The organism is Clostridioides sp. ES-S-0049-02, from assembly GCF_020658465.1.
Classification (GTDB): domain Bacteria; phylum Bacillota; class Clostridia; order Peptostreptococcales; family Peptostreptococcaceae; genus Clostridioides.
In genome coordinates, this window is record NZ_JACVWG010000003.1 from 173,014 (window position 1) to 536,000 (window position 362,987).

At 27.7% G+C, this 362,987-nt stretch carries 334 protein-coding genes, 1 pseudogene, 1 riboswitch and 4 other annotated features (1 of these 340 running past the window's edge); of the genes and pseudogenes, 247 read left to right on the forward strand and 88 right to left on the reverse strand.

Annotated features, from left to right (window positions below):
• The 9 genes from trmD to IC213_RS09650 form a co-directional block, all read left to right on the forward strand.
• Nucleotides 1-374: the 3' portion of a tRNA (guanosine(37)-N1)-methyltransferase TrmD gene (trmD, locus tag IC213_RS09610; protein ID WP_227434166.1), read on the forward strand. Its footprint begins 322 nt before the window's first position; only the last 374 of its 696 coding nucleotides appear in the window; the start codon falls outside the window, past its left edge; the stop codon is at nt 372-374.
• Nucleotides 375-562: 188 nt separating this feature from the next.
• Nucleotides 563-913 carry a 50S ribosomal protein L19 gene (gene rplS / locus IC213_RS09615; RefSeq protein WP_227434167.1) on the forward strand — a complete coding sequence of 117 codons (351 nt, stop codon included), beginning with the start codon at nt 563-565 and terminating at the stop codon, nt 911-913.
• A gap of 317 nt (nt 914-1,230) precedes the next feature.
• Nucleotides 1,231-2,127: a ribosome biogenesis GTPase YlqF gene (gene ylqF, locus IC213_RS09620; RefSeq protein WP_227434168.1), complete on the forward strand. Its 897-nt coding sequence runs from the start codon at nt 1,231-1,233 to the stop codon at nt 2,125-2,127.
• A 389-nt stretch (nt 2,128-2,516) separates the two neighbouring features.
• Nucleotides 2,517-3,809, forward strand: coding sequence for a branched-chain amino acid transport system II carrier protein (gene brnQ, locus IC213_RS09625; protein ID WP_227482228.1), 1,293 nt, complete (start codon nt 2,517-2,519; stop codon nt 3,807-3,809).
• Nucleotides 3,810-4,940: 1,131 nt separating this feature from the next.
• The gene (brnQ, locus tag IC213_RS09630; RefSeq protein WP_227863033.1) at nt 4,941-6,236 is read left to right on the forward strand and encodes a branched-chain amino acid transport system II carrier protein; all 1,296 of its coding nucleotides are present in this window, start codon (nt 4,941-4,943) and stop codon (nt 6,234-6,236) included.
• A 536-nt stretch (nt 6,237-6,772) separates the two neighbouring features.
• Nucleotides 6,773-8,965, forward strand: coding sequence for an adenosylcobalamin-dependent ribonucleoside-diphosphate reductase (locus IC213_RS09635; protein ID WP_227863034.1), 2,193 nt, complete (start codon nt 6,773-6,775; stop codon nt 8,963-8,965).
• A 71-nt stretch (nt 8,966-9,036) separates the two neighbouring features.
• Nucleotides 9,037-9,804, forward strand: coding sequence for a ribonuclease HII (locus tag IC213_RS09640; protein WP_227434172.1), 768 nt, complete (start codon nt 9,037-9,039; stop codon nt 9,802-9,804).
• Nucleotides 9,805-9,861: 57 nt separating this feature from the next.
• Nucleotides 9,862-10,878, forward strand: coding sequence for an alpha-hydroxy-acid oxidizing protein (locus IC213_RS09645; protein ID WP_227434173.1), 1,017 nt, complete (start codon nt 9,862-9,864; stop codon nt 10,876-10,878).
• Nucleotides 10,879-10,943: 65 nt separating this feature from the next.
• Nucleotides 10,944-11,192, forward strand: a complete 249-nt coding sequence (locus IC213_RS09650) for a hypothetical protein (protein WP_227434174.1) — start codon at nt 10,944-10,946, stop codon at nt 11,190-11,192.
• Between the two features lie 169 nt (nt 11,193-11,361).
• On the opposite strand, the gene IC213_RS09655 is transcribed toward IC213_RS09650, so the two are convergent.
• The 6 genes from IC213_RS09655 to IC213_RS09680 form a co-directional block, all read right to left on the reverse strand.
• The gene (locus tag IC213_RS09655) at nt 11,362-11,859 is read right to left on the reverse strand and encodes a CarD family transcriptional regulator (protein ID WP_227434175.1); all 498 of its coding nucleotides are present in this window, start codon (nt 11,857-11,859) and stop codon (nt 11,362-11,364) included.
• Between the two features lie 255 nt (nt 11,860-12,114).
• Nucleotides 12,115-13,179, reverse strand: a complete 1,065-nt coding sequence (locus tag IC213_RS09660) for an ABC transporter permease (RefSeq protein WP_227863035.1) — start codon at nt 13,177-13,179, stop codon at nt 12,115-12,117.
• Between the two features lie 2 nt (nt 13,180-13,181).
• Nucleotides 13,182-14,279, reverse strand: a complete 1,098-nt coding sequence (locus IC213_RS09665; RefSeq protein WP_227482233.1) for an ABC transporter permease — start codon at nt 14,277-14,279, stop codon at nt 13,182-13,184.
• 13 nt (nt 14,280-14,292) lie between these two features.
• Entirely contained in the window at nt 14,293-15,228 is a 936-nt protein-coding gene (locus IC213_RS09670) for an ABC transporter ATP-binding protein (RefSeq protein WP_227863036.1), read from the reverse strand.
• A gap of 187 nt (nt 15,229-15,415) precedes the next feature.
• Nucleotides 15,416-16,060, reverse strand: a complete 645-nt coding sequence (locus IC213_RS09675) for a response regulator transcription factor (RefSeq protein WP_227434179.1) — start codon at nt 16,058-16,060, stop codon at nt 15,416-15,418.
• The gene (locus IC213_RS09680) at nt 16,053-17,216 is read right to left on the reverse strand and encodes a sensor histidine kinase (RefSeq protein WP_227434180.1); all 1,164 of its coding nucleotides are present in this window, start codon (nt 17,214-17,216) and stop codon (nt 16,053-16,055) included. Before IC213_RS09680 ends, IC213_RS09675 begins: the two co-directional genes overlap by 8 nt.
• A 184-nt stretch (nt 17,217-17,400) precedes the next feature.
• Between IC213_RS09680 and IC213_RS09685 the strand changes: the two genes are divergently transcribed.
• From IC213_RS09685 to IC213_RS09770, 18 genes are all read left to right on the forward strand, one after another.
• On the forward strand, nt 17,401-17,745 hold the full coding sequence (locus IC213_RS09685) for a YraN family protein (RefSeq protein ID WP_227434181.1): 345 nt from the start codon (nt 17,401-17,403) through the stop codon (nt 17,743-17,745).
• 30 nt (nt 17,746-17,775) lie between these two features.
• Entirely contained in the window at nt 17,776-19,359 is a 1,584-nt protein-coding gene (locus IC213_RS09690) for a YifB family Mg chelatase-like AAA ATPase (RefSeq protein WP_227482238.1), read from the forward strand.
• A gap of 18 nt (nt 19,360-19,377) precedes the next feature.
• The gene (gene dprA, locus IC213_RS09695) at nt 19,378-20,478 is read left to right on the forward strand and encodes a DNA-processing protein DprA (protein WP_227434183.1); all 1,101 of its coding nucleotides are present in this window, start codon (nt 19,378-19,380) and stop codon (nt 20,476-20,478) included.
• Between the two features lie 32 nt (nt 20,479-20,510).
• Nucleotides 20,511-22,598 carry a type I DNA topoisomerase gene (gene topA / locus IC213_RS09700; protein ID WP_227434184.1) on the forward strand — a complete coding sequence of 696 codons (2,088 nt, stop codon included), beginning with the start codon at nt 20,511-20,513 and terminating at the stop codon, nt 22,596-22,598.
• A gap of 163 nt (nt 22,599-22,761) precedes the next feature.
• Nucleotides 22,762-23,547 (forward strand): GTP-sensing pleiotropic transcriptional regulator CodY, encoded by a 786-nt coding sequence (codY, locus tag IC213_RS09705; RefSeq protein WP_227434185.1) that lies wholly within the window; start codon nt 22,762-22,764, stop codon nt 23,545-23,547.
• A 114-nt stretch (nt 23,548-23,661) separates the two neighbouring features.
• Entirely contained in the window at nt 23,662-24,927 is a 1,266-nt protein-coding gene (locus IC213_RS09710) for a replication-associated recombination protein A (RefSeq protein ID WP_227863037.1), read from the forward strand.
• Nucleotides 24,928-24,957: 30 nt separating this feature from the next.
• Complete coding sequence (locus IC213_RS09715; protein WP_227855042.1) at nt 24,958-25,728, forward strand: GNAT family N-acetyltransferase; 771 nt, start codon at nt 24,958-24,960, stop codon at nt 25,726-25,728.
• A gap of 109 nt (nt 25,729-25,837) precedes the next feature.
• Nucleotides 25,838-26,287: an RrF2 family transcriptional regulator gene (locus IC213_RS09720; protein ID WP_227434188.1), complete on the forward strand. Its 450-nt coding sequence runs from the start codon at nt 25,838-25,840 to the stop codon at nt 26,285-26,287.
• A gap of 17 nt (nt 26,288-26,304) precedes the next feature.
• On the forward strand, nt 26,305-27,498 hold the full coding sequence (nifS, locus tag IC213_RS09725) for a cysteine desulfurase NifS (RefSeq protein WP_227834645.1): 1,194 nt from the start codon (nt 26,305-26,307) through the stop codon (nt 27,496-27,498).
• Between the two features lie 55 nt (nt 27,499-27,553).
• Nucleotides 27,554-27,994: a Fe-S cluster assembly scaffold protein NifU gene (gene nifU, locus IC213_RS09730; RefSeq protein WP_227434190.1), complete on the forward strand. Its 441-nt coding sequence runs from the start codon at nt 27,554-27,556 to the stop codon at nt 27,992-27,994.
• A gap of 326 nt (nt 27,995-28,320) precedes the next feature.
• Nucleotides 28,321-31,164, forward strand: a complete 2,844-nt coding sequence (locus tag IC213_RS09735) for a cell wall-binding repeat-containing protein (protein ID WP_227863038.1) — start codon at nt 28,321-28,323, stop codon at nt 31,162-31,164.
• Between the two features lie 142 nt (nt 31,165-31,306).
• A complete protein-coding gene (mnmA, locus tag IC213_RS09740; protein ID WP_227482242.1) occupies nt 31,307-32,386 on the forward strand; it encodes a tRNA 2-thiouridine(34) synthase MnmA in 1,080 nt (359 codons plus the stop codon).
• A gap of 141 nt (nt 32,387-32,527) precedes the next feature.
• Nucleotides 32,528-32,772, forward strand: a binding site (T-box leader).
• A gap of 67 nt (nt 32,773-32,839) precedes the next feature.
• Nucleotides 32,840-35,479, forward strand: a complete 2,640-nt coding sequence (alaS, locus tag IC213_RS09745) for an alanine--tRNA ligase (RefSeq protein ID WP_227434193.1) — start codon at nt 32,840-32,842, stop codon at nt 35,477-35,479.
• Nucleotides 35,480-35,503: 24 nt separating this feature from the next.
• Nucleotides 35,504-35,761: an IreB family regulatory phosphoprotein gene (locus tag IC213_RS09750; RefSeq protein WP_003419418.1), complete on the forward strand. Its 258-nt coding sequence runs from the start codon at nt 35,504-35,506 to the stop codon at nt 35,759-35,761.
• 9 nt (nt 35,762-35,770) lie between these two features.
• Nucleotides 35,771-37,942 carry a hypothetical protein gene (locus IC213_RS09755; protein WP_227482243.1) on the forward strand — a complete coding sequence of 724 codons (2,172 nt, stop codon included), beginning with the start codon at nt 35,771-35,773 and terminating at the stop codon, nt 37,940-37,942.
• Nucleotides 37,943-38,093: 151 nt separating this feature from the next.
• Nucleotides 38,094-38,519, forward strand: coding sequence for a Holliday junction resolvase RuvX (ruvX, locus tag IC213_RS09760; RefSeq protein WP_227434195.1), 426 nt, complete (start codon nt 38,094-38,096; stop codon nt 38,517-38,519).
• A gap of 77 nt (nt 38,520-38,596) precedes the next feature.
• Entirely contained in the window at nt 38,597-38,884 is a 288-nt protein-coding gene (locus IC213_RS09765) for a DUF1292 domain-containing protein (RefSeq protein ID WP_009889069.1), read from the forward strand.
• A 275-nt stretch (nt 38,885-39,159) separates the two neighbouring features.
• Entirely contained in the window at nt 39,160-39,618 is a 459-nt protein-coding gene (locus tag IC213_RS09770; RefSeq protein WP_227434196.1) for a Fur family transcriptional regulator, read from the forward strand.
• A 120-nt stretch (nt 39,619-39,738) separates the two neighbouring features.
• On the opposite strand, the gene IC213_RS09775 is transcribed toward IC213_RS09770, so the two are convergent.
• Complete coding sequence (locus IC213_RS09775) at nt 39,739-40,476, reverse strand: metal-dependent hydrolase (protein WP_227434197.1); 738 nt, start codon at nt 40,474-40,476, stop codon at nt 39,739-39,741.
• Nucleotides 40,477-40,692: 216 nt separating this feature from the next.
• On the opposite strand from IC213_RS09775, the gene IC213_RS09780 reads away from it, so the two are divergent.
• The 3 genes from IC213_RS09780 to IC213_RS09790 all read left to right on the forward strand — a co-directional run bounded on the left by IC213_RS09780 (nt 40,693) and on the right by IC213_RS09790 (nt 43,988).
• Nucleotides 40,693-42,369, forward strand: coding sequence for a ribonuclease J (locus IC213_RS09780; RefSeq protein ID WP_227434198.1), 1,677 nt, complete (start codon nt 40,693-40,695; stop codon nt 42,367-42,369).
• A 201-nt stretch (nt 42,370-42,570) separates the two neighbouring features.
• Nucleotides 42,571-42,771 carry a CD1290 family small acid-soluble spore protein gene (locus IC213_RS09785; protein WP_227434199.1) on the forward strand — a complete coding sequence of 67 codons (201 nt, stop codon included), beginning with the start codon at nt 42,571-42,573 and terminating at the stop codon, nt 42,769-42,771.
• 53 nt (nt 42,772-42,824) lie between these two features.
• Nucleotides 42,825-43,988 (forward strand): D-alanyl-D-alanine carboxypeptidase family protein, encoded by a 1,164-nt coding sequence (locus IC213_RS09790; protein ID WP_227434200.1) that lies wholly within the window; start codon nt 42,825-42,827, stop codon nt 43,986-43,988.
• Between the two features lie 114 nt (nt 43,989-44,102).
• Here IC213_RS09790 and IC213_RS09795 read toward each other — a convergent pair whose 3' ends face one another.
• Together IC213_RS09795 and IC213_RS09800 are read right to left on the reverse strand one after the other, a co-directional pair.
• The gene (locus IC213_RS09795) at nt 44,103-44,525 is read right to left on the reverse strand and encodes a DUF2000 domain-containing protein (RefSeq protein WP_227434201.1); all 423 of its coding nucleotides are present in this window, start codon (nt 44,523-44,525) and stop codon (nt 44,103-44,105) included.
• 3 nt (nt 44,526-44,528) lie between these two features.
• Nucleotides 44,529-45,383, reverse strand: a complete 855-nt coding sequence (locus IC213_RS09800) for an AraC family ligand binding domain-containing protein (protein WP_227482244.1) — start codon at nt 45,381-45,383, stop codon at nt 44,529-44,531.
• A 600-nt stretch (nt 45,384-45,983) separates the two neighbouring features.
• Between IC213_RS09800 and IC213_RS09805 the strand changes: the two genes are divergently transcribed.
• The 8 genes from IC213_RS09805 (at nt 45,984) to IC213_RS09845 (ending at nt 52,468) form a co-directional block, all read left to right on the forward strand.
• Nucleotides 45,984-46,580 carry a site-2 protease family protein gene (locus IC213_RS09805; RefSeq protein WP_227434204.1) on the forward strand — a complete coding sequence of 199 codons (597 nt, stop codon included), beginning with the start codon at nt 45,984-45,986 and terminating at the stop codon, nt 46,578-46,580.
• A gap of 29 nt (nt 46,581-46,609) precedes the next feature.
• Complete coding sequence (locus IC213_RS09810) at nt 46,610-47,329, forward strand: segregation and condensation protein A (protein ID WP_227434205.1); 720 nt, start codon at nt 46,610-46,612, stop codon at nt 47,327-47,329.
• Nucleotide 47,330: 1 nt separating this feature from the next.
• Nucleotides 47,331-47,870 (forward strand): SMC-Scp complex subunit ScpB, encoded by a 540-nt coding sequence (gene scpB / locus IC213_RS09815; RefSeq protein ID WP_227434206.1) that lies wholly within the window; start codon nt 47,331-47,333, stop codon nt 47,868-47,870.
• A 219-nt stretch (nt 47,871-48,089) separates the two neighbouring features.
• Nucleotides 48,090-48,722, forward strand: coding sequence for a DUF2953 domain-containing protein (locus IC213_RS09820; protein ID WP_227434207.1), 633 nt, complete (start codon nt 48,090-48,092; stop codon nt 48,720-48,722).
• Nucleotides 48,676-49,104 carry a GerW family sporulation protein gene (gene ytfJ / locus IC213_RS09825; RefSeq protein WP_227434208.1) on the forward strand — a complete coding sequence of 143 codons (429 nt, stop codon included), beginning with the start codon at nt 48,676-48,678 and terminating at the stop codon, nt 49,102-49,104. The genes IC213_RS09820 and ytfJ overlap by 47 nt, the downstream gene beginning before the upstream one ends.
• Before the next feature lie 260 nt (nt 49,105-49,364).
• Nucleotides 49,365-49,805 carry a MarR family winged helix-turn-helix transcriptional regulator gene (locus IC213_RS09830; protein WP_227434209.1) on the forward strand — a complete coding sequence of 147 codons (441 nt, stop codon included), beginning with the start codon at nt 49,365-49,367 and terminating at the stop codon, nt 49,803-49,805.
• 15 nt (nt 49,806-49,820) lie between these two features.
• Entirely contained in the window at nt 49,821-51,272 is a 1,452-nt protein-coding gene (locus IC213_RS09835; RefSeq protein WP_227863039.1) for a leucyl aminopeptidase, read from the forward strand.
• A 1,046-nt stretch (nt 51,273-52,318) separates the two neighbouring features.
• Nucleotides 52,319-52,468, forward strand: coding sequence for a hypothetical protein (locus tag IC213_RS09845; RefSeq protein WP_227434212.1), 150 nt, complete (start codon nt 52,319-52,321; stop codon nt 52,466-52,468).
• 212 nt (nt 52,469-52,680) lie between these two features.
• On the opposite strand, the gene IC213_RS09850 is transcribed toward IC213_RS09845, so the two are convergent.
• Together IC213_RS09850 and IC213_RS09855 are read right to left on the reverse strand one after the other, a co-directional pair.
• Nucleotides 52,681-53,001: a MazG-like family protein gene (locus IC213_RS09850; RefSeq protein WP_009905401.1), complete on the reverse strand. Its 321-nt coding sequence runs from the start codon at nt 52,999-53,001 to the stop codon at nt 52,681-52,683.
• A gap of 118 nt (nt 53,002-53,119) precedes the next feature.
• Entirely contained in the window at nt 53,120-53,857 is a 738-nt protein-coding gene (locus tag IC213_RS09855) for an NAD-dependent protein deacylase (RefSeq protein ID WP_227823660.1), read from the reverse strand.
• 314 nt (nt 53,858-54,171) lie between these two features.
• Between IC213_RS09855 and IC213_RS09860 the strand changes: the two genes are divergently transcribed.
• From IC213_RS09860 to IC213_RS10010, 31 genes are all read left to right on the forward strand, one after another.
• Nucleotides 54,172-56,001: an SH3 domain-containing protein gene (locus IC213_RS09860; protein ID WP_227863040.1), complete on the forward strand. Its 1,830-nt coding sequence runs from the start codon at nt 54,172-54,174 to the stop codon at nt 55,999-56,001.
• A 210-nt stretch (nt 56,002-56,211) separates the two neighbouring features.
• On the forward strand, nt 56,212-60,510 hold the full coding sequence (locus tag IC213_RS09865) for a PolC-type DNA polymerase III (protein WP_227834641.1): 4,299 nt from the start codon (nt 56,212-56,214) through the stop codon (nt 60,508-60,510).
• A 212-nt stretch (nt 60,511-60,722) separates the two neighbouring features.
• Nucleotides 60,723-61,184 carry a ribosome maturation factor RimP gene (gene rimP, locus IC213_RS09870; RefSeq protein ID WP_227434216.1) on the forward strand — a complete coding sequence of 154 codons (462 nt, stop codon included), beginning with the start codon at nt 60,723-60,725 and terminating at the stop codon, nt 61,182-61,184.
• A gap of 29 nt (nt 61,185-61,213) precedes the next feature.
• Complete coding sequence (gene nusA / locus IC213_RS09875; RefSeq protein ID WP_227434217.1) at nt 61,214-62,368, forward strand: transcription termination factor NusA; 1,155 nt, start codon at nt 61,214-61,216, stop codon at nt 62,366-62,368.
• Nucleotides 62,369-62,374: 6 nt separating this feature from the next.
• Nucleotides 62,375-62,656, forward strand: coding sequence for an RNase P modulator RnpM (rnpM, locus tag IC213_RS09880; RefSeq protein ID WP_227434218.1), 282 nt, complete (start codon nt 62,375-62,377; stop codon nt 62,654-62,656).
• The gene (locus tag IC213_RS09885; protein WP_227863041.1) at nt 62,646-62,957 is read left to right on the forward strand and encodes a ribosomal L7Ae/L30e/S12e/Gadd45 family protein; all 312 of its coding nucleotides are present in this window, start codon (nt 62,646-62,648) and stop codon (nt 62,955-62,957) included. Before rnpM ends, IC213_RS09885 begins: the two co-directional genes overlap by 11 nt.
• Before the next feature lie 21 nt (nt 62,958-62,978).
• Complete coding sequence (gene infB / locus IC213_RS09890; protein ID WP_227434220.1) at nt 62,979-64,919, forward strand: translation initiation factor IF-2; 1,941 nt, start codon at nt 62,979-62,981, stop codon at nt 64,917-64,919.
• A gap of 42 nt (nt 64,920-64,961) precedes the next feature.
• Nucleotides 64,962-65,342, forward strand: coding sequence for a 30S ribosome-binding factor RbfA (gene rbfA / locus IC213_RS09895; protein WP_227434221.1), 381 nt, complete (start codon nt 64,962-64,964; stop codon nt 65,340-65,342).
• On the forward strand, nt 65,323-66,306 hold the full coding sequence (locus tag IC213_RS09900) for a DHH family phosphoesterase (protein WP_227482249.1): 984 nt from the start codon (nt 65,323-65,325) through the stop codon (nt 66,304-66,306). Before rbfA ends, IC213_RS09900 begins: the two co-directional genes overlap by 20 nt.
• Before the next feature lie 12 nt (nt 66,307-66,318).
• Entirely contained in the window at nt 66,319-67,224 is a 906-nt protein-coding gene (gene truB / locus IC213_RS09905; RefSeq protein WP_227863042.1) for a tRNA pseudouridine(55) synthase TruB, read from the forward strand.
• 131 nt (nt 67,225-67,355) lie between these two features.
• Nucleotides 67,356-68,285 carry a bifunctional riboflavin kinase/FAD synthetase gene (locus IC213_RS09910; protein ID WP_227434224.1) on the forward strand — a complete coding sequence of 310 codons (930 nt, stop codon included), beginning with the start codon at nt 67,356-67,358 and terminating at the stop codon, nt 68,283-68,285.
• A 103-nt stretch (nt 68,286-68,388) separates the two neighbouring features.
• Entirely contained in the window at nt 68,389-68,646 is a 258-nt protein-coding gene (gene rpsO / locus IC213_RS09915) for a 30S ribosomal protein S15 (protein WP_227434225.1), read from the forward strand.
• A gap of 238 nt (nt 68,647-68,884) precedes the next feature.
• Nucleotides 68,885-69,730 (forward strand): DegV family protein, encoded by an 846-nt coding sequence (locus IC213_RS09920; RefSeq protein ID WP_227860826.1) that lies wholly within the window; start codon nt 68,885-68,887, stop codon nt 69,728-69,730.
• A gap of 124 nt (nt 69,731-69,854) precedes the next feature.
• Entirely contained in the window at nt 69,855-71,966 is a 2,112-nt protein-coding gene (gene pnp / locus IC213_RS09925) for a polyribonucleotide nucleotidyltransferase (protein WP_227823662.1), read from the forward strand.
• A 157-nt stretch (nt 71,967-72,123) separates the two neighbouring features.
• Complete coding sequence (locus IC213_RS09930) at nt 72,124-72,540, forward strand: MarR family transcriptional regulator (protein WP_227434330.1); 417 nt, start codon at nt 72,124-72,126, stop codon at nt 72,538-72,540.
• Between the two features lie 47 nt (nt 72,541-72,587).
• Nucleotides 72,588-73,988 carry an MDR family MFS transporter gene (locus IC213_RS09935; RefSeq protein ID WP_227482251.1) on the forward strand — a complete coding sequence of 467 codons (1,401 nt, stop codon included), beginning with the start codon at nt 72,588-72,590 and terminating at the stop codon, nt 73,986-73,988.
• Nucleotides 73,989-74,372: 384 nt separating this feature from the next.
• Nucleotides 74,373-75,116 (forward strand): polysaccharide deacetylase family protein, encoded by a 744-nt coding sequence (locus IC213_RS09940; RefSeq protein ID WP_227434229.1) that lies wholly within the window; start codon nt 74,373-74,375, stop codon nt 75,114-75,116.
• Nucleotides 75,117-75,272: 156 nt separating this feature from the next.
• Nucleotides 75,273-76,520: a M16 family metallopeptidase gene (locus IC213_RS09945; protein WP_227482252.1), complete on the forward strand. Its 1,248-nt coding sequence runs from the start codon at nt 75,273-75,275 to the stop codon at nt 76,518-76,520.
• 34 nt (nt 76,521-76,554) lie between these two features.
• Nucleotides 76,555-76,800: a YlmC/YmxH family sporulation protein gene (locus IC213_RS09950; protein ID WP_003419503.1), complete on the forward strand. Its 246-nt coding sequence runs from the start codon at nt 76,555-76,557 to the stop codon at nt 76,798-76,800.
• 9 nt (nt 76,801-76,809) lie between these two features.
• Nucleotides 76,810-78,033, forward strand: coding sequence for an aspartate kinase (gene dapG / locus IC213_RS09955; protein ID WP_227863043.1), 1,224 nt, complete (start codon nt 76,810-76,812; stop codon nt 78,031-78,033).
• A gap of 111 nt (nt 78,034-78,144) precedes the next feature.
• The gene (locus IC213_RS09960; RefSeq protein ID WP_227434232.1) at nt 78,145-78,879 is read left to right on the forward strand and encodes a ClpP family protease; all 735 of its coding nucleotides are present in this window, start codon (nt 78,145-78,147) and stop codon (nt 78,877-78,879) included.
• Nucleotides 78,880-79,001: 122 nt separating this feature from the next.
• Nucleotides 79,002-81,413 (forward strand): FtsK/SpoIIIE family DNA translocase, encoded by a 2,412-nt coding sequence (locus tag IC213_RS09965; protein ID WP_227482253.1) that lies wholly within the window; start codon nt 79,002-79,004, stop codon nt 81,411-81,413.
• Between the two features lie 2 nt (nt 81,414-81,415).
• The gene (gene mnmH, locus IC213_RS09970) at nt 81,416-82,474 is read left to right on the forward strand and encodes a tRNA 2-selenouridine(34) synthase MnmH (protein ID WP_227434234.1); all 1,059 of its coding nucleotides are present in this window, start codon (nt 81,416-81,418) and stop codon (nt 82,472-82,474) included.
• Nucleotides 82,468-83,802 (forward strand): 30S ribosomal protein S12 methylthiotransferase RimO, encoded by a 1,335-nt coding sequence (gene rimO, locus IC213_RS09975; RefSeq protein WP_227863044.1) that lies wholly within the window; start codon nt 82,468-82,470, stop codon nt 83,800-83,802. The genes mnmH and rimO overlap by 7 nt, the downstream gene beginning before the upstream one ends.
• Entirely contained in the window at nt 83,789-84,331 is a 543-nt protein-coding gene (gene pgsA / locus IC213_RS09980) for a CDP-diacylglycerol--glycerol-3-phosphate 3-phosphatidyltransferase (protein ID WP_227434236.1), read from the forward strand. Before rimO ends, pgsA begins: the two co-directional genes overlap by 14 nt.
• A gap of 289 nt (nt 84,332-84,620) precedes the next feature.
• Nucleotides 84,621-85,667, forward strand: coding sequence for a recombinase RecA (recA, locus tag IC213_RS09985; RefSeq protein ID WP_227434237.1), 1,047 nt, complete (start codon nt 84,621-84,623; stop codon nt 85,665-85,667).
• Between the two features lie 175 nt (nt 85,668-85,842).
• Nucleotides 85,843-87,384 (forward strand): ribonuclease Y, encoded by a 1,542-nt coding sequence (gene rny, locus IC213_RS09990; RefSeq protein WP_227434331.1) that lies wholly within the window; start codon nt 85,843-85,845, stop codon nt 87,382-87,384.
• 325 nt (nt 87,385-87,709) lie between these two features.
• Nucleotides 87,710-89,503 carry a histidine kinase gene (locus IC213_RS21305; RefSeq protein WP_227831206.1) on the forward strand — a complete coding sequence of 598 codons (1,794 nt, stop codon included), beginning with the start codon at nt 87,710-87,712 and terminating at the stop codon, nt 89,501-89,503.
• 4 nt (nt 89,504-89,507) lie between these two features.
• Nucleotides 89,508-90,314: a response regulator gene (locus IC213_RS10000; RefSeq protein ID WP_227863045.1), complete on the forward strand. Its 807-nt coding sequence runs from the start codon at nt 89,508-89,510 to the stop codon at nt 90,312-90,314.
• A gap of 346 nt (nt 90,315-90,660) precedes the next feature.
• Nucleotides 90,661-92,994 (forward strand): diguanylate cyclase, encoded by a 2,334-nt coding sequence (locus tag IC213_RS10005; protein WP_227434240.1) that lies wholly within the window; start codon nt 90,661-90,663, stop codon nt 92,992-92,994.
• 353 nt (nt 92,995-93,347) lie between these two features.
• Nucleotides 93,348-95,135 (forward strand): UvrD-helicase domain-containing protein, encoded by a 1,788-nt coding sequence (locus IC213_RS10010; RefSeq protein ID WP_227863046.1) that lies wholly within the window; start codon nt 93,348-93,350, stop codon nt 95,133-95,135.
• 77 nt (nt 95,136-95,212) lie between these two features.
• Here IC213_RS10010 and lepB read toward each other — a convergent pair whose 3' ends face one another.
• Together lepB and IC213_RS10020 are read right to left on the reverse strand one after the other, a co-directional pair.
• Complete coding sequence (gene lepB, locus IC213_RS10015) at nt 95,213-95,743, reverse strand: signal peptidase I (RefSeq protein ID WP_227434242.1); 531 nt, start codon at nt 95,741-95,743, stop codon at nt 95,213-95,215.
• A 39-nt stretch (nt 95,744-95,782) separates the two neighbouring features.
• Nucleotides 95,783-96,607 (reverse strand): undecaprenyl-diphosphate phosphatase, encoded by an 825-nt coding sequence (locus IC213_RS10020; RefSeq protein ID WP_227434243.1) that lies wholly within the window; start codon nt 96,605-96,607, stop codon nt 95,783-95,785.
• A 255-nt stretch (nt 96,608-96,862) separates the two neighbouring features.
• Between IC213_RS10020 and IC213_RS10025 the strand changes: the two genes are divergently transcribed.
• The 3 genes from IC213_RS10025 to IC213_RS10035 all read left to right on the forward strand — a co-directional run bounded on the left by IC213_RS10025 (nt 96,863) and on the right by IC213_RS10035 (nt 100,122).
• Complete coding sequence (locus IC213_RS10025) at nt 96,863-97,774, forward strand: tyrosine-type recombinase/integrase (protein ID WP_227434244.1); 912 nt, start codon at nt 96,863-96,865, stop codon at nt 97,772-97,774.
• Between the two features lie 140 nt (nt 97,775-97,914).
• Nucleotides 97,915-99,360 carry an adenylosuccinate lyase gene (purB, locus tag IC213_RS10030; RefSeq protein WP_227482258.1) on the forward strand — a complete coding sequence of 482 codons (1,446 nt, stop codon included), beginning with the start codon at nt 97,915-97,917 and terminating at the stop codon, nt 99,358-99,360.
• Between the two features lie 309 nt (nt 99,361-99,669).
• Nucleotides 99,670-100,122 carry a MarR family winged helix-turn-helix transcriptional regulator gene (locus IC213_RS10035; protein ID WP_227434246.1) on the forward strand — a complete coding sequence of 151 codons (453 nt, stop codon included), beginning with the start codon at nt 99,670-99,672 and terminating at the stop codon, nt 100,120-100,122.
• Between the two features lie 87 nt (nt 100,123-100,209).
• Here the strand turns inward: IC213_RS10035 and IC213_RS10040 are convergent, their stop codons facing one another.
• Complete coding sequence (locus IC213_RS10040; protein ID WP_227434247.1) at nt 100,210-101,406, reverse strand: pyridoxal phosphate-dependent aminotransferase; 1,197 nt, start codon at nt 101,404-101,406, stop codon at nt 100,210-100,212.
• A 374-nt stretch (nt 101,407-101,780) separates the two neighbouring features.
• Between IC213_RS10040 and galT the strand changes: the two genes are divergently transcribed.
• Nucleotides 101,781-102,731: a galactose-1-phosphate uridylyltransferase gene (galT, locus tag IC213_RS10045; RefSeq protein ID WP_227434248.1), complete on the forward strand. Its 951-nt coding sequence runs from the start codon at nt 101,781-101,783 to the stop codon at nt 102,729-102,731.
• 135 nt (nt 102,732-102,866) lie between these two features.
• Entirely contained in the window at nt 102,867-103,619 is a 753-nt protein-coding gene (locus IC213_RS10050) for an exodeoxyribonuclease III (RefSeq protein ID WP_227482259.1), read from the forward strand.
• Between the two features lie 92 nt (nt 103,620-103,711).
• Here IC213_RS10050 and IC213_RS10055 read toward each other — a convergent pair whose 3' ends face one another.
• Nucleotides 103,712-104,488 (reverse strand): 3'-5' exonuclease, encoded by a 777-nt coding sequence (locus tag IC213_RS10055; RefSeq protein WP_227434250.1) that lies wholly within the window; start codon nt 104,486-104,488, stop codon nt 103,712-103,714.
• Between the two features lie 313 nt (nt 104,489-104,801).
• Here IC213_RS10055 and IC213_RS10060 point away from each other — a divergent pair, with 313 nt between their 5' ends.
• Nucleotides 104,802-106,700 (forward strand): glutamine synthetase, encoded by a 1,899-nt coding sequence (locus tag IC213_RS10060; protein ID WP_227434251.1) that lies wholly within the window; start codon nt 104,802-104,804, stop codon nt 106,698-106,700.
• Between the two features lie 144 nt (nt 106,701-106,844).
• Here the strand turns inward: IC213_RS10060 and IC213_RS10065 are convergent, their stop codons facing one another.
• Nucleotides 106,845-107,975, reverse strand: coding sequence for an MGDG synthase family glycosyltransferase (locus tag IC213_RS10065; RefSeq protein WP_227434252.1), 1,131 nt, complete (start codon nt 107,973-107,975; stop codon nt 106,845-106,847).
• Nucleotides 107,976-108,164: 189 nt separating this feature from the next.
• Between IC213_RS10065 and IC213_RS10070 the strand changes: the two genes are divergently transcribed.
• From IC213_RS10070 to IC213_RS10105, 8 genes are all read left to right on the forward strand, one after another.
• Nucleotides 108,165-108,497 (forward strand): PadR family transcriptional regulator, encoded by a 333-nt coding sequence (locus IC213_RS10070; RefSeq protein ID WP_009889116.1) that lies wholly within the window; start codon nt 108,165-108,167, stop codon nt 108,495-108,497.
• Nucleotides 108,484-109,413, forward strand: coding sequence for a DUF1700 domain-containing protein (locus IC213_RS10075; protein ID WP_227482261.1), 930 nt, complete (start codon nt 108,484-108,486; stop codon nt 109,411-109,413). Before IC213_RS10070 ends, IC213_RS10075 begins: the two co-directional genes overlap by 14 nt.
• Nucleotides 109,406-110,479 (forward strand): DUF4097 family beta strand repeat-containing protein, encoded by a 1,074-nt coding sequence (locus tag IC213_RS10080; protein ID WP_227434254.1) that lies wholly within the window; start codon nt 109,406-109,408, stop codon nt 110,477-110,479. The genes IC213_RS10075 and IC213_RS10080 overlap by 8 nt, the downstream gene beginning before the upstream one ends.
• Before the next feature lie 101 nt (nt 110,480-110,580).
• Nucleotides 110,581-111,111: a hypothetical protein gene (locus IC213_RS10085; RefSeq protein WP_227434255.1), complete on the forward strand. Its 531-nt coding sequence runs from the start codon at nt 110,581-110,583 to the stop codon at nt 111,109-111,111.
• Nucleotides 111,112-111,236: 125 nt separating this feature from the next.
• A complete protein-coding gene (locus IC213_RS10090) occupies nt 111,237-111,944 on the forward strand; it encodes a lantibiotic protection ABC transporter ATP-binding protein (protein WP_227434256.1) in 708 nt (235 codons plus the stop codon).
• 1 nt (nt 111,945) lies between these two features.
• Nucleotides 111,946-112,665 (forward strand): lantibiotic immunity ABC transporter MutE/EpiE family permease subunit, encoded by a 720-nt coding sequence (locus IC213_RS10095; protein WP_227434257.1) that lies wholly within the window; start codon nt 111,946-111,948, stop codon nt 112,663-112,665.
• A 1-nt stretch (nt 112,666) separates the two neighbouring features.
• Complete coding sequence (locus tag IC213_RS10100; protein ID WP_227863047.1) at nt 112,667-113,422, forward strand: lantibiotic immunity ABC transporter MutG family permease subunit; 756 nt, start codon at nt 112,667-112,669, stop codon at nt 113,420-113,422.
• Nucleotides 113,423-113,554: 132 nt separating this feature from the next.
• On the forward strand, nt 113,555-114,946 hold the full coding sequence (locus tag IC213_RS10105) for a sensor histidine kinase (protein WP_227863048.1): 1,392 nt from the start codon (nt 113,555-113,557) through the stop codon (nt 114,944-114,946).
• Between the two features lie 80 nt (nt 114,947-115,026).
• On the opposite strand, the gene IC213_RS10110 is transcribed toward IC213_RS10105, so the two are convergent.
• A complete protein-coding gene (locus tag IC213_RS10110) occupies nt 115,027-115,848 on the reverse strand; it encodes a pyridoxamine kinase (protein WP_227851629.1) in 822 nt (273 codons plus the stop codon).
• Nucleotides 115,849-116,098: 250 nt separating this feature from the next.
• On the opposite strand from IC213_RS10110, the gene IC213_RS10115 reads away from it, so the two are divergent.
• The 3 genes from IC213_RS10115 (at nt 116,099) to IC213_RS10125 (ending at nt 118,487) form a co-directional block, all read left to right on the forward strand.
• Nucleotides 116,099-117,253: an amidase domain-containing protein gene (locus tag IC213_RS10115; protein ID WP_227434261.1), complete on the forward strand. Its 1,155-nt coding sequence runs from the start codon at nt 116,099-116,101 to the stop codon at nt 117,251-117,253.
• Nucleotides 117,254-117,435: 182 nt separating this feature from the next.
• Nucleotides 117,436-117,636, forward strand: a complete 201-nt coding sequence (locus IC213_RS10120; RefSeq protein ID WP_227434262.1) for a cold-shock protein — start codon at nt 117,436-117,438, stop codon at nt 117,634-117,636.
• Nucleotides 117,637-118,058: 422 nt separating this feature from the next.
• A complete protein-coding gene (locus IC213_RS10125; RefSeq protein WP_227863049.1) occupies nt 118,059-118,487 on the forward strand; it encodes a CBS domain-containing protein in 429 nt (142 codons plus the stop codon).
• A 148-nt stretch (nt 118,488-118,635) separates the two neighbouring features.
• Here the strand turns inward: IC213_RS10125 and IC213_RS10130 are convergent, their stop codons facing one another.
• The 3 genes from IC213_RS10130 to IC213_RS10140 all read right to left on the reverse strand — a co-directional run bounded on the left by IC213_RS10130 (nt 118,636) and on the right by IC213_RS10140 (nt 121,010).
• Nucleotides 118,636-119,391 (reverse strand): peptidylprolyl isomerase, encoded by a 756-nt coding sequence (locus tag IC213_RS10130; protein WP_227434332.1) that lies wholly within the window; start codon nt 119,389-119,391, stop codon nt 118,636-118,638.
• 709 nt (nt 119,392-120,100) lie between these two features.
• Nucleotides 120,101-120,607, reverse strand: a complete 507-nt coding sequence (locus IC213_RS10135; protein WP_227434264.1) for an ImmA/IrrE family metallo-endopeptidase — start codon at nt 120,605-120,607, stop codon at nt 120,101-120,103.
• An 82-nt stretch (nt 120,608-120,689) separates the two neighbouring features.
• Complete coding sequence (locus IC213_RS10140) at nt 120,690-121,010, reverse strand: XRE family transcriptional regulator (RefSeq protein ID WP_227434265.1); 321 nt, start codon at nt 121,008-121,010, stop codon at nt 120,690-120,692.
• Between the two features lie 467 nt (nt 121,011-121,477).
• Here IC213_RS10140 and IC213_RS10145 point away from each other — a divergent pair, with 467 nt between their 5' ends.
• From IC213_RS10145 to IC213_RS10205, 13 genes are all read left to right on the forward strand, one after another.
• Nucleotides 121,478-121,918 (forward strand): hypothetical protein, encoded by a 441-nt coding sequence (locus IC213_RS10145; RefSeq protein ID WP_227831199.1) that lies wholly within the window; start codon nt 121,478-121,480, stop codon nt 121,916-121,918.
• A 251-nt stretch (nt 121,919-122,169) separates the two neighbouring features.
• Entirely contained in the window at nt 122,170-122,613 is a 444-nt protein-coding gene (locus tag IC213_RS10150; RefSeq protein WP_227434267.1) for a DUF6838 family protein, read from the forward strand.
• A 4-nt stretch (nt 122,614-122,617) separates the two neighbouring features.
• On the forward strand, nt 122,618-123,682 hold the full coding sequence (locus tag IC213_RS10155) for a phage tail sheath subtilisin-like domain-containing protein (RefSeq protein WP_227434268.1): 1,065 nt from the start codon (nt 122,618-122,620) through the stop codon (nt 123,680-123,682).
• Nucleotides 123,683-123,695: 13 nt separating this feature from the next.
• Complete coding sequence (locus tag IC213_RS10160; RefSeq protein WP_009896262.1) at nt 123,696-124,124, forward strand: phage tail tube protein; 429 nt, start codon at nt 123,696-123,698, stop codon at nt 124,122-124,124.
• Nucleotides 124,125-124,205: 81 nt separating this feature from the next.
• Nucleotides 124,206-124,652 (forward strand): phage tail assembly chaperone, encoded by a 447-nt coding sequence (locus IC213_RS10165; protein WP_227434269.1) that lies wholly within the window; start codon nt 124,206-124,208, stop codon nt 124,650-124,652.
• Between the two features lie 193 nt (nt 124,653-124,845).
• A complete protein-coding gene (locus IC213_RS10170) occupies nt 124,846-127,161 on the forward strand; it encodes a hypothetical protein (RefSeq protein ID WP_227831195.1) in 2,316 nt (771 codons plus the stop codon).
• Nucleotides 127,161-127,583 (forward strand): hypothetical protein, encoded by a 423-nt coding sequence (locus IC213_RS10175; RefSeq protein ID WP_227434272.1) that lies wholly within the window; start codon nt 127,161-127,163, stop codon nt 127,581-127,583. Before IC213_RS10170 ends, IC213_RS10175 begins: the two co-directional genes overlap by 1 nt.
• 271 nt (nt 127,584-127,854) lie before the next feature.
• Complete coding sequence (locus tag IC213_RS10180) at nt 127,855-129,339, forward strand: NlpC/P60 family protein (protein WP_227434273.1); 1,485 nt, start codon at nt 127,855-127,857, stop codon at nt 129,337-129,339.
• 14 nt (nt 129,340-129,353) lie between these two features.
• Nucleotides 129,354-129,680 carry a DUF2577 family protein gene (locus tag IC213_RS10185; RefSeq protein WP_227434274.1) on the forward strand — a complete coding sequence of 109 codons (327 nt, stop codon included), beginning with the start codon at nt 129,354-129,356 and terminating at the stop codon, nt 129,678-129,680.
• Nucleotides 129,680-130,111 (forward strand): DUF2634 domain-containing protein, encoded by a 432-nt coding sequence (locus tag IC213_RS10190; protein WP_227434275.1) that lies wholly within the window; start codon nt 129,680-129,682, stop codon nt 130,109-130,111. The genes IC213_RS10185 and IC213_RS10190 overlap by 1 nt, the downstream gene beginning before the upstream one ends.
• Nucleotides 130,104-131,156: a baseplate J/gp47 family protein gene (locus tag IC213_RS10195; RefSeq protein ID WP_227863050.1), complete on the forward strand. Its 1,053-nt coding sequence runs from the start codon at nt 130,104-130,106 to the stop codon at nt 131,154-131,156. Before IC213_RS10190 ends, IC213_RS10195 begins: the two co-directional genes overlap by 8 nt.
• Nucleotides 131,153-131,770 carry a putative phage tail protein gene (locus IC213_RS10200; RefSeq protein WP_227863051.1) on the forward strand — a complete coding sequence of 206 codons (618 nt, stop codon included), beginning with the start codon at nt 131,153-131,155 and terminating at the stop codon, nt 131,768-131,770. The genes IC213_RS10195 and IC213_RS10200 overlap by 4 nt, the downstream gene beginning before the upstream one ends.
• A 1-nt stretch (nt 131,771) precedes the next feature.
• Nucleotides 131,772-132,584, forward strand: coding sequence for a phage tail protein (locus IC213_RS10205; protein ID WP_227482269.1), 813 nt, complete (start codon nt 131,772-131,774; stop codon nt 132,582-132,584).
• Between the two features lie 129 nt (nt 132,585-132,713).
• Here IC213_RS10205 and IC213_RS10210 read toward each other — a convergent pair whose 3' ends face one another.
• Together IC213_RS10210 and IC213_RS10215 are read right to left on the reverse strand one after the other, a co-directional pair.
• Nucleotides 132,714-133,169 carry a hypothetical protein gene (locus IC213_RS10210; RefSeq protein WP_227434279.1) on the reverse strand — a complete coding sequence of 152 codons (456 nt, stop codon included), beginning with the start codon at nt 133,167-133,169 and terminating at the stop codon, nt 132,714-132,716.
• A gap of 235 nt (nt 133,170-133,404) precedes the next feature.
• Nucleotides 133,405-133,815, reverse strand: a complete 411-nt coding sequence (locus IC213_RS10215; protein ID WP_227434280.1) for a helix-turn-helix domain-containing protein — start codon at nt 133,813-133,815, stop codon at nt 133,405-133,407.
• 292 nt (nt 133,816-134,107) lie between these two features.
• On the opposite strand from IC213_RS10215, the gene IC213_RS10220 reads away from it, so the two are divergent.
• Together IC213_RS10220 and IC213_RS10225 are read left to right on the forward strand one after the other, a co-directional pair.
• Nucleotides 134,108-134,317 (forward strand): helix-turn-helix transcriptional regulator, encoded by a 210-nt coding sequence (locus IC213_RS10220; RefSeq protein ID WP_227434281.1) that lies wholly within the window; start codon nt 134,108-134,110, stop codon nt 134,315-134,317.
• Nucleotides 134,318-134,354: 37 nt separating this feature from the next.
• The gene (locus IC213_RS10225) at nt 134,355-134,564 is read left to right on the forward strand and encodes a hypothetical protein (protein ID WP_227434282.1); all 210 of its coding nucleotides are present in this window, start codon (nt 134,355-134,357) and stop codon (nt 134,562-134,564) included.
• A gap of 231 nt (nt 134,565-134,795) precedes the next feature.
• Here the strand turns inward: IC213_RS10225 and IC213_RS10230 are convergent, their stop codons facing one another.
• From IC213_RS10230 to IC213_RS10240, 3 genes are all read right to left on the reverse strand, one after another.
• On the reverse strand, nt 134,796-135,203 hold the full coding sequence (locus tag IC213_RS10230; RefSeq protein ID WP_227434283.1) for a helix-turn-helix domain-containing protein: 408 nt from the start codon (nt 135,201-135,203) through the stop codon (nt 134,796-134,798).
• A gap of 432 nt (nt 135,204-135,635) precedes the next feature.
• A complete protein-coding gene (locus IC213_RS10235; protein ID WP_227863085.1) occupies nt 135,636-138,143 on the reverse strand; it encodes an MFS transporter in 2,508 nt (835 codons plus the stop codon).
• Nucleotides 138,144-138,147: 4 nt separating this feature from the next.
• The gene (locus IC213_RS10240; protein ID WP_227434285.1) at nt 138,148-138,690 is read right to left on the reverse strand and encodes a TetR/AcrR family transcriptional regulator; all 543 of its coding nucleotides are present in this window, start codon (nt 138,688-138,690) and stop codon (nt 138,148-138,150) included.
• A 260-nt stretch (nt 138,691-138,950) separates the two neighbouring features.
• On the opposite strand from IC213_RS10240, the gene glpK reads away from it, so the two are divergent.
• Nucleotides 138,951-140,465: a glycerol kinase GlpK gene (gene glpK, locus IC213_RS10245; protein WP_227863052.1), complete on the forward strand. Its 1,515-nt coding sequence runs from the start codon at nt 138,951-138,953 to the stop codon at nt 140,463-140,465.
• 113 nt (nt 140,466-140,578) lie between these two features.
• On the opposite strand, the gene IC213_RS10250 is transcribed toward glpK, so the two are convergent.
• Entirely contained in the window at nt 140,579-141,208 is a 630-nt protein-coding gene (locus IC213_RS10250; RefSeq protein ID WP_227434287.1) for a TrkA C-terminal domain-containing protein, read from the reverse strand.
• A 585-nt stretch (nt 141,209-141,793) separates the two neighbouring features.
• Here IC213_RS10250 and IC213_RS10255 point away from each other — a divergent pair.
• The 4 genes from IC213_RS10255 to IC213_RS10270 are packed head-to-tail and all read left to right on the forward strand — an operon-like array spanning nt 141,794 to nt 145,565.
• Nucleotides 141,794-142,585 (forward strand): LamB/YcsF family protein, encoded by a 792-nt coding sequence (locus IC213_RS10255; RefSeq protein ID WP_227434288.1) that lies wholly within the window; start codon nt 141,794-141,796, stop codon nt 142,583-142,585.
• Between the two features lie 28 nt (nt 142,586-142,613).
• The gene (locus tag IC213_RS10260) at nt 142,614-143,834 is read left to right on the forward strand and encodes an NRAMP family divalent metal transporter (protein WP_227434289.1); all 1,221 of its coding nucleotides are present in this window, start codon (nt 142,614-142,616) and stop codon (nt 143,832-143,834) included.
• 19 nt (nt 143,835-143,853) lie between these two features.
• Nucleotides 143,854-144,549, forward strand: coding sequence for a 5-oxoprolinase subunit PxpB (gene pxpB, locus IC213_RS10265; RefSeq protein ID WP_227831190.1), 696 nt, complete (start codon nt 143,854-143,856; stop codon nt 144,547-144,549).
• Between the two features lie 29 nt (nt 144,550-144,578).
• Complete coding sequence (locus IC213_RS10270; protein ID WP_227482271.1) at nt 144,579-145,565, forward strand: biotin-dependent carboxyltransferase family protein; 987 nt, start codon at nt 144,579-144,581, stop codon at nt 145,563-145,565.
• A 202-nt stretch (nt 145,566-145,767) separates the two neighbouring features.
• On the opposite strand, the gene IC213_RS10275 is transcribed toward IC213_RS10270, so the two are convergent.
• Complete coding sequence (locus tag IC213_RS10275; protein ID WP_227434292.1) at nt 145,768-146,334, reverse strand: helix-turn-helix domain-containing protein; 567 nt, start codon at nt 146,332-146,334, stop codon at nt 145,768-145,770.
• A 340-nt stretch (nt 146,335-146,674) separates the two neighbouring features.
• Here IC213_RS10275 and IC213_RS10280 point away from each other — a divergent pair, with 340 nt between their 5' ends.
• From IC213_RS10280 to IC213_RS10290, 3 genes are read left to right on the forward strand one after another with little or no spacing between them, the layout of a single operon-like run.
• Nucleotides 146,675-147,742: a mandelate racemase/muconate lactonizing enzyme family protein gene (locus IC213_RS10280; RefSeq protein ID WP_227434293.1), complete on the forward strand. Its 1,068-nt coding sequence runs from the start codon at nt 146,675-146,677 to the stop codon at nt 147,740-147,742.
• Between the two features lie 19 nt (nt 147,743-147,761).
• The gene (locus tag IC213_RS10285; RefSeq protein ID WP_227434294.1) at nt 147,762-148,922 is read left to right on the forward strand and encodes a DUF819 domain-containing protein; all 1,161 of its coding nucleotides are present in this window, start codon (nt 147,762-147,764) and stop codon (nt 148,920-148,922) included.
• 13 nt (nt 148,923-148,935) lie between these two features.
• Complete coding sequence (locus tag IC213_RS10290) at nt 148,936-151,032, forward strand: CocE/NonD family hydrolase (RefSeq protein ID WP_227863053.1); 2,097 nt, start codon at nt 148,936-148,938, stop codon at nt 151,030-151,032.
• A gap of 96 nt (nt 151,033-151,128) precedes the next feature.
• On the opposite strand, the gene IC213_RS10295 is transcribed toward IC213_RS10290, so the two are convergent.
• A complete protein-coding gene (locus tag IC213_RS10295) occupies nt 151,129-151,473 on the reverse strand; it encodes a RidA family protein (protein ID WP_227434296.1) in 345 nt (114 codons plus the stop codon).
• Between the two features lie 301 nt (nt 151,474-151,774).
• On the opposite strand from IC213_RS10295, the gene IC213_RS10300 reads away from it, so the two are divergent.
• A complete protein-coding gene (locus IC213_RS10300; protein WP_227482274.1) occupies nt 151,775-152,674 on the forward strand; it encodes a DMT family transporter in 900 nt (299 codons plus the stop codon).
• Nucleotides 152,675-152,860: 186 nt separating this feature from the next.
• Nucleotides 152,861-154,147 carry a Gfo/Idh/MocA family protein gene (locus IC213_RS10305; protein ID WP_227863054.1) on the forward strand — a complete coding sequence of 429 codons (1,287 nt, stop codon included), beginning with the start codon at nt 152,861-152,863 and terminating at the stop codon, nt 154,145-154,147.
• Between the two features lie 78 nt (nt 154,148-154,225).
• Here the strand turns inward: IC213_RS10305 and IC213_RS10310 are convergent, their stop codons facing one another.
• From IC213_RS10310 to IC213_RS10325, 4 genes are all read right to left on the reverse strand, one after another.
• Nucleotides 154,226-154,669: a regulatory YrvL family protein gene (locus IC213_RS10310; RefSeq protein ID WP_227434299.1), complete on the reverse strand. Its 444-nt coding sequence runs from the start codon at nt 154,667-154,669 to the stop codon at nt 154,226-154,228.
• 22 nt (nt 154,670-154,691) lie between these two features.
• Complete coding sequence (locus tag IC213_RS10315) at nt 154,692-155,486, reverse strand: M55 family metallopeptidase (RefSeq protein ID WP_227434300.1); 795 nt, start codon at nt 155,484-155,486, stop codon at nt 154,692-154,694.
• 617 nt (nt 155,487-156,103) lie between these two features.
• Complete coding sequence (locus IC213_RS10320) at nt 156,104-156,580, reverse strand: SAM-dependent methyltransferase (protein WP_227863055.1); 477 nt, start codon at nt 156,578-156,580, stop codon at nt 156,104-156,106.
• A 97-nt stretch (nt 156,581-156,677) separates the two neighbouring features.
• The gene (locus tag IC213_RS10325) at nt 156,678-157,847 is read right to left on the reverse strand and encodes a M20 family metallopeptidase (protein ID WP_227863056.1); all 1,170 of its coding nucleotides are present in this window, start codon (nt 157,845-157,847) and stop codon (nt 156,678-156,680) included.
• A 173-nt stretch (nt 157,848-158,020) separates the two neighbouring features.
• On the opposite strand from IC213_RS10325, the gene IC213_RS10330 reads away from it, so the two are divergent.
• Together IC213_RS10330 and IC213_RS10335 are read left to right on the forward strand one after the other, a co-directional pair.
• The gene (locus tag IC213_RS10330) at nt 158,021-158,884 is read left to right on the forward strand and encodes a S66 peptidase family protein (protein WP_227434303.1); all 864 of its coding nucleotides are present in this window, start codon (nt 158,021-158,023) and stop codon (nt 158,882-158,884) included.
• Between the two features lie 70 nt (nt 158,885-158,954).
• Nucleotides 158,955-159,548 (forward strand): DUF3867 domain-containing protein, encoded by a 594-nt coding sequence (locus tag IC213_RS10335; RefSeq protein ID WP_227434304.1) that lies wholly within the window; start codon nt 158,955-158,957, stop codon nt 159,546-159,548.
• Nucleotides 159,549-159,770: 222 nt separating this feature from the next.
• On the opposite strand, the gene IC213_RS10340 is transcribed toward IC213_RS10335, so the two are convergent.
• Nucleotides 159,771-160,409 (reverse strand): isochorismatase family cysteine hydrolase, encoded by a 639-nt coding sequence (locus IC213_RS10340; protein WP_227860836.1) that lies wholly within the window; start codon nt 160,407-160,409, stop codon nt 159,771-159,773.
• Between the two features lie 79 nt (nt 160,410-160,488).
• Nucleotides 160,489-161,220, reverse strand: a complete 732-nt coding sequence (locus IC213_RS10345; protein WP_227434306.1) for a glycerophosphodiester phosphodiesterase — start codon at nt 161,218-161,220, stop codon at nt 160,489-160,491.
• A 329-nt stretch (nt 161,221-161,549) separates the two neighbouring features.
• Between IC213_RS10345 and IC213_RS10350 the strand changes: the two genes are divergently transcribed.
• The 3 genes from IC213_RS10350 to IC213_RS10360 all read left to right on the forward strand — a co-directional run bounded on the left by IC213_RS10350 (nt 161,550) and on the right by IC213_RS10360 (nt 166,418).
• A complete protein-coding gene (locus IC213_RS10350; RefSeq protein WP_227863057.1) occupies nt 161,550-163,739 on the forward strand; it encodes an amino acid adenylation domain-containing protein in 2,190 nt (729 codons plus the stop codon).
• Nucleotides 163,740-164,149: 410 nt separating this feature from the next.
• Nucleotides 164,150-166,078 carry an OPT family oligopeptide transporter gene (locus IC213_RS10355; RefSeq protein WP_227434308.1) on the forward strand — a complete coding sequence of 643 codons (1,929 nt, stop codon included), beginning with the start codon at nt 164,150-164,152 and terminating at the stop codon, nt 166,076-166,078.
• Entirely contained in the window at nt 166,065-166,418 is a 354-nt protein-coding gene (locus IC213_RS10360; protein WP_227434309.1) for a PqqD family protein, read from the forward strand. Before IC213_RS10355 ends, IC213_RS10360 begins: the two co-directional genes overlap by 14 nt.
• 146 nt (nt 166,419-166,564) lie before the next feature.
• Here the strand turns inward: IC213_RS10360 and IC213_RS10365 are convergent, their stop codons facing one another.
• The 4 genes from IC213_RS10365 to IC213_RS10380 form a co-directional block, all read right to left on the reverse strand.
• A complete protein-coding gene (locus tag IC213_RS10365) occupies nt 166,565-168,484 on the reverse strand; it encodes an ABC-F family ATP-binding cassette domain-containing protein (RefSeq protein WP_227863058.1) in 1,920 nt (639 codons plus the stop codon).
• A gap of 25 nt (nt 168,485-168,509) precedes the next feature.
• Entirely contained in the window at nt 168,510-169,292 is a 783-nt protein-coding gene (locus tag IC213_RS10370) for a M15 family metallopeptidase (protein ID WP_227434311.1), read from the reverse strand.
• Nucleotides 169,293-169,373: 81 nt separating this feature from the next.
• Nucleotides 169,374-170,822 (reverse strand): PLP-dependent aminotransferase family protein, encoded by a 1,449-nt coding sequence (locus IC213_RS10375; RefSeq protein ID WP_227434312.1) that lies wholly within the window; start codon nt 170,820-170,822, stop codon nt 169,374-169,376.
• Between the two features lie 23 nt (nt 170,823-170,845).
• Entirely contained in the window at nt 170,846-171,745 is a 900-nt protein-coding gene (locus tag IC213_RS10380) for a D-alanine--D-alanine ligase (protein WP_227482284.1), read from the reverse strand.
• 259 nt (nt 171,746-172,004) lie between these two features.
• Between IC213_RS10380 and IC213_RS10385 the strand changes: the two genes are divergently transcribed.
• On the forward strand, nt 172,005-173,261 hold the full coding sequence (locus IC213_RS10385; protein ID WP_227863059.1) for a competence/damage-inducible protein A: 1,257 nt from the start codon (nt 172,005-172,007) through the stop codon (nt 173,259-173,261).
• Nucleotides 173,262-173,330: 69 nt separating this feature from the next.
• Nucleotides 173,331-174,110, forward strand: coding sequence for an HAD family hydrolase (locus tag IC213_RS10390; RefSeq protein WP_227434315.1), 780 nt, complete (start codon nt 173,331-173,333; stop codon nt 174,108-174,110).
• Nucleotides 174,111-174,303: 193 nt separating this feature from the next.
• On the opposite strand, the gene IC213_RS10395 is transcribed toward IC213_RS10390, so the two are convergent.
• Nucleotides 174,304-174,888 (reverse strand): zinc dependent phospholipase C family protein, encoded by a 585-nt coding sequence (locus IC213_RS10395; RefSeq protein ID WP_227482286.1) that lies wholly within the window; start codon nt 174,886-174,888, stop codon nt 174,304-174,306.
• A gap of 199 nt (nt 174,889-175,087) precedes the next feature.
• Nucleotides 175,088-176,509, reverse strand: coding sequence for a sigma-54 interaction domain-containing protein (locus IC213_RS10400; protein WP_227434317.1), 1,422 nt, complete (start codon nt 176,507-176,509; stop codon nt 175,088-175,090).
• 325 nt (nt 176,510-176,834) lie between these two features.
• Between IC213_RS10400 and IC213_RS10405 the strand changes: the two genes are divergently transcribed.
• Nucleotides 176,835-177,779, forward strand: coding sequence for a DMT family transporter (locus IC213_RS10405; RefSeq protein ID WP_227434318.1), 945 nt, complete (start codon nt 176,835-176,837; stop codon nt 177,777-177,779).
• A 153-nt stretch (nt 177,780-177,932) separates the two neighbouring features.
• Here IC213_RS10405 and IC213_RS10410 read toward each other — a convergent pair whose 3' ends face one another.
• Nucleotides 177,933-178,874, reverse strand: a complete 942-nt coding sequence (locus IC213_RS10410) for a TIGR01212 family radical SAM protein (RefSeq protein ID WP_227482288.1) — start codon at nt 178,872-178,874, stop codon at nt 177,933-177,935.
• A gap of 118 nt (nt 178,875-178,992) precedes the next feature.
• Nucleotides 178,993-179,541, reverse strand: coding sequence for a DUF308 domain-containing protein (locus tag IC213_RS10415; RefSeq protein ID WP_227434320.1), 549 nt, complete (start codon nt 179,539-179,541; stop codon nt 178,993-178,995).
• A 152-nt stretch (nt 179,542-179,693) separates the two neighbouring features.
• Between IC213_RS10415 and IC213_RS10420 the strand changes: the two genes are divergently transcribed.
• Together IC213_RS10420 and IC213_RS10425 are read left to right on the forward strand one after the other, a co-directional pair.
• Nucleotides 179,694-180,122: a DMT family transporter gene (locus IC213_RS10420; RefSeq protein ID WP_227434321.1), complete on the forward strand. Its 429-nt coding sequence runs from the start codon at nt 179,694-179,696 to the stop codon at nt 180,120-180,122.
• Between the two features lie 90 nt (nt 180,123-180,212).
• Nucleotides 180,213-180,863: a diphthine--ammonia ligase gene (locus tag IC213_RS10425; RefSeq protein ID WP_227434322.1), complete on the forward strand. Its 651-nt coding sequence runs from the start codon at nt 180,213-180,215 to the stop codon at nt 180,861-180,863.
• Nucleotides 180,864-180,974: 111 nt separating this feature from the next.
• Here IC213_RS10425 and IC213_RS10430 read toward each other — a convergent pair whose 3' ends face one another.
• Complete coding sequence (locus IC213_RS10430; RefSeq protein WP_227434323.1) at nt 180,975-182,330, reverse strand: MATE family efflux transporter; 1,356 nt, start codon at nt 182,328-182,330, stop codon at nt 180,975-180,977.
• A 948-nt stretch (nt 182,331-183,278) separates the two neighbouring features.
• Here IC213_RS10430 and IC213_RS10435 point away from each other — a divergent pair.
• Nucleotides 183,279-183,566, forward strand: coding sequence for a hypothetical protein (locus IC213_RS10435; protein WP_227482289.1), 288 nt, complete (start codon nt 183,279-183,281; stop codon nt 183,564-183,566).
• Between the two features lie 701 nt (nt 183,567-184,267).
• Here the strand turns inward: IC213_RS10435 and IC213_RS10440 are convergent.
• Both IC213_RS10440 and IC213_RS10445 read right to left on the reverse strand, forming a co-directional pair.
• Nucleotides 184,268-184,585, reverse strand: a complete 318-nt coding sequence (locus tag IC213_RS10440) for a hypothetical protein (RefSeq protein WP_227482290.1) — start codon at nt 184,583-184,585, stop codon at nt 184,268-184,270.
• A 28-nt stretch (nt 184,586-184,613) separates the two neighbouring features.
• Nucleotides 184,614-185,600 carry a CPBP family intramembrane glutamic endopeptidase gene (locus IC213_RS10445; protein ID WP_227482291.1) on the reverse strand — a complete coding sequence of 329 codons (987 nt, stop codon included), beginning with the start codon at nt 185,598-185,600 and terminating at the stop codon, nt 184,614-184,616.
• A gap of 196 nt (nt 185,601-185,796) precedes the next feature.
• On the opposite strand from IC213_RS10445, the gene IC213_RS10450 reads away from it, so the two are divergent.
• On the forward strand, nt 185,797-185,967 hold the full coding sequence (locus IC213_RS10450) for a hypothetical protein (RefSeq protein WP_227482292.1): 171 nt from the start codon (nt 185,797-185,799) through the stop codon (nt 185,965-185,967).
• Nucleotides 185,968-186,637: 670 nt separating this feature from the next.
• Here the strand turns inward: IC213_RS10450 and IC213_RS10455 are convergent.
• Both IC213_RS10455 and IC213_RS10460 read right to left on the reverse strand, forming a co-directional pair.
• On the reverse strand, nt 186,638-188,371 hold the full coding sequence (locus tag IC213_RS10455; RefSeq protein ID WP_227863060.1) for a sensor domain-containing diguanylate cyclase: 1,734 nt from the start codon (nt 188,369-188,371) through the stop codon (nt 186,638-186,640).
• 413 nt (nt 188,372-188,784) lie between these two features.
• Nucleotides 188,785-191,019, reverse strand: coding sequence for an EAL domain-containing protein (locus tag IC213_RS10460; RefSeq protein ID WP_227482294.1), 2,235 nt, complete (start codon nt 191,017-191,019; stop codon nt 188,785-188,787).
• Between the two features lie 410 nt (nt 191,020-191,429).
• Here IC213_RS10460 and IC213_RS10465 point away from each other — a divergent pair, with 410 nt between their 5' ends.
• Both IC213_RS10465 and IC213_RS10470 read left to right on the forward strand, forming a co-directional pair.
• On the forward strand, nt 191,430-192,239 hold the full coding sequence (locus IC213_RS10465) for a MerR family transcriptional regulator (RefSeq protein WP_227432767.1): 810 nt from the start codon (nt 191,430-191,432) through the stop codon (nt 192,237-192,239).
• A 440-nt stretch (nt 192,240-192,679) separates the two neighbouring features.
• The gene (locus tag IC213_RS10470) at nt 192,680-193,363 is read left to right on the forward strand and encodes a hypothetical protein (protein ID WP_227482295.1); all 684 of its coding nucleotides are present in this window, start codon (nt 192,680-192,682) and stop codon (nt 193,361-193,363) included.
• 43 nt (nt 193,364-193,406) lie between these two features.
• Here IC213_RS10470 and IC213_RS10475 read toward each other — a convergent pair whose 3' ends face one another.
• From IC213_RS10475 to IC213_RS10485, 3 genes are all read right to left on the reverse strand, one after another.
• On the reverse strand, nt 193,407-194,081 hold the full coding sequence (locus IC213_RS10475; protein WP_227432770.1) for an MgtC/SapB family protein: 675 nt from the start codon (nt 194,079-194,081) through the stop codon (nt 193,407-193,409).
• Between the two features lie 220 nt (nt 194,082-194,301).
• Nucleotides 194,302-194,856 (reverse strand): cysteine hydrolase family protein, encoded by a 555-nt coding sequence (locus IC213_RS10480; RefSeq protein ID WP_227432771.1) that lies wholly within the window; start codon nt 194,854-194,856, stop codon nt 194,302-194,304.
• A 78-nt stretch (nt 194,857-194,934) separates the two neighbouring features.
• A complete protein-coding gene (locus tag IC213_RS10485) occupies nt 194,935-195,213 on the reverse strand; it encodes a winged helix-turn-helix transcriptional regulator (RefSeq protein WP_413926667.1) in 279 nt (92 codons plus the stop codon).
• Between the two features lie 312 nt (nt 195,214-195,525).
• Between IC213_RS10485 and IC213_RS21015 the strand changes: the two genes are divergently transcribed.
• Together IC213_RS21015 and IC213_RS10490 are read left to right on the forward strand one after the other, a co-directional pair.
• Nucleotides 195,526-195,660 carry a hypothetical protein gene (locus tag IC213_RS21015; RefSeq protein WP_255287760.1) on the forward strand — a complete coding sequence of 45 codons (135 nt, stop codon included), beginning with the start codon at nt 195,526-195,528 and terminating at the stop codon, nt 195,658-195,660.
• 195 nt (nt 195,661-195,855) lie between these two features.
• Nucleotides 195,856-196,641, forward strand: a complete 786-nt coding sequence (locus tag IC213_RS10490) for a GNAT family N-acetyltransferase (protein WP_227836039.1) — start codon at nt 195,856-195,858, stop codon at nt 196,639-196,641.
• A 94-nt stretch (nt 196,642-196,735) separates the two neighbouring features.
• Here IC213_RS10490 and pdaA read toward each other — a convergent pair whose 3' ends face one another.
• Nucleotides 196,736-197,560, reverse strand: coding sequence for a delta-lactam-biosynthetic de-N-acetylase (gene pdaA / locus IC213_RS10495; RefSeq protein ID WP_227432773.1), 825 nt, complete (start codon nt 197,558-197,560; stop codon nt 196,736-196,738).
• Between the two features lie 224 nt (nt 197,561-197,784).
• Here pdaA and IC213_RS10500 point away from each other — a divergent pair, with 224 nt between their 5' ends.
• A complete protein-coding gene (locus IC213_RS10500; RefSeq protein ID WP_227863061.1) occupies nt 197,785-200,895 on the forward strand; it encodes a helicase C-terminal domain-containing protein in 3,111 nt (1,036 codons plus the stop codon).
• 24 nt (nt 200,896-200,919) lie between these two features.
• Nucleotides 200,920-201,519, forward strand: a complete 600-nt coding sequence (locus tag IC213_RS10505; RefSeq protein ID WP_227432776.1) for a viroplasmin family protein — start codon at nt 200,920-200,922, stop codon at nt 201,517-201,519.
• Between the two features lie 184 nt (nt 201,520-201,703).
• Here IC213_RS10505 and IC213_RS10510 read toward each other — a convergent pair whose 3' ends face one another.
• A complete protein-coding gene (locus IC213_RS10510) occupies nt 201,704-203,827 on the reverse strand; it encodes a peroxiredoxin (RefSeq protein WP_227863062.1) in 2,124 nt (707 codons plus the stop codon).
• 264 nt (nt 203,828-204,091) lie between these two features.
• Between IC213_RS10510 and IC213_RS10515 the strand changes: the two genes are divergently transcribed.
• From IC213_RS10515 to IC213_RS10640, 26 genes are all read left to right on the forward strand, one after another.
• Nucleotides 204,092-204,340 carry a hypothetical protein gene (locus IC213_RS10515; RefSeq protein ID WP_255612780.1) on the forward strand — a complete coding sequence of 83 codons (249 nt, stop codon included), beginning with the start codon at nt 204,092-204,094 and terminating at the stop codon, nt 204,338-204,340.
• Between the two features lie 164 nt (nt 204,341-204,504).
• The gene (locus IC213_RS10520; RefSeq protein ID WP_227834607.1) at nt 204,505-205,896 is read left to right on the forward strand and encodes a UbiD family decarboxylase; all 1,392 of its coding nucleotides are present in this window, start codon (nt 204,505-204,507) and stop codon (nt 205,894-205,896) included.
• Between the two features lie 123 nt (nt 205,897-206,019).
• Nucleotides 206,020-207,489 carry a VanW family protein gene (locus IC213_RS10525; protein ID WP_227432783.1) on the forward strand — a complete coding sequence of 490 codons (1,470 nt, stop codon included), beginning with the start codon at nt 206,020-206,022 and terminating at the stop codon, nt 207,487-207,489.
• Between the two features lie 64 nt (nt 207,490-207,553).
• Nucleotides 207,554-208,147 (forward strand): GAF domain-containing protein, encoded by a 594-nt coding sequence (locus IC213_RS10530; protein WP_227432784.1) that lies wholly within the window; start codon nt 207,554-207,556, stop codon nt 208,145-208,147.
• 130 nt (nt 208,148-208,277) lie between these two features.
• Nucleotides 208,278-209,678: a tetratricopeptide repeat protein gene (locus IC213_RS10535; protein WP_227855086.1), complete on the forward strand. Its 1,401-nt coding sequence runs from the start codon at nt 208,278-208,280 to the stop codon at nt 209,676-209,678.
• A gap of 180 nt (nt 209,679-209,858) precedes the next feature.
• Complete coding sequence (locus IC213_RS10540; protein ID WP_227831170.1) at nt 209,859-210,230, forward strand: CidA/LrgA family protein; 372 nt, start codon at nt 209,859-209,861, stop codon at nt 210,228-210,230.
• The gene (locus IC213_RS10545) at nt 210,223-210,912 is read left to right on the forward strand and encodes an LrgB family protein (protein ID WP_227432787.1); all 690 of its coding nucleotides are present in this window, start codon (nt 210,223-210,225) and stop codon (nt 210,910-210,912) included. The genes IC213_RS10540 and IC213_RS10545 overlap by 8 nt, the downstream gene beginning before the upstream one ends.
• A 511-nt stretch (nt 210,913-211,423) precedes the next feature.
• On the forward strand, nt 211,424-212,290 hold the full coding sequence (locus IC213_RS10550; protein ID WP_227432788.1) for a YitT family protein: 867 nt from the start codon (nt 211,424-211,426) through the stop codon (nt 212,288-212,290).
• A 245-nt stretch (nt 212,291-212,535) separates the two neighbouring features.
• Nucleotides 212,536-213,345 (forward strand): MORN repeat-containing protein, encoded by an 810-nt coding sequence (locus IC213_RS10555; RefSeq protein ID WP_227432790.1) that lies wholly within the window; start codon nt 212,536-212,538, stop codon nt 213,343-213,345.
• A gap of 159 nt (nt 213,346-213,504) precedes the next feature.
• Nucleotides 213,505-214,569 carry a CAP-associated domain-containing protein gene (locus IC213_RS10560; RefSeq protein WP_227863063.1) on the forward strand — a complete coding sequence of 355 codons (1,065 nt, stop codon included), beginning with the start codon at nt 213,505-213,507 and terminating at the stop codon, nt 214,567-214,569.
• A 27-nt stretch (nt 214,570-214,596) separates the two neighbouring features.
• A complete protein-coding gene (locus IC213_RS10565; RefSeq protein WP_227432793.1) occupies nt 214,597-215,316 on the forward strand; it encodes a polysaccharide deacetylase family protein in 720 nt (239 codons plus the stop codon).
• 24 nt (nt 215,317-215,340) lie between these two features.
• Nucleotides 215,341-215,925, forward strand: coding sequence for an anthranilate synthase component II (locus IC213_RS10570; protein WP_227432795.1), 585 nt, complete (start codon nt 215,341-215,343; stop codon nt 215,923-215,925).
• Between the two features lies 1 nt (nt 215,926).
• Nucleotides 215,927-217,276: an aminodeoxychorismate synthase component I gene (gene pabB / locus IC213_RS10575; RefSeq protein ID WP_227432797.1), complete on the forward strand. Its 1,350-nt coding sequence runs from the start codon at nt 215,927-215,929 to the stop codon at nt 217,274-217,276.
• The gene (locus IC213_RS10580) at nt 217,266-218,006 is read left to right on the forward strand and encodes an aminotransferase class IV (RefSeq protein ID WP_227432799.1); all 741 of its coding nucleotides are present in this window, start codon (nt 217,266-217,268) and stop codon (nt 218,004-218,006) included. The genes pabB and IC213_RS10580 overlap by 11 nt, the downstream gene beginning before the upstream one ends.
• A gap of 36 nt (nt 218,007-218,042) precedes the next feature.
• Entirely contained in the window at nt 218,043-218,744 is a 702-nt protein-coding gene (locus IC213_RS10585; protein ID WP_227432800.1) for a hypothetical protein, read from the forward strand.
• A 25-nt stretch (nt 218,745-218,769) separates the two neighbouring features.
• Complete coding sequence (folE, locus tag IC213_RS10590) at nt 218,770-219,342, forward strand: GTP cyclohydrolase I FolE (protein ID WP_003429416.1); 573 nt, start codon at nt 218,770-218,772, stop codon at nt 219,340-219,342.
• 66 nt (nt 219,343-219,408) lie between these two features.
• The gene (gene folP / locus IC213_RS10595; protein WP_227432802.1) at nt 219,409-220,200 is read left to right on the forward strand and encodes a dihydropteroate synthase; all 792 of its coding nucleotides are present in this window, start codon (nt 219,409-219,411) and stop codon (nt 220,198-220,200) included.
• A gap of 10 nt (nt 220,201-220,210) precedes the next feature.
• On the forward strand, nt 220,211-220,576 hold the full coding sequence (folB, locus tag IC213_RS10600; RefSeq protein WP_227432804.1) for a dihydroneopterin aldolase: 366 nt from the start codon (nt 220,211-220,213) through the stop codon (nt 220,574-220,576).
• Nucleotides 220,569-221,075, forward strand: coding sequence for a 2-amino-4-hydroxy-6-hydroxymethyldihydropteridine diphosphokinase (gene folK / locus IC213_RS10605; protein ID WP_227432806.1), 507 nt, complete (start codon nt 220,569-220,571; stop codon nt 221,073-221,075). The genes folB and folK overlap by 8 nt, the downstream gene beginning before the upstream one ends.
• Nucleotides 221,056-221,841 carry a 3-deoxy-7-phosphoheptulonate synthase gene (aroF, locus tag IC213_RS10610; RefSeq protein WP_227482304.1) on the forward strand — a complete coding sequence of 262 codons (786 nt, stop codon included), beginning with the start codon at nt 221,056-221,058 and terminating at the stop codon, nt 221,839-221,841. Before folK ends, aroF begins: the two co-directional genes overlap by 20 nt.
• A 227-nt stretch (nt 221,842-222,068) precedes the next feature.
• Nucleotides 222,069-223,892: a DNA primase gene (gene dnaG, locus IC213_RS10615; protein ID WP_413927301.1), complete on the forward strand. Its 1,824-nt coding sequence runs from the start codon at nt 222,069-222,071 to the stop codon at nt 223,890-223,892.
• Between the two features lie 17 nt (nt 223,893-223,909).
• Complete coding sequence (gene rpoD, locus IC213_RS10620) at nt 223,910-225,076, forward strand: RNA polymerase sigma factor RpoD (protein WP_227432810.1); 1,167 nt, start codon at nt 223,910-223,912, stop codon at nt 225,074-225,076.
• 148 nt (nt 225,077-225,224) lie between these two features.
• Complete coding sequence (locus tag IC213_RS10625; RefSeq protein WP_227831165.1) at nt 225,225-225,914, forward strand: class I SAM-dependent methyltransferase; 690 nt, start codon at nt 225,225-225,227, stop codon at nt 225,912-225,914.
• A gap of 13 nt (nt 225,915-225,927) precedes the next feature.
• Nucleotides 225,928-227,025, forward strand: a complete 1,098-nt coding sequence (locus IC213_RS10630) for a Nif3-like dinuclear metal center hexameric protein (RefSeq protein WP_227863064.1) — start codon at nt 225,928-225,930, stop codon at nt 227,023-227,025.
• Nucleotides 227,026-227,087: 62 nt separating this feature from the next.
• A complete protein-coding gene (locus tag IC213_RS10635; RefSeq protein ID WP_227432814.1) occupies nt 227,088-227,669 on the forward strand; it encodes a flavodoxin family protein in 582 nt (193 codons plus the stop codon).
• 142 nt (nt 227,670-227,811) lie between these two features.
• The gene (locus tag IC213_RS10640; protein WP_227432815.1) at nt 227,812-228,333 is read left to right on the forward strand and encodes a GNAT family N-acetyltransferase; all 522 of its coding nucleotides are present in this window, start codon (nt 227,812-227,814) and stop codon (nt 228,331-228,333) included.
• A 342-nt stretch (nt 228,334-228,675) separates the two neighbouring features.
• Here IC213_RS10640 and IC213_RS10645 read toward each other — a convergent pair whose 3' ends face one another.
• From IC213_RS10645 to IC213_RS10655, 3 genes are all read right to left on the reverse strand, one after another.
• A complete protein-coding gene (locus IC213_RS10645) occupies nt 228,676-229,278 on the reverse strand; it encodes a TetR/AcrR family transcriptional regulator (RefSeq protein WP_227482308.1) in 603 nt (200 codons plus the stop codon).
• A 244-nt stretch (nt 229,279-229,522) separates the two neighbouring features.
• Nucleotides 229,523-230,242, reverse strand: coding sequence for a hypothetical protein (locus tag IC213_RS10650; RefSeq protein WP_227482309.1), 720 nt, complete (start codon nt 230,240-230,242; stop codon nt 229,523-229,525).
• 298 nt (nt 230,243-230,540) lie between these two features.
• The gene (locus IC213_RS10655; protein WP_227482310.1) at nt 230,541-231,008 is read right to left on the reverse strand and encodes a pyridoxamine 5'-phosphate oxidase family protein; all 468 of its coding nucleotides are present in this window, start codon (nt 231,006-231,008) and stop codon (nt 230,541-230,543) included.
• A 146-nt stretch (nt 231,009-231,154) separates the two neighbouring features.
• Nucleotides 231,155-231,421, forward strand: a binding site (T-box leader).
• A 170-nt stretch (nt 231,422-231,591) separates the two neighbouring features.
• Here IC213_RS10655 and IC213_RS10660 point away from each other — a divergent pair.
• On the forward strand, nt 231,592-232,143 hold the full coding sequence (locus tag IC213_RS10660) for a tryptophan transporter (protein WP_227482311.1): 552 nt from the start codon (nt 231,592-231,594) through the stop codon (nt 232,141-232,143).
• A 118-nt stretch (nt 232,144-232,261) separates the two neighbouring features.
• Here IC213_RS10660 and IC213_RS10665 read toward each other — a convergent pair whose 3' ends face one another.
• The 3 genes from IC213_RS10665 to IC213_RS10675 form a co-directional block, all read right to left on the reverse strand.
• Complete coding sequence (locus tag IC213_RS10665; protein ID WP_227432822.1) at nt 232,262-232,738, reverse strand: HD domain-containing protein; 477 nt, start codon at nt 232,736-232,738, stop codon at nt 232,262-232,264.
• Between the two features lie 118 nt (nt 232,739-232,856).
• Entirely contained in the window at nt 232,857-233,954 is a 1,098-nt protein-coding gene (locus IC213_RS10670) for a DUF5808 domain-containing protein (protein ID WP_227482312.1), read from the reverse strand.
• Nucleotides 233,947-234,336, reverse strand: a complete 390-nt coding sequence (locus tag IC213_RS10675) for a GntR family transcriptional regulator (RefSeq protein WP_227432825.1) — start codon at nt 234,334-234,336, stop codon at nt 233,947-233,949. The genes IC213_RS10670 and IC213_RS10675 overlap by 8 nt, the downstream gene beginning before the upstream one ends.
• A 206-nt stretch (nt 234,337-234,542) precedes the next feature.
• On the opposite strand from IC213_RS10675, the gene IC213_RS10680 reads away from it, so the two are divergent.
• From IC213_RS10680 to IC213_RS10705, 6 genes are all read left to right on the forward strand, one after another.
• Entirely contained in the window at nt 234,543-234,998 is a 456-nt protein-coding gene (locus IC213_RS10680) for a hypothetical protein (protein WP_227432827.1), read from the forward strand.
• A 268-nt stretch (nt 234,999-235,266) separates the two neighbouring features.
• Complete coding sequence (locus IC213_RS10685; protein WP_227482313.1) at nt 235,267-235,971, forward strand: response regulator transcription factor; 705 nt, start codon at nt 235,267-235,269, stop codon at nt 235,969-235,971.
• The gene (locus IC213_RS10690; RefSeq protein WP_227863065.1) at nt 235,958-237,208 is read left to right on the forward strand and encodes a sensor histidine kinase; all 1,251 of its coding nucleotides are present in this window, start codon (nt 235,958-235,960) and stop codon (nt 237,206-237,208) included. Before IC213_RS10685 ends, IC213_RS10690 begins: the two co-directional genes overlap by 14 nt.
• A 79-nt stretch (nt 237,209-237,287) precedes the next feature.
• A complete protein-coding gene (locus IC213_RS10695) occupies nt 237,288-237,965 on the forward strand; it encodes an ABC transporter ATP-binding protein (protein ID WP_227482314.1) in 678 nt (225 codons plus the stop codon).
• The gene (locus IC213_RS10700) at nt 237,966-240,530 is read left to right on the forward strand and encodes an ABC transporter permease (RefSeq protein WP_227863066.1); all 2,565 of its coding nucleotides are present in this window, start codon (nt 237,966-237,968) and stop codon (nt 240,528-240,530) included.
• A gap of 224 nt (nt 240,531-240,754) precedes the next feature.
• The gene (locus tag IC213_RS10705) at nt 240,755-242,029 is read left to right on the forward strand and encodes a 4Fe-4S dicluster-binding protein (protein WP_227482316.1); all 1,275 of its coding nucleotides are present in this window, start codon (nt 240,755-240,757) and stop codon (nt 242,027-242,029) included.
• 75 nt (nt 242,030-242,104) lie between these two features.
• On the opposite strand, the gene IC213_RS10710 is transcribed toward IC213_RS10705, so the two are convergent.
• Nucleotides 242,105-245,149, reverse strand: coding sequence for a serine hydrolase (locus tag IC213_RS10710; RefSeq protein ID WP_227863067.1), 3,045 nt, complete (start codon nt 245,147-245,149; stop codon nt 242,105-242,107).
• Between the two features lie 207 nt (nt 245,150-245,356).
• Here IC213_RS10710 and IC213_RS10715 point away from each other — a divergent pair, with 207 nt between their 5' ends.
• The gene (locus tag IC213_RS10715; RefSeq protein ID WP_227482318.1) at nt 245,357-245,656 is read left to right on the forward strand and encodes a rhodanese-like domain-containing protein; all 300 of its coding nucleotides are present in this window, start codon (nt 245,357-245,359) and stop codon (nt 245,654-245,656) included.
• Nucleotides 245,657-245,959: 303 nt separating this feature from the next.
• Here IC213_RS10715 and IC213_RS10720 read toward each other — a convergent pair whose 3' ends face one another.
• Together IC213_RS10720 and IC213_RS10725 are read right to left on the reverse strand one after the other, a co-directional pair.
• Complete coding sequence (locus tag IC213_RS10720; RefSeq protein WP_227432836.1) at nt 245,960-246,529, reverse strand: TetR/AcrR family transcriptional regulator; 570 nt, start codon at nt 246,527-246,529, stop codon at nt 245,960-245,962.
• Nucleotides 246,530-246,729: 200 nt separating this feature from the next.
• Nucleotides 246,730-248,958, reverse strand: coding sequence for a YhgE/Pip domain-containing protein (locus tag IC213_RS10725; protein WP_227432838.1), 2,229 nt, complete (start codon nt 248,956-248,958; stop codon nt 246,730-246,732).
• A gap of 291 nt (nt 248,959-249,249) precedes the next feature.
• On the opposite strand from IC213_RS10725, the gene IC213_RS10730 reads away from it, so the two are divergent.
• The 12 genes from IC213_RS10730 to IC213_RS10785 all read left to right on the forward strand — a co-directional run bounded on the left by IC213_RS10730 (nt 249,250) and on the right by IC213_RS10785 (nt 261,097).
• The gene (locus IC213_RS10730; RefSeq protein WP_227482319.1) at nt 249,250-251,025 is read left to right on the forward strand and encodes an ABC transporter ATP-binding protein; all 1,776 of its coding nucleotides are present in this window, start codon (nt 249,250-249,252) and stop codon (nt 251,023-251,025) included.
• Between the two features lie 12 nt (nt 251,026-251,037).
• A complete protein-coding gene (locus IC213_RS10735; RefSeq protein ID WP_227482320.1) occupies nt 251,038-252,861 on the forward strand; it encodes an ABC transporter ATP-binding protein in 1,824 nt (607 codons plus the stop codon).
• Nucleotides 252,862-252,979: 118 nt separating this feature from the next.
• On the forward strand, nt 252,980-253,525 hold the full coding sequence (locus IC213_RS10740; RefSeq protein WP_107594844.1) for an NADH peroxidase: 546 nt from the start codon (nt 252,980-252,982) through the stop codon (nt 253,523-253,525).
• 164 nt (nt 253,526-253,689) lie between these two features.
• Nucleotides 253,690-254,298 (forward strand): dienelactone hydrolase family protein, encoded by a 609-nt coding sequence (locus tag IC213_RS10745; protein ID WP_227863068.1) that lies wholly within the window; start codon nt 253,690-253,692, stop codon nt 254,296-254,298.
• A gap of 451 nt (nt 254,299-254,749) precedes the next feature.
• Nucleotides 254,750-254,959, forward strand: a complete 210-nt coding sequence (locus IC213_RS10750; protein WP_227432843.1) for a FeoA family protein — start codon at nt 254,750-254,752, stop codon at nt 254,957-254,959.
• 12 nt (nt 254,960-254,971) lie between these two features.
• Nucleotides 254,972-255,193: a FeoA family protein gene (locus IC213_RS10755; protein ID WP_227432844.1), complete on the forward strand. Its 222-nt coding sequence runs from the start codon at nt 254,972-254,974 to the stop codon at nt 255,191-255,193.
• Nucleotides 255,194-255,292: 99 nt separating this feature from the next.
• A complete protein-coding gene (feoB, locus tag IC213_RS10760) occupies nt 255,293-257,449 on the forward strand; it encodes a ferrous iron transport protein B (RefSeq protein ID WP_227432845.1) in 2,157 nt (718 codons plus the stop codon).
• A gap of 25 nt (nt 257,450-257,474) precedes the next feature.
• A complete protein-coding gene (locus tag IC213_RS10765) occupies nt 257,475-257,627 on the forward strand; it encodes a FeoB-associated Cys-rich membrane protein (protein WP_227432846.1) in 153 nt (50 codons plus the stop codon).
• A 180-nt stretch (nt 257,628-257,807) separates the two neighbouring features.
• Nucleotides 257,808-258,518: an AIM24 family protein gene (locus tag IC213_RS10770; RefSeq protein ID WP_227863069.1), complete on the forward strand. Its 711-nt coding sequence runs from the start codon at nt 257,808-257,810 to the stop codon at nt 258,516-258,518.
• 88 nt (nt 258,519-258,606) lie between these two features.
• The gene (locus IC213_RS10775; RefSeq protein WP_227432848.1) at nt 258,607-259,377 is read left to right on the forward strand and encodes an ABC transporter permease; all 771 of its coding nucleotides are present in this window, start codon (nt 258,607-258,609) and stop codon (nt 259,375-259,377) included.
• A complete protein-coding gene (locus IC213_RS10780) occupies nt 259,370-260,101 on the forward strand; it encodes an ABC transporter ATP-binding protein (RefSeq protein ID WP_227432849.1) in 732 nt (243 codons plus the stop codon). The genes IC213_RS10775 and IC213_RS10780 overlap by 8 nt, the downstream gene beginning before the upstream one ends.
• Nucleotides 260,102-260,134: 33 nt before the next feature.
• Nucleotides 260,135-261,097, forward strand: coding sequence for an NrtA/SsuA/CpmA family ABC transporter substrate-binding protein (locus tag IC213_RS10785; protein WP_413927302.1), 963 nt, complete (start codon nt 260,135-260,137; stop codon nt 261,095-261,097).
• A 115-nt stretch (nt 261,098-261,212) separates the two neighbouring features.
• On the opposite strand, the gene IC213_RS10790 is transcribed toward IC213_RS10785, so the two are convergent.
• A complete protein-coding gene (locus tag IC213_RS10790) occupies nt 261,213-261,809 on the reverse strand; it encodes a DUF3793 family protein (RefSeq protein ID WP_227432851.1) in 597 nt (198 codons plus the stop codon).
• A gap of 244 nt (nt 261,810-262,053) precedes the next feature.
• Here IC213_RS10790 and IC213_RS10795 point away from each other — a divergent pair, with 244 nt between their 5' ends.
• A complete protein-coding gene (locus tag IC213_RS10795; RefSeq protein WP_227863071.1) occupies nt 262,054-262,653 on the forward strand; it encodes a hypothetical protein in 600 nt (199 codons plus the stop codon).
• A gap of 152 nt (nt 262,654-262,805) precedes the next feature.
• On the opposite strand, the gene IC213_RS21310 is transcribed toward IC213_RS10795, so the two are convergent.
• The 3 genes from IC213_RS21310 to IC213_RS10810 are packed head-to-tail and all read right to left on the reverse strand — an operon-like array spanning nt 262,806 to nt 264,376.
• Nucleotides 262,806-262,904, reverse strand: a complete 99-nt coding sequence (locus tag IC213_RS21310) for a cysteine-rich KTR domain-containing protein (RefSeq protein ID WP_227433305.1) — start codon at nt 262,902-262,904, stop codon at nt 262,806-262,808.
• A gap of 26 nt (nt 262,905-262,930) precedes the next feature.
• Nucleotides 262,931-263,737, reverse strand: a complete 807-nt coding sequence (locus tag IC213_RS10805; protein WP_227836054.1) for an alpha/beta fold hydrolase — start codon at nt 263,735-263,737, stop codon at nt 262,931-262,933.
• 15 nt (nt 263,738-263,752) lie between these two features.
• Nucleotides 263,753-264,376, reverse strand: a complete 624-nt coding sequence (locus IC213_RS10810; RefSeq protein ID WP_227831145.1) for a TetR/AcrR family transcriptional regulator — start codon at nt 264,374-264,376, stop codon at nt 263,753-263,755.
• Nucleotides 264,377-264,977: 601 nt separating this feature from the next.
• Nucleotides 264,978-265,084: riboswitch (SAM riboswitch) on the forward strand.
• 118 nt (nt 265,085-265,202) lie between these two features.
• Here IC213_RS10810 and IC213_RS10815 point away from each other — a divergent pair.
• The 7 genes from IC213_RS10815 to proC all read left to right on the forward strand — a co-directional run bounded on the left by IC213_RS10815 (nt 265,203) and on the right by proC (nt 273,776).
• Nucleotides 265,203-266,168: a methionine ABC transporter ATP-binding protein gene (locus IC213_RS10815; protein ID WP_227432855.1), complete on the forward strand. Its 966-nt coding sequence runs from the start codon at nt 265,203-265,205 to the stop codon at nt 266,166-266,168.
• Nucleotides 266,161-266,817, forward strand: coding sequence for a methionine ABC transporter permease (locus IC213_RS10820; protein ID WP_227432857.1), 657 nt, complete (start codon nt 266,161-266,163; stop codon nt 266,815-266,817). The genes IC213_RS10815 and IC213_RS10820 overlap by 8 nt, the downstream gene beginning before the upstream one ends.
• A 37-nt stretch (nt 266,818-266,854) precedes the next feature.
• Nucleotides 266,855-267,646, forward strand: coding sequence for a MetQ/NlpA family ABC transporter substrate-binding protein (locus IC213_RS10825; RefSeq protein ID WP_227432859.1), 792 nt, complete (start codon nt 266,855-266,857; stop codon nt 267,644-267,646).
• A 148-nt stretch (nt 267,647-267,794) separates the two neighbouring features.
• Nucleotides 267,795-270,533, forward strand: a complete 2,739-nt coding sequence (locus IC213_RS10830; protein ID WP_227863072.1) for a PAS domain-containing sensor histidine kinase — start codon at nt 267,795-267,797, stop codon at nt 270,531-270,533.
• A 114-nt stretch (nt 270,534-270,647) separates the two neighbouring features.
• A complete protein-coding gene (locus IC213_RS10835; RefSeq protein ID WP_227823727.1) occupies nt 270,648-271,256 on the forward strand; it encodes a DNA-3-methyladenine glycosylase in 609 nt (202 codons plus the stop codon).
• 1,089 nt (nt 271,257-272,345) lie between these two features.
• The gene (locus tag IC213_RS10840) at nt 272,346-272,936 is read left to right on the forward strand and encodes a helix-turn-helix domain-containing protein (protein WP_413840640.1); all 591 of its coding nucleotides are present in this window, start codon (nt 272,346-272,348) and stop codon (nt 272,934-272,936) included.
• A gap of 36 nt (nt 272,937-272,972) precedes the next feature.
• On the forward strand, nt 272,973-273,776 hold the full coding sequence (proC, locus tag IC213_RS10845; RefSeq protein WP_227432864.1) for a pyrroline-5-carboxylate reductase: 804 nt from the start codon (nt 272,973-272,975) through the stop codon (nt 273,774-273,776).
• 79 nt (nt 273,777-273,855) lie between these two features.
• Here proC and IC213_RS10850 read toward each other — a convergent pair whose 3' ends face one another.
• Complete coding sequence (locus tag IC213_RS10850) at nt 273,856-275,046, reverse strand: DUF1002 domain-containing protein (RefSeq protein WP_227482326.1); 1,191 nt, start codon at nt 275,044-275,046, stop codon at nt 273,856-273,858.
• A 267-nt stretch (nt 275,047-275,313) separates the two neighbouring features.
• Between IC213_RS10850 and IC213_RS10855 the strand changes: the two genes are divergently transcribed.
• From IC213_RS10855 to IC213_RS10885, 7 genes are all read left to right on the forward strand, one after another.
• Nucleotides 275,314-275,790, forward strand: a complete 477-nt coding sequence (locus IC213_RS10855; RefSeq protein WP_227432867.1) for a type I restriction enzyme HsdR N-terminal domain-containing protein — start codon at nt 275,314-275,316, stop codon at nt 275,788-275,790.
• 290 nt (nt 275,791-276,080) lie between these two features.
• Nucleotides 276,081-276,965, forward strand: a complete 885-nt coding sequence (locus tag IC213_RS10860; protein WP_227823728.1) for an RNA polymerase sigma factor RpoD/SigA — start codon at nt 276,081-276,083, stop codon at nt 276,963-276,965.
• Between the two features lie 696 nt (nt 276,966-277,661).
• Entirely contained in the window at nt 277,662-279,206 is a 1,545-nt protein-coding gene (gene murJ, locus IC213_RS10865) for a murein biosynthesis integral membrane protein MurJ (protein ID WP_227823729.1), read from the forward strand.
• A gap of 35 nt (nt 279,207-279,241) precedes the next feature.
• Entirely contained in the window at nt 279,242-279,901 is a 660-nt protein-coding gene (gene deoC, locus IC213_RS10870; protein ID WP_227482328.1) for a deoxyribose-phosphate aldolase, read from the forward strand.
• 187 nt (nt 279,902-280,088) lie between these two features.
• Entirely contained in the window at nt 280,089-280,457 is a 369-nt protein-coding gene (locus tag IC213_RS10875; protein WP_227432872.1) for a GntR family transcriptional regulator, read from the forward strand.
• A gap of 3 nt (nt 280,458-280,460) precedes the next feature.
• Nucleotides 280,461-281,336 (forward strand): ATP-binding cassette domain-containing protein, encoded by an 876-nt coding sequence (locus IC213_RS10880; RefSeq protein ID WP_227823730.1) that lies wholly within the window; start codon nt 280,461-280,463, stop codon nt 281,334-281,336.
• Nucleotides 281,337-282,128 carry an ABC transporter permease gene (locus IC213_RS10885; RefSeq protein WP_227823731.1) on the forward strand — a complete coding sequence of 264 codons (792 nt, stop codon included), beginning with the start codon at nt 281,337-281,339 and terminating at the stop codon, nt 282,126-282,128.
• A 177-nt stretch (nt 282,129-282,305) separates the two neighbouring features.
• Here the strand turns inward: IC213_RS10885 and IC213_RS10890 are convergent, their stop codons facing one another.
• Nucleotides 282,306-283,631, reverse strand: coding sequence for an MATE family efflux transporter (locus IC213_RS10890; protein ID WP_227823732.1), 1,326 nt, complete (start codon nt 283,629-283,631; stop codon nt 282,306-282,308).
• A 421-nt stretch (nt 283,632-284,052) separates the two neighbouring features.
• Between IC213_RS10890 and IC213_RS10895 the strand changes: the two genes are divergently transcribed.
• The 3 genes and pseudogenes from IC213_RS10895 to IC213_RS10905 all read left to right on the forward strand — a co-directional run.
• Nucleotides 284,053-284,637, forward strand: coding sequence for a TlpA family protein disulfide reductase (locus tag IC213_RS10895; RefSeq protein WP_227823733.1), 585 nt, complete (start codon nt 284,053-284,055; stop codon nt 284,635-284,637).
• Nucleotides 284,630-284,779, forward strand: a complete 150-nt coding sequence (locus IC213_RS10900; RefSeq protein ID WP_227432878.1) for a CD1871A family CXXC motif-containing protein — start codon at nt 284,630-284,632, stop codon at nt 284,777-284,779. Before IC213_RS10895 ends, IC213_RS10900 begins: the two co-directional genes overlap by 8 nt.
• A gap of 10 nt (nt 284,780-284,789) precedes the next feature.
• A pseudogene (locus tag IC213_RS10905) lies at nt 284,790-285,641 on the forward strand (4Fe-4S binding protein); the annotation flags it as partial.
• A 917-nt stretch (nt 285,642-286,558) separates the two neighbouring features.
• Here the strand turns inward: IC213_RS10905 and IC213_RS10910 are convergent.
• The 4 genes from IC213_RS10910 to IC213_RS10925 all read right to left on the reverse strand — a co-directional run bounded on the left by IC213_RS10910 (nt 286,559) and on the right by IC213_RS10925 (nt 290,388).
• Entirely contained in the window at nt 286,559-287,401 is an 843-nt protein-coding gene (locus IC213_RS10910) for a creatininase family protein (RefSeq protein ID WP_227432879.1), read from the reverse strand.
• A gap of 563 nt (nt 287,402-287,964) precedes the next feature.
• Nucleotides 287,965-288,612, reverse strand: coding sequence for a lactate utilization protein (locus IC213_RS10915; RefSeq protein ID WP_227432881.1), 648 nt, complete (start codon nt 288,610-288,612; stop codon nt 287,965-287,967).
• A 445-nt stretch (nt 288,613-289,057) separates the two neighbouring features.
• Entirely contained in the window at nt 289,058-289,972 is a 915-nt protein-coding gene (locus IC213_RS10920) for a DUF2935 domain-containing protein (protein ID WP_227863073.1), read from the reverse strand.
• Between the two features lie 233 nt (nt 289,973-290,205).
• Nucleotides 290,206-290,388 (reverse strand): hypothetical protein, encoded by a 183-nt coding sequence (locus IC213_RS10925; RefSeq protein WP_227432883.1) that lies wholly within the window; start codon nt 290,386-290,388, stop codon nt 290,206-290,208.
• Between the two features lie 421 nt (nt 290,389-290,809).
• On the opposite strand from IC213_RS10925, the gene IC213_RS10930 reads away from it, so the two are divergent.
• The 5 genes from IC213_RS10930 to IC213_RS10950 all read left to right on the forward strand — a co-directional run bounded on the left by IC213_RS10930 (nt 290,810) and on the right by IC213_RS10950 (nt 294,629).
• The gene (locus tag IC213_RS10930) at nt 290,810-292,912 is read left to right on the forward strand and encodes a bifunctional diguanylate cyclase/phosphodiesterase (RefSeq protein ID WP_227482333.1); all 2,103 of its coding nucleotides are present in this window, start codon (nt 290,810-290,812) and stop codon (nt 292,910-292,912) included.
• Nucleotides 292,913-293,146: 234 nt separating this feature from the next.
• A complete protein-coding gene (locus IC213_RS10935; protein ID WP_227432886.1) occupies nt 293,147-293,296 on the forward strand; it encodes a hypothetical protein in 150 nt (49 codons plus the stop codon).
• 644 nt (nt 293,297-293,940) lie between these two features.
• Nucleotides 293,941-294,159 carry a hypothetical protein gene (locus IC213_RS10940; protein ID WP_227432888.1) on the forward strand — a complete coding sequence of 73 codons (219 nt, stop codon included), beginning with the start codon at nt 293,941-293,943 and terminating at the stop codon, nt 294,157-294,159.
• Nucleotides 294,160-294,227: 68 nt separating this feature from the next.
• Nucleotides 294,228-294,455 (forward strand): DUF2829 domain-containing protein, encoded by a 228-nt coding sequence (locus IC213_RS10945; RefSeq protein WP_227482334.1) that lies wholly within the window; start codon nt 294,228-294,230, stop codon nt 294,453-294,455.
• A gap of 6 nt (nt 294,456-294,461) precedes the next feature.
• On the forward strand, nt 294,462-294,629 hold the full coding sequence (locus IC213_RS10950; RefSeq protein ID WP_227834589.1) for a hypothetical protein: 168 nt from the start codon (nt 294,462-294,464) through the stop codon (nt 294,627-294,629).
• Between the two features lie 59 nt (nt 294,630-294,688).
• Here the strand turns inward: IC213_RS10950 and IC213_RS10955 are convergent, their stop codons facing one another.
• The 4 genes from IC213_RS10955 to IC213_RS10970 all read right to left on the reverse strand — a co-directional run bounded on the left by IC213_RS10955 (nt 294,689) and on the right by IC213_RS10970 (nt 296,305).
• A complete protein-coding gene (locus IC213_RS10955; protein ID WP_227851666.1) occupies nt 294,689-295,006 on the reverse strand; it encodes a hypothetical protein in 318 nt (105 codons plus the stop codon).
• 378 nt (nt 295,007-295,384) lie between these two features.
• Complete coding sequence (locus IC213_RS10960) at nt 295,385-295,585, reverse strand: hypothetical protein (RefSeq protein ID WP_227863074.1); 201 nt, start codon at nt 295,583-295,585, stop codon at nt 295,385-295,387.
• Between the two features lie 89 nt (nt 295,586-295,674).
• Nucleotides 295,675-296,088, reverse strand: coding sequence for a hypothetical protein (locus IC213_RS10965; protein ID WP_227863075.1), 414 nt, complete (start codon nt 296,086-296,088; stop codon nt 295,675-295,677).
• Complete coding sequence (locus tag IC213_RS10970; RefSeq protein ID WP_227863076.1) at nt 296,072-296,305, reverse strand: helix-turn-helix transcriptional regulator; 234 nt, start codon at nt 296,303-296,305, stop codon at nt 296,072-296,074. Before IC213_RS10970 ends, IC213_RS10965 begins: the two co-directional genes overlap by 17 nt.
• A 251-nt stretch (nt 296,306-296,556) precedes the next feature.
• On the opposite strand from IC213_RS10970, the gene IC213_RS10975 reads away from it, so the two are divergent.
• Together IC213_RS10975 and IC213_RS10980 are read left to right on the forward strand one after the other, a co-directional pair.
• Complete coding sequence (locus tag IC213_RS10975; RefSeq protein WP_227863077.1) at nt 296,557-296,781, forward strand: BlaI/MecI/CopY family transcriptional regulator; 225 nt, start codon at nt 296,557-296,559, stop codon at nt 296,779-296,781.
• Nucleotides 296,782-297,127: 346 nt separating this feature from the next.
• Nucleotides 297,128-297,946 (forward strand): MerR family transcriptional regulator, encoded by an 819-nt coding sequence (locus IC213_RS10980; RefSeq protein WP_227432899.1) that lies wholly within the window; start codon nt 297,128-297,130, stop codon nt 297,944-297,946.
• Nucleotides 297,947-298,087: 141 nt separating this feature from the next.
• On the opposite strand, the gene feoB (IC213_RS10985) is transcribed toward IC213_RS10980, so the two are convergent.
• The 3 genes from feoB (IC213_RS10985) to IC213_RS10995 form a co-directional block, all read right to left on the reverse strand.
• A complete protein-coding gene (gene feoB, locus IC213_RS10985; protein ID WP_227432901.1) occupies nt 298,088-300,208 on the reverse strand; it encodes a ferrous iron transport protein B in 2,121 nt (706 codons plus the stop codon).
• 25 nt (nt 300,209-300,233) lie between these two features.
• On the reverse strand, nt 300,234-300,461 hold the full coding sequence (locus tag IC213_RS10990; protein WP_227432903.1) for a FeoA family protein: 228 nt from the start codon (nt 300,459-300,461) through the stop codon (nt 300,234-300,236).
• 326 nt (nt 300,462-300,787) lie between these two features.
• Nucleotides 300,788-301,228, reverse strand: a complete 441-nt coding sequence (locus IC213_RS10995; RefSeq protein ID WP_227432904.1) for a GNAT family N-acetyltransferase — start codon at nt 301,226-301,228, stop codon at nt 300,788-300,790.
• Between the two features lie 180 nt (nt 301,229-301,408).
• Here IC213_RS10995 and IC213_RS11000 point away from each other — a divergent pair, with 180 nt between their 5' ends.
• Both IC213_RS11000 and tyrS read left to right on the forward strand, forming a co-directional pair.
• On the forward strand, nt 301,409-302,377 hold the full coding sequence (locus IC213_RS11000; RefSeq protein ID WP_227482336.1) for a DUF2232 domain-containing protein: 969 nt from the start codon (nt 301,409-301,411) through the stop codon (nt 302,375-302,377).
• A gap of 151 nt (nt 302,378-302,528) precedes the next feature.
• Nucleotides 302,529-302,781 (forward strand) — a binding site (T-box leader).
• A gap of 71 nt (nt 302,782-302,852) precedes the next feature.
• A complete protein-coding gene (gene tyrS / locus IC213_RS11005) occupies nt 302,853-304,061 on the forward strand; it encodes a tyrosine--tRNA ligase (protein WP_227863078.1) in 1,209 nt (402 codons plus the stop codon).
• A gap of 56 nt (nt 304,062-304,117) precedes the next feature.
• On the opposite strand, the gene IC213_RS11010 is transcribed toward tyrS, so the two are convergent.
• Entirely contained in the window at nt 304,118-304,999 is an 882-nt protein-coding gene (locus IC213_RS11010; RefSeq protein ID WP_227831135.1) for a polysaccharide deacetylase family protein, read from the reverse strand.
• 370 nt (nt 305,000-305,369) lie between these two features.
• On the opposite strand from IC213_RS11010, the gene IC213_RS11015 reads away from it, so the two are divergent.
• The 5 genes from IC213_RS11015 (at nt 305,370) to IC213_RS11035 (ending at nt 309,887) form a co-directional block, all read left to right on the forward strand.
• Nucleotides 305,370-306,314 carry a DMT family transporter gene (locus tag IC213_RS11015; RefSeq protein WP_227831134.1) on the forward strand — a complete coding sequence of 315 codons (945 nt, stop codon included), beginning with the start codon at nt 305,370-305,372 and terminating at the stop codon, nt 306,312-306,314.
• 223 nt (nt 306,315-306,537) lie between these two features.
• Nucleotides 306,538-307,083: an NADH peroxidase gene (locus tag IC213_RS11020; RefSeq protein ID WP_009889371.1), complete on the forward strand. Its 546-nt coding sequence runs from the start codon at nt 306,538-306,540 to the stop codon at nt 307,081-307,083.
• A gap of 100 nt (nt 307,084-307,183) precedes the next feature.
• Nucleotides 307,184-308,332 carry a DUF362 domain-containing protein gene (locus IC213_RS11025; protein WP_227432909.1) on the forward strand — a complete coding sequence of 383 codons (1,149 nt, stop codon included), beginning with the start codon at nt 307,184-307,186 and terminating at the stop codon, nt 308,330-308,332.
• A gap of 52 nt (nt 308,333-308,384) precedes the next feature.
• Nucleotides 308,385-309,650 carry a dihydroorotase gene (locus tag IC213_RS11030; protein ID WP_227863079.1) on the forward strand — a complete coding sequence of 422 codons (1,266 nt, stop codon included), beginning with the start codon at nt 308,385-308,387 and terminating at the stop codon, nt 309,648-309,650.
• A 90-nt stretch (nt 309,651-309,740) separates the two neighbouring features.
• Nucleotides 309,741-309,887: a GrpB family protein gene (locus IC213_RS11035; protein WP_227845887.1), complete on the forward strand. Its 147-nt coding sequence runs from the start codon at nt 309,741-309,743 to the stop codon at nt 309,885-309,887.
• 179 nt (nt 309,888-310,066) lie between these two features.
• Here IC213_RS11035 and IC213_RS11040 read toward each other — a convergent pair whose 3' ends face one another.
• From IC213_RS11040 to IC213_RS11060, 5 genes are all read right to left on the reverse strand, one after another.
• Nucleotides 310,067-311,302, reverse strand: coding sequence for an ABC transporter permease (locus IC213_RS11040; protein ID WP_227432912.1), 1,236 nt, complete (start codon nt 311,300-311,302; stop codon nt 310,067-310,069).
• Between the two features lie 2 nt (nt 311,303-311,304).
• On the reverse strand, nt 311,305-311,979 hold the full coding sequence (locus IC213_RS11045) for an ABC transporter ATP-binding protein (protein WP_227482338.1): 675 nt from the start codon (nt 311,977-311,979) through the stop codon (nt 311,305-311,307).
• A 7-nt stretch (nt 311,980-311,986) separates the two neighbouring features.
• On the reverse strand, nt 311,987-313,219 hold the full coding sequence (locus IC213_RS11050; RefSeq protein ID WP_227432914.1) for an efflux RND transporter periplasmic adaptor subunit: 1,233 nt from the start codon (nt 313,217-313,219) through the stop codon (nt 311,987-311,989).
• Between the two features lie 116 nt (nt 313,220-313,335).
• Nucleotides 313,336-314,340, reverse strand: coding sequence for a HAMP domain-containing histidine kinase (locus tag IC213_RS11055; protein WP_227432915.1), 1,005 nt, complete (start codon nt 314,338-314,340; stop codon nt 313,336-313,338).
• Between the two features lie 23 nt (nt 314,341-314,363).
• Nucleotides 314,364-315,038 carry a response regulator transcription factor gene (locus IC213_RS11060; protein WP_227432916.1) on the reverse strand — a complete coding sequence of 225 codons (675 nt, stop codon included), beginning with the start codon at nt 315,036-315,038 and terminating at the stop codon, nt 314,364-314,366.
• A gap of 287 nt (nt 315,039-315,325) precedes the next feature.
• Between IC213_RS11060 and IC213_RS11065 the strand changes: the two genes are divergently transcribed.
• From IC213_RS11065 to ggt, 3 genes are all read left to right on the forward strand, one after another.
• Nucleotides 315,326-316,093, forward strand: coding sequence for an ABC transporter ATP-binding protein (locus IC213_RS11065; RefSeq protein WP_227432917.1), 768 nt, complete (start codon nt 315,326-315,328; stop codon nt 316,091-316,093).
• Nucleotides 316,080-318,011: an ABC transporter permease gene (locus IC213_RS11070; protein ID WP_227863080.1), complete on the forward strand. Its 1,932-nt coding sequence runs from the start codon at nt 316,080-316,082 to the stop codon at nt 318,009-318,011. The genes IC213_RS11065 and IC213_RS11070 overlap by 14 nt, the downstream gene beginning before the upstream one ends.
• 194 nt (nt 318,012-318,205) lie before the next feature.
• A complete protein-coding gene (gene ggt, locus IC213_RS11075; RefSeq protein ID WP_227432919.1) occupies nt 318,206-319,819 on the forward strand; it encodes a gamma-glutamyltransferase in 1,614 nt (537 codons plus the stop codon).
• A 138-nt stretch (nt 319,820-319,957) separates the two neighbouring features.
• Here ggt and IC213_RS11080 read toward each other — a convergent pair whose 3' ends face one another.
• Complete coding sequence (locus IC213_RS11080) at nt 319,958-320,809, reverse strand: sulfurtransferase (protein ID WP_227823743.1); 852 nt, start codon at nt 320,807-320,809, stop codon at nt 319,958-319,960.
• A 628-nt stretch (nt 320,810-321,437) separates the two neighbouring features.
• Between IC213_RS11080 and IC213_RS11085 the strand changes: the two genes are divergently transcribed.
• From IC213_RS11085 to IC213_RS11130, 10 genes are all read left to right on the forward strand, one after another.
• Complete coding sequence (locus tag IC213_RS11085; RefSeq protein WP_227432921.1) at nt 321,438-322,331, forward strand: sulfide/dihydroorotate dehydrogenase-like FAD/NAD-binding protein; 894 nt, start codon at nt 321,438-321,440, stop codon at nt 322,329-322,331.
• Nucleotides 322,331-323,725, forward strand: coding sequence for an NADPH-dependent glutamate synthase (gene gltA, locus IC213_RS11090; protein WP_227823744.1), 1,395 nt, complete (start codon nt 322,331-322,333; stop codon nt 323,723-323,725). Before IC213_RS11085 ends, gltA begins: the two co-directional genes overlap by 1 nt.
• A 170-nt stretch (nt 323,726-323,895) precedes the next feature.
• Nucleotides 323,896-324,228, forward strand: coding sequence for a hypothetical protein (locus IC213_RS11095; RefSeq protein ID WP_227432923.1), 333 nt, complete (start codon nt 323,896-323,898; stop codon nt 324,226-324,228).
• A gap of 21 nt (nt 324,229-324,249) precedes the next feature.
• Nucleotides 324,250-326,460 carry an EAL domain-containing protein gene (locus tag IC213_RS11100; protein ID WP_227432924.1) on the forward strand — a complete coding sequence of 737 codons (2,211 nt, stop codon included), beginning with the start codon at nt 324,250-324,252 and terminating at the stop codon, nt 326,458-326,460.
• A gap of 155 nt (nt 326,461-326,615) precedes the next feature.
• Nucleotides 326,616-327,362, forward strand: coding sequence for an ABC transporter ATP-binding protein (locus IC213_RS11105; RefSeq protein WP_227823745.1), 747 nt, complete (start codon nt 326,616-326,618; stop codon nt 327,360-327,362).
• Complete coding sequence (locus tag IC213_RS11110; RefSeq protein ID WP_227863081.1) at nt 327,362-329,236, forward strand: ABC transporter permease; 1,875 nt, start codon at nt 327,362-327,364, stop codon at nt 329,234-329,236. The genes IC213_RS11105 and IC213_RS11110 overlap by 1 nt, the downstream gene beginning before the upstream one ends.
• 122 nt (nt 329,237-329,358) lie before the next feature.
• Entirely contained in the window at nt 329,359-330,732 is a 1,374-nt protein-coding gene (locus IC213_RS11115; protein WP_227482349.1) for an MATE family efflux transporter, read from the forward strand.
• Between the two features lie 107 nt (nt 330,733-330,839).
• On the forward strand, nt 330,840-331,880 hold the full coding sequence (locus tag IC213_RS11120; RefSeq protein WP_227432928.1) for a Fic family protein: 1,041 nt from the start codon (nt 330,840-330,842) through the stop codon (nt 331,878-331,880).
• A gap of 319 nt (nt 331,881-332,199) precedes the next feature.
• Nucleotides 332,200-332,853 (forward strand): FMN-dependent NADH-azoreductase, encoded by a 654-nt coding sequence (locus IC213_RS11125; protein WP_227432929.1) that lies wholly within the window; start codon nt 332,200-332,202, stop codon nt 332,851-332,853.
• An 80-nt stretch (nt 332,854-332,933) separates the two neighbouring features.
• Nucleotides 332,934-333,143, forward strand: coding sequence for a hypothetical protein (locus IC213_RS11130; RefSeq protein ID WP_227432931.1), 210 nt, complete (start codon nt 332,934-332,936; stop codon nt 333,141-333,143).
• Nucleotides 333,144-333,282: 139 nt separating this feature from the next.
• On the opposite strand, the gene IC213_RS11135 is transcribed toward IC213_RS11130, so the two are convergent.
• A complete protein-coding gene (locus IC213_RS11135; RefSeq protein WP_413927178.1) occupies nt 333,283-333,849 on the reverse strand; it encodes a DUF1836 domain-containing protein in 567 nt (188 codons plus the stop codon).
• 159 nt (nt 333,850-334,008) lie between these two features.
• Here IC213_RS11135 and trhA point away from each other — a divergent pair, with 159 nt between their 5' ends.
• Entirely contained in the window at nt 334,009-334,662 is a 654-nt protein-coding gene (gene trhA, locus IC213_RS11140) for a PAQR family membrane homeostasis protein TrhA (RefSeq protein WP_227432934.1), read from the forward strand.
• A gap of 158 nt (nt 334,663-334,820) precedes the next feature.
• Here trhA and IC213_RS11145 read toward each other — a convergent pair whose 3' ends face one another.
• Entirely contained in the window at nt 334,821-334,997 is a 177-nt protein-coding gene (locus tag IC213_RS11145) for a hypothetical protein (protein ID WP_003420092.1), read from the reverse strand.
• Nucleotides 334,998-335,524: 527 nt separating this feature from the next.
• Here IC213_RS11145 and IC213_RS11150 point away from each other — a divergent pair.
• The 9 genes from IC213_RS11150 to IC213_RS11190 all read left to right on the forward strand — a co-directional run bounded on the left by IC213_RS11150 (nt 335,525) and on the right by IC213_RS11190 (nt 343,691).
• Complete coding sequence (locus tag IC213_RS11150) at nt 335,525-336,469, forward strand: ATP phosphoribosyltransferase regulatory subunit (RefSeq protein ID WP_227432936.1); 945 nt, start codon at nt 335,525-335,527, stop codon at nt 336,467-336,469.
• A gap of 21 nt (nt 336,470-336,490) precedes the next feature.
• The gene (gene hisG, locus IC213_RS11155; protein WP_227432938.1) at nt 336,491-337,117 is read left to right on the forward strand and encodes an ATP phosphoribosyltransferase; all 627 of its coding nucleotides are present in this window, start codon (nt 336,491-336,493) and stop codon (nt 337,115-337,117) included.
• Nucleotides 337,118-337,150: 33 nt separating this feature from the next.
• Complete coding sequence (gene hisC, locus IC213_RS11160; protein WP_227432939.1) at nt 337,151-338,200, forward strand: histidinol-phosphate transaminase; 1,050 nt, start codon at nt 337,151-337,153, stop codon at nt 338,198-338,200.
• Between the two features lie 2 nt (nt 338,201-338,202).
• Nucleotides 338,203-338,781 (forward strand): imidazoleglycerol-phosphate dehydratase HisB, encoded by a 579-nt coding sequence (gene hisB, locus IC213_RS11165; protein ID WP_227432940.1) that lies wholly within the window; start codon nt 338,203-338,205, stop codon nt 338,779-338,781.
• Nucleotide 338,782: 1 nt separating this feature from the next.
• Entirely contained in the window at nt 338,783-339,388 is a 606-nt protein-coding gene (gene hisH, locus IC213_RS11170) for an imidazole glycerol phosphate synthase subunit HisH (protein ID WP_227823747.1), read from the forward strand.
• Nucleotides 339,385-340,107: a 1-(5-phosphoribosyl)-5-[(5-phosphoribosylamino)methylideneamino]imidazole-4-carboxamide isomerase gene (gene hisA / locus IC213_RS11175; RefSeq protein WP_227823748.1), complete on the forward strand. Its 723-nt coding sequence runs from the start codon at nt 339,385-339,387 to the stop codon at nt 340,105-340,107. Before hisH ends, hisA begins: the two co-directional genes overlap by 4 nt.
• Nucleotides 340,089-340,847, forward strand: a complete 759-nt coding sequence (hisF, locus tag IC213_RS11180) for an imidazole glycerol phosphate synthase subunit HisF (protein WP_227863082.1) — start codon at nt 340,089-340,091, stop codon at nt 340,845-340,847. The genes hisA and hisF overlap by 19 nt, the downstream gene beginning before the upstream one ends.
• A 28-nt stretch (nt 340,848-340,875) precedes the next feature.
• Nucleotides 340,876-341,544, forward strand: a complete 669-nt coding sequence (hisIE, locus tag IC213_RS11185) for a bifunctional phosphoribosyl-AMP cyclohydrolase/phosphoribosyl-ATP diphosphatase HisIE (RefSeq protein WP_227831127.1) — start codon at nt 340,876-340,878, stop codon at nt 341,542-341,544.
• 809 nt (nt 341,545-342,353) lie between these two features.
• A complete protein-coding gene (locus IC213_RS11190; protein WP_227432948.1) occupies nt 342,354-343,691 on the forward strand; it encodes an APC family permease in 1,338 nt (445 codons plus the stop codon).
• A gap of 93 nt (nt 343,692-343,784) precedes the next feature.
• On the opposite strand, the gene IC213_RS11195 is transcribed toward IC213_RS11190, so the two are convergent.
• Nucleotides 343,785-344,633, reverse strand: a complete 849-nt coding sequence (locus tag IC213_RS11195; RefSeq protein WP_227823751.1) for an MBL fold metallo-hydrolase — start codon at nt 344,631-344,633, stop codon at nt 343,785-343,787.
• Nucleotides 344,634-345,135: 502 nt separating this feature from the next.
• On the opposite strand from IC213_RS11195, the gene IC213_RS11200 reads away from it, so the two are divergent.
• The 17 genes from IC213_RS11200 to IC213_RS11280 all read left to right on the forward strand — a co-directional run bounded on the left by IC213_RS11200 (nt 345,136) and on the right by IC213_RS11280 (nt 362,364).
• Entirely contained in the window at nt 345,136-345,969 is an 834-nt protein-coding gene (locus tag IC213_RS11200; protein WP_227432951.1) for a polysaccharide deacetylase family protein, read from the forward strand.
• Between the two features lie 68 nt (nt 345,970-346,037).
• A complete protein-coding gene (locus tag IC213_RS11205; protein ID WP_227432952.1) occupies nt 346,038-346,994 on the forward strand; it encodes a peptidylprolyl isomerase in 957 nt (318 codons plus the stop codon).
• 51 nt (nt 346,995-347,045) lie between these two features.
• Complete coding sequence (locus IC213_RS11210; RefSeq protein ID WP_227432953.1) at nt 347,046-347,528, forward strand: sigma-70 family RNA polymerase sigma factor; 483 nt, start codon at nt 347,046-347,048, stop codon at nt 347,526-347,528.
• Between the two features lie 11 nt (nt 347,529-347,539).
• Nucleotides 347,540-348,409: an anti-sigma-V factor rsiV gene (locus IC213_RS11215; RefSeq protein WP_227855112.1), complete on the forward strand. Its 870-nt coding sequence runs from the start codon at nt 347,540-347,542 to the stop codon at nt 348,407-348,409.
• Between the two features lie 42 nt (nt 348,410-348,451).
• Nucleotides 348,452-349,207: a DUF3298 and DUF4163 domain-containing protein gene (locus tag IC213_RS11220; RefSeq protein ID WP_227482359.1), complete on the forward strand. Its 756-nt coding sequence runs from the start codon at nt 348,452-348,454 to the stop codon at nt 349,205-349,207.
• A 41-nt stretch (nt 349,208-349,248) separates the two neighbouring features.
• Complete coding sequence (locus IC213_RS11225; RefSeq protein WP_227432959.1) at nt 349,249-350,076, forward strand: XdhC family protein; 828 nt, start codon at nt 349,249-349,251, stop codon at nt 350,074-350,076.
• Entirely contained in the window at nt 350,076-350,837 is a 762-nt protein-coding gene (locus tag IC213_RS11230) for a SprT family zinc-dependent metalloprotease (protein ID WP_227863083.1), read from the forward strand. Before IC213_RS11225 ends, IC213_RS11230 begins: the two co-directional genes overlap by 1 nt.
• A 154-nt stretch (nt 350,838-350,991) precedes the next feature.
• Nucleotides 350,992-351,250 (forward strand) — a binding site (T-box leader).
• Nucleotides 351,251-351,363: 113 nt separating this feature from the next.
• Entirely contained in the window at nt 351,364-351,603 is a 240-nt protein-coding gene (locus tag IC213_RS11235) for an ACT domain-containing protein (RefSeq protein WP_227432962.1), read from the forward strand.
• A gap of 295 nt (nt 351,604-351,898) precedes the next feature.
• Entirely contained in the window at nt 351,899-352,918 is a 1,020-nt protein-coding gene (gene ilvC, locus IC213_RS11240) for a ketol-acid reductoisomerase (RefSeq protein ID WP_255606542.1), read from the forward strand.
• Between the two features lie 50 nt (nt 352,919-352,968).
• Entirely contained in the window at nt 352,969-354,657 is a 1,689-nt protein-coding gene (gene ilvB / locus IC213_RS11245) for a biosynthetic-type acetolactate synthase large subunit (RefSeq protein WP_227432964.1), read from the forward strand.
• Between the two features lie 220 nt (nt 354,658-354,877).
• Nucleotides 354,878-355,555 (forward strand): manganese catalase family protein, encoded by a 678-nt coding sequence (locus tag IC213_RS11250; protein ID WP_227432965.1) that lies wholly within the window; start codon nt 354,878-354,880, stop codon nt 355,553-355,555.
• A gap of 177 nt (nt 355,556-355,732) precedes the next feature.
• Nucleotides 355,733-357,769, forward strand: a complete 2,037-nt coding sequence (locus tag IC213_RS11255) for a thioredoxin domain-containing protein (RefSeq protein ID WP_227482361.1) — start codon at nt 355,733-355,735, stop codon at nt 357,767-357,769.
• Between the two features lie 384 nt (nt 357,770-358,153).
• Nucleotides 358,154-358,855, forward strand: coding sequence for a response regulator transcription factor (locus tag IC213_RS11260; protein ID WP_227432970.1), 702 nt, complete (start codon nt 358,154-358,156; stop codon nt 358,853-358,855).
• Between the two features lie 7 nt (nt 358,856-358,862).
• Complete coding sequence (locus IC213_RS11265; RefSeq protein WP_227863084.1) at nt 358,863-359,780, forward strand: sensor histidine kinase; 918 nt, start codon at nt 358,863-358,865, stop codon at nt 359,778-359,780.
• Between the two features lie 146 nt (nt 359,781-359,926).
• Nucleotides 359,927-360,850: an ABC transporter ATP-binding protein gene (locus tag IC213_RS11270; protein ID WP_227432974.1), complete on the forward strand. Its 924-nt coding sequence runs from the start codon at nt 359,927-359,929 to the stop codon at nt 360,848-360,850.
• Nucleotides 360,843-361,580, forward strand: coding sequence for an ABC transporter permease (locus IC213_RS11275; RefSeq protein ID WP_227432975.1), 738 nt, complete (start codon nt 360,843-360,845; stop codon nt 361,578-361,580). Before IC213_RS11270 ends, IC213_RS11275 begins: the two co-directional genes overlap by 8 nt.
• 10 nt (nt 361,581-361,590) lie before the next feature.
• Complete coding sequence (locus IC213_RS11280) at nt 361,591-362,364, forward strand: ABC transporter permease (protein WP_227482363.1); 774 nt, start codon at nt 361,591-361,593, stop codon at nt 362,362-362,364.
• Nucleotides 362,365-362,987: the final 623 nt, after the last annotated feature.

A 362,987-nucleotide genomic window follows, 5' to 3' on the forward strand; every position in this document is an offset into this window, starting at 1 on the left:
ATATAATACTTCTATGTGGTCACTATGAAGGAATAGATGAGAGAATTATTGATTTAATAGTAACTGATGAAATTTCAATTGGAGATTATGTACTAACTGGAGGAGAACTGCCTGCACTTATAATGATAGATTCTATATCAAGATTAATTCCAGGAGTATTAAATCAGGACGAATCATTTGAAGAGGAGTCATTTAAAGATAATCTATTGGAGTATCCTCATTACACAAGACCTAGAGAGTTTGAAGAGTTAAAAGTACCAGAAGTGCTTTTATCAGGAAATCATAAAAAGATAGATGAGTGGAGACGAGAAGAATCTATAAGAATAACTAAGGAAAGACGATTAGACTTATATAAAAAATCTCAAGAAAAATAAAAACATATACAATAAAAATTTAATATACATGTATACAATAAAGTGGCTATAAATGGAATTAAAAATATAAAAATGCTTGTAATAACTATAGAAGTATAGTATAATATAAAATGTTGGAAATACGGGCGTTCCTCTGTTTACACTGGTCGGGTAGTTAAGAACGTCTATGATATTTAGGAGGAAGAAAGATGAATGAAATGTTAAGAGCAATTGAGCAAGAACAATTAAAAAATGAAGTTCCTAATTTTGGACCTGGGGACACAGTTAAAGTACACGTTAGAATTATAGAAGGTAAAAGAGAAAGAATACAAATATTCGAAGGTGTAGTATTAAAGAGACAAGGTGGAGGAGCAAGAGAGACTTTTACAGTTAGAAAAATGTCTTTCAATGTTGGTGTAGAAAGAACTTTCCCAGTTCACTCTCCAAAAATAGAAAAAATAGAAGTAACTAGAAAAGGTAAAGTAAGAAGAGCTAAACTAAACTACTTAAGAGGTAGAGTAGGTAAAGCTGCTAAGATAAAAGAAGCTAGAAATAGATAATTAAAAACTTTACTTATAAATGGGGGGCTGATTTATCAGTCCTCTTTCTATTTTAACTAAAATCATAACAAATAATTAAATTGTAAGCGCATATGATTATTTGTTGAAAATATACTATTTATTGATAGATTTAGGAATTTTAAAATTGAAAATAAAATCAATAAATATTGGATTATATTTTGAAATAATACTAAAAATAAGAAAATAATATTATGTAAAGTATGATGTTAAAAGGGTGACAATGTAGGATTTTAAGTAGATATATTTTTAAGTAAAATTAGGTAATAATAACATACTATTTTAAAGGAGTGATATACGTGTCAAATGAATATGAAGAGTATCTTATGGATAATAATCTACATATAAACTGGTATCCAGGTCATATGAAGAAAACCAAAGAATTAGTAAAAAATAACTTAAAACTAATTGATGTAGTGGTTGAACTTTTAGATGCTAGAATACCATTTAGTAGCAAAAATCCAGATATAGATATGCTTGTAGGAGATAAGCCTAGGGTAGTTGTATTAAATAAAAGCGATATGGCAGATAGAGATAAGTTAAATCAATGGATTGAGTACTATAAAAAGAATAATATAAAAGCTATACCAGTAGATACACTAAAAGGTGTAGGTGTAAATAAGATAGTAGAAGAATGTAAGAATGTAACTAGAGAAAAAATGAGTTCTTTAAAAGATAAAGGAAGAAAAGAAAGAGCTATAAGAATAATGATAGTTGGTGTACCAAATGTAGGAAAATCATCTCTTATAAACAAATTAACAGGTAGAAAAAGTACTCAAACGGGAGATAAGCCAGGAGTAACTAAAGGTAAGCAATGGGTTAGGTTAAAGGGAAATCTTGAACTTTTAGATACACCTGGAATACTTTGGCCAAAGTTTGAAGACCAAGAAGTTGCTTTAAACTTAGCATTTAGTAGAGCTATAAAAGATGAGATTTTAGACGTTGAGACCTTAGCTTTAAGACTTATAGAAAAACTTATGATAATAGAGCCAGAAAAGTTGAAAGCTAGATATAAATTAGATTCTTTAGGAGAAACTCCAATTGAAACAATGGATATGATTGGTCATAAAAGAGGATTCATAACAGGTGGGAAAGAACTTGATTATACACGCATAGCTGTAACTGTCTTAAATGAATTTAGAGATGGAAAGATAGGCAATATAACACTAGAAGTACCAGAGAGTGTTAAAAGATAGATTTTAAAGCTGACTTAAAAAATTAATATTATAAGTAAAAAAAAACCTTTTTTTAAAAGGTTTTTTTTATTTTCTGAAATATAGACAAAAATTGTCACATAAAAGTATAAATTAGATTAGAAAACTTTCAAAAATATTAATTTAAGACAAATATACCTAATTTTTTGAAAATTAAAATCAGTATGATAATTTGTAATTTTGGCATATTGACTTGCTTGTTTCATATAATATATAATAAGCACAAATAAATACAATATATTAAAAATTTAATTTATTTAATTTTATTAATTTAATAATAGGTTCTTATTGTTTTAGTTAATTTATTTATGCAAACGTGAACAATTGAGAAATTTTGTTAATTTAATAAGGTTAAAAAGGGGGATTTTATAATGGGTAAGACCAAAGATGTAATAGTATTTGGATTTGCATTATTCGCAATGTTCTTTGGAGCAGGTAACTTAATATTTCCACCATACTTGGGAATAATTACAGGTCCAGAATGGTTAATTGCCTTCTTAGGATTTACATTTGCTGATGCTGGTTTGGCACTTCTAGCAGTAATGGCTACAGCTAAATTCGATGGAAACGTAATAGAAATGTTTAAAAGATGTGGTATGAAATTGGGGATTCTTATAGGTTGTGTAGATATTTTATGTATAGGACCATTCTTAGCTATACCAAGAACAGGTGCAACAACTTATGAGATGGGTATGATGCCTTTATTTGGAAGCTCAATTCCAGTGTTATTATTCTGTATAGTTTATTTTGCGATATCATATGTATTAACAATAAGACCATCTAAGGTCGTAGATATAGTTGGACAATTTTTAACTCCAGCTCTTCTAATAGCTTTAGCATTTATAATTATAAAAGGTGTTATATCTCCTCTTGGAGAGGTAATAGATAAACCTATGATACCTAATGTATTTGCAGAAGGTATTGGTCAAGGTTACCAGACAATGGATGCATTTGCAGCAATAGCGCTTGCATCAGTACTGATAGTATCTCTAAATGAAAAAGGATATACTAGTATTAGTGAAAAGTTAAAGATGATTGGTAAAGCAGGTGTTCTTGCTTGTGGAGGATTGGCACTAGTTTATGGTGGATTATGTTTCCTTGGTGCAACTGTATCTACAATGTATGGAACAGATGCAGTACAATCACAAGTAATAGTAAATATAACACAAGGATTGCTTGGAAATGTTGGGAAAGCGATTTTAGCGGTAGTAGTATCTCTAGCATGTTTAACTACATCTATAGGTCTTACATCTGCAACAGGGCAATATTTTTCTAGACTTACAAAAGGTAAGTTAAGTTACGAAAAAATAGTATTAGCCGTATCTGTATTCAGTGCAGTAGTAGCATCTTTTGGTGTTGGAACTATAATAAAGATAGCATCCCCTATACTAAGTATAGTTTATCCACCATCAATTGTTTTAATAATATTGGCTTTCTTTAATGAAAAAATTAAGAATGATAATGTATACAAAGGAGCAGTATATATGTCATTGCTTGTAAGTATATTAACAGTTATATCTAGTTATGGAGTAAGCGTTCCAGTAGTAAATTCTTTACCTCTTCATTCATTAGGATTTAACTGGGTAGTTCCAGTTATAATAGCTGGAATAATTGGTAATTTTATACCATCAAAAAGTCAATCCAATACACTTGGTACAAATTAAAACTTATTTAATTGAAATATAAGCATTTGAAAATAAAAGAGTTATCTATAATAAATGAAACTATTTATATAGATAACTCTTTTTATTTTTGAGTACATACTAATTATTTGCATTTGATATAGTAAAATTAGCTAGAAGTATTAAAAAAAAATAATGTTTATTTTTTAACAATAATGAGTATTTATAAAAGATATTCAAAGTAATATTACAAGTTCAGATATGTGTATTAGTTGACTTTTACAAAAATATTATATAAATAAAATTGTGACAATAATAAAATAATAAAATAAAATTTAAGGCATTTGAACATATAAATAACCTATGTAAATTACTAAATTGTTTTTTAATTGGTTTATATTAAGATTATTTAGTAAATTCTAAAAAATAAGTAAACTAAGGTGAATACTAGCAACTGCAAAGTTTTAACAAGTTGGAACTTACAATATAGTTTCTATGAAGAAAAATAAATCAACAAATCATAATAAAAAATTTTCAGAAAAAATGATTTGGAAGCACTCTAGTAAGTAAAAAGTCTATAAGAGTAGAATTGGAATTCAGTAAAATTAATAGTGAATTTAGCAAAATAAATACAAAATACTACAAGAATTAACGTAAATAGAAGTTATGACAAAAGGAAAACGATTTTTTAAGTATCATAATTTTGAAAATTAAAAAAATTAAAAATCATATTGACTGCTTTTTTTTCAGATTATATAATAAACACAAAATATTTAAAATTTAAATTGAACTTAAAAAATTATACAAAACAAAAAGGAGAGTGATGTATACATTAATATTGTCTATAAAGCAATATAAATTGGAAATAATGCAAATAATTGAAAAAGTCGCACAATTAAGATGATTTAAAAGTTTTAATTTTGTCAAGAAAAATTAAATAAAAATAAAAAAAGCATATATGTTTAAAGTATACATGTTAATTTTATTTAATTAAGAAAGTTGTACTAAATATTGCGAAGATTTTATAAATTATGAAACATAATTGACAAGTTTAGGTCAAAAATGTATAATTAAATAAAATCTCGTCAAAAGGTTTTCATTTAAGAAGAGATTGGACTTATTTTTTGGTAAAATGTAATAAAACGTAGTAAAATTCAAATGGGGGTGCTTTAAATGGGTGAGAAACAAATCAAGTTTAAAGATGTAATTGTAATTGGATTTGCACTATTTGCAATGTTTTTTGGTGCTGGGAACTTAATATTCCCTCCATATCTAGGAGTTTTATCCGGAAGTAGTTGGCTAGTAGCTTTCATAGGATTCCTTTTCGCAGATGGTGGTTTGGCATTATTAGCAGTTATAGCAGCAACTAAGTTCAATGGAGACACATCAAAAATGTTTTCAAGAGCTGGTAAAGGATTAAGTGTTGTATTAGGATGTGCAATGGTAATCTGTATAGGGCCACTTTTGGCAATACCTAGAACAGCAGCAACAACTTATGAAATGGGTATATTACCTACAATAGGTTCAGGAATAAGCCCAGTAATATTCTCTATAGTATTCTTTGCTATAGTATTGGTTTTAACAATAAGACCATCAAAAGTTGTAGATATAGTTGGATCAATTTTAACTCCAGCTTTACTTATAGCTTTAGCAGTATTAATAGTTAAAGGTATTGTATCTCCACTAGGAGACATAAGAGATACTTCTTTAATACAAAATGTATTTGCAGAAGGTATAACTCAAGGATATCAAACAATGGATGCATTGGCAGCTAGTGTATTTGCATCAATTATAATCATGTCAGTAATAGCTAAAGGTTATACAGGTGAAAAAGAAAAGATGAAAGCTACAGTAAGTGCAGGTGTTATAGCGGTAATAGGTATGGCACTAGTTTATGGTGGACTATGTTACCTTGGAGCAACTGTATCTAAGATATATGGACAAGATGTTCAACAAACAGCTTTAATAGTTTCAATAACAGCAGCATTACTTGGAAATACAGGTAAGATTCTATTGGCTATTATAGTTACATTAGCATGTTTAACAACAGCTATAGGTCTTTCTTCAGCAGCAGGTCAATATTTCTCAACACTTACAGATGGAAAATTAAAATATGAGCATATAGTTATAGTAGTTTGTGTATTTAGTGCAATCATATCAAACTTTGGAGTAAGTACAATAATAAAATTCTCTTCTCCTATATTAAGTATGGTATATCCAGCAACTATAACTCTAGTTATACTAGCATTATTTAGTAATCAAATTAAAAATGACAATGTATTTAAATGCGCTGCATATATGGCATTGTTAGTAAGTGTATTAACAGTTGCAACAAGCTTTGGTATAAATATACCTTTAGTTAATAGCTTACCACTAGCTTCATTAGGATTTAACTGGGTAGTTCCAGTTGTAATAGCAGGGGTAATAGGAAACTTTATTCCATCTCAAAGCAGCAAAGCTGTACAATAATAAAGAATAATTAATACATATAGGAATTGCCTTAAAGTGATTAAAATCATTTAGGAGGCAATTCCTTTTTGATATGTAAAACTTTATATGTATTTATATGTAAATGGATATTAAATTAAGTAGATTAAAGATAGATTATTGTTAGGTTGAATTTTGTTATATATATTTACAAATAATATTTATGGGATGTAGCATATTTATATGGAAAATATAAAGAATTTATTAATAATTTCAATGGAAAATAATGGAATAATAAGGATAAAATTTATAAAAAAATAAAGTATATAAGAGTATAATTACACTTTTATATACTTTTTTATGTTATTTTTAAGTTTTTAATAGAAGATATTTAGAATATAAAAAGTTCATTTACTTAATTGAGAAAACTATAAAGCGTGTTATATTGAATATAAAATAGTATAATATATATTGTGTAAGATAATTAATATGAAAACATGCAAATATAGAAAAAAGTTTGTTTAGAATTACAACTAATAGGTGTATTAATGTAATACTAATTTATTGGAGGTCTAAAAATGAAGTACATAATAAAAAGAGATGGGACAAAAGAACTTTTTAGTAAAAGTAAGATTGAAGATGCTGTCTATAAGGCTAGTATAAATAGTGAAGGTGGAGTAGATAGAGATTTAGCATATGATATATCAAGAAAAATCGCTAATGATTATAATTCTATGGAAAAATGTTTATCTGTAGAAGAAATCCAAGATATAGTTGAAGTATTACTTATGGAATCAAATAGAAAAGATATAGCAAAACACTACATATTATATAGAGAAAGACGTTCAGAAATAAGACATAAGGCTTGGGAGTTTGATGAATTACAAAAATCAATATGGAAAAATAAGTATAGACACGATGGAGAAAGTTTTGATGAATGGATAAAGAGAATTTCAAATAATAGTCCAAGAATATCAAAGTTAATAAGACAAAAGAGATTTTTATTTGCAGGTAGAATTTTAGCAAATAGAGGTTTACATAAAGAAGGTAAAAAAGTAACTTATTCTAATTGTTATGTAATAGAGCCACCAAAAGACAGTATAGAAGATATTTTTGACACTGCAAAAAAACTTGCTAGAACTTTTAGTTATGGTGGAGGGGTTGGAATTGATATTTCAAAATTAAGACCCAAAGGTGCAAAAGTAAATAATGCTGCAAAATATACAACTGGAGCAGTGTCTTTTATGGAACTTTATAGCATGACGACAGGTTTGATTGGTCAAAGAGGTAGAAGGGGAGCTCTTATGATTTCTATGGATGTAAATCATCCGGAAATAGAGGAATTTATAGATATAAAAACTGATTTGGAGAAGGTTACTAAAGCAAATATTTCTGTAAGAGTAACAGATGAGTTTATGCAAGCTGTAAAGGAAAAAAAGTTGTATAATTGTACTTTTGAAGTTGAAACTACTGGAGAAAAAATAGTCAAAATAGTAAATGCATATGATTTGTTTAATAAGTTTGTTAAAAATAACTGGGATTATGCAGAACCAGGAATATTATTTTGGGACAAAATAAAAACATATAACCTTATGAGTGAAGATAAGTCTTTTTGTTTTTCAGGTGTAAATCCTTGTGCAGAAGAGCCACTTCCAAGTGGAGGAAGCTGTTTGCTTGGCTCAATAAACTTATCAGAGTTTGTAATACAACCATTTGGGGAACATGCTACCTTTGATATTAATAAGTTAAAATCTTGTGTTAGAGAAGCTGTGGTAGCTTTAAATGATGTATTAGATGAGGGATTAAATTTACATCCATTACAAGAACAAAGGGATAGTGTCTATAAATATAGACAAATAGGATTAGGTGTAATGGGTATTGCTGACATGCTTATAAAGATGGGGATAAGATATGGTTCTGATAAATCTTTAGAATTGTGTGATTTAATTGGTAAAACTATGCTTAACGAAGCTGTAAAACAATCAGCTTTGATTGCTAAAGAATATGGCACATTTAGTGAGTATAAATATGAAAATATTTCTAAATCTAGATTTTTTATAGAAAACCTAAACGATGATATTAAAGATATGGTTGAAAAGTATGGGCTTAGAAACTCACAACTTTTAACTATACCTCCTACAGGTTCTATATCTACAATGATAGGTATTAGTGGAGGAATAGAACCTATATTTAATCTTTCATATATAAGAAAAACTGAAAGTTTGCATGATGAAGATGTGTATTATAAAGTATATACTCCAATAGTTAAAGAATATATGGATAAAAAAGGCATTACAGATGAAGAATGTTTACCAGATTTTTTTGTTACTGCTATGAATATAGGATATGAAGAAAGAATAAATATGCAAAAAGTATGGCAAAAGTATATTGATGCTTCTATATCATCTACAATAAATATACCTTTTGAAACTACAATTGAAGATGTTTTCAACATATATGTTAAGGCATGGGAAGCTGGTCTTAAGGGAGTAACAATATTTAGAGATGGATGCAAAAGGAGTGGAATCTTAATAAATGAAAAAAAAGAAGATAATAAAAAAGAAAATAACAAAAAAGAAGATAATAAAAAAGAGTCTCATAAAAATAATAAAGAAGAAAAAGATAATAAAGAAGAAAAAGCCAAAGAATTAAAAAGTAAAAATTTTGAAGAAGATGAAAAGTTTGTATGCCCTGAGTGTGGTAGTGAAGGAATAGCACATACAGGTGGATGTAGTATATGTTTAAAATGTGGATATAGTGGATGCAATTAAATTCTAAGTTAGTGAGTTTTTAATATATTTAAGAGAAGAATATTTTTACAGGTGAAAGATGAGGGGATAGCATGCAGAACAAGAGTGTGAGGGAGATTAAAGAAATAATTGAGGCTTTAGAAGTTGAAAAGTATATGGAATATATAGAAATATTAAGAGTGGACGAAAGAAAATCTGTTCAAAGTTTGGCTATAAAACTTGCTAAGAAACTAGATAATATTAGAAAAGAAGCAGAAAGATTAGAAACCATAAATACGTTTGAAAATGAAGGATATAGTAAAGGATATTTATATATTGGAGGAATTGATGAAGCTGGAAGAGGACCACTTGCAGGTCCTGTTGTAGCTTCTGTTGTAGTGTTTAAGAAAAATACAAAAATAGAAGGCGTAAATGATTCTAAGAAACTAAGTGAAGCAAAAAGAGATGAGCTTTTTGAAGTAATAAAAAAAGAAGCATTAGATTATGGAATAGGGATAGTAAATAACGAAGAAATAGATGAATTTAACATATTAAATGCCACGTATATGGCAATGAAAAAAGCAATAAATTGTTTAAAACAAACACCAGATTACTTACTTGTTGATGCAGCGACAATACCAGGAATTGATATAGTTCAAAATCCAATTATAAAAGGAGATTCAAAATCTATATCAATAGCAGCAGCAAGTATATTAGCGAAAGTTACTAGGGATAGTATAATGTATCAATATGATAGAGTATATCCAGAATATGGATTTAAATCTCATAAGGGATATGGAACAAAAGAACACTATGAAGCTATTGAAAAACATGGGATAACTCCTATACATAGAAAAAGCTTCTTGAAAAATATACTATAAACATAATATGATATAATATATATTATATAAATTACTATAATTAATGGGGGATTAGAGATGGATTATAATGAACTATTAAAAAATGCTAGAGAAAATTTAAATGGAAGTTGTAAAGTTTGTAAAGTTTGTAATGGAGTTGTCTGTGCAGGTGAAGTACCTGGTATGGGAGGTAAAGGAAGTGGTTCTTCTTTTATAGAAAATAGCAAGAGTTTAGAAAAAGTAAAAGTAAATATGAGAGTAATACATGATGTTTCAAATCCTGATACATCTATAGAAATGTTCGGAAAAAAAATGAGTGCTCCTATATTTGCAGCTCCAGTAACAGGAACTACTTTAAATATGGGTGGAAAAATAAATGAAAGAGATTACATAGAACCAGTAGTTGCAGGATGTGTCAATAGTGGTATCTATGCAATGGTTGGAGATACAGCAGTAGATGCATTTTTAATGGAAAATTTAGATGTAGTTAAAAAGTATAATGGTGCTGGAATTGTATTTATTAAACCTTGGGACAATGAAAATATTATAAAAAAAATAAGATTGGCTGAAGAAGCTGGAGCATTTGCAGTTGGAGTTGATATAGATGCTTGTGGTTTAGTAACTTTATCACTACATGGAAAACCAGTACTTCCTAAAAATGTTGACCAAATAAAAGAATTAGTTAAATCTACTAAATTACCATTTATATTAAAGGGAATAATGACTGTAGAAGATGCGTTAATGGCAGTTGAAGCAGGTGTAGATGCAATTGTTGTATCAAATCATGGAGGAAGAGTACTTGACTGTACTCCCGGAGCATGTGAAGTTTTACCAAAGATTGCTGAGTCTGTTAAAGGTAAAGTTACAATACTTGCAGATGGTGGAGTTAGAACAGGGTTGGATGTATTAAAAATGATAGGTCTAGGGGCAGATGCAGTATTAATAGGAAGACCTTTTGTAACAGCTTCATTTGGTGGAGCAACTGATGGTGTAGAAACTTATGTAAATAAACTTCAATCAGAATTAAGTGGTTCTATGATATTAACTGGATGTCAAACTATAAAAGATATTGATGGAAAAGTTATATACAAATAAATTTTTATACAAAAAAGAGGAAAAATCATTTTAATGTAGAACAATTATACAAAGGGGGAATTTATATGAGTAAAAAAGCTTATGAAGAAGCCTTAGTAGAATTGGAAAAATTTATTGATGAGAGAAAGCAAATAGTTAAAAGTGCGGAGGAATGTATCGATAAGTACATAGTTGACAGAACGCTACCTTTTGATTACAAAGATAAATGTGTGGAATGGCAACAAGAGTTACTTGACATTGCAGAAGCACAGATTTTAGAAGCAAATGAATTGAATGTATTATTGGAAGAAAAAAAGGAACTTGAGGAAGATTAGATTTTGTTGACCAAGTGTAAATCATATTACTGACTTACACTTGGTTTTTTGTTGTATAAAATATATTCTAGTTAAGATGGCTTTATAAACACTATATTATGAAATCTAAAGTAAAATATGGTAATAAATATGATTAATCTAAAAAATAAAACCAGTCTTAAAGACTGGTTTAATTATTATTTTTCGGATTTAGAATATGTTTTTTCATTTCTTCTAATACGATTGTATAGGATTTACATTGAGCAGCAGCTAATTCCGACAAAGCAAATCTCTGAGCTTTATTTAAAAAGTCCTTATCTGTACTACATAATTGTTTTGAACAATCTTGTATCATAAGCATCTTAATTAATTTTACAATCTCAAAGATATCTCCTGAATGAAATTTATCGTGGTATAATTTAAGCCGCTTCTTTCTATCAAAAATCCATATAGCATCTGTTTTGTTAATAGATTGGATAAAATTATCAATTTCATTTTCGTTCATAATTGGACGGACACCAATCTTGTCAGCATTCAGAACAGGAATAGAAATTTTAAGAGTACTATTGAAAATGACAGTTAATTCGTAGTATTTCTGCATATGTTTATTTATTTCCTTGGTTACAATATCACTTACATAACAGGCTCCCTCTTTTGGATACATCACACTTTCACCGATATTATACATATGTTAGTTATACCTCCAAACTGAATTTTAGATATTGCAATTTGGGTACAATGCTTTAATTATCTAATAATTAATATTATATCATAAAACTATTGACAAGTCAAAAATATTAATATATAATACTAAGTTTGGTATCAAAAGTGGTTAAAAGCAACTATAAAGCCAACTATAAAAATATAATATAAAATAATTTAACATCTTGAAATATTATGTTAGTATTGTATAAAATTATATACTAACTATATTTAGTAATCATTAGTTTTTTGCAAAATCTCTTAATTTAAAACTTCCAGCTGTTACAAATACTATTCCAATAAGTATTAGAACGATTACATTTATTAAAATGCTATCATTGCTTTTAATAGCGTTTATAGTCCAGTAAAAAGGTGTAAGCTTTGATAGATTAGCCATAAATGATAATTCATTCATTGATGGTATCAGACTAGATATAGATATAGCTAAACCTATTAAAGAATAAAATGTAGTTACAAGGCTTATAGAGTTTTCATTTTTGAATACTCTAGCTATACAAAATACAAATCCAGTGGAAACAAAACTATTTGCTAGTACAATCATTAATACATTTAGAGTTAATTTAAAATCTCCAACAAATGTAAGGCATCCAAGTATTAAAGTGTATACAATTGCTTGAATAAAAAATAAGCCTAAGAGTATGCTAAAAATTATTTTTATATCTTTATGTTTTGTAGAAATAAGCCTTTTTAAAACATTTGATTTTTTTAATGAAAATAAGTCAGAAGCAAGATGTGCTGCGTTAATATACATAAAATAACATATTAAGAAAACTGGTAAAAATAAATTTGTGTTTTTATCAGGTTTGTTGTCAACTATAGTTGTTTTAGTTAATTTTTCATCCAGATTTCTATCTATTTTTGATTTTAAAGAATTATTGATAAAAGATTCTATTTCTGATTCTGCCCAAAGACTACCACCACCATTTTCAGTTTTAAAACATTTAACAGCAGGTCTTTTTAAGTTATCTATATCAGTTGAAAAATTTTTGTCTAAAACAAATACTGCAGAAACTTTATTATTTTTTAGTAAGTTCATAGCTTTATCTTCTTCATTTAATCTAAATGTGTTTTCCTTTAACTTTGAATTATTTATCAATTTATGTTCATATTTTCCTGAAGAGTTAGATACAACTGCTACTGGAGAAAAGTACATAGATTGATTGTCTGATTTACTAGAAAAAAGGTTAAGAGAAACAACTAATATAATAGGAATCATAACCATACTAGCTAAAAGAGAAGGATTTTTTATATATCTTTTTATATTTGCAAGAATTAATCTAATCATTATTAAATCTCCCTCCATTTATATTTTTCTTTTACAATAGAGAATATAATCAATATTGTAGAGGCAACTAAGCATGTTACAATTAAATTACTTATTGAACTTAAAGTATTGAAGCTTTCATAGTCACTATATAGAGCTCCTATCAAATAAGTTGGAGATAAACTAGTAAACTTAGTAAAAGTTTCACTTATCATGTTAAAAATACCTCCAAAAATTGTCTGTAAGAAAAGTAACATATAAACTATGAATGTACCATATTTTTTGCTAAAAAAACTAGTTACAAAAGTAGATATCGAAGTCATAAAATATGATGACAAAGCACATAGTAAGGTCAATATGGCAAGATTACCTTTAAATGTTATTCCTAGTATTCTAAAAAATAAAACATATAATAATAGAAATATAAATGAGTAAATCCATAAACCTACAAAGTCGTAAATTAAATACTGCACTCTAGTTATAGGCATAGAATAAAGTCTTTTTGAAAGCCCTTTTGATTCACTTATATAATTTGACAAAATATTATTCATTATGAAAATTATTACAAGGAATCCCAATGAAACTAAAGCAAAGTATTCATATGAGTTTTGTTCGATATCGCTTTTTATTATAGAAGTAGCAATAGAACTTTTATTAAACAACTTAGAAAAATCTTCTGAACTTAGTTTTTGAGAATTATTTAAATATAATTTTTCATGATAAGTATCTAATATGTTTTGAAGTAGTATTGCTAAGTCATCATTAGTTCCAAGTTTTTCTATATTTAAAGTATTTGATTTTTCATTTAGAATATTGTTTTCGTATCCCTTAGGTATTGTAAGTTTTAAATCTGCATCAGAATCATCTTTGTTTATTTTTAGTACAGAAGATAAATCATCTTTTAAAAAGTTTGTCAAATTACTTGATAACTTGGAACTATCTTTGTCATATACAACGATTGATATAGGTTCTGTTTTTATAGGATTTTGAAACATATCTCCTGTTACCATTCCAAGGAACCAAGCTAAAAGTAAAGGAAGAGCCAAGAAATATAGCAAACTAATCATGAAGGAACTTTTCAGACCTTTTAACATAGTTTTTACACTTATATATAATTTCATAAAATCACCCCCATTAGTCTCTTAAATTTTTACCTGTTAGATTTAAGAATACATCTTCTAAACTAGGTTCTTCATAAGATATACGTACTACCTTTGAATTGTTTTTATCAACAGCAGAAAGTGCATCTGTTAGCAGAAAGTTTTTATCTACATCTAATGCTATTACTGAAGTATTTTCTAAAACAGATATAACTCCTTTAGTATTTTTTAAATCAAATATAAGTTGAGCATTTATATTTTTTATTTCCATAATTAATTTTGTACTTGTAGATACTATTGATTTTAGATAATTATTATCCCCAAAAGCAACTTCTTTACCTTCATCCATAATAAAGATTTTAGAACAAAGATGTTCAACTTCTTCCATATAATGAGATGTATATATAATAGTAGTTTTTTGTTTTTCAGATATATCTTTTATAAAATTAAAAATGTGATTTCTTGATTGAGGGTCAACACCTACAGTTGGTTCATCTAATATTAATATTTTAGGGTGGTTTAAAAGTGCTATCCCAATATTTAATCTTCTTTGCATACCACCAGATAATTTTTTTACTTTTTTCTTTTTAACTTCAGCTAGACCTGTAACTTCCAAGGCCTCATTGATTCTCTCTTGAAGTAACTTGCCCTTCAATCCATAGAAAGCTCCAAAGTATTCTAAGTTATCAAAAGGAGTTAGTGTTTCCATAATTGCTAATTCCTGTGGAACTAATCCTATTATAGATTTTGCACTCATAGGATCTGCTGACAAATCTATACTATTTATTTGAATATTACCACTATTTGGTAAAGTAAGGTTGGTAATTATACTTATAAGTGTAGATTTACCAGCACCATTTGGACCAATAAGTCCAAATATTTCCCCTTCTTTAACAGAAAAGCTAATGTTATCAAGTGCTAACTTATCATTAAATCTTTTTGTTATATTATTTACTTTAACTATATCCATAAAAATCCCTCCCAAAATATTTTTGTGTAATTTAAAAATCTATAATATTATAATAAAGAATTAATAGGTGTATTTCTATTACTATAAGTCACTAAAAAAAGTGACTTAAGTCACTTTATAGTTTTATATTTATTATAAGTTAAGTTTTTTAAAATTTTGTTTATAGTTTAGCTTTTTTATTGACATATTATATTACAATTTTATTTTTGAAAGCAAATATAGCCAATTGAGTCCTATCTCTAAGTTCCAATTTACCTAAAATATTAGTTATATTATTTTTTATGGTACCCTCAGATAAAAATAATTCTTGACTTATTTCTTTATTACTAAGCCCATCTGCAATTAACTTAATTATGGATATTTCTTTTTCAGTTAAATTATATATATTAGAAATATGTTCGTGTTCGACAGTTTTTTCAACTGACATAATTTTTTCAATTACATTTTTGTCAAGTACAACATTGCCAAAAAATGAAGAGCGTATTCCCTCATGTAACACTTCATCAGAGCTGTCTTTTAAAAGGTAACCTGAAGCTCCAAATTTCATTGCATCCTTTATATATTCATCATCATTAAATGTAGTTAAAATTAATAGTGCTATTGACTCATCATATTCTTTTATAAGTCTTGTACCTAAAACACCATCACAAATATTCATTCTAATATCCATAAGAACAACATCTACCTCATTTGACTTACAAAATTCTAAAGCCTCATATCCATTAGAGGCATCTCCAATTATCTCCAAATCATCATAAGATGACAATATAATCTTAAGACCTTTCCTAATTAGTTTTTCATCATCAACTATAAGAACTTTGATTTTACTCAAAAAAATCACCCCCTAAAAATTTGGGAAAAGAAGCTCTAATTGTAAATCCATCATTGTGATTATCAAATTCAACTTTTCCATTTAGTTCATATATTCTTTCGCTAATACTGTTAATTCCATTTCCTTTTTTTATATTTTCACATCCTATACCATTATCACTAATCGTAACTATAAGATTTGAAGGATTAAATGTTATAAAAATTTTGATTTTACTTGCTTTTCCATGTCTTGATGCATTGGAAAGCGATTCTTGAATAAGTCTATATAAAGCTATAGACTGAGCTCTAGATAGGTTCCAAGTGTTTTTTGATATAGTTAGTCTTACATTAATATTTGTAAGCTTAATAAAGCTTTTAATTAGTTCTTTAATTTTAAATAAATTTTGATAATTTTCATATTCAATAGGTTTTAACTCAGATATAGCCCTTCTAACATCTTGAAAACTTTCATTTACGAATTCTCTGAGTTCATGTACTAAATCAGATACTTCTGGCTTATCAGTTAAGAGCTTTTCTATAGCACTTAGCTGTATTATTGTTGTAGAAAGAGAATGTCCAACACTATCATGTATTTCTCTAGATATTCGGTTTCTCTCTTTTAAAATGGCTAGTTCTTCTATAGAACTTGCATAAATTTCTAAATCAGAATTAGATTTTTTTAATTTATCTTTAGAAATTCTAAGTTTATCATAAAGGTTTTGATTGTATAATTTAGATATATTTTCACTTTCTATATATATAGAAAGTATAGATATAATCAATAATATTGAACTTGATTCCAACGCTAGATACAAGTTTTTGTCTAAACTAATAATAAAAGAAGATACTATAATGAAAAATAATAATATGTATTTGTATTTTTCATTTATAAAAAATGATATGTCCAAAATTAAAGGAACAAAGTAAACTGAATTAAAAGTCTTTGTACAATTATATAATATGAAAATTAAAGCAAATTCTAAAAAATAAGAAATAAGTACAAGTCTACTATTATTTGATAAAGAAAAAAATCTGACTTGATTATTTATTATAATTAGAAATAATATTATTATGGTTATAACTGGATACAATATATTTTCAGTAGTGTTTAAAGAACTTACAAGTACTATAAATAGGGACAAATATCGTATAAAAGTAACTAATTTTTTTCTATTCATTAAAAGGACTCCTCCATAAAAATAAACTTTCCTTATGAAAACTAGGATAATATCATAAAAGAATAAAGTCAATAGAAGTATCTATTAATATTAATAGAAATAAAATCAATCTAAAAAATTTGAATAGTTAAATCGTATACTGACCATAATCAAAAAGTAAAAATTTAATGTATTGGAGTAAAAAATGAATAACAAAGAAAAAGGTGATTTTGGAGAAGAAGTAGCAATTAATTATTTATTGTCAAAAGGCGCAAAACTATTAGAAAAAAACTACAGATTAAAGATTGGAGAGGTCGATATAATAGTAAGGATAGATGATGAGATTGTATTTGTAGAAGTAAAATCAAGGTCTAGTTTAAGGTATGGTTATCCTTGTGAATCTGTAAATTTCAAGAAGAGAAAAAAGATAGTTGAGATTGCTAAATACTATATCACAAAAAATAATTTACATAATATTCCCATAAGATTTGATATTGTAGAAGTTTATTTATCAGAAAAAAGAGTAAATCACATAATGAATGCTTTTTAAGAAAGATAAAGGTTTGGAAAGGATTATTATATGTTAAGTATTATTAACTCAAGTAATTTAATAGGAATTGAAAGTTTTCTAGTAAAGGTTGAGGTGGATACAAGTAATGGTATACCTAGCTTTAATATTGTCGGTCTTCCAAGTAAGGAAATTAAAGAGGCGAGAGAGAGAGTTAAATCAGCTATTATAAATAGTGGATATAAATTTCCAAATACAAGAATTGTTGTAAATTTATCACCAGCAGATATAAAAAAAGAAGGTGCTTTTTTAGATTTATCAATAAGTATAGGTCTTTTAAGAGGGTTAATAGAAAAAGATGAAAATTATATAAGAGAAAGTATGTTTATAGGAGAATTATCACTAGATGGAAAAATAAGAAAAGTAAGAGGGATATTACCAATAATTATAGGTGCAAAAACCCAAAATATAAAGCGTATTTTTATACCAGTTGACAATATAAGAGAAAGTTTATTTATAGAAGAAATTGATATAATACCTATTAAAAGTTTAAAAGAATGTATAGGGTTTTTAAATGGAGAAATAAAAGTCGATAAAGAAAAAATAATGTCTTTTTTAAATGAAGAAATAGAAACAAATGGGAATTATACATATTGTAAATATCCTGAGTTTTATGATACAAAAGAAAGCAAACATGATGAAGATTTTAAGGATGTTAGAGGAAATTATTTTATAAAGAGAAGCGCAGAGATAGCCGCTGCTGGAAATCATAATATGCTTATGATTGGGCCTCCAGGTTCAGGTAAAACAATGATTGCAAAACGAGTAATAACAATTTTGCCAGATATAAGTATAGAAGAGATGATAGAAGTAAGTAAGGTTTATAGTGTATTGGGTATGATAGATGAAAATAAAGGCATAATCGATAAGAGACCTTTTAGAGCGCCTCATCATACAACTACAAAGCAGTCTTTAATTGGTGGAGGAACAGATGCAAGACCTGGAGAAGTAGCACTAGCACATAGGGGGATTTTGTTTTTAGATGAAATCGCTGAATTTGATAGGAAAATACTTGAGACTTTGAGACAACCTATAGAAGATGGGTATGTAAATATATCTAGAGTAAAGTACAGTACAAAATATCCCTGTAGAGTATTACTAATTGCAGCTATGAATCCATGTCCATGTGGTTATTATATGTCAAATACAGAGTGTAGATGTAGGAGCAATGAAATTAATAAATACATAAATAAAATATCAGGACCATTATTAGATAGGTTTGATATTTTTGTAGAAGTAAATACTGTAAAATATGATGATTTAAATTCATCAAAACAAGAAGAAAGTTCTCAAAAAATAAAGACGAGAGTAGAAAATGCTAGAAAAATACAAATAAATAGATTTAAAGAAGATAATATAAAAAATAATAGTGAAATTAAGGCTTCTAATTTATTAAAATATTGTAAATTAGAAAAAGAAGCTTCAAAAATGGCTAAAGTAATATTTAATAAATATAACTTAAGTAGTAGAAGTTATACAAAACTTTTAAAGATGGCAAGAACAATAGCTGATTTAGAAGGAATAGAGTTGATAAATTCACAGTGTATTATAGAAGCTTTTTCATTTAGAAGAGCTTATTATAGCTATTTTAAATAAGTTTTTGAGGTGTATTTTATGGAGAAAAAAGATATCTATTTATGGTTAAAATCAATTAGTGGAATAACAACAAAAACAATTGAAATAATAGAAAATAATATAGTAAATATTGAAGATATATTTGATTTTTCTGAAAAAGAAATATATAATTTAAAAAATATAAGCTTGAATATTAGAAAAAATATAGTAAAATATAGAGGTCACGCTTATTTAGAAAATATAAAAGAACTACTTTACAAAAAAACAATTAAATATATTTGCCAATATGACGAAGAATATCCTGAAAATTTGAAGAATATATACAATGCTCCAAAGTTATTATTTTACAAAGGTGACATAAGTTTAGTTAATAATAATTTCAATATAGCTATAGTAGGTTCAAGAAAGCCTACAGCTTATGGAATTAATTGTGCAAAAACAATGAGTTGTCAATTGTCTCAATATGGAGTTAATATAGTAAGTGGATTAGCCATAGGAATAGATGCATATTCACATATAGGTTGTATGAATGGAAAATCTAAGACTATAGCGGTTCTTGGTTCAGGAGTAGACAACCCTCTTCCAAAACAAAATTTACATTTATCAAATAAAATATTAGAAAATGGGGGACTATTATTATCAGAGTATAATATTAACTCAACAGTAGCTCCATATCATTTTTCTAATAGAAATAGAATTATTAGTGGATTAAGTGATGGAGTAGTGGTTGTAGAAGCAGCAATACGAAGTGGTGCATTAATAACAGTAGAGTTTGCTCTTGAACATGGAAAAAATGTTTTTGCAGTACCTGGTAATATAAATTCTCAAATGAGTAGAGGATGTCATAAAATTATAAAAGAAGGTGCGAAATTAATTGAAAATATAGATGATATTTTGAATGAGTATAACATATTTAATATTATCAATAAAAAAATAAATCAAAAATATGATAATATAAGTTTAAATGCCAAGTCTAAGCAAATAATTGAAGCTATAAAAAGAGAAGGAAGCTTGCATATAGATAGTATTTGTGATTATACTGGTATAGAAATAAAGTATGTAAATTCAATAATCAATGAATTAGTACTAAATGAGTTAGTAATAGAGATGAATAATAAAACGTACAGTTTAAATGTATAAATTAAGATTAGGTAGTGGGGGTGTGTGGTTTTATGGCCAAAACATTAGTCATCGTAGAATCGCCTGCAAAAGCTAAGACCATAGAAAAATTTTTAGGTAAAAGTCATTATACAGTAAAAGCATCAGTTGGTCATGTTAGAGATTTACCTAAAAGTAAATTAGGTGTAGATATAGAAAACAATTTTGAACCTCAATATATAAATATACGAGGAAAAGGCGATGTAATAAAGGAATTAAAAAAAGAAGCTAAAAAATCTAAACAAGTGTATCTAGCAACTGACCCTGATAGAGAAGGTGAAGCTATATCATGGCATTTAGCTCATATACTAAATTTAGATGAATCTGATGATTGTAGAATTGAGTTTAATGAAATAACTAAAGATGCAATTAAAAAAGCAATTAAGCATCCTAGAAATATTGATATAAACTTAGTAGATGCACAACAAGCTAGAAGAGTATTGGATAGACTTTTAGGATATCAAATAAGCCCTATATTATGGCAAAAGGTTAGAAAAGGTCTTAGTGCAGGTAGAGTACAATCAGTAACAACAAAATTAATTTGTGATAGAGAAAAAGAGATAAAAGCGTTTATTCCAAAAGAATATTGGACAATAGATGTTGAAGCAAAGACAGCAAAAGATAAAGATATAACTTTAAAATTTTATGGCAAGAACGATGAAAAAATTGAATTAGAAAATGAAGATGCTGTTAATGAAATACTAAAAGAAATGGAAGGAAAGGATTTAAAAGTTGAAAAGATAGAATCTAAATCAAGACGTAAATCAGCTCCAAAACCATTTACAACAAGTATGCTTCAACAAGAAGGTGCAAATAAGTTGTTTTTTACTACTAAAAAAACAATGATGATAGCGCAAGAACTATATGAAGGTATAGATATAGAAGGTGAAGGCACTGTTGGTCTTATATCATATATAAGAACTGATTCTAAGAGAATATCTGATGAAGCAAAAGAAAAAGCTAAGAATTATATAATAAGTGACTTAGGTGAAAATTATTATAAAAACCCTGTAGAAAAAAAAGAAAAACCAGACACTAAAAAGGTTCAAGATGCACATGAGGCAATAAGACCAACTTCCGTTGATAGAACTCCTGATAGCATAAAAGCTTCATTGAGTAAAGACCAATATAAGCTGTATAATTTAATTTGGAGAAGATTTATAGCAAGTCAAATGGAGGATTCAGTATTCGATATACTAAATGTAGAATGTAAGGCTGGAGATATTGTATTTAAAGCCACTGGTTCAAAAATGAAATTTGATGGATATACTAAGGTATACAATTTTTCAGAAAGAGAAGATAAGATTCTACCAAGTATAGAAAAAGGAGATATATTAAGTATAGAAAATATATTGCCAGACCAACATTTTACACAACCACCAGCAAGATATACAGAAGCCAGTTTGGTAAAAACATTGGAAGAACTGGGAATTGGTAGACCAAGTACGTATGCTCCAACAATAGCTACTATATTAAATAGAGAATATGTTGAAAAGCAAGGCACAAGTCTATGCCCAACAGAACTTGGAATAATAGTTACTGATATTTTAGAAAATAATTTTCATAAATTTATAGATGTAGATTTTACTGCTGATATGGAAAGTAAGCTTGATGTCATAGAAGAGGGAAATACAGATTGGAAAGAAATTGTATCTGAAGCATATGCACCACTTAAAGAAGCCATTGAAGAAGCACTTGAGAATATAGAAAAAATAAATATGGATGAAGAAACTGATGAAATCTGTGAAAACTGTGGCTCTAATATGGTTATAAAATATGGTAGGTTTGGAAAGTTTATGGCTTGTAAAAACTATCCTGATTGCAAAACGACTAGACCAATTATGAATAAAATTGGTGTTAAATGTCCAAAATGTGAAGAAGGAGAAATTATCCTTAGAAAATCCAAAAGAGGGAAAGCTTTTTATGGATGTTCTAATTATCCAAACTGTGACTTTGTAGCTTGGAATAAGCCAACAGGAGAGTTTTGTGAAAAGTGTGGTTCATATATGGTTGAAAAAGTGACTAAATCTGAAACGAAAACAGTATGCTCCAATAAAGAATGTAACAAAGAGTCAAAAGAGCATAATGACGGAAAAGAGTGAAAATTGAAAAAAATCACATAATTATCTTGAAAAAGGTTCCAAACTATGATAATCTTTCAAGTGTGAACAACTAATATAAAAATAAATTTTCATTAAAAGTGAGAATAATATTAGAAAATATAAAGGTTATTAAAAGGCCTAAATTTCATGAGGAGATGATTAAATGGCAAGTGAAGTATTACAAAAAACAAGAAAAATAAATAAAACATTACAAACAAGTGGTGGAAGCAGTGTCTCTTTTGATTTACTGGCCGGAGCATTAGGAGATGTATTAAATTCTAATGTTTATGTAGTAAGTGCAAAAGGTAAAGTTCTAGGGCTTCATTTAAATGATATTGAAGATAGCTCAGTTATAGAAGACGAATATACTAAGCAAAAAAAATTCTCAGAAGAATATACTCAAAACTTATTAAAAATTGATGAGACACTAGAAAACTTAAATGGTGAGAAGATATTAGAGATTTTCCCTGAAGAACAAGGAAGATTACAAAAATATACTACTGTAGTACCAATATTAGGAAGTGGACAAAGACTTGGAACATTAGTACTTTCAAGATATTCAATGTCATTTAATGATGATGATTTAGTGATAGCTGAATACAGTGCAACTGTTGTTGGTCTTGAGATATTAAGAGCAATAGGTGAAGAATTAGAAGAAGAAATGAGAAAAAAAGCTGTAGTTCAAATGGCAATAGGCACTCTGTCCTACTCCGAGCTTGAAGCAGTTGAACATATTTTTGCTGAATTAGACGGTAAAGAAGGCTTACTTGTAGCAAGTAAAATAGCTGATAGAGTTGGTATAACTAGGTCAGTTATAGTAAATGCACTTAGAAAATTTGAAAGTGCAGGTGTGATAGAATCAAGATCATTAGGTATGAAAGGAACTCATATAAGAATACTTAATGATAAACTTACAGATGAATTAAAAAAATTAAAAAACAATCAATAATCTAAATTTTATAGATTGTGATTAGAAAAGGTATCTATTTCAAATAGATACCTTTTTTAGACGGATTATTGGGATAATAATCATGAAATATTTTTTTTGAATAGGAGTGGGAATATGCCTTTAGCAGATAAAATAAGACCAAAAACAATGAATGATGTAATAGGTCAAAGTCATATAATTGGTAATGGAAAAATATTGTCTAAGATATTACAGACTAATTTTTTGCCAAATATGATATTTTTTGGTCCACCAGGTGTTGGAAAAACTACTGTAGCAGAAATTGTCGCAGAAAAAAGCAATAAAAATTTTTATAAAATAAATGCCACTAATTCATCACTAGAAGATATAAAAAAAGTAATAGCAGAACTTGGAAGTATAAATAATATAAATGGGGTTTTACTATATATAGATGAGATACAAAGTTTTAATAAAAAACAACAGCAGTCGATATTAGAATTTATGGAAAATGGTAGTATAACTTTGATTGCTAGTACTACAGAAAATCCATATCATTATGTATATAAAGCTCTTCTAAGTAGAGCGACTATATTTGAATTTAAGCCTTTAGAAAAATTAGATATAGAAAAAGGCTTAAGAAGGGCAATTGAAGTTTTAAATGAAGATAGTTATATGGATATTGAATGTAATAATGATGCTATTGAGGATATAGCTATTATCTCTGATGGAGATATGAGAAGGGCTTTAAATGCTTTAGAATTAGTAGTTTATTCAACTAAACCAAATAAAGATAACATAATCTATATAGATTCAGATGTAGTAAAAAAATCTACATTTAATAAAATTATAAACTATGATAAAAATGGTGATAGTCATTATGATATTTTAAGTGCATTTCAAAAATCTATAAGGGGAAGTGACCCGCAGGCATCCATACACTATTTAGCAAGACTTGTAAAAGGTGGAGATTTAATAAGTATCTGTAGGAGACTTTTAGTAATAGCTAGTGAAGATATAGGTTTAGCTTATCCAAATGCAGTTGTTATTGTAAAAGCCTGTGTAGATTCAGCTATGCAGCTTGGATTTCCTGAAGCAAAAATACCATTAGCAGAAGCTACTGTTCTTTTAGCTACATCACCAAAATCTAATTCTGCATGTATGGCAATAATGAAAGCATTAGATGAATTAGATAGAGAGTTTGTTAAAGACATACCAAACAGTATAAAAGATGCTCATTATTCTGGTTCTAAAGATATAGGTAGAGGATGTGGATATAAATATCCTCATAACTTTAAAAATCATTATGTAAAACAACAGTATTTACCAGATAGCATAAAAGATAGTATTTACTACATACCACAAGAAAACAAAACTGAGAAAAATATAAAGAAATATCTAGAATATTTGGATAGCGATTTTTAAGTTGAATTTTATGTATCGGGGGTAGATATTATGATTATAAAGCTTAACTCAAGTTATCATAGTAGAGTTATGAAATATTTAAAAAAAGAACCTGAGTACAATTTATTTATAATAGGGGATATTGAAAGATATGGATATGGAAATAACTTTTTAAATTTATGGGCAGATATAGGTTTAAATGGTGAAATCAGAGCAGTACTACTTAAATATTTTGAATTTATGATGTTTTATTCAGATGGAGAGTATGATGTTGAAGGCTTTTATGAATTGCTTTGTGACACTGATTACGAAGAAATTTCTGGAAAAATAAGTGCTGTAGATGCTTTAGCAAAGCGATTAGGACTTAATAATCTAAAAATAGTTGATTTTTGTAAGCTTCGAACTAAAAAATTTTTAGTTGACAATCATTGTAATGAAAAGGTCAAGAGAATTAGACTTGGAAATCTAAAGAAAACAGTTAGGCTTTATGATTTGATAGATGAATTCCACAGTACAACTTTAGATAGTTTAAAAAATGGTTTAAGAACAGGTAGAGGATATTGTATAGAGATTAACAAAGAAGTAGTATCAATGGCAAAGAGTACATCAGAAAACAGGACTCATGCAATGATAATTGGAGTAGGTACACATCCTAAATATAGAGCTAGAGGGCTTGCTACAAAATGTTTAATTAAACTATGTTCAGAACTTTTAAGAGAGAATAAAATGCCTTGTTTGTTTTATGATAATGAAGAAGCTGGAAAGATATATAAAAAATTAGGATTTGAAAACATTGGAAAATGGGGGATTTATTCAAAATAAAAAAATTAAAATTAATCTTGACAAAATTAGTAGGGTATAATAAAATTATGTTGAAAGTAATTCCTACTAAAACAGTATGAATTAGATTTCTATATAGAGGTGATAATGTATGAAGTTGTCTACTAAAGGTAGATATGGACTAAAGGCAATGTTTGAATTAGCACTAAATCAAGATAATGGACCAGTGTCATTAAAATTTATTGCTAAAAAGCAAAAAATATCGGACCAGTACTTAGAACAAATATTTTCATCTTTAAAAAAATCGGGTCTAGTAAAAAGTGTAAGAGGTGCTCAAGGAGGATATTTGCTTTCAAAGAATGCTGAAGACATAACAGTAGGAGATATACTTGTAGTATTGGAAGGTCCAGTTGCATTATCTGACTGTGTACTAGATGAAGATGTCTGTGAAAACTCAAACATGTGTGTAACAAAAATAGTTTGGGAAAAGATGAAAAAGGGTATAGAAGATGTTATAGATTCAATTACTCTTAAAGATATGATAAATGACTATAACAAAAATAAATTAGAAAATGATATAACAAATATAACTAAAAAATAGATTTGGAGATGAATGTAATGGAAAAAAGAAGATTGTATATGGATTATTCTGCAACAACACCTGTTAAAAAAGAAGTATTAGATGCAATGATGCCATACCTAACAGATTATTTTGGCAATGCATCTAGTTTTCACACATTCGGAAGAGAAGCAAAAGATGCTTTAGATAAAGCAAGAGAACAAGTAGCAGCCCTTATAAATGCTGAACCTAATGAAATATATTTTACAGCAGGTGGTTCAGAAAGTGACAACTGGACATTAGAGGGTGTAGCTTATGCTAATAAAAATAAAGGTAATCATATAATAACTTCAAAAATAGAACACCATGCAATACTTCATACATGTGAATACTTAGAAAAACATCATGGATTTGAAATAACTTATCTAGATGTTGATAGCGAAGGAAAAATTGATTTAAAACAATTAGAAGATTCAATAAAAGATACTACTATACTAATAAGTATAATGTTTGCAAATAATGAAATAGGAACTATACAACCTATTAAAGAAATATCTGAAATAGCTAAAAAACACAGTATATTATTCCATACTGATGCAGTACAAGCTTCAGGTAATATTCCAGTAGATGTTAAAGAATTAGGAATAGATTTAATGAGTATGTCTTCACATAAAATATATGGACCAAAAGGTGTTGGAGCTTTATACATAAGAAAAGGTGTAAGACTTCATAACTTTGTCCATGGTGGAGCACAAGAAAAAAGCAAAAGAGCAGGTACAGAAAATATACCTGCAATAGTTGGATATGGAAAAGCAGCAGAATTAGCTAAAGCAAATATGCAAAACCATGTTGAGACTTTAACTCGTCTTAGAAATAAGTTAATAGATGGTGTTTTAGAAAGAATACCTTATACAAGAATAAATGGTAGTTTAGAAAATAGATTACCAGGAAATGCAAACTTTGCATTCCAATTTATAGAAGGTGAAGGAATACTTTTACTATTAGATATGTTAGGAATTGCTGGTTCAAGTGGTTCTGCATGTACTTCTGGTTCATTAGACCCTTCACATGTATTACTTGCAATAGGTTTACCACATGAAATAGCACATGGTTCATTGAGACTTACAGTTGGAGATTTTACAACGGATGATGATATAGATTATATATTAGAAAATTTACCAAAAGTTATAGAAAGACTTAGAAGTATGTCACCACTTTACGATGATGCAAAGAAACAAGGATTAGTAAAATAGACAAAATAGATAAGACATAAAAAATAGGCATAAATTAATGTAGGAGGAAAAAATAATGCAATATAGTGATAAAGTTATGGAACATTTTATGAACCCAAGAAATATGGGAGAAATTGAAGGTGCAAGTGGTGTAGGTGAAGTTGGAAATCCTACATGTGGAGATATAATGAAGATATTTTTAGACATAGAAGGAGACATAATAAAAGATGTTAAGTTTAAAACATTTGGCTGTGGTTCAGCTATAGCAAGTTCTTCTATGGCAACTGAAATGATAAAAGGAAAGACTATAAAAGATGCATTAGACCTTACAAATAAAGCTGTTGCTGAAGCTTTGGATGGTTTACCACCAGTAAAAATGCACTGTTCAGTTTTAGCAGAACAAGCTGTAAAAGCAGCACTTATAGACTATGCTAAAAAGAATAATATCCATATACCAGAATTAGATGGATATGTTATAGATGATGCTCATGACCATGATATTGAGGAAGAAGAATAAAATAAGGAATAATTTTCCAAAAAAAGTTTAAAATCATTTTAAAAAAGTGTATAATGGTATAGTAATATGAAAAATAGCCGTTTTAAAGAAAACGGCTATTTTTTATTGTTAAAACTGCCATTCTAGCCCGTTTTGGAAATTAATGAAATAATAAAAAAATATACACATCCATAATATTTAAACATTAAAAAATATAAAAAATCTCAGCAAATCAATCGTTTACAAGGATTTCATATAAAAATATATTTTCAGAAATTTTTACTTAAAAATGCTATTTTCTTTAAAAAGGCACATTTCAACTAAATACAATATTAGGGGGAACAGTTATGAAAATACCAAAGAGGATAGCAGCAATACTTACTATATCATTAGTAGTTAGCAGTGCGACAGTAGGCATATCAAGTGCTCAAACAAACAGTGATACACTTAAAGGTTCAGGTAGATGGGAAACTGCCATACAAATAAGTAAAAAAGGATGGGATACATCTAAAAATGTGATATTAGTTAATGATAATACTATAGTAGACGCATTGACTGCAACTCCTTTTGCTGGTTCTAAGAATGCACCAATTCTTTTGACACAAAACAATAAACTAGATGATAGAACTAAAGCAGAAATAATAAGGTTAAAAGCAGAAAAAGTATATTTAATAGGCGGGACAAAAACTTTAGGTTCAGAGGTAGAGACACAATTAAAATCATTGAAAATTGATACAGAAAGAATCTCAGGAAATGATAGATATCAAACTTCTTTAGAAATAGCTAAAAAATTAGATGAGTCTCTTGTAAGAAAAACAAGTAGTAATATTTCAGAGATAGTTGTAGTTAATGGAGAAAAAGGTCTTGCTGACGCAGTAAGTGTAGGAGCTGCGGCTGCTCAAAATAAAATGCCAATAATTCTTTCTAGTCCAGAAGATGGAATAAAACAATCAAATCAATTTATAAAAGATAAAGGTATAAAAACATCTTATGTAATAGGAGGAGTGCAGTCGATTTCAGAAGCTACAAAAAGCACTTTACCTAGTCCTAAAAGATTATCAGGAAAAGATAGAAATGAAACTAATGCGGCTGTTATAAGTGGATTATATGGTTCAAAAGAGTTGAAAAATGCATATATAACAAAAGATGGTATGAATAAACAAGGAGATCTTATAGATTCATTAGCAGTAGGTTCATTGGCAGCAAAAAATAATTCACCAGTAGTTTTAGTTGGAAATAAATTAAATAAAGAACAAGAAAAAGTATTAAATACTAAAAGCTTAAAAACAGTTACACAGGTTGGTGGTTCAGGCAATGAGAATGCTTTTTCTGAGATAAAAAAATCACAATCTACAACAACATATGAAGTTAAAAATATAGAAGAGTTAAAAATAGCTTTAGATAAAGCTGATGCAAATGATGTTATAAATATTAAGCCATCAGGAACTATGTCAAATGATTTATCATTGAGTACTAATAATTCAATTTCTGTAAATTTAAATGGTACATATACAGGTACGATAGTAGTAACTGCTCCAAATGCAGATATAGTAAATAAAGGTACAATAAATAAAGTTTTGGTTAAGGATAGTAAAGGTGGAACAATAATAAATGAAAGTGGAGCAAAAATAGAAAAAGTAGAAATACAAAATAATTCTAGCAATGTTGTAGTTAAAAACAACGGAAAAATAACAAACATAAAAAATGATGCTACAGGAACAAATATAAAAAATGAAGGAACAATAACTGACAAAGTAGAAGGTTCTCAGACTCCAAGTGTAGATGGCACTAAACCAGGTGGAAGTTCATCTGGAGGCTCTTCATCAAGTGGAGGAAGTTCAAGTGGTGGTTCATCTGTAAAAGATAAATTGATAACATCAATAACAGCACTTGATAATTCAATAAAAGTACAAAATGTAGAAAATGGAACGGAATTAAGTAAGTTAAACTTACCAAAAGAGTTATCAGCAACTGTGTCTGGAGTGGCTAATACAAAAGTAGGTGTAACTTGGAAAAGTACACCAGAATATGCTAGCCAAGTAGCAGGAAAGTATATATTTAGTGCAAGTCTATCAAGTGGATATAAGCTATCAGAAGGAGTATCACTTCCAACTATTACAGTAACGGTAGCTGAACCTGCTAAAGTGGAGACAATAAAGATTACTGATACTGATACATTAGAAGAAGCACTTGCTTTACAAGAAGATGGTCAAGTGTGGGAAATAAGTGGACAAATAGATGTTAAAAAGCCAGTTGTTATAGATAAAAAAATAGTTATAAATGGTATTAATAATGCTGAATTGAAAAAAGCTGTAGAATTTACTGATACTAAACCAGGGTACGAAAATATAGTAACAATAGACAGAAAAGATGGTGTAAAAATAAACAATCTAAAAGTAACAGGTTTAGATTCAGACAAATTAAATAAATCAGGAATGCATGTTTATTTATCACGAAATGTTGAATTAAACAATGTAACTTTAAATAATAATAAGGGGGCAGGTTTAATAGTAAATGGTTCATCAGTAATAGCTTCAAATCTTGTAACAAGTGGAAACGGATGGTATGGAGTTAATGTAGAATATGTAAAAGATGATGGAATTGTAAATGAAACTAATGCAAGACTAGATTTAACAGGTGATTGCAATATAAGTGAATATACTCCAATAAAAACTGACAACTATGATAAAGATAAAGTGATTATTAATGGATATGGAGATTGTACATTATCACAAGATTCAAAAACTGCTACTTGGGGTAAAGCTTCTATAACTATAAATGAAAATAATGATATAGCTAATATAACGGAAGAAAATAAAATAGATGAGGATGAAAATGGCAGTATACCTAAGTTTGAAAGTGTAGATGGTAGAACGCCTGTAAAGATTACACTAAATAAAGGCAAAAATGATTATAATAATGTAAGAGTTCAAATAAGTCCAGAAGAAGGTTCAGCAGACTTAGATGGAATACAACTAATTGCTAAGGATAGCAATGGGAACTGGTTTAACATAGTAAACACAGGATGGGGACCAAAGGAAGGTTTTCCATTGCAAGGTGCAACAACAGAAGTTTATCTAGTTGGAAATAAAGAAGGTACTTATAAGGTGAAAATAGAACTAGTTGATGTTAGTAATTCTAATAATATAATAACAGAAACAACAGCGTCAGTAGTGGTAGTTAATAAATAAAAAATTACCCTTAAATCTTTTAAAATTACCTAATAATATTATTTTTTTTAGAAAATAGAGCAAGCTATATTTTAAATAAATACAATGCTTGCTCTATATGGTATAATAATAAGTAATGCAAAAGATGAGGTGAAATTTGTTTATGAATAAAAAAGTAATGATAGGTATGAGTGGAGGAGTAGATAGTTCTGTAGCTGCATATCTTTTAAAACAGCAAGGATACGACGTCATTGGTGTTACTATGAAATTATGGCAAGACGATGACGAAGTTGAAAATGAAGGTGGTTGTTGCTCTTTATCAGCAGTTGAAGATGCTAGAAGAGTAGCAAATAAAATAGGAATACCATTTTATGTTCTTAATTTTAGAGAAGTATTTAAAGAAAAAGTAATAGATTATTTTATAGATGAATATTTAGAAGGAAAAACTCCTAATCCTTGTATAGCTTGTAATAAACATATAAAATTTGACGATTTTTATAAAAGAGCTAGACAAATAGGATGTGATTATGTGGCTACAGGTCACTATGCAAAAATAGAAAAAGATGAAGATACAGGAAGATATTTATTAAAAAAATCTGTTACAGATAAAAAAGACCAGACTTATGCACTTTATAATCTTACACAAGAACAATTAAAACATACACTACTACCAATAGGTGATTATGAAAAGGATAGAGTAAGAGAAATTGCTAAAGAAATGGGAATGGCAGTCCATAATAAACCCGATAGTCAAGAAATTTGTTTTGTTAAAGATAATGACTATGCAAATTATGTAAAAAAACATTCTGAAAAGCGTATTGAAGAAGGTTTTTTTGTAGATACTAAAGGAAATGTACTTGGAAAACATAAAGGGATACTATACTATACAATAGGACAAAGAAAAGGTCTTGGAATTACTTTTGGCAAACCAATGTTTGTAGTAGATATAAATCCAATAAATAATACTATTGTCCTTGGAGACAACGAAGAATTATTTAAAAAAGAACTTATTGCAAAAGATGTTAACTTTATATCAATAGACAAACTAGAAGAGCCATTAAGAGTTCAAGCAAAAATAAGATACTCTGCAAAACCATCACCAGCTACTATTTATAATGTTGGAGAAAATACTATTAAAATAGTATTTGATGAAGCTCAAAGAGCTATTACAAAAGGTCAATCTGTTGTAATGTACGATGGAGATATTGTAGTAGGCGGAGGAATAATAGAGAAAAGTTTATAAAAATATCTAAGAAACTTATAAAATAAGTAATATAGTCTATAAATCTAAAACAAAGTTTATAAAATAAATTTATTGTATATGAAAATATAGTATTGATTAATTTTGTAAAATTTAGTAATATAATTATTATATTAATTAAAAACAAATACAGTGATAAGGAATAGTAAAGTATTTGATGTCTTACAGAGAGAGGGAACATGCTGAAAGCCCTTAGAATAAAATATTTGAAGCAGCCTTTTAGTAGCAATTTTGAACAATGTACTTTGAATTAACAAGGTAGATTTAAGTAGAGATTGACGGTAGTTACGTTATAGCTAAGGTTTTCCGAAGATATCATAATTTTTTATGATAATTAGGGTGGTACCGCGATTGTCCTCGCCCCTATAAATTTATTTATAGGGACGAGGTTTTTTATTTAAACGAAAAAATATAATTTATTAGGAGGAACATAATATGGAAAAGATGGGACTAAACGAGATAAGAAGTAAGTTTTTAGAATTTTTTGAGTCAAAAGGTCACTATGTAGCAGATAGCTATTCTTTAGTACCAAACAATGACAAGAGTTTATTGCTTATAAACTCAGGTATGGCACCTTTAAAAAATTATTTTTCAGGTGTAGAAGTACCTCCAAGTTTAAGAATGTGTACATCTCAAAAATGTATAAGAACTGGAGATATAGAAAATGTAGGTATAACTGCAAGACATGCCACTTTTTTTGAAATGATGGGTAACTTCTCATTTGGAGATTACTTTAAAAGAGAATCAATTAAATGGGGATGGGAATTTGTCACAGAATGGCTAAGTATCCCAGAAGATAAAATATGGGTAACTGTATATGAAGAAGATGACGATTCTTATGATATATGGGCAAAAGAAATGAATTTTCCAGAAGAAAGAATGGTTAGACTTGGTAAAGATGATAACTTCTGGGAGATAGGTACAGGTCCTTGTGGTCCTTGTTCAGAAATATATTTTGATAGAGGAGAAGAATATGGATGTGATAATCCAGACTGTAAACCAGGCTGTGACTGTGACAGATACCTAGAATTCTGGAACCATGTATTTACTCAGTTTGATAGAGATGAAGAAGGAAACTACAGTTTATTAGAAAGTAAAAATATAGATACAGGTATGGGCCTTGAAAGAATGGGATGTATCATGCAAGGTGTGGACACTATCTTTGAAGTAGATACTATTAAGTCTATATTGGAAGCAGTTGAAAAGTTAACAGGAGTAAAATATGGAGTAAATCCAAAAAATGATATATCAATAAGAATAATAACTGACCATATAAGAGCTGTGACATTCTTAGTTAGTGATGGAGTACTTCCATCAAATGAGGGAAGAGGCTATGTTCTTAGAAGACTTCTTAGACGTGCTGCTCGTCATGGTAAACTATTAGGTGTAAAAGAATTATTCTTACAAAAACTGATAGATGAAGTTATAAAGGTAAATGATAAAGCATATCCAGTTTTAGTTGAAAAAGAAAGTTATATTAAAAAAGTTGTTGGAATAGAAGAAGAAAAATTCAATGAAACTATAGACCAAGGAACAGAAATATTGAACTCATATATAGAAGCATTAAAGAATGAAGGAAAAACTGTTTTAAGTGGTCAAGAAGCCTTTAAACTGTATGATACTTATGGATTCCCTATAGACTTAACTAAAGAAATTTTGGAAGAAGAACATTTATCTGTAGATGAAGAGTCTTTCAATGAAGAAATGGAAAAACAAAAAGAAAGAGCTAGAAATGCTAGAGGAAATATGGATGGAGAAAGTTGGAAGGAAGACCCTCTATCAAAATTAGAGTCTACTATAGATAGTATGTTTAATGGATATAGTGAATTATATGGTGAAGGAATTATTGAAGCTATAGTTAAAGAGGATGAATTAGTTCAAAATGCAAAAGAAGGTGATAAAGTATCTATAGTACTAGACAATACTACTTTCTATCCTGAAGGTGGAGGACAAGTTGGTGATTGTGGATTAATAACTAACGAAAATTTAGTAGTGGAAGTATTAAATACTAAAAAAGGTGCTAATAATAGTATAAAACATATAGGTATAATAAAATCAGGAAAAATAAGTAATGGAGATAAAGTAAAGACATTAGTAGATAGAGATGTTAGAATGTCTGCTGCAAGAAACCATAGTGCTACACATTTACTTCATAAAGCACTAAAAGAAGTATTAGGAGAGCATGTTAATCAAGCTGGTTCTTTAGTTACTCCAGATAGATTAAGATTTGATATTACTCACTTTGAAGCTATATCAAATGAAGAATTAAAAGTTATAGAAGAAAAAGTAAATAATGTTATTTTATCATCTTTAGACATAAAATGTGATATTATGAATATAAAAGAGGCAAAAGAAAAAGGAGCTACAGCACTATTTGGTGAAAAATATGGTGATGAAGTAAGAGTAGTTTCTATGGGAGATTATTCTACAGAACTTTGTGGAGGAACTCACTTGACAAATACTTCTCAGATAGGAATGTTTAAAATATTGTCTGAAGGTGGAGTAGCAGCAGGAGTAAGAAGAATAGAAGCAATAACAGGAAAAGCTGTTTATGAATACTTAAAAGAAAAAGAAGGAATTATATCTGAAGTTTGTGTAAATTTAAAATCTAAAGAAGATAATTTAATTCAAAGAATAAGTTCTTTATTAGAAGAAAATAAAAATTTATCTAAAGAATTACATGATATAAAGACTAAAATGAGTTTACAATCAGCTGATTCTATTTTTGATTCTAAGCTTGAAGTAAATGGAGTTAACTTAATAACTAATAAATTTGAAGGTATGGATATGGATACACTAAGAGAAACAGCAGATAATTTAAGAGATAAGCTTGGCTCTGGTGTAGTAGTATTGGCAAATGTAGTAGATGATAAAGTTAACTTTGTAGTTACTGCTACTAAAGATGTGTTAGATAAAGGAATACATTCAGGGAATATAGTTAGAGAAGTTGCAAAAATAGCTGGAGGAAAAGGTGGAGGAAGACCTAATATGGCACAAGCAGGAGCTAGTGACATATCTAAGGTTGACCAAGCTCTAAGCTATGCAAGTGAGGTTATTAAGACACAAGTTAAATAACATTCACTTAAGGAGGTTTTTAGTTTGGAAAAAGATTTAGACTACACTATGAAATTTGAAGGAATACCAGAAGATAGAATGAGTGTGGGAGATACGATAGATTTTGTATATAAAGCACTAGTTGAAAAAGGATATAACCCTATAAATCAAATTATAGGGTATCTCCTTTCTGGCGATTCTAGTTATATAACTAGTCATAAAAATGCAAGAGCTATAATTAAAAAATTTGAAAGAGATGAGATACTTGAAGAAGTAATCACGCACTATCTGAATAGAAAGTAGGTCAAATAAATGAGAAAAAAGATTATGTCATTGTTGGCAGTAGTTATTATGATTTTTGTATCAACTGCTAGCTACAGTTCTGCTGAAGAAAAGGGCAAAGTCATATTTATTGATATGAATAGGACCAATCTTGGAAGTATGTTGAAGGTTCCAATCTTAAAGAGTGAGCTAGAAAAGAGAGGTCATATAGCTCTTATGAATATAAGAGGGGATCAAGGTACTGATGATAGAAGGTCTTATGCTAGTATGGGTGCAGGAGTAAGAGCTGATGTAACTACTGAAGACTATATCAATTTTCAAAAAGTAGACCAAGATACTGCTAAAACTTTTGAAGTTGCAACAGGTCAAAAAGCTAAAGAGATAAATAATTTAAGTATTAATAGGTCAATAAATGAAAATCTAGAGTATGGAGAATATGGAGCAACCTTAGGTTCATTGGGAAAAACTTTATCAGAAAATGGACTAAAAACATCCGTAATTGGAAATGCTGATATAATTGAAAATAACCAATTGGTTAAAAATAGAAATTTATGTTTAGTTGCTATGGATCAATATGGAAGAATTGATTCTGGGAATATTGATGATATTAACAAAAAAGATTCTAAGATGCCGTTTGGAATAGTTACAGACTACGATAAGTTATTAGATGAAACTAAAAAGTCTTATAAAAATAGTGATGCTATATTTGTAGAACTTGGAGATACATATAGATTAGATATGTATAGATTGAATTTAAATGATAATACTTATGCTGCAATGAAGAAAAATATTGTAAAAAATATAGATAAATACCTTAAAGAAGTATTTTCTATGGTTGGAGAAAATGATACTGTTTATGTATCAAGTGCTTTTCCAAGTGATTTAGATTATAAAAATAAGAGAAGACTTTCTCCAATAATAAAATTTAGTGGAGAAGGAAAGGGTCTATTGGAATCTGCTACAACAAGAAAAGCTGGTATTGTTGCAAACTTAGATGTTGGAGTGGACATATTAAATGAGTTTGGTCTTAAAAATGATGAAATGGTGGGTAGAAGTTATACTTTGGTTGACAAAGAAGATAATGCTAGTTACCTAAAATCACTTTATAAAAAGATAGTATCTATATCATCTATAAGGTCAAGTATCATAAATGGATTTGTAGGTGTAATATCTGCCTCTTGGGTGATTGCAATGTTTGCAATATTCTTTAGAAATTACATGCCACATAAAGAGCGTGTATTCAAAGTACTTAAGGAGTTTATAAAATTGGGTATAATAATGCCTCTGTCATTTATGTTGGCTCCTTTGATGAATTTTAAGACCCCAATTACAATATCTTTGGGAATCTTTGTAACTACACTAGTGTTATACTTATTAGGTCGAAAGTTATTTAAAGACAATGATATAAAACATATGGGATTTTTTGCAACACTGACTATTTTAATAATAGTCATAGATTCTGTATTTGGAACATACTTAATGCAAAATAATATAATGAGTTATGATGCTGTTATTGGTGCCAGATACTATGGTGTAGGAAATGAGTATGAAGGTGTAACCATAGCAAGTGCAGTATTTGGTTTAGCAGTTTTATTACATTACAAGAAGGTTTCTAAGCCACTTGTTGTAATATTTTCATTAATAATACTTATAACTAGCGCATATCCTTCTATGGGGGCAAATGTTGGTGGAGCAATATCAGAATGTGTAGCATATTTGTTGTTTATAATGCTTATATATGATGTTAAACTAGACATTAAAAAAGTTGCACTATTAGCTATTTCAGCTGTGGTTGTTGTTTGTGCATTTGCAGCTCTAGATATAATCTCAGGTAGTGAATCTCACTTAGGAATGTTTGTACAAAGAATTTTCTTAAATGGACCAGGAGAGATATTGCAGACATTTGGAAGAAAAATTCAAATGAATATGCAATTAGCACAGACAAGTGTATGGGTAAATATTTTACTTGTGGGAATTGCTGTGATTGCAGTACTTATATTTAAACCATCTAGACACTTTAGAAAGATAATGAATAATTTTCCGATTTTGTTTAAAGGATTCATTGCATCTATGGTTGGTTGTATAATTACTCTTTTAGTTAATGACTCTGGTATAGTTGCTGCATCTACAGCATCTATATATATACTTATACCACTTATAATAATAAGCATAAACATGATAATATTTGAAAAAAATAACTAAAAATTTTTTAATGTATATATGCTTTGAATAAAAAGTTGCAATATGATTATTAATGTAAACCAAACAGCTTACATCAAAAATTCATATTGCAATTTTTGTAATTAATGAAATGTATATGTTTTATAAAATAAGGTAAATAAAAGGAGAAAATATGTTAGATGGAAGAATAATGGGTCTTGATGTTGGAGATAAAACTATTGGAGTTGCTGTAAGTGATTTAATGGGATTAACTGCACAAGGGATAAAAACGGTAAGAAGAGTTGGCAAGAAGAAGGATATTGAAGAATTAAAAGCTATAATAAAAGAAAAACAAGTAAATAAAATTGTGTCAGGATTACCAAAAAATATGAATGGTACTTTAGGACCACAAGGAGAAAAGGTAATTAAGTTTTGTGAATTATTAAAAGAAGAAACAGGAATTGATGTAGAGTTTTGGGATGAGAGACTTTCTACAGTAGCGGCAGAGAGATCTTTGTTAGAAGCGGATGTTAGTAGACAAAAAAGAAAAAAGGTTATAGATATGTTGGCAGCAGTAATAATTTTACAAGGATATTTAGATTTTAAAATAAATTCATAAAAGAACTATAAAATTGAATACTTATGATATATAATATAAATAATAAAAATAAAAATAAATTTGAGGTGAATGACATTATGGAAGAAAATATAATAAATTTAATTGATGAAAATGGTGTAGAAAGCCAATTTGAAATAATATTAACATTAGAAGCAGAAGGAAAAGAATATGCAATATTAATGCCTTTAGATGATGAAGAGGCTGAAGAAGCTTTAATATTTAGAATTGATGAAGATGAAGAAGGAGAAATACTAATACCTTTAGAAAGTGATGAAGAGTATGAAACTGTTGTAGCTGTATATACTGCTATAATGGAAGAAGAAGGTTTAAATTACGACGAAGATGAATCAAATGGACTTAACTAGGTAAATAATTAAGTTTGTATATAAAAAATCAGGTATTTTACTGTATTTACTTTAATTAAGAATTATTAATTGTAAAAAGTATTTATAGTATATATCTGTTTTTTTATTTTTTATTAAAAAATTTATAGATTTTGGTGAATAATATATCTTTTATGGGTATATATTTATATTATGAGAAGAAATTAAATTTTTTCAAATGTCTTGACAAAAAAAGAATTATCAATTACAATATTATTTAATAAAGATTATCAATTGAAAATAGTAAGGGTGATGTTATGGCAAACACAATGGATTTATTAAAAGACAAGTTAAAAGAAACTGGTTTTAAGATTACGCCACAAAGAAGAGCAATAGTTGAGATATTGCTTCAACATGACCATTCACATTTAAGTAGTGAAGAAATCTATGATTTAGTTAGGGTTGACTGTCCTGAAATAGGTCTAGCTACTGTATACAGAACAATGCAGTTATTAGACGAAATAGGATTAATATCAAAACTAAACTTAGATGATGGGTGTATAAGATATGAGATTAGTCTACATAAAGAAGACTGTCATAATCATCATCATCTTATTTGTAAAAATTGTGGAAAGATAATGGAAGCTAAAGAAGACCTTTTAGACAATATAGAAAAAGAAATACAATCATTGTACAAATTTAAAATACTTGATCATGATGTTAAATTTTATGGATTATGTGATGAGTGCAATAAAATAAGTGATTCAGAAGAATAATTCTTCTGTAATTTAATGTTGATGGAAGAATAGTATAGAACTTTTATATTCTATGCTATTCTTCCATTTTTTATTATAAATTTAAATATATAGTATAAATATAAATAGCTTTAAAGCTTTTTATAATTTTAATATTGAAAATATAATTAATCCTATAAGTATGAAAATAAATGATTTTTCTATAAAATTACTAAATGGTCCTCCAACTGTTAAAAATCCTAAGGAAATCTTTTTTTCACTTAGTGGATAAAAAAGTGGTATTCCTTGTTTTGTAAATAAATCCCCTAAAAACATATGGCTTGCATAGCCAAGTGTTCCATAAAAAGATAAATTATTAATACTAGTGATTAATTCTATTTGTTTTAGTAAAAAATATATTATGATGGTTGCAAATATACTATGAGAAAAGCTTCTGTGCTTTAGCCAGGGAAAAATTGACAACATTAGACAAAAAATTATAAAATATATTTCAACTTCTACGATGTATAAGCATATAGCTAATAGTATAAATATTAATGATAGAAAGATTTTTCTCAGAAATGTATGGGTTAGTTTTGCCTCAATAATTATAATTGCAACAAATGTAATTATTGCACTTAAATAAAAATTATCATTTATATTTATTGAAATAAAGAAAATAATAATATTAATAGCGTATATAAAAATTCTATATATGTATTTGGATATATTGTTTTTTAGAATGAAATTTGAGACCATAGAATTAGATTTATCCAAATCGGGCAGTACTGCAAAAGTAGCTGAAACTAAAATATCTACTAGAGATATAGGAATTGTAAAAATTAAAGATGTCTGGATAGCTGTTAAAATTCCTATTGCACAATGAGTTTTACCACGCATAAATCCTCCTAAAATATCAGATATTAAATCATATAATATTTAGAGGATATCAAAATAAAATAGGTTTGTCAAAATAATACGTTAAATGTATTTTAAATATAGCTTAAAATATGATACGAATTATGGTACAATAAGAATAACTGGTAGCGAGTGCGTGATTTGATATTATTTAAGATTGTAGAACGTGTTAAAAAATTAAATAGACAGAAGGAGATGATGCAATTGTTCAAAAAGAACACCAACAAGATAAAGGTAATGGCTTTAGGTGGACTTAACGAAGTTGGAAAAAATATGACTGTTGTTGAGTATAAAGATGAAATAATTGTTATAGATGCTGGACTTAGTTTTCCAGAAGATGAAATGTTAGGAGTAGATATAGTTATACCAGACATAACTTATTTAGTCAAAAACAGGGATAAAATAAAGGGTATATTTATTACACATGGACATGAAGACCATATAGGAGCTCTTCCATATATACTAAAAAAGATAAATGTTCCTGTATATGGAGCGAGACTTAGTATAGGTCTTATACAAGTAAAATTGAAAGAACATAAGATGAATAATGTTAAGTTAAATGTCATAACTCCAAGACAAGTTATAAAGCTTGATAATATGGAAGTAGAGTTTTTGAAAAATAACCATAGTATACCAGATGCTTACTCTATTGCAGTACACACAGACCAAGGGATAATATACCATACAGGAGACTTTAAGATTGACTTAACTCCAATTGATGGTGATGTTATGGATATGCATAGAATCTGTGAGTTGAGCAAAAAAGGAGTTCTTTTAATGTTGGCAGATAGTACTAATGCAGAAAAACCAGGATTTACTATGTCTGAAAAAACTGTTGGAGTAGGTCTTGATGAGTTATTTGCAAAGGGAAATGGTAGAAGAATTATAGTTGCTACGTTTGCATCTAACATACACAGATTACAACAAATAATAAATACAGCTGAAAAGTTTAATAGGAAGGTTGCTATATCAGGTCGTTCAATGGTAAATGTAGTTGGAGTTGCCAAGGAATTAGGATATTTAGATATTTCTGACGATATGCTAATAGATTTAAATGATATATACAAGCATGAAGATGGCGAGTTAGTGATAATAACGACTGGTTCACAAGGTGAGCCTATGTCAGCTCTTGCTAGAATGGCTTTTTCAGAACACAAAAAAGTAGAAATAAAGAGTGGCGATTTAGTTATAATATCTGCTCATCCAATACCAGGAAATGAAAAATTAATATCAAGAGTAATAAACTTCTTATTTGAAAAAGGAGCAGAAGTAGTATATAGTGATATAGCGGATATACACGTTTCTGGACATGCTTGTCAAGAAGAATTAAAGCTTATACATGCATTAGTTAGACCAAAGTTTTTTATGCCAGCTCATGGTGAATATAGAATGTTAAAAAGACATGCTGAAATAGCTGAACAACTTGGAATGGACAAGGAAAATATTTTTGTCATGCAAACAGGAGATGTTTTAGAGTTAGATAAAAACTCTGCTAAAGTAGCAAATCGTATACAAACAGGAAATATACTAGTTGATGGATTAGGTGTAGGAGATGTAGGTAATATAGTCTTAAGAGATAGAAAGCATTTATCAGAAGATGGTCTTATGATAGTTGTAGTAACTATTTCTAAAGATGAAGGCAAAGTTTTAGCAGGTCCAGATATAATATCTAGAGGCTTTGTGTATGTAAGAGAGTCTGAAGATTTAATGGATGGAGCAAAGGATATAATTAAAAACGTTCTAAACGAGTGTGAAGAGAAAAATATTAAAGAATGGGCTTATTTAAAGAATAACATTAAAGAAAACCTAAAAGAGTATTTATATCAAAAAACTAAGCGAAATCCAATGATACTTCCTATAATAATGGAAGTATAGGATATAAAGTTTATAAAATTGAAAAGTAGACCTCTTGTAATTTTTAAAATGATATCAAAAGATTAAATTGATATCATTTTAAGAATTACAAGAGGTCTTTTTAATATTGAAAAATTCAGATATTACATAAAATACCAATTATAACAATCTTTTATTAGTAAAAACTACTTATATATAAATTTTATTAATAGGAGGATATTTATGGATAATATTTCAAAACAAAATGCTAGAAAAGCTTTAAAACAAACTAAGATGGAAATAGCAGGAGAATATGGAATGAATTATGAAGATGCCTTTGAAATAATAGAAAATGCATCGAATAAAGGTGTTTTAGAAGGTTATTTTAAAAAGCTTGAAAAGAAAAAAAATTTAGGTCAAGGTATATCTAGGCATTTAGAATAAAAAAAGTTAATTGTGAGAAAATAAGTTTAAATAAACTTTAAGAGGTGACATCTATGAAAAAATTAGCTAGTACTGCTTTGGCTATATTACTTGCATTTACTCCTTTGAGTTTTTCTTTTGCAAATAGTAAGGACAATGCTGATGCCAACCAACTAAATATATCTTCAAAATCGGCAATTTTGATGGATGTTGGTAGTGGACAAATTTTATATGAAAAGGATGCTCATAAAAAGCTTCCTCCTGCCAGTGTAACAAAGGTAATGACAATGTTACTTATTGTAGAAGCTTTGGATTCAGGTGATATTAAACTTGATGATGAAGTACAAGTGAGTGAAACTGCATCTAGTATGGGTGGTAGTCAAATATTTTTAGAACCAGGAGAAACTCAAAAGGTTGATACTTTATTAAAAGGTATAGCTGTTGCTTCTGCAAATGATGCCTGTGTAGCTATGGCTGAACACTTGGCTGGAAGTGTTGAAGGGTTTGTTGATAGGATGAATTCTAAAGCAAAGGAGCTAAATATGAATGATACTCATTTTGCAAATACAAATGGACTTCCAGTAGCAAATCACTATACATCTGCTCATGATATAGCTTTAATGTCCAGAGAATTATTAAAACATGAAATGATAAGCAAATACTTAACTACATGGATGGATAAGGTTGTAGTAGGTAAAAAACAAGTTACAGTAGGTCTTGCAAATACTAATAAGCTTATAAAGCATTATCAAGGAGCTACTGGTGTTAAAACTGGATTTACTCAAGAAGCTAAATATTGTCTATCAGCATCAGCAAAAAGAGGTAATACTCATTTAGTTGCGGCGACTTTGGGTGCAGAAACTTCTCCTGAAAGATTTAATGATGCATCTAGTCTTTTAAATTATGGATTTGCAAATTATGAAAGCGTTAAGCTGTGTAGTAAGGGAGATAATATCGCTACACTTACATTAGATAAAGCTGATGAAAATAAAGTCAAATTAGTTGCTAAAGAAGACTTAAATGCTCTTATTAAAAAAGGAAGTTCTAAAAAGTTTGAAAAGAAAATAGAAATAGTAAAAAATCCTAAAATGCCAATTAAAAAAGGTACTGTTTTAGGAAAGATAAAGATATGTAAAGATAAAAAAGTAATAGGTGAAGTAGAATTAATAAATAATAAAGATATAAATAAGGCAAGTTACCTACAAATGCTTCAAAGAATAATTGATAATATGATATAATAACTTGCGATAAGATACAGCTATAATTCACATAAAAAATGCCCGTATAGAAGTACTATATGGGTATTTTTATTTAGTATATTAAAGATTGTTATAAGTATATGCTTACAATGATTATCTAAGTAAAGGCATACTGCCTGTAAGTTTATTTACTTGCTTTTTATTTCCATATATTCCTATACCAAAATACTGTAGTTCATCTTCTTGGACAGTGGCAATTTTTTGTGTGAATTCCTCATAAATATTACAACCTTGTGCAACATCTGAAAAATCTACAACAGTTAATCCTTCAAATTCAGGAGTGTATAATTTTTTACGTAAATTCTTTATAATTTCTTTGTTTCCTTTTAAGATAGGCACAGGTATAGCAACAATTCCTAAATGATTATTACCTGTTTTGTCAACTACATCTGGACCTACTATTTCTGGAGTATATTTACCTAGTGTAACTCCCATTACTGCTGCTGTATTTGATATAATTCCCATTGGTAAATTTTCATCTATTACCATAACACATTTTACATTTTTATTTTCCATTTTTCAATTCTCCTTTTTATCCTCTTTAAAATTATTTTTATCATTGTTTATAAATATATTTTGATATTGTTTAGGTGTAAGACCAATAAAGTTTTTAAAGAAATTTGTAAAGTGACTTTGGTCCACAAAGCCTGTTTGTATAGCAGCATCTATAGGTTCTATTCCATTTTCTAAAAGTTTCTTAGCTTTATTTACTCTTATATTTTCAAGGTATCTATAGGGTGTAATACCTTTTAATTTTGTAAAATTACGAAGTAATGAGTACTTATTCATTTTTGCTAGATAACTTAATTCATCAAGTGCTATGCGTTCAGCATAATTATTTTCTAAATAATCACAGACTATTTGAATTTCTGTATTTATTTTTTCTGAGTTAGATTGTAAAACTGGCTCTGTATATTCATTGATTATTTGTTCAATTAGGAAAAAGAATATTTCTTCTTTTTTAAAATCTAATTGTTCTTCCATAATTATATGATGTAGTTCTTGTAGTAAAGGTACTAATTCACTACGAAATATTACCTGCTGATTGAATTGAGGTAAATAATTTTTCCCTGTAATTTCTAATATAGCTTTTTGCATTATTTCTGGTTTAATATTAATACATCTATAATCAAGAACTTCATTATCTATTTGTTCACAAGTATGACTATCAAAAGGATTAAAAAGTAATAAATCTCCTGTGCTTGTGGTATACTTTTTGTTTTTGCATGATAAATATCTTTGACCTTTTTCTATAAAACCAATCACATAGTGTTCATGAAAATGGTTTGGAAAATTTTGCATAATACCTTTGAATCTATATGCTTCAATTTCTAATTCACTATCAAAACATACTGTGCGTTCTTCTTGTTTCACCTGTACAACCTCCTTTCATAATGTATAAAGTGTAACATATATTTTTTTGTAGTTCTTGTATGATATTGACTAAAAATTAAGAACAACTAAAAAAATGACAACTTAATTTTTTTAGTTGTCAAATTAAATAATATTTATATGTAATTTATTTTGCTAACCAATTAAAACTTCTGCCTTTTTCTTTACAAATAGTTAATGATTAAGTATTTTTTCAGTTACAACAATTTAGTCTAACATGTTCTCATAAGAAGCAAGTTCTTTTATAAATTTTAATACAAGGTTTGTATCTGATTCAACTGTGTATCTAAATTTTAGTTCATTATTTTCTACAGTACTATTCATTTTGTTGTTACCTTCATTTGTAATACACCAATAAGATAACAACAATGTCAGTTTATGTCAATATAATATTGTACTACCAATAAGTGTAATTATTATATTTTTACAGCTAATATGATATAATAATAAAAGTTATAAAGTAAAAAATGAATTTTAATTTTATGCTTATACACACAATTATTATAATATAAAATAATTTTGATTATAAGTTATTTAATTGTTATAATAGTATTAAAAATTTAATTTAGGAGATGTACATTAATGTTAAGTATGAATATAGGAGAAATCGTAGCAAGTTTGGTTGGTATAGCCATGGCAATATCAATACATGAGTTTGGTCATGCATACTCAGCACATTTATTAGGTGATGATACAGCTAAGGCTTATGGAAGAATGACATTAAATCCTGTAAGACATGTCGACCCAATTGGTCTTTTGGCTATGTTTATTCTTAGAATAGGATGGGCAAAGCCAGTCCCAGTAAATCCTAATAATTTTAAAAATTACAAGATAGGCAATTTGATAGTTTCACTTGCAGGTGTTTTCTGTAATGTTCTGACTGCTATAGTCTGTGTCATTATAAATAAATATGTGCACATGTATGCGATAAATACAATAGCTGAATATGTATTCTTATATAGTATGGGATTTGCAGCTTTTAATTTACTGCCTATACCTCCACTTGATGGATGGGGAGTTATATCTACACTTGTTCCATATAAATGGAATGAATATGTATATAAATTTGAAAATATGAGTTATATAATTTTGTTGATTGCTTTATTTACAGGGATATATCAAATAATATTAACACCAATATATACAGTATTACTAAGAATAGTATATTTATTTGTTTAATAAAATAAATAACTTAAAGAGGGATTAATATGAAGTATAATATACAATTACAAGTTTATGAGGGACCATTAGATTTGCTGTATGACTTGATAACTAAACATAAGATAGATATAAAAGATATATCAATTATAGATATAACTAAGCAATATCTTAATTATCTAAAAATGTTAGACAAAATGGATTTAGAGATAACTAGCGAATTTATAACTATGGCATCTAAGCTTTTAGAGATAAAATCTAAATACTTACTTTACAAACAAAAGGATGAAGAAGAAGACCCAAGAATAGAACTTATGGAGAAATTAGAAGAATACAGAAAATTTAAAATAGCATCACAAGATATAAAGGAAAATATAACTTATATTAATGAAAGATTTTATAGAACTAAAGAAGAAATAGTTATTGATGATAATGTAGATTTAGAAGATATATCAATAGAGGCAATAAAAAATATACTTCCATATATATTTAAGGTTAAAACATCACAAATTGAAAATACTAATGATGAAAAATTGGATAAAATAGTGAGAAAAAAGATAATATCTGTGGAAGAAAAAATAGTGTATATAAGAAATGTCATAAAAGAGAAAATAGAAGTTACTTTTACAAATATCATAAAATCATATGAAAATGATGAAATAATTGCTACTTTTTTATCTATATTGGAGCTTATAAAAGAAAAAGAGATAGTAGTGGTACAAGATATATTTTTTGATGATATTTTAATTAGAAAAAGTTCGGAGTGTTAAAATGAAAAGAGAAGATATAAAGTGTATTATAGAATCTATTATGTTTGCATATGGTGACCCAATAAGTATAAAAGAATTAAATTATATAATAAATAAAGAACTTTCATCAAAAGAGATAGAGATTATGTTAAATTTACTTATTGATGAATATAGAGAAAAAAATAGAGGTATTCAAATAATCAAATTGGAAAACAAATATCAAATGTGTACAAATGAAGATTATGCAGAATATATAAAAAAAATTATTGAACCAAAGAAAAAGAAAAGTTTGAGTCAAGCTACACTAGAGACTCTTACTATAATTGCATATAAACAACCAATAACGAAGGTAGAGATAGAAGATATAAGGGGAGTAAAATGTGATAAGGTGCTACAAACTCTATTTGAAAATCAACTTATAAGAGAGGCTGGTAGACTTAATAAAATAGGAAAACCTATAATTTATAAGACAACAGATGAATTTTTAAAGTTGCTAAATATAGAAAGTCTTGAAGAGTTGCCTGCTATAGAAACTTATCAAGAAGCATTAACAAATGAATAAAATGTTATACAAAGAGAATATTAATTTTACAATAGAAATGTTAATTTTAAAATAAAAATATGGAGAACACAGTAATTTAGTTTATAGTTTTAAATTTTTTAGAAGGTTTAAAATACTCTAAGTTATTGTGTTTTTTTGTGTGAATATAAAAAAGTGCTTTTGGTAAAATAAATATGGTTAATTAAGTATAAATAGTAATTTTTTGATGATAATATAAACATGGAGATTAATGAATTACTTAATTTTAAATACTTAATAATAGCAATAATTTTTATAATAAGTATAATTGTATTGTTTTTAATGTCTCATATAAATATCTTATTAATAGCAGATATAAACAATAAAGATGTTTGCTTAAAACTTAATATAAAATACATGTTTGATTTAATAAATATAAATAGACAACTATATCCAGCTGAAAATAGTAACAATAATGATAAAAAAGAGGGGATGAAGAATAATATAGACTCTAGTATATTATTAGCTGATGACCTTTTAAGTATTTATAGACTATTAAAAAAGATAAAAATACATGAATTTTATTCAAACATTGATTTTGGAACTAAAAATGTAAGTTTGACATCTTCTGTGTATGTATTAATAAATACTCTATATGGAAATTTATTTAATATAATTGATGCAGAAAAAATATATCTAAATGTAAATCCAAATTTTACAAAAGATTACTTTTTGGGAAATGTAAGGATACATATAAGGTCAAGAATAAAAGATTTATTTCATTTTATAATAATGGTTAATAAGGTTATGAATAAAAATAAAGGAAATTATAAGGGAGGTGATAGTAATGAGAGCAACAGGTTCGATACAAAGTCTTATGGAAACAACTCTTGAAACTATTAAAGGTTCTATAGATGCAAATACTATTATAGGAGACCCTATAAAAACAGATACTACAGTAGTTGTTCCTATATCAAAAGTAACAATTGGATTTGGTATAGGTGGAGGAGAATATTCAAAAGGATATGATGAGAAAGATAAAAATATTGAAATAAAAAGTGAAAAAGCAGATACAAATTTTGCAGGAGGTAGTGCAGGAGCTATATCTGTACAACCAGTAGCATTTGTAGTAGTTGAAAGTGGAGAAACTAGAATAATGAGTTTAGATAGTAATATTAATCTAGTAGATAATATCTTGTCTATAACTCCTAGAGTATTAGAAAAAATTCAGAATATATCTCAAAATAATAAAAATACAGACAAGAATAATATGTAGTATAAGATTAGAATACTTTTGAAAATAAAATATATCCTTAAGGAAAATAGTGAGATTGATATAAGTCTCACTATTTTATAATGTAATTTAAATGTTTTTTACTTTATACCTAATAATATTTTAGTTTAAAACAATTTAAATGGATAATAAAGTTTATCTATAGTATAATTATAAAAAGAAAAGAAGTATTATATTAGAGATATATAAACATATTGGGGGGATAAGAGGGAGTCCCAATTATTAATTTTGAGGTGAATTTTATGAGTGATAAAGAGTTATCTATTTTGTTGTTGGAAAGTATGAATAACTTTCATAATTTAATAAAGATTATTAATAATGAAAGATATAAAAAAGGTAAAGTACTTACAGAAAGGCAATTTTTTGCTTTAGTAAGTATAAGAAAGCATAATAAAATGGAACTTAAAAATTTAAGTAGAGACTTACATGTATCTACTTCTAGTTTGTGTATATTGCTTAATAAGCTAGTTGAGCAAGACTATGTATATAGAGAAGAAGATAGTAGAGATAGACGAAATACTTTTTATGGAATAACTGAAAGTGGAGAAAAAATACTAGATGATGAAATATTAAAATTTATATCTATAATAAGTGATAAAATGAACTGTTTAGATGTAAAAAACAAAGATAAATTATTTGATTCTTTGGAAGACTCTAGAAATATAATTGAGCAATTATTTTAAAAAGGAGAATTTGATATGCAGATAAAATGTTCTAAAGAAATATTAAAAAGCTTGGATGATGCTATAACTGTAGTTACTGTGTTTGAAGATGAGAATGTTTCTACAATGTTTGATAAATTAAATATTGTAAGTAAAAACTTCAGTGCTAAAGAAAATAACATAGAGATTGTGACATTGCTCGAAAATGAAAATTTAATAGATATTTGTCTAGTTGGTCTTGGTAAGAAAGAATCTTTAGATAAGGAAAAACTTAGAATCATAGGGGGCAATTTATGTAAAAAAATAAAAAGTATATTGAGAAATAAAGTATGTAAAAATAATGATATTAACATAATAAATATTAATTTAGATATAGAAGAGATAGGTGCTTTTTCAGAAGGAATATTGCTTGGAAACTATAAATTTGATAAATATAAGACAAAAAGTAAAGAATTTGAAGAAAGAGAAATAGAGAATATAATTATATTCACTGAAAAAGAAGCAGATTGTCAAATAGAAAAAGCTAGAATACTATCTAATTCAACTATAATAGCTAGAAATCTAGTTAACGAACCATCAAATATAATATACCCAAAGACATTGGCAATAGAGGCAGTTAGACTTGGGGCAGAGTATGGATTTAATGTTGAGATTTATGAAGAAGAAAAAATAAAAGCATTGGGTATGGAAGCTTTTTTTGCTGTATCAAGAGGTTCAGTTAATAAACCAAGATTTATAGTAATGAGATATTTTGGAGATGAAGAGAATTCAGATATACTAGGTCTAGTGGGCAAAGGATTGACTTATGATACTGGTGGATATTCTTTAAAATCAAATGTATCTATGCTAGATATGAAAACAGACATGGCTGGAGCTGCAAGTGTAATAGGAGCTATGTGTGCCATATCTCAGAGTAAATTAAAGAAAAATGTTATAGCAGTAGTAGCTGCATGTGAAAATGCTTTATCGGGAGGTTCATATAAGCCAGGAGATATAATTAACTCTATGGCAAGAAAAACTATCGAAGTTTTAAATACAGATGCAGAAGGTAGACTTACATTAGCCGATGCAATATATTACATTATTAATAATGAAAAAGTAACAAAAGTTGTTGATGTAGCAACATTGACTGGTGCAGCTTTAACATTATTAGGTAATGTTGCAACTCCTGTAGTAACAAATAATGATGATTTTTATTGTGAATTGGAAAAAGCATCTACTTTATCTGGAGAAAGAGTTTGGAAGATGCCTCTTTATGATGAGTTTAAAAATATGGTAAAGGGAGAAGAAGCAGACCTTAAAAATACTGGAGGTAAAAATGCTGGATGCATAACAGCAGGAGCCTTTATTGGAGAATTTGTTGGCAGTACTCCATGGATACATATGGATATAGCAGGTACAAGTACATCATCAAAATCAAAGGGATATAAATCAAAAGGAGCGACAGGAGAGCCTGTTAGGACATTGTATTATTTAGCAGAGGTATAAAATTATATATTACAAAAACTATAGTTTAATGTGTAAAGCCACTTGGATATTTTTAAAACTTAAAAAATATCTAAGTGGCTTTATTTATAAATTTAAACAAATTATTTACTCTTTTTCTTTTTTTCAAGGATAAAGGTATCTATATTGGATAAAAGAGGAAGTATGTACACAATGCTAGTAGCAAAAATAAATATGAAAATGGTAGTTGTATTGTAACTTAAAAAGCTATAGTAATATTGTGAATCAGTAAATGTATTTAGTAAAAATATAAATGAAAAATAAATAAGACAAATTCCAAAATTATCTCTAAATGCATGTCTGTTAACTTTAAATTTTCTTACATCAACCATATAAATATTTGCATATATTATCAAACATTTAGAGAAGATAAATAGAAAATATATGAAGCTAGGAAATTCGTATCCTAAGTTTTTAGAAAAAATAAGTTCTCCAACAGAACAAACTAAACTCCAAGAAAAAAATATGTTAAAAAAATGATACTGTTTAAAAACTAATATAGCTATACATATGTAGATACAAATATGGCTAATTCCAATTGGTAAGGAATTCAAGGTGCTATAATTCCCTGAAGAAATAATTAAAATTTGTTCTAAAGCAACGACTATTACCATTAAGGTACAAAGTATTTTTTCAACTGTGTAACTATAGGGTAAAATATTTTTTGTTAGCTTTGGACAATGATATAGAAATAATCCGAATATAAAAAGACTTACAAACTGTTCACTAGAAAAAAGAAAAATTTTAAACATAGAGCATTCTCTCCTATAATAAATTAATATGTACCTATATAAATATATTCATCCTCTGTCAATTTAATATATAAAAAATTTAATAAAGTTAAGATTTTATATAGAAAATTTAAAGAGATAAAAGTTTTTAAATTTCGTAGTCATAGTGGCCATATTAGAATCGTGTCAAAAAATAAAAATATTTTTATTTATTAAAGTTTTTGGGAATAATAATAACAAATATTAGAACTAATTAACAGTTTTTGTAAGTATTTGACAATAGAGAGGGTGTAACAAATGGGAATAATAGAATCAGCATCAAAGTTAGCTGAGATAGTTCATTTATTAGCAATTGAAAAAGGGATAACAGATATAGAAGCATGGGATGAAGCGATAGAAGAATATAGTAAAATTTATGAAAATAAGAGAGAACAATATAGAAGTTAAAAATAAAATTTTGCTGACAAAAAACTCATTATACTGGATAAAATTTAATTGTTTATGAAAATATCAAATAATATATACAAATAAAATAAAAAATGGTATCTCAATTACAATTTAAAAAATCATTTTGAGATACCATTTAATAGCAAATTTACATAGAAATTAAACATTTCAGACTTTAAATTTATTTTAATAAATATTTAGAGATAGAATGTTTACTTATCTATGTTTTTTATGTAGCCTCTTTTTTCTAGTTTTTTTATATGTTCTTTGCGTATTTCATCAAGATTAATACCATATTGTTCTTCTAGTTTAAACATCATAGTTACACATGTTTGAGCCACGTCCATCAATTCTTTAGCAGTTTTCTTTATAATATCAACTTCATCTAAGTCATTATTTTCTCCACTTAGATTTCTGAATTTGCCTATACATTCAGCTAGTTCGCCTTGCTCTTCACCCATTTTGATAAATGTAGATTCCAGTGTTGGGTCTAAATTATTAAGTTCTGGTAAAGATATAGTTTTTAGTTTCATAAAAAGCTCCTTTCAAATTATATATTTATACTAAAATACTATAACAAAAATAATAATAAAAAGAAACTTTAAATTCAACATAAAAACTCATATATATAATAAAAATATTGAAATAAATCTATATTTGTCTTAATACAGCTTCATATAGGACTTCTCCAATAGGTCTATTAATTACAAGAGATGCAGATTTATCATAAACTGTGTTTGCCTTATTAATAAGAGCAATATATTTACCTTTGTAATAATCTATAAAACTAGCTGCTGGATATACAGCCAATGATGTACCTCCTATAATCAGTAAATCAGCATTACTTATAGCAGAAATTGTCTTAGTAATAACATCACCATCAAGAGCTTCTTCATAAAGCACTACATCAGGTTTTACTATAGAGCCACAATCATCACAATGAGGAATATTACCTCCTAGATTTAGCATAGCTTCTAAATCAAAAAATTTACCACAGTTAGTACAGTAATTTCTATGTACAGAACCATGAAGTTCTAAAACATTCTTACTTCCAGCCATTTGATGAAGTCCATCAATATTTTGAGTTATAACAGCTTTAAGTTTCCCCATTTCTTCTAGCTTTGCCAAAGCTATATGGGCATTATTAGGTCTTGCATTAGGATATATCAGTTTATCTTTGTAGAATTCAAAGAACTCTTCTGGATATTTAACAAAAAAAGTATGTGAAACTAATTGCTCAGCAGTAAATTGTTTGTTGAGTTTTTGACTAAAAAGTCCAGTAGAGCTTCTGAAATCTGGTATATTAGATTCAGTTGAAACACCTGCTCCACCAAAAAATACTATATTATTATGATTAGATATTAAGTCTTTTAGGTTATTTGCATCCATAGTTTACACCTCCAAAATTATTATATATAGATTGTACTACATATTATAAAGTTTATGTTACTTTATTAGATTCTGAGTATCTTCTTAATGTTTTACAAATCAATTTAAAGAGTGGGCATAAATAAAATTATATGAGCTAAAAGAGTTTATATTTTTCAATATATAAATAGATAAATTAAAATCAGAAATGAAAATAAAGAAAGTATAAATAAAATGTATACATAATATAAATAGACAATATTTACTAAAATCATAAGTTGTCGTATAATTATATTAAAATTGTTTTAGTGTTAAAAGAAGGGCGGGGGAAGTAAGTGAAGAAAAAAGCAGCTTTAGCAACATTAGCTGTATTGCCATTAACTATGGTAAATGCACATGCTGATGGAGAAATAGGTATAGTGACTATAAATTATTTAAATGTAAGAAATGAACCAACTGCCGAAAGTAGTATATCTTTTGTTGCTAAAAAAGATGATAAAGTTTTAATAAAAGACTCTTCTAATGGATGGTATAAAATAAAAGCTGAATCTGGACAAGAAGGTTGGGCTTCATCAAAATATATAGCAAAATCTAATGGTGACTTTTTAAGAACATCTACAAATAAAGAAAAACAGGTTACCTCAAATAGTTTAAATATGAGAAATGGAGCAGGAACAAGCTATAGAGTTATAACTGTATTAAAAAAGGGACAAAAAGTAGAAGTAATATCAGAAAGCAATGGCTGGTCAAAAATCAAATATGATGGAAGACTAGGTTATGTATCGAGTTCTTATCTAGGAGATGTATCAAGTTCAACTAATAAATCAAAAACTAAGCAGGTAAATACAACTTCACTAAATGTAAGAAGTGGCCCAAATACAAGCTATGGTGTATTAGGTAAGTTACAAAAAGGAAGTAAGGTAGAAGTAATATCAGAATCTAATGGATGGTCAAAAATAAAGTATAATGGAAAAGATGGATATGTATCTAGTATGTATTTATCAGATACAGGTCAGAGTGATACAAATGATTCTAGCCAAGATACTGATAAAAAAAATACTAATAAATTTGTAAATACAGCCTCTTTAAATGTAAGAAGTGGTCCAGGTTCTACGTATAGTAAACTAGGAAAAGTCTATAAGGGAAGCAAAGTAACTGTAATGTCAGAAAGTAGTGGATGGGCTAAAATTAATTTTAACAATAAAGAAGCATTTGTTGTGGGGAATTATCTAGCTGATTCGACAGATACATCAGATGATAATACAAATAATAATAACTCAAATAACAATTCCAATAATAATGGAAATAATGATTCTACAACGTCAGGACAAGTAAATGGTATGGCAAATATAAGTGGAGCTAAGATTGATTACAAATCTTTAAACTATACACTAGCTTCTCATGTAAGTAAACAAGTTGAGAAAGCAACAGCAGGAGGGAATGTAATAGCTCCAGGTAATAGAAAAAGTACCCCAAGTCCTGAATTTAGTACATTTTCAGCACAAAGAACAAGTTCATTTGTAAATGCTAGTTCAAGTGACATAGAATATTATTTAAATCCTAAAAACTTTACAAATACTACAAAAGGTATGATGCAATTCTTAAAAATTAATAGCTATAGAAGTGGTATATCAGAGTCAAGCTTAAATTCATACCTTAATGGATTATCTTCTAGTGTATTTAAGAATCAAGGAGCCGCATTTATAAACGCTGCTAAGAAGTATAATATAGATGTAGTATATCTAGTATCTCATGCTATGTGGGAAACTGCTTATGGTAAATCTACACTTGCACAAGGTCAGACATTGACTTCTTATAAAGGCCAAGCTCTTAGCAAGCCAGTTAAAGTGTATAATTTTTTTGGAATAGGAGCAATAGATAAAAGTGCCAATGTTTCAGGAGCAGAGGCAGCATATTCTAATGGATGGACTAGTATTGAAGCTACGATAGATGGTTCTGCAAAATGGATATCTCAAAACTATGTAAATAGTTCTAAGTACAATCAAAATACTATTTACAAGATGAAGTGGAATTATGATTATACATGGCACCAATATGCAACTGATGTAAATTGGGCTAATGGAATTTCTGGAATTATGGAAAATTTAATTGGCCTTTATGGTGGTGGAAGTAGTTTAGTCTTTGAGGTACCACAATATAAGTAATACATAAGTAAAAAATATAGACTATGGGTAGTTTTTCATTTTGTTTAAATTATCTGTAGTCTTTTTGTATATAATTTACAAGATATAAATCTTAATATTAGCAAAATTTTTATGCTATAATATTAATTCTAAGTAAATATAAATGAGTAATAGATAGAAATAGAGAAAAAGTGGTAATAATATATATAATGTTAGGAAAGGAGGATATAAATGGAAAGTGTTAAGGAATATTTAGATAAATTAGAAATTAATAACAGCGGTCTTGGAAAGCAACTTAAAGAAGTTTACATAAGTAGAGTAGTTTATTTTAAAGAAAATAAAATTGTTTATTTTTACCTGACATCTAAAGATATTGTTTCACATGAACTTTTAGATAAATTTAGAGAAGAATTGATGTATAAGCTTGATTATTTTAAAGATATAAAGATGAAAATAAGATTTACTGGGTTTGAAAGAAAATCTAACAAAGATGTTATAAAAAAATATTGGAATAATATCTTGTATATATTAAAGTACCTGTGTCCATCCATTGCAGGATGGTATAAGCAAGTTGAATTTCTTTGTTTAGATGAAGAATTAAAAATAAAACTCCCAAAGGGTATATTTTATGAGAGATTAATAAAAAAAAATGTAGTTCATGTACTTAAAACTGTTCTTAGTGAAGAATTGGGATTGGATTTAGATATAACTATTGAAAAAGCTGTTGATGAAAAGGTAAATGTAGAAAGACTTATAAGAATAAATGATAGAGAAATGGAAGAAAAAATTAGAGCATTGGAAATTGGACAAATTAATAAGTGTGAAGAAAATGAAGAAGAAGGCTATGTTATTAAATCAGAAGTTGACGAAAATTTAGTCTATGGAGATAATGCAAATGCTATGATTGAAAATATATCTGGTTTAAATGCCTCTTCTGGAACAGTTGCAGTTGTTGGAGATATATTTGATGTTGAGACTAAAGAACTTAAAAATGGAAAAATACTTATGATAGCATCAATTACAGATTATACTAGTTCAATAAGTTGTAAGCTATTTTTAACAGATACCAATAAAGATGGAGTACTTGAAAATGTTAAAAAAGGAGCTTATTTAAAACTTAAAGGTGACATAGTTTATGATACATATCAAAGAGAAATTAGTATGATGATTAGTGGAATTAGACAAGAAGCTAGACCAGAGAGAAAAGATACTTCAGAAGAAAAAAGGGTGGAGCTTCATGCACATACTCAGATGTCTTCTATGGATGCTATTTGTTCTGTTAAAAAACTTGTAGAACGTGCAGCAAAATGGGGACATCCAGCGGTTGCTATAACAGACCATGGTGTTGTACAGGGATTCCCAGATGCTATGAATGCTGGTAAGGCAAACAACATAAAAATACTTTATGGAGTAGAAGGGTATTTAGTTGAAGATGATTCTCTTATTATAGAAGATGCAAATGATAAAGAACTTTCTCAGACGTTTGTTGTATTTGATATAGAGACTACTGGATTTTCTAATACAAATGATAAAATAACTGAAATTGGTGCTGTAAAAATAGAAAATTTTAAAATTGTAGATAGATTTAGTGAATTAATAAATCCTGAAAAAGATATTTCGTATAAGATACAAGAATTAACAGGAATAACTAATGAATTGATTAAAGATAAGCCAACTATTGAAGAAGTTCTTCCAAGATTTATGGAGTTTGTTGGAGATAGTGTACTAGTTGCACATAATGCGGAGTTTGATACTGGATTTATATCACAAAAGTGTAGAGAACAGGGGATAATGTATAATCACAAAAAAGTAGATACACTTATGTTAGCCAGAGTAATGCTTCCCAAGTTAAAAAGACATAGATTAAATGTTGTTGCTAAAGAGCTTGGCATACCTCTTTTAAACCACCATAGAGCAGTTGATGATGCGGAAGCAACTGCACTTATATTTAATAAATTTTTACAGATGCTTACAGAAAAAGGTGCCAAAACTTTAAGTGATGTGAATAATATTCTTGGAAAAATCGATTATACAAAGCTTAGTACAAATCATATAACTTTGATAGCAAAAAATTCTATAGGTATAAAAAACTTATATAAAATAATTTCAGATGCACATGTAAATCATTTTTTTAGAGCCCCAAGAATCCTTAGAAGTATTTTAAATGAGTATAAGGAAGGTCTCATAATTGGTTCTGCTTGTGAAGCAGGGGTTGTTTTTCAAGCTGTAAAGAAAAATGTATCTGATGAAGAAATGAAAAAAATAATAGATTTATATGATTATATAGAAGTAATGCCTATAGATAACAATAGGTTTATGATTGATAAAGGAGAAGTAAAGGATGAAGAAGAGCTGAGAGAATTAAATAGAAAATTAATTGATACAGCTAAGAGGTTTAATAAAATTCCAGTAGCTACTGGAGATGTGCATTTTTTAGATAAACATGAGGCTGTTTTAAGAAAAGTTCTAAAGTATTCTCAAGGATTTAAGGTAGATGAAGAAGAGACTTATTTACATTTTAGGACAACAGATGAAATGTTGGAGGAGTTTAGTTATCTTGGAGAAGAATTAGCATATGAAGTTGTGGTTGAAAATAGTAATTTGATTGCTGATATGGTTGAAAATATAAAACCTATACCAGATGATACATATCCACCAATTATAGAAGGTTCAGATGTAGAATTAAGGGAAATGTGCTATGAAAAAGCTAAACGGATTTATGGAGAGCCAATACCAGAAATAGTTCAAAAAAGATTGGATAGAGAATTAAATTCAATAATAAGTAATGGATATGCAGTTATGTATATTATAGCTCAAAAACTAGTTGCAAAATCTCTTTCAGATGGGTATTTGGTTGGTTCAAGAGGTTCTGTTGGTTCATCATTTGCAGCTACTATGAGTGATATAACAGAAGTTAATCCTCTACCAGCTCACTATATTTGTGAAAATGAAGATTGTAAATATTCCTTTTTTTATGAAATAGGTGAATGGGGGTCAGGTGTTGACTTGCCAGATAAGGATTGTCCAAAATGTGGAAGAAAACTTGCTAAAAATGGTCATGACATTCCGTTTGAGGTTTTCTTAGGTTTTGAAGGAGATAAAGAACCAGATATAGACCTAAATTTCTCAGGAAATTATCAGCCAACAATCCACAAATACACCGAAGAATTATTTGGAGAGGGATATGTATATAGAGCAGGAACTATAGGTACAGTAGCAGAAAAAACAGCTTTTGGATATGCAAGAAAATATGTAGAAGAAAATAATATAAGTGTACCAAATGCAGAGGTTCTTAGACTTTCAAATGGGTGTACTGGCGTAAAAAGAACCTCAGGACAGCATCCTGGTGGAGTTATGGTTATACCAGACTATAAAGATGTATATGATTTTACACCTATACAATATCCAGCAAATGATACTTCTTGTGGCGTTATAACTACTCACTTTGATTATCATTCAATAAGTGGTAGGATACTTAAACTTGATATACTTGGACACGACGGTCCTACTATCATAAGAATGCTTGAAGATATTACTGGAATAAATATAACTGAAATTCCTCTAGATGATGAAGAGACTATGTCTTTATTTACATCTACAGAAGCGTTAGGAGTTACACCAGAAGAGATAAATTGTCCTATAGGATGTCTTGCTGTACCTGAATTTGGAACTAAGTTTGTACGACAAATGCTCCTTGATACAAAACCTACTACATTTGCAGAGCTCGTACGTATATCTGGTCTTTCTCATGGTACAGATGTTTGGGTAAATAACGCACAAGATTTAGTTAGAGAAGATATAGTGGGATTAAAAGATGTTATATCTACACGAGATGACATAATGAACTACTTAATATTTAAAGGCTTACCTCCTAAGATGAGTTTTACAATAATGGAGAGTGTAAGAAAAGGGAAAGGTTTAAAACCAGAACATATTGAAGAAATGAAGAAAAATAATGTTCCAGAATGGTATATAGGTTCGTGTAAAAAGATTAAATATATGTTCCCTAAAGCACATGCTGTTGCTTATGTTATGACCTCATTTAGAATTGCATATTGTAAAGTACATTACCCAGAAGCCTTTTATGCAACTTACTTTACTACAAAGGTGGAAGATTTTGATGCAGATTTAATTGTTAAAGGTTTGGATACTATAAAATCAAAAATAAATGAGATTGAAGCATTGGGAAATGATGCAACTACAAAGGAAAAAGGTATGTTGACCGTATTAGAAGTTGCACTTGAAATGTATGCAAGGGGGATAAGGCTGTTACCAGTTGATATATATAAATCGGATGCAAGTGACTTTATAGTTGTTGGAGAAAAAACATTACTTCCACCAATGGCAGCAATACAAGGTCTTGGAGGAAATGCAGCTTTAAATATTCAAAATGAAAGAAAAAATGGTGAGTTTATATCAAAAGAAGATTTAAGAAAGAGAGCAAAAGTATCAAAAACAGTAATAGAAACACTTACTAATCATGGCTCACTTGAAAATATGAGTGATGAAAACCAATTGTCACTGTTTTAGGTTAGTTCAAAAAGTTGCAAATAAAAGAATTTTATGATATCATAGTATAGAAAATAGTATACTTTGCAGAAACTAAGAGTGAGACAGCTGTTCTCACTCTTTTATTTTAAATATATTATTAAGAACTATTTTAAATTTATTAAATACATTTAATTTAAAAATTATTTAATAAATTTAAAATAGTCATTTACAATTGAATAGGAGGTAATTTAATGAAAAAAGATTTAGAAGTAGCAATTGAAGAAATTGTAACTAAAATAACGGATGAACATGGATTTGAAATGGTTGATGTTGAATATGTAAAAGAAGCGGGAGAATACTACTTAAGAGTATACATAGATAAAGAAGAAGGAATATCTTTAAACGAATGTGAATTAGTTAGTAGAGAACTAAGCCCAATATTAGACGAAAAAGACCCTATAAAAGAGAATTATTTCTTAGAAGTATCTTCTCCAGGGCTTGATAAAGCACTAAAAAAAGACAGAGATTTTGCTAGATACCAAGGTAGAGATGTAGATTTAAAATTATATAAACCATTAAATGGATGTAAACAATTTGAAGGTGAACTTGTAGGATTAACAGAAGACAATAATATAAAAATCATTATAAATGGTGAAGAAATGGAATTTAATAGAAAAGATGTTGCTATTGTTAGATTAGCAATAAAGTTTTAGTGGTATATTAAATAGGGAGGAAATAAAAAATGAATCATGAATTTATGGAAGCACTAAATGAATTAGTAGTTGATAGAGGTATAGATAAAGAAATACTTATAGATACTATAGAGCAAGCTCTTTTAACTGCATACAAAAAAAACTTTGGTTCAGCACAAAATGTTAGAGTTGAGTTTGATAGAGACAAAGGCGATATAAAGGTATTTTCTCAAAGAGTAGTTGTCGATGAATCAGACTTGTATGATACTTTCTTAGAAATAGAGTTAGCAGATGCTAGAGAAATAAACCCTAATTATGAACTGGGTGATATTATAGAGCATGAAGTTACACCTAAAAACTTTGGAAGAATTGCAGCTCAGACAGCAAAACAAGTAGTTGTTCAAAGAATAAGAGAAGCTGAGAGAGAAATAGTGTATAATGAATTTATAGAAAAAGAAAATGAAATAGTTACAGGAGAGGTTGCTAGAGCAAATAAAAATATTGTTTATGTAAATCTTGGAAGAATAGAAGGGATAATGACTCAAAGTGAACAAATCCCATTTGAAAATTATAAAGCAGGTCAAAAAATAAAATTCTATATACTTGAAGTTAAAAAGACTAACAAAGGACCTCAAATAGTTGTATCAAGAAGTCATCCAGGTCTAGTAAAGAGATTATTTGAAGAAGAAGTTCCTGAAATATATGAGGGTATAGTTCAAATAAAATCAGTAGCAAGAGAAGCTGGGTCAAGAACTAAAATGGCAGTAAGATCTATAGATGAAAAAATAGACCCAATTGGAGCTTGTGTAGGTCCAAAAGGACTTAGAGTAAAAAATATAGTGGATGAACTTGGTGATGAAAAAATAGATATAATAAAATATAGTGAAAATCCAGCAGAGTTTATATCAGCAGCACTTAGCCCATCAAAAGTTGTTAAAGTAGATATAAATGAAGATGAAAAATCTGCCTTAGTTATTGTTCCAGATTATCAGCTATCACTTGCTATAGGTAAAGAAGGCCAAAATGCAAGACTTGCAGCAAAATTGACAAACTGGAAGATAGATATTAAGAGCGAATCTCAAGCAGAGCAAGAAATGATAAATCTTGAAAATTCCAAAGAAATAGAAGATGAGGGTATTAAAGCTGAATTTATCAATCAAGATGAGTTAGATATCTCAGATGATAATTTCAAAGAAGAAGAGTAAGGAGGGATGGCTTTGAAAAAAGTAAAAAAAGTGCCTCAAAGAAAATGCATAGCGTGTCAAGATAGAGACTCTAAAAAAGAGCTTATAAGAATAGTTAAAAATAAAGAAGGAAAAATATTTTTAGACCCAACAGGAAGAGCTAATGGAAGAGGAGCATATGTGTGCAAAAGCTCTGAATGTCTAAAAAAAGCTATAAAAAGCAAAGCATTAAATAAAGCTTTTAAAATTGATGTTCCTGATGAAGTCTATGATAATCTACTTATGGAGTTAGAAGAATATGAAAAATAATAAAGAAAAGATACACTCGTTCTTAGGACTCGCAACTCGTGCAGGGAAAATAGTGTCTGGTGATGATTCAACTTTGCTTGACTTAAAAAAAGGAAAAGTAAAATTAATTTTAATTGCAGAAGATGCATCAAATAACACAAAAAAACTTTTTAAAGATAAATCAACTTTTAGAAATATTCCATATCTATTTTTTTCAACAAAAGATGAAATAGGATTTGCAATAGGAAAATCTCCAAGAGCAGTCATAGGAATAAAAGATGAAAATTTTGCTAAAAAGATAATTGAACTAATAGAAATTTAAAATAAAATAGGGGGTGATCTTGTGTCAAAAACAAGAGTATACCAAATAGCAGAAAAATTAAATATATCAAATGAAGAGCTTATAAATAAGTTAGCTGAATTAGATATTAATGTAACTGACAAAGATTCAGTATTAGAAGGTGAAGCGTTAGAATTAGCACTTGAAGTGTTAAGTGAAGATTCATCTCAAGAAAATGGAAATATTATAGAAATAGATGGACAGTTGACAGTACAAGTATTGGCAACTAAATTAGATAAATCTCCATCAGAAATAATTATGAAGCTTATGAAAATGGGAACTATGGCAACAATAAATCAAGAGATAAATTTTGAGATTGCTGCTTTAGCTGCCAAAGACTATGGATTTGAATTAACAGTAGCAGAAAGTGATGATACAGAAGCTTTAGAAATAGAAGCTTTAATGGAAATTGAAGAAGATAATGAAGAGGATTTAAAACCTAGACCACCAGTTGTTACAGTTATGGGACATGTTGACCATGGTAAAACATCTTTACTAGATGCAATAAGAAAAACTGATGTAATTTCAGGTGAAGCTGGAGGAATAACTCAGCATATAGGTGCTTCAGAAGTTAAAATTAATGGACAAAAAATAGTCTTTTTAGATACACCAGGGCATGAGGCTTTCACATCAATGAGAGCAAGAGGAGCACAAGTTACAGATATAGCAATATTAGTTGTTGCAGCAGATGATGGTATAATGCCTCAAACAGTAGAAGCAATAAACCATGTTAAAGCAGCAGGAGTACCTTTAATAGTTGCTATAAATAAAATAGATAAACCAGGTGCAAACCCAGATAAAGTTAAACAAGAATTAGCAGACCAGGGATTATTAGTTGAAGACTGGGGTGGAGAAGTAATAGCAGTTCCAGTATCAGCTAAGAAAAAAGAAGGAATAGATACACTTTTAGAAATGGTATTGTTGGTTGCTGAAATAGAAGAATTAAGAGCCAATCCAAATAAAAGAGCAGTAGGAACTGTTATAGAAGCTGAGCTTGATAAGGGAAGAGGTCCAGTTGCAACAGTACTTGTTCAGGGTGGTACTCTAACAGTAGGTGATCCAATTGTTGCAGGTGTTGCATGTGGTAAAGTTAGAGCAATGATAAATGCAAAAGGAAAAAGAGTAAAAACAGCAGGTCCATCTACAGCAGTGGAAATATTAGGGCTATCAGAAGTTCCACAAGGTGGAGACCAATTTGTTGAGGTTCCAACAGATAAAATTGCTAGAAGTGTAGCAGCAAGAAGACAACAATTATTTAGAGATGAGATGTTAAAATCAACTCAAAGATTATCACTAGATGCTTTATTTAGTCAAATGAGTGAAGGTGCTATAAAAGACCTTAACATAGTTATAAAAGCAGATGTACAAGGTTCAGTACAAGCAGTTAAACAATCTTTAGAAAAATTATCAAATGAAGAAGTACAGGTTAAAGTAATACATGGAGGTGTTGGAGCTGTAACAGAATCAGATATATTACTTGCAGCAGCCTCTAATGCAATAATAATAGGATTCAATGTAAGACCAGTTCCAGGTGCAGAATCTCTAGGAGAGAAGGAAAATGTTGATATAAGAACATATACTATAATATACAAAGCTATAGAAGATATACAAGCTGCTATGACTGGTATGTTAGACCCTGAATATGTTGATGAAGAAACAGGAAAAGCTGAAATAAGAGAAATATATAAAATATCTGGTATTGGAACAGTAGCTGGATGTTATGTAACTAATGGTAAAATATTTAGAAACTGTAAAATAAGATTAGTTAGAGATAGTATAATAATACATGAAGGTGAACTGGCAGCACTTAAGAGATTTAAAGATGATGTAAAAGAAGTTAATTCTGGATACGAATGTGGTATGAGTTTTGTAAATTATAATGACATAAAAGAAGGCGACATAGTAGAAGCTTATATAACTAAAGAAGTAGAAAGAAAATTATAAATTCGTATCAAAGAAAATCAGTTAGTAAAGAAGGTCGATGGTATGGCATCATATAATAGAACAAGAAGAATTGCAGAAGAAATAAGAAAAGTAGTAAGCACTATGCTTATAAATGGAGTAAAAGACCCTAGAATAACATCTTTGGTAAGTGTAACTGATGTAGAAGTTACAAATGACCTAAGATATGCTTATGTATATGTAAGTATTCTAGGTGGAGATGAAGAATCCACATTAGCAGGACTTAAGAGTGCTGGAGGGTATATAAGAAGAGAAGTAGGAAAAAATATAAAGCTTAGATATATTCCTGAGATAATATTTAAACTTGATGATTCAATAGAAAAAGGAATGTATATGGATAGCCTTATAAAGAGAGTAAATGAAAAAAATACTCAAAAAAATGAGGATGAAAATTATGATGAATAATATTGATAGTATTATAAATTATATATATGAAGGTGACTATTTTATAGTTACCTCTCATATTAGTCCAGATGGAGATAATATTGGTTCCACACTTTCAATGTATTATACACTAAAAAATTTAGGGAAAAATGTATATTATGTACTTGATGATGAAGCTCCATTGAATTTAAAGTTTTTAGTTGAAGGTATAGAAATTTATAAGTCTCATGAATTTGATATAAATAAGTATTCTCTAATTGCACTTGACTGTGGAGATAAGATGAGAATATGTGTAAGTGATGAAATCAAAAATAATGCATCAAAAGTAATCTGTATTGACCATCATGCGAGTAATGATTCATATGGAGACTTAAACTATGTAGATATTGATGCATCTTCTACTTGTGAACTAGTGTATAATTTATTGGTTAGATTTCAAGAAATAAAAGACATTAAGATTATAAATAAAGACATAGCAACATGTTTATACACAGGTCTTGTAACTGATACCGGAAATTTTTCCTATTCAAATGTGCATGCAAGTAGTTTTGAAATGGCAAAGGATTTACTTATTTTGGGTGCAGAAAAAAATACTATAATACAAAATATATATCAAAGTAATTCTTCTGATTATTACAAATTATTAGGTGAAGCTTTGAAATCTTTGGAGATATTTGATTCAAAGGTATCTAGTATAATTTTAACTCAGGATATGATGAATAGGAATAACATGAGTTTCAATGATGTTGATGGTATAACAACATATACTAGAGATATAAAGGATATTGAAGTTGGAATTTTATTTAAAGAAAAAAAACAAGATGAAATTAAAGTGAGTTTTAGGTCAAAAAATTATGTTGATGTAAGTGAAATAGCTAAGGTATTTGGTGGCGGTGGTCACATAAGAGCTGCTGGATGCACTATCAAAGATAGTATTGATAATGCTAAAAAAATGGTATTAGAGGCAGTGTTAAAATCAATTTAAGGTGACAATAAAATGAATAAGATTATAAATATATTGAAGCCTACAGGTATGACGTCTCATGATGTTGTAAGTAGGGTAAGAAAGATTTTAAATATGAAAAAAGTTGGGCATACAGGTACTCTTGACCCAGATGCATCAGGTGTTTTACCAATATGTATAGGAAAAGCTACAAAAGTATGTGAACTTATTTTAAACAAAGATAAATCGTATATATGTGAACTTACTTTAGGTATAAGTACAGATACCTATGATTCATCTGGCGAAATTATAAAAAAAGTTGATGATTTTAAGTTGAGTAATGAAGATATAGAAAGAGCTTTTGATACGCAAAAAGGTGAAATAGATCAACTTCCTCCAATTTACTCAGCTTTAAAAGTAAATGGAAAGAGAATGTGTGATTTAGTAAGAAGTGGTAGAGGCTCTGAGATTACTTTAAAAACTAGAAGAATAAACATAAAAGATATAAAAATCCTTAGTATAAAAGGTAATAAAGTAATGTTTTATGTTGAATGTTCTAAAGGGACTTATGTGAGAAGCATTTGCCATGATATAGGAGAATATCTAGGGTGTGGAGGACATATGTCGTTTTTAAATAGAACATCTTCTGGCAAATTTAAATTGGAAAATTCGATAACGCTGGAAGAATTAGAATTATTTTATGCAAATGAAACTCTGGATAAACATTTATATGATATAGATTATGTATTGGATTCGTTTAATTATATTGTATTAAACCCTAATGCTATAAAATATTATAGTAATGGTGGTTCAATAGATGATAAGAGATTTCTAAAGAACAATCTCAGTAAAGATGATGAATTTGTAAGAGTATACAGTAAAGATAACTTCTTAGGATTAGGAAAATTATCAAAACATAATAATACAATAAGTGTTAAAAGTGATAAGATGTTTGTATAATCAATGTATTTGAAAAAACACCAAAAGAGATAGTACTATAATAACTTCTATAGTCTATCTCTTTTACTTATGCTATAATAGTTTGTGAATAAGTTAAGAGTAAATTATAATTTTAGCGGGGAAAATTTATTATGGTGATTATAAAATCTATAGCAGAAATAGCAAACATAAAAGAAAGTGTCATTACCATAGGGAATTTTGATGGCATACACAAAGGACATCAAGTTCTTATAAAAAAAGCAGTTGAATATGCAAAAAAAGAAAATATACAGAGTATTGTATTTACATTTGCAAATCATCCTGTAAACTACTTTAGACCAAACTCAACAAAAAATATTATAAGCAATGAGGACAAAATAAGATTATTGGAAGAATTGGGAATAGATATAGTTGTAATCATACCATTTGATGAGTATATGACCAAAATACCTGCAAAGGATTTTGTAGAGGAGATACTAGTAAAAAAATTAAAAGCTAAAAAAATAGTAATTGGACATGACTTTACGTTTGCCAGAGCGAAGGAAGGTAATGTCAATCTATTAAAAAGCTTAGAAGATGAATTTGGTTTTGAGGTGGAAGTAATAAAACCAATCAAAATAAATGATGTAAGAGTGAGTAGTACTTATATTAGAAGTTTAGTATCCCAAGGTGATATGACTAATGTCAAAGAGTATTTAGGTCGTAATTACAAGTTGGAAGGCTGTGTTATACATTCTAAACACCTTGGAAGAACTATTGGATTCCCAACAGCAAATATTGACCTTAAGAATAATATGCTCATTCCAAAGAGAGGTATCTATGCTTCTATTGTACATATTGGAGATGAGGTTTATTTTGGTGCTACAAATGTAGGTTACAACCCAACGGTTAATGGAAAATCTTTGTCTATTGAAACAAATATTTTAGAATTTGACAGAGATATTTATGGTGAAAATATAATTGTTGAATTTTTGGAAAGAATAAGGGATGAGAGAAAATTTAATTCAATAGATGACTTAAAAAATCAATTGTCTAATGACATAAACTATGTATATGAAAACTATGTTTGCAAAAACAGGTAATGTATGATAAAATGATTAAGGAAAATAACCATTACTCAGCTTTTGAATACTCCAATCAATGCTTAGTAATAGGCGTTTCTAAAAAAATACGGAGGTAATCTAAATGATAAACAAAACAGAAATAATCAAAGAATATGGAAGAGTTGAAGGAGATACTGGTTCTCCAGAAGTACAAATAGCTTTATTAACAGCTAGAATAAATGATCTAAATGGACATTTAAAAACTCATAAGAAAGACCACCATTCAAGAAGAGGACTATTAAAAATGGTTGGTAGAAGAAGAAACTTATTAGCTTACTTAAAAGAAAAAGATCTTGAAGGATATAGAGCATTAATAGCTAAATTAGGATTAAGAAAGTAATTTCATTCTTTATAAAAAAGCAGGTATAGTGTATACCTGCTTTTTTATAGTTAATTTATTATAGAGTAAAATAGTTAATAATAAAAGTAATTTATACATTATAAAAAATTATAAAATGAATAATATTGGGTAAGAATATAAGGTAATATATAAATACATAAGCAATTAAAAAGGAAAGACAAGATAAATATAGAAACTTTATACTATAATATTTAGTTAGAATAAGGAGGAAATTATTTTGAAAATAAAGTTAGTATGTGATAGTTTGTGCGATATTCCAGATGAAATATCAAAGAAAGATTATATAGAAATAGTTCCACTTACAGTTATTTTTAATGATAGAGAATACATAGAAGGAGTGGATATAGATAAAGAAGAGTTTTACAAGAAAGTAAAAGAAATAAAACAAATACCTAAGACTTCACAAGCTACATATATGGAGTTTAAAGAAGTATTTGATAAGTTTATAGAAGAGGGATATCATATAATCTGTTTAACAGGTGCATCAAATGCCTCAGGAACTTTTCAAAGTGCTGTAATAGCTAAGAATGATATGAATGAAAAAGAAAAAATACATATATTTGATACTCGAAACTTATCACTTGGTAGTGGGCAATATGTTATAAAAGCCTGTGAACTTGTTGAAGAAGGTTTGGGGTTTGAAGAAATAATAAATGAGTTAGAAAACATTCGTAGCAGTATAAGATTACTTTTTGCTCCATATACCCTTGATTTCTTAAAACAAAGTGGAAGGGTTCCAGTAGCAACTGCTTTAATAGGAAATATGTTGAATATAAAACCTATATTTTTCTTTGATAATGGGGAAGCTAAGTTGGTAAACAAGGTCAGAGGAGTAAAAAATATAGCAAGTAAACTAGTAGATATAATTTTAGAAATGAATGAAGGGTCTTTAGAAGGGAAAATAGTAACAATAGGCTGTGGAGATAATCTACATGATTGTAAAATATTAAAAGAAGAAGTAAATAAAAGAATAAAAGCAAGAAGAGTCTTGTTTACTAGAGGTGGAGTTTCTATTTGCTCTCATACAGGGCCAGATATATTAGCTATAAGTTGTTCTAATTAGCAGGAATATAAGCTTCTTGCATATATAGGCAAAGATAATTTTTATATTGTTAATTTATAGTATTTTTGATAATATAGTAAATAGAGTGATATACGTGTTTTTAATAAGAGGAGGACAAGCATTAATGTTTGAACATAAAATATTTAAAATGGATTTCGCAGGGAGAGAACTTTCTGTAGAAATAGGAAAAATTTGTGAAATGACTAACGGTAGCTGTATAGTTAGATACAGCGACAGTATGGTAATGGTAAATACAACTAAGTCAGCTAAGCCTAGAGACGGAATAGACTTTTTCCCTTTAAGTGTAGATTATGAAGAAAAATTATACTCTGTAGGTAAAATACCTGGAGGTTTTTTAAAGAGAGAAGGTAAGCCTTCAGAAAAAGCGATACTTACATCAAGATTGATAGATAGACCAATAAGACCATTATTTCCAAAAGGATTTAGAAATGATGTTCAGGTAGTTGCAACAGTTTTATCAGTAGATCAAGATTGCACACCAGATATAGTAGCAATGATAGGTTCATCTATAGCACTTTCTATATCAGATATACCATTTAATGGTCCAACAGGTTCAGTATGTGTTGGTCTTGTAGATGGTGCATTTGTTGTAAATCCAAATGCAGAGCAAAGAGAGAAAAGTTCAATGCATCTAGTTGTTTCAGGTACAAAAGAAGCAATAATGATGGTTGAAGCTGGAGCAGATGAAGTTCCAGATGATATAATGCTTGATGCTATTTTATTCGCTCATCAAGAAATAAAAAAAGTGGTTGAATTTATAGATGGTATAGTTGCAGAAGTTGGAAAAGAAAAAATTGTTGTTGAATTATACCATGCAGGAGAAGAAATAACTCAATTGGTTCGTGAATTTGCAACTGCTAAGATGAAGGACGCAGTTCAAACTTTTGAAAAACTAGAAAGAATGGAAAAGATGGATAGAGTTAAAGAAGAAACTCTAGCTCATTTTGAAGAAACTATTGAAAATTTTGAAGAACTTATTGGTGATATAGAGGAAGTATTACAAGATATAATAAAAGAAGAAGTAAGAAAACTTATAGTGCATGAAAATGTAAGACCAGATAATAGAAAATTAGAAGAAATCAGACCTATATGGTGTGAAACTGGTATGATACCTAGAGCTCATGGTTCAGCTATATTTACTAGAGGACAAACTCAAGTACTTAATGTAGCTACTTTAGGTGCTTTAGGAGATGTTCAAAAGTTAGATGGATTAGATGAAGAAGAAAACAAGAGATATATGCATCACTACAATTTCCCATCATATAGTGTTGGAGAAGCTAGACCATCAAGAGGTCCAGGTAGAAGAGAAATAGGGCATGGTGCTTTAGCTGAGAGAGCTTTACTACCAGTGATACCATCTCAAGAAGACTTCCCTTATGCTATTAGATTAGTTTCTGAAGTATTGAGTTCAAATGGTTCTACATCTCAAGCGAGTGTATGTGGCTCAACATTATCTCTGCTTGATGCAGGTGTACCTATAAGAGACATGGTTGCAGGTATAGCAATGGGACTTATAAAGCATGATGGTAAAGTAGCAGTGCTTTCAGATATACAAGGTATGGAAGACCACTTAGGAGACATGGACTTTAAAGTGGCTGGAACAGAGCATGGTATAACTGCGATACAAATGGATATAAAAATAGATGGTATAGATAAAGAAGTTCTACAACGTGCTTTAAAACAAGCTAAGGAAGGTAGAATCCATATACTAGGAGAAATGAGAAAAACTATATCTCAACCAAAACCAGAGCTTTCACCATATGCACCTAAGATTGTTAAAATGCAAATAAATCCTGACAAAATAAAAGATGTAATAGGACCTGGTGGAAAAATAATAACTAAGATAATAGATGAAACTGGAGTTAAGATAGATATTGAACAAACTGGAGAAGTATTCATATCAGGTATTGAAATTGATATGATTAATAGAGCTCAAGAACTTATAAATAATATAGTTATTGAACCAGAAGTAGGAAAAACTTATAAAGGTAAAGTAAGTAGAATAATGAATTTTGGAGCATTTATTGAAATACTTCCAGGAAAAGAAGGATTACTTCATATATCTCATATAGCTCATGAAAGAGTTGCTAAGGTTGAAGATGTATTAAATATAGGAGATGAAGTTGAAGTTAAAGTTACAGAAATAGATGAAAAAGGAAGAGTTAACTTATCCAGAAAAGTTCTTTTACCAAAACCAGAGCATAAAAATAAATAATATATTAAATAATTAAAGGCAAAATCCTAGGGTTTTGCTTTTTTTTATTGCTAATATGATAATGACTATTAAATATCGTGTTAATATTGATTTTATTTACAACATATGGTAAATTACTAATAGTATTAGCAATTAAGGAGGTGATAATGTGGACTATATGAAATTAGCACTTGAACTTGGAAAGGTTAAGACGTTGATGGTAAAAATACCGCATAAAGATAAAATTGCAGATATACAAAGTGGTGAAAAATTTGTATTGGGTTATTTATCTAAAAATAATAAAAAAGTAAATCCAAAAGAAATAAGTAGTACTATGAATGTTAGTACTGCTAGAATGTCTGCTATTCTTAATCAATTAGAATCAAAGGAAATGATTGAACGCTGTGTTGACCCACAAAATGGTAGACAGACACTAGTTCAATTAATGCCTAAGGGAATACAACAGCAGAAAATAAATGAAAAAGAATTTTTAGAGTATACAGTTGAATTTTTAAAAGCACTAGGTCCAGAAGATGCTATTGCTTACATACGTATTCAAAAAAAGATTATAAAGTTTTTTGAAGATAAAAAATAGAGATATTTCTTAAGTGTTGCTAATAAAAACAGAAAGAAGGTAAAGACATGAGTTTAAATAAGCAATCTAGAAATATGATTTTTGCTGTACTATTGATTGGTTCTATAGTTGGCTCATTACTTCAGACATCTCTTACTACTGCATTGCCAGTTATGATGGGGGATTTAAATATATCAGCCACAACAGCTCAATGGCTTACTAGTGCATATACGCTTGCTATGGGAATTATGGTTCCTGCCACTGCATTTTTGATTAGGAGATTTCCAACAAAACCACTTTTCATTAGTGCTATGAGTCTTTTTGCTGTAGGATTGTTGCTTTCTGCTAGTGCATCTTCATTTACACCCCTTTTGTTTGGGCGTATATTGCAAGCAATGGGGAATGGAGTGTTGCTATCCATGACACAAGTAATAATTTTAACAATTTATCCTGCAGAGCAAATGGGCTCTATAATGGGTATATATGGTTTGGCTGCTGGTGCTGCTCCAATATTTGCTCCAACTCTAGCAGGAATTGTCATTGATATTTTTAATTGGCAAGCTATTTTTTGGTTTTCTTTAGTTATAAGTATTATTGATATTATTATAGCATCTAGAGTGTTACAAAATGTAATAGAGACAAAAAAACAATCATTTGATACGTTTTCTATGATTTTATGTGCAGTAGGATTTAGTGGTCTTTTACTTGGGCTTGGGAATATTGGGACAACTGAGTTTTTTAGTATAAATATTGCTTTACCATTATTTGTAGGGATAGTATCAATTATAGTATTTTCTTTACGTCAGATTCACTCAAAAGAGCCATTTCTAGAACTTCGTATTCTTAAAAATAAAAGTTATAGGCTTGCTGTAATTATAAGTATGCTTTTATATGTTGTAATGATGGCAGGATCCACTTTAATTCCAATATATATCCAGACAGTAAGAGGATTTTCAGCAACTAAGTGTGGTCTCATTATGATGCCAGGTTCTCTTGTAATGGCACTTATAAGTCCTTTTGCAGGTAGATTTTATGATAGGTTTGGAATACGAAAGCTAGTTGTATGTGGAAGTATATTCTTGGCAATAAGTTGTCTTGGTGTATCTTTTGTAGGAGAAGATACTTCAGTATTGTATATCTCTGCTTTTTATATTATACGTCTGATAGCTATTGGATTAATTATGATGCCTATTGTTACCTGGGGAATGAGTGTGCTTGGTGAAAAAAATATTGCTCACGGAACAGCATTACTTACTTCATTGCGTACAATAGCTGGTGCTATTGGCTCAGCAGTTTTTGTTGCAGTAATGACAACTGCTACAGTAACATCACGAGGTATGACAAATGCTACAGCAAATGTATTTGGAATGGATGTTGCATTTATTTGTATTTCAATTGTTGCAGTAGTTCAGCTTTTAGTGGCTTTCTTTTTTATAGAAAGAAAAAGTTTAAAGAAATCAACAAACTAAAGCTGATTTGTAGATTTTAAAAGCACAATTACATAAACATGTTCTAGTTATTATAATAAATTTTCAAGTATGAAATTAAACTTTTGAATATGAAATTAAAAGCCTATGTTACTTTTGCTAACAGAGGCTTTTTATATAAAATGTATTATGTCCTCTTATATTAAAGGTAATGGAAGGAAGTACTATAGGAAATTCTAAAATAATAGGAAAAATAAATAGCTAAATTAAAATTTTTTTAATAATAGAGGTTTAGTTAAGAGATTTTTAAGATAATTTTTTATTGATATACAGAGAAAGGTTTATGTTATATTTAGTGCATAAATAGAGCTTTCCTTTAATAGTATTAAATAAGAAACAATTTGTACATAATTAGGGGGAGTTTTAATGATAATGATGGTACTTAATAAGAGTAAGCTCAAAAAAATTATAATACTAATTTTAGTGATATTATTAGGATTGTCAGGAGGGGTAATGGTATTAAAATTGTTTAACAATAAGCCCGTTTTCAACTTATTTAATGGAGTAGATTTACCATATGAGAGAGGCACAAAAGATAAAAGTGGCTACGTTGCATTAACATGCAACGTAGACCTTGGATGGGAAACAGAGTACATAGAATCTATTTTGGAAACTCTCAAAAAAGAGAATGTAAAAATTACTTTTAATGTAACTGGGAAGTGGGCAGAAAAAAACAAAGATGAACTATTGAAGATAAAGAAACAAGGACATGAAATAGGAAATCATGGATACAAACACTTAGATTATTCGACACTATCATATGAAGATAACTATAAACAAATAGAAACCTCTAAAAAGATAATTGAAGAAATTATAAATGAAAAGACTAAGTTTTTTCAAGCTCCAGCAGGTTCTTTTGGAGCAGAAACAGTGAAGGCAGCTAAAGAATTAGGATATACTTCAATTAAATGGGATGCTGATACTATAGACTGGAAATATAAAGATCAACCAGAAGTAATTATAGATAGAATGAAGAAAAAAGATATTAAAGATAGTAGTATAATCTTAATGCATCCAACTGATGCAACGACAAAATGTATTGATGATATTATAGCAATTGTAAGAGAAAAAGGATTAAAACCAGGTAAACTTAGTGATGTATTTAAGTAGACAAAGTATAAAAATTTGATTAAGATTGTATAAGTTGTAGTTGAATTAATTAAAAGACTGACTTATAATGTAATACATATAAAAATAAATAGAATTAGAAGATAGTGTTTTCAATAATCCAATGTAAAATAAAGAATAAATTTTTAGGAGAATGTAATGTATAAGACAAAAATACTGGAAAATGGGCTTACAATAATTGGTGAAGAAATACCATATCTAAAGTCAATAACATTAGGTATTTGGATAAATGCAGGGTCTAGAATAGAAGAAGAAGAGGTAAGTGGAACTTCTCATTTTATAGAACATATGATGTTTAAAGGAACCAAAAATAGAACCTCAAAAGAGATTGCTAGCACAATTGACAATTTAGGTGGGCAAATCAATGCATTTACAAGTAAAGAATGTACATGTTATTATGTAAAATTAATAGATGAGCATATAGATACAGGAATAGATGTATTAAGTGATATGATACTAAATTCTAGATTTGATAAAAATGATATAGATAAGGAAAGACTTATAATACTGGAGGAACTTAAGATGTATGAAGATTCTCCAGACGATTTATCTTATGATTTATTAGTCGAAAATATATATGCTAATGATGGTTTAGGGATGAATATAATTGGGACAAAAGATTCTCTATACAATATAACTAAGGAATCTATGTTAGAGTACTTAAACAAATATTATATTCCAAATAATGCAGTCATTTCTATAGTTGGAAACTTTGACTTTGATGATATGGTAGATAAACTTGAATCTAAATTTGGAAACTGGAAAAAGAGAAATTTAAATATAGACGTAACTGAGGCTACGTTTAATCCTTGTTTTATATCAAAAAATAAAGATACTGAACAGGTAAATTTGGCTATGTGTTTAAAAGGTATTCCATTTGAAAATGATGATGAAGTTTATTCAATGGCAGTGGTAAACAATATTTTTGGTGGAAGTATAAGCTCAAGACTTTTTCAGAAGATAAGGGAGGAAAAAGGGTTAGTATATTCAATATATTCATCACAAACACTATACAGAAAATGTGGTGAATTGGGTATATTTGCAAGTATGAGTACAGAAAATTTACAAGATGTTTATAATTTAATAAAAGAAGAAATTGAAAATATAAGAAAAAATTATCTTACAGAAAAAGAAATATTTGAAAGTAAGGAGCAACTAAAAGGTAATTATATATTGGATTTAGAAAGTACTAGCAGTAGAATGATGTCTACTGGTAAATCTATGTTATTGAGTAAAAAAGTAAAAACTACAGATGAAATACTTGAATGTATAAATAATGTTGATATTAATTCAGTAAAAAAAGTTGTTGATAAGGTATTCAATATAGAAAATATTGGTACATGTATAGTGGGAAGAGATGTAGAAGATATTCTGCACTTGGATTAATATCTTAAAAAGTAAATCTCTGGAGGTATAAAATATGAATTTATCTGAAATAGCAGGTAAGGAAATAGTTAACTTAGTCACAGGAGAAAGATTAGGAGTTATTGGAGAGTGTGACCTTATACTAGATGAAACTACAGGCGGGATATTGGCGCTTTTAATTCCAAAAGAAAAAGGCTTTTTTGCCAGAAGAAAAGATAAGTCATTTTTAGAAGTTCCATGGAGAAATGTAAAAAAAATAGGCAATGATATGATAATTATAGAATATGAGGGATATATTTAGGAGGAAAAAATGAGTATTTTAGTGCAAAAGTTTGGTGGGACATCAGTAGAATCATATGAAAAAATGAATGAAGTATGTAAAATAGTAAAAGCATACAGAGATAATGATGAAGAGTTACAATTAGTATTAGTAGTTTCAGCAATGGGTAGAAAGGGAGCTCCATATGCCACAGATACACTTATAAATCTATGTAATTCAGTAAATGACGAACCAAATAAAAGAGAACTTGATTTAATAATGTCTTGTGGTGAAATAATATCAGGGACAGTTCTTGCTAATTTATTAAATGCAAAAGGTATAGAATCTGCTTTCTTTACTGGTCAACAAGCAGGTATAATTACAAGTGATGAGTATTCTAATGCAAAAATAAAATATATAAACCCTAAAAAGGTAAAAAGAGCATTAGATGATGGTAAAGTTGTTGTTATAGCTGGATTTCAAGGTGTAACAGATGATGGTGAAGTAACGACTCTTGGAAGAGGTGGAAGTGATACATCAGCAGTTGCTATTGGTAAATCTTTAGAATGTGAGACAGTTGAAATTTACACTGATGTAGATGGTATAATGACTGCAGACCCTAGAGTAGAACCAAATGCTAAAGTATTGAGTTTTATAGATTATGAAGAAGTATTTCAAATGGCAGATAAAGGAGCTAAGGTAATACATCCAAGAGCAGTACAGTTGGCTAAAAGTGGAAATATAACTCTAGCAATAAAAAATACAATGAATCCAACTTTTGAAGGTACAAAAATAGGTTCTTTATGTAAGCATTTAGAACAAAATATAGAATATGAACAAGAAAAAGACCTTAAAGTTGCTGTTGCAAATAAAGATAGTGTTGCTCAAGTTAAGATTAAATCAGCAGAAGAAGTGTTTACAGAAGTATTAAATGAAATAGAAAAGAAACTTATAAATATAGATATGATAAATTTCTTTATATCAGAAAAAGCCTTTGTTATTGAAGATGCTGATATAAAAGAATTAAAAGAAATACTGGATAAATTTGAATTAGATTATGAAGTAAATAGAGATTGTGCTAAAGTAACATTGATATGTTCAAGAATAGCTGATGAAATGTCTGGTATCATGTCAAAAGTAGTTAGAGGGTTATCAAAAGCAGGAGTATCTCTTTTACAAACATCAGATTCAAATATGACTATATCTTGTTTAGTTAGTGAAGAAGATATGCATACAGCAGTACATGCAATACACCAACAATTTTATGTAAAATAAGAATCGTAATGCAATTACTTTTATTCAAAATTTAATAATTTTGCTTATATCTTAATATATTTGATTTATTTGGTAAAACTAAGTTAAATATATTTTGATAGGAGTTTTTTTATGAAAGATTATAAAGATGATAATGAAACATTTGATAAAGATAATTGTAGAAGAGATTCTAGCTGTGAGGAAAGAGAATGTATAAAACAATTTGGCACTAGTGAGATGCCTCCTCAGCCTCCTAAAGATACCCAATGTATAACTATAATTGGAGAAATTGAAGGTCATTTTATAGGAAATCCTCAGAAAAAAGCTACGAAGTATGAACATATAATTCCAATGCTTTATTCAATTGAAGAAAGTAATGATGTTAAAGGAGTACTAGTTGTTTTAAATACTGTTGGAGGAGATATTGAGGCAGGTCTAGCTATTGCAGAACTTTTAAATAGTACATCCAAAAAAGTAGTTACTCTTGTATTAGGGGGAAGTCATAGTATAGGTGTTCCTCTTGCTACTGCTGGTGATTACTCATTTATAGCTCCAACTGCAACAATGATTATACATCCTGTAAGAACAACTGGACTTGTAATAGGTATAAATGAAACTTTCGAGTATTTTAAAAAGATGCAAGAGAGAATAATTCAATTTATCATAAGAACATCTAATATCGAAAGAGATATACTTGATAAACTTATGCATGAGAAAGATGAGCTTATAAGTGATGTGGGTAGTGTTCTAATAGGAAAAGAAGCTGTAGATTATGGGCTTATAGATGAAGTTGGTGGATTAAAAGATGCTATTAAAAAATTAAAAGAGCTTATAAAAGAGTCAGAAGAAGAAAAAAATAATGATTAAAATTTGTTTAAATAATAAAATTTATGATATAATGATGTAATAAAGTAGGAGTGTTAGTGTTAAGGCATTAGCACTTTTTGCTATGAAGGGGTAAAACTTGCTAAAAATAAGGAGTGATATTAATGGCCACGAAAAAGAAGAAAAAAAAGAAGGTAAATACCTTAAGCTTTAATGCAGAATATCATAATTTGATAACCATATTTATAGGTGTATTTTTATTATATAGTTTAAATTCTAATTCTATGGGATGGATACCTGTGATAATGCAAAATCTCTTTAAAGGATTATTTGGAGGACTTTCCATAGCAATACCATTTATAGTAATTATAACAGGACTTCTAGGATTTTTTGATGGAAATGAATATATATATAGACTGAGAAAGACTAAATTATACTACATAATTATTTTATTTATTTTTGTATTTTATGGATTGTTAAATGCAGGAACTCTTCCTGTAGATAGCCCACTAAAAGGTAATATGTTTGATGATGTTATGAAATTGGGTGTAAGTGGACAAGGTAGTGGTTTAATAGCAACAACCATTGCGTATTATATGAGTAAAATATTTGGTATAGCAGGTGGATGGCTAATAAGTATATTTGCTCTTATACTTTCTATAATGTTTATATTTAATATTTCTATAAAAGACTTGGTATCAAATGCAAAGTCAAAATCTAAAGCATCAAAAGACAGTAATTTAACTTTTAAAGATAAAATTTCAAATATGAAAAAATCTGCAATAGATATGATAACTGATGAAGTGGATGATACTACTGTAAACAAGAAGCCTGGATTTTTTAAAGGGCTAATGTCAAAAGGTCGTGACAATGAAGATGAAGAAGATGAATATTTAGAAGAAGAAAATGGTGATGGTGTAGACGATAAAACTATTAAAATAGTTGGTTTTAACAAGGCAGAAGATGAATATTTAGAAATATTAGAAGGAACTCAAAGTATGCCAGAACTAGATGTTTTAAAAGAGTTACAGAAAGCTACAAATGAAAATTCAGTTGTAGAGACTAAACCAGAAAAGAAAGTTGATATAAGCAAATCTAATTTAGCTGTAGAAAAAACTCAACCAATAAGCATTGTATCAGAGTCAAATAATGAAGACTATTCAAATTATAAAAAACCTGGTGTTGAACTTTTAAATAAAGTAAATAAAAAATCTGATGAAAATGGCAAAAAGAAGGTTTTAAAAAATGCCTCTCTTTTAGAAAAGACACTTTCAGATTTTGGAGTGGAAGCAAAGATTAATCAAGTTACAGTTGGTCCGACTATAACAAGATATGAGATACAACCAAGTCCAGGGGTTAAAGTAAGTAAAATTGTAAACTTAACTGATGATATAGCTTTGAGTTTAGCAGCTAAAAGTATAAGAATTGAAGCACCAATCCCTGGGAAAAGTGCAATTGGAATAGAGGTTCCAAATGAGGAAGCTCAAATGGTTGGAGTAAGAGAAGTTCTAGAAAGTGAAGAGTTTAATAATTTTGATTCACCTCTTGCAATGGGACTTGGAAAAGATGTAGCAGGTAAAATTATAATTGGAGATATAGGTAAGATGCCACATTTACTTATAGCTGGTTCTACAGGTTCAGGGAAGAGTGTCTGTGTAAACACTTTGATAAGTAGTATATTATATAAGGCAAACCCTGATGAAGTAAAATTACTTTTAATAGACCCAAAGGTAGTTGAACTTGCAAATTATAATGGAATACCACATCTTCTGATACCTGTAGTTACAGACCCTAAAAAAGCTGCTAATGCTTTAAACTGGGCAGTGACAGAAATGAATAGAAGATATAAATTATTTGCAGATGCTCAAGTAAAAGATGTAACAAGTTATAATGAAAAATCAGAGGAAAAATTACCTAAAATAGTAATAATAATAGATGAGTTAGCAGATTTAATGATGGCAAGCGCAAATGATGTAGAGGATTATATTTGTAGACTAGCTCAGATGGCCAGAGCTGCTGGAATGCACTTGATTGTAGCTACACAAAGACCATCTGTTGATGTCATAACGGGTGTTATAAAAGCTAATATACCATCTAGAATAGCATTTGCAGTGTCATCTCAAACTGATTCAAGAACAATACTTGATATGGGTGGAGCAGAGAAACTTTTAGGTAAAGGTGATATGCTATTTTACCCACTTGGAGCGGCAAAACCAGTTAGACTTCAAGGTGCATTTATATCAGAAAGTGAGTCAGAAAGAGTAATTGATTTTGTAAAAGACCAAGTTAAGGATGGAATAAAGTATGAGGAAGATATAATTGAAACTATATCTAAAGTTAACACATCAAAATCTAGTGATGAGGATGAATTTTTAAGTGAGGCAATAGAATTTGTTGTAGATAGTGGTCAAGCATCTGCTTCTATGTTGCAAAGAAGATTTAAAATAGGATTTAATAGAGCGGCTAGACTTATTGACTCTATGGAAGAAAGAGGTATAATTGGAGCTAGCGAGGGAAGCAAACCGAGAAAGGTACTAATAAGCAAACAAGATTTGCAGAATTTAGAAGGTGAATAGAATTGTCAGTTATAGAAATAGAAAAAGCACTTAAGCTAGAAAAAGTAGTTTTTGTAGATGTAAGAACAGAAGGGGAATATGAAGAAGACCATATATTAAATGCTTTTAATATGCCTCTTTTTAAAAACAATGAGCATAATGAAGTCGGAACTATTTATAAGATGCAGGGAAAACATGAAGCAATACAAAAAGGATTTGATTATGTATCATATAAGCTAAAGGATATATATTTACAGGCAGCAGAGCTTGCAGCAAATTATGATAATATCGTCATATATTGTGCAAGAGGCGGAATGAGAAGTGGAAGTATAGTAAATGTATTGTCATCATTAGGTGTAAATGTTTATCAACTTGAAGGTGGATATAAGGCTTACAGAAACTTTGTATTGGATTACTTAAGAAATATAATGAATACAAAGAACTTTATATCTGTGCATGGATTAACTGGTTCAGGAAAGACTGATTTATTGCATTTATTGAAGAAAAAAGAAATAGATGTATTAGATTTAGAAGGTATAGCTAAAAATAGTGGTTCAACCTTTGGTTTTATAACATTTGATGAGAAGCCACCATCTCAAAAGAACTTTGAAACTAATTTATTTGAAAGTATATTTTTCTCAAAGAAGGATTATATATTTGTTGAAAGTGAAAGTAAGCGAGTTGGAAGTGTCATAGTTCCTAATGAAATCTTCGATGCAATGATACGAGATGGGTATCATATACTACTGGAATGTGATATTGATAATAGAGTCAATAGGCTTTGTAGAGATTATATTTATGGTAAAGGTGAAGATAATATATTGGTTTTAAAAGAGTGTATAAATAAATTCAGAAAAAGATTGGGTCATAAAGAAGTAGATGGATATATTGATTTATTAGAATCAGGTAAATATGAAGAGCTTGTAAAAAAATATCTTATAGAATATTACGACCCACTTTATATGCATTCAGTGGAAAAATATAAGTACAATAAAATTGTAAATTTTGATGACACACAAAAAGCCCTAGAAGATGTTATAGGCTTATATGAGAGCATATTGGAAGGAGAAAAAAAATGTTAAAGATAGCATTAGAATCATTAGGATGCTCAAAAAATTTGGTGGATGCAGAAATAATGATGGGAATTTTAAATAAAAAGGGTTATAAATTAATAGGAGATTTTGAAGAAGCTGATGTAATTATAGTAAATACTTGTGGGTTTATAGAATCAGCTAAGCAGGAATCAATTGATACGATAATAGAATTTGCAGAATTAAAACAGACTGGTAATCTAAAGCTATTGATAGTAACAGGATGTCTAGCTCAAAGATACTCTGAGGAATTAAAAACTGAAATTCCAGAAATAGATGCAATAGTTGGTACAGGAAGCTACCAAAATATAGATGACATACTTAAAGATTTGAGTGAGAAACATCAAATTGTAAGCCTTGATGATATAGAGTTTGTATTTAATGAGGACTTATCAAGATATCTATCTACACCTAGCTATATGGCATACTTAAAAATTGGAGAGGGATGTTCCAATAATTGTACTTATTGTATAATACCTAAGCTTAGAGGTAAATATAGAAGTAGAAAATTTGAAGATATAATTAAAGAAGCGAATAAATTGGCTGAATCTGGAGTAAAAGAACTCGTAGTTATAGCTCAAGATACTACAAAGTATGGTTTTGATTTATATGGTAAAGAAAGATTACCAGAACTTTTAGAAGAGCTTGCAAAGATAAATGGGTTTAAATGGATAAGAGTCATGTACTCATATCCAGAATCAATAACAGAAGAACTGATTAAAGTTATAAAAGAACATGATAATATATGTAGCTATTTTGATATGCCAATACAACATGCAAGTAACAGTATTTTAAAGTTAATGAATAGAAAAACTAGTAAAGAGGATATATTAAATAAAATTAAACTTATAAGAAAGAATATACCAGATGCTATACTTAGAACTACGATAATAGTAGGTTTTCCTGGTGAAACAGAAGAAGATTTTAAACAGCTTGTAGATTTTGTCAAAGAAGTTAAATTTGATAGGCTAGGTGCATTTGCATATTCAAGAGAAGAAGATACACCAGCAGATAAATTACCAAATCACATAGATGAAGAAGTAAAAATACAAAGAAGAGATACTTTAATGATGATTCAACAAAAAATATCTGAAGAACTTAATGATAAAAAAATAGGAAAAACATATGAAGTCCTTATAGAAGAGCAAATAGAAAATAATGTATATACAGGAAGAACACAGGGTGATGCAGAAGAAATTGATAGTATAGTATATGTAAAAAGTGTAGATAATCTTGAAGTAGGAGAATTCGTAAGTGTTCAAATAAATGATGCAATGGAATACGATTTAATGGGAGATGTTGTATATGAACTTGCCTAACAAATTAACTTTGTTTAGAATATTTTTAATTCCAGTATTTGTTTTAATAATGTTATTTAATGTACCGAACAAGTTTTTATTAGCTTGTATTATTTTTATAGTAGCTTCAATTACTGATGCACTAGATGGAAAGATAGCTAGAAAGTATAACTTAGTTACTGATTTTGGGAAGTTTATGGACCCATTAGCAGATAAGTTATTAGTAATCTCAGCACTTACATGTATGATAGAAGATGGTCTTGTAAGTAGTTGGATGGTAATTATAATAGTAGCTAGAGAACTTACAGTTAGCATATTGAGGGCTATAGCAGCTGCTGATGGAAAAGTAATAGCAGCTGGTGGCAGTGGAAAGCTTAAAACGATAACTCAAATGATATCAGTAGTAATTTTATTGTTAGGGGCTCAGTTTGAAAATGAATTAATACTAAATATAGGTGGAATTCTTATACTTATAGCAACACTGCTTACTTTATATTCTGGATGGGAATACCTATATAAAAATAAAGAACTTTTCATGTCTTCTAAATAGAATCTTATCATTTAATAATCATAAATTGATTGATTAATAAATAAAAAATAGCAACTTAAAATTTTAAAAATGTAAAAAAGGGTATACTATAATAGTATATCTCTTTTCTTTTTTAGGAATATTTTCTTTTGTGTATATAATTATTGATAATGGTTTATAAATAAAATGTAGCAAATAAAAATATAATCATTAAGAGCGTTTTTAAATTGACTAGGTTTGATTTATGTTATATAATTAATATATAACAAGAGAACAAATGTTTGTAGATAAATGAAGGGATGGTATAGAGATGAGTGTAGATCAAGAAAAATTAAAAGCGTTGAATGAAGCTTTAGGTAAAATTGAAAAAGATTTTGGTAAAGGTTCAGTAATGAAATTGGGAGAAGCAACGTCTATGTCTATAGATGTTATATCAACAGGAGCAATTGGTTTAGATATAGCTATTGGTATAGGAGGTCTACCTAGAGGGAGAATAGTTGAAATATATGGTCCTGAATCTTCTGGTAAGACGACTGTTGCACTTAGTTGTGTAGCATCAGCTCAAAAAAATGGAGGAATAGCTGCATTTATAGATGCTGAACATGCGCTTGACCCAGTATATGCAAAAGCATTGGGTGTGGATGTTGATAATCTAATCATATCTCAACCAGATACAGGAGAGCAAGCCTTAGAAATAGCAGAGGCATTAATAAGAAGTGGTGCAATTGATATAATAGTAATAGATTCAGTTGCAGCATTGGTTCCAAAAGCAGAAATAGACGGAGATATGGGTGATTCTCATGTAGGTTTACAAGCTAGACTTATGTCTCAAGCACTTAGAAAATTAACTGGTTCGATTAAAAAATCAAATTGTGTTGCTATATTTATAAACCAATTAAGAGAGAAAGTAGGAATAATGTTTGGAAATCCAGAAACGACTACTGGAGGACGTGCATTAAAGTTCTATTCATCTGTTAGATTGGATGTTAGAAAAATAGACACAATAAAACAAGGTGACAAGGTTATAGGAAGCAGAACAAGAGTTAAGGTTGTTAAAAACAAAGTAGCACCACCATTTAAACAATCTGAATTTGATATAATGTATGGAGAAGGTATATCAAAAATTGGAGATCTTTTAGATATAGCTGCTGACATAGATATAGTTAAAAAATCAGGCTCATGGTATAGTTACAATGACACTAAACTTGGACAAGGAAGAGAAAATGTAAAAAAATTCCTAGAGGATAATATGGATTTAACTAATGAAATAGATGAAAAAGTTAGAACATTTTACAATTTAAATGAGGTTAGTGAAGAAGCCGGTACTTTGGTATCAGAAGAAGTTGTTGAAAAATAAGTGAAAATATAAAAAAATAACTATTAAATAAGGACATACCACGCTCCCTATTAGCTTGACACAATGTTGAAAAAATTATAAAATTAAGTGAGGATAAAATATCTAAATTTAATTTTAATTATTAGGAATATTTTTTAATCATAGTGATGACATTTTGGGATTATTAACGAAGGAGGTGGATGTCATAGATAGTGTAGTAATGATTGTAATAGGTGCAGCTGTTGGTATTATAGCTGGATATTTTGTTAGAAAAAATATATCTGAAGCAAAAATTGGACAAGCTGAAAACTTGGCCAAAGAAATAATAGATAAAGCACACCACGATTCAGAAACAGTACAGAAAGAAAAGTTATTAGAAGCTAAAGAAGAGATCCATAAATGGAGAACAGAAGCTGAAAGAGAAAACAAAGAAAGAAGAACAGAAGTACAAAAGTATGAAAAAAGAGTAGTACAAAAAGAAGAAGTCTTAGATAGAAAATTACAAAATTTAGAATCTAAAGAAGTAAATTTAAGTGAAAAATTAAAGACAGTTGAAAAGAAAGAAGAAGAAGTTGAAGTAATAAAAACTCAACAATTGGAAAAATTAGAAAGCATATCAGGAATTACATCTGATAAGGCTAAAGAAATTATTTTAACAAATGCTGAGAGAGATGTAAGACGTGAAATGTCTATAATGATAAAAGAGATAGAAGGTCAAGCTAAAGAAGAAGCTGATAAGAAATCAAGAGAAATTATAGGATATGCAATTCAAAAATGTGCAGCAGATCACGTAGCTGAAACTACTGTTACAGTAGTAAGCTTACCTAATGATGAAATGAAGGGTAGAATAATAGGTAGAGAAGGTAGAAATATAAGGACTCTAGAAACTTTAACAGGGATAGACCTTATAATAGATGACACTCCAGAAGCAGTAATTTTATCAGGATTTGATCCAATAAGAAGAGAAATTGCAAGAATTGCTCTAGAGAAGTTAATAGCAGATGGAAGAATACATCCAGCTAGAATTGAAGAAATGGTTGAAAAAGCGAGAAAAGAAGTTGACAATATTATAAAAGAATATGGTGAACAAGCTGCATTTGAAACTAGTGTACATGGAATTCATCCAGAATTAATAAGATTATTAGGTAGACTTAATTATAGAACTAGTTATGGACAAAATGTTCTTAAACATTCTATAGAAGTTGCTCATATAGCTGGTATAATGGCTGCTGAGATAGGTGCAGATATTAGATTAGCTAAGAGAGCTGGTTTGTTACATGATATAGGTAAGGCTGTAGACCATGAAATGGAAGGTACACATGTTGAAATAGGTATGGATTTACTTAGACGTTATAAGGAATCTAAAGAAGTTATACATGCTATGAGTACACATCATGGAGATTATGAACCTCAAACAGTAGAAGCTGTATTAGTTACAGCAGCAGATGCAATATCAGCTGCTAGACCTGGTGCTAGAAGAGAGACTTTAGAAGCTTATATTAAGAGACTTGAAAAACTAGAAGAAATAGCTAATTCATACGAAGGTGTAGAAAAATCATTTGCTATACAAGCTGGTAGAGAAATTAGAATAATGGTAAAACCAGAAGCTATAAATGATGAAGAAATACACTTATTAGCTAGAGATATGACTAAGAAAATAGAGGATGAACTTGAATATCCTGGACAAATAAAAGTAAGTATAATAAGAGAAACAAGAGCTATAGAATATGCAAAATAAAATATAAATATCTAAATGATAATAAAAATATTTTTAAAAATTTAGATTTGCCACAGGATTTAATAATTTATCCTGTGGCTTTTTAATTTTCAAGGTATAAAATGATATAATTTGAAATAATTATAAGGCTGATAAATATTAATTATAAAGAATTAATAAAATTAATCCTTATATACACATTGTTTGTATAATTATTTAAGTTTGTTTGATATAATGAAGTGATAAAATAATCTATTATATCTAAATAAATATTTTTAGGTTATATAATTTTTTTATATATTCAAATATATAAAAGATATACATATATTTTATGGAGGAAACTATTGTGGAAAAGAAAACATCTAGATGGTATATGTATTATTTACCAGTATTACTAACTTTATCAGTAATACTGTTGTTTGTTTGTGCTTTTAAATCAGATAAACATTCAAATCCTCGAAGCAATCTTATTCCAGTTTCATTTATTGGAGAATTTAGAACATCTAATTCTGAAAATCTTCAGCCGTTTATCAATGTTGACTCATTGAATGATATAAGAAAAGAGTCTATTTATTTGCGTGGACATTTTAGCAGAAATATTCCAGCTGGAGAGACACTTTTGCTACATATCAGCCATCTAAAAGTTGATATTCGTGTATCTAATAAAGAGGTATTTTCCATACAAGAAGGTAGAGAAAATGCACTAACAAAGTCTACAGGTCATCTTTGGACAGGTTTTAAATCTGATGGAATATCGGTTGACGATTTAGTTGAGATAAATATACAACGAGTGTACCCTAGTGGGCGAGCATTACAATTAGTATGTTTTTTTGATGAAATGCAGATTGGCTCCAAGGGCGATTTAATTGTTAGTATACTCCACGAAAACAGGATTGGTCTTATATTTACTATGTTAACAATATCTTTTGGCTTATTTGGTCTAATTGCAAGTATCATTTTGTTTTTTTTGAAAAGTGAGTTAACACGTCAGATTTTTTTGTTATCATGTTTTGCTATATTTGGAGGAATTTGGTGTTTAGCAGATTTTAATATACTTACTCTTATTATCCAATCTCCAACTCTTGTCAGTATTTTGGAATTACTGTCGCAGTTTTTACTTCCAACTTTTTGTATACTTTATTTGTCTACTTACTTAACTGAGTGGAGATTGAACGTTATAAATTTATGTGTGTATTTAATTATGACTATTATACTACTTTGTATTATTCTCCAAATACTTCATATTTATGATTTGCATGAGTTTCTGATTTTACAAAATAGCATCTGTATTCTAATTGTATTACTTGGTATGGGGTTCTTGGTTATTGAAATTATTATATACAGAGAATCTGATGCTAAGATTGCTTTGTTTGCTTATCTACCAGCAACTATAGGTGGTATTGCAGAAATAGCAAATTATTATACTATATACATTAGAAGTCTACCATTTTTTTGTATAGGTTTTCTAACCACTATTGTATTACAGATTGGGCATATGATGCTATCTATCAAAAGAAAGGAAAAGTTTCAACAGAGATTAGAGGGAGAATTGATGGAAAATCGTATTTCTATAATGCTTAGTCAAATACAGCCTCATTTTTTATATAATGCACTTAACACTATCCAATATTTGTGTAAACATGATTCTAACATGGCAGTTCATGCAGTAGAAAAATTTTCTTCTTATCTTCGTGGAAATATGGATTCTCTTACACAAAAAAAGCTAATTCCATTTGAAAAAGAATTAGCTCATTTAAAAAATTATTTGTACATAGAGTTATTACGCTTTGGAGAGCGTATAAAAATACATTATGAGCTTACAATTACTGATTTTTTTATTCCTGTTCTCACTATACAACCAATTGTTGAAAATGCGATACGACATGGTGTTACAAAACAAAAAGAAGGGGGAACAATTATAGTATCAACATCCAAGGATGAAAATAACATTTATATTGTTATAAAAGATGATGGAGTAGGTTTCCAACCCTTTGAAAGAGTTAATGATGGAAAAAGCCATGTTGGTATTCAAAATGTAAAAAGACGATTAGAGACACAATGTAATGGAATTCTAAATATAGAAAGTGGTATAGGAAAAGGTACAATAGCAACAATAATCATTCCTATTAGAAAGGGGTAAAATTATGAATATAATTGTAGTAGATGACGAGCAAATTGCTCTTAAAAATTTGAATGAAAAATTAACATATATTTCTGGTATTGAAAAAGTTACTCTTTTTGATGAACCTAAGTTGGCGCTAGAGTATTTAAAAAGAAATTTTGTAGATATTGCATTTCTTGACATTGAGATGTACGGTATGAATGGACTAGAGTTTGCATGTCTAGCAAAAGAAATTTTACCAAACATAAATATTATTTTTGTAACTGGTTATTCAGAATATGCGTTAGATGCATTTTCAATGCATGCCAGTGGATATCTTCTAAAGCCTGTTACAATAGAAGGAATTCAGAAAGAAATAGAAAATTTACGTTCTCCTGTTGTTTTGAACCATAAGAGCCATATATTTATTCATACATTTGGTAACTTTGAGGTATTTGTAGATGAAAAGCCATTAACTTTTAGTAGAGCAAAATCAAAAGAATTACTTGCTTATTTAGTAGATAGGAAAGGAGCAAGTGTGACTATTGCTGAAATTGCAGCAGTACTTTGGGAAGACAAAGAATACAATCGTTCTTTGCAAAATCAAACGCAAACTGTTATATCACATCTGATGAAAACCATAAAGGATGCAAAAATTGAATATGTAGTTATTAAAAAATGGAATAGCCTTGCAGTAGATATTACAAAATTTGATTGTGATTATTATAATATGTTAAGGTGGGATATGATGGCAATTAACACATATGCTGGAGAATACATGACAAATTACAGTTGGGCAGAATTAACTACAGGTATGCTGTATCAAAAAACTTTTAATTATAATTGTTAAAGATAGATAATATGTTTTTATACAGCAGAAGTTCTTAAGTTTTTTGTTTTGTTGATGTGCTTTGGATGTGCATTATCGATTATATTAATATATTATAGGAATATTAAAAATATATAATAATAAATAAAAATTATATAATAGATTTATATTATTAAAAATGATTTAGATGAGCAATTTATATGTTTTTACATGTAATATCTATGCATTAATGTTGATTTATGAAATTTAATATTTGAAATAAAATTAAGTTTTTGAGATAGTTTGCTGATTAAAATTAATTATATTGTAAGCACTAAAAAGTTGAGAATACAATGAGCCAAAGTGATGATGAAAGAGAGGATACATGATGAAAAAAAATACACTTTTACATACAAATGTTATTGTTTGCGTTATTATTACTATTGGTTTTATAGCTACATCTGTGATTGGGTACCAATCTAATACTAATATTTTTAAAAATGATATTGAACATGTATCTACATTGGCTGCTGAAGGTATTTATTATCAGATAGATAAACTTCTTTCACAACCTATAAATGTATCACTTACCATGGCCAATGATAGTCTATTAAAAAATTTTTTAACTAGTGAGAAAGAATATATAAATGATAGGAACTTTGTTTATAAATTACAGGATTACTTAAATACATACAGAAATAAATATTCCTATGATTCTGTTTTTTTAGTTTCAACCAAGACAAATAATTATTATCATTTTAATGGACTTGATAGGACACTTAGTGCTGACAACTCAGAGAATCAGTGGTATTATGATTTTTTAAAACAGGATGAAGAATATTCATTAAATGTTGATAATGATGAGGCAAGTAATAATAGTATTACTGTATTTGTAAATTGTAAGATAAAAGATGATAATGGATCAACTATGGGAATTATTGGGGTTGGATTAAAAGTTGACTCATTACAAATGTTACTTAAAGAATATGATGAAAAGTTTGATGTTGTAGCACGTCTAATTGATGATAAAGGATTTGTTCAATTATCATCTGAGGAAACAGGCTATGAACATGTTAATTTATTTGAAGACGAAAGTAGTAATTTATCTGCTTCAAAAGATTTAATCTTGAGCAATAAAAAAGAACAGAATAGTTTTTGGAATTCATCAGAAAAATTAAAAAGTTATGTTGTATATCAGTATATCCCAAGTTTAAAATGGCATCTTGTTTTGGAAAATGATTTGACTACAATGAGTAGACAACTTCAAATACAGTTTTTAAAAGGGATTGCAATTATAATTTTAATTATAATGTTTGTACTTTTTACAATTACACGTGTGCTTAAGAAATACAAGCAACAAATAATTAATCTCAGCTCTTCTCAGAAATTAGAATATCAAAAGTTATTGAGTAAATCTACTGAAGATCTCTATGAAAATATTTTTGAGATTGATGTTACTAATAACAAAGCTGGTTGTGAAGATGCAAATCGATATTTTAAAGAGTTTGGCTTAAGTCTTAGCACACCATATGATGAAGCACTCTATATAATTGCTAAAGGACAAATTAAAGAAGAGTATGCACAAGGTTATTTAGATACATTTTTACCTGAAAATGTTCTTAAGTGTTATAATAGTGGAATCAATAACATAAGTTATGACTTTTTAATTAAAAGAGATGAAGAAAATTATCATTGGATGAGGATTACTGCCAGAATTTTCTTTTGGACATCAGATGAATCTGTTCGCATGATTTCTTATCGTGAAAATATAGATGAAGAAAAAAATAGAGAATTGTTGCTTCTTGAGCGTTCACAACGTGATTCTCTTACTGGTCTTTATAATAAGGGAGTAACAGAGGACTTTATTAGTACATTTTTAAAAAGTGATAAAAATCAAAATTCAGAACATATTTTTCTGATTTTTGATATTGATGATTTCAAAAATGTAAATGATAGATATGGTCATGCATTTGGAGATTTTATTATAAGTGAATTTGCATTAGAATTAAAGTCTCAATTTCGTGAAGATGATATTGTTGGGCGTATTGGTGGAGATGAATTTGTTGTGTTGATAAAAGATTTCAATAGCAGTAATTATGTAATTATGGATAAATTAGAGCGTTTTTGTTCTAAGATTAACCAGAAACGTTTTGCTGAACATGAAGAATTTTCTATTTCATGTAGCATTGGTGTGGCAATATATCCTGAGCATGGCTGTAAGTATTCTGAACTCTATGAAAAAGCAGACCAAGCACTTTACTATACAAAGGGTCATGGAAAAAATTCTTTCCATATTTTTGGGGATGATTCTATTGATGGTATAGCATTTAATATAGACACTAGAGATGTAAAGTTATTGTTGGAGATGTCTACTGATGGTATTGCAAAATTTGCTTGTATGGAAAATTTGAAACTACTTTACTTTAATCAAAAAATGCTTGAGTTTACTGGTTATTCAGCTAGAAATGTTTCATCCAAAGATTTTGATGTACTTTCACCTATATCACCAGAGGATTTACAGGTTGTACTTGATACACTGAATAAAGCAATACCTAAGAGAGAAACTTTTGAAGTGATTTTTAACTTCCGTCATATAGATGGTCACTATTTCCCTGTGAGAATGCAAGGTAAGTTTTTAAATGAACTATACCAAAATCGTTACCCTGTTTTTTATGCAGTTTACACAGATATATCAAACTTTAATGTTTTTTTAGGAAGATAATTTAAATAAAACCTGCTAATATGAATGAATTATTTTTTAGCAGGTTTTAAAATTTTTTGTTCGTTAATTTTTATATAATTAAGTAATATAAGTCAATAGTTAAAGAAATTTTACCTTTTTAGAGTAGATTTTATTTATTATTTAAAAAAATAATTCTGAAGTTTATTTTGTCAGTGCTTATCATAAAGAATTTTATATTTATATATATCTATACTTATTGCAATTTTTCTTTAATAGTTTTGTATTTATTTGTACTTATTTTGAATTTGTTTACGAAATTTGCCTATAAAAAGTATATATAAAAATATAGTTTAAAATGGTATAATTAGTTATAACAGAAGGAGGTAATATAAGTGAGCCAATACATAAATATAAACTCTCAGTTAGACGCCCTGAAATTGAAAGAATTCGAGAAAGTATTTTACGAAAATATCAATAAGGACGTTAAAGTAGTGCCAAAAGTTACTCCTTTTAAAGGAATAAATACTGACTTGTTGTATGTAAAAGATGGAAAAATTTTATTTATAAAATTTATGGATACAACAGAAGACATATATTTTATTTTGGAAGAAGAGTTACTTGAAGTTATGCATGAGGAATATGAGCTTTTGAAACTAAAAATGGGACAAAAGAATAGAAATATAAGCTATAACTATGTTTACATTATGCCATATGTTGAAGTAGACGAAGCTTATGAGTTTGAAGAATTTGTGAATAATAATATAATAGATAAAAATAAGCTTCAAGATATAATGGCTAGTGCTTCACTGGATGAATATCTTAAGGAAAAAAATGATGAAATAAATTTAAATTTATTTTTATTAGATATATGTTCAGAATACTATATAATAAATGACACACTTCACCTAAACGAAAAATTTAAAAAAATTTCCTTCTATAATGATGACTATAAGTATACAGCAACTATGATGGAAGAAATTCAAATTAAAGATGCTATTTCTATTAAATATGGAAATACACTTATTGAAGGCGGTTCTGGTATAGGAAAAACGGCAAATATGCTTTCTAGAGCTATAAAACTGGCAAAAGTATATCCACATCATAAGTTACTAATATTTACACATACAAAACAACTATGTAATGAACTTCGAGAAAGAATAGAATTATTATATAAAGACAATAATAATTTAGAAGTTCATACATTTAGTTCCTTTATATTTAAATTAGCTAAAAAATATAATCTAATTATTGACTATAATATGTTAAAAAATGATTATGAAAAAACATTTAATAATCTTGTAAAGCAAGCACAAAACATTATAAAGAATAAAAATATGTTTAAGGCGATTTTTATTGATGAAGCAGAAAGTTTTTTAGATTATGAAATAGATTTTATAAGAGAGTTTTTATATAAAACAAAATTCATATTTAATGTGTATTCTTGTAACTCTTTAAATATCTTTAATAGACTAAATATATTTAGGAAACTATACAGCAATATAGAGTTTGATGATAAAATAATATTAAATAAAAATTATAGGCAAGCTAAAGAAATTGTTGATTTTACAAATAATTTTTCCAATAATTCTAACGCTTATATTAATGAATTAAGATCTAATACAAAGTTTAATACTTTTTTTAATACAAAAGCACTTAGAGGTGGTAATAAGTCGGTTGATATAATAAAAGTAAGTGATTTAGATGACCAAATAAGTTCTGTAATATGGGAAATCGAATATTTAATAAGCAAAAAAGGTCTTGATTATTCTGAAGTTGCTATTGTATATCCTTATAATAAGAAGAAATTAAAAAGTGGAAAAACTATTTATTTTCAATACATGTTAAAAAAGGCATTAGAAGAAGCACAAATTCCTTATATATGCGCAGAAGATAACTTAACAAACATAAGTAAGAAGATAGGAACGACAATAGCAAATATATATACAATAAAGAATTTAGAATATAAAGCGATAATAATATGTGAGTTAGAAATGTTGTATAATCAAACAATAAATGATACAGAGCAAGATTATCAAGTAAATGACTTTGTAGGTGATTTAAATAAGGTTTATTTGGCTATGAGCAGGGCCACTGACTATCTAAGTATAGTAACAACCTTTAATGAAGATGCAAGTGATATAATAAGAATTATTACAGAATCAAAAGAAGATAGGGAATAAAACATATTTTGAATTCAAAAAATTAAAAGAGACTGAATTGTGTAGAATAAATATTACCAACTCAGTCTCTTATTTTTTTAACTTACTTTTCCAATATTATCAAAAGGTAATAACCTTACCATGACCTTACCAAGAATTTCGTCTTCATCAACCATACCTACATCTGGGAATCTACTATCATTACTATTTTCTCTGTTATCACCCATTGCAAATAACTTTCCTTCTGGAACAACTGTGTCTATATCTCCAGAAGTATAATTATTATGTATATATGGTTCGGTTAGTAATTTGCCATTTACATATACTTTAGAATTTGATATTTTTATACTGTCACCTTCAGTAGCTATAACTCTCTTTATTAAATCTTTTTTCTTTCCAGTATCTCCATCAACTAAATTAGTTTTAAAAACTACAATATCACCTTTTTCAGGTTTACCAACTTTATATGATATTCTATTTAAAATTAGATAGTCTTTATCATCTAAAGTAGGATACATTGATTCTCCACTAACAATAGAAGGTCTTATAAATTGTAATATTACAAATGCAAGTACAATAGCCATGGCTATTGACTTAATCCAATCAAATATTTCCTTTTTAACACTCATAATTTTTCTCCTTATCATTTGTCATTAAATTAAAATACTCTAGAATAAAAAGAAATAACCAAGAACAACTATACCCAAAATTATTCTATAATAGCCAAAGACTTTGAAATCGTGTTTTTTGATATAATCCATAAAAAACTTAATAACTACGATTGAAACTATAAAAGCTACTACAGAGCCAACACCTAAAATAAGCCATTCAAATCCAGTAAATCCAAACCCAGCTTTTAAAAGTTTTAATGCACTAGCTCCAAGCATTGTAGGAATAGCTAAGAAGAATGAAAATTCTGCTGCTACGTATCTAGAAGTACCAAGTAATACTGCACCGATTATAGTTGAACCAGATCTAGATGTACCTGGAATAAGAGCTAGACATTGGAATAAACCTATACAAAGAGCTAGTTTATATGTAACTTGAGAAAAATCTTTATATTTTGGTCTTTTATTTCTATTTTCAAGTCCTATCATTATTATACCATATACAATAAGAGCAATTGCAACTACTGTTGAATTGAAGAATAATCTGTCTATATCATCCTCAAACAGTATACCAATAACTCCAGATGGTATAACTGCAATTATAACCTTAAGCCATAAGCGAACTGTTTCTTTTTTTTGTTTAGTATTTTTTGCACTATCAAAAGGATTTAACTTCCTAAAAAATATAACAAGTACAGCCAATATTGAACCAAATTGAATTACAACTAAAAATGTATTTATAAATGTAGATGAAAAATTCAATTTTATAAATTCATCAACTAATATCATATGCCCTGTACTACTTACTGGTAGCCATTCTGTAATTCCTTGAACTATTCCCAAAATGACTGCTTTAAAAACTTCAAGCAAACTAAATGTTTCCAAATTTAAATACCTCCAATACAAATTTATAGTAGCATATTTTATTCAAAGATTAATAAAATATGCCATCTTTTACTAACTTATAATACCATAGTACTGTGTAGTGCACAATGGAAGATTGATATTTTCATAAAACCTTCATAATTTAAAATCATAAACTTGAAACTTGTCTATTGAATAAGGGGTATATATGAGGGGGAAATATATGGTATAGTAAAAGTATAACTATTTTATTTTATGAAAAGGAAAGGAGTTATTATGTATAGTACGAAAATATTGGATGATTATGAGTATGAAACTTTTAATGTTTTTTCTACAAAATTAAACCCAAATACAAAACACGATTATTTATCAAAGGTTATGTTATTTAAAGAGTTTCTAAAAGGAAAGGAATTAATTTATGTAACAAAAGAAGATTGTAAAAATTTTGTGGACTATATACAAACCAAATATGCAAAATCAACTTGTGAAAAGATATATAGTTATTTACATAGTTTTTACAACTTCTTAAAAAAAGAAGGATATATAGATATAAATCCATTTAGACATGTAGAAAAACCAACAGTAACTAGAATAAAGACAAAGGATGATGTTTTAAGCATACAGGAAATAAATAAGCTTATAGGTATTTTGCCAAAACTGAATATAAGAGATAGAGTGATAATAGTCTGTTTAGTTACTACTGGGTGTTTATTAAATGAATTAGTTAGCTTAAAGTGGAAAGACCTTATGGTAGATGAAAACGATAACTCGTATGTTAGACTAGGAAAGGGAAGAAAAGAGAGAGTAGTAAAGTTACATCCATACTTTTTTAGGCTTTTAGAAGACTACAGAAACTATTCTGGACTTCCAGAAGTAATAATACCTAATGATGATTTTATTTTTACAACTCAAAAAAGCAATTCTATAACAGATAGAAATGTCAGATTGATAGTAAAAAAAGCATTAGATTTAGCAGGACTTTCTCAATATTCAGCAAGAGACTTTAGACATTCATTTGCAGCAATAAGTTTAAGACTTGGGGCAGATGAGAGTGACGTAAAAAATCAACTTGGCTGGAGTGATAAATACTATGCAATTAGGTATAAATATGTATTGAATTTTGTTGATAGCGAGATTGTGGATTATTTAATTGAAAAAGATAATCTAGATATAAATAAAAAATATTAGCACATAAAAAATAATCTATATAAATATGAACAAAAAATAAAAAAGCCTTGTTATAGTTCGTAAAATTATATATAATTATTTATGTACTAATATGTACATAATAACTATACAACAAAAGATTTAAGGAAGGTGCTAATATAATGATAGATAACAAATATACTACGTACTCAAATCCGCTTACAGATAGATACTGTAGTAAAGATATGAGTTATATATTTTCTCCACAATTTAAATTTTCTACATGGAGAAGATTATGGGTTGCTCTTGCTGAAGGTGAGCATGAGTTAGGAATCAATATAACTGAAGAACAATTAGATGAGTTAAGAGCTAATATAGATAATATAAATTTTGATGAAGCTAGAAAAATAGAAAAAGAAGTAAGACATGATGTAATGTCTCATGTAAAAGCGTATGGTTTACAATGTGAAAAAGCTAAAGGAATCATTCATTTAGGAGCAACATCTGCTTATGTTGGAGATAATACAGATGTTGTACAAATGAATGAAGCTCTAAAACTTTTAAGAGTAAAGCTTGTAAATTTGATAAACAACTTAAAAGAATTTGCACTTAAGTATAAGGATATGCCAGCTCTTGGTTTTACGCACTTTCAAGCAGCACAACTTACAACAGTAGGGAAAAGAGCTTGTTTGTGGGCTCAAGATTTAATTCTTGATTTAGAAGACTTAAATTATAGAATAGACAATATGAAATTAAGAGGAGTTAAAGGGACTACTGGGACTCAAGCAAGTTTTTTAAGTTTATTTGAAGGAGACCATGAAAAAGTAAAAGAGTTAGATAAGAAAATCTGTAACAAAATGGGATATAGTTCTTCTTATGCAGTAAGTGGACAAACATACACTAGAAAGCTGGACTATCAAGTAATAAGTGTATTATCAGGAATAGCTCAAAGTATGCATAAAATGACTAATGACATAAGACTTTTACAAAGTCTAAAAGAATTAGAAGAGCCGTTTGAAAAAAATCAAATAGGTTCATCAGCAATGGCTTATAAAAGAAATCCAATGAGAAGTGAAAGAATAGCTTCTTTATCTAAATATATAATATCTGAATCTATAAGCCCTGCAATGGTACAGGCTACTCAATGGTTAGAGAGAACATTAGATGACTCAGCCAATAAAAGATTAGCTATACCTCAAGCTTTTATGGCAGCAGATGCTATACTTGAAATAGGTATAAATGTAACTGATGGGTTAGTAGTATATGAAAATATGATAAATAAACGTGTAAATGAAGAACTTCCTTTTATGGCTACAGAAACAATACTTATGGAAGCTGTAAAAAGAGGTGGAGATAGACAGGAATTACATGAGATAATAAGAGAATATTCTATGAAAGCTGCTTATAGAGTTAAACATGAAGGTAAAGATAATAATTTAATTGAGCTTATAATGAATGATGATTCATTTAAAATGAGTAAGGAAGAAATATTATCTATAATGGACCCAAAAAACTTTATAGGTAGAGCCCCAGAACAAGTTGTAGAATTTGTAAATGAAGTTGTAGAACCAGCTATAAAAGATTATAAAGAAGATTTAGGAAAAGTAGATGTGGATTTAAGAGTGTAAGTTTTATAGATAAAATATAATTAAAAATGGCTATCTTATTTATAAATAAGATAGCCATTTTAATGGGCTAGCGTCTGCTCTTCACCGCTGTGAAGAGTTCTTCCTTATTTACTATATCATGAATTTAATAAAATAGCTATATAAATAATATTTAATCAGAGAAATATTATTAAAAATAAGAAAAACAATAAGATTACTAATTAAATTTAATCATTATTTAAAAACTATTGTACTTGCAATATTTTTAATGTAAACTGAAATAAGTTAGTTAGATAATTTAATAAATTTTAAAACAACTGAGGTGATTGTATGAAATACGTAGTAAAAGATACTATAAGTTTTTTGGTAAAAACATTTCCGAAGATTTATTCTAGCTTATATTTAGAAGACCTAAAAAAATTCGCACCAGACTATAATGTAAATAAAACACAATTAAGAGCATTAGTATTTATAAGAAATTATGGAGTAATAAGCATGACTGATTTATGCTCTAAATTAAATATAGAAAAAGGCAGTCTAACTAGTATGGTAGATGATTTAACAGAAAAGAAATATGTAACAAGAAAAAGAGATTTAGTTGATAGAAGAAAGTATTTAATTGATATTACAGAAGAAGGAGATAAGATAGCTTCTGATTTTATGGATAAATTGAGTGATGGATTAGAAGAGAAGCTTTCTAGACTAACTGAAGAAGATAGAAAGAACTATCTAGGAGCAATAAATACTCTTCAATATATATTAAATAAAGACGAATTTAGATAGAAAACTATGAAAAATCCCCTTTTCAAATATTGGTTGAAAAGGGGACTTTTTATCTGATAAAATTTACATAAAGTAAACTTTTAAAATTTATTTGTGTAAAGCTACATATTGCTCTAAACCTTCTTTTAATAATGTAGCAGCTCTATGAAGGTCAGTTTCATTTAGGATGTAAGCTAATCTTATTTCGTCACGTCCTAAACCTGGAGTAGCATAGAATCCTTCAGCAGGGCAAACCATAACAGTTTCATTATTTTTACTGAACTCTTTTAACATCCAGATTGTGAAATCTTCTGCATTTTCAACTGGTAATTTAGCAACTATATAGAATGCACCAGTTGGTTTTTTACATATAACACCTTCAACTTTCATTAATTCATTGTATAATACGTCTCTTCTTTTTTTGTATTCTTCATTAACTTCTTTGAAGTAAGAAGCTGGAGTTTTGTATAATTCAACAGCTCCTATTTGTTCTAATGTAGGAACACAAAGTCTTCCTTGACACAATTTAAGTATTTGAGCTATAAGACCTTTATTTTTACAAGCGATAGAACCAATTCTAGCACCACAAGCACTGTATCTCTTAGAAACACTGTCTATTATTATAACTCTGTCTTGTACACCTTCTAAGTTACCACAGCTAGTATACTCAAGTCCATCATAAACAAATTCTCTATAAACTTCGTCTGCTATTATCCATAGATTTTTTTCTTTAGCTATTTCAGCTAGGATATTAAGTTCTTCTTTTGTATAAATTGCACCAGTTGGATTTCCTGGGTTAGAAAGAATTATAGCTTTAGTTCTATCATCTACCTTAGAAGCTATTTCTTCTTTTGATGGAAGGTGGAAACCGTTTTCTGCTTTTGTTGTAACAGCATTAACTTCCACGTTTACACATTGACCAAATCCATTGTAGTTAGTATAGAATGGTTCTGGAACTAATAAATTATCTCCTGGGTCACAAACAGCCATCATAGTGAAAAGTAAAGCTTCACTACCACCATTAGTCACTAATAATTCATCTTTTTCAAAATCCATGTTGTAAGTTTTGTAGTAATTTTGAAGTGCTTCTAATAATTCTGGAATACCTTCAGAAGTAGCATATTCTAAAACTTCGCTATCAAAGTTTTTAACAGCATCAAAAAACCCTTGAGGAGTTTTTATGTCTGGTTGACCTATATTTAAGTGATATACTTTGATTCCTTTATCTTTTGCTGCTTGTGCAAATGGAACAAGTTTTCTGATTGGAGAGGCTTGCATTGCACTAACTCTGTTTGAATAATTCATTTTAATACCCCCTATTTAATTTAAATACGTATATTGTATTATGTAAATTGTATATTGGAATACAAGACATCTTTACAAGATAATAATAACATACTTATAGGTAAAAATCATCAAAAAAAATTAATATAGCTTTAAAATAAACTTTTAACAAATTACAGTGAAACACTCGTATTTATACTAATAAATTATATGTACATAAACTTATTTATAGTATGATAATATATGGATATATTAGTTATAATTTTTTTGTATTAGAAAATTAAAATACCTAATACTAAATATGTAAAATTATAAAAAATATTATAAATTTATTTAACAGATACAATAAATATCATATAATTATATTAAAGGCTATTAACTAAGAGGTGTTAATTATGAGAGAATTAAGAATAGATCCAATTACTAATGATGTTGTTATATTTGCTACTGATAGGCTGAAAAGACCATTAGATACAATTGATGTACCAAATGATGAAGAAGAAACGAATGAATACGATGAAGGATGCCCATTTTGTAAGGGAAATGAAGCTTATGCAACAGATACACTATTTGAAATAAAAGGTGATGAAGGTTGGCTTGTAAAATCTATATATAATAAATTTCCTATAATTGATGATTTGGCAAGAGATATATATGGTATTCATGAGGTAATGATAGAAAGCAATAAACATAACAGCAGTTTTTACAATATGAATCAAAAAGAATTTGAAGATGTTTTTTTTATGTATAGAAATAGATTTAAAGATTTGTCGAAAGATGACAAAGTAGAATATGTGAGTATTTTTAAAAATTTCTTGAGAAAGGCTGGAGCATCTTTGATGCATCCACATGCTCAAATACTATCTATGTCTTTTATTCCACCTGAAATTACAAATGAATTGTTGGTTTCAAAAGAGTATTATGATAGTAATAAAAGCTCTTTGTATAATGACTTGGTAGAAAATGAAATAAGTTTAAATAAAAGAGTGGTTTATAATGGAGACGCTTTTTTAGTGATTATACCATATGCAACTAAGTACAGTGGAGAAGTAAGAGTAATATTTAAAGACAACATAAAGTTTGATGAATTAACAGATAATAATGTAAAAGAGATTTCTATGATATTCGAAAAGTTATTTAAAAAATTATATAATATAAATGGGTATATGCCATTTAACTTATGTATCCATACTCATCCAACAAAAATTGAAACAAAATCATACTTTAATGTCCATATGCACATAATACCAAGAAAGTATAACCTTGGAGGATTTGAACTTGGAACAAATATGTATGTTTCTTCAATGAATCCTGAAGAATTAACAAAAAAATTAAAATTTGATTAAAGTATGTATCTTTTAGGTATTAAAGAAATAATGATTTTAAAATAAATTTATAGTATATTAATGTTAAAATAAAAACAAATAGAAAAATAAATAAAAAAACTAATAGAAAATTACTATTTAGATGAGGAGTGGAATATGAAATTTATATCGTGGAATGTCAATGGGATAAGAGCGTGTGTTGGGAAAGGATTTTTAGACTTTTTTAGAGATATTGATGCAGATATATTTTGCTTACAAGAGACTAAATTACAGGAAGGGCAAATAGAGTTAGATTTGCCAGGTTATTTTCAGTACTGGAATTATGCAGAGCGAAAAGGCTATTCAGGTACTGCTATATTTACAAAAAAAGAGCCTTTAAAAGTAATGTATGGAATAAATATAGAAGAACATGATAAGGAAGGTAGAGTTATAACTTTAGAATTTGAAGATTTTTATTTTATTACTGTATATACGCCAAATTCTCAATCTGAATTAAAGAGATTAGAATATAGAACTAGATGGGAAGATGACTTTATAGATTATTTAGTTAAATTAGATAATCATAAGCCTGTAATAGTGTGTGGAGATATGAATGTTGCACATAAAGAAATAGACTTAAAAAATCCTAAAAACAATACAAAGAACGCAGGTTTTACAAAAGAAGAAAGAGAAAAATTCTCTAAATTATTAGATAGTGGATTTATAGACACATATAGATACTTTAATCCTGATAAAGAAGGAGTGTATAGTTGGTGGTCATATAGATTTAATGCAAGAAAAAATAACGCTGGATGGAGAATCGATTATTTTTGTGCATCTAAAAAATTAGAAGATAGATTGACAAGTGCAAATATACATACTGAGGTATTGGGGTCAGACCATTGTCCAGTAGAATTAGAGATAAGATAGAAGTTTAATCAGGATAAAAATTGGGCTGTAGATGTAAATTTAAAGTTAATTATTCTTTTAATCTACATGCCTTTTTTTAACCTAAATAAATTTCACTTATTTTTTCTTTGCTTAGAGTTTTCTAATTCAAATTGATTTGTTTTTCCCATGTTGTAAGCTAAATTAATAATTTTTTTCTCATCTTTAGTCAAATCACGATTTAGAATTTTCTTAAACTCATCAAATAATTTATCATAGTCAACTCTTTTTTTATTAGAATACTTTATAGATTTAGATTTAATATTTGTATACACATATATATCAGGTACTATGCTTGGATTATATATCTTAATAAAAACCTTCGCTGTATAATATGCATCATTTAAAGCGTTGTGATAAGACATTTTTTCATCAAGTTCCAATATAGAAATAGCATTTTTCAAGCCAATACTTTTTCCTGCTGGATTATTAAAATATTTAGATGCATGTTGTTGAATATTAATATAAGACTTAGGTAAAATATCTGATGCTAGCTTATGATAATTGATATTTCTGTATAACTCCTTTAAATCTCCAACCCCCCAAACACATAGTATAGGGTCGTGTGATGCTATGAATTTTATGAAATTGTTGTAAACCTCAGGAAAAGTAGGTGAATCGTTAAAATCAGAGTCTTTAATATTGGTCATACGACTAATAAAAGGGTGCATTGCCTTGTATAGTGTAGGTTTAATATAGCTATTAAATGTATCTACTATATTAAATTTAGAATCCAGTTTAATTGCTCCTATTTGTATAATTTCAAAAGGACATTTTTCATTGGATACAGTTTTATTGAGTTTTTTGTCAAATCCTTGGTTGAATTCCAAATCGAAAATTATGTATTCCATAAAGTTTATCTCCTAAATTTTTGTATTATTACTAGTATAGATTATATTATAAGCTAAATTAAATTTTTAAACAAAAATACTTTTATTTTAGTATACCCCATATTTATAAAAATGTTAAACTATTGTATGTATAATATTTTTCCAAGAAAAAATATTGCGAACTTTTTGTACTTGATATATAATAATATAAATAAAAACACGAATAAAACACGAATATTTTGCGAGGAAAATTCATAAATATAAGGAAAAATGAATTTTATCTTGTATATTTAATAAAATAAAATTTACACAAAAATCATAGGAGAGTGAAAAGATGGAGAGTTTATTATATGTAATAGAGAAAGATAAGCATACCAATGAAGAAATAAGAGAAATCCTAGAGAGCAATAAAAACATAAGGTTCGTTTCTTTAATGGGAGTTGACTTAGGAGGAAATGCAACAGATGAAAAAATTCCTGTAGAATTATTTTTAGAGGATATAGATAAATTCTTAGAATCAGCTATACAAACTGATGGTTCAAGTGTTGAACTTTACAATATAGCAACATTGAATAATGCAAAAGTAGACTTAATGCCAGATAAAAGTTGTCATTGGTATGTAGATTACAATATGGAATACATAGATGAAGAAGTAGGGTTGCCTGTAGGAACATTAAAGATACCTGCATTTCTAATACACGATAATAAAAAAGTATGTTCTAGGGGAATTCTTCAAAAAGCAGATAAATATTTTAAGAAATCTATGTTTGAAATATTTAGAGAATATCCACATGTAATAAACAATATAGGAATAAACTCAGTAGATGATATAGAAGAAATAATGTTAACAGCAGCTACAGAACTCGAATTTTGGGTTAATACTCCTGAAGATAAAGCTGACTTAGAAAAATTATATGTATCACAAAGCTTAAAAGAACAATACTGGAAAAGAACTCATGGTATTATAAGAACTTGTCTGGAACAAAGTTTAATAATACTTCAAAAGCTAGGTGTAAGCCCTGAAATGGCTCATAAAGAGGTTGGGGGAATTCAAAGTTCTATAAGTATAGATGGAAAAACAAACCATGCTATGGAGCAATTAGAGGTTTCTTGGAAGTTTTCTACACCACTACAAGCGGCAGATAATGAATTATTAGTAAGAGATGTTATAGAAGATGTATTTACATCGCATGGATTAGAAGTTACATTTAAAGCAAAGCCAATTCATGGAGTTGCAGGAAGTGGTGGTCATACACATGTAGGAGTAAGTGCAAAATTAAAAGATGGAAGTATCAAAAACTTATTTGCTCCAAAAGATTTAAAAGAAGACTATCTAAGTGAATTAGGGTATGGAGCTCTTATGGGACTTCTTTATAATTATGAAGTATTAAATCCGATTGTAACAGCTTCTAATGATGGATTTAATAGACTGGTTCCTGGATTTGAAGCACCTGTATGTATAGTTACATCTTTAGGTCATAGTTATGAAATGCCATCTAGAAATAGGTCGGTACTTGTTGGGTTAATAAGAGATATAAAGAATCCAAAAACTGTAAGATTTGAATTAAGATCACCAAGTCCTCTATCTAATACTTACCTAGTAATAGCAGGATGTTATCAAACAATGTTAGATGGTATAAAAGCAGCAGCTAAGAGTGGACTTAGTACTAAAGAACTAGAAAAAGAATTATCTAAAAATGTGGGAGAAGAAAGTTTCTATTTAGAAAAAGACAGAGCATATAGAGATGAAAATGATGTATTTGAACATTATAATTTAGAAGAAAGAAATGCAAGATTTGGAACACCTCCAGCAACAGTTTATGAAAATATGAAAAACCTAGAAATATATGCTTCTAAATTAAAATCTTTAAAACAAGGTGATGTATTTACTGATAGTATAATAGAATCATTTAAAGTTGGGGCAATAGATAAGTGGCAAAAAAAATTAAAAACTAGAATAATAGAAGCTGGAATTCAAAAGATAAGAAGTATTGTAAAAGTACACACAAAAGAAAATATGGATGCACTTGATGAAGTAGTTTGGAATTCAATATCAGACTTAAAGTTTAATATTATGAAAGATACTTTAACTAGGGAATCACTATTTACTAGAGTAAGAGAGGCTGTAGAAAATAAAGATTATCAAACTGCTTCGGATTTACAAATAGAACTAAAGAGAAGCATGGAAGAAATACAACAATTATATATGCAATACAAGAAAAATATATATTAAGATAAAGTAGTAATAATTTGATTTTGATGTTATAAAGGCAATTAAGTATGGTTAAATCATTTTGAGTTAAATCTCAAATGTAAAAACCATACTCAATTGCCTTTAATTTTGGATTTTAAGTTTTACAATAAAATTAATATAAAATTAATTATATTGATTATCTATTAATTCTGATATATAATCAGCAATTTCATCTGGATGAATGACTGTTTTAAACTCTTCTAGATTCTTTTTCATAAAATTTATTATAGAATCAAACTCATTTGATACTAACTTATAAAATATGTTTTTTAGGTCTAAGTCATCACTATAAATCATTCCAAGTCCTTTATCTATTATAAATTTAGCATTTTCAATTTCTTGACCAACTTTTGGCATTTTAACAAGTACTGGAGTTTGAGACTGGATTGCTTCAAATATAGTTGCTCCTCCAGGTTTAGTCAACATTAAGTCACATTCTTTTATCAGATTGTACATATCATTTACAAATCCAAGTACTTTTATATTTTTTAGAGGTTTTTTATGAGTTAAATTATCATATAGTTTTTTATTTTTACCTGTAACTATTGTAATCTCTATGGAATTAATATGTTCTTCAATGAAGTCATCTATCCAATGCATAAAATCCTCATCTATATCAAATAGACCTCTTCCTCCACCCAAAAGCAATAGCCTATATTTTCCATAACAAGGTTCTTTACTTTCAATCTGGAATCTCTTATCTACAGGAACACCAGTAACTTTTATGGAATCTGGACTTATTCCTTTTTGAAAAAATCTATTTTTTATCTCTGGAGATGGAACAAAATATAAATCTGTATTTTCAAAAACCCATTCCATACTGTCTACAACATCTGTGATAACTGTCAATGTTGGTATATTTATATCAGGGTTTTTTATCTTGAAATTATTTACACAAGCAGCAGCTAGTGGAAATGTAGAGATAATCAAATCTGGATTTATATCAGAAATATACTCAGAAAGTTTAGGTGTATATAATTTATGAGAGAAATCATGTCTTGAGTCAAACGATTTCTTAAAATAATAATAATAATTATATAATCCAGGAGTATATTTTGTATTGTTTTCATAAAGCTTCACCATAGGCTTATTCATCATAGGTATACTTGCATTTATAAAGTTTTGTATAACAACATTGTAATTACTATATTTTTCCATGATACATTCTTTAACTGCTTTTGCAGCACTTATATGACCAGCACCAAATTGAGCTGTTAAGATTAATATAGTTTTATCTTCTTTTGTTTTAGACAATTTATCACCACTTTCATAAAATATATCTGATTAGAGTATTATACATTTACATAAGAATTTAATCAATAATAATATTAAAAAATAACTATTGTGTAAAACATAGTACTGTGTTATTATAAAAACATAAGAAGTTTTAACATAGTACCTTGTAAAACACAATACTGTGTATTTAAAGAAAGGATGGAGTATATGAACACACAATTTAGAAAGGGTGTCTTAGAAATTTGTGTACTTGCTCTAATATCTAAAAAAGATATGTATGGATATGAAATAGTACATAATATTTCCAAAGTAATAGATGTAAATGAAGGAACGATATATCCTATTCTAAGAAGACTGACAAAAGATTTGTATTTTGAAACGTATATACTAGAATCTAATGAGGGTCCTGCTAGAAAATACTATAGAATAACTTCACTAGGAAAAGAAAACTTATCCAATCTGATGGAAGAGTGGAGAGAATTTGTAAAAGCTGTTGAGATTTTAATAAGTGAAGATGAGGGAGGTAATGAACTTGAATAAAACTGAGTTTCTGGAAATTTTAAAGGATTATCTAAAAAAGGATTTTTCTGAGAGCGAAGTTAATGATATATTGAGAGATTATGAAGAATATTTTGTAGATGGGATTATAGAGGGAAAGAGTGATATGGAAATAATAGCATCACTTGGTTCACCAAAATCTATAGCAAGAGAACTTATTCTACAGACAAAAGAAAAAAACATTGAAGATGAAAAAATAATAAACACAGATATTTTAAATGATAAGTTTAGTAAATTCAAGTTAGATATGAAAAAGGGTTATTCTATTTTAAAAGATGAAGCTAAAGAAAAGTACAATAAATCGAAAGAAAGAGTAAATGATAAGCTTACTCCAAGTATAGAAGAAGGTGTCGGAGGAGTATCTAGAGAAGCTATAAAGATTTTATTAGTATTTTTATCCTTATTATTGATTATTCCAGCATTTGCATTTGTATGTGCTATTATTTCAGTTGCTATTGGGTTAGTATGTACATTGATTGCTTTTGTCATATCAATTCCATTTGTGATTAAATTTATTTCAATGGTTCCAGATGTTACAATGTTTTGTATATTTGCGACTATAGCATTTATAGGTTTAGAGATACTGGCATGGCAAATTTTACTGTTTGTTATAAAGTTAGGTAAACAATTGTTAGGCAGTTATATAAATTGGATAAAGAGAAAAAACATTTATATAAATGCAAATAAAAAGATGGAAAAAAGAAATAAGGATACTTTAAGTGAGAAAGATTTAAATAAAGATAGTAATGAAGATTTATATGATGATTATTGTAATATAGAAAAAGAAGAGAATATAAAGGAATCTGATAATTACAACGATGATAGTATAAATTTTGAGGCAATGTATAAAGATTTTGAAGAAATAGATGATAAGAAAGGAGAAGATAAACATGAATAAGAAACTTGCCATATTTGCTGCGGTTTTATTGGTAATAGGTATAATTGGAACAACATGGTCAGGGATTTTAGTTATGCCAAGCTTAATAAACTTTGGACTCGAAAAAGAAGCTGAATTCAAAAAGGAAAATAAACTTTATCAAGAAAAAGTAAATATTGACAAGTTAGATGTATCTGTTGGCAATATAAATGTTACGATAAAGAGACATTCAAGTGAAGATGTACGTGTGACAACAAGAGGAAACAATGAATTTTACAAATATAATGTAACTTTAAAGGATAAGACATTAGTTGTAAAAGGTGAAAGAAAATATGAAAATCGTGTTAAAAAAATTAAAAATTTTGACCAATTATTCAATACATCTATAAATAATATGTTTTCAGGAGATTATAGGGAAATAGTAATCTATGTACCAAATAATGTAGATATAAATGTATCAAGTGTAGATTCATCTTTATTAGTATATGATAATGTAGCTTCAAGCAATATAACATATAAGACTTCTTATGGAAGATTTGAGAGAGTTATAACTGAAAATAATATAAATAAACTAGATACATTAAACTTAATATCTAGCAATAATCTTGAATTATCTACAAAATCAGTTTTAGGTGTTAAAAACGTAAATATAGAAACAGAATCATTAGATATATCTTCAGAATATGAAGACATATTTGTCAATAATGTAGAACAATATATACCTGAAAATATAAATATAAAAGAAAAAATAGGTAGAAATTCACATTACGATAACAACTTTAGCATATATTGTGATTTTCCAATTGCTAAAAATTTAGATATAGAGGTTCCAAATTCTAAAGTAAGTCTTAGTCTACCAGTAAATAAGTATAAGTTTAATTGCGATATAAAATCTAAAGAAAGAATAGAAGAAATTAATGATGAGTCAGAAGAATACAATGATAGTTCAATTGAATATGAACACAGTGAAGAAAATCATAACGCATATAAAAATATAAGAGAAATAAAAGGGCTTTTAAATGAAAACTTGTCGAATTTAGAACAAGAGTATACTATAAAAATAAATTCAAATAAATTAGAAATGTAAATAATTCATTACTATAATTAATAAATTGACCTAAAAGTATAAAAATATAGTCTATACTATGGTATAATAAGTATCGAAATAGAATTGGGAGAGGGATACTTATGAATAAAATAGCAGTAAGTTTTTTAATAATTGCTACTACTTTATTGAGTACAGCATGTATGGATTATAAAGTTGACAAAGTAGAATTGGTTGATTCTAGAGATTCTGCAGTTGTAAAGAAAGGTGAAGATATCAAAGAAGAAACTGATACAATTAATCCTAGAAGAACAGCTAAAATACCTATAGAGATAGTTTCAAAGGATGAAAAGATAGTAAAATACTTACAAATAGATGAAGAAAGTACATTAAAAGAAAAACTACAGTTAATCTTAGATACTTTATCACATGAGTATTTTAATGGTTTAGATATGGAAGTAGAAGTTCAGGAAAAAGATAGTCTAGTTAAGATAAACTTAGTTGAACCTGATGAAAAGGGGAGAGTTTCTTGGAAAGATGATTATTTAAATGAACAAAATATAATATATACTATAAATAATATTATCAAAAATGTCATTCAAGAAGATGATAATAGTATTTGGATTGAAGAAGTAGAGATATACTACAATGGAGAATTAATAGAGTTAAAATAAGAAATGATGTGTTTTATTTAAAAGCACATCATTTTTTTATAATTTTTTAATTCTTATAAAATCCTTATATTTATGATTTAGAATGATTCTTGTAAATAAGTTTGACAAAAGAAAGGATGAAAATTATGAGTAATTATATTTTGGAAGTAAAAGGAGTTTCTAAAAAGTTTAAGGAGCAGGTTGCAGTTGATAATATTTCAATTGCAATTAAACATAATTCTATTTATGGATTATTAGGACCGAATGGAGCTGGGAAATCCACTTTATTAAAAATGATAACAGGAATCTTAAACCCCACTTCTGGGAAGATATTATTTGAAGGTCATAGATGGACTAGAAAAGATTTAGCAAACATTGGGTCTCTTATTGAATCACCTGCGATATATGAGAATTTAACAGCAAGAGAAAATTTAAAAGTTCATACTACATTACTTGGTCTTCATGACTCTCGCATTGAAGAAGTTTTAGGGATTGTTGATTTAAGAGATACTTTTAAAAAGCGTTCAGGTCAGTTTTCTCTGGGTATGAAGCAACGTCTTGGTATTGCTATTGCATTATTAAATCACCCAAAACTTTTAATCTTAGATGAGCCTACAAATGGACTTGACCCTATTGGAATTGAGGAACTTAGAGAACTGATTCGTTCTTTTCCAAAACAAGGAATTACAGTTATTTTATCAAGTCATATTTTATCTGAGGTTGAGCAAGTTGTAGATGAAATTGGAATAATTTCTAATGGAGTAATAGGGTATCAAGGAGAAGTATCAAGGGAACAAAATTTAGAAGAACTTTTTATGAAAGTCGTAGCTGAAAATAGAAAGAGAGGTAAGTAACATGGAAAGATTTGTTAGAGCAGAATTCCTAAAGATGAAAGGAACTTTTGGAATGAGATTGTCTTGGATAGCCCCAATATTTTCTATACTTATCTGCTTTGGACTAGGTGGAGGACAAAATGGTGCTTACAATTGGTGGTATACTATGTTTCTTCCAGGAGCAATAACTTTGATTTGTTCTTTAGTAGTACAAAAAGATGAAAAAAAGAAGTATCGAGGTGTATTGTCATTGCCAGTTGACAAAAAAAATATCTGGACTGGAAAAATACTTTATTGTACCATTATACTTTGTATATCTTCAATTATTTTCATGATAGGGATAGTTTTTATTGGAGTAGTTTATAAGAAAACTATTTTAATAAATCAAAATATTATTGGAACTATAGTACTTATCTTACTATTTATGTGGCAAATTCCACTTTGTATGTTTTTAGCCTCAAAATTTGGTTTGTTTATTACAGTTTTAATAAATATGTTTTTCACTGTATTTGGAGTAGCAGTTTTTTCAACTACAAGTTCATGGTGTTTATTTCCATATTCAATTCCATCAAGATTAATGGCTGCAATATTGCATATCTTACCAAATGGACTTCCTGTACCAGAAGGAAATGAACTTTTAAGCACTAATGTCATTTTACCAGGGATATTAATATCTATTGCCTTATTTATATTATTTACTTTAGCTACAAGTGCTTGGTTTAAAAATAGAGAGGTGAAATAATATGGCACAACTAATAAGACTATTTAATTCTGACTTGATAAAACTAAAAAGAACTTACATAGTACTAATACACTTTTGTATTGCATTAGTAGGAATAGGCTTATTTTTAGGATATTACAATATTTCAGGTTATGATAGTATATCAAAGATAGTAGCATATTTACAAGTTATAGCTATAGCTTTCCCTTTATTATCAAGTATTATGTGTTCAATGTGCGTTGAACAAGAATATTACTCAGGAAATTATAAGCATATACTAACATCATCTAATCCAAAATACCTTACAATTATAAGTAAATATGTAATTTTAATATGCCTTGGTTTTGGAGCAACATTAGTTTCTGTGTTAGGTTTTGAATTTGGTATAGATACTATTTTTAATAATAATCATTTTACACTAAGTTTTTATATGATTTCAATTTTAATTTTAGCAGGAAGTAATCTATTTGAATATATATTACATTTATTCTTAAGTTTGAGATTTGGAAAAGGAACATCAATTGGAGTAGGTATAGTGGAGACTTTACTTTCAGCATTATTACTAACTGGACTAGGAGATGGTATATGGCAGTATATTCCTTGTGCATGGGGTGTTAGATTTGTAAGTGTTTGGGCATCTTTTTCAAGTTCTAAAGAAATTGAATCAATTCAAGAGTTTCAGTCAATAGGTTTAATTTGTGGCTTTGCAACTATTTTTACATTTGCAATTTTATGTATATGGTTCTCTAAATGGGAGGGTAAGAAATCTGAAGAATAAAATAATTAATTGTTTATTTAGATTATTTGTATTATTATATTATAGTATAATTTGATAACAGAAAAGAGATAAAAATAATCAGATATACAGTTGCTTAGGTGTTAATTAAACTGTTTGGAGGATATGATACGAATGTTTCGGAAAAAAAAGTCTAATAATAAAAAAGTTGTAAAGTTAAGAACTATTTTTGTAAGATATTTGTCTGTATTCTTTGTTACAACAATTACTTTGGGAGTTCTTTTAGTATTTTTGTTTTCTGTGTTATTATCATTAGGAGTAGTGTTGCCATCCAATTATACAGAAAAGCAAATCTACAAATATAAAGATGAAATTATTTCAAGTGAAAAAGTAACTAAAGATATAATACCAGATTTTTGTGACTATGGAATCTACACTTTAGATGGTAAATTGACTTCGGGAACTTTTAATAATAAAGAAGCAAAAAAAACCTGGAATTTAATGAAAGGTATTGAAGTAAAAAGTGGACATTCGTCAGACAATTATATAAAACTTTTTAGACAAAATGAAGTATGTATAATAAGATATGATATAGTATCAGAATTCAATTCTCCAGCTTTAAGAAAATATTTGCCAAAGCCAGAAGTATTAGGGATAATTATTTTTGTTGTAGCATTTTTTATTGAAATGGTTATACTATCAAAATCTTTTGGTAAAAAAATTAATGCAAAAATGGACCTTTTGAAAAATGCTACAGAAAAAATACAACAGCAAGATTTAGATTTTACAATAGAATCTAGTGATATTTATGAAATTGATAATGTTCTCTTTTCTATAGAAAAAATGAAGCTAGCATTAAAAGATTCTCTAGAAAAGCAGTGGAGACTGGAAGAAACTCGAAAAGAACAGATATCTGCATTAGCACATGATATAAAGACCCCATTAACCATTATACATGGAAATGCGGATTTATTGATTGAAATAAATGACAATCCTGAGCTATCAGAATATATGGAATATATAGCAAATGGTGTTACTCAGATAGAAAAATATATTAACACTCTAATATACATATCTAAAGCAGATAAAGGTTATACAATTAATAAAGAAAGTATTAATATTGATAAATTTATAGAGGATGTTTTGGTGCAAATAGAAGCACTCTCCAGTACAAAAAGTTTAGATGTGGAATTTTATAAGCAAGATGATTTACCTAAGAATATAACAATAGATAGAGAATTATTATTTAGAGCTATTATGAATATAATTTCAAATGCTATTGATTATTCAACAAATCAAAGTAAGTTATATTTTGATGTATTAGTAAATCAAAGATATTTAAAATTTGTAATTACAGATTGTGGAAGAGGTTTTTCTAAGGAAGATTTATCAAAAGCTACAGAACAGTTTTATACAGGCGATTCGAGTAGGAACTCTAAATCTCATTATGGTATGGGTCTATACATTGCAAATACTATTATACAAAAACATAATGGTAATTTAAATGTTGAAAATTCTATAAAAACTAGTGGAGCAATGATAACAATTGAAATACCAATAATTTAATAATTATATCCATTTTATAAATACCTAAATTTTATATACTTGGTAGGTATTTGTAAAATGGATAATTTTTGTGGTTAATTTTATATATTAATTAAATCTGATAAAAAGTTTTCGAACATCACTCCATCATTTCTATCAGTGTTAAATTGAGACGTATAATTTATCGTTTTATATATAAAATCTGTTGCAGTATTAACAGCTATTCCTAAGTCATGGTTATTCACTAGCATACCACAAAGTATAGATGTAAATATGTCTCCAGTTCCACTATAAGAACAGTTATTGTATTTAACAGAAGTAAAGAATATATGGTCAGTATCTCTATCATAAGCTAAATTTAATATATTATCATCTTCTAATATACCTGTGATTACAACTTTACTAGGTCCTAAAGAAGATACAGACTTTGCAATATTTATAAGTTCATCTCTATTATAATCCTTTTTTGTATAGTCATTTCCAGTTAAGAAACAAGCTTCTGTTAAATTAGGAGTAGTTAAATCTGAATGTCTAACTAATTCTTTAATTTCATGTCTCATTTCTTCTGTAAAGATTGGATACATAATTCCATTATCACCCATTACAGGGTCAACTACGATAAAAGCATTTGGATAATCATTTATAAAGTTTGCCACTATTTCAATTTGATGTTTTGAACCTAAAAAACCACTATATATACTATCAAAGTTGACTTTTAAATTTTTCCAAACAGTTGAATATTTTACCATCTCATCAGTGCAATCTAAAAATGTAAACTCAGGATAACCAGTTTGACTTGAAAGTATAGCTGTTGGAAATGGACAACATTGAACCTTTAATGCTGAAAGTATAGGTATAGCAACTGATAATGAACATTTTCCTATTCCAGATAAGTCATTAATTGCTGCGACTTTTTTTTGCATAAAAAACCCTCCATTAGTATGTATTAATCATAATGATATCAAAATATTTATATACATATATATTACTATAAAAAAAAGAAAAAAGTAGATTATAAAATAAAAATTTGTAAAAAAAACAGTGTATCAATACAATTAATTTTTAATATTGGACATAATAAGATAGAGAATTATTAAATATGAAAATTATTGTATATAATAATAGCTTTTTTGTGAATTTATTCGTAAGGTGTACTATTTGGGAGGTGTAGCTTTGAAAATACTGAAAAATAAAAATAAGTACATCAAAGGTATAATGGCATTTGTATTTTTATCTTTAGCTACTACAGCAGGTGTATTTTTAATTAATGATTTAAGTATGAAAAATATGAAAGAAAAAGTTATAGAATCTGCTACTGTTGAAGGTGATGATGTAAAAGACCAGTATAAGTTATTGCTTGAAAATTTATTTGACTACAGAAATAAGGCAATATTAGAGAAAAATGAAAATATTTTAAAAGGTCTTTATGAAACAGAAAAAAAGTTTGGTCTTTGGGCTTATGAAAATGAAGTAAAAAAGATGAAGTATTTAGAAAATTGGTCTAGTAAACAAGGTGTAAAGTTTAAAGACATAAAGACAAGAGTCAAAGTTAAAAAAATAAAAGAAAAAGAAAAAGACTTATATGGCATAATATGTTCTGTATCAACTGAGTATAAGTACTCATATGAAAATCAAAAGGACAAAGAAAATGTATTTAGAATAGGTACATATCACTATCTAAATGTAAAAATCATAGATAATCAATATGTAATAACTAAAGAGTGGTATACAGACCCTTTTGCAGATTCTTTAAATTTAGAAAATATAAAATCTGATGATATAAGAAGCTATATTGGTCAACAAAATGCTGTAGAGTTACAGCTTACAGAAGAGCAAAAGAAGGCTATAGATTATGCACATAAATACTGTGGAGCAGCAGCAGATGAAGAACATGGTATGAAGTTTAATCCAAATTATAGAGATTATAATCCAGAAGGTGGAGATTGTGCCAACTTTGCATCACAGATAATGTTTGAAAGTGGAAAGTTTAAGAAAAATTCAATCTGGAATTATAGTGAAAGAGCAGGAACAAAAGCATGGGTAAATGCGCAAGCTTTTAAAAATTATGCTCTCTATAGTGGAAGAGGTTCATTAATAGCTAAAGGTTCTTACGAAGATGTTTACAAAGAAGCTTATAATCTACGTCCTGGAGATTTTGTAGGATATGAAAAAAAAGGTAGAATAACACATGTTTCGACTGTAACGGGATTGGATTCAAGAGGATATCCTTTGGTAACCTGTCATAATACTGATAGAATGCTTGTGCCATGGGATTTAGGTTGGAGTGATAAATCTATAAGATTCCATATAATAAAAATAAACTATTAAAAATTTATAAAGAAAAATAAAGTATAAAAGATAACAATGATTTAATATTATAAATTAAAAAAAATGATTGTTAATGTATAAAAATAATAATAATTGACAAACATAGCTATATATGATAAAGTAGTAATAAGGTTACAGAAAAGAGTAGCTAAATAATTGTGTTTTTTTAGGAGGATTTATTAATGAAAACTGGTGTAGTTAAATGGTTTAACAATGAAAAAGGATTTGGATTTATATCTGTAGAAGGTGAAGGAGATGTTTTCGTACATTTCTCAGCTATAACAGGAGATGGATACAAATCATTAGAAGAAGGACAAAGTGTTGAATTCGAAGTAGTGGATGGAGCTAAAGGTCCTCAAGCTGCTAACGTAGTTAGATTATAATTAAAAATTCATATATATTAGTATTCTAGTAATATGACAGATAAGCCGCTAATCGTTTAGCGGTTTTTTCAGTTTTTTGTAAACTAAATTAATTGCAAAATAAATTAAAATTATTAAAATAAAGGCATTAATAATAAGATAAATATGTTAAAATTAATAGTGTAGAGTAAAATTATTATGGCTAAGTTTAAGTCAATTAACCTCTAGTTAATTTTCTATAAAAAGAATAAGTGACGCTGATAGACCATATAAAAATATTAATAAAGTATAGACATTTAAAGCTATTAAAAGAAAAACGCTTGTTACAGCGTATAGTATCTAAAAAATACTTAGAAAATGAGAAAGGAGAAAGTTACTGCAAAAAAGTAACATTATAAATATTGGATAATATTTATAAGTTTTCGGTAACGGTGGGTAGTGTAATGAACATATTATTCTTTCTAACACCAAAAAGTGAAGTAGCATATATATATGAAGACTACACTATAAGGCAAGCCCTAGAAAAAATGGAATATCACAAATACTCTGCAATTCCAATAATAAGCAAAGAGGGTAAATATATTGGAACTATAACAGAAGGTGATTTTTTATGGACATTAAAAAACGACTTAAATCTGGACCTAAAAGGATTGGAAGATGTTTCAGTAACAGATATAAATAGAAAAATGGATAATTCTCCTGTTTCCATCAATGCAGATATTGAAGATTTAGTAATAAAATCTTTAAATCAAAATTTTATTCCTGTTATAGATGACCAAGATACATTTATTGGGATAATAAAAAGAAGAGATGTAATAGGTTATTGTTATGAGATAATACGTGGATATAAAAATTTAGCAGATGATAATTAGAAAATTTTTTGAAACTTTTCAAGTTTCTACTTCTATTCTTTGTAATAAAAGAATAATAATATGAAATTAAATTCTTAAACTTTAATATAAAAGCTGTCTTTTCTAAAAATTATAGATAAGACAGCCTTTTTTATCTGTTGTTTTATTATTAGTCGTTGTATTTTACAAGATTTCCATATTTAGCATTAAGAGAATTTATTTTATTTCCATAAACTTCATTTTGTTTTTGGTATAATAAACTTTTTTCAACTTCATCTTTAACTTCATCAAATGTAGATTCTGTACTTTCTTGAAGGTCTTCTAACTTTATTATATGGTATCCAAATTGAGTTTTAACTGGTTCACTTACTTCACCTTTAGCCATAGAGAATACAGCTTCTTCAAACTCAGGAACCATTTGTCCTCTACCGAATGTTCCTAAATCACCACCCATATCTTTAGATGGGCAAGAAGAATGTTTAACAGCAGCATCTTCAAAAGATATTTCTTCTGATTTTATTTGAGCAAGTATTTCTTTAGCTTTTTCATCACTATCTACTAGTATATGTTTAGCAGTTGCACTTTCTGGTTTAGAAAAAGAACTCTTATTAGCTTCAAAGAATTTTACTTTTTCATCTTCTGTTACATCAACACTAGATAAAACTTTATTTATAGCAAATTGCTTTAATACATTTGCTTCTATTTTTTTCATTTCTAACTTAAACACTTCTTCTTCATCTAATTTTTCGTCCTTAGCATCTAAGAAGAATAGTTCTTGGTTTACTAAATCATTTAATAAATGTTTTTTTCCTTCTTCAGTTTTAAATTGCATTGCTTGATAAGGATCTAATGATTTTAATGCATTTTCAATATCAATATTAGTTATCTCTTTTTCTCCAACTGTTACTAAAACTTTTTTTTCCATATTTTCCATAATAGTTAACTCCTTTTATAGTGTATTTCATTATTAATATAAAGCTACCAACTTAAATAATATCAGAAAACGATGTATATGTCTAACATTTAAAGTCATATTAAGTCAAATAGACTTAGATTTAATAGAACAAGGTGATTACAATCAATAGAATTGAGGCCATAATTCCCACTATTCCTTCTTCATGTTTAAATTTAAGTGTTTTTACTATTGAATAATAAAAATATATTCCAGTAAAAACTATCTTTAGATACAAGAAAAATAAACTCTTTGGATATATCAAGAAACTAAAAAGAGTAAATATGAATGCAAGTAAAGTGCTTATCCTGTAAAAGAAATCTATTTGTGTAATGTCTTTATATTTTATTATAAATATTGAGTATAAAATGATGTAAATAATTGCAACAATTGTATAAGCAGTAAATAATGTATTTTCAAGAGTACCATTTGAAATTACTATCCACTTATACCACATAATTGGCCAAAAAAATAGTGCTAAGAACTTAAAATAATTATCAAAAAACTTTTCTTTATACATTCATCAAACAACCTTTCTTAAAAAAGCATGTATTTGTTTTTAGAATTTTAAATAATGTGCTATCATTATTATATATTAATATTGAGTTTATAGAAACCAAAATTTGCTAAAATAAATATATAGATTTTTGCTATTAAGTCAATTAAAATTACTACCATTTTATTATGAAATTGGATCAAATATGTAGAAATATGGCAAATTAGTTAATACAAGATATTTATTATTACCAAGTGGTAAAGTTTGTTTTTTTAATGATAAGAATTCCAATCTTTTTTGAAAAAATTTGATATCTACATTAAGCATATCAGCCATTTCATAAACACAAGTAATACCAGAATTAATTATATTTATTATATCTTCTTCTGTAATTAAAAATTCACAAGCCCATTTTAAAGCTTTATTTTCACATTTATCTATAATGATTTTTGTGTAATAATCATTATAAGAGGATATATAGTATCCAAAACTAGTGAAATGATGTCCAAGTTCCTCTGCTAATATGGATGTAAGTTTATTGGTATTTTGTTTTAAGTTACTGAGTAATGATATAACTTTTATACCATGCCTGTTTATATATAATCCTTCTAAGTCACCTGCAATATGAGTGGTATAATGAATTATTATCTCTTCCTGAGAAGCTAATTCAAAAAGTTTATCCAAATTATTCATAAAAATCCCCCTAATATAGAATGTATGTTTGATGAAAAGTTATATTAAAAGAGCAGAGAAATAAATCTGCTCATTATATAGTTTATTTTTTTTTATATTTATTTAGTAAAAATTCTATATAATCATTAAGTTGTTCTTGAGCTTCTTCAGGTAAGTCTTCATGTGGATTTTTTCTATGTGCCGCAACAGTGTCAATATTTTCCTTAACCAAGGTTCTTCCAAGAAGGTAATCAACTGATACATTAAATACATCAGCCAATTTATTTAAAATATGTTCATCAGGAAATCTGTTTTCTGTTTCATAGTATCCTAAAACTCTTTGAGAAACTCCTACTTTTTCACCAAGTTCTCTTTGAGTAAATCCAAATTCCTTTCTAAGTTCTCTTAATCTTTTGGCAAACATTATAACACCACCTTATGTATAAATTATAACAAATTGTTCTAAAAATTAAAACTAATAAAAGAAAAAAGAATGATTTTTTCTAAAAAATATTGATAAAGAACAAATAATTCTATATAATGAATATAGATAAGAACAAAATATTCTTAATTATACTAGGAGGAGAAAAGTATGTTTAAAAATAATTTAAAAGGTTACAGAGAATCTATAAGGTTGTCGCAAACTAAATTTGGAGAAAGCGGGAATTACAAATAATTATATATCAAGAGTAGAAATAGACATAAAAAGTTATGATTCATTTTGCATAAAAAATTCTGTTATTTCAGAACAAAATATGAATAAAATTTTTTGAATATATATAGAACAAAATGTTCTTTAAAGTTTGTGGAACTTGCAATAAGGCTATTGATTAGAAACTATCATTATAAAGTTAAGGCTAAAGACAATAAAATATAAAAAGGAGAAATACAATGGATAATAAAAAAGATATATTACTTAAGGAAGTAGATGAAAGATTACATAATTACAAGTATTTGGATGTAAAGATAAAGAATATTAACCTAGATATAAAAAGATGTGAAAATGAATACTTTGGATGTGGAGCTGTAGTTTATACTGAAAAAACTAGTACTACATATAATATAAGTTCTTCTGTTGAAAATGAAGTTGTAAAAAAAGAGGAGAGATTAAGAAAATTAAAAATGGAAAAAGATGATATAGAAATAGAAAAGGAAAAAATAGAAAATGCTCTAACTTGTCTAAATGATATGGAGATGGAATTTTTTAATCTCTTTTATAATAGTAAGACTAAAAATAATATGACCTATATTTCTATGAAATTGCATTTAGATAGAACTTCTTGCTACAACTTAAAGAAAAAGATGATTTGTAAATTAAGTGAAATATTATAAAAAACATAACACTTTTACAACACTTTATACACACTATAGCAACAACACCCACTGAAATACATGAGATAATGTTATTGTGAAAGAAATCTATAGTGAGGGAGGTGAGGAATTGAGAAACATGATATTACCTAAAAATATAGAGGGAACATAACAATAGAGAAATTAGATGTATCTTTAAAAATTACTTATGCTACTCATAAGAAGTTTGCCACATTAAGTAAAAAAATATTTAGTGATAGCGTGGTGATTATTTGCTTAAAAACAAAGAAATATTAGAAACAATTATTGATATACTTAAAAAAAGTTTTGATGAAAGTATTTTTATTGATGATGAAAGTATGCAAGGTTCAGAAGGGTCTTGTTTTTTTGTAAGTATGGTATCAGTTCTTTGTACACCCATAATGTTAAAGACAAACAACAAAGATGTTGTTATGTCTATAAAGTATTTACCAAGACCACAATCAAATAATATAAGAATGTATGAAGTTTCAGATGAACTTGATAAGCTATTTAATAGAACTGTAAATGTAAGAGATAGAAAATTAAATATAGCTAAAATTGAACAAAGCATTAAAAAAGAGGAGTCAATTTATACATTGAACTTTTCAATTACATTAAACTTTCTTGATAGTGTATATGAAGAAGAAGAAGTATATGAAAATATGGAAGAAATAAATTTAAACTTAGGAGAGTGATAGTATGGCTATAGGATTACCAAGTATCAATATATCATTTAAGGAGCTAGCTACAACTGTTAAAGAGCGTTCAGCTAGAGGAATAATTGCAATGGTGCTTAAAGATACCAAAGCACTAGGATTTAATGAAATACATGAAAAAGAAGATATACCAGCTGATTTATCTGCTGAAAATAAAGACTATATAAATATGGCTTTGATGGGAAATGTCAATGCACCAAATAAAGTACTAGTTTATGTGTTAGGAGGAGAGGAAGAGGTTCAAAGTGCCTTAGACTTTTTAGAAACTAAAGAATTTAATTATTTATGTATGCCTAAAGCAATAGAAGCTGATAAGAATGTCATCAAAAGCTGGATAATTAAACTTAGAGATACAGATAAGGTTAAAGTTAAAGCGATATTGGGCAAAGTTGCAGGAAATCATGAGGGAATAATTAATTTTACTACAGAAGATACATTAGTTGGAACAAAGAAGTATAGTGCTGAGGAGTTTACGAGTAGAATAGCTGGTATTATAGCAGGAACACCTTTAAGTCAATCAATAACTTATACTAAGCTTGGTGATGTTATTGATATACCTAAAAGCACTAAAGCTGATGCAGAGTCAAAAGTTAATAATGGAGAGCTTATCCTTATTAAAGAAGCTGGAGCTATAAGAATTGCTAGAGGAATAAATTCTTTAACTGATTTAACTGAAGAAAAAGGAGAGATGTTCCAAAAAATCAAGATAGTTGACACTTTGGATATTATAAATAATGATATAAAGAAAGTAATAATAGACGATTATATAGGCAAGATTCCTAATAGTTATGATAATAAATGTATATTAATAGTAGCTATAAAAGAATATCTAGAAGAATTAGAAAAAGAAGAATTAATAGAAGCTGGTTCAATTATAGATATAGATATAGAATCACAAAAACAGTATTTAAAATCTAAAAATATAGATATATCTAATATGAAAGAGCAAGAACTAAGAGAAGCTAATACAGGTTCAAAAGTATTCTTAACATCAAAAATAAAGATGTTAGATGCTATGGAAGATATAGATTTATCAATAGAAATATAGGAGGATTATTAATATGGCAAATATGGAAGCTAGAAATGTAATGAGTGGTACTTGGGGAGAACTTTGGCTTGATGGAGATAAAGTAGCAGAAGTAAAGAAATTTCAAGCAAAGATGGAATTTACAAAGGAAGATATTATAATAGCAGGTCAAATGGGAACTGATACGAAGTATATGGGATATAAAGGAAAAGGTTCAATAACTTTATATCATGTCAGCTCAAGAATGCATAAATTAATAGGAGAAAAGATAAAAAGAGGTTCTGAACCTAGATTTGTAGCTATATCTAAGCTAAATGACCCAGATTCTTATGGAGCGGAGAGAATAGCAGTAAAAAATATAGCTTTTGATGACTTAACTTTAGCTGATTGGGAAGTTGGAGTAAAAGGAGAAATAGAAGCTCCTTTCACATTTACTGAGTATGACTTCCTTGATATAATTTAGTTTTATCTGGATAGTTAGTAAATATATAGTTAATAAATGCTGTTAGTTAATAGAAATTGATTGATAAAGGAGTAGATAATAATGAGTGAAAATGGATTATCAAAAAATATAAATATAGTAGACTTACTTTTAAATGTAGATACAGAAAATTTAGAAAGACCAAGTACTATAGTTGAACTAAAAAGATTATCTAATATATTTGGCCAAGAGTTTAAAGTAATGTGTAGAGCATTGACAATAAGTAAAGATGAGGAGATACAAAATACTTGTCTTAAAATTGATGAAAATATGAAAACGGATATAGACTTACCAGAGATGCAGATGCTTACAATTATAGAAGGTGTTTGTGATTTAGATGGAAAGCTTTTATTTAAAAACAAGGAATTAATGAGTAAATTTAAGGCTCCAACTCCAAAGGAATTAGCAAGAAAGCTATTGTTACCAGGTGAAATTACTAATCTATACAGAATCCTTCAAGATGTAATGGGTTATGGTAAAAATGCAGTCATAGAAGAGGTAAAAAACTAATAGGGACGGATACCAAGACCACAATAATGTATTATTATTGGAAGACAAAAGGTATTAGACCGTCCCTTTTTTATGCAATGGATAAAGGCGAATTAAAGCTTATTGAAGCTTTTTTCGCCTTAGAAATTGAAGAGGAAGTTGAAAAAATTAAGCATGGATACGGAGTTTGTCCTTTGACAGGAGGTGGTATATAGTGGGTAATGTAAGAGAAGAAGGTATAAATATGTATCTTACAGATAATTACACTCCAAAAATGAAGCAAATCATATCAGTTACTGAGACTTTTAGAAGAGTTACTGTATCTGTTTCTCCTTCAACAAATGCAATGGCAAATAATATTAAGAGTTCTATGGCTAGCGCAAGTAGTAGTATAAGTAGTGTAAATTCTTCTATAAAAAAAATGAAAGATAGCATAAAAAGTGTAAATTCTTCTATAGAAAAAATGAATGCAAGTATGAATAATTCAAATTCATCAAGTAAAAATTTTAGTGAAGATTTAGGGACAATTGGAAGAGAGGCAGAAAAGGCTAGAAGTAAGTTAGTTAGATTATCACAAATTGCAAATAGTAAAAAAGGAAGGGATACACATCCAAATGCAAGGTCCCAAAATAATAATTCTGAGGTTAATAAAGACGAGCGTAATAAACCTACAAAAATAAAAACTGTACAAGAGATTGTTCAGCGAGTTAAAACTAGAACAATAGATGTTCCCAAAAAAATGGTTACTGATAAATTACCTGGACTTAAGAATAAAATTTTTAATAGCAGAGTAGTGATGGATGTAAAAGGAAGTAACAGTGTTCAAAATATACTAAATATATTAAGTAAAATTAAAAATAGTAAATGGATTAGTGCCATTTCAGTTAAAGACTTAGCTAAAAATGTTTTAATAGGTACCTTATCAAAATTAAAGCAATTTGCTGGGAGAGTGTGGAGTGGAGCTATTTCAATAAAAGATAAAGCAAGTAGTGTATTAGGAGGAATAAAAGACAAAATATCTGATATTACTAATGGATTTTCAGTAGGTGAAGCTGTAAAAAAAGGTGTAGATTTAGTAGGTAAAGGGCAAAATCAAAAAGCTGTTTTAACTAATGTTGTTCAAAGAACTACAGGAATTAAAAATAAGGCTAAAGCTAAGTCTGAAGCTAATGATTATTACGATGATATAGTAAAAGATGTTGCATTAAAAACACCCTTTGATCCTAGTGAAGTTATTTCAATGAGTACTAAGGCAATGATGATTGGTGGAGGAGATGCTGGTAAATCAAAGAAGATAACTCAGGCTATGGTAGATGTCAGAGCATTAAATATGGATACCAGTAGTGAACAAGATGTGTCAGCAGCTTTTGTAAGTGCATCAAAGGGTAATATGGATGCACTAAATACTTTGGTTGGAGAAAATTATAAAACATTTGATGATGCACTTAAAGGTATAAAGGAGAAGCAAAATGGATTAGCTAATGAAATGGCTTCTACAATTCCTGGTTTATTATCTAGTGCATCAACTTACATTGATATGGGATTGAATAACATGATTGAACCATTTGATACTATATTACAAGGTGGATTAGAAAAGATAAATTCATTTTTAGAAAAAGTACCACAAAGTTTGGGTGGATTTTCTCAAAAAGTAGCAGATGTAATGAATGGAAAAAAGATTGCTGAAAATAAACAAAATCCAATTGAAACTCAGACAGCTACAGCACTAGGGCATATTCCAGGGGCAATAGGTAATACAGGTCAGATGCTTGCTCAAAATATTGATTTTACAGCATTAACAAATTCATTACTTCCTATAGTAAATCTTGTTAACGGATTATTAGACAGTATAAACAATAAATCACCAGTTGCACAAGGTATAATAAGTATATTTGGTACTGTAGTAACAACTGCATTTCAATTGATTGGACCTGTTGTAGAAGCCGTCAGCCCAATTATTACAAGAATTTTTACTTTTTTAGGAGAATATGCTCCTCAAATAAATAATTTTATAGAAACATTAGGAGTTATATGGAAAACAGTATGGGAGACATTAGGGCCTTTGTTAGAAACAGGATGGAAAATTGTAGAGCCAATATTAGGAGCTTTCTTTAACATATTAGATAAAGTGTGTAAAATAGTTAAAGATATATGTAAGTGGTGGCAAACTATGGTTAATAAGATAAAGAATGGAAGTATTACAGGAACTGTTTTAAAGTTAGTGGAAAAAAGTAAAAAAAATTATAAAGAGGATCCATATGCTGGAACAAAGGCTGGTGATTCTGGTAAAAATAATGCATTTGGTTTAAATTATGTACCATACAATGATTTTTCAACAAGACTTCATGAAGGTGAAATGGTTTTAACTAAACAAGAAGCAAATCAATATAGAAGTGGAAAAAATGGTGGAAATATAAGTATAGCTAAATTAGCTGATACAATAGTTATTAGAGAAGAAGCTGATATTGAAAAAGTAACATCAAAATTAGTTGCAAGCATACAAATGGCACAACTAGGAGGTGTTTTATAATGGAAATGTGGCTTAGACAAGCTGAAGATAGATTCAGATTTCCAGTAATACCATCCTCAATAAGTATAAATGGAAAAGCAACTATAAACTCATCAAATATACTTAAAGTTGGAGAAATAGCGACCTTTGGAGGAGTAGCCCTTAGAAGTATAAATATATCTAGTTTTTTTCCAAATAAGGAATACTCTTTTTGTAATTATAAAGGATTTCCATCACCATATGATTGTGTAAATAAAATTCAAAGGTGGATGAATGAAGGTTTCATATTGAGATTTACAGTTACAGAGACAAATATAAATATGGAAGTGATAATAGAAGGTTTTAGCTATGAAGAAAAAGATGGTACAAGAGATGTGTACTTTTCATTGGATTTAAGAGAATATAAAAGACTACAGATACCTAGAGCAAATCCTAAAAAGTAGCGTAATTGTTATAAAAAATTACTCAAAGTTTAAACAAAAAGGTAGGTGATTTTTTATTATAAAGATTTGGGTACACATAAAAAACGGAAATATATATGATATAAGCAATATTGTAGATACAGTTTCTTGGTCTGGAGACTATAAGTCTCCATCACGAACATTAGAGTTTTCAATAGTACAGTCAGCTTCAGATATTAATTTTCAGCAGATTGATATTCCAATAGCTAGTACGATTTGTTTTTATGTAGATGAAAAAGAACTTTTTAGAGGAATGATAATTAATAGGTCTAAAGACTCAAGTAGTGTTAACATCAATTTTACAGCTAAAGATATGGGATTTTTACTTTTACAAAGTGAAGTGTCATATAATTTTAAGGACAAGTTAGTAGAGGATATTGCAAAGCAAGTATTTGCAGATAATAAGCTTGCAATTGGTAATATACCAAAGACTAATGTAAAATATACTAAAATGTTTATATCTGTAAATGGATATGATACCATAATGAGTGCTTATACAGAAGCAAGTAAGACTACAAAGAAAAAATATATGATAGAGGCTAATCTTGATAAATTTAATGTTATTGAGAAAGGAACTGTTACATTAAATGTTACTTTTGAAGAAGGATTTAATCTTATCAATACAACTTTTTCAGAAAGTATGGAAAATGTAAAAAATAAGGTATTGGTAGTTGACCAATATGGTAATAAGATTAGTGAGAAGGTTAATGATTCGATATTTAAAGAAGTAAATGTAATAATGCAAAAAGTTATACAACAACAAGAAAATAGTACAACAGATGTAGAAAGTGAGTTTAAAGGAATTGAAAGGACTTGTTCTCTAAAAGGATATGGAGACATAAGCTGTGTAACTGGTAGAGGTGTAAAAGTAAAAGATTCATATACTAAGTTAGTAGGGTTATTTTATATAGATACAGATAAACATACATGGCAAAATGGAGATTATCAAATTGAACTAGAACTTAATTTTCAAAATATTATGGATGAAAAGTCTGTAGGGCAAGATGAGCAAAAGGAAATTGTTGATAGTGGTGATGGTATTATGAATGGGAATGAGGTTAAAGCTTTATTTACTGCATATTATCCTGCAAATAATTCTATGGAAGGTGGACTTTATGATGCACAAGGAAATAGACTAGACCCTAAAAAGAATACTTGCGCAGCACCAAAGAGTATAAAATTTGGAACAAAGATACAAGTAAAGGGAACTGGTACATCTAGAGATGGAAAAGTTTATACTGTTACTGATAGAGGAGGAGCAATAAATATAAAAAATGGAGTGTATCATTTTGATATATTGATGGCTAGTAATAAAGAATGTAATGCTTGGGGTAAAAAGAATGGAAAAGCAGTTATAGGAGATGGCACTTACTCTATTAATTCATCAGGAAAAGCTAAGACAGTTATAGATGAAGTTATGAAGCATAGAGGAAAAGCTTATAAGTGGGGTGCCACTGGTCCAAATAGGTTTGATTGTTCTGGTCTCATGGTATATTGTTTCAATAAAGTAGGGGTAAAATTACCAAGAACATCTAAAGAACAATCTAGATATGGAAAAGATGTAGGTAAAAATAATTTACAACCCTCAGATTTAGTGTTTTTTGGAAAAGAAGTTCATCATGTTGGGATGTATATAGGTAATGGAGAATTTATACATGCTCCAGGTACTGGAGATGTGGTAAAAATAAGTAAATTAAGTAAGAGAAAAGATTTTCATAATGCAAAAAGAGTTCTATAAAAGGTGGTGATATAGTGGCTAATCCAATCAATGAATTTATTGGAATAATGAGAGAAGAAGGTAAATTTCATAATGAACCTTCTTTTTTTGTTGGAATAATAGTAAATAAATTGCCTGATTTAAAAGTATCAATGAACAATATAGTTTTAGATAAAGATAATTTACTTATAGACTGTTGGTTGTTTGATAGAGCGACAAGGGATTTTATAACAAAACAGTCTGATAATCATACTCATGAATTGAATGAACCACTTACTAGTCAACTCAATAAAGGAGATACAGTAATAATGTTTAAAGTTGGAGAAAAATTTGCAGTAGTAAGTAAGTTGGTGAGTTTATAATGTCTAACATAATATTTCCATTTATAGGTGTTCCAGAGGATTACAGAATTCCTAAAAAAGAAGAATTAGGATTATTCCATGAAGTAGCATGGGACTTTGAAAAAGACGAGCCAATATTAGAAAATGGGGATTTTAAGACTGTTGAAAAAAATGAAGCCATAAGAGTTTGGGTTTATAAGTGTATAAAAACAAATAAATATGAACATGAAATTTACTCAGATGATTATGGAACTGAATTAACTGATTTAATAGGGCAAAAGTACAGCAAAGGTCTTACAGAAAGTGAAGCATCTAGATATATAAAAGAAGCTTTATTGATGAATCCATACATTCTACAAGTAAATGTATTAAATACTAACTTTAAAAAAGATGTATTAAGTGCAGATATAAAAATATCCACTATCTATGGGGAGGTGGAAATAAATGTATAGTGAACAAACCTATGAAGTAATAAAAAATAGAACTCTTAAAAATATAAATCTAGATGTTTATAAAGGAGAAGGCTCTTTTTTAAATGATATGGTTTCTGGAAATAACTTTGAACTTGCTAAAATGTATGTTGAACTTTCTAATATACATAAAATGGCTTTTATTGAAGATACTTATGACCAGTTACTAGATAAAAGAGTAAATGAGTTTGGTGTATATAGAAAACTTGGTAGTGAAGCTACTGGGGAAGTAGAGTTTATAGGGGATAATGGTGTAGAAATAGCAAATGGAACAATTATCTCTTATAAAGATTTATTATTTGTAGTAATAAAGGATGTTGTAATTGGTGATGAAGAAGGAAATATAAGTCCAGTTCAAGCATTAGAAATTGGAACTAAATACAATCTACCATCTGACTGTGAATTTAAGTTAAATGACACTATATTTGGGGTTGAAAAGATAACAAATATAAATAAATTTTCAGGTGGTACAGAAATTGAAACTGATGAAGAATTGAGAGAAAGGTTTTTCAAAATACAAAAGAATCAGGCAACAAGTGGAAATAAAGCTCATTATGAAGAATGGGCTCTAGAGGTTGATGGTGTATATAATGCAAAGATATATCCAAGGTGGAATGGCGCTGGAACAGTTAAAGTTCTTCTATTTGGTCAAAATAATCAGTCTGTTGAAGAAGAAATAATAAATAAATGTAGAGAACATATTGAAGAAGAAATGCCAATAGGGCCAACCTTAACAGTAACTACTCCAGTACCTATAAATATAAGTATAAGTGCTTCTATGGAATTAGAAGGGGGATACACTTTGGATATGGTAAAAAATAGATTTTTGGAAAATATAAATCAATACTTTAGAACCATAACTGGAGAAATTGTTTATACAAAAATTTTGGGTATTTTAATAAGTACTTCTGGAGTTCATGATTTAAGTAATTTACTTGTAAATAATTCAACAGATAACATAAAAATTGAGGATGATAAAATACCTAGTGTTACAACTTTAAATTTTAGTGAGGTGGAAGTTTTATGAAATTAATTGATAAACTTCCATTATTTTATAAGAATTATATAGTTGAAGCAATACAAAACTCTTATGATACTGAATTATCTTTATTGAAGGAAAATATTGATGATACTATAAATCAAATGTTTGTTGAGACATCCACATGGGGTCTTGATATGTGGGAACAAATACTTTGCATTCAAAATAATGAAGATTTAAATTATGAAACTAGAAGAAGTAACATAAAAGCCAAAATACGAAGTTTAGGAACAACTAAAATAAAGGTTATAAAAAACATATGTGAGGCCTATACAAAGACTAATGTTGAAGTAGAAGTTCTTAGCAATGAATTTATATTTATACTAGAATTTGTAGTTAATAATTGTAGTTATAATTCAATTGTAGAGTTAGATAAAGTATTAGAAAGTGTAAAGCCATGTCATTTAGAACATAGGTTTAAAATGATTTTGTTGAATAAAAATGAATTGTTTTGTGGAACTGCTGTAAATACAGGAGAAACAGTTACTGTATATCCATGGACACCATCAAATATAGATATATTTGGAGAAATAAGTATTACTACAGGAAATGATAGAAGTATGGAAAAAGTAATATTATATCCTAAACAGGAGGCGATATAAATTGGCAGAACAAAAATATTATACAATTTTGACTAAAGCAGGTAAAGCATCTATTGCAAATGCTACTGCTCTTGGCAAGAAAGTAGACTTAGTGAAGTTACAACTTGGAGATGGTGGAGGAAATGAATACAATCCAACAGAGGAACAAACATCTCTTAAAAAGGTTGTTTGGGAAGGTGATATAAGTAATGTAAAAATAGACGATGAAAATTCTAATTGGATAGTTATAGAAACTGTAATACCAGGTAGTATTGGTGGATTTATGATAAGGGAAGTTGGTATATTTGATTCAGATAATAAGCTTATAGCTGTATCTAAATATCCAGAGACTTATAAACCAACTGTTGATTCTGGAAGTGTAAAAGATTTAATTATAAGAATTATTTTGGTAGTTTCTAATACATCAAGTGTAAATTTAAAGGTTGACCCAACTGTTATTTTAGCAACTTTGAAAGATATGCAAGAACTAGATAAGAAAATAGATATAACTAAAACATTTTTGAAAAATGATATAGAAGCTGCTAAAACAGAGTTAAATACTAAAATTGATGACAATAAGATAGAGATTAATAACAAAGTAGGGGATACAACTTTACTCAATACGACAGATAAAACAAGTCTTGTAAATGCAGTGAATGAGGTAAAACAAGGTCTTGATAGTATAGAAACAACAGCAGAGAAAACAAGTTATGATAATACAGTAAGCAAACTTAATTCTACTAATGTCCAAGGGGCAATAGATGAGTTATGTGTTAGTGTAAACACTGCTAGAGTGAGTTTAATAAATGATATAAAAGATATGTTACCAATTTAAAGGTTATAACTTTAAATTGGTAACAATGGTTAGTAGAAGCAACAACATATGCTAGTAAAATTAAAAAAATATATAAATATAAAAGAGGTAGCATTTAATGCTACCTCTTTTTATAATTAAACTATAAAATTATTGTCTGTTAACTAAAATAGCTATTTTAGCATCTGGATTATAACTTATTTGAACCATTTGATTTTTCTTAATATGTTCAAGGTCTTCACCACCATAAGCAATTTGTAATTTAACTGGTAGTTTACCTTGTTTTATAATAGCAACATACTCTTTTTTACCTTTTTTCTCTAAACTAATCAAATTGCCAACATAAGGTTTAAAGTTTTGATACTTTTTACTAGAATTTCTTATGTAGAAGAAAGCACCAACAGCAATAACTAAATTTATGCCAAGTGTAACCCAAGAATTGATTTTCAGCATAGCTCCAGCGATTATTATCACGAACATTAAAACGATAGGTAATATAGCTTTCTTAAGAAGTAATTTACCCATTATTTCATTAGCCTTTTTCTCAGGGCCACTCATAGTTTTTGATCTAGCAAATGATTGCGCGAATTTGTCTTTTAAGCCCATTTTATCCTCCTAATTTTAATAAATATTTAGTTATAATAACGAGAGATTACTTGAAACTAAAAATTTACTACATTTATATTATGTTTGACTTTTGTATAAATAATTACATTCAAGTAAAGCAAAATATACTAATTATTTTATCATAAAACTATAAAAAAGAAAATAAATGAAATAAAAATATTAGAGCAAAGAAATGATGTAAAATCGTATCAAAAGCAACATAAAAATTATTTATCTATTTTTTATCTTTATTTTTATCATACTCAGTTTTTTCAAAATCTTTCTCTTTTTCATATTCATGAAGTTTTAATTCAATCATACCTTCTATTTTTGCTCTATCATAATCACTTAGTTTTCTAAAATTTTTTAAAAGTTTTATTTCATTAGAACTGATGCTATTAAATGGATAGTTTGGTGAGGAATCGCAAATTAAATTTGATTCTTGTGATATATTATCTCCATTTAATAGCCAGTCTACAGAAACATTAAATATATCAGCTATGGATTTTAATATCTCATAATTTGGTTTTCTAATATTTCTTTCAAATTTACTCAAATTATCACAGTTTAACATTTCTTCTAATTCATATTGCTTAAGGTTCTTTGTTTTTCTTAAATAAACAATTCTTTCTCCTAAAGTATCCATAAACACTCTCCATTCAATTAATGTCAGAAAGACTTTTTAAAATATAGATAGTTGCAAATTTAAGGTCAAAATGACATAAAAAATATTGACTTAAGGTCAAAATGACTTTATAATTAATTTAATGATACGAAATTACATCCTAATTTTAGCACAAAGTAATCAAAAAATCTTATTTAGTATTAAATAAATTCATGTACTTAATATTTGTACATATTTAAAAAATATACTAAACAGAGGGAGGTGTATAAGTTTAAAAATAAAAATAAATTATTTAGAAAGGGAACTTGATTAAATGGATACTCGAAAAAAATGGATACCTTTTTTGGGAATACAGGTCAAGCAAAGGCTTATTGAATTAAACATGACTCAAAGGGAATTAGCAAAAAAAGTCGGTGTTAATGAAAACTATTTGTCAGCTATTTTAAATGGCAGAAGGACAGGAAAAAAATATAAATCATCAATTTATCAATTGCTTAATATAGAATACTCAGAAGAAGATTAATATTAATAACTAATATATGAAGAAGGGACATATTCTTATGTGTAAATTAGATTCAGATGGAGTAATAGAGTGCTGTAGAGCAATTGATGATTTTATTACAGCTCTCAATGGTGTACGAAGTTTAAACATGGAAAAATTGGATATTTTAACTAAATATTCTACTTCATGCTCAATCCTTCTTAAAGAGGAAAATTACGAAGGATGTACAATTGTATATAAAAAGATGTTGGAAGAATTAAAGACGTAAGTAATATATTAATTAGAGATAGAAAGAATTACATAGTGATATAGAATATTTTTAAAAACATATAAAAAACATATAAACTAAAATATGGATATGTTAATTCAACTACAATAAATGTATTTGTAATTAAATCATAGTTTATTTGAGCAATTTAATATCCATATTTTAGTTGCCAATTTATCACAAAAAAAGAATCTCTACAAATGATGTAAATTCGTATCAAATTATGTATGTTTAAACTGGTTTATCGTTATCCTCAGTAGGAGAATGTTTTTCTAATTCTTTATATTCAGATATCTTAAACTCTAGCATTCCTTCTATTTTTATTTTATCACGTTCATTCAATTGCCTATAGAGGTTTAATACCATCATTTCATCATCAGTTACATGTAGATTATACAAATAATCTTCCTTATTTTCTTTAACACTATTATTGGAGTTTACTTTTTCTTTTCCATATAGAAGCCAGTCAGTGCTAACATCAAAATAATCAGCTATTGACATTAATATATCGCAATTAGGCTTTCTACCTCCAGTTTCAAACTTACCTAAGTTTTCAAATTTTAAAATGTCCATAAGTTTACGCTGGGTAAGTTTTCTGGAGTTTCTCAAATAAGCAATTCTTTTTCCTAAAGTATCCATGAAACACACTCCTTTCTTTTTATAAATAAAGTCCAAATGACATTAAAAATCGAGGTATATTCCTTTTGTTTTATAAAATTACTAAAATAAAGTCTAAATGACATTTTGCTTAAATTAATATACTCATACTATGATTTTAACATATTATAATTGAAAATATATGGTTTATTTTGATTTATAGATATCTTTTAATAGACAAAAGTAGATATTGAAAATAAAGTAGTTTCAATAATATATTTTATAGATTACTTTTAAAGTATATTTGGGTATGAAAATATAATTTTCTAATAATGAAGAATATATAAAAATTATATTAAGGATAGATATTAGAAAGAGAATAGTATTATACTGTAGTTTATATTAGTTAAAGATAAAGAATTTCAAATGTTTAAAATATAATATAGTCTTACAATATAATACTATTGGATTTGTTTATCTAGTTTTGTTTTCTTTATAGAATAACAATACTATGAATGCAAGTAAATTTACACAAAAAACTGTTATATACATCTGTCTAAATCCTAAATTTAGAGTAGATTGTAGTGTATTTTCTATTTTTGTTTTATTGTTTTCTATAGAATTTATATAATCTAGTTTTGACTTATTAAAAGCTTTTGGTATTTCATCTTTTAATTCCTGTGTTTTTGCTAGAACTAATTGAAGCGATTTTTTCTGTTGTTCCATTGTGTCAAGACCTTTTTCCATGTCTTGTTTTTTATTTATGGAATCATTTAATTTTCTCTGAAGTTCTTTCTTTTGAGATTCCATGTTTTTAAGTTTTTTACTTAATTCTTTTCTTTGAGATTTAGTTTTTTGCAATTTGGTATTTAACTCAGCTCTTGCTTTTTTTAGTTGTTGTATTTGAGAATTTAGAGCTTCTTTTTTTTCATTTAAATTTTGTTTATTTTCACTAGAATTGTTATTTTTATTTTCTGTAGAATCATTTTTATTACTGTTTGAGTCAGAATTACTAGTGTTATTTTGATCTTGATTATTTGATGAATTTTCATTATCAGAAGGAGTAGTACCCTGTGGTATTGTAGGTATTTTATTATAAGCAAGTGTCATTTCATTTATAGCTTTATCTTGTTTTTTTATACCTTGTTCCATACCTTTTATGCCTTTATCAGTGCCAGCGATACCTTTTTTTATTCCAGCTATTCCTTGATTAATACCAGTTCTAGCTTTTATCATATTATCAATACCAGTTTGAATTCCTTTGATGCCACTGTTTAGTTTGTTTTCACCTTCTTCAATGCCATTTATTCCACTTTGAGTACCATCTATTCCTTTTTGGACATTTAATTCTATTTTCGTAATTACAGAAGGAACTTTTTCATCAAACATTGTTGTTGATATTTCTTTTGTGATGTTGGTAATATTGGTTGTATCTGCTGATTGAACTTTGTCTAGTAAGTATTTTGGGAGTTTGCCATCTGTCATATCCATGTTAATACTTGATGAATCGTTCATGTTTGGTATAGAAATATTTTTCAAATTCTTAGCCATTTCTGGGTCTGACTTTAAATCATCTATCATAGTTTCAAGTTCTTCAAGTTGAACTATTTTAGGTGTTGATGGTTTACCAACTATATCCATAATATTATCCTGTACAGATAATCCTGCATGTGCTATAAATCCAATCATTATTGCAGGTGAAATTGAAGTTCCAATTGAACGTATCAGAGACAGTGTTGCAAGTGCAGAATTAGATTCTTCTATTTTTGTATTTGAAAGCATCATGTAATTTAAAGGTGTTCCCATAGTAAATCCCATTCCTAATCCCATAAATATAAGACTTACACATACACTAAATACTGTATTGGTTTTTAGTGCAATTAAAATCAGATAAAGAGAGCCTATCATAGATACTGAAAATCCAAGTAACAGTATCTTTTTTGCGCCAAACTTATCAATAAGTTTTCCGCTCAAAGGAGCGGCAATACCTGCAAATAATCCTAATATAGCAACAAAATATCCACCAGAACCAGCATTTATTTTTAATGCATTTTCAGCATATTGTGGAACAAATACCATACCCATCATTCCAATACCAACAATTAAAGACAAAATGAGTACTATTAGTATTCTTGGATTCAAAAAATATTCGAAATTCAAAATAGGGTCTTTAGCTTTATTTTCAACAAATATAAAAATAGGTATAAGTATTATAAATGTCAATAAATAAGGATAAACTGATGTATCTTGTAGAGAATTTTTAAAATTAAAAAAGTCTATATTCATAAGACCATATAACAAAGATACTATTATACATATCAACATTAATGTTCCTAATTTATCAATTTTCTCTGTAGATGTAGACTTATTATTTTTAATACATAGTATTCCTCCAATAATTATAACCAAGCATATTGGAAGGTTAACAAAAAACAACCACTTCCAATTTTGAGTTCCAAATATACTTAGTATTGTACTACCTATACTTGAACCTAAAATATTTGCTATACCATAAGTTGCTCCAACTAAACCTAAAGCCATACCTCTTTTGTTTTCTGGGAAAGTGGTTCCAAATTCTGCTGTAGCAATTGGCATAATTCCGCCTCCACCAATAGCTTGTATAACACGGCCAATTAGTAAAATGTAAAAGTTGGAAAATAATGATGATAATCCACAGATTAATGAGCCACTACCAAATAGAAATATACTAACTAAATATACATATTTTCTTCCTATTTTGTCTGCTAATTTACCAGAAATAGGGATTATAGATGCATATGTTAGTGTATATATAGTAATCATCCAAATTCCTGTTTTTTCATTTACACCTAGGCTATTTTGTATAATTGTTCTTGCTGGTGATACTATTCCAGTATCAATAGCTCCCATAAATATACCTAAAAGATAAAGAGTGAGTACTAAAAATAACTTTGGATTATTATCTTTGCTTTGAACACTAGTATTAGAATTCAAGGTAAACACCACCTTAATGTATTAATTTTTCAATATACGGATTTAAATCTTCAAATTCTATATGAAGATAGGTTGAGTATGAAAAAAACATTTTGATTATGATATTACATACTAATTTATCATTATTAAAGAAATCTTCTTGTTGTAAAGCTTCATATACTTTATTTGAAAGTTGCTCATGAAAATCATTTTTTTGTTTTTTCATTTCGATAAATCTTTTCATTTCAAAAGTATCTAAAAAATCGTCATATTGAATATTATGAACTTTGTTTATAAAATTTCTTATTTCTGTAAAGATAATATTTAGTTTTTCAATGTAATTATTACTATTTTTATTAGAGTATTCAATTCGCCTTATCAATAAATCCCATTCTGATTTTATAATATATTCTATTATTTCTTGTTTTGATTTGAAGTAATTATACACTGTACCTGCGCTTATACCACACCTTTGGGCTATTTTTCTTATGCTAATATTTGAGTAATCTTCTTCCAAAATCATATCTCGAGACACTTTTAGTATATCTTCCTTTACATTTTCTAAAATCTTAGGCATATGACCACCTCTTTCATTAAAATTATTATGAACACTGTTTATTATAAACCTTTAAAATTTATTAATCAATATGCAAGCTATAATGTATAATATTAATATATAGATATGGCGTAAAATAGATGCCTTATTATATAAGTATTTAATCTAATTAGATTTATATTTTTTATATTTAAGCAGTAATATGTACTAAATTTATGTAATATTAGATTTTTCTTTTTAATAAGTTAATAATATTATTATATGATAAGGAGAATAAAATAATGGAAAAGAAATATGTAATGGCACTAGACCAAGGGACAACTAGTTCAAGAGCTATATTATTTAATAAAAAAGGCGAAATAGTAAAAATTGCGCAAAAGGAATTTAAACAGATTTATCCAAAAGCTGGCTGGGTAGAACATGACCCTATGGAAATATGGGGTTCACAAAGTGGGGTAATGAGAGAGGTAATAGAAACAGCAGGTATAAGACCAGAAGAAATTGCTTCAATAGGTATAACTAATCAAAGAGAGACGACCATTGTTTGGAGTAGGTATACTGGGAAACCGATTTATAACGCGATAGTATGGCAATGTAGAAGAACATCAGAAATCTGTGATGTACTCAAAAGTAAAGGATTAGAGGAATCAATAAAGGAAAAAACTGGTCTTTTGATAGATGCATATTTTTCAGCAACAAAGATAAAGTGGATACTAGATAATGTAGAAGGTGCTAGAGAAAAAGCAGAACAAGGCGAATTGTTATTTGGTACTATCGATACATGGTTAATATGGAACTTAACACGTGGGAAAGTACATATAACAGATTATTCAAATGCATCTAGAACAATGATGTACAATATAAATAACTTAGAATGGGATAAAGATATATTACGAGAATTAGATATACCAATAAGTATGTTGCCAGTAGTAAAACCTTCTAGCTATGTCTATGGGCATACAGATGAGCGTATGTTATCAGGGGCTAAAATACCTATTGCTGGATGTGCAGGAGACCAGCAAGCAGCCTTATTTGGTCAACATTGTATTGAAGAAGGTACTGCAAAGAATACTTATGGAACAGGTTGCTTCTTACTTATGAACACGGGTAGCAATATAGTTAAATCTAAACATGGTTTGCTTACAACGATTGCTTGGGGTGTTGATGGAAAAGTAACTTATGCATTAGAAGGAAGTATATTTATTGGTGGAGCATCTATCCAATGGCTTAGAGATGAACTTAAAATGATTGAATCTGCAAGCGACAGTGAATTTTATGCAAATAGAGTAGAAGATACTAATGGTGTGTATGTAGTACCTGCATTTACAGGTCTTGGTGCTCCATATTGGGATATGTATGCTAGAGGTTCAATATTGGGTCTTACAAGAGGTGCAAAAAAAGAGCATATAATTAGAGCGACATTGGAATCAATTGCATACCAAACAAAGGATGTATTAGAAGCAATGCAACATGATTCAAAATTAAAATTAAAGTCATTAAAGGTTGATGGAGGAGCCAGTAATAATAATTTCTTAATGCAATTCCAGTCAGATATACTAAATGTAGATATAGATAGGCCTAAAATAGTAGAAACTACAGCTTTGGGAGCTGCTTATTTAGCAGGATTGTGTGTAGGATTCTATATTGGAAGAAATGAAATTACATCAAAATGGTCAGTCGAAAAAGAGTTTAATCCAAATATGAGTGAAGAGAAGAGACGTCGATTATATAAAGGTTGGAAGAAAGCTGTATCAAGAGCTTTAAGTTGGGAAAAAGAAGATGAGTCAGAAATTTAAAGGTTAGATGTGTTTAAACTTAAAAGTAGGGCTTTGTAAAGCTCTACTTTTTTATTTTTACTTTTTTATTCTTAAATTTATATTTCTGTATAGTTGTAACCAAATAGTATAATCTATTTTTCATTTTCGTATAAAAACATTGGTATAGAATTATAAATATGCTGGTCTCCAACAACCAAAAGAATATCTCCCTCTAAAAATTCAATATATGGACCAGGAGAGATTATAAGTTCCTCACCTCTTTTGATTGCAACAATTGTAGCTCCTGTATTTTGCCAAAACTTAGTTTGTGCAGCTGTTTGGCCAATGTACTTACAATTAGAATTTATTGTGAACTGAACGGGCACTAAGGGGTTTATTATTTCTAGTCTATTAGAATAATCTATAATTTTATTTATAGTATCTAAGATTTCATTTTCTAGATTTGATTTAGTATCTATTAAATTGTAAAGTGTTGATTTATATGATGATATATTTGTAATGTCTCTATATTTTTTTATAAAAGAAGAAGCTTTGTCTGGTGATAGTACAATAACACCTTTACCTTTTATGCTTTTAACAACGCCAATATCTTCTAAAATTTTAACAGCTCTTCTTATAGTTTCTGGTGATACATTGTATTTACCAGCCAAAACAGAGCGTCCAAACAATACTGAATCTTCCTGTATTTCACCTGTATATATTTTATTTGCAATATCCAAAGCTATCTTTTGGTATATCGGCATAGTATAGTTTTTTTCCATTGTTTTTCCTCCAATATAAAATTTATGTTAAAAAATATATAATCTTAATAATACTATTGTATAATTTATAAATTTATATGTCTACATTATGTACAAATATTGTCGTCTTTTTAAAATAATATTTTAACATGCATTTAGTATACATATTTAAATTTTTCCATTCAAAGTATGAAATGAAGTATTTAAGGGAATGTAAAGACATTCTATGGACAAAAATAGATAATTATATAGATGAAATAAACAAATGAATGAAAAAAAACACTTCTGTCTTGCATACAAAGTTATTAAAATTGAAAAATGCTTTAAAAATGAAAGTTAAAAGCTATAATTCATCTATAAATAATTAATTATTAACTAAAAAATGGGAAAAATGTTTTTGAAAAAGAAGTACAAATGAATGTCGATTTAAATTAATTGCAAAAAAATTCCTTAAATGGTAAAATTATATTAATTAAATGTATTAAAATAGTTGAAAAAATAGATTGCATACAAGTAATAAAATATTTCATGCAATATATATAATAAACAAAATTTAAAAATTAAAACTACTTATTCTATCAAAATGTTAGCAAGGGGGGTCATAAATTGTATAAAGTAGATTTAAATAGCGATTTAGGAGAAAGTTTTGGAACATATAAGATTGGTTTAGATGAAGAAGTCTTAAAATATATTTCATCAGCTAATATAGCCTGTGGATTTCATGCAGGAGATCCTAGCCATATGGATAAAACAGTAAAACTCGCTAAAGAAAATGGAGTTAAAATAGGAGCACATCCAGGGTTTTTAGATTTAATAGGATTTGGAAGACGTGAGATGAAAATAACAAAACAAGAAGCTAAAGATTATACAAAGTATCAATTAGGAGCATTAATGGCATTTGCAACTTCAAATGAATGTAATATACAGCATGTAAAGCCACATGGAGCTTTATATAATATGGCTGCAAAAGATAAAAATTTAGCTATGGCGATTTGTGAAGCTATATATGAAGTTAATAAAGATATTACATTGTTAGGGTTATATAATAGTGAAATGATAAATTCAGCTAAAGAGGTTGGACTTAAGTTTGCAAATGAAGTATTTGCAGATAGAGCCTATGATAGCAACGGATTTTTGGTTCCAAGAAATGTAGAGGGAGCCGTTATACATGATACAAAAACTGCAATAGATAGAGTTGTTAAGATGGTAAAAGAAGGAACAGTGGAAACTATAACTGGCGAAATTATACATATTAAAGCGGACTCTATATGTGTGCATGGAGACAATCCAAAAGCAATAGAGTTTGTTAAAGAAATAAGAAAACGTTTTGAATTAGAAAGTATAGAGGTTTGTCCATTAGAAAATATGGAAGTTTGTTCATCAGAGGACACATTGTAAGACTGATAATATGAGGGGGAAATAAAATATGAGTACAAAAAATATTACAGATAACGAAAAAGGTAAAAAAGACGTTGGGGCACTTATAGGGGCCGCATTTATAATGGCAACATCAGCAATTGGGCCAGGATTTTTAACTCAGACAGCACAGTTTACTCAAGATTTTGGGCCAAGTTTTTCATTTGTAGTACTAATTACAACTATCCTTTTTATAGGAGCTCAAGTGAATGTATGGAGAGTAATTGGTGTATCAGGTCTTAGAGGTCAAGATATAGCAAATAAAATAGTACCTGGCTTAGGTTACCTAGTAGCCTTTTTAGTAGGCCTTGGTGGATTAGCTTTTAATATAGGAAATGTTGGTGGAGCTGCACTTGGTATGAATGTAATGTTTAATATGAATATGACATTAGGAACTGTATTAAGTGGATTAATAGCAATATTTGTATTTATGTCAAAAAATTCAAATTCTTTAGTAGATAAGATAACTAAGTTTTTAGCATTAGGTATGATAATTATAGTTGGATATGTAGCAATATCAAATCATCCTCCTGTTGGAGAAGCAGTTTATAGAATGGTAAAACCAGAAAATCCAAAGACACTGATATTTCCAATAATAACTCTACTTGGAGGAAGTGTTGGAGGATATATAACATTTGCTGGAGGGCATAGATTAATAGATGGTGGAATAACAGGTGAAGAAAATATAAAAGAAATAACTAAATCATCTCTTTTAGGGATATTAGTTGCAACTATGATGAGGGTACTTTTATTTTTAGCAATATTAGCAGTGGTTTCAAAAGGGATTCAACTTGACCCAGAAAATCCAGCAGCTTCAGCTTTCAAATTTAGTGCAGGAGCGATAGGATATAAATTTTTTGGGCTTGTATTATGGTCTGCTGCAATTACATCAGTTATAGGAGCTGCTTATACATCAGTTTCTTTCTTAAAGACGCTAAATCCTTTCATAGCAAAAAATGAAAAGTATTTTATAATAGCATTTATAGCTATATCAACACTTATAATGGCATTTATAGGAAAGCCAGCAACTTTATTAATTTTAGCAGGAGCTTTAAATGGTTTAATACTTCCAATAACTTTAGGAATAATGCTTATAGCATCTAAGAGAAAAGATATTGTTGGTGATTATAAACATCCTACATGGCTTTTGATATTTGGATTAATAGTAGTTTTAATATCTGCTTATGCAGGGATAACTTCTCTTAGTAGCCTGAGTACTTTATTTGCTTAATTTAAAAGAGGTGACATTTATGGAAACTAGATACTTGCTATCAGGAGACAAAGCAGTAGTTGCTGAATTTGGAAATGAAATATCGGAAGATATAAATAAAAAAGTAATTTCGTTTATGAGAGCGATAGAAATATCAAATCTCAAAGGTATTGTTACAGAAATGGTGCCAACATATAGGTCACTTATGATAAGCTACAATCCATTGAAAATAGATTTTGATAGTTTAATTGAGAGCTTAAAAAAAATAGAAAATAATTTAGAAAGTATAGAGCTGCCAAAACCTAAAATACATGAAATTCCAGTATGTTACGATAAGGTATTTGGTATAGATATTGAAACTGTCGCAAGTTACAATAATCTGACTGTAGATGAAGTCATAAATATACACACAGGCAGAGAGTATTTAATATATATGTTGGGATTTACTCCTGGATTTCCATATTTAGGTGGAATGGATGAAAGAATAGCTACACCTAGATTAGAAGTACCAAGAACTAAAATTTATGGTGGAAGTGTGGGAATAGCTGGTTCTCAGACAGGTGTATATCCTATAGATAGCCCTGGTGGATGGCAAATAATTGGTAGAACACCTTTAAAACTATATGACGAAAATAGAGAAGAACAAATTTTACTTCGAGCTGGAGATTTTATAAAGTTTGTTCCAATAACTTTAGATGAATTTATAGAAATTGAAAAAAATAATTTAAGTGTTTAAAAATAGTGATAATACAGGGAGTGGTATATATGGGATTTAAAGTAGAATTAGGAGGTTTCCAAACATTAATACAAGACAGAGGTAGAGTTGGATATGGACAATATGGTGTATCTGGGTGTGGAGCAATGGACGAATATGCACATAGAGTGGGAAATATATTAGTTGGAAACTCTGAAGATGAAGCTTCTTTGGAGGTTCTAATGTTAGGTCCTACAATTACCTTTGATGAATATACACAAATAGCAGTAACTGGTGGAGATTTAGGAGCTAGAATAAATGGAAAAGAGATTCAAAATTGGAGGTCATATCAAATAAATCCTGGTGACATATTATCATTTAGAGGTGTAAACTCAGGGGCTAGGGCATATGTATCAATAGCTGGTGGAATAGATGTTCCACTTGCAATGGGAAGTAAATCAACTTATACAAGAGCTAAGATTGGTGGATTTGAAGGTAGAGCACTTAAAAAAGGTGATTATATAAATACTTTTGCTCAAGAAAAAGATTTTACAATAAACAAAAAATTAAATTCAAAATACATTCCAAATTATAGTTCAGAAATAGTACTAAGAATTGTAAAAGGACCTCAATTTGATGCTTTTTCTAAAGAGGAAGTAGAAAAATTTCTATTAAATGAATATAAAGTTACAAATGAAATAGATAGAATGGGTTGTAGATTAGAAGGAGATAGTATAAAGCATATTAATGGAGCAGATATTATATCTGATGGTATTTCTTATGGAGCTATACAAGTACCTGGACACGGGAAACCTATCATAATGTTATCAGATAGACAAACTAGTGGTGGTTATACTAAAATAGGAAATGTTATAAGTGTAGATTTGTGTAAGTTAGCACAATCAAAGCCAAATGATGTAGTAAAGTTTGAGTTTGTAGATATATATGAAGCTCATAGATTATTGAAAGAACAAGAAGATAAGATTCAAGATATATATAAAAGTATGAAAAATATAAGAGTTGTTAAAGCCAAAGTATTAAACGATATAGCGGTTTAATTTAAATTTAATTAATATTAATTTTTGTTACAATTTAAAGTACAATTTAGAAATAGCTATTTACTATTTGCCATTATTAAAATGGTTTGAATTAGTCAAATAGCTATTTTTATTTGAGTAAATACATTAATTTTAAAAGAGCTTACGTTTTGGTTTTATGTATTAAAACATTTTACATATTAAACAATTGTATTGTAGATATTTACTTGGACTTTATTGGCCAAATGGGAGGTGATATAACACCATATCCACGAGCTGGTTTATCTTTACTTGGATTGATAATTTTATGAGGAGTATTAGCTTTTATAAATGTTGAATCCCCAGGATTTAATCTTACTATATTTTCACCTATACAAATATCAACTATACCACTTGTCAATACAACCACTTCTTCTGATGCATGAGAGATATAGTCTTTAGTATCTTCACTTTCTGGTTTAAGTTCAAATTCTAAAAATAAGATTGAAGGTGCAAAATCAGCTGTTGGCATTGGAGATACTATCTCATAAAACATTTCACTTTTTGGAAACTTCATCATAACTCTATCTTCTTTTCTGATGACTAAATCATCCGTGTTATTATCATCCATAAACATATATAAAGGAGTATCTAAAACTTCAGCGATTTTTCTTAATGAAGACAGGGATGGTTCAATAGCATCTCTTTCGATTTGAGATATATAACTTATAGATAAGTCTGTCAATTTGGAAACATCACTTAGTGTTTTTTTCTTGTTTTTTCTTATATTTCTCATCTTTTCCCCTAGCATAAGAACCTCCAAATAATAAAATTTATACAAAATATTCGATTAAAACAAAGTAATTATAGCATAACATAGAAGTAGTAGCAAGAAAGATGAATGGAAGATTTTAAGAATTAGCAATTAGTGAGGTGCAAATAAAATCTTATAAAAATAATTTGTTGATGAATCAATATAATGCAGAAAAATTTAATATAGGATTATTAATTTTAAAGGTATTATTGTAGGATATTTTAGAAAAAATTAAATTTTCAGTAAATTATATTGACAGATGTATTGAAGTAATAATATAATTTGAAGTATAAAAATAAAAAAATTAAATTATTACTTCAAAAATGAGGAGGTTAACATGAAAATAACAGATATTAAATTTGAAAAATTAAGAATCAAATTAAGAAAGCCTGTTGTAGTTTCGTTTGGAACAATTGAATATGGAGAGAGCATAATCTTAAAAATTGAGACTGATGAAGGTTACTGTGGATTTGGAGAAGCTGCTCCTCTTGCAGCAGTTACAGGTGAAGTTTTAGATACTGTAATTTCTATATTAATCATGTTTAAAAAGGAACTTATAGGTAAAGACCCATTAGATATTGAAACTATACATACAATTATGGATGGAATCATAATAGGTAATACTTCTGCCAAAGCAGCAATTGATATAGCTTTGTATGACCTTAAAGGTAAAATTATGAATGTACCTCTTTATAAAGTTCTTGGAGGATATGATAACAAAATTCAAACAGATGTAACTATAGGTATAGATAAACCAGAGAAAATGGCAGAAGAAGCACTGGGAAGAGTTAGAGAAGGTTTTAGAATATTGAAACTTAAAGCTGGAATAAGACCTGAAGAAGATATTGAAGCTGTAAAATTAATTAGAGAAGCTGTTGGAGATAATATAAGAATTAGAATAGATGCAAATCAAGGCTGGAATGTAAATAGTAGCATAAATACTATCAAAAAACTAGAAGAATTTGGCGTTGATGCGATTGAACAAGCACTTCCACATTGGGATTTAGATGGAACTGCTTACATAAGAAATAAGAGTAATACTAAGATTATGATAGATGAGTCATTACATTCACCAATAGATGCAATTAAAGCTATAAAGAAAAATGCAGTTGATACATTTAATATCAAGTTAATGAAATCTGGTGGAATTTACCCTGCAATAAAAATCAATAATATAGCTGAAGCAAGTGGGGTTAATTGTATGTTAGGATGTATGCTTGAGACAAGGATTGGTATAACAGCAGCAGCAAATTTAATAGCATCTAAGAAGAATATAACAGAAGCTGACCTTGATAGTTTTATGTTTTGTGAAGAGTTAGAAAGTATATCTGGAGGATTTGAAATGGATGGAGATATTATGAATCTTATCGACAAACCAGGTTTAGGAATAGAAGTAAACTTATGATGAAATTAGGGGGTTGAATATGAATACACTTTTTTCAAGTACAGGTAGTATACTTGCAATAATGACAGCTATGGTTGCATTTGGATTTTACTTACAAAAATATAAAGTAACTAAGAGTTTAGGACCAGCACTTACAATAATCATAATGGGAATAATACTTTCAAATTTAAAGGTAGTTCCAGTAAGTACAGAATTGTATGGAACTATTTCTACATATGCTATACCAGTTTCTATGACTATAATGTTGATGAGTGTTGATTTAAAAGAAATGACAAAGCTATCAAGAGAGCCTTTAATAGCAATTTTTGTGGCAGTATTGACAGTAAGTATAATGGCGTTTTTATTTGGATTGGTATTTGCAGGTGAAATATCAGAAGGATGGAAAGTTGCAGGGATGTTTGTAGGTACATATACTGGAGGAAGTGCTAATCTTACAGCTATTGGAACAGGTCTTAATGTAAGTAGACAGACTCTAGCAGCAGCGAATGCAGCTGATTATGTAATTGGAGTTCCAACATTAATATTTATGTTTGCACTTCCAGCAATATTAAAAAATTCTAAGAAGTTTCAAAAGTTTTGGCCATATCATTTAGAAGAATCAGAGTTAGAAGATTGCCAGAATGAAGAATTTATGGAATCAAAAGAGTGGAGCATAAAAGATATCGCTTGGATGCTGGCTATAGGCTTTGTTGTTACAGAGGTTGCAACAATTCTTTCAGGATATTTTAGTTCAAGCTTTAGCAGTGCAGCAAGAATTCTTTTAGTTACAACAATTTCAATTATAATTGCTCAATTAAAACCAGTAAAAAAATTAAAGGGGAATTTAGATTTAGGATTGTTTGTTGCATTATTCTTTTTATGTACAATAGGATTTTCAGTAGATATAAAAGAATTTTTAGGTTCAACTTTTACTATAACATTTTATTGCTTTAGCATAATCTTTGCTTCATTTGTCTTCCATCTATTTGTAACTAGAATGTTAAAGATAAAGTATCAATATGTAATACTTTCTATAGTTGGAGCAATTGCTGATGGTCCAACGTCAGCTTTAGTAGCCGCTTCAGCAAAATGGAATTCGCTTGTAAGTGTAGCTGTAGTGATGGGGGTAATTGGTGGAGTATTAGGAAATTATGCAGGTATATCGGTGGCATATGCAATAAAAATGGTTCTTGGTCTCTAGGAGGTGAATTTTATTGAAAAAGTTTAAGTTATATATATCTGGTTTGTATAGTGGTAATGTAGTATTTGATGAAACATTACTTATTGAAAAATTAAATCCTTTTACAAATGAAATAGAAGAAATAAAACCTATGAATAAAGATGAAGGAATATATTATTTAAATCTTACAAAAATAGATTTAAACTTCTTATTTGAAAACTTTAATGTTTATAGTAATAGCTTAATAAACACAGATAAAAGTATGGTTGTAAATGAGTTAGGAGAAACATATTCTAAGTTTAATGACTATATCTGGGTTCAAAGAAATAAAAAATTTCCTTTAGATGTAATTGTTTTGGATAATAAAATAGTTGGTTTTATATGCTTGTCCAGGGAAACTTGTACTATACTAATTATGGATGAATATGAGGATTATACGATATTAAAAGAGTGGAATAAAACACATAAAAATGAAGCGATATATCCTATAAAATTTGATGGAAATTATATGATTGATATGAAAGATGGAATAAAACTTTCTACAGATGTATATCTTCCTAAGTTTGAAGACTCTACTAAAAAAGTACCTACAATTCTTATGAGAACTCCATATGGAAAAGAAAATGACAAAGAAATATATTATAAGTATGTACAAAGGGGATATGCTGTTGTAATACAAGATGTCAGGGGAAGAAATGAATCAGAAGGTAAGTGGGAGCCTATGATTTATGAAAGAGAAGATGGAGATAGTACTATAAATTGGATAGTAGCACAAGACTGGTCAAATGAAGTTGTTGGAATGATGGGAGCCTCATATCTTGGTTATGTTCAATGGGCAGCTGCATCTTCAGGAAACAAACACCTAAAAGCTTTAATTAGTATAGTTACAGCAGGTAGTCCTTTCATTGACATACCAAGAAAAGGTGGAGCTTTTGTATCTGGAATGCTTGCATGGGCATTTATGGTATCAAGAAATAAAGTCGATAGAAGTAAAATGCTAAGAGATGACTGGGATGATGTTTTAAATATAAGACCGATACAAAATATACCTATTGAAGCACTTGGATATAGAATAGAATTTTTAGAAGAGTGGATAAAAAGAGTAGAAAAGGATGAATATTGGGATAGGATGGATTGGCATCTAAAAAAAGATAAAATAAATGTGCCTGCATTAGTCATATCTGGATGGTATGATGATAATGGTATGGGTACTACAGAAGCTTTGGATGTAATAAAAAATTATGAAAGAGGAAAGAGAAAGGCTATATTAGGTCCATGGATGCATAATTCAAACACGATAAGGGATATAAATGATATTCCTTTTGGAGATAATTCATTGAGATATGATGTAGACTATAACTATCTATTATGGTTTGATAAATACTTAAAAGGAGTAGAAAATGATATAGATAAGACTGCTCCAATAGAGTATTATTCAGTAGGTTCGAATGCATGGAAGATGGCAGATAATTGGCCAATAGCAAATAAAATAGATAAAAGTATCTATTTAATAAGTGGTGGAAATGCTAATACATCTTTAGGAGATGGAAAACTATCTTTTGAAGAATGTTCAAAAGAAAATTATGATAGTTACATATATAATCCAAAAGACCCTTCAATACAGTTGATTGATATGTCAGAAAATGAAGTGGGAGTTCCAAATAATTATAAAGATTTGGAGAAAAGAAGTGATATGTTGTGCTACACATCAGATGCTTTTAGTGAAGAATTTACTATAACAGGTGATATAAAGTTGGAATTTTTTGCATCAAGTTCGGCAAAAGATACTGATTGGGTTATAAAAATTATGGATGTGGATTTAGATGGAAACTCAATTAAATTAGCTGATGGTATACTAAGTGCTAGATTCAGAAATAGTTTTTACAAGTCAGAATTTATGGAAGAAGGAGAAATTTATAAGTTTACAATAACAACCTCAAAAATATCAAATACATTTAAAACTGGGCATAGAATTAGGTTAGATATAACATCTAGTGCGAAAAACTTTATATTCCAAAATAGTAACACTGAAGATAGTTATAATAGTATTGAGTATATAAAAGCAAAAAATACAATTTATCATGGAGGAAAATATCCATCTAGGTTGATATTGCCAATAGAAAACAATTAAATTGATGAATTAAATAATAAGGAGATGTAGTATTAATCAATACTATATCTCCTTATAGGTTAAAGTAATTATATTTGCTTATTAAATTTAAAACAATTATTTTGTAGCAGCAACAACGCTCATTTCAACTAATAAGTGTTCTCTAGCAAGTCTAGCTTCAACACAAGCTCTAGCAGGTTCAAATCCTTTTTCAACCCAAGCATCCCATACAGAGTTCATAGCTTCAAAGTCCTTCATATCTCTTAAATAAATGGTAACAGATAGTAAATGTTGTTTGTCTGAACCATATTTGTTTAATAAATCTTCTATTTTATTTAAAACTTCAGTAGTTTGCTCAACTACTCCTCCTTCAGCATGAGTTTGTCCACATAAATAAACTGTATTGTTGTGAACTACAGCTCTACTCATTCTTCCAGTTCCTTCATATCTTTTTATTTCCATATTTTAAATACCTCCATAATTAAAAAATCCACTAAAAATCTAAATAATAAATTAAAAAAAGTCTATACTATATAAAATTATAGTATATATTTGGCGAATAATCTATAAAAAGATATAACTTTTTACTTATAATTATTATTGTTATTAATTGAAAAGATTTATTAGTTACTTGACATAATTTATACTTTTAATTATAGTATAAATTGGAATATTTAGATAATTATTATTTAATTTAGAAATTTTAGTTTTTTAAGTAGTTTTTAAATATAGGTTTATGTATTTGTATAGAAAAGAGGTAAATATGAGTAGTACAATCAAATCAAATCGAATAAAAGGTATAATGTTTATAATAGCATCAGCTCTTGGTTTTGCAATGATGTCTGCATTTGTAAAACTGGCAGGCGATTTACCAAGTTTTCAAAAAGTATTTTTTAGAAACTTGGTATCGGCTATAATTGCGTTTTGGCTAATCATAAAACATAAAGGAAGTTTAACAGGTAAAAAAGAAAATATGAAGGTTCTTTTATATAGGTCAATTTTTGGAACTTTAGGGGTTATATTTAACTATTATGCAATTGATAAGTTGATGCTTTCAGATGCTAATATGCTAAATAAAATGAGTCCTTTTCTCGTAGTTATATTTTGTGCAATTATTCTAAAAGAAAAAATAAACATAAAACAGATAGGGGCAATTATAATTGCATTTATAGGAGCTTTATTTATAATAAAACCAACATTTAGTGTTGAAGTAATTCCATATCTAGGAGGAGTTGCAGGAGCTGTATTTGCAGCAATGGCATATACTTGTTTAAGAATTCTTGGAGATAGAGAAGATTATTATACAATTGTGTTTTTCTTTTCAGTTTTTTCATTAGTTACTGTAGGACCAATAGCTTTTGCAGTGTATGAACCAATGACTCTTATGCAACTTGTATATTTATTACTAGGTGGAGTATTTGCAAGTTTAGGTCAATTTGGTATAACTTTAGCATATAAGTATGCCCCAGCCAAAGAAATTTCTATATTTGACTATAGTAATATAATATTTTCAGCAATCTTGAGTATATTCTTGTTTAATGTTTATCCAGATATGCTAAGTGTTGTAGGATATGTAATAGTCTTTTCAGCAGCATTTTATATGTTTTTATACAATAAAAAATTAGACAAGCTAGAAAAAGAAATTGACAAGCAAAATAAATAAAAATAGTATTAAAATTTACATTAAAAATAAATAATATGATTCTAAAAAAGAATAGCATATTAAGTTAAAACAGCAGTTAAAAGTAAAAAACTATAACTGCTGTTTCTTTTATCAAAAATATCCAAATATATTTAAAAATAGAATATAATAAAGTAGTAGAATAATATAAAGGGGATAATTTAAAGTATGGAAAAAGTAAAAGTTGCTGTGGTTGGAGCAGGTAATAGAGGTACATATGCATATGCTCCATATATTTATGAAAATTCTGATACATGTGAGATAGTTGCTGTAGCAGAGCCAAAAAAAGGAAGACGTGAATTATTTGCACAGAAGTATAACTTAAATAGCAAAAATGTATTTGAAAGTCTAGAAGAATTCTTTAAACAGGATAAAATGGCAGATGCAGTCATAATAGCTACAAATGATGATAGACATTATGATGTAGCAAGTTTAGCGCTTCAAAAAGGTTATCATATATTATTGGAAAAACCAATGTCTAATAGTTTAGATGGATTAGTACATATAAATGACCTATGTGAGAAGTATAAAGATAAGATTTTTATGATTTGTCATGTACTTAGATATTCTCCATTTTACAATAAATTAAGAGAAATTGTAGAAAGTAAAAAATTAGGAGAATTAGTTAGTATACAATATAATGAGAATATAGGCTATTGGCATTTTGCTCATAGTTTTACTAGAGGGAATTGGAGAAATAGTAATGAGACAAGCCCTTTGATTTTGGCGAAGAGTTGTCATGATATGGATATTCTATTATATTTGGTAGGTAGTAGATGTAAAAAAATCTCTGCATTTGGAAGTTTAAAGCATCTTAATAATGAAAATGCTGGGGGAGAAATGGCACAGAATTGCCTTCAATGTTTGGTAGAAAAGAAATGTCCATATTCTGCAAAACAAATTTACCTAGAAAATGACAGAAATATAAATAGAGCTGTGCATATAAATCCTACAAAAGAGAATCTTTTAAAGATACTTGAGACAAGTCTATATGGAAGATGTGTTTACAGATGTGATAATAATGTAGTAGATAACATGGTAAATATATTACAATTTGAAAATGAAGTAACTGCTACTTTTAATTTATGTGCATTTACTAAAGAAAATGGAAGAACTATAAAGATGATGTTTAGTCATGGAGAAGTTGGTGGAGATTTAAATAAAAATGAGATAAGAATTAAAGAATTTGGAAAAAATGAAGAAGTAGTTATAAATCCATCAAATAAGAAAGATATGGTAGAAGAATATGATAGAAATCTCATAACTGAATTTATTAAATTAGTTTTAAATAAAGACTTAGAAAAAGGAAGAGCAGCAGCAAAAGATGCTATAGAAAGTCATGTAATGGCATTTGCAGCAGAGTATTCAAGATTGAGTGATGAAGTGGTGCATATAGATAAATTTTTTGATGATGCTATAAAGATGACTAAAGAAATAGAAGAAACTATATTTTAAATATAAAAGATTACACAAATAAAGATAGATTAGATAATAGGGATATATAAATCGTCTATTAAGTAATCTATCTTTTTATTAAGATTTTTTCTTATCTTTATCAAAAAAATCCATGCATTCAGATAAGAGATAAGAAAGTAAGGCAAATAAAATTTCTGTACTTAAAGGAATCATTATTGAATCCATAAATGTATCAATTATGTTCATAGCTAAAAAAGTCAGTATAAAATCAATTATAAATTCGCAAAATTTATAAATTGAATATGGCAATTTGTTTACATATCTAAATATATCTAAAATGGTAGTGCATAGAAAATCAATTGGGGTAGTTATACAAAAATATATTAAAAAGAAAATTAGTACAGACCCAAGAGATTTATATTCAAAACCTAAGAATGATAAGAAGCCAATTCCTATAACAGTGAAAATACAAAAAGTTATACCAAAAAAAACAGCAAAAAATAAAAATACAGAAATAAATTCGCCTAAAGGAATCCTTCTTTTATTACTTATCTTAATCAACTCCTTATGTATAACATGAAATTTATATAAATAACAACATTCTTAAAAATTCATAATAATCTTCTGTTTCAAATAGTATTGTTTGAGAATCTATTTTTTTCATACTTGGGTAAAAAGAAGCTTTAAAAGCCTTGTAATGTTCTCTAAACTTTATTTCAATTTTAAATTTGTTTGGTAATTTTATTAAGTGTCTAGATAAATTTCCAGATAAAGATTCTTGAACACCTTCTTCTATTTTTTTTAGTGCAAGATTTGGGTGGATTGAAATTGAGCCATTTCCAATTCCCTTTGAAACAGGAACAGTGATTATATTTGGGTTTAGTTTTTTTGCACTTTCACAAAGCATTTCATCTCCACTTAAAAATGCTACAGGAACATTATAGTATGCAGCAGCATAAGCATTTATAGTAAATTCAGATGCTATTTCATCATTTATTTTAAAATAGTCATAGTCAATATCCATAGTATGAGAAAGTGGATTCCCATTACAAGTAGCTCCAGAATGATAGCCAGTAAATACACATGCATCAAAACTTTTATCAATACCAGCCATCATAACTAGTGGGTCTTTAGTCCATCCTCTAAGGATTTTGACATTTTCAGGTAAAATATCTGGATTAATATTTCTACCACTATCATGTGCATCTTTAACAAGTATTTCATGCATACCAGACTGAGTAGCTCCATTACATGCAGCTGCTATTTCTTTGCTCATTTGTGTTCTATAGTGTTGTGAAAATTCACATTCAAGCTTTGTTTCATCCCAATTTACAATGCCACAAGTACCTTCTATATCGGCACTTAAATATAACTTCATAATATAAGCCCCCTTAAATTTATTATTAATGATAATAACAGATAACAGTAAACATACAATTAATAAGAGGTAGAAAAATATTATTTCTCATTATTAATTATTATTAAATCTGTAACTGAAAAATAACTGATATTAGAAATATAACACTAACTAGTATCTATTATCCTATTATTGCTATATACAATATTTATATAAAATTGTAACACAGAAGTAGCTACATTTACTAGTTTAACATACTTAAAACATTGATAGATATTATTTTTAAGTTTGTTCAATGGTTGTAGTGTTTTAAGATTAGGAGAAAGAGTGGAATTATAGAATTATTCTATAGAATTAGTAAAAAAGAAGATGTTTAAGGGGCTATAAATAGCTATCCATCCAAATAAATTTGCTGCTTGTAGACTAAATATTGTCATGAGTATTCTCCTTTATAATTATTTATATTAAGTATACAAGATAATTTGCCAATATGAAAGTGGATAAAATCAATTATATAATTCAAGAAAATGAAATACAACGAATACTTTATAGAATTAAAATATAATAAGGTAGAGTATTAAATTAGAATTTTTTAATTTAATACTCTACCTTTAATTTAATACTCTATCTAAAATAAATTAAAATTCAAATTCATTTTCCCAATCAAATTCCCCTGATTTTTCTACACATTTAGGCCAATGACTACACCATTCAGGGACTGAGGGATTTTCAACTCTATCAATACTTGGAGTATATGGTTTTAAGTCGATAACAGGGCTATTATCATTAGCATCGATATATGGAATTCTTATTATACCATGCTCATGGTCGATGCTAATAATTTGTACAGTAGTTAATGCTATTGGGTTAGGTCTAATAGGTGACCTTGTCGCAAATATTCCCATAACATCAGGTGCTTTTTTATAAGGCTTTGGAGTTTCTAAGATACTTCTTGCTTCAACATCATCAAATCCATCAAACCACCAGATTACATTTAAATGACTAAATTCATCAAGTGCTTTTAATGCAGGTATATACTTTTTATCCAATTTGATAGAAATTTCTTCACCTTGAACAAGTATTTTTCCTATAGGGTTTACTAAAATTTGTTTCATAATATTACCTCCAATTATTTGGTTTGTTATTTGTAATTTTAGAGTAAACCCTAACACCATGTGAGAGTCAATATAAAAAGGAGATAGAAGCATATAATTAAAAGGATAATACATTTTTTGAATGAAGCATAACACCAGTAATAAGACAATCTTCATCAATATCAAAGGTATCTGTATGAAGAGGAGAATTAATATTTTTTCCCTGATTTGCACAACCAAGGTGATAAAAAACACCTTCACAATATTCCAAAAAATATGAAAAATCTTCAGCACCAAGAGTAGGTGTATCTTTAATCAAAATATTTTCTTTTCCAAATAATTCTACTGCATTTTGTTTAACATAATCTACAAGAGAATTTGAATTTATAAGGGAAGGATAACCTTCTTCAATTTCAACATCAATATTTCCACCAAATGTTTTGCAAGTAAAATCACAAACTTCTCTAATTCGTTTTTTTGAAAAATCTCTGGTTTCCTGCGTTAAAGTCCTTAAGGTTCCTTTTATAACAACTTTATCGCAAACTATATTTTCTTTAATTCCGCCTTCAATTTTTCCTAAAGAAATAACTACAGAATCAGTGGGGTTTGTATTTCGACTGACAATTGTCTGCAAAGCAGTTATGATATGAGCAGAGATAACTATAGCATCAACACCTTGATGAGGATAAGCTCCATGGCATTTTGAGCCATATACACTTATACAAAGTGTATCTGTTGATGCATTTAAAGTATTGTATTTTAGTTCAATTAAACTTTTATCAATATTGGGATTTACATGAAGACCAAATATATAATTTACATCTGGATTTTTCATGCATCCATCTTCTATCATAAGTTTAGCGCCACCAATGGTTTCTTCAGCAGGTTGGAAAAAAAACTTTACATTTACATTTAAATAATCCTTTAATTTAAATAGTATATTACAAGTGCCAAGTAAAATAGCAGTATGTGCATCATGGCCACATGCATGCATTTTACCTAAATTAATGGATTTATAAGGAAGATTGAGTTTTTCTGTTATAGGTAAAGCATCTATATCAGCTCTTATAGCAATTGTCTCAAAGTTTGGATTTACATTTATATATGCAGTTACTCCTGTGTGATTTTCATATTCAATATAACTTATACCTATTTCATCTAAATATTTAATAATTTTTTTCTTAGTTTGAAATTCTTCTAAGCCAAGTTCTGGAGTTTTGTGTAAATCTCTTCTAATATCTATAACCCAATCATTTATATCATGGCAAAGAGCTTTAATATTAATCATAAAACACATCCTAACTATATTAAAATTAAAAATTTATTTTTCTTAATTATTATAATTATATTATTCTATATAAAACATTATTCTGTATCAAGTATAAATAAAATGTCTTATAATTATAGTAGAGATGTTTAGCATAAATTAGAATATATCATTTTAGAAGAAGAGGTGTTTAGATGTTAGGAGTAATTGCGCCTTCTGGACCATTGAGAAATATAAGTCTAGGAGAAATAAAATTTAATTTGGAGAAGTATGGTTATAAAGTTAAATTTTCTGAAAGTTGTGGACTAAATTATAAAGGTTATTTAGCTGGGAATGATGATATTAGAGTAAGAGATATAGAAGAGATGTTCTTAGATGAAGAAGTAGATATAATTATGTGTTTAAGAGGAGGTTATGGAACAACAAGAATACTAGATAAAATAAATTACGAAATAATAAAACAAAATCCTAAACCATTTATAGGTTTTTCTGATATAACAGGTTTAAATCTAGCTTTTTATAAAAATTGTGGTCTTTTACCATATCATGGAATAATGGCAGCGAATGTAGCTAAATGGGATGAATTTACTTATAAATCTCTAGTAGATGCTTTAGAATTTAAAGATGAATTATACTTAGAAAATCCAAAAGAAGAAAAGATTTATACTGTATGTGAAGGCAAAGCAGAGGGAATAATAATGGGAGGAAACTTATCTCTAATAATTTCTACAATAGGAACTAAATATGAAATAGATGCAAAGGATAAAATTTTATTCATTGAAGAAATTGGAGAATGTCAATATAAATTAGACAGGATGTTAACTCAATTGTATTCTTCAGGAAAACTGGATGAATGTAATGGTATAATTTTTGGAGATTTTAAAGACTGTATCAAAGAAGAAGATTTAATAGAACTATTGGAGGAATTTGCGCAGAAGGTTAATAAGCCAGCTATATATAATCTACAATCTGGGCACTGTATACCAATGATAACTATTCCTTTAGGAAGAATGTGTGAATTAGATGCAACAGAAAAAATGGTTAAATTAAAAAAATAGTGTATATATAAATATATTAGAAGTATGGTATAATCTTATACAAGTAAAAATTTAGCTAGGAGGATAAAAAATGTCTGATGATAGAATAATTGACTTTAACGAATTAAAAAACAAAGTTAAAGATTCTGATGTAGATAAATTTGAGCAATACATATATAACTTATATTTTTCTGTTATGGATGGAAAGATGTCGATGGCTGAATTTTCAAGAAAAATATTTGATTATATGAAAGATAATGACATATCTCAAGAAAAGTTTATGAAAATACAAAAACAGTTCATGGAAAGATATGGTATGGACACTGAAGAAGTAGAAAAACAACTTAGAAACTTTGGAATCGACCCTTCTACAGCAGGTTTTATGAGTAATAATACTTCCAGCAAAGTATCTACAGAAGATTTAGAATCGTTTAAAAAGAGTGCAGGATTTTATGAGAAATATGGTGAAAAAATTCAACCTAAGAGTTGTATAACAACATTCATAAAAAATGATTTAAATGATATTAATGTAATAATAGATCAAGAAAAAATAATGCTTTGTAGTGACAAAAAAATAAATCTTATGGACTCAGAATTAAATGAGTTTTTATTAGAATATAAGAATATGTTTAATAAAAAGATAAAAGTAGTTATGTGTGAAACTACAAATAAATACGATTATTAAAAAGTAAATTTAACTATTGAAGCGGTATAGTTGATTAGTATTATGTAAAAAATAGAAGTCGCAATTTAATTTATCCTACAGAAGATGTATAGAAGAATATTTAAATTGCGATTTCTATATTTATATACTTTAGTTATGTTAAATTAATTGTATTAAGTAATGTTTGTATAGAACAATCTTATTATCAAAGTTGTATCCCTATATAAATCTATAAAGTATTTATTATAAGCTAATTTCCTTTAATACCTTAATTCCATTTTGAAGCATACTATTAAAAAATACTAGGTTTAAAATCTCTGCAGGATGAACATTAGGAATGTCATAAGTGTCTACTAAATTCATAGGAACAACTATATTTTTTTCGATATTATATTGATTAAAATAAGATTTTAGAGTTATTGCAAATTGATATATACATATATCTGTGCAATCACCAACTATAATTATATTGTCTATCCCATCAAAGTCTAAATTTTCTAGTGCGAAAAATCCATTAGTAGAGTTTTTAGGGAAAACTTGTAGATTTTCTATAGATTTAATTTCGTCAACCAATTCACTTTCCACATCACTTTCTAAACAGTGAACAGGATAACTTAAAAGTTCTATAGATTTAGGTGTATGACAATCAGTAAATGCAATTACTTTATTTAGTTTATTTGATATTTTTTTTGCGAAAATTTCAATTGGTTTTATCAAAGATTCTACTCTGGGAGAGTATAAGGCACCTTGTTTTGCAAAACCATTATTGACATCAATTATAAATAAAACTGTTTTACTCAAATCGTAATTTTCTATTTTTTCTATTGGTAAATTATCCAAATTACTTTTTAAAGCTTCAAGTTCATTTAATAAGTTATCCATAAGTATACCTCCAAGCTAAATTTAATAAAATTGTACATATTAATCATATAAAAGTCAAGGAGTATAAACTACTATATAACTAGCTATATTGCTTTGATTGTAAAAGGTTTAAAGCTATATCTGGATAGTTAGTAAAAATACCATCTACATTAAGAGATAGGCAATGTAGCATATCTTCTTCTTCATTTACAGTATACACATTGACACCTAGTAAATTTTTGTGACAAAGTTCAACTAGAGATTCATTTACTAAAATTAAAGGAGGGTGAAGATAGCTATTTCCTAGAAATTTAGCAAATTCAACTACATTATTTATAGGTAAGTAGCATAATAAAGCTGTTTTTATACTGGGTTCTAACTTATGAAAATTTTTTAAGCTATTGCTATTAAAACTAGATATAAGAACTCTGTTTTTCATATTATACTTTAAAATAAGTTTCAAAACATCTTTTTCTATATTAGTGTAATTTACTTTGTCAGTTTTTAGTTCTATATTTAAGATAAGGTCTGTAGGCGAAATTAAGATTAAGACTTCTTCTAAAGTTGGAATTTTACATTCTTTATTGTTTTGGTAACCCTCAAAGGATGAGTTCAATGTTTTTAGTTTTCTTAAAGTAAGGTCTTTTACAAAACCATGTCCATTAAAAGTTCTATCAACCGTTTCATCATGAATAACTACAATTTTTCCATCTTTAGTCTTGTGAACATCAAGTTCTATTCCGTATATATCCATATCTAAGCATTTTTTAAAAGCGAGAATAGTGTTTTCTGGATATTTTCCACTAAAACCTCTGTGAGCATAAATGTTCATTTGTAAAGCTCCTTTCAATAAATATAACTTATTCTTATAAAATTTTAATTAATATAATATATCATATTCTAAACAATATAATTATACATTAATTAAATAACAATTTATATATTATATAAATGTAAGAAAATAAAATCATATCTGTGTTATAATATATTTTAAACATTATAAATATTACGAATTTAATAGTCATAATATATAAGTATAAGTTTATGCAAGCTCATGTGTTTAGAGCTTGCATATATATTATTAATATATTTCTGTATTTAAAAAAATGAAATTCCAAAAGAATTTTTTCTATAGATTTAGTAGTAAGGGGGAATTTTGATATGTATGAAGTTAATTTAGAACGAGCTATGAATTATTGGATGGATTTGTTAGATGATTATACCAATCTAGCAAAAATTCCAAATGATTTTTTTTATAAAGATTGTTCTGACGAAGTTGTAGATGAAATTTTTAAGATTGATATTGAAAAACATGAGAAACTAATTCAATATTCTAAAATGAATAATATAAGTATAAGTTCTATTATAGAAACTATCTATGGACTTATATTACAAAAGTATACATATGAAGATGATGTGGTTTTTGGAAAAACAATAAATATAATTCCTATAAGAGTTAAGGTTCGACAAAGCGAAAAGTTTATAGATGTTGTAAAAAATTTAAAAAGGCAATGGAGTAGGTCTTTAGAATATGGATACTATTTATTATCAGATATAGAGAATAAAAATCATCTGAATACTAAACTTATAAATACAATATTTGTAGCTAAAAGTTTTGATTTATCATATGACTATGACATAGAAAAAAAAGGATATGATTTATCTGTAATAGTTTATACTAAAAGGGCATTAAAAATAAAAATAAAATATAAGCCATCTATATACAAAAGAGAAACTATTAGAAGGATATTAAATCAATTTGATTATATAATAGAGCAGATAATAAGGAATAACAATATTTTAATAGAAGATTTAGAATTTGTATGTAAGAAAGAAGAAAAAATATTATTGAAAGATTTTAATGATAATCAATGTGAGATACCATATGACAGAATTTATATTAATTTATTTAGGGAACAAGTTGAGAGAACACCTAATAATGTAGCTGCTAGAGACGAAAATAGAAATTTGACATATAGAGAACTTGATGAGTTAACTGATAGACTTGCAGGTTATTTAAATTATATAGGGGTAAAAAGTGAAGATATAGTAGCTGTAATGTTGCCAAGAGACATTAATATAATTGTTACAGCCATAGGAATTATGAAATCAGGAGGAGCATTCTTCCCGATAGACACAAGTAATCCAGAAGAAAGATTAAATTACCTTCTTGAAGATAGTAATGCAAAAGTAGTAATAACTACAGACGAACTTAGATGTAAGGTTATAAATGAAAACACAATAGTAATTGATATAAATGATGAAGATATATTTAAAATTAGATATGACTTAACTGAAAAAATAACACCATCAAACTGTGCATATACAATATCTACATCAGGGTCAACTGGTAGACCAAAGACTATAGCTATAGAGCATAAGAGTTTAGTAAATATGTGTTATTATAGTATAGAAGCTATAAGTGCTACAGAAAATGATATATGTGGGATATATTTAAGTTTTAGTTTTGATGCTGTAATGAAACAACTATTTCCATATCTATTGATGGGTGCTTCAATAAACATTATGCCAGAAGAAGCAAAATTTGATGAATATACAGTAAATGAGTATTGTGAGGAAAATGATATAACCATATTAGCATTACCAACAGCGTTTGCAAGATTATTTATACAAAACTGTAACAACAGTTCACTTAGGGTTGTGCAGACAGGAGGAGAAAGATTAAAAGGATATAGAAAACGTAACTATGAGTTATATAATGAGTATGGACCAACAGAATTTACTGTTGTATCAACTTCTTTTCATGTGGATAAAGAGTATGGGAAAATACCAATAGGTAAGCCAATCTTTAATACTTATGCATATGTATTAGATAAAAAAAATAAACTATGCCCAATTGGAGTTCCAGGAGAACTCTGTCTATCAGGAATCCAAATATCAAGAGGCTATTTAAATAAAAAAGGTTTAACAGAGCAAGTATTTGTAGAAAATCCTTACAAAACTTGTGAACATAATAAATTAATGTATAGAACTGGTGATTTGGTAAGATGGCTAGATGATGGAAATTTGGATTATATTGGTAGGATGGATAATCAAGTAAAAATTGATGAATTTAGAATAGAGCTGTATGAGATTGAAAACATAATAAACAATATTACAGAAATTAAAAGTGTTGTTTGTATCTCAAGAACAAATGAGGATGGAGATATGTATATATGTGCATATTATGTGATTGATGATGAAGATAGTGAAAAAATAAATGACATAACAGTTAGAGAATATTTAAATGAGCATTTACCTCCATACATGATTCCAACAATAATAATGAGGATAGATAAAATACCAGTTACACCAATTGGAAAAGTAAATAAAAGGGCATTGCCAGAGTGATTTTGTATTATGACAGGTGTTATAAAGGAACTATAGAAGTTTCTTTATGACACCTATTTTCAAGAATGAATCAATTGACATAAAAGAAAGAATTTTCTGTACATTTTTACTGTGGTGAAAATCTGTTTATAAGGATGATTATTGTATTTTTTATACTTTTCCGTGTTTTAAAGTGTTTTTATAACAAATTTAATTTTAATATAAAAAAATTTTTTATTTTTTATCTTAATCCTTTTTAGTATAATCGAAAAATAAAAAGAAAATTAGCATAAAAATATCTAAAAATAGAAATTAATAATATGGGATTAAATTTTAGTAGTTTTTACTCGCTATTTGTAAAATAATAAAAAGTTAAGTTTTATATGTATATATGTTATAATATATACAAACTGAAAAGGGGTGAAAATTTTATGAACAAAAAATTACCTAAGGGAGCTTATGGTGAGGTTAGTGGAAAAGATTACGTTCCATACATCACAGATAAGTCCAGAACCGGTGGAAATGTAGCTGTATTGATTATCGGTATCATTTTAGCTGCCATTTTTGCCGCATCTACAACTTATTCTGGAATGAAAGCTGGTCTTACAGTTGCAGCAGGTATTCCAGGAGCTATAATAGGTTCTGCTTTTGTTGGAGCATTTGCTCGCCAAAAGGGTATTCTTGGTAAGAACTTAATCCAAGGTATGTCAAGTGGTGGGGAATCTGTTGCAAGTGGATTCATTTTCGTATTACCAGCAGTTATCTTAATTGGAAGCCAAATCACATTTTTAGAAGGCTTAGCTGTTGGAGTTGGTGGTGTTTTATTTGGTATAGGAGTTGCAGCAATAGTTCACAATTATTTAATAATTGAAGAACATGGTAAACTTATGTACCCAGAATCAATGGCTATATCTGAAACACTTGTTGCTTCAGAGGCTGGTGGAGACTCAATTAAATACATGGGAATTGGATTTGTAATAAGTGGATTTATCACTGTATTAACTGGTTCATTCTTAAATGTAGCAAACAATGTAATGAGTCTTGTAGGAAGTAAATTCTACAAATGGAAATTTGATATTGAAGTAAACCCTCTACTTTTAGGAATTGGGTTTATAGTAGGGCTTGAAGTTTCTTTAACAATGTTTGCAGGAAGTATCTTATCAAACTTTGGTATTGCACCTTTAATAGGTTACTTTACTGATATGGCTAAAGATGGAGCTATGGTATGGAATAATCCTGCAATGCCTCTTAACCAAATGGATGTTGGAGCTATATCTAGTAGTTATGTAAAATATATAGGTGCTGGTATGATGCTTTGTGGAGGTATTATTGGTGCAATAAAACTTATCCCAACTATAATCGCTTCTATAAAAGAAACACTTAAAGCTAAATCAAGTACTGGAGATGCAGAAGAAGGTTCATCTATACAAATGATACTTTTATTAGGTGGAGTAGTAGTTGGGTTCTTAGCAGCGTTCTTGATTTCTGGTAATATTGCTATGGCAATTATTGGAGCTATCATATCTCTTTTATTATCTTTATTATTCGTCATAGTAGCTGGACGTTTAACAGGAACAATAGGAACATCAAATCTTCCAGTTTCTGGTATGACTATAGCTTCTTTAGTTATTGTAACATTAGTATTTGTTATAATGGGATGGACTGATTTAGAAGCTAATAAATCATTACTTTTATTTGGGTCATTTATAGTTGTTGCTATTGCTATAGCTGGAGGATATACTCAATCTCAAAAAGTAACTTACATCATTGGTGGTAGCAAAAATGAAATGCAACGTTACTTCACAGTTGCAAGTATAGTTGGTGTTATAGTTGTTGTAGGAGTAATCTTATTACTTTCTGACCAACTTAAAGCTACTGGTGATAATGTACAATTTGCATTACCACAAGCAAACTTAATGTCAACATTAACTTCTGGTATTATGTCAGGTAGTTTACCTTGGGTTATGATTATTGTTGGAGTATTTATGGCAATTGTGTTATATGCATTAAACTTACCAATAATGACTATAGCTATAGGATTCTATTTACCAATAGCAACAACTTCTATAATATTAGTTGGAGCATTAATTCGTTTATTTGTTGAACTAGTATCTAAATCTGAAAAAGAAAAAGAAGCTAAAGTTTCTAATGGTATAAGTTTATCTTCTGGTCTTGTTGCAGGTGGATCTATCATTGGTTTAATAGGTATAATATTACAAGTAACTGGAGTTATAACTCCAAAAGTACCAAGTGGTTTTGCTGCTACAAATTCAATGGCAATTGCTTTATTAATAGTTTTAGTTGTACTTACAACATTACCTATCATTTTATCTAAAGTAAAAAATAATGAGCAAGAGTAATGATGTTTTAGATATTGTATTTAAAATTACTGATGGACTTGAATATGAAGTAGATGAAAATGGTATTGTAACTATACTTGAAAAACAGGACCATAAGATTCAAAAGTTTTTTAGAAAGTTAAAAGCTAGAATACCTAAATATAAAAAAATAGAGCTAGATGAATATTCTAGTTTTGTATTTTTACAAATTGATGGTCAAAAGACTGTTAGGGAAATAGGTGAAAACTTAGAATCCAAATATGGAGAAGAATCTCATCCACTTTATGAAAGGTTATTGGTTTTTTTAAATCATATTGATGTCAATTGTCACTATGTTGAAAGAATGGATATAGACTTATAATAAAGAATTATTATAGGATATATCAGAATATAAAAATTAGAAGATAGTTAAAAAAGAGCTATATGTTTTTAAAGACATATAGCTCTTTTAAATATTTATAATTTATAAACTTAAAGTAAAGGTTATTAAACTTAGATGTTTTAATATTATTTATTATTAGCTATTTCGTCAGCTAAATTATTTAGATATTCCCATCTTTCATATTTGTACTCAAGTTCTTTTTCCAATTTTGATTTTTCATCTAAAATTTCTTGAAGTTTAGTAAAATCAGTTGCAAATTTTGAAGTACTTTCATCAAGTTTTGTAATTTTAGATTCAAGTTTTTCTATGTCAGAATCAATATTTTCAAACTCTCTTTGCTCATTGTATGAGAATTTAAGTTTTTTATCATTTTTAGGTTTTTCTTTTTTTGGAGCAGTTGAATCATCATTTTTAAGTGATTCTTTTTTAGATTCTTCAAATTCAATTCCTTGAATCTCTCTATAAATAAGATAGTCACTATAATTACCTGTATAAATATGAATTTTTCCATTTCCTTCATATGCAAATATTTTATTACAGATTCTATCTAGGAAATATCTATCATGTGATACTGTAATTACTACACCTTTAAATTCATCAAGATATTCTTCTAATATTTTTAGTGTTTCTATATCTAAGTCGTTTGTAGGTTCATCCAAAAGAAGTACATTAGGAGCTGTCATAAGAATTCTAAGAAGGTGTAGTCTTCTTCTCTCACCACCAGATAGTTTGCCTATCAAAGTATACTGCATGGTACCATTAAAAAGGAATCTTTCACACATTTGAGAAGCTGTAATCCTAGTACCATCAGAAGTTTCTATATAATCACTAGCTTCTTTTACATAGTCTATAGCCCTTATGTCAATGTTCATATGAGAATCATCTTGAGAAAAGCAACCTATTTTTACAGTTTCTCCAATTGAGATATATCCACTATCAGGGGCTAATTTCCCATTTATTATGTTTATTAGAGTTGATTTACCCATACCATTTTTACCTATTATGCCAATTCTATCTGTACGTGCTAAAGTATATTCTAAATTATCTATAACTGTAACTTCTTCAAAAGATTTAGATATATTGTGTATTTCTATTATTTTATTTCCAAGCCTACTTGAGGCAACCGATATATCAATATTTTCATCAGGTTTGAAAGAGTCTCTATTTACAAGTTCATCAAATCTTTGTAGACGAGCTTTTTGTTTTGTGCTACGAGCTTGAGCTCCACGTCTAACCCATGCAAGTTCTGTTCTAATTAAATTTTGTCGTTTATCCTCAATACTTGATTCTAATGCAAGTCTTTCCATTTTCTTTTCTAAAAATATTGAATAATTACCATCATAGCTAAATAATCTACCTTTATCTAATTCAATTATTCTATTTGTAACACGGTCTAAAAAATATCTATCATGAGTTATCATAAGCAATGAACCTTTTCTTGAATTTAGGTATTCTTCAAGCCAATCGATGGTATCATTATCTAGATGGTTTGTTGGTTCATCTAGTATTAAAAGCTCACAAGGAGTAATAAGAGCTGAGGCTAGAGAAACTCTTTTTCTTTGACCACCAGAAAGTTCTATTATTTTTTGATTGAAATCATTTATACCAAGCTTTGTAAGTACAGATTTGGCTTCGCTTTCTAAATCCCAAAGGTTTAAAGCATCTATCTTCTCATGCATGGATAATAATTTTTTATTTAGTTCATCTGTAAAGTTAGAATTAAGTTTTTCTAAAGTTTCTTGGTATTTACCAAGGAGTTTTAATTCTTCTGAAGTTCCATTAAATACTTGTTCTAGAACAGTTGAATTTTCATCATAAGTTGGGTTTTGAGGAAGATATTCTACTCTAATACCATTAGCCTTTGTTATATTGCCAGTTTCACTTTCTTCAGTTCCTGCAATAATTTTAAGTAAAGTAGATTTACCAGTACCATTTACACCAATAAGTCCTATTTTTTCTCCATCATTGATACCAAGAGATATATTTTCAAGTAATTTTTTTTCAGAATAGCTTTTACTTATATTTTCCAATGTCATTAAATTCATATAATTCACCTTTATTTCTAATCTATTATTTTTCAAAATGTTGGTAGTCTGGGTTTTTCCAATATCCACCCCAACTCCAACCTCTGCTTACAAAAGCATTATAACAATCATCACCCTTTTTTATCATTCCAAATTTTAAAGCAGACCTATCTGCATAAACAGTGCTTACCTTAGGGCTAACATTGTCTCCAGAAACATGTGGGTTTTGTAATGGATTTATATCTATAGCACGTCCTTTACCATGATTTGAGACAGTATTTGTACCAGCTACAGTTCTATAACAAAATGCAGATGTATTATTATCAGACATAGATTTTTCATCTACAGCATCATAATCATCTATTAATTTAATTTTTTCAATTGGATATTTTTTTTCATATAACTCTTTAAAAATATCGACAACTTCTGAAGCTAGTTCACTATTTACTATCATCTCACCTTGATGAGTTTTTTCATCAAATCCGTAGTAGGTAAGTTGCAAGTAAGATAAACTATCAAATCCTATAGGTTCATCAGAAGGCATAGATTTACCAATCATTTTGTTTTTTATGTTATCTGGTATTGAAGAATATGAAAAAGTGGGCTTAATGTTGTTATCTTCCTGTTTTTTAGTAGAGTTTTGATTATTTTTAGAATCCTCTGTTGTATTGTTTTTATCTTGTATAGTTTCTTGACTTTTTATATTATCTTCTTTGTTGGATTTAGAGAAAAATATCTCATATATAGATAGTAAGGCAAGAAATAATACAGTTATTACAATTGTTAGCTTTAATTTATTAATCTTCTTTCGTTTTGACTTTTTACTCATATTATCCCCCATGTTAGATTCATATAAACTATATATATTATACCTCATAAAAATAAACTAGGCTAACAATATTTAGTTAACCTAGGACATTTCATCTATAGTTTCTCCTATTATTTTTATACCAGTTTCAATATCTTCAAAAGAGAGTCTCGAAAATCCAAGTCTTAAAGTGTCAGAACCAAAGCCATTTGTAAAAAATAAATCTCCAGGCATGAAGATAACATTTTTTTTGTAACATTTTTCTAATAGCTTTCTAGTATCTATATTCTTAAGCTTGATAAATATATGCAAACCACCATCACCTAAGATATATTCCGTTTGCATATATTTTTTTACACATTCATAGGCAAAGTTAAATTTATCCCCATAGAATTTACGTATTTTTTTTACGTATTTTTCAAATCCTCCATTACTTAAATAATCAAATAAAATACCTTGGTCTAAAAAAGATACATGTATATTTCTGCACCTTTTTACACTTTCTAACTTATCTATAACTTTTTTATCTGCAAAAATCCATCCAATTCTTATTCCAGGAAATAAAATTTTTGAAAAGCTACCAATATATACAACACCATTATTCATATTATCAAGAGAGCAGATGGGAAATATATGAGAACTATTGTAGAGTAATTCTTCATTAAATCCATCTTCTATAATTGCTATATTGTATTTTTTCATAAGATTATAGAATCTATATCTATTTTCAGGGGTCATTACAATCCCTGTTGGGTTGTGATAAGAAGGTGTAATATATGCAAATTTTATTTTATTTTTGTACTCAATTAAACGATTTTCGAGCATATTGAAATCTAAACCATTTTCAGATATATCCACACCTAAAATATTGAGATTGTGTGACTTCATAATTTTTATAGCTGTGTTGTGAGTAGGATTTTCACAAATTATATAGTCTCCTTCTTGAGTGAAAGAGGACATAATAATATCAAAGCCTTCTGTAAATCCATTTGTAATTAATATATCTTTGTTATTAATATCAACGCCCTTATTTGTCATATATTCAAGCAAATAGTCAATAAGAGGTTTATAACCTTGTGCATATCCATAGTTAAGTAGTTTGTGACCTTCTAATGAGATTCTATTTAAAAAAGATTTTTTTAATTCCTCCATATCAAATAAATCTCCATCAGGAGATATACTTTTAAATGATATTAGGTTAGAGCTCCAAGGTATTTCGCTTTTTATAATATCTAATTCATTAGCTTTTTTAGAGTATGTATTCTCTAAACAATCCCAATTTAAAGACCATGTAGTGTTTGAAGATTTATTTTTTGAATTAACAAATGTACCTTTTCCTGAAACAGAGTAGATTAAGCCCTCTGATTTTAGTTCTTCATAAGTTAAGACTATGGAATTTCTACTAACTTGTAAAAGCTGACTAAGCTCCCTTGTGGAAGGGAGCTTACTATTGTCTGGAATTAATCCTTTTGATATCATATCACTTATATAATTTTTAATTTGTATATAAATTGGTTCACTATCATTTAATCTTAGATTTGAAAATATCAAATTACCACCTCAAATTGTATTATCTAATTTAAAGAGTATTCTATAAGTTTATCTAATAATTGGCTATACTCAAGACCTTTAGCAGCGGCACTTCTAGGTATTAAACTAGTTTTAGTCATGCCAGGAAGAGTATTTAGCTCAAGAACATAAGGAATACCTTCACTTATAATCATATCAACTCTTACATATGCTTTGCAATTAAAAATTTTCCAACAAGTCTCAGAAATCTCATTTACTCTTTTTTGAAGTTCATCATCTAAATAAATAACTTCTTCTTTTGCTCCTTTTTCAAGTGAGTATTTAGCTTCATAATCAAAGAATCCTGAGTCTGATTTTATAGATATAGTAGGAAATACTTCGCCATTTAATATGAATGAAGTATATTCTCCACCTGGTATATATTTTTCAATCATTACAAACTCATCAACTTCTAAACCTTTACGAACTGCTTCTTCAACTTCATCTTTGGAATGGATGAAGAATGTAGCAACACTTGAACCTCCTGAATTTGGTTTTATAAATACTGGATAGCCTATTTTGTCTATCTCATCATAATTTATTTCATCAATTGATTTTACTAAAGCCCATGGAGCAGTAGGAAGGTCTGAATCTCTAAGCATTTTTTTAGTGATGTTTTTGTCCATACACATTCCACTACAAAGAGGTCCACATCCAGAATATGGTATATCCATAGTCTCAAGTACTGACTGAATGCATCCATCTTCACCAAATTTCCCATGTAGTGCTAGTACTGCAAAATCTGTATCTTCTGGTATTTTTGTAAATATATCTTTTTTATCATCTATTATCACCTTTACAACATCATATTTACTTTTATCAAGATTATTATATATTTCTTTTCCTGAATTTAAAGAAACTTCTCTCTCTGATGATATTCCACCCATTATAACTGCTATTTTCATATTATACACTCCTATTTTAAATTTTATTATTTTTAAATTAAATTTTTTAATTTACTTACTTAATTATATGAATTAATGGTTGATGATGAAAGTACCACTACATGTGAAGTTTATATTATGTGTGGTTTTAGAGTGATAATCTAACTTACAGATAGATTTGAATGATTTTTTAACTTTATTTATATCATTATTTTTGCTAAAATTAGTGGTATGAACTTAAGACTAGTCTTAGTGGCTATAAATCAAGGAGTGATAAAATTTGAAAGCAGAAATAATAAGTGTAGGAACAGAGATACTGTTGGGAGATATAGTAAATACAAACTCTCAATTTTTAGCTAAAGAACTTGCAGCATTGGGAATAGAAGTATACCATCAAAGTACAGTTGGAGATAATAAGCAAAGACTCTTAGAATGTTTTGATGAAAGCTTAAAAAGAAGTGATTTAGTAATTACTACAGGAGGTCTTGGACCAACTGGTGATGATATGACAAAAGAAACTGCAGCAGAGTATTTTGGACAGGAATTAGAATTACATAAACCATCATTAGAAGTCTTAGAATCATTCTTTGTTAAAACAGGAAAAAAAATAGCCGAAAATAATATGAAACAAGTATATTTTCCAAAGGATGCTATAGTATTAAAAAATAATAATGGAACAGCACCAGGAGCTATTTTAAAGAAAGATGATAAAAGTATAATAGTACTACCTGGACCTCCAAGAGAAATGAAGGCAATGTTTAATGAAAGTGTCAAACCTTACCTACAACAATTTACAAAGGAAATGCTAGTATCAAAAACTTTAAGATTGTATGGAATAGGGGAGTCAAACCTAGAATTGGAAATTTTAGATATAATTGATGAACAAACTAATCCAACAGTTGCTTTGTATGCAAAGGAATTAGAAGTTACAATAAGAATAACTGCAAAAGCTGAAAATGAAGAACAAGCTTTTGAATTTATAAGACCAGTAGAAGAAAAGATAAAGGACAGAGTAGGTAAATATGTATATACTGAAGGAGATATTTCAGTATCTGAAGGAGAGTCTGCATTAGAAGATGCTGTTTCTAAGCTTCTTGTAGAAAAAAACTTAACAATAGCAGTGGCTGAATCTTGTACTGGAGGTTTGGTATCTTCATCTCTTATAAACTACCCAGGAATATCTTCTGTATTTCTTGAAGGATGTGTAACATATTCTAATGAAGCCAAAATGAAAAGATTGGGAGTAAAAAAAGAAACTTTAGAAGACTTTGGAGCAGTAAGTGAACAAACAGCAATAGAAATGGCTGAGGGCGTTGCTAAAGGGCTTGGAGCTAATATAGGTATATCTACAACTGGAGTAGCTGGACCTGGTGGAGGAACTGAGGAAAAGCCTGTAGGGTTGGTTTATACTGCAATATATATAAATGGAAAAATAATAGTGAAAAAAAATATATTTAATGGAGATAGAAGAAAAATAAGATTGAGAGCTACTAGAGATTTACTTAATGAGTTGAGAATACAATTAGAAAAACTTTAAACTATTGTGATATTGATTATATTTAAAGTATTGGTATAATATAAAATCATTTTTGGAGGCTTTTAATTTATGATAAAACATATATTTTGTGATTTAGATGGAACTTTATATGAAAATGGAGCTATAACAAAAGAAGATATAGTAGCAATTGAGGAAATAGAAAAAAGAGGAGTACAGTTTAATGTTGCTACAGGTAGAGTTTTCAAACAGGCTCGTGATATTATCGAAGGGAGCTTAGATATGAATGGCTATTATATATGTGAAAATGGTGCATTTATACATGATAAAGATTATAATGTGATTTTTAAGCAAACTATAGATGATAAATTAGTAAAAAAAGTTATTGATAGATTTGAATCAACTGATGCACAATTGTATTTTAAATATAAAGGAGATGTAATTGTAGATAGTGACACAACAGCTTTTAGACATTATTCTAGCGATTTTATAGTGGACCCCGATTTTGAGAAAAGAGATAGTTTTGATAATCTTATAGGCAATATTGGTATATGCTCTGAAAATTTAGAAGAGTTGTCTAGAATAGAATTATATTTAAAAAGTGAGTTTAGTGAAGTGTTGGAAATATATTTTTCTAGTACTTATACTTTAAACATAGTTCCTAAAAGTGTATCGAAAAGAGGTAGCATAGAACATGTAATAAAAACTCTAAATGTAAGTCCAGATGAAGTTGCTACTATTGGAGATTCTCCAAATGATATTTGTATGTTAGAGGGATTTAAATATAGTTTTGTAATGTCAAAGGCAAGAGAAGAAGTAAAACAAAGTGCAAATTATGTAGTAGATAGTGTAAAAAGTGCTATAGATGCTATCATAAAAATAAACAGTTAGATATAAGATTGATGAGAAGTAATAAAAAATTAGTAAATTATTTTTGTTTGTTGATTTACTAATTAATCAATTTTATAAGGTATTACCTATTCAGTATAAAAAAATGACTGTTCAGTAGAATTATAAAACTAGATTTTATATTCTGTAGAGCAGTCATTTTGATTATATTAATTGTCAGTTTAAAATTCTTAAGTTAACCACAATTTGCTATATGGTATGATTTTATTGTATTAGCTAAAATAGAATCTAATATATAATTTATAACACTATTGCAAGTATACGCTGAAAATTTTAAATCATTCATATAGTCGCTTTTCTTTTTGTATTCATTGTAAAGTTTAACAAAAAATTTTTCAAATCCACTATTTATAGTATTACCTTTAATTTTAGATAAATCAACATCCTTTGCAAATGCTCCAAGTTCTCTTTCATAAGTAACATGTTTATTCAAACTATGCTTAAATTCCCAGCGTTCACTATGAGCTAAGCAGAAAAAATCGCATAAAAAGTGGCAGATAACACCAAGCTCTTGACTAAGTCTACTTACTGAAAAATATTTAGAAACACTGTCTATAGTAAGACTGCACAGATATTTTATTTTAGAAGCAATCATATTAAATGATTCATCCATATAATGTTTTTTTAATTTATATTTAGAAAAAGCATCTGGCTTTATATTACCATATATAAAATTTTTTTCGCTTATAAAGAATGTTTTATTTTCATCTATATTATTAAGTATCGATTTTGCCATAATAAAATGGGTATTCATTAACATATTTACACCTCGTATAGTTTATTAGACTTATTAAATATATTATTATGATATGATATTTATGATAAAAGTTTAATGGTAAATATATGAAATTAAGTCAATCACATTTATTTAAATAATTTCAACCATATTCATAATACCAGTAATTGGCGAAATTTACAATATGTAAATAATGTTAAGTTTTTATTTATCAAATTTAAAATTAAGTATTAGTATACTTTCTAATTAGCCTATTAGCCTTGGATTGAGAAATTTCAAGTTGTCTAGCTACTTTATAAGAACTACCAAATTTCTCATAAGCATCCAAAATTACATTTTTTTCATACTCCATAATCAAGGTGTCAAAGTTTTTGTTTTTATAATCAATATGTAGAGAATTATCTACATTGGTTGTGTATGTTGGAGGGTTATTTCCATAATTTACAATATTTACATTTTTAGTGAGTATACTTGGTAAATCGTCTGTTGTTATATGATTATCTCTACAAGTAAGTAAGATTTTTTGAATTATATTCTGTAACTCTCTTATATTACCTGGAAATCTGTAGTTTGCAATAATACTTATAGCTTCTTTTGAAATTGTCTTGTTTAGATTAAAGTCACTTGAATATCTATTAAAATAATATTTTATAATCTCTACTAAATTATCCTTTCTTTCTCTAAGTGGAGGGAGTTTTATTTCTATAACATTTAATCTATAATATAAATCTTCTCTAAATTTTTTTTCTTTTACTTTAGAAATTAAGTCAGCATTTGTAGCGGATATAATTCTTATGTCAACTTTTTTATTTTTTAAACTTCCGACTGGAGTAAAAGTCCTATCTTGTATCAATTGTAAAAATTTTGCTTGTAGATTTTGTGGTATATCACCTATTTCATCTAAAAAAAGAGTTCCTCCGTTAGCCAATTCTACAAGACCAACTTTACCTTTGGTACTTGCACCTGTAAAAGCACCTGAAGTATATCCAAAAAGTTCAGATTCAAGTAGTTGTGGAGATATGGTTGCACAGTTTATAGTTATAAATGGACCACTTGACCTGTTGCTATTGTGATGTATATATCTAGCAAGTGAACTCTTTCCTGTTCCAGATTCTCCTAATAATAGTACGCTTACATCAGTTTTAGAAACATGGTTGACTGTATTCATAATAGGTCTCATAACTATGCCATCCATAATTACTGTATCTTCAATCCTAAGAGCGGTTCTATATAGTGTTTCCACTTCAGATTTGTATTTTTTTACTTGTTTTTTTGTATCTTCAAGTTTATTTTTTATATTATTAAGTTCGGTTATATCTCTACAATTTTCAACAGTGAATTCTAGCTCACCATTTTCATCAAATACAGGACTTGCAGTTATAATAAGTTTTTTTCCTGTTTGAGTATCTTGTTCAAGTGAAAATTTAGACTTTGTTCTCAATACTACTGGTATGGGGCTTTTTGTTGAATATCCAGATTCTTCTAAGAAAGAAACATTTTTTCCTAAAATATCTTCTTTTTTTAGACCATAATTTTCTTCAAATGCCTTATTACAATATATTATTATACCTTTATCATCAGATGCACATATTTCGTCATGAGAAGCCTCTAATATTTTTTTATAAAACTCTAAATCTAAATCCATTTTCCCTATTGTCCCCCTAAATTTTTAATGATATATTAAAATATATTTAATTTATTAAATATAATTAAAAGTATAATCTTTATATAATACATAAACTTCAGTCTATTTTAACTTTGAATAAGTTATATATAACTTATTTTACAATTAAAGCGAGTCTAAATCAACTTAAAATATACTTGAAATAACTATAGAAAAGTTGAAAAACTAGTAATATTGTTGCAAATTCTAAGTTTTTAGTGTCGATATAAATAAAATAAAAGTGGCATGGTTTTTGCTTGATAAAAATGATGTGTATTGACTAAATAATAGTAGAGGGGTATTTAAGATGGGAGAAAAAAGTAAAGGGTATGTATTTATAGCAACAGCAGGAATCTTATGGGCTACACTTGGGTTGTTTGGAAAGTTTCTGATGGGAAGTGGATTGACATCAGAACAAGTAGCATTTACAAGATTATTTTTTGGATTTATAGTTTTAGGTGTTTATTCAGCTATAAGAACACCACATATTTTGAAAATAAACAAAAGAGGAATTATTTATTCAGTAATAATAGGAATTATATGTCAAGCTATGTTTAATTTATGTTACTTTAAAGCTATTGATACTGTAGGTGTATCTGTAGCAGCAGTTTTATTGTATACATCGCCATTGTTTTTAGCTGTATTTTCAAAATTTTTTTATAAAGAGAGTATTACTAGAAGTAAAATATTTTCGCTGATTTTTTGCTTTATTGGAGCTATTATGGCAGTAACTGGTGGAAGTTTAAATTTTCAAAACTTAAGTACTATGGGATTATTGCTTGGAATATTATCTGCAATAGCGTATGCACTTATGCCAACTATTAGTAAGAATGCCTTAAAAGAATTTTCAAGTTCAACAATATTAGTTTACAGCTTTTTATTTGGAGCGATATTTATGATTCCTTCTGCTAGACCATGGGAAATATTAACCTATGCTAAAGATTTAAATATTTTATCTTGTATGTTGATGTTAGGGGTTGTTCCAGCGGCACTTGCATATATTTTTTATGCAGCAGGTATATCTAAAGGTGTAGAGTTATCTGTTGCAGGTGTTGTAGCATCAGTAGAATTAGTTGGCTCTGTTATAATTGGATGCACTATGCTAGGAGAAAGTTTTTCTATAGGAAAGCTGTTTGGAGTGATGTTAATGTTGATATCAGCTGTAATAGCACTTAATCTTTCTTATGATGGAATAAAAATGTTCTATAAGTCTAATAAATTAAAACAAACTGAGAAAACAGAAAGTATTTAAGAGTATGTATTTTGTCCTTATATATTTATATAGGGGTATTTTTCATTGTAATTTTTAATATGAAATTTGCTTTGGAAACAATAAAATAACTATAGATAGATTTATGTTTATATAAAGCTATCTATAGCTATTATGTTATCTTTAATCATTTATTTAACCTTGAATAAATTTACACCCCTGATAGGAGTTTCGAGATTTTAATGTATCATCAATTTGATTTAAAATCTCCCATTTTTTTAAACTCCATAAAGGTCCAACCAGTTCATCTCTTTTACCATCGCCAGTAAGTCTATGAATTATCATAGTTTCAGGTAATATTTCTAGTTGGTCACAAACAAGATTAATGTATTCATCTTGGCTCATAAGAGTTAACATCCCATTTTGAAGCATTTTCTCCATAGGAGTATCTTTTATAACATGTAATAGATGTATTTTTATACCATCCACATTCATTTTGCCGACTGCCTTAGCAGTTTCCATCATCATATTATAATCTTCACCAGGTAGACCATTTATAATGTGTACAACTACTTTTATATTTTTAGCCTTTAATTTTTCAACACCTTCAACAAATGTTTTATAATCATGCCCTCTATTTATAATTTTAGATGTAGAATCATGAATTGTCTGAAGTCCAAGTTCAACCCATAGATTAGTTCTTTTATTAAGTTCAGATAGATAATCAACTACATCATCTGGTAAACAGTCAGGTCTTGTTGAGATTGAAAGACCTATAACATCATCAAGAGATAGTATAGTTTCATATTTATCTTTTAAAACCTCAAGAGGTGCATAAGTATTTGTATAAGCTTGAAAGTAGCCAATATATTTAGCATGAGGCCATTTTTTTAACATCATTTCTCTTATATTATAAAATTGATTAATAAGATTATCCTTAGGATTTCCAGCAAAGTCGCCTGAACCTTCTTTACTGCAATAAGTACAACCACCATAGCCAATACTTCCGTCAATATTTGGGCAAGTAAATCCTGCATTTATTGATACTTTAAAGACTTTTTCTCCAAATGTATTTCTAAGGTAGTAATTCCAAGTATGATATCTTTTATTATCAAAAGCATATTTAAATTTATCCAAAGTAATCACCTATTTCTAATAAAATTGTACATTAAATTTGTACAAAAAACATATTACCACAAATAGGTGACTTAAACAAATTCTATTTTAAGTAATGAAGAATAAAGCAACAAAATAATTAATACTTTCTAGATTTGTTTCCAGAAAAAAATAGAGCAAGTCCAAATAATATTATAAAAAATGACATTATTGAGACTATAAATCTAGATAAAAATAGTGGTGACAATATAAGGCATATACCAAATAAAGTTTTAACTATATTCCAAGTTGTAAACTTAGAATATGGATTATTTTTACTATTTACAAACACTACGAGTTGATTAAAAATTAAATAAAAGCCCAAAAGTAATGAGAAAATACTCTGTATTTTTTGAGGAAATATAAAAAGTAGTATACATGTAATTATTAGAATCCATTGAACATTGGTAGATGGTTTAATTTCTTCTTTAGTAGCATATCTTTTTAACTCATTAATGTTTTTAAGATTTAAATATGCAAAGAATAAAAGTGCAACTCCAAAAGTCCAAGAAATTAATTTTATACCTAGAGTTTTAAACGTAAGGCACAAGAATCCCAATATAACAAGTAACACTCCCATTATCATAAATTTAGTAGCATTTTCCTTTTTATTAAAGTTATCAAAATTGATATTAAAATTTGTATACATAAAATCACCTCCAAAATCAATAGAACAATTATAACAGAAATTTATACTCAAATAAAGCCACATAGTATAAAAATAAAACTCTAGTTAGTAATTAATTAATAGGTTGTATCATAAACTCTTATTAATAGAATTATATAGGAGGAGGTTTGTCCATGACAAAATTATGGGCAATAATATTTGCATTATTGGCGGGTGGGTCTACTGCTCTTGAAGCTTTTATAAATGGAGAATTAGGTAAGAGTACAACAGCATTGGTTGCCACCTTTATAAGTTTGACTGTAGGAGCAATATTTTTTCTTGCAAGTATAATAGTTGCTGGAGATTTAAAATGTTTAGTATCTTTAAATGGTTTTAATTATAAGTTATTGCTAGGAGGAGTATTTGGAGGGCTAATAATATATTTTACAGTAAAAGCAATTCCAAACTTAGGGGTATCAAATACACTTATATTAACACTTGTATCTCAAGTTCTAATCGGTTTTTTTATTGATAGTGTGATTTTGGGACAAGAAACAATGCATTTATACAAATACATAGGGGTTATACTTTTAATTTTAGGTACATTCTTTATAGTAAACTAATGATTTAAAATACTATATAATTTGCTATATAACTTAAAAATTTGGTATAATTAGGATAGTAAGTAAAGTTAAAAGAAAGAGGTGTTAGGAATGGCTGATGAAAAATTTGTAATGTCATTTAGTGGTGGTAAAGATAGTATATTAGCATTAAATAGAATGTTGGAAAAAGGATATAAGCCTGTGGCACTCTTGACAACTATAAGTGAAGAACATGGAAAATCATGGACTCATAACTTAGAGCATAAGATGCTTAAACAAGTAAGTGATAGTATTGGACTACCTCTGTTAGTTGCTGAATGTGGAGTAGAAGGGTATGAAGAGAGTTTTGAGAGAGCTTTAATAAAAGCTAAAAACATGGGAGCAACAATATGTGCATATGGAGATATAGATATAGAAAGTCACAAAAAGTGGGACTCTGACAGATGTGATGCAGTTGGTATGAAGGTAGAACTACCATTGTGGCAAGAAAGTAGAGAGGAATTGGTATATGAATTTATAGATAGTGGATTTTGTAGTGTCATAACAAAAGTAAACTTAAAGCATTTAGGAGAGGAATTTCTAGGAAAAAAATTAACCAGAGAACTTGTGAAAAAGATAAAAGAAACAGGCTCAGACCCATGTGGAGAGCATGGAGAATATCATACATTTGTAGTAGATGGGCCAGTATTTAGAACTCCTGTAGAATATGAAGTAAAAGGAAATGTAATAAAAGATGGTTATGGTTATTTAGAAATAAAATAAGTACATAAATAAAATACCTATTATACAATCTTAATGTATGCAAAGTATTGATGTTTGCAAGATTGTATAATAGGTATTCTGTATTTTATATATTATTATTGCTACTTTTGTTTAAGCTATTTTTTTTAGACTAGAATCTAATGTAGAAAAATTCTTCTTTAAGAAAATTATTGATGCAATAAGGCATATAAATTCAGAAACAATAGTAGTCATCCATATTCCTTGACCACCAAACATTAGTATCATTACAATTAAACTTAGAGAGACGATTATAAGACCTCTACCAAGAGATATAACTGTAGAAATTGATGGTTTTTCTACTGAAACAAAGAATCCTGAAATTATTACATTAAATCCAACTAACAAGAATGATATAGAGAATATTTTAAATACACGAACCCCTTCATTGAATAATATAGTTTCTTCTGGGTGAATAAACAGAGAAACTATTGGTTCTGAAAAAGTCATACAGATTGCAAATACAGCTATTGAAGCTATTATTGTAGCTTTTACACCCATCTTCAATAATTTCTTTACATTATCTATGTTTCCTGCACCATAATAAAAACTAGTAAGTGGTTGCATACCCTGAGTGATACCCATCATAGTCATAAGAACCAATGTGTTTATATAGTTTATAACACTATAATAAATAAGCGCATTTTCTCCTATATATTTAGTAAGACTCAAGTTAAAAAGTAAAACAACTATACCGCAGCTTAATTCAGTAGTTGAATCAGGGAAACCTATAAAGAGAATTTTTCTAAGTGTCTTAAAATTAACCTTAAATTTAGAAAAATTCAAAGTTGAGTTTTTTCTAAAAAAGTGTATTAAGAAAAAAACAGTAGAAAAAACTTGAGATAAACCAGTCGCAATACCAGCACCCTTTACACCCCATCCAAACTCTATTACAAATAAATAATCTAGTATGATGTTTGTAAGGGCTGATATTATAACACCAACAGTAGCCAATATTGGGAATCCATCAGTTTTTATTATAACTTCTAAAGAATAGGAAACTATAAAGAAACCATTAAAAAATATTATTATTCCTAGGTAGTCTTTAACCATACCAATTGTAGATTCTGTGGCACCTAAAAATAGTGCCAATCTATCTAAGTTAAAAAAGGTTACTGCCAATATAATTAATGATAGTATAATTATTGATACTAAATTAAATGAAAAAACTTCATTTGCAGATTTGATATCTTTTTTTCCTAGATAAATTGCGATTATAGTAGATGCACCAGTTGAAAATAACAAAGAAACCGCAAATATAAAATTAATAAAAGGCATAGATATATTAACAGCAGCTAAGGCTAATTCTCCAACTCCTTTACTTACAAATATTCCATCAACCATTGTATATAATGAGAAAACCCACATTGCAACTACAGATGGAGCTAAGTATTTAAAAAACCTTTTGCCCAAACTTATGTTTTCGTCTATAGATATTTTTGTATCCATTTATTATCACTCCTTGTAAAGCTATTATAAAAATTATGAAACTATTAATTAATAATTTTATTTATTACTAATATAGATGATAAACTATAGTATAGTACCAATGTCAACAGCAAATAGCAAATAATTATAAATTTTATTAAACAATAGTGATTTTAAATGTTTTATAAGTAAATTGTATTATCTATATTACTGACATTTAACTGACAAATAGAAAAAAAGTATTTTAACTGACCATCTAAGTGATACAGCTTTACCAAAATGCAATCCAAGAGTTAGCATCAGAAAAATTGGTATACCTATAAGGATATTTTTCTATTTTTCTAATAACAATTGTGCTTCTTGTTTTGTATAAAACTTAGAATTTGAATTATTTATTTTGCTTGGAGTTGCACCAATATTAGTGGATATATTTTAAATGATTCAAAGCCTACAGTAATATTAATTGAAAGTTTTTTCTGTGACAATAAAGAAGATTATTAGAGAGCTAGAAAACTTGGATATGAAAGTATGGCCAAGTTAATTGTAGAAGGTATATTAAATAAGAGTATTGTAAATAATGATGTGAAGCAAATGTATAAACAATCGTTTATAGTGGTAATGATAAAGTATCAGCAGACATTTTAGGACTATATTACAAGAGAGTAAAAGAAAATTATCTAGTTACAGATATAGAAGCCTATAAGCCACATTAAACACAAAATCTGTATGTAATTGGTGAAGTAACTTGCAATAAAATAAAAGAAATGAGTAAGATTATAGGAAAAAAATTCACTCAGATATATGACAATGATGTGTGGTCTACAATGGATAAGGCTAGAGAGTTTGTAAAAGCCAAATTATAGATTTAATATTTTATTATAAATAATTATGAAAAATATGGAAAATATGTTTAATATGATTTTGATTAAGGTATAAATTTAATAAATAGAATGATAAGGGGTGGATAAGATGTTAATAAATGATAAGAGTTTTTATCCAAATAATATTTATCCAGCGATAGACTTTCTCAAGATAAAAAGACAATTAAAATCAATATACAAGAATGATTTATCAGATTGTGGAAGCATATGTATAATAGAAAGAAAAGAATATTCTATAAGTATAAATAGCATCGGTGAGATAAATATATATTATGATTTAGAACATGAAAATAAGATACAAAGTATAATTGACGAGATTGAGCAGTTATTTAAGTCTCAAGTTGAAAATTTTAGTATATCAAAACTTAAGAATTGATGGTTAGAAGGTAGCAACTAGAGTTATTTGTTACCTTCTTTTTATATATTTTCTTTCTATAAATTTTTTATTTTCCATGTCATCCAACATTTGTAATGAAGTCATGCAATATATCTGGTATTCTTTAAACTCTATTGATTTTTTATTTGCTTTACCTAGAATAAGAATAAAGAAAATCAAGATAAAACTTTCAATGATAATAAAGTATATTTTTAATTTACTAATTATAATTACAAAGAAGGTTGTTAAAAATGCTACATACAAAGTAATATAAAATGAGGTTACAGGGTTATTTTTAGATTTCAAGGATGACTTAATTCTAGCCTTTTCTTATATTTTCAATAGAGTTCATTTCTTTCATATTATTATAAAATTTAAAACTATAATCATAATATTTTCTATATCAATTATTTCCTCTTTATGAATTTTTTCAATTCATCCATATTATATATCTCATTATTAGATTTAGGCATATTAAAAATCCTTCCTTAGTCCATCTACATTCTGTAAATAATATACTTTAATTTATAGCATATTTAAGAGTTTATATCAGCAATTTGTTGAACGATTTTATATAAAAATAGAGTTAGTTAACAAAAACAGGATGAAATCATACAATATTAGACTAAGCAAAAGGTGATAGAGTAATCATATCACCTTCTTTTGATTATCACTTATATTAGCATTTTATTATAAATAATTTATACAGTTATATATTTCTTTCTGACTAGATAATAGGATACTATTGTTATAATAGATACTAATATTAATGCTATTATTGCAACATCTAATTTTCTTATGAATAAACCTATAACTATGTACTCAAGTCCTATTACATAACGATAAAGTACTTCCAACTTAACAATTCTTTTTTTATCTATATTTCCATACATTGATTCTAATTTATTAAAATATTTTTCACTACAAAAAATAATTTTATATTTAATTAAGTATATTATTGTAGTTAATATTATAATTCCTATTCCAATAAATATAAGATAGGTATTCCAAAAGTTCATATAGTATATCTCCTTTACATAATAATTTTTATATGTTTTGCTTATATTCTTTTGTAAATAGAAATGGAACATAAAAAATTAAAATAAGTATGGATATTTCTAATATATCAGAATAAGTAATAGTTGAACAATAGGTAATACTAGAACCTGATATAAGAAAAGATGTATTATTTAAAGCGTGGATTATAGCACAAAACCATACATTTTTAGTCTTCATGTATACATATCCTAAAAATATTGAAATTCCAAATATATATATTGAGCGAGTTATTAAGCCTAATACTGGTGTTTCGGGTGTATATAATGTAAATATTAGAGGTAAATGCCACAAACTCCAACACATACTTAGTGCTAGAATACCAATTTTTTTACCAAATCTATCAAAAAATATATCTTGCAAAAATCCTCTCCAACCATATTCTTCACCAAAAAAAGGGTATATATATAAGAATAACATCATAGAAGAGAATATATAATTAAAAATACCTTCATAGTTAGGTTGATTTCCTTGTATTATTAGGCTAAGTGATTCTGGAATAATTTTGGAAAACATGAAATAAAAAATTAATAAACAACCTACTTTAATATTTTTTATAGGAGACAAATCTTTTATACTGTCAGAATAAAGAATAATAGATAAACTACTTATAATAACCAATATAGTATTTAATGATTGAAATTGCTGATTATTTATTAAGTTTAATAATTCAATAATAAGTAAAAATAAGTAAATTAGAAAAAATAATATTATTAATGAATAAAATTTATATTTATCATTAGTCATTCCTTCTGTATAAAATTTTGCGATTGCAACTGAGGATAAGGGCAATATCATCATAAATAATCCAAAATTTTCTGGGTCAATAAACTTATTGAAATATAATAGAAAACCTAATAAATAAGTTAAACCAAAAGTTATAGAAAAAAATATTATAATCTGTATTTTATTTCTTTTTTCCTCGTTTTCAATATATTTTGGGTTTAATAAATCAATCCATTTTTCTTTTAACTTCAATAGAAAAACCTCCTTTAAGATATGACTTTTTTTAAATAATCACAAAATTATATTAGATTTAATTTTCCTAATCAAAGTATAGCAGTAGTATAAGTATAAAGAGTGTCTAAAAAATTACAAATACAAATTGATTTAATTTCAAATATAATATAATAAAAATAAATTAATAAAATTTTATTTAGAAGGGCTAATTTTTATGGAAATAAAAAAGATAGATAGTAATTATATAGAACATTTACTTAATAAATTAATCAATGAAGATAGCATAAATGAAAATATTTTATCCAATTTACTTGAAGTGGAAGTAGAAAAATTAAAAAATTATAAAAAGTATGAAAAAGAGTTAACAATAGATTTAGATACTTGAGTAAATGGGTAAACTTAGCACTACAACTTGAATATACTATAAATGTTGATTAAGATTCTAGATTTAGAGGTATTTTAAGTTTATTAATTGATTTAAAGTAGCGACTTCCTGAAATATCAAGTTTTTTGACATTTGGAAAAATCGCATTTCCATCTTTTGATGCCAAGAAAAAACTGTCAGTAAAAGGGGGATATTCTTTAAATTTTTTGTTTTCATAGTACTTTTATTCTTTAAGCATATGAAAGATGTTTTAAATAATTTCAGTATATCATCGAGATGACTTATAAACAATAACACAAATTAAAAATACATCTTATTAAATTGACAAATATTTTAACTTATATTATTGATTATAAAATTAGAAACTTATATATAACGAAATGTTTTTATACAAAAATATTTCGTTATATATAAAATATGTATAAGATTAAAAGATAGTATAAAAACCAGTAAAGAGGTCTATATGTTAACCTCAGAAAGTTTAATATATAAGTAGTAGTTAGAGGATTGGAGCATATAGTAAAGAAGTTGAATTATTAAAAATTATATTGATTGTAATAACTTAACTTGGGAAGAATTTACTGTTTACAGTGCTTCATTATAGCATTTATAAAAGTATATATCTTATAAATTAAATTTATATTAATATGGAATATGTTAAATAAATATATTATTCACATATTCTGTAACAATTTTTACCACTTGCTTTTGCTAAATACAAAGCTTCATCTGCTTTAGAAAATAAGTTTTTATATGATTTACTTGAATCTGTAGCAAAAGCGATACCAATACTTAATGTTATTTGATGATTGTTTTTTACTTTTATTTTGCTTACATCAGTTAAAATATCATTAATACTTTTTATTACAAAATCCTTTGTCAACGATTTCATAAATATCATAAACTCATCTCCGCCAATACGAGCAACTATATCCTTATCATCTGCATTTTGCATTAATATTTTTGAAACAGCAACTAAAACTTCATTTCCTTCTAAATGTCCAAAAGAATCATTTACAGTTTTAAAGTCATCAATGTCAATGACCATTAAAGCTTCATTATTTTTTTGTTTAGTACTGTTAAGATACTCATCTATAAAATTTTCTGATGCTTTTTGATTATAAAGCTGTGTTAATGGATCTCGTTGAGTTTGAGCAATTAATTTTTCTAATTTAGATTTGTCTTCAGTTATATCTTTCAAAACGCCAATTGTTTTGATTGGATTATGATCACCATCATAAATAACTGAACATTGAACACGAATCCATCTCCATTCATCTTTAGTTAATGATTCTAACTGTCGTATTTCAATTGTTTCACGAAGATTTCCGCGAAGTACTTCTAATAATTTACCAATATCATCAAGATGAATGCTTTTTCCATCTTTCAATATGTTAGAATAATTTTTCGTTTCAAAATTTTCTAGTTCAATTTTTCGGTCTATTTCAACTCGTTGATATATCATAAAGTTATCGTTTTCAATGTCATATTCAAACATAATATCTGTAATGTTTTGTAAAGCAATGCGATAGCGTTCTCTCTCTAACTTTAATTCAGACTCTATATTTTTTAGTTGAGTGATATCTGTAATAATGCTATTAATTTTTACGATACCATCACTATTTAAGGATTTCATTCCAGAGTCTAATACCCACATTAATGTTCCATCTTTTTTACGTATTCTATATTCAGATGAATAGGTAGTGCCTTTTGCAAAACAACGTTGGCAATCTTCTAGTGCTTTAGGTAAATCTGGTGGGTATACAGCACCTACTGCAGAGCCACCACTCATTTCAATAAACTCATCGTATGTATATCCTAATATTTTGGGTAATCCTTCATTGACATAGAAGAATGAATATGTATTATCATCATTACTTCCTTTTAATCCACCATTGATATTATTGGTAATCATTTCAATTACTTCTGTTTTTTCCTTTAGTAATCTTTGCAAATAATCATAACTTTGTGTTCCTATTTTATTAGGGAAGAATTCATCAACTTGCATTTCACTATATGGATTTGATATGTGCATATGTCTCACCAATAACTGTCCATTATTTTCAATTATTTCAAATGTACAACGCTGACACACCTCTAAAATCATTTGGTCATTTTCTTTAGTACGAATAGTATATTTTCCTACTACAATACATCTATATTTATCTTCACTTACAACTTCAAATGTTTCATTATTCATATCACAAGAAGGGACTTCATTTTGACCAGCATAAAAATAGTCTTTTATTTCATTAAAAGAAGTGAGAAACTCTTGTTCTCCTGGACCAATCCAAGTAATATCTTTTGACAGATATCTTAATACCTCATTAATATCTCGATTTACATAAAAACTCATTAAAATATGTCTTACCAATTCAGGTGCTTTTTTTGAGAGTGTGCTCATGATATTCCCCTTTCTTAATATTATATAAATTAATTATATTATACATTAATGCTTTTAAATTAGAAAACTTTGTTGAACTATGACATTTCTATGAAATAAGAAAAATTTATGCAATATTTTAAGTAAAAGTAGGTTTTTTATATAAAAACTTATTTTATCTATGTTAACTCTGATTTATAGCATCAAATGATTTTATTATAAAAACACAAATAAATCAAAAATAGTTACTCTAAATAGCCTAGTGCCTTAAATTTAAATTAATTTTATTGCATTATATATTAACTTATAGCACATAGTGGGAATTTTATCATCAATTTGTCGAACGATTGTTATTAATTATACATAAATTGGAATTTTAATTTAATAAATCTATAACAGTATTTGTAATTTATTTATAGTTGAGACAGTTAAAATTAAATATCTATTAAATTTTTTATTTTATCAACATCGATATACATACCTTGTGCAATAGATCTTCCATCAATTGCAGAAAGATTACATTGTTTATACATAACTGTAACAATCTGACCATTACGTTTTATAAATCTGTATAAAAAAGGATTAATATTATTTGTGTCAATCATTTCTAAACTTTTTTTATAAACAAAATCTAAATCATCTGGATGAACAATTGCTCTTAAGTTGCCACTCATTTCACCAAAAAATTGTTCTTTTGTATAACCTATAATATCAAACATTTCCTCATTCATATATGTAATAATCATATCACCAAGTAAATCATAGCGAATGATACCTACAGGTAGCATTGAATAAAATTGTGATAAAGTACTACTTTCATCGAGATGAGTGTTTGTCATTTTAGGTATTGAATATGATTCAAATTCATTTATATAACCAGCAGTTTTAATTAAATCTAAATGTATTTTTGTTAAGATTAATTTATTTTCTGAAATAATACAATTTGCACTAAAATAGAAATTACTATATTTTTGATAATCAGTAGTTTCATCAGATAAAACAGCTTCTCCACTAATTAGTAATGAATCTGAACCAACATCATGTGGAGTTATACTTTTATAAAGAATAGAAAATTTTTTACCTTTGATATGTTTTTCAAAGTGTTCTATCACCTCAGAAAAAGATATAAGTTCTTTTTTGTTATAAAAATCAAACCATTTAATATTTTCAATAACATTTGCTCTTAGTTTTTGCATATCTTGCATAATAAAAAATGCATCAAAGATTTTTTCTATTAAAGATTTTCCTATATCAGAATATTTGATAAACATTTTATCTGAAGTATTTTTTTTAGATAGTAACTTTTCAAATTGCTTACATTCCATAGGTTTTGCATAATAAAAACCTTGAGCAATGTCACAGTTTATGCTTTTGATAAACTCTACTTGTTGTTTTGTTTCAACACCTTCACATACTGTAAGCATACCAAGAGCTCTTGCAATATTTATTATAGAATACAAAATTGTTGTATTTTTAAAATCATTTAAGTCATGGGATAAAAATATTTTATCAATTTTTATTATATCCAAAGGGAGATTTTGCAACATACCAAAGGATGAATATCCAGAGCCAAAATCATCTATTGATACAGAAAAACCAAAAGAACGTAATTCGTTTAGTTGTTGAATAATTGTATTTGTATCTTCTATTAATATATTTTCTGTAATTTCAATGCTAAAATTTGATGTAGATATACTGTATTTCTCAGTAATATTTTTTAAAGTACTTGGAAAATTAGGGTTAAAAAAGTGAAGACGAGAAAAATTACAACAAATTGATACAAACACATCATTGTTATCAATCCATCTTCTTATATTTCTACAGTTTTCTTCAAATAAATATAAATCTAATTCTATTATAAGTCCAGAGTGTTCAAATAAAGATATAAATTTATCTGGAGTGAGAAGCCCTTTAAGAGGATGTCTCCAGCGTGCAAGTGCTTCACATCCAACTATAGTATTACTTTTTATGTTATAAAGTGGTTGGTAAAATACCTCAATTTGTTTATCCAATAAAGCATATGATATTTCTGATAAAAATTCTTTATCACTTTCTAATTTATTATAAAAATTATTATCATTAAAATCAAATGAAATGTATCTATTTTTACCTTCACTTTTAGCTTTTTTTAAAGCACTATATACTTGATTTAAAAGTATTAAAGTAGTTACATCTGATTTACCATTCCAAACTGTACTACCAATACTAAATGTAACATTAGAATAGACTTCTTTTTCATTAGGAAGTTGTATTTTTAATTCCCTAGCAGATTTTATAATAGATGTTCCCATATCATCTAATTTTTCCTTTGATATATTTGGGATAGCAATCAAAAATCCTTCTCCTTTTAAATGGCCAACTATTCCTTTAGATTCTGGAACATAATACAATAGTTTTTGAATGAGATTAATTAATAAATTTTCTCCAACTAGGTATCCGTATATATCATTGAATAATTTAAAATTATCAATATTTAATAACATAATTCCAATAGAAGTATTTTTTGAAATACAATTATCAATATATTGATATATACATTTTCTATTTGGCATTTTAGTAAAAAAATCTATTTCGTTTGAGACTTTTAATTTACAATTTCTTTTCTCTAAATCTTTAGACAATAGTTCTACTTTTTTATTTAACATTTTTATATAATCATAATTTGGCATAGCATTCCTCCATAAGATACTTTGATTTTTTGATACTAACTGTGTTTATATTAAAAATATTTAAATGTTAATTAATATTTGAACAATATACTGAAATAATATATCAATATTATTAAATTTATAAAGGTATATTTTGGAAATAAAAAATATCATATAAAAACATAATGGCATAGATGTAAATACAAAGTCAAATATATCTTTTGAAAAGCGTAGAGTCAGAAACATCATAATCAATATTATAATAGAATAATGAACAAAATATAGATATATTTAGATAGTTAACAAAATACAATTTATTTTTGAAAACTTGTTTTAGACGATTTTTTAGTATATTCTAAAATAGAATTAGGGAAATAGACGAGTTATTTATTTTTAAGAAAAAATATAATTATGGAGGTCTTTATATATAAATGAAAGATTATTATAAAATAGGAGAAATATCTAAAATATATGGTATAGGAAGAGATTCTTTAATGTACTATGAAGAAATAGGAATTCTAAAACCATTTAGAGATACCAATGGATATAGAATGTATAATATATCTGATATATGGAAATTGAATTTGATAAAAGAATTTAGAAGTTTGAATTTTCCAATGAAAAAGATAAAAGAATATTTAGACGATAGAAGTATAGAATCTACAAAAACTATATTAAATGAAGAACTTGATTTAATTGACAAAAAGATGCTTGAACTTGTAAGTCACAAGGAAAATATCATAACAAGATTAAGTTCAATTGAAAGTGTGATTCAAAATACTAAAATAGATGAGATAGAAGTTGTATATATAGAAAAAAGAAAAGCCTTAGAATTAAATGCTGATATAGAAAGAGATGAGGATTTTGATTTCTTAATTCAAAAGCTTCAAAAAGAATATGAAGACAGATTTAATATACTTGGAAATAATAATATTGGTTCTGCTTTTTCTATTGAAGCAATCAATAATGGTATCTTTAATGAGTTTAAGTCTGTATTTTGTTTTTTGGAAGATAATGAGGAGATATATAATATAGTTTTTGATGAGGGGTACTATGTAACATTAAATTATACTGGAAGTAACTCTAATAATAAAATATATATGGAAAAAGTATTTAGATTTATAGAAGAAAATAATTATAAAATAAATGCTGCGCCAATAGAGATATATAAAATAGATATACATGAAACTGGAATTGTAGATGAATTTGTAACTGAAATTCAAGTTCCTGTAAATAAATAGCTAAATTTTAATAAACTAGACAATAAATAACATAAAAAAATGTAAATTTGCCACCAATTTGCCACTTTATTATAAAATCGGTGGCAAATTGTATTTTAAGAACTTCTAAAATATTTACTGTTTCATTTCCATTCTATGTGTGACATAAGAATAAGTCTTAATTATGTTTTATATTGGTTAAAGTATAAGTAGATAGTGTTTAGATTGAAAATTAGTAATAATTATCTTTATACCCAATTAACAATATATAATTTTGATTTTCGACAACATTTATTATTTGTTTACTATATAATTTAATTAATAATGTATAAACAGGGGGATATAGGATGAAAATTAAGGGATTATTAAAAATTAACATCAATATTTATCAGACTTAAATCTTATTAGATTGATAGTCATGGATGATAAAGTAGTTAACTTATTGTTTTGGAGGGGAATTTATGTTTGAGAAGTTTAAAGTATTAAAAAGTTGGCAAAAGATATTAATTGTTATTATAGGAATTTTATTATTACCATTAACATTATTATTATTGTCTATTCTATTTTTAGTAAAAAGTGTAAATAAAAATAGTAATAAAATAGTAAAAACATTAAAAGTTGTTATAAGCCTATTTGTAGTGTTTATACTCTTAATGTTCAATTGGGTATGGTGGGGAGCAACGTTTAAAGTAGCAACGGAACCTAACTTAAATGAGCAACAGGAAATAAAAAGAAAAGAAGAACAGGATACAAAAGACAAGGAAGTAAAAGAAAAACAAGAATTAAAAGCAAAAGAAGAAAAAGATAACTTAGAGAAACAAAAGAAAAAAGAGTTAGAAGAAAAGAAAAAACAAGAGGAGTTAGAGTTAGCTCAGAAAGAAAAAGAAGAAAAGGAAAAAGCAGAAAAACTTGATAAAGAAAGTGTCGATAAGTCAACTGAAAACGTTCAAGTTCAAAATCCTAAAACTGAAGAATCAAATCCAAACAACCAAAAAACATCTGAAACTGTATATGCAAATGGAGGAAAATCTAAATCAAATAAATATCATTCTTCTCCTACTGCACATAATATGGAAGGTGCAATTTCAATGAGTAGAGAAGAAGCAGAAGCAAATGGATATGTAGCTTGTAAAATATGTTATTAGTAACAAAGAAATAGACTAGTGTTTAGCTAGTCTATTTTTTATATTATATCTCTAAAGATTCTATAAGAGGATTATCACTAAACAACTTTAACAGATTTGTCTTTTTATATCCTTTGGGTAATTTAGTATAGATAATTACTTCTAGCCAATCTCCATCAATGCGTTTAATATTCATATTTATAATTTCAATTTTAGACTGCTTAAATTTTTCTTCAATATATGAGATTGAATCAGTGCTGTTAGAAATTTTGAGAGAGACCTGCTCTGCTGTAGGGAGTTTCATCCATTTCCTATCTCTATGAAGTAGTATTTGCGTGATAACGATAATAATGCTTGAAACAATACCAAGTAAGTATAATCCACAACCAATTGCAAGCCCTGTACCTGCTGTCGCCCATATACCAGCAGCTGTAGTAAGTCCACTCACTGATTGATTTCTGATAAATATCAATCCAGCCCCTAAAAAACCTATCCCACTGACAACCTGTGCTGCAACACGGGCAGGGTCTAAACCAATACCTGGAGTACCTACTACATCATCAAACCCATATTTAGAAACAATGATTATAAGTGCTGATCCTAGTGCTACTATAAAATGAGTTCGGATTCCAGCTTCTTTTAGCCTATTCTTTCTTTCATATCCAATCAAAGCTCCACATAAACCAGCAATAATGATTCTTGCTATATATTCAAATTGAATAAGTATATGATTATTCATCTATTTAGCACCCCCTTTTATGTAATATTATATATACTATAACACTACATTTTTTATGTGGATATAGTAACATTTGAAAATTATATGATTGTTGCACCTAAATCTAAAATCAGAAAAAGTATTTTATATATATAAAAATACTAGAAGGGATATATAAGATTATATGATTAAAGAGCAAACTTAAATTAATTAAGTTTGCTCTTTATAATGGTAAATATTTTTATTTACAATAATTAGACAAAAAAATGTCTGTATTTTTTATATCTGCAAAACTAGATTGTAAGGATGCCATAAATACTTGATGTACAATTTCAGCATTAATCTCTTTGTCATCCCAAAATAAATTTTTTGTTGTGCAAGCATCGCTTATAAGCGTAATATCGTATCCAAGTTTCTTTGCTGTTCTTACACTTGTATCAATACACATATGACTCATCATTCCACAAATCACTAATTTATCTATGTTTTTTTCTTCAAGACAACTTTGTAAACGTGTTTTAAAAAAACTATCTGGTGTATTTTTAATGATAATTTCTTCATTCTCAAGTGGAAAAACATTTTTATTTATTTTTGCACCATAAGTGTCGGGGAGAAAGAATGATGAAGTTGAACTCATTGATATATGCTGTATATGAATAATTGGTAAGTTATTTTTTCTAAAGAGTGTCAGTATTTTTTTAGCATTTTCAGCAGTTTTTTCTGTATTAAATAATTCACATTTCCCATTTTTAAAATAATCATTTTGAATATCAATTAAAATTAAAGCTATAGACATATTTATACCTCCTTATATATTTTAATTATAATACTGCTAAATGAAATGTAAATTACTTACTTTTTGGTATGTATAGAATTATTTATTATAACAGATTCCTTTATTGTCTAAAAATTCTTGTTGTCCATGTTCAAGCATATATTCTATACCTATTTCTTGCATTATCTCTACAGCTTGTAGCATTTTTTTGCCACGATTGGTAAGAAAATATTCAGTATGTAATGGATATCCAGTTGAACTGATTTTATCAACAATACCAAATTCTCTAAGTTCTTTTAATTGTTGGATTAACATTTTTTGACTTATTCCATCTATACTATGCTCTAAGTTAGAGAATGTTTTATTACATTGTCTCAACTTGAATACAATTATAGTCTTCCATTTCCCTTTAATGATATCATGTACAATTTCAAGAGGGCATGTATATTCATCTCTTATTTTTATAATATATCACCTCCATAAAATGATAATAAATTATATCACTGTTTTTATAATATGACAAATCTATATGAAGTATATATAAAATTTGTGTTTTATTAAGTTCTAAATTTCTTCTAATATAGTTCACACTTAGTACACAAATAGTTAGTAATATATAAGTAAGTAATATATTTGATACAAATTAAATAATTTTAAAATAATTTATGATAATTTAGAGGAGGAAAATATATGAATATATCAAGAAAAGCTATGAGAATAATAGAATTAGCACAAAGGATTGCAACCAAGAGAGGTATCTCAGTAGAAGAAGCCTGGGATGAGGCATTAAAAGAATATAAACAGAAATACCAACATATTGCATAGAAATTTAAAAATATAGTTCAATTTTGTAAAGTAGAAAATATAATATAATCACTGATTGATTTTTCTGAAAAAATTATAAATTTACAAATTTAAATTATTTACAAAAATTTAGAATATTTAGTAGAAGTTAATAACTTTAAATGATACTATAAATTATAAGGTATATCATTATTAACACAAAAGGAGGATGTACACTTGATTGTAAAAATAGATAATACTTTAGAAAAAAAATTCTGGCAATATGTATCACATGAAGAAAGTTTAAACTTATTTATAATTGGATATGTTGAAAACTATGGATTTAGTTCTGATTCTCAAGAAGTATGGTCTCAGACAAAAGAAGGAAGTATAACTTCTATAATATTAAAAAATAAGTCAACACTTATAATCTATAGTTTAGAAAATAATTTTGATGTAGAAGAAATGAAAAGCCATATAAAAGGATTAGATATAGAAAGTATAAGTGGAAAAAAGTGTGTAATAGATAGACTAGTGAGTATATACAAAGATTTTTATGAAAAATTGGATAATAAATTTTGTATATTAAAGAAAATAAAAGAGCTGGATTTTTCTACTATGAATGAATATAGGATAGAAAAGGCATATGAAAGAGACATTGATGAAATAGGAAAACTTTTAAATGAATCAGGATATAAGGTAAGTCCAAATTACATAGAAGCAAGAAAAGAGTACTTAAAAGAAGGTAACGTAAGAGCATATTTCATAAAAGATAATAATACTATGATTAGTACTGTATCAACTGGTATGGAAACTAGTTTTTTAGCAATGATAGTTTCTGTAAGTACAGACAAACAGCATAGAAAAAAAGGGCTTGCTAGTTATATGGTGTACAATTTAAGTAAAGAACTATTGTCAGAAGGGAAAATACCATGTCTTTTTTATAATAATGAAATAGCAGGAAAAATATATCACGATATAGGATATGAAGAGATAAATGAATGGACAATGCTTTTTAAATAATTCTAAAACACAAAACTCCATCAAGAATTAAAGTATTTATAAATAGATTTATTTTTACTATAATTCATGAGGGAGTTTTATTTTAATTAAAATGTTATTTTTTACTGCTTAAATAGTCAAGTGTTTTAAGTTTGTAACCTTCTTTTTCCCAATGTGTAAGTACTTCATCCAATATCTCAGTATTAGTTGAAGAATTTGGATGTAATAAAACTATTGCACCAGGATGTGTTCTAGAGTAAATTTTGTTTTTAGCAAACTCATGAGTAGGTTGTTTCTTTTCATACCAATCTACATAAGCAAAACTCCAAAATATAGATTTATAACCCAAGTCTTGTGTATATTTTAGAGATTGTTCACTAAATTTACCCATTGGTGGTCTAAAATATTTAGGCATTTCTTTTCCAGTAACATCTTTATATGCTTTTTCTACACTTGTAATTTCTTCTTTGAATTTTTCAAAATCTGTAATCCCAGCCATTGATGGATGACTTTTTGAGTGATTACAAACCAAATGACCTTCTTTTTCCATACGTTTTATTAAATCTGGATTACTTTTTATATAACTCTCAACTACGAAAAATTGTGCCTTTGCATTGTGTTTTTTTAGTGTATCTAACAACTTTGGAGTGTTCCCACTTTCATATCCAGCATCAAATGATAAGTATATAACTTTTTCATTAGGGTTTCCTACATAATATGAATCATATTTCTTAAAAAAATTGGCTTCTTTTATAGGTGATGGTTGTTTACCATCCTCTCTAGGATTAAAATACCAATCATATTCATGTGTATCAAGTGTTGGACTAGAAATTTGAGTTTTTGTTTTATCTAGGGATTTAAAGTTCATACTAGCAATTCCAAAAAGTATTAAAGCGAATGCTCCTATCATAATGTATTTTTTCAGGCTATCTTTTTTCACAATGTCACCTCTTATTTAAAATTTCAAGTAAATCTTTCTTATAATATAGTTTGAATATTTATAGTTAAAAATATTCATATATACAAATAATAAATTAAAGAAGTTTCTTTTAAGATATATAAAATAACATTAATTATCTTAAACAAAATACATTATAAATGATAAAATATAAGGAGCAATTATTGTGTAGAAGTGAAATTGGTTTAACTTGAAGGGATAAAAAAATGAATAATATAATAAGTATATTGAATGATGTTGTTTTTTTAGATATAGAAGTTAGTGGAATAGACTATTTAAATTCAGAAATTTTAGAAGTTGGAGCTGTTAAAATTAAAGATTGGAAAGCTGAGACATATCAATCGTTAATAAAAAATAAAGCTGAAGTACCTATAGAAGTATTCTCTCTATGTGATAATCTTAAAAAAATTGATTTAGAAGATGCTTTTAATCTAAAAATGGTAGAAGAGGAGTTAAGAAATTTTGTAGGAGATAGTCTGATTATATGTCATGATTTAAGTTTTAAAATAAAGTTTTTTGAGTACTATATGCCAAAGCTAAAAAATAAATTTATTGATTCAATTGAGTTGGCAATTATTTTAGAGCCATATCATAAGGATTATAGTTTGGTGTATTTAAAAAGTATTTTAACTAGCGATAAATCTGAGACCAAGAATAGAGCTTTATCAGATGCTATTAATACTATAAATATTGTAAATTCTCTTTTAATAAGATTTAATAACCATGAGAAAACTAATTTAGAGCCATTAAGTTTTAAAATAAATTCATATCTAAATAAGTTTAATCTTGGAAAATGGGAATGGAGTAAATTTTTAGAAGAAGCAAACTATGATTTATCTCATGATGTAAGTATTATAAAAGAACATGAGGAGTTTAATCCAAAAGAAGAAAATATAAAAGAAAAAGAAACTTTAAAAATTTTACGTGAGCAAGAAAAGAAATATGAAGAATTATTAAAATATAAGCATATATGGGAGAGTAAAGAGGGATTTACATATGAATATAGACCAGGTCAGTATGAGCTTACTAAGGCAATACGAGAATTGTTTAGAAATAATGAAGATGACGAAAAAATTGCGTGCATAGAGGCGCCAACAGGGATAGGAAAAAGTGTTGGATACTTATTGCCAGCTATATTAGAAGCTAGAATTAATAAAAAAAGATTGCTAATTTCTACTGATACAAAAGAATTGCAGATACAATTGATAAATAAAGATATTCCAAATGTGTTAAATTCTTTAGGGTTAAATGGTAAAGTAAGTTATGGATATATAAAGGGAAAAAACAACTATATATGTATAGATAGATTAGAAGCATATATAGCAGATTATGAGTCTCAAGAACCTACTAAAGAAGAAATATTATCTTTAATATTTTTAGAAAGATTAGTTGAAGGTGGTAAATATGGAGATATAGAAGAAATAAATTATTGGGTGTTGGATAACTTCAAGGAAATAAATACTCACTTAAGAAATATAAGTTGTGACCCAAACATGTGTAAACCTAAAAAATGTAAAAAAGATTGTCTATATAAAAATAGGACAGAAGAGTTAAAAGATGAACATATAACAGTAATAAACCACTCTTTACTGGCTAAATGGCCATATAAAGATGAAAAGCCTTTAGAAAATATAATAGTAGATGAGGCTCACAATTTAACTGAAAAAGGATATGATTTTTTTTCAAGTATCATAAATTCAAAGTCTTTAAGATACTTATTGCAAGAAATTTATCCTTATGAATTTATACAAGATAGTAGTTTTATGTATAAAAAAACTAATACAAACATGAAGAAAATAAAGGCTTTTGATAAATTCTATCATATATTAAAAATTGAAAGAAAAGATAAACAAAAGATTGCTAGGAGTATAAATCTTATTATTGAAGAAATAGATTCAATATTAGCATTTGGCAATTGTAGTGAATATGGTAATGTAAGCAATTATAACCTAAGATGGGAATTAAATTTACAAATAGATGAAATTGCAGGAAAAATAAAAAAAGATGATATAGATACTGAAGTTAGCTATAGATTGTATAGTGAAAAGATAAAACTAAGTTGTGAAAAAATAATAAAAAATTTAGTTTCAATAATAATTGTAATTTATAGGAATATTGATGATGATAGTATAGATAAAGAAACAGATATATATAAGTTTGGAAAAGCAAAGACAAGAGATTTAGAGGATATAAAAATTGTTTTTGAAATTTTCTTAGAGTATGATGAGAATGATGATTATGCAAGAATAGTTGAAATTGAAAAGAATTATAATGATTTTGAATTTAGAGTAGTTCCATTAAAAATAGCAGATTTATTTGAAGAAAATATTTTATCTCAGCTAGAGAAAGGAATATTTTTATCAGCAACCTTAAGTTTATCTCAAAATATGTCTTATTTTAAAACTACATTGGGAATAGATAGGGTTAAGAATATAGAAAAAATTATAGAACCAATTTTTGATTATAAGAATATGGTTTCTGTAGTAGCGTTTTCTGATATTTGTGAGTATAAAAATGCTGAATTTCCAAATGAAATAAGTAAAATTATATCGAATATATCATGCATTACAGAAGGGCATATGTTAGCTCTTTTTAATAGTAAAAATAGACAAGAAAAAACTTATGATATATTAAAAAAATATTTGCATGGTTTAAATTTAGAAATTTATGCTAATAAAAAAGGTGTTAGACATCTTAATGATTTAAATAGAAAGTGTGTAGTACTTGGCTCAAAAGGATGTTTTGAAGGTGTAGACATTCCAGGCGATGGTTTGGTATGTGTAACTTTGGACAAGCTTCCTAATTTAAACCCTAAAGACCCTTTGTATTATACTATAATGAAGAAGTATAATATAGATTATTACAGTATAAATTATCCCCAGATGACTATAAAAGTAAAGCAAGCTATGGGAAGACTTTTAAGAAGTAAATATGATTATGGATGCTTTGTGATTTTTGATGTTGGCACTAATATAAGCACATTAAAAAGACTAGAGCAAGATTTGCATGGTTGTAAAATTTTAAAGATGAATAGTAACGATTTTTATACTTATGCAAAAAAACACTTAAATAAATCTAGAAGCCTAATACTAAAATCTGTTATATTTGATACTATAAAAGCATTACAGGTCAATACTAAAATAGAAAATGATGAAGTTGATAAAAATACTATAAAAAAAGATATCAATGAAAATATAAGGCAAAGAGCTGTAAAAGGAGAAGTATATCATATAGATATTGAAAACAAAGATATGAGAGTAAAGTATTTCGATAAAAATTATCTAATAAATCTAGATATATTTATGAGAGAAACATAAAAACTAATGGTGGGAGTGATATATTTGGCAAAACAAAAGTTTTATGCTGTAAAAAAGGGCAAAAAAATTGGAATATATGAGACATGGGATGAGTGTAAAAAACAAGTAAATGGATTTTCAGGAGCTGAATACAAGAGTTTTACTACATCACAGGAAGCAAAAGAGTATGTTTATGGAGCAACAAAACCAACATTTAAAGAAGATGAAGAATTTATAGAAGCATATGTTGATGGTAGTTATGAGCATTCAATAAAGATGTATGGTTCAGGTGTTGTAATTCTAAAGAAGAATGAAGTTATAAAAACTTATAGTAAAAATGGAAAAGAGCAAACTTTAGTAGGTATGAGAAATGTGGCGGGTGAGATAGAAGCTTCTAAAATTGCAATGCAGTACTGTATTGATAATAATATTCAAAACCTGATTTTATATTTTGACTATGAAGGTATTGAAAAGTGGTGCACTGGAGTTTGGAAAACAAATAAAGAAGGAACTATAGCATATAAAAACTTTTATGATAGTATCAAAACTGAGTTAAATGTCAGATTTATGAAAGTTAAAGCGCATTCTGGAAATAAATATAATGAAGAAGCTGATAAGTTAGCCAAAAAAGCTATTGGTATATAATTAGGAATTAGCATGCTATTAAAAAAACATTGACTTATAACCAAAAAAGCAGGATTGTATTATAATAAGATAAGTTTCTGATTTCAAAATAATTGATATTATTATCAATTAAGTAAAACTCATTTAATATAATGCAATCTGCTTTTTTATATGTCAAAAGTATAAAATTTTATATTATGTCTAATTAGAATTGACCATAAAGACCTTCAAGTTCTTCTTTTAACAATTCAGGGTCATTTATACCAATAGACATAGTTCTAGCTAATATATTTGCCTGGTCATAAGTTGATGTCCAAGAGAATACACCACCTAAACAGTTTCTAAGCACATATTGAGTTTTTAAGAATATAGATAATGAATCATCATATGACATTGCAAATTCTCCATCTTTAACTAAATATGGAACCTGAGCAACTCTATCAAATCTATATTCATATCCATTTTTATTTATATAATCTTTTCTAAGTTCATCATAAGTTCTTGTTATAGTGGCACCTAATCTTCCATAAAATGGAAGGCCAAGAAGGATTTTTTCAGAAGGCATTCCAGCATTTTCAAGGTTTCTAACCATTGTATCAACACTATATCCTGGTAAGGATAAGTCTGAGTCAAAAAGGTTTGCCTGATGTTTTCTGCCATTTGGCCCTGTTTCACCTGCTGTGAAATCATAACTCATAAGATTAAAATAATCTATTATTGGAGCTATTTTATCTATTTCAGCACTTGAGTTTATATATCCCATATCCCCTGTTCCAGCTACACTAAGCCATTTCTCATCTCCTATAACGTCTCTTATAGCTGTTAGTAAAAGTGTGAAATTTTCTCTATCTTGAGGTCTCGATTTTATACCAGCTGCACTACTTCCAGGATATTCCCAGTCGATATCAACTCCATCTAAAGCATATTCATTTATCATTTGATTGACTTGTCTTGCAAAGTTATATCTGGATGTAGGCGTTAAAGCTGCATCGGAGAATCCTTCAGCTCCCCAACCACCAATGGCTAGAATTACTTTTAAGCTAGGCTTTTCAGCTTTAAGCGCAAGCAATTGGTTTAGGAATCTAGGATAAGGAATAAATAAATTACCATATTGGTCTATTTCAGCAAATGCAAAAATAACTGCATCTAATAACTGAGCATCTACATTAGTTGGATTACCAAGAACATATTCCATTACAATAGGATTTATATCTGGACAATTTATATTTTCAACTATTGGATTATATGGGTCATTTATTTGTGGTCTAACTAACTTCTTTGAGTCTTTTAATGTTTTCATAGCTATTTTTTTAGAATTTTTTTCACTTGTATAATCATAGTTTTTATAATTTTGTTTATAGAAATCCTCATAGCTATTATCTTCTTTATCGCATTTATCATAGCTATTATCCTCTTTACTACATTTATCGTATTTGTATTTTATTTCATCACAGGATTTATCTTTAAGTTTATCCTGTTTGGAGTTATGAATTTTGTTAGTATTTTTAGTATGTTTTTGTTCACAATCACAACTATCTTTAACATCCTTATTGTATTCTTGTTTATGGTCATGAGATTTGTTTATACACTTAATATTTTCTTGTTCGTAATCATTTTCAATATTTTTAGTATGTTCTTTTTTACAACTGTAAGTATCATCAATATTTTTAGTATATTCTTCATCTGTGTAATTATCTGGCACAAAACATAAGTACCAATCCATACATGAATACTTTTTATTACAACTATTTACTCTATTTTTTAACTCTTTATAGTTTTTAGGATATGGCAAGATAACAGGCATTCCAGGGAACCAGTTTGCAGGAGTAACTACATTATCTCTATCACTAGTTTGAAGAGCATCTACTATTCTAAGTATTTCTGGTATATTTCTTCCTGTAGTCAATGGATAATAAAGAATAGTTCTTAATATTTGATTATTATCTATAATAAATACAGAACGGATAGTAGATGTATCACTCATTGGTTTTGATATCATGCCATATAATTTGGCAATTCTCATATCTCTATCTTCTATGATAGGGAATGGGATTTCTACACCTGTAAGTAAAAACATATTGTACATCCAAGCTAAATGAGAGCTATTGCTATCAACACTTAGGCCGATTAATTCTGTATTTCTTTTCTTAAATTCATCATAATATTTAGCAAAGCATAAAAATTCAGTAGTACAAACTGGTGTAAAATCACCAGGATGTGAAAATAAAACAACCCAATTACCTTTGTAATCAGACAGTCTAATAGGGCCATCTGTTGTATTGGCTTTAAAATCAGGAGCCTTGGATCCTAAACTTGGCAAATTTGGCATGTAAATCACCCCTCAATAAATTATCATTTATTTCATTCTATTAATTAGCACAGATTAGTGTTACTATTTTATTAAAATGAAGGAATACTAATGTCAAAAAAAGATATTTATTAAAAATATTTAATATTTTCGTAATATAAATGACAATAATAATTGCTATTTTTTTACTAATTTGGTATAGTAATGGATAAGGGGTAGTGTCAATATTAGTGATTATACGAGGTGATTGGATTGAAAAAAATTCTAAGAATTTTAGTTATCTCCATGATGATATGTTTTGCAATGACTTTTGCATTAGTATTAATAAATTCAGTTATGGGAGTACATGTAGGATTGGATTATTACTTTTTAATGGCGAGTGTGCTTACAGTATGCTTGACTACAGGAGTTGTTTTATGCAATGCTAGAAAAATATTTGCTAACAAAACTATACATACAACAAGAATGAAAAATGTCAGTGCTAATAAAAAACAAAAAAGTCATTCTAGGGATATAAAGAGAAAGATATCATAATTTATGTAAAGGAAATATTTATGTATAAAATAATGATTGGTAGGTAAAATAAAAACACGATTTAACTTGTGTTTTTATTTTTTTTCAGGAATTATGATATAATAACCAATAAGAAATTTAGTTTATCATAAATATAAATATTGCTAAATAGAGAGGGAACTATAATGAATTTTAGAGATTTATTTGAAAAAACTGTAGATTTTATTGATGAAAAAAGAAAATCTATAGTAGCAGTTTCATTATCAGCATTAGGCATACTTGTTTTAATCATAGTATTTTTCTTAAGTAGTAATGAATTTAGTGTAGGAAATGAAGCAAATGAGTTGTTAAAAATTGTAGAGAAAAGACAATACTCTATTGCTGTGGATTACTATGCAAGTGTAGATAAAAAGTTTTCTGATTCAAAAATGGAAAGGTTTAATAAATCCATTTCTAAAAAAATAAATAAATTATTATTAAATAGTGGTGACAAATATTTAGATGGAGATATAAGTCAAGAAAGTTTTATTGGATTAATAAATACAGTAAAATCATTAGATAAAATAAATATAAATGTAGATGATTTAATAACTCAAGCTAATAGAGTTGGAGAAATGTATAAAGAAGAAAATATTACTTACAATGTGGCAATTTCTTACATAAATACTATTTCAATTTTAAATGGTATAGGTGGCAACTTAGATGTATACAAGCAAAATGTAGAAACAATTAAAGAATCCAGAGATGTTTATGACTCTGCAGTAAAAGACCAAAAAGTATATAAATATTATGATGCTATTGAAAAATATAATAAAGTATTAAAAGAAGACGAAAAATATTACAACCTAGCTCAAAACGCTAAAAAACAATGTGTTGAAGAAATGTATGATTACTATATAAGTAAAGCAGAAGAAGCAAACACTTCTGGTGATTATGAGAAAGCATTACAGTATATAGACTATCTAAAAGAAGACTATTCAGACGATGAAAAGGTACAAAGTTTAGAGAAGAAATATAAAAAGAATTTATCATTGTATACTTTAACATCTGATGACATTATAAATATAATCTCTAAAAAAAGTGGGAAAGAAAAGGCAAATCTATCTATAAACTCACTTCCACAAATGGTAAAAAACGATAAATACTATTATGCTGAGGTATATGAGTATGATAAATTAATAAATGAAGTTTTAATAAGTGCAAAAACTAAAGATTTATATTCATATAAAGATGGTAAAAAAGATTATAAGGTGGACTATGGAGAAGGATATTTTAGAATATTAGAAGATGGAAGCTATCAATTTGGTATTACTAAAGATAAAGCTAAATTTGTGTTGACTAGTACTCTTGATGAAAAAGAAAATAAATACAAAAAGGTTGATATATTGGATATAGAAAAAGCTGATAAATATGTAAAAAGTAAAAAAAGTTTAGAAGAATTATTTGGAAAACAAAAAAATATTTATTATTATGCTGTAGTAAACAAAGGTTTATTTAGAGGAAAAGAAGTTTATGCTATCAACATATACAATGAAAAAATATATTCTATATCAGAAAAAGGATTGAGTGAATATTAGTTATTTATATTGATAATGTTAAATTATTATATAATTAAAAAGTTTTTGGGTTTTTAAGGCACATTATGTAGTAATATAATAGTAGGTGTATATAAATAATTTTATTGTAAGGAGAAGTAAGGGATGATTAATGTGAACAAAAAGCTAGTTATAGCTATTGGAGCTGTAGCATTATTATTAGTAATATTTGTAGGTATAATGTGTATGCAGTTTAAAGGGGAGAAAATAGCAAAAAACACATATGTTAATAGCATAAGTGTTGGAGGATTAACTAAATCTCAGGCTAAGCAGGAATTAGCTAAAAAATACAATTTAGATAATGTTGAATTTAATTACAACGATAGAAGTTGGAAAGTTAAAAGTCAAGACCTAAATTTATCTGCTGATTTGGATAAAACTGTAGAAAATGCATATAATTTAAATAGAAAGAATGGTTTCTTTAGCAACCTATCAAAAACTATTTCAGCAAATTTTGGTAAAAAGAGTAATTTAGTAGTAGTAACAAATTATGATAAAAATAAGTTAAAAACAGAAATGGAAAAAATAGCTAAAGAAATAGATGTAGAGGTAAAAGATGCAACAATTGATATAAGTAGTGATAAGGTAAAGGTTGTACCAGATTCTGATGGCCTTAAAATGGATATTTCTAAGAGTATGAATAGTTTTGACAGTCAGATTAAAAAAGGAAAGTATACAAATAAGTTAGTGGTAAAAGCTACTTCAGCAAAAATAAAAAAAGAGCAACTTGCTAATATAGACACAAATTTAGGTAAATATGCAACAACATTTAAAACTTCTCAGGTAAATAGAAGTATAAATATAAAATTAGCAACAGATAGTATAAGTAATATTTTACTTATGCCAGGAGAAACTTTTTCGTTTAATGAACATACAGGAAAAAGAAGCAAAGCGAATGGCTACAAAAGTGCTCCTGTTATAGTAGAGGGAGAAATGGAAGAGGATTATGGTGGAGGAGTTTGTCAAGTTTCATCAACTCTATATAATTCTGTTTTATATGCAGGCTTAGAAATTACTAATGTAAAAAATCATACTATACCATCAAGTTATGTTCCAAAAGGAAGGGATGCCACTGTTGCAGACAGCGGAATAGATTTCTTATTTAAAAACAATCTTAAGCATCCAATTTACATAAAAAATTATGTTTCAGGAAATCAAATTGTTTGCAATATATATGGAAGTGCAGAGGATAAACAAAATATAACAATATCAACAAAATTAGATGGAGTTTCACAAACTACAATGAAGAGGGTCAATGATTCTTCAATGCCTAAAGGAAAAGAAAAAGTAGATAAGAGTGGAAGAAATGCATACTCTGTATCAACATATAGAACATTTAATGATGCAAATGGCAAGAAAATTAAAACTGAAAAAATAGCTAATTCATATTATCCTAAGAAGGAAGGTATTATATTAGTTGGAACTATGGAACCAAAACCAGAAGAAAAGCCAAAGACAGATGAAAATAAAGATAATCAAAATACAAATAATCAAAATACAGATAATAAACCAAAACCAGAAACACCACCAACTGATAATAAACCTAGTGAGACACAACCACAACCACAAGCTTAAAGTTCTCAAGAATAGGATTTATGTAGAGTATTAAAAAATATAAATCTAAATAGGAGGGATTACTTTGAATTTAAATAATATAACTAATTACGTTCAAAGTATTTGCGAGAATATTTCTAATGTGTTAGATGTAGATGTTACTTTAGTTACAAAAGATTTGACTAGGATAGCAGGAACAGGAATATTCAGAGGTAAAATAGGAGAAACAATATCAGAGAAATCTGTGTATTCTCTTGTTTTAAAAGATGGAAAATCCTATGTTATAAATAAGGAAATAGAAGAGAACTGTAATAAGTGTGCAAATAGAGAAAACTGTAAAGAGTTAGCAGATATATGTACTCCTGTTAAAATGGGAGAACATATACTTGGAATATTGGGTATAGCTGCATTTAATGAAGAGCAAAAAGAAAAGATACTTTCAAAAGATAAGGAATTAACTGCTTTTGTAAGGAGTATGTCTGATTTAATATCTTTTAAATTGGATGAACTATACAAACAAGAGGTTAAGACTATGGATGACCTTGAAAGAGAAGCTATAGAAAATGCTATCAAAAAATATGGCAGTAATACAGAAGGAATGAAAAAAGTAGCAGAAGCATTGAATATAGGTATAGCTACTCTTTATAGAAAAGTAAAAAAATTCAACATTAAAAGTTAGTAATATTGTAAAAAAGGTAACCTTTTCATAAAAAGAATTGGATTACCTTTTTTATTGTGAGAATAATGGCAAAAAATGTATAGTTTTGACTTGACATATTAAATATGTTATCTTAAATATATATTTTGAAGTGGAGGTGATTATTATTTTAGTAAAAGATATAAAACAAGATATAGAAAACATGCCTAGAAAAATTTTAGATATATCTTTGATAGAAGAAAATAAAAGCGATTTAACTTTTTTTAACATAGAAGAAGAAGATGGTGATGAGACACTAAAAGCATTAAAACAAAGCTATGTGACTACTAATTATAAAGAAGAGACTCTTTTAAATTTACAAGGAGCTTTGAAGTCAAAGTCAGACACAACATCAAAGGAGTTGAAATTAGAATCATATAAGAGGTACAATAATGCATTGGACTTAGCGTATAAAGACTATATAACTAGTGCTGTTAATATGGTAAATAAAGCTTTAGAAATAAATCCTAAAGATATTGATATATTAAATCTTAGAGGGCTTCTAAAGTTATTAAAATGCGATTTTGCTAAATCATTTGAAAGTTTTTATACTGCTCTATGTTATGAAAATAATCATATATCAAGAAAATATGTTAATTTAATTTCATCTGAAGATTTCAAAACATTTTTAGGCAGATACAATCATTCTATAAGGTTTATAAATGAAGAAATGAATTATGAGTCAATACATATTTTGGAGAATATAGTAGAGGAAGAACCACAACTAATAGAACCATATGTAATCTTATCTTTATTGTATGATAAACTAGGTAATGTAAAAAAGAGAGAAGGATATTTGGATAGACTCAAAGAGATAGATAAAGATAATCCAGTATTTGAAAAAGAAGAAGAGAAACCAGAAGATACAAGTAAAAAAGAAGAGGAAAAACGAGTTAAAAAGAAGAAGAAGAATAGCTTACCATATATTATATTTGCTTGTATTGTAATTGCAATGGGTGTATATTTTATTCAAAGTAAAAAGAGAATAGAAACCTTGAATAATCAGATAAGTAAGAAAGATGAGAAGTTAACTGAAACTGATAAAAAACTGGGTGAAACAAATAAAGAATTAGAAAAAACAAATAAAGAGTTAGATGAAGCTAAAAATAAAGAACCAGAAAAAGAAATCACTGTAGCTAATGAGGAAGACTTATACTATAAGGCTTTAGATTTAAAGAAAAATAAAGAGTATGAAAAAGCGATAGATAGTTTCAAAAGTATAGTTTCCTCAGGAAAAACTAAAAAATACATTTCTGAATCAATATATCAATTAGCAATAACAAATAAAGCATTGAAAAATAAGGATGAAGCTATAAAGTATTATAAGAAGTATATAAATACGTATACTAAAAATGACCAGTACTATGATGATTCCTACTATGAGTTAGGCATGCTATATTATGATAATGGAGATTTAGAAAATGCAAAAAAAACTTTTTATAGTTTAAGAAGTGAAGTTCCAGATAGTATGTATAACAATTCAAAAATAAAAGAAATTTTAAGCAAAAAATAGATTTATATAATTAAGTTTTTTGAAACAACCAAGTATGTATTTTATTAAATTAAAATAAAAATAAATTTAAAGAGAGATTGTATTAAATCATAACTTTCTATTTGAAGAAAGATATTTGCTTGTTTATAAGACTACAAATATATGGTTTGAAACAATCTCTTTAGTTTTTGGAGGTGGAAAATGAAAGTTTTCAATCAATTAGTAATAATTTTATGTATATGGGTAATAGGAGAGTATATAAGCTCATTTATACAAAGTGTTATACTTATTCCTGGGAGTATAGTTGGCATGCTATTATTATTCATATTGCTACAATTTAAAGTGTTGGATTTAAGCAGTATAGAAAATATAAGTGGATTTTTCCTTGATAATATGGCTGTATTTTTTATACCAGCGGGAGTGTCTCTTATAAAATCACTAGACCTAATAAAAGAAAATGTATTAGTACTTTTACTAGTTATATGTCTAAGTACATTAGTAGTAATGTACACCACTGGAATTATAGTGGAAAAAATGATAAAAAAGAAGGAAGAAGGACAAAAGAATGTATAATGTATTACAAACACCAGTATTTGGTATAATAGTAACAATCGTGTTTTTTAATTTAGGGAGATACATTCAGCGAAAAACAAATAATCCTATATGTAACCCTATGTTAATTGCTATTGTAGGAATCATATTATTTCTAAGCATAACAAAAATTCCTTATGAAAATTACAAGATAGGAGCAGATAGCATAAATTTCTTTTTAGGACCTGTTACAGTAGTGCTTGCAGTTCCACTTTATAAACAGTTTGAATTATTTAAAAAGCATATGCTTGAGATTGTTATAGGAATAGGTTGTGGTATAATAATTTCTTTTGCATCTGTATTAATAATTGGTAAAATAGCTAATTCAGATGTAAGTATAATAAACTCTCTTATTCCAAAATCTATAACAACACCAATGGGAATATCTTTAGCAAATTCTTTAAATGGTGTAGAGTCAATAACAGTAGTAGCTATAATTTTTACAGGTATTTTTGGTGGGATGGTTGCTTCTACTGTATTTAAACTTGGAAATATAAATCATCCAGTTGCTAAAGGAATTGCACTTGGGACATCAGCACATGCTCTGGGAACAACTAAAGCTTTTGAACTTGGAGAAGTAGAAGGAGCAATGAGTGGAGTTTCTATTGGGGTTTCTGGTACGATTACAGTAATATTAATCCCAATTATAATGAATTTTATGTAAAAATATAAAGTAACAATAGGCGTCTTTGAATACTTAAAACAAAATAAAATAAAAAAATTTTAAAGTAAAAACTGAATGGAAAAATTGCAAATAATGAAATAAAAAAATCATGTACTGAAATTATAAAAATAAAAATTTCATTTAAAACTTAATTATGAATAAAGAATTATATGGTTAAGTTTACTAAAATACTATAAAAATAAATATTTAAGAAAAAATACTATAAATTTACTATATTGCAAGTTGCATAATATATAGTATCATATTGTGCTAGAAGAATTTTAATTTGGAGCATAAATGAGAGAATTTAAGTACTTTGAAATTTTGGAATATAAAAAAATGCACTAGACATATATATAAAAGATACTATAATAGATGATGTAATAGATGACAGTTCAAGAAACTCTATGAAAAAATTTGCTTGAAATATTATCTATTACATCAGTAATAATATATATAAAAGTAAGTTTTTAAAATTCTAAAGATTTATAAGAATTGAAGGGAGAAAGAAATGAGTGAAGTTAAGAATACCCTACAAAAACATCCAGCTTTAAGATATTCAACAATGCTACTGGGGATGTTGATGACATCTATAGGAATAAATGGGTTCTTAAGACCAGCACATCTATTAAGTGGAGGTGCTACAGGTATAGCAACATCTATAAACTATTTGACAAATATCAATGTGGGTCTATTAACATTTTTAATCAATATTCCAATATTTATTTTAGGTTTTATATACCTAGAAAAAGAATTTTGTATTTCAAGTTTATTAAATATGATTGTATTTTCATTATTATTAGGTGCAACTCAGGAAGTAAGTAATATCATACCTATCAATGATATATTGCTTCAAAGTGTGTATGGAGGTATATTATCTGGTTTAGGAGTTGGTATTGTATTTAGAACTAGGTCTTCTCAAGGTGGTACAGACATTATAGCTGCAATACTAAAAATCAAGAAAAATATAGAAATGAAAGATACTGCTTTAGCAATAAATGGTTTGATAGTACTTACAGGAAGCTTTTTATTTGGTTTAGATTTAGCATTATATACTCTCATAGGATTATTTCTAAATGCATATTCAATGACTTTTATTAAAGATGCAATGAATTATCAAAAATCTGTTATGGTAATGTCAACTGAAGTCGATTTGATAGCAGAAGACATAATGAGAAGTTTAGTTAGAGGTGTAACTTTCTTGGATGCAGAGGGTGCATACACTCATCAAAAAAAGAAGATTATATATACAATAGTTGCATCAAGTGAGATACCAAAGATAAAGGATATAGCTTTAAAATATGATAAAAAAGCATTTATATCTGTAAATGATGTTACAGAGGTAAAAGGAAGAGGATTTAAAGCAAAAGACTTATAAACTATAAAAATATAAGCTGAGGGTTTGTAATATGTAAATTTATATATTATAGTCCTCAGCTTCTTTTATTTAAAAATATAATAAATATGGTTTATTTACTATTTGTGTATCACTTTAAAAGAGATTATTTTAAAATTAAAATTGAAAAAATTACTCAATGTGTAGAAAACATGACCAGTATTAGGATATAATAAATTTAATAGATTTAATAAAATATCTATGAATAACGTTGGAGGAATGGCATTATGAATTTATCTAAAGAATATGTTGATTTGTATGATAATTATTTAAAATATATAAATGAAGTAAATAAAGAGATTAAGAGCATAAAAAATATGAAAAAACGTGTTTTAAAAAAGGGTGATTTTGCATCAGAAAGTGAAGTCTTGGAATTAGAAGGAAAAACAATTCGTGATATAGATGATGTCGATACAAAAAAGCCAAAAAACAAAATATATAAATTTTCTAATGGAGATGTATATGTAGGAAAGTTTTTAGAAGGAAAGATGGAAGGTCAAGGTTCATATACTTTTTTTGTTGATGAAGGAACTGATATGGAGTACATAGGAGAATTTAAACAAGATAAAAAAAATGGAAAAGGAAATTTTGTATTTTCAAACGGTAATGAGTATATAGGTTATTTTGAGGAAGACATGATGAATGGCATTGGGAATATGCTCTATAACAGTAAAGATGAATATATTGGAACTTGGAAGAATGGCAAAAAAGATGGAAAAGGTATTTATAAATGGAATGATGGATGTATATATGCAGGAGAATTTAAAGGTGGAAAGATGGAGGGATATGGTATTTGTTATAATAGTGAAGGAGAAATACTTTATGAAGGAGAATGGAAAAATAATTTGATTCATGGAAAAGGAACTTACATATGGTCAAAAGGAAAGAAGTATGTAGGAGAGTTTATGCATGGTAAAAAACATGGTCAAGGTACTTTTTATCTAAATAATGAATTAGTTTATGAAGGAACTTGGAAATTTGATAAGCCATCTATCTTTGATAGAACTTTAGATGAAATATTTTCATTAAGATTGTAGCTTTATCTATTAATAGGTAAAGCTTTTTTATAATACTTATTAAATAAAAAACATATAAAGAGATGTTAATAGGATTTAATTAGTATATATTATCAGTATTAATACATGATAATGTATATATTAGAAATTTTTAGTGAAGCTTTTTAAAGGAGGAATATATTGAAAAAATTAATTGCTTTAGTATTAGTAATACTTATTGTTTTATTTTATAGTCCTGAATTATTGAGAGAAGTAGATGATTTGAAGGAAAAATTTTTTCAAAGCGAAATATGGAATGAGTTTTTAGATAAAATAAACTTAAGTGATAATTCAAAGAAAAAGGAAGATGAGAAAAATCAAAGCTCACAACTAAATAATAATGGAGAGAATAATTTAAACGAGACTAATATAAAAAATTTTGAAAAACTAAATTTAGGAGAAAACTTAAATCAAGTTTTAGCTAATATTGGAAAGCCTGGTAGAATTGATACTAGTGAATATGGATTTGACTGGTATGTATATAATCAATATGGAAAAGATTTTGCAATGGTTGGTGTTGAAAATGATGAGGTAGTTGCACTTTACAGTAACTCTATGAACTCATGTGAAAATCAAAATATAAAAATAAATCAAGATAGACAAACAGTAAGAAACAAGATTACTCCATTAAAATATAAGAAAAAAGGAAATACTAGATATATAATAAATTCAGAAAATCAATATGATATAATAAATAAGGAAGGTAAATATATTACAATTTTCTACGATATTCATGAAAAAAATAGAGTTTGTTCATATTTAATAATTGATAAAAGTACAGAAGATGAGTTCAAAGAATTATATCCAACTGATAAAGAAGAACTTAAAAAATGCTTTGAATTTGAAATTATAGACCTTGTAAATAGTGTTAGAAATCAAAGAGGATTGAATTCACTAAGATACAGTGAGCAAGCCACTTTAAGTTCAAGAAAACACAGTGAAGATATGAGAGATAATAATTTTTTTGACCATATAAACAAAAAAGATGAAACTCCTTTTGATAGAATGAAAAGAGAAGGAATAATATATACTTCAGCAGGAGAAAACATAGCAGCAGGACAGATTAATGCAATATATGCACATGAAGCTTGGATGAATTCAGAAGGACATAGAAAAAATATTTTGGGGAATTATAATAATATTGGAGTTGGAGTAATATTTGGAGGAAGTTATAAAACGTACTACACTCAAAATTTTTATAAATAACTAAAATATTTGAAAGGAAGTTTAAAAATGACACCAGGGAAAAAAAAGACAATATTTAAGAGTTTAATAGCAGTAGTCTTGTTTTGTGGAATAATACTAATAGCCAATTTTAGTAAAGTTTCTGCTTTAATGATGGAAACGAATGAAAATATTTTAATTAAACATGGTTCAAGGGAAAAGAAACTAATAGCAATTACCTTTGATGATGGACCTCATCCTAAAGAAACTGATCAAGTTTTAGATGTGTTAAAGAAGTATAATGTAAAGGCTACATTTTTTATAGCTGGAAAACATGCACAGTGGTATAAAGAACCACTGGTAAGAGCAAGTAAAGAAGGGCATGAAATAGGAAATCATACTTTTAATCATCCTGATATAAGCAATTTAACTTCTAGTCAAATTGAAGAGGAGATTGTTAAGTGTGAAGAAATTTTAAAGAAAGTTACTGGAAAGAAACCTACATTATTTAGACCACCATTTGGGAGTTACAGAGAAAAGGATTTAGTAGAAATTGCAAAAAAGCATGATTACAAAGTAGTTTTATGGACAGGCGTAGATGTGAGGGATTGGAAAAATCCTGGAGCTAATAGTATCGCAGATAAAATAATTAATAAAGTACAAAATGGAGATATAATACTTTTACATGACTATGCAACTGATGATACAGTCAAAGCTTTGGATATATTTATTCCAAAGATGATAGAAAAAGGTTTTAAGTTTGTTACAGTTTCTGAATTAATTAAATAATTTTTTGGGGGGGAGATTTATAGTATGATTCTCATGATAGACAATTATGATTCTTTTGTGTATAACTTAGTACAATACATAGAAGAATTGGGGGAAACAGTTATAGTAAAAAGAAATAATGAAATAACATTAAGAGATATTGAAGAACTAAATCCAGAGATAATTGTGTTATCTCCAGGTCCATGTTCTCCAAAAGAAGCTGGGGTTTGTATAGATATTGTTGAATATTTCAAAGATAAGAAGCCTATACTAGGAATTTGTTTAGGTCACCAAACTATTGGACATGTTTTTGGTGGTAACATAATAAAAGCACAACAACCTGTTCATGGAAAAGTATACAGTATAAACCATAGTAATAAGGGAGTTTTTAGTAGTCTTAAAAATCCTTTAAATGTTACTAGGTATCATTCGCTTATAATTGATTCTGATACAGTTCCAGATGAACTTGAAGTTACAGCAACAACAAGTAAAGGTGAAATAATGGGAATTAGACATAAGAAGTATTTAATAGAAGGAGTACAATTTCATCCAGAAGCTATTTTATCAGAGTATGGTCATGAAATGCTGAAAAACTTTATAAAAGAAGCTAGGGAAAGGATACATAGATAAAATGATAAGAGAAATAAAGACTAAATTAAATTCTTTTGAGATATTTACTATTTTTAGAAATGAAAATGATAGTTTTATATTAGATAGTGCTATGGACAAAGAAAAGTTAGGAAGATATTCTTTTATAAGTAGCCAGCCATTTAAAGTGTTAAGATATAAAAATACTGATGAAAATCCATTAGAAAATTTGAAAAAAGAATTAGATAAATATAAAGTTGTAAATAAAACTGACTTACCGTTTATAGGTGGAGCTGTAGGATATTTGTCTTATGATTTGGGAAATTATATAGAAAAATTACCTAGAACTGCTATAGATGATATTGAGATGCCTGATATGTATTTTGGATTTTATAACCATGTTATAGTAATAGACCATTTGAAGGGAAAAACTTACATAGCCACTCCAGATATAGATATAAAAGTAGAAGAAAAAATAATAGCTGATATAGAAGAAAAAATATTAACAGGAGAGAAAAAAGGAATAGATAGTATATGCTATCAGGAAAAAGATGTAAAACCTATTCAACTTAAATCTAACTTTACAAAGGAAGAATTTAAAAATGCAGTTGGAAATGTTAGAGAGTACATAAGACAAGGTGACATATATCAAGCTAATTTGACACAAAGGTTTAGTGGGGAAACAGAATTGACAAGTTTTGAGTTATATAGAGATTTAAGAAGATTTAGTCCAGCACCATTTGGAGCATTTTTAAATTTTGAAGAAGCACATATCTTATCAAATTCTCCAGAGAGATTTATAAGATGTATTGATAAAAAAATAGAGGCAAGACCAATAAAAGGCACTCGACCAAGAGGTAAAAATAAGGAAGAAGATTTAAAGCTTCAAGAGGAACTTAAAAATAGCGAAAAAGATAGAGCAGAGTTACTTATGATAGTGGATTTAGAAAGAAATGATATTGGTAGAATATCCAAAACTGGAAGTGTCAAAGTTCCAGAGTTGTTTGTAATTGAACCTTATGCAAATGTAAATCATCTGGTTTCAACAGTTGTAGGTGAACTAAAAGATGATAAGGATGCTACTGATATAATAAAAGCAACTTTTCCAGGTGGTTCTATAACAGGAGCACCTAAAATTAGAGCAATGGAAATCATAGACGAACTGGAACCAACACAGAGAAATGTATATACTGGTTCAATTGGATATATAGGTTTTAATGGTGATATGGATTTTAATATAGCAATTAGAACTATAATAAAAAAAGACAAAAAAGTATACTTCCAAGTTGGAGGAGGCATGACTTGGGATTCTGACCCAGATGAAGAATACCAAGAAACACTAGATAAAGCAAAATCTATAATGAAAGCCTTGAGGGGATATTATGAAGAATAATTTAAGCTTTAATAGTAGCTTGAGTAAATTTGGAATTGGGTTATTTGAGACTATTAAAGTTAAAGATGGTATAGCTATAGATTTAAATACACATATAGATAGGATGCTCAATTCGATAACATGTTTGGATTTGAATATAAATTATGAAAAGCGATTTCTAATAGATGAAATTATTAAATACATAAAAAAAGAAAATATTATTAATAAAGCACTTAGGATTACCGTTTTTGATGAAGGTTACAATATATCTATTAGAGAAATTCCATATAATAAAGAAGCATATAATAAAGGTTTTAAATTGACTATATCTCCTATAGTTAGGGGAGATAGCCTAATTTATAGACATAAGACTACTAATTATTTTGAAAATATATATACTAAAAATATTGCAAATAAGAATGGATACAATGATGGTATATTTATAAATTCAGATGGTGTGATTTTAGAATGTTCTATGAGTAATATATTCTTTATAAGAGGAAGTAAAGTATATACACCCAGTAGTAAATTACCAATTTTAAATGGAACAATAAAAAAAAGGATTATAAAGATTTGTGACGAATTACATATAGAGTTGATGGAAAATGAAATTAACATATCAGAAATTAGTAGTTTTGATTTTGTTTTTGTCACAAATAGTCTTATGGGAGCAATGAAAGTTACAGAAATTGACAAGACAGAATTTGGCAAAGAAAATATTATTTTTAATAAAATAATAGAGTGTTTGTAATAAATTAAAATATTAACAATTTATTGGAGATAAGAGATGGCAAGTCATACTTATAAAGTATATAGTGAAAATATTAAAAAAATAATAGACAATCCAAATACATTAGCAGTATTTCTAGTGGGTTCTAGTAAAGATGTAGATTTTAGTTTTTATAATGTAGAAGTTAATGATATTGATGTATTCGTTTTTGTAAAAGAAGGGGAAAAACAAGAGCGAGTACTGTTTGAACAAAAGGGAATAGAATTTGATATAAATTATTTTTCAAAAGATGGTGTAAAAAAATTATTGTCAGATAGAGAGTACTTCTTTGTGAAAGAGATGAAGGATGCTAAAGTACTATTTGATATGGAGAATATATCCAATACTATAAAAGATATGAGCAGAGATATTTACTTAAAAGGTCCTAGCAAATTGTCTTTAGAAGAAAAGTCTTTTTTAAAACAAGATATTGAAACAAAAATATCAAAGTTGAAAAATAAAGAAAAATTTGATGTTTTTGAATATCATTTTTTGACGAATTTATATTTAAAAGATATAATAATTGGGTACTTTAATATAAATGATAAATGGGTACCAAAAGATAAAAAATTGCTAAAAGTTTTGAAAAAAGAAAATAAGGAACTTTTTAACCTAGTATCAAAGGTAAGTGAAAGTTATGACTATCAAAAACTTTTAGATGTTTATAATTATATTTTTAAAGAAATTGAGACAAAAAAGATTATAAAATTAATCTTCTAGTCACGAGTCAATGGGGGGAGTTTAAATGAATAAAGTAGATAAAGAAAAAATACAACATGCAGTAAGAGAAATATTAGAAGCAATTGGTGAAGACCCAGATAGAGAAGGTCTAATAGAGACTCCAAATAGAGTTGCTAGAATGTATGAAGAGATATTCTCTGGTCTTAGTGAAGAACCAAGAGACCACTTAAAAGTTCTTTTTGCAGATGAAAAGCATGAAGAACTAGTACTAGTAAAAGATATTCCATTTTATTCATGCTGTGAGCATCATTTGGTTCCTTTTTTTGGAAAGGCACATATTGCTTATTTACCAAAAGGTGGAAGACTTACAGGGCTTTCTAAGCTTGCTAGAGTAATAGACACATTAGCAAAAAGACCTCAATTACAAGAAAGAATTACTAAAAATGCAGCAGACATAATAATGGAAGAGCTACAGCCATATGGTGTTTTAGTAGTAGTGGAAGCTGAACATATGTGTATGACAATGAGAGGTGTAAAAAAGCCTGGTTCAAAAACTGTTACATCAGCAGTTAGAGGTATATTTGAAAAAGATATTGCATCAAGAGCTGAGGCTATGAGTTTAATTACTATGAAGTAGTAAATTATTGTAGATAAAAATCGTTTGATAAGATATAAATTTTAATTTAAGGGAGTGTCATTAACTGTGTTTGATTATGGTAAAAGAACTTATATAATGGGTATATTAAATGTAACTCCAGATAGTTTTTCTGATGGAGGAGACTTTAGTAATTTAGACATAGCAATAAAACATGCAAAAGAAATGGTTGAACAAGGTGCTGATATAATTGACTTAGGTGGTGAATCTACACGTCCAGGTCATAGATATGTAGATTCAGAGGAAGAACTAAGAAGAGTAATCCCTGTGATAAAAAAACTTAAAAAAGAATTAGATATACCAATATCAATAGATACTTACAAGGCAGATGTTGCAGAAGAAGCTCTAAAATTAGGTGTCACTATGGTAAATGATGTTTGGGGGCTTAGAAGAGATAAGAATATGGCTTCTGTAGTAGGAAAATATGATGCAGAAGTATGTATAATGCATAATCAAGATGGGACAAACTATGACAAAGATATAATGGAGTCAATAAAGGACTTCTTTAAAGAGAGCATAAAAATGGCAATAGACTGTGGTGTAAAAAAAGAAAAAATAGTTCTTGATCCAGGGATAGGGTTTGGGAAGACATTTGAGCAAAATATAGAAGTATTAAGAAGATTAAATGAATTGAAAGAATTAGACTATCCTATTTTACTTGGAACATCTCGAAAATCAGTAATAGGGAAAGTACTTCCAGTTGAACCTAAAAAGAGATTGGAAGGAACAATAGCTACTACTGTACTTGGAATAAGAGATGGTGTAGATATAGTTAGGGTGCATGATGTTTATGAAAATTTAATGGCAGCTAAAATGACTGATGCAATATATAGAAAGTAGGTGTAGTATAATGGATAAAATATTACTTAGTAATCTAGGATTCTATGGATATCATGGTGTGCTTAAAGAAGAAAATTTTCTAGGTCAGAAATTTTTTGTCGACATGGAACTTTATGTTGATTCAAGAGAAGCAGGACTTAGTGATGATATAAATAAATCTGTAAACTATGCTGAAGTTTATAGTGTTGTTAAGGATATTACAGAAAATAAACAATTTAATCTTTTGGAGGCTTTGGCAGAGAACATTGCTGAAGAAGTCTTAAATAAATTTAACCTTGTAAATGGAGTTATGGTTAGAGTTAGAAAGCCAGAAGCTCCTGTAAATGGAATTTATGACTACTTTGGTGTTGAGATAAGGAGAACAAGAGATGAATAAGGCTTATTTGGGAATAGGGACGAATATGGGCAATAGATTTGATAATTTATCAAAAGCATGCGAACTTTTGAGAGATAGTGATTCTATATATGAAGTAAAAGAATCAAAATTATATGAAACAAAGCCATGGGGATATACAGAACAAGCAGATTTTCTAAATATGTGTGTAGAGATAGAAACAGAGTTTGAACCTTATGAGTTGTTAGAATATTGTCAAAAAATAGAAGAAGAATTGCATAGAGAGAGAATAGTACATTGGGGTCCAAGAACTATTGATGTAGATATACTATTTTTTAATGATGTAGTTTCAACTGATGAAAGATTACTAATACCACATCCAAGGATTCAAGATAGAGCTTTTGTTTTGATACCACTTATGGATTTGAATGAGGAACTTTTAATAAATAAAAAATCAATAAAAGAATATTTAAATCTCCTATCTGCTAAAGAAATAGAAGAAGTAAAGGAGCTTGTAGGTTATGAGAAAAAACCTATTTAATGATAATTCAAAGATAGTGATAAATACAAATGATAAAGAAATAACTGTAAAAGAAGATAAACTTGTAATAGCTGGGCCATGTGCAATAGAAAGTTATGAGCAACTTTTAAAGACTGCTAAATTTGTAAAAAGTCATGGTGCAAATATTTTAAGAGGAGGAGCATATAAGCCAAGAACATCACCAAACTCATTTCAGGGATTAAAAAAAGAAGGTCTTGAAATATTAAAAGCAGTTAAAGAAGAGGTTGGGATAGCTGTTATTACAGAACTTATGGATATAAGAGATATGGATGAATTATATAGTATCAGTGATATAATTCAAATTGGCTCAAGAAATATGCAAAACTTTACTCTTTTAAGTGAAATCGGAAAACAAAATAAGCCTGTTATGTTAAAAAGAGGAATCGCATCAACAATTACTGAATGGATAGGTGCAGCAGAATATATAGCAATAGAAGGAAATAGTAACATTATAATGTGTGAGAGAGGTATAAGAACATACAATGATTATACTAGAAATACATTAGACTTAGCGGCTGTACCGATTATTCAAAAAGAAACGGGACTTCCTGTTGTAGTAGACCCAAGTCATGCTACTGGAGTTAGATATTTAGTAAAACCTATGTCAATGGCATCACTTGCATGTGGAGCAGATGGAATAATGGTAGAAGTTCATCCAGACCCAGAAAATGCTCTATCAGATGGGATTCAATCTCTCTGCTTTGATGAATTTGAAGATTTGATGAAATCAATTAGTGTTTATTAAAAAGAGGCAAGAGCCTCTTTTTTATTCGTGATAGTTTTGATGTAAATTTATAAGATAATAGATATATAATTTAATAGTTAGATTATTTGACATAAATAAAAATCTAATATTGATGTAATTAACATAAAAAATAAAAATTTTTTGATTAATAAGAAGGATATCAATAAAAAAAGTCGAATTCTGTATATTGAGTGATTGACAAATTTAGAATATAGTGTAGAATAGAAATGTTAACACAAAAAATTACACCAGAAGGTGATAATATGAATGATATAAAAGACGTTATCGAAGAAATAAAAGCTAGATGTGATATAGCAAGTATAATATCTGAATATATGAATATAAAACAATCTGGAGCTAATTATAAAGGATTATGTCCATTTCATGGAGAAAAAACTCCATCTTTTTATATAAATACATCAAAACAAATTTATAAGTGTTTTGGTTGTGGTGAAGGTGGAGATGTGATAAATTTTGTCATGAAAATGGAAAATTTAGATTTTATGGATGCTGTAAAAATTTTAGCAAATAAATGTGGTATAGAAATTAATACCAACATGAATGAAGAAACTAGAATGAAAATAGAGAAATCTAAAAAGTTTCAAGATATTCATACAGAAGCTGCTAGATTTTATCTTTCAAACTTATTGGGAAGTAAAAATCTTGGGTATGAATATTTAAGGATTAGAGGATTAGATGATAAAATAATTAAAAAATTTGGTCTAGGATTTTCTTTGGATTCATGGAATTCTCTTATGAATGCTCTTATTAATAAAGGGTATACAAAACAAGATTTATTGGAGTGCGGTCTAATTGCAAGAAATAGAGATGGAACTAATTGCTATGATAAATTTAGAAATAGAGTTATGTTTCCTATATTTGATTATAGAGGAAATATAATTGGATTTGGAGGAAGAGTACTAGATGATTCTTTACCAAAATACTTAAATTCTCCAGACACATTAATTTTTAATAAAAAACAAAACTTATATGGACTAAATTTTGCTAGAAAAAATTTAGATAATAAAACTATAGTCTTAGTTGAAGGATATATGGATTTAATTTCACTTTATCAGTATGGTATAAGAAATGTAGTAGCAACCCTTGGAACAGCCTTGACTGAACAACAAGGTATTTTAATAAAAAGATATGCGGATACTGCTATTATATCTTATGACTCTGATGAAGCTGGAATAAAAGCGACTTTAAGAGCTATAGATATACTTATTAAATTAGGTATTACTGTAAAAGTTTTGGATTTGAAAGACTCTAAAGACCCAGATGAATTTGTAAGAAAGTACGGACTTAGTGATTATAAAAAGGCAATGGATGTTTCTACTCACTACATAAAATATAAAATAGATCATCTTAAAAAAGAATTCAATATTCAAAAAGATGAAGAACGAGTGAAGTTTGCAAAAGAAGCTTCTAAGATTATAAAACAATTGACAAGTCCTGTAGAAATTGATTTTTATACAAAATATTTAAGTAATCAAATAGATATTAATGTCGAGTCTATAAAAAGGGAAGTGTATGGTAAAAACTACAATAAGCCATATAATAAAAACCAGAAAAAGATAGAAGAAAAAGTAATTGAAAAAGTCGAAGTTAGACAAGATGGAAAACAATTAGTTGAAGAAACTCTAATAAAAATAATGTTAGAAGACAAAAAAATTAGAGAAATAGCTCTACTTAAAGTAGAAGAAAGTGATTTTTTATTGAATGAAAGTAAAGAAATTTTAATTTACATGATTAAAAATCAAGAATTGGACAAAATAACTATTGACAAATTGAAAAGTTTAAACATATCCGAAGAATACTTAAAAGAATTAAATTCAATTTCTTTGAATAGTATAAACTTAGAGAACACAAAAGAAATAGAAGGAATAATAACAAATATCAGAAAGAACTCATTAGAAGAACAAATTAATAACTTGTTGAAAGAACAACAGGAATTAGAAAATAATAATGATATGAAAGAGGTAGATGGTAAAGTTATGGAAATTGCTTTAAAAATAGTTGAGATAAATAAAATTTTAAAAAGCTTGTAGAGAAAGGAGGTTTGAGTGTGGAAAATAAGTCGAATAAAAAAGAGTTAAAAAAAGTTACCGCTAAGACACTAATAGAAAAAGGAAAAAAGCAAGGTTCATTGACGCTTGCAGAAATAATGGAAGCTTTTTCTGAAACTGAACTTGATAAGGATCAGGTAGAAAATCTTTATGAAACTTTAGGTAATTTGGGAATAGAAATAACAGAAACAAAGAACTATAAAGCTGATATAGACTTTTCGGCTACTGATGACGATTTAAATATGAGCCACATAGATGAAGATGCAGAAGTAATTTCACATGAGGACTCTTCTGCAATAGAAATAGAAACTGTGGATTTATCTTTACCAAAAGGGATAAGTATAGACGACCCTGTTAGAATGTACTTAAAAGAAATAGGAAAAATTCCTCTACTTAAGCCACATGAAGAGGTAGAATTTGCTAGAAGAATGCATGAAGGTGATGAGATAGCAAAGCAAAGATTAGTTGAAGCGAACTTAAGACTAGTTGTAAGTATAGCAAAAAGATATGTAGGTAGAGGTATGCTTTTCTTAGACTTAATACAAGAAGGAAATTTAGGTCTTATAAAAGCTGTTGAAAAATTTGACTATACAAAGGGCTATAAGTTTAGTACTTATGCAACATGGTGGATAAGACAAGCTATAACACGTGCTATAGCAGACCAAGCGAGAACTATAAGAATACCAGTGCATATGGTAGAGACTATAAATAAATTAATAAGAGTATCAAGACAACTACTTCAAGAACTTGGAAGAGACCCAAAACCAGAAGAAATTGCAAAAGAAATGGAAATGACAGAAGATAAAGTAAGAGAGATAATGAAAATAGCTCAAGACCCAGTGTCTTTAGAAACTCCAATAGGCGAAGAAGAGGACAGTCATTTAGGAGATTTTATTCCAGATGATGATGCACCAGCTCCAGCTGAGGCAGCAGCATATTCTTTACTTAAAGAACAAATAGAAGATGTACTTGGCTCATTAAATGATAGAGAGCAAAAGGTATTAAAGCTTAGATTTGGTCTTGAGGATGGAAGAGCTAGAACTCTTGAAGAAGTTGGAAAAGAGTTTGATGTAACTAGAGAAAGAATAAGACAAATAGAAGCAAAAGCACTAAGAAAATTAAGACATCCAAGTAGATCAAAAAAACTTAGAGATTATTTAGATTAAAAAGATACATCATTAATGTTTTTGCAATAAAGGCCATGGGATAAGTGATATCTCATGGCTATTTTGTGGTAGAGATTTTATATTATTTTTTATCTTGGTTTTAGTTTAAAATCAAGAACAAATAAAAAGATTGAAAGGAGATATATCTTTGAAACTAACAGATAGATTATTAAAAATAGCATCATTGGTGTCAGATGGTAAAAAGATAGCTGATATAGGAACGGACCATGGATACATACCAGTTTATTTGCTAAAGGAGGAAAGAGTTCCATTTGCAGTGTTGGCAGATGTTAATAAAGGACCTCTTGACAATGCACGAAAAGAGGTCATACAGAACAATCTTTTAGAGAAAGTCGATTTACGATTGGGTTCTGGTATAGAGGTACTAGAAATAGGTGAAGTTGAAGAAGTAATAATTGCTGGTATGGGAGGTATATTGATAAGTGAGCTTCTAGAAGCTAAAAAAGAAGTAGCACATAGTATAGAAAAATTGATATTACAGCCTATGCAGGCACAAGAAGAGCTTAGACGCTATCTTCTGAATAATGGATATGAAATTTTAACAGAGGCTTTAGTGAGAGAAGATTTTAGGATATATGAAATAATAGTTGCCAAATATACAGGTAAAAATACTATAATAGAAGATGAGATACAGTTTGAAGTTGGAATAAAACTTTTAGAAAATAAAGATTCTCTTTTTTATGACTTTGTAGAAAAAAAAATAAAAACATATAGTGCTATAGTTAATCAACTAGAAGGTAAACATGGAGAAGAAATAGATAGGAAGAGAGAAGAAAGTAAAATAGCAATAAGAAAACTTGAAAATTTAATAAAATAAATAGGAGGTAAATATGTTACTGAAGAGTCTTACTAGAAAAATTGAAAAAAAGTATCCTCTAAGCTTAGCTGAAGATTGGGATAATGTAGGTCTTATAGTTGGAGATTTTGATATGGATGTAAAGAAGATTCTGGTATCCTTAGAAGCCAATGAAAATGTAATCAATGAAGCTATATCTCAAAATGTTGATTTAATTGTTACACATCATCCTTTTATATTTGGAAAAATTAATAAGATTAATAGCGCCGACTTAAAAGGTAGACTTATACAAAAACTCATTAAAAATGATATAGCCCTTTATTCTATGCATACCAATTTTGACATAGCATTTGATGGTCTAAATGATTATTTCATGGAGATTATGGGATTTAATAACTCAAAAGTTTTAGATGTCACTGAAAATGAGACTTTATACAAACTTGCAGTATATGCTCCATGTAATTATTCAGAAGTGTTGAGAAAGGCACTAAGTAATTCAGGAGCAGGCCATATAGGAAATTATAGTAACTGTACGTTTTCTATAGAAGGAGAAGGTCAATTTAAGCCATTAGAAGGCTCAAATCCGTTTCTTGGAAGTATAAATGATATAGAAAGTGTAAATGAGGTTAAAGTTGAAACTGTAGTACCACAGAAGCATTTAGGTGGAGTGATAAGTTCTATGATAGATGCACATCCTTATGAAGAAGTTGCTTATGATTTGTACAAGCTAGAAAACAAAGGAAAAACATTTGGATTAGGTAGAATAAGTAAACTTGATGAAAGTACAACATTAGAAAATCTTTCTAATAAAATAAAAGAAAAATTAAATATGAAGCATATAAGGGTAGTTGGAAGTCTTAATACCGAGATAACAAAAATTGCTGTTGTAACAGGAGCTGGTTCTGAGTTTGTGAAAAAGGCTAAGAGACAAGGCGCAGATGTTCTAATAACTGGTGATGTAAAATATCATGAGGCACAAGATGCACTTGATATGGGAATATGTATAGTAGATTGTGGACATTTTGATACAGAAGATATATTTAAACATGTTATGAAGAGATTTTTGGATGAATTTGAAGAGATTGAAACAATAAAAAGTAATGTATATTTAAATCCATTTAGTATCATTTAATGGTACTTGATAATAAAAGCACTATATAAAAAATAAATTTGATTTTGATTAGGGGGATAAAAATGAAAGTAGCAGTGATTTTTCATAGCGTTTGTGGAAGTACATATTTATTAGCAAGGGAGTATAAAAAGGTACTTGAAGAAATGAATATAGAGGTAGATATATTTAAAGTAAGTGATGAGGTTGCAAAAACACTTCCTCAGTACTATTTGATAAATTCAAAGGAACATAAAGATGAATTTGAAAGTATAAATGTAATTAAATCTGGAAAAGAATTACTAGATTATGATGCAATATTTATGGGTTCACCAACATATTATGGAAATGTATCTGGTCAAATGAAGATGTTTATGGACAGTTTTTCTGATGTATGGGTAGGAGCACCTTTAAGTGGAAAAATATTTGGTTGTTTTGCTACTGCAGGTTCACAACATGGAGGAGGAGAACTAGCTTTACAATCAATGAATATATTTGCTCAACATATGGGGATGACGCTTTTATCAGTTCCATGTACAGTAAGAGGAGGTCATCCAGCATATGGAATACTTCATATAGCAGGAGATAACTCTGATATAAGACCAAGTGATGATGTTAAGTTTGGTATAAGAGATTATCTAAACAGTCTTAGTATATATAAAAAATAGATATATTTTCAGCAATGGTTTAACCTTACAATTCATTTTATACTTGGACAGATATTATAATCTAAATAAGAGCTAATTAGAGTTTCATTAGACTAAAAAGATGTGGTGCGAAGGTTGTTTTATATAATAGGAGGATAGCAAAATGCGCTTTGAGAGGCTAAGAACATATGAAGATAAATTGTATTTAGAGGCAATAAAGTTATACAATGTAAGTTTTCCTTTTCATGAACAGAGAAACCCATCTTTACAAGCAGAAATTATGGGTCATGAAGAATATCAATTTAACTTAATTTATGATGAAAACGACATGGTTGGTATCATTTTATGCTGGGAAACAGAGAATTTTATTTATGTGGAACATTTCTGTATCAATCCTGAAATGCGCAATAAAAAGTATGGAAAAAGAGCTTTGGAGCTGTTAAACCAGCGAGGCAAAACTGTTATTCTAGAAATCGACCCTCCCATTAATAAAATTTCCATCAAGCGACAAGGTTTTTATGAGAGGGTTGGATATAAGGTAAATGATTTTGAACATATTCACCCACCATACCATGAAGAATGCAATGGACATCAGTTAATTTTGATGTCTTATCCAGAAACATTGACAAAAGTTGAGTATGGTAATTTCAATCAGTATTTAAGAAGAACAGTAATGGGGTTATGATTCAGAGTAGGTATAATTTATATGTGCCTTATTGAGATATTTTACGAAACATCATTTTTGCTGTTTTTAAAAATGGCAAGCATAAAAGAGTGGTATATATCAGCCCATTCTTGCCAATCATATTTTCATGCAAGTCAAGAATAAGGAAAACACCAAAACTCGTATAAACACTACATTTTTGTGAGTTGTTGGTGTTTTCTATATTTTTAACTCAGTTTTCTTTGCTTACTCATAATAACGAATGCCAAATCTTATATCAGTTTTTAATGCCATTTTCTCTCAGATATACTTTTGATGTCATTGTTCAATTTTAATACATAGATGTTCATTGTCGATATTCTCTTATTCTTCAAACAAGCTATATGGAACTTGTAAAGTTCTGCATAGTAAATTTATAATTAAAAGCATCTGTTTTTCTTTGCTTAATTCAGCAAATGATTTATCATGTAATAATCCACTGATACCTTTTAGTACAAATGGCGCAAGCCATTTAGACTCACTTAAGTCTTTTTTATCTGCTAATCTGAGTATTTCAATAATCATTGTTCTAAAAGAGGGCAGAATTGCTTCTAAGGTTAAGCTGTGAATAGATGATAAAACTGACCAATGAATAGCTCCATCAGATAATTTCGAAAATTCATCCATTCCGCTGTCATAGCATTCTATAAGTTGTTCCAATCTCATTCGTGGGGAAATCTTATCGGATTTCTGACTCATCAGTTTAGAAGTTCGCTCTCCTTGAATTTTCATGAAGAGTCTTAAGGCTTCATCAAATAATTCTTGTTTGGAAGAAAAGTAATGATAGAACATTCCAACTTCTCCACCAACCTCATTTAATATCATGCGAATAGAGGTGCTTTCATAACCGTTTTTTAGAAACAACTGTAAAGCACATTTAAGTATTTCTTCTCTTTTACCACCTTCTAAAATAGGTTTTCGTGCCATTTATTTAATCCTCCCTTAAACAGAATGGTGTTTTGCTTAAAGAATATCACAATGTATAAATAACGTCAATAATAAAAAGAATAATGTTCTTATAATTATTATTTGTGGATGAGTAATATGTTCAATTTTACCTAGTGCTATGATATATGTACTCATATCCAAAAGGAAAAATAAACAATAAAATATAAAGATGAATACAGGAAGGCAAAGAAAAAGAAGGCTAAAGCCCTCAATTTTTTATGTTTTAATCTCTAAAATCAACATTAGTAAATCCTGTTAGCGAAATGTCAATTTGATTTTTTCTCGTACCATTCTTATATTCAAATCCTTTATTCATCTTAGTAAAATAGTCTGGATAATTAATTAGACCATATTTAAGAAATTCTTTATCTGTTGCGGATAGAGAAATAGTGCTATTTTTGTATTGATTTTTTGAAGTAAATTCGATACTTGAATCTTTGGAAGTAACATTTATTGCATCAATACAATTTTCGGGTAAATCATAACTAAAGCTACCATCAAGCACATTTACATCCATATTGCATTTTATATTTGGAATATGGAGTTGAACATAGCTAGAATTGCCCATTTTAGCTGTTTTTCCTGATATAGATACAACCCATTTTCCGTTTTGTTCTATCATTTTAATATTGTAGTATTGGTTGTTGTAATTTGCTATTATTTTGTTGGATGAGGTTGGTAGTATTTCTACTCCTCCATTGTAGATGTCTAAAGAAACATTAAGGTTTTGTGCATTGTGAGGTAAGCTATCACTGCTTTTTTGTGAGTCTGCACCTACCTTGGAATTAGCAGAGGTATTGAAAGTTCCTCTATTGCTGATATCGCTATCGCCATGTATTTGTGATGATGTATGGATTTCTAAAGCTGTTGCTCCTGTTGATAATATAGTTATTATTAAAAATGTAATGAGTAGTAAAAACTTTGGTTTTTTCTTGAATTTCATAATTATTTTCAACCTCTCTTTTAATAATTACTTACTTTTTTTGATAGTTTTAATGGCAAAAAAATTCTGTAATTTATGTTGATATTTGACATATATGACTGTATTATTTTCAAGTTTTTATATGGGTGTGGAAAAATTTATGTCAGCTTGGATACAAGTAACTTTGTGTTGTATCTACATAGGTATTGAGGAAGTTCCTTAAAGTGTTTTGAGCATTTTCAATTAATAAAAATAATGATAAATAAATATATTTAAAGTGACCATACATATAGCCACTTTATTATATCGTATTAGATTATTATAAACGAGAAGCTTTACCAGAAATATGGTCTATTTCTATTTTAACTACAGTTGTCAAATTTATATCTTTTTCTATGTACTTCATACCTTCTTCAATAAAGCCCTTAGAATATTTTTTTATTATTTCTACAAGAGCATTTTTCTTTTCCTCATTGTCTACTGTTGAAGCTTTTCCAAATACTACAGCGCTAGCATATGTAGTACTAAATTTATCTGGAAGAACACTTTCATTAGCCACTACTAAGAAAGAAACCTTGTTATTTGCTGAGATATTATCTAATTTATGTCCACTTCTTGCACAATGAAAATATACAGAATCATTAAAGTATACATAATTTACAGCAACTCCATAAGGATAGCCATTTTCACTTATAGTAGAAAAAGTACCAAATTCACCATTTTTTAATACTTCTATAGTATCTTCTTTTGTCATTTCTCTCTTTTTTAATCTCATTTCTCTAAACATAATATCATCCTTCCTAATTCAATATTTAAATAAAAGTTTAAAGCATTTATAAAAATTATTCTACACTTTTTGTAAATTTTAAATAAAATAAAAAATACAGTTGACAATTATAAAAATTTAGAATATTATAATAGCAACAGCAAATTAAAAATCCTATGACAAGGAAGAGTAATTATGTTTAGCTTCAACATAGAGAGCTGAGGATGGTGGAATCTTAGCAAGAAGGAATATAGTGAATGGACCTTAGAGGAATAAATTGAAATCATATTTTTATGAGAGTAGACTTTATCGTCAGTCGCACGTTACAGCGAATAGGGTATGTAAGTACTTGATAATGAGATATATAAGAATTAAGTTTTAAGCTTATTTTTTATATAATTTAGGTGGCAACGCGGATAATCTCCGTCCTATTGATTTAGGACGGAGTTTTTTATTTTGCAAAAACTATTAATAAAGAAATTATATAATTTAAAATAAAAGGTGGTGATAGAGATGTTATGAACTTCTAAAGCTAAAGAGAATGATATGGAAAATTGGAACGAAAATGAAATAAATATTAAACAAATTAGGGGGAAATATTACAATGAAAACAAATACAAAAAAATTAACTTTAAATGCAATACTTTTAGCTATGGGATTATTGATACATCAACTTACACCTGCTATAGGACTTCCAATGCAACCAGATATATCACTAGCAATGATGTTTATAATAATGATACTAAATAAGGATGATTATAAGATTTGTTTGGTAGCAGGAATTGTAACAGGAATATTTGCAGCATTAACAACTAAATTCCCAGGTGGTCAGATTCCAAATATACTTGATAAAACTATTACAATAAATATAATGTTCATGATAATGTATATAATTTATAAATTACCATTTATGAAAAAATTGAACAGTAAAAAACAAGATTTAATAGCTGCAACAATAATATTCCCAGTAGGGACAGTTATAAGTGGAACTCTATTTTTACTAGTTGCTCAAGCTATAGTAGGTCTTCCTGGAGCTTCATTCACAGCGTTATTTATGGTAGCAGTGGTACCAGCAATATTGATAAACTTAATAGCTGGTATGTTATTATTTAAAGTAGTAAGTATCTCTATAAGAAGAATAAGTTATCAAGGATAAGATTATATTTTATAAGCATATGACAAAAATAAATAATAAATTAATAAAGAGGTATTAAGTTAAATGTAATCTTAATACCTCTTTTTAAATTAAATTATAACAATATCAAAGACCTATTTTATATGTGGTAAGGAGAGAGTAGTGAGTGTATCCTTAGAGTCTCAACTAGACAACAAAATTTATCTAATAAGCAAACAATTAATGCTTCTTTGTATCTAGGAGGTCTAACAGTAAGTGGCCACATATGTTTTAAAATAATGTCTGTTTCTTTTTCATTTATTTGAAAGAATAAATTTGCGTTTTTTAGTGCTTCTTTAGGATGAGTAAAACCATGTAATCCCTTTCTATCACCTTTATAATGCCAGTCATAAAGAAAAAAATCATGCAGTAGAGCCCCTCTAATAACGCTTTGAATTTCAACATTTAAATGCAATTTTTTACATAATAGATAACTATAATATGCTACTGATAAACTATGTTCAAGACATGAAACATTGCCATGATGAGGAAATGTTCTCATAAGTTGTACTTTTTCAGATGAAAGTATCTCAGAAGCACAATCATTAAAGTATTTAATTTCAGTTTTTGACAACATTATGCAAATCTCCATTCCTAGTAATATATAAATACTATATTTCAATGATAATATGAAATATTTCTTATCTTACAAAATATAATACCCAATAATACAAGTAAGATACCTTTTATGGTATTTAAAGTAAAAGAGATTTTATAACACTAAAAAGTGAAAAAATTAAAAATATAGCTATAAGAATATATAATATCTTTCCAATCGGATTTCCCAAATTTATAGTCCATCCTATGCCAAATCTTTTATCAACCATAAATGATGGGTCGTTTGGATTATTATATATAATACCTCCTATCCAGTACTTTTCATCATTATCTGGAGTATAAGAAGAATTGGATTTTAAATTTGGAGAATTAATATATGTTACCATTAAATAAATTATAACTAAAAGCATTATTATATTTATAACAGTTAATAAATTTGGATTTGTTTTTAATGATAAAAAAACGATAAAGAATTGTACTATCATCATAATCATCAATATAAAAAACAAATAACCAATTTTATTTAGATATTTAATGTTTTTAGTTTTACTTTCTTCAATTTTATTTGTATCTACTTTAATTCTCGCTTTTATAGCTCCAATAGAAGTTATATATAATAAAATCATTATACAAAACTCAAGACCTATTAATTTAAACACACCAAGATAGGATTTTTTCATAAATCCATCAGGTTTTCCTGTTATAGTAGAGTGCGTAGTAATTAAATCTGGTAATTGATTATAGTTAAGCAATATAAAAATACTTATTCCAAAAGTAAGTAATACTGGTATTAAATACAATATCTTAAATTTTTTTATTATTTTATTTTTTTCATTTATAAAATCCATATCTATTACCAATTTTGAGTCTGCACTTATCTGACTTAATTCAGTGAAAAACTTGGATTTAGTCATTTTAACTTCTTTATGAATATAGATATATAATATACTTTCATATAGTAAAAACCCTATAATACTAATAGAATAAGAAAATTCTATTTTATCAAACATAAAAACTAGAGCTAAAACTAAAATAAAAATCACAATGAATCCTATAGATAAAAGTTTTTTAAATTTTTTATCAAGTATTATAAAATCAGGATAGTTTCTATGTTCTTGGTTTATAGAAACACCATAAATGTGATTTTTGCCAATAAGATGTGGCATAAAATAAAAAGTAGCATACATCAAAATTAAGGTTGAAAATATTGTAAATAAACATTCAATCTTATTCATAGTATTTCACCTCATACTTATCAAATAGATTTTTACTTAACGTCAAGAACTCTTCTTTATTGATACCTGATAAATAAGATTTTGCTACTAAAAGTTCTAAATCAATTCTATTTTTTTGGCGAGTTGAATTTTCTGTTTCCATTGGAAGTTGAGCTACAATTGCACCTTTTCGCCTATCAATATTTAAAAATCCTTCTTCTTTTAGTTCATTATAAGACTTATTTACAGTATGTAGATTTACACCAATATTTTCAGCCATACTTCTTACAGATGGAAGTGATTCATTTATTTTTAATTCTCCTGAAGCTATAGCTTTAGTTATCTCTTCTTTAATTTGTACATAAATAGACTTATCACTATTAAAATCTAAATTTAAAATCATAAAAAACCTCCATAATATCGTTATAAATAAAAATACTTGTTATATATATAGTATAACATAAAAAACATTATCAAGTACAAAATATAAATTTATATTCTACAAGATGATTTATATTATTTGTAAAAATTGTAATTTAAAAATAACATAATTTTTATCAAAATAATACAGATACTATCTATAAATAGAAATCAGAAAGGAGAAAAAATATGTTAACATATTTAATTAAAAGACAAATGAATAAAAAAGATGATGGAATGAGTAAGCCAATGATGTTTGCAGGAGCCGTGATTACAGGAGTGGGTGCATATGCAACTTATAGGATGATAAAAAACATTAAATCTAAATCTCAAATGTCTCAAATGATTGATACAGAGTATTATGGAAATAATCAATACAATGACTATAAATATGATGAGTTTGGTTATGAATGTGATTGTAGTGATAAAAAACAAGATTATGAATATGAAGAATTAAAAAAAAAAGTAAGAGAATTTAATTCAAGAAGAATAAATTGTGAAAATTGTCCACATGTTTCTCAAGAAGAAATGATGCATTATGTAAATAGTGTTAAAAATGATAAAAAAGACATTGATTTACATGAAGATGACAAAAAAAATAATATTTATAAAGAAGAAGAATATAAAAAATATGAGGAAGAATAAAGTAAGCTTTAAATAGTTAAACAGATGAGAATACCAGTTTATATAAAATTAAATATCTAAAATGTGAGTTGTAGCTTAACTTGAGAAAAATCTATACTATTTTCAAAATAGTTAAGTGTCAACTTGCATTTTTATTTTTATGTTTTTTAGTAATTGTTTGTGACTATTTTGTAATTCTAAATATATTTTAGTATCTAAAACAATTGTGTATAATAAAAGTTGTATATGTAAATAGTTTAAAATTAAAATGTTAAGAAGGGAAATAGTTATGTTAAAGTTATTGATAGTTGAGGATGACAGTACTATCTCTTTTGGAATAAAGTATGCATTGGAGCAAGAGGGATTTAGTGTAGATATATCAAAGGATTTATCAAGTGGAAAAGAAATGATATCTTCTAATGAATATAGTATGGTACTACTGGATGTAATGTTACCAGATGGAACAGGATATGAATTTTGTGAGTATGTAAGAAAGTTTTCTCAGATTCCCATAATATTTTTAACTGCTTGTGATGAAGAAGTAAACATTGTACTGGGTCTTGATATAGGTGGAGATGACTATATAACAAAACCTTTTAGAATTAGAGAATTAATATCGAGAATAAAAGCTGTTTTAAGAAGAAAAGGTGACGCTACAGAAGAAAATAAGAAGATACTTAAATATAGAGATTTAAATATATATACATTAGAAGCTAGAGTATATAAAAATGACAAGGAAATATTTCTGACATCTGTTGAATATAAGCTTCTTTTAATTCTTATACAGAATAAAAATACAGTTTTGAGTAGAAGTCAAATACTAGAAAAGCTTTGGGATGTAACTTATGATTTTGTTAGTGATAATACTTTAACTGTTTATATAAAAAGACTTAGAGAAAAAATAGGAGATGACTTATGTAAACCAATTTACATAGAAACTGTAAGAGGACTAGGTTATAAATGGATAGGAAGTGAAAATAATGTTTCTATATAATCCTGAAGTAAAGAACTTTTTTAGTAAATATATTATTTTAATGTTGATGGTAATTCTTATATCAATTGGATTTGGTATAATCAATATAAATACAACTAAAAATACGATTGTAAAAAATAATCAAGCTATAATAGGAACCTTAGTTAACAAGTATCCAAAACTAGAAAGTGATATCGTAGATATAATAACACAAGGAAAGTCCATGCAAAATGTAGAATTTGGTGAGAAAATATTAAGTAAGTATAACTATGACAAAACTATTAGAATAAATTCTGAGCCTCTTACTTCCAAATTACTTTCAAACACTATAAAAATAAATATAATCTTAGTTTGTATAATTTTTATGATGATATTTATGTTGATACTTAAATATTTTAGAACTATATATAATGATTTATCAGATATGACTAAGTATGTTTACTATAGTTCAGAAGGAAAAGAATTTGATATGAAAAATAGAAATCAAGAAGGGCAGATAGGTCTTTTAAAAACAGAGCTATTGAAGATGACAACAATTCTTAATGAAAAAGTTGAACTTTTAAATTCAGAAAAAATATTTTTAAATAATACAATTTCAGATATATCACATCAGTTAAAAACTCCCATGACTTCCTTAATCATACTAAGTGATTTATTATATAATGATGTACCATATGAAGTGAAAATAGATTTTTTAGACAAGATAAAAAATCAACTAAATCGTATGGATTGCTTGATTAAAAGTATGCTTAAATTATCAAAAGTAGAAGCTAAAGTTATAAAGTTTAAGAGAGAAAAAATAAAGTTTAGTGAACTTATACATAGAGCAATCCAACCAATGAAAATACCTATGGAGATTAAAAACCAAAAGTTAAGTATAGAAGGCAATGGTAATGTATCTTATGTTGGTGATATTGATTGGTCAGTTGAGGCTTTAGTAAATATAATAAAAAATTGTATAGAACATACTCCTGAGTTTGGAAATATAAGTATAATTTACAAAGAAAATCCATTATTTTCAGAGTTAATAATAAAAGATGATGGTGAAGGTATAGATAAAAAAGATATACCACATATTTTTAAACGTTTCTATAGAGGGAAAAGTAGTTCAAAAGAGGATAGTGTAGGTATAGGGCTTGCAATGGCAAAATCCATAATAGAAAGCCAAAATGGAGATATTTATGTAAATAGTGAAAAAGGTAAAGGAACTGAATTTCATATAGCATTTCATAAGATATATGATGATAATAGTGACTAATCTGTAATATTTAATTCACTTTATAGTAATAGCTTGAGTCTAATATATGAAGTATAGAATATAAATATTGGAGGTAGTTATGGAAATTTTAAGAGTAGAAAATCTGACTAAAAGTTATGGTAAAAATGAAACAAAAGTCGATGCAATAAAAAATGTAAGCTTGTCTATAGAAAAAGGTGAGTTTATAGCAATAACAGGTCCAAGCGGAAGTGGAAAGAGTACATTATTACATTTATTAGGAGGTGTTGATAGACCTACTAGTGGTAAGGTTTATATAAATGATGTAGATATATATAATCTAAAAACTAAGGATTTGGCAATCTTTAGAAGAAGAAATATAGGTATTATATATCAATTCTATAATCTGATTCCAGTTTTAAATGTCAAAGAAAATATATTACTTCCAGCAGAGCTTGATAATAGAAAGATTGATAAAGAATACTTGAATGATTTGATGAAAACATTGGGTCTAAGCAACAGAGAAAATCATCTTCCTAATCAATTATCAGGAGGTCAACAACAAAGAACATCTATAGGACGTGCCTTAATTAATAGACCATCTATAGTATTAGCAGATGAACCAACAGGTAATCTAGATAGCAAAAACTCAAAAGAAATACTAGAGTTATTAAAATTATCAGTGAAAAAATATAATCAAACATTAATAATGATAACTCATGACAAAAATATAGCACTTCAGGCGGATAGAATTATAGGCATAGAAGATGGAATTATAAAAAGTGATGAGGTGATATAAATGAATCTATATACATCTCTAACTGTTAGATATTTAAAACAAAATAAAAGACGAACTATTGTAACTATAATTGGAATAATACTTTCCACTGCTCTAATTTGTGGTATAGGTAACATATTTGAAAGTTTTATGGATTATCAAATAAGAGAAACCATAAAAAATGATGGGAGTTTTCATGCTAAATTCTACAATGTAAACAAAAAAAATATAGACTATGCAACAAAATCGGCTGAAATAAAAAGTTATGCACTTACTAATCAACTTGGATACTCTAGAATAGAAGATACTGTAAATGGTATATTAAGCGTTAAGCAATATGATAAAAATGCTATGGAAGGATATAGAGTTTCTATAAAAGAAGGTAGATTTCCAGATAAAGATGGAGAAATTATTTTAAGTGAAAACATAGTTAATCTTATGGAGAAAAAGCTAAAAATAGGAGATAAGATAACCTTAAAAGTAGGTGATATGTTTGATAGTAATAACAAAAAAATTGATGATATGAGTGTATTTCATGAAGGTGATTATATTGCCAATGAAAAAGAAAAGACATTTAAAATTGTAGGTATAATCAAAAGGCCAGGGTTTGAACTCACTGACCAAGTTGCTACTGGTTTAACTTACTTTAATCCTATAGATAATAATAAAGAGACAGTGAATATATCAATAACAGCAAAAAATCCTAAAGATATATATGAAATAACAAGAAAAATAAGTAATAATATATATACAAATAAAGATAAAGCATCAAACTCTGAAATGATAAAATACAATGAACATTTATTGAGATTACAAGGAGCTAGTAAGTATGCAAATATAAATAGTTCTATAAAAGCTATAATTACTATGGTAACTATTTTAGTAATTATATGTACAATTGCTACAGTATATAATTCTTTTAGTATTTCTATAACTGAACGAAAAAAGCAGTTTGGAATATTAAATTCTATAGGAGCTACTACTAATCAAATTAAAAGATTAGTTTTTATTGAAGGTATTATAATTAGCTGTATTGGAATACCAATAGGACTATTGTCTGGAACAGTAGCTATAGATTTAGTATTTAAAGCTATAAATAAATATCTTACAGAATCAGTTGTATCACAGATGGGTTTACAAATAGTATATAATCCATTAATAATAATTATCAGTATAATAATTGTTTTACTTACAATTTTTATATCAATTCTCCTACCTGCAATAACAGCCTCTAATATTTCTCCTCTTAGTGTAATAAGGAGTAGTGGAGATTACAAAGTAGGTAAGGTTAAAAATTCGAAACTTATTAAATTAGTTTTTGGAACAGAAGGTGTACTTGCATATAAAAGTGTAAGAAGAAATAGAAAGAAATTTATTGTGACACTTTTTTCTTTAATAGTAAGTATAGTAATATTTATATCTTTTAGCGGATTTATGGCGAATTTCTTAAAAGGTGAAGAAATCAGAAATTCTCAAAGAAACTACGATTTATATTTAAGTTCAAGACAAATATCTAAGTCTATGGATGATACTATAAATAAACTAAAAAATATATCTGGAATAAAAAACTTTGAAGTAGCTGTAGGAGAGTATATTTCTATAGGAGTAGATAAGGATAAAATAAATAAATCTAAAGAAAATCTAATTAAGGATTATTATCAACAACGTAAGGTTGGAGATAGTTATGTATATGAGTTTAACAACAACGAACTAATTTTTCCTGGAGAAACTGCAATACAAAATAAAACAAAAAACTTAATAAAAGGCTCTTTTGATAAAGAAAGAGCGATTAAAGAAAATGGAGTGATATTTGTTAGAAAAAGTTACTTTGAATCAAAGGGTAAGAAAGGCGTAATAGAGTTAACTAATTACAAAATTGGAGATACTGTAACTTGTGAATATACTGGCGAAAATGATTCAAAGAAAAAAGTAAACATAAAAATTCTTGGTATAACAGATGAAAAACGTCTAGGAATGGGTTATCAAAATATGGGATTGCAATTTTTAACTTATGATGAGGTTGCTGAAAATATGGATTTAAAGTTAGAGAAAGGTATTGTCTTTATTGACTCAGGGGGAAGTGCTCAGACTAGGAAGAGTATAGAGTCTTTGGCTAAGAAAAATAATGTCAATTTTCATGATGAAAATACAAGTGACAAAAGTGAAAAGCAAAATTTAAAAGCTATTAAAGTTTTTGTATATGGGTTTATAGTAGTGATATCTCTAGTAAGTGTTACAAATATACTAAATACAATAAGTACAAGTATAAATCTAAGAAAAAGAGAACTAGCAATGATACAATCAATAGGTGTTACTCCTGTAGGTTTTAGAAAAATGATATACTTAGAAAGTTTTATCTATGGTATTTTATCTTTATTGTTTGGCGTACCAATTGGTATTGGGTTGATATTAATTATGAATAAATTAGTTTCAGGTGTAATTGAGTTTTCTACAGTTATACCATGGACAGCAATTGGCATATGCATAGTTAGTGTTTTTATAATAACCTTTATAGCAGCATATATACCTATGAACAAATTAAATAAGGAGAATATAATAGATAATATAAGAAAGGAAAGTATATAAAATACTATAAAAATAATTTATAGATATGTAAAATATTATTAAAATCGTTTAATTGGTATAAACTATAATTATGCTGATTAAACGGTTTTTATTTATATAAGAAATCTAATAAATAAATTGCTAGAGGTATTTAACTATTTAGAAAGAATTGGTATTATATAAAGTAGGAGTTTAGATAATAAAGAAAGATATTTGATTATATTGGAAAACAAAAGAAAAAGAAGGTGATTACTATTTCTCATATAACTGCTAAAAACATGTATAAAAGCTTAGAGGAAAGAATAAATAAATTTCCACAGGGTGCTCCACCCTCTGATACATTATATAAAATACTAAATGTACTTTTTACAGAACAAGAGGCAAAATTAGTGGCACAACTTCCAATAAAGCCTTTTAGAGTAAAAACAGCAGCTAAAATTTGGAGTATAAGTGAAAGTGAAGCATATAGGGTGCTAGATAAGCTAGCTAGCAGGGCACTAATACTAGATATAGAAGATAAAAAAGGTAAAAAATATATAATGCCTCCTCCAATGGCTGGTTTTTTTGAGTTTGCCATGATGAGAACAAGACACGATATAGACCAAAAACTTTTATCAGAACTTTACTATCAGTATATGAATGTAGAAGAAGATTTTATTAAAGATTTATTTTATTCAACAGAAACAAAACTTGGAAGAGTTTACGTTCAAGAAGAAGTATTGACTAATGATAATGAAGTAAGTATTTTAGATTATGAAAGAGCTACTCATATAATTGATGAATCGACTCATATAGGTATAAGCATGTGTTATTGTAGACATAGAATGCAACACGTTGGAAAAGCCTGTGATGCTCCTATGGATATATGTATGACATTTGACAATGTAGCTAATTCTTTAATAAACAATAAATTTGCAAGACGTGTAGATAAAGTAGAATGTAAGGAATTACTTCATCAAGCATATGAACATAATTTAGTTCAATGTGGAGAAAATGTTCGAAAAGGAGTTACATTTATATGTAATTGTTGTGGTTGCTGTTGTGAGGCGCTAGTAGCAGCAAAAAGATTTGGAAATCTTCACCCAGTACAAACAACTAGTTTTATACCAAATATAAACCATGAAAGTTGTGTAAAGTGTGGTAAATGTATATCTGCATGTCCAATAGATGCAATAAGTAAAGTAAAAGAAAATGATAAAGAATATATAAAAGTTGATGAGGATAGATGTCTAGGCTGTGGCGTTTGTGTTAGAAATTGTCACAAAAATAGTATTATGCTATTAAAGAGAGATGAAAAAATAATAACTCCTGCAAATTCAGTACATAGAGCAGTTCTCATGGCAATCGAGAAAGGGCAATTACAAAATCTAATTTTTGATAATAATGCCTTAGCTAGTCATAGAGCTATGGGAGCTATACTATCAGCTATATTAAAACTTGAACCAGCTAAAAAAGCTTTGGCTAGTAAGCAGCTAAAGTCAGTATACTTAGATAAATTACTAAGTATGAATGATAAATAAAGATTAATTTTATAATTGTAATAAAAACGGGCTATATTCAAATAAAATTATTTGAATATAGCCCGTTTTAAAATATTAAGCTATTTCTTTAATTTGTTTAAATGAATTTTCATTTCCATTTCCACCAATTTGTGTTACTGATTTAAATCTCATAGTTTTAAATAGTTCTTTTTGACTATAGTCTAGTAAATTTCCTACTAGTATTACAGGAGATTTAGTTTTTCCAGCTAAAACCCCAACAGATAAACCATCTATTAAATCATCTTGTTTATTGATTCCATTTTTAGCTACATATAGGTTGCTTATAGTAGAATCCTTGTAGAACTCTTTTATTACTTTTGCATTTGTTTCATTTCTAGTACTACCTGATATTCTTTGTGGATTTTTAAGTTTACTTTCTATATTTTTAGAAACTGTGTATTCTCCACCTATTATATAAGATTTATCTATTTTTTTATCTTTGAATAAATCATTTATTTCAGTTATATTACTATTTTCATTAGTAAGTATTATAGGCATATCATTTTGAGCTGATGCTGCACCAATACTTACTGCATCTGCTAATCCTTTTTCACCATTAACTACTGATATTTTTGATACATTACTAATTCCTTTTAATTCTTTAGCAAGATTTAGAGAAGTCTCATATCTATCATTTCCTGAAATTCTAGATACAGACATATTATCTGACTTTATAGTATCTAAAGATTTTTCGTTTACAGAAGCTTCACCACCGATTACATATACATTTTTAACTTTTAATCTCTTTAATTCAGCTAAAGTCTTCTCATTTATTTGAGAACTTCCAGTTAACAATATAGGAGCATCTTTTTTATATGCAAATGGTGTTGCAGCCAAAGCATCTGCAATTGCAGAATCATTTATTAAAACAGCATTTTCAGCATTTTCCCAACCTGCTTGGCTTATCTTAATAGAAGTTTCATATCTATCAGTTCCTGTTAATGCATTTGCATTTACTTCATCTTGGTATGTAACTTCAAATTTGGCATTTGGACTTCCTAAGAAAGCTATTACGCCTCCTTTTGGCAATCTAACTCTATTATTCTTTGTCACTAAAGAGTAATTTACAGGAGTTCCTTTATCATCATAAACTGCAAAAGATGAATTTTGAGGAAGATTAACTTCTATTTTTTTATTTGCTATATCATCGCCAATTTTGTACCATTTTGCATACCCCTTTGAATCTATTTGATATGTAAAAGATTTTTCTGATGATAAATTAGTTAGGGAATCTTCACTTACATATGTTTGTGTTGCAAATTTTAGGTATTCTGTACCATTTTCTTTATACAGTTTGATATCACTCAAATCACGACCCATTACACCAGGTATTTCTATAAAAGCATTTGAATTATTCTCATCTATTATTTTAGTATTAGCTAAAAAACCTGGAGTTTTATCAGAAACACCAAGCATTGCTTTAACAGAGCCAAACATATAGTATTGAGAAGTATATTTTTCATCTACTAGATAGTAACCTTTTTCACCTCTTTTTTCCCATGCTTCTTTGACACTATTTGATATATTATTGTCATCTACCTTTTGAGCTACATAGTATAAACTTGCTGTCTGACCTAATCCAGGAACATCATCATAAGAGCTCATATTTAAATATGTGATATTATTTTTTTCTTTTACAAATTTTAGGCAACTATTACCTTTTTCAGATACAAATCTATCTTGACCTATGTATACATATTTATCTTCAGGTCCATTTTCTATGTATGGAGAAGATACTGTTAGAGTACCATTATCATTAACATCGATTTTTAGCATATTTGAAGAAGCATAAAGTCCACTATTTTCTTTTAAGTAACTTGGCATTTTGACTTGTTGTGGCTTACTAAATGTTTTATCAGGTTTTATTTCTTTAATTTTACCTTTTTCTTTTAGTGCAGATAGTAAAATTTCTTGTCCGATTACTTCGTTAAGTTGACTACTTCCACCAGAAGAAACAACTGCAACTGCCATATTTTCATCTGGAAGCACTGTAAGATTACTATGGAATAATAAAGAATCTCCACCTTTTGTAAGTGCTTTTAGATTATATTGATTAAATGGATAAGTGTTGACACAATCCCATCCTAAACCATATCCAAGGATAGAGTCTTCTCCCTCAGGCCATAGACCATTTAAATATTCTTTACTTTCCATAGCTTTTACTGAAGCAGGAGAAAGAATTCCATTTGATTTTTTCATAAATGTTTGTGCAAATGTACATAGATTTTCTGCACTTGAATATAAGCCACCCATACCTATAGTATTAAAGTTATCTTGTGGAACTGCATCTTCCCAATAAGGTACATAGGCTTTTGCAAGTTTTGAACTATCAAAGCTATTTTCTGGAGTTTTTGTGTTTTGTAAGTTAAGTGGATTATTTATGTACTTATCAAGAAAATTAGTAAATGACATACCAGATACTTTCTCTACTAAAATTTCAGCTAAAGTAAATCCATCATTACAATAAACGGAAAAAGCTCCTGGCTTAGCTTTTAATCTTTGTTTCTTTAATTCTTCTAAGAAATTATCATGACTATAAGAATCATTGTCTCCCAATAAAAGGGCATTTTTTAAACTTCCTCCCATTAGCCCTGATGAGTGATTTAATAACATTCTTGGAGTGATTTCTTTATATCTATCATCAGCCATCTTAAATTCAGGTATATATTTTACAACAGGAGTATCTAAATTTACTTTTCCCTGTTCAACCAACTTCATAACAGCTGTAGTAGTAAATACTTTACTGATAGAGGCAATATTATACATATTATCCTTAGTTAAATTTTTATTATCTTGTTTGCTGTATACTCCACCATTTCCAGAAATCTCAATTTTACCATTATCAATTAGAGCATATTGAGCGCTTACAGCACCATATTTAGATAGTAAAGTTTGAATTTTCTCTTTAGCAAGAGCTCTAGTTTTTGTGTAAGACTCCGAACCTTTACTATAATCATTTAACTCTATATCAGAGCTTTGATACTTATCGGAGATATTGTTTGTGTCATTATCAGCAAAAGTAATACTTGGAGTAGCAGTAAATAACATACTAAGTACTAATGTGCTAGATAATAACTTACATAATCTTTGCTTAAACATATTAAATTACCTCTTTTCCCTTTTAATAATTATAATTAGCATAACATTCTTAATTATTTTAATCAACAGATTATTGTTCAAGAAAAGTGTATTTATAATAAGTATACATTTTATATATATGAGAAAAATAAAAATACAATATTTTGTTATCTGATAAAAAATAAAGGGTATAAGTAATATATAAATAAAATGGAGGAATCTTAAATTATGTACAAAACTATAAATAAAAATCAACTTAAGGAAATGATGAAAAATGAAAAAGATGTTTTATTGTTAGATGTAAGAACTAAAGATGAATTTAATGAAAGTAAAATAGAAAATGCGATAAATATATCTTTACAAGAGTTAATTAATAATATAGATGAAATTTATGAATATAAGGATAAAAAGGTAATAGTTTATTGTAGAAGTGGTCACAGAAGTGTTACAGCATGTAATTTATTAGTCGAGGAAGGTTTTAAGCATTTGTATAACTTAAAATCTGGAATAACTGATTATATGAATTAAATACTTAGGTTATGTTAGGTGAAGTAATTTAATATTAAATTTTTATGATATGCTTTTATAAATTATAAAGGCATATTTTTATTTAAAGAAAATAAAGCTAGAATATATGTAAAAGTTATAGTTATTTTTTAGAGGAAGAGAATTACAAAGGATTAATGTAACTACAAGTTTATCTAAAGATATGCAGAGTGGTATAAAAAGTGTCAATCTGTGTATCTTTAGATATAGAAGTAAGAGATAGAGTATAATGCTAAATTGTATTTGTAAAATATATGTATCTCTGATTATTGAGCTGGTATATATTTAAATATTCATAAGATAAGTTAGAAAAGAACGAATTCTTTCTATCTTTTCATCATTAGAAATGTCATTACGTAGTAATATACCTTGTTGACCGTATACACAAAAGTATGCTGTTGTATCGGAATCAGGAACATCAATTTCTCCTCGCGAATGAGCTAGTTCAATTTGTTTTTTTACAATTGGCAAAAGCTTTTCACAGACTTTTAAAGATAACTGGTCATGAATTTTTTTGTTTTGTTCTCCATGACATATTTTGTAATAAAGATTATCATCAGTTTCTATATCAATAAATGTTGGTACTTCTTCAATTATTTGTTTTAATGTTTTATTTTTATCGTTTAGTATAGATAGCATTTTATCTACTAAAGTTTGTGCATACTGATCTATAGCACTATCAAATAAGATTTCTTTTGATGGAAAATAACGATAACATAAACCTTGTGCAACATTCATATATTTTGCAATATCAGTAATAGAAGTTTTTTCATATCCATTTTCATAAAATAACTTCATTGCAGTATCTAAAATTTCTTGTCTACGCTCATTAGGTTCTTTAGTAATACGTGGCATATAGCATCCTCCTTCTGATTTCAAGTACATAATAGCATATGGGATTTTGAAAGTCAATGAATGAATATCAGTCATTTATAAGTAATTGTGAGGGATAGTCTATTAACTAGAAAAAGGTAGTAACTGAGAAGCTACTACCTTTAATATAAACTTAAACTATAGATTATTTTTATAGGATTTTTAAAGATATAATCAAGTGTTTAATGTCCAGTTAAATTACTATCACCAAATTTTTTGTTAAATGGTTTTATAACTCTATTTATAGGCCCTTTTAAAAGTACATTTAAGCAGATGAACAAAATCATAAATAATAGTAATACTAATACATCCTTAATTAAATTTGGAGGATATATACCACCAACAGCCTCCCTTGTGGCACCTATTGCGTAAGTAAATGGCATTATAGGGTTTATTCTTTGGAAGAATGTAGGTGTAACTTGTATAGGGAATGTACCACCAGAAGAACCAATCTGTACAACTAGTAGTACTATTGCAATTGCCTTTCCTATATTTCCAAACACAGACACTAAAGAGTAAACTATAAAATTAAACACCATACTAGTAAACATGAGTAGAATTATTAGTAAAATTGGATGTTCTGCTGTTACTCCTAATAATAATATATCTCCAGTTCCAATTATAAATCCTTGAACGAGGGCTATACTTAAAAAAGTAAGTCCTCTTCCAAAATAAATCTCATAAGGTTTATAGTTTCCATGTACAGATGTAGATAATAATGCTGAAAGCAGTAATATACCTACCCATGTAGAAAGAACACTATAAAATGGTGTCATTGCAGAACCATAGTTGGCAATTGGATATAATTTTTCTGTCTTTACTTCAACAGGTTCCTTTAAAAAGTTTGATTTTGTCAATATATCACTTTCAAGTAAGTTAACTAATTTTTTCATATCCTCGCCATTGCTAATTTTACTTAAAGTATCAACTAAGTCATCCAACATTCCTTTTGCCAAAGGCAGTTTTTCTCTTATTAATGATATACTTTCTTGTGCATTTCCTGAAAGACTTAAAGAAGTAGTAAGAATTTCTTCAACCTTTGGAAGTTTTGCTTCTGCTTTATCTAAAACAGTAATTATATCATTTGCTACATTTATGCTTTTTTCAAATATACTGTTTATAGGTTTTGATATTTTTGAGTCAAAATTATTCAAAATATTTAAATTAATTCTTCCTATACCATTTGATAAACTTAAAACATTATTTAAGGCACTTATAGATGGCTGTTGCCCAGATATAACCTTATCTTTAATATCATTTAATGTTGATATAGAAGAATCTATTTTATTGCTGGAATCTTCAAGGCTATTTATTACATCATCCAGTCTATTGTTGGATGTAAGCTGATTCAATTTAGTTAAAAAATCTTCTAAAGTATCATTTAAAGATTGTAAGTTAGAAAGCTTTTCTGATAAATTGTCTATCAATTTTGGTACATCTTCACTTCCACTGTTTACAGCATCAATTAAATTTAATGTAAGAGAAGAAGCAGAAGATGAAAGGTCAACCATTAAATTTAAATCAGACTTTATAAGAGGAGAAAGTTCATCTACATTGTTATTTGTATCCTCTAAGAATTTTTTTACATCACTTGATAATAATTTTGTATCATTTAAAGTCTTTTTAATTGTAGGTAAATCAGCCTTAATATCTCTAACTGTACCTGATAATTTTGAAGTAGCATCAGCAGCTAAATCGACCGTTTTATTTATATGGTCAAATCTTTTTTGAAGGTCCATAAGAGAGTTTTCAACTTTTGTTAGTTTTGGAAGACCATGTTCAATTCCTGCACCAACTCCATTTGATACACCAAGAACTATTTCACTCACTGTCTTTATTATTGTTTGATTAACTTGTAACTGTATTGCAGAAGCTCCCTTGTCAGTAATCTTTGGTGCAACTGCATTTATCTTTTCATTTACTGTATAGATAAGTTCACCCTTTTTGACATCATCTGTAATTAGGGAAGTTAAATCTTTTGTGAAATTCTTTGGAATCTTAAGTGATGCATAATAAGTACCTTTTTTAACACCTTCAAGAGCCGTTTTCTCATCTACAAACTGCCAACCTAAACTTTTATTATCTTTAAGTTGTTCAATTAACTGGTCTCCGATATTAATTTTCTGTCCTGCTATCTCATTACCTTTATCTTCATTTGTTACTGCTACAAGCATATTAGCAGTACTCCCATATGGGTCCCAAGATGCTTTTATGTTAAACCAAGCATATAAAGATGGTAAAAAAGCAAGTCCTACAACTATTATAAGTACTGCATAATTTCCACGTATATCTTTTAGGTCATTTTTAAAAATTTCTAATATATTTTTTAAACCCTTTGAAGGTCTTAAATTTTTCATATTATTCCAGTTTAAAATTTCTTTTAAACCATTTGTTTTTTTCAAATCTCTCACCTCCTGAATATTTTAATAGATAAAAAAGTTAGATTTATAATCAATTTTAAATTATATTACTTTTTACACAAATAGTAAAGTTAAAGTTTTGTCTTAATTTTAATACATATATATTATATATAATAGTATGCTATAAATATATATAAATATGGGAAATAAAAACAAATAATTTATAAAATATATAGTATAAAAATTAAGAATAAATCAAATATTTATAATTGATATAATCAATTAAATTATTGATTGTGATATACTTTTAATAGTTAGAAAATGCTATGAAGGGATGGTTGAATGAGGTATTTTAAAAAATATATAAAAAAATATATAGTGTTGTTTTTAACAGCAATATTTTTCTTAACATTGGAAGCTTTTTGTGATTTGGCACAACCAACTATAATGGCTAAAATAATTGATATAGGGGTTTCAAATAAGGACTTAGATTACATATTATCAACGGGAGCATTAATGATAGGTATAACTTTTTTAGGAGCAGTATTTTCAATAATAAGAAGTATAATCTCAGCAAGAGTTTCTCAGTGTTTTTCTTATGATTTAAGACAGGATGTATTTGAAAAGATAAATACATATTCATTGAAGCAAGTAGATAAATTTGGTAGAGCCTCACTAATAACAAGAATTACTAATGATATTAATCAGATACAATTATTTGTTCATGGAATGATGAGAGTTTTTATAAAATCACCAATTATGTGTATAGGAAGTTTAATTATAGCGATAAAATTAAATTTAAAAATGTCAATAATTATTTTAATTGCAGTTTCAATTATATTTATTATAATATTGCTTAACATGAAGATTGGATATAAGTTGTTTAAAAAAGTACAAGAAAGTACAGATAAGATAAACTCAAAATTGAGACAGTTTTTAGGTGGAATAAAGGTAGTTAAATTATTCTGTAGATATGATTATGAGAATAAACGTTTTGAAGAATTAAATAATGAACTTTTTCAAAATAGTAGAAAAGCCACAACAATGATGTCATTTTTTAGACCAACAATTACAATAATTATTAACATTGCTATAATAATAATATTGCTAATTGGGAGATATTTAATTTATTCTGGAGAAATTAAAATTGGAATTATAGTTGCCTATGTAAACTACATGACTAGAATATTAACATCACTTATAATGATTTCACACGTTTTTAATGTTTTTGTGAGAGCAAAAGCTTCTTATGAAAGAATAAGTGAAGTCCTAATTGATGAGAATGAAGAAGTAATTATCAAAAATACTGATTTAGATGCTAAAGAAAGAGAGTTAGAATTTATAAATGGTGATATAATTTTTGAAAATGTAGATTTTTCGTATAATAAAAATATAGATGAGAAGATATTAAAAGACATATCTTTTAATATAAAAGAAGGGCAAAATATTGGCGTGATTGGTCAAACTGGTTCAGGAAAGACTTCTTTAGTCAATTTAATCCAAAAACTATATATAGTTGATAAAGGAGATATTAAGATTGGAGAGCATAGCATATACAGTATATCTAAAGATAGTTTAAGAGAAAAAATAGGTGTAGTCTTTCAAAATAGCAGTGTGTTTGGAAAGAGTATATCAGAAAATATAATTATGGGAAGTAAAGATATAAGTAAAGAAGATGTTGTAAAAGCATGCGAAATAGCAAATGCAAATCAATTTATAACAAAACTTGAAAATTCTTATGATGAAGTTTTGTTTCAAAGGGGTAAAAACCTATCAGGAGGACAAAGACAAAGAGTTACAATAGCTAGAGCTATAGCAAAAAAACCACAAATATTAATTCTTGACGATTGTTTTAGTGCGATGGACATCAATACAGAAACAGTTATAAGGAAAAATATAAAAGATTATATAAATAATTTAAGAGAAAATGAAAACAAGAAATGTACTATTATAACTATTTCACAAAAAATTAGTTCTATAATTGACTGTGATAAGATTTTAGTCTTAGATGAGGGAGAGGTGGTTGGATTTGCTGCACATGAAGATTTACTGGTTAGTTCTCCAACTTATAAAAAGATTTTTGAGTTGCAAAATCTAGTAAATGAAGATGTAAATTAAGGAGGAAGTGTATTGAATTTGAGTACTGGAAATCAAAAGGTGAGTAGATTAAAGAAAAAAGCAAAGCCTAAAGATTTTAAAAAAACATTTAAAAGAGTTTTTATGTACTTTAAAAAAGATAAAAAAATTACTAGATTAATTTTTTTACTAGTAATAATTGATTCAATTATATCAACTATAATACCATATACTCTTGGAAAAGTAGTTGACATAATAAATATTGATATATATTCAAAGTCTATTTTCTTAAAAGGAATACTTATTTTACTTTTATTTTATATAATTGAATTTTTAGTTAAGTTGTTCAAGGGGATATTTACAGCTAGATTATCTCAAAGCATAGTTAGAGATATGAGAAGTAATTTATTTCTAAAATTCAGGAATTTACCAATAACTTTCTTTGATAAGAGTGCTACTGGAGATATTATGAGTAGAGTAACAAATGATGTTGATAATATTAGTACAGGTATTTCAACTTCATTAGTACAATTAATTACAGGAATTTTGAACATATTGCTAACTTTCATTATGATGTTTATATTAAGCCCTATTTTAACTTTTTGCAGTATCGTATTAATACCAATAGTAATGTTTCTAAGCAATTTCATTGCAAAGAGGACTAGAGTTTTTTTTAAGCAACAACAAGTAGAATTAGGAAAACTAAATTCTCATATTGAAGAAATGATATCAAATATAAATGTAGTAAAAGCTTTTAATTATGAAAAAAAATCTGTAGGTGATTTCAAAGTAATCAATGATAGGCTTTTGAGTATTTCACTTAAATCACAGATTTATACATCTCTTTTAATGCCTATTATGAACGTAATTAGTAATATAGGATTTGCAATTATATGTATTATAGGTGGAGTACTTGCGTCTAAAGACGTTATAACTATAGGCGTTATAGCAAGTTTTTTAAGTTATGTAAGACAATTTACAAGACCTTTAAATGAATTAGCTAATTTATTCAATACATTGCTTTCAGCTGTAGCAGGATGTGAAAGAATCTTTGAAGTTATGGATGAGCAAGAAGAAGAACAAATAAATAGTAACACTAAAAGTGACATTTACAACAATAAAAATAATAATTTAAAAAAATCTTTTATAAATGGAGATATTGAATTTAAAGATGTAAGTTTTTCATATGACTCAAAAAAGAATATTCTAAGTGATATAAACTTAAAAATCAAGGCTGGAACATCAAATGCCATAATAGGAGAAACTGGCAGTGGAAAAACGACAATTATAAATCTGATTACAAATTTCTATCAAGTAGAAAAAGGGAAGATATTTTTAGATGGGAATGATATATATTCAGTTGATAGGAATTGTTTAAGAAATTATTTTGGAGTAGTTCCACAAGAAAGTTATATATTTAATGACACTGTTATGGAAAATATAAGGTATGGAAACCTAACAGCAACTGATGAACAGGTTATATCTGCTAGTAAAATAGCAAATTTACACAAGTTTATAATTAAAATGCATGGAGGATATGAGACTGTTTTATCAGATAGGGGTGAGGATTTAAGTGAGGGGCAAAAACAATTAATTAGTATTGCTAGGGCGGTATTAAAAAATGCACCAATACTTATTTTGGATGAAGCTACGAGTAATATAGATATAGCAACTGAAGCTAAGATTCAAGATGCAATAAATAATGTGACTTATGGAAAGACTAGTATAATTATAGCTCATAGACTAAGTACTATATCAAATTGTAACAATATAATAGTTTTAGAAAATGGACGAATTGTAGAATCTGGAAATCATAAAGAACTAATGAAACTCAAAGGTCATTACTACAGAAATATACTGCTGACAAATCGAAATTAAAAATTAATAAAAAATTTTAAAAAAAATTGTTTGAAGGTATATGACACGGGTATATATAGACTAACTTAGAAAATAAAAAATTAAATTTGATATATAAAATATTAGGAGGAAATTAATTATGAAAAAATTTGTTTGTACAGTATGTGGATATATACATGAAGGGGATGCTGCACCAGCACAATGTCCAGTATGTAAAGTTGGAGCTGATAAGTTTGAAGAAATGAAAGGCGAAAAGAATTGGGCTGATGAGCACAGAATAGGAGTAGCTCAAGGTGTAGATGAGGAAGTAATCGAAGGATTAAGAGCTAACTTTGTTGGTGAGTGTACAGAAGTAGGAATGTATTTAGCAATGAGTAGACAAGCTGATAGAGAAGGATATCCAGAAGTAGGAGAAGCTTATAAGAGAATAGCTTTTGAAGAAGCAGAACATGCTGCTAAATTTGCAGAACTTCTTGGAGAAGTTGTAGTTGCAGATACAAAAGAAAACTTAAGAGTTAGAGTTGACGCTGAATATGGTGCAACTGATGGAAAATTAAAATTAGCTAAAAAAGCTAAAGAATTAGGATTAGATGCTATACATGATACAGTACATGAAATGTGTAAAGATGAAGCTAGACATGGTAAAGCATTCTTAGGATTATTAAATAGATATTTTGGAAAATAAATTTAATATAAATTAAGTAAACTTTTAGGAGTATTTCATTCATGGTTTTTAAAGATTATGAGTGAAATACTCCTTTTTGAGTAAATTAGATTCTAAAACAGTAAATTGACATACATATAGGAATACATTAAACTAAGTATAAAAATATTGACTATTTAATAAAGGTGGTGGATAAACTGATTAAGTATACACATAAAAGTAAAATAGCTATTGTAGTGCTACATGAAATTTATGGAGTTAACAATTTTATAAAGGATATTTGTGAAAAATACTATCAAGATGGATATGATGTATTTTGCCCTGAACTTTTGGGTAGCGGGAAAGTTTTTTCTTATTTAAAAGCTCAAGATGCATATAATTTTTTTATAAGTAATATAGGATTTAATGTCTATGAAAAAGTAGAAAAACTTATAAATGATTTAAAATTAAAATATAAGCATGTATTCGTTATTGGATATAGTGTAGGTGCAACAATTGCATGGAGATGCAGTGAAAATTCCTTATGTGATGGAATAATTTGCTGTTATGGTTCTCGAATTAGAGATTATATGGATGTAATTCCAAAATGTCCTGTTTTATTAGTATTTGCAAAATACGATTCATTTGATGTTGAGTTTGTTGCTTCTCAACTTGCCAAAAAACAAAATATTCAAATTGAAATCGCAGAGGCAAATCATGGTTTTGTTGATACATACTCAAAAAATTATTCCAATATTCATACACAAACATTTAATCTTCAACAAATAGAATTTCTATCTAAATATTCAAGTTAATAGAGAATATAATTATTTATAATAGAATTTAAACTTTGTTTGTCACACTCTCATACACAGAAGAAGAGAGTATGTCAAAATACATTTGTTTGTTGATATTTTAAAATTAGATAAAGACATTTTTACAGAAAAAGATGAAAGTAATAATGAAAATGTTTCTAAGTAAGAATTAAGTATATAAATAAATATAAAATAGATAAAAAATATGTTAAGACAAATAAGATTTGTATGAGGAATAAAAGTAATTGAGAGAAAAAATCAAAAGAATACAATAATCACTTGCAAAAACTATACTATTATGATAGACTTAAATCAAAATTAAGAATTGTAAAAAGAAGGAAAAAAATAGGTAATCATTTTAATGAACCACAATTTAAAAATAAGATACTAGAATTTAAATAGAAGGAAAAGTTTACATATAAATTTAAACTAGTATAAGGAGGAATATCGTATGCCATTAGTATTATCAAATATAGGAGAAGAAGTAGTTATAAAGAAGATTTCAGGAAGTGATAAGACAAGAACATTTTTAAATAGCATAGGATTTGTAGTAGGAACAAATGTTAAAATAATTTCTAAGATAGATGGTAATTTAATAATAGATGTAAAGGATACTAGAATTGCATTAGACAAAAAAATGGCAAGTAGAATAATAATATAGGGAGGTAGTAATATGAACAAGCTAAAGGATATTAAGTGTGGGGAAACTGTAAAAGTTAAAAAATTAGAAGGAGAAGGAGCTACACGAAGACGTATAATGGACATGGGAATTACAAGAGGTGTTGATGTATTTGTGAGAAAAGTAGCTCCTCTTGGAGACCCAATTGAAATAACAGTTAGAGATTATGAACTATCAATTCGTAAATCAGATGCAGAAAAAATTATTGTGGAATAATAAAGTTAATTATAGTAAAGTTAATGCAATTATATAGTGAGAATGATTTTCTGTATCAAAAATAATTTATATATCTAAATATTAATGGAGGGAATGTAAATGTCAATAAAAATAGGTCTCATAGGAAATCCTAATTGTGGCAAGACAACAATGTTTAATGGACTTACAGGTTCATCACAATATGTTGGTAACTGGCCAGGAGTAACAGTTGAAAAAAAAGGTGGAAAATTAAAAGGAAATAAAGATGTAGAAATAGTAGATTTACCAGGTATTTATTCTCTATCACCATATACATTAGAGGAAGTTGTTACACGTAATTTTATGCTTGATGATAAACCAGATGCAGTAATAAACATTGTAGATGCATCAAATATAGAGAGAAATTTATATTTAACAACTCAGGTTTTGGAATTAGGTATACCTACTGTTATAGCTCTTAACATGATGGACGTTGTTAAGAAAAATGGAGATAAGATAAATATTAAAAAATTATCAGAGGTTATAGGTTGCCCTGTAGTAGAAGTAACAGCTGTTAAAGGGCAAGGAATTATGGAAGCTGCTCAAAAAGCAATTGAAATTGCAAGTGGTAACAATAAATTAGATTTTAAGTTACCTTTTGTTGATGAAAGCAAAGGAGCAATAGAAAAAATCGAAAAGATAATAGAGGAAAAAACTCCATATATAGATATGGAAACACGTTGGTTAGCTATAAAGTTATTTGAAAGAGATGAAAATGTTATACAAAAGCTTGATATTTCTAAAGTAATATTAAATGACATAGAAGAGATAACTAGAAATTGTGAAGATGAATTGGATGATGATAGTGAAAGTATAATCACAGCAAATCGTTATGAATTTATTAGTTCAATAATTTCAAGCATAATAAAGAAAAATAGAAATGGTAAAGAAACTGTTTCAGATAAAATAGATAAGTTTGTAACAAACCGTATATTAGCACTACCTATTTTTGCACTTATAATGTGGGGAGTTTACTACATAGCAGTAAGTTCATTGGGTGCTATAGCAACTGATTGGACAAATGATGTATTGTTTGGAGAAATTATTCAAGGTAATGTAAGTAATTTCCTAGCTTCCGTAAATGTAGCTGATTGGTTACAAGGTCTTGTAGTTGATGGCTTAATTGGTGGAGTTGGAGCTGTATTAGGATTTGTACCACAAATCATGCTTTTATTTTTGCTATTATCAATACTTGAAGATTGTGGATATATGTCACGTGTGGCTTTTATAATGGATAGAATATTCCGTAAGTTTGGTCTTTCAGGAAAGTCATTTATACCGATGCTTATAAGTTCAGGTTGTGGAGTTCCTGGTGTTATGTCAACTCGTACTATAGAAAATGATAGAGATAGAAAAATGACTATCATGTTAACTACATTTATTCCATGTGGAGCTAAGATTCCAATAATAGCTTTATTTGCAGGAGCACTGTTTGGAGGGGCTTCATGGGTAGCACCATCAATGTATTTCTTAGGAATTGTAATGATAATTGTTTGTGGAATTATATTAAAAAGAACTTCTTTATTTGTTGGAGAACCATCTCCATTTGTTATGGAACTACCTCAATATCATGTTCCTAGTGCAAAAGGAGTTTTAATTCATATGTGGGATAGAGGAAAAGCATTTATAATCAAAGCAGGTACAATTATCTTTGTTGCTTGTGGAGTAATATGGTTCTTACAATCATTTAACTGGTCACTACAAATGGTAGATGCAGGAGATAGTATATTGGCTAGTCTAGGAAATATAGTTGCACCAATATTTGCACCTCTTGGATTTGGAAACTGGCAATCATCAGTAGCAACAGTTACAGGTCTAGTAGCAAAAGAGAATGTAGTTGGAACATTTGGCGTTTTATTTGGTATATCAGATGCAACAGAACAAGACCCAACACTTCTTGGTTCAGTTGCAAGTATGTTTACAGTAGTCAGTGCATTTTCATTTATGGCATTTAACATGCTTTGTGCACCTTGTTTTGCAGCTATTGGTGCTATAAAAAGAGAAATGGGTTCATGGAAATGGACATGGATTACATTAGGGTTCCAAACTTTAACAGCTTATATAGTTGCTCTTCTTATCAATCAAGTTGGAAGTGTACTTTTAGGAACTGGTGGAAGTATTGCTGGGGCAATAATATCTATAGTTATAGCAATAGCTGTAGTATTTGGGGTTTTAACTTATTCAAATCGAACAATAAAAAAAGATAAAATTGGTAATTTGAGCTATATGAAAAATTAGTTCATATAAATAAGGAGTGATGATTATGGCTACATTTATTATAGCAGCTATTGTGGTAGTATTAATGGCATTGGCTGTGATGCATATGGTTAATAACAAGAAAAAGAATGGCAGTAGTTGTGGATGTGGTTGTTCTGGATGCTCAAGTAGTAAGAGTTGCCATGATACTAAAAGATAGATAAAATAAGAGTCTGATAATAAAGTAAGTTAAACTTTTTATCAGGCTCTTATTTTTTATATAAATAATAAATTTCATATTTGAAGTCAATTAGACTATATTATATTTTTACTGTATAATTATAGACAAATATATGATTAGGAGGGATTATTGCTAAATACAGCAATATAAATGTTTATTATGTTTAAATTTGATGTAACAAATGAACTTATGTGTATAGCAAGAGGAAGTGGTAAATTTTTTGCTAAAAAAGGTGCTATGGTAGCATTTAAAGGAAATTTTAACTTTGAAAAATTAATATTAGGCCCAAATAATGGTGGTGGTTTAGGTAGAGCATTGCTAGGACATGTTCAAAGGTCATTGACAGGAGAACAAATGCCAATAATGGTTGTTGAAGGTGAAGGTGAAATTTACCTAGCACAAAATGCTTATCATGTAGATGTAATATCAATTGACCCAGGTGACTCGATTTGTGTTGAGAGTGAAAACTTATTAGCATTTTCAGAACAACTAGATTATAGTGTAAAATTAATTGGTTCAGGAGTAATATCTCAAAAAGGACTTTTTACTACACATTTAATAAATAAAACAAGTCAAAATCAAGATATTGCCATAATAACAGATGGGAACCCTCTAATACTTGAAGGGCCTTGTTGTGTCGACTCAGATGCGTTAGTAGCATGGACTGGAAGGGAACCATATCCTAAAGTAGCAAAACTATCATGGAAAACTTTTGTTGGTCAGACTTCAGGGGAATCTTATCATATGGAGTTTGTTGAGCATGGTCAAATTGTTATTATACAACCATCTGAAAGATTGTCCAGCTTGAATACAGATGCAACACCTTCTGACAGAATGAGGTCAGGTGGAGTAAGAATTGGTATAGATTAATTTTTATAGTGAATTTTAATTGTAGCTTAAAATATATTTAAAGAATAAAAAGGGTAGCAGGGGTAGGTATATTAAAAAGGAGTATTAGATGCTGGAGAGAATTCATAGAAAGTTTAAAGGATATTACATTTTCTTACTAATCTTAGTTTTATGGAAAATTGTATGTGTTTTAGGTATATGGAGTAGCTATATTTTGCCTCCGCCTGAAAGAGTTTTGGAAACTTTTATAAAAATGATAAATGATGGTTCTATTTTTTTAAATGTTTATGCTAGTGTGAAGAGGATATTTATAGGTTTTTTAATAAGTTCATTGATAGCAATACCACTTGGAATCGTGTTTGGTGTAAATAAAAAAATGTATGAATATTTCAAGCCACTATTTGAATTTATGAGAAGTACACCTCCACTAGCCTTAATACCTATGCTGATTTTATGGTTTGGTATAGGTGAAGAGTCTAAAATTATAATTATAGTTTTAGCATCGTTTTTTCCAATATTTTTAAATACACTAAAAGGGATAAAAAATTGTGACAGTAAATTAATTGAAGTAGGCAAGTCTTTTAATTTATCTAAGAAAAGAATTTTTTGCAAAATAATAATTCCTAATTCTATGTTAGATATTGTTGTTGGACTTAGTTTAGGTCTTGGGTATAGCTTTAGAGCTATAATTGGTGCAGAACTTATTGCGGCTTCTTCAGGTTTAGGATACTTGATTTCTGACGGTAAGGATATGTCAAGAACTGATATTGTACTGGTTGGAATTTTTGTTATTGGTTTTTTAGGTATACTTTCAGATTATCTATTTTCAATGGCAATAGCAAAATTTAGTAAAGGGAAGCAGGTTGATTTAAATGGTTAGAAATGGATTTTTATTAGAGAATATACATAAAAAGTATTTAGTTGATAATAAAGAACATTTAGTGCTTGATGATATATCATTAAGTATATCTAGCGAAGAAATAACGGTTATACTAGGGGAAAGTGGCTGTGGGAAGACAACCTTGCTTAGAATTTTAGCAGGTCTTGAAAGTACTACTAGTGGAAATGTATATTTTTTTAATAATGATAAAAAGTGTATCCCAAAAGTAGGAGTTGTTTTTCAAGAAAGTAGACTAATGCCATGGCTAAATGTAAGTGAAAATATACTTTTACATACTGAAAAAAATAATAGAAATAAAGTTGATTTAGATAGATATTTAAAGATGATGAAACTTGAAAAGTTTAAGAACTCATATCCAAATGAGTTATCAGGAGGAATGGCTCACAGGGTAAGTATTGCAAGAGCTCTTTCTTTTAATCCAGATATTCTATTGATGGATGAGCCATTTGCAGCATTAGATTATTTTACAAGAAGAAAAATGCAAAAAGAAGTAGTAAATATCCATAAAAATACTAAAAAAGGGGTAGTATTTGTAACTCATAATATAGAAGAAGCTATGGAAATAGCAAAGAAAATAATTGTTTTTAGTAAAAATAAAGGGATTAAACAATTTAGTGTCGAAGATGAATATAATAGAGATTTAACTAAAAGCTATTATATAAGCTTAAAAAAAGAAATATTAAGGGAATTGGGGGAGTTTTAAGTGATTAAAAGAAACAAAAAAATTTTAGCAGTAATGACATCTTTAGTAATGGTATTGGTTGGGACTGTGGGATGTTCAACCAAAGAAGAGGGTAATAAAGATGTTCCTACAAAAAAAGAGACTAGTTTACCTAAGGAAATAAATTTAACCTATGTGAAGTCTCCACTTAACGTTCCAAGTATACTGGAAAAGAAAGATGATTCATTTGGTAAGGAATTTAAAAAGGATAATATAAAAGTTAATTTTCATGAACTAACAACAGGCCCAGAACAAACTCAGGCACTAGCTGCTGGAGAATTAGACTTTTTACATGCATTAGGTGGAACATCTGCTATAATAGCAGCATCTAATGGAGTTGGACTTAAAGTTACAAATATCTATAGTAGATCACCAAAAGGATATATGCTTATAACTAACAATGAAAATATCAAATCTATAAAAGATTTAAAAGGTAAGAAAATTGTAGGTCCAAAAGGGACTATACTTCATCAATTATTGATTGCTGCACTTGCTAAGGAAGGTTATACGATAGATGATGTTGAATATGTAAACATGGATATTCCTAGTGCTGCCTCTGCATTAGAAAGTAAAAGTGCAGATGTTGCAATGCTTGCAGGGCCAGTGGCTTTAAAAACAATAAATGCAGGTAGCAAAATGATAGTAAATGGAGAAGGTTTAGTTAGTGGAATAATAGTTACTGCAGTAAGTGATGATTTTGCTCAAAAATATCCTGAATTAGTAAAAAGATTTATGAAAGTTCATGAAGAGACTTTAAAATATATGGATGAGAATAAAGGTAAGGTAATGGAAGAGGTATCAAAAGAAGTTGGTTTAACTTTAGATGAAACAAAGGAAATGTATTCTTGGTATGATTTTAGTTCTAAGATAACAGATAAGGACATAAAAGAGTTAGAGGACACACAAGAATTCTTGATGTCTAATGGAATGCAAGAAAAGAAAATAAATATTAAAGATATGTTATATAACCAAAATTAGTATATTAAGAAATTAGCATATTAAAATAGAAAATACATCCTTAAGTTATTGTGATAATAACATGATAAAAAAGGATGTATTTTTATTTTTAATTATTTTATAGAATAAAATCTAATTAGAAACAGCTTACTATTTTATCTACACTTATGTAGTCAAGTAATTTTCTCATTTTTTTACGATGAAGCAAGAACTTAGAATATGTGTCTTCTGATTGTTTTGGATCACCATAAACTTTCCAATACCTAATCATAGAAACTTCATAGTTACTATATCCCATAAATCCAATTACATCTTTAAGGGGATATCCTAAAAAAATACCTATTTCATCAGGAAAAGTATCAGTTTTAAGCTTTTCAACTAGATGCTCTAAATAAGCATTTACATTAGTATTTTGTTTGTATCCTAAAAACTTCAAGAAATTTACTGTTTTTTTACATTTTAATCTTTCTGACAATGCTGTTTTATTTACAAATAAAATTTTTAATCCTTTTTTTTCTTTATCAATAACTATAAAATCTATTCTTTTACAATTATATAGATATTTGTAAATATCATTAATTTTTTCCTCTCTATTTACATCAGTAAATGAAATATTTATTATTTCAGCAGGTTTAGAGCCTAAAAAAACTGGACCTAAAACTTCTAAAAGCCATTTTATATATGATGATTCAATTTTATTCTTACAACAAAATTGTGAATTGCAACAATGCATAAAAGATAACCTCCTTCAAATGAAAATTAATATCAATTAATTAAATTATACTATGAATGATAATCAATATCAATAATAAAATTATATTTTTTTTATTAATTACTTATCTATTATAATTTCCCAAAAAATAAATTATAAATTGTTTAATTTTAGTAAATAAAAAATAAAAATATAGAAATACTAAATTGAGAAAGAACTTTATTAAAACTTTTTGTAATATAAAACATCTAGGAGGATAATAAAAATGAAATTAAAAAGAACTTTATTTGTAGGACTAGCGTTAGTATTAGCTATAGGTATGACTGCTTGTACTAAAAAAACTGAAAAACCAAATGAAAATGCAGGAAAAAATCCAAATGAATCAGTAAACAACAATGAAGGTTATATGAATTATTATTCAACAAGCTATAATGATTATATAGCAGGTTTAAATAGATATTCTATTTATGATACTCCAGAAAGTATAAATAATCAATTTAAAGATAAAGAATATCCAGGAAATGAAAAATATTTAAGTGATGTAAAGGCTGCATACAAAGACAGTAGAGACAAAATACAATCATTTGTAACATCTATTAAAAAAGATGGTAAAACAGAAGATGCTGAATTAAAGAAAATGAATGATGAATTAATAACTGAAGGTGAAAGATTAGTAAAAGATATAGATGCTAGATTAGAGAAATTAGATAAAGTATCTGATGAAGATATGAAAAAAGGTCAAAATGACTTTATGAAACTAGTTCATGGAACAGAAAATGTTGGAAATGATATAGGTAGTGGTTTTAGAAAAATGATAAAAGACATGAATGATAGATTAGGAATAACAGGAAATAATAAAAAATAGTAGAATAACCTGCCAATATCAACAATAAAAATTATTTTATAAAGCGCTGTAAAGCCACACGAACACTATGTTTGTGTGGCTTTATGTGTTTCTATTTTAGTTGCTTAAAAATTCCGTTTTACGCCTATTTGATTTCAATATTCAATGATGGCTTATAAAAACAGTAAAAAAATATAAAACGAGAAATTTTCAGGTATAGTATCTAATCGAATTTTTAGCCTTGTTTTGTTGCCACATACAGGATAGCGTATCTACTCTATTTTTATAATGCTTTACTTTATTTCGATAAATAATTTAGAACACGATTATTAAAATCTTTTGCTTCCTCATACGCAGCATGTCCAAGACCTTTATATATAAATAATTCGCTGTCCTTAATTTTATCAGTTAATTCAACAGAAGAAGTTACACCAACTATCTTATCGTTATCGCCCCCAATTATCAAAGTGGGACATATAATATTATTCAACTCCATATATGCATCATGCTGAATACAAGAGGATGCTTGTATGAGAAACCGTCTAAAATCTTTAGGTTTACCGATTTTCCCAAGCAAAGGGTAAAGAAAACGATATTTTTTTAGATAATTCTCTGAATAAGAATTTTCTGATATGTCAATCATTAGATACTTATATTTTTCTTGCTCTGCCAATGTAATCCAATTCCCAACAACTTCTTGTATGTTTTTATTCTGCTTTGATAGCGTAACTGCCAGTACGAGTTTCTCAATTAAATCGGGATAATCAATAGCAAGGTATTGTGCTATCATTCCACCTTGAGAAATACCTAAAACTTTAGCTTTAGTGATACCAAGTATTTTCATGGCTTTCGCTTGGTCTTTAGCCATATCTCGTGTAGAATAACCTTCTTTTAAATGGTTTTTTCTGCTAAAAACATATACTTTATAGTCTTTGGCGTACATGCGATATGCTATAGCCATTGCGATAGCCATTCTTTTGACTGTGGTTAATCCATCGCCTAGTCCAGGAAGCATGATTAAAATATCACTACCATTTCCAAAAGAGATATAGTCCATATCTGTATCGTCAATGCTGACGCATCCACCTTTTGCCTTCCAAAACATAACTGTATCCTCCTTTTATTTTAAAAGCCCCATTTTTAATATTTCCAGATATTCTGTTAGACTTTTTACATATTCATTTTGTATGTGTTCGAATGAATAGTTATCTATTTGAGTACTTACTAAAAAAGAATCGTTAAAACCTTTTAGAAACCACTTCAAAATGTCGATAGTTTTCTGCTTATCCCAACGAAAATTACTCAAATCAATATCTTTAACTAGATTGTCATATACATCAAATTCCTTAATACTATATCGTTCTATGGTCTTTTGGTAAATCTCAGTATCACTTCTTGTAAATGCACCTATTAACAATTTTGCTTTTTCAGGATTTTGAATATACCAAGAAAATTCTAAAGCAGAATATTCAATTATTCGTTGGAATAACTCTGGTGAAATGGCGATTGTCTTTTTTTCTAAACTTTCAATAAAGTCTGCTGTGACGGTATCAAGTATGAAAAAATACAATTCCTCTTTAGTAGAAAAATATTTAAACAAGCTACCTTTACTAATACCAGAGCTTTTAACTATTCTATTGGTGGAACTATTTGTATAACCATATGTTGCAAATTCAGATATTCCCACACTAATAATATTCCTTTGTTTGTCTTCATTAAGCTCAAAAAATAATTTTGTAGGCATGATATCTCCTTATGTAATGACCGACTGGTCATTTCCGTTGTACAATATTAGTGACCATGTGGTCACTGATATTTAGTATACTTATTAGTCACTTACTTGTCAATGAGTTTTTCAAAAAAATGTTACAAGTGGAGATATTATAATGCTTTATTACAATCTTTTCTTACATAGTGACGTATTTGGTTTTTGCCTGCCAACGAGACTGTATTTAAAGTTCCAATAACTCCAGTTCAGATGATTAGTATTTTCACAAATATTTACTTCGCATTTTAAAATAGTTCGTTTTTATTTTTTACTCCAAGTTCTTTGCAAATAAGTTCTTTATATGCTTCTACTTTTGCTGGAAAATCACTAACATTCTACTCGAAGAAATCCACATCCAAATAGAAATTAGATAGAACAAGTATCAGTTTTGTCAAAATAATTGAAAGAGTAGTATCTTGATATCCATTTTCTAAACTGATATGAGGTTTTATGAACTTTGTTTTCAATTCAGAATAATAAAAAATAAAAATTTCAAATAAATTTATTGACAAATATTATTAATAAATATATTATATATAACATAGCAAGAAATGATAATCGAATTAAATTAAATAACGTCTTATCAAGAGTGGTGGAGGGACTGGCCCTTTGAAACCCGGCAACCAGTATATTTTATATACATTGGTGCTAAATCCTGCAACTAATATAGTTGATAGATGAGTATAAATAGCTTTCTAAGCCTGAGTTTATACTCAGGCTTTTATTTTGTTAGATACAAATTTAAAATACATAAATAAAAATAAACATACAAATTGAGCAGAATATGTGGGGAGGAAATTTTATGATTAGCATAAAAAATGTTAATAAGTATTATGGAAAGACTCAAGTACTTAAAGATGTAAGTATTGAGATAGAATCTGGAGAAATTTTTGGAATAATAGGTCATAGTGGTGCTGGAAAATCAACACTACTTAGATGTATAAATGGGCTAGAAGAATATCAAGAAGGTAGTGTGCTTGTATCTAATAAGGAAGTAAAGTCATTAAATGAAAAGCAAATGAGGGATTTAAGAAAAGAGTTAGGTATGATTTTTCAACACTTTTCATTACTTGAAAGAAAAACAGTGTTTGATAATGTAGCATTACCTTTAGAGTGCTTTGGATATACAAAGGCAGAAATAAAAAAAAGAGTTTTAGAGTTACTAGAAGTGGTTGGTATATCTGAAAAGAAAAATGATAAACCAAGAAACTTAAGTGGTGGTCAAAAACAGAGAGTTGCAATTGCTAGGGCTTTAGCACTAAACCCACAAGTACTTCTTTGTGATGAAGCAACTTCAGCACTAGACCCAAATACTACAAAATCAATTCTTTCATTACTTGAAGATATAAACAAAAACCTAGGAATAACAATAATAGTTGTAACTCACCAAATGGAAGTTATAAAACAAATTTGTGGAAGAGTGGCAATAATGGAAAATGGAGAGGTATTAGAAATAGGAGATACAGAAGAAATTTTCTTGAGAAATACTAAAGGACTTAGAAAATTAATAGGTGAAGAAAGTATAATTTTACCAAAAGGAACAAATATAAAAATACTATTCCCTAAAGACATTTCTAATGAAGCTATTATTACAACAATGGCAAGAGAGTTAAACATAGATGTATCTATAATATTTGGGAAATTAGAACAATTTAAAGAAGATATTTTAGGTTCACTTATTATAAATGTTTCAGATAAAAGTGGAGATAAAGTAAAACAGTATCTTACAGATAAGGACATAAGATGGGAGGAAATGATAAATGAATAGTCTAATTGATTTTTTAACAACACTATTTCCAAATGCATTACTACAAACTTTATATATGGTCATAGTACCAACTGTAGTGGCAACAATATTAGGATTTATACTAGCAATTATATTAGTGGTGACAAAACCAGATGGATTAAAACCAAATAGTACGATTAATAGTGCACTAGGATTTATAGTAAACATATTTAGAAGTTTCCCATTTATGATACTTATAGTTGCAATGATTCCAATAACAAGATTAATTGTTGGAACAAGTATAGGAGAAACTGCTGCAATAGTACCAATAACTATTGGTGCAGCACCATTTATCGCTAGGATTATAGAAAGTTCATTAAACGAAGTTGATAAGGGACTAATAGAGGCTGCCAAATCTTTTGGAGCTACAAAAAAACAAATAGTATTTAAAGTTATGATAAAAGAAGCAATGCCTTCAATAGTATCTGGAATTACATTATCAGTAATTTCTATACTTGGTTATACAGCTATGGCAGGTGCAGTAGGAGCTGGTGGACTAGGTAATATAGCTCTTATTTACGGATACCAAAGATTTGACACAGCAGTAATGGTTTATACAGTAATAGCACTTGTAATACTAGTTCAAATAATACAAGGTTTAGGAAATCTAGCTTATAAGAAACTAAAATAATTTAATCAATAAAACATTTTTAAAGGGGGAGTAAAAAATGAAATTAAAAAAATTATTATCAGTAGCATTAGTGTCAGCAATAGCAATATCAGCAGTAGGATGTTCAAACAAAGAGGATAAAAAAATATTAGTAGGGGCATCATCAAATCCACATGCAAAAATATTGGAAGTTGCAAAACCTTTATTAAAAGAAAAAGGATATGATTTAGAAGTAAAGATATTTGATGATTATGTGCTTCCAAATACAGCTTTAGATGAGGGTTCTTTGGATGCTAACTTCTTTCAACATATTCCATTTTTAGAGGAGACCGTGAAGGAAAAGGAATATAAACTTACTTATACATCTAAAGTTCATATAGAGCCAATGGGATTCTATTCAGAAAAAGTTAAATCATTAGATGAAGTAAAAGATGGAGCAGTTATAGCTGTACCAAATGATGCGACTAATGGAGCTAGAGCACTTAAATTATTAGCAAAGCATAAATTAATAGAAGTAAAGGATGGCGAACTTATAACTAAAAAAGATATAACTAAAAATCCTAAAAATATACAAATAAAAGAAATGAATGCAGAACAATTACCAACAGTATTAAAAGATGTTGATGGAGCAGTAATAAATTCTAACTATGCTTTAACAGCGAATTTAAATCCTACTAAAGATGCAATAGTAATAGAATCAAGCGATTCTCCATATGTAAATATAATTGCTTGTAGAGAAGATAATAAAGATAGCGATAAGATTAAAGCTTTATCAGAGGCTATGAATAGTAAAGAAGTTAAAAAGTTTATACAAGATGAATATAAAGGAAGTATAGTTCCAGCTTTTTAAATTAAATATACAAAATCTATAAAATGAGTAAAATTTTAAAAACTTTACTCATTTTTTTTTATAACTAGAAAGTGACAAATTTTTTGGGAGAATTGTGGTAACATATTTATAGATAAAACTATATAAAAATGAAGAAGTGGTGGAGAATATGGAATCTAAAGGAACTTTAAGGAAGAATAAGGGCTATATATTGGCTAATGGGTTATTTTTAATTATTGCACTTTTGAATATAAATTTGTATACAGTTTCCATAAATATGTATAGAATAATTTTACTTTGGATATTTGGATATTCTATAGTTTATATAACTAGTTTTGAAAAAGATGAATTTATAAACATACTAAAATTAGGATGCCTTGTATTAGTTTTTGTGGGGATTTTAGGCATAGCAGAATTAGAGATTCAAAAATTCCAAGTTATGATACTCAATTTAAGTATAATTAATATATCTACATTTATATACTTAACAATTTCTAAAATAAAAAAGCTGAGAATAAGTCATTTGTTGATTTTCAACAGTACTTTTGTAATAGTAGATTATCTTCTAAGAAGTATTTTTAATAACTTTTATTTGAATATGATTATTATGGCAATTAATGTTGTCATGTCTTTGTTCAATTTATTGTTTGTATTAAACAAAACTAATAGTGAAACTGAACATTATAGCTTAATAAAAAATTTATCATACTTTGCTTTATTTGCAACTATTATAGGTTTTATAACAACTTGTCAAATTAGTATAGTAGATACAGATAGATTAATAGGAGTAGTGTATTTATTGTTATGTAATTATACTTACTATGTGTATGTATACAGTCTAATTAATAGAGTGGTATATCCATATTATGAATTAAATTCAATAAATAAGAAATTAAGTAAAAAGTCAGAACAATTAAGTAAGATAAATCTAGCAATAGAAAAGGACATGACTATACAGAAAACATTAAAAAATTACATAGATGAAAGAAAAGAGTTATTAAGACAAGCACTTGATACTATACCAAGTGTATGGATAATAACAGATTATGATTTTAATATAAGTTATACAAATAATGCATTTAAAGATGAATTTTCAAAGGATATGAAAAACTTTTATCACATATTAAATTTTATAAAGGAAGATGAGCATGTAGCTGAAAAGCTAAAGAAATTTGATACGGATATAAGTATAATTGATAAACAAGTAGAGTTGAATAATAAAATATATTTGTTAAGTTTAAGTAATAATGAAGAAGAAAGTAATTATTTAATAAGCTTAAATAATATTACAAATGAAATAAAAATGGATAAAGAGATAAGGGCTATAAATAAAGATTATGAAAATATAATATTAAATATACCATCTCCTATACTTGTAAGAAGTGCAGAAGGTGGTATAAAGAAGAATAAAGTAATAAGCATAAATAAAAAATATGAAAAGAGTTTTAAATGTACACCAAAAGAGCTAGTTAATATGACATTAGAAAAATATTTTGAAACCTTTAACATAGATTTTTTTGATAATAGAGAGTTTAAAAGATTAAATCTAACAAAAGAAAAGAAAGCTGAAATAGTAAGTTATAATGATACGGCAAATTGTATAATTAATTTTGTAATGTCTGATTCAGAGGGCGAAGAACATGTTGAAGAAGTGAGAGTTGGAGATTATTGGTCAAATAATAAATTATTTAAGTTACTTACATTTAGAGATATAACTAAAGAAATAAATATACTTAGAACAGTAAATGAACAAAAAATAATATATGAAAAATTATTAGATGCTATACCAGAGGCTATTTTTCTTGAAGATTTAAGTACATCAAGAGTACTCTATACGAATAGAGCTTTTAGAGAATTATTTGGAATATCAAGTGATGTACTAGGCGTAACAACACAAAAATATAGAAATATCTTAGTAAAAAAATACATAAACAATTTAAATATAGGTGAAAGAGAAAAAAGTATTCATATAGTAAATGAAAACAATCATATTAAAGAAGTAAAGATGATATCAAGAACCTTATACTTTGGGCAGAAGAGAAGTAGAGTGAGAATAATTAAAGATTTAAGTGTACAAAGAGAGTCTGAGAGACTTAAAAAAGCATTAATAAAACAAAGACAGTATGACCAGATGAAGATGGAGTTCTATGCTAATATATCTCATGAACTTAAGACCCCTTTAAATAATATCTATAGTTCAGTTCAGCTTATCGAGAATCTTTATAAAAAAGGAAAGATAATTGACTGTCAAGATATATTAAGAGAACACATAAAAATAACTAAACAAAACATGTTTAGATTATTAAGATTAATAGATAATATAATAAATATTTCTCAAGTTAAATCAGAAATATATAAGATTAAAGCGGTTAACTTTGATATTATCGATATAACAGAAAGAATAGTTACATCCATTAGCAGTTATGCAAAATCTAAGGGAATAGACTTAGTTTTTGATACAAATGAAGAAACCATGAGAGTAGGACTTGACCCAGAATCTATAGAGAGGATAATATTGAATATATTATCAAATGCTATAAAGTTTACTTTAGAAGGTGGAGAAATACTTGTAGGAATATATAAAGAGGGTGAAAATGTAGAAATACTTATAAAAGATACTGGAATAGGTATAGAAAAGGAGAAATTAAACGACATATTTAATAGATTTAAACAAATTGAAAATAGTGGTATATCAAACGAATTCGGCAGTGGAATAGGATTGTGTCTTGCAAAATCGTTAATTGAAATTCAAAATGGAGAAATTTATATAGATAGTAAATTAGGAGAAGGAACAAAGGTAAAAATAATATTCCCAATTAAAGAAGTAGTTGAAGAAGTCTATGATAAATCAAATTACAACGATAATATTGAAAAATTCGAGATAGAATTTTTTGATATATATAAGTAGTAAATATTGAAATCCATTATTTTATATATTAATATACAATTAAAAGCAGACTAATTTTACTTATGATTTTAGCTGTATTTAACTGACTATAAATAAACTTTATGAGGTGAAATTTTGGAAAAGGATTTTTTTAGGAAAAATGGAATTGATTTAGCTAAATCTATATTAGGTAAATATTTAATAAGAAAATATGAAAATAAAACAATTGTTACCAAGATAGTAGAGACAGAGGCATACATGGGTATAAATGACAAAGGCGCACATGTATATGGTGATAAAAGAACTGAGAGAACTAAGCCTCTCTATTTAGATGGTGGACATATATATGTTTATTTAATTTATGGTATGTACAATTGTCTAAATCTATCAGCAAATACAGAAAATGTACCAGAGTGTGTGTTAATAAGAGGTGTCGAACCAATAACTTCTTTAAATGAGATATCTGTAAATAGATATAATAAACTGTATGATAATTTGAGTAAGTATCAAATAAAAAATATTACTAATGGACCAGGAAAACTTTGTAAGGCTTTAAAAGTAGATAGAAGCTTAAATAGTAAGAGTATAATGGGTGAAGAATTGTATATAAGTGACTTTTATTATGATAATGAAGGAAAAAAAGTATTTAGTGAAGATAAATTGGATATAAAAACTAGTAAACGTATAAATATAGACTATGCAGAAGAAGCAAAAGACTTTTTATGGCGTTTTTATATAGAATAGGTACTGATATCAATAAGATATATATTTATAAAAATTATTTTTTATAAATATATATCTTATTTTTTATAGAATTTTTATTTTAGTATAAATAAATTTATAAAGCAGGAGATGTATTTTCAGTAGATTTTTATAATTATTTTCAATTGTTTTGTTTATACAAACAAAGATATATTTCAACAAAATAAGTATGATAATATTATACTATAAAATAAATGAATATTAACTTTTGGACGCATTTTATTAAGAATAGTCGTGTTTATATATAAAGTTAGTTTATTTTATATTAAACAGATTATTTATTACAACAAATAATTATTTATAAAAAATAGAAAAATTTTGACAAAAAAAGAAAGTATCTTTAGAATAGAGATATATTTAAAATCGTATGATTGAGGTTATAAGGTGATTTCATATGGTTTATTATGAAAATTATTGTTAGACAGAAAATTTAAAAATGGAATTTAAAAAGATGATAAATATTTTGATAACGATTGTTAAATTAGGAAATAACAAGTCTGTATCTGTATAAATATTAGAAAAATATGTATAGTTTTAGACTGTAAAATATAAGATATTGTAGAAATAAAAAAAGGCATTGAATAGATACTATTAAATTGTAAAATTATGTTATAATTATTGTAAAGGATGTAAAAATCTGTAGAAATAGCAATGTAATAAGCTTAATTTTTAATAGTTAAATTCAAATAAACTATATAATGCAATGTACATAAATTAAAGATAGTAATCTGATAAAAATTATACTAATAAGATTTATATATTATGAACTATATAAACAATAAAGTAAATTATAGGAATAACTTAAGTTTTATAATATAGTTTTATAATATAAAAAAAGTCATTATAATCAGATATATTAAAAAATAGAAAAATGATTAATAAATTTTATTAAATTAGGTAGAGAGATATATATAATAAATTATAAATAATGATAAATGTGTAGACAAAAGAAAGTGAATAAATTATATTTATACTAATAAAGTTTTTTTGAGGTGAAATATTATAGATATAATAGCCTATATTTATATTCTTATATTTATATTATGAAAAAATTAAAATTATTTAGGGGTGATGGTTTTGAATAAGGACATAGGAGCAAAAATAAAGCAACTTAGAACTCAAAAACAAATGACACTGAAAGATATGAGTGAGAAAACAAACTTATCAATTGGATTTTTGTCACAGCTTGAAAGAGGATTAACAAGTGTGGCAACAGATTCATTAGGTAAAATAGCAAATGTATTGGATGTAGATTTAACTTACTTTTTTATGAAACCAAAGGAGCATAAGAGACCTGTATTAAGAAGTTATGAAAAAGAAGTTTTTGATGTAGAAAATTCAACATTTATACATTATCATTTATCATCTAATTTAAAAGAAAAAACTATGTTACCAAGATTAATTGAAATTCTTCCAAGTAAAAGTAGTGAAGAAATTTGTTGCTATGTACATAGTGGTGAAGAATTTGTATATGTTTTAGAGGGCACTCTTACAGTGTTTTTGGGTGACGAGCAAATTGAAATGTATCCAGGTGATACAATACACTATAATAGTGAAAAGAACAATCACAATTGGGTTAACTATACTAATAAGATGGTAAGAATTTTAGTGGTAAGTATACCAAATCCATTTGAAAATTCTGATACAGTTAAAGAAGCTTAAAGTTTAGTTATTACTTATTTAAGGAGGAGTATTACAGTGAAAAGAATTGGATTTATAGGTGCAGGGAATATGGCCAGTGCTATGATAGGTGGTATAGTAAATTCAAAATTAGTTGAACCTAATATGGTAACAGCATCAGCATATACTCAAGGAACTCTTGATAGAATACATGCAAATTTTGGTATAAATACTACAAAAGATTCAAAAGAGGTTACTAGAAATTCTGATATAGTAATTGTAGCTGTTAAGCCAGACATATATGATGATATTTTAGAAGAGATAAAAGATTTTGTAGATGATAGTAAGATTATAGTTACAATAGCAGCAGGAAAATCTATAAAAGATATAGAGGCAATTATAGGTGAAAATAAAAAAATAGTTAGAACTATGCCTAATACTCCTGCACTTGTAAATGAGGCTATGTCTTCAATATCTATAAATAAAAATATAAAAGATGAAGATTTAGAAGCAGTGGTAGAAGTATTTAGTTCTTTTGGAAACACTGAAGTCGTACCAGAATATCTTATAGAAGCAGTGATTGGAGCGAGTGGTTCTGCACCAGCCTATGTGTTTTTGTTTATAGAAGCTATTGCAGATGCAGCAGTAATTGCAGGAATGCCAAGACAACAAGCATATAAATTTGCAGCACAAGCAGTTATGGGTTCTGCAAAAATGGTACTTGAAACAGGAAAACATCCTGGTGAACTAAAAGATATGGTATGCTCACCTGGAGGGACTACTATAGAAGCAGTTAAAGTCCTTGAAGAGGAAGGTTTTAGAGCCTCTGTTATAAAAGCTATATGTGCATGTATAGAAAAATCTCAAAAAATGAGCAAGTAATAAGAATTTATTTGAGATAAAAAGAATTGCCTTTTATAGAAAATTTCTATATTAGGCAATTCTTTTATTTACTTAATTTTTAAAATAAACCTGAAAGCCAATTCTTTATTTTTTCAAAGAAACCAACTGAGTCATTAGTATTGGATTGATTTTCAGAATTATTAGTTGTGTTATTTTCACTTGATTGAGTGTTATCATTATTCTCGCTATTATTTTCTGAGTTATCCGTATTATTAGAGTTAGTACTATCTTCTGAGTTATCTGTATTATTAGAGTTAGTATTATCTTGTGGATTTATTTGAACACCTTCTGTAGAGTTTATCACAGCATTTGAGCCAAGAGACTCATCATTAGTGTTATTTAAGATTCCCAAATCTTTTTTATCTCCTCCTGAGAATAAACCAGAGAACCAATCTCCTATTCCACTAAACCATCCACCTATAGTATCTAGTATTCCAGAACCTTTAACACTATCACCTAATTTTTTTAGTTGTTCATTTACATTGTCTGATACATTATCCAATGTATTTTTCATATTATTGTAATCATAATCTTGGTCAGCTATTTTTTTCATTACACCTTGAATTTGTTCTTTTTGTTCTGGTGTAATAGTAATATTGTAATTGTTTACAACATTATTTATCGTATTAGCTATTTGATTAGTATCCTTTGTACCATTTTTTACAATTTCTGTTTTGATATCATTCATCACACCAGTTGCTTTTTCTTGACCTATATCATCTCCTAAATCACCTGTAACCACTAACTCTTCAGAAGCAATTTCCTTTTTTGTTTCGTCAAGTTTTTTTCCTGATGCATCTTCAAATGCTTTCATAATTCCTGTCAATGCACCAGTACCACTTACAGGATATGGAGCAGCAGCAATAACATTTGCATTTTCAAGACCAGCTGTTGTAAGTGTTGAAGCAATCATTGAGCTAGTTACCCAAGTTAAATTTGCTGTTTTAACATTAATTCCATTGCCATTTGTTGTAGGCTCAACATAAGAGCAAGAAATAGTAACTTTACCAAGTTGGCTCTCTGTTGCAACACCTTGTAAATATTGTCTTTCTTCTGCATTTGTTACATCTAAAACTAAGACTTGGTCTTTTTTAACTCCAAAATAATTAAGCATTTGTTGTTTTTGAGATTCTGATAAGTTAGCTCCAAGTGTAACAACATTTGTTCCATCTGCATAAGCAAGGTTTAAACTTCCAAACACAAGCATAGTAGATATAATAATAGAGCTAATTTGTTTTTTAAACTTCATAATAATCCTCCTAGATTTAACATACATTACATTTTCAATATACATTTTTATCAATATACTGAATAAAAATATGTGCTACATTTCTATTATACTAAATATAAACTATTTTTTAAATCAATGCGATTACAAGTTTGTAATAAAAAAGGTAATATAAGGTAAATAATAAAAAAATAATTTTTATAAGAGATTGAAAAAACAATTAATGTAGTATACTATAATATAGAAATGATTATGATAATGTTATAGAATCGGAAGGAGAAAAAATAAATGTCAAAAGAATTAGTAAAAGACAGAGTAATAAAATATTTAATAGAAGATTTATTGGTACCTCAGGACATGATTGATACAAATGTTGAATTAGCAGAATTTGAAGAAGGTGCAGAGGGAACTTTAGATATTATTGTAAATGTTAAAGATGATGAGGATTATTACGCTCCAGTAATGATAGTGCAGTGTTTAGATGAAGATGTAGAATTAGAAGGGGAAGTTTTACAAAAACAAATAGAATTTTTAGAAGAAGTAGATAACATAACTATGTCAGGTAGATTGGTTTTAACTAATGGTGATGCTATGATGTATGCTGATTGGAGAGGCGAAGAATATGATACTGAGGCAGCACTTCCAACTTATGATATAATGGTAAAAGAGTTTAATGAGATGGAACAACAAGTTAAAGATTCAGAAGAAGAACATCATCATCACGATGAAAATTGTGGATGTGGATGCAATCATCATGAAAAGTAAATAACAAGCATATATATTAAAAAAGACTGTTTAATCAACAGTCTTTTTTTAGACATATATCAATCTAAAAACTTAGGATATAACAATATATAATAAAATAAATTATATATATAAGGAGGATATTAGGGTTAGAGGTAGAATAATATTATAGGTATAGTTTTTATAACTTTGTATACATAATATACAAAACAACTTATTTGAAGAAGGGGATATTATGTAGTTGTAGATTATGTAGTTTTAAATTATTTATTTTTGTTTTAGCAAATTCTATGAATAGAAGGGGTTTGATTATGGATACTAAAAAAGAAAATAATTATGAAAATTATATTTGTGTGGGTTCATCAAATGTATCAAATGCGATGAAAATGTATTTAAAGGAAATTGAGGAATACAAAATGTTGTCAGCAGGAGAAGAGGTAGAGCTGGCAAAGGAAATAATCAACTCATCTTCAGTAGCAAAGGAAAAGTTTATAAATTCAAATTATAGGTTGGTAGTGAGCATAGCAAAAAGATATAAAAGAGATAGTATTGATATGCTAGACTTAATTCAAGCGGGAAATATAGGACTCATAAAAGCAGTAGAGAAGTACGATTATAAAAAAGGATACAAATTTAGCACTTATGCTACATGGTGGATAAAACAAAGCATAACAAGATATATTGATGATTGCGAAAATACTATTAGAATACCTATACATCTTCACCAAAGAATAAATTTTGTAAAGAAAAAGAAACAAGAACTTTTAAATGTATTATTAAGAGAACCAACTGTAGATGAGATTGCAGATGCTTGTGGTCTTGAGGTTGAGAAAGTATTGGAATTATTAAAACGAGATAAAAATGTTGTATCTTTGGATACACCATTAAAAGAAGATGAAGATAGTAGTTTAGTTGAATTTATACCATCAGATGCTGATTTTAAAGATGTTGTAATGCATGAAGTGGAACAACATAATTTAAAAGAAAAAATAGAAGAATTACTTACAGGTCTTGGAGAACAAGAACAGCAGGTTTTGAGAATGAGATTTGGCATTGATGATGATGCCCCTAAGACATTAGAGCAAATTGGAAAGGTGTTTGGAGTTACTAGAGAAAGAATAAGACAAATAGAAGCTAAAGCAATAAGAAAATTAAGACATCCAAGTAAATTAAAACAATTAAAGCATTTTTATTAATATTTATAAAGCGAATATAAAAGAAAGTAGGAGAAAGATTCTCCTACTTTTGTTTTTTCTTTTGTCATACTTACACATAATCAATAATGGTTTTTCAATAGGAAAATATGAGATTAATAAAATAAAAATTACCTTTACATTACTTTAACTTGCAGAAAAGTTGAGCTTTTATTAGCTTATTGACGACTATTAATAATCATATTGATGTACTTTATTTAAAATGCACTTATATATCTCTGTTAAGTATTCTTCATTGAGGAGAATACTTTTTTGGATTTTCTTTAAATAAATAGTTATTTAGTAAAAGTGATTAAAATTTTTCAAAATAGATAAAATATGTTAAAATATAACTTAAAAATGATTATATATTTTCCTTATGTTGAGATTATTAAGTTATAAGAAATGAATAAAATGAAATTTAAAGATATTGCTAATATAAGTGTTTTGTTTTACCTAGATTAGAAAATAATAACTCCATTTCTGTGAATTCAATTAAATTTATTCTATTAGATTTAAATTGCGATTATAGAAAATGTTGTATAAATAAAAAACATAAAAAATAATGTTATTTATGATATATTAAAGAATAAACAACTACTATTATCTTCAGAAAATGTAGGAATAATAGATTAAATTATATATAATAGGCTAGCTTTTACTGAACTAAAAGAAGTGTGTTAGAAGTGGAGTGATGAAATGAGCAAAGTGGCTAAAGCAACTTTTTATTTGATGATAGTTACTGTAATATCTAAGATTCTTGGCATGGGTAGAGAATTAGTTTTATCATCAATTTATGGAACAGGTTTGTATACAGAAAGTTATTTGACAGCTATGAATATACCAAATATTATATTTGCAGCAATAGGAACTGCTATAGTTACTACTTTTATACCAATGTATCAAGACATAAGTAGTAAACAAGGTGAAAAACAAGCAGTAAAATTTTTAAACAATGTCTTAAATATAATAGTTGGTATATGCATAATTGTAGCTATACTGGGTGTGATTTTTTCAAAACAACTTGTGAGTATATTTGCTATAGGATTTGAAGGCGAGAGATTTGAGCTTACTGTAAAATTTACTAAAGTACTTATAACAGGAATAATATTTATAGGTATTACTAGTGTTATGTCAGCATTTTTACAAATAAAAGAAAATTTTATCATAGTTGGATTTGGTAGTATACCCTATAATATAGTAATAATTATTTCAATAATGATAAGTACCGTGTTTGGACCATATGTACTTCCAGTTGGTGCGGTAGTTGCTATGATAGTTCAGCTACTTTTTTACATGTTTTTTGTTAAAAAAACAGATTACAAATATTCATTTTACTTAGACTTTAAAGATGATAGTCTTATAAAATTGCTGGTATTACTTTCACCAGTGTTTATAGGTGTTGCTGTTAATCAAGTAAACTCATTAGTTGATACAACTTTAGCATCTACATTAGTTAAAGGTAGTATACCAGCACTTACTTATGCAGATAGGTTAAATGGTTTTGTTACAGGGACATTTACAGCCTCAATAGTGTCTGTTATGTACCCAATGCTGTCAAAATTAAGTGCAGAGAATAATCAAAAAAAATTTACTAGTTCAGTTAAATCTAGTGTCAATATGATAATAATTTCTATGATTCCTATTTCAGTTGGGTCTATTGTTTTTGCAAATCCAGTTGTTAGAATTATATTTGAAAGAGGAGCTTTTGATGCTAGAGCAACTCAAATGACAGCAACTGCTTTAGTTTTCTATGCAGTTGGAATGACTGCATTTGGACTTAGAGATATATTAGGTAAAGTTTTTTATTCATTACAAGATACAAAAACACCTATGGTAAATGGTATTATATCTGTTTGTGTAAATATAGTGCTAGATTTAATTTTAATAAAACCTATGGCTCATGGTGGTCTTGCTCTTGCAACTAGTTCATCATCAATTGCATGTATATTGTTACTTTTCATAAATTTAAGAAGGAAAGTAGGTTATTTTGGACAAGATAAGATAATAAAAGCAACCTTAAAATCATTAGTAGCATCAGTTATTATGGGAATTTTATCATATTTTACGTATAAATTTATATTTGGACTTTTAGGCGTAGGTACACTTAACGAGTTAGTATCATTAACCATTTCAGTAATAGTTGGAGGTGGAATTTATACATTACTAATGACCATTTTTAAAGTTGAAGAAGTTGATATGATATTAAATATTGCAAAAAGAAAGTTACACTTAAAAAACTAGTTTAACTATATTAATTATATATTTAGGAGGATTTTATGAAACACATATTAAAAACAGTAGACCATACTATTTTAAAGGCTACAACGACATGGGAAGATATTAAGATTTTATGTGATGAGGCTATAAACATGAATGTAGCATCAGTTTGTATACCACCATCATATGTAAAAAGAGCAGTAGAATATTTAAATAGTAAAATAAAGGTATGCACAGTAATAGGATTTCCCCTAGGATATCAAACTACTGCAACGAAGGTATTTGAAGCTGAAGATGCAATTAAAAATGGAGCAGATGAAGTTGATATGGTTGTAAATATTTCAGATATTAAAAATGGGGACTATGAGAAGATAGAAAATGAGATAAAAGAAATAAAAGCAATTATTGGAGATAAAATATTAAAAGTTATTATAGAAACATGTTATTTAGAGGAATATGAAAAAGTAAAGATGTGTGAGATAGTAACAGTGTCTGGTGCAGATTTTATAAAGACATCTACTGGAATGGGAACAGGTGGAGCTACTTTAGAAGATATAAAGCTTATGAAAGAGCATGTTGGAGAAACTGTTAAGATAAAGGCTGCTGGAGGTGTTAAATCGATTTCTGATGCAGAAAAATTTATAGAGGCAGGTGCTGAAAGATTAGGTACTAGTTCAATATGTAAAATATTAAAAAATGAAGACATAACAGGTTATTAAAACTATTAATTAATGGATAAAACAATGACAACTAGATATTAGTTTAATTATAAATTTATAGAATAAAAGGCAGAGGGAAATTTCCCTCTGTTTTTTTTATTTAATCTTGACAGAGAAAACTTTATAATATATTATAGTCTTATAGTTAGTTACTTAAGTAATTAACTAACTTAGGAAGGAGGAACCTATGAAATTAATATTAAATAATGAAGAACCCATATTTATTCAGATAGCACGAGCAATTGAAGATGAAATACTATCAGATGGAATAAAAGAAGAAGAGCAGGTTCCATCAACAACTGAACTTTCAAAGCTTTATAAAATTAATCCTGCTACAGTCTTGAAAGGAATAAATACATTAGTTGATAAGAATATTTTATACAAGAAGAGAGGGATAGGAATGTTTGTATCAGAGGGGGCAAGAAGTATAATAAAAGAAGTTAGGAAAGAAAACTTTAAAAATAATTTTATAAAAAATCTACTTCAAGAAGCAGATAAATTAGAGATAAACAGAGAAGAATTAGTTGATATTATAATAAATTTTAAGGGGGAGTAATGTATGAGTAACTCTATCAGGATAAAAAATTTGTCTCATAGCTTCAAAAAACAAAAGATTTTTGATAACATGTCTCTGAATTTTGAAGAAAATAAAATATATGGTTTATTAGGAAAAAATGGTGCTGGGAAAACTACATTATTGAATATAATAGTAAATCAATTAATTCAAAGTGAAGGAGATATAGAAATTTCAGGAAAAAATATAAAAGAAGATTTAAAAGTATTGGAAGATATTTGTATTGTAAGAGAAAAAGAATTTTATAATTCAGACTTTAAAGTAGGTCAAATATTCGAGTTTTCTTCTAGCTTCTATAAAAATTATGATAAGGCATTAGAAGAAAAACTATGTAAATATTTTGATTTAAATATAAAGAAAAAGTATAGAAAATTGTCTAGGGGAATGAAGACTATACTTTCAAATATAATAGGAATTTGTTCCAATTCAGCCATCACTATATTTGATGAACCAACAATTGGTCTAGATGCAGTAAACAGGCAAGAATTTTATAATGTAATCTTAGATAATTATATAAAAAATCCAAGAACGATAATAATATCAACTCATTTAATTGATGAAATAGATGATTTATTAGAGCATGTAATAATATTAAATGAAGGTAAGATTATTATAGATGAAGATATTGATACTATAAAACAAAAAGCTCATTATATTACTGGAAGCAGAGAAGAAGTAGAAAAGTTAGAAGCAATAATAAATGTAAAGCCTAAGAAATCATTTGGAAATACAGTTGCCTACTTTTACTATGGTGACTTTAGTAAAAACGATGAAAATATAATTGAAAATTCAAATATAGATGTAGGATACATAGGATTACAAGATATGTTTGTAAGTATGACTAAAAAGGAGGTTTTGTAATTGAATGAATTAAGACCATATATGAAATTTTTTAATAAAAATACAAAACTATATATAATTTTATTTTTGGTAATGGGTGCTTTTTTAAATGTTTTACCACTTATTATTGTAACTTTTGCTAATTTGCCTAAACAAGACTTATCATCTTTCACAACGACACTTTTAAACTATATAAGTATACTAATATTTGTATATGGAATATCCATAGTAAATAAAGATTTTTCAGGGGCTTTAAGTATAAGGGCAGATAGAAAGAATTGTATAAAAGCTATTATACTAACCTTAATTATTTTGTCCTTTGTTCTTTCTATTATAAGTATAGTTTTAATATTTTTATCAAAGTTATCTATGGAGTTTATAACTGGTTATAAGGTGGATATATTATCTTTACTGAAACAAGATTTACTTTGGATCTCTATACCCACAATAATAGAATCATCAACAGCAAATATGCCACTAGCTTACTTAAATTATTTTATAAATTTATGTATTAGTGAAATATGTATAGGTTTGATAGGCGCTTTATTGGGTGCTTTTACTTATAGGGTTAGAAAAGCTACTAGCTTTACTCTATTGATAGGACTACCAATATTGATATTAATTTATGTAGTTAATTTTGCAATTAAACATATGCAAAAAATGATTACATATTTAGATAAAATTATTATTTTATTTGAAAATACTTCTATTTTATTAGGGTTAAAAGTAGGAACTATATTTGTTTGTGTAGCCTTAATAATATTACTACTTAGAAGAGCTCCAATTAAGGATTATGCAAATGATTTATTATAGTTAAAATATAAATTACCTTAAAAGTAGATTTAAATATTAATAGTAAAAAGCCCTTAAAAACCATTTGTTTTGGATTTTAAGGGCTTTAATTTCATTGCAAATATAAAGTTTCTAAAGAGAAATTTAAATACGGTCACTTTAAGCTAGCTTTACTAATTTTAACAAATATATATTTTACTAATACTTATATTTACTCTTATATTTTTTTATAAACAATATAGATATAAATATAGTTATAATTTCAGCAAATGGAACAGTAAGCCATAATCCATTTAGATGCAATATAGGAGGAAGAATTACAATTCCTATAATTACAAAAACAAAGGCACGACTAAAAGATATAATAGCTGAAATTTTTCCGTTGTGAAATGCTGTGAAAAATCCTGATGCAAATATATTTATACCAACAAATAAAAAAGCAAAAGCAAATATTTTTAGACCTTGTAAAGCTAAACCAAATACTCCATTATCAGGATTTACAAAAACCCTAACAATAAGTGGTGCAAAAACTAAAGCTACAATAAAAACTAAAATAGAAGAAACAAATATAAATTTTAAAGAATGCTTAAATGTTTCTTTTAACTTATCACTATTTTCAGCACCAAAATTATAACTTATCAATGGTGATACTCCAGCAGCAAAACCTAGATAAACCGATGTCATCAAAAAGTGAGCATAAAGTACTATAGTAAGAGCTGCAAGTCCAGTTTCTCCAGCTAATCTTAAAGCAACTATATTAAATAAGAATGTTGTAATTCCTGTAGATAATTCTGTAACCATTTCAGAAGAACCATTTATCATTGTATCTCTTATAAGTCTAAAATCAGTTTTTGGTTTTTTTAATTTTAATGTAGATTTACTTGATAAGAAGTAGGCTATACCTAAAATACAAGTTAAAATGATACCTATAGCAGTTGCAACCGCAGCACCTAGAAGACCCATTCCAAAATATTTAATAAACACATAATCTAATATTATATTTGTTACACCTCCAATTACTGATAGAAATAAACTAAGTTTAGAGTTTCCATCAGTTCTTGTAAAATATTCAAATATAAATTTTAAAATATAAAAAGGTGTACATAAAATCATAACCTTACCATAAGTTATACAATAAGGTAGTAGTTTATCTGTTGCTCCAAGTAAAATAGATATTTCTTTGACAAAAAAATACGAGATTACTGTGAATAAAATTCCAATAATCAATGAAAATAAAACTATAAAAGAAAATGTAGAATTGGCTTCATCTTGTCTATTTCCCCCCATACGTATAGAAACTATAGCTCCTCCACCAGTTGCCATCATTATTCCAAAACCACAAACAAGGTTGATTATGGGTAGTACAATATTTATACTAGCAAGAGCATCTGAGCCAACTAATGTTGACACAAATATACCATCTATTATTGTGTATAAAGATATAAATACCATGGATATAATTGCAGGAGAAACAAATTTTAGAAATTCAAAAGTAGTGAATTTTCTTGTAAATAAATTTTCCATAAATTTTACCTCCTTTTATTACTCTCTATATATAATAAGGTATATAGTAACTATATAGTCAAGAAAAACTTTGTTAATATTATAAATGGCTTTAAATCAATAATAACTTATGTTTCGTAGGATTTATAGAATAGCGATTAATGAACTTTTATTGAAAGAATAACTATACTCTATTGAAAAAGATAATTATATCTTAAGAAAATCTTTAGAAATATAGGTATATAATCTTAAGTTTTACAGCTTATCATATATATAAGATTTTGTTTGATAAGAAGTATATTTTAGTAACTATATATATTCAATATAGTTTTCCTTAGGTTGGCTATTATTTATTAAATATAATAACTATAGTATAGAGAATAGGTTACTTTTATTTCAATCAACAATTTTATATATTATATAGATATTAGGAGTGTGAAGTATGAAAAGGTTTTTTGTATTAGTTTTGGGATGTGTTTTTGCTTTAGGTATACTTTCTGGTTGTAGTAAAAAAGAGTCTAAGCCTATAGACACAAGCGAAAAGAATAGTGAATGGTTTTTTAATCTAGAAACCAAAGATGTAGATGGAAATAAGGTAACAAAGGAGGTGTTTTCAAGTAAAGACCTTACTCTTATTAATGTTTGGACTACCTGGTGTGGTCCATGTGTAGGTGAGATGCCAGAACTTGAAGCTTTATCAAAAGAATATGCAAGTAATAATTCAAATGTAGCTATAAAGGGATTAGTTGTAGAAGTGGATGGAGCTGATATGAAAACTGGTCTTTCGGATGAAGAGAGAGACTTAGTTAAAGATATTATGAAAAAATCAAATGCTACCTATCAACAATTAACAGTATCTGAAGGTTTGAAAAAGACTGATTTTAAAAGAATTATAGAGTTTCCAACAACTTATTTTGTAGACAAGAACGGGAAATTTGTAGGTGACAAAGTTGCAGGTGCAAATAGCAAAGAAGAATGGAAAAAAATTATAGATGAAAGATTAAAGATGGTAAAAAGTAATGAGTAACTTTATTAAAGAAAATAAAAAAGGTATTTCTATTATTGTAATTGGTATTTCATTTATTGTATTGGGCATATATCGTGGAGAAGCAAATATAGTATTAACTAAAGCAATTATGATTTGCCTTGAATGTATTGGTATTGGTTAGGAGAGCAATCATGAAGTTATTATCAAAAATAAACAATAATATAAGAATTATTACTCAGATTGCATTTACAGCATTAACAAATGGATATATAAATGGTTTTTTGCAAGGGACTATTTATGGTGGAGAAAGTAAAAACTTGTGTGTACCTGGATTAAATTGCTATTCTTGTCCAGGGGCACTAGGTGCATGTCCAATGGGTTCACTACAAGCCGTTTTATCAAGTAGGGATTATAAATTTTCATTTTATGTTGTAGGATTTTTAATGGCATTTGGAGCTTTTTTTGGACGCTTTGTTTGTGGATGGCTTTGTCCTTTTGGACTTATTCAAGATTTATTATATAAAATACCATTTCCATTAAAAGTAAAAAAAGTTTATGGTGACAAATATTTAAAATATCTAAAATACATAGTTTTAATAGTTTTTATAATTATTTTACCAATTACTATTGTAAATGTAGCAGGTGGTGGTAATCCTTGGTTTTGCAAGTGGATTTGTCCTTCAGGTACATTATTAGGTGGGGTACCTCTTATTTTAGAAAATGAAAGTTTAAAAGAATCCATAGGATTCTTATTTAGCTGGAAATTAAGTATTTTGATATTGATTTTATTAGTGTCAATAATGATTTATAGACCATTTTGTAGGTACTTATGTCCTTTAGGTGCAATTTATAGTTTCTTTAATCCTATTTCAATATATAGATTTAAAATTGATAAAGATAAATGTACAAATTGTACAGTATGTCAGTCAAAATGTAAGCTTGATATTCCAATATATGAAGATGTAAATAGTTTAGAATGTATTAGATGTGGTGATTGTATAAAAGTGTGCCCTAAAAATGCAATTACTGTAACTTTTTCAAAAAATATAAAGAATAAATCAATATTTAAAAAAAATGTAAGGGGAAATAATTTAATGAAGAAGATTACTATATGTATTATGATGTTTGCAATCTCAGTATTAGTATTAACTGGGTGTAATAATGACAATAAAATAAAAAGTGAAGTAGATAATATGTTTAATGCAATAAAGACTCAAGATTCTGATAAAGTAGATAAATATTTTCCAGAATCAGGGTTAGGTAGTTTTATCTATAGTGACAAAGAAGGATTTAAAATGTATTCTAAAAATATGTCTTGGAAAATCGAAAATATAAAGAAAAAAGACGATAAAGTTATTGTAGATTTAAAAATTAATAATACAGATATGGTTTCTATATTAAAAAAGAATCCTCCTAAATTAGGAGAAATGATGCCTAATCCAACTATGAAGGACATTGATTCTGCAAATAAAAAAGAGTTTACAATTGCTTTAGAAGTCGTTAAGTCTGGGGAAAATTATATATGTAAAGCTAGCCCTGAATTTGCAATGAAACTTTTAAATGTAATTACTGGAGGAGGTACAGATTATCTAGCTGAGTATAATAAAGATTATTTTAAAAAACTTGATGGAGAATAAAAAAACTAAATTTATAGATAAAACATACTCAATAATTTATTAAAATTATGGTCAATATGTAGAAGTTTATTATGTAAAAGTTGTTTCTTATAGAAATAAAGATGCTAATAAAGAACATAATTGGCAATATAAATATTTACTTGAATTATATAAAAATAATTAAATATGTAACATAAATAGTATAATAAAAGTGGCACTTAATTATAAGTGCCACTTTTATTATACTATTTATGTTATTTATAAGAGTTTATGTAGGTATTTTTTATAGGTTATAAATAGATTATATTGATTTGAAAAATTAAGTATTATAGTAATTATAAGTTTTAAATTTTAAGTTTTAAGTTTGGGACATGATATAAAGGATGATTCATATATTTTTCATAATTAGAACGAAGAATAAAATTATGTGTAGCTATGTATATTTGTTCTCCAATGTCATTGTTTAGTTCAACTCCCAATTCTTCACTTGCCTCTTTAGGAAATCCAATATGACCTTCATTTTTAATTGTATTGATAACTTTTTGGATGTTCATCATTTCGTTATCTTGAATAGATATATCAGGGCGTTCTTGGTAATTATCATTTACTAATTCTGGATAGAGTGATAACATATTAGATGTTTCAATCCAGCCTGCGTGAAAATCATTTGGAAATAATTTGATTTTTTCTTTAATAGAATTAGAAAATTTTCTTAAGATTCCCTTTTGTTCGCAATTAAAAATTGAACCCATAGGTGCAATGGAAATTATGCCATATTCTTTGTTGATTGATTCACAGGCTTGTTCTATAGCAATTGTATGTAGTGGGTCAGCATGAGCAGATATAACAACGATATTTTTAACACCCCATTTGACTATGTTCTTTAATGTACTATAAATTATTTTGTAAATTAATTCACGGCTAATATGAATATTACCTGGGAAAGTTCCCATATCTGCAAAGCCCAAAGGTATTATAGGCAGTTTTCCATAACAATAGCTAGGTAAAATTGAGTCTAGTTTATTAATTGCAAGGTTAATCCATTCATCTGTTTCATAAATATCCACACCTATTGGTAAATGTCTACCATGTTCCTCAATTGGAGCTATACCAACAAATACTACTAGTTTTTCTTTGTCTAAATTCAAAATATCTTCCCATGAAAGAGTAAGTAAGTTATAATTCATAGCCTTGAACCTCCTGAAAATTTATTTTAGTAGTGATGTTATTTTCTATATACATAATAATTAACACTAATATGTATATATAGTACTTTATATAAATAGTAATATATATATATATTAGTGTCAAGAAAGAAATAACTCTGATTTTAAAAACAACGACGATTCTTTTAATAATTGTTAAGTGAAAAAGTTAATGCTTATAAATTTATTACAATATTTTTTAGACTAAATATAAAGAGCAAGTATAGTACTATTAAAAAATAGAAGATATTTATTCAAAAAACACCAATCGGAAATTAAAACAAAAAACTTTATGGTATTTATGAAAACTTTATTAGAAATACAATTTAAATTATATATTATAGAAGTTTAAATAATAAAAGTAGTAGATATTTTGATTTCTAAGGGAAATAGTATTTAAGAAAATTGGAATATAGAAATTTGAGGACAAGGTAAAAGTGATAGAGAGAAAATTTTATATAGAATTTTCTCTCTATCACTTATGTAAGTAAACTATGTAACATTATTTTATTATTTATGTAATTATTTTTGTTTACAGATGTATTTTATAGACCAAGATTTTCTCCAACTAATATTACTTTTATCTTATTTGCTGGACGACTGATTCTTGTAGTTACCATATATGCACAAATACTTTCAGGACTTGTGCAATCTATACAACTACCATTAATATAGCAAGGAGTATTAACATCTTGAAAACGCTGTACAACTGCTGGTGCAGCAATTGTTCTAGTTCTTTGTATTGCATCACCAATATTTTTTACAATCTTATTCATGCCAGCAACAACTATAACATTTTTTGGTCCAAAAATCATTGCAGCTACACGATTTCCATTCCCATCAATATTAAAAAGCTGACCATCTTCACTAATAGCATTACTACTCATTAAAAAAGTATCACATAGAAGTGCTTGACGCATAATTTCTGTTCTTTCTTCTGGACTTTTTGCCAAATCCCTATCAATAACTTTATATCCTTTATTTTTAACAGCAATTTGTACACCCATTTCCTTAAGAGTTTCAGAACCTCCCCATGAGACTGTATGATTTTGAGGAATTAAATCTAAAATTTGTTGTAAAGCATCGTTTTTAGTTTTACAGTAATAAGCATCAAAATAGCGTTTTTTAAGAGCTGTAACGATGTTTGGACCTAACTTATCGTAACGTTTTTCTAATGGTGTTTGTCTTATCATACTAAAATCACTCCTGTATTTAAATTTTAAAGTTGTAACTATTATGCTAATTAAATTTACCTACTAGATAATTGCATAAATAAAGATAAAGAAAAGATTATACAAAATAAGCTTACATAAAACCAATTTTATTATTAACTTTTCCTAAAATTATGAAAATAGTTACAATATAGTTATAACACAAATAAGTTTTTATTATAAGATGTATATTATTAATTTTTAGTAAATAATCAAGTGGAAAAATAGTTCTGTTAAGAGTTCTTATTTTTAAAACTACTATATAAGAATGTTGTAAATTGTAGTTGATTATATGATTTTTTCACAAATATTTATTATAAATAAATGACTTAAGTTCTGTTGAATAATAAAAAAGTAAAGAAACAGTTTAAATGCATCTTTACTTTAATTAATTTTATGTTATATAAATTTGTTTAGAGTTTTTTAATTACATATTTTTGTAGTTTTCCAATATTCTGATATAATGATTGGCTTCTCTTAACACATGGTCTGCTAAAAGTGGCAATATTATAGATTTTATTTTACATTCTTCTATTCCAGATACTCCAGCCTCTTTAAAATCTTTGAATTCAACTGTTTCATCTAGAGTTTTATCTGTCATACTATTTATAGTAGCATCATTCATTTTATTTGCTTCTTCTATTAATTCCTTAAATTTTGCAGCAAATTCGTTTGAAGTATTGATTAGTTCATTTTCAGATGGGTCAAGTAATCCTCTCATAAACAATGCATGCTCCATCATAATTTGGTCCCAAAATAATTCTATCTCTTTAAAATCTTTTGAATCAATATCTATTTTATTTTCTAGGTCAATTACATAGGAACGATATAAGTTAGCTTCATGTATTATATGTTCAATAAGTAGAGGGTAATTTGAGGTAAATAGATTGCATGATAGCACTCCATCTAGAACTCTTTCTTTTAGATTAATAAGTCCATCAAGTAACTTTAGTGAATCTGAGTTAAGCTGAGCTACATAATTTACTAAATCTTGGTTAACCTGTGGATTTACACCACTTTGTAAATTTAATTCTCTTGTGGTTATGTTTTGATTTATTTCTATTCCTGTAAATTCCTCTGTCTTTTTTTCTGCATTCAATGTATGACTAGTGACAATTTCTTCTGAATATAATATATCAGGTCTAATTACACCATTGCTAGCACTAACAGCATATGATAATAATTCCTCAAATTGCTTTTTATAGTGGTCAGCTTCTAGAGCAAGATTGTAATCCTTAGGTGTGAATCCTGCTTCCAAAAAAAGAGAATGCTCTTTCATGATTCTTGAAAAAAATAAGTGTAATTCAAGTGATAAAATAACATATTTTTGATTATCTATCATAACTTCCTCCCTTTAAAAATTATCTTGTTTATAATACTTTATTCTTAAGATTTGATTTTATGTATATTAGAAATAAATTAATTAAATTCTCTTGTTACTAGTTTTAAGATTTATTATTAGATTTTAGTTTTGAATACATAACTTTTGGATAAAACTATTAAAGCTAAAATACATAAAAGTAGGCAAGAAGAATCTTATATAAAATTCTTTTTGCCTACTTAATATACTTGACTTTATGCCAAACCACACTCACATAATAAAATCATTATTCTATGGAGACATGACTCCACAGTATCTTCGCCATATTTTTTAATAAAATCATCGATTTGAGTTTCTATAAATGAATAGTATTCTTTTAAATTAGCAATATATGCAGTCATTATATGGACACATTCATCAATTTTATCTTTAAACACAACCAATCCCCCTAAAAAACGAAAAATTAAAATATTCAGTAAATAGCATGTATTATTTCATTTGATAACCTATATAGTATGATATATTGGCTAGAAAAATTTTACAAGTGGGTATGCAAAACTGGTTGTTATAATTGCAAAACTGGATAGCTGTTTTGTTATATGTTCATGAATAAGAAACCAAGTAAGATATTGGGCAAATCCATTATCAAATAGATTTTTTATATATCATTTAAATTGGTAAATAGGATATTGATGTATTTTTTTTTATCAACTATAATTTAGAATATGAAGTGATAAATTTCCCCAGTAAATTAAGCTATTTAATGTGTATATATAAATGATTAAGCAATCCTCTGTAATAAAAAATAATTTTGGAAATGTTGTTATAAGTAATAGTAACAATGAAGGAGGCATGTATATGAACAGACATAACATTGAAATTATATTAAATCAGATAAAGACTAATATATATATTACAGATATTCATACTAATAAAATTATTTTTATGAATGAAAATATGAAAGAAGAATACAGTATTTTAGTTCCAGAAGGAAAAGTCTGTTGGGAAGTATTATATCCCGAAAAAAATATTCCTTGCAGTTGTTGTAAGATTTCAGAATTACTGGCGAGCAATAAAAAAGGAGTATCAATAAAATGGTATGAAAAATGTAATAAGTTAAATAGAGTTTTTGAGAATTATGATAGTTTAATTACATGGTATGATGGGACAACTGTTCATATACATCAATCTATAGATATTACAAACTCTATAGATTTAAACAAACAACTTAAGATTGATGAGTTTTGTCACGTATCAGATAACGATGAAAAAAAAGAGAACTTTGAGTATTTAAATATATCAAGAGATAAATTTGATTATGATTCCACTTTACTTTATGATGCTCTTATTAGAGGTACAGATGAATATATATATATATGTAACTTCAAAACAGGAGTATTTCGATATTCACCATCACAAGTTGAATTATTTGATTTACCAGGAGAAATTGTGGAAAATCCACTTGAATATTGGAAAAAAATTGTACATCCAGAGGACTGGAATCGTTTTTATAAGTCAAATATGGAAATAGGTAAAGATTATATGGATTATCATACAGTTGAATTTAGAGCTAAAAATCGTAGTGGAGAATATATATGGTTAAAGTGTAAAGGCCAATTAATGCGTGATGAATTTGGAGAGCCAAGTATTTTTGCAGGAATTATGACGCAGTTAGGTAAACAAAATAAGATTGACCCATTAACACAGTTATTGAACTACTATGAGTTTATGAGTGTATTTGAAGAAAAACTTTCAAATCCCATGATTGAAAAATTATGCATAATGCTACTAAATATTGATGACTTTAAGAATGTTAATGAGATGTATGATAGAGCCTTTGGAGATAACATAATAAAAACTTTAGCACAATCTATAAAATCTATTTTGCCAGGTAATGCTGAACTTTATAAACTTGATGGTGATGAAATGGGAATTCTTGTTGATAATGTTGAAGAAAATGACATTCGAATTCTATATGAACAAATACAGAATTTGATTATACATCTTCACTTGTGGAGAAAATATGGATTAAATATAACAATTTCTACTGGATGTGCTATATATCCAAAGCATGGAGATACAGTAAAAGAACTTTATAAATATGCTAGCTATTCTTTACAGTATGCTAAAGAACATGGAAAGAATAAACTTGTTTTTTTCTCTGAAAAAATCTTGAAAAATAAAATGCATTCATTGGAAATGATGTGGGAGTTGAAAGCATCAATTAATGATAATTTTCGAGGATTTAGTCTTAGATTTCAGCCACAAGTAGACACGCAAAGTCATAAAATAATAGGTGTAGAAGCACTTTTAAGATGGACTAACCAAAAAGGTGAAGCAATTTCTCCTTTAGAATTTATTCCAATTTTGGAAGAAAATGACATGATAAATGATGTGGGAGCATGGGTACTTCGAATGGCATTACGTACTTGTAGTGATTGGATTGATTATAATCCTCTTTTTACAGTAAGCGTAAATATTTCAGCTGTACAAATATTAGAGGAGACGTTTATTGAGGATGTAATTAAAATTATATCTGAGGAAAGTTTTCCTTATCAAAATCTTGTATTAGAGTTGACAGAAAGTCATACAGTACAAAATATGAGTATTTTACAAGATAAGTTTGAAATTCTACAATGTTTAGGAATTCGTATTGCTATGGATGATTTTGGTACAGGGTACTCTTCTTTAGAGATTTTAAAATTTTCTCCAATAGATATAGTTAAAATTGATAGAGTATTTGTCAAAGACATATTAAAAAGTAAGTTTGATGCTACATTCATACGATTTATTGTTGCAATTTGTCATGATGTAGGCATAAGAGTGTGTTTAGAAGGAGTAGAAACACAGGAGGAGTATGATTTAGTTAAGCAAATGAAACCAGATTACATACAGGGATATTTTTTTGGAAAGCCGCAAACAGCAAGAGAAATTTTAGCTATTTTAAAATTAGATATCTAATACTAATCAAATTTTCAATTTCACATTTACTTATATAATCTAGCAAGTAAATATATTTTAATTTTAACTGACATTTAACCTTAGATAAAAATAAAGAAAAAGTAAAATATAGGTAGATTATGTAAATATATATGCTATAATAGGGTTAACAAGAAGAAGCAGTCTACAATCTAAAGAGTGAGGTTCATGCGTAAAGAATATCCTCCCAACGTTAAGAAGGGAGGTGAATTGTGCATGGATATTTTTTTACGAGGTGTACTAGAACGTTTAGTTGCCAGTTTTATAGTTAACAAACTATTTGGAAAATGTAAAAAACCACTCGAAGCGGCAACTAAGAGTGGTTGGGAATTTGATTTAAAAATCACATTCCGTAAAAATGAGTAATTTTAAATTACGAACTCCACTCTACTGACAATAGATTGTAGTTCTTCTTGTTTTTTATTATACCACAAATTGATACAATTATTCAAAAAAAATATTTATATAATATGATATAATTATATAAATTTTGCAGTAATTTATGTATGTGATAGCTGCTATCAATTGAACTGTTTGTAGCTCACTGGAGATTTAACAAAAGGTATAAGCTATGATAGTGTCAAAGCAGGAAAAGCTAATAAAGCTAGTAATATGATTGATGATGCTAGTTCAATTCTAATTATGTTCAAAATCTATTAATATACTATATTAAGTATTTGAATTGAGATTAAAATCTCATACAATTTTGTATCTTAATTCAAAGTCTAAAAATCGGGTGGGACTTGGTAACTTCACTCATTATACAGGTACTGGTGTTTAATCTAGGTTCGATTCATAGAACTTGAGACATAATATGTAATTCCACCTTAAAAAGACTAAGTTTGGGTAAGTTTAGTCTTTTTAAATTCTAAAATTCTTCTAATGCAGTTCATATTCAGTACACAAACTTTTGGTAATATATAAGTAAATCAAAGATTGTATAGACACTAAATGAATTCAAATATACATACTTGTACACAAAATATATGATAATTTTGGGAGGTATAAACATGAAATGTCCTAACTGTGCTAGTGAGAAAATTCAAAAAAATATTAAATGGGGAGGAAAAGGAAATGCTGGTAATGTTGGACTAAGATATAGTTTACTAGGAGTAGCAACCGTATATTCTGATTTATGTTTGGATTGTGGTGAAATAGTTAGAACATACATAATGGAAAATACTGATGAGGATTGGCAGATAAAGAGAATAAAGAATATAAAAAAATAGAATAAGTTAAAAGGCTATCTTTGTAGATGGTCTTTTTTTATATAATAGATTGAAAAGGAGAATGAATTATGAAATTTGAAGAAGTATTACCACTAATAAAAAATGAAGAAAAAGCATTTAGATTATGTTGGAATGGGAAAGGAATGTATGTGCAAATGGATAAAGGCGGAAGTTATGAGTTTTCAGAAATTTATCCATTCTTTGTAATAAAAAACACATTAAATTCTTTTAATACATGGGTTCCAAGTGTAAGTGATATATTTGCAGAGGATTGGGAAGTAATAAGAGGAGAATGATAAGGGATGGATAGGATGTTAATAAATGATAAGAGTTTTTATCCAAATAATATTTATCCAGCAATAGACTTTCTCAAGATAAAAAGACAGTTAAAATCAATATACGTTTATGAGATTGAACAGTTATTCAAGTCTCAAGTTGAAAATTTTAGTATATCAAAACTTAAGAATTGATGCTTAAGAAGGTAGCAACTGGAAATAGTTGTTACCTTCTTTTTTAATAAATTTAAATTTTATAAAACAATATATCTTTTCCTAATTAAATAATAGGATATTATTGTTATGATAGACACTAATATTACTGATATTATTGCAGTATCAAGTCTTCTTATTAATAAACCCATGATTATATATTCTAAACCTATTAAATAGTGATAAAATATTTCTAGTTTAGTAGCTTTTTCTCTATCTATATTCCCATATTTTAATTCTAATTTATCTAAATATTTTTTCTTACAATAATTAGTTTTACCCTTAATTAAATATCCTACAGTAACTACTATTGTAAATGTTACTCCATAACTTAAAAATATAATGTTCCAAGAATTCATAGTAGAGATACCTCCATTTAGATTTATTTTCTTAATCAAAGTATATCAGTAGTATAAACATAAAGAGTGTCTAAAAAATTACAAATATTAACAAAGGGAATAAAATTATAGTAAAAGTTTTAATAATAAAACGAACAAAAACTATCATACTAAAACATAAGACATGTTATAATTGTATTACAAAGTTTCATTAATTACACTAAAAGCACTTCTGCAAAAGAGTGCTTATTTTTTTTGAATTCATTAATATATATGAACTATTAAGAACATTACTCAACACACCTTAAAATTGATTTAAATAGGTCTTTTTAACAACCTAAATCATATGATATAATAAAAAAATAGAAGTGTACTGCCAATACACTCCTATAGTTATAACTAAGCATTCTCATGTTGGGGAGTGCTTTTTTCATTTTTCCAAACAATATTATTTACTTCATCAATAATTATCAAATCAATCTCATTTTCTTCTAATATTTCTGTTGCAGTAAAAATTAGATTATCTAAGTCAAAACTTCGAGTTATTTCTAGTTGATTGTTGTTTAGAGTTCTTTTTAGTATGTAAGTCTTAAAACGCATTTATATCACCTCTTATATTTATAAAAAAATTAAACATATATTAGCCTCTAAAATAGTTACATTAACTTGTGTTTTTAATAAACTTGTATTTACTCTTTTTTATCTAAAAGTATATTTATAAGCAAATATGCAACAAATAAAAAAATCTCAATGACACATAGTGTTATAGCTATAACTAGAAGTGATTGATTTTTCCATGCACTATAAGCTATGATGAAAAGAAATGTAAAAGCGCATAATGTATAATTCATAATTTTAACTAATATATGACTTGTTTTCATTGTTAAGTATAAGTCTCTTTCATCTGCATTATCCTGTAATTCTTCAACAATGCCTTTTTTTGAAGAAGCATTGTAAAAATTAAAGATTGCTATTGTAATTAAAAGGAATGATGCAATTAGGAATCTTTGTTCTTTTAAAATGCAGTAAATAACTATGCTAGCACAGCATAACATAGAAGCTATAACAGCTACTATAAAACCTCGTCTATTCTTTACTTTCATGTTTTTTGTCCTCCATTTCTTTATTTTCTATTAAACAACATAGTTCTTCAATAGTTGTACCAAACACTTGTGCCATACGATAGGCAAGCATAAGAGAAGGACTATACTGCTCCTTTTCAATAGAAATAATTGTTCTGTTTGATACATGGACTAAACCAGCAAGTTGTTGCTGTGTTAAACCCATATTTGTTCGAAATTCTCGCACTTTTGTTTTCATTCCATACCCTCTCTCTATATGAAGCTAACTTCATGTGAAGTTAGCTTCATAATATCCTAAAAAGAGTAAAATGTCAATTTTTTTAGAGAAAAAATAAAAATAAACTAAAAAAGTAGAATATATTGTAAATTTTATCTGTAGTTTTTGTATTAAAAAGTTCCTACTATTAGTTTAAGTTAAATTTTATGTTATATAGAAAGAAGGAATATATTATGCTAAATAAAAAATTACCAGATGCAGAATGAAAACTCATGAAATTTATTTGGAATTCAGGATATAAAACTGTAATATCAAAAGATGTTGCAGATGAAATGGATGAAAACTATGGGTGGAAACATACAACTACAATTACAATCTTAGTAAGACTAACTAAAAAAGGTTTTTTAATATCTCAGAGAATTAGAAAACATGTACACTATACAGTATTAGTGAAAGAAAAAGAATATTTGAAATTAGAAAGAAAAAGAATTTTTTGAGGTTTACATAACAATCCTTTATCAGAACTAATTTCAAAGCTACATAAAGAGGAAATAACAGAAGACAAAATAACAGAAATATGAGAATGGATAAAAACTTGGAAATATGAAGATTAATAGAGTAAAAGGTAGCTACTAATATAAGTGCTACCTTTTTATTGATGTGGATAAGATATGGAAAATTTATATAAAATTGTGGGTAAAATATTTTACTGACATCTAACTGACATTTGACCTTTAAAATTAAAAATATATTGATTTTATTAAATAATAACTACTTGATTTAGTAAATACTAAAGGATATAGTAACTATATAGACAACAAAGCGAAAAGGAGTGTACAAACCTTGGAAAAACAGTATTTTACTACAGGTGAATTTGCAAAACTATGTGGTGTTTCTAAGCAGACGTTGATTTTTTATGATAAAATAGGGATTTTTTCACCTGAATATAAAGATAAAAACAATTATAGATATTATTCAGTATATCAGTACGATACATTAGATATATTACAATCATTAAGAGAAATAGGCATGAGTTTAGAAGAGATAAAAGAATATATAAAAAATAGAAGCCCTCAACATTGTGTAGAAATGCTTAAAGAAGAAGAAAAAAAGATAAAAGAGAAAATAAAAAAATTAAAACAAATAAGTTCTAAAATACAAAACCGGATAAATACTACAGTTGAAGGTATTTCTAAGATATATAATGAAGAAATTTATATATCCAATAGATGTGAAGAATACTTAGTATTATCAAGTGATTTGAGTAGTATAAATGATGGCAATTTTATGATGGAATTGATTGATTTTACAAATTACTGTAAGTCAAAAAATCTGTATCAGGGGTATGAACTAGGAGCAATAGTAAGTAATGAAAATATAAAAAATGGAGAATATTTAAGTATATCAAGTTTTTATTTAAAAATAGATAAAAAAATAAAAGATAAAAAGCTATATATAAAGCCAGAAGGAATGTATGTGTGTATAAAGCATATTGGGAGATATGAAGACTCATATAAGTCCTATGAAAAATTAAAAAAATATATATACGATAATAACTATAAAATTATTGGTAATTCATATGAAGAAAGTATACTTGACTTTTTTTGCGAAAATAATGAAGAAAATTATATGACTGAGATTTCAATTCAAATATCTATATAAGAATTAAAAATTAAAATAGAGGTATATTCACGTGATAAGTAATTTTACTTATCACCTGAATATACCTCTATTTTAATAATAAAGTATATGAATTTTTAAATAATACTTATAGGATAAAGTTTAATGTTAACTAAATGCTAATTATACAAATAAATTATAAACAAAAGTTGTTAAAAAACAAACAACAAAAGCAAGTACAGTAGGCATTAAAAATCCTAAGGCAGTCCATTTTAAACTTCCAGTTTCTCTTTTTATAGTTAAAAGTGTTGTTGCACAAGGCCAATGAAGTAAGCTAAATAACATAACATTTAAAGCTGTTAAATAAGTCCAACCATGTTCTCTAAGAACTTGACCTAGAGCACTAAAGCTATCTAATTCTATCATAGAACCAGTTGCTAGATAAGCCATTAAAAGTATAGGTACAACTATCTCATTTGCTGGAAAACCAAGAATAAAAGCCATTAATATGAAGCCATCTAGGCCAATTAGCTTAGCTAAAGGGTCTAAAAAGTTTGCAACATGTGATAATATGCTCAAATCTCCTATATAGATATTTGCAAATATCCAAGTTATTACACCAGCAGGTATAGCCACCATTACAGCTCTTCCTAAAACAAATATTGTTCTATCTATTATAGAAGTATATAAAGTTCTACCTATTTGAGGAACTCTATAAGGAGGAAGTTCTAATGTAAATGTAGAAGGAACTCCTTTTAATAATGTTTTGGAAAGAGTATAAGAAACCAACAATGTTATTATAACTCCTAAAATTATTAATAAGGTTATACAAAATGCAGTTGCTATACTAGATACAAAAGAGCTAGTTACAACAGAGCTAAAAAATATTGTAGATATGGCTATTAAAGTAGGAAAACGACCATTACAAGGTACAAAGTTATTTGTAAGTATAGCAATAAGTCTTTCTCTTGGAGAGTCAATTATTCTACAACCAATAACTCCAGCAGCATTACATCCAAATCCCATACACATAGTCAGGCACTGTTTACCATGAGCACATGCTTTTTTAAATAGATGGTCTAAGTTAAATGCAACTCTTGGCAAATATCCAAAATCCTCAAGTAATGTGAATAATGGAAAAAAGATTGCCATAGGAGGTAACATTACAGAAATTACCCATGCTAAAGTTCTATATAATCCTAATACTAACATATCATTTAACCACAATGGACAATTAATACTATTTAATATATTTGAAATACTTGGTTCAAATCCAAGTAATAAATTAGATAATAAAGTGGATGGATAGTTAGCACCTTCTATAGTAATCCACAGTATAGTACCTAATAATAAGAGCATTATTGGAAGTCCAAATATTTTAGATGTTAATATTTTATCTACTTTTTCTTCTCTATCTGTTGGTTTTTTAGCATTATTAGAACAACACTTATCACTTAATTTTTTAGCATAATCATAATTGATTTTAGTAAATTCATCTCTAGTCTTCTGTTTGTTTATATCATTTGGAACTTTTTTCTTTACTTCGTTAATAGCATCTATAGAATCTTTATCTATATAATTACTCATAGATTCAAAAATACTTTCATCGCCATCAATAAGTCTAAGACCCAACCACCTAGAATTTATATTTGGCATGATATCATCTAACTCTGGTTGAATTGATTTTACTGTGTTTTCTATATTTTCGCTGTATTTTACTGGTTTATTATTAAACTTGTATCTATCAAAAGATACGTCATTTAAAATTTCTAATAGTTCACCCATACCAGAACCATTTCTTGCAGCAGTTAAAACAACTGGAATTCCAAGAGATTCCTCTAAGAAATCTTTATTAATATTAATACCTTTTTTTCTAGCTTCATCTATCAAATTTATACACAAAATGACTTTATCTGTGAGTTCCATTACTTGAAAAACTAAATTTAAATTTCTTTCAAGACATGTAGCATCACACACTACTATTACTGCATCTGGATTACCAAAGCATATAAAATCACGAGCTACAACCTCTTCTTGTGACAAAGCAAATAGAGAATATGTTCCTGGTAAATCTATTAATGCATACTCTGTATTTTGATATTTGAAATTACCACGAGCTGTAGCTACAGTTTTTCCTGGCCAATTTCCAGTGTGTTGTCTAAGTCCAGTAAGATGATTAAATACAGTACTTTTACCTGTATTTGGATTACCAGCTAGTGCAATTACAAACTGGTCTTCCTTGTTATCTATATCAAACATGTCTTTTAAAGAATTCATTTTAGTTGAGTTGTGTGTTAAACCCATATTAATATCCTCCTGCTAGAAAATTTTAAATGTCAGAAACTAATATTAGTCTACTTTCTTCTTGTCGTAGAGCTATCTTGCTACCTCTGATGTTGTAGACAGTTAAATTATTTTTTGGTCCTTTTCTAACTACATCTATAACAGCTCCTCTAGTAAGACCAAGCGCTAACATTCTCTCTCTTAAATTACCACTAGATAATATATCTTCAACTTTAACAGTTTTTTTCACTTGAATATCATTAAGGTTTTTCATAGTAGCACCTCCATGCATGAAATTTAGCCTGAGCTAATCTTCTTATTTTAAACTATGCACTATGCTATTACCTTGTTACTTTTTGCAAAAAAAAGATAGGCAATATGCCTATCACAAAGTTGGGTATAATTCTTACTTTTGGGGAAAGTAGAATATAGAATAAAAATTAACATTTTGAATCTATATAATTATTGAATTTTGATAATAAAAAAGTCAGAAAGCGCAAAAGCCTTCTGACTTATATAAGGTATTTTCAAATACCTAGATATCAATTCAATATTTAATTTATGATTTAATTATATATTAACAATGTTAGCTTGTCAACACTATAATCTCATTTTAATATGTTCAATACCTGCTTCATCATACACTTCTGAAATTTCTTTAAAACCACAAGATAAGTAAAGATTTTTTATGTAAGCCTGTGCTGATAAGGTTATATTATTTTCATGCAAATTAACCTTTATAAAGTCTATAGCACAGTCCATCATTTTCTTTGCCAAGCCCTTTTTTCGATGAGTAGAAAGAACTAAAACCCTACCAATAGAAACATCATTATAAGAGCTATATTTTTTAGGGATTATTCTGGCATAAGCACAAATCAACCCATTCTCTTCTAAAAATATATGATAAGAGTTTTTGTCTACATCATCATAATCATTTAATGAAAATATCCTCTGTTCGCATGCAAATACTTCATATCTTGACTTTGCTATTTCGTAAAACTCATTTAGACTTAAATCATTAAAGTGTTTTATTTTAAACATAATAATTACCTCCTAAGTATATTAAAACCAAATATTAAGATATATTATACCATTTTATAATTTTTAACAGTAATACTTTTATTAAAATAGGTATGTGTTAAAAATATTTTAAAAAAGTGTTATACTGTATTAAAAACAAAATATTAGTTAGAAAAATTATGGTTTGTGGAGGAAGTTGTTTTGAATACTACCAAAAAATTAACTGAAGCGGCTTTATTGTCGTCTTTATTTATAGTAATAACAATTATAGCTGTAGGGACTGGGTTTGGATATGCCATTTATTTAGATTTTATAGTGCCAATATTTTTTTGTATAATATGTTTAAAGTGTGATTTAAAGTATACTGTTTTATCTGGAGTTATATCTCTTTTAATAATTTCCTTGGTGCTTGGAAATTTGGGAACTGCTATTTGGGCAAGTCAGAGTGTATTACTTGGTATAATATGTGGTTATTTGATAAGTAAATCATCAACAGTTATGGATGATTTAGTATATGGTTCAATTATTGGAGTCATTATAATGGTTTTTATTGATATATATGCTTCAGCATTAATAGGATACAGTTTTATGAGAGAATTTCAAGGATATAGTAAATTGATTTATTTTAATGAATACTCAGATTCTATTTTTTACTTACTGATAGCACTGTTTCCTTTTGGAATGGTTTTTTGTATATACTTTTTAAGTTTGATTATGGGACATAAATTACATATTTTAAACTCTAATGCATTAAAAAAGTTTCTAGTGTTTAAGAGTTTTAGATTTTTAAATCAATTTTTATGTTGCTCAAAGAAAGTTTTTTATATGTGTGTGTTTTATTTAACTATTTTTGAAGTTACAAATATATTAAATATTAAAACTGAGTTAGTTTACTTAAAAACAATTTTTATATCAATTGGATATTTGTGTATGTATTTTGTTATTAGAGATTCCTGTATGTCACTACAAAATTTTATAATAACTAAATTTGGAAAAGTAGCATACGCTAGAATTTCTTTTTTGATAGTAGTTATATCTTTATTTCTAATGTTTAAGATAACTGTTATGGGATTAATAATTATAAATGCATTTTTAAATAAGAAAATGAATATAAGATTGACTCAAATTAATATTGTCGATAAACAAATAAATATTTTAATTGAAAAATAAACTTTATGCATTGGTAAAAAATATAAAAAAGTAGTATAATGTAAAAAAACATGTATATAATAATAAAAAAGGTTGACAAAATGTAAAAATAATAATATATTATGAGTAAGTTAAGAAAAATTTCTTGTAATTGATGAAATAATCTGAATATATAAGTGCTGTGAAGAGAAGAAGTAGAGCTGAATTTTATTTAACAGAGAGTTCCAGTTTGGTGAAATGGAATAAATTGATTTAGTTTGAATACATCTTGGAGCAATATCTCTGAAAGATAACAACCACTAAGAGATATCGGAATAGTACACGTTATAGTACATGAGTAAACAAATTATACTCTACAGAGATTAATATCGTGAGATATTAGTGAACTAAGGTGGTAACACGTAAGCAATGCTTTCGTCCTTTTAATAGGATGAGAGCTTTTTTTATTATAAAAATAAAAATCATAGATTATATAAATATTTTAGGAGGAATGAAAATGAAATCAATAAACGAGCAAATGCGAATCATTATGAAAGGTGTAGACGACTTAATAGACGAAAAAGAGCTAAGAGAAAAACTTATTAAATCAGAAAAAGAAGGAAAACCTATGATAGTAAAATTGGGGTTAGATCCAAGTGCTCCAGATATACACTTAGGTCATACAGTAGTTCTTAGAAAGATGAAACAATTACAAGATTTAGGTCATCAAATAGTAATTATAATTGGAGATTTTACAGGTAAAATTGGAGACCCAACTGGAAAATCTAAAGCTAGAAAAGCTTTAACAACAGAGCAAGTTCTTGAAAATGCAAAAACTTATCAAGAACAAATATTTAAAGTTTTAGATAAAGAAAAAACTATTGTAAGATTTAATAGTGAATGGCTAGCTAAATTAAACTTTGAAGATGTAATAAAATTAGCTGCAACTATTACTGTTGCGAGAATGTTGGAAAGAGAAGATTTTAAGAAGAGATATGAAGGACAAATGCCAATATCAGTGCATGAATTTTTCTATCCATTGATGCAAGCATATGATTCAATAGCATTAGAAGCTGATATAGAGCTTGGTGGAACTGACCAAAGATTTAACTTATTAATGGGAAGATCTTTACAAAGAGAATTTGGTATGGAATCTCAAATAGTAATAATGATGCCTTTAATAGAAGGTTTAGATGGAAAAGAAAAAATGAGTAAGAGTTTAGGTAACTATATTGGAATAGATGAAGAAGCTGGAATAATGTACCAAAAATCTATGGAGATTCCTGATGAACTTATAGTTAAATACTATAATTTAGTAACTGATGTTCATCCTGATGAAGTTAATAAAATTGAAACTCAGTTAAAAGATGGTTCAGTAAATCCAAGAGATATAAAAATGAATCTAGCAAGAGAAATAGTAACTTTATACCATGGAGAAGAAGCTGCTAAAGAAGCTGAGGAAAGGTTTAAATCTGTATTCCAAAAAGGTCAAATACCTGAAGATATACAAACAATTCAAGTTAAACAAGAAGAATTTGATTTAATTGAAGTATTAGTTTCTAATGAGATTGTTAAAAGTAAGAGTGAAGTTAGAAGATTAGCATCTCAAGGTGGAGTAAAAGTAAATGGTGAGAAAGTGGAAGATTTAAGTACAGTTGCTAAAGAAAGCGAACTTGTTGTTCAAATAGGAAAGAAAAAATTTGTAAAAATAGAGTTAGTAAAGTAAAATAAAAGCAAGTTCGTTGGTTATATAAAAGTATAATCAATGAACTTGCTTTTTTATTATATTAAGGTTTTAAATTGGTAACCATTATCTTTAAAATATGTTATAATTTGGTCTAGTGCATTTACTGTTTCTTGCTTTCCATAAGTATCATGCATTAAAAGTACAACTATTTCTTTACCTTCAGAAGATTTCTTTGCATGTTCAAATAACTCTTGAGCATTTTTCTTTTTACCTTCTGCATCAGCATTTAGAGCATTCCAGTCTATTGATGCCATATTTTTTTCTTTTAAGTAGTTACCTAAAGGTTCCATATTTTTCCATGACATATATCCACCTGGGCATCTAACTACATGTGATGAAAAATTCTTTCCTAGAACTTTTTTCATGGCTTCATCTGTTTTATTAAGTTCATTTACAAATGTATCAAGATTTAGGCTTCTGCCAGGGTATAGTTTTTTGTAGTCATGAGAATATGAGTGATGAGCTATTGCATTTCCCTCATCAAATGTTCTTTTTAAAATTTCATTGGCACCTTTTCGTTCAAGAGAATCCCCCTTAATAAAGAAAGTTCCTTTAACATCGTGTCTTTTTAAGATATCTAGGACTTGTGGAGTATTAGTAGTAGATGGTCCATCATCGAATGTAAGGAATACTATTTTTTCTCCATTATTTGAATAGTCGTATTTGTTAAGTTTATCCCAAACTGATTTTGCGTCATATCCATATTCTTTTGCAGCTTCTTTTTTTGCACCAATGATAGGCTCATTTTTTTCTTTTTCAATTCTTTCTTTTTCTAATTTTTCAGCTTTAAGCTTTTCTTGAGTTTCTTTAATTTCTCTTTTCTTGGACATATCCGCCCATGCCATAGAAAAAATACCAATAACTATTACAACAATTATAGTAAGTGCCATAGTTTTCTTTTTTCTTTTTTTTACCATGATTTCAACATTCCCCCTTTTTGTCGAATTGTATCAAAAATATATTATAATTATATCGAAGAAAGTAGAAAAAGTAAACCGACAAAGTTGTAACTAAAATAACTAAAGTGTAACTTATACAACATTATTTGCATAATATTAAATTATCCTAGATATTGAAATTATCTATAAAAAAATTTAATATAAGTAAAAAAAATATAAAAAAGGTAAAAATTTATTAAAAAGGTGTTTACAAAAAATGATTAATATATTAATGTTAAATAGTGGATATAAATCTAGATTTAAAATACTGAAAAAATTTACTATAACTATATAAATTTATAGTAATGCTTATAGAAAAACTCTCTTGCTGTTTAGGGGGTTTATAATTTTGCAAAAAAATAAAAAGGAGGGGGCTTTATTGAAAAAATACTTTGGAGAAATAGGACTAATATTCATAGCAATTATATGGGGAAGTGGCTTTGTAGCAACCCAATTTGCACTAGATGGTGGGCTTACACCTCTACAAATAATAACTATAAGATTTTTCTTGGCAGCTGTAATTATGAATTTATTATTTTTTAAACAAATTCGTGCCAATATGGGAAAGCATTTATTAAAAGCAGGAGGGCTTTTAGGAATATTTTTATTTTTAGCCTTTACAGTACAAACCATTGGACTTATGTACACTACACCATCTAAAAATGCATTTATAACAGCAGCAAATGTTGTAATAGTTCCATTCATAGGATTTATACTTTATAGAAGAAAACTAGATAAAATAGGATTAATAAGTAGTTTAGTAGCTCTTGTAGGTATAGGTATACTTTCTTTAGAGGCTGATTTCTCTATTAATTTTGGAGATTTATTAACACTGATATGTTCATTTGGATTTGCATTTCATATATTCTTTACTAGCGAATTTGCTAAAGATAACAATCCAATGGCATTAACAGCTATTCAATTTACTGTAGCATTTTTACTGTCTTTAGTAGTTCAGACATTTGCAGGACAGTTGAAAATGGAAGCTGAATTGTCTGGATATATGGGAACTATATATTTAGCTATATTTAGTACTTCAATAGGGTTTTTATTCCAAACTATATGTCAAAAGAGAGTTGATGGAACTAGAACAGCCATAATACTATCTACTGAAGCTATATTTGGGACTATATTTTCTATAATAATTTTAAAAGAACCTATTACAGCCAAATTAGTTATTGGTAGTATATTGATATTTGGTGCAATTATAACAGCAGAAACTAAATTATCATTTTTAAAAAGTAAAAAAGTAGAACTTAAAGAGTCAAAAGATTCTTCACTAGAAAGCATTTAAATAGACAATTGTTTCCTAATTAATCAAATAAAGTATATATTATGTAGAAATTTGACATCAAAACTTAGTTGATACCAATGTTTCAAAGTGATAAAATTAATTAGGAAATAAATTTTATTTTTAGTGTTTAAACTATAGTACATGGGGTATATATATTCTTGTAGCAAGTTATTAAACTTTAAAATAAAAATTTAATTAATATAAAATTGGGAGGAATTTAATTATGAAAAAATTTGTTTGTACAGTATGTGGATATATACATGAAGGAGATGCTGCACCAGCACAATGTCCAGTATGTAAAGTTGGAGCTGATAAATTCGAAGAAATGAAAGGTGAAATGGTTTGGGCTGACGAACATAGAATAGGAGTAGCTCAAGGTGTGGATGCAGAAATAATCGAAGGATTAAGAGCTAACTTTACTGGTGAATGTACAGAAGTAGGAATGTATTTAGCAATGAGTAGACAAGCTGATAGAGAAGGATATCCAGAAGTAGCAGAAGCATATAAGAGAATAGCTTTTGAAGAAGCTGAACATGCTGCTAAATTTGCAGAACTTCTTGGAGAAGTTGTAGTTGCAGATACAAAAGAAAACTTAAGAGTTAGAGTTGACGCTGAATATGGTGCAACTGATGGAAAATTAAAATTAGCTAAGAGAGCTAAAGAATTAGGATTAGATGCTATACATGATACAGTACATGAAATGTGTAAAGATGAAGCTAGACATGGTAAAGCATTCTTAGGATTATTAAATAGACATTTTGGAAAATAATAATTAAAAACATAGATTAAAAGGAGAAACTTTGGTTTCTCCTTTTTTAAATTATACAAAAAATATAAAAAAATCTTTGTAATAAAAGGGTGAAGATAATATGAAATCGGTATCTGTTAGAAGCTGTAAAAATTATGAGTATGAAAATGTAAGATTTTCTATTGAAAAAATTTTAGATGACATTGGAGGGCTTAACAAGTTTGTAAAAGAAGGAAGTAAAGTACTTGTAAAACCAAATCTACTGATGAAAAAAAAGCCTGAAGAAGCTACAACTACTCATCCTATGGTAGTAAGGGTTGTATGCGAAAAGCTTTTAGAATTAAACTGTGATGTAGTAGTAGCAGATAGTCCTGGTGGACCATATAATCAAGCCTCTCTTAAAAGTATATATAAGACATCTGGAATTGAAAAGGTAGCAAATGATTTAGGTATCAAATTAAATTATGATGTTTCAGATGTTAAGATACATAGTGAAAAAGCGCATGCTCTTAAATATATGGATATTATTAAACCAGTAATAGATGCTGATTATGTAATAAATCTTTGTAAATTAAAAACACATGTGATGGCAACTTTTACTGGTGGAACAAAAAACTTATATGGATGTATAGCTGGATTAAAAAAAGCAGAAATACATTATAGATTTCCTACAGAGGAATTATTTTGTGAAAATGTACTTTTAGATATTTGTGATTATGTAAATCCGACACTGACAATTATGGATGGAATTGTAGGGATGGAAGGGGATGGTCCTTCAGCAGGAAACCCTAAAGAAATAGGTGTTTTATTAGCATCACAAAATCCATATGCTATAGATGTTGTTGCATGTAAGATTATAGGTTTGCTTCCAAATAAAGTTGCTACAATTAGAGGGGCTATTAAAAGAGAGTATATAAAAGAAGACTTTTTAGATATTGAGATTGTAGGAGAAGATATAAAGGATTTAATTATAAAAGATTATAAGGTACCAATTGTAAGTAAAGATTTAAGGCTATTTTCTGTAAAATTGCCAAAATTTTTAAATGAACCTATTTCAAAACTTATAACACCAAAGCCAGTGGTTAGATTTAAGGATTGTATAAAATGTGGAAAGTGCAAGGAAGCTTGTCCTGCAAATACCATAGAGATAGGGAATAGAGGTGCTCTTATAGATTTAAATAAATGTATAAGATGTTACTGTTGTCATGAACTTTGTCCTAAAAAGGCTATTGATGTCAAACGTAATTTTGTATTTAAGTATGTAAAATAATGTATAATATTATATGAGTCTATATAAATGAAAATTATAAAGGAGAAATAACATGATTTTAATTAAAAATGGTAGAGTGATAGACCCTAAGAGTCAAAGAGATGAGAAAATAGATTTAATTATAAAAGAAAATAAAATCTATAAAATAGGTAATTTTGATGAAAATGATGAATTTGAAAAAATAATAGATGCTAGTGGGAATATAGTTGCACCTGGATTAGTAGATGTACATGTACATTTTAGAGACCCAGGATTTACATATAAAGAAGATATAGATAGTGGAGCTAAATCTGCAGCTAGAGGTGGATTTACAACCGTTATATGTATGGCAAATACTGACCCAATTGTAGATAATGAAGATACTTTTAACTATGTGAAGGAAAAAGCAAAAAATGCATGTATAAATGTTTTACAAGCAGCAGCTATAACAAAAGGTTTTGAAGGTAAAGAGTTAGTGGATATGGAAAATCTTAAAAAGGCTGGAGTTCCAGGATTTACTGATGATGGATTACCTTTAATGGATAGCAGTCTAATTATGGAAGCAATGATTAAGGCAAAAGAGTTAGATGTACCACTTAGTTTTCATGAAGAAGACCCTTCTTTAGTTGGAAATCCTGGCGTAAATGCAGGAAAGATAGCTTCAGAGCTTGGTCTAAAAGGTGCATCGAATGTAGCAGAAGATGTAATGGTTGCTAGAGATTGCATGTTAGCACTAAAAACTGGTGCTAAGATTGATATACAACATATAAGTTCTGGGGTTTCTGTTGATATGGTTAGATTTGCAAAATATCTTGGAGCAAACGTAGTTGCAGAAGCTTCACCACATCACTTTACACTGACTGAGGAAGATGTATTAGAGTTTGGAACAAATGCAAAAATGAATCCGCCTTTAAGAACTAAGTGGGATAGAGATAAGATTATAGAAGGATTAAATGATGGTACTATTGAGATAATAGCAACAGACCATGCACCTCATAGTAAAGAAGAAAAAGATAGAGAGTTTATAAAAGCTCCAAGTGGTATTATAGGGCTTGAAACTTCGTTGTCTCTTGGAATAACAAACTTAGTATATAAAAATCATCTTAGTATGATGCAGTTAATAGAAAAAATGTCTACAAATCCTGCAAAACTATACAATTTAAATGTTGGTTTTATAGAAGAAGGAGCAGTAGCAGATATTGTTATATTTAATCCTGAAGAAGAATGGATAGTTGAAGATTTTGCTTCTAAAGCTGACAATTCCCCATTTAAAGGTAAATCTCTATATGGGAAAGTTAATTATACTATATGTAATGGAGAAGTTGTATACAACGCTTAAGGTTGTGTTTTAAGGGTGGTGAATACAGTGATTGAAAGCATTATATATTAGACAAATGAATCATAGTGATTTTAAGGATATTTAGAGCATATTAAATTTCGAGAGTATTTGAGACTAAATCCAGATAAGGTTAAAGAATATTCTGACTTAAAAAAGAAGCTAGCAAAACTTTATAGGTATGATGTTAACTCTTATTGTGATAACAAAACAGATTTCATAAGAGGCATAATAGATTAGATATTAATATTAAAAATATTTAAAGCAAATAATTCATTAGTAATTTTGAAAATAACAATGCACTATTATATTTGATTTGAAAAAGATTAAGTTCTTAATCTATCATATATAATAGTGCATTAAATATTTAAGCATGTTTTAGAAAACAATTTAAAAATAATAACTTATTAATGGAAATACTATTTATAAATTGCCTTTATAGGGTCTAGTTTAGAGGCTTTAAAGGCTGGTATTAAACCAAATACAACTCCAGTTAATATAGTAGCCAAAATAGCATAAAGTAAGCTATTTAAGCTAGGAATTGCTTCAAATCCAATGTATTTAGAAACATAGTTAGTAGCAATAAATCCAACTATAGTTCCTAAAATTCCTCCACATACCGTTATAAAAACAGCTTCAACTAAAAATTGAAATAATATAGACCTAGGTTTTGCACCAATAGCACGTCTTATACCAATCTCTCTTTGTCTTTCCATAACTGATACATACATTATATTCATTACACCAATACCACCAACAAACATTGCAACTACAGTTATTATAGATACATATTTATTGACATTAGAATTGATGCTTTCAAGATAAGCTGTTTGTTCAGTTGGGTCTGGTGTAGTATAAGAACCATTGATACCAGGATGCATTTCATATAGTTTAGCTATAATATTGTTTGCAACTTCATTCACATTATATCCTTTAGAACAAACTAAGTCTAACTGATAAATTTCAGTGGAGTAAGAGTTTTGACTCATTAGACTATCAAAAGCTTTTTTAGGTATAAGAGAAGTTATAAATTGCATATCTTGATAACCTCCTAAAAATCCTCCAGCTTGTTGTTGGTTAGAAGAATCATCCAATACTCCAATTATTTCAAATATAGTTCCATTTACATTAATACCATGGCCTAAAGCGTCTTCTGGATTTTCAAAAATTTCACTTGCACTTTGCTGTGTAAGTAGAATTACCTTTCTTTTTTCATCATCCAAGGAAAAATCTCTACCACAGATTAAATTTATTTTTGAATCTTTTTTTACTGGTCCAACTTCCACATAAGTCGTTTTTTTATCAAAAGATGCCTCAGAAGAATAAGTTGAATCAAGATTAAATCCATCTCTTGCAGGAGCAATTCTTTCTACACCTTCAACAAATGATAATTCTTCTAAATCTTTTGCATTGAATGGCTTTAAAAATATACTCATATCATTGGTAAGACCTGTGTTATCAGCTGATTCAAATGAAATAGTAGTTTTATTAGGATTAGCGTTATTTACAGATTTCTTGATTTCTTTTTGAAATCCATTACCTATAGAACTAACAAGTATTACTGAAGTTATTCCTATAATAATCCAAAGTAAAGCTACAAAGACACGAAGCTTGTGCCCCTTTAAATTAGCCAAAGAATTTTTTAATAAGCCCATGATTACACCTCCGAAGTAAACACACCATCTTTAAGTCGTATGACCTTAGTTGCATACTTAGTCAAATCCTGATCATGTGTAACCATTATTATAGTCTTGCCTTGTTCATTAAGTTCTGTCAAAAGTTCCATAATTTCCCTGCTAGTTTCACTATCCAATGCTCCAGTTGGTTCATCAGCAAAGATTATTTGAGGGTCATTTGCCAAACAACGTGCAATAGCTACACGTTGTTGCTGACCACCAGATAATTGAAGAGGTTTTTGTTTGATTTTATCTAAAAGCCCAACAGATTTTAGTTTGCTCTTAACAATTTCTTCTCTTTCAGATTTTTTTAATATTTTATTGTAAATTAGAGGTAGCTCTACATTTTGATATATATTTAAAGTTTCTATTAAATTAAATTGTTGAAAAACAAAACCAATATTGATATTTCTAAAAACAGAACGCTCATTTTCACTGAGATTAGTTACATCTGTGCCATCAAATATATATCTTCCTTCGTCAAACACATCAAGAAAACCTAAGATGTTAAGTAAAGTGGTTTTACCACTACCAGATTTACCCATTATCATGACAAATTCTCCAGATTCAATTTCTAAATTTAAGGATTTTAAAACATGTAATTCATCTTTCCCTACTTTGTAATATTTTTGAATATTTTCTAATTTAATTAACATATGTAAATTAATTCACATCCATATTAACTTCTTTTAAATTTTTGTCTGGAGTAGCATCTCCATTATTATTAGAGCCAGCAGTTACACCATCACCTTGAACTGGGTCTCCTTCTTTCATTTCTTTAGTAGGGTATTTTATTACTATATCACCTTGTTCAAGACCGCCTCTAATTACAGCAAAGTCATTATTTTTACTTGCAACATCTACAATTTGTTTTTTCAAGATTCCATCTAAGTCTTTAAATACATATGAGTGTTTTTTATCCTTAAGTACACAAGATGCTGGTATTTTAAAGCTTGAGTTAGCTACTTCAAGTGATGCTTGAAGATGGAATCCATTTGTCAACCCTTCTTGGTTATCAAATGCTATGTTTATATCATAATAAGATAAAGTACTTTGTTGAGCTCCCATCTCGCTACTTGGAGTAGATGGCTTATCAGATATAAAACTTATTCTACCAGTAAGATTTTGGTCAGTTGAGAAAACTAATATATTAACCATTTGGTCAATTTTCATCTTAGGTAAATCTTGTTCACTTGCTTGCCCCTTCATATAAAACTCTAGACCTTGAATAGTCATAAATGAAGCTGGTTGGTCTGGATTTCCAGTTTGGTCATTTAAATATACAGTACCATCAAAAGGAGCAGTAGTTCTATCATATGCTTTCTTATCTAAAGAAGCTATCTGAGAGTTTAAAGCTGTTATTTGTGCATTTATAGAAGCTATAGCATCTCTATTTTCATCAATATTTGCAAGTGATATCTTTTGTTTTTTATATTGGCTAAGTTGTGATTTTAGACTATCTATTTCTGATATTATAGTTGGATTTTTAGCAGTAAAAAGAAGGTCTCCTTGATTTACCTTTTGACCATTTGTAACATTTACATCACTTAACTCATAATCTCCAGAAATATTAAAGTCTTTAGTTTGCTTAGGAACAACCATACCATTTATAAATATTTTTTCGTTTTCTGGAATAGTGTATGTTTCTATGAAGTTTTCATTAGTTTGTAATTCAGTATTTTTTGAATCGACATAAGCAAGTACCCCTAATATTAAAAGTATGATTATCACGATTCCTGCATAGATTTTAAATCTCTTGTTTTTAAAAGGATTATTTTTAAAACCTTTATTTTTAGCTTTGAAATTATTACTTCCAAAGCTAGTATTTTTAAAGCTATTACTCTTAAAGCTACTATTTCTAAATTTTTTATTTTTAAATTTTTTTAGAAAAGACATGTTTTCCTCCTTTGTATAAAAACTACTTATTATATACTGGGATGTACATATAGAATCATTATAAGAAGCATGTTGAATATAAGTCAAATGAAAATAACTTATCAATATATAAGATACTATAGATAATCTTTGAATGTAATAGTAATTTTTGTATATTGATTGTACTCTGAATCTACATCAATTTTATGGCCAAGTTTGTCACAAAGTTCTTTTACTAAATAAAGACCAAGCCCTGTAGATTTAGTGTTATTTCTTCCATTATTACCTGTAAATCCCTTATTGAATATTCGATTTAAATCTTCCTTTTTTATACCACAGCCAGTATCTTCCACCCTTAATTGTAAATAATTTTTGTGGGTTTTGCAATAGATAGATATATTATCTTCTATTGAGGCATATTTTAGGGAATTATTTAATAATTGCTCGAATATGAAGTGAAGCCATTTTTCGTCTGATAAAACTGTATAATTCAAATTATTTAAGTTTAAAATTATTTTTTTTGAGATAAAATATTTTGAATATTTTCTTATAATATCTCTAAGAATATTTTCAATATTTACTTCTTGAATCAAAAAATCTTTATGAAAATCTTCAAGTCTAGATAAATATAAAATTCTTTCAACAGAATTTTCAATTCTAAATATCTCTTTATCAATATCATCTGAAATTTTTTCTTCGATTAAATCTTCGTTTTGTTCAAGTACTAGTTTAATTATTGCTATAGGTATTTTTATATCATGTACCCACATACTCATAATTTCTTTATTTTCTTCAAATTTCTTAGTATTGATATCTATTATATCATCACACTGGTTTTGATAACCTTTAATTATATCCAAATATATTTTTTCTTCATTTGTACATTTAACTAATTCTATATCATTAGTACTAACTTTGAATGTATTATTTTTAATTTTCTCTAAAAATCTATTTTTCTTAATGTAGCCAGTAAGTATATATATAAATGAAAATACTATATTTACAATTAATATGTATACAATAGTATCTACTAAGAGAGCATCAATAGGAGAAAATATAATAACTGCTATCGTAAAAAGTAAGAAACCAAAGTTGTATACTAAAAATTCGAGTTTATCTTTGAGAAAATCTTTAAAACTCATAAATTCACCTACTTAAAACTATTTTAACTGATTATATAACCTAATCCTCTTTTAGTTTCTATAAAGTCTTCCAATCCAATTTCACTTAATTTTGAACGTATTCTGTTTACATTAACAGTGAGAGTATTATCATCTACAAACCAATCATTATCCCATAATTTTTTCATAAGTTTATTTCTACTAACTATTTTACTTTTATTCCTCATAAGTTCATGAAGAATTTTAATTTCATTTTTGGTTAGCTCAATAGTACTATCTTTATAACATATAGTTGCAGTTGATAAATCCAAAGTAACCCCATTATGGACAATTTTATTTGAATTATTATCAACAAAATTATAAGTTCTTCTTAAAAGAGCATTTACTTTAGCTATTAAAACATCTATAGAAAATGGTTTTTGTATATAATCATCTGCGCCTAGATTTACACCCATTATCACATCCATATTAGAATTTCTTGAAGAAATAAATATTATTGGAACTTTGGAAATTCTTCTTATCTCATTACACCAATGAAATCCATCATAAAATGGAAGATTTATATCTAATAAAACCAATTGTGGTTTATAATGCTTAAATTCTTCTATTATGTTTTCAAGATTTTCTATTTGATAGACAATATGTCCCCATTTAGAAAGACAATCTGCTATTTGATGTTTTAATGAAACATCATCTTCAATTACCATTATTTTAAACATTTTTACCTCCTAATCCAGAATAGTTATATTAACATAACTATATTTTACTTGATAAGTTCAAACATTTCTACCTTATAATTTAAAATAATTATATTAATATAACTATATTTTACTTGACAAATTATATTTTAAATATAATTCTAGTAAAAAGGAAGAAATATAATTAATACTTACAGAAATGTAACATTATATTAATATAAGTAAATGGTTAAAAACTACTTTAATATATATAATATATTTATAAGAATTGGAAAATGAGCAATTATGTTGAGGAGTGGTAAGTAATTATGGAAGAAATATTAATTGTTGAAAATATAAAAAAAGAGTATGGTAGAAAAGGCTCAAAATATGAAGCTTTAAAGGGAATAAGTTTTAAAGTTTATAAAGGCGAATTTGTAGGTATTATGGGTTCATCTGGAGCTGGAAAATCAACTCTTTTGAACATTATTTCTACAATAGATTTGCCTTCATCAGGAAATGTTTATATAGAGAATAAGAATATTATTAAAATGAAACAAAATAAATTAGCCGACTTTAGACGTGATAATCTTGGATTTGTATTTCAAGACTCTAACCTTTTAGATACATTAACTATAAAAGAAAATATAATGCTACCTCTTTCTTTAAAAAATGAAAAAGTATCAGTAATAGAAAGTAGAATAAAAGAAGTTTCAAAATCACTAAATATAGAATCAGTATTAGATAAATATCCTAATGAAGTCTCAGGTGGACAAAAACAAAGAGGCGCTGTTTGTAGAGCAATAGTAACAAAACCATCATTAATACTTGCAGACGAGCCTACAGGAGCATTAGATTCTAAATCTGCAAGGGATTTATTAAATTCTCTAGTAAAATTAAATAAAGATAACGATTCAACAATATTAATGGTAACACATGATGCTATAAGTGCAAGTTTTTGTAGTAGAATACTCTTTATAAAGGATGGAATAATCTTTACAGAACTTATAAAAGGAGAAAGCACAAAAGAATTCTATAATAAAATACTAAATACAGTTTCCTTAATTGGAGGAGTTAATAAAAATGAGTTTATTTAAAATTGCTATAAAAAATATAAAAAAGAACTTTTTAAGCTATTTTATGTACTTCGTTTCAATTGTATTTAGTGTATTTATATTCTTTAGTTTCAAGTCAATAGAGTACAATGAAGCCTTAAATTTACTTGGTAGAAAAACTAAAATAGGTATTAATACAAGTTCAATTGTAATAGTGGTATTTGTTTTTTTGTTTATATATTATTCAAATTCATTTTTCTTTAATAGACGTAGGCAAGAGATAGGTACTTATAGCTTGATTGGAATGAGAAAAAATCAGATAGGCAGAATATTTTTATATGAAACTTTTTTGATGGGAATCTTTGCAATATTAATAGGAATATCTTTAGGTTTTTTATTTTCAAAGCTTATGACAATGATTCTTGTAAAATTAATGAAAGAGATTATAGTAGTAAAGATGACTTTAAGTATAAGGGCTTTAATTCAGACATTAGGAATATTTTTAATAATATTTGTAGTAATTGGAATGAGAAATATTATAGTTATTAGGAATAAAAAAATTGTAGAGTTATTTAAGAAGTCACCAGAAAAATATACAAATAAAAGATTTATAAAGCTAAAGGGAACTCTTGGAGTTTTACTGATAGTATTTTCTTATTTAATGTCAGTTAGTCATTTCATTGTTGAAAACATAATGTTTTCAGCTTTTATATTAATTACAATAATACCAGGTACTTTTTTATTTTTTTCATCAATAATGTCGATAATTATAGATGTTGCTAAGAAGAAAAAAAGTTTTTATTACAAGGGAAGAAATCTAATTGCATTTTCAGAACTTGGATTCAAATTAAAGAATAATAGCAGAGTATTGGCAATAATAGCAATATTAATAGCTACAAGTGTAACTATGTTAGGATTTACAATATCAATTTATTACGATATAGATAGAAATATAAATGAAAACTACAAGTATAGTTATACTATAAATGCAGAAAATTCTCTTGTAAATAATGAAATCGATAAGCTGCTATATAAATATAAAGAAGATGATAAGGTGCTTTTTGATAAGACAGTAGCGTTTATAAGTAGAGATGTAAATTTTAAATTGTATTATAAAAAAGGAGGAGTTTATAGAGAAAATACAGTGATTGTAGATTTTATTAAAGAAAGTGATTTTAAGAAATTAAGACAATATCAAAACAGTAATTATGAAGAATTAACTTCAGAAGAGCATGTATATTATGTTTCAGATTCATATAAGAGAATGTTTCTTAAAAGTACTGGTACTCAAAAAATAGATGTATACATTAAAGAAAAAGAGAAGATGAATTTATTTACAGTTCAAAAAAATATTTTAGAGCCAGAAATAAATTTACAATCAACATTTGATTTAATTGTGGTAAAAGATAACATATTTAATAGATTAAAATCAGGAGGAGAATCGAGATTATTAAGATTAATTGATATAAAAAATGAAAAAAAAGAGTTTGATATGTCTTTAAGATTAAAAAATATAGTTGATAAAAATATGGAATCAACTTATCCTTTTAATTTTACATCAAATGTCGAAAACTATAATGATTTAATTAGAGTAAGTGGTCTTATGTTATTTATAGGTATATTTCTATCTGTAGTATTTCTTTTGTGTACAGGAAGTATAATTTTATTTAAGCAATTATCAAATATATATGATGATAAAGAACGATATATTATGCTAAAAAAACTTGGGGCAAATAATCAAGATATTGAGAAAATAATATCAAGACAATTAAAAGTTGTATTTTTGTTGCCATTAATTGTAGGTACAATTCATAATTTATTTGCTATGTCAATTGCTCAAAAATTTATAACTAGCCCATTGCTTATACCAATTATTACAACACTAGCCATTTATTATATAGGTTATTTTATATATTATTTTATAACATTAAAATACGCTCAAAATATGATAATAGATTAAGTTGTAGAGTATTTTTTACTTAATAAGAATTAAATACTAAAAACAAGATAGCTTATCTAATCAAAACAAAAAAATATTATAATAATGTAATTAAGTCTTGGAAAAAGTTTGTATTTTGTATCAGTTGTATTAATTAATGTTATATAATAAATTTAAGGAAAATATAAAATAAAAATGACAAGGAGTTGAAAATTATGATGTTTGATGCTCATCAACATAAATATCCATCAATAAGAAATGTTATATATGCTAAAAATGGAGCAGTTGCAACTTCAACGCCATTAGCTTCTCAAGCTGGGCTTGAAATACTAAAAAAAGGTGGAAATGCTGTGGATGCAGCAGTTGCAACTGCTGCTACATTATCTGTAGTTGAACCTACAAGTAATGGAATTGGAGGAGACGCATATGCTCTTGTTTGGATAGAGGAAGAAAAACGATTATATGGACTAAATTCTAGCGGTTTTGCTCCAGAAAGAATGGAATTAAAAAATTACAAGAACATGAAAGAAATGCCAAAGTATGGATTTGGAGCAGTAACTGTACCTGGAATACCTGCAGCTTGGGCAGAATTAAATAAAAAGTATGGAAAACTTAGTCTACTAGAATGTTTATCTCCAGCAATTAAATATGCAAGAGAAGGATATGTTGTTTCTCCTAATGTATCAAAAGTATGGAAAAAATCCTATGAACTATATGAAAAAGAATTTGTTGGAGAAGAATTTAAGTCATGGTTTGAGACGTTTTCTAAGGATGGTAAAGCTCCAGAAGCTGGTGACATATTTGTATGTGAAGAGCATGCTAATACATTAGAAGAAATAGCCAATACACAAGCTGAAAGTTTTTATAGAGGTAGACTAGCAGATAAAATAGATGAGTGTTCTAGAAAGTTTGAGGGAGCTATAAGAAAAAGTGATTTAGCGAGTTTTTATCCAACTTGGGTAGAACCTATAAGCACAGAATACAAAGGATATAAAATATTTGAAATTCCACCGAATGGACATGGAATAACAGTCCTAATGGCATTAAATATATTAAAAGAATTGGACATAAAAGGAGATATAGAAAATGTAGATGACATACATAAGATTATAGAAAGCTTAAAACTGGCTTTTGCAGATTCTAAAACTTATGTAACTGATATAGAACATATGAAAGTAAAGGTTCAGGAATTATTAAGTCAAGATTATGCAAAAAAGAGAAGTTTATTGATTGATAATGAAAAAGCTTTATACCCAAAAGAAGGAGAACCATATTGTGGTGGAACTGTATATCTTTGTACTGCTGACAAAGATGGAAATATGGTTTCATATATACAGAGTAATTATATAAATTTTGGTTCTGGGATAGTAATACCAAACACTGGTATTGCACTACATAGTAGAGGTAATAATTTTAACTTAGACCCTAAACACCATAATGTAGTAAAACCATTTAAAAAACCTTATCACACAATAATACCTGGTTTTTTAGGTAAAGATGATAAGGCAATAGGTCCATTTGGTGTAATGGGTGCTTTTATGCAACCACAGGGACATCTTCAAGTATTAACGAGTATGATAGACTTTGGTTTAAACCCTCAAGAGGCATTAGATGCTCCAAGATGGCAGTGGATAAAAGGTAAAGAGATAGAAGTTGAATCAGAGATGCCAAGACAGATGGTAGATGCTCTTATTGAAAAAGGTCATGAGATAAAAGTAATTCATGATAATGTTGATATGGGTAGGGGACAAATAATCTTCAAAACAGAGCAAGAAAGTTATGTTTGTGCAACAGAGTCAAGATGTGATGGTCATGTTGCAGTTTATTAATATTGTAAACTAAATTTATATTTAATGACTAAAGGAATCTATATGAAATGATGATAATAAAAGGCGAAAGTCTACAATGACTAACGCCTTTATAAAAAGCTAAGATATATAATATGCTAGATTTATTTATTATTAACTTTATTCTTGTCCAGTTTTAACTTCGTTGTCATCATAGCTAATCCAGTCACTAAAGCTACCAACATAAATCTTATGGGGCATATTAAGTTCTCTAAGTGCAAGGCTGTTAACACAAGCAGATATTCCTGAACCACAAGACAAAATTATTTCTTCATAATTGTTTAAATCCTTAAAGAAGTCTTTTAAAAATTCAGTATCTTTAAGTGAGCCATTTTCAAAATCACCTTTTATTAAATCCTTGCAAAAGTAATTTTTTGCACTAGGTATATGGCCAGCTTTTGAATATGCAGGTTCAACTAAACCTTGGTATCTTTCATTAGCACGACAATCTATAATCACAGTATTTTTGTCATATAATTTAGACTTAACATATTCCATTGGAACAACTAAACTGTCATTTACATTAGGCTTAATTTTTTTGTCTGTACAGTTTGGAATATTTATTTTTTCTTCTAATTCTCCACCTTCTTTTACAAAAGCTGTTATTCCACCATCTAATACATAGACATTTTCAAGACCTAAGTGTTTTAATTGGAAGAATAGTCTACAAGCACCATTTAAATCTCCATCATCATAAGCTACAATTGTAGTGTAATTATCAACACCCATTTTTTCTAACTTTTCTTTTAATATAAAAGGGTCTTGTAAAGGATTTTTACCGCCATGTTCTTTTGTAGGAGATGATAAATCCTTGTCTATATCCAAGATAAAGCTACCTTTTATATGTCCTTTTTTATAAGAATCAATACCATAAGTTCTATTGATAAGGTCAAATCTACAATCTATAACAACTAGATTATCATTATGTTCTAATTTAGATATAAGTTCTTTTGCAGAAATAATATTTTTCAAAAAACAAACCTCCTATTTTTAATTATTTTTATGTGTATTCATAATAATTATTAACTTTATAAATTAATATTATTATAAATTATTACATAAGTAAATAAATCTTTAGAAAATATAAAAATTTTATATAAAAATTCAAATAATTAATGAATATTAAAAATTTTAGATATATAATAAAATAAGAGTATATTTTAGTTTATATAAAAGCTGGTATTGCAATAGATTAAAGCCTTATACATGTTTAGTTTTTAAAGAAATCTGAGTTATTATGAAAACCTAGGTTAATTTATTAAACAAATAATTGAATAAAAAAAATTTATTATGTATTTATAAAATTTTTGTTACAAATTTGGCATAATATAGTATACTTTAAGTGTGTATTAGGTTAAATCTATAACAAATTATACATATAATATGGGTTTTAATATTTGTTGGAATTTAAACGTAATTTGTTAATATCAACTATTTGTAATTTGGGCAGTTATAATTATTTTACAGGGGGGATGTCCAATACAAAACATTTAATCGAGAACTAATATTGTATTATAATTAGAGTTATAGTTTTGTGTGTTTATGTTTTAATTAAATTTAAAGTGGGAAAAATATATTTGTTAGAATGGAGAATAGCGAGATGAGTAATAAAATAGTTAGTAAGAGACAATTAACAGATAGTATTTATTTGATGGAAATAGAGGCTCCTAGAGTTGCAAAATCTTCTCAGCCTGGTCAATTTATAATAATTAAAAATGATGAAAAGGGAGAAAGAATTCCTCTTACAATAGCTGATTATGATAGAGAAAAAGGAACAGTAACTATCGTATTCCAAACAGTTGGTGCTTCAACTAAGAAATTAGCAATGTTTGAAGAAAACGATTTTGTAATGGACTTTGTAGGGCCATTAGGACAAGCAAGTGAATTCATACATGAAGATATAGAAGAATTAAAAAATAAAAAAATCCTATTTGTAGCTGGTGGAGTAGGTTCTGCTCCAGTGTATCCACAAGTTAAATGGTTTAAAGATAATGGATTAGATGTAGATGTAATAATTGGTGCAAGAACTAAAGAATTAATCATATTAGAAGATGATATGAGAAAAGTAGCTAAAAATGTATACATATCAACAGATGATGGTACATATGGATTTGATGGAAGAGTTACAGATTTATTAAAAGATTTGGTTGATAATCAAGGCAAAAAATATGACCAAGCAATAGTAATTGGACCAATGATAATGATGAAATTTATGTGTCAATTGACTAAAGAATTAAACATACCTACTATAGTAAGTTTAAATACAATAATGATTGATGGAACAGGTATGTGTGGTGGTTGTAGAGTTAGTGTTGGAAATGAGACTAAGTTTGCATGTGTAGATGGTCCTGAATTTGATGGACATTTAGTTGATTTTGACCAAGCTATGAGAAGACAATCTATGTATAAAACTCAAGAAGGAAGAGCTATGTTAAAACTTGAAGAAGGCGATAGTCATCATCATAGTAATTGTGGATGTGGAGGTAACAAATAATGGATGCTAAAAAAGTAAAAGTACCAGTTAGAGAACAAGAACCTGCTGTAAGAGCAGCAAACTTTGATGAAGTATGTTTAGGATACAATAAAGAAGAAGCTATGGCAGAAGCTAATAGATGTCTAGGATGTAAAAAACCAAAATGTGTAGGTGGATGTCCAGTAGGAATTGATATCCCAGGATTTATAACAAAAATTAAAGAAGATGATATAGAAGGTGCTGCTAAAGTAATAGCCAAGAGTAGTTCACTACCTGCTGTTTGTGGTAGAGTATGTCCACAAGAAAGTCAATGTGAAGGAGTATGTATACTTGGAATAAAATCAGATGCAGTATCAATAGGAAAATTGGAAAGATTTGTAGCAGATTGGTCAAAAGAAAATGATATAAACTTATCTGACACAGAACCTAAGAAAAATCAAAAAGTAGCTGTAATAGGAAGTGGACCAGCAGGTCTTGCTTGTGCTGGTGACTTAGCTAAAAAAGGCTATGATGTAACAATATTTGAAGCAATGCATGAACCAGGTGGAGTTTTAACTTATGGAATACCTGAATTTAGACTTCCAAAACAAGCTGTTGTTCAACCTGAAATAGATAATATAAGAAAATTAGGTGTAAAAATAGAAACTAATGTAATTGTTGGTAAAACAATAACAGTAGATGAACTTATAGAAGATGAAGGCTTTGAAGCTATATTCATAGGTTCAGGAGCTGGTCTTCCTATGTTTATGAACATACCAGGAGAAAATGCTAATGGAGTATTTTCTGCAAATGAGTTTTTAACTAGAGTAAACTTAATGAAAGCTTACAGAGATGATTATGATACACCTATTAGTTCTGGTAAAAAAGTTGCTGTAGTTGGTGGTGGAAATGTTGCTATGGATGCTGCTAGAACTGCATTAAGATTAGGTTCAGAATCATATATAGTTTATAGAAGAAGTGAAAAAGAGCTTCCAGCGAGAGCTGAAGAAGTACATCATGCAAAAGAAGAAGGAATTATATTTAATACATTGACAAATCCTAAAGAAATTTTAGTAGATGAAAATGGATATGTTAAAGGTATGGTTTGTATAAGAATGGAATTAGGAGAACCAGATGATTCTGGAAGAAGAAGACCTATAGAAATAGAAGGTTCTGAATTTGTACTTGATGTAGATACAGTTATAATGTCACTTGGAACAAGTCCAAATCCATTAATATCTTCTACAACAAAGAGTCTTGATATAAATAAGAGAAGATGCTTAATAACAGATGAAAATGGTCAAACTTCTAAAGAAGGTGTATTTGCAGGTGGAGACGCTGTTACTGGAGCAGCAACAGTAATATCTGCAATGGGTGCTGGTAAAACTGCAGCAGCTTCAATAGATGAATATTTAAAAGCAAAAGTTAATGCTTAATTTGTAAATTAAATATACCAAGTTAGAATAATTTCTAGCTTGGTATATTTTTTTGAAAAATTATATAATAAAGCCATAGTTACTATTGTAATATTTACTATTAAGCAACATAATTTTGTTTAATTATGGTAAAATAATATCGAATAAAGATTTTATAAGGGGGAAATAATGTGTGGTTGGCAGAATCAGAGTTATCAGACTTGACATTAGAACTTATACCTAAAAAGAATATTTTTGGTATAACGGTTACATATATTAGTGCAACAGATATTGAAAATGTAAGCATTTTAGATAAAGCAAGTATAAATTACTTAAAAAATAATATTCCATCATTAGAATATAGGCCTTTCCTATATAAAATTGAAAAATTAAATGTGCCAGTTTTAAATTATGAATCTCGTATAAAGGATTCATATAAATTTAAAGAAAGAATACTTTTGGATTATTCACATAGAGTAATGTCACAAGTTATTAAAGAGCCGATTGAGTATGTATTACAATAGTATAATTAATGGTGTTTAAATATGAGAAAAAGAGAAAAAATATTTGATGGATTAGTTTTTAGGTATATATTAATTTTATGGATGTTATTAATTTTAATTGATTTTACAAGTACAATTATATATGCAAGTAATTCTATGGAGGTTGCTTCTAAAAATATGATTGAAGCCTCAAAAAGAGAATTAGAAAATTATTTAAGTGTCAATGCATCCTTATTAAAAGCTCTTAGTCAAGACGATAGATTTTCTGATGCCAGAACTTCTCTAATTGAAAAAGGTAAGTTATTAAGACCTTATCAAAAACAATATAACCTTTTTATGCTTGGAATAACTGATGCACAAGGGAATACTTCAAGTACATATAGAGAAAGGGTTGGGACAATAAAAGACCGAACTCATTTTCAGAAGGTATTAGAAACAAAGAAAATGGTGATTTCTGACATTACAGTTAGTAAGGTTACAGGAGATAAAGTATTTATTATATGTGTACCTATTATAAAAAATAATGAAGTAACTGGAACTATTTTTGCTTCCTTTTATTTTCAAGATGTAAATAAGATAGTAAGTAGAAGTAATTCTGATGATTCTATTAAGTTTTTAATGGTAGATAAAAATTATGCCATTATTTCTCATCAAAATAAAGACTATGTCCACAATAAGACGGACATGTTTAGTATAGAAGGAAATATTATAGGGTCCAGTAAAAATGAAATTTTAAAAAATATAGATGAGAAACGTCAAGGTGGTTTTTTATCATGGGATAATTGGAAGTTATATAGTGCAAGATATACGAGTATCGAAGGAACTGATTGGACGTTAATATCAAGTTGTGATGTCTTTAAGAACTTTAAAAGCTTGATAATTGATTTTATAATCAAGTTATTTTTCTATATATTAATATTTTTGATATTGTGGAAATTAAGTAATGTTACACTAATAGAACAACTGAAAAAATTAGCTTATTATGATTCCTTAAGTGGAATAAAGAACAAAGAAAAGTTTAAAAAAGATTCTATATATATTTTACATAATTATTATAAGGATGATTTTTACTTAGTTCAATTGGATGTCAATAAATTTAAATACATAAATGAGATGTTTGGTTATACTGAAGGAAATAAGATATTAATACATATTGCAAATGTGTTAAAACACAATACAAACAAATATGAACTTTGTGCCAGAATGGATAATGACCACTTTATATTATTGCTTTCTTGTAATACTGATACTGACCTTTTAAATAGACTAGCTAAAATAAATAATGAAATATGCAATTTAAGTACTAGTAATTCTTCACAATATAAAATTGTTATGTCAAGTGGCATATATAAGATAAATAGAAGTGATGATATACAAAAAATTGACTTGTTAATTGATAGAGCGAATATTGCTGCAAAAACAAAAAAAGATAAGTATGAGCATTCATATTCATTTTTCAATGAAGATACAAGAAATCGATTATATAGAGAAAAGAAATTGGAGGATAATATGAATAAAGCTTTGGAAAAAGGCGAGTTTGTAGTATATTACCAACCAAAATATAGTTTAAATGATGGAAATGAAATTGAAGGAGCAGAAGCTCTAATAAGATGGAACAATCCAGATATAGGATTTATTTCACCCGTAGATTTTGTACCTTTATTTGAAAGAAATGGTTTCATTGTAAATATTGATATGTTTGTATTTGAAGAAGTATGTAAGACCTTGAGAAAGTGGCTAAACAAAGGTTATAACCCTGTGCCAATCTCAGTGAATATATCTAGAGTTCATTTACATAGAGATAATTTTATAGAGAATATTACTGAATTGATAAATAAGTATAATATATCTCCTAAGTTTATAGAACTTGAATTAACAGAAAGTGTTGTATTTGATAATTTAAATATATTGATTGATATAATTAAGAGGCTTAAAAAGATAGGATTTCTTATATCAATGGATGATTTTGGCTCAGGATATTCATCCTTGAATCTATTAAAGGACCTTCCTTTTGATATTTTAAAATTAGATAGAGGCTTTCTAATTGAAACAACAGATACAAAACGTGGAAAAATTATTATCTCTAAGATAGTAGAAATGTCAAAAGCGATTAATATTAAAGTTATATGTGAAGGTGTAGAAACCAATGAGCAAGTAGAGTTTTTAAAAGAAATAGGATGCGATAAGGTTCAAGGTTATTTATTTGCTAAACCGATGGTACTTAGTGAATTTGAAAAGCTTCTAAAATTTTAGTTGAATTAATTATTAATACTAATTAGTTTGTTGATACCCTAACAATTAACTTACAAATATGTAAGTTAATTGTTAGGGTATTTTTATGGTTAAAATGGGATATTCACGATAATATATTACTGTAGTGAAAATAAAAAAGTAATGGAGAATATAAAATGAACATATTAAGTATTAAAAATATATCAAAAACATATTATGGAAAAGTTCCATATAAAGCATTAGATAGTATTAATTTAAGTATAGAAAAGGGCGAATTTGTAGCTGTTATGGGTCCATCTGGAAGTGGCAAATCTACTCTCTTAAATATAATATCTACAATTGATAAGCAGAGTGAAGGCCAAGTTATATTAAATGGACAGGATACAAGTAAATTAGAAGGAGAAAAATTAGCTGAATTTAGAAGAAAACAACTTGGTTTTGTATTTCAGAATTTTAATTTGATTGATACTTTGACAGTTGGTGAAAATATAATGTTGCCACTTACACTAGATGGTAGAAATGTTAAAAAAATGAACAGGGAAACTAAAAATATATCTGAATTTTTAGGTATTGATAAAATTTTAGATAGAAGAACTTATGAGATTTCAGGAGGACAAGCTCAAAGATGTGCAATTGCTAGAGCAATTATAAATAACCCATCATTACTTCTTGCAGATGAACCAACAGGGAATCTTGATTCGAAATCCACTGATGATGTTTTAGAGTTATTTGCTAAGATAAACAAAGAACAAAATGTAACTACACTTATGGTAACTCATGAAGCATATAGTGCAAGCCATTCAGATAGAGTTGTTTTTATAAAGGATGGATGCATATATACAGAGATAAAGAAATCAGGCACGAATAGTTCTTTTTACAATAAAATACTATCTGTCTTGTCTCAAATAGGAGGTGTAAGGTAGTGACTTTTGGAAGATTTGCTTATAATAATATAATTAGAAATTTTAGAGCATATTTAGCGTATTTTTTAAGCTCAATTTTCTCTATAATGATATTTTTTGTATTTGCAGTATCTATGTTTCATCCAATTATAACGGATTCTGGAATCCAAAGTGGTTCTACTGCATTTATGGCTCTTATGATTTCAGAATTAATAATATTAGGATTTAGTCTGCTTTTTATATTATATTCCTTAGGAAATTTCTTAAAATCTAGATTAAGAGATTTTGGAGTTATGATAATAATTGGAATGAGTAATAAACAATTGAAAAGATTGATATTGATTGAAAATTTAATAATAGGATTATTAGCAATAATGTTAGGAATACTTTTAGGGCTATCTATTTCTAAGTTATTTTTATTGTATTTAGGTAAAATATTTTATATGAACTTGACAGAAAGTTACTTTCCAATAAAAGCGATACTAATGACAATTATATCTTTTATGTTATTATTTTTGATAACAGGACCACTTAGCTTAAAATTGTTAAACAAAAATAATATTTTTGAACTTTTAGTAGGCACAAAGAAACCTAAAAAAGATATAAAACCTTCAAAATTATTTGGAATACTTGGTATATCATGTCTTATGACAGGATATGCTATGATACTATTTGGTAATAAGTTAAATATAAATGGTGATATGTACATGATAGCGCTGTTGATTACTCTAGGAATGTTTTTATTTTTTTCTCAGTTTACCATTTTAATATTAAAGCATATGAAAAATAGAGAGAAGTTTTATAAAAACAAAATAAATATGTTGCTTATAGGTAATTTAGTATATAAGATGAAAGATAATTCTCGATTATTGTTTTTAATGACAATACTTTTATCTGGTACTTTAGTAGCATTTACAACAACTTTAACGCTTGTAACTTCACAAGGTAAATCCTCTAAAAATAATTTTCCAATGGTTTACTCATATTTCTCAGAAGACAATAATAACAAAAAATATGAAGACTTAGAAGAAATTAGAAACACAATAAAAGAATATGATTATAAGGAATTAAGTTTTCCTATGCTTGAATATAATAATGAAGTATTATTAAGTATGATTAACTATAATAAATTATCAAAACAATTGGGATTAGATAAAATTAATCTAAAGATAGATGAGGGCATTATAGTTCCTAGATATAATTCTAAAGAGCATATAAATTCTTTAAAAGAAATTAAAGCTTATAAGATAAAAAATGTAAACATAAAGATAAAAGAATCAACAGATAGGATAATTTTTCCTACAGGTATGTTTAGTAAAATTATAGTTATACATGATAATTTATATAATAATATACAAAGTAAGTTTTCAAAAATAAACTTTCATGGATTTGATTATGAAAACTGGCAAAATAGTGCTGATATAACTGAAGCATTAAAAGAAAAACATTTTAATCTAGATAGAAATGATATGAAGTCATATTTTTTAACCTTACCAGATATGTATTTAGCTGAGTTACAACAAAGTAAAATTCTTCAATTTATGGGTATTTTCATAGGTGTTATTCTGTTTATGGCAGTTCTTAGTTTTTTGTATTTTAGACTATACACAGATGAACCTTTTGATAAGGTTAAGTACAACAATCTATCAAAAATAGGTCTATCTTTTAAAAATATGAATAAGATTGTTAGTATAGAGATAGGTATACTATTTTTTGTACCTTTTATCATAGCTATTGTAAATAGCATATTTTCTTTACTCTTTTTAAATAGTGTACTAAACAATAGTTTTAACTTAAAAAATTGGGGTATATTATTAGTGCTCTCATGTATATATTCACTTTATTTTCATTTACTAAAGAAATTTTATATTAGAAAAGTTTGGTTTTTTGATTAAAGTGGTATATAATATATATTATAGAAAATTAATATTTAAAAAGTAGTTAATATTAAGGGAGGGCATATGCACCTCCCTTGTAATATGTGGAAAATTAAATATTAGAAGAAGGAGGAGACTTGATGGATAATCAACAATTATTAGGAACGGAACGAATCAGTAAATTACTACTGAAATACTCTATACCGGCAATAATAGGTATGCTGGTAAATAGTCTATATAATGTGGTAGACAGAATTTTTATTGGGAACATACCAGGGGTTGGACCACTTGCAATAACAGGTCTTGGTGTTACGATGCCAATAATGACAATAATACTTGCATTTGGTATGTTGATAGGAATAGGAACAACGACAACTATATCGATAAAACTTGGGCAAGGTAAAGTAGAAGATGCAAGGAAACTTATAGGAAATGCAATGACATTAGCTGTAGTTACAGGAATTATAATAATGGTACTTGGGATATTATTTGCAAATAAAATACTTACATTATTTGGAGCAAGTGAAAATACATTAATATATGCAAAGACATATATAAATATCATCTTATTAGGAACAATAGTAAATCTTCTATCCTTTTCTTTAAATCACTCAATAAGAGCTGACGGTAGCCCTAAGATTTCAGCAGGAATAATGATAATAGGATGCCTAACTAATATAGTTTTAGATTGGATGTTAATATTTGGATTCAATATGGGAATACAAGGAGCTGCAATTGCTACAGTAACTTCTCAAGCTCTTACAGCCATTTTAACTATAGGCTACTATATAAGTGGAAAATCAAATTTAAAATTCAGTAAATCTCATTTAAAATTAGATAAAAGATTAGTAGGTGCAGTATTTGCAATAGGAATGTCACCATTTGCTATGCAACTTGCAGCAAGCTTAGTTCAAGTAATATCAAATATTGCACTTAAAACTCATGGTGGAGATTTAGCTATAGGAGCTATGGCTACAATTTCTTCTATAGCAATGGTATTTTTAATGCCTATCTTTGGAATAAATCAGGGAGCGCAACCCATTATAGGTTTTAACTATGGGGCTGAAAAATACGATAGAGTTAAAAAAGCATACTTAGGTTCATTAGTAGTAGCTACTATAATTTTATGCATGGGTATGGTAGTAATTATGCTTTTCCCAGAGGCAATTATAGGGATATTTAATAAAGACCCTGAGCTTATGAGTATATCTGTAGATGGTTTAAAAATATACCTACTTATGTTACCAATTGTAGGTTTATCAATTACAGGAACAAACTTTATACAATCTATAGGTAAAGCAAAAATGGCAATGTTATTAAGTCTTCTAAGACAGGTAATTTTATTGATACCAGCAGTAATAATTCTTCCTACATTCTTAGGTTTAAAGGGTGTATGGACAGCTCAACCAGTATCTGACTTTATAGCCACAGTAATTACAGGTGTAGTAGTATTTAGAGAGTTGAAAAGATATACACCTAAAAGTGAACGTTTAAGTGAAATAACAACTGAATAAAAAGTATAATTTCAGATAAATAAGTAAAAAATTGTAAAAAATACAATTATATGATAAAATAAAACCGCTGTCAAAAAGAAGAGAAATTCTAATTATGGAGTGATTTTATGGAATTTACAAAAAAAAGCAAATTAAAAAATATGTATGTAAACATGAATGTAGCTAGAATGTTGTCTAAGATAAATGAGTATAAGGGTAGACAACTGCTTTACAAAAAACAACCAAAAGAAATTTTAGAAAGTCTAGAAAAAAAATCTTTAGTAGATTGTTCAGAATCTACATATATTGGAAATCAAAAAGAAAGTAATACTTTTAATTTAGAAAAATTAATAAGTAATGAAGTCACACCTAAAAGTAGAGAAGAGTTAAGTATTGTTGAATACAGAGATGTAGTAAAAACTATTAACAGTGCTTATGAGAGTATACCAATAAGCTCACAAACAATTCTTGAACTTCATGGATACTTATATAAATTTTCATCTACCAGAGGGGGAAGCTATAAATCAGAAAGTGGATTCTTTGAATATAATTTAAAAAATAGTGACTTCATAAATGTTGATGCAAGTGTTAATAAGGTTGAAAAAGCTGTAGAAGAAATATGTGAAGCTTATAATACATTGATAGATGAGGATGAAATTGATATATTAATATTAATTTCTGCATTTGTGTTAGATTTCATCTTGATACATCCATTTAAAGAAGGTAATATAAAAATGGCAAGAGTACTTATACTATTGCTGTTAAACAAAAATGGATATGAAGTTGGAAGATATATAAGTTTAGGAAAAATATTTGATGACAGTTCATATGAGTACTATAGTAACTTAAACTATTTGAAGTCATCTATAGGGAATGAAAAATCAGATATGAATGCTTGGATTGAATATTTTTTAGAAACTATATTGACTGCATATAAGAAGTTAGATGACAGTTTAAATGTATCTGATAAGAAAAGACAGACAAAAACTAGTAGAATAGAAAAAATAATAAATTCTACTCTTGGATATTTTACAAAAGAAGATATAAAGGACTTGTGTCCTGATATTCCAGAACCTACTATAAATAGAGTTTTTAATAATCTAAGAAAACAAGATAAGATAGAGGTTGTTGCAAGGGGAAGAAGCGCAAAATGGAAGAAGAAGTATTAAAAAATACTTTAATAATTTTAATGGTATAGTGTTAAAGCACTATACCATTTTTTATTGAAATTAGAAACTCTGAGAGGAATTTACATAACTTTATGGAACACTTATCTTATCTAAAATACTATAGGTAATTTCTTGATTAGAATTTTAAAATATTTAAAATTATATTATATAATAAATTATGTTTTATTCCTGTACTCTATCAATTTACTTTTTAAGATTATTTAACAAATATATTTCTACTAACTTTATAATTTAATTACAGAATAGAATGGTTATTTTTGTGAAATAATAATATAAAAATAATCTTAGGAGTGAGCTTATGAAGAAAAAATTATTATATATAAATGTGAATTCAAAACCAGAAGATTTATCTTCAAGTAAAACTGTAGCAAGAAAGTTTATCAATAAATTTATAGAAAAAAATAAGGATTTCGAAGTTGAAGAAATAGATCTTTATAAAGAGCATATACCAAGACTAGAATATCAATACTTCGAAAAGAGAAATAGTATAGTCAGCGAAGAAGCCGCTAAGCAATTAGATGATAAGGATAGAAAAGAACTTGCAAAAATTAGAAGCCTTTGTGACCAATTTGTGAGTGCAAGTGTATATGTAATAGCAGCACCTATGTGGAGTTTATCTTTTCCAGCACCACTTAAAGAATATATAGATTGTATAATTCAAGATGGAAAAACTATATCTTTTGAAGGTGATGATAAACCACAAGGAATACTGAATGATATTGATAGAAGTATGGTATATATACAATCTTCAGGTGGACATATACCATGGGTACTAAAACCAGTTATGAATAAAGGGGTAAATTATGTGGAAAGTATCATGAAATTTATAGGAATCAAAAAATTTGATGAATTATTAGTAGATGGAACTGGAACTAGTGAAGAAGAAAGACAAAGTGCAATAGAAAAAGCATCTGAAAAAATAGAAGGCATAGTAGATTCTATGAAGTTTTAGTTATAATATTTTATTTTATTGAAAATATAAAGGAAAAACCTCTCTTAATGTAGAAACCTATATTGAAGGAGGCGAAAATCATGCGAGAAGAAAAAAGTAATGAGAAGTATGATTGTTATTGGTGTAATCAAGAAAATAATTTCCATGTAGAGATAAAAGACAATGTAGTGATGATAGATGATGGCACTGGTATACTTAAACAAGCCGTTTTCATAGGGTATAAACAAATTCAAGTTAATTTGAATTGTTCACATTGTCAAAACTTAAATAGAATAAAATTAAATTTGTAAACTTTAGATATGGAGATTCTTGAAAGAGTTAAAAATAGAAAGTATTAATATTTAGACTGAAAATTATATTGTATACAATAATGATTAATTTAAGCTGTATTGTATTTTAATATTTATTTTCAGTCTTACTTTATTAAAATTATTTTTTGGGAGTATCTTGGAAAAAAGTATCTACTATTTTTTCTGAAATACTTTTTAATTGGTCAGCCATTGAAGTTAGGCTTAGTAAGGCTATCAATAAATCACCTTTATTTTCTGGATTAATACTGATATTTTCAAAATTAGACTCTATAAAGTTTGGCATATTATTTCTTTGCCTTTCTTTTATTGATATAAACTTTTCATAACATGCCACTAAATCTTCTCCGTTGAAGTCATCTTTTTCGTATACACCATTTAAGATTCTTTTAATCTCTTGTATTGTAAGTGTATTTTTCATAGAATAAATGATTATCATTTGTAAGATTTGTTCTTTGGTATATTTTTTTCCCTTAATTGGTTTGATTAATCCTTCTTTACTATAATTATTTATCATTGTTTTAGTGAGAATTTTATCATCCTCAAATCTTTTATTGGCAGAAAGTTTACTGTCAATTAGAGAAATAATCTGATCCATATATAGGTCAATAGATGGAATATCATTTGAAGTTATATCTGTATTATTTAGCGTTTCCAGTATTATGGTATTTAATTCATTGTTCATCATATGTTACCTCCATAATATTTATAATACACTAATTTAGAAAATAAAACAATATTAATGGTTGCAAAAGATATATAAAGTGGTATAATTAAATTTATAATATAGTATTAAAAACTATATATAAAATGTAATTTTTAAAATACATAATTGTAGGAGGATGAAATGTATCAATTTTTTTTAAAGGGTAGAGACCCAATCAGTAGTTTAACTCATTTTATAGGGGCTTGTTTATCTCTTATAGCTACTATAATTTTAATTTTTCAATCTATATCTTTACAACAAACTTCTTTTTTGATGATAGTGTCTGTGTCTGTATTTGGATTATCATTAATTGCTCTTTATAGTGCAAGCTCATATTATCATTTTTTAAAAGGTACACCAGAACAAGAATTATTTTTCAGAAAAGTAGACCACGCAATGATTTATGTATTGATTGCTGGTTCATATACACCAATATGCTTATATTTTATGCAAAAAGAAGAGGGAATAATATTTACTACAGCAATATGGATAGTTGCATTTATTGGTATAGTAATAAAAATATTTTGGATGGATGCACCTAGATGGTTGTCTACAAGTCTATATTTACTTATGGGGTGGGCAATTGTCTTTGATATAAATGCATTTAATTCAATTCCTAAGGATTGTCTTAACTTATTAATAATAGAAGGTGTATCTTACTCTATAGGTGCAGTTATTTACATTATTAAGAAGCCAAACATAAGTCCTGAATTTGGATTTCATGAGATATTTCATATTTTTATTATGTTAGGTTCTTTATTCCACTTTTTAGCTGTTTTATTGTATGTTTTATAGTTTAAGAATCCAGTTAATTGATACTAAAATTTCTACAATGAAGAAAATAAAAAGAACTGTCTTATATAGAATCTATCTTCTACTATAAGACAGTTCCTTATTATAAATACAATTATATTTATAATAACCTGTTTATAAAAATAGCATATTCAAAATGTCTATTCCATAATTCCTTTAATGTATTTCTCATTTACGACATATAGTTTGAATTTATGTACTATAATTATATCCTCTAAATTCTCTGACACACTAACAATTCTAACACATTTATTTCTAATTTCTACAGGCAAATCTAAATCATTTGTTAAATTTACATAGTCATCATATTTATACATAAAATCATCCCTTTACATTAAGATATACTTATTATACTATATTTTAATAAGTTTTTTTAAATTATTACAATTTTTCCCGAAATTTCATTTTTTATACACAAAACTTCCAAATTAAGTAAAGATTAAATATCTAACTGTACAAATAAAAAATCATATAAAATATTTTATTTAAATTTTTAAATAACTATTGCCAATTTTTGAAAAGTATATTATTATTAATAGTAATAAAAAAACTGTAAATTTAGAATATTAATAAAAAATATTTGGGAGGAAATTATCATGGTGAGATTAAATGTAGAAAAATTAAATATAAAATTAAATCATCACCATCATCATAGATTAAAGGGATTGTAATATGAAATTGATTCATAGACACAAGCCCTGTTTTTAGTGTAATTGGTCTTGTATCTATGATGGGAAGTAATTTTAAAAGAAAATTATAGCCATATAGGTATAAAGCCTATATGGCTTTTTTATTGTTTTAAATTTGCAAATGTAAGAGTAATTTTAATGAAAAGGGTGAGAGTATGAAATTTTTAAGAATTGAAGATGAGGTTATTTATTCTAAAAAAAGATACAAATTAAAAAGAGAAATAGACAGGCTTTTCTTAGATGAAGAATATTTTCAAATAGAACCACAATTATTTGAAGAATATGATGAATTTACAAATATAAATAGTAAAATCCCAAAAGAATCTATGGTAAAGGTTGTAAATGGAAGAGTAATGGTGTTAAGAGCTGATATAACTACAAGTATAATAAAAAGCCTCATACCAAGATGGGAAGAGGGTTTAAAACTTAAACTTTTTTATAATTCATCTATATATAAAAATAAGAATACAGTTGGAATAAAAGAGATAAGACAGATAGGTTGTGAGTATTTAGGAGAATCTTCTGTAGAAGCAGATAGAGAAGTGGTAAAATTGGCCCTTAAGATACTTGAAAAGTACAACAATAATTTCATTTTGGAAGTTGGGAGTAGTAAATATATTAATGGATTATTAGAGGAATTAAAATTGAATAAGAATTGTGAAAATCAAATTAAAAACTTATTATATACCAAAAATAACCATGAATTAAAAGTATATATTGAAGATTTAAAAATTAAAAATGATGTAAAAGAATTATTATCAAATATCTTAAGTTTTCAAGGTAATCTATATAATGTTATTGAAAAGGCGCAAAAATTCTATTGTAATGATAAGATGAAACAAGCACTTGAAGAGTTAAAACAAATAAACGATTTAATTGAGGAATGTAATTTTTTAGATAAAGCTAGATTTGATTTATCAATGATTACAATGCTTGACTATTATGAAGGAGTTATGTTTAGAGGATACTATCCAGACTCATATAAAGAAATTCTAAGCGGTGGAAGATATGATTCTCTAACTAAAGAGTATGGAAAAGAAATTCCAGCTATTGGATTTACATTAAGTGTTGATGAGCTAATGAAGTATGTATATAAGTAAGATTGAAAAGGAGGTATTATTTTGGATTATTTAACTATAGCACTAGCAAAAGGAAGAATAGAAGGGGAATCATTTAAAAAATTTAAAAAAATGGGCTTGGGAGACAGTATAGATACTGATACAAGAAAGTTAATTTTTAAAGATGAAAAAAATAAAATCATATATATACATGTAAAACCATCAGATGTGGTTACCTATGTTGAAAAAGGAGTTGCTGACCTTGGTATAGCAGGGAAAGATACTATTTTAGAAAATGAAACAGATGTATATGAAATATATGATTTAGGTTTTGGAAAGTGTAAATTTGCAGTAGCAGGATTAAAGGGAGATAGCATATATAGAAAAGATGAATATTTAAAAGTGGCAACAAAGTACCCAAATATAGCAAAAAAATACTTTAAAGAAAAAGGTCAAAAAATTGAAATAATAAAACTAAATGGTTCTGTTGAACTAGCTCCAATAGTAGGCTTATCAGATGTAATTGTTGATATAGTTGAGACAGGTAATACACTTAAAGCAAATGGACTTGAAATATTAGAAGATATATGCGATATAAGCGCTAGGATTATATCAAATAGAGCTAGTTATAGATTTAAGTATGAACAAATTCAAAATATAATTCGTTTGTTTAAGGAAATTGATAACTAAAATATAATTAAAATTGACAAGGAGAGGTTTAGATTGAGAGAAAAAGAAAGTATAAGAGAACTAAAGGGATACGAACCAAATCATGTAAATTGTAAGGTAAAGCTTGATGCAAATGAAGGAAATAAAAAGTTGTTCAAGTATCTTGTTAAAGAGCTTGGAGATAGCGATATAGATTTAAATTTATATCCTGAAGACTCTTATAGCGATTTAAAAGAGTCTATAATAAATTACATAGATATTTCTGGAGTAAGTAAGAAAAACCTTTTAGTAGGAAATGGTTCAAGTGAAATAATTGATTTGATAATACATACTTTTGTAGATAAAGATGAAACAATATTAAGTTTTTCTCCAAGTTTTAGCATGTACTCTATATACAGTCAGATAAATGGTTCAAAGTTTATAGGTGTTGAGAGTGATGAAAATTTAGTTATAAATATAGATGATGTAATTGAAACAGTAAAAGAAAACAATCCAAAGATAGTAATTGTTTGTAATCCTAATAATCCAACAGGGGCAATACTTAAAAGAGAAGACATAATAAAACTTTTAAACTCAACTAACAGTTTAGTAGTTTTAGATGAAGCATATATGGATTTTGGGGAAGAAAGCATGTTAGAGAATGTTTTTGAGTATGAAAACTTAATCGTTCTTAGAACTCTATCAAAGGCATTTGGATTAGCTGGGATAAGAACTGGATATATGCTATCTAATAGTAGTTTGATAAACTCTGTTGAGAAGGTAAGACCTCCATATAACTTAAATTCATTGTCCGATTTCATTGCTACAAGAGCATTGAAAAATAAAGAAGTAGTTAAGTCTTATATAGATGAAGTAAAAAAAGAAAGAGAAAAATTGTATAAAGAAATAATTGATATGGGTATCAAAGCGTATGAGTCACAAGCAAACTTTATATTATTTTACTCTGAGATAGAAAATTTATCACAAAAGCTGATTGATAGAGGAGTACTAATAAGAAAGTTTAGTGGAAAACTAGAAAATTATTATAGAGTTACAATTGGTGATAAAGAAGAAAATATTATGTTTGCAAATGCTATAAAAGATATTTTTCAAAAGGAGAATTAGGTATGAGAGTTTGGAAGATAGAAAGAAATACACTTGAAACACAGATTTTAGTAGAACTAAACATTGATGGTACTGGAAAAGTTGAGGTAGATACTGGAATTGGATTTTTAGACCATATGCTTACTTTAATGGCGTTTCATGGTAAGTTTGATTTAAAGATTATTTGTAAAGGAGATATATATGTAGATGACCATCATAGTGTGGAGGACATAGGTATAGCTGTAGGAGAGGCATTTAAAAATGCTTTAGGGGATAAAAAAGGAATAAGAAGATATTCTACTATCTACATACCTATGGATGAATCTTTATCCATGGTGTCTATTGATATAAGCAACAGACCATATCTTGTATTTAATGCAAAGTTTGATACTCAAACGATTGGTAGTATGAGTACTCAATGTTTTAAAGAATTTTTTAGAGCTTTTGTAAATGAATCTAGAGTAACTTTACATATTAATCTTTTGTATGGAGAAAATGACCATCACAAAATAGAAAGTATTTTTAAAGCATTTGCAAGAGCATTGAAAGAAGGTAGCGAAGTAATTTCCAATGAAATAGCATCTTCAAAGGGGGTCTTATAAAATGAATATAATAGTAGATTATGGTCTAGGAAATATAGATTCTGTATCTAGAGGTTTTAAGAAGGCTGGAATAGAAACTAAAATTTCTAACAATTTAAATGAAATAAAGGAGGCAAATTCACTAATACTTCCAGGTGTTGGAGCTTTTAGAGATTCTATAAATGCTTTAAATAAGCTAGATTTGGTGCCAATAATAAAAGAACATGTGTCAAAGGGAAAGTTTTTAATAGGCATATGTTTAGGCATGCAATTACTTTATGAAAAAAGCTATGAATATGGAGAATATGAAGGGTTAGGTCTTATAGAAGGTAGCATTGATAAACTGGATATAAGTTTAAAAGTTCCACATATGGGATGGAATAATCTAAAATTTAATAAGAAAAATGATGATATTCTTAAATATATTAAAGAAGATGACTATGTATACTTTGTTCATTCATATTATGCAAATTCATCAAATGAAGAACTTGTTGCGTTTTCAGAGTATGAGAAGAAGATTCCAGCAATAGTTAGAAAAGATAATGTATATGGTATACAATTTCATCCGGAAAAAAGTGGAGAAGTAGGTTTAAATATATTAAGAGCATATGGGGAGATGATAAAATGATAATATTTCCAGCAATAGATATAAAGGATAACAAGTGTGTAAGATTAACTCAAGGTGATTTTGACAAAGTAAATGTATATTATGATAATCCATTAGAAGTAGCATATAAATGGAAAAATGAAGGTGCAGAATATATACATATAGTAGATTTAAATGGAGCTAGAAGTGAATTTGGTGTAAATACAAAAACAATTGAAAATATAGCAAACAATATAAAAATACCTATTCAAGTAGGTGGAGGGGTTAGAGATAAGGAGAAAGTTCAAAGTTTAATAAAAGCAGGTGTTACTAGAGTGATACTTGGGAGTATCGCAATTGAAAATATGGAGTTAGTTGAAGAGTTGGTTAATGAATATCAAGAAAAAATTGTTGTTTCAATTGATGCTAAAAATGGAAAGGTAGCGGTTAGAGGTTGGGAAGTTGTAAGCAATGTAGATTCTCTGACTTTATGTAAACAACTTGAAAAAATAGGAGTAAAGACGATTGTTTATACAGACATATCAAAAGATGGTATGCTTCAAGGTCCAAACTTTGATATATATGAAAAAATATCAAAAGAGACATCTTTAAATGTTATTGCTTCTGGGGGAGTGACTTCTATTGAAGATATTAAAAAACTTAAAGATATGAACTTATATGGAGCAATAATAGGTAAAGCACTTTATGATAAGAAGATAGACTTTAAGGAGGCTCAACAACTATGCTTACTAGAAGAATAATACCATGTTTAGATGTACGAAATGGAAGAGTTGTAAAAGGGAAAAAATTTACAGATATAGTGGATGTGGACAGTCCAGAAGTCCTTGGAAAATTTTATAGTGACTGTGGCGCAGATGAACTTGTATTTTATGATATAACTGCATCAAATGAAGAAAGAAAGACATCTTTGGAATTTGTATCTAAAGTTGCAGAAAATATAAATATTCCATTTTGTGTAGGTGGAGGAGTAAATAAATTAGAAGACTTTACTAATATTTTAAGAAAAGGTGCAGATAAAGTTTCTATAAATTCATCAGCAGTAAAAAATCCTGAATTAATAAGAGAAGCCTCACTAAAGTTTGGTGCACAATGTGTAGTTTTATCAATAGATACAAAAAAAAATGAAGCGGGTTCATGGAGTGTATATGTAAAAGGCGGTAGAGAGAAAACAGATTTAGATGCAATTGAATGGGCAGTCAAAGGTGTTGAACTTGGAGCTGGAGAGATTGTTGTAAATAGTATGGATGAAGATGGAATGAAAAATGGATATGATATAGAGTTACTGTCAAAAATAACATCTTTAGTAAATGTACCTGTCATAGCATCTGGAGGGGCTGGGAAAATGGAAGATTTCTATGAAGCAGTCAAAGAATCTAATGTAGATGGAATCTTAGCAGCATCTGTTTTTCATTTTGGAGAGATAAAAATAAAGGATTTGAAAAAGTATTTAAAAGAAATGGGTGTAGAAGTAAGATTATAAATTAAATATCTATAAGGAGATTGGAAAAATGAATGATAAATGTAATAATGTATGCAGTGAAAAATTTGAAGAATTTATAAAAAATGTAAAATTTGATGATAAAGGATTAGTTCCTGCTGTTGTTCAGGATGTAATAAGTAAAGATGTATTGATGTTAGCATATATGAATGAGGAGTCTATAAAGAAAACTTTAAAAGACAAAATAGCTTGTTACTTTAGCAGAAGTAGACAAGAATTATGGGTTAAAGGTGAGACATCTGGAAATATTCAAAAAGTGGTCAAGATTTCTTATGATTGTGATGTAGATACAATATTACTTTTAGTTGAACAAACAGGTGTAGCTTGCCATACAGGTAATTACTCTTGTTTCTATAGAAATTTATTTGATGATACTGATAAAATTGACTTTGAAGTACAAAAAAATACATTAAAAGAATTATATGATTTAATAAATGAAAGAAAAAACAATCCTATTGAGGGGTCTTATACTAACTATCTATTTGACAAAGGTTTAGATAAAATTCTTAAAAAAGTTGGAGAAGAAAGCAGTGAAGTAATTATAGCCTCAAAAAATGAAGATAAAAGTGAACTTATTTATGAGATTAGTGATTTAGTATATCATACATTGGTTTTAATGATAGAAAAAGGTGTTGAAATTGATGAAATAAAAAAAGAATTAATTAAAAGAAGAAAATAGAATAAAAATAGATTGATAGAAAATAAGAAAGTATACCGTTTTTTAAAAAAAACGGTATACTTTCTTATTTTCTATTTTATATTGTAGAAGAAAATCACAGGTTTCTTACTTAAGTTTATTATGTATACAATTTATCAATAAAACGATTATAATACATTATTTATTTTAGAAAAAATATAATTATATAATTAATATTTAAGAAAAATAATTTTAAATTAATTTTCATATTGAATAATATGGGCTGAAAAAGGATATGTTTTAAGATGAAATAGATATAAATTTTAATAAAAAGTAAACGTTTTCAAAACTAATATTTTATTTTTTACTAAAAAATAAAATATTAGTTTTGATTTATGGTTTAATTTGGGTTATAATAAATTGTTAAATTATTTATTACTATAAAATAAGCTATAAAATAAATAAAAGTGATACTATTTAGTCAAAAACATTAATAATAAAATACAAATTACAAAAATATAATAAAATGTTTTTGAAAACAGTGAAAATTTATTGCAAAAGGTTTAAATTAACTTTTACTTGTGGATAGAATCTATTCTAATAGATAAATAGATATTGAAATGTAAAACAATTTAACTGTTATGAAGAATGTATCATCATATTGGGATTTTTAATTTTTATAATTTTTTTAAAAAATTTTAATTTTACTTAAAAATTAAAATTTATAAAAGTTTAGCATATGTTATTTTATCTTAATAAATAATAAAAACTATTTTTCTATAATATTGGCATAGTAGATGCTTATATAACTATGAAATTAAAATTAAATAGGATGAAGTAGGAGGAAAAAAATGGGAAATAGTGAGCTAAAAAAGACTCTTGGTGTATCTGCAGCATTATCAACTGTTGTAGGTTCAGTAATAGGAGCAGGTGTATTTTTTAAACCGCAGGCAGTTTATACATTAACTGGAGGAGCTCCAGGACTCGGTATATTGGCATGGTTAATAGCAGGAATCATAACTATAACAGCTGGTCTTACAGCTGCAGAGGTATCAGTTGCAATACCAAAAACTGGTGGAATGATGGTATATATAAAAGAGATTTATGGAGATAAATTGGGATTTTTAACTGGATGGATGCAAATTGTATTATTTTATCCTGGGATGATGGCAGCATTAGGTGTCATATTTGGAGAGCAAGCATCAGCTTTAATTGGTAATTCATCATTATTACTTCCAATAGCAATTGGAATTATAGTGATAGTTGCAGGGCTGAATATGTTGGGTTCAAAAACTGGGGGAGCTATACAAACAATTTCTACAATATGTAAATTAATACCACTTATATTAATAATGATTGTTGGATTTATTAAAGGCGGTGGAGATAATCCAATACTTAGTCCTATGGTTGGTGAAGGATTAAGTCTAGGAAGTGTAATAGGTCAAGTTTTAATTGCTATATTATTTGCATTTGATGGATGGATGAATGTTGGTACTTTGGCTGGAGAAATGAAAAATCCAGGAAAAGACCTTCCAAAAGCTATAATAGGTGGATTATCAGTGGTTATGGCTGTTTACTTTGTAATAAACTTAGCATATCTTTGGGTATTACCAGCTAGTGAGCTAGCTAATTACGCTTCACCAGCATCAGCAGTTGCTGAGGTTATATTTGGTTCAATAGGTGGAAAAATAATATCTGTAGGTATATTAATTTCAGTATTTGGAGCATTAAATGGATTCTTATTAACTGGTTCAAGAGTGGCCTATACTTTAGCAACAGATAAAACTTTGCCTAAATATAAAGTATTTTCTAAATTAAATTCTGCTCAAGTTCCAGCAAATTCTATAGTATTAGTATCTGTTCTTGCAGCTATCTATGCTTTATCAGGTCAATTTAATTTATTAACTGATTTAGCAGTATTTGCTACTTGGATATTCTATGTATTGACATTTATAGGGGTAATGAAGCTTAGAAAAACTCACCCAGATATACCAAGAGAATACAAAGTACCACTATATCCAATTGTTCCAATAATAGCTATAGTGAGTGGTATATTTGTCGTAGTTAATCAATTATGCTTCGCGGGTATGAAAACTACTATGATATCTGTTGGAGGTCTTATAATAACAGCTATAGGCTTGCCAGTGTATGCTTATATGACTAAGAAAACAAAAAATGAGTCTAACTAGTTTATAAATACTTTATGATTATATAAAAAATAAAATCTCAATCTATAACGTAGATAGATTGGGATTTTATTTTTTTATTTTTAGCTTTTATAATTACACCTCTAAAAAATCACCTGTCTTAAAATACTCTATTTTGTCTCCAAGTAATTTTTTCATGTAATCAAATGCAACTAATCCTGTACAATGGAATGTATATATTTTCTGAAAACCAATTGTGTTAAGTTCCTTTATGACATCATCTATGTATTCTGTAGAACAGTTAAGTCCACCTTGTTTTGATAAATTATCCATATGAAATCCTCCAATAATAAACTTAATTGATTTATCTGGAAAGTATTTTTTAACAGTATGAGCGATATTTACAATTCCACTATGACTACAACTACTTATTATTGATACATAGTCTCCATCCACATATACTAAGAATAATTCGTGTTTAAAATCATCTTCAATAAACATATTGTCCTTAAATTTTAACAGATTTTTATCTCTACAAAAGAAATCCTTATTATTGTTTTTATCAGAGAAGATATAAAGATTTTCACTAAGTTTGTAAAAATCATCTATCCAAATAAAGTTTTTATTAAAATCTTCAAATAAGCCCTTTCTATTTCCTATATAGTAGTTTTCTTGCTGATTTTCGTTATGGTAGAAATATTCATATAATTTAGCTTGAGATTTTATATAAACGTTAATATCTTTATTAATTTCAAAAAATTTATCTATACCACCAATATGGTCGGAATGATTATGAGATATTACAAGTGCATCTAAATTTAATAAATCAACATTTAAATTTTTAGCATTTTCTATAAAATTTCCACTTTTTCCTGTATCTAATATATATCTTTTATCATTAATTTCTAAAAATAAAGATAAACCATGTTCAGATTTTAAGTTTTTGGAGCCAGAAATATTTTCAATTAAAGAAATTACCTTCATAAACAATACCTCCCAATAATATTTTTAGAATTTTTATACAACTAATACTTATATTGTAACAAATTATTATGTTGTAATGTAAAAAGTTTCCTATAAAGTATAACACTTTGTAGACAAGTTTATAAATTTTTATTTAATAACAAAAACAAATGTATATGAATATATAAAATATAAGGTCAAAACAAGAAATAATATTATTTTCTTAATATATTTCTTATTTTAAATTTCTATTTTATAGAAAAAAAATTATAAATTTTAAAAATTAGAAACGACATTTTAACTAGTATTAATTGTAAAAAACACTATATAATACTCAATTTTCAACATTCTATACAATTATACAGAAATTATACAGCATAATAATCAGCAAAATAACAAATTTTAAAAATTAAGTAAAACTTTTTGTCGAAGTTCAACGTCTATATATATGTAGTGTAGATTCTGATTCTAAAATACTACAAAAATATAAATGTAAAAATATAGTAATATTGGAGGTCGAACGATGAGAAATAAAAAGAAAAAAATAAATAGAAAGAGATTGTATTTGCTTTTAAGTGCTATAGTAGTCTGTTTAGCATTTATAATAATTGGCATACGAGTTAGTTATATGAACATGAAAGAAGATGAAATTAGTAGAAATGCTAAACTATCAAGTTCTACTATTACAGATATAATATCTAATACATCAGCAGAAGTTAGTAAAGGGCCTAGTAAAAGTTCTGGAAAAGTAGCATACATAACTATAGATGATGGTCCATCTAAATTTACTGACCAAATGATAAAAACTTTAAATAAGTATAATGTTAAAGCAACTTTTTTTATGATAGATGGAAATATGAAGGAATATCCACAGCAAGTTAAAAATATAATTAAAAATGGGAACACAGCAGGTTTTCATAGTGTATCTCATGATATTCATAAACTTTATGTTACTAGTACATCAGCAAAAGATGAATTTGATACGAATGATCAGACTCTTTATAGTATAACTGGTAAACATTCAAAAGTAATAAGAATTCCTTATGGAAGTAAACCATATACTCCACAAGCTTCATATCAAGCCTTAGTTGATGCAGGGTATAAAATTTGGGATTGGGATTTAGATACTGAAGACTGGAAATCTAATTCTGCACAAATTGTACAGAATGTAAAAGCTCATATTAAGAATAGAAAAGGTGAAGATAAGGATCAACTTGTAGTTTTAATGCATGAGAAAAAACAAAGTGCAGAAGCTTTAGATTCAATTTTAAAATTTTTATCAGATGAAGGCTATGAATTTGCAGCAGTAGAGCAAAATCAGATACCAAAAAATTATTGGTTACGTAATTTGGAATAGTAAAAATAAAAAATGTTGATTAAGAGTTTTAAAAATTGAAAATAAAAAATGAGTGAGGTGTAAGTGTTTTGAATAAAAAACTTTGTGTAGGAATGGTCGGAGTACTATCTTTAATGATGGTTGGTTGTAATAAAAGTTTAGCTAAAGTGAATGATGTAGAAATCACAAAGGCGCAATATGAAAAAACAAAGGCAGTATTATCTGCTACTAACAGTTATATAAATGGTCAATCTTTAGATGAAATGGAAAAAAGTTTAGATAAAAAAGGTAGAAATAAATTAGAAAATGTTATAATATCGTTTATGGTGGATAATGAACTTTTATATCAAGAGGCTAAGGATAAAGGATTAACTCCAAGTAAAGGTGAGATAGACTCAAAATATCAAGAACTAGAAAATGAAATGAATTTGAATACAAGCTATAAAGAAAAAATGGACAAAGCAGGTGTAGATAAGGAATATTTAAAGCAAGAAATATCTAGAGATTTAGCCATAGACAAAAGTAAAAAAGCCTTTGAAAATAAAATAAATATAAGTGATGCTGAGATGGAATCTTATTATGTAAATCATAAAAAAGATTTTAACGTAGAAGAAGTAAGTGCTTCTCAAATATTGATATCAACTTTAGACAAAAATAAAAAAGAAGTAAGTAAGGATAAAAAAGAAGCTTTAAAAAAAGAGGCAGAGAGTATATTGACTAAAATCAAAAATGGAGAAAGTTTTGAAGCATTGGCTAAAAAATATTCAGATGACAAAGCGACTGGAAAAAATGGAGGTCAGCTAGGATATTTTTCAAAGAATGATAAAAATGCTGAATTTACAAAAAAAGTATTCAAATTAAAGAAAAATGAGGTTTCAGGTGTTTTTGAAACTAGTTATGGATATCATATAGTCAAAGTTACTGATAAAAGAGAAAGACAAAAAAGTCTTAATGAGTGTCAGAGTTTAGTAAGAGAATCTATTTTAAACGAAAAATATATTGAGCACATAAAAAAATTGAATGAAAGTGCAAAAGTAGAGAGATAGAATCTATAAAAACTCAATCCTAGCCTGTAGCCGGAGGGAGATTTTACAGGAATGTTTAAGAGTTTAAAGAGAAGGAAAGTTGAGAGATACATTATCGATAATAAAGACTCTTTTTATAGAATTGCATATAGTTATACAAAAAATGAAGAGGACGCATTAGATGTGGTTCAAGAAGCCATGTATAAGGCTCTATATTCAGTAGAAAACCTTAAAGAAGTAAATTATATAAAAACATGGTTTTATAAAATTCTAGTTAGAACGAGTATAGATTTTATTAGAAAAAACCGCAAATATAATAATATGACAGATATCACTCTTATAGATGAGACAGGAGAATGTGATAAGTATACTGATTTAGACTTAAAAAAAGCATTAGAAGAATTACCTATTGAATATAAATCTATTATAATATTGAGATTTTTTGAGGATTTAAAGATTGAAGAAGTAGCAATAATATTGGATGAAAATGTGAATACTGTTAAAACTAGGTTATACACTGCTTTAAAAAAATTAAAATTAAAAATTGAAGAGTAGGGATAAAAAGAATGACGAACAAAGAAAGGTTAGATAAGTTAAGAGATGAGTATCATAAAATTCCAATACCAAAGAAACTAGATACTATAATAAATCATAAAAAAATAAAAGATATATATTGCGAACAAAATAAAAAGATAAATAAATGGAGATTTAAAGTCATTATGGCTTCAGCCTGTATGTTTATAGTATTAGTAAATATTAGCCCTGTATTTGCAGATAACTTTTCTAAATTACCTATAATTGGAGGATTAGTAAAAGTAGTAACTATAAAAAATTATAGTTTAAAAAACGAAAACTATGAAGCTAAAATTGATATTCCTAAAATACAAGGTTTAAAAGATAAAAATTTAGAGAAGAGATTAAATAATAGTTTTATGGAAGATGGAAAGAGGCTTTATGATGAATTTCAAAATAGAATGGAAAAAATAGAATTATCAAAAAATAAGGAACATAAGTATTTAAGCTTAAGTTATAGTGTTAAAAATAATTCTAAAGATTTTCTATCAATAGAAATGACAAAAAATGAGATAGAAGCATCATCATATGTGAGCAAAATACATTATAATGTTGATAAAAAAAGACAAATAGTTTTAACTTTACCTATGCTTTTTAAGGATGATAAATATATAAAAGTTATTAGTAATAATATAAAAGAACAAATGCGAAATCAAATGAAAAATGACAGCATAAAATCATATTTTATAGATCAGGGAAAAGATTCTCCTGTTAAAGATTTTAAAACAATAAATAAATATCAAGATTTCTATTTTAATAAAAATGAAGACCTTGTAATTTGTTTTGACCAGTTTGAAGTAGCACCTGGTTATATGGGTTCAGTAGAATTTGTAATTCCATATAAAGTAATAAAAAATTTGTAAATAGAATAGTAATTTATATATAAATATATTAAGGAGGTTAATATGAATACATATAAAAAACTTAAAAAATCTATATTTAAAATTGCTGTGATTTCAGTGTGTCTACTTGTAGCATTAGTAAATGTAAATCCTATATTTGCAGGAAGTTCTTCTGATAGAGTTATAAAAAATAATCCGATAAAAGTGATAAATGCTAAAAATTATAGTTTGAAACAAGATAATTATGAAGTCAATATCAAAATTCCTAAGATAGAAGGTTTAAAAGATAAAGATTTAGAGAATAAATTAAACAATGAATTTATGGAAAATGGGAAAAAACTTTATAGTGAATTTCAAAATAAAATGAAAAAAGAAAACAATAAAGGTCATAGATACTTAAATGTAAGTTATAGTGTAAAAAATAATTCTAAGGACTTTTTATCTATAGAAGTTAAAAAAGAAGAGATAGAAGCTTCCTCATATGTAACTAAAACACATTATACTATTGATAAAAATAGAGAAATACTATTAAACTTACCAATATTTTTTAAAGATAGTAGATATATGGATGCTATAAGTGATAATATAAAAGGACAGATGAAAAATCAAATTAAGAAAGACAATACAAAATCATATTTTATAGACCAAGAAAAAGATTCCCCAGTAAAAAATTTTAAGTCTATAAATAAGTATCAAGATTTCTATTTTAATAAAGATGGAAACCTTGTAATTAGTTTTGATGAATATGAAGTAGCTCCTGGGTATATGGGGCCAGTTGAGTTTGTAATACCAGACAAAGTAATAAAAAACTTAAAGTAGACATATAGAAGATTTTTAAATAGACTAGTAAGGAGAAATATATGAATATATATGAACAAGCGATAAAGTTAATAGAAAATAATGAGGACTTTGCATTTGCTACAATAACTTCTCACTCAGGTTCAACACCACGTGAAACTGGAGCAATGATGATTGTAAAAAGTGATGGCTCTATATTTGGTTCTGTAGGTGGGGGAAGTGTAGAAGCAACATGCATAAAACATTCAATTAATGTTATAAAAAATAGAGAGTCAATGTTGTATAAATTTACTCTAAATAAAACTGATATAGCAAAGCTTGGAATGATATGTGGTGGTACTGGAGAAATACAGATAGATTTTATTGATAGTAATTTGAAGAGCAATTTAGAAAGATTTAATAAAAACTTAAAAGAAAATATAAGTAAAGCATATATATTTGGTGCAGGTCATATTTCAAAAGATGTAGCAGTAATATTATCACTTCTAGAGTTTAGAACAATAGTAATAGATGATAGAGAGGAATTTGCTAATTCTGAAAGATTTCCACACTCAGAAGTGGTAGTTTTAGATTCTTTTGAAAATATACCAGATTTTCCAATTGATGAGAATAGCTATATAATTATTTTAACGAGAGGTCATCTATATGATTCAAGTTCATTGGAATGGGCTCTTAAAACGAATCCTTGCTATATAGGTATGATTGGAAGTAGAACAAAAATTGGATTGACATACGAAAAACTTATGAAAAAGGGGTTCAGTAAGCAAGAACTAAATAAAGTACATGCTCCAATAGGAATAAAACTAGATGCTCAAACACCAGCAGAAATAGCTGTGTGTATAGCAGCTGAACTTATAAATTGTAGAGCAAATAAGGAAAAAAGAAATTAATGAAAATGATGAGCAAAGGTTATCAGATTTTAAATATTAATTTTAAAAATAAAGAAATAGAAGCAGTATTACTGTATAAAAATAGAAAAAATATTTGCATAAAAATAGACTCATTTGGCAAAGTAGTTGTAATAAGTCCACCTAAAGTTTCTAAAAAAACAATAGAAGAAATAATAATTAAAAAAGGAGACTGGATACTTAAAAAATCTGGTGAGTATAAAGACAGAGAGGAAGCATACAAGCAAAGAACATTTATGACAGGTGACAAATTTCTTTATCTTGGTGAAGAATATTGCTTAGTTGTAAATAAAACTTCGGATGATTGTGCGAAAAAAAGTAAGTGTAAAATAAATCTTGAAGAATATAAAATAATTGTTAAAACAAATGACCTAAGTAAAGATTTTATCAAAAAATCTTTACAGTGTTGGTACAAAAATGAAAGTCAAAGAATTGTTTCAGAAAGAATCGATTTTCTTAAGTCGAATTGTGATATAATGAAGCAACTAACACCAGTTAATGTAAAAGTAAAAGAACAAAAAAGTAGATGGGGGAGTTGTACATCTCAAAAAAATATTTATATAAATTCAAAAATATCTATGGCGAGATTAGATGTAATTGACTATATAATAGTACATGAGTTTAGTCATTTATTACATATGAATCACTCAAAAAAATTTTATGATTTGGTAAAAAATATTATGCCAGAGTATAAAGATAAAGAAACTTGGCTTAAAAAAAATGGATATAAGATAATAATATGAAAACGATTATTTCAAATGTTCATTTAAAATATAAAAAAGTGATTATTGCGAAGAAAAAAAATAATCTGAAAATTTTAAAAAAGTCGTTGACATTCCAAAAGATAGATAATATAATCTATATTAACAGCAAAACAAAGTTAAAAAAATTAGATAGATAAAAGCAATGACAGAGACAACAATACTAATAGAGTTATCTACAGAGAACCAATGTTGCTGAGAATTGGTGTTAACAGTAGTATAATGATCACTCTGGAGCTTTTGTACTGAATATATTTTAGTAAGTACAAACGTCTGCCAACGTTATATGGCTAAGGTTAAGGTAATCAATTACCCGACCTGAAAAAAGAGTGGTAGATATATTTTTTATATCTACAAATAAGGTGGTACCGCGGAATTTAACTTTCGTCCTTATAAGTAATATTTATATTGCTTATAAAGATGAAAGTTTTTTTATTTTGAGCGATATAAAAGATTAATCCATATAAAATTAATGAAAATAATAATAAAAAATAAGGAGGAGTTTTTTATGGAAAATACTGTATATGCTAAATTAAACCAAGGAATAGATTCTTTTTTAAGAGTGGCGATGACACTTAGAAGAAGAGAAGTTGATATACAATCAATAAGTATGACTGTAGATAATATGAATAATTCAGGTATAAAATTGATAGTAAATGAAGAAAAGACATCTCTAGATAGTGTCTTAAATCACATGAAGAAACTACATGATATAAGAGAAATAACTGTTGAACAAGTAAGACACTAATTAAATATGACTTATAAAAATTAAAAACTAGTATGAAGAAACTAATGTTTAAATAAAAACTAAAGAAAAATATTAGATGAGAAAAATTTTAGATTAAAAATACGATTATTATTGAAATTATAAACCTATTACAAATTCCGAAAACTGAAAATTATAAATATTAAGATTATTAAAACTATAAATATTGAGATTCTGAAGATTAAAATTCTATAAATTAGAAAATAAAGTTTGTTAAGTAGCATAGAATCAATGATAATGAGTATAAATTTCTAATAAAAATAAATATCACAAAATAATTGAGAGAAAATATTGGGAGGAAGTAAAGATGGCAAAGATGTATTATGAAAATGATGTAAATTTAGAGGTTTTAAAAAATAAAAAGGTTGCAGTTTTAGGATATGGAAGTCAAGGTCATGCACATGCACAAAATCTTAGAGATAATGGTGTGGATGTAGTGATAGGACTTTATGATGGAAGTAAGTCAGCGCAAAAAGCAAAGGAAGATGGATTTGAAGTAAAAAGTGTAGCAGAGGCTACGAGAGAAAGTGATTTAACAATGTTGTTAATGCCTGATGAAAAGCAAAAGAAAGTTTATGAAGAAAGCGTTAGAGATAATTTAAAAGAAGGTCAAACATTAGCATTTGCACATGGATTCAATATACACTATAATCAAGTACAACCACCAGAATTTGTTGATGTTGTAATGGTAGCTCCTAAAGGACCTGGTCACTTAGTTAGAAATGTATTTACTAAAGGAAGTGGAGTTCCAGCATTGTTTGCAGTATATCAAGATTACACTAAAAAAGCCACAGAGACAGTTTTGGCATATGCAAAAGGAATAGGAGCTACAAGAGCAGGTGTTTTAGAAACTACTTTTAAAGAAGAAACAGAAACTGACTTATTTGGAGAGCAATCAGTACTTTGTGGTGGTATAAGTGAACTTATAAAATTAGGATATAAGACACTTGTAGATGCAGGGTATCAAAAGGAAGTAGCATATTTTGAATGTCTACATGAAATGAAACTAATAGTTGACCTTATATATGAAGGTGGATTTGAAAGAATGAGATACAGCATAAGCGATACAGCAGAATATGGAGATTATGTATCTGGTAAAAGAGTAATAACTGATGCAGCAAAACAAGGTATGCAAGATGTATTAGAAGATATACAAAATGGAAAATTTGCTAAGGCATGGATTAAAGAAAATGAAGAAGGGCGTGAAAACTTCCTAAAAACTAGAGAAGCAGAATATGCTACAGAAATAGCTGAAGTTGGTAGAAATTTAAGAAGTATGATGTCATTCTTGAAATAAATATATTAAATGGATTAGTTTGAGGGAAAGAGTGGTGCATAGTAGTGCGTATGAACGGAGCAAAGGTAATTTTAGAATGTTTAAAGAAAGAGGGAGTTGACACAATATTTGGATATCCTGGTGGAGCAGTAATACCTCTTTATGATGCTCTATATGATTATACAGATTATTTTAAACATATAAGGACTTCACATGAACAAGGTTTGGTTCATGCAGCAGATGGATATGCAAGAAGCACTAATACAGTGGGGGTTTGTTTTACAACATCTGGACCAGGAGCAACGAATGCTATAACTGGTATAGCAACAGCCTTTATGGATTCTTCTCCTATGGTTGTAATTTCAGGTCAAGTTCCAACTAGTTTATTGGGGAAAGATTCTTTTCAAGAAATTGATATAACTGGAGCAACCTTATCTATGACAAAGCACAATTATCTAGTTAGAAATACTAAAGAGTTAGTACCTACAATAAAAGAAGCTTTTAAAGTTGCAAACTCAGGTAGAAAAGGACCTGTACTTGTGGATGTTCCAAAGGATTTGTTTTTAGCAGAAATGGATTTTAATGATGAGGACTATGGTTTATGTCAAATAGATGAGTATATGGATTATAAGGATGATTTTGACTTAGATGATGAAAACAACTTTAAACTTTTAAAAGATGCAGTGGAGATGATAAAAGAGTCTAAAAAACCTATAATATATGCTGGTGGAGGTGTTAAATCATCCAATAGTGAAGAAGTTCTTGTAAAATTTGCAACTAAGATAGATACACCTATATTAAATACACTTATGGGACTTGGAAATATAGATAGAAAAAATGAATTATCTCTTGGAATGGTTGGAATGCATGGAAGTAGAGAAAGTAACTTAGCACTTTCTAATTCAGATTTAGTGATAGCGATAGGTGCAAGATTTAGTGATAGAGTAATAAGTAAAAGTTCTGAATTTGCTAAAAATGCAAAAGTAATACACATAGATATAGACCCATCTGAAATAAGTAAAAATATAAAGTCCAATATATCTTTAGTTGGAGATGTAAAGATGGTTCTTAGTCTACTACTAGAAAGAGTTGAAGGTAAGGACAATAGCAATTGGAAAGAGGAAATAAAGACCTTTAGAAAAGGTGAGGGTGTAGAGGAAAAAGAGTTTCATCCACAGAATATACTTAGAAAAATAAACGAAAAATACGAGCAATTGGCAAATCCAACTGTAGTTGTTACTGATGTTGGCCAGCACCAAATGTGGTCTGCAAAGTATTGGGATTTTAAAGGAAATAAAAGTTTTATAACATCAGCAGGTCTAGGAACTATGGGATTTGGTCTAGGAGCAGCTATTGGAACTAAAGTTGGTAATTTAGATAAAAATGTAGTTTTAGTTACTGGTGATGGAAGCTTTAGAATGAATTGTAATGAGTTAGCTACAGTTGCAAATTATAATGTACCTATGCTTATTTTATTGCTTAATAATAGAACTCTAGGAATGGTAAGACAATGGCAGAAATTATTTTCTAATCAAAGATACTCTCAAACTGATATTAATGAAAATGTAGACTATGTTAAGCTTGTAAATGCTTATAATATAGATGGATATAAAGCATGTGATATGGAAGGATTAGAAAGAGTTTTGGATGCAATAGATTTTAATAAACCTGTGTTTTTACAATGTGATATAGATAAAGACTATGATGTTTATCCTATTGTAGCTCCTAATGATGCATTAGAAAATTTGATATGTAACTAAAAATTGATACTGAATATTGATAAAGTTTTTTATTAAACTTTTATTGATATTCAGTTTTTTATTTTACAATAATCTCAAGTATAGATTAATATTTTTTAGTTTTATAATAATTTAATTCATGTATGATAAAGTATTGATTAAATATTAATGATGGAATTTAGAATAATAATGTAACTTAAGTAAATAATAATTCTGAATAATAATTTACGGAGGTATTTATATGTTTAAGCATGATAAAGCTTTATTAAAAGAAGTAAAAGTAGAAAGACCAAACCCTCAATATGCCGTTTTGATGCAAGAACAGTTAGGTGGTGGAAATGGAGAATTAAAAGCAGCAATGCAATATTTAGCTCAAAGCTTTAGAATAAAAGACCCTCAAATAAAAGATTTATTTCTTGATATAGCAGCAGAAGAACTTAGTCATATGGAAATGGTAGGTCAAACTATAAATTTATTAAATGGGCATGATGTTGATTACAAAGCAGTTGATACAGGGGAAATCGAAACTCATGTCTTAACTGGATTATCACCAGTATTAATAAATTCATCAGGAGCTCCATGGACTGCTGATTATGTTACAGTTACAGGTGATTTAGTAGCTGATTTACTTTCAAATATAGCTTCTGAACAAAGAGCAAAGGTAGTTTATGAGCATCTATATAGACAAATTGATGATAAATATGTAAAAGAAACAATTGATTTTTTACTTAATAGAGAAGAAGCACATAATGCTTTATTTAGAGATGCTTTAAACAAGGTTAAAGATACAGGTTCAAACAAGGATTTTGGAGTTACAGAAGATTCTAAGTTATACTTCGATTTATCAACTCCAGGACCAAATCATGATACTAAGATAGATATCAATCCTCCTTCTTTTGAAAAACCTTTAAAGAAATAGCTTGATATTTCTTGTATTGTTTTGTTTTGGTAGGTATTTTAAAAATTATTTGCCTAGAGGAATTAAGTAGATAAAAACTTAAATATATACAGTTAAAAATGGGTATATGCTTATTATAAGTGTATATCTATTTTTTTATTGCAAAACATATAACAAAATAATAAATGAGGTGGTATTATGGCAACGAATAAAAAACCTAATAATTTAATAAGTGAGAAATCTCCATATCTTCTGCAACATGCATATAATCCCATAAATTGGCATAGTTGGAATGACGAAACTTTTAAAAAGGCAAAGGAAGAAGATAAACCGATATTTTTAAGTATTGGATATTCAACTTGCCACTGGTGTCATGTTATGGAAAATGAATCTTTTGAAGATGAAGAAGTTGCTGAAATAATGAACAAAAACTTTATAGCAATAAAAGTAGACAAGGAAGAAAGACCAGATATAGATAGTGTGTATATGACAGTTTGTCAAGCAATGACAGGTAGTGGTGGATGGCCAATGACTATAATAATGACTCCTGATAAAAAACCTTTTTTTGCAGGAACTTATTTTCCAAAATACTCAAGATATAATAGACCAGGTGTTATAGATTTATTGGAAAATGTATCTGACAAATGGAATACAAATAAGGATATGCTTATAAAATCTGGAAATGAAATAGTAGAGGCTCTTAAAGATGATTTTGGAGTGAAAAATACAGATGGTGATTTATCAAAAGATATGTTGAGTTCATCAGTTAGAATATTTAAAACTATTTATGATGATAAATATGGTGGTTTTGGTAATGCACCTAAGTTTCCAAGTCCTCAAAATCTTATGTTTTTGATGAAATACTATAGTATAGAAAAAGATGAAGATGTATTAAAAATGGTGGAAAAAACTTTAGATGGAATGTACAGAGGAGGTCTATTTGACCATATTGGATTTGGTTTTTCAAGATATTCCACTGATAAAAAATGGTTAGCACCTCATTTTGAAAAGATGCTATATGACAATGCTATGCTTACAGTTGCATATTTAGATGCATACAAGATAACCAAGAAAGAGTTATATAAAGAAATTGCTATAAAAACTATAGATTATGTAATTAGAGAGATGCAAGATAAAGAAGGTGGATTTTATTCAGCACAAGATGCAGATAGTGAGGGCGAGGAAGGTAAATTTTATACATTTAATCCACTTGAAATAATTGATATATTAGGTGAAGAAGATGGAAAATTCTTTAATGATTATTTTGATATAACTAGTAGTGGAAATTTTGAGGGGAAAAGTATTCCTAATCTCATAGAAAATAAAGAATATGATAAGTATAATGAAAGAATAGCTAATTTGAGTAAAAAGGTATTTGAATATAGGAGAGAAAGAACTTCTTTGCATAAAGATGATAAAATTCTGACATCATGGAATGCATTGATGGTAGTAGCTTTAGCAAAGGCTTATAAAACTCTAAAAATGGATAGATATTTAGAGTATTCAAATAAGTGTATTGATTTTATAAATAGTAATCTTGTGAATAAAGCAGGTAGATTATTAGCTAGATATAGAGATGGTAGTGCTGATTATTTAGCATATTTGGATGATTATGCATTTTTGATATGGGCATATATAGAACTTTATGAATCAACATTTGATATAAAGTATTTAGAAGAGGCATTAAAATTAAATGAAAGTTGTATTGAGCTTTTTTGGGACTATGAAAAAAGTGGATTTTACCTATATGGTAAAGATAGTGAAAATTTAATAGCAAGACCAAAAGACTTATATGATGGAGCTATTCCATCAGGTAATTCTGTACAATTATATAATCTTATAAGACTTGCAAAAATTACTGGTGACAATAAACTTGAAGAATTGTCATACAAGCAATTAAAGCTTTATTCAGATAGTGTAAAAAATTCACCAACAGGATATAGTTTTTATATGCTTTCATTAATGTATGAACTTTATCCTACAAAAGAAATCATATGTATTTTAAAGGAAAACTCTGATTTAATTGGTTTTAAGACTTTAGTAAGTGAAAATTTTTTACCAAATTCAACTTTTTTAGTAAAAAAATACAATGAAGAAAATACTAAGATAGATTTTTTAAATAATTATAGATTAAAAAACGACAAAACTACTTATTATGTATGTCAAAATAATAGTTGTAGTCAACCATTTAATGATTTACAAAAGCTAAATGATATAATTTTTATGAGAGACTAATTATAATGTTGAAAGAACTCAGTATTGATATTTGATACTGAGTTCTTTTTGCAATAGTTATTCACCTAGTTACATTTTACTGTTCTCCTTTCTTTTTAGGGATATTTACGTAGTTCTTATTATTAGGCAAAATAAATCATGGTATTCGCACTCCATTTCTTGATTTTATCTGGTTCTCCATATATAATATATGCTGATATATTATAACGAAAGAACCATTTGAATATGGAATATATGTCTTGCCCCTAAGTGGCGATAAAATGGGGCATTTCTGAAAGATGGTGCAAAATATACTGGAATTTTCAAAAATTGATTATATGTGGCTAATACTAAAAGACTCTAAAAAGTCGTATAGTAGAACAAAGAGGAGAAAGGAGCTATAATATGAATAATGTTGTGATTATAGACGATGACAAAGAGCTTTGTGCTCTTATGAAAAAATGTGTAGAGCAAGAAAATTTATCTGCTATTATTGCACATGGAGGTGTGGAGGGATTACGCCTGACTGATGAAAACAAAAATAGCTGCTCTCTTGTGATTTTGGATGTAATGATGCCAGACATAGATGGGTTTCAAGTTCTGAAAAAAATTAGGGAAACAAGTAATGTCCCAGTACTTATGCTTACCGCTAAAAGTGACGAGAATGATAAAGTTTCTGGGTTGCGTCTAGGTGCTGACGATTATCTAACAAAGCCATTCTGCATAAATGAGCTTATGGCTCGTATCAATTCTCTTATTCGCCGTTATACTATGTTAAACCCTACTTTTGTAACAGATACAGATTGCATAATAATAAAAGGCATGGTTATTGACAGAACAAATCGCGTTGTTTCCGTTGACAATATTCCTGTTCAGCTTACAAGCAAAGAATTTGATTTACTTTCTTTTCTGGCTTCTAATAAAGGACGAGTGTTTACCAAAAAACAGATTTATATGCAAGTGTGGGGAGAAGAATATGCTTTTGACGATAGTAATATTATGTCTTTTATCAGTAAATTACGGAAAAAGATTGAAGCAGACCCTGGACATCCATTTTATATTTTGACAGTCCGAGGTGTTGGCTATCGTTTTAATAAGGAGGCATAACCTAAATATGAATGTTTATCTGCTTTTTGCATTTGCTCTTGCTTTAATTATTATAGTGTATCTCGTTTCTATTTTGTGGCGTGTCCGAACACAGCTTGCACTTATAAAATATGCTTTAGAAGATATAAAAAACGGGAACCTTAACCGACGTGTTTTAACAAGGAAGAGTGATATAACAAGACAAATTTGCTATGATATTAACGAAATTGCAATCAACAGTCAATCACAGCTTATCCAGCAGAAACAATCGGAACAAGCATACAAACAGCTAATGACAAGTCTTTCCCATGATGTAAAAACTCCACTTGCTTCTTTGGTTGGTTATTTGGAGGCAATCGAAACTGATATTGTTGTAGGAGAAGAAAAGGACGAATATATACATGTTGCGTATAATAAAGCCCAACACTTAAAACATTTTGTAGAAAATCTATTTGAATGGGTGAAATTGGATTCTAGGGAACAGATTTTTCATTTTGAACTTTTCGATTTGAATGAATTATCTCGTAATATTATAGCTGATTGGGTTCCTATTTTAGAAAAATGCCATTTTGAATATGAAATTGATATACCTGAAACTGAGTATGCTATGCACATAGATGTAAACGCATATACCCGCATTCTTAATAATCTATTACAAAATATCATTAGGCATAGTGATGGAGATAAAGTAACACTACATATTTTTGAAAATGAACAGCAAGTCAAAATTGTAGTAGAAGATAACGGGAAAGGAATATCTTCTGATAATCTCCTACATATCTTTGAAAGAATGTATCAATGTGACCATTCTAGGTCATCAAAAGGTAATGGCTTAGGATTGGCGATTGTAAAAGAACTTATCAATGTTCACAAAGGAACGATTACCGCCAACAGCACCATTAATATGGGGACTATATTTACAATATTGCTTCCGAAAGCTCTGTAAAATGCAGGGCTTTCTTTCTGCTAAAACAAGATAAAAGCAAGGTTTTGGCAAGGTTTATGTTGTATACTTCTAATTGTGATTGTTTCTGATATTCTATCAGTTATCACATGACAAAAGTAGTTTTATGGAAAGTGAGGAAATTTTATATGAATGATTTTGTGATTGAAACAAAACATCTGACAAAAGTTTATGGAGAACAGGAAGTGGTTAGCAAAGTCAATCTCCATATTAAAAAAGGTCAAATTTATGGTTTGTTAGGACGCAATGGAGCTGGTAAAACCACGATTATGAAAATGATTTTAGGACTGACGCCTATCACTTCTGGCGAAGTAACTGTATTCGGAAAAAATATCAAAGGTAGAGAAAAACAAATATATCCCCGTATTGGCGCAATTATTGAAACACCAGGATTTTATCCAAATTTAACTGGAACAGAAAATCTTGAAATTTTTGCGAAGCTGCGCGGCACAGCCAGCCCACACGCAGTTGAAAACGCATTGAAAATAGTAGGATTGCATTATAAAGACAAAAAGCTGTTTGGTAAGTATTCACTTGGAATGAAACAGCGTCTGGGAATTGCAAATGCTATTTTACATGACCCAGAAGTGCTGATTTTGGATGAACCTACAAATGGTCTTGACCCTATTGGCATTGCTGAAATGAGAGATTTTATTAAACATTTAAGTGTTGAGTGTGGAAAAACGATTCTTATTTCAAGTCATATTCTTTCGGAAATTTCATTATTGGCTGATGATATTGGAATCATCAACAATGGTGTCCTCTTGGAAGAAAGCAGCATGAGCCAACTAGAAAAGAAAAATCGTAAATATATACTGCTGCAAGTGTCAGATACTCCAAAAGCTTTACTGATTTTAGAGCGTCAATTCAACTTAAAAGATTATTCTGTTCAAGACAGCCATAGCTTACGTATTTACGACACTAATCTGAATATGGGTGAAATAAATAAAGCCCTTGTTATGCAGAATGTTACTGTAACTAGTTCGGGGATTTGTAATGATACTTTAGAGGACTATTTCAAAAAAATTACAGGAGGAGAAGGCATTGCTTAAATTTATTCAAACAGAATTTCTTAAACTGCGCCGCAAGAAACTTATTTGGTTAATGTTGTTAGCTACTCTCATTATGCCATTTTTCGCACTATTATATTTCAAGCATTTGGGAGAAACTGATGTTGACCCAATACAATTTTATAAATGGTCTGCGTTCAGTTATACTATTTTTATTATTTTGCCTGTCGTTTTGGGAATGCTTTGCACGATACTTATGCGCGAAGAAAATCAGTATGATATACTCAAACAACTTTTGATTGTGCCTATAAGCAAAATGGGATACTTTTTCAGTAAATTTTTTGTGGTTTTGATTTACTCTATTTGTTTCATGCTGATTACAGCCATTGCTTCTATTATATTCAGTATACTTCCTGGATATGTCGTATTTGAATGGGGAAGCGTTTTATATTTACTGAAAAAATGTTTGGAATTTGGTGTTATTATTGCTTTTGTAATGCTACCGATTTTAGCAATCGCTGTGTCGCAAAAAGGATACATTCTCCCAACTTGTATAACATTGGTGTATGCCTTTTCTGGTTTTATCTTAATGACAGTAAATATGTATTTACACCCGTTATCCAGTATGGCAGTTATCGTTATGCGAAATAAAGATATCCCAGGTCTTGTATATACACAGGCAATTAACATTCCACTTGCATTTCTTTGTATTTGCATTTGGGATATTGTTTCAATAGTACTTGTAAATATAGCATTAAGAAAAAGAAAGTGAGGTATGAATCATGCAAAAATTACTTTGGGCTGAAAGCCAAAAGCTTCGCCGTTCAAAGGTTGTTTGGATTGCAGTTTTTGCAATAGTTATGGTAGCTACTATGATTTTTGCAGGAGGACAAGGTGTGCATGATGGACCAGATTTACACTATGGATTAAAAACTGTATATGAGGGCTCTCGGTATATAGACAATGCAGGGTGGTATATGGACGAAGTTCAACCCTGGGCAACTTTTTTTGTTCTTCCAGCAGTCATTGCCCTTTTAGGGAGTTATATGATTTGTCGTGAAGAAGATGATGATACCATAAAATCTCTGCGCCTAATTCCTGTAAATGAAGCAAAATTAACCATTGCAAAAATGATTGTTACTTTTGCATTTAGCATACTCCTTTATTTGTTGCTCTTTGCCATAACATTTTTGACTGAAGTTATTTTACATCTTTCCGATTTATCAGTAGAACTGATTTTAAGTTCTTTGAAAGAATATTTTTTAGGTGGTGTAGGTGTATTCCTTGCAATTTCACCCATTATCGCGCTGGTATCACGTATGAAAAAAGGGTATTGGCTTGCGTTAGTATTTACTGAAATTTATTCTGTTACTGGACTATTTGCTAGTATGTCAAATACTCTAAAAACCTTTTATCCTATTTCAGCTATATTTAACTTTTCTGGTTACCACATAACCACTGTAGGAAAAATAATGGGGAGTACTATAATATTGTTGCTGTGCATCTGTCTTTCTGCCTTTATACTGAAAGGGCTAAAACATAGTGAAGAAAATTGAAATAGGTAATATCAAAATGAAGAAGATGAAAAAGCTGATTATGCTTATTGTATTTCTATTACTCTTTGATATGCTACACTGTTATATCGAATGGAAATTCAACAATGACTCACCTAAAGGGATAATAGAACTAATAGATGAGTGGACTGACCAGATTGGTCTGCATCATGTGATGGGTGTATTTTTTTATTCGAAAATGCAACTGGAATCATTTCTGTGTGGCGACTAAGAGTGAAAAGTAGAAATTCCTATCAGAAATGATGAAGCCATTTGAAATTTCAGACAATCATAGAAAACCAGTTTGGTTACATCTATAGATAATTCATCTATGTATTTTAATGTAAGAATAAGCTTATAATGTTTGAGAATCTTATCTAAGCAACTTACTATAATCTGATTTTCATAATCTCGCATGATTTCAAGTTCAATGACCTTAATACAGTCAACAAAAGACTATAAAAGTTATTCAAATTTATAAAAGGATAAATAGATTTAAGGTAATGTAAAATAATTTGTGCTTCAAGGTTAATAAAAATCTTCTTTATGGCAATGATTTAAATATAATCAAATGTCGTAAAGGAGATTTTTTATGAATACTTTAAGAAAACAATTAGTCAAAGAAA

What these genes read in the sequence shown, in the direction of transcription:
- rplS (WP_227434167.1), top strand. Translation starts at nt 563, where the DNA reads ATGAATGAAATGTTAAGAGCAATTGAGCAAGAACAATTAAAAAATGAA.
- brnQ (WP_227482228.1), top strand. Translation starts at nt 2,517, where the DNA reads ATGGGTAAGACCAAAGATGTAATAGTATTTGGATTTGCATTATTCGCA.
- brnQ (WP_227863033.1), top strand. Translation starts at nt 4,941, where the DNA reads ATGGGTGAGAAACAAATCAAGTTTAAAGATGTAATTGTAATTGGATTT.
- IC213_RS09635 (WP_227863034.1), top strand. Translation starts at nt 6,773, where the DNA reads ATGAAGTACATAATAAAAAGAGATGGGACAAAAGAACTTTTTAGTAAA.
- IC213_RS09640 (WP_227434172.1), top strand. Translation starts at nt 9,037, where the DNA reads ATGCAGAACAAGAGTGTGAGGGAGATTAAAGAAATAATTGAGGCTTTA.
- IC213_RS09645 (WP_227434173.1), top strand. Translation starts at nt 9,862, where the DNA reads ATGGATTATAATGAACTATTAAAAAATGCTAGAGAAAATTTAAATGGA.
- IC213_RS09650 (WP_227434174.1), top strand. Translation starts at nt 10,944, where the DNA reads ATGAGTAAAAAAGCTTATGAAGAAGCCTTAGTAGAATTGGAAAAATTT.
- IC213_RS09655 (WP_227434175.1), bottom strand. Translation starts at nt 11,859, where the DNA reads ATGTATAATATCGGTGAAAGTGTGATGTATCCAAAAGAGGGAGCCTGT.
- IC213_RS09660 (WP_227863035.1), bottom strand. Translation starts at nt 13,179, where the DNA reads ATGATTAGATTAATTCTTGCAAATATAAAAAGATATATAAAAAATCCT.
- IC213_RS09665 (WP_227482233.1), bottom strand. Translation starts at nt 14,279, where the DNA reads ATGAAATTATATATAAGTGTAAAAACTATGTTAAAAGGTCTGAAAAGT.
- IC213_RS09670 (WP_227863036.1), bottom strand. Translation starts at nt 15,228, where the DNA reads ATGGATATAGTTAAAGTAAATAATATAACAAAAAGATTTAATGATAAG.
- IC213_RS09680 (WP_227434180.1), bottom strand. Translation starts at nt 17,216, where the DNA reads ATGAATAGAAAAAAATTAGTTACTTTTATACGATATTTGTCCCTATTT.
- IC213_RS09685 (WP_227434181.1), top strand. Translation starts at nt 17,401, where the DNA reads ATGAATAACAAAGAAAAAGGTGATTTTGGAGAAGAAGTAGCAATTAAT.
- IC213_RS09690 (WP_227482238.1), top strand. Translation starts at nt 17,776, where the DNA reads ATGTTAAGTATTATTAACTCAAGTAATTTAATAGGAATTGAAAGTTTT.
- dprA (WP_227434183.1), top strand. Translation starts at nt 19,378, where the DNA reads ATGGAGAAAAAAGATATCTATTTATGGTTAAAATCAATTAGTGGAATA.
- topA (WP_227434184.1), top strand. Translation starts at nt 20,511, where the DNA reads ATGGCCAAAACATTAGTCATCGTAGAATCGCCTGCAAAAGCTAAGACC.
- codY (WP_227434185.1), top strand. Translation starts at nt 22,762, where the DNA reads ATGGCAAGTGAAGTATTACAAAAAACAAGAAAAATAAATAAAACATTA.
- IC213_RS09710 (WP_227863037.1), top strand. Translation starts at nt 23,662, where the DNA reads ATGCCTTTAGCAGATAAAATAAGACCAAAAACAATGAATGATGTAATA.
- IC213_RS09715 (WP_227855042.1), top strand. Translation starts at nt 24,958, where the DNA reads ATGATTATAAAGCTTAACTCAAGTTATCATAGTAGAGTTATGAAATAT.
- IC213_RS09720 (WP_227434188.1), top strand. Translation starts at nt 25,838, where the DNA reads ATGAAGTTGTCTACTAAAGGTAGATATGGACTAAAGGCAATGTTTGAA.
- nifS (WP_227834645.1), top strand. Translation starts at nt 26,305, where the DNA reads ATGGAAAAAAGAAGATTGTATATGGATTATTCTGCAACAACACCTGTT.
- nifU (WP_227434190.1), top strand. Translation starts at nt 27,554, where the DNA reads ATGCAATATAGTGATAAAGTTATGGAACATTTTATGAACCCAAGAAAT.
- IC213_RS09735 (WP_227863038.1), top strand. Translation starts at nt 28,321, where the DNA reads ATGAAAATACCAAAGAGGATAGCAGCAATACTTACTATATCATTAGTA.
- mnmA (WP_227482242.1), top strand. Translation starts at nt 31,307, where the DNA reads ATGAATAAAAAAGTAATGATAGGTATGAGTGGAGGAGTAGATAGTTCT.
- alaS (WP_227434193.1), top strand. Translation starts at nt 32,840, where the DNA reads ATGGAAAAGATGGGACTAAACGAGATAAGAAGTAAGTTTTTAGAATTT.
- IC213_RS09755 (WP_227482243.1), top strand. Translation starts at nt 35,771, where the DNA reads ATGAGAAAAAAGATTATGTCATTGTTGGCAGTAGTTATTATGATTTTT.
- ruvX (WP_227434195.1), top strand. Translation starts at nt 38,094, where the DNA reads ATGTTAGATGGAAGAATAATGGGTCTTGATGTTGGAGATAAAACTATT.
- IC213_RS09765 (WP_009889069.1), top strand. Translation starts at nt 38,597, where the DNA reads ATGGAAGAAAATATAATAAATTTAATTGATGAAAATGGTGTAGAAAGC.
- IC213_RS09770 (WP_227434196.1), top strand. Translation starts at nt 39,160, where the DNA reads ATGGCAAACACAATGGATTTATTAAAAGACAAGTTAAAAGAAACTGGT.
- IC213_RS09775 (WP_227434197.1), bottom strand. Translation starts at nt 40,476, where the DNA reads ATGCGTGGTAAAACTCATTGTGCAATAGGAATTTTAACAGCTATCCAG.
- IC213_RS09780 (WP_227434198.1), top strand. Translation starts at nt 40,693, where the DNA reads ATGCAATTGTTCAAAAAGAACACCAACAAGATAAAGGTAATGGCTTTA.
- IC213_RS09785 (WP_227434199.1), top strand. Translation starts at nt 42,571, where the DNA reads ATGGATAATATTTCAAAACAAAATGCTAGAAAAGCTTTAAAACAAACT.
- IC213_RS09790 (WP_227434200.1), top strand. Translation starts at nt 42,825, where the DNA reads ATGAAAAAATTAGCTAGTACTGCTTTGGCTATATTACTTGCATTTACT.
- IC213_RS09795 (WP_227434201.1), bottom strand. Translation starts at nt 44,525, where the DNA reads ATGGAAAATAAAAATGTAAAATGTGTTATGGTAATAGATGAAAATTTA.
- IC213_RS09805 (WP_227434204.1), top strand. Translation starts at nt 45,984, where the DNA reads ATGTTAAGTATGAATATAGGAGAAATCGTAGCAAGTTTGGTTGGTATA.
- IC213_RS09810 (WP_227434205.1), top strand. Translation starts at nt 46,610, where the DNA reads ATGAAGTATAATATACAATTACAAGTTTATGAGGGACCATTAGATTTG.
- scpB (WP_227434206.1), top strand. Translation starts at nt 47,331, where the DNA reads ATGAAAAGAGAAGATATAAAGTGTATTATAGAATCTATTATGTTTGCA.
- IC213_RS09820 (WP_227434207.1), top strand. Translation starts at nt 48,090, where the DNA reads ATGGAGATTAATGAATTACTTAATTTTAAATACTTAATAATAGCAATA.
- ytfJ (WP_227434208.1), top strand. Translation starts at nt 48,676, where the DNA reads ATGAGAGCAACAGGTTCGATACAAAGTCTTATGGAAACAACTCTTGAA.
- IC213_RS09830 (WP_227434209.1), top strand. Translation starts at nt 49,365, where the DNA reads ATGAGTGATAAAGAGTTATCTATTTTGTTGTTGGAAAGTATGAATAAC.
- IC213_RS09835 (WP_227863039.1), top strand. Translation starts at nt 49,821, where the DNA reads ATGCAGATAAAATGTTCTAAAGAAATATTAAAAAGCTTGGATGATGCT.
- IC213_RS09845 (WP_227434212.1), top strand. Translation starts at nt 52,319, where the DNA reads ATGGGAATAATAGAATCAGCATCAAAGTTAGCTGAGATAGTTCATTTA.
- IC213_RS09850 (WP_009905401.1), bottom strand. Translation starts at nt 53,001, where the DNA reads ATGAAACTAAAAACTATATCTTTACCAGAACTTAATAATTTAGACCCA.
- IC213_RS09855 (WP_227823660.1), bottom strand. Translation starts at nt 53,857, where the DNA reads ATGGATGCAAATAACCTAAAAGACTTAATATCTAATCATAATAATATA.
- IC213_RS09865 (WP_227834641.1), top strand. Translation starts at nt 56,212, where the DNA reads ATGGAAAGTGTTAAGGAATATTTAGATAAATTAGAAATTAATAACAGC.
- rimP (WP_227434216.1), top strand. Translation starts at nt 60,723, where the DNA reads ATGAAAAAAGATTTAGAAGTAGCAATTGAAGAAATTGTAACTAAAATA.
- nusA (WP_227434217.1), top strand. Translation starts at nt 61,214, where the DNA reads ATGAATCATGAATTTATGGAAGCACTAAATGAATTAGTAGTTGATAGA.
- rnpM (WP_227434218.1), top strand. Translation starts at nt 62,375, where the DNA reads ATGGCTTTGAAAAAAGTAAAAAAAGTGCCTCAAAGAAAATGCATAGCG.
- IC213_RS09885 (WP_227863041.1), top strand. Translation starts at nt 62,646, where the DNA reads ATGAAAAATAATAAAGAAAAGATACACTCGTTCTTAGGACTCGCAACT.
- rbfA (WP_227434221.1), top strand. Translation starts at nt 64,962, where the DNA reads ATGGCATCATATAATAGAACAAGAAGAATTGCAGAAGAAATAAGAAAA.
- IC213_RS09900 (WP_227482249.1), top strand. Translation starts at nt 65,323, where the DNA reads ATGAAAATTATGATGAATAATATTGATAGTATTATAAATTATATATAT.
- truB (WP_227863042.1), top strand. Translation starts at nt 66,319, where the DNA reads ATGAATAAGATTATAAATATATTGAAGCCTACAGGTATGACGTCTCAT.
- IC213_RS09910 (WP_227434224.1), top strand. Translation starts at nt 67,356, where the DNA reads ATGGTGATTATAAAATCTATAGCAGAAATAGCAAACATAAAAGAAAGT.
- rpsO (WP_227434225.1), top strand. Translation starts at nt 68,389, where the DNA reads ATGATAAACAAAACAGAAATAATCAAAGAATATGGAAGAGTTGAAGGA.
- pnp (WP_227823662.1), top strand. Translation starts at nt 69,855, where the DNA reads ATGTTTGAACATAAAATATTTAAAATGGATTTCGCAGGGAGAGAACTT.
- IC213_RS09930 (WP_227434330.1), top strand. Translation starts at nt 72,124, where the DNA reads ATGAAATTAGCACTTGAACTTGGAAAGGTTAAGACGTTGATGGTAAAA.
- IC213_RS09935 (WP_227482251.1), top strand. Translation starts at nt 72,588, where the DNA reads ATGAGTTTAAATAAGCAATCTAGAAATATGATTTTTGCTGTACTATTG.
- IC213_RS09940 (WP_227434229.1), top strand. Translation starts at nt 74,373, where the DNA reads ATGATAATGATGGTACTTAATAAGAGTAAGCTCAAAAAAATTATAATA.
- IC213_RS09945 (WP_227482252.1), top strand. Translation starts at nt 75,273, where the DNA reads ATGTATAAGACAAAAATACTGGAAAATGGGCTTACAATAATTGGTGAA.
- IC213_RS09950 (WP_003419503.1), top strand. Translation starts at nt 76,555, where the DNA reads ATGAATTTATCTGAAATAGCAGGTAAGGAAATAGTTAACTTAGTCACA.
- dapG (WP_227863043.1), top strand. Translation starts at nt 76,810, where the DNA reads ATGAGTATTTTAGTGCAAAAGTTTGGTGGGACATCAGTAGAATCATAT.
- IC213_RS09960 (WP_227434232.1), top strand. Translation starts at nt 78,145, where the DNA reads ATGAAAGATTATAAAGATGATAATGAAACATTTGATAAAGATAATTGT.
- IC213_RS09965 (WP_227482253.1), top strand. Translation starts at nt 79,002, where the DNA reads ATGGCCACGAAAAAGAAGAAAAAAAAGAAGGTAAATACCTTAAGCTTT.
- rimO (WP_227863044.1), top strand. Translation starts at nt 82,468, where the DNA reads ATGTTAAAGATAGCATTAGAATCATTAGGATGCTCAAAAAATTTGGTG.
- pgsA (WP_227434236.1), top strand. Translation starts at nt 83,789, where the DNA reads ATGAACTTGCCTAACAAATTAACTTTGTTTAGAATATTTTTAATTCCA.
- recA (WP_227434237.1), top strand. Translation starts at nt 84,621, where the DNA reads ATGAGTGTAGATCAAGAAAAATTAAAAGCGTTGAATGAAGCTTTAGGT.
- IC213_RS10000 (WP_227863045.1), top strand. Translation starts at nt 89,508, where the DNA reads ATGAATATAATTGTAGTAGATGACGAGCAAATTGCTCTTAAAAATTTG.
- IC213_RS10005 (WP_227434240.1), top strand. Translation starts at nt 90,661, where the DNA reads ATGAAAAAAAATACACTTTTACATACAAATGTTATTGTTTGCGTTATT.
- lepB (WP_227434242.1), bottom strand. Translation starts at nt 95,743, where the DNA reads ATGAGTGTTAAAAAGGAAATATTTGATTGGATTAAGTCAATAGCCATG.
- IC213_RS10025 (WP_227434244.1), top strand. Translation starts at nt 96,863, where the DNA reads ATGTATAGTACGAAAATATTGGATGATTATGAGTATGAAACTTTTAAT.
- purB (WP_227482258.1), top strand. Translation starts at nt 97,915, where the DNA reads ATGATAGATAACAAATATACTACGTACTCAAATCCGCTTACAGATAGA.
- IC213_RS10035 (WP_227434246.1), top strand. Translation starts at nt 99,670, where the DNA reads ATGAAATACGTAGTAAAAGATACTATAAGTTTTTTGGTAAAAACATTT.
- IC213_RS10040 (WP_227434247.1), bottom strand. Translation starts at nt 101,406, where the DNA reads ATGAATTATTCAAACAGAGTTAGTGCAATGCAAGCCTCTCCAATCAGA.
- galT (WP_227434248.1), top strand. Translation starts at nt 101,781, where the DNA reads ATGAGAGAATTAAGAATAGATCCAATTACTAATGATGTTGTTATATTT.
- IC213_RS10050 (WP_227482259.1), top strand. Translation starts at nt 102,867, where the DNA reads ATGAAATTTATATCGTGGAATGTCAATGGGATAAGAGCGTGTGTTGGG.
- IC213_RS10055 (WP_227434250.1), bottom strand. Translation starts at nt 104,488, where the DNA reads ATGGAATACATAATTTTCGATTTGGAATTCAACCAAGGATTTGACAAA.
- IC213_RS10060 (WP_227434251.1), top strand. Translation starts at nt 104,802, where the DNA reads ATGGAGAGTTTATTATATGTAATAGAGAAAGATAAGCATACCAATGAA.
- IC213_RS10070 (WP_009889116.1), top strand. Translation starts at nt 108,165, where the DNA reads ATGAACACACAATTTAGAAAGGGTGTCTTAGAAATTTGTGTACTTGCT.
- IC213_RS10075 (WP_227482261.1), top strand. Translation starts at nt 108,484, where the DNA reads ATGAACTTGAATAAAACTGAGTTTCTGGAAATTTTAAAGGATTATCTA.
- IC213_RS10080 (WP_227434254.1), top strand. Translation starts at nt 109,406, where the DNA reads ATGAATAAGAAACTTGCCATATTTGCTGCGGTTTTATTGGTAATAGGT.
- IC213_RS10085 (WP_227434255.1), top strand. Translation starts at nt 110,581, where the DNA reads ATGAATAAAATAGCAGTAAGTTTTTTAATAATTGCTACTACTTTATTG.
- IC213_RS10090 (WP_227434256.1), top strand. Translation starts at nt 111,237, where the DNA reads ATGAGTAATTATATTTTGGAAGTAAAAGGAGTTTCTAAAAAGTTTAAG.
- IC213_RS10095 (WP_227434257.1), top strand. Translation starts at nt 111,946, where the DNA reads ATGGAAAGATTTGTTAGAGCAGAATTCCTAAAGATGAAAGGAACTTTT.
- IC213_RS10100 (WP_227863047.1), top strand. Translation starts at nt 112,667, where the DNA reads ATGGCACAACTAATAAGACTATTTAATTCTGACTTGATAAAACTAAAA.
- IC213_RS10105 (WP_227863048.1), top strand. Translation starts at nt 113,555, where the DNA reads ATGTTTCGGAAAAAAAAGTCTAATAATAAAAAAGTTGTAAAGTTAAGA.
- IC213_RS10110 (WP_227851629.1), bottom strand. Translation starts at nt 115,848, where the DNA reads ATGCAAAAAAAAGTCGCAGCAATTAATGACTTATCTGGAATAGGAAAA.
- IC213_RS10120 (WP_227434262.1), top strand. Translation starts at nt 117,436, where the DNA reads ATGAAAACTGGTGTAGTTAAATGGTTTAACAATGAAAAAGGATTTGGA.
- IC213_RS10125 (WP_227863049.1), top strand. Translation starts at nt 118,059, where the DNA reads ATGAACATATTATTCTTTCTAACACCAAAAAGTGAAGTAGCATATATA.
- IC213_RS10130 (WP_227434332.1), bottom strand. Translation starts at nt 119,391, where the DNA reads ATGGAAAAAAAAGTTTTAGTAACAGTTGGAGAAAAAGAGATAACTAAT.
- IC213_RS10135 (WP_227434264.1), bottom strand. Translation starts at nt 120,607, where the DNA reads ATGAATAATTTGGATAAACTTTTTGAATTAGCTTCTCAGGAAGAGATA.
- IC213_RS10140 (WP_227434265.1), bottom strand. Translation starts at nt 121,010, where the DNA reads ATGTTTGCCAAAAGATTAAGAGAACTTAGAAAGGAATTTGGATTTACT.
- IC213_RS10145 (WP_227831199.1), top strand. Translation starts at nt 121,478, where the DNA reads ATGGATAATAAAAAAGATATATTACTTAAGGAAGTAGATGAAAGATTA.
- IC213_RS10155 (WP_227434268.1), top strand. Translation starts at nt 122,618, where the DNA reads ATGGCTATAGGATTACCAAGTATCAATATATCATTTAAGGAGCTAGCT.
- IC213_RS10160 (WP_009896262.1), top strand. Translation starts at nt 123,696, where the DNA reads ATGGCAAATATGGAAGCTAGAAATGTAATGAGTGGTACTTGGGGAGAA.
- IC213_RS10165 (WP_227434269.1), top strand. Translation starts at nt 124,206, where the DNA reads ATGAGTGAAAATGGATTATCAAAAAATATAAATATAGTAGACTTACTT.
- IC213_RS10175 (WP_227434272.1), top strand. Translation starts at nt 127,161, where the DNA reads ATGGAAATGTGGCTTAGACAAGCTGAAGATAGATTCAGATTTCCAGTA.
- IC213_RS10180 (WP_227434273.1), top strand. Translation starts at nt 127,855, where the DNA reads ATGATAATTAATAGGTCTAAAGACTCAAGTAGTGTTAACATCAATTTT.
- IC213_RS10190 (WP_227434275.1), top strand. Translation starts at nt 129,680, where the DNA reads ATGTCTAACATAATATTTCCATTTATAGGTGTTCCAGAGGATTACAGA.
- IC213_RS10195 (WP_227863050.1), top strand. Translation starts at nt 130,104, where the DNA reads ATGTATAGTGAACAAACCTATGAAGTAATAAAAAATAGAACTCTTAAA.
- IC213_RS10200 (WP_227863051.1), top strand. Translation starts at nt 131,153, where the DNA reads ATGAAATTAATTGATAAACTTCCATTATTTTATAAGAATTATATAGTT.
- IC213_RS10210 (WP_227434279.1), bottom strand. Translation starts at nt 133,169, where the DNA reads ATGGGCTTAAAAGACAAATTCGCGCAATCATTTGCTAGATCAAAAACT.
- IC213_RS10215 (WP_227434280.1), bottom strand. Translation starts at nt 133,815, where the DNA reads ATGGATACTTTAGGAGAAAGAATTGTTTATTTAAGAAAAACAAAGAAC.
- IC213_RS10220 (WP_227434281.1), top strand. Translation starts at nt 134,108, where the DNA reads ATGGATACTCGAAAAAAATGGATACCTTTTTTGGGAATACAGGTCAAG.
- IC213_RS10225 (WP_227434282.1), top strand. Translation starts at nt 134,355, where the DNA reads ATGTGTAAATTAGATTCAGATGGAGTAATAGAGTGCTGTAGAGCAATT.
- IC213_RS10230 (WP_227434283.1), bottom strand. Translation starts at nt 135,203, where the DNA reads ATGGATACTTTAGGAAAAAGAATTGCTTATTTGAGAAACTCCAGAAAA.
- IC213_RS10240 (WP_227434285.1), bottom strand. Translation starts at nt 138,690, where the DNA reads ATGCCTAAGATTTTAGAAAATGTAAAGGAAGATATACTAAAAGTGTCT.
- glpK (WP_227863052.1), top strand. Translation starts at nt 138,951, where the DNA reads ATGGAAAAGAAATATGTAATGGCACTAGACCAAGGGACAACTAGTTCA.
- IC213_RS10250 (WP_227434287.1), bottom strand. Translation starts at nt 141,208, where the DNA reads ATGGAAAAAAACTATACTATGCCGATATACCAAAAGATAGCTTTGGAT.
- IC213_RS10260 (WP_227434289.1), top strand. Translation starts at nt 142,614, where the DNA reads ATGAGTACAAAAAATATTACAGATAACGAAAAAGGTAAAAAAGACGTT.
- pxpB (WP_227831190.1), top strand. Translation starts at nt 143,854, where the DNA reads ATGGAAACTAGATACTTGCTATCAGGAGACAAAGCAGTAGTTGCTGAA.
- IC213_RS10270 (WP_227482271.1), top strand. Translation starts at nt 144,579, where the DNA reads ATGGGATTTAAAGTAGAATTAGGAGGTTTCCAAACATTAATACAAGAC.
- IC213_RS10275 (WP_227434292.1), bottom strand. Translation starts at nt 146,334, where the DNA reads ATGCTAGGGGAAAAGATGAGAAATATAAGAAAAAACAAGAAAAAAACA.
- IC213_RS10280 (WP_227434293.1), top strand. Translation starts at nt 146,675, where the DNA reads ATGAAAATAACAGATATTAAATTTGAAAAATTAAGAATCAAATTAAGA.
- IC213_RS10285 (WP_227434294.1), top strand. Translation starts at nt 147,762, where the DNA reads ATGAATACACTTTTTTCAAGTACAGGTAGTATACTTGCAATAATGACA.
- IC213_RS10295 (WP_227434296.1), bottom strand. Translation starts at nt 151,473, where the DNA reads ATGGAAATAAAAAGATATGAAGGAACTGGAAGAATGAGTAGAGCTGTA.
- IC213_RS10300 (WP_227482274.1), top strand. Translation starts at nt 151,775, where the DNA reads ATGAGTAGTACAATCAAATCAAATCGAATAAAAGGTATAATGTTTATA.
- IC213_RS10305 (WP_227863054.1), top strand. Translation starts at nt 152,861, where the DNA reads ATGGAAAAAGTAAAAGTTGCTGTGGTTGGAGCAGGTAATAGAGGTACA.
- IC213_RS10315 (WP_227434300.1), bottom strand. Translation starts at nt 155,486, where the DNA reads ATGAAGTTATATTTAAGTGCCGATATAGAAGGTACTTGTGGCATTGTA.
- IC213_RS10320 (WP_227863055.1), bottom strand. Translation starts at nt 156,580, where the DNA reads ATGAAACAAATTTTAGTAAACCCTATAGGAAAAATACTTGTTCAAGGT.
- IC213_RS10325 (WP_227863056.1), bottom strand. Translation starts at nt 157,847, where the DNA reads ATGATTAATATTAAAGCTCTTTGCCATGATATAAATGATTGGGTTATA.
- IC213_RS10330 (WP_227434303.1), top strand. Translation starts at nt 158,021, where the DNA reads ATGTTAGGAGTAATTGCGCCTTCTGGACCATTGAGAAATATAAGTCTA.
- IC213_RS10335 (WP_227434304.1), top strand. Translation starts at nt 158,955, where the DNA reads ATGTCTGATGATAGAATAATTGACTTTAACGAATTAAAAAACAAAGTT.
- IC213_RS10340 (WP_227860836.1), bottom strand. Translation starts at nt 160,409, where the DNA reads ATGGATAACTTATTAAATGAACTTGAAGCTTTAAAAAGTAATTTGGAT.
- IC213_RS10345 (WP_227434306.1), bottom strand. Translation starts at nt 161,220, where the DNA reads ATGAACATTTATGCTCACAGAGGTTTTAGTGGAAAATATCCAGAAAAC.
- IC213_RS10350 (WP_227863057.1), top strand. Translation starts at nt 161,550, where the DNA reads ATGTATGAAGTTAATTTAGAACGAGCTATGAATTATTGGATGGATTTG.
- IC213_RS10355 (WP_227434308.1), top strand. Translation starts at nt 164,150, where the DNA reads ATGAACAAAAAATTACCTAAGGGAGCTTATGGTGAGGTTAGTGGAAAA.
- IC213_RS10360 (WP_227434309.1), top strand. Translation starts at nt 166,065, where the DNA reads ATGAGCAAGAGTAATGATGTTTTAGATATTGTATTTAAAATTACTGAT.
- IC213_RS10365 (WP_227863058.1), bottom strand. Translation starts at nt 168,484, where the DNA reads ATGAATTTAATGACATTGGAAAATATAAGTAAAAGCTATTCTGAAAAA.
- IC213_RS10370 (WP_227434311.1), bottom strand. Translation starts at nt 169,292, where the DNA reads ATGAGTAAAAAGTCAAAACGAAAGAAGATTAATAAATTAAAGCTAACA.
- IC213_RS10380 (WP_227482284.1), bottom strand. Translation starts at nt 171,745, where the DNA reads ATGAAAATAGCAGTTATAATGGGTGGAATATCATCAGAGAGAGAAGTT.
- IC213_RS10390 (WP_227434315.1), top strand. Translation starts at nt 173,331, where the DNA reads ATGATAAAACATATATTTTGTGATTTAGATGGAACTTTATATGAAAAT.
- IC213_RS10395 (WP_227482286.1), bottom strand. Translation starts at nt 174,888, where the DNA reads ATGTTAATGAATACCCATTTTATTATGGCAAAATCGATACTTAATAAT.
- IC213_RS10400 (WP_227434317.1), bottom strand. Translation starts at nt 176,509, where the DNA reads ATGGATTTAGATTTAGAGTTTTATAAAAAAATATTAGAGGCTTCTCAT.
- IC213_RS10405 (WP_227434318.1), top strand. Translation starts at nt 176,835, where the DNA reads ATGGGAGAAAAAAGTAAAGGGTATGTATTTATAGCAACAGCAGGAATC.
- IC213_RS10415 (WP_227434320.1), bottom strand. Translation starts at nt 179,541, where the DNA reads ATGTATACAAATTTTAATATCAATTTTGATAACTTTAATAAAAAGGAA.
- IC213_RS10420 (WP_227434321.1), top strand. Translation starts at nt 179,694, where the DNA reads ATGACAAAATTATGGGCAATAATATTTGCATTATTGGCGGGTGGGTCT.
- IC213_RS10425 (WP_227434322.1), top strand. Translation starts at nt 180,213, where the DNA reads ATGGCTGATGAAAAATTTGTAATGTCATTTAGTGGTGGTAAAGATAGT.
- IC213_RS10430 (WP_227434323.1), bottom strand. Translation starts at nt 182,330, where the DNA reads ATGGATACAAAAATATCTATAGACGAAAACATAAGTTTGGGCAAAAGG.
- IC213_RS10435 (WP_227482289.1), top strand. Translation starts at nt 183,279, where the DNA reads ATGTTAATAAATGATAAGAGTTTTTATCCAAATAATATTTATCCAGCG.
- IC213_RS10440 (WP_227482290.1), bottom strand. Translation starts at nt 184,585, where the DNA reads ATGAACTTTTGGAATACCTATCTTATATTTATTGGAATAGGAATTATA.
- IC213_RS10450 (WP_227482292.1), top strand. Translation starts at nt 185,797, where the DNA reads ATGGAAATAAAAAAGATAGATAGTAATTATATAGAACATTTACTTAAT.
- IC213_RS10455 (WP_227863060.1), bottom strand. Translation starts at nt 188,371, where the DNA reads ATGAGCACACTCTCAAAAAAAGCACCTGAATTGGTAAGACATATTTTA.
- IC213_RS10460 (WP_227482294.1), bottom strand. Translation starts at nt 191,019, where the DNA reads ATGCCAAATTATGATTATATAAAAATGTTAAATAAAAAAGTAGAACTA.
- IC213_RS10465 (WP_227432767.1), top strand. Translation starts at nt 191,430, where the DNA reads ATGAAAGATTATTATAAAATAGGAGAAATATCTAAAATATATGGTATA.
- IC213_RS10470 (WP_227482295.1), top strand. Translation starts at nt 192,680, where the DNA reads ATGTTTGAGAAGTTTAAAGTATTAAAAAGTTGGCAAAAGATATTAATT.
- IC213_RS10475 (WP_227432770.1), bottom strand. Translation starts at nt 194,081, where the DNA reads ATGAATAATCATATACTTATTCAATTTGAATATATAGCAAGAATCATT.
- IC213_RS10480 (WP_227432771.1), bottom strand. Translation starts at nt 194,856, where the DNA reads ATGTCTATAGCTTTAATTTTAATTGATATTCAAAATGATTATTTTAAA.
- IC213_RS21015 (WP_255287760.1), top strand. Translation starts at nt 195,526, where the DNA reads ATGAATATATCAAGAAAAGCTATGAGAATAATAGAATTAGCACAAAGG.
- IC213_RS10500 (WP_227863061.1), top strand. Translation starts at nt 197,785, where the DNA reads ATGAATAATATAATAAGTATATTGAATGATGTTGTTTTTTTAGATATA.
- IC213_RS10510 (WP_227863062.1), bottom strand. Translation starts at nt 203,827, where the DNA reads ATGCCAAATTTGCCAAGTTTAGGATCCAAGGCTCCTGATTTTAAAGCC.
- IC213_RS10515 (WP_255612780.1), top strand. Translation starts at nt 204,092, where the DNA reads ATGATGATATGTTTTGCAATGACTTTTGCATTAGTATTAATAAATTCA.
- IC213_RS10520 (WP_227834607.1), top strand. Translation starts at nt 204,505, where the DNA reads ATGAATTTTAGAGATTTATTTGAAAAAACTGTAGATTTTATTGATGAA.
- IC213_RS10525 (WP_227432783.1), top strand. Translation starts at nt 206,020, where the DNA reads ATGATTAATGTGAACAAAAAGCTAGTTATAGCTATTGGAGCTGTAGCA.
- IC213_RS10540 (WP_227831170.1), top strand. Translation starts at nt 209,859, where the DNA reads ATGAAAGTTTTCAATCAATTAGTAATAATTTTATGTATATGGGTAATA.
- IC213_RS10545 (WP_227432787.1), top strand. Translation starts at nt 210,223, where the DNA reads ATGTATAATGTATTACAAACACCAGTATTTGGTATAATAGTAACAATC.
- IC213_RS10550 (WP_227432788.1), top strand. Translation starts at nt 211,424, where the DNA reads ATGAGTGAAGTTAAGAATACCCTACAAAAACATCCAGCTTTAAGATAT.
- IC213_RS10555 (WP_227432790.1), top strand. Translation starts at nt 212,536, where the DNA reads ATGAATTTATCTAAAGAATATGTTGATTTGTATGATAATTATTTAAAA.
- IC213_RS10565 (WP_227432793.1), top strand. Translation starts at nt 214,597, where the DNA reads ATGACACCAGGGAAAAAAAAGACAATATTTAAGAGTTTAATAGCAGTA.
- IC213_RS10570 (WP_227432795.1), top strand. Translation starts at nt 215,341, where the DNA reads ATGATTCTCATGATAGACAATTATGATTCTTTTGTGTATAACTTAGTA.
- pabB (WP_227432797.1), top strand. Translation starts at nt 215,927, where the DNA reads ATGATAAGAGAAATAAAGACTAAATTAAATTCTTTTGAGATATTTACT.
- IC213_RS10580 (WP_227432799.1), top strand. Translation starts at nt 217,266, where the DNA reads ATGAAGAATAATTTAAGCTTTAATAGTAGCTTGAGTAAATTTGGAATT.
- IC213_RS10585 (WP_227432800.1), top strand. Translation starts at nt 218,043, where the DNA reads ATGGCAAGTCATACTTATAAAGTATATAGTGAAAATATTAAAAAAATA.
- folE (WP_003429416.1), top strand. Translation starts at nt 218,770, where the DNA reads ATGAATAAAGTAGATAAAGAAAAAATACAACATGCAGTAAGAGAAATA.
- folB (WP_227432804.1), top strand. Translation starts at nt 220,211, where the DNA reads ATGGATAAAATATTACTTAGTAATCTAGGATTCTATGGATATCATGGT.
- folK (WP_227432806.1), top strand. Translation starts at nt 220,569, where the DNA reads ATGAATAAGGCTTATTTGGGAATAGGGACGAATATGGGCAATAGATTT.
- aroF (WP_227482304.1), top strand. Translation starts at nt 221,056, where the DNA reads ATGAGAAAAAACCTATTTAATGATAATTCAAAGATAGTGATAAATACA.
- dnaG (WP_413927301.1), top strand. Translation starts at nt 222,069, where the DNA reads ATGTTAACACAAAAAATTACACCAGAAGGTGATAATATGAATGATATA.
- IC213_RS10630 (WP_227863064.1), top strand. Translation starts at nt 225,928, where the DNA reads ATGTTACTGAAGAGTCTTACTAGAAAAATTGAAAAAAAGTATCCTCTA.
- IC213_RS10635 (WP_227432814.1), top strand. Translation starts at nt 227,088, where the DNA reads ATGAAAGTAGCAGTGATTTTTCATAGCGTTTGTGGAAGTACATATTTA.
- IC213_RS10640 (WP_227432815.1), top strand. Translation starts at nt 227,812, where the DNA reads ATGCGCTTTGAGAGGCTAAGAACATATGAAGATAAATTGTATTTAGAG.
- IC213_RS10645 (WP_227482308.1), bottom strand. Translation starts at nt 229,278, where the DNA reads ATGGCACGAAAACCTATTTTAGAAGGTGGTAAAAGAGAAGAAATACTT.
- IC213_RS10650 (WP_227482309.1), bottom strand. Translation starts at nt 230,242, where the DNA reads ATGAAATTCAAGAAAAAACCAAAGTTTTTACTACTCATTACATTTTTA.
- IC213_RS10655 (WP_227482310.1), bottom strand. Translation starts at nt 231,008, where the DNA reads ATGTTTAGAGAAATGAGATTAAAAAAGAGAGAAATGACAAAAGAAGAT.
- IC213_RS10660 (WP_227482311.1), top strand. Translation starts at nt 231,592, where the DNA reads ATGAAAACAAATACAAAAAAATTAACTTTAAATGCAATACTTTTAGCT.
- IC213_RS10665 (WP_227432822.1), bottom strand. Translation starts at nt 232,738, where the DNA reads ATGTTGTCAAAAACTGAAATTAAATACTTTAATGATTGTGCTTCTGAG.
- IC213_RS10670 (WP_227482312.1), bottom strand. Translation starts at nt 233,954, where the DNA reads ATGAATAAGATTGAATGTTTATTTACAATATTTTCAACCTTAATTTTG.
- IC213_RS10675 (WP_227432825.1), bottom strand. Translation starts at nt 234,336, where the DNA reads ATGATTTTAAATTTAGATTTTAATAGTGATAAGTCTATTTATGTACAA.
- IC213_RS10680 (WP_227432827.1), top strand. Translation starts at nt 234,543, where the DNA reads ATGTTAACATATTTAATTAAAAGACAAATGAATAAAAAAGATGATGGA.
- IC213_RS10685 (WP_227482313.1), top strand. Translation starts at nt 235,267, where the DNA reads ATGTTAAAGTTATTGATAGTTGAGGATGACAGTACTATCTCTTTTGGA.
- IC213_RS10690 (WP_227863065.1), top strand. Translation starts at nt 235,958, where the DNA reads ATGTTTCTATATAATCCTGAAGTAAAGAACTTTTTTAGTAAATATATT.
- IC213_RS10695 (WP_227482314.1), top strand. Translation starts at nt 237,288, where the DNA reads ATGGAAATTTTAAGAGTAGAAAATCTGACTAAAAGTTATGGTAAAAAT.
- IC213_RS10700 (WP_227863066.1), top strand. Translation starts at nt 237,966, where the DNA reads ATGAATCTATATACATCTCTAACTGTTAGATATTTAAAACAAAATAAA.
- IC213_RS10710 (WP_227863067.1), bottom strand. Translation starts at nt 245,149, where the DNA reads ATGTTTAAGCAAAGATTATGTAAGTTATTATCTAGCACATTAGTACTT.
- IC213_RS10715 (WP_227482318.1), top strand. Translation starts at nt 245,357, where the DNA reads ATGTACAAAACTATAAATAAAAATCAACTTAAGGAAATGATGAAAAAT.
- IC213_RS10720 (WP_227432836.1), bottom strand. Translation starts at nt 246,529, where the DNA reads ATGCCACGTATTACTAAAGAACCTAATGAGCGTAGACAAGAAATTTTA.
- IC213_RS10730 (WP_227482319.1), top strand. Translation starts at nt 249,250, where the DNA reads ATGAGGTATTTTAAAAAATATATAAAAAAATATATAGTGTTGTTTTTA.
- IC213_RS10740 (WP_107594844.1), top strand. Translation starts at nt 252,980, where the DNA reads ATGAAAAAATTTGTTTGTACAGTATGTGGATATATACATGAAGGGGAT.
- IC213_RS10750 (WP_227432843.1), top strand. Translation starts at nt 254,750, where the DNA reads ATGCCATTAGTATTATCAAATATAGGAGAAGAAGTAGTTATAAAGAAG.
- IC213_RS10755 (WP_227432844.1), top strand. Translation starts at nt 254,972, where the DNA reads ATGAACAAGCTAAAGGATATTAAGTGTGGGGAAACTGTAAAAGTTAAA.
- feoB (WP_227432845.1), top strand. Translation starts at nt 255,293, where the DNA reads ATGTCAATAAAAATAGGTCTCATAGGAAATCCTAATTGTGGCAAGACA.
- IC213_RS10765 (WP_227432846.1), top strand. Translation starts at nt 257,475, where the DNA reads ATGGCTACATTTATTATAGCAGCTATTGTGGTAGTATTAATGGCATTG.
- IC213_RS10770 (WP_227863069.1), top strand. Translation starts at nt 257,808, where the DNA reads ATGTTTAAATTTGATGTAACAAATGAACTTATGTGTATAGCAAGAGGA.
- IC213_RS10775 (WP_227432848.1), top strand. Translation starts at nt 258,607, where the DNA reads ATGCTGGAGAGAATTCATAGAAAGTTTAAAGGATATTACATTTTCTTA.
- IC213_RS10780 (WP_227432849.1), top strand. Translation starts at nt 259,370, where the DNA reads ATGGTTAGAAATGGATTTTTATTAGAGAATATACATAAAAAGTATTTA.
- IC213_RS10785 (WP_413927302.1), top strand. Translation starts at nt 260,135, where the DNA reads ATGACATCTTTAGTAATGGTATTGGTTGGGACTGTGGGATGTTCAACC.
- IC213_RS10790 (WP_227432851.1), bottom strand. Translation starts at nt 261,809, where the DNA reads ATGCATTGTTGCAATTCACAATTTTGTTGTAAGAATAAAATTGAATCA.
- IC213_RS10795 (WP_227863071.1), top strand. Translation starts at nt 262,054, where the DNA reads ATGAAATTAAAAAGAACTTTATTTGTAGGACTAGCGTTAGTATTAGCT.
- IC213_RS10805 (WP_227836054.1), bottom strand. Translation starts at nt 263,737, where the DNA reads ATGTTTTGGAAGGCAAAAGGTGGATGCGTCAGCATTGACGATACAGAT.
- IC213_RS10810 (WP_227831145.1), bottom strand. Translation starts at nt 264,376, where the DNA reads ATGCCTACAAAATTATTTTTTGAGCTTAATGAAGACAAACAAAGGAAT.
- IC213_RS10815 (WP_227432855.1), top strand. Translation starts at nt 265,203, where the DNA reads ATGATTAGCATAAAAAATGTTAATAAGTATTATGGAAAGACTCAAGTA.
- IC213_RS10820 (WP_227432857.1), top strand. Translation starts at nt 266,161, where the DNA reads ATGAATAGTCTAATTGATTTTTTAACAACACTATTTCCAAATGCATTA.
- IC213_RS10825 (WP_227432859.1), top strand. Translation starts at nt 266,855, where the DNA reads ATGAAATTAAAAAAATTATTATCAGTAGCATTAGTGTCAGCAATAGCA.
- IC213_RS10830 (WP_227863072.1), top strand. Translation starts at nt 267,795, where the DNA reads ATGGAATCTAAAGGAACTTTAAGGAAGAATAAGGGCTATATATTGGCT.
- IC213_RS10840 (WP_413840640.1), top strand. Translation starts at nt 272,346, where the DNA reads ATGGTTTTGAATAAGGACATAGGAGCAAAAATAAAGCAACTTAGAACT.
- IC213_RS10850 (WP_227482326.1), bottom strand. Translation starts at nt 275,046, where the DNA reads ATGAAGTTTAAAAAACAAATTAGCTCTATTATTATATCTACTATGCTT.
- IC213_RS10855 (WP_227432867.1), top strand. Translation starts at nt 275,314, where the DNA reads ATGTCAAAAGAATTAGTAAAAGACAGAGTAATAAAATATTTAATAGAA.
- IC213_RS10860 (WP_227823728.1), top strand. Translation starts at nt 276,081, where the DNA reads ATGGATACTAAAAAAGAAAATAATTATGAAAATTATATTTGTGTGGGT.
- murJ (WP_227823729.1), top strand. Translation starts at nt 277,662, where the DNA reads ATGAGCAAAGTGGCTAAAGCAACTTTTTATTTGATGATAGTTACTGTA.
- deoC (WP_227482328.1), top strand. Translation starts at nt 279,242, where the DNA reads ATGAAACACATATTAAAAACAGTAGACCATACTATTTTAAAGGCTACA.
- IC213_RS10875 (WP_227432872.1), top strand. Translation starts at nt 280,089, where the DNA reads ATGAAATTAATATTAAATAATGAAGAACCCATATTTATTCAGATAGCA.
- IC213_RS10880 (WP_227823730.1), top strand. Translation starts at nt 280,461, where the DNA reads ATGAGTAACTCTATCAGGATAAAAAATTTGTCTCATAGCTTCAAAAAA.
- IC213_RS10890 (WP_227823732.1), bottom strand. Translation starts at nt 283,631, where the DNA reads ATGGAAAATTTATTTACAAGAAAATTCACTACTTTTGAATTTCTAAAA.
- IC213_RS10895 (WP_227823733.1), top strand. Translation starts at nt 284,053, where the DNA reads ATGAAAAGGTTTTTTGTATTAGTTTTGGGATGTGTTTTTGCTTTAGGT.
- IC213_RS10900 (WP_227432878.1), top strand. Translation starts at nt 284,630, where the DNA reads ATGAGTAACTTTATTAAAGAAAATAAAAAAGGTATTTCTATTATTGTA.
- IC213_RS10910 (WP_227432879.1), bottom strand. Translation starts at nt 287,401, where the DNA reads ATGAATTATAACTTACTTACTCTTTCATGGGAAGATATTTTGAATTTA.
- IC213_RS10915 (WP_227432881.1), bottom strand. Translation starts at nt 288,612, where the DNA reads ATGATAAGACAAACACCATTAGAAAAACGTTACGATAAGTTAGGTCCA.
- IC213_RS10920 (WP_227863073.1), bottom strand. Translation starts at nt 289,972, where the DNA reads ATGATAGATAATCAAAAATATGTTATTTTATCACTTGAATTACACTTA.
- IC213_RS10930 (WP_227482333.1), top strand. Translation starts at nt 290,810, where the DNA reads ATGAACAGACATAACATTGAAATTATATTAAATCAGATAAAGACTAAT.
- IC213_RS10935 (WP_227432886.1), top strand. Translation starts at nt 293,147, where the DNA reads ATGGATATTTTTTTACGAGGTGTACTAGAACGTTTAGTTGCCAGTTTT.
- IC213_RS10940 (WP_227432888.1), top strand. Translation starts at nt 293,941, where the DNA reads ATGAAATGTCCTAACTGTGCTAGTGAGAAAATTCAAAAAAATATTAAA.
- IC213_RS10945 (WP_227482334.1), top strand. Translation starts at nt 294,228, where the DNA reads ATGAAATTTGAAGAAGTATTACCACTAATAAAAAATGAAGAAAAAGCA.
- IC213_RS10950 (WP_227834589.1), top strand. Translation starts at nt 294,462, where the DNA reads ATGGATAGGATGTTAATAAATGATAAGAGTTTTTATCCAAATAATATT.
- IC213_RS10955 (WP_227851666.1), bottom strand. Translation starts at nt 295,006, where the DNA reads ATGAATTCTTGGAACATTATATTTTTAAGTTATGGAGTAACATTTACA.
- IC213_RS10960 (WP_227863074.1), bottom strand. Translation starts at nt 295,585, where the DNA reads ATGCGTTTTAAGACTTACATACTAAAAAGAACTCTAAACAACAATCAA.
- IC213_RS10965 (WP_227863075.1), bottom strand. Translation starts at nt 296,088, where the DNA reads ATGAAAGTAAAGAATAGACGAGGTTTTATAGTAGCTGTTATAGCTTCT.
- IC213_RS10970 (WP_227863076.1), bottom strand. Translation starts at nt 296,305, where the DNA reads ATGAAAACAAAAGTGCGAGAATTTCGAACAAATATGGGTTTAACACAG.
- IC213_RS10975 (WP_227863077.1), top strand. Translation starts at nt 296,557, where the DNA reads ATGAAATTTATTTGGAATTCAGGATATAAAACTGTAATATCAAAAGAT.
- feoB (WP_227432901.1), bottom strand. Translation starts at nt 300,208, where the DNA reads ATGGGTTTAACACACAACTCAACTAAAATGAATTCTTTAAAAGACATG.
- IC213_RS10990 (WP_227432903.1), bottom strand. Translation starts at nt 300,461, where the DNA reads ATGAAAAACCTTAATGATATTCAAGTGAAAAAAACTGTTAAAGTTGAA.
- IC213_RS10995 (WP_227432904.1), bottom strand. Translation starts at nt 301,228, where the DNA reads ATGTTTAAAATAAAACACTTTAATGATTTAAGTCTAAATGAGTTTTAC.
- tyrS (WP_227863078.1), top strand. Translation starts at nt 302,853, where the DNA reads ATGAAATCAATAAACGAGCAAATGCGAATCATTATGAAAGGTGTAGAC.
- IC213_RS11010 (WP_227831135.1), bottom strand. Translation starts at nt 304,999, where the DNA reads ATGGTAAAAAAAAGAAAAAAGAAAACTATGGCACTTACTATAATTGTT.
- IC213_RS11020 (WP_009889371.1), top strand. Translation starts at nt 306,538, where the DNA reads ATGAAAAAATTTGTTTGTACAGTATGTGGATATATACATGAAGGAGAT.
- IC213_RS11025 (WP_227432909.1), top strand. Translation starts at nt 307,184, where the DNA reads ATGAAATCGGTATCTGTTAGAAGCTGTAAAAATTATGAGTATGAAAAT.
- IC213_RS11030 (WP_227863079.1), top strand. Translation starts at nt 308,385, where the DNA reads ATGATTTTAATTAAAAATGGTAGAGTGATAGACCCTAAGAGTCAAAGA.
- IC213_RS11040 (WP_227432912.1), bottom strand. Translation starts at nt 311,302, where the DNA reads ATGGGCTTATTAAAAAATTCTTTGGCTAATTTAAAGGGGCACAAGCTT.
- IC213_RS11045 (WP_227482338.1), bottom strand. Translation starts at nt 311,979, where the DNA reads ATGTTAATTAAATTAGAAAATATTCAAAAATATTACAAAGTAGGGAAA.
- IC213_RS11050 (WP_227432914.1), bottom strand. Translation starts at nt 313,219, where the DNA reads ATGTCTTTTCTAAAAAAATTTAAAAATAAAAAATTTAGAAATAGTAGC.
- IC213_RS11055 (WP_227432915.1), bottom strand. Translation starts at nt 314,340, where the DNA reads ATGAGTTTTAAAGATTTTCTCAAAGATAAACTCGAATTTTTAGTATAC.
- IC213_RS11060 (WP_227432916.1), bottom strand. Translation starts at nt 315,038, where the DNA reads ATGTTTAAAATAATGGTAATTGAAGATGATGTTTCATTAAAACATCAA.
- IC213_RS11065 (WP_227432917.1), top strand. Translation starts at nt 315,326, where the DNA reads ATGGAAGAAATATTAATTGTTGAAAATATAAAAAAAGAGTATGGTAGA.
- IC213_RS11070 (WP_227863080.1), top strand. Translation starts at nt 316,080, where the DNA reads ATGAGTTTATTTAAAATTGCTATAAAAAATATAAAAAAGAACTTTTTA.
- ggt (WP_227432919.1), top strand. Translation starts at nt 318,206, where the DNA reads ATGATGTTTGATGCTCATCAACATAAATATCCATCAATAAGAAATGTT.
- IC213_RS11085 (WP_227432921.1), top strand. Translation starts at nt 321,438, where the DNA reads ATGAGTAATAAAATAGTTAGTAAGAGACAATTAACAGATAGTATTTAT.
- gltA (WP_227823744.1), top strand. Translation starts at nt 322,331, where the DNA reads ATGGATGCTAAAAAAGTAAAAGTACCAGTTAGAGAACAAGAACCTGCT.
- IC213_RS11100 (WP_227432924.1), top strand. Translation starts at nt 324,250, where the DNA reads ATGAGAAAAAGAGAAAAAATATTTGATGGATTAGTTTTTAGGTATATA.
- IC213_RS11105 (WP_227823745.1), top strand. Translation starts at nt 326,616, where the DNA reads ATGAACATATTAAGTATTAAAAATATATCAAAAACATATTATGGAAAA.
- IC213_RS11115 (WP_227482349.1), top strand. Translation starts at nt 329,359, where the DNA reads ATGGATAATCAACAATTATTAGGAACGGAACGAATCAGTAAATTACTA.
- IC213_RS11120 (WP_227432928.1), top strand. Translation starts at nt 330,840, where the DNA reads ATGGAATTTACAAAAAAAAGCAAATTAAAAAATATGTATGTAAACATG.
- IC213_RS11125 (WP_227432929.1), top strand. Translation starts at nt 332,200, where the DNA reads ATGAAGAAAAAATTATTATATATAAATGTGAATTCAAAACCAGAAGAT.
- IC213_RS11130 (WP_227432931.1), top strand. Translation starts at nt 332,934, where the DNA reads ATGCGAGAAGAAAAAAGTAATGAGAAGTATGATTGTTATTGGTGTAAT.
- IC213_RS11135 (WP_413927178.1), bottom strand. Translation starts at nt 333,849, where the DNA reads ATGATGAACAATGAATTAAATACCATAATACTGGAAACGCTAAATAAT.
- trhA (WP_227432934.1), top strand. Translation starts at nt 334,009, where the DNA reads ATGTATCAATTTTTTTTAAAGGGTAGAGACCCAATCAGTAGTTTAACT.
- IC213_RS11145 (WP_003420092.1), bottom strand. Translation starts at nt 334,997, where the DNA reads ATGTATAAATATGATGACTATGTAAATTTAACAAATGATTTAGATTTG.
- IC213_RS11150 (WP_227432936.1), top strand. Translation starts at nt 335,525, where the DNA reads ATGAAATTTTTAAGAATTGAAGATGAGGTTATTTATTCTAAAAAAAGA.
- hisB (WP_227432940.1), top strand. Translation starts at nt 338,203, where the DNA reads ATGAGAGTTTGGAAGATAGAAAGAAATACACTTGAAACACAGATTTTA.
- hisH (WP_227823747.1), top strand. Translation starts at nt 338,783, where the DNA reads ATGAATATAATAGTAGATTATGGTCTAGGAAATATAGATTCTGTATCT.
- hisA (WP_227823748.1), top strand. Translation starts at nt 339,385, where the DNA reads ATGATAATATTTCCAGCAATAGATATAAAGGATAACAAGTGTGTAAGA.
- hisF (WP_227863082.1), top strand. Translation starts at nt 340,089, where the DNA reads ATGCTTACTAGAAGAATAATACCATGTTTAGATGTACGAAATGGAAGA.
- hisIE (WP_227831127.1), top strand. Translation starts at nt 340,876, where the DNA reads ATGAATGATAAATGTAATAATGTATGCAGTGAAAAATTTGAAGAATTT.
- IC213_RS11190 (WP_227432948.1), top strand. Translation starts at nt 342,354, where the DNA reads ATGGGAAATAGTGAGCTAAAAAAGACTCTTGGTGTATCTGCAGCATTA.
- IC213_RS11195 (WP_227823751.1), bottom strand. Translation starts at nt 344,633, where the DNA reads ATGAAGGTAATTTCTTTAATTGAAAATATTTCTGGCTCCAAAAACTTA.
- IC213_RS11200 (WP_227432951.1), top strand. Translation starts at nt 345,136, where the DNA reads ATGAGAAATAAAAAGAAAAAAATAAATAGAAAGAGATTGTATTTGCTT.
- IC213_RS11210 (WP_227432953.1), top strand. Translation starts at nt 347,046, where the DNA reads ATGTTTAAGAGTTTAAAGAGAAGGAAAGTTGAGAGATACATTATCGAT.
- IC213_RS11215 (WP_227855112.1), top strand. Translation starts at nt 347,540, where the DNA reads ATGACGAACAAAGAAAGGTTAGATAAGTTAAGAGATGAGTATCATAAA.
- IC213_RS11220 (WP_227482359.1), top strand. Translation starts at nt 348,452, where the DNA reads ATGAATACATATAAAAAACTTAAAAAATCTATATTTAAAATTGCTGTG.
- IC213_RS11225 (WP_227432959.1), top strand. Translation starts at nt 349,249, where the DNA reads ATGAATATATATGAACAAGCGATAAAGTTAATAGAAAATAATGAGGAC.
- IC213_RS11230 (WP_227863083.1), top strand. Translation starts at nt 350,076, where the DNA reads ATGAAAATGATGAGCAAAGGTTATCAGATTTTAAATATTAATTTTAAA.
- IC213_RS11235 (WP_227432962.1), top strand. Translation starts at nt 351,364, where the DNA reads ATGGAAAATACTGTATATGCTAAATTAAACCAAGGAATAGATTCTTTT.
- ilvB (WP_227432964.1), top strand. Translation starts at nt 352,969, where the DNA reads ATGAACGGAGCAAAGGTAATTTTAGAATGTTTAAAGAAAGAGGGAGTT.
- IC213_RS11250 (WP_227432965.1), top strand. Translation starts at nt 354,878, where the DNA reads ATGTTTAAGCATGATAAAGCTTTATTAAAAGAAGTAAAAGTAGAAAGA.
- IC213_RS11255 (WP_227482361.1), top strand. Translation starts at nt 355,733, where the DNA reads ATGGCAACGAATAAAAAACCTAATAATTTAATAAGTGAGAAATCTCCA.
- IC213_RS11260 (WP_227432970.1), top strand. Translation starts at nt 358,154, where the DNA reads ATGAATAATGTTGTGATTATAGACGATGACAAAGAGCTTTGTGCTCTT.
- IC213_RS11265 (WP_227863084.1), top strand. Translation starts at nt 358,863, where the DNA reads ATGAATGTTTATCTGCTTTTTGCATTTGCTCTTGCTTTAATTATTATA.
- IC213_RS11270 (WP_227432974.1), top strand. Translation starts at nt 359,927, where the DNA reads ATGAATGATTTTGTGATTGAAACAAAACATCTGACAAAAGTTTATGGA.
- IC213_RS11280 (WP_227482363.1), top strand. Translation starts at nt 361,591, where the DNA reads ATGCAAAAATTACTTTGGGCTGAAAGCCAAAAGCTTCGCCGTTCAAAG.